415 protein-coding genes, 1 tRNA gene, 10 pseudogenes and 1 riboswitch (2 of these 427 only partly in view) are annotated in these 456,108 nt (G+C 62.4%); of the genes and pseudogenes, 233 read left to right on the forward strand and 193 right to left on the reverse strand.

Translation table 11 applies throughout. The features are described from left to right. The 4 genes from M1D34_RS18525 to M1D34_RS18540 all read left to right on the forward strand — a co-directional run. Positions 1–671 carry the 3' portion of a hypothetical protein gene (locus tag M1D34_RS18525; RefSeq protein ID WP_498783519.1) on the forward strand. Its footprint begins 73 nt before the window's first position, so only the last 671 of its 744 coding nucleotides appear in the window; the start codon falls outside the window, past its left edge; its stop codon occupies positions 669–671. Positions 672–692: 21 nt separating this feature from the next. Beyond that, positions 693–1,508 (forward strand): EAL domain-containing protein, encoded by an 816-nt coding sequence (locus M1D34_RS18530; protein ID WP_498783520.1) that lies wholly within the window; start codon positions 693–695, stop codon positions 1,506–1,508. A 171-nt stretch (positions 1,509–1,679) separates the two neighbouring features. Continuing rightward, the gene (locus M1D34_RS18535; protein WP_498783522.1) at positions 1,680–2,411 is read left to right on the forward strand and encodes a L,D-transpeptidase; all 732 of its coding nucleotides are present in this window, start codon (positions 1,680–1,682) and stop codon (positions 2,409–2,411) included. 354 nt (positions 2,412–2,765) lie between these two features. Continuing rightward, positions 2,766–3,712 (forward strand): IS630-like element ISRm2011-2 family transposase gene (locus tag M1D34_RS18540; RefSeq protein ID WP_011970797.1). Its coding sequence is split into 2 segments (ribosomal slippage): positions 2,766–3,105 and positions 3,105–3,712, totalling 948 coding nucleotides; the frame shifts between segments, so codons are not numbered across the junction. Positions 3,713–3,724: 12 nt separating this feature from the next. Here the strand turns inward: M1D34_RS18540 and M1D34_RS18545 are convergent. After that, positions 3,725–4,846, reverse strand: coding sequence for a GNAT family protein (locus tag M1D34_RS18545; protein ID WP_498783524.1), 1,122 nt, complete (start codon positions 4,844–4,846; stop codon positions 3,725–3,727). After that, positions 4,843–5,670: a N5-glutamine methyltransferase family protein gene (locus tag M1D34_RS18550; protein ID WP_498783526.1), complete on the reverse strand. Its 828-nt coding sequence runs from the start codon at positions 5,668–5,670 to the stop codon at positions 4,843–4,845. The genes M1D34_RS18545 and M1D34_RS18550 overlap by 4 nt, the downstream gene beginning before the upstream one ends. A 123-nt stretch (positions 5,671–5,793) precedes the next feature. Here M1D34_RS18550 and M1D34_RS18555 point away from each other — a divergent pair, with 123 nt between their 5' ends. After that, on the forward strand, positions 5,794–7,104 hold the full coding sequence (locus M1D34_RS18555) for a lipopolysaccharide biosynthesis protein (protein WP_498783528.1): 1,311 nt from the start codon (positions 5,794–5,796) through the stop codon (positions 7,102–7,104). Further along, entirely contained in the window at positions 7,101–8,249 is a 1,149-nt protein-coding gene (locus tag M1D34_RS18560) for a GNAT family N-acetyltransferase (protein ID WP_498783530.1), read from the forward strand. The genes M1D34_RS18555 and M1D34_RS18560 overlap by 4 nt, the downstream gene beginning before the upstream one ends. Positions 8,250–8,265: 16 nt before the next feature. On the opposite strand, the pseudogene M1D34_RS18565 reads toward M1D34_RS18560, so the two are convergent. Both M1D34_RS18565 and M1D34_RS18570 read right to left on the reverse strand, forming a co-directional pair. Continuing rightward, positions 8,266–8,695 (reverse strand): annotated as a pseudogene (locus M1D34_RS18565) (type II toxin-antitoxin system VapC family toxin). Beyond that, the gene (locus M1D34_RS18570; RefSeq protein ID WP_498784297.1) at positions 8,692–8,940 is read right to left on the reverse strand and encodes a FitA-like ribbon-helix-helix domain-containing protein; all 249 of its coding nucleotides are present in this window, start codon (positions 8,938–8,940) and stop codon (positions 8,692–8,694) included. The pseudogene M1D34_RS18565 and the gene M1D34_RS18570 overlap by 4 nt, the downstream one beginning before the upstream one ends. A gap of 170 nt (positions 8,941–9,110) precedes the next feature. On the opposite strand from M1D34_RS18570, the gene M1D34_RS18575 reads away from it, so the two are divergent. The 8 genes from M1D34_RS18575 to M1D34_RS18610 all read left to right on the forward strand — a co-directional run bounded on the left by M1D34_RS18575 (position 9,111) and on the right by M1D34_RS18610 (position 16,263). Continuing rightward, positions 9,111–10,013, forward strand: coding sequence for a dihydrodipicolinate synthase family protein (locus M1D34_RS18575; RefSeq protein ID WP_498783532.1), 903 nt, complete (start codon positions 9,111–9,113; stop codon positions 10,011–10,013). A 316-nt stretch (positions 10,014–10,329) separates the two neighbouring features. Continuing rightward, on the forward strand, positions 10,330–11,946 hold the full coding sequence (locus M1D34_RS18580) for a GumC family protein (RefSeq protein ID WP_498783534.1): 1,617 nt from the start codon (positions 10,330–10,332) through the stop codon (positions 11,944–11,946). Between the two features lie 12 nt (positions 11,947–11,958). Beyond that, positions 11,959–13,290, forward strand: coding sequence for an O-antigen ligase family protein (locus M1D34_RS18585; protein WP_013850393.1), 1,332 nt, complete (start codon positions 11,959–11,961; stop codon positions 13,288–13,290). After that, entirely contained in the window at positions 13,283–14,038 is a 756-nt protein-coding gene (locus M1D34_RS18590; protein ID WP_498783536.1) for a polysaccharide deacetylase family protein, read from the forward strand. Before M1D34_RS18585 ends, M1D34_RS18590 begins: the two co-directional genes overlap by 8 nt. Positions 14,039–14,048: 10 nt before the next feature. Next, on the forward strand, positions 14,049–15,278 hold the full coding sequence (locus M1D34_RS18595) for a glycosyltransferase family 4 protein (protein WP_498783538.1): 1,230 nt from the start codon (positions 14,049–14,051) through the stop codon (positions 15,276–15,278). 116 nt (positions 15,279–15,394) lie between these two features. Then, positions 15,395–15,622 (forward strand): hypothetical protein, encoded by a 228-nt coding sequence (locus M1D34_RS18600; RefSeq protein WP_017277565.1) that lies wholly within the window; start codon positions 15,395–15,397, stop codon positions 15,620–15,622. 106 nt (positions 15,623–15,728) lie between these two features. Next, complete coding sequence (locus M1D34_RS18605) at positions 15,729–15,977, forward strand: type II toxin-antitoxin system ParD family antitoxin (protein WP_003527850.1); 249 nt, start codon at positions 15,729–15,731, stop codon at positions 15,975–15,977. Then, complete coding sequence (locus M1D34_RS18610; RefSeq protein ID WP_498783541.1) at positions 15,967–16,263, forward strand: type II toxin-antitoxin system RelE/ParE family toxin; 297 nt, start codon at positions 15,967–15,969, stop codon at positions 16,261–16,263. Before M1D34_RS18605 ends, M1D34_RS18610 begins: the two co-directional genes overlap by 11 nt. A gap of 77 nt (positions 16,264–16,340) precedes the next feature. On the opposite strand, the pseudogene M1D34_RS18615 reads toward M1D34_RS18610, so the two are convergent. Then, positions 16,341–16,604: pseudogene (locus tag M1D34_RS18615) on the reverse strand (helix-turn-helix domain-containing protein); the annotation flags it as partial. A gap of 321 nt (positions 16,605–16,925) precedes the next feature. Here M1D34_RS18615 and M1D34_RS18620 point away from each other — a divergent pair. From M1D34_RS18620 to M1D34_RS18635, 4 genes are read left to right on the forward strand one after another with little or no spacing between them, the layout of a single operon-like run. After that, positions 16,926–18,095 carry a glycosyltransferase family 4 protein gene (locus tag M1D34_RS18620; RefSeq protein ID WP_498783543.1) on the forward strand — a complete coding sequence of 390 codons (1,170 nt, stop codon included), beginning with the start codon at positions 16,926–16,928 and terminating at the stop codon, positions 18,093–18,095. Then, positions 18,092–18,481, forward strand: a complete 390-nt coding sequence (locus tag M1D34_RS18625; RefSeq protein WP_498783545.1) for a VanZ family protein — start codon at positions 18,092–18,094, stop codon at positions 18,479–18,481. Before M1D34_RS18620 ends, M1D34_RS18625 begins: the two co-directional genes overlap by 4 nt. A 30-nt stretch (positions 18,482–18,511) precedes the next feature. Further along, entirely contained in the window at positions 18,512–19,555 is a 1,044-nt protein-coding gene (locus M1D34_RS18630) for a glycosyltransferase family 2 protein (protein ID WP_498783547.1), read from the forward strand. Then, complete coding sequence (locus tag M1D34_RS18635; RefSeq protein ID WP_498783549.1) at positions 19,552–21,711, forward strand: glycoside hydrolase; 2,160 nt, start codon at positions 19,552–19,554, stop codon at positions 21,709–21,711. Before M1D34_RS18630 ends, M1D34_RS18635 begins: the two co-directional genes overlap by 4 nt. Positions 21,712–21,713: 2 nt before the next feature. Here the strand turns inward: M1D34_RS18635 and M1D34_RS18640 are convergent. The 3 genes and pseudogenes from M1D34_RS18640 to M1D34_RS18650 form a co-directional block, all read right to left on the reverse strand. Beyond that, positions 21,714–24,946, reverse strand: a pseudogene (locus tag M1D34_RS18640) (efflux RND transporter permease subunit). Between the two features lie 4 nt (positions 24,947–24,950). Continuing rightward, positions 24,951–26,072 (reverse strand): efflux RND transporter periplasmic adaptor subunit, encoded by a 1,122-nt coding sequence (locus tag M1D34_RS18645; protein WP_017272458.1) that lies wholly within the window; start codon positions 26,070–26,072, stop codon positions 24,951–24,953. A 258-nt stretch (positions 26,073–26,330) separates the two neighbouring features. Beyond that, a complete protein-coding gene (locus tag M1D34_RS18650) occupies positions 26,331–27,869 on the reverse strand; it encodes a M10 family metallopeptidase C-terminal domain-containing protein (protein WP_498783551.1) in 1,539 nt (512 codons plus the stop codon). Positions 27,870–28,063: 194 nt separating this feature from the next. Here M1D34_RS18650 and M1D34_RS18655 point away from each other — a divergent pair, with 194 nt between their 5' ends. Then, positions 28,064–28,225, forward strand: coding sequence for a hypothetical protein (locus M1D34_RS18655; protein ID WP_015242839.1), 162 nt, complete (start codon positions 28,064–28,066; stop codon positions 28,223–28,225). Positions 28,226–28,259: 34 nt separating this feature from the next. On the opposite strand, the gene ocd is transcribed toward M1D34_RS18655, so the two are convergent. Then, positions 28,260–29,327, reverse strand: a complete 1,068-nt coding sequence (gene ocd / locus M1D34_RS18660; protein WP_003526315.1) for an ornithine cyclodeaminase — start codon at positions 29,325–29,327, stop codon at positions 28,260–28,262. Between the two features lie 126 nt (positions 29,328–29,453). Here ocd and M1D34_RS18665 point away from each other — a divergent pair, with 126 nt between their 5' ends. The 3 genes from M1D34_RS18665 to M1D34_RS18675 all read left to right on the forward strand — a co-directional run bounded on the left by M1D34_RS18665 (position 29,454) and on the right by M1D34_RS18675 (position 31,385). Beyond that, positions 29,454–29,915, forward strand: a complete 462-nt coding sequence (locus M1D34_RS18665; protein ID WP_010976141.1) for an Lrp/AsnC family transcriptional regulator — start codon at positions 29,454–29,456, stop codon at positions 29,913–29,915. A 76-nt stretch (positions 29,916–29,991) separates the two neighbouring features. Beyond that, positions 29,992–30,612, forward strand: coding sequence for a DUF922 domain-containing Zn-dependent protease (locus M1D34_RS18670; RefSeq protein WP_013850403.1), 621 nt, complete (start codon positions 29,992–29,994; stop codon positions 30,610–30,612). A 242-nt stretch (positions 30,613–30,854) separates the two neighbouring features. Continuing rightward, on the forward strand, positions 30,855–31,385 hold the full coding sequence (locus tag M1D34_RS18675) for a DUF992 domain-containing protein (RefSeq protein ID WP_015242843.1): 531 nt from the start codon (positions 30,855–30,857) through the stop codon (positions 31,383–31,385). Here M1D34_RS18675 and M1D34_RS18680 read toward each other — a convergent pair. From M1D34_RS18680 to cyoA, 5 genes are all read right to left on the reverse strand, one after another. Continuing rightward, a complete protein-coding gene (locus tag M1D34_RS18680) occupies positions 31,369–32,160 on the reverse strand; it encodes an SURF1 family protein (RefSeq protein WP_498783555.1) in 792 nt (263 codons plus the stop codon). The genes M1D34_RS18675 and M1D34_RS18680 overlap by 17 nt on opposite strands. 136 nt (positions 32,161–32,296) lie before the next feature. Then, entirely contained in the window at positions 32,297–32,698 is a 402-nt protein-coding gene (cyoD, locus tag M1D34_RS18685; RefSeq protein WP_498783557.1) for a cytochrome o ubiquinol oxidase subunit IV, read from the reverse strand. Continuing rightward, complete coding sequence (gene cyoC, locus M1D34_RS18690; RefSeq protein ID WP_498783559.1) at positions 32,695–33,327, reverse strand: cytochrome o ubiquinol oxidase subunit III; 633 nt, start codon at positions 33,325–33,327, stop codon at positions 32,695–32,697. Before cyoC ends, cyoD begins: the two co-directional genes overlap by 4 nt. Continuing rightward, entirely contained in the window at positions 33,324–35,333 is a 2,010-nt protein-coding gene (gene cyoB, locus M1D34_RS18695) for a cytochrome o ubiquinol oxidase subunit I (RefSeq protein ID WP_498783561.1), read from the reverse strand. The genes cyoC and cyoB overlap by 4 nt, the downstream gene beginning before the upstream one ends. A 37-nt stretch (positions 35,334–35,370) precedes the next feature. Further along, a complete protein-coding gene (gene cyoA, locus M1D34_RS18700) occupies positions 35,371–36,531 on the reverse strand; it encodes a ubiquinol oxidase subunit II (protein WP_498783562.1) in 1,161 nt (386 codons plus the stop codon). 298 nt (positions 36,532–36,829) lie between these two features. Here cyoA and M1D34_RS18705 point away from each other — a divergent pair, with 298 nt between their 5' ends. The 3 genes from M1D34_RS18705 (at position 36,830) to M1D34_RS18715 (ending at position 38,943) form a co-directional block, all read left to right on the forward strand. Continuing rightward, the gene (locus tag M1D34_RS18705) at positions 36,830–38,170 is read left to right on the forward strand and encodes an MFS transporter (protein ID WP_017276033.1); all 1,341 of its coding nucleotides are present in this window, start codon (positions 36,830–36,832) and stop codon (positions 38,168–38,170) included. A gap of 212 nt (positions 38,171–38,382) precedes the next feature. Further along, positions 38,383–38,571: a DUF3008 family protein gene (locus tag M1D34_RS18710; RefSeq protein WP_003526298.1), complete on the forward strand. Its 189-nt coding sequence runs from the start codon at positions 38,383–38,385 to the stop codon at positions 38,569–38,571. A 213-nt stretch (positions 38,572–38,784) separates the two neighbouring features. Next, complete coding sequence (locus tag M1D34_RS18715) at positions 38,785–38,943, forward strand: hypothetical protein (protein ID WP_015456716.1); 159 nt, start codon at positions 38,785–38,787, stop codon at positions 38,941–38,943. A gap of 38 nt (positions 38,944–38,981) precedes the next feature. Here M1D34_RS18715 and M1D34_RS18720 read toward each other — a convergent pair whose 3' ends face one another. Next, positions 38,982–39,503 carry a sigma-70 family RNA polymerase sigma factor gene (locus M1D34_RS18720; protein ID WP_010976130.1) on the reverse strand — a complete coding sequence of 174 codons (522 nt, stop codon included), beginning with the start codon at positions 39,501–39,503 and terminating at the stop codon, positions 38,982–38,984. A gap of 240 nt (positions 39,504–39,743) precedes the next feature. On the opposite strand from M1D34_RS18720, the gene M1D34_RS18725 reads away from it, so the two are divergent. The 4 genes from M1D34_RS18725 (at position 39,744) to M1D34_RS18740 (ending at position 41,447) form a co-directional block, all read left to right on the forward strand. Further along, the gene (locus M1D34_RS18725) at positions 39,744–40,025 is read left to right on the forward strand and encodes a DUF1236 domain-containing protein (protein ID WP_498783565.1); all 282 of its coding nucleotides are present in this window, start codon (positions 39,744–39,746) and stop codon (positions 40,023–40,025) included. A gap of 131 nt (positions 40,026–40,156) precedes the next feature. Then, a complete protein-coding gene (locus M1D34_RS18730) occupies positions 40,157–40,420 on the forward strand; it encodes a hypothetical protein (RefSeq protein WP_498783567.1) in 264 nt (87 codons plus the stop codon). A 296-nt stretch (positions 40,421–40,716) separates the two neighbouring features. Beyond that, positions 40,717–41,193 (forward strand): CBS domain-containing protein, encoded by a 477-nt coding sequence (locus tag M1D34_RS18735; protein WP_498783569.1) that lies wholly within the window; start codon positions 40,717–40,719, stop codon positions 41,191–41,193. Continuing rightward, on the forward strand, positions 41,187–41,447 hold the full coding sequence (locus M1D34_RS18740; protein WP_498783571.1) for a DUF982 domain-containing protein: 261 nt from the start codon (positions 41,187–41,189) through the stop codon (positions 41,445–41,447). The genes M1D34_RS18735 and M1D34_RS18740 overlap by 7 nt, the downstream gene beginning before the upstream one ends. A gap of 44 nt (positions 41,448–41,491) precedes the next feature. On the opposite strand, the gene M1D34_RS18745 is transcribed toward M1D34_RS18740, so the two are convergent. The 9 genes from M1D34_RS18745 to M1D34_RS18785 form a co-directional block, all read right to left on the reverse strand. Then, positions 41,492–41,794 carry a DUF6074 family protein gene (locus M1D34_RS18745; RefSeq protein WP_498783573.1) on the reverse strand — a complete coding sequence of 101 codons (303 nt, stop codon included), beginning with the start codon at positions 41,792–41,794 and terminating at the stop codon, positions 41,492–41,494. Positions 41,795–42,284: 490 nt separating this feature from the next. Further along, positions 42,285–42,608, reverse strand: a complete 324-nt coding sequence (locus M1D34_RS18750; RefSeq protein WP_498783575.1) for a type II toxin-antitoxin system PemK/MazF family toxin — start codon at positions 42,606–42,608, stop codon at positions 42,285–42,287. Continuing rightward, positions 42,605–42,823: an antitoxin MazE family protein gene (locus M1D34_RS18755; protein ID WP_498783576.1), complete on the reverse strand. Its 219-nt coding sequence runs from the start codon at positions 42,821–42,823 to the stop codon at positions 42,605–42,607. Before M1D34_RS18755 ends, M1D34_RS18750 begins: the two co-directional genes overlap by 4 nt. Before the next feature lie 177 nt (positions 42,824–43,000). After that, the gene (locus M1D34_RS18760) at positions 43,001–43,783 is read right to left on the reverse strand and encodes an SDR family oxidoreductase (RefSeq protein WP_498783578.1); all 783 of its coding nucleotides are present in this window, start codon (positions 43,781–43,783) and stop codon (positions 43,001–43,003) included. Continuing rightward, complete coding sequence (locus M1D34_RS18765) at positions 43,780–44,151, reverse strand: hypothetical protein (protein ID WP_498783580.1); 372 nt, start codon at positions 44,149–44,151, stop codon at positions 43,780–43,782. The genes M1D34_RS18760 and M1D34_RS18765 overlap by 4 nt, the downstream gene beginning before the upstream one ends. A gap of 103 nt (positions 44,152–44,254) precedes the next feature. Beyond that, positions 44,255–44,677 (reverse strand): low affinity iron permease family protein, encoded by a 423-nt coding sequence (locus M1D34_RS18770; protein WP_498783581.1) that lies wholly within the window; start codon positions 44,675–44,677, stop codon positions 44,255–44,257. Between the two features lie 167 nt (positions 44,678–44,844). Beyond that, complete coding sequence (locus M1D34_RS18775) at positions 44,845–45,093, reverse strand: DUF982 domain-containing protein (RefSeq protein WP_498783583.1); 249 nt, start codon at positions 45,091–45,093, stop codon at positions 44,845–44,847. Further along, a complete protein-coding gene (locus M1D34_RS18780) occupies positions 45,071–45,352 on the reverse strand; it encodes a DUF982 domain-containing protein (RefSeq protein ID WP_498783585.1) in 282 nt (93 codons plus the stop codon). Before M1D34_RS18780 ends, M1D34_RS18775 begins: the two co-directional genes overlap by 23 nt. Positions 45,353–45,463: 111 nt before the next feature. Beyond that, positions 45,464–45,715, reverse strand: a complete 252-nt coding sequence (locus M1D34_RS18785) for a DUF982 domain-containing protein (RefSeq protein WP_498784299.1) — start codon at positions 45,713–45,715, stop codon at positions 45,464–45,466. A gap of 345 nt (positions 45,716–46,060) precedes the next feature. Here M1D34_RS18785 and M1D34_RS18790 point away from each other — a divergent pair, with 345 nt between their 5' ends. From M1D34_RS18790 to M1D34_RS18805, 4 genes are all read left to right on the forward strand, one after another. Next, positions 46,061–47,158: a DUF475 domain-containing protein gene (locus tag M1D34_RS18790; protein ID WP_498783587.1), complete on the forward strand. Its 1,098-nt coding sequence runs from the start codon at positions 46,061–46,063 to the stop codon at positions 47,156–47,158. Between the two features lie 207 nt (positions 47,159–47,365). Further along, the gene (locus M1D34_RS18795) at positions 47,366–47,710 is read left to right on the forward strand and encodes a hypothetical protein (RefSeq protein ID WP_498783589.1); all 345 of its coding nucleotides are present in this window, start codon (positions 47,366–47,368) and stop codon (positions 47,708–47,710) included. Positions 47,711–47,967: 257 nt separating this feature from the next. After that, positions 47,968–49,716, forward strand: coding sequence for a type I secretion system permease/ATPase (locus M1D34_RS18800; protein ID WP_498783591.1), 1,749 nt, complete (start codon positions 47,968–47,970; stop codon positions 49,714–49,716). Further along, entirely contained in the window at positions 49,713–51,032 is a 1,320-nt protein-coding gene (locus M1D34_RS18805) for an HlyD family type I secretion periplasmic adaptor subunit (RefSeq protein ID WP_498783593.1), read from the forward strand. Before M1D34_RS18800 ends, M1D34_RS18805 begins: the two co-directional genes overlap by 4 nt. A 247-nt stretch (positions 51,033–51,279) precedes the next feature. Here the strand turns inward: M1D34_RS18805 and M1D34_RS18810 are convergent, their stop codons facing one another. Further along, positions 51,280–52,053, reverse strand: a complete 774-nt coding sequence (locus tag M1D34_RS18810; protein WP_010976109.1) for a GntR family transcriptional regulator — start codon at positions 52,051–52,053, stop codon at positions 51,280–51,282. Between the two features lie 214 nt (positions 52,054–52,267). Here M1D34_RS18810 and M1D34_RS18815 point away from each other — a divergent pair, with 214 nt between their 5' ends. From M1D34_RS18815 to M1D34_RS18855, 9 genes are all read left to right on the forward strand, one after another. Beyond that, positions 52,268–53,653 carry a 6-phospho-beta-glucosidase gene (locus M1D34_RS18815; protein ID WP_498783596.1) on the forward strand — a complete coding sequence of 462 codons (1,386 nt, stop codon included), beginning with the start codon at positions 52,268–52,270 and terminating at the stop codon, positions 53,651–53,653. Continuing rightward, complete coding sequence (locus M1D34_RS18820) at positions 53,644–54,579, forward strand: carbohydrate kinase family protein (protein WP_498783597.1); 936 nt, start codon at positions 53,644–53,646, stop codon at positions 54,577–54,579. Before M1D34_RS18815 ends, M1D34_RS18820 begins: the two co-directional genes overlap by 10 nt. Positions 54,580–54,614: 35 nt before the next feature. After that, positions 54,615–55,877: an ABC transporter substrate-binding protein gene (locus M1D34_RS18825; RefSeq protein WP_498783599.1), complete on the forward strand. Its 1,263-nt coding sequence runs from the start codon at positions 54,615–54,617 to the stop codon at positions 55,875–55,877. A gap of 89 nt (positions 55,878–55,966) precedes the next feature. After that, complete coding sequence (locus M1D34_RS18830) at positions 55,967–57,079, forward strand: ABC transporter ATP-binding protein (protein ID WP_498783601.1); 1,113 nt, start codon at positions 55,967–55,969, stop codon at positions 57,077–57,079. Beyond that, complete coding sequence (locus M1D34_RS18835; protein ID WP_498783603.1) at positions 57,076–57,969, forward strand: carbohydrate ABC transporter permease; 894 nt, start codon at positions 57,076–57,078, stop codon at positions 57,967–57,969. The genes M1D34_RS18830 and M1D34_RS18835 overlap by 4 nt, the downstream gene beginning before the upstream one ends. A gap of 10 nt (positions 57,970–57,979) precedes the next feature. Then, positions 57,980–58,855, forward strand: coding sequence for a carbohydrate ABC transporter permease (locus M1D34_RS18840; RefSeq protein ID WP_275599322.1), 876 nt, complete (start codon positions 57,980–57,982; stop codon positions 58,853–58,855). A gap of 144 nt (positions 58,856–58,999) precedes the next feature. Continuing rightward, positions 59,000–59,437: a hypothetical protein gene (locus M1D34_RS18845; RefSeq protein WP_003526251.1), complete on the forward strand. Its 438-nt coding sequence runs from the start codon at positions 59,000–59,002 to the stop codon at positions 59,435–59,437. A 302-nt stretch (positions 59,438–59,739) separates the two neighbouring features. Further along, positions 59,740–61,017 carry a DUF763 domain-containing protein gene (locus tag M1D34_RS18850; protein WP_498783606.1) on the forward strand — a complete coding sequence of 426 codons (1,278 nt, stop codon included), beginning with the start codon at positions 59,740–59,742 and terminating at the stop codon, positions 61,015–61,017. Between the two features lie 123 nt (positions 61,018–61,140). Then, the gene (locus M1D34_RS18855) at positions 61,141–61,410 is read left to right on the forward strand and encodes a hypothetical protein (RefSeq protein WP_013850427.1); all 270 of its coding nucleotides are present in this window, start codon (positions 61,141–61,143) and stop codon (positions 61,408–61,410) included. Between the two features lie 497 nt (positions 61,411–61,907). Here M1D34_RS18855 and M1D34_RS18860 read toward each other — a convergent pair whose 3' ends face one another. Next, positions 61,908–62,243, reverse strand: a complete 336-nt coding sequence (locus M1D34_RS18860) for a hypothetical protein (protein WP_498783608.1) — start codon at positions 62,241–62,243, stop codon at positions 61,908–61,910. A gap of 141 nt (positions 62,244–62,384) precedes the next feature. Here M1D34_RS18860 and M1D34_RS18865 point away from each other — a divergent pair, with 141 nt between their 5' ends. Further along, a complete protein-coding gene (locus M1D34_RS18865; RefSeq protein WP_498783610.1) occupies positions 62,385–62,600 on the forward strand; it encodes a hypothetical protein in 216 nt (71 codons plus the stop codon). Between the two features lie 16 nt (positions 62,601–62,616). Here the strand turns inward: M1D34_RS18865 and M1D34_RS18870 are convergent, their stop codons facing one another. After that, the gene (locus tag M1D34_RS18870; protein WP_498783611.1) at positions 62,617–63,156 is read right to left on the reverse strand and encodes a cupin domain-containing protein; all 540 of its coding nucleotides are present in this window, start codon (positions 63,154–63,156) and stop codon (positions 62,617–62,619) included. Positions 63,157–63,295: 139 nt separating this feature from the next. Between M1D34_RS18870 and M1D34_RS18875 the strand changes: the two genes are divergently transcribed. Further along, complete coding sequence (locus M1D34_RS18875; protein ID WP_017269145.1) at positions 63,296–64,018, forward strand: glutathione S-transferase; 723 nt, start codon at positions 63,296–63,298, stop codon at positions 64,016–64,018. 4 nt (positions 64,019–64,022) lie between these two features. Here the strand turns inward: M1D34_RS18875 and M1D34_RS18880 are convergent, their stop codons facing one another. Continuing rightward, a complete protein-coding gene (locus tag M1D34_RS18880) occupies positions 64,023–64,664 on the reverse strand; it encodes a UdgX family uracil-DNA binding protein (protein ID WP_498783613.1) in 642 nt (213 codons plus the stop codon). An 88-nt stretch (positions 64,665–64,752) separates the two neighbouring features. Further along, entirely contained in the window at positions 64,753–66,558 is a 1,806-nt protein-coding gene (gene treZ, locus M1D34_RS18885; RefSeq protein WP_498783615.1) for a malto-oligosyltrehalose trehalohydrolase, read from the reverse strand. Positions 66,559–66,701: 143 nt separating this feature from the next. On the opposite strand from treZ, the gene glgX reads away from it, so the two are divergent. After that, positions 66,702–68,798: a glycogen debranching protein GlgX gene (glgX, locus tag M1D34_RS18890; protein ID WP_498783617.1), complete on the forward strand. Its 2,097-nt coding sequence runs from the start codon at positions 66,702–66,704 to the stop codon at positions 68,796–68,798. Continuing rightward, positions 68,791–69,933 carry a DNA topoisomerase IB gene (locus M1D34_RS18895; RefSeq protein WP_498783618.1) on the forward strand — a complete coding sequence of 381 codons (1,143 nt, stop codon included), beginning with the start codon at positions 68,791–68,793 and terminating at the stop codon, positions 69,931–69,933. The genes glgX and M1D34_RS18895 overlap by 8 nt, the downstream gene beginning before the upstream one ends. A 390-nt stretch (positions 69,934–70,323) precedes the next feature. On the opposite strand, the gene M1D34_RS18900 is transcribed toward M1D34_RS18895, so the two are convergent. After that, the gene (locus M1D34_RS18900; RefSeq protein WP_498783620.1) at positions 70,324–71,067 is read right to left on the reverse strand and encodes a BON domain-containing protein; all 744 of its coding nucleotides are present in this window, start codon (positions 71,065–71,067) and stop codon (positions 70,324–70,326) included. A 426-nt stretch (positions 71,068–71,493) separates the two neighbouring features. Between M1D34_RS18900 and M1D34_RS18905 the strand changes: the two genes are divergently transcribed. From M1D34_RS18905 to M1D34_RS18915, 3 genes are all read left to right on the forward strand, one after another. Then, positions 71,494–71,808, forward strand: a complete 315-nt coding sequence (locus M1D34_RS18905; RefSeq protein ID WP_498783622.1) for a DUF2934 domain-containing protein — start codon at positions 71,494–71,496, stop codon at positions 71,806–71,808. 74 nt (positions 71,809–71,882) lie between these two features. Then, a complete protein-coding gene (locus tag M1D34_RS18910) occupies positions 71,883–72,323 on the forward strand; it encodes a CBS domain-containing protein (protein WP_498783624.1) in 441 nt (146 codons plus the stop codon). A gap of 74 nt (positions 72,324–72,397) precedes the next feature. Beyond that, positions 72,398–72,760 (forward strand): hypothetical protein, encoded by a 363-nt coding sequence (locus M1D34_RS18915; RefSeq protein ID WP_498783626.1) that lies wholly within the window; start codon positions 72,398–72,400, stop codon positions 72,758–72,760. 115 nt (positions 72,761–72,875) lie between these two features. Here the strand turns inward: M1D34_RS18915 and M1D34_RS18920 are convergent, their stop codons facing one another. Then, positions 72,876–73,310: a DUF4168 domain-containing protein gene (locus M1D34_RS18920; RefSeq protein WP_498783628.1), complete on the reverse strand. Its 435-nt coding sequence runs from the start codon at positions 73,308–73,310 to the stop codon at positions 72,876–72,878. A gap of 305 nt (positions 73,311–73,615) precedes the next feature. Between M1D34_RS18920 and M1D34_RS18925 the strand changes: the two genes are divergently transcribed. The 5 genes from M1D34_RS18925 (at position 73,616) to M1D34_RS18945 (ending at position 78,259) form a co-directional block, all read left to right on the forward strand. After that, positions 73,616–74,008 (forward strand): RidA family protein, encoded by a 393-nt coding sequence (locus M1D34_RS18925; protein ID WP_017269673.1) that lies wholly within the window; start codon positions 73,616–73,618, stop codon positions 74,006–74,008. A gap of 135 nt (positions 74,009–74,143) precedes the next feature. Then, positions 74,144–75,142 (forward strand): TRAP transporter substrate-binding protein, encoded by a 999-nt coding sequence (locus tag M1D34_RS18930; protein WP_498783630.1) that lies wholly within the window; start codon positions 74,144–74,146, stop codon positions 75,140–75,142. A gap of 82 nt (positions 75,143–75,224) precedes the next feature. Then, complete coding sequence (locus M1D34_RS18935; protein ID WP_498783632.1) at positions 75,225–75,701, forward strand: TRAP transporter small permease; 477 nt, start codon at positions 75,225–75,227, stop codon at positions 75,699–75,701. Beyond that, complete coding sequence (locus tag M1D34_RS18940) at positions 75,698–76,978, forward strand: TRAP transporter large permease (RefSeq protein WP_498783634.1); 1,281 nt, start codon at positions 75,698–75,700, stop codon at positions 76,976–76,978. The genes M1D34_RS18935 and M1D34_RS18940 overlap by 4 nt, the downstream gene beginning before the upstream one ends. Before the next feature lie 36 nt (positions 76,979–77,014). Continuing rightward, the gene (locus tag M1D34_RS18945) at positions 77,015–78,259 is read left to right on the forward strand and encodes a Zn-dependent hydrolase (protein ID WP_498783636.1); all 1,245 of its coding nucleotides are present in this window, start codon (positions 77,015–77,017) and stop codon (positions 78,257–78,259) included. A gap of 55 nt (positions 78,260–78,314) precedes the next feature. Here M1D34_RS18945 and M1D34_RS18950 read toward each other — a convergent pair whose 3' ends face one another. Both M1D34_RS18950 and M1D34_RS18955 read right to left on the reverse strand, forming a co-directional pair. After that, on the reverse strand, positions 78,315–79,235 hold the full coding sequence (locus M1D34_RS18950) for a LysR family transcriptional regulator (RefSeq protein ID WP_010976084.1): 921 nt from the start codon (positions 79,233–79,235) through the stop codon (positions 78,315–78,317). A 213-nt stretch (positions 79,236–79,448) separates the two neighbouring features. Continuing rightward, positions 79,449–80,258 carry a class I SAM-dependent methyltransferase gene (locus M1D34_RS18955; RefSeq protein ID WP_498783638.1) on the reverse strand — a complete coding sequence of 270 codons (810 nt, stop codon included), beginning with the start codon at positions 80,256–80,258 and terminating at the stop codon, positions 79,449–79,451. Positions 80,259–80,363: 105 nt separating this feature from the next. On the opposite strand from M1D34_RS18955, the gene M1D34_RS18960 reads away from it, so the two are divergent. The 3 genes from M1D34_RS18960 to M1D34_RS18970 all read left to right on the forward strand — a co-directional run bounded on the left by M1D34_RS18960 (position 80,364) and on the right by M1D34_RS18970 (position 83,449). Further along, the gene (locus tag M1D34_RS18960) at positions 80,364–81,497 is read left to right on the forward strand and encodes an ABC transporter substrate-binding protein (RefSeq protein ID WP_498783640.1); all 1,134 of its coding nucleotides are present in this window, start codon (positions 80,364–80,366) and stop codon (positions 81,495–81,497) included. A gap of 129 nt (positions 81,498–81,626) precedes the next feature. Next, positions 81,627–82,694: a FecCD family ABC transporter permease gene (locus M1D34_RS18965; protein ID WP_014527857.1), complete on the forward strand. Its 1,068-nt coding sequence runs from the start codon at positions 81,627–81,629 to the stop codon at positions 82,692–82,694. Beyond that, on the forward strand, positions 82,688–83,449 hold the full coding sequence (locus tag M1D34_RS18970) for an ABC transporter ATP-binding protein (protein WP_010976078.1): 762 nt from the start codon (positions 82,688–82,690) through the stop codon (positions 83,447–83,449). Before M1D34_RS18965 ends, M1D34_RS18970 begins: the two co-directional genes overlap by 7 nt. A 24-nt stretch (positions 83,450–83,473) precedes the next feature. Here M1D34_RS18970 and rfbC read toward each other — a convergent pair whose 3' ends face one another. Continuing rightward, positions 83,474–84,013, reverse strand: a complete 540-nt coding sequence (rfbC, locus tag M1D34_RS18975) for a dTDP-4-dehydrorhamnose 3,5-epimerase (RefSeq protein ID WP_498783643.1) — start codon at positions 84,011–84,013, stop codon at positions 83,474–83,476. A gap of 141 nt (positions 84,014–84,154) precedes the next feature. Between rfbC and M1D34_RS18980 the strand changes: the two genes are divergently transcribed. The 3 genes from M1D34_RS18980 to M1D34_RS18990 are packed head-to-tail and all read left to right on the forward strand — an operon-like array spanning position 84,155 to position 86,263. After that, positions 84,155–84,643: an acyltransferase gene (locus M1D34_RS18980; RefSeq protein ID WP_010976076.1), complete on the forward strand. Its 489-nt coding sequence runs from the start codon at positions 84,155–84,157 to the stop codon at positions 84,641–84,643. Then, positions 84,643–85,485, forward strand: a complete 843-nt coding sequence (locus M1D34_RS18985) for an NAD-dependent epimerase/dehydratase family protein (RefSeq protein WP_498783645.1) — start codon at positions 84,643–84,645, stop codon at positions 85,483–85,485. The genes M1D34_RS18980 and M1D34_RS18985 overlap by 1 nt, the downstream gene beginning before the upstream one ends. Before the next feature lies 1 nt (position 85,486). Continuing rightward, positions 85,487–86,263, forward strand: coding sequence for a cephalosporin hydroxylase family protein (locus tag M1D34_RS18990; protein WP_498783647.1), 777 nt, complete (start codon positions 85,487–85,489; stop codon positions 86,261–86,263). Between the two features lie 46 nt (positions 86,264–86,309). Here M1D34_RS18990 and M1D34_RS18995 read toward each other — a convergent pair whose 3' ends face one another. The 5 genes from M1D34_RS18995 to M1D34_RS19015 all read right to left on the reverse strand — a co-directional run bounded on the left by M1D34_RS18995 (position 86,310) and on the right by M1D34_RS19015 (position 93,089). Next, positions 86,310–88,046 (reverse strand): CocE/NonD family hydrolase, encoded by a 1,737-nt coding sequence (locus tag M1D34_RS18995; RefSeq protein ID WP_498783649.1) that lies wholly within the window; start codon positions 88,044–88,046, stop codon positions 86,310–86,312. A gap of 2 nt (positions 88,047–88,048) precedes the next feature. After that, positions 88,049–89,041, reverse strand: a complete 993-nt coding sequence (locus M1D34_RS19000; RefSeq protein WP_498783651.1) for an ABC transporter permease — start codon at positions 89,039–89,041, stop codon at positions 88,049–88,051. Beyond that, positions 89,034–90,530: a sugar ABC transporter ATP-binding protein gene (locus M1D34_RS19005; RefSeq protein WP_498783653.1), complete on the reverse strand. Its 1,497-nt coding sequence runs from the start codon at positions 90,528–90,530 to the stop codon at positions 89,034–89,036. Before M1D34_RS19005 ends, M1D34_RS19000 begins: the two co-directional genes overlap by 8 nt. Then, positions 90,527–91,588, reverse strand: a complete 1,062-nt coding sequence (locus tag M1D34_RS19010) for a sugar ABC transporter substrate-binding protein (protein ID WP_498783655.1) — start codon at positions 91,586–91,588, stop codon at positions 90,527–90,529. The genes M1D34_RS19005 and M1D34_RS19010 overlap by 4 nt, the downstream gene beginning before the upstream one ends. Before the next feature lie 73 nt (positions 91,589–91,661). Then, positions 91,662–93,089: an arabinose isomerase gene (locus tag M1D34_RS19015; protein ID WP_498783657.1), complete on the reverse strand. Its 1,428-nt coding sequence runs from the start codon at positions 93,087–93,089 to the stop codon at positions 91,662–91,664. Positions 93,090–93,334: 245 nt separating this feature from the next. Between M1D34_RS19015 and M1D34_RS19020 the strand changes: the two genes are divergently transcribed. Further along, positions 93,335–94,222, forward strand: coding sequence for a helix-turn-helix domain-containing protein (locus M1D34_RS19020; RefSeq protein ID WP_498783659.1), 888 nt, complete (start codon positions 93,335–93,337; stop codon positions 94,220–94,222). Between the two features lie 21 nt (positions 94,223–94,243). On the opposite strand, the gene M1D34_RS19025 is transcribed toward M1D34_RS19020, so the two are convergent. From M1D34_RS19025 to rfbF, 3 genes are read right to left on the reverse strand one after another with little or no spacing between them, the layout of a single operon-like run. Further along, positions 94,244–95,476 (reverse strand): class I SAM-dependent methyltransferase, encoded by a 1,233-nt coding sequence (locus tag M1D34_RS19025; protein ID WP_498783661.1) that lies wholly within the window; start codon positions 95,474–95,476, stop codon positions 94,244–94,246. A 6-nt stretch (positions 95,477–95,482) separates the two neighbouring features. Further along, a complete protein-coding gene (rfbG, locus tag M1D34_RS19030; RefSeq protein WP_498783663.1) occupies positions 95,483–96,553 on the reverse strand; it encodes a CDP-glucose 4,6-dehydratase in 1,071 nt (356 codons plus the stop codon). Next, a complete protein-coding gene (gene rfbF, locus M1D34_RS19035) occupies positions 96,550–97,317 on the reverse strand; it encodes a glucose-1-phosphate cytidylyltransferase (protein ID WP_498784301.1) in 768 nt (255 codons plus the stop codon). The genes rfbG and rfbF overlap by 4 nt, the downstream gene beginning before the upstream one ends. 242 nt (positions 97,318–97,559) lie before the next feature. Here rfbF and M1D34_RS19040 point away from each other — a divergent pair, with 242 nt between their 5' ends. The 5 genes from M1D34_RS19040 to M1D34_RS19060 all read left to right on the forward strand — a co-directional run bounded on the left by M1D34_RS19040 (position 97,560) and on the right by M1D34_RS19060 (position 102,141). Further along, complete coding sequence (locus M1D34_RS19040; protein ID WP_498783665.1) at positions 97,560–98,999, forward strand: FAD-binding oxidoreductase; 1,440 nt, start codon at positions 97,560–97,562, stop codon at positions 98,997–98,999. A gap of 42 nt (positions 99,000–99,041) precedes the next feature. After that, positions 99,042–100,463: a pyridoxal phosphate-dependent decarboxylase family protein gene (locus tag M1D34_RS19045; RefSeq protein ID WP_498783667.1), complete on the forward strand. Its 1,422-nt coding sequence runs from the start codon at positions 99,042–99,044 to the stop codon at positions 100,461–100,463. A gap of 165 nt (positions 100,464–100,628) precedes the next feature. After that, positions 100,629–101,072, forward strand: a complete 444-nt coding sequence (locus tag M1D34_RS19050; protein ID WP_498783669.1) for a calcium-binding protein — start codon at positions 100,629–100,631, stop codon at positions 101,070–101,072. Positions 101,073–101,153: 81 nt separating this feature from the next. Then, positions 101,154–101,525, forward strand: a complete 372-nt coding sequence (locus tag M1D34_RS19055) for a DUF488 domain-containing protein (protein WP_498783671.1) — start codon at positions 101,154–101,156, stop codon at positions 101,523–101,525. Between the two features lie 340 nt (positions 101,526–101,865). After that, positions 101,866–102,141 carry a hypothetical protein gene (locus M1D34_RS19060; protein WP_013850457.1) on the forward strand — a complete coding sequence of 92 codons (276 nt, stop codon included), beginning with the start codon at positions 101,866–101,868 and terminating at the stop codon, positions 102,139–102,141. A 97-nt stretch (positions 102,142–102,238) separates the two neighbouring features. Here the strand turns inward: M1D34_RS19060 and M1D34_RS19065 are convergent, their stop codons facing one another. Together M1D34_RS19065 and M1D34_RS19070 are read right to left on the reverse strand one after the other, a co-directional pair. Then, positions 102,239–103,039, reverse strand: coding sequence for a class I SAM-dependent methyltransferase (locus M1D34_RS19065; protein ID WP_498783673.1), 801 nt, complete (start codon positions 103,037–103,039; stop codon positions 102,239–102,241). 128 nt (positions 103,040–103,167) lie between these two features. Continuing rightward, positions 103,168–105,069 (reverse strand): potassium transporter Kup, encoded by a 1,902-nt coding sequence (locus M1D34_RS19070; RefSeq protein ID WP_498783675.1) that lies wholly within the window; start codon positions 105,067–105,069, stop codon positions 103,168–103,170. Here M1D34_RS19070 and M1D34_RS19075 point away from each other — a divergent pair. The 5 genes from M1D34_RS19075 to M1D34_RS19095 all read left to right on the forward strand — a co-directional run bounded on the left by M1D34_RS19075 (position 105,068) and on the right by M1D34_RS19095 (position 109,964). Then, positions 105,068–105,205, forward strand: a complete 138-nt coding sequence (locus tag M1D34_RS19075; RefSeq protein ID WP_498783677.1) for a hypothetical protein — start codon at positions 105,068–105,070, stop codon at positions 105,203–105,205. The two genes, M1D34_RS19070 and M1D34_RS19075, sit on opposite strands and share 2 nt — an antisense overlap. Positions 105,206–105,327: 122 nt before the next feature. After that, entirely contained in the window at positions 105,328–105,984 is a 657-nt protein-coding gene (locus M1D34_RS19080) for a hydrolase (RefSeq protein WP_498784303.1), read from the forward strand. Between the two features lie 119 nt (positions 105,985–106,103). Then, on the forward strand, positions 106,104–106,352 hold the full coding sequence (locus M1D34_RS19085) for a XapX domain-containing protein (protein ID WP_498783679.1): 249 nt from the start codon (positions 106,104–106,106) through the stop codon (positions 106,350–106,352). Continuing rightward, positions 106,349–108,286: an amidohydrolase gene (locus M1D34_RS19090; protein ID WP_498783681.1), complete on the forward strand. Its 1,938-nt coding sequence runs from the start codon at positions 106,349–106,351 to the stop codon at positions 108,284–108,286. The genes M1D34_RS19085 and M1D34_RS19090 overlap by 4 nt, the downstream gene beginning before the upstream one ends. Positions 108,287–108,374: 88 nt before the next feature. Then, a complete protein-coding gene (locus M1D34_RS19095) occupies positions 108,375–109,964 on the forward strand; it encodes an MFS transporter (protein WP_498783683.1) in 1,590 nt (529 codons plus the stop codon). A gap of 40 nt (positions 109,965–110,004) precedes the next feature. Here the strand turns inward: M1D34_RS19095 and M1D34_RS19100 are convergent, their stop codons facing one another. The 4 genes from M1D34_RS19100 to M1D34_RS19115 all read right to left on the reverse strand — a co-directional run bounded on the left by M1D34_RS19100 (position 110,005) and on the right by M1D34_RS19115 (position 113,700). Further along, positions 110,005–110,934, reverse strand: coding sequence for a LysR family transcriptional regulator (locus tag M1D34_RS19100; protein WP_498783685.1), 930 nt, complete (start codon positions 110,932–110,934; stop codon positions 110,005–110,007). A 226-nt stretch (positions 110,935–111,160) separates the two neighbouring features. After that, complete coding sequence (ku, locus tag M1D34_RS19105) at positions 111,161–111,979, reverse strand: non-homologous end joining protein Ku (RefSeq protein WP_498783687.1); 819 nt, start codon at positions 111,977–111,979, stop codon at positions 111,161–111,163. A gap of 11 nt (positions 111,980–111,990) precedes the next feature. Then, positions 111,991–112,875: a non-homologous end joining protein Ku gene (gene ku, locus M1D34_RS19110; RefSeq protein ID WP_498783689.1), complete on the reverse strand. Its 885-nt coding sequence runs from the start codon at positions 112,873–112,875 to the stop codon at positions 111,991–111,993. A gap of 171 nt (positions 112,876–113,046) precedes the next feature. After that, positions 113,047–113,700 (reverse strand): hydrolase, encoded by a 654-nt coding sequence (locus M1D34_RS19115; RefSeq protein WP_498783691.1) that lies wholly within the window; start codon positions 113,698–113,700, stop codon positions 113,047–113,049. 155 nt (positions 113,701–113,855) lie between these two features. On the opposite strand from M1D34_RS19115, the gene M1D34_RS19120 reads away from it, so the two are divergent. The 4 genes and pseudogenes from M1D34_RS19120 (at position 113,856) to M1D34_RS19135 (ending at position 118,005) form a co-directional block, all read left to right on the forward strand. Next, positions 113,856–114,749 (forward strand): LysR family transcriptional regulator, encoded by an 894-nt coding sequence (locus M1D34_RS19120; protein ID WP_498783692.1) that lies wholly within the window; start codon positions 113,856–113,858, stop codon positions 114,747–114,749. Between the two features lie 166 nt (positions 114,750–114,915). After that, complete coding sequence (locus M1D34_RS19125; RefSeq protein WP_318861125.1) at positions 114,916–116,088, forward strand: IS481-like element ISRm20 family transposase; 1,173 nt, start codon at positions 114,916–114,918, stop codon at positions 116,086–116,088. A gap of 459 nt (positions 116,089–116,547) precedes the next feature. Next, positions 116,548–117,697, forward strand: a pseudogene (locus M1D34_RS19130) (IS110 family RNA-guided transposase). A gap of 152 nt (positions 117,698–117,849) precedes the next feature. Then, positions 117,850–118,005: a hypothetical protein gene (locus M1D34_RS19135; protein WP_498783694.1), complete on the forward strand. Its 156-nt coding sequence runs from the start codon at positions 117,850–117,852 to the stop codon at positions 118,003–118,005. A gap of 52 nt (positions 118,006–118,057) precedes the next feature. On the opposite strand, the pseudogene M1D34_RS19140 reads toward M1D34_RS19135, so the two are convergent. Beyond that, positions 118,058–118,183 (reverse strand): annotated as a pseudogene (locus tag M1D34_RS19140) (carboxymuconolactone decarboxylase family protein); the annotation flags it as partial. An 86-nt stretch (positions 118,184–118,269) separates the two neighbouring features. Between M1D34_RS19140 and M1D34_RS19145 the strand changes: the two are divergent. Further along, positions 118,270–118,461, forward strand: coding sequence for a hypothetical protein (locus tag M1D34_RS19145; RefSeq protein WP_498783696.1), 192 nt, complete (start codon positions 118,270–118,272; stop codon positions 118,459–118,461). Between the two features lie 515 nt (positions 118,462–118,976). Here the strand turns inward: M1D34_RS19145 and M1D34_RS19150 are convergent. From M1D34_RS19150 to xylF, 6 genes are all read right to left on the reverse strand, one after another. Continuing rightward, positions 118,977–119,306: a type II toxin-antitoxin system PemK/MazF family toxin gene (locus M1D34_RS19150; RefSeq protein ID WP_498783698.1), complete on the reverse strand. Its 330-nt coding sequence runs from the start codon at positions 119,304–119,306 to the stop codon at positions 118,977–118,979. Next, the gene (locus M1D34_RS19155; protein WP_498783700.1) at positions 119,296–119,553 is read right to left on the reverse strand and encodes a hypothetical protein; all 258 of its coding nucleotides are present in this window, start codon (positions 119,551–119,553) and stop codon (positions 119,296–119,298) included. The genes M1D34_RS19150 and M1D34_RS19155 overlap by 11 nt, the downstream gene beginning before the upstream one ends. A 263-nt stretch (positions 119,554–119,816) precedes the next feature. Beyond that, positions 119,817–119,893 (reverse strand) — tRNA-Arg (locus tag M1D34_RS19160). Positions 119,894–120,074: 181 nt separating this feature from the next. Then, complete coding sequence (locus tag M1D34_RS19165; protein ID WP_003535549.1) at positions 120,075–120,860, reverse strand: ATP-binding cassette domain-containing protein; 786 nt, start codon at positions 120,858–120,860, stop codon at positions 120,075–120,077. A gap of 14 nt (positions 120,861–120,874) precedes the next feature. Further along, a complete protein-coding gene (locus M1D34_RS19170) occupies positions 120,875–122,236 on the reverse strand; it encodes a sugar ABC transporter permease (protein WP_498783703.1) in 1,362 nt (453 codons plus the stop codon). Positions 122,237–122,351: 115 nt separating this feature from the next. Continuing rightward, positions 122,352–123,389 (reverse strand): D-xylose ABC transporter substrate-binding protein, encoded by a 1,038-nt coding sequence (gene xylF / locus M1D34_RS19175; protein ID WP_498783705.1) that lies wholly within the window; start codon positions 123,387–123,389, stop codon positions 122,352–122,354. 385 nt (positions 123,390–123,774) lie between these two features. Between xylF and M1D34_RS19180 the strand changes: the two genes are divergently transcribed. Further along, a complete protein-coding gene (locus M1D34_RS19180; RefSeq protein WP_498783707.1) occupies positions 123,775–124,986 on the forward strand; it encodes an ROK family transcriptional regulator in 1,212 nt (403 codons plus the stop codon). Positions 124,987–125,105: 119 nt separating this feature from the next. Continuing rightward, positions 125,106–127,469 carry a bifunctional diguanylate cyclase/phosphodiesterase gene (locus M1D34_RS19185; protein ID WP_498783709.1) on the forward strand — a complete coding sequence of 788 codons (2,364 nt, stop codon included), beginning with the start codon at positions 125,106–125,108 and terminating at the stop codon, positions 127,467–127,469. A 64-nt stretch (positions 127,470–127,533) separates the two neighbouring features. Here the strand turns inward: M1D34_RS19185 and iolG are convergent, their stop codons facing one another. Continuing rightward, positions 127,534–128,526, reverse strand: coding sequence for an inositol 2-dehydrogenase (iolG, locus tag M1D34_RS19190; RefSeq protein WP_498783711.1), 993 nt, complete (start codon positions 128,524–128,526; stop codon positions 127,534–127,536). 294 nt (positions 128,527–128,820) lie between these two features. Here iolG and M1D34_RS19195 point away from each other — a divergent pair, with 294 nt between their 5' ends. Further along, positions 128,821–129,063 (forward strand): hypothetical protein, encoded by a 243-nt coding sequence (locus M1D34_RS19195; RefSeq protein ID WP_498783713.1) that lies wholly within the window; start codon positions 128,821–128,823, stop codon positions 129,061–129,063. A 3-nt stretch (positions 129,064–129,066) separates the two neighbouring features. On the opposite strand, the gene M1D34_RS19200 is transcribed toward M1D34_RS19195, so the two are convergent. Continuing rightward, positions 129,067–129,519, reverse strand: a complete 453-nt coding sequence (locus M1D34_RS19200) for a hypothetical protein (protein ID WP_498783715.1) — start codon at positions 129,517–129,519, stop codon at positions 129,067–129,069. A 158-nt stretch (positions 129,520–129,677) separates the two neighbouring features. Continuing rightward, positions 129,678–130,658 (reverse strand): LysR family transcriptional regulator, encoded by a 981-nt coding sequence (locus M1D34_RS19205; protein WP_018098300.1) that lies wholly within the window; start codon positions 130,656–130,658, stop codon positions 129,678–129,680. A 273-nt stretch (positions 130,659–130,931) separates the two neighbouring features. Here M1D34_RS19205 and chvE point away from each other — a divergent pair, with 273 nt between their 5' ends. The 7 genes from chvE to M1D34_RS19240 all read left to right on the forward strand — a co-directional run bounded on the left by chvE (position 130,932) and on the right by M1D34_RS19240 (position 140,277). Beyond that, on the forward strand, positions 130,932–131,999 hold the full coding sequence (gene chvE / locus M1D34_RS19210) for a multiple monosaccharide ABC transporter substrate-binding protein (protein ID WP_003535531.1): 1,068 nt from the start codon (positions 130,932–130,934) through the stop codon (positions 131,997–131,999). Positions 132,000–132,190: 191 nt separating this feature from the next. Continuing rightward, complete coding sequence (gene mmsA, locus M1D34_RS19215; protein ID WP_003535529.1) at positions 132,191–133,726, forward strand: multiple monosaccharide ABC transporter ATP-binding protein; 1,536 nt, start codon at positions 132,191–132,193, stop codon at positions 133,724–133,726. Then, a complete protein-coding gene (mmsB, locus tag M1D34_RS19220) occupies positions 133,726–134,940 on the forward strand; it encodes a multiple monosaccharide ABC transporter permease (protein ID WP_003535527.1) in 1,215 nt (404 codons plus the stop codon). The genes mmsA and mmsB overlap by 1 nt, the downstream gene beginning before the upstream one ends. Before the next feature lie 145 nt (positions 134,941–135,085). After that, positions 135,086–136,081, forward strand: a complete 996-nt coding sequence (gene araD1, locus M1D34_RS19225; protein ID WP_498783718.1) for an AraD1 family protein — start codon at positions 135,086–135,088, stop codon at positions 136,079–136,081. A gap of 76 nt (positions 136,082–136,157) precedes the next feature. Then, positions 136,158–137,591, forward strand: coding sequence for an aldehyde dehydrogenase family protein (locus M1D34_RS19230; RefSeq protein ID WP_498783720.1), 1,434 nt, complete (start codon positions 136,158–136,160; stop codon positions 137,589–137,591). 57 nt (positions 137,592–137,648) lie between these two features. Then, positions 137,649–139,388, forward strand: coding sequence for an L-arabinonate dehydratase (gene araD / locus M1D34_RS19235; RefSeq protein WP_498783722.1), 1,740 nt, complete (start codon positions 137,649–137,651; stop codon positions 139,386–139,388). 184 nt (positions 139,389–139,572) lie between these two features. Beyond that, positions 139,573–140,277, forward strand: coding sequence for a hypothetical protein (locus M1D34_RS19240; protein ID WP_498783724.1), 705 nt, complete (start codon positions 139,573–139,575; stop codon positions 140,275–140,277). A gap of 95 nt (positions 140,278–140,372) precedes the next feature. Here the strand turns inward: M1D34_RS19240 and M1D34_RS19245 are convergent, their stop codons facing one another. The 4 genes from M1D34_RS19245 to M1D34_RS19260 form a co-directional block, all read right to left on the reverse strand. After that, positions 140,373–141,191 (reverse strand): transglutaminase family protein, encoded by an 819-nt coding sequence (locus M1D34_RS19245; protein ID WP_127583350.1) that lies wholly within the window; start codon positions 141,189–141,191, stop codon positions 140,373–140,375. 16 nt (positions 141,192–141,207) lie between these two features. After that, the gene (locus M1D34_RS19250; protein ID WP_017264736.1) at positions 141,208–142,149 is read right to left on the reverse strand and encodes an alpha-E domain-containing protein; all 942 of its coding nucleotides are present in this window, start codon (positions 142,147–142,149) and stop codon (positions 141,208–141,210) included. 4 nt (positions 142,150–142,153) lie between these two features. Continuing rightward, positions 142,154–143,548 carry a circularly permuted type 2 ATP-grasp protein gene (locus M1D34_RS19255; protein WP_164856478.1) on the reverse strand — a complete coding sequence of 465 codons (1,395 nt, stop codon included), beginning with the start codon at positions 143,546–143,548 and terminating at the stop codon, positions 142,154–142,156. A 219-nt stretch (positions 143,549–143,767) separates the two neighbouring features. Next, positions 143,768–143,941, reverse strand: a complete 174-nt coding sequence (locus M1D34_RS19260) for a hypothetical protein (RefSeq protein ID WP_498783726.1) — start codon at positions 143,939–143,941, stop codon at positions 143,768–143,770. On the opposite strand from M1D34_RS19260, the gene M1D34_RS19265 reads away from it, so the two are divergent. The 6 genes from M1D34_RS19265 (at position 143,940) to M1D34_RS19290 (ending at position 150,884) form a co-directional block, all read left to right on the forward strand. Further along, on the forward strand, positions 143,940–144,860 hold the full coding sequence (locus M1D34_RS19265; RefSeq protein ID WP_498783728.1) for a DMT family transporter: 921 nt from the start codon (positions 143,940–143,942) through the stop codon (positions 144,858–144,860). The genes M1D34_RS19260 and M1D34_RS19265 overlap by 2 nt on opposite strands. Before the next feature lie 30 nt (positions 144,861–144,890). Beyond that, positions 144,891–145,343 carry a hypothetical protein gene (locus M1D34_RS19270; protein WP_498784306.1) on the forward strand — a complete coding sequence of 151 codons (453 nt, stop codon included), beginning with the start codon at positions 144,891–144,893 and terminating at the stop codon, positions 145,341–145,343. Positions 145,344–145,451: 108 nt separating this feature from the next. Further along, positions 145,452–145,853 carry a FixH family protein gene (locus tag M1D34_RS19275; protein ID WP_015242903.1) on the forward strand — a complete coding sequence of 134 codons (402 nt, stop codon included), beginning with the start codon at positions 145,452–145,454 and terminating at the stop codon, positions 145,851–145,853. Continuing rightward, complete coding sequence (locus tag M1D34_RS19280; protein ID WP_498783729.1) at positions 145,850–147,256, forward strand: efflux RND transporter periplasmic adaptor subunit; 1,407 nt, start codon at positions 145,850–145,852, stop codon at positions 147,254–147,256. Before M1D34_RS19275 ends, M1D34_RS19280 begins: the two co-directional genes overlap by 4 nt. Then, entirely contained in the window at positions 147,253–150,432 is a 3,180-nt protein-coding gene (locus M1D34_RS19285; RefSeq protein ID WP_498783731.1) for an efflux RND transporter permease subunit, read from the forward strand. Before M1D34_RS19280 ends, M1D34_RS19285 begins: the two co-directional genes overlap by 4 nt. After that, positions 150,429–150,884: a DUF411 domain-containing protein gene (locus M1D34_RS19290; protein WP_127597454.1), complete on the forward strand. Its 456-nt coding sequence runs from the start codon at positions 150,429–150,431 to the stop codon at positions 150,882–150,884. Before M1D34_RS19285 ends, M1D34_RS19290 begins: the two co-directional genes overlap by 4 nt. Before the next feature lie 71 nt (positions 150,885–150,955). On the opposite strand, the gene M1D34_RS19295 is transcribed toward M1D34_RS19290, so the two are convergent. After that, positions 150,956–152,470, reverse strand: a complete 1,515-nt coding sequence (locus M1D34_RS19295) for a DEAD/DEAH box helicase (protein ID WP_015242907.1) — start codon at positions 152,468–152,470, stop codon at positions 150,956–150,958. Positions 152,471–153,069: 599 nt separating this feature from the next. On the opposite strand from M1D34_RS19295, the gene M1D34_RS19300 reads away from it, so the two are divergent. Then, complete coding sequence (locus tag M1D34_RS19300) at positions 153,070–153,522, forward strand: host attachment protein (protein ID WP_003535926.1); 453 nt, start codon at positions 153,070–153,072, stop codon at positions 153,520–153,522. Positions 153,523–153,542: 20 nt separating this feature from the next. Here the strand turns inward: M1D34_RS19300 and mnmC2 are convergent, their stop codons facing one another. Continuing rightward, positions 153,543–154,259 (reverse strand): tRNA (5-methylaminomethyl-2-thiouridine)(34)-methyltransferase MnmC2, encoded by a 717-nt coding sequence (gene mnmC2, locus M1D34_RS19305; RefSeq protein WP_127621656.1) that lies wholly within the window; start codon positions 154,257–154,259, stop codon positions 153,543–153,545. Between the two features lie 39 nt (positions 154,260–154,298). On the opposite strand from mnmC2, the gene M1D34_RS19310 reads away from it, so the two are divergent. From M1D34_RS19310 to uraH, 6 genes are all read left to right on the forward strand, one after another. Beyond that, complete coding sequence (locus tag M1D34_RS19310; RefSeq protein WP_153520088.1) at positions 154,299–155,429, forward strand: NAD(P)/FAD-dependent oxidoreductase; 1,131 nt, start codon at positions 154,299–154,301, stop codon at positions 155,427–155,429. Positions 155,430–155,579: 150 nt separating this feature from the next. Beyond that, positions 155,580–156,377, forward strand: coding sequence for a DUF1045 domain-containing protein (locus tag M1D34_RS19315; protein ID WP_498783734.1), 798 nt, complete (start codon positions 155,580–155,582; stop codon positions 156,375–156,377). Positions 156,378–156,455: 78 nt separating this feature from the next. Further along, a complete protein-coding gene (gene puuE / locus M1D34_RS19320) occupies positions 156,456–157,385 on the forward strand; it encodes an allantoinase PuuE (RefSeq protein WP_027991814.1) in 930 nt (309 codons plus the stop codon). Next, positions 157,385–157,888 (forward strand): 2-oxo-4-hydroxy-4-carboxy-5-ureidoimidazoline decarboxylase, encoded by a 504-nt coding sequence (gene uraD, locus M1D34_RS19325; protein ID WP_010976000.1) that lies wholly within the window; start codon positions 157,385–157,387, stop codon positions 157,886–157,888. Before puuE ends, uraD begins: the two co-directional genes overlap by 1 nt. 96 nt (positions 157,889–157,984) lie before the next feature. Next, positions 157,985–158,497, forward strand: coding sequence for an ureidoglycolate lyase (locus M1D34_RS19330; protein ID WP_498783737.1), 513 nt, complete (start codon positions 157,985–157,987; stop codon positions 158,495–158,497). Positions 158,498–159,396: 899 nt separating this feature from the next. Beyond that, positions 159,397–159,759 (forward strand): hydroxyisourate hydrolase, encoded by a 363-nt coding sequence (gene uraH / locus M1D34_RS19335; protein WP_013850504.1) that lies wholly within the window; start codon positions 159,397–159,399, stop codon positions 159,757–159,759. 138 nt (positions 159,760–159,897) lie between these two features. Here uraH and M1D34_RS19340 read toward each other — a convergent pair whose 3' ends face one another. Next, complete coding sequence (locus M1D34_RS19340; protein WP_498783739.1) at positions 159,898–160,620, reverse strand: SDR family NAD(P)-dependent oxidoreductase; 723 nt, start codon at positions 160,618–160,620, stop codon at positions 159,898–159,900. A 58-nt stretch (positions 160,621–160,678) separates the two neighbouring features. Between M1D34_RS19340 and M1D34_RS19345 the strand changes: the two genes are divergently transcribed. Further along, a complete protein-coding gene (locus M1D34_RS19345) occupies positions 160,679–161,611 on the forward strand; it encodes a LysR family transcriptional regulator (protein ID WP_027991812.1) in 933 nt (310 codons plus the stop codon). 18 nt (positions 161,612–161,629) lie between these two features. Here M1D34_RS19345 and M1D34_RS19350 read toward each other — a convergent pair whose 3' ends face one another. From M1D34_RS19350 to M1D34_RS19365, 4 genes are all read right to left on the reverse strand, one after another. After that, positions 161,630–162,331, reverse strand: a complete 702-nt coding sequence (locus tag M1D34_RS19350; protein WP_127647372.1) for a response regulator transcription factor — start codon at positions 162,329–162,331, stop codon at positions 161,630–161,632. Position 162,332: 1 nt separating this feature from the next. Beyond that, positions 162,333–162,710 carry a response regulator gene (locus M1D34_RS19355; RefSeq protein ID WP_027991811.1) on the reverse strand — a complete coding sequence of 126 codons (378 nt, stop codon included), beginning with the start codon at positions 162,708–162,710 and terminating at the stop codon, positions 162,333–162,335. Positions 162,711–162,805: 95 nt separating this feature from the next. Further along, a complete protein-coding gene (locus M1D34_RS19360; protein WP_498783742.1) occupies positions 162,806–166,495 on the reverse strand; it encodes an MASE1 domain-containing protein in 3,690 nt (1,229 codons plus the stop codon). Positions 166,496–166,791: 296 nt separating this feature from the next. Further along, positions 166,792–167,103 carry a hypothetical protein gene (locus M1D34_RS19365; protein WP_498783744.1) on the reverse strand — a complete coding sequence of 104 codons (312 nt, stop codon included), beginning with the start codon at positions 167,101–167,103 and terminating at the stop codon, positions 166,792–166,794. 58 nt (positions 167,104–167,161) lie between these two features. Here M1D34_RS19365 and M1D34_RS19370 point away from each other — a divergent pair, with 58 nt between their 5' ends. From M1D34_RS19370 to M1D34_RS19385, 4 genes are all read left to right on the forward strand, one after another. Further along, positions 167,162–168,115, forward strand: coding sequence for an MBL fold metallo-hydrolase (locus tag M1D34_RS19370; RefSeq protein WP_498783746.1), 954 nt, complete (start codon positions 167,162–167,164; stop codon positions 168,113–168,115). Between the two features lie 146 nt (positions 168,116–168,261). After that, positions 168,262–169,014 carry an SDR family oxidoreductase gene (locus tag M1D34_RS19375; RefSeq protein ID WP_498783748.1) on the forward strand — a complete coding sequence of 251 codons (753 nt, stop codon included), beginning with the start codon at positions 168,262–168,264 and terminating at the stop codon, positions 169,012–169,014. A 63-nt stretch (positions 169,015–169,077) separates the two neighbouring features. Continuing rightward, positions 169,078–169,503 (forward strand): cupin domain-containing protein, encoded by a 426-nt coding sequence (locus M1D34_RS19380; RefSeq protein WP_498784308.1) that lies wholly within the window; start codon positions 169,078–169,080, stop codon positions 169,501–169,503. A 72-nt stretch (positions 169,504–169,575) separates the two neighbouring features. Further along, positions 169,576–170,607, forward strand: a complete 1,032-nt coding sequence (locus M1D34_RS19385; protein ID WP_498783750.1) for a mechanosensitive ion channel family protein — start codon at positions 169,576–169,578, stop codon at positions 170,605–170,607. A gap of 1,110 nt (positions 170,608–171,717) precedes the next feature. Here the strand turns inward: M1D34_RS19385 and M1D34_RS19390 are convergent. The 5 genes and pseudogenes from M1D34_RS19390 to M1D34_RS19410 all read right to left on the reverse strand — a co-directional run bounded on the left by M1D34_RS19390 (position 171,718) and on the right by M1D34_RS19410 (position 176,985). Further along, the gene (locus M1D34_RS19390) at positions 171,718–172,923 is read right to left on the reverse strand and encodes an NAD(P)/FAD-dependent oxidoreductase (protein ID WP_498783752.1); all 1,206 of its coding nucleotides are present in this window, start codon (positions 172,921–172,923) and stop codon (positions 171,718–171,720) included. 101 nt (positions 172,924–173,024) lie between these two features. Beyond that, entirely contained in the window at positions 173,025–173,855 is an 831-nt protein-coding gene (locus M1D34_RS19395) for an alpha/beta fold hydrolase (protein WP_498784310.1), read from the reverse strand. Positions 173,856–174,294: 439 nt separating this feature from the next. After that, on the reverse strand, positions 174,295–175,245 hold the full coding sequence (locus M1D34_RS19400) for a helix-turn-helix domain-containing protein (RefSeq protein ID WP_498783754.1): 951 nt from the start codon (positions 175,243–175,245) through the stop codon (positions 174,295–174,297). Positions 175,246–175,749: 504 nt separating this feature from the next. Next, positions 175,750–176,141, reverse strand: a pseudogene (locus M1D34_RS19405) (alpha-hydroxy acid oxidase); the annotation flags it as partial. A gap of 217 nt (positions 176,142–176,358) precedes the next feature. Beyond that, positions 176,359–176,985, reverse strand: coding sequence for a glucose-6-phosphate isomerase (locus M1D34_RS19410; RefSeq protein WP_498783756.1), 627 nt, complete (start codon positions 176,983–176,985; stop codon positions 176,359–176,361). A gap of 247 nt (positions 176,986–177,232) precedes the next feature. Here M1D34_RS19410 and M1D34_RS19415 point away from each other — a divergent pair, with 247 nt between their 5' ends. The 6 genes from M1D34_RS19415 to M1D34_RS19440 all read left to right on the forward strand — a co-directional run bounded on the left by M1D34_RS19415 (position 177,233) and on the right by M1D34_RS19440 (position 184,542). Beyond that, positions 177,233–178,201 carry a sugar ABC transporter substrate-binding protein gene (locus tag M1D34_RS19415; protein ID WP_010975981.1) on the forward strand — a complete coding sequence of 323 codons (969 nt, stop codon included), beginning with the start codon at positions 177,233–177,235 and terminating at the stop codon, positions 178,199–178,201. 87 nt (positions 178,202–178,288) lie between these two features. Next, the gene (locus M1D34_RS19420; protein WP_010975980.1) at positions 178,289–179,803 is read left to right on the forward strand and encodes a sugar ABC transporter ATP-binding protein; all 1,515 of its coding nucleotides are present in this window, start codon (positions 178,289–178,291) and stop codon (positions 179,801–179,803) included. Between the two features lie 20 nt (positions 179,804–179,823). Further along, positions 179,824–180,795: an ABC transporter permease gene (locus tag M1D34_RS19425; RefSeq protein ID WP_017265602.1), complete on the forward strand. Its 972-nt coding sequence runs from the start codon at positions 179,824–179,826 to the stop codon at positions 180,793–180,795. Positions 180,796–180,972: 177 nt separating this feature from the next. Next, positions 180,973–181,992 (forward strand): galactitol-1-phosphate 5-dehydrogenase, encoded by a 1,020-nt coding sequence (locus tag M1D34_RS19430; protein WP_498783759.1) that lies wholly within the window; start codon positions 180,973–180,975, stop codon positions 181,990–181,992. A 43-nt stretch (positions 181,993–182,035) separates the two neighbouring features. After that, positions 182,036–183,565 (forward strand): FGGY-family carbohydrate kinase, encoded by a 1,530-nt coding sequence (locus M1D34_RS19435; protein WP_498783761.1) that lies wholly within the window; start codon positions 182,036–182,038, stop codon positions 183,563–183,565. Then, positions 183,562–184,542 (forward strand): sugar-binding transcriptional regulator, encoded by a 981-nt coding sequence (locus tag M1D34_RS19440; protein WP_498783762.1) that lies wholly within the window; start codon positions 183,562–183,564, stop codon positions 184,540–184,542. Before M1D34_RS19435 ends, M1D34_RS19440 begins: the two co-directional genes overlap by 4 nt. 246 nt (positions 184,543–184,788) lie before the next feature. On the opposite strand, the gene M1D34_RS19445 is transcribed toward M1D34_RS19440, so the two are convergent. From M1D34_RS19445 to M1D34_RS19475, 7 genes are all read right to left on the reverse strand, one after another. Next, positions 184,789–185,925, reverse strand: a complete 1,137-nt coding sequence (locus M1D34_RS19445) for an alpha-hydroxy acid oxidase (RefSeq protein ID WP_003535911.1) — start codon at positions 185,923–185,925, stop codon at positions 184,789–184,791. A 114-nt stretch (positions 185,926–186,039) separates the two neighbouring features. Further along, a complete protein-coding gene (gene guaD / locus M1D34_RS19450; protein WP_127632035.1) occupies positions 186,040–187,356 on the reverse strand; it encodes a guanine deaminase in 1,317 nt (438 codons plus the stop codon). Then, the gene (locus M1D34_RS19455; protein WP_498783764.1) at positions 187,353–188,585 is read right to left on the reverse strand and encodes a urate hydroxylase PuuD; all 1,233 of its coding nucleotides are present in this window, start codon (positions 188,583–188,585) and stop codon (positions 187,353–187,355) included. The genes guaD and M1D34_RS19455 overlap by 4 nt, the downstream gene beginning before the upstream one ends. A gap of 88 nt (positions 188,586–188,673) precedes the next feature. Then, positions 188,674–189,573, reverse strand: a complete 900-nt coding sequence (locus tag M1D34_RS19460; RefSeq protein WP_015242934.1) for a LysR substrate-binding domain-containing protein — start codon at positions 189,571–189,573, stop codon at positions 188,674–188,676. 608 nt (positions 189,574–190,181) lie between these two features. Beyond that, entirely contained in the window at positions 190,182–192,518 is a 2,337-nt protein-coding gene (gene xdhB / locus M1D34_RS19465) for a xanthine dehydrogenase molybdopterin binding subunit (protein WP_498783766.1), read from the reverse strand. 207 nt (positions 192,519–192,725) lie between these two features. Next, entirely contained in the window at positions 192,726–194,213 is a 1,488-nt protein-coding gene (gene xdhA / locus M1D34_RS19470) for a xanthine dehydrogenase small subunit (RefSeq protein WP_498783768.1), read from the reverse strand. Positions 194,214–194,256: 43 nt separating this feature from the next. Continuing rightward, on the reverse strand, positions 194,257–195,033 hold the full coding sequence (locus M1D34_RS19475) for a 3-hydroxybutyrate dehydrogenase (protein WP_498783770.1): 777 nt from the start codon (positions 195,031–195,033) through the stop codon (positions 194,257–194,259). A gap of 299 nt (positions 195,034–195,332) precedes the next feature. Here M1D34_RS19475 and glpK point away from each other — a divergent pair, with 299 nt between their 5' ends. The 10 genes from glpK to bacA all read left to right on the forward strand — a co-directional run bounded on the left by glpK (position 195,333) and on the right by bacA (position 203,995). Further along, the gene (gene glpK, locus M1D34_RS19480; protein ID WP_498783772.1) at positions 195,333–196,826 is read left to right on the forward strand and encodes a glycerol kinase GlpK; all 1,494 of its coding nucleotides are present in this window, start codon (positions 195,333–195,335) and stop codon (positions 196,824–196,826) included. A gap of 260 nt (positions 196,827–197,086) precedes the next feature. After that, complete coding sequence (locus tag M1D34_RS19485; protein ID WP_003528544.1) at positions 197,087–197,410, forward strand: ArsR/SmtB family transcription factor; 324 nt, start codon at positions 197,087–197,089, stop codon at positions 197,408–197,410. Further along, positions 197,407–197,826 carry an SRPBCC family protein gene (locus M1D34_RS19490; RefSeq protein WP_498783775.1) on the forward strand — a complete coding sequence of 140 codons (420 nt, stop codon included), beginning with the start codon at positions 197,407–197,409 and terminating at the stop codon, positions 197,824–197,826. The genes M1D34_RS19485 and M1D34_RS19490 overlap by 4 nt, the downstream gene beginning before the upstream one ends. Positions 197,827–197,884: 58 nt before the next feature. Continuing rightward, a complete protein-coding gene (locus M1D34_RS19495) occupies positions 197,885–198,106 on the forward strand; it encodes a hypothetical protein (RefSeq protein WP_003528546.1) in 222 nt (73 codons plus the stop codon). Positions 198,107–198,115: 9 nt separating this feature from the next. Continuing rightward, positions 198,116–198,583 carry a DUF1801 domain-containing protein gene (locus M1D34_RS19500; RefSeq protein ID WP_010975963.1) on the forward strand — a complete coding sequence of 156 codons (468 nt, stop codon included), beginning with the start codon at positions 198,116–198,118 and terminating at the stop codon, positions 198,581–198,583. A gap of 24 nt (positions 198,584–198,607) precedes the next feature. Beyond that, positions 198,608–199,045: a DUF1801 domain-containing protein gene (locus M1D34_RS19505; RefSeq protein ID WP_498783777.1), complete on the forward strand. Its 438-nt coding sequence runs from the start codon at positions 198,608–198,610 to the stop codon at positions 199,043–199,045. A gap of 108 nt (positions 199,046–199,153) precedes the next feature. Then, complete coding sequence (locus M1D34_RS19510; RefSeq protein WP_498783779.1) at positions 199,154–200,197, forward strand: LLM class flavin-dependent oxidoreductase; 1,044 nt, start codon at positions 199,154–199,156, stop codon at positions 200,195–200,197. 64 nt (positions 200,198–200,261) lie between these two features. Then, positions 200,262–201,011, forward strand: coding sequence for a type I methionyl aminopeptidase (map, locus tag M1D34_RS19515; RefSeq protein WP_015242943.1), 750 nt, complete (start codon positions 200,262–200,264; stop codon positions 201,009–201,011). Positions 201,012–201,311: 300 nt separating this feature from the next. Next, on the forward strand, positions 201,312–202,580 hold the full coding sequence (locus tag M1D34_RS19520; protein WP_498783781.1) for an MFS transporter: 1,269 nt from the start codon (positions 201,312–201,314) through the stop codon (positions 202,578–202,580). Positions 202,581–202,732: 152 nt separating this feature from the next. Next, positions 202,733–203,995, forward strand: coding sequence for a bacteroid development protein BacA (gene bacA / locus M1D34_RS19525; protein ID WP_010975957.1), 1,263 nt, complete (start codon positions 202,733–202,735; stop codon positions 203,993–203,995). A gap of 9 nt (positions 203,996–204,004) precedes the next feature. Here bacA and M1D34_RS19530 read toward each other — a convergent pair whose 3' ends face one another. Beyond that, positions 204,005–205,009: a polysaccharide deacetylase family protein gene (locus M1D34_RS19530; RefSeq protein WP_498783783.1), complete on the reverse strand. Its 1,005-nt coding sequence runs from the start codon at positions 205,007–205,009 to the stop codon at positions 204,005–204,007. Positions 205,010–205,168: 159 nt separating this feature from the next. Between M1D34_RS19530 and M1D34_RS19535 the strand changes: the two genes are divergently transcribed. From M1D34_RS19535 to M1D34_RS19550, 4 genes are all read left to right on the forward strand, one after another. After that, entirely contained in the window at positions 205,169–205,753 is a 585-nt protein-coding gene (locus M1D34_RS19535; protein ID WP_014527084.1) for an NnrU family protein, read from the forward strand. An 86-nt stretch (positions 205,754–205,839) separates the two neighbouring features. Continuing rightward, positions 205,840–206,508 (forward strand): tetratricopeptide repeat protein, encoded by a 669-nt coding sequence (locus tag M1D34_RS19540; RefSeq protein WP_013850540.1) that lies wholly within the window; start codon positions 205,840–205,842, stop codon positions 206,506–206,508. 177 nt (positions 206,509–206,685) lie between these two features. Continuing rightward, positions 206,686–208,116: a ribosome biogenesis GTPase Der gene (der, locus tag M1D34_RS19545; RefSeq protein ID WP_127642923.1), complete on the forward strand. Its 1,431-nt coding sequence runs from the start codon at positions 206,686–206,688 to the stop codon at positions 208,114–208,116. A gap of 327 nt (positions 208,117–208,443) precedes the next feature. Then, the gene (locus tag M1D34_RS19550; protein ID WP_015242948.1) at positions 208,444–208,899 is read left to right on the forward strand and encodes an RrF2 family transcriptional regulator; all 456 of its coding nucleotides are present in this window, start codon (positions 208,444–208,446) and stop codon (positions 208,897–208,899) included. Between the two features lie 672 nt (positions 208,900–209,571). Here M1D34_RS19550 and M1D34_RS19555 read toward each other — a convergent pair. Continuing rightward, the gene (locus tag M1D34_RS19555; RefSeq protein ID WP_498783787.1) at positions 209,572–210,783 is read right to left on the reverse strand and encodes an SfnB family sulfur acquisition oxidoreductase; all 1,212 of its coding nucleotides are present in this window, start codon (positions 210,781–210,783) and stop codon (positions 209,572–209,574) included. A 564-nt stretch (positions 210,784–211,347) separates the two neighbouring features. On the opposite strand from M1D34_RS19555, the gene M1D34_RS19560 reads away from it, so the two are divergent. The 5 genes from M1D34_RS19560 to M1D34_RS19580 all read left to right on the forward strand — a co-directional run bounded on the left by M1D34_RS19560 (position 211,348) and on the right by M1D34_RS19580 (position 217,604). After that, positions 211,348–212,751 (forward strand): FAD/NAD(P)-binding protein, encoded by a 1,404-nt coding sequence (locus M1D34_RS19560; RefSeq protein ID WP_498783788.1) that lies wholly within the window; start codon positions 211,348–211,350, stop codon positions 212,749–212,751. 133 nt (positions 212,752–212,884) lie between these two features. Continuing rightward, a complete protein-coding gene (locus M1D34_RS19565) occupies positions 212,885–214,348 on the forward strand; it encodes an FAD/NAD(P)-binding protein (protein WP_498784312.1) in 1,464 nt (487 codons plus the stop codon). A 183-nt stretch (positions 214,349–214,531) separates the two neighbouring features. Continuing rightward, on the forward strand, positions 214,532–215,914 hold the full coding sequence (locus tag M1D34_RS19570; protein ID WP_015242952.1) for an NfeD family protein: 1,383 nt from the start codon (positions 214,532–214,534) through the stop codon (positions 215,912–215,914). Continuing rightward, positions 215,911–216,681, forward strand: a complete 771-nt coding sequence (locus M1D34_RS19575; RefSeq protein WP_004434817.1) for a slipin family protein — start codon at positions 215,911–215,913, stop codon at positions 216,679–216,681. The genes M1D34_RS19570 and M1D34_RS19575 overlap by 4 nt, the downstream gene beginning before the upstream one ends. A 437-nt stretch (positions 216,682–217,118) precedes the next feature. Then, positions 217,119–217,604 (forward strand): NUDIX hydrolase, encoded by a 486-nt coding sequence (locus M1D34_RS19580; RefSeq protein ID WP_498783790.1) that lies wholly within the window; start codon positions 217,119–217,121, stop codon positions 217,602–217,604. A 24-nt stretch (positions 217,605–217,628) separates the two neighbouring features. Here M1D34_RS19580 and M1D34_RS19585 read toward each other — a convergent pair whose 3' ends face one another. Genes M1D34_RS19585 through nirB form a run of 4 tightly spaced genes read right to left on the reverse strand, consistent with a single transcriptional unit; the run spans position 217,629 to position 224,198 of the window. After that, positions 217,629–218,762, reverse strand: a complete 1,134-nt coding sequence (locus M1D34_RS19585; RefSeq protein ID WP_498783792.1) for a siroheme synthase family protein — start codon at positions 218,760–218,762, stop codon at positions 217,629–217,631. After that, positions 218,734–221,391, reverse strand: a complete 2,658-nt coding sequence (locus M1D34_RS19590) for a nitrate reductase (protein ID WP_498783794.1) — start codon at positions 221,389–221,391, stop codon at positions 218,734–218,736. The genes M1D34_RS19585 and M1D34_RS19590 overlap by 29 nt, the downstream gene beginning before the upstream one ends. 2 nt (positions 221,392–221,393) lie before the next feature. Then, on the reverse strand, positions 221,394–221,732 hold the full coding sequence (gene nirD / locus M1D34_RS19595) for a nitrite reductase small subunit NirD (RefSeq protein ID WP_004434827.1): 339 nt from the start codon (positions 221,730–221,732) through the stop codon (positions 221,394–221,396). A gap of 3 nt (positions 221,733–221,735) precedes the next feature. Then, positions 221,736–224,198 carry a nitrite reductase large subunit NirB gene (gene nirB / locus M1D34_RS19600; RefSeq protein ID WP_498783796.1) on the reverse strand — a complete coding sequence of 821 codons (2,463 nt, stop codon included), beginning with the start codon at positions 224,196–224,198 and terminating at the stop codon, positions 221,736–221,738. 735 nt (positions 224,199–224,933) lie between these two features. Between nirB and M1D34_RS19605 the strand changes: the two genes are divergently transcribed. The 17 genes from M1D34_RS19605 to M1D34_RS19685 all read left to right on the forward strand — a co-directional run bounded on the left by M1D34_RS19605 (position 224,934) and on the right by M1D34_RS19685 (position 246,370). Continuing rightward, on the forward strand, positions 224,934–225,911 hold the full coding sequence (locus tag M1D34_RS19605; protein ID WP_017271848.1) for a C4-dicarboxylate TRAP transporter substrate-binding protein: 978 nt from the start codon (positions 224,934–224,936) through the stop codon (positions 225,909–225,911). Positions 225,912–226,092: 181 nt separating this feature from the next. After that, positions 226,093–226,605, forward strand: a complete 513-nt coding sequence (locus M1D34_RS19610; RefSeq protein WP_010975939.1) for a TRAP transporter small permease — start codon at positions 226,093–226,095, stop codon at positions 226,603–226,605. After that, positions 226,602–227,915: a TRAP transporter large permease gene (locus M1D34_RS19615; RefSeq protein ID WP_498783798.1), complete on the forward strand. Its 1,314-nt coding sequence runs from the start codon at positions 226,602–226,604 to the stop codon at positions 227,913–227,915. Before M1D34_RS19610 ends, M1D34_RS19615 begins: the two co-directional genes overlap by 4 nt. 87 nt (positions 227,916–228,002) lie before the next feature. Next, positions 228,003–228,554 (forward strand): MaoC family dehydratase, encoded by a 552-nt coding sequence (locus M1D34_RS19620; RefSeq protein WP_015242959.1) that lies wholly within the window; start codon positions 228,003–228,005, stop codon positions 228,552–228,554. Positions 228,555–228,788: 234 nt separating this feature from the next. Further along, positions 228,789–229,856 (forward strand): LacI family DNA-binding transcriptional regulator, encoded by a 1,068-nt coding sequence (locus M1D34_RS19625; RefSeq protein ID WP_498783799.1) that lies wholly within the window; start codon positions 228,789–228,791, stop codon positions 229,854–229,856. A gap of 30 nt (positions 229,857–229,886) precedes the next feature. Then, complete coding sequence (locus M1D34_RS19630) at positions 229,887–230,633, forward strand: transporter substrate-binding domain-containing protein (protein ID WP_127581308.1); 747 nt, start codon at positions 229,887–229,889, stop codon at positions 230,631–230,633. A 73-nt stretch (positions 230,634–230,706) separates the two neighbouring features. Continuing rightward, complete coding sequence (locus M1D34_RS19635) at positions 230,707–232,356, forward strand: amino acid ABC transporter permease (RefSeq protein ID WP_498783802.1); 1,650 nt, start codon at positions 230,707–230,709, stop codon at positions 232,354–232,356. 25 nt (positions 232,357–232,381) lie between these two features. Continuing rightward, a complete protein-coding gene (locus tag M1D34_RS19640) occupies positions 232,382–233,050 on the forward strand; it encodes an SDR family oxidoreductase (RefSeq protein WP_498784314.1) in 669 nt (222 codons plus the stop codon). A 13-nt stretch (positions 233,051–233,063) separates the two neighbouring features. Next, a complete protein-coding gene (locus M1D34_RS19645) occupies positions 233,064–236,156 on the forward strand; it encodes an aminotransferase class III-fold pyridoxal phosphate-dependent enzyme (protein WP_498783804.1) in 3,093 nt (1,030 codons plus the stop codon). 39 nt (positions 236,157–236,195) lie between these two features. Then, a complete protein-coding gene (locus tag M1D34_RS19650; protein WP_498783805.1) occupies positions 236,196–237,371 on the forward strand; it encodes an ABC transporter ATP-binding protein in 1,176 nt (391 codons plus the stop codon). Continuing rightward, positions 237,364–238,596, forward strand: a complete 1,233-nt coding sequence (locus M1D34_RS19655; protein ID WP_498783807.1) for an ABC transporter substrate-binding protein — start codon at positions 237,364–237,366, stop codon at positions 238,594–238,596. The genes M1D34_RS19650 and M1D34_RS19655 overlap by 8 nt, the downstream gene beginning before the upstream one ends. A gap of 12 nt (positions 238,597–238,608) precedes the next feature. Then, positions 238,609–239,568 carry a carbohydrate ABC transporter permease gene (locus tag M1D34_RS19660; protein ID WP_004434865.1) on the forward strand — a complete coding sequence of 320 codons (960 nt, stop codon included), beginning with the start codon at positions 238,609–238,611 and terminating at the stop codon, positions 239,566–239,568. Then, on the forward strand, positions 239,561–240,373 hold the full coding sequence (locus M1D34_RS19665) for a carbohydrate ABC transporter permease (protein WP_498783809.1): 813 nt from the start codon (positions 239,561–239,563) through the stop codon (positions 240,371–240,373). Before M1D34_RS19660 ends, M1D34_RS19665 begins: the two co-directional genes overlap by 8 nt. Before the next feature lie 3 nt (positions 240,374–240,376). After that, the gene (locus M1D34_RS19670; protein ID WP_498783811.1) at positions 240,377–242,089 is read left to right on the forward strand and encodes an amylo-alpha-1,6-glucosidase; all 1,713 of its coding nucleotides are present in this window, start codon (positions 240,377–240,379) and stop codon (positions 242,087–242,089) included. 7 nt (positions 242,090–242,096) lie between these two features. Beyond that, positions 242,097–243,131: a LacI family DNA-binding transcriptional regulator gene (locus M1D34_RS19675; RefSeq protein ID WP_498783813.1), complete on the forward strand. Its 1,035-nt coding sequence runs from the start codon at positions 242,097–242,099 to the stop codon at positions 243,129–243,131. Positions 243,132–243,250: 119 nt separating this feature from the next. Beyond that, complete coding sequence (locus M1D34_RS19680) at positions 243,251–245,263, forward strand: beta-galactosidase (protein ID WP_498783815.1); 2,013 nt, start codon at positions 243,251–243,253, stop codon at positions 245,261–245,263. Positions 245,264–245,365: 102 nt separating this feature from the next. Continuing rightward, positions 245,366–246,370, forward strand: coding sequence for a serine hydrolase domain-containing protein (locus M1D34_RS19685; protein WP_498783817.1), 1,005 nt, complete (start codon positions 245,366–245,368; stop codon positions 246,368–246,370). Positions 246,371–246,489: 119 nt separating this feature from the next. Here M1D34_RS19685 and M1D34_RS19690 read toward each other — a convergent pair whose 3' ends face one another. Further along, entirely contained in the window at positions 246,490–247,149 is a 660-nt protein-coding gene (locus M1D34_RS19690; RefSeq protein WP_004434881.1) for a peroxiredoxin, read from the reverse strand. Positions 247,150–247,362: 213 nt separating this feature from the next. Further along, a riboswitch (TPP riboswitch) is annotated at positions 247,363–247,465 on the forward strand. 128 nt (positions 247,466–247,593) lie between these two features. On the opposite strand from M1D34_RS19690, the gene thiD reads away from it, so the two are divergent. Both thiD and M1D34_RS19700 read left to right on the forward strand, forming a co-directional pair. Further along, positions 247,594–248,394 carry a bifunctional hydroxymethylpyrimidine kinase/phosphomethylpyrimidine kinase gene (gene thiD / locus M1D34_RS19695; RefSeq protein ID WP_498783819.1) on the forward strand — a complete coding sequence of 267 codons (801 nt, stop codon included), beginning with the start codon at positions 247,594–247,596 and terminating at the stop codon, positions 248,392–248,394. A gap of 60 nt (positions 248,395–248,454) precedes the next feature. Beyond that, the gene (locus M1D34_RS19700) at positions 248,455–248,703 is read left to right on the forward strand and encodes a hypothetical protein (protein ID WP_033048577.1); all 249 of its coding nucleotides are present in this window, start codon (positions 248,455–248,457) and stop codon (positions 248,701–248,703) included. A gap of 42 nt (positions 248,704–248,745) precedes the next feature. Here the strand turns inward: M1D34_RS19700 and exoP are convergent, their stop codons facing one another. From exoP to exoT, 11 genes are all read right to left on the reverse strand, one after another. After that, the gene (exoP, locus tag M1D34_RS19705) at positions 248,746–251,106 is read right to left on the reverse strand and encodes a succinoglycan biosynthesis transport protein ExoP (protein ID WP_498783821.1); all 2,361 of its coding nucleotides are present in this window, start codon (positions 251,104–251,106) and stop codon (positions 248,746–248,748) included. 54 nt (positions 251,107–251,160) lie between these two features. Beyond that, positions 251,161–252,066 carry a UTP--glucose-1-phosphate uridylyltransferase gene (locus tag M1D34_RS19710; RefSeq protein WP_498783823.1) on the reverse strand — a complete coding sequence of 302 codons (906 nt, stop codon included), beginning with the start codon at positions 252,064–252,066 and terminating at the stop codon, positions 251,161–251,163. A 4-nt stretch (positions 252,067–252,070) separates the two neighbouring features. Continuing rightward, positions 252,071–253,117, reverse strand: coding sequence for a succinoglycan biosynthesis glycosyltransferase ExoO (exoO, locus tag M1D34_RS19715; RefSeq protein WP_498783825.1), 1,047 nt, complete (start codon positions 253,115–253,117; stop codon positions 252,071–252,073). Further along, complete coding sequence (exoM, locus tag M1D34_RS19720) at positions 253,114–254,043, reverse strand: succinoglycan biosynthesis glycosyltransferase ExoM (protein ID WP_498783826.1); 930 nt, start codon at positions 254,041–254,043, stop codon at positions 253,114–253,116. Before exoM ends, exoO begins: the two co-directional genes overlap by 4 nt. Further along, a complete protein-coding gene (gene exoA, locus M1D34_RS19725) occupies positions 254,043–255,035 on the reverse strand; it encodes a succinoglycan biosynthesis glycosyltransferase ExoA (RefSeq protein WP_004434899.1) in 993 nt (330 codons plus the stop codon). Before exoA ends, exoM begins: the two co-directional genes overlap by 1 nt. Further along, positions 255,032–256,243 (reverse strand): succinoglycan biosynthesis glycosyltransferase ExoL, encoded by a 1,212-nt coding sequence (gene exoL, locus M1D34_RS19730; protein ID WP_498783828.1) that lies wholly within the window; start codon positions 256,241–256,243, stop codon positions 255,032–255,034. Before exoL ends, exoA begins: the two co-directional genes overlap by 4 nt. A 95-nt stretch (positions 256,244–256,338) precedes the next feature. Further along, entirely contained in the window at positions 256,339–257,148 is an 810-nt protein-coding gene (exoK, locus tag M1D34_RS19735; protein WP_127658146.1) for an endo-1,3-1,4-beta-glycanase ExoK, read from the reverse strand. A gap of 5 nt (positions 257,149–257,153) precedes the next feature. Next, positions 257,154–258,266: a succinoglycan biosynthesis protein ExoH gene (gene exoH / locus M1D34_RS19740; RefSeq protein WP_498784316.1), complete on the reverse strand. Its 1,113-nt coding sequence runs from the start codon at positions 258,264–258,266 to the stop codon at positions 257,154–257,156. A gap of 612 nt (positions 258,267–258,878) precedes the next feature. Continuing rightward, the gene (locus M1D34_RS19745) at positions 258,879–259,136 is read right to left on the reverse strand and encodes a hypothetical protein (protein WP_010975914.1); all 258 of its coding nucleotides are present in this window, start codon (positions 259,134–259,136) and stop codon (positions 258,879–258,881) included. Positions 259,137–259,155: 19 nt separating this feature from the next. Next, entirely contained in the window at positions 259,156–259,731 is a 576-nt protein-coding gene (gene exoI / locus M1D34_RS19750; protein WP_010975913.1) for a succinoglycan biosynthesis protein ExoI, read from the reverse strand. 377 nt (positions 259,732–260,108) lie between these two features. Beyond that, complete coding sequence (gene exoT, locus M1D34_RS19755; protein WP_498783831.1) at positions 260,109–261,593, reverse strand: succinoglycan biosynthesis transport protein ExoT; 1,485 nt, start codon at positions 261,591–261,593, stop codon at positions 260,109–260,111. A 124-nt stretch (positions 261,594–261,717) separates the two neighbouring features. On the opposite strand from exoT, the gene exoW reads away from it, so the two are divergent. Both exoW and exoV read left to right on the forward strand, forming a co-directional pair. Further along, entirely contained in the window at positions 261,718–262,677 is a 960-nt protein-coding gene (gene exoW / locus M1D34_RS19760; protein WP_498783833.1) for a succinoglycan biosynthesis glycosyltransferase ExoW, read from the forward strand. Between the two features lie 113 nt (positions 262,678–262,790). Next, positions 262,791–263,741 carry a succinoglycan biosynthesis protein ExoV gene (gene exoV / locus M1D34_RS19765; RefSeq protein WP_028004064.1) on the forward strand — a complete coding sequence of 317 codons (951 nt, stop codon included), beginning with the start codon at positions 262,791–262,793 and terminating at the stop codon, positions 263,739–263,741. On the opposite strand, the gene exoU is transcribed toward exoV, so the two are convergent. Together exoU and exoX are read right to left on the reverse strand one after the other, a co-directional pair. Then, positions 263,732–264,760, reverse strand: coding sequence for a succinoglycan biosynthesis glycosyltransferase ExoU (gene exoU / locus M1D34_RS19770; RefSeq protein WP_498783835.1), 1,029 nt, complete (start codon positions 264,758–264,760; stop codon positions 263,732–263,734). The genes exoV and exoU overlap by 10 nt on opposite strands. Before the next feature lie 136 nt (positions 264,761–264,896). Continuing rightward, entirely contained in the window at positions 264,897–265,193 is a 297-nt protein-coding gene (gene exoX / locus M1D34_RS19775; protein WP_014527105.1) for an exopolysaccharide production repressor ExoX, read from the reverse strand. 770 nt (positions 265,194–265,963) lie between these two features. On the opposite strand from exoX, the gene exoY reads away from it, so the two are divergent. The 4 genes from exoY to exoZ are packed head-to-tail and all read left to right on the forward strand — an operon-like array spanning position 265,964 to position 270,282. Continuing rightward, a complete protein-coding gene (gene exoY, locus M1D34_RS19780; protein WP_027991769.1) occupies positions 265,964–266,644 on the forward strand; it encodes an exopolysaccharide production protein ExoY in 681 nt (226 codons plus the stop codon). Between the two features lie 53 nt (positions 266,645–266,697). Then, the gene (gene exoF / locus M1D34_RS19785) at positions 266,698–267,963 is read left to right on the forward strand and encodes an exopolysaccharide production protein ExoF (RefSeq protein ID WP_033050558.1); all 1,266 of its coding nucleotides are present in this window, start codon (positions 266,698–266,700) and stop codon (positions 267,961–267,963) included. A 7-nt stretch (positions 267,964–267,970) separates the two neighbouring features. After that, a complete protein-coding gene (locus M1D34_RS19790) occupies positions 267,971–269,278 on the forward strand; it encodes an O-antigen ligase family protein (RefSeq protein WP_498783838.1) in 1,308 nt (435 codons plus the stop codon). Then, positions 269,275–270,282, forward strand: a complete 1,008-nt coding sequence (gene exoZ, locus M1D34_RS19795; RefSeq protein WP_498783839.1) for an exopolysaccharide production protein ExoZ — start codon at positions 269,275–269,277, stop codon at positions 270,280–270,282. Before M1D34_RS19790 ends, exoZ begins: the two co-directional genes overlap by 4 nt. An 85-nt stretch (positions 270,283–270,367) precedes the next feature. Here exoZ and galE read toward each other — a convergent pair whose 3' ends face one another. Then, complete coding sequence (galE, locus tag M1D34_RS19800; RefSeq protein WP_498783841.1) at positions 270,368–271,354, reverse strand: UDP-glucose 4-epimerase GalE; 987 nt, start codon at positions 271,352–271,354, stop codon at positions 270,368–270,370. 532 nt (positions 271,355–271,886) lie between these two features. Here galE and M1D34_RS19805 point away from each other — a divergent pair. Continuing rightward, positions 271,887–273,701: an ABC transporter ATP-binding protein gene (locus M1D34_RS19805; protein WP_498783845.1), complete on the forward strand. Its 1,815-nt coding sequence runs from the start codon at positions 271,887–271,889 to the stop codon at positions 273,699–273,701. A gap of 233 nt (positions 273,702–273,934) precedes the next feature. Here M1D34_RS19805 and M1D34_RS19810 read toward each other — a convergent pair whose 3' ends face one another. The 3 genes from M1D34_RS19810 to M1D34_RS19820 form a co-directional block, all read right to left on the reverse strand. Beyond that, positions 273,935–274,384, reverse strand: a complete 450-nt coding sequence (locus M1D34_RS19810; RefSeq protein WP_498783847.1) for a hypothetical protein — start codon at positions 274,382–274,384, stop codon at positions 273,935–273,937. A gap of 11 nt (positions 274,385–274,395) precedes the next feature. Beyond that, complete coding sequence (locus M1D34_RS19815) at positions 274,396–274,773, reverse strand: hypothetical protein (RefSeq protein WP_498783849.1); 378 nt, start codon at positions 274,771–274,773, stop codon at positions 274,396–274,398. A gap of 62 nt (positions 274,774–274,835) precedes the next feature. Then, positions 274,836–275,375 (reverse strand): hypothetical protein, encoded by a 540-nt coding sequence (locus M1D34_RS19820; RefSeq protein ID WP_498783851.1) that lies wholly within the window; start codon positions 275,373–275,375, stop codon positions 274,836–274,838. Positions 275,376–275,878: 503 nt separating this feature from the next. On the opposite strand from M1D34_RS19820, the gene M1D34_RS19825 reads away from it, so the two are divergent. Next, positions 275,879–276,097, forward strand: coding sequence for a hypothetical protein (locus tag M1D34_RS19825; protein ID WP_498783853.1), 219 nt, complete (start codon positions 275,879–275,881; stop codon positions 276,095–276,097). Between the two features lie 114 nt (positions 276,098–276,211). Here M1D34_RS19825 and M1D34_RS19830 read toward each other — a convergent pair whose 3' ends face one another. From M1D34_RS19830 to M1D34_RS19850, 5 genes and pseudogenes are all read right to left on the reverse strand, one after another. Next, complete coding sequence (locus M1D34_RS19830) at positions 276,212–276,601, reverse strand: response regulator (RefSeq protein WP_498783855.1); 390 nt, start codon at positions 276,599–276,601, stop codon at positions 276,212–276,214. 12 nt (positions 276,602–276,613) lie between these two features. Further along, the gene (locus M1D34_RS19835) at positions 276,614–277,651 is read right to left on the reverse strand and encodes a sensor histidine kinase (protein WP_498783857.1); all 1,038 of its coding nucleotides are present in this window, start codon (positions 277,649–277,651) and stop codon (positions 276,614–276,616) included. Between the two features lie 6 nt (positions 277,652–277,657). Then, on the reverse strand, positions 277,658–279,097 hold the full coding sequence (locus M1D34_RS19840; RefSeq protein ID WP_498783859.1) for a DUF7125 family protein: 1,440 nt from the start codon (positions 279,095–279,097) through the stop codon (positions 277,658–277,660). 406 nt (positions 279,098–279,503) lie between these two features. Then, positions 279,504–279,669: pseudogene (locus tag M1D34_RS19845) on the reverse strand (IS5/IS1182 family transposase); the annotation flags it as partial. 34 nt (positions 279,670–279,703) lie between these two features. Beyond that, positions 279,704–280,471: an IclR family transcriptional regulator gene (locus tag M1D34_RS19850; protein WP_498783861.1), complete on the reverse strand. Its 768-nt coding sequence runs from the start codon at positions 280,469–280,471 to the stop codon at positions 279,704–279,706. Positions 280,472–280,659: 188 nt separating this feature from the next. Here M1D34_RS19850 and M1D34_RS19855 point away from each other — a divergent pair, with 188 nt between their 5' ends. The 8 genes from M1D34_RS19855 to M1D34_RS19890 all read left to right on the forward strand — a co-directional run bounded on the left by M1D34_RS19855 (position 280,660) and on the right by M1D34_RS19890 (position 290,020). Continuing rightward, positions 280,660–282,237, forward strand: a complete 1,578-nt coding sequence (locus tag M1D34_RS19855) for an ABC transporter substrate-binding protein (protein WP_498783863.1) — start codon at positions 280,660–280,662, stop codon at positions 282,235–282,237. 59 nt (positions 282,238–282,296) lie between these two features. Beyond that, positions 282,297–283,151: an alpha/beta hydrolase gene (locus M1D34_RS19860; protein WP_498783865.1), complete on the forward strand. Its 855-nt coding sequence runs from the start codon at positions 282,297–282,299 to the stop codon at positions 283,149–283,151. After that, positions 283,148–284,758 (forward strand): gamma-glutamyltransferase, encoded by a 1,611-nt coding sequence (gene ggt, locus M1D34_RS19865; RefSeq protein ID WP_498783867.1) that lies wholly within the window; start codon positions 283,148–283,150, stop codon positions 284,756–284,758. The genes M1D34_RS19860 and ggt overlap by 4 nt, the downstream gene beginning before the upstream one ends. 147 nt (positions 284,759–284,905) lie before the next feature. Then, positions 284,906–285,880 (forward strand): ABC transporter permease, encoded by a 975-nt coding sequence (locus tag M1D34_RS19870; protein WP_498783869.1) that lies wholly within the window; start codon positions 284,906–284,908, stop codon positions 285,878–285,880. A 4-nt stretch (positions 285,881–285,884) separates the two neighbouring features. Continuing rightward, positions 285,885–286,799 (forward strand): ABC transporter permease, encoded by a 915-nt coding sequence (locus M1D34_RS19875; protein WP_498783871.1) that lies wholly within the window; start codon positions 285,885–285,887, stop codon positions 286,797–286,799. Beyond that, complete coding sequence (locus tag M1D34_RS19880) at positions 286,796–287,776, forward strand: ABC transporter ATP-binding protein (protein ID WP_498783873.1); 981 nt, start codon at positions 286,796–286,798, stop codon at positions 287,774–287,776. Before M1D34_RS19875 ends, M1D34_RS19880 begins: the two co-directional genes overlap by 4 nt. Further along, positions 287,773–288,774: an ABC transporter ATP-binding protein gene (locus M1D34_RS19885; RefSeq protein WP_498783875.1), complete on the forward strand. Its 1,002-nt coding sequence runs from the start codon at positions 287,773–287,775 to the stop codon at positions 288,772–288,774. Before M1D34_RS19880 ends, M1D34_RS19885 begins: the two co-directional genes overlap by 4 nt. Before the next feature lie 49 nt (positions 288,775–288,823). Next, positions 288,824–290,020: a M20 metallopeptidase family protein gene (locus M1D34_RS19890; RefSeq protein ID WP_498783877.1), complete on the forward strand. Its 1,197-nt coding sequence runs from the start codon at positions 288,824–288,826 to the stop codon at positions 290,018–290,020. Here the strand turns inward: M1D34_RS19890 and M1D34_RS19895 are convergent. Beyond that, positions 290,021–290,269: pseudogene (locus tag M1D34_RS19895) on the reverse strand (integrase core domain-containing protein); the annotation flags it as partial. Between the two features lie 2 nt (positions 290,270–290,271). Beyond that, positions 290,272–291,651 carry an enoyl ACP reductase FabMG family protein gene (locus M1D34_RS19900; RefSeq protein ID WP_498783879.1) on the reverse strand — a complete coding sequence of 460 codons (1,380 nt, stop codon included), beginning with the start codon at positions 291,649–291,651 and terminating at the stop codon, positions 290,272–290,274. Between the two features lie 291 nt (positions 291,652–291,942). Between M1D34_RS19900 and queC the strand changes: the two genes are divergently transcribed. Genes queC through queE form a run of 3 tightly spaced genes read left to right on the forward strand, consistent with a single transcriptional unit; the run spans position 291,943 to position 293,743 of the window. Next, positions 291,943–292,653: a 7-cyano-7-deazaguanine synthase QueC gene (gene queC / locus M1D34_RS19905; RefSeq protein WP_498783881.1), complete on the forward strand. Its 711-nt coding sequence runs from the start codon at positions 291,943–291,945 to the stop codon at positions 292,651–292,653. Continuing rightward, the gene (gene queD / locus M1D34_RS19910) at positions 292,653–293,009 is read left to right on the forward strand and encodes a 6-carboxytetrahydropterin synthase QueD (protein ID WP_498784318.1); all 357 of its coding nucleotides are present in this window, start codon (positions 292,653–292,655) and stop codon (positions 293,007–293,009) included. The genes queC and queD overlap by 1 nt, the downstream gene beginning before the upstream one ends. Next, positions 293,006–293,743 carry a 7-carboxy-7-deazaguanine synthase QueE gene (gene queE, locus M1D34_RS19915; protein WP_248447943.1) on the forward strand — a complete coding sequence of 246 codons (738 nt, stop codon included), beginning with the start codon at positions 293,006–293,008 and terminating at the stop codon, positions 293,741–293,743. The genes queD and queE overlap by 4 nt, the downstream gene beginning before the upstream one ends. A 46-nt stretch (positions 293,744–293,789) precedes the next feature. On the opposite strand, the gene M1D34_RS19920 is transcribed toward queE, so the two are convergent. Continuing rightward, positions 293,790–295,610 carry an ABC transporter ATP-binding protein/permease gene (locus M1D34_RS19920; RefSeq protein WP_498783883.1) on the reverse strand — a complete coding sequence of 607 codons (1,821 nt, stop codon included), beginning with the start codon at positions 295,608–295,610 and terminating at the stop codon, positions 293,790–293,792. Positions 295,611–296,476: 866 nt separating this feature from the next. Between M1D34_RS19920 and M1D34_RS19925 the strand changes: the two genes are divergently transcribed. Beyond that, complete coding sequence (locus M1D34_RS19925; RefSeq protein WP_003528529.1) at positions 296,477–296,728, forward strand: helix-turn-helix domain-containing protein; 252 nt, start codon at positions 296,477–296,479, stop codon at positions 296,726–296,728. Between the two features lie 94 nt (positions 296,729–296,822). Here M1D34_RS19925 and M1D34_RS19930 read toward each other — a convergent pair whose 3' ends face one another. Together M1D34_RS19930 and M1D34_RS19935 are read right to left on the reverse strand one after the other, a co-directional pair. Then, positions 296,823–297,206, reverse strand: a complete 384-nt coding sequence (locus M1D34_RS19930; RefSeq protein WP_498783885.1) for a response regulator — start codon at positions 297,204–297,206, stop codon at positions 296,823–296,825. Then, positions 297,203–299,926 (reverse strand): PAS domain S-box protein, encoded by a 2,724-nt coding sequence (locus M1D34_RS19935; protein WP_498783887.1) that lies wholly within the window; start codon positions 299,924–299,926, stop codon positions 297,203–297,205. Before M1D34_RS19935 ends, M1D34_RS19930 begins: the two co-directional genes overlap by 4 nt. 178 nt (positions 299,927–300,104) lie before the next feature. Between M1D34_RS19935 and exsH the strand changes: the two genes are divergently transcribed. Continuing rightward, positions 300,105–301,502, forward strand: a complete 1,398-nt coding sequence (gene exsH, locus M1D34_RS19940; protein ID WP_498783889.1) for an endo-1,3-1,4-beta-glycanase ExsH — start codon at positions 300,105–300,107, stop codon at positions 301,500–301,502. A 66-nt stretch (positions 301,503–301,568) separates the two neighbouring features. Here the strand turns inward: exsH and M1D34_RS19945 are convergent, their stop codons facing one another. After that, complete coding sequence (locus M1D34_RS19945; RefSeq protein ID WP_004434499.1) at positions 301,569–302,558, reverse strand: sugar-binding protein; 990 nt, start codon at positions 302,556–302,558, stop codon at positions 301,569–301,571. Positions 302,559–302,975: 417 nt separating this feature from the next. On the opposite strand from M1D34_RS19945, the gene M1D34_RS19950 reads away from it, so the two are divergent. Together M1D34_RS19950 and M1D34_RS19955 are read left to right on the forward strand one after the other, a co-directional pair. Next, complete coding sequence (locus M1D34_RS19950; protein WP_015242991.1) at positions 302,976–303,716, forward strand: ATP-binding cassette domain-containing protein; 741 nt, start codon at positions 302,976–302,978, stop codon at positions 303,714–303,716. Between the two features lie 29 nt (positions 303,717–303,745). Then, positions 303,746–304,744 carry an ABC transporter permease gene (locus M1D34_RS19955; RefSeq protein ID WP_498783892.1) on the forward strand — a complete coding sequence of 333 codons (999 nt, stop codon included), beginning with the start codon at positions 303,746–303,748 and terminating at the stop codon, positions 304,742–304,744. 53 nt (positions 304,745–304,797) lie between these two features. On the opposite strand, the gene M1D34_RS19960 is transcribed toward M1D34_RS19955, so the two are convergent. The 3 genes from M1D34_RS19960 to M1D34_RS19970 form a co-directional block, all read right to left on the reverse strand. Beyond that, complete coding sequence (locus tag M1D34_RS19960) at positions 304,798–306,048, reverse strand: S41 family peptidase (RefSeq protein WP_498783894.1); 1,251 nt, start codon at positions 306,046–306,048, stop codon at positions 304,798–304,800. Between the two features lie 199 nt (positions 306,049–306,247). Beyond that, positions 306,248–306,748, reverse strand: a complete 501-nt coding sequence (locus M1D34_RS19965) for an anthrone oxygenase family protein (RefSeq protein ID WP_498783896.1) — start codon at positions 306,746–306,748, stop codon at positions 306,248–306,250. Positions 306,749–306,870: 122 nt separating this feature from the next. Further along, positions 306,871–307,992: a site-2 protease family protein gene (locus M1D34_RS19970; protein ID WP_498783898.1), complete on the reverse strand. Its 1,122-nt coding sequence runs from the start codon at positions 307,990–307,992 to the stop codon at positions 306,871–306,873. 298 nt (positions 307,993–308,290) lie between these two features. Here M1D34_RS19970 and arfA point away from each other — a divergent pair, with 298 nt between their 5' ends. The 7 genes from arfA to ampC all read left to right on the forward strand — a co-directional run bounded on the left by arfA (position 308,291) and on the right by ampC (position 316,610). Then, entirely contained in the window at positions 308,291–309,811 is a 1,521-nt protein-coding gene (gene arfA, locus M1D34_RS19975; protein WP_017276449.1) for an arabinosylfuranosidase ArfA, read from the forward strand. Positions 309,812–309,872: 61 nt separating this feature from the next. Next, positions 309,873–310,961 carry an ABC transporter ATP-binding protein gene (locus tag M1D34_RS19980; RefSeq protein WP_498783900.1) on the forward strand — a complete coding sequence of 363 codons (1,089 nt, stop codon included), beginning with the start codon at positions 309,873–309,875 and terminating at the stop codon, positions 310,959–310,961. A gap of 87 nt (positions 310,962–311,048) precedes the next feature. Next, positions 311,049–312,317 carry an ABC transporter substrate-binding protein gene (locus M1D34_RS19985; protein ID WP_498783902.1) on the forward strand — a complete coding sequence of 423 codons (1,269 nt, stop codon included), beginning with the start codon at positions 311,049–311,051 and terminating at the stop codon, positions 312,315–312,317. 77 nt (positions 312,318–312,394) lie between these two features. Continuing rightward, positions 312,395–313,270: a carbohydrate ABC transporter permease gene (locus tag M1D34_RS19990; protein ID WP_498783904.1), complete on the forward strand. Its 876-nt coding sequence runs from the start codon at positions 312,395–312,397 to the stop codon at positions 313,268–313,270. Between the two features lie 3 nt (positions 313,271–313,273). Next, positions 313,274–314,098 carry a carbohydrate ABC transporter permease gene (locus M1D34_RS19995; protein ID WP_498783906.1) on the forward strand — a complete coding sequence of 275 codons (825 nt, stop codon included), beginning with the start codon at positions 313,274–313,276 and terminating at the stop codon, positions 314,096–314,098. A gap of 126 nt (positions 314,099–314,224) precedes the next feature. Next, entirely contained in the window at positions 314,225–315,145 is a 921-nt protein-coding gene (locus tag M1D34_RS20000; RefSeq protein WP_498783908.1) for an ArsR/SmtB family transcription factor, read from the forward strand. 274 nt (positions 315,146–315,419) lie between these two features. Beyond that, the gene (ampC, locus tag M1D34_RS20005; RefSeq protein ID WP_498783910.1) at positions 315,420–316,610 is read left to right on the forward strand and encodes a class C beta-lactamase; all 1,191 of its coding nucleotides are present in this window, start codon (positions 315,420–315,422) and stop codon (positions 316,608–316,610) included. Positions 316,611–316,695: 85 nt separating this feature from the next. Here the strand turns inward: ampC and M1D34_RS20010 are convergent, their stop codons facing one another. Together M1D34_RS20010 and M1D34_RS20015 are read right to left on the reverse strand one after the other, a co-directional pair. Beyond that, a complete protein-coding gene (locus M1D34_RS20010) occupies positions 316,696–316,995 on the reverse strand; it encodes a hypothetical protein (RefSeq protein ID WP_498783912.1) in 300 nt (99 codons plus the stop codon). Between the two features lie 201 nt (positions 316,996–317,196). Then, positions 317,197–318,246: a LacI family DNA-binding transcriptional regulator gene (locus tag M1D34_RS20015; RefSeq protein ID WP_498783913.1), complete on the reverse strand. Its 1,050-nt coding sequence runs from the start codon at positions 318,244–318,246 to the stop codon at positions 317,197–317,199. A 233-nt stretch (positions 318,247–318,479) separates the two neighbouring features. Here M1D34_RS20015 and M1D34_RS20020 point away from each other — a divergent pair, with 233 nt between their 5' ends. The 6 genes and pseudogenes from M1D34_RS20020 (at position 318,480) to M1D34_RS20045 (ending at position 324,764) form a co-directional block, all read left to right on the forward strand. Next, positions 318,480–319,511, forward strand: coding sequence for a Gfo/Idh/MocA family protein (locus M1D34_RS20020; RefSeq protein WP_498783915.1), 1,032 nt, complete (start codon positions 318,480–318,482; stop codon positions 319,509–319,511). A gap of 13 nt (positions 319,512–319,524) precedes the next feature. Continuing rightward, on the forward strand, positions 319,525–320,427 hold the full coding sequence (locus M1D34_RS20025; RefSeq protein ID WP_498783917.1) for a sugar phosphate isomerase/epimerase family protein: 903 nt from the start codon (positions 319,525–319,527) through the stop codon (positions 320,425–320,427). 64 nt (positions 320,428–320,491) lie between these two features. Next, positions 320,492–321,719: pseudogene (locus M1D34_RS20030) on the forward strand (ABC transporter substrate-binding protein). A 170-nt stretch (positions 321,720–321,889) separates the two neighbouring features. Further along, positions 321,890–322,792 (forward strand): carbohydrate ABC transporter permease, encoded by a 903-nt coding sequence (locus M1D34_RS20035; protein WP_498783919.1) that lies wholly within the window; start codon positions 321,890–321,892, stop codon positions 322,790–322,792. Next, the gene (locus M1D34_RS20040; protein ID WP_004434577.1) at positions 322,789–323,616 is read left to right on the forward strand and encodes a carbohydrate ABC transporter permease; all 828 of its coding nucleotides are present in this window, start codon (positions 322,789–322,791) and stop codon (positions 323,614–323,616) included. Before M1D34_RS20035 ends, M1D34_RS20040 begins: the two co-directional genes overlap by 4 nt. Continuing rightward, positions 323,613–324,764, forward strand: a complete 1,152-nt coding sequence (locus M1D34_RS20045) for an ABC transporter ATP-binding protein (protein ID WP_498783922.1) — start codon at positions 323,613–323,615, stop codon at positions 324,762–324,764. The genes M1D34_RS20040 and M1D34_RS20045 overlap by 4 nt, the downstream gene beginning before the upstream one ends. 132 nt (positions 324,765–324,896) lie before the next feature. Here M1D34_RS20045 and M1D34_RS20050 read toward each other — a convergent pair whose 3' ends face one another. The 11 genes from M1D34_RS20050 to M1D34_RS20100 form a co-directional block, all read right to left on the reverse strand. Next, complete coding sequence (locus M1D34_RS20050; RefSeq protein ID WP_498783924.1) at positions 324,897–325,631, reverse strand: FadR/GntR family transcriptional regulator; 735 nt, start codon at positions 325,629–325,631, stop codon at positions 324,897–324,899. 18 nt (positions 325,632–325,649) lie between these two features. Then, complete coding sequence (gene yjfF, locus M1D34_RS20055; RefSeq protein ID WP_498783926.1) at positions 325,650–326,618, reverse strand: galactofuranose ABC transporter, permease protein YjfF; 969 nt, start codon at positions 326,616–326,618, stop codon at positions 325,650–325,652. Next, entirely contained in the window at positions 326,615–327,628 is a 1,014-nt protein-coding gene (locus tag M1D34_RS20060; RefSeq protein WP_435372086.1) for an ABC transporter permease, read from the reverse strand. Before M1D34_RS20060 ends, yjfF begins: the two co-directional genes overlap by 4 nt. Before the next feature lie 8 nt (positions 327,629–327,636). Next, positions 327,637–329,154 (reverse strand): galactofuranose ABC transporter, ATP-binding protein YtfR, encoded by a 1,518-nt coding sequence (gene ytfR, locus M1D34_RS20065; RefSeq protein ID WP_498783928.1) that lies wholly within the window; start codon positions 329,152–329,154, stop codon positions 327,637–327,639. A gap of 141 nt (positions 329,155–329,295) precedes the next feature. After that, positions 329,296–330,258 carry a galactofuranose ABC transporter, galactofuranose-binding protein YtfQ gene (gene ytfQ, locus M1D34_RS20070; RefSeq protein WP_029964474.1) on the reverse strand — a complete coding sequence of 321 codons (963 nt, stop codon included), beginning with the start codon at positions 330,256–330,258 and terminating at the stop codon, positions 329,296–329,298. Between the two features lie 152 nt (positions 330,259–330,410). Continuing rightward, a complete protein-coding gene (locus M1D34_RS20075; RefSeq protein ID WP_498783929.1) occupies positions 330,411–331,457 on the reverse strand; it encodes a glutathione synthase in 1,047 nt (348 codons plus the stop codon). Between the two features lie 11 nt (positions 331,458–331,468). Next, complete coding sequence (locus M1D34_RS20080) at positions 331,469–333,358, reverse strand: flavohemoglobin expression-modulating QEGLA motif protein (protein WP_498783931.1); 1,890 nt, start codon at positions 333,356–333,358, stop codon at positions 331,469–331,471. After that, complete coding sequence (locus tag M1D34_RS20085; protein ID WP_498783933.1) at positions 333,355–334,212, reverse strand: N-formylglutamate amidohydrolase; 858 nt, start codon at positions 334,210–334,212, stop codon at positions 333,355–333,357. Before M1D34_RS20085 ends, M1D34_RS20080 begins: the two co-directional genes overlap by 4 nt. 39 nt (positions 334,213–334,251) lie before the next feature. Next, positions 334,252–334,464: a hypothetical protein gene (locus M1D34_RS20090; protein ID WP_498783935.1), complete on the reverse strand. Its 213-nt coding sequence runs from the start codon at positions 334,462–334,464 to the stop codon at positions 334,252–334,254. Between the two features lie 167 nt (positions 334,465–334,631). Further along, on the reverse strand, positions 334,632–335,264 hold the full coding sequence (locus M1D34_RS20095; RefSeq protein ID WP_498783937.1) for an exopolysaccharide biosynthesis protein: 633 nt from the start codon (positions 335,262–335,264) through the stop codon (positions 334,632–334,634). Positions 335,265–335,358: 94 nt separating this feature from the next. Further along, positions 335,359–336,450, reverse strand: coding sequence for a glycosyltransferase family 4 protein (locus M1D34_RS20100; RefSeq protein ID WP_498783939.1), 1,092 nt, complete (start codon positions 336,448–336,450; stop codon positions 335,359–335,361). Positions 336,451–336,722: 272 nt separating this feature from the next. Here M1D34_RS20100 and M1D34_RS20105 point away from each other — a divergent pair, with 272 nt between their 5' ends. Beyond that, positions 336,723–337,169: a YqaA family protein gene (locus tag M1D34_RS20105; RefSeq protein ID WP_498783941.1), complete on the forward strand. Its 447-nt coding sequence runs from the start codon at positions 336,723–336,725 to the stop codon at positions 337,167–337,169. A gap of 14 nt (positions 337,170–337,183) precedes the next feature. On the opposite strand, the gene M1D34_RS20110 is transcribed toward M1D34_RS20105, so the two are convergent. From M1D34_RS20110 to M1D34_RS20130, 5 genes are all read right to left on the reverse strand, one after another. Continuing rightward, complete coding sequence (locus M1D34_RS20110; RefSeq protein WP_498783943.1) at positions 337,184–339,403, reverse strand: copper-transporting P-type ATPase; 2,220 nt, start codon at positions 339,401–339,403, stop codon at positions 337,184–337,186. 25 nt (positions 339,404–339,428) lie between these two features. Then, a complete protein-coding gene (gene cueR, locus M1D34_RS20115; protein WP_498783945.1) occupies positions 339,429–339,872 on the reverse strand; it encodes a Cu(I)-responsive transcriptional regulator in 444 nt (147 codons plus the stop codon). Positions 339,873–339,935: 63 nt separating this feature from the next. Next, complete coding sequence (locus tag M1D34_RS20120) at positions 339,936–342,419, reverse strand: heavy metal translocating P-type ATPase (protein ID WP_498783947.1); 2,484 nt, start codon at positions 342,417–342,419, stop codon at positions 339,936–339,938. Positions 342,420–342,640: 221 nt separating this feature from the next. Continuing rightward, positions 342,641–342,862 (reverse strand): heavy-metal-associated domain-containing protein, encoded by a 222-nt coding sequence (locus tag M1D34_RS20125; RefSeq protein WP_498783949.1) that lies wholly within the window; start codon positions 342,860–342,862, stop codon positions 342,641–342,643. A gap of 255 nt (positions 342,863–343,117) precedes the next feature. Beyond that, complete coding sequence (locus M1D34_RS20130; RefSeq protein ID WP_498783951.1) at positions 343,118–343,441, reverse strand: hypothetical protein; 324 nt, start codon at positions 343,439–343,441, stop codon at positions 343,118–343,120. Between the two features lie 174 nt (positions 343,442–343,615). Here M1D34_RS20130 and M1D34_RS20135 point away from each other — a divergent pair, with 174 nt between their 5' ends. Together M1D34_RS20135 and arsK are read left to right on the forward strand one after the other, a co-directional pair. Further along, positions 343,616–343,981 (forward strand): ArsR/SmtB family transcription factor, encoded by a 366-nt coding sequence (locus M1D34_RS20135; RefSeq protein WP_498783953.1) that lies wholly within the window; start codon positions 343,616–343,618, stop codon positions 343,979–343,981. Between the two features lies 1 nt (position 343,982). Then, the gene (gene arsK, locus M1D34_RS20140) at positions 343,983–345,188 is read left to right on the forward strand and encodes an arsenite efflux MFS transporter ArsK (protein WP_498783955.1); all 1,206 of its coding nucleotides are present in this window, start codon (positions 343,983–343,985) and stop codon (positions 345,186–345,188) included. A gap of 263 nt (positions 345,189–345,451) precedes the next feature. Here arsK and M1D34_RS20145 read toward each other — a convergent pair whose 3' ends face one another. From M1D34_RS20145 to M1D34_RS20155, 3 genes are all read right to left on the reverse strand, one after another. Continuing rightward, positions 345,452–346,435: a L,D-transpeptidase family protein gene (locus tag M1D34_RS20145; RefSeq protein ID WP_498783956.1), complete on the reverse strand. Its 984-nt coding sequence runs from the start codon at positions 346,433–346,435 to the stop codon at positions 345,452–345,454. Between the two features lie 98 nt (positions 346,436–346,533). Further along, a complete protein-coding gene (locus M1D34_RS20150; RefSeq protein ID WP_498783958.1) occupies positions 346,534–347,535 on the reverse strand; it encodes an ABC transporter substrate-binding protein in 1,002 nt (333 codons plus the stop codon). Positions 347,536–347,633: 98 nt separating this feature from the next. Continuing rightward, the gene (locus M1D34_RS20155; protein ID WP_498783960.1) at positions 347,634–348,260 is read right to left on the reverse strand and encodes a TetR/AcrR family transcriptional regulator; all 627 of its coding nucleotides are present in this window, start codon (positions 348,258–348,260) and stop codon (positions 347,634–347,636) included. Positions 348,261–348,401: 141 nt separating this feature from the next. Between M1D34_RS20155 and M1D34_RS20160 the strand changes: the two genes are divergently transcribed. The 3 genes from M1D34_RS20160 (at position 348,402) to ltrA (ending at position 353,081) form a co-directional block, all read left to right on the forward strand. Further along, the gene (locus M1D34_RS20160) at positions 348,402–350,438 is read left to right on the forward strand and encodes an oxidoreductase (RefSeq protein ID WP_498783962.1); all 2,037 of its coding nucleotides are present in this window, start codon (positions 348,402–348,404) and stop codon (positions 350,436–350,438) included. Between the two features lie 45 nt (positions 350,439–350,483). Continuing rightward, positions 350,484–351,083: a dimethylsulfoniopropionate lyase gene (locus M1D34_RS20165; protein WP_498783964.1), complete on the forward strand. Its 600-nt coding sequence runs from the start codon at positions 350,484–350,486 to the stop codon at positions 351,081–351,083. A 738-nt stretch (positions 351,084–351,821) separates the two neighbouring features. Next, positions 351,822–353,081: a group II intron reverse transcriptase/maturase gene (gene ltrA, locus M1D34_RS20170; RefSeq protein WP_498783966.1), complete on the forward strand. Its 1,260-nt coding sequence runs from the start codon at positions 351,822–351,824 to the stop codon at positions 353,079–353,081. Positions 353,082–353,281: 200 nt separating this feature from the next. Here the strand turns inward: ltrA and M1D34_RS20175 are convergent, their stop codons facing one another. Further along, entirely contained in the window at positions 353,282–353,554 is a 273-nt protein-coding gene (locus M1D34_RS20175) for an usg protein (RefSeq protein ID WP_013850607.1), read from the reverse strand. A 280-nt stretch (positions 353,555–353,834) separates the two neighbouring features. On the opposite strand from M1D34_RS20175, the gene groES reads away from it, so the two are divergent. Together groES and groL are read left to right on the forward strand one after the other, a co-directional pair. Further along, the gene (gene groES, locus M1D34_RS20180; RefSeq protein WP_028005604.1) at positions 353,835–354,149 is read left to right on the forward strand and encodes a co-chaperone GroES; all 315 of its coding nucleotides are present in this window, start codon (positions 353,835–353,837) and stop codon (positions 354,147–354,149) included. A 46-nt stretch (positions 354,150–354,195) separates the two neighbouring features. Further along, positions 354,196–355,824: a chaperonin GroEL gene (gene groL / locus M1D34_RS20185; RefSeq protein WP_498783969.1), complete on the forward strand. Its 1,629-nt coding sequence runs from the start codon at positions 354,196–354,198 to the stop codon at positions 355,822–355,824. A 203-nt stretch (positions 355,825–356,027) separates the two neighbouring features. Here the strand turns inward: groL and M1D34_RS20190 are convergent, their stop codons facing one another. After that, a complete protein-coding gene (locus tag M1D34_RS20190) occupies positions 356,028–356,774 on the reverse strand; it encodes a DUF899 domain-containing protein (protein ID WP_498783971.1) in 747 nt (248 codons plus the stop codon). A gap of 273 nt (positions 356,775–357,047) precedes the next feature. Here M1D34_RS20190 and M1D34_RS20195 point away from each other — a divergent pair, with 273 nt between their 5' ends. From M1D34_RS20195 to M1D34_RS20230, 8 genes are all read left to right on the forward strand, one after another. Further along, positions 357,048–357,584 carry a 3'-5' exonuclease gene (locus M1D34_RS20195; RefSeq protein ID WP_127774422.1) on the forward strand — a complete coding sequence of 179 codons (537 nt, stop codon included), beginning with the start codon at positions 357,048–357,050 and terminating at the stop codon, positions 357,582–357,584. A gap of 134 nt (positions 357,585–357,718) precedes the next feature. Continuing rightward, complete coding sequence (locus M1D34_RS20200; RefSeq protein WP_498783973.1) at positions 357,719–358,270, forward strand: Spy/CpxP family protein refolding chaperone; 552 nt, start codon at positions 357,719–357,721, stop codon at positions 358,268–358,270. A gap of 36 nt (positions 358,271–358,306) precedes the next feature. Beyond that, on the forward strand, positions 358,307–359,005 hold the full coding sequence (locus tag M1D34_RS20205) for a response regulator (RefSeq protein WP_498783974.1): 699 nt from the start codon (positions 358,307–358,309) through the stop codon (positions 359,003–359,005). Positions 359,006–359,009: 4 nt separating this feature from the next. Beyond that, positions 359,010–360,266 carry a sensor histidine kinase gene (locus tag M1D34_RS20210; RefSeq protein WP_498783976.1) on the forward strand — a complete coding sequence of 419 codons (1,257 nt, stop codon included), beginning with the start codon at positions 359,010–359,012 and terminating at the stop codon, positions 360,264–360,266. Between the two features lie 293 nt (positions 360,267–360,559). Next, a complete protein-coding gene (locus tag M1D34_RS20215; RefSeq protein WP_498783978.1) occupies positions 360,560–361,450 on the forward strand; it encodes a helix-turn-helix domain-containing protein in 891 nt (296 codons plus the stop codon). Positions 361,451–361,650: 200 nt separating this feature from the next. Further along, complete coding sequence (locus tag M1D34_RS20220; protein WP_010975842.1) at positions 361,651–362,274, forward strand: (2Fe-2S)-binding protein; 624 nt, start codon at positions 361,651–361,653, stop codon at positions 362,272–362,274. Beyond that, positions 362,271–363,248: an FAD binding domain-containing protein gene (locus tag M1D34_RS20225; protein WP_498783980.1), complete on the forward strand. Its 978-nt coding sequence runs from the start codon at positions 362,271–362,273 to the stop codon at positions 363,246–363,248. Before M1D34_RS20220 ends, M1D34_RS20225 begins: the two co-directional genes overlap by 4 nt. Continuing rightward, complete coding sequence (locus tag M1D34_RS20230; RefSeq protein ID WP_498783982.1) at positions 363,245–365,470, forward strand: xanthine dehydrogenase family protein molybdopterin-binding subunit; 2,226 nt, start codon at positions 363,245–363,247, stop codon at positions 365,468–365,470. The genes M1D34_RS20225 and M1D34_RS20230 overlap by 4 nt, the downstream gene beginning before the upstream one ends. 79 nt (positions 365,471–365,549) lie before the next feature. Here M1D34_RS20230 and M1D34_RS20235 read toward each other — a convergent pair whose 3' ends face one another. The 14 genes from M1D34_RS20235 to M1D34_RS20300 form a co-directional block, all read right to left on the reverse strand. After that, positions 365,550–367,331, reverse strand: coding sequence for a monovalent cation:proton antiporter-2 (CPA2) family protein (locus M1D34_RS20235; RefSeq protein ID WP_498783984.1), 1,782 nt, complete (start codon positions 367,329–367,331; stop codon positions 365,550–365,552). A gap of 402 nt (positions 367,332–367,733) precedes the next feature. After that, on the reverse strand, positions 367,734–368,258 hold the full coding sequence (locus M1D34_RS20240; protein ID WP_498783986.1) for a GNAT family N-acetyltransferase: 525 nt from the start codon (positions 368,256–368,258) through the stop codon (positions 367,734–367,736). Positions 368,259–368,415: 157 nt separating this feature from the next. Further along, positions 368,416–369,003 carry a DUF6969 family protein gene (locus tag M1D34_RS20245; RefSeq protein WP_498783987.1) on the reverse strand — a complete coding sequence of 196 codons (588 nt, stop codon included), beginning with the start codon at positions 369,001–369,003 and terminating at the stop codon, positions 368,416–368,418. A 381-nt stretch (positions 369,004–369,384) separates the two neighbouring features. Then, entirely contained in the window at positions 369,385–370,599 is a 1,215-nt protein-coding gene (locus M1D34_RS20250; protein WP_498783989.1) for a YeeE/YedE family protein, read from the reverse strand. A gap of 107 nt (positions 370,600–370,706) precedes the next feature. After that, positions 370,707–371,618 carry a sulfurtransferase gene (locus tag M1D34_RS20255; protein WP_498783991.1) on the reverse strand — a complete coding sequence of 304 codons (912 nt, stop codon included), beginning with the start codon at positions 371,616–371,618 and terminating at the stop codon, positions 370,707–370,709. A 334-nt stretch (positions 371,619–371,952) separates the two neighbouring features. Beyond that, on the reverse strand, positions 371,953–372,351 hold the full coding sequence (locus tag M1D34_RS20260) for a hypothetical protein (RefSeq protein WP_498783993.1): 399 nt from the start codon (positions 372,349–372,351) through the stop codon (positions 371,953–371,955). Between the two features lie 89 nt (positions 372,352–372,440). Next, positions 372,441–375,782: a M10 family metallopeptidase C-terminal domain-containing protein gene (locus M1D34_RS20265; protein ID WP_498783995.1), complete on the reverse strand. Its 3,342-nt coding sequence runs from the start codon at positions 375,780–375,782 to the stop codon at positions 372,441–372,443. Positions 375,783–375,966: 184 nt separating this feature from the next. After that, complete coding sequence (locus M1D34_RS20270) at positions 375,967–378,009, reverse strand: putative 2-aminoethylphosphonate ABC transporter permease subunit (RefSeq protein WP_498783997.1); 2,043 nt, start codon at positions 378,007–378,009, stop codon at positions 375,967–375,969. A gap of 5 nt (positions 378,010–378,014) precedes the next feature. Further along, entirely contained in the window at positions 378,015–379,178 is a 1,164-nt protein-coding gene (locus tag M1D34_RS20275) for a putative 2-aminoethylphosphonate ABC transporter ATP-binding protein (protein WP_017276684.1), read from the reverse strand. 89 nt (positions 379,179–379,267) lie between these two features. Next, entirely contained in the window at positions 379,268–380,290 is a 1,023-nt protein-coding gene (locus M1D34_RS20280; protein WP_498783999.1) for a putative 2-aminoethylphosphonate ABC transporter substrate-binding protein, read from the reverse strand. Between the two features lie 231 nt (positions 380,291–380,521). Continuing rightward, positions 380,522–381,979 (reverse strand): phosphonoacetaldehyde dehydrogenase, encoded by a 1,458-nt coding sequence (gene phnY, locus M1D34_RS20285; protein WP_498784001.1) that lies wholly within the window; start codon positions 381,977–381,979, stop codon positions 380,522–380,524. Then, a complete protein-coding gene (phnA, locus tag M1D34_RS20290) occupies positions 381,976–383,250 on the reverse strand; it encodes a phosphonoacetate hydrolase (protein WP_498784003.1) in 1,275 nt (424 codons plus the stop codon). Before phnA ends, phnY begins: the two co-directional genes overlap by 4 nt. Before the next feature lie 26 nt (positions 383,251–383,276). Then, positions 383,277–384,473 (reverse strand): 2-aminoethylphosphonate--pyruvate transaminase, encoded by a 1,197-nt coding sequence (locus M1D34_RS20295; RefSeq protein WP_498784005.1) that lies wholly within the window; start codon positions 384,471–384,473, stop codon positions 383,277–383,279. 101 nt (positions 384,474–384,574) lie between these two features. After that, positions 384,575–386,245 carry a Na/Pi cotransporter family protein gene (locus M1D34_RS20300; RefSeq protein ID WP_498784007.1) on the reverse strand — a complete coding sequence of 557 codons (1,671 nt, stop codon included), beginning with the start codon at positions 386,243–386,245 and terminating at the stop codon, positions 384,575–384,577. A gap of 108 nt (positions 386,246–386,353) precedes the next feature. Here M1D34_RS20300 and M1D34_RS20305 point away from each other — a divergent pair, with 108 nt between their 5' ends. Next, positions 386,354–387,223 (forward strand): LysR family transcriptional regulator, encoded by an 870-nt coding sequence (locus M1D34_RS20305; protein WP_498784009.1) that lies wholly within the window; start codon positions 386,354–386,356, stop codon positions 387,221–387,223. A gap of 15 nt (positions 387,224–387,238) precedes the next feature. Here M1D34_RS20305 and M1D34_RS20310 read toward each other — a convergent pair whose 3' ends face one another. From M1D34_RS20310 to tauA, 10 genes are all read right to left on the reverse strand, one after another. After that, the gene (locus M1D34_RS20310) at positions 387,239–389,716 is read right to left on the reverse strand and encodes a GcvT family protein (RefSeq protein ID WP_498784011.1); all 2,478 of its coding nucleotides are present in this window, start codon (positions 389,714–389,716) and stop codon (positions 387,239–387,241) included. A gap of 79 nt (positions 389,717–389,795) precedes the next feature. Further along, complete coding sequence (locus tag M1D34_RS20315) at positions 389,796–390,581, reverse strand: DeoR/GlpR family DNA-binding transcription regulator (RefSeq protein ID WP_498784013.1); 786 nt, start codon at positions 390,579–390,581, stop codon at positions 389,796–389,798. 143 nt (positions 390,582–390,724) lie between these two features. Next, on the reverse strand, positions 390,725–391,717 hold the full coding sequence (pta, locus tag M1D34_RS20320) for a phosphate acetyltransferase (RefSeq protein ID WP_498784015.1): 993 nt from the start codon (positions 391,715–391,717) through the stop codon (positions 390,725–390,727). Continuing rightward, positions 391,717–392,754, reverse strand: coding sequence for a YeiH family protein (locus M1D34_RS20325; protein ID WP_498784017.1), 1,038 nt, complete (start codon positions 392,752–392,754; stop codon positions 391,717–391,719). The genes pta and M1D34_RS20325 overlap by 1 nt, the downstream gene beginning before the upstream one ends. Before the next feature lie 60 nt (positions 392,755–392,814). Next, positions 392,815–394,590 carry a sulfoacetaldehyde acetyltransferase gene (gene xsc / locus M1D34_RS20330; RefSeq protein ID WP_498784019.1) on the reverse strand — a complete coding sequence of 592 codons (1,776 nt, stop codon included), beginning with the start codon at positions 394,588–394,590 and terminating at the stop codon, positions 392,815–392,817. A gap of 41 nt (positions 394,591–394,631) precedes the next feature. Next, positions 394,632–396,032 (reverse strand): NAD(P)/FAD-dependent oxidoreductase, encoded by a 1,401-nt coding sequence (locus tag M1D34_RS20335; RefSeq protein ID WP_498784021.1) that lies wholly within the window; start codon positions 396,030–396,032, stop codon positions 394,632–394,634. A 24-nt stretch (positions 396,033–396,056) separates the two neighbouring features. After that, positions 396,057–396,443, reverse strand: a complete 387-nt coding sequence (locus tag M1D34_RS20340; protein WP_498784022.1) for a nuclear transport factor 2 family protein — start codon at positions 396,441–396,443, stop codon at positions 396,057–396,059. A 117-nt stretch (positions 396,444–396,560) separates the two neighbouring features. After that, complete coding sequence (locus M1D34_RS20345; protein WP_010975811.1) at positions 396,561–397,388, reverse strand: ABC transporter permease subunit; 828 nt, start codon at positions 397,386–397,388, stop codon at positions 396,561–396,563. Next, on the reverse strand, positions 397,381–398,193 hold the full coding sequence (locus tag M1D34_RS20350; RefSeq protein WP_010975810.1) for a taurine ABC transporter ATP-binding protein: 813 nt from the start codon (positions 398,191–398,193) through the stop codon (positions 397,381–397,383). Before M1D34_RS20350 ends, M1D34_RS20345 begins: the two co-directional genes overlap by 8 nt. Positions 398,194–398,281: 88 nt before the next feature. Continuing rightward, positions 398,282–399,301, reverse strand: a complete 1,020-nt coding sequence (gene tauA / locus M1D34_RS20355; protein WP_498784025.1) for a taurine ABC transporter substrate-binding protein — start codon at positions 399,299–399,301, stop codon at positions 398,282–398,284. 155 nt (positions 399,302–399,456) lie between these two features. On the opposite strand from tauA, the gene pdxR reads away from it, so the two are divergent. Next, the gene (pdxR, locus tag M1D34_RS20360; RefSeq protein WP_498784026.1) at positions 399,457–400,932 is read left to right on the forward strand and encodes a MocR-like pyridoxine biosynthesis transcription factor PdxR; all 1,476 of its coding nucleotides are present in this window, start codon (positions 399,457–399,459) and stop codon (positions 400,930–400,932) included. 37 nt (positions 400,933–400,969) lie between these two features. Here pdxR and M1D34_RS20365 read toward each other — a convergent pair whose 3' ends face one another. Continuing rightward, complete coding sequence (locus M1D34_RS20365) at positions 400,970–401,905, reverse strand: AraC family transcriptional regulator (protein ID WP_498784028.1); 936 nt, start codon at positions 401,903–401,905, stop codon at positions 400,970–400,972. Positions 401,906–402,139: 234 nt separating this feature from the next. Between M1D34_RS20365 and M1D34_RS20370 the strand changes: the two genes are divergently transcribed. The 5 genes from M1D34_RS20370 to M1D34_RS20390 all read left to right on the forward strand — a co-directional run bounded on the left by M1D34_RS20370 (position 402,140) and on the right by M1D34_RS20390 (position 405,727). Beyond that, a complete protein-coding gene (locus tag M1D34_RS20370) occupies positions 402,140–402,886 on the forward strand; it encodes an SDR family oxidoreductase (RefSeq protein ID WP_498784030.1) in 747 nt (248 codons plus the stop codon). Positions 402,887–402,985: 99 nt separating this feature from the next. Next, on the forward strand, positions 402,986–403,876 hold the full coding sequence (locus M1D34_RS20375; RefSeq protein WP_498784032.1) for an SDR family oxidoreductase: 891 nt from the start codon (positions 402,986–402,988) through the stop codon (positions 403,874–403,876). A gap of 249 nt (positions 403,877–404,125) precedes the next feature. Then, entirely contained in the window at positions 404,126–404,650 is a 525-nt protein-coding gene (locus tag M1D34_RS20380) for a hypothetical protein (protein WP_498784034.1), read from the forward strand. After that, positions 404,644–405,114, forward strand: coding sequence for a DUF6644 family protein (locus tag M1D34_RS20385; protein WP_498784036.1), 471 nt, complete (start codon positions 404,644–404,646; stop codon positions 405,112–405,114). Before M1D34_RS20380 ends, M1D34_RS20385 begins: the two co-directional genes overlap by 7 nt. 73 nt (positions 405,115–405,187) lie before the next feature. After that, positions 405,188–405,727 (forward strand): dioxygenase family protein, encoded by a 540-nt coding sequence (locus M1D34_RS20390; protein WP_498784320.1) that lies wholly within the window; start codon positions 405,188–405,190, stop codon positions 405,725–405,727. An 84-nt stretch (positions 405,728–405,811) separates the two neighbouring features. Here M1D34_RS20390 and M1D34_RS20395 read toward each other — a convergent pair whose 3' ends face one another. Then, positions 405,812–406,186 (reverse strand): DUF427 domain-containing protein, encoded by a 375-nt coding sequence (locus tag M1D34_RS20395; protein ID WP_498784038.1) that lies wholly within the window; start codon positions 406,184–406,186, stop codon positions 405,812–405,814. Between the two features lie 222 nt (positions 406,187–406,408). Here M1D34_RS20395 and M1D34_RS20400 point away from each other — a divergent pair, with 222 nt between their 5' ends. The 7 genes and pseudogenes from M1D34_RS20400 to M1D34_RS20430 all read left to right on the forward strand — a co-directional run bounded on the left by M1D34_RS20400 (position 406,409) and on the right by M1D34_RS20430 (position 413,819). Further along, positions 406,409–406,786 (forward strand): GFA family protein, encoded by a 378-nt coding sequence (locus M1D34_RS20400; RefSeq protein WP_498784039.1) that lies wholly within the window; start codon positions 406,409–406,411, stop codon positions 406,784–406,786. A gap of 157 nt (positions 406,787–406,943) precedes the next feature. Continuing rightward, complete coding sequence (locus tag M1D34_RS20405; RefSeq protein ID WP_498784041.1) at positions 406,944–407,834, forward strand: substrate-binding domain-containing protein; 891 nt, start codon at positions 406,944–406,946, stop codon at positions 407,832–407,834. Positions 407,835–407,935: 101 nt separating this feature from the next. Next, entirely contained in the window at positions 407,936–409,447 is a 1,512-nt protein-coding gene (locus M1D34_RS20410; RefSeq protein ID WP_498784042.1) for a sugar ABC transporter ATP-binding protein, read from the forward strand. After that, positions 409,444–410,407 (forward strand): annotated as a pseudogene (locus tag M1D34_RS20415) (ABC transporter permease). The gene M1D34_RS20410 and the pseudogene M1D34_RS20415 overlap by 4 nt, the downstream one beginning before the upstream one ends. Before the next feature lie 23 nt (positions 410,408–410,430). Beyond that, positions 410,431–411,372: a tagatose kinase gene (locus M1D34_RS20420; RefSeq protein ID WP_498784043.1), complete on the forward strand. Its 942-nt coding sequence runs from the start codon at positions 410,431–410,433 to the stop codon at positions 411,370–411,372. A 2-nt stretch (positions 411,373–411,374) separates the two neighbouring features. After that, positions 411,375–412,655 carry a D-tagatose-bisphosphate aldolase, class II, non-catalytic subunit gene (locus M1D34_RS20425; protein ID WP_498784045.1) on the forward strand — a complete coding sequence of 427 codons (1,281 nt, stop codon included), beginning with the start codon at positions 411,375–411,377 and terminating at the stop codon, positions 412,653–412,655. 105 nt (positions 412,656–412,760) lie between these two features. Further along, complete coding sequence (locus tag M1D34_RS20430; RefSeq protein ID WP_003532415.1) at positions 412,761–413,819, forward strand: LacI family DNA-binding transcriptional regulator; 1,059 nt, start codon at positions 412,761–412,763, stop codon at positions 413,817–413,819. Positions 413,820–413,822: 3 nt separating this feature from the next. Here M1D34_RS20430 and M1D34_RS20435 read toward each other — a convergent pair whose 3' ends face one another. Genes M1D34_RS20435 through M1D34_RS20460 form a run of 6 tightly spaced genes read right to left on the reverse strand, consistent with a single transcriptional unit; the run spans position 413,823 to position 420,477 of the window. Next, positions 413,823–414,194: a hypothetical protein gene (locus tag M1D34_RS20435; RefSeq protein WP_498784048.1), complete on the reverse strand. Its 372-nt coding sequence runs from the start codon at positions 414,192–414,194 to the stop codon at positions 413,823–413,825. Positions 414,195–414,201: 7 nt separating this feature from the next. After that, complete coding sequence (ctaD, locus tag M1D34_RS20440) at positions 414,202–416,724, reverse strand: cytochrome c oxidase subunit I (protein ID WP_498784050.1); 2,523 nt, start codon at positions 416,722–416,724, stop codon at positions 414,202–414,204. Further along, positions 416,724–417,797, reverse strand: coding sequence for a sodium:calcium antiporter (locus M1D34_RS20445; RefSeq protein ID WP_017275096.1), 1,074 nt, complete (start codon positions 417,795–417,797; stop codon positions 416,724–416,726). The genes ctaD and M1D34_RS20445 overlap by 1 nt, the downstream gene beginning before the upstream one ends. Before the next feature lie 3 nt (positions 417,798–417,800). Next, positions 417,801–418,784 carry a cytochrome c oxidase subunit II gene (locus tag M1D34_RS20450; RefSeq protein WP_498784052.1) on the reverse strand — a complete coding sequence of 328 codons (984 nt, stop codon included), beginning with the start codon at positions 418,782–418,784 and terminating at the stop codon, positions 417,801–417,803. Then, positions 418,781–419,905, reverse strand: a complete 1,125-nt coding sequence (locus tag M1D34_RS20455; protein ID WP_498784054.1) for a c-type cytochrome — start codon at positions 419,903–419,905, stop codon at positions 418,781–418,783. The genes M1D34_RS20450 and M1D34_RS20455 overlap by 4 nt, the downstream gene beginning before the upstream one ends. Next, a complete protein-coding gene (locus M1D34_RS20460; RefSeq protein ID WP_498784056.1) occupies positions 419,896–420,477 on the reverse strand; it encodes a cytochrome c oxidase assembly protein in 582 nt (193 codons plus the stop codon). The genes M1D34_RS20455 and M1D34_RS20460 overlap by 10 nt, the downstream gene beginning before the upstream one ends. A 252-nt stretch (positions 420,478–420,729) precedes the next feature. Here M1D34_RS20460 and M1D34_RS20465 point away from each other — a divergent pair, with 252 nt between their 5' ends. Both M1D34_RS20465 and M1D34_RS20470 read left to right on the forward strand, forming a co-directional pair. Continuing rightward, positions 420,730–421,182 carry a DUF2231 domain-containing protein gene (locus M1D34_RS20465; RefSeq protein ID WP_498784058.1) on the forward strand — a complete coding sequence of 151 codons (453 nt, stop codon included), beginning with the start codon at positions 420,730–420,732 and terminating at the stop codon, positions 421,180–421,182. Continuing rightward, on the forward strand, positions 421,175–422,728 hold the full coding sequence (locus M1D34_RS20470) for a PQQ-dependent sugar dehydrogenase (RefSeq protein WP_498784060.1): 1,554 nt from the start codon (positions 421,175–421,177) through the stop codon (positions 422,726–422,728). Before M1D34_RS20465 ends, M1D34_RS20470 begins: the two co-directional genes overlap by 8 nt. Before the next feature lie 8 nt (positions 422,729–422,736). On the opposite strand, the gene M1D34_RS20475 is transcribed toward M1D34_RS20470, so the two are convergent. The 4 genes from M1D34_RS20475 to M1D34_RS20490 all read right to left on the reverse strand — a co-directional run bounded on the left by M1D34_RS20475 (position 422,737) and on the right by M1D34_RS20490 (position 426,295). Beyond that, the gene (locus tag M1D34_RS20475) at positions 422,737–423,723 is read right to left on the reverse strand and encodes a YihY/virulence factor BrkB family protein (protein WP_498784062.1); all 987 of its coding nucleotides are present in this window, start codon (positions 423,721–423,723) and stop codon (positions 422,737–422,739) included. 533 nt (positions 423,724–424,256) lie between these two features. Continuing rightward, on the reverse strand, positions 424,257–424,697 hold the full coding sequence (locus M1D34_RS20480) for a DUF421 domain-containing protein (protein ID WP_498784064.1): 441 nt from the start codon (positions 424,695–424,697) through the stop codon (positions 424,257–424,259). Between the two features lie 119 nt (positions 424,698–424,816). Beyond that, the gene (locus M1D34_RS20485) at positions 424,817–425,317 is read right to left on the reverse strand and encodes a hypothetical protein (protein WP_498784066.1); all 501 of its coding nucleotides are present in this window, start codon (positions 425,315–425,317) and stop codon (positions 424,817–424,819) included. Positions 425,318–425,383: 66 nt separating this feature from the next. Beyond that, the gene (locus tag M1D34_RS20490) at positions 425,384–426,295 is read right to left on the reverse strand and encodes a LysR substrate-binding domain-containing protein (protein ID WP_498784068.1); all 912 of its coding nucleotides are present in this window, start codon (positions 426,293–426,295) and stop codon (positions 425,384–425,386) included. Between the two features lie 189 nt (positions 426,296–426,484). On the opposite strand from M1D34_RS20490, the gene M1D34_RS20495 reads away from it, so the two are divergent. Then, on the forward strand, positions 426,485–427,126 hold the full coding sequence (locus M1D34_RS20495; protein ID WP_498784070.1) for a hydrolase: 642 nt from the start codon (positions 426,485–426,487) through the stop codon (positions 427,124–427,126). 59 nt (positions 427,127–427,185) lie between these two features. Here M1D34_RS20495 and M1D34_RS20500 read toward each other — a convergent pair whose 3' ends face one another. From M1D34_RS20500 to M1D34_RS20510, 3 genes are all read right to left on the reverse strand, one after another. Then, on the reverse strand, positions 427,186–427,704 hold the full coding sequence (locus M1D34_RS20500; protein ID WP_013850658.1) for a DUF2231 domain-containing protein: 519 nt from the start codon (positions 427,702–427,704) through the stop codon (positions 427,186–427,188). Between the two features lie 98 nt (positions 427,705–427,802). Continuing rightward, positions 427,803–428,795: a YihY/virulence factor BrkB family protein gene (locus M1D34_RS20505; RefSeq protein WP_498784072.1), complete on the reverse strand. Its 993-nt coding sequence runs from the start codon at positions 428,793–428,795 to the stop codon at positions 427,803–427,805. A gap of 94 nt (positions 428,796–428,889) precedes the next feature. Next, entirely contained in the window at positions 428,890–429,909 is a 1,020-nt protein-coding gene (locus tag M1D34_RS20510) for a Gfo/Idh/MocA family protein (RefSeq protein WP_498784074.1), read from the reverse strand. Between the two features lie 158 nt (positions 429,910–430,067). Between M1D34_RS20510 and uxaC the strand changes: the two genes are divergently transcribed. The 8 genes from uxaC to M1D34_RS20550 all read left to right on the forward strand — a co-directional run bounded on the left by uxaC (position 430,068) and on the right by M1D34_RS20550 (position 437,269). Further along, entirely contained in the window at positions 430,068–431,477 is a 1,410-nt protein-coding gene (uxaC, locus tag M1D34_RS20515; RefSeq protein ID WP_498784076.1) for a glucuronate isomerase, read from the forward strand. Positions 431,478–431,508: 31 nt separating this feature from the next. Next, positions 431,509–432,486: a TRAP transporter substrate-binding protein gene (locus M1D34_RS20520; protein WP_498784078.1), complete on the forward strand. Its 978-nt coding sequence runs from the start codon at positions 431,509–431,511 to the stop codon at positions 432,484–432,486. Positions 432,487–432,577: 91 nt separating this feature from the next. Further along, positions 432,578–433,138 carry a TRAP transporter small permease gene (locus M1D34_RS20525; protein ID WP_029958506.1) on the forward strand — a complete coding sequence of 187 codons (561 nt, stop codon included), beginning with the start codon at positions 432,578–432,580 and terminating at the stop codon, positions 433,136–433,138. Positions 433,139–433,142: 4 nt separating this feature from the next. Then, complete coding sequence (locus M1D34_RS20530; protein WP_027992734.1) at positions 433,143–434,426, forward strand: TRAP transporter large permease; 1,284 nt, start codon at positions 433,143–433,145, stop codon at positions 434,424–434,426. 8 nt (positions 434,427–434,434) lie between these two features. After that, positions 434,435–435,184: a FadR/GntR family transcriptional regulator gene (locus tag M1D34_RS20535; protein WP_498784081.1), complete on the forward strand. Its 750-nt coding sequence runs from the start codon at positions 434,435–434,437 to the stop codon at positions 435,182–435,184. A gap of 127 nt (positions 435,185–435,311) precedes the next feature. After that, positions 435,312–436,160 (forward strand): 5-dehydro-4-deoxy-D-glucuronate isomerase, encoded by an 849-nt coding sequence (gene kduI, locus M1D34_RS20540; protein WP_498784083.1) that lies wholly within the window; start codon positions 435,312–435,314, stop codon positions 436,158–436,160. Continuing rightward, positions 436,157–436,921, forward strand: a complete 765-nt coding sequence (kduD, locus tag M1D34_RS20545) for a 2-dehydro-3-deoxy-D-gluconate 5-dehydrogenase KduD (RefSeq protein ID WP_127666158.1) — start codon at positions 436,157–436,159, stop codon at positions 436,919–436,921. Before kduI ends, kduD begins: the two co-directional genes overlap by 4 nt. 9 nt (positions 436,922–436,930) lie before the next feature. Next, a complete protein-coding gene (locus tag M1D34_RS20550) occupies positions 436,931–437,269 on the forward strand; it encodes a cupin domain-containing protein (protein ID WP_498784085.1) in 339 nt (112 codons plus the stop codon). Between the two features lie 71 nt (positions 437,270–437,340). Here M1D34_RS20550 and M1D34_RS20555 read toward each other — a convergent pair whose 3' ends face one another. After that, on the reverse strand, positions 437,341–438,453 hold the full coding sequence (locus tag M1D34_RS20555) for a LacI family DNA-binding transcriptional regulator (RefSeq protein WP_498784086.1): 1,113 nt from the start codon (positions 438,451–438,453) through the stop codon (positions 437,341–437,343). 163 nt (positions 438,454–438,616) lie between these two features. Between M1D34_RS20555 and M1D34_RS20560 the strand changes: the two genes are divergently transcribed. The 5 genes from M1D34_RS20560 to M1D34_RS20580 all read left to right on the forward strand — a co-directional run bounded on the left by M1D34_RS20560 (position 438,617) and on the right by M1D34_RS20580 (position 444,107). Then, positions 438,617–439,600 carry an ABC transporter substrate-binding protein gene (locus M1D34_RS20560; protein ID WP_498784088.1) on the forward strand — a complete coding sequence of 328 codons (984 nt, stop codon included), beginning with the start codon at positions 438,617–438,619 and terminating at the stop codon, positions 439,598–439,600. A gap of 100 nt (positions 439,601–439,700) precedes the next feature. Further along, positions 439,701–441,194 carry a sugar ABC transporter ATP-binding protein gene (locus M1D34_RS20565; RefSeq protein WP_498784090.1) on the forward strand — a complete coding sequence of 498 codons (1,494 nt, stop codon included), beginning with the start codon at positions 439,701–439,703 and terminating at the stop codon, positions 441,192–441,194. Position 441,195: 1 nt separating this feature from the next. After that, entirely contained in the window at positions 441,196–442,200 is a 1,005-nt protein-coding gene (locus M1D34_RS20570; protein ID WP_498784092.1) for an ABC transporter permease, read from the forward strand. Between the two features lie 12 nt (positions 442,201–442,212). After that, entirely contained in the window at positions 442,213–443,205 is a 993-nt protein-coding gene (locus tag M1D34_RS20575; RefSeq protein ID WP_498784094.1) for an ABC transporter permease, read from the forward strand. A gap of 53 nt (positions 443,206–443,258) precedes the next feature. Further along, positions 443,259–444,107 carry a phytanoyl-CoA dioxygenase family protein gene (locus tag M1D34_RS20580; RefSeq protein ID WP_498784096.1) on the forward strand — a complete coding sequence of 283 codons (849 nt, stop codon included), beginning with the start codon at positions 443,259–443,261 and terminating at the stop codon, positions 444,105–444,107. 28 nt (positions 444,108–444,135) lie between these two features. Here the strand turns inward: M1D34_RS20580 and M1D34_RS20585 are convergent, their stop codons facing one another. From M1D34_RS20585 to M1D34_RS20600, 4 genes are all read right to left on the reverse strand, one after another. After that, positions 444,136–446,421 carry a xanthine dehydrogenase family protein molybdopterin-binding subunit gene (locus M1D34_RS20585; protein WP_498784098.1) on the reverse strand — a complete coding sequence of 762 codons (2,286 nt, stop codon included), beginning with the start codon at positions 446,419–446,421 and terminating at the stop codon, positions 444,136–444,138. Between the two features lie 22 nt (positions 446,422–446,443). Next, on the reverse strand, positions 446,444–447,430 hold the full coding sequence (locus M1D34_RS20590; protein ID WP_127666164.1) for an FAD binding domain-containing protein: 987 nt from the start codon (positions 447,428–447,430) through the stop codon (positions 446,444–446,446). 3 nt (positions 447,431–447,433) lie between these two features. After that, positions 447,434–448,093: a 2Fe-2S iron-sulfur cluster-binding protein gene (locus tag M1D34_RS20595; RefSeq protein WP_498784100.1), complete on the reverse strand. Its 660-nt coding sequence runs from the start codon at positions 448,091–448,093 to the stop codon at positions 447,434–447,436. A gap of 126 nt (positions 448,094–448,219) precedes the next feature. Further along, positions 448,220–449,104, reverse strand: a complete 885-nt coding sequence (locus M1D34_RS20600) for a helix-turn-helix domain-containing protein (RefSeq protein WP_498784322.1) — start codon at positions 449,102–449,104, stop codon at positions 448,220–448,222. A gap of 312 nt (positions 449,105–449,416) precedes the next feature. On the opposite strand from M1D34_RS20600, the gene M1D34_RS20605 reads away from it, so the two are divergent. Then, on the forward strand, positions 449,417–450,496 hold the full coding sequence (locus M1D34_RS20605) for an AI-2E family transporter (protein ID WP_498784102.1): 1,080 nt from the start codon (positions 449,417–449,419) through the stop codon (positions 450,494–450,496). A 94-nt stretch (positions 450,497–450,590) separates the two neighbouring features. Here the strand turns inward: M1D34_RS20605 and M1D34_RS20610 are convergent, their stop codons facing one another. The 5 genes from M1D34_RS20610 to M1D34_RS20630 form a co-directional block, all read right to left on the reverse strand. Beyond that, positions 450,591–451,355 carry a DUF1236 domain-containing protein gene (locus M1D34_RS20610; RefSeq protein WP_498784104.1) on the reverse strand — a complete coding sequence of 255 codons (765 nt, stop codon included), beginning with the start codon at positions 451,353–451,355 and terminating at the stop codon, positions 450,591–450,593. 148 nt (positions 451,356–451,503) lie between these two features. Further along, positions 451,504–451,863 (reverse strand): hypothetical protein, encoded by a 360-nt coding sequence (locus tag M1D34_RS20615; protein ID WP_498784106.1) that lies wholly within the window; start codon positions 451,861–451,863, stop codon positions 451,504–451,506. A 54-nt stretch (positions 451,864–451,917) separates the two neighbouring features. After that, a complete protein-coding gene (locus M1D34_RS20620; RefSeq protein WP_127581809.1) occupies positions 451,918–452,415 on the reverse strand; it encodes a BON domain-containing protein in 498 nt (165 codons plus the stop codon). A 319-nt stretch (positions 452,416–452,734) separates the two neighbouring features. Beyond that, a complete protein-coding gene (locus M1D34_RS20625; protein WP_028005646.1) occupies positions 452,735–453,022 on the reverse strand; it encodes a DUF2934 domain-containing protein in 288 nt (95 codons plus the stop codon). 220 nt (positions 453,023–453,242) lie between these two features. Continuing rightward, complete coding sequence (locus tag M1D34_RS20630; protein ID WP_003528984.1) at positions 453,243–453,452, reverse strand: CsbD family protein; 210 nt, start codon at positions 453,450–453,452, stop codon at positions 453,243–453,245. A 241-nt stretch (positions 453,453–453,693) separates the two neighbouring features. On the opposite strand from M1D34_RS20630, the gene M1D34_RS20635 reads away from it, so the two are divergent. Beyond that, the gene (locus M1D34_RS20635; protein ID WP_127672122.1) at positions 453,694–453,837 is read left to right on the forward strand and encodes a hypothetical protein; all 144 of its coding nucleotides are present in this window, start codon (positions 453,694–453,696) and stop codon (positions 453,835–453,837) included. Positions 453,838–453,896: 59 nt separating this feature from the next. After that, positions 453,897–454,715, forward strand: a complete 819-nt coding sequence (locus M1D34_RS20640; protein ID WP_498784110.1) for an SIR2 family NAD-dependent protein deacylase — start codon at positions 453,897–453,899, stop codon at positions 454,713–454,715. 45 nt (positions 454,716–454,760) lie between these two features. Here the strand turns inward: M1D34_RS20640 and rfbD are convergent, their stop codons facing one another. Continuing rightward, positions 454,761–455,663, reverse strand: a complete 903-nt coding sequence (gene rfbD, locus M1D34_RS20645; protein WP_498784112.1) for a dTDP-4-dehydrorhamnose reductase — start codon at positions 455,661–455,663, stop codon at positions 454,761–454,763. Continuing rightward, positions 455,660–456,108, reverse strand: the end of a protein-coding gene (gene rfbB / locus M1D34_RS20650; RefSeq protein ID WP_498784114.1) for a dTDP-glucose 4,6-dehydratase. The gene runs 622 nt beyond the window's last position; 449 of the gene's 1,071 nt are visible here — the last part of the coding sequence; its start codon lies off the right edge, out of view; it ends in the stop codon at positions 455,660–455,662. The genes rfbD and rfbB overlap by 4 nt, the downstream gene beginning before the upstream one ends.

Raw genomic sequence — 456,108 nt, forward strand, 5'->3', positions numbered from 1 at the left:
CGCCCGGCATATCGGACATCGCCTTCGCCAAGGGCGGCAATGGCAACGGTGGGGGCAACGGTGGCGGCAGCGGCGGCGGCAATGGTGGTGGCGGCAACGGCAATGGCGGCGGCCACGGCAAGAGCGGAAACCACGGCAATAGCGGAAGCCATGCGAAGGCTCGATCCCATTCGGGCAGATCGGGCGGCGAACGTGCGGGCACGCCTCGTTTCCTCCAGGACCTGTTCAAGCACGGCAGGAAGTCCGAACGTGCGGCCACCGGCAAGTCCGGCAAGGTAGTCAAGGCCAGGGCCACGAAAACGGCTGTCCCGACGCCGAAGCCTAAAAATTCGCAGGCCGAAGCGGCAAAGCTGAGCTCACTCGGCCGGAACTATCACGCCTATCTGAACTCGAACGACCCGCGGATGGCGGCAATCTCCGCCTATGCGATCGCCTATGCCGAGTTCGAGGCCGAATTCGGCTCGGACGTCATCCCGACCGATCCGGCTCTCAGCGATGAAGCGCTGCGCGAGGCGATTGCAAGCTTCACGAATGGCGGCGAAGTGACGGACGCAACACTGGAAGACGTCAAGGAAACGCTCGGCGTCGGAACCTCCGTCGGGAAGATAGACGATATTCGTGAGCACCTTCTCGACACGACGCCTGATGAGGACATCGCGCTCGAAAACTGACCGAACGAGGCGCGTCGCCGGATGGAACATCTGAGAAGATTCGACCGTGTCGCCGGCGCCGTGACCCAAGCGATGCGGGAGGGGCGGATAGGCTTTTCCCTGCAGCAGGTCAATGCGGTCGACGATACGGGCGAGGTGCTCTATTCGGAGTGCCTCGGCAGACTCGTAGAACGTGACGGAGCGGTCAGGACGAGCGAGGAATTCACTGCTTTTCTCGAAGCGTCGGGACGTGTTGCGTCGTTCGATCGATACATGGTCGGTCTCGCATTCGAGTGGCTCGACTGCAATCCGTCAGGCGTGTTGGGTTGCGATATCTCGGCCGGCAATATTTTCGACCAGAACACCTGGTCGGAACTTTACGATCTGCTTTCGCGAAATCGGGAAATGGCCTCGCGCCTGGTTCTCGAAATAACGGAGTGCCTGCCGCTGGCCACTCTGCCGATGGCGGCGGAGTTCATCGAAGGCGCACGCGCACTGGGCTACAGAATCGCCTTGGACAGTTTTGGAACGGGTCACTCGACGCCGGAATCACTGTTGTCCGTTCCCGTCGACATCGTGAAACTGGACGCATTCTTCATCGGCCGCGGCCAGGGTGTGGGCAAGGGCAAGGGGTTCCTCCATCATTTGGTAGGGCTTGCTTCATGCGTCGCGCCGACGGTGATCATCGAGGGCATCGAGACCTACGGACAGCTCGAAGCCGTCAAAAAGGCCGGCGCAACGCATGTGCAGGGCTTCCTTCTGTCCGAGCCGACGCTGTACCCCGTCTATTGTGGCCAGCCGGCGCCGCTGCCGGCCGCCATACCCAGATCTTCGGGATCGCGCCAGCTGCATTCCTAGATCACGAAGCTTTTTGGTCGGGTCGACCTAAAAGCATGAACGTGATCGATTCCAAGAGTTAGAACGGGGTTGCAGATATCGAGTATGTGATTGGCCGTGAGTTTGGCAATCCACGCGAGTCGGCTACACGTCTACACGCGATCCCCGTTTTCCTCTTCGTACTCGCTTGAGATGTTTAGCAAAATCCGACTACAAAGACGCACGCTTCTTCTGGGAGCGATCTCCGCAACAGCAGCCGTCGCGGGGTGCTCGACCTCTGCGCCGCAGGCGGAGCGCGCTCCCGTGCCGCGTCTGGTGAGCCGCCCGATCGGGCTGGCGAGCGATGCCGAACTGGAAGCCAGATATGCTGCCGTCGAAGATGGCGGACATTTTATTCCGGCAGTCCCCTATAGGGAGATGGATCCGAAATACTTTCGCCAGCGGGTGCCGGACCCTACCGGCGAACCGGCGGGGACGGTGGTCGTAGACACGCCCGGGCGGTTCCTTTACCTCATCGAGCCTGGCGGAACGGCGATGCGCTACGGCGTCGGCATTGGGCGCGAGGGCTTCGCCTGGCAGGGCGAAGGGATCATACACTGGCGCCAGCCCTGGCCTCGGTGGAAGCCCCCGGCCGATATGATCGCCCGCCGGCCGGAACTCGAAAAATACTCCGTCGCGAATGGAGGCATGGCCCCCGGCATCGACAATCCCTTGGGTGCCCGCGCGCTGTACATCTTCCAGAACGGGCAGGACACGCTGTACCGTCTGCACGGGACGCCGGAATGGAAGTCGATCGGCAAGGCAGTCTCGTCGGGGTGCGTTCGGCTGGTGAACCAGGACGTCATCGATCTCTACGAGCGTGTACCCTACCACGCCCCGATCGTCGTCTATCAAAAGCCGCTTGCCGAGCAGCTTCAAGTTTAGAGACTGTTGATATTCGGATAGCCGCCGCGGTTTGTTTGATTTCCTCATTCCTGTGACAAGCACAGGAGGAGAGATTGCAGTCCTCCGATACGTTTCCTCGGGCGGTGCTGTCGGCAAGATGGCTTACATACGCGCAAGCGCCAGAATCGATCACGTCGATGACTTTAGGTCGAGCCGGCCTAAAATCATCGTGATCTAGTGCATTTCGAACGATGCATTCCCGGGCGCAAGACCGCTATGCACATTTCTGGAAGCGCTCTAGAGCGGGATGCATTTAGGCGGAATCGGAAAGGGGATTCCTTTTTCTGCGCAAATCAGATTCACCATTCAGGCCGGTGAAGGAGGCCGGCCTTTATGGCGAGACCTTTTTCGAATGATCTTCGGGAACGCGTTGTCGATGCGGTGACGGGCGAGGGCCTATCGTGCCGGGCAGCGGCCAAGCGCTTCGGCATCGGCATCAGCACCGCGATCGATTGGGTGCGGCGGTTTCGCGAGACGGGCAGCGCCGCACCCGGCCAGATGGGTGGGCACAAGCCCCGCAAGCTTTCCGGTCCGCACCGGGCTTGGCTGCTTTGCCGCTGCCGCGAGCGCGACTTCACGCTGCACGGACTTGTCGCCGAGTTGAGCGAGCGCGGCCTGAAGGTGGATTATCGCGCCGTCTGGACCTTCGTGCACGAAGAGGGGTTGAGTTATAAAAAAAGACGCTGGTCGCCAGCGAACGGGAGCGGCCCGACGTCGCCCGCCACCGGGCACGATGGCTGAAGCACTGCCCCGGAATTGATCCCGCCCGCCTCGTTTTCATCGATGAGACCTGGACGAAGACGAACATGGCGCCGCTGCGGGGCTGGGCGCCTCGCGGCGAACGACTGGTGGGCTACGCCCCCTTCGGCCATTGGAACACCATGACCTTTGTCGCCGCACTCAGGGCCGACCGCGTCAGCGCTCCCTTTATCCTCGATGGCCCGATCAATGGCGAACGCTTCCGCATCTATGTCCAGCAAGTTCTGGTGCCGGAACTCAAAGCCGGCGACATCGTCATCCTGGACAATCTCGGCTCCCATAAGGGTCAGGAGATCCGCGCCGCCATCCGTAAGGCCGGCGCCCGCCTGTTCTTTCTGCCGAAATATTCCCCCGATCTCAATCCGATCGAAAAGCTCTTCGCCAAAATCAAGCACTGGTTGCGTGAGGCACAGGCCAGATCACGCGATGCAATCCATGACGAACTGCGCCACATTCTCCAAGCCGTCACCCCACAGGAATGCGCAGCCTACTTCAAAGAGGCGGGATATGAACGGGCTTAAATACATACCGCTCTAGATCCGGTTGAAAGTCCCGCCGATCAGCCGGCTCCAGTGTTCCCCCGCCAGCCCGTTGATGAAACCCTGTGCATGACGGAAGGCGTCGACGAGCTCCTCCTCGCGGGAATGGACGACGGTCGAGGCGGCATGGACGAAGCCGATACGGCGGCCCATCATGGCCTCAAGCAGCGCCGGCTGGGTTCGACCGCGAACCGCAGCGGCGCCGCGCGCGGCCGCGTGCTCTATCAGGCAGTCGAGGATCGGACCAGCCTGTCCCGGCAGGGCGAGGACCTGGAGTACCCTGGCAGTTCCGCCGGGCCGCAGGTGGTAGAAAAACGCTCCGACGGGAGCACCACTTCGCGTCCTCACGGCCGCAAGCACCGGCGCGCCGAATTCCGGCTTCTTCTCCGCGTCTTCGAGGATATGGTCCAGCTGGCCCTCGGCCCAGGCCGGCTGCACGGCAAACTGCCGGGTCAAGGGTGCGAAGAGCTCGGCGAAGCCATGCCGGTCGATGTCGGCGACCTGCAGCGGGCCCTGTGTGGTGGCGGCGTCGGGCACGCCCGACCAGCGCAACTCGCCGCGTCGCAACCTGCCGCGATGACGGCGGTCGAACGCATGAGCCAGCGGGCCGAGTGCGCGAGCGGGGCCGAACCGGCTCGCGACGAGATCGAGGCCGAAGGATGCGGGCCGGATAACGCGTATCCAGTCGAGACTGTATTGCGGCAGCACGACGCCACGCAGCTTCGTCCACATCTGCGTCGAAACTTCGCTCGCCGTTTCGCTGAAGGAAAGGTCCTGCGGTCCTGCAAGGAACGCTTTCAGCAGCCGCGCGCCGGCCATCGGATCGCTTTCGTGGCCTTCGACCATCAGCGAGCCGCAGATTGCGGCGCGCAATGGCCTGCCGCGATACGTCATGGCCAGAGTGTTCGCTCCGACGAAGCCGGAAATCCGGCCGTCATCGTTGCTGTACACGAGCGGGCGGATTTCCGGGTCGTTGCCCGGGGCATCGATATAGAGTTGCCGAAGATATTCGATGAACGCAGGCGGCGGCTCCTCCGCGCTGTTGCGGAAAACCTTCTGGAAGAGCCGCGCGACAGCCGGGATATCCTCGACTGCGAGCGAACGGATGTCGCTCATCTGCTTGCCCCGTCAGCCGCGGCGGTCGCCGCTGCACCTCCCAGCCTGCGCGCGAGTGCGACCCGCGGCTTTCCGGCCGAGTCCTCCGCGAATGTCACTGCCTCATAGGCCTTCGTTCGGGCGAGAAGCGCCGTGGCCTGGCGATCCTGTCCCTCTCCGAACTCGAAGAGAAGCCAGCCGCCCGGCTTGAGGAAGGCGACAGCCTCGCGGATCAGCCGCTGATGGATGGATATGCCGTAGGGGCCGCCGTCGAACGCCTCCCGCGGCTCGCTCGCGAGAAGATGCGCGCTGTCGCCTTCGAGGCGGGATGTCGAGATATATGGCGGGTTGCAGACGATCATGTCGACGGCACCCTCGAGGCTTTCTCCGGCGAGGGCGGCGAACAGGTCGCCCTGCCGGATGACGACGCGGTCGCCAAGCGAAAGGCGATCGACGTTGCGCCGCGCAAGCGCGACCGTGCTGTCGGTGAGGTCGGCACCCCAGACACGCGCAAGCGGTACCTCCTCGGCGATCCCCAGAGCGAGATTGCCGGATCCGCAGCACATGTCGATCACGGTCGCCGGTCCGGCGCGCTCGGTCAGGATCGCTGCGGCGTTCCGCCCAAGGAGTTCCGTCTCCTCCCTCGGCACGAGCACATCCGGTGCGAGTTCGAGGTCGACGCCCATGAATCGTACGAGCCGCGGCGCGCGACCCTCGGACCGGCCGTCAAGATGATTGTCGCCCTGCAGCACGAAGGCTCCTTCGGTTATCGGATTGGAAGTCGTCCGGCGCACACTAGCGCGTGCAGGTAAACGGAAGCTGAAATGGAGGGCGTCCGATAACACATGACGTCACAAAGCTTATGTTAACCGGCCAATCACTTATCCTCGCTAGTGTGCGCCTCAATCGGCGAGGGTGCAGGTCGCAGCCCGGTGCCGACCCTTAGTCGGATTGTCAAGGCAGAACGGATGGCCCCGGAAGGTGTGACGGAACAGCGCGGCGACAGACCATTCCTGCCGATGGTCGTGTCCTATCTCGCCTCCGGCGGCAGTCTGGTTCTCGGTTCGGCGGCGCAACTCCTTACCTTTGCCATCCTTGCACGCTGGCTCGGCGTCCACGAGTTCAGCGTTTTCGTCGCAATTACTGCAGTCGCCAACATAGCCGTCCATCTCTGCGGGCTCGGGGCGATGGAATGCCTGGTGCGCCGGGTCGCGCGCGACCGCGCGATCTATCCGCAGATGCTCGGACACAATGTCATCCTGACGGCGGCGAGCGGCGCAGCTCTGGTCCTGTTGGGAGCGGTGGTCCTGCCGTTCTTCTTCACCCTTTCGCCGGACCCCGTGACGAATGTCGCCGTGATCACGCTGATGCTCGTCACGAATATCCTGCTGGTCCGGGTCATCGTGCTCACCGAGCAGATCTTTATCGCTCACACGGATTTTGCCTCCGCGAACAAGGTCGTCGTCGGTTTTGCGGCCGCGCGGACGGTTGCGGCGGCACTCGCCTGCGTCGCCTTCGGCGTCACCAGCGTCGCATCCTGGGCGGTGTGGCAGTTTCTGTGCCATGTCCTCGTGGCGCTCTTGTGTATGCGGGCAATCCGGGGACTTGGTACGCCGCGCTACCGCATCGTGCGGGAGGAAATCCCGCAAGGCCTTTACTTCAGCATACCATTCATCCTGCGCGCGCTCCGCCAGAATGCCGACCTGCTTGTCCTGAGCCTCGTCACCACTGCCGAGGTCGTCGCGAGCTACAGTGTCGCCCGCCGCATGCTGGAGAGCAGCTATCTTTCAGTGGAAGCGCTAAACCGGCTTATCTACCCGGGTTCGGCGAGGGCAACGGCGGCGGGACTTCACCAGGCGCTGCAGCGCGTACGCCGGGTGCTCGCTGCCGCCACGGTCATTAGCCTCGCTGCGGCCGTCACGGTCTTCGTTCTGGCGCCGGTCCTGCCGTACCTTTTCGGCAAGGACTATCTCTCGCTGGTCGGCTTCGTCAGAATCCTATGCTGGGTCGTGGTGCCGCTGGCGATGTGGTCGGTCGCGGTCGAGGCACTCGGTGCCTCCGGCGCACACGCCGCCCGCGCGACCGTCATGGGGCTCGGCAGCATCGCCGGCGCCGGCCTTGCCGCATGGGCAAGCTGGTACGCCCCGCCGATGGGAACTTTCCTGTCCTTCTACGCAATCGAAATCGCGATGGTGGTCGCCTCTTGGAGCGTGCTCCTGCACTTCGTGCGGCGCGACCGCCGCCAGGCTGCGCTCACCTTTGGAGCGGGCGCCATATGACGATGGAGGCGGATGAAATTCGCGTATCCGAGAGCGTGCCGGCCGGTGCAGGGCAGCGCCGCGGTACGCGCGCCTTGGCGCCCGGCGACATTCCGGCGGTCGGACGGCTGTTCAACAGGATTTTCCGAAGGCAGGACCACGCGCCCGAGAATGACCTTGGACGTTATCTCGAGACCGTCTTCTTCGGCAGCCCCCACTATTCTCCCGAACTCGGCAGCGTCGTGCACGAAAACGGTGCGACCGGCATAGACAGCGCAATACTCGCGGTACCGATGGCGTTCATGGTCAATGGCCGCCCGACCATGGCCCGTCTTCTCTGTGCCTTCATGGCGGATGGTAAAGCAGGAGCCGTTGGAGCGGCGCGTCTTGCGCGCACCATGCGGGCTTCTCGCCAGGACATGTGCTTCTCCGACAATGCGTCGCCGGTCAGCGCCGACCATTGGGTTGCGGGAGGTGGCATCGTCCTGCCGATCCAGAGCCTCGAATGGCAGCGTTCGTTTCTGCCCTTGACCGCCGCGGCTTTCCTTGCGGGCAGTCACTTCCCGATAGCGCGCTCGCGCGTTGTCGTCGGCGTTCTCAAGCTGATCGACCGTGCACTGCGCCGGTTGCGGCCCTCCATGCGGCCGAAGGCGGAGGACGAATGCAGGATCGAGGCAGCGGGCGTCGAGGAGTTCCTCCAATGCGCGAGCCCGATGCTGGAACGCTTTGCGATCCGCCCGGCCTGGTCGCGAGCCGAATTCGATTGGCTCGTGCGCGTCGCTTCGATGAACCGGAGCCTCGGGACGCTCCAATGCAGGAAAGTCGTTCTCGCGGACGGCCGCACGATCGGCGCCTTTCTTTTTTTCGGCAAGCAAGGTGCCGTGGCCACGGTGCTCAATCTCGTCTGCGAAGAGGGGCGCGAACGCGACGTCGCCGCTGCGATGTTCGCGCGGCTCGATGCGGAAGGCTATGCCGTGGCGGTCGGCATGGCACAGCCGTTCCTGATGAACGCTATCTCGCGCCAGCGATGGCTGTCATTCCGGCACCGCGGCTACTTCTGCATGGTGACCCGCCATGCGGACCTTAGGGAGGCGGCAGAGCGCAACGACATCTATATCGGCGGCCTCGCCTCCGAGACCTGGAGTCGGCTGCTGACGGATTTTTAGCTGGGGCTTACAAATGTCACGGCCGATGATCCCAGGGATTGATGATAGTTACACCGGTGTCAGCGAAATCCGCGACATTGCGGGTTGCCACGGAGGCACCGCGAGACCAGGCGATCGCGGCAATCTGCGCGTCGAACTGGCTGATCGGGCGACCGAGTTTACGCCGCCGGGCGGCTATGGAACCGAAAGCGTCCGCCGCCTCGCTGTCGAACGGTAGAATACGCCCGGCAAGATCCTCACGAAAGATCGGGACAATCGCTGCCTCGAGCTCTTGCCGTCGGCGTCCGTCGGGCATGAGCCGCAAGCCGTAGAGAAGTTCAGCTTCCCGTTTACCGTCGTGGTAAATACAGCCGCGGTTTGTTGCTCGGCAAGCCAGGTCTCTACCGCGACGGAGGGCGCCGGGGCCAGCAGCTCCGACAGAACACATTGGTGTCGAGAATGATCACCCGGAGAAATCCGGTAGGTCGCGGATGGAATCGCGGAGGGGTAGCTCAAGCTCAACGCCTCCGAGCGGCACGATGCGGGAGCGGATTGCTGCCGCGAGATTGGCCGGTCGGTTTTCGCCGGTCGAAAGCGCAGCGCGAAGGATGTCCCGCGCTTCGTCCTCCATTGAACGCCCATGCGCGGCGGCACGAATGCGCAGACGCTTTTTAAGCCCGTCATCGAGGTTGCGGATCGTCATGCTCGCCATGCGGCTTCTCATCATTGATGGCAATTTAATGGTTGACTGCAGCGGCGGCAAGGAACGCCTGCGAGAGATCCGGAGCCGGCTGCCGACGGATTTTGGTTGCATGTCTTGCCGTCGGTCATTCGCGATTGTATGAGCGAGGCCTGTTCTGACGCAGTCGATGGGAAATGACGATGGCACCTGCGGTTCTGTTTGAAGGCCTGTCAGCGTTCCCGCCCACACCCGCCGATGTGGACGGCAAGATCTCCGAAGAGGCGCTGTCGCGACTGCTCGAGCGTATCCGCCTGGCACGCGCGGACTCGATTGGATTGCTCGGCAGCACAGGCGCTTACGCATTTCTCTCGCGCGGTGAACGGCGAAGGGCAGTGGAGATCGCTGTCGAATGTGTGGGAGGCAGAGTTCCCCTCATCGTCGGCGTCGGCGCACTCAGGACCGACGAGGCCCAGGCGCTCGCGCGCGACGCGAAGGAAGCCGGGGCAGATGGACTCCTCCTGGCTCCCGTATCCTATACGCCCCTGACCGAGGAGGAGGTTTATCAGCATTTCGTTGCCGTTGCCGGCGCTTCCGACTTGCCGCTCTGCATCTACAACAATCCGGGCACGACCAAGTTCGTCTTCAGCGACGAACTGATCGTACGGCTCTCAAGGGTGTCGAATATTGCCGCGGTGAAGATGCCGCTGCCCGCCGACGGCGATTTCGGGGGTGAAATCGCTCGACTGCGGGCGAAGACGCCTGCAGCTTTTGCTATCGGCTACAGCGGCGATTGGGGCGCAGCAGATGCGCTCCTGTCGGGTGCCGATGCGTGGTTCAGCGTCGTCGGCGGTCTTTTGCCTGTTCCCGCATCGAAACTCGCCCGGGCGGCAAAAGCGGGCGATCGCGCGGAAGCGCACCGGATCGACATGGCATTCCAAGCGCTATGGGCCCTGTTCAAGGAGTTCGGCAGTTTCCGCGTGATGTACGCCATCGGGAGCGTCCTGAACCTCTTTCAGGCATTGCCCCCGCGGCCGATTTTGCCGCTTGGACCGGGTGACAGAGCCCGCGTAGACGAGGCTGTTCAGAAACTGGTCGACCTCTAAGAGCGGCTCTCCACCGAGATAGGTGCGTTATGTGGGATAGGCAAGCCGCCGCTTGGCACTTTGCATTCCGCACAGCCTGGGAATCGTCGGGGTAATACGATCGGCACTCGGAGAAATCCGGTGCGTAGCGGATATGCTTTGAATGCGCCAGCAGCCGGACGCTTGAGGATGCCTACGCCAGCTGGCCTGCCCAAAAGGTTACCGCCTGAACCCTTCCGCTTAACCGAATATTCACCCTGCAGGCCCTAAATCTGCACGGGGAATTGCTTATGCGGCAATAAGCACCTTGGTGGCTCCAAGGGGATGGGGAAAAGCGATGTATCGGCGCAGCGAGCCCGAGGGACTGGGATTACGCCTTGAAAGGCCACATCAGCGCCTTCGCTCGGGCGGAGGGTCGTTGCTCGACCTCGTGCCGGCGGTAACGGAAGAGCCCGCCGCTAACGAGGAGGCTCCCGCCGAGGCGGAGGATGGCACCTCCGCCCGCGTGGTGGATATTCCCGTACCCGCCCATCAGGCGCGCGCTCTTGAGAAGCAGCCTTCCCCCGTCGCGGATTTCTTCCCGCAACTCCACCTCCTGGGCAGCATCGGGGTCAATGACCTCATAGCGTGGCTGCGCAACGGCGCCCGCTGGATCGTGCTCGCGCTCGCCCTTTCGGTTGCCGCCGCCTTCGCCTATGCGGTGACGGCGACGCCGCGATACACGGTCTATACCGACCTCGTCGTGGACCCTTCCAATCTCAACGTCGTCAGCGACGACGTCTTTACGACCAATCCGCAGCGCGACGCGCAATTGCTGGAAGTCGAAAGCAAGCTCCGGATACTGACCTCGCGCAACGTCCTCCAACGCGTCATCGGCGAGATGCGGCTTGCGGACGACCCCGAATTCGTCAGGCCGACATTGCTCGACTGGCTGAAGGCGCTCATCGCCCCGCGGGACGCCGAGGCGGACAAGGAATTGGCGGCGATGCGCGCCTTGTCCGAGAGGGTCGAGGCGCGCCGGGAGGAACGCTCCTTCGTCGTGATCCTGAAGGTGTGGAGCGAGGAACCGGCCAAGGCAATCGCCCTCTCGGACGCGATCGTCGAGGCTTTCGAGGCGGAACTCTTCCAGTCGGCCGCCGAGAGCGCCGGCCGGGTAGCGCAGAACTTGAATGAACGACTCGATGAGCTGCGGCGCAACGTCACCGAAGCGGAGAAGAGGGTCGAGGATTTCCGGCGCGACAACGGTCTGCAATCCACCAATGGCGAGCTCGTCAGCAACCAGCTTTCGAGCGAGCTCAACACACAGGTCCTCGACGGTCAGCAGCGCTTCATCCAGGCGGAAACGCGTTACAGGCAGATGAGCGCGGCTGTTGCCGAGGGCCAGACCGCCAGCGCCTCGGTGTTCGAGTCGGCGAACATGACCAATCTGCGCCAGCAGTATAACGCCTTGCAGCAGCAGATCGGCTCCATGCAGCTTACCTATGGCGAGCGACATCCGCGGCTCGTTGCCGCGCGCTCGGAGCGCACGACGCTGGAAGCCGCGATGAAGGATGAAGCCCGCCGCATTCTGGAGCGCGCGAAGGCCGACTTCGACCGGGAGCAAAAGGCGCTCGATGCGCTCCGCGGCAAGGCGGATGACGAAAAGTCGAACGTCTTCACCGATAACCAGGCCCAGGTGCAGCTTCGTGATCTCGAACGCGACGCGCGCAGCAAGGCGGCGATCTACGAAACCCATCTGGCACGCGCGCAGCAAATCACCGAACGCCAGCAGATCGACACCACGAACATTCGCGTCATCTCGCGTGCCCTGCCGCCCAATGCGCGAAGCTGGCCCCCGCGTACCTTGATCCTGCTGATCGGCGGCGCCCTTCTGGGTGTCGCAATCGGCATCGCCGCGGCACTTGCCCTCGGCCTCTGGAAATTCCTTCGCGGCAAGACCCACGTGGCCGCCTGAGGAGCCCGGGAGATGGATCGCGCGGGCTACGGAGAGGTCGAGCCGACGAATGCGGTGAAGGCGCGTGTCGGCACCGTGCTCTTCATGGCGATCTTCCTGTTCTTCTGGATCTCCATCAATCCATTCGTGGATCTGACGGGCGAGGCGGTGCTGGACCCTTCCGCCGGCAATTCCAACCGGCTGAACCAGATCATCTCGCTCCTGCTTTTCACCGGCATGCTCGGCTACGGCCTGGTGCACCCATTGCGGGAAGCGATCCTGCAGCCGCGCGCCCTGCTGGCGATCCTCTTTTCCTGGTTCATCTTCGTTTCGCTGGTTTCGGCGCATCCGATGCTCGGCATCAAGGGTGCGATCCTCGCGTTGATGGTCACCGTCAATGCCAGCGTCTACCTGTTGTTGCCCGCCTCGGAACGCCACTTCGCCAAGATGCTCGGCATCGGCATCCTCATCATGCTCGCCGTCGCCTATTACGGCATCGTCTTCAAGCCGCAGCTCGCGATCCATCAGGCGTCAGAACTGCGCGAGCCGATGAATGCCGGCCTGTGGCGCGGCCACTTTCCCCACAAGAACAGCGCCGCGGCCGCCATGGTGATCGCAGCCTTCATCGGCCTTTACGTCATGAACACCTGGTCGAGGTTTGCCGGGATCGTCATCGTCGCGCTGTCTTTCGTCTTCCTCGTCAACACCGGGGGCAAAACGTCGACCGCGATGCTGCCGGCCATTCTGCTGCTCGCGCTCATATTCGAGAAGGTGCGCTTTCTTCGTATCCCGATTGCCGTCGGTGGCGTCGGTCTTTTCAATCTCTTCGCGGTGGGCTCCGCCGTTTTCGCCCCGCTCGGCGATTTCATCAGCGGGCTCGGCATCGATGCGACCTTTACCAATCGCGCCGATATCTGGCGCTTCGCCTTCGGCGCGCTCGCCGAACAGCCTCTCACAGGCTATGGCTTCAAGGCCTTCTGGCAGACGGAAGAACTGGTCTATAGCGGCGGCTCGGTCGAGACCTGGGCCGTCGCTGCCGCCAACGGTCACAATTCCTATCTCGACATTGCCCTGATGACGGGCTTCCCGGGCCTTGCCCTGACCCTGATCTGGATCCTTTTCCTGCCGCTTAGAAAGATCGCCCGCATTGCTCCGGAGCGCGAGCATTCGCATCTGACGAGGCTGTTCGTACGCATATGGCTCTACACGATCTTCAACGCCGGCCTCGAAAGTCTCTTCTTCGAGGGGGGGAGCCTTCTGTGGTTTACGTTCATGGTCGCACTCTATGGACTGTCGTTGCAGTCGAGCGCGGAACTGGCGGCTGCTCCTGCACGCGCTCGCCAGGGGAGGGTAGCGCATGCTTGAGAAGCTGAGTGGGTTCGGTCCGCTTGTCGACAGGCTGGCGAACCGGGCGATCTGGAAGCTGGCTGGAGCCCGGCGCGAGTTGGAGACGAAGGTTCCGCTCGTCTCCTTCACCTTCGACGATGTCCCCGACAGCGCGCTTGGCGCGGGCGCAGCCATCCTCGAGAAGTATGGAGTCCGCGGCACCTTCTATATAGCGGGCGGGCTTGCCGGGCAGGTGGAGCCGGATCGGAGCCTGATCACGCCCGAAGGGTGCAGCGAGTTGCTCGCGCGCGGACACGAAATCGGCTGTCACACCTTCGCCCACCGAAGATTGCGCGAAATTGCCGGGCTCGGCGCCGATCTCGACCGCAATGCCGAATACCTGAAGCATGTCGGCGTTTCTCCCGCTGCATCGAATTTTGCTTTCCCCTACAACGCTGCCTGGCCGTCGGCACGGGCCGAGCTCCGCCGCCGCTACCGAACCTGCCGGGCAGGGGGCGAGGATATCAATCGCGGTGCCGTCGACCCGATGATGCTCAACGGCGTCGAGATCCGCCAGCCGGAGGATGGGGCGCGCGCGCTGACGCGCTGGATAGACGATGTCGCCGAGCGTCCCGGCTGGCTGATCTTCTTCACTCACGATATCGCCGCGCAGCCCACAAACTACGGCTGCACCCCCGACACCTTCGATCATCTGGTCCGCTACGCCGTCGAAAAGGGATGCTGCATCCTTCCCGTCGACAGCGCCGCCGACCGGATCGGCTGGTAAGGAGGCTCTGGTGACCGGGAAGCGCCTTCTTGCGATCAACAACTATTTCTACCGCCGCGGCGGAGCGGAGGCGGTCTTCTTCGACCATATGAGCATGTTCGGCGAGATCGGCTGGGACATCGTTCCCTTCGCCATGCAGCACGAACTCAACGAATCCTCGCCCTGGTCGGATTATTTCGTTTCGGAGATAGAATACGGCCGCCGCACTGGTCTCCTGCGCAAGGCCGTCCAGGCGGCGAGCGTCATCTATTCGCTCGAGGCGCAGCGCAATCTCGGCAGGCTCATCGACCGCGCCCGCCCTTCGGTCGCCCATGCGCACAATGTCTATCATCACCTGTCGCCGGCGATCTTCTCGACCCTGAAAGCCGCCGGCATTCCGGTTGTGATGACGGTCCACGACCTGAAGCTCGCCTGCCCCTCCTACAAGATGCTGCGGGACGGCCGGGTATGCGAGGACTGTCGCGGCGGTAGGGTCTACAATGTCCTGCGCCATCGCTGCGTCAAGGGTTCGGCCCCTCTGAGCGCGGTGGTGCTCGCGGAAACGGTGCTGCACCGCTTGCTCGGGCTCTACCGCGACAAGGTGGACCGGCTGGTCGTGCCAAGCCGCTTCTATCTGGAAAAGCTCGCCGAATGGGGCTGGCCCCGCGAGAAGATGGTTCACATCCCCAATTTCGTCGATGTCACGGCTCTTTCCGGTGATTGGCAGGAGGGCGATTATTTTGCCTTTGCCGGCCGCTTGGCGCCGGAAAAGGGCCTCGCGACCCTGATCAGTGCGGCGGCTCTGTCGAACCAGCGGCTGGTCATCGCCGGCACCGGTCCGGAGGAGCAGACCCTTCGCAGCCTCGCAGCCGAGCTCAAGGCGGACGTGACCTTCGCCGGCTATCTCTCGGGCGAGAAGCTGCACAGGCTGATCGGCGAGTCCCGCGCGCTCGTGCTGCCCTCGGAATGGTACGAAAACGCCCCCATCAGCGTGCTTGAAACCTACGCGCTCCAGCGCCCGGTGATCGGCGCGGCGATCGGGGGGATTCCGGAAATGGTCAAGGAAGGCGAGACCGGTCTGCTTGCGGCTCCAGGAGATGCCGAGGACCTCGCCAGGGCCCTGCGCGAAATGGCCGCCCTTTCGCCCGCGGAACGCGCCCGCATGGGGGTGGCCGCCCGGTCCTGGGTCGCGAGCGAATTCTCCGCCGCCGCCTACCGCGAGAGGACGCTCGATCTCTACGGGGCGATCGGCGTGGCCTGAGGCTTATCATCCGATCCTCATTCCTGTGCTCGTCACAGGAATCCAGCCAGCCCAAGTCCTTGGGCTGACAGATCCTTCCGCGCCGCAGACACGGCGCTGCTGAATCCCTGTGACAAGTGTTTAGCCCGCAGCCGGCGGGAACCTACATTCCGCCGTCGCGGGCCGGCAAGACGGCCAAAACCCACCATTTGCCGCCGGCCTATTGGGAGACGCTGGAAGAAGTCAGCTTCCGAACCCCCGAGGACAAGGGCAAGCGGATACCGCAGGAGCGGCTTGTGGCCGAGGCGCTGAACCTGCTTTTCGCGAAATACAATTTTCCGGTCGTTCGAGAGGGTGGCGAGTAGCGGGCACACATGACGCGTACATTAGCTGCATGTAAGCGTTGTTAGACTGATCCTTGCCAAAAAATAGCAACTGCTGGTATATTGCGCTTCAAACAAGGAGACTGTCATGGCTGCTAGAAGCACATCTATTTCCCTTGGCGATCACTTCGCCGGTTTCATCGACAGCCAGGTGCAAACCGGCCGCTACGGCTCCGCCAGCGACGTTGTGCGGGCTGGACTTCGGCTTTTGGAAGAACACGAGGCGAAGGTAAGGGCGCTGGAAGCGGCTTTGATCGAGGGCGAAGAATCCGGCGAGCCAGAGCCATTCGACAACGAAGCGTTCAAAGCCGAAATGCGCGCCGAATATGGCGACTGAACGGCCTTTCCGGCTCGCTCCTGCCGCCAAGGCCGACCTTCGGAAGATATGGCGCTACACGGCTCGCCGCTGGTCTCTGGAACAGGCGGAGACCTACCAAGACCAGCTTTATACTGCATTTGAGGGACTGGCCGCAGGGACGAAGAAAGGCCGCAATGTCGATGTGCGGCCGGGTTATCTCAAATACCCGGCAGGAGCGCGCATCGTCTATTTTCGGGATCGCGGCGACCGGATCGACATCATCCGCATCCTGCATGGCCGGATGGACGCCCAACGGCATTTGTAGAGAAGCGGCCGGCCGCGCGAAGCGTCGAAGTAGGGCAGGGTATCATGTTTACCTGTCAGCATGTAATCATCCGCCCCGGCCCCCCATGCCCGATGCGCATCGCGCACCGCAAGCACCTCGGCCTCTACCGTATCGTTACAACGCATCGGGCTTATATGCGGGCGCCATGAGCGATCCGCCAACTCCCGGTCGCCGGCTTCCCACCGCGCCAGCCATTTATAGCCGGTATCCGGGCTGATCCCGAACCGTCGGCACAATTCCCGCCGGTCCACACCCTCCTCAAGCGCAAGTCGCACAAACTCCCGCCGCTCTCCCATCGTCGATACCCCTCGCCACGGCATGGAATACCCCCTTCGAAGCCAAATCCATGCCAGTATGACGTGTCAGCCATCTCCCCGAACACCCGTCAGTTATGTCCCCGGGCTAAACAACAAGCACAGGGACGACGGAGGCATGCATCCGTCCAGGCCATTTCGCAAACGCCGCCCATCGCCGTCTGATTTTCGGTCAGACCTCTACGAATCTAATGACCTTCTTACCGGGATGGTAAGTGTTCTGCTCGTAAAAGATGCGAACTGGGTTATCGCTGGGGCGCAACAACCATGAGCAGAGCGTCGGGAGTTTCCCGAGATCGACCTTCGGCAGGGCCGGATGCCCCGGCAATGCCGGGCGGCGCAACCGCGAGCATGCCTGCAAGCGTCTATCGTGAACTGCCGATCGAGCGCCGCCGCGTGATGATGCTCGGGCTTCGTGGCATTCCGAACGTTCAGGGCGGCGTCGAAAAGCACGTGGAGATGCTCGCAGGCAGGTTGATCGCGCATGGTTGGGATGTCGAGGTGGTCGGACGCCGGCGCTATCTTGCGGTTCCTGCGCCGCATTCCTGGAATGGAATTGGCGTCACTCCCCTGTGGTCTCCACGTATGATGGCGCTCGAGGCCATCGTCCATACCTTCCTCGGTGTATGCTATGCGGCGCTGCGGCGCCCGGATATCCTGCACATCCACGCCGTCGGCCCGGCGCTCCTGGTACCGCTCGCCCGGCTGATGCGCCTGAACGTCGTCGTGACCCACCACGGCTACGACTACGACCGACAGAAATGGGGGGCTTTCGCCAGAAGGATGTTGCGGGCGGGTGAACGCATGGGCATGCGGCTCGCGCAAGGTCGCATCGCAATCTCCAGGGATATCGCCGACACGATGGGCGAACGCTATCGCGTACCGGTGTCTTTGGTGCCGAATGGCGTCACCGTTTCGCGCTCCAGCAGCGAAACCGGCATTCTCGGCGAATTCCGTCTGACGCGACGGCGCTATATCCTGCTTGCGGCGCGGCTTGTTCCGGAGAAGCGGCAGATCGATCTCATCCAGGCATATGCAAAACTTGGAAATAGCGGATTCGATCTCGTGCTTGCGGGCGGTGCGGAATTCGCGGGCGTCTACGAAGAGGAGGTACGGGCGCTGGCCAACCGCGTGCCGGGCGTCGTCCTGACGGGGTTCCAGACCGGCGATCGCCTGGCGGAACTCTTCGCCAATGCGGCGCTCTTCGTGCTGCCGTCGAGCCACGAAGGCATGCCGATCGCGCTTCTGGAGGCGATGGCCCATGGCCTCCCGGTTCTGGCAAGCGACATCGTTGCCAACCGGCAGCTCGGCCTGCCCGCCGGCGATTATTTTCCGCTGGGGAACGTCGACGCGCTTTCCTCTGCCATCGCCGAAAAGATCGCCAATCCCCCCGACGAACAAGAGGTGCTCGCGCAGGCCGAGCGCGTCGAAGCCGTCTATAGCTGGTCGAGCGTGGCACTGAAGACGCTAGACGTTTACCGGGCCGTGCCGAAATGAATGTCCGGCGCATCGCATCCGTTCTTGCGTGGCTCCTTCTTGGCGTCATTGCCTATTCGACCCTCTCTCCGCTCGATCTGCGCCCGCACATGGGCAGCTCGGTGCAGGTTGAACGGTTCGGGGCATTCGGGCTGACGGGTCTCATGTTCGCGATCGCCTATCCCCGGCACGTGCTCGCCGTTCTGGCGGCTATGCTCGCGGCGGCAATCGGGCTGGAACTCACGCAGATGCTCGCCGCCGACCGCCATGCCCGGTTGATAGACCTTGCGGTCAAAATGGCGGGGGCCGGCTGCGGTGTCGGCGCCGGCTGGCTGCTTGTCCGCCTTTGGCACCGGTTCCAGCCGAAAATCGCGGGCATGAACCAAAGCGCAAACTACCGCGGATAGATTTTCGCTGCACGATTTTGGGGGGCTCTCTTGACCATATCCATCATCATCAAGACATTGAATGAAGAGAAGCGGATTGCCGCAACCGTCGAGAGCGCGCTTGCGGCGCTTCAGGACACGGGCGGCGAGGTCATCATCGCCGATAGCGGCTCCTGCGACCGCACGGTCGAGATCGCCTCGCAATACCCCGTCATCATCGCACAGATCGCCCCGCCCGCGCGACCGAGCTGCGGCATCGGCCCGCAGCTCGGCTTCCAGCATTCCCGCCATGATTACGTCTGTCTCATCGACGGCGACATGCTGCTCGACGCTGCCTTCCTCAAAGACGCCGTCCGCTTCCTGGCTGACCATCCGACCATGGCGGGCGTTACCGGACATGTGGAGGAGATGCACATCTCGAATCTCGAATTCGCGCGCCGCGTCAGCCGCAATGCGCCCGAGAACCGGACGGGTCCGATCGACCGCATGAACGGCGGCGGGCTCTACAGGCGTAGTGCCATCGAGGACGTCGGCTACCTCTCGGACCGCAACCTGCACGGCTACGAGGAATTCGACCTCGGCATTCGCCTCAGAAGTGCCGGCTGGAGGCTTTACCGGCTCGACCGCCGTTTCGTCCAGCACTTCGGCCACACGGTCAATTCCTACCGGCTGCTCGTTCGCCGCTGGAAGACCAAATATCTCTACGGGATCGGCGAGCTACTGCGCGCTTCTCTCGGCAAGCCCTATTTCTTTCAGCTTCTGCAGGAACTGCCGGAGCTGAAACTCTGGGGTCTCGTCCATCTCTGGTGGCTCGCCTGTCTCGGCCTGATCCTGCTGCTGCCTGATACGCTCCTGGCCCTCGCCGCCGTCTGCGCGAGTTTCGCGGTCGCCGTTCTCGCCGTCAGCTTCCGAAAGGGCGGCCTCAGCATGGGTCTCTATACGGTCGTCGCCTGGTTCTTCCATGCGGCGGCCCTTCCTGTAGGCTTCCTCCGAAGCCGGCGGCTGCCTGCCGAGCCGATCGAAAGCACGATCCTCGGAAAGCCTCCTCTCGGGGAATCCTCTCTCGGTGAACCGGCCCTCGGAAAGACGGCATGAGGAGGCGATCGCTCGCGGCGGCGCTGCTTTGCATCTGGCTTGCCCCGGCCACAAGTGCCTCCGAATGGGTGCCGGTTCGCGAGGTCTCGCTCGAAGTCCGCGCCGGCAGTCCGCTCGATTTCTCGTCCTTGCTGCCGAACGCTTCGATCGACGCGGATAGCCGCCTCGTCGCAGGTCCGGATGGCCGGCTGGCCTTTGCCGGGGCGCCGGAACAGCCGGTCAGAATGCTATGCGCGTCGCTCGCCTGGAGCCCGGCTTCGGGCGGTTTTCCGGACCATGACGGCGCCGAGCGCTATGCCCGCCAGCTTGCGATGCACGGATACAACATCGCCCGGCTGCATTTTGTCGATGCCAGCCTGATGTTCGGCAGGCAGAGGGATTTCGATTTCGATCCGGAGACGCTGGATCGCATCCATTACCTGCTGGCGGCGCTGAAGCGCAACGGCATCTACTGGATCATCGACGGGCTCTCGTCGCCGCGCGGCGCCTATGGCGGCCATGACGACCGATGGGACGCCAACGGCGATCTCAAGCTCCGGCTGCATCTCGACGAAGAAGCGGTTGCGCACTGGAGCAAGCTGCAGGAGAAGTTTCTCGCGAGCGTCAATCCCTATACGGGGACGGCGACCATCCGTGACGACGCGCTCGCGCTGGTGATCCTTGCCAATGAAAACGGCATCGAATTCGACAGCGTCGTGCATGAGCGGCCCGAAAGGCCCGCCTATGACGAGGCGCTGGCGAAACCCTTTAACCGCTGGCTTTCGGCCCGCTACGGATCGACGGATGCGCTCGCGAGCGCCTGGGGAGATCTCCGTGCCGACGAGCGGGTCGAAACGGCATCGGTGAGGCTTCCCGCCAACCGCTACGCCGACGGTCCGCGCACGCGCGATCTTCAGGCCTTCTTCGTCGAGACCGAGCGCGCTTCTGCCGCACGCATGAGCGAGGTCCTGCGCGGTCTCGGTTATCGCGGCCTGATCAGCACCTACAATAATTGGCCGACGGTGCAGACCGCACTCAGCCGGCGCGATCTCGGCGCCGTGACGATGAACACCTATCACGATTGGGTCGGCGGCTATTCGCCGGGCAGCGCCCTGACGCAGGTGAGTTCGCTTGCCGACGGCGCCAACTACATGCGCATGATCGCCGCGGCGCGGTGGCTCGGAAAGCCGTTCATCGTCAGCGAATACGACCATCTCTTCTGGAACCGCTATCGCTACGAGGCAGGGCTGACAATGCCGGCCTACGCTGCACTCCAGGGCTGGGACGTGCTTTGCCGTCACGGCCACGGGCCGATCGCGCTCGCCTATGCCGAACCCTTTCCGCACAAGAAGGCGATGCTACCCTATGCGATTGCGCTCGATCCCGTGGCGCGCGCCGGCGAGACGCTCGGCGCACTCGTCTTTCGCCGCGGCGACGTGGCGACCTCCGCCATTACGATCCCCTTCGCCGTTCGCGGCGAGGAGGATCTCGGCGAGGACATGCAGGCCCGCGAGCCGGAGCGATTGACCGATCTGGCGCTGGTCGGGCGCATCGGCTTGCTTCCGGCAGACCGGTTCGATGGAGAAACCGCCATCACGCAACCACGCGACCGGGACGCCGGAACGATCCTTGCCGCACTCCGCGACGAACACATGCTCGCGGCCGAAAACCGCACCGATATCGCAAGCGGATTTTACGAGAGCGATACGGGACAGGTCCTCCTTGACCGCCGGGCAGGGCAGCTCCGCGTTTCGACGCCCGCTACGGAAGCTGCTGCCTTCTCCTCTCTGCGTGAGCCGATCGATCTCGGTCTCATGCGCATCGGACAGGCGGACGGGAACGGCCTCGTGGCGCTTTCGGCCATCGACCCGGAAGGCAAACTTTCTGAAAGCCGGCGCCTGCTCCTGATCCTTGCAACCGATGCGCAGAACACCGGCATGATCTTTCGCGACAGCGAAGAGAAGGTGATCGAGGATTTCGGCGCGCTGCCGGTGAGAATTCGGAAGGGCTATGTCGATCTCGAACTGTCGCGAACCGCTGCCAGATGGAGCGTGTCGCCGGTCGGCCTCGACGGCACCGTTTATCCGCCGGTCGACAGCGGCAGCGGGCGCGTTGCTTTCCGTCTCTCGAACGACACGCCCTACGGGCCGACCACCTATTTCCTCTTGGAGATGTAGGTTCAGTCGGGGACGTTCCGATCTTGTCCGATGGTTTGCGCCTGCTGGCCGGTGGCGGGCTTGACGCTTTCAGCGCTCTCCGTTGCAGCATGCGGCGCCTCGCCGGCCGCATGCGACGACAGGCCGGCGAGCTTGTGGCCCCTCTCGCGCAGCCACTGGAACACGACATAGAGCGCCGGAATGATGAAGATCCCGAGGAGCGAAGCGGCGAGCATGCCGCCGGCAACGCCCGTGCCGACCGCGCGGCGGCTGAGCATGCCGGCGCCATCGGCTGTGACGAGCGGGATCAGCCCGACGATGAAGGCGAAGCTGGTCATCATCACCGCGCGGAAACGGGTGCGCGCGCCCTCGACCGCGGCATCGACGATGGTCGCGCCTTTCTCCCGCTGGAATTTTGCGAATTCGACGATCAGGATCGCGTTCTTTGAGGCGAGCGCGATCAAGACGACGAGGCCGATCTGGGCATAGATGTCGAAGGAGAGACCGGCAACCAGCACCGCCACGAGAGCACCGGCCACCCCGACGGACACCGAAAGCAGAACCGGTATGGGGATCGTCCAGCTTTCGTAAAGCGCCACGAGGAAGAGATAGGCGAAGAGCAGGGCCAATGCCAGGATCACCGTCGTCTGGCCGGCGGCCTCGAGCTCCTGCAGCGCCGTTCCCGTCCACTCGAAGCTGTAGCCCGGCGGCAGAGTCGCGGCGGAGACTTGTTCCATAGCGGCCAGCGCCTGGCCCGAGGAGATGCCGGGCGCCGGCTGCCCGTTGAGTGTGATCGAGCGGTAGTTGTTGTAGCGCACGATCGACTGCGGCCCGACGATGTAGTCCACGAGCGCGACCGAGGCCACGGGGACCATATCGCCCGCGGCGTTGCGTACATGCAGCCGGGAGATGTCGTCGACCGCATCGCGATCCGCTTCGGCCGCCTGCATCGTGACTTTCCAGCTCCGGCCGAAAAGATTGAAGTCGTTGACGTAATAGGATCCGAGCGTGCCCTGCAGCGTTGCGAAAAGATCGCTCACAGAGACCCCGAGCGCTTGCAGGCGATCGCGGTCGAGATCGAGATAGAGCTGCGGCGAACTCGCCGAATAGGTGCTGAAGGTGGGTCCGAGCTGTGGGTTCTGATTGGCCGCGACCATCAGCCCGCCCGCCGTCGCGGCAAGCTCTGCCGGCGACCGGCCCTGCAGGTCGAGCAACTGATATTCGAAGCCCGAGCCTGTGCCGAGACCGATGATGGGCGGCAGGTTGAAGGCGAAGACCTGGGCATTGCGAATTGCCGCGCCCTTGACCATTACGGTGCCGATCGCGGCATCGACGGAGGCGGATTCGTCCTGGCGTTCGGCGAAGGGCTTCATCGTGACGATCGCGAAGGCACTGCTCGATTTGGCAATGCCGTCGAGGAAACTGTAGCCGGTGACGGTGGTGACGTTCGCCACGCCCTCGATGCCGCCGAGCATGGTTTCGACCTCGCGGACCACGGCGTCCGTCCGGTTGAAGGAGGCACCTTCCGGAAGGCGGATCTCCGCAAAGAATGCGCCCTGATCCTCGCTTGGCAGGAAGCCCGTGGGGACGATCCGGAACAGCCAGCCGCTGGCGCCGATGGCGACCGCCAGGAGGATCACGCCGATGATTGCTCTGCGCGCAATGCTTCCGGCGACATGGGCATAGCCATTGCGGGTGCGGTCGATGCCGCGCGAGATCCAGCCCAGGATGCCGCGTTTCGGGCCGTGATGCGGTTTCAGGAGGATTGCGCAAAGCGCCGGGCTGAGGGTCAGCGCATGATCGCGGAAATGACCATCGATACCGAGACGGCGACGGCGAATTGCTGGAAGAGCTGCCCGCTGAGGCCCGGAATGAAGGCAACCGGTACGAAGACCGAAAGCAGGACGAGCGTGATGGCGACGATCGCCCCGGTGATTTCGCCCATCGCCAGGCGCGCGGCCTGCGCCGCGCTCATGCCGGGATTTTCCTCCATCACCCGCTCGACATTTTCCACGACGACGATCGCGTCGTCGACGACGATGCCGATCGCGAGCACCAGCGCCAGAAGCGAGACCGTGTTCAGCGAAAAGCCCATCGCCAGGATAACGGCAAAGGTGCCGACGAGCGCCACCGGAACGGCGATGAGCGGGATCAGCGCGGCGCGCCAATTGCCGAGAAAGAGGAAGACGACGATGATGACGAGAGCAAAGGCCTCGAAGAGCGTATGCTCGACATTCTCCACGCTCGCCTGCACGAAATCGGATGTGTCGTAGGAGACCGTATAGGTGAGCCCCTCCGGGAAGGCCGCGGCGAGGCGGTCCATCGCCTGCTGCACGCCCTCGGTGGCGGCGAGCGCATTGGCGCCCGGCGCCTGATAGGTCCCGATCATCGCGACCGGCTTGCCGTTGATGCGGGCGGTGGAGTCGGCGCTCACCGAACCCAGCTCGACGCGCGCGACGTCGCGAATGCGGACGAACGAGCCGTCCGGCTCGGCCCGGAGCACGACGTCTTCGAACTGGGCGGGGTCGGTCAGCCGCCCCTGTGTCTGGATGTTCAACTGGAACAGCGGGTCGTCCGTCATCGGCTGGGCGCCGATGCGGCCGATCGCGGCCTGGACGTTCTGCGTCTTCAGTGCGTTGATCACGTCCGTCGGCGTCAGTCCCAGATTGGTCAGCCGGTCGATGTCGAGGACGACCCGCATCGAATAGTCCTGTGCGCCGAACAGCGTTGCATCGCCGACGCCGGGCACGCGCTTGATCGTGTCGAGCACGTTGATCGTCGCGTAGTTCGAGAGGAACAGATTGTCGAATTCGTCATTCTCGCCGTGAATGGCGATCACCTGCATCAGCGAAGAGGATCTCTTCTGGACGCTGACGCCGCTCTGCTTGACTTCGGCCGGCAGCACCGGCTCGGCGAGCGCGACGCGGTTCTGTACGTTGACGGTGGCAATGTCCGGATCGGTGCCGACGGCGAAGGTGACGGTCAGAGAGTAGGTCCCGTCGGCGCCGCTCGTCGATTTCATGTAGAGCATGTTGTCGACGCCGACGACCTTGCTCTCGAGCGGCTGGGCGACCGTTGCCTCGACCACGTCCGCGCCTGCGCCGGGATAGCTCGCCGTGACGCTGACCTGCGGCGGGACGATGTCGGGAAACTGCGCGATCGGCAGTCTCGTCAGGGCGATCAGCCCGGCGAGCGTCAGCACGATGGAAATGACCGCGGCAAAGCGCGGGCGATCGATGAAGATTTCGGAGATCATCGGCTCAGCCACCCGTCGTCGTTGCGGCTACAGCGTCGACCACGATCCCCGGCCGCACCTTGCCCACGCCCTCCGTTATGACGTTCTCGCCCTCCTTCAGCCCCTTGGCGACGACGGCCTGGCCGCGGCTGGAGCGGCTGACGTCGACGCGGCGAAGCTCGACCTTGGAATTGGCGTCGACCACCATGACGAAGGCGCCCTGCTGGTCGCGCTGGACCGCCTGCTGTGGCACGGCCAGCACGTCCTGCGGATCGGACTGCTCGAGAACGACCCTGACGAGCGTGCCGTCGAGAAGGGTCCCGCCGGGATTGGGAAACTCGGCGCGAACCGTAACGGTGTCGGTCCCTTGCGAGACCGTGCTCGCGACGAAGTCTATCGTGCCTTTCTCCGGGTAGTCGGTGCCGTTCGGAAGCGTGATGCTGACATTGGCGCCGCTCGACATCTCACCCTTTTCGACGCGCTCGCGGTAGGAGAAATAAAGAGAGGTCGCGACGGGAAACTCGACATAGATCGGGTCGAGGCGCGTCAGCGTCACCAGCGATCCGCTGTCCGGCGCGACGAGGGCGCCGACATCGACCGTGGTCAGGCCGACGACGCCATCGAACGGCGCGAGGATCTTCGTGTAGGAAAGATTGAGTTCGGCATTCTGCTTGCTGCCCTTGAGGCGCAGGATATCGGCCTCGGCCTTTTTCACCTGTGCGTTCGCAGTGTCGAGCGTCGCCTGCGCAACCGTATTGGTGGCGATCAACCGCTGGGCACGGTCACGTTCGAGAACGGCAAGGTCCCGTTGAGCCTCCGCTGCCGCGATCGAACCGTCGATCTCCTGCAGGGCGGCGCGATAGGCGCCGTCTTCCACCTGGTAAAGCACGGTTCCGGCCGAGACCTTCTGCCCATCCTCGAAATTGACCTTCTCGAGGAAGCCGGACACACGGGCGCGGATGTCGACCTTCTGAACTGCAACGACCTTGCCCGTCAGATCCACGCTTTCGCGCAGGTCCATGATCGCGGCCGGCGCCACGGTGACGGCTGGAGGGGGCTGCTGCGCATAAGCGTTTCCCGCGACGATGCCGATGGTCGTGAGCAGCCCGCATGAAAGAGCCGCAGCCAGAACTCTCGAAACGCGCATGCAATGCTCCCCTGAACGGCTTGTGTGGGACCCGCATCGACCGAGTGGGATCTCAGCACTTTCCTCGATTCAAGTCACGCCGCAATTCAAGCGGCGCAACTTCAAATTGCTCCTGTTTTTCATGCTAGCCGCGCAGTGGCGAATTGGAAAGGAGATTGTGTCCGCAAATCAGTCGGCTAGGACGCTTCCACGGTTCATCGGAGCCGGTTGCAGGCGCGCTCACGATTTGAGGTTGATCCGACCTAAAACCGGCGCGGTCTACAGGACGAAGTAGCCCTTCTGCAGCGTGACGGCGTCATCCAGATGTATGGCGAGGTCCGCTTTCCTGTCGCCGTTCACGTCGCCGTAGATGTAGGTGTCGGAGACATCCCGGACGTAACGCAACTCGCCCTTCTTACCGCCGAAGGCGGCAGTACTGGCGAAGAGAAACGCCTGATCGCCGGCGATCGACGTGTTGGCATCGATCGCGGAAAGATCGATCCGGTCGGATTTCGGCGTAAAATTGAAAACAGTGTCGCGTCCGGATGCTGCGACGGTCGAATCCGAGAGCGCCTTGAACACGAAGCTGTCGGTTCCACTGCCCCCGTTCAAACGGTCCGCCCCCGCGCCCGCGTAAATCAGGTCGTTGCCGTTCTCACCGAAGATCTGGTCGTTGCCCTTTCCGCCGTAGAGCCTGTCGGAACCGGAGCCGCCGTAGAGCACGTCATTGCCCGTATCGCCGTTCAGCGTGTCGTTGCCAGCATAACCCCACAGCACATTGGCGGCTTGATTGCCGGTGATCGCGTCGCCGGCCGAGCCGCCCTTGACGTTTTCGATCAGAGAGCGCGTGTCGCCACGGTAGAGCAGCGCATTGAAGACGTTTCCGGCGGCAAAGCCGCCGTTCGGGCCGCCGTCGACCCAGGCGAGTTGGTCGATGCTGAAGGTCGAAGCCTTGCCGGGCCTGAGATCGACCTTGAGAGCGGTCGTATAGGCCGTCAGATCGTAGGTGTCCTTGCCGCCGCCGTCCCATATGGTTGCGAAGATGCGGTTGGCGCCCGGCGAGATTCCGACGGCTCCATTGACGAAAGTGGCGCCGCTGCCGGGCGTCCACTTGTAGACCGTGTTGCCGCTATTGGTCGTGAAGTCGGCACCGTACATCTCCTGCAGCGCGGCAATGTCGCCCATCATGAAGGTCTGCGGTGCACCGAACTGCTCGTAGGAATAACTCCCGCCGGTGTCGGCACCGACATATGCCCTATAGGACAGGACGGAATATTCGATGGAATCGTACTGAGCGGGTGTGGCACCGTAGACGTCCGACTCGTGGCCGTGCTTCAGCCCGAGCGCATGACCGAGTTCGTGCAGGTGCGTGTGCCATGCATAGTTCCCGGCGACCGGCTTGCGATAGTCGTCCGCCGTGCCGGCATAGGCTGTGCCGAACCAGATGTCTCCTGCTGCCGCATGAAGCGCAGGGAGGTAGGCATAGGAGGTCTCCGCCAGCGCCGTCTGCGCAAAGCGGATTGTCGCGGTACCGGCGCTTCCCGGCGCGAAGCTGGCATTGGTGAAGCCCTCGACGGAAAAGCCGTCATTGGCCGCCGGGCCGAAGGATTGCTCCATGGCGAACAGGGCCGCATTTTTCTGTGCCGCCGATACCGAGGTAAAGCCGAAGTACTTTTCAAATCCGTAGGCGTAGCTTTTGGCCAAAGTCGGAAAAGAATAGGTAATCGTTCCGGCCCAGGCAACTCCCGTCAGCAGCGAATCGACAACGCTGTTTCCGGTTGCTTTGGCGAACTTAAGGGACTTACCAGTGCCGCTCATTCAGGATTCCCGCTATTGTTGTGTCGACTGATTAGCAATTATCGCCGACACTGGCTACTGTTGTTAATGTAACCAGATCGATAGGATTGGAGCGGTCCGTGACATTTCACAAAGCGGTGCAGTTGCTTGCCCTGGGATTTTTGGCAATGTCTTCGCCTGCCGCGCAAGGCGCGATGAAGCCAAGCGGAGCGGAAATGCAAAAGCCACCCGACTATGAGCGGGCCGTGAGATCGGAATTCGAGGCAGTACGGGCGGAAAATACCGTGCAAGCCTACGAACGCTTCATCCGCCGTCATCCCGGCCATCCCCTCATTGGAGATGCCCGTAAGGCGATATCGCGTCTGCAGGGGCGGTGAGGCGGGCCGGACGGAAAACCCTTCCTGGAAGCGCTCAGATCGTTTCTTCGTTCTCTTTTGCCCTGAGCAACATGCCGAACAGGTCGCGCGGATCGTCGGGATCGGCGATCATGTCGAGATTCTGGTAGAAATCCGTTCCGGGAAGGCGGGCTCGCACGTAGCGGAGCGCCGAGAAATCCTCGATGGCGAAGCCGACGCTGTCGAAGAGGGTGATCTGGCGGGCATCGCGGCGGCCCTGCGCCTCGCCGGTGACGACCTTCCAGAGTTCGGTGACCGGAAAGTCCGGCGCCATCTGCTGGATCTCACCCTCGATGCGGGTCTGTGGCGGGTATTCGACGAAGACGTCCGAGCGCTTCAGGATATCGCGATGCAATTCCGTTTTGCCGGGGCAATCGCCGCCGATTGCGTTGATGTGGACGCCGGCGCCGACCATGTTGTCGGTGAGGATCGTGGCGAACTGCTTGTCGGCCGTACAGGTGGTAACGATCTCGGCGCCTTCGATCGCTTCCTGGGCGGACCTGCACGACAGGATCTTGAGGCCGGAACCGTCGAGGTTGCGGGCGGCCTTCTCCGTTGCCCGAGGGTCGATATCGTAGAGCCGGATGGTGTCGATGCCGCAGACGGCCTTCATCGCCAGCGCCTGGAACTCGGCCTGGGCGCCGTTGCCGATCATCGCCATCGTGCGCGCACCCTTCGGTGCCAGGTGCCGTGCGGCCATCGCCGAGGTTGCGGCGGTTCTGAGCGCCGTCAGTATCGTCATCTCGGTAAGCAGTGCGGGATAGCCTGTCGAAACCTCGGCGAGCAGCCCGAAGGCGGTCACCGTCTGCAGCCCCTCGGCGGTGTTCTTCGGGTGGCCGTTGACATATTTGAAGCTGTAGACCCTGCCGTCGGAGGTCGGCATCAGTTCGATGACGCCGTCGCGCGAATGGCTGGCAACGCGCGGGGTCTTGTCGAAGCTCTCCCAGCGGCGGAAATCCGCCTCGATGGTGTCCGTGAGCTCTGCCAGAACCGTCTCGATGCCCAGGTGATGAACGAGGCGCATCATGTTGTCGACGCTGACGAAGGGCACCATGGCCTTGGCTGAAGGGAGCGGGGAGAACATGGAGGTTCCTCTTGGCGGCTTGCTGTATTCCAGGACAGGGTAGCGATTGAGCGCGCTGGTCGAAAGCGCAAAGATGTGCTATTTTCGGCACCGAACCGAGCAATTTGTCCAGTCGGATTGTGCAATATGAGCAGAACAGGAGTTGGCGATTCAGCAGTTGCAAAATACACCCCAGATGATCTGGACCGCCGGATCATTGCGCATCTGCGCGCTGATGGGCGGGCATCGCTTTCCAAACTTTCCGACGCGCTGGGCGTGGCGCGCGGCACCGTGCAAAATCGCCTGGACCGCCTGCTCGAGACCGGGACGCTTCTCGGGTTCACGGTGCGCGTCAGGGAAGACTACGACGTCAACACGGTTCATGCGGTGATGATGATCGAGGTTGTGGGGAAGTCCACGACGCAGGTGGTTCGCAAACTGCGCGGCATGCCCGAGATCTTTACGCTGCACACCACCAACGGCAACTGGGATCTGGTCGCCAACATACGGGCGGCCAATCTCTCCGAATTCGACCGGATCCTGCGCGAGGTGCGGATGATCGACGGCGTCGCCAACAGCGAGACCAGCCTCCTGTTGAGCAGCGTCTGACCGGCAGCAGCCGCGTAGGGGCAGATCGGGACGATTGAAAGCCGTGCCCATCCCCGTTAGGTTGCGCCCGCATTCAATGAAGGTTTTCGTGGGGGTTGGCTTGGCGGGCCGTCGAACTTGTTTTCTGTTGGCCTGTGTTCTCATGACGCCGGCGGCTGCCCGGGCGGAATGGCAGGCGGTCGAAAAGATCAAGACTTACGCGATCACCGGGCAGTCCGGACCGGAGCTCTACGCTTCCATCGGCGAACGAGGACCGCAGGTGGGCGGCCTCGGGCGCGCGATCGCCCATACGAGCTTCAAACTCACCTGGAGGCGGAAATACGAGGAGCGAGACGGGGCCTGCGTGCTCGCGTCGGCGCTGCCGAAGCTCACCATCACCTATACGCTGCCGGAGCTTGCCGGAAAGCTGCCGGCCGGGATCGAGACGCACTGGCAGACCTTCATCGCCGGCGTGAAAAAGCATGAACTGGTCCATGGCGACTTCATCAAGGAGATGGTGAGCGCCATCGAGGCCGCCACCGTGGGCCTCACCGTTGCCGACGATCCCCAATGCCGCAAGATCAAGTCCGAAATGACGAAGCGGCTCGGCGAAATCTCCCGCGCGCAAAGACAAAAGAGCCGCGACTTCGACAAGGCCGAGCTCAGCGACGGCGGCAATGTTCACCAGCTCATCCTCAATCTCGTGAATGGCGGCTGATGCGCGTGGCAAATCCGTTCGAGGCGGCGCGCTTGAGGCTTTGGCCGAAAGGCAACACTTCTGCGCAAAAGCAAGATGTTGTCGAGCCTGCCTCTGAATTGTCTCAATGCAACGAAAACGTGAGCCCGCCTGAGTGGCAGGCATAGCGGCACGAAATCTTTCCGTGCAGCTGACATTACTGAATTTGTTTCGGACGATCGGCCGGGGTTTCTGCCGATGATGAGCCGAAAAGGAGAAGATGCATGAAGAAGACTCTCGCCATGGCGTTTTCCGCGGTCACGATCGCGTTTGCCGCCGCGGGCGCCAATGCGGCCGATCTGACCTATCAGGAGCCGGCGCCGCCGCCGGCGGTGCAGGACGCGCGCGGCGGTGTGAAGATCGGCTATCTGGAATGCGACATCGGCGGCGGCGCCGGCTACGTGCTCGGTTCGTCCAAAGAGGTCGAGTGCGCCTTCCGGTCGCTGGGCGGCGATGTGATCGAGGATCGCTACACGGGAGAAATTCGCAAACTCGGGATCGACGTGGGTTTCACGATGCGCAGCCGGTTGATCTGGGCCGTGTTCGCGCCGACGGCAGGCTACCACCATGGTTCTCTGAGCGGTATCTATAAGGGCGCGAGCGCCGAGGCGACGCTCGGTGCGGGTGTGGGCGCCAATGTCCTCGTCGGCGGCACCTCCGGCTCGATCCACCTCCAGACGGTCAGCGTCACCGGCCAGCTCGGTCTCAACGTCGCGGCCGCGGGTACGTCGATGACCCTCAACTCCGCGAATTGATGTCTTCGCCGGCGCGGCCGTCACGCCGCGCCGGGACCGATCTCCTCGCCGACCTCCCCAAAATCACCAGCATACCCACCGTCATGGCCGCGAGACCGTACCAGGTGACGGCATAAACGAGGTGATTGTTGGGAAAGACGACGCGCGTCAGTCCGCCGACGGGAAGCCGGCCGCGATTCGGGCTGGCATCCGCGTCGACGAAGTAGGGCGCGACCTCGGAGAGGCCACGCGCCGCAGCGATCGCACCCACGTCGCGCGAATACCAACGGTTTTCCCCGGGCCTGTTCGACTGCAGGAGCGAGCCGTTAGGCTCGTCCATGCGCATGAGGCCGGTGACCTTCGCTTCGCCCTCGATCTGGCCTTCCCGCCGCGTCGATGCCTCACGCCTCTCCGTCGGTACGAAGCCGCGGTTCACGAGCACCGTCGTCCCATCGGCAGCCGCAAGGGGCGTCACAACCCAATAGCCGGCGCCGCGTTCGGTTGCGGCATAGACCAGCGTTTCCTTATCGTTGAGGAAGCGGCCCTGGAGAGCGACGTGCCGGTATTCGTCTCGCGCGGCGTTGACGTTCGGCCAGTCGTTGCGGGGCGGCACAGGCATGGGTGCCGCGTGGACGCGCTCCTCGACCCGGGCGATCAGGTCGAGCTTCCAGGAGAGGCGCTTGAGCTGCCACGTGCCGAGCGCAGCAAAAGCCGCGATGAGCAGGAGGCCGAGGATGCTGAGGATCGCAAGCGAGAGCCGGGAGTGCGGGCTGGACGTGAGTTCGATGTCGCTCATGACGTTCCTGCTTCGAAGCGGAACCAATATGATCGAGGCTTGCGCCCCCCTCATCCGGCTGCCGCCACCTTCTCCCCGCGTGCGGGGAGAGGGTTAGTCCTCGGGTCAAACCCGAGGAGATGGGCGAAGTCCCGATTCACGGCATGTTCTTCATTATTTCCGGGCTCATCGGCATCATGTTCGTGTTCAGATGATGCATGACCCAGAGCGAGCCGGAAAGCGCGATGGCGACGAGAAGGATCGTGAAGATCAGCGCCATCATCGTCCAGCCGCCCTCGGAACGGGTGTTCATGTGCAGGAAGAAGATCATGTGGACGACGATCTGGACGGCGCCGAGGGCCATGATGATCGCGGCGGTGAGGACGGCGCTATCGAGAACGCCGGCCATCACCAGCCAGAAGGGGATCGCGGTCAGGATGACGGAGAGGACGAAGCCGGTCGCGTAGCTCTTCAGCGTTCCGTGTCCCGCGTCGTGACCATGGCTGTGGCCGTGATGGGCCTCGAAAGCGTCCTCGTGCGAAGGTGCGTGCGTACTCATCCGAGAACTCCCATCAGATAGACGAAGGAAAAGACGCCGATCCAGACGACGTCGAGGAAGTGCCAGAACATCGAAAGGCACATGAGGCGGCGCTTGTTTTCCGGGATCAGTCCGCGCTTTGCGACTTGCGCCATGAGCACGAACATCCAGACGATGCCGGCGGTCACGTGCAGGCCGTGCGTGCCGACGAGCGTGAAGAAAGACGACAGGAAGGCGCTGCGCTGCGGTCCGGCGCCCTCATGGAGCAGATGCGCGAACTCGTAGAGCTCGAGCCCGACGAAGGTGATGCCGAAGAGCGCGGTGACGGCCATCCAGGCGAGCGTCGCTTTTTTCTCGTAACGTTCCATCGCCAGCATGGCGAAGCCGTAGGTGATCGAGGAGAAAAGCAGCATCGACGTGTTCACCGCGACGAGCGGCAGGTCGAAGAGATCGGCGGGCGAGGGGCCTGCGGCATAGTTGCGGCCGAGAACCGCATGGGTGGCGAAGAGAACCGCGAAGATCAGGCAGTCGCTCATCAGATAGAGCCAGAAGCCGAGCATCGTGCTCCCTTCGGGGTGATGCTCCTCCGTCAGGTAGAAGGCCGGCGCCTGGCCCTCATCGAGCGCGCGTTGGGTATGGAACTCGGTCATGCTTGCACCTCGGCGGCAAGCGCTTCGGTCCGCTTGCCCTCTGTGTCGGCGACGACGTTTGCGGGAATGTGGAAGTCGCGGTCATAGTTGAAGGTGTGGCCGATGGCGATCGCCGCCATGGCGACGAAGGAGAGGATCACCAGCCACCACATGTACCAGACCATGGCGAAGGCGAAGACGACGCTGATCGCTCCGAGGATGACGCCTGTGCCGGTGTTCTTCGGCATGTGGATCGGCTTGAAGCCTGCAAGCGGCCGGCTGTGGCCGCGCTTTTTCATATCCCACCAGGAGTCCTGATCGTGGACGAGCGGGGTGAAGGCGAAGTTGTAATCCGGTGGCGGCGAGGCGGTCGACCATTCGAGCGTGCGCCCGTCCCAGGGGTCGCCGGTCACATCGCGCAGCTCTTCGCGCCTCACGAAGCTGACGACGAGCTGGATCAGCATCGACAGGATGCCGAGCGCGATCAGGAAGGCGCCGAAGGCCGCGATGACGAACCATATCTGCAGCGAGGGATCCTCGAACTGGCTGACGCGGCGCGTGACCCCCATGAGCCCGAGCACGTAGAGCGGCATGAAGGCGAAGTAGAAGCCGGTCAGCCAGAACCAGAAGGACATCTTTCCCCAGAACGGATCGAGCCTGAATCCGAAGGCCTTCGGGAACCAGTAGACGACGCCTGCCATCAGCCCGAAGACGACGCCGCCGATGATGACATTGTGGAAGTGGGCGATGAGGAACAGCGAATTGTGCAGGACGAAATCGGCCGGCGGAACGGCAAGCAGGACGCCGGTCATGCCGCCGAGGACAAAGGTCACCATGAAACCGATGGTCCACAGCATCGGCACCTCGTAGCGGATGCGGCCGCGATACATGGTGAAGAGCCAGTTGAACATCTTCGCTCCGGTCGGGATCGAGATGATCATCGTCGTGATGCCGAAGAAGGCGTTGACGCTCGCACCCGAGCCCATGGTGAAGAAGTGGTGCAGCCAGACGATGTAGGAGAGGATGGTGATGACGACCGTGGCATAGACCATCGAGGCATAGCCGAAGAGCCGCTTGCCGCAGAAGGTCGCGACGACTTCCGAGAAAATGCCGAAGGCCGGCAGGATGAGGATGTAGACCTCCGGATGGCCCCAGATCCAAATGAGGTTGACATACATCATCGGATTGCCGCCGAGGTCGTTGGTGAAGAAGTTCGTGCCGGCATAGCGGTCGAGCGTAAGCAGCGCCAGCGTCGCGGTCAGCACCGGGAAGGTGGCGACGATCAGCACATTGGTGCAGAGCGACGTCCAGGTGAAGACCGGCATCTTCATCATCGTCATGCCGGGGGCGCGCATCTTCACGATGGTGGCGATGAGGTTTATCCCCGACAGCGTCGTTCCGATGCCGGCGATCTGCAGGCCCCAGATGTAATAGTCGACCCCGACGCCGGGGCTGTAGTCCGCGCCCGACAGCGGCGGATAGGCAAGCCATCCGGTCCGCGCGAACTCGCCGACGAAGAGCGACAGCATGATGATGATCGCGCCGGCCGTCGTCATCCAGAAGCTGAAATTGTTGAGGAAGGGGAAGGAGACGTCGCGCGCGCCAATCTGCAGCGGCACGACGAAGTTCATCAGCCCCGTCACGAAGGGCATCGCCATGAAGAAGATCATGATCACGCCGTGTGCGGTGAAGACCTGGTCGTAGTGATGCGGCGGCAGGTAGCCTTCCGAGCCGCCGAAGGCCATCGCCTGCTGCAGCCGCATCATGATCGCGTCGGAAAATCCGCGCAGCAGCATCACCAGCGCGAGAATGATGTACATGATGCCGATCTTCTTGTGGTCGACGCTCGTCAGCCAGTCGCGCCAGAGCGTCCCCCAGAAGCGGTAATAGGTGATGAGGCCGATCAGCGCGATGCCGCCGAGCGCGACGGCGAGAAAGGTCACGACGAGGATCGGCTCGTGATAAGGGATCGCGTCGAGGGTAAGCCGGCCGAAGATGAGCTTCAGAAAATCTGGATCGGAGAACATCGGAAACCTGTTCAATCGTTGGCGCAACGCGCCGTGTTCAATGGTTGAGCTGCGGCGGTGCCGGATCGCTCTGATGGTTCATGCCCGGCATCGAGTGTCCCTCGTGTCCTCCCATGGGCATATCGTGCTGCATCGGCTCCTCGGCGCCGGTGCCCTGCGGCTCCTGCTGGCTGCGCGCGGGTGTGCCCGTCGCCGGGTGCGTTGCGGCCGGTGCTCCTTCCGCCAGGGAATGCCTGTTGTCGTATTCCAGCTTTATCCGGTTCTCGGCGCTCTCCTTGCCGGCGCCCCCCATCATGTCGATGTGCATCATCTCCTCCATGCACATCTTGCCGGGTGTGACGCATAGATTGAGGATTGCCCGATACAAGCCGTCCTCGACCGCGGCGTAATAGCGGACCGGCTCCCTTTCGCTCGGCTTTTCGAGCTTCAGATAGGCGTCGCGGTTGAGCGCGGTTCCCTGCGCCTTCACCCGCGCCACCCAATCGTCGAAGCCCTGCCGGTCGAGCCCGTGGAACTTGAAGCGCATGTGGGAGAAGCCGTCGCCGCTGTAATTGGCCGAGAAGCCTTCATATTCGCCCGGCTTGTTGATCACCGCGTGGAGCTTCGTTTCCATGCCCGGCATCGCATAGATCTGGCCGGCAAGGGCCGGAATATAGAAGGAGTTCATCACCGAGGAGGCGGTGATCTTGAAATGGATCGGAACGTCGACGGGCGCTGCGAGCTCGTTGACGGTCGCGACCCCGAGGTCGGGATAGAAGAACAGCCATTTCCAGTCGAGCGCCACGACCTCGACGGTGAGCGGTCTGGCGTCCGCGGGGATCGCCCTTTCCGCATCCAGCCGGTCGAGCGGTCGATAGGGGTCGAGCTTGTGCGTGCTGATCCAGGTAATCGCCCCGAGCGCGATGATGATCGCAAGCGGTGCCGACCAGATCACCACCTCGAGCGCCGTCGAGTGGTGCCACTCCGGATCGTAGGTGGCGCTCGCGTTGGACCGCCGATACCGCCAGGCGAAGAAAAGCGTCAGGAAAACGACCGGGACGATGATCAGCAGCATGAGGATCGTCGATATGACGATCAGATCGCGTTGCTGCGCAGCGATATCGCCGGATGGCGACATCACCACCATGTCGCATCCCGCCATCACGAGGAACAGCGGCAAAACGGCGAGGCGGCGGGAAAACTTCAACAGTTCTGGCACGGCTCGAAGCTCTATTTGTTTCGACGGCCCTGCGACTAAAGTAGAGTGGATGGGAAAGGTATGAGGTCGATGGTCGCACTGCAGCAATCCGCCGCAGCCGTTTTGCGACGCAGCATCTTCCGCCGCTTGCAGATAGTGAGGACGTGAAACGCATTATTTCGCGTTTCTCCCCTTGATATGAGCAGTTGATTGGTCAAGATCCCTCCAAGGGAGCCTTGCGCTCTCATCTTGAGAGTACGAGCGGGTGCGGCGGAACACCGCATGTTCTTAGCCCCCGTGCGAGCGCGGGAGGCGTTTGATGAGCAGTGCAATGCAACAGTCCCTGGGACCGTCGTCCTCTTCGATGGAGCGCGACGCGCGGCGTATTCACGACGACACGCCCGTATCCGCCGGCAATATCGCCATCGGCGTCGTCATCGGCCGGGCAGCGGAATTCTTCGACTTCTTCGTCTATGGCATAGCCTCGGTGGTCGTCTTTCCGCAGCTCTTCTTTCCTTTCGCCCCCGATCGGCTGACGGCGACGCTCTACTCCTTCGCCATTTTTTCGCTCGCCTTCGTTGCAAGACCGGTCGGTTCGCTGGTCTTCATGGCCATCGACCGGACTTACGGCCGAGGCGTCAAGCTGACGATCGCGCTTTTCCTTCTCGGAGGCTCGACGGCCTCGATTGCCTTCCTGCCGGGCTATGCGACGCTCGGCGCCTGGTCCATCGTGCTCCTTGCCGTCTTTCGTCTCGGTCAGGGTTTTGCGCTTGGCGGCGCCTGGGACGGGCTCGCCTCGCTTCTCGCTCTGAACGCGCCGCAGCACCATCGCGGCTGGTACGCGATGATTCCGCAGCTGGGCGCGCCCCTCGGCTTCATGCTCGCCAGCGCCCTCTTCGCCTATTTTCTCGTTTCGATTTCGGAAGCGGACTTTCTCGCCTGGGGTTGGCGCTACCCGTTCTTCGTAGCCTTTGCGATCAACGTCGTCGCGCTGTTCACGCGCCTGCGGCTCGTCATGACCAAGGAATTCGGAACGCTGCTCGACCTGCACGAACTTCAGGCGGCCCGGGTCACGGAAGTGCTCAGGGTGAATGGAGGCAACGTTCTCGTCGGCGCCTTCGTCCCGCTTGCAAGCTTCGCTCTCTTCCATCTGGTGACCGTGTTTCCGCTCAGCTGGGTGGAAATCTACACGGATCATGGCGCAAGTTCGTTCCTGATGGTGCAGTTCCTCGGCGCGGTCTGCGGCATCCTGGCCATCATCGCTTCCGGGCTGATTGCCGACCGCATCGGCCGGCGCAATCACCTCGGAATTTGCGCGGTCCTGATCGCGATCTTCAGCTTCGTCGCCCCGATGCTGCTCCAGGCTGGCGCCACCGGTCGCGATGTCTTCGTGATCGTCGGTTTCACGATCCTAGGCCTCTCCTTCGGCCAGGCCGCCGGAGCCGTTGCGTCGCGCTTCGGCAAGGCCTACCGCTATACGGGGGCGGCGCTCACCTCGGACCTGTCCTGGCTGATCGGCGCAGGCTTTGCGCCGCTGGTGGCACTGGGGCTGACCAGCCGCTTCGGGCTCGCCTTCGCGGGCTACTATCTTCTCTCCGGCGCCCTTTGCACGATCCTCGCGTTGGTCTTCAGCAAGAAACTGGAGATCGACAACGAATAGAGCGAAGGAGATCGGGACGGAAACGCCTTCGTTCACCTCCCGCCATGCGCCTCCGAGCTTCCGTCATTGTTTCCGCCGACCAGAACCGTAAAGCTCGCTCGAACGGCGGAACATAATCGAGTCTCGCCGGTTCCGGCAGCGACGCGCGGTGCGGGAGCGAACTGGTTCCGTACATTGCGGTGAGTGCCAAGCACCGAAAGGAGAAAGGAGCCATGCCTGCAAAGTCGAAGGCGCAGCAGAAGGCCGCCGGCGCGGCCCTTGCCGCCAAACGAGGCGAGAAGAAGAAGAGCGAACTCAAGGGCGCCTCTAGGGGCATGGAAGAGTCCATGACCGAGAAGGAACTCGAGGAAATGGCCTCGACCAAGCGCAAGGGAAAGAAGGAACACGTCTCGGACAAGTAACCGCGCATGCTGAAAGCGCGGTGCGCTTGCGGAACGCGTCGGTAAACGGTATTCGGGCCGAGGTATAAAGTTTCCGGTTTACCCTCAAGGTCGGAAGAATGTTTCAGCTCACCATGGCTGTAGCCCTTTCACGCCCGCCGTTTTGATGATTTACAGCGCTAAGCGGGAACAATATTCTGTAGCAGGATCCGGGTCGTGATTAAGGACGGGCGAATGGACGATAGCAGGGCTTCCGCGGATGCGGACGCGGAAAAGGCCGTTGACGAGCGGATTGCGTCGCTCGTCCAGAAGATGCGCAAGGAAGCGGTCCCGGAGCGACTTCTCGAACTGGCGCGGGAGTTGCAAAAGGCCCTTGACGATCGGAAGCGCTGACCGGAAGCCGGTTTGCTAGGATAGATCCGCTCGTCCGCTCAGTTCAGCGGATTTCCGTGCATTTGCGCCGTCAGTTCGTCGCGTGCCCGGCTCAGCCGGCTCTTGATCGTACCGATCGCGCAGTCGCATATGTCAGCGGCTTCCTTATAGCTCATTCCGAACCCGGCAACGAGCACGAGGACTTCGCGGTGCTCCGGTGAAAGAGCCCCAAGCGCGCTGCGTAGCTCGCCGTTGAGGACGGACCACTCCTGCGACGGCGCGGTTGGAATTGGCAATTCGGCGCAATTGGTGCTCCCCGGGCTTTCCCGCGTGCGAATCTTGTACTGCGTGCGAAACGCATTGCGCATGATCGTGAACAGCCAGGACTTGAGGCTCGTGCCGGGCTCGAACTGCTCGATGCTTCTCAGCGCCCGGAGCAATGTCTCCTGCACCAGGTCGTCGGCCTCGAACGACGCTGACGTGAACGTACGCGCGAACGCCCGCAGAGCGGGAATCAGATCGACGACTTGCTCCTCAAGCAACGGTGATTGTCGCGATGCGTGACCGCCGATAGCAGGCATGTCGAATATTGCCCTTCTGCCTATGATGATTTCTCCAGGTGACGTTAGGAAATGCCTTTCCGGCCCTTTGGTTCCTGAGGCTCTGGGGATATTTCCCGGACGCGCTTCAATCCGGCACCTGATCGTACGGCCGTTCACGAGGAGATATGCCGGCAATCCCCCGCTCGGCCACGGGAACCAAAAGCGACATCACCAGTTTGAGTGGTCTAGGGACATCCAGTTGAGTTGAAGGAGAACGCCATGAAGAGATATGCCTCTATGACTGCTGCCCTGCTTTTGATTGGTTCGTCGGCCGTCGCGCAGACGACGGTCGTCCTGCCGGGCGAAGTAAGAACCTATGTAATGGAGCAGAACACGCCTTCTATCGCGTACGAAGGTGAAATCGTGGTCGGGCAACCGATTCCCGAAACGGTGGAGATCCACACGATTCCGGACCAGCCCGATTTTGCCTATGCCATCGTCAACGATAAGCGCGTTGTCGTAAATCCGAAGACGCACACGGTCGTGGAAGTCTTACAGTAGCTTTGCGCGTCTGACGGAGACGCGGCGCTGTAGGTGCGCAGCATGCATGCGCAAGTCTGCTTCGTGCGGCTCCTATCCCCTGAATCACGAGCGTGGCGGCCGGCGCCGCCACGCAAGCCCTTGGGGCCAACATGGAAAATCAAAGCATTGAGTTTCGGCTGGCGGCGCAAAGAGAAATCCTCGTTGCCGTCCTATCTGCGCTTTACCGCCACAAGGACGTCTGGGCGGAGATCAACCGCGCCCTGGAAGACGTACCGATCGTTCAGGATCACGAAGAAGATCCCGGCGTCGTACCCTCGGAAGCCTTTGCCAGCCAGAACGCGATGACGACGGAAATCGCTTCCATCCTGCAGGATGCGAGGGCCCGGACGGATCTGGACCCCGAGCCGCCTTGACGGCTGCCCAAGGGCAATTAGACCGGAACCCCTTCTACCTTCGTGCGTTAAGCAAAAGGCTGCGTTTTCAGCCCCCGCATGTCCACGCAAGAGAAGGGAGCGTATCGTGCGCGTTCGACTGAAACAGAAGCGTCCGAAAATTGCCCGGCCGCCTGAAAATCCAAATCCGAAGAAATCTGGGCGGAATACCTGGCAACCTCAGGTTATTGTCCCTTACCGGGTCGACCTCACTCTCAAGAAGTCGACGGCAGATGAAGTGGCAGTACCGGCCTCGATCAATGGGAGGAGTCTCATCGATGGCCGGCCATGAGGACAAGATGGTCCGTGTTCGGGATGTAATGTCTCGGCAGGTTTTCACCGTTTCGCCCACCGATACAGCGCAATCCGTCGCCCGGCTGATGGCCGAGACAGGGGTTGGCGCGGTGCCGGTGGAAACGCCGGGTGTCGGAACGATCCTCGGGATCGTCACGGATCGGGACATAGTCACCTCCGTCGTCGCGCAGGGGCTGTCCAGTTCGACGGCCGTGTTCGAGTTCATGACGGTCGCCGCCGAATCCTGCGAGGAGGATGACAGCCTCCTGCTTGCCGCCCAGAAGATGCACGACCTGCGAATCCGACGTCTCGTCGTCGTCAACGGGAAGCGACACGCGGCCGGCATCGTGGCTCTTGCGGACATCAGCCGGGTCAATCCGGAACTCGGCGGGCTCGTTCTCGAGGGAATCAACCGGCCTGCCCCTGTCCATACCCAGCTTGAAGGAATGTCGACATGCTGACGCAGGATCGTCTCTGGAGCGAAGCGGTGATTCTGGAGGCGGGTGAAAACCGCGTCCTGCGGGTACAAAGCACCCGTGACGCGTTTCTATGCCTCAAAAATCACTGGCCGATTGCCGACGGCGATGCAAAGCGCGATGCCTTTACAGCCTGCGAGCGCGTGATCGACGGGGATGACGAGCCCGATGTCGCACGTGACGCCTTCATCAAGGCCGCCGAAGAAGCGCAGTTCAGCGTACACAGCTGGACCGGGTGATCGATCCGGTCCGCGTTACAAAGACTTGCTGAAAGATCAAAGCATCATGGGCGGCTGTCGGAGCGGTTCCGGGCCGTCGGCTCCTGATAGCGTCCGGCAATAGCGATCTGGACTTCCGCCTGGAACGCGAGGACCTCGTTTCGGATCTCGTCCTCCCGTAGACCCAATGCGGAAAGCTGCTCGGCGAGCTTCCGGCATTCGCTCTTCCAGTAGTGGACGGCAGCGGCCCCTTGTATCCGGTCGAGTTCACGCGCGCAGCGGTCGACGTCCCCGGCACGTGCCGCCAGAGGAAACGCGACCACTTCGCCGCCCCGGACCATGGTTCGTTCACCAAACTCAGCTGCCATCGAATCACCTTACGTTCATCACCAGCCACGTCTATCGGCTAGATGGTTAACGATTCATTCGCCGCGATCGCTTGCCCCTCGTCGGCGGTATCGTCCGGGAAAATCCGGGCGCGACAACTTTATCCGTGCTAGAGCGGGACGAGGAAAAGTGCGTGCGGTTTTCCGCCCGCATCCCGCGTCTCAACTTCTTGGAATCGATCGCGTCATGTTTTTAGGTCGACCCGACCTAAAAACATCGTGATCTAAGGGAACAAACGCATCGCTGCGCGGTTTGACAGTCGGATCGCGTGGAACAAGTTCCCTCTCCGCAAAGCCCCTACGGATCCGCGCGCTCCTCAATAATAACGAACAAAATAGTGGGCCCCGCCACCCTGGGCGGGGCCCTTTCCTGTGCGGATTTGCTTGTTGAATTGCCGCTTGTCATGATTGCGAAACCGGTGTCACTATCGGAAGGCATGCTCTGACAGCGCACGCCCGAGGAAATCGCATCTCAGGCAAGACCAAGGAAGACGGCCAGCGAGCGAGCGACGGAAAGCATCGTTTCGTCGTTGAGCCGGCCGAAGGGCGGGCCGAGTTTATCTCGTTTCACCGACATGGCCTTGTCGATCATTATCTGTGACGGTTTACGCAGCCCATTCTCTGGCGTAGGTCGTACCGTAGGCCGAAGCAGAGGGGCATCGACCAATGCTCCCGACACCAGCAGCACGATCACCGTGCCGGTTTCCTCGAACAAATCAGCCTGGATGATGAGGGCAGGCCGGGGCTTCCCGAAGTCCCCCGGCATGGCGACGGTAACGAGATCGCCACGCCTCATCTGTCGCCGTCGAGATCGGACAGAGCGGCGTCAATGAAGGCATCCAGGTCGCGGTCGGCAGCATCAGCCGTAGCGACCGCGTCCGCCTGGCGACGGCACTCGTCGGCAAAACCCGGTAGGCGCGTATCCGGAACCCATATTTGCACGGGGCGCAATCCGGCCGCCCGAAGCGCGTCTCGGCGCTTTTGCACCCGTTGAGTGACAGGCGTGGGCATGACGGAACCTCCGATCGAAGTAGTTACATGTAACATATGGGAAGATGCCGAACAACCGGTCCACGTCCGACGACAGGTTGGGTTGGCGTGTGGACAGCGCAGCCGACAGAGAGCTGTCTTTGTTCCAGCTAAACAGCAAAGCGCTCAAATCACCGCAGGACGTGACGCTGGGAGGGGCTATCGTAGCAGGCCCTGGCCGCCGTCGATCCAGACGGGACTTCCGGTCACGTGGCGCGCGCGCTCGGAGACGAGGAAACGGATGAGCTCCGCCACGTCTTCGCTCCGCCCCGGTTGCCCGTCGGTGATAGGCACCTGCCCCTCCGGCCATTCGACGGGAATTGCCGTTTCCTCTTCGTGGCGCAGCTTGGTGTTGTCGCTGATGTTCGTCTCGATCTCACCGGGGCAAACGGCGTTGACCCGGATGTGGTGCTTACCGAGCTCCAGCGCCAATTGCTGAACGATCGCAACCTGTGCCGCCTTCGTAGCCGTGTAGGCCGTGGCGCCCGGTGTCGTGAAGGTCCGGGTGCCATTGATCGACGAAACGACCACGATGGCGCCGCCCCCTCGCTGTTTCAGGTAGGGAACCGTCAGATGCAGGGTCAGAAAGGTGCCGCGCAGGTTGACGGCGATCGTCTCGTCCCATTCGAAAGGCTTCAGGTCGTCAATCGGCGCCCAGACGCCGTTGATGCCGGCATTCGCCACGATGATATCTAAATGGCCGAACTTGAGCACAAGATCCCTGACTGCATAGCGCATCTGCAGCTCGTCGGAGACATCCGCCTCCAGTGCCATGGCTTGGCCGCCGGCACCGACGATCTCGTCGGCAACTTCCTCCACTTCCGTGCGGGTGCGCCCCAGCGCTCCGACTGTCACGCCGTCTGCGGCAAGCGCAAGCGCAGTGGCTCGGCCGATGCCGGACCCGGCACCGGTGATCAAGGCAACGGGCGACGGCTGGTTCATGGCTGACCGTTCTTCGCGCGGTCGGTCGGGATGGTGGAAACCGTAACGGATACCGGATCGCTGGCGGGGAATGTGTCCTCGAGGCCCTCGTCGAGCTGCCTTTCCATTTCATCCGTGTCCTTCGCGCCGCGTGCGCTGCGGTGGAATTTCGAGGTTTCCTGGGACTCCTCGATCGCGCTGCAATCGGCGCTCGCGAGCTCACGCATGACGGCTTGCGCCCTTTCGATGGCGTTGAGCCGGTTGAGGTTTGCGGCCGCGTCGCTGCGCATCGAGACCGAGACGATCTCACCGCCTTCGCCGACGAACTCGACCGTGAAGCCGGCTTTTCCGCCCTGTTCGGGGATCACCTGTGTACCAACAAGATGCATAGGGCACCTCCTCGCTCGCTGCGGCGCTTCCATGCCGCATTGGGTTCTGCGGTTGCCCGCCATTCGTCAGGCAAACGGATGCGGCGTGTTTTGGTTCCGACGCCTAGCTCCGGATCGGCGGGCGCCGGCTTATGGCGCTCGAGACCTTTTCCCGAAGCCCATGATCGTCTTCATCGTGCGCGTGCTTCTGGAGAATCTCGGCCAAGCGTTTCAGCTCTTTCTCGTCCAGTCTTTCGATCCCTACATAGCTGTTCTCAGCCGCGCTGGTGAGAATGAGCTCGTCGAGCTTCGCCTGAAGCGCCCGGCCGTCTCGGTTCTGCGTGTTCTGAAGGACGAAGACCATCAGGAAGGTGACGATCGTCGTGCCGGTGTTGACGACGAGTTGCCACGTCTGGGAAAAACCGAAGATCGGGCCTGTGAGGCCCCACACGGCTATCAATACAAGGGCGAGGACAAAGACGGCGGGGCGCCCGGAATATTCCGCCACCGAACTTGCAAACCTGCTGAAACCATTGGCCTTTGGCATCGGGTATCCCACGTTTGTTGATCCGCTGATCAACACGCAAGCGGGCGAAGAGTTCCCATTCGACGCCAAGCTCCGTCAGGCGCGTAACGCTCCGTAGGCACGTTGAATCGGGGCGGATGCGTGCGGGAACCCGCATGCGGTTTTGTGTCCTCCCGCGCAAATGCGGGTCAGCTTACGATATTGACCTGCGCCTCTTTCGCGGCTGCGACGAAGGCTGCCCGCGCGACATAAGCGGGGGATTCGCGTTCGAGCACCGCCATGCAGATGTCGATTGCCGCTCGGTAAGCCTGGCCGTGGCTGACCGGCCAGCGCGTCGTCAGCAACTCGACCGCCTGACGGGTGTTCGACACCATGTGGATCTGCGGATCATCGGGAATCCGCACGGGGACGCATTCATTCCAGGGGCCGGGGTCCATGACCTTCCTCCTGCAGCGGCACGACCGTCAGAAAGGCCTCCCGCAAAGCGGCGATGAAGGCAGCCCGCGCGTCTTCCGGCCTCTTTCTGCGCTTTAGCGCCGCATTGCAGGCACGTATGGCGCAGCCATAATAGGCGCCGTCCCGCACCGGCCATTCGCTTTTGAGGCAGTGCATCGCGTCAAGCGGGCCGACAACCGTGCGGCACCTGCCGTCGAGCATGTTGATATTAACGGGCTTGCTCCATGGAATCTCGTACATCGTTCTTCCTCGCCCAATCCGAAAGCCGCCAGCACAGCGCCTCCCGCGTCCCACTCCGAAACTCGATCGACCGCGTCCTTTCGACGCCTTTGAATTCAAAATTGTCTTGGTCTAATGGCTGCGGATCGAAATATGTGCCTCTTCCGCTGCCTTTATAAAAGCCCTGCGGGCCCTTTCGGTTTTTACCTTGCCTTCCAGAGCCTGAAGGCATACGCGCTTGGCTGCGGCCAGCGCCGGTCCATCCCGGCTCGGCCATCGCTGCAACAGGCATTCTACGGCCTCGCGCGTGCTTTTCACGTCGCGATATTTGCCCTCGGTTCCGAGTTCCAACTCGACACTCTTATCCCACCAGAAACAATGCATGACGCCTAGCCTCGCGGGTTGTTGCCGGTTGGAAATGAAACTTGGGAGACGGGCTTTTGGTTCCGCCGCGAGCAGGCGTCTGCCCCTTGACGCAAGGCGCGGCATCGCTAAGTAAGAGGCGTCCCGCTCTTGGACATCGGAATGCGGGATGAACATTGGTGCCGGGCCCCTCTGGCGAGAGTTTACGGCGCTCTCGTGATGTCGGTACCGCCAGCAAGTCACGCCGGCGGATATAGCTACCATGAAAACTGATCTCATGCCTCACGCATGTGCCCATACGGCCGTGCGTTTTTTTGTCTCCGGAAATCTCCCTTTCGCCAACGCGCGTGGAGGGGAGGTTCGCCCATGACCGGATCCAGCACACAGACACCCGCCCTCGGTTATTTCAAATGGGCGTTCATCGTTACGGCTGCCGGGCTTCTGCTTGGCGGATGGCTCGGCTGGCAGTCGACCGGCACCATCGGCGGAATGATGACGGTGTTCTTCATCTGCACCGTGCTTGCCGTCCTGGAAATCTCGTTGTCCTTCGACAACGCCATCGTCAATGCCAACAAGCTCAAGGACATGACTCCCGTCTGGCAGCAACGCTTCCTGACCTGGGGCATCCTCATCGCCGTTTTCGGCATGCGCATCGTCTTTCCGCTGCTGATCGTTGTCATCGCCGCGGGTATCGGTCCGATCGATGCCGTGATTCTCGCCGCGTCCCGGCCCGAGGAATATTCCAGGATCATGCACGAGGCGCATCTGCCGATCGCCGCATTCGGCGGTACGTTCCTGATGATGGTCGGTCTCACCTACTTCTTCGATCATGAGAAGGACGTGCACTGGATCGCATGGCTGGAGAGCCGGATGGCACGCTTTGCGACCATCAAGGGCGTCGAGATTGCCTTCGTGCTTGCGCTCATACTCGGCTTTTCGAGGCTGCTCGAAGCGGAAGAGGCCGTGGTCTTCGTTCATGCCTGCGTTTACGGCCTCCTCACCTTCCTGGCGGTCGAGGTGGTCGGCGGTTTGCTCGACGCCTCGCAGCAGACGATGAGCGCTGCGGCGAAGGGGGGCTTCGGGGCTTTCCTTTATCTGGAAGTGCTCGACGCCAGCTTTTCCTTCGACGGGGTCATCGGCGCTTTCGCTCTGACCCAAAACCTTTTCATCATCGCCATCGGGCTCGGCATCGGGGCGATGTATGTCCGCTCAATGACGATCATGCTGGTCGAGAAGGGCACGCTCAGTGAATACCGTTACCTGGAGCACGGCGCCTTCTACGCAATCCTGATCCTTTCCGTGGTCATGTACTTCCAGACGCTGATCCACATTCCCGAAGTCATTACCGGCCTCGGCGGGGCGGGCCTCATAGGTCTTTCGCTCTGGTCTTCGATCCGGCACAACAGGCGGGAAATGGAGCGGGACGAGGACGACACGCGCGGGCGCAGACGCGTCGAGGTCTGAGCCAAACCCGGGTCCCTGGACCCATCCGGCCGAAAGGTTCTCATCAAGGCAAGGAACGACCCGGCGGAAATTCCGCCGGGTCGTTCTTTTTCGTACGCCGCATTTTCTCCTGTCTTGCCGGAAAAGTGCCAAAGTCTTGGGCAATTGGGGCCGGCCCTGCCGGCCGCGTGCCCCTGCGCCGTCGGGCTGAAGAAATTATGCGGAGGAATGCTTGTGAACGCCAGTCCGAACGATCTTGCCCTGATTGCGGTAATGCGCCGGTATTTTTCGCTGAAGGAGGAGTCGGGCGCCTTGAAGGGGCGGCTCGAGGCCGCCCGCAGGAGCGCCGGCGACGAGATAGACCGCTTCTATGATCCGCGCACGAATGCGACGCACGCGGACGACATCCTGGCATGGCATCGGCTCCGGCGGGAAATGGAGGAACTGATGAGCCTTGCCGCGACATGGGGAAGGGGCGGCAGCATCGAGGGAAGCCCTGTGGCAGCGGCGGCCGCGCCTGCGCCTCCGACCGAGTCCGCCCCTCTGACCGAGGCCGGTGCTTCGATGGAGTGATGGCGCCGACTGCCGGCGGCAAAGCGCGGGATTCGCAGTGCCCGGTAGTCAATTAAGCAAGTTTGGCGTACATCATTGTATTTCGGGGAACAACTATTCCTTGCGAGCTTTTGAAGTATGAGCCGACACGATCCAGACAGCGAGACAAAAAGCGTCGATGCGGATGACCGGTCTCCGGTGTTCGGCGGCGGAGCAAGAGAGAAGGGGCCACATGCACCTGAAACCCGATAGCGAGATATCAGCCGGTGCCTGAGTTCATGGCTACATCCAAGGGCAGGAATGCCGATCCAGCGGCCGCGCTTCGCGATTGCCGGGCGGCCTTTATTGGCGTCGGCGTTGCCAGCGCGCTCGTCAATCTTCTCTATCTCACCGGTTCGTTCTTCATGCTCGAAGTCTACGATCGGATCCTGCCGAGCCGCAGCATTCCGTCGTTGATTGCGCTCTCTCTTCTCGCGCTGTTGCTTTATGCCTTTCAGGGAGCCTTCGAGCTCATCCGCGGGCGGATGCTGGTGCGCATCGCCGGCGCGCTCGATGAGAGCCTGAACGGACGCATTTACCGCGCCATCGTGAAGGCGCCGTTGAAGCTCAAAATGCAGGGAGACGGCCTCCAGGCGCTGCGCGACTTCGATCAGGTCCGGTCGTTCCTGTCGGGTGTCGGTCCGGCGGCGCTCTTCGACCTGCCCTGGCTACCTTTCTACATCGCGATTTGTTTTCTCTTTCACCCGGTCATCGGATTGATCGCGATCATCGGCGGGTTGATCCTGACGTTGCTCACCTATCTCACCAACCGCGGCACGCAGGCGCCCGCCAAGAAAGCGTCCGAGGCCGGAGGGCTGCGCAACGTCTTCGCTCAGGCCTCCCAGCGCAATGCCGAAGTAGTGCATGCTATGGGCATGTCCGCGCGGCTCACCGCGCTGTGGGAGCGCCGCAATACGGAGTTCCGCGACGAGAACCGGCGTACGTCCGACATCGGCAACGGCTACGGCGCGTTGTCGAAGGTCTTCCGCATGGCGCTGCAATCCGGCGTTTTGGCGGCCGGCGCCGTTCTGGTGATCCGGGGCGAGGCTTCGCCCGGCATCATCATCGCCGGCTCGATCCTGACGGCCCGGGCTCTTGCACCCGTGGAACTTGCGATCGGCAACTGGCGCGGTCTTGTCGCCGCGCGTCAGAGCTGGCAGCGTCTCAAGGAACTGCTCAAAGCCCTGCCCGAGGCCGATGCGCCGCTCCAGCTTCCGGAGCCGCACGAACGCCTTACGGTCGAGGGGCTGGCAAGCGGTCCGCCAGCGGCGCAGCGCCTCATCGTCTCTGATGTGAACTTCACCGTCCGTGCAGGCGGCGCCGTCGGCGTGATCGGCCCGAGTGCCTCGGGAAAATCGTCCTTGGCGCGCGCCATCCTCGGCATCTGGCCCGCCTATCGCGGTTCCGTTCGGCTCGACGGCGCGGCGCTCGACCAGTGGGACAGCGACGCGCTCGGCAAACATGTCGGATACCTTCCGCAGGACGTGGAACTGTTCGCCGGGACGATCGCGCAGAACATCTGCCGCTTTGCCGAAGACGCGACATCGGAGGCGATCGTCGCCGCCGCCAAGGCGGCGCGTGTCAACGACCTGATCCTGCGCCTGCCGAACGGCTATGACACGGAAATCGGTGATGGCGGCATGACGCTGTCGGCCGGCCAGCGTCAACGGGTGGCTCTGGCGCGGGCCCTTTACGGCGATCCCTTCCTCGTCGTTCTCGACGAGCCGAATTCCAATCTCGATGCGGAGGGCGAGCAGGCGCTCAGCGAAGCGATCATGAGCGTGCGCAGCCGCGGCGGCATCGTCATCGTCGTCGCCCATCGGCCCAGTGCGCTTGCAAGCGTCGATCTCGTGCTGATGATGAACGAGGGCCGCATGCAGGCCTTCGGGCCGAAGGAGCAAGTTCTCGGCCAGGTACTTCGCCCGCAACAGGTGGAGCGACAGAATGCCCTGAAAGTCGTTGCAGAGGGGCAGGAGGCGAAGCAATGAAGGGATGGCTCCAGCAGCATAAGCCGACTGCACGCCGGTCGCTCTCCCGCCATTTGATCGGCGTCTCGGTCCTTGCGCTTGCCCTCGTTGCCGGCGTCGGCGGCTGGGCCGCGACGACGGAGCTGTCGAGCGCCATCGTCGCCGGCGGTGTCGTGATCGTCGACGACAACGTCAAGAAAGTCCAGCATCTGACCGGCGGCATCGTCGGCGAACTCCTGGTCAAGGAAGGCGATCGCGTCGAGGCGGGCCAGGTGCTGATCCGCCTGGACGGTACGACCGTGCGCGCCAATCTGGCGATCATCGAAAGCACGCTGGCGCAGTTCTACGCCCGACGCGCCCGGCTGCAGGCCGAGCGGATCGGCGCCGCATCCTTCGAGATCGAAGAGGATCTTGCCGAGTTCATCCCCGGCACGGCGGCGGCGAAGCTCATAGAGGGCGAACAGCGGCTCTTTGCGAGCCGCCGGTCGGCGCTCTCGGGAATGAAGGGACAGCTCGATTCGAGAAAGGCGCAGCTCGCCGATGAGGTCGAGGGGCTCACGGTGCAGTTGAACGCGATCGAGGAGGCGCTGAAGCTGATTGCGGAGGAACTGACCGGGGTCGATTCGCTGTTTGGCCAGGGGCTGGTGCCGATGCAGCGGGTAACGACGCTGAAACGCCAGCGAGCGGAACTGGAGGGTGGACGCGGCAGGCACATCGCCTCCCGGGCCCAGGCCCGCGGCAAGTCGAGCGAGATCGACCTGCAGATCCTGCAGCTGGACGAGGACCGGCGCAGCGAGATATCGAAGGAATTGACGGACGTCGAGGCGAAGATCGCCGAATATGAGGAGCGCCGCACCGCCGCGACCGACCAGCTGCGCCGCCTCGATATTACCGCACCGCTTCCCGGGCGCATCTACCAACTGGCGATTCATACGGTCAACGGCGTCATCAATCCGGGCGAAACGCTGATGCTTGTCGTGCCCGAGGCCGAGGACCTGACGGTCGAGGCGAAGGTTGCGACCCATGACATCGACCAGATCCGTGTCGGCCAGCCGGTCGAAATCCGCTTCAGCGCCTTCAACCAGCGCACCACGCCGGAGGTCGAAGCCGAAGTCGTGACCGTCGCGCCTGATCTCGTCACCGACGAGCGCACCGGCGCCAGCTACTACCCGCTGCGCATCCGGCCGAAAGCAGAGAGCCTCGCCAAGCTGAAGGGCCTTTCGCTCTATCCCGGCATGCCGGCCGAGGTGTTCATCAAGATCGCTGACCGGACGGTAATCTCCTATCTGACCAAGCCCCTTACCGACCAGATGCGGCATGCCTTCCGGGAAGATTGAGGCTGGCGGGAGGGCGGTATCAGACGTTTCCCGGAATTGCTCTAAGGCATGTTGAAATTCCGGTACCCGCCGCGGTTTGTTGATCTCCTCATCCCTGTGCTCGTCACAGGGATCCAGCCAGACCAAGTCCTTGGGCTGAAAGAACTCTTCCCGCGCCGCAGACGCGGCACTGCTGGCTCTCTGTGACAAGCACAGAGATGACGGAAGAGGAGAAATTGCAGTCCTCCGATAGGTTTCTCGCTTTAGTTTAGAAGCGCCGGTGCGACTGCCTCAGCGAAAGCGGATAGCGGGTCGGATGATAGGCTGCCGCGCTGATATTGACGGTACGGTTGTGATTGTCATAGGCGATCTGATCGAGCGTCAGGACGGCCGCCGGCCGCTCGAGTTGGAGCAGGGACGCCTCGAGGTCGGATGCTAGCCGCGCGCTCAAGGTCGATTGTCCGCGCGTCGGGACGATGCCGTAGCGGTTCTCGAATTCGCCGTAAAGCGACCTGTTCTCGACCGTCCAGTCGATGTCGAGAATGCCGGGCGCGAGCGAGGCGGAGAACCAATCCCGCTGCACGACCACCGGTAGATCGTCGAGAAGGCGCAGCCTCTCCAAAAAGACCACTTCGGCGCCGGTCGGCAGCGAAAGCGGTCTTGCGACCTCCGTATCGGCCCGGACAATCTCCGCCTTGAGGAGCCGCATGCCGGGCTTGCGATTGTTTGCATGGGCCGTCTGGGTAAAGCTGCGAACGACTTCCAGTTCGTAAAACGGGGCGGGCGCGGTCACGTAGATGCCCTTTCCGGGCCGCGTCTGCAGGTAGCCGAGATTTTCGAGTTCCTTGATCGCCTGGCGCACGGTGATGCGGCTGACGCCGTAGGCGGCCACCAGCTCCCGCTCGGAAGGGAGCTTATCGTTCACTGCCAGTTCGCGCCGCTCGATCATGCCTCTCAGAAGGTTTCGCAGCTGTGCGTAAAGCGCATCCGGATGGTTGCGATCGATCGGGCTTTCGTCCGGTAGGTTTGCTTGTCGTGCCATGCTCTCTTGTTTCAGCCGCCGGTTTCCGGATGTTCATTTGCATTGCACCCTGCCCGACCGAAGACAAGGGCCAAGCGGCTTTTCGGTTCGCCGGCAGGCGCCGCTGACTATCACTGCGGCCGCAGTGGAAAACGGGGAAAACGGCTTCTGCCCCGAATTGACATAACTGGTTATATCCAGTAGCGATACCACGATCGGAACGGCGGAGTAAAGAATGAAACTGACCTTGATCGGCGGCGGCGGAGTCCGGGCACCCCTTTTTGTCGGTTCGGCGCTCAGGCGCGCGGAGAGAAGCGGCCTGACCGAGATCTGCCTGCAGGACATCAACGAGCGCAAACTCGAGCTTTTCGGACGTATAAGCCAGGAACTGGCGCAGCGCATGCAGTCCCCGGTCCGGATCACCATGGCGGCCGACGCCGAACGCGCGCTCGACGGCGCGCGCTATGTCGTCACGACGGTTCGCCCCGGCAACGAGGATGGGCGTATCAAGGACGAGCGCATTGCGCTGGCCCATGGGGTGCTTGGCCAGGAAACCACCGGTCCCGGCGGCTTTGCCATGGCGCTTCGCAGCATTCCGGTCATCCTGAAATATGCCGAGATCCTGAAGAAGGTCAGTCCCGATGCGTGGCTGTTCAACTTCACCAATCCGGCGGGACTCGTGACTCAGGCCCTGCAGAACGAGGGCTATCATCGCACCGTCGGCATCTGTGATGGGGCGAACGGTGCGCAGGAGGCGCTGGCGCACTGGCACAAGGTGCAGCAGAACGACGTGCGCTGCGAGGTCTATGGGCTCAATCATCTGTCCTTCACCAGGCGCGCGACGATCGACGGCAAGGAAGTCCTTCAGCCTCTGCTCGATGACGACGGCTTTCTTAGCTCCACCTCGCAGCGCATGTTCGATGCGAGCCTCATCAGAAGCCAGCGCAACTGGATCAACGAATATCTCTACTATTACTATTATGCGGAGAAGGCGGTCGAAGCGCTCAAGGCCGATGCGCGCACGCGCGGCGAGGAGGTCAAGGACCTGAACGCAGCGCTGATCACCCGGCTTAGCGCGATCGATTTGAATGCCGACGCGGAGGCGGCGCTCGCCGCCTATTACGCCTACGAGCGGCGTCGCAACGCCACCTATATGCATTATGCGCTGACGGACGCCCCCAGCATGGAAGAGGCCGACCGGCTGGTCGAAGGCCTTGCCGCCGCGGAGACGGGAGAGGAGGGCGAGGGCTATGCCGGCGTCGCGCTCAATCTGGTCGATGCGCTTGAGACCGGCAAACCCTGCTACACCGGTCTCAACGTGCGCAACGAAGGCGCCATCGAAGGCTTGCGGGACGACGATGTCGTCGAGGTGAGCTGTGTGGTCGATGGGGAAGGTATCCGGCCGCTGAAGATCGGTGCGATGCCGGAAGCGCAGTCGCAGATCGTCCACAATGTGAAGCGCTACGAACGGCTGGCCGTGCGGGCGATCAGGGAACGCAGCCGCGATCTTGCGGTCCAGGCGCTCATGGCTCACCCTCTTGTGCTTTCCTATTCGCGCGCCGTGCCACTGGTCGATGAATATCTGGCGGCACACGCGGAATTCGCAGGGGAATGGTCGTGAACGGCGCCGGCCCCGGTTCGCGTCATGACGTGATGGTGGTCGGAGAGTACTACTTCGACCTGATCTTCCGTGGCCTCCCGGAGGTGCCGAAGATCAGCGCCGATCTCTGGGCGGAGGAATTCGAGTGGGTGCCGGGTGCGGCCTATTCGACGGCGCTGGCATTCGCGCGGCTTGGAACGAGTGCCGGGTGGTGGTGCCAGTTCGGCAACGATATCTTCAGTCGCATGATCCTCGAGGAAGCCCGCCGCGAGAATATCGACGATCGCCTCTTCATCCATCTCGACAGGCCGCTGCGCCGCGTGAGTGCAGCCTTTTCTTTTGTGCATGACCGCGGCTTCATCAGCTATGCCGAAGAGCCGGATCCCTTGCCGACGCCGGAGGATCTGGCGCGGATCAGGCCGCGCATACTGCTTCTGCAGGGGTTCTCGCTCGACGCTGAAAGACGGCGGCTGATCGAGGCCGCGCGCGAACTCGGGATCACCGTCTGTTCTGACTGCCAGCATGTCGACTATCGTCTCTCGACCCCCGGAATGGAGGAGATGCTGGGACTGATCGACGTCTTTCTGCCGAACGCATCGGAAGCGAAGGCGCTGACGGACGAGGAGGAAGTGGAGCGTGCGCTATCGTCGATCGCCCGCTTCTGCCCGACCGTCGTGGTCAAGTGCGGAGCGGATGGAGCGATTGCTTCCTCCAAGGGCCGGACGACCCGTGTGCCGGCGCTTGCCGTCGAGGTCTTCGATACGACGGGCGCAGGCGACTGTTTCAACGCCGGCTTCGTTCACGGGCTTCTGACCGAGCCCGACATCGGCGGCGCGATCGAGCTCGGCGTGATCTGCGGCTCGCTGGCGGTGACGGGATATGGCGGCCGCAACCTGCCCTTCAAAGAGGATCTGACGAAATATCGGCGGCGGGAGGCCGCGATATAGCTTGCGTTCACAAGAGAACAAATGAGGGAACGAACATGAAGCATATGTTGAAAACACTCGCAGGCATGACCGTTTTTGCCGTCGCATCGGCCTTTCCGGCAAAGGCGGACACCGTGTCGATGTTCTGTTCGGCGACCGACTACGAACTGTGCGAGAAGGCCGTCCAGAAATGGACGAAAGACACCGGGCACGAGGTGAAGCTCAACCGGATGCCGCAGAACCTCGACGACGCCATTCCGATCTATCAGCAATTGTTCGCGGCCCAGTCGTCCGACATGGACGTCCTCTATATCGACGTCATCTGGCTCGGCATGTTCAAGGATCATCTCCTCGATCTGACCTCTCTCGTACCCGAGAACGAGGTGACGGCGCATTTCGCCTCTGCCGCGGATGCGGCGCGCCTCGACGGCAAGCTCCTGTCGATGCCCTTCTACATCGATACGGGCCTCATGTTCTACCGCAAGGACCTTCTGGAGAAATACGGCAAGCAGCCGCCGCAGACCTGGGACGAACTGACGGCGACTGCCAAGGAGATCCAGGAGGCGGAGCGTAAGGCAGGCAGCCCGGACATCTGGGGCTATTCCTGGCAGGGCAGGAGCTATGAGGGCCTGACCTGCGATGCTCTGGAGTGGATCGCTTCCGCCGGCGGCGGCACCATTCTTTCCGACGACGGAGAGGTGACGATCAACAATCCGCAGACGGAGGCGGCGCTCACCCGTGCCCGCGGCTGGATCGGTACGATCTCGCCCGAGGGGGTCTTGAACTATGACGAGGAAAACTCACGCGCCCTCTTCGAGAGCGGCAATGCCGTCTTCCACCGCAACTGGCCCTATGTCTGGGGAACGTCGCAGGCCGAGGGTGGCAAGCTCGTCGGCAAGGTCGGAGTGAGCGCGCTTCCCGTCGGTGCGGAAGGGCAGAAGTCGAGCGGCGCGCTCGGTACGGCCTATCTCGGCGTTTCCAAATATTCCAAGAAGCCGGAGCTTGCCGCGGAGCTGCTGCGCTATATGGTCGGCGCGGAAGACCAGAAGATGCGCGCGATCGAAGGCGGCTACAATCCGACCGTCGAGGCGCTCTACGAGGACGCCGATGTGCTGGCGAAGATCCCGTTCCTCGGCATGGCGAAGACCGCCTTCGAGGAATCGGTCGCACGTCCGTCGGCTGCGACAGGCAAGAACTATAACCGTGTTTCCCGCACCTTCTACCGGGCCGTTCACGACATCATCTCCGGCAAGGACGATGTCGCCAAGGAACTCGCCGACCTCGAGCGCCGCCTCGAGCGCGACGTGAAGGCGAAATGACGAGAGCGGCGCCCTCGGCTCGGCCGGGGGCGCCTCATCGACCCGGCTGCGTCGGACGCGCTGCCGCGAAAGGCCTGGAAGGAAATGGAATGGCTTCGGTCTCCCTGAAGAATGTCAGCAAGACCTTCGGCACCTATGACGTGATCCGCTCCATCGATCTCGAGATCGAGGACGGGGAGTTCGTCGTCTTCGTCGGCCCATCCGGTTGCGGAAAGTCGACGCTTCTGCGACTGATCGCCGGCCTCGTGCCGGTTTCCGGCGGCGACGTGTTTATCGGCGGCGACCAGGTGACGGACGTGCCGGCGTCCAAACGTGGACTTGCCTTCGTCTTCCAGTCATACGCGCTCTACCCGCATATGAATGTGGCGCGAAACATCGGATTTGCGCTGGAAACGGCGCGGCTCGGCAAGGATGAAATCCGTCGCCGTGTCGCCAGGGTCGCGGATATGCTGAAGATAGGTCACCTGCTCGAGCGTCGGCCGCGCCAGCTTTCCGGCGGTCAGCGGCAACGCGTGGCGATCGGCCGTGCGCTGGTCGGCCAACCGGAAGTCTTCCTCTTCGACGAGCCGCTTTCCAATCTCGACGCGGACCTGCGCATGGAAATGCGCTTCGAGATCGCCAAGCTGCACGCCGACGTCAAGACGACGATGATCTATGTCACCCACGACCAGACGGAAGCGATGACGCTCGCCGACCGGATCGTCATTCTCAACCACGGGCAGATCGAGCAGGTGGGGCGGCCGCGCGAGCTTTACGACCGGCCGGAAAATCGCTTCGTTGCCGGCTTCCTCGGCAGCCCTAGAATGAATTTCGCCCCGCTCGAAGCGACCGGCCCCGCCGCAACGGTTCTGAGGGGGGCTGGCGGCTTCGCCTACGCCGCAGAGTACGTCGCGGCCGAAGGAAGGCCTGCGGAAATCGGCTTGCGGCCGGAGGCTTTGAAGCTTGTCGGTGCCGAAACGAAAGGTGCGATCCGCGGAACCTTCGAGCGCATGGAGGACCTCGGCTATGAATATGCCTGCTATGTGCGGCTCACCGAGACGCTGGTCTGGACGGTTCGTTCGACGGGAAGCCCACCGCAAATCGGCCCCGGCGACCCCGTCGGCCTGAGCTGGCAACCGGAAAGTCTCTACCTCTTCGGAGAGGATGGCCGGCGCATCGATCACCGCGCGAGCGTTCCATTGGCCCTTGGAGCCTCGTCGTGAACGCCGCCCGGCGGATGGAGCGGCAGCAACGCCGCACCGCATGGATATTCCTGCTCCCGTTGCTGCTGACGCTTGTCGCCGTGGCGATATGGCCGCTCGCCCGCAGCATTTTCTTCTCCTTCACCGACGCTTATCTCGACGCCCCTTCGGACTACGGATTCGTGGGTTTCGACAACTTCGTGGAAGTTGCCGAAGATCCGGTGTTCTGGGGCGCGGTCAGGAACACGCTCGTCTTCACGCTCGTATCCGTCGGGTTGGAGACGCTTCTCGGACTTGCGATCGCCTTGCTCCTGCACCGCGCTTTTCTCGGCCGCGGCATCGTGCGGGCGGCGATCCTCATTCCCTGGGCGATGCCGATGGTCGTCTCGGCCAGGATATGGGAATGGATGCTCAACGATCAGTTCGGCCTGATCAACAAGCTCCTGGTCGCGTTGGGACTCGTCGAAAAGGGCGTCGCCTGGACAGCCGATCCTTCGCTGATTCTCGGGACGGTGATCTTCATCGATGTTTGGGTGACGACGCCGTTCATGGTGCTCCTCATTCTCGCCGGCCTGCAACTGATCCCCGAGGAAATCTACGAGGCAGCCGACGTTTCCGGCGTGCCGCACTGGAAACGCTTCTGGTCCATAACCTTGCCGCTCGCGACGCCGGCGATCGGTGTCGCGATACTCTTCCGCACGCTCGACGCGCTCCGCATGTTCGATCTGAGCTACGTGCTTGCGGCCAACAACGAAAACACGATGACGATGTCGATCTATGCGCGCGACCAGCTCATCAGCTTTCAGGACCTCGGCCTTGGAGCCGCTGCTTCCACCTGGGTGTTCATGATCATCGGACTGATCGCCATCGTCATCGTCGGGCTTTTGCGCCTCGATCGGGCGACAGGCTGAGGGGGTATCGATGACGGTGAGCGCAGCCACCACGAGGCGCTATTCGAACGCGACTTACCGGACCTTGCGCCGCGTAAAGACGGCCGGACTCTATGCCGGCGTGGCGGCCGTCCTCGTCTACATGCTGTTTCCCTATTACTGGGCGATCGTCTCCTCGACCAAGACGGGGCAGGCGCTTTACCAGTTCACTCTGCTGCCGGCGCTCGATTTCAGCAACTACAGGCAATTGTTCGACAATCCGGTATTCATGGGCGCGCTCGTCAATTCTGGCGTGGTCGCGCTTGTCAGTACGGCGATCTCCCTCGTCATCGGCATTCTTGCGGCTTACGCGCTCGGCCGCCTGCATTTCCCGCCGGGCCGCATCGTTCTGATCGCCGTTCTCATGATCTCGGTCTTTCCGCAAGTGGTGGTGCTTTCGGGAATGTTCGAGGTGATCGGATGGCTCGGGCTCTACAATCGGCCGTCGGCGCTGATCGTCTCCTATCTCATTCTCACTTTGCCCTTTACGACATGGATCCTGACGAGCTTCATCCGTGACCTGCCGAACGAATTGGAGGAGGCTGCGCTCATCGACGGCTGTTCGCGCCTGCGCATCCTCACCCACGTGCTGCTGCCGCTGATGGGGCCTGCGATTGCCAGCACCGGTCTGCTGTCGTTCATCCTTGCATGGAACGAATTCCTCTTTGCGCTCACCTTTATCCTGACCGACGAGAACCGGACGGTTCCGGTAGCGATCGGCCTTCTGACAGGCAGCAGCCGCTATGAATATCCGTTTGGCCAGATCATGGCCGCGTCCGTCACGGTGACGCTGCCGCTGCTCGTTCTCGTCCTGATCTTCCAGCGCAAGATCGTCGCGGGGTTGACGTCCGGCGCCGTCAAGGGGTGACGACCGCCGCCGCTGGCAACGTCATGCGCCAAATTTGGCATGATCTATTTTCGTGATTGGACTTCCCGACCGGTTGGAGTCACGCTGATCAGGCCTACGAGGTGGAAATTGGGGGACCAACTATCGTTAGAGTAGGAGGTCGCAATGAAGCACCAAGCAATCGAGCAGTTACAGGGCGTCGCCGAGGTCAAGCAGGACCTGCCGCGACGGACGTTATCGCGCAAGGAGCGCCTTGAGCGTTGGGCGGAGCTCCTGGAACGTGATCCTCACAGACGCCTTTCGACGCTGCACGAGACAGAGTATCAGCCAGCGAGAGTCCGCGCGGCCATGCGCGGCGACGGTTCGCCGATCTCCGTCGCCTTCGAGGATCCGGTCCTCCGGACCGCCGGGATGGAGAACGACAGCTACGGTGAAGCCAGGCGGTTCTTCGAGCTGAGCGACGAGCAATTACATAAGGTCATCTGCTATTGCCATTTCGGCGCGACGGTCAGCGCATCGACGGCCGCCCGCCACATCCGCGCAATGCTTGTAGAGAAACAGCCAGGCCTGTTTGCTCGGTTGCGCCAGATGTTCGTCGGCTAGGCAGGCGACGGCATATCGGAGGGTCATGATCGAAGGCGGCCGCCGGAGGAGGCGGGCTGCAGTGCGAAGGCTCATCGCGCTCGCACTGTGGTGCTCCCATCGCCTCCGGCTGGCGGATTGCCTTCGATGCGCGGCGTCGTCGTCTTAGGATCGCAACTCGATCTCAAGGCTTTCGTCGCGTGCAACGCGCCCTCATGTTTGCGATTTTCGCTTCGTGCTCCAAATTCCACTATGTTAAGTGGATCGACGCGGCGCCGGATGGCCGACGCGCCCTGTCGGCCGGGATGACGAACGGAAAAACTATGGCTCAAAGAGCAGGCAACGCGGATCTCCCGCTGCATGGCGGCCGCGTGCCGCGATGGCTCGGCGACCGTATGACGCGCCTCGGCGCGCTGGTCACCGAAGCGGTCGTTCATCACTACGGACGCGACGAGTTTCTGAGGCGGCTTGCGCATCCGTTCTGGTTCCAGTCCTTCGGTGCCGTCATGGGCATGGACTGGCATTCCTCCGGTATCACCACGAGCGTCATCGGTGCATTGAAACGTGGTCTCACCCCGCTTGCCGGCGAGCTGGGCATCCATGTCTGCGGCGGCCGGGGCCAGCACTCCCGCAAGACGCCGGGCGAACTCGTGTCGATTGGCGATCGCGTCGGTTTCGATGGCGGCGCATTGGCAGAAGCGAGCCGCCTCGTCGCCAAGGTCGACAGTGCCGCCGTTCAGGACGGCTTCGATCTCTACCTGCACGGTTTCATCGTCACGGACGATGCCAGGTGGGTGGTCGTCCAGCAGGGCATGAACGGCGACCGCCGGCAGGCGAGGCGCTATCACTGGCTCTCGGAGGGCCTGACAAGCTTCGTCGACGCGCCGCATAGCGCGATCGAAGGCAGAGAACAGGGCGAGATCGTCAATCTTGCCGACCGCCGCGCCGCCGCCTCGCGGACTGCGCAGCTCGATCTCCTCCAGTCCCTCGGGCCCGACGGGCTCCTGCGCGAGGTCGCCCGGATCGAGTCTCGTGGGGCTCCTGTGGCCGCGCCGGCACAGCCGATGCTGCCGCATCTCTTCATGCCCGCCCATCACGACGTGCGCGAAAGCGACGTCAATCTCCGGCGCCTTCACGGCAACTTCGCCGCCGCCGCCGACCGTGGTCCGGAGGATTTCAAGGACCTGCTGCTGGTGCCAGGCGTCGGCGCGCGGACGGTCAAGGCGCTGGCGATGGTCGCGGAGGTGGTCCACGGGACGCCGTGCAGGTTCTCGGACCCCGCCCGCTTTTCGCTCGCCCATGGCGGCAAGGACCGCCATCCGTTCCCGGTACCGTTGAAAGTCTATGACGAGACGATCAGGATCATGAAATCAGCGGTCAGCAAGGGCCGCCTCGGGCGCGAGGAAGAGCTTGCGGCGCTGAAGCGGCTCGACGAGCAGTCGCGCCGGCTGGAGCGCTACGTCACAGGCCCCGACCTCAAGGAGATCGTCGCGGGCGAATTCAGGGACTCCGCGCGTTTCGGCGGGCGCAGCATATTCGGCTTGGAACCGCACGACGACGAGGCAACCGCGGCGGAGCCAAGCAACCGCACGCGGCGCTGAGGCGGAACAATAAGCAGCTCGATCGATTTACACAGCTAGGGCGCGATGAGGGCACACCGCGTTCCCTGCCGCTGAAGATGGCGCTTCGAGGCGCCGCCGGCATGCCAGTTCATGGAGTTTCCGATGACCGCTGCGATGACTACGATCGACCACGACACAATCCGCAATTGGATAGAAGCCCGCAAAGGACAGCCGGCGCGCGTGAAGGGCGCGACCGAAGACGGTGGTGGTCTCCTTCGCGTGGATTTCGGCAAACCGGAAGACACGCTGGAGAAAATTTCCTGGGACGAATTCTTCAAGATCTTCGACGAGGAGAACCTCGCTTTCCTCCATCAGGACATGACTGACGACGGGCAACCCAGCCGCTTCTGTAAATTCATTCACCGGCACTGAACCGAAGAAGGAACTCGAAGAAGGAAGCGGAAGGAGCACTTGAGGCCGGAAACGCCTTACGGCGGAAAGGATCTCGCGATGCTTACGATCAAAAAACCGGAGCCCGCGACGGAGCGCGAAGGGCGCCCTGTCCCTCCCGCAAACGACCCCAAGCCGGCATCTGCAAAGATCAGGAGGCCTGCGACGGACGATTGCGAACGCCTCGATGACCCGAATTCGCTTTTCTGGCGCGGCGTGTGGATGACCGTGTTTTAGATCGAGCAAACTAAGGCCTTTTGAGATTCATCATAGCGCGATGCGCTTGAATTCCTTGAGTGCCGGACTCCAATCTTTCCTCGCCCTCATCCCTGTGCTCGTCACAGGGATCCAGCAGCGCCGCGTCTGCGGCGCGGGAGCGTTCTTTCAGCCCAAGGACTTGGTCTGGCTGGATCCCTGTGACGAGCACAGGGATGAGGAGATCAAACGAGCCGCGGCGGGTATCCGAATCTCAACACGCCTTAGACGGCGCTGCCGCCAAGCGTCTGCTCGATCTCTTCGAGACGCGCCGTCAGGCGCTTGATCTCGTCGCGCTTTTCGGCAACCACGTCTCTCGCTGTTTCGAGCCTGTCGGCTCCGGGCACGGTGCCCACGGCCGTGTGGGTCTCGGTTGCGATGGTGTCGATTTCGGCTTGAAGCCGGGCGATCCGCTCGCGCAGTTCGTCGAGTTGGTTTCCGACCCCTGGCGCGCTCTTCCGATCTCGCTCCCATGCGTCGATCGGCTCGTCGACGCTCGGAGGATCGAGCGGGCGCGCATCAGCCCCCGGGCGCGGTTCTCCATGCTTGTTCGTGCTCATGACTGACCTCCCGTAAGCGTCTTCAACTCTGAAGCGACGTCTATGTTCCGTCGGCGGCCCTTACCCGTCGCAGCAATCGGCGGGCTTCATGGAACTTCCCGCGACGGCCGCCGTTTTCCTCTCGCCACCTGGGAGGGTTCCATGCATTCCGAAGAATACCTCGACCTTCACTACGATCTCTTGAGTCACAGGGCACTCCTGTCATGTGGCCGTAAGGCATATGTCCTGCCGGACATCTACGAGACCAAGGAAATGGCACAGGTCGCGGCCCAGAAATTCGCCTGGGAGAAGCTGGGACTGAAAGAGCGGGCAGCGGGCTGCCGCTCGGCCGCCGATCTCCCCGTCTGGCTGCGCTGACGATTGCGGCGAGCGATCAGAGGCCCTGTCCTTCGCCGAGACCGCGCTCCGTATGCATGGCGGACTGCCAGACCGTGACCGCAGGTCCCTCGGCGCCGAGAACGGGGTCAAGGCTCGGCAGCGGGACCGAGACGATCGCCTTACGGTCGTCCGTGGTCGCAACGCCGCTCTGAATCCCGGCGTCCTGACCCGGCGGATAGCCGCCGACGACCAGGAAATCCACGCTTGCCTCGTTCCGGCGATGGCCCGTACCCGCGGGGAGGAGGATGACGTCGCCGGCTGCGACCTCGATCTCCTGACCGTCCGGCCCTCCGATCATAAGCCGTGCCCGGCCTTCCGCGATCCCGAGAACCTCGTGCGCACCGCAATGGTAATGGTGATGGGCAAAGACGCCGTCGCGCCACAGGCCGCGCCAACCATTGGCCCGGAAGCGTTCCTCTATCCGTGTGGCTCCATTTTCCGTAACGTCGATCGCTTGACGATAGACCAGCACCGGCAGGCGCGGGTTGTTCGGTACGCCGCCGCTTTCCGCGAACATGAGCTCTTCGATTTTCATTGGTATTCTCCTCGGCGCAGGATGTTCTGGTTCCCTGCCGAACCGGAACGAATTCCGCGGCTGTATGTTTCCTTCAATCGTGCTCAGAAAGACTTCGGCCGCGAACCAAGATTGATTCTGGCAAAGAAGGGGACCTTTCATGCCATACAAGCTCTATTACTGGGACGGCATTCCCGGCCGCGGTGAATTCGTGCGCCTTGCGCTGGAGGAGGCCGGCGCGGATTACGTCGACATTGCCCGCCAGCCGGGCGGCACGAATGAGATGCTGAAGCTGATGAAGATGCCCGGTGGAGCAGCAGCTCCCTTCGCTCCCCCGTTCCTCGTCGATGGCGACCTCGTCATAAGCCACGTCGCCAACATACTTTCTTATTTAGGGCCGAGGCTCGGCCTTGTTGCCGAGGACGAGGGGCTTCGAACCTTCACCAATGGCCTGCAGCTGACGATCACCGATTTCATCGCGGAGATTCACGACACGCACCATCCGATCGCCGTGTCGCTCTATTATGAGGACCAGAAGCCTGAAGCGCTGAGGCGGTCGGCCGATTTCCTCTCCGAGCGCCTGCCGAAGTTTCTCGGCTATTTCGAACGCGTGCTCACACAGAATCCCAGGGGCCCGGAACATATGGTCGGGGACCGGCTGAGCTACGTCGATCTTTCGCTTTTCCAGGTGATCGAAGGACTTCGCTATGCCTTTCCCAAGGCGATGGATGCCTATGAGACAAACATCCCCGGACTGGTCGCCTTGCACGATGCCGTTCGTGCACGGCCGAGAATTCTGAGCTACATGGCCTCGGAGCGGCGGCTTGCCTTCAACGAATCCTGCGTCTTCCGCCACTATCCGGAACTCGACCGGCAGTCCTGACCGGTCAACCGATGCGAGCGGCCACCTTGGCGAGATCGCCGACAAACCGGGCGCGTTCCGCTTCGGGGTCGGATCTGCCTCGAATTCTCAGAAGATAGGAGGGGTGGATGGTCACGAGCACGGAGAAGCCCCCGGGGGCCGTCAGAAGCTCGCCGCGGTTTTTGGTGACACCCACGCTTCGCCCGAGCAGGGACATCAGCGCCGTTGCCCCGAGCGCGACGACGATTTCGGGGCGGAGCTCGCCGAGCTCGGCGCCGAGCCACCAGGCGCAGGCCTGAATCTCACCGGCATTCGGCCGCGAATGCAGCCGGCGCTTGCCGCGCTGTTCGAACTTGAAGTGTTTGACGGCATTGGTGAGATAGCATTCCGACCGGTCGATGCCGGCTTCGTGCAGGCACTCGTCCAGGATGCGCCCGGCGGGTCCGACGAACGGGCGCCCGGCAAGGTCCTCGCGGTCGCCGGGCTGTTCGCCGACGAGCACGACACGGGCATCGACCGGGCCCTCGCCGAAGACCAGTTGCGTGGCGTCCTTGTAGAGGTCGCAGCGCTCGCACCTCTCCGCCTGCCGCCGCAGAGAGGCAATCGTCGTTGCCTCGGCGTGTTCGCCGGCAAGGGCCGGGCCAAGTTTCGCAGGCTGTTTCGGCATCGTTCCTCGAGACTCTCCCCCGTCATTCTCGCCGCGAATGTCTAACCGTGAGGCTCAAGGCATGTTCCACTGTCTGCCGATGGCGGTGTCACCGTGCAATGGCGACGACGATGCCAGGGCCGGCCAACGCGCTGCCGTTGACGGTCTCGCCTCCGGACGTTTCGCTCGTGAAGATCGGCTGACCGCGTATTGCGGGAACGGCGTGTGTCTCCTGCAAAAGATTGACGCGCAATTCCAGGCAAGCCTCCCCGAACCGCCAGTCGACGGCGATGATGCCGTCCTTGGTTTCGTATGCACCGCAATCCGGTACGGCGGTGCCGGCGATCAGCGGTACGATGTGCCGCTGCCTTATACCGGCGAGGTCGCGCATATAGGCAAGATGCCGCTCGCCGGCAGGGCTTGTCGCGCGATCCCAACGTAGCTTCGAACCGGCAAAGACATCCGGGTCGAGCGGATCGGGCAGATCATCCATCGTCTTGCCCTCTGGGAGGCCGCCGAAATTTTCGGCTTCGTCCCGGCGTCCCAGCCGGATAGCCGCGGCGATTTCCCCCTGGTAGTCGGAGAAGAAATAGAAGGGCTGCGTCTCGCCGTATTCCTCACCCATGAACAGGAGAGGGATTTGCGGCGTCAGCATGTGCATGGCCGCCAACACGCGCAGGCTGTCCTCCTGGAGGAGCGAAGCGAGACGCTCGCCGAAGGCGCGGTTGCCGATCTGGTCGTGGTTCTGCAGGAAATTCACGCGGCCTTGCGGCGGCACGCGGGCTCGGCTCCCCTCAGGAGAGAAATTGTCTTCCTTTGCCGGCACGGCGAAGCCTTCGGCCAGCGCGCTGCGGATCTTGCCCCAAGGCTCGTCCGCGAAGAGGCGGTAATGGCCCTTGGTTTCGCCGGTCGCCACGACGTGGAGGGCATTGTGAAGATCGTCGTTCCATGCCGCATCGAAGAGCATGCGCGCGCCGCTCGCGTCGCGCTGCAGAAGGCTTCTGCGGCGGTGCGCGTCTTCCAGCACCAGGTGGATTTGCCGCTCGGCGAACGCTTCCCGGACCTCGTGCTCCAGCGCGACGAGAAAATGCGGCTTGGTCGTATCGCGGATCTGTTCGGTCGCATCGAGACGCAATCCGTCGAAACGGAAATCCCCGAGCCAGTAGAGCGCGTTCTCGATGAAATAGCGCCGGACCGCTTCCTCCTCGAAGGCGATCGACGCGCCCCACGGTGTCGGGCGGTCCTTGTTGAAGAAGCGGCTCGCATAGCGGGAAAGGTAATTCCCCTCCGGCCCGAAGTGGTTGTAGACGACATCGAGCAGGACCGTGAGACCGAGCGAATGGGCCGCATCCACGAGCGCCTTCAGGTCATCCGGCCTGCCGTAGGCATTGTGCGGAGCATAGTGCAGCACGCCGTCATAGCCCCAGCCCCGCACACCGGGGAATTGCGCGACGGGCATGATCTCGATCGCGGTGATTCCGGCCCCTGCCAGATGCGGCAAGCGCTCGATTGCAGCTCGGAAGGTGCCCTCCGGCGTGAAGCAGCCGACATGCAACTCGGAAATGACCGCCTCCTCCCAGGGCCTGCCGCGCCAGGAGGAAGCCTGCCATTCATAGGCGGCGTGATCGACGACGATCGACGTACCCGACGCTTCCCGCTCCTGTGCCGAGGAGGCGGGATCGGCCACCTCGGTGCCGTCGGCAAGGCGGAAGCAATAGCGCTCTCCCGCCTTCGCCTCGAGCGTGATTTCGAACCAGCCGCCGTCGAGCGACTGCATCTTATGCGCGGCCCCGCCGAGAACCAGATCGACGTCCCGCTCGTCGGGAGCCCACAAACGAAACCGGCATGTGTCGCCGTCGATGAAATTCGCGCCCCAGCTGTTTCTGAAATGTGCACGGGTCGAACTTGCCGGCATCGATATGTCCCTCGAGATGAAAGGCGAGGAACTGGCCGAGGGCGGGGAAAGTTCCCCCGGCACCCGTTCGGGGGAGAGGAACAAATGCCGGCCTTTTGCGTTGCATCAAAGCTGCCGGGCAAGGCGGTAGAGGGCGCGACTGAATGAACCTGACTTTTTCCGAACTCGATTTCATGAAACCTGAACTCGGTGCAGAATACACCGGCCAGGGGACGCATTTTGCGGTCTTCTCGGCGCACGCGGAGAAGATCGAGCTCTGCCTGTTTTCCGAGGATGGGCGCGAGGAAACGGCGCGCATGCCGCTGCCGAAGCGCGAGGGCGATATCTGGTCCGGTTACATCGAGGGTATCGGTCCCGGCACCCTCTATGGCTACCGCGCCCACGGACCTTACGACCCGCACAATGGTCACCGCTTCAATCCGAACAAGCTGCTGCTCGATCCCTACGCCAAGCTGGTCGCGGGTGAGCTCATCTGGGACGATGCCCTCTTCGGCTATACGATCGGCAGCCCTGAGGGCGATCTTTCCTTCGACGAGCGCGACAGCGCCCCCTTCATGGTGAAGGGCGTCGTTCAGGACCCGACTTTCGACTGGGCGGGCGAAGAAGCGATCCGCCGCCCCTGGACCGAAACGATCATCTACGAGTCGCATGTCCGCGGCATGACCATGACGCATCCCGGCGTGCCGGACGAGCTGCGTGGCACGTTTCTCGGCATGGCGAGCGATCCGATCATCGAGCACCTGACGAAGCTCGGTGTTTCGGCGATCGAATTGATGCCGGTGCAATATTTCCTCGACGACCGCTACCTGGTGGAGCGGAACCTCAAAAACTATTGGGGGTACCAGACGCTCGGATTCTTTGCTCCCCACGATCGCTATCTCAAGGGCGACCGCTTTACCGAATTCAAGACGATGGTGAAGCGGTTTCATTCCGTCGGCATCGAAGTTCTGATGGATGTCGTCTACAACCATACGGCCGAGGGCTCGGAACGCGGCCCGACCTTGAGCTTCCGCGGGCTCGACAATTTCAGCTATTACCGCCAGTCGCCGGACAAGCCGCGCCACACCTACGACACGACGGGCACCGGCAACACGCTCAACGTTGCCCATCCCCTGGTGCTGCGCATGGTCCTCGACAGCCTGCGCTACTGGGTGGGCGTGATGCATATCGACGGCTTCCGCTTCGATCTCGCAAGCACGCTCGGCCGCGAATACATGGAGTTCGATCGCGAAGGCGGCTTTTTCGACGCGATCCGGCAGGATCCGATTCTGGCGGGGGTGAAGCTGATCGCCGAACCCTGGGACGTCGGCGAGGGCGGCTATCAGCTCGGCGGTTTCCCGCCCCCGTTCCGCGAATGGAACGACCGGTTCCGCGACGATGTCCGGCGCTTCTGGAAGGGAGACGGCGGCATGGTTCCGGTGCTTGCCGAGCGCATTCTCGGCTCACCGGTGCAGTTCAGGCATTCGGACCGTGCCGCGACCTCGTCGATCAACCTGGTGAGCGCCCATGACGGCTTCACCCTGATGGACACGGTCTCCTACGGCGAAAAGCACAACGAGGCGAACGGAGAGGAGAACCGGGACGGTCACTCCGACAATCATTCCGACAACATGGGCGCAGAAGGCCCAACCGACAACGGGGAGATCATCGAGGCGCGCAAACGACGGCGGGCGGCCATGCTCGCCACCCTGATGATCAGCCAGGGCGTGCCGATGGTGCTCGGCGGCGACGAGCTGGGAAACAGCCAGCAGGGCAACAACAACGCCTATTGTCAGGATAACGAGATCGGCTGGCTCGATTGGAGCGGAGCGGACGATGGCTTCGTGGATTTCTGCCGCAAGCTCCTCGCCTTCCGCAAGGACCATCCTGTCCTGCGGCAGGAACGATTCCTCGACGGAGAGCCCGACGAGAATGGACGGGTCGAAATAGCCTGGTACAAGGCGGATGGCAGCCCGATGGACGAGGACGCCTGGCACGACGCTGAGCTACGCCTGATATGCGCCTATATCTGCCGCGTCGGGCAGGGCGAAGCTCCGCCGGCCGGCGAGATCGTCCTCGTGCTCAATGCCGGCGGTGATTGCGAGATAGCCCTTCCCCACGGAAATGGAAGCAGGCGCTGGCTACGCGTGCTCGACACGGCAGCCGACGAACCGTTCGGCATGCGCGCCGGCGCGGATCGTGACACTATCCCGGCGCAGAGCGTCGTCGCCTTCGTGCCGCAGGAGGGAGGCAATGGCTAGAGCAACGTCGGTCGACGTGCTCGAATGTCCGCCTTGCGTGATCGCGGATGGTCCGCGGAACCTGGCGGCGGCCGGTCTCGTGCCCGAGGAAACCGGACTCGTCTATGTCAGCGACAGCGAACCGGGCATCCGGCGGCAAAGGCGCGGCAAGGGGTTCGTCTACCGAATGCCGGACGGCTCGATCGTTACCGATCCGTCGATCAAAAGCCGCATAGCGGCGCTGGGCCTGCCGCCTGCCTATGACAACGTCTGGATCTGCCTCGAAGAACGGGGGCATTTGCAGGCCACGGGCTACGATGCGCGCGGACGAAAACAGTACCGCTATCACAGCGAGTGGCAGGCTCTCAGGAGCGCCGACAAATTCGCGCAACTGGTGGAATTCGGCAAGGCATTGCCCAAGATACGCCGCACCATACGGCGCCACATGCAGGGCGACGTGGAAAACATGCAAACCGTGCTCGCTGCGCTGGTGGCCCTGCTGGACGAAGCCCATCTGCGCACCGGCAACCAGGCTTACGTGCAGGCCAATGGGAGCTATGGTGCCACGACGCTGCTGAAGCGGCATCTCAGGCTGGGCGATGGCTTCATAGAGCTGAAATTCATCGGCAAGGGCGGCAAGCGCGTCCAGCGCCTGCTCCGCCGCCCCAAATTGCAGCAGTTGCTCGAAGAGATCGCGGATCTGCCGGGCAGACAGCTTTTCGTTTGGAAGGATGAAAACGACGTCCTGCGGCCGGTCGATTCCGGCCGGCTCAACCGGTACCTTTCAGATGTGGCCGGAACAGCGGTTTCTGCAAAGACATTCCGGACCTGGGGCGGCACTCTCGCGGCTTTCACGGCCGCCCGGACTTCGATCGAACAGGGCGAGTGGCCGACGATCAAACAGATGAGCGAAGCGGCTGCGTCCGTTCTTCACAACACGCCCGCCATCAGCCGGAGCAGCTACATTCATCCCGATGTGCTCGCTCTCGCCGACAAGTCGGCCTCGATCTCGGCAAGGCAGCTTCAGGCGCGCGGGCGCTTGGACAGCGAACTGCGTGTGGAGGAACAGCGCTTGCTGAGCTTTCTTCAGCGCTCGGCGCGCTCCAGGGCGCGGCAGGCAAAATCGGTCGCGGAAGAGCGGCGAGCTCCCAGCTAAGGCCTGTTGAGATTCATCTCGAGTTTTGACGGCTGCTTCAAGATGAATGATGGCGCTCTGATCGCTTTTGTCGGCGCGTAGGGCGGTGCGGCAAGGTTGCCGGGCGCAATATCTCCTCGCTCTCATCTCTGTGCTTGTCACAGAGATGAGAGCAGCGCCGCGTCTGCGGCGCGGGAAGCGTTCTTTCAGCCCAAGGACTTGATCTGGCTGGATCCCTGTGGCGAGCACAGGGGTGAGGAAATCAATCAAGCCGCCGCGGTATCAACAGGCCTTAGCTAGGAGCGGGATGAGGAAAAGTGTGTGCGGTATTCCGCGCGCTTCCCGCTGACCTAGGCAAAGACGCCGCGCAAGCTTACGCGGCGCCCCTCGGCTCGCACGCCCGCAATCGCCTCAACTAAGATCGGTGAGGTTCGGGTTCTGCTGGATAGTGCCGGTATCCGCCGTCTCTATGCGCAGATTGTTTTGTACATTCGTGACCCCGGATACGTTTTCGGCACAGTCCTCGGCGCGGCGTTTCGCCCATTTCGAGCTCACCGACCCGTTGAGCTGTACTTCGCCGTTCGTCACGCTCACTTCGATGTTGGAGGCGTCGAGAGCGCCGTCGTCACTGAGGCGGTCGCTGACATCTTCCTGGATGCGGCCGTCGGTGCGCCTGTAGCCTTTCGGACCCTTGCCCCGGTGCCGGTCCATCTCCCGTCTGCGCTCGGCATCTTCGTCACCGAACCAGGAAGCGACCTCGTCGCTGGCGCGGTCGAGAAAATCGCGGTCGCGGCGATAATCGCGCGTTTCGCCGTAACCTCCATAACCGCGGTAACGGCCCTCGCCGCGATAGCCATAACCGGGCCCGTGATAATCCCTGAAATAACGCTCGCGGCCCCTGCGATCGTAGTCGTCGTCGCTCCAGCGTTCGCGTTCGCTTTCGCCGCCGCGGTAGCTCCCGGTCGGCCATGACATCGAGCTCTCGTAGTCGGCGCCACGCGGCTCGACTTCCTCATCGAAGCGGCTGCGCGCCCGACCGCGGCGCTCGGATCCATAGTTGTAAGGGTCGCGGTGGCGCTCGTTCTCCCAGTCGCGGCGGGCCCAATCGCGACGGCCGTAGGGATCGTATCTGCCATAGTCCGGATGTCTGGGCATGGGCTCTCTCCTGGCTGTTGCTCTTGCTGATGTTGGGCCAAACCCGCGATCGACCCAAAGGGTTCCGCGCTTCGCCCCGTTCCCTGCGCCGGCGGCGGAACAATCACGCACGGTCGGGATTGTCCCGAAAGAGGGGTGTCGCCCCCGCATGCTCAAGGGAGACGAAAATGCCGAACCCGCGTCAGCCGGAGCCAGTACCCGAGCCGCCGCCGCCGGACTTGCCGCCATGGTATCCGGAACCGCCGATCGAAGAGCCTGATCCAGACCGCCTTCCGGATGAAATTCCGGTCCCTAATCCGGACGAAAATCCGGAGCCGCCAAAGCACATATGAAGGTCCCGCGCGGATCTAGCCGGGGGCGGAACAAATGGACGGTCGCGCCGTTTGAAACTCGCCATCAACGAAGTCCAGCGGCGAGGTAAGGGACATGGACGAGCTAAGGGACATGGACAACGAACGGGAAGAGCTCATCAGGCGCAGAGCCTATGCGATCTGGGAGCAGGAAGGGCGGCCGGACGGGCAGCATCAGCGCCACTGGGAGCAGGCGGCCAGAGAAATGCAAGGACCGGAAATGCAAGGATCGGAAATGCAGGGACCGGAAACGCACAGAGACAGCACCGCGCCGGAGAGCGAGGTCCAGGCCAACGGCAGCAGGCGGCGCGAAAAGCAGACCGCGGCGGGGGCTGGGGCACCCGCTTCGCCCGAAGGAAATCCGGCGGCTCGCCCGGACGGTGGGCGCTGAGCGGCCGTCACGGCGGCTTGAGCATTCCCGGGCCGCCGATGAGACGTGCCGATGAAACGTGAAGGAGAAAACAAATGCGTGTATCGGAGATCATGACAAGAGACGTTCATCTTGCAAGCCCCAACGACACCATAACGGCTGTTGCGCGGCAGATGGCGGAAAACGATATCGGCTTCATGCCGGTCGGAGACGACGACCGCCTGATCGGCATGATAACGGACAGAGACATCGTCGTGCGCGGCGTTGCCGATGGTATAGACCCTCAGGCACGGGTGGCCGACATCATGACCACGGACGTGAAATATTGCTTCGACGACGATGAGGTGGACGATGTCGCGCGCAACATGGGCGACATCCAGGTTCGACGGCTGCCCGTCGTGAACCATGACAAGCAGCTGGTCGGGATAGTCTCGCTCGCCGACGCGGCCCGTGAACAACCGCAAATGGCCGGCACCGGCCTGAAGGGCGTGACCGAGCCCGGTGGATCCCACAACCAGTCCAATCGAAGCGGCTGAACGATCTGCCGTTTCGGCACGGGTGGGGGCGCAATGGCGCCCCCTTTTCTCATTTCGCACAAGGGAGGCCAACTATGGCGGGGAAACAGGAAAGCATGCCGGTCCGGACTGGTCTCGCTCCCGGCGGTGGTGCGGAGCCCGACGATCACGTCGCCGATGCCGGCGATGCAGGAAGCGGTGCGCCATATCTCGGCGAGGCGGACCGGGCGCGCCCCGACCCGCCACAGCCGCAGCCGCGCAATTTCAGTGCAGGCGACGGAAAGGCCGCGACGACGCATGCGCCTGCGGAAGCGGGCATCGAAGCGAACGACGCCACTGGCGGCGAATACTGGAATCGCGTGCTCGGCGACAATACGAGCACCGGCACGCTGCGTTTCCTTGCCGCTGTGGGATTGTTCGTTCTGATAGCCGCGGCGCTGTTCTGGCTCGTCGGCTGAAGAGCTTAGGTCGTTTCACTCAATGGTGAAACGACCTAAGAATTTGACATTGCGCAATTCCGGCAGAAGACCGTCACGCGATCTTCTCGGAACTGCTCAAAGTGTCGAACCGTGCTTATTGCTGCTGCGGCTGCTGCGGCGTCGAAGTCTGGAGCTTTTCCTGAACCTTCTGGGCAAGCGCCGGATCACTCTGCGCAGCCTTCAAGATCGTCGTATATTCCTCCACCGACATGTTCGGCGCGGTTTCTACGGCCTTGACCATTTCCTGACTGGCTTCGTTCTGCAGCTTTGCCTTCGCAGCCTCGTCGGTGGTAGCCCCGATTTTCGTGGAGTACTCCTGCCTTACCTTGTCGACCTGAAGATATGCCACTGCGAAGGCCTCGATCTTCTGATCGCTGATCGGGGCGCTCGTGCCGCTGGCGTCGGGTTGGGTCTGTGTCGGCTGCGCCTGTTGCGCCTGCGCGATTTCGAGCGCCGAAGCCGGGCTGAGAAGCATTAAGGTGGAGGCTGCAACGGTCAGCGATGCAACGAGTGTATAGCGAGTAATCATGTTCTGTCCTCCATGACGTGCATGACTTGATCGGCAGCAATACCGCCTTGCTCATTCGCTCCGCCGTCGAAACGACGCAAGCGACTCGGGGAGCATGTACGCCTCGGAAGTGCTCGGTGCGGCGACGAGGGGGCAATTTGCTGACCATTAGGCGGCAGCTTTGTGGCTGCCGCGGGGGCCATGCAGAACAAGATGCAGGGCTTGGAACACGACATACGCTACGGCTATACATCGGTTGAAACGTGGCGCAAACGGTGTCCCATACGACCGGGTACGATCTGCGCCGTTATAAAGGGTCATGCGACATGAAGCACGAAATCATTGAAATCCCCGTGATTTCCGAAGCAATCCGAAGACTGGGCGCGCCAACCTCCGCGTTGACCCGCGTTGGCGGTTTTCTCTATACGTGCGGAATGCCGCCGATCGACCTGAAGACAGGCGAGATCGTCAGGGGGGACATGACCACCCAGGCGCGCGCCTGCATGGACGCGCTTTCGTTCACGCTCCGCCATGCCGGCTCCTCGCTCGACAACGTCTTCAAATCGCTCGTCTTTATCACCGATAACGATTTGGCGGCGGAGATGAATGCGGTCTATCGCGCGTATTTTCCTGGCGGCTTTCCGGCCCGCAGTTGCGTGGCGATCAAGCCCTGGACGCATTTCGATATCGAGATCGAATGTATCGCGACCGTGGGATGATGCGGTCGTTTCTCACAGGAAATCGCAGCCGCTCCCATAAGCGGACTCAATGTTTGCCATTGAGTCCGGCTATTTGCGTTGCGGGCATCATGCCCGCCTAATATGCCTAGAATAAACGCAACAAATGAGGGCGCTATGAAACTGGGCATTTCGAAAATTTCACACGGTCTTGCCGCCACCGTGATCGCTGGCATCATCGGCCTTTCCGCTCACTCGGCTGCCATGGCCGAAACGACGATCCGTCTCGGCCATGTGCTTGCCGACACCCATAGCTGGCACAAGGCCTCGACGGACTTCGCCAAGGAGGTCTCGGAGAAGACGGAAGGCCGCGTCAAGATCGAGATCTTCCCCTCCGGCCAACTCGGCACGGAGAAGGAAGTCATCGAGGGCATGCAGATAGGCACCATCCAGGGCGGCCTGATCGGCAGCGGCTCCTTCCAGTTCGTCGAGCCGAAGTTCGGGATCATCGAGATGCCCTATGCCTGGACCAGTCGCGAGCAGGCCTTCGCCGCGCTCGACGGCAAGCTCGGCACGGCGCTTGCCGATCTGCTTCGGCCGAAAGGCATCGAGGTTCTCGCCTGGTGGGAAAACGGCTTCCGCAACATCACCAACAACAAGCATCCGATCGTCAAGCCGGCCGATCTCGCCGGCATCAAGATCCGCGTAACGCCGGACAAGGTTCGGCTTGCGACGTTCGAACGTCTCGGCGCGCAGCCGGCGCCGCTGGCCTTCGGCGAGCTATACTCGGCCCTGCAGCAGGGCGTGTTCGACGCGCAGGAAAATCCGCTCTCGATCATCGACGCCTCGTCGTTCTACGAAGTACAGAAATACGTTTCGATGACCGGCCACATCTGGGGGGCCGCATGCCTGACCGTGTCGAGCATGACCTGGGCGCAGGTTTCCCCCGAGGACCAGGCCATCGTGAAGGAAGCGGCCGTCAAGTGGGGCAACGCGCAGCGCCAGATGGTTGCCGATAACGAGGTCGCGCTGATCGAGAAGCTGAAATCAAAAGGCATGCAGTTCAACGAGGTGGACAAGGCTGCTTTCGTCGACGCCCTCAAGCCGATCTGGGAAAGCGAGAAGGACGTCTTCGGTCCCGAGCTGCTTGAAGTCATGGACAGCTACCGCAAGTAAGCGGTCGTCCTGCCCGCCGGTTGCGGGCAGGACGTTTCCCATCGCCGGATCATGTCCGTCCCTCCACACCAGCGAGGCTTCCATGCAAGACGCATCGATACCGCGTCCGCGGATTTCCAATGCCATAGACAGCGTAGCCCGCGCGGTGGGCGGCCTGGCCATCGCCACCTTCACCGCCATCATCGTCTACGTCGTCATTTGCCGTTATGCCCTTTCCTTCACACCGCGCTGGTCGGAGGAAATCCCGCGTCTTCTATTGGTTTGGGTGACGTTCATCGGTGCGGTTTCCGCCTTCGTCCGCAACACGCATCTTTGCGCCGGCCTGACGGACCTGCTTGTTGCGCCCGGCCGGTTCCGTTCCTTCGTGGCCGTGCTCGCGCGTCTGGCATCCCTCCTGTTCCTGGTCGTCGTCATCTGGTCCGGATGGAAGATAACCGTGCTGACATGGTCGCATGAAACCACGGTCCTGAGCTGGCCCGCGGGGCTCGTCTATCTCGCGCTGCCGGTCACGGGTGCCATCGCCTTCGTTGCCCTCGTTGCCGCGGAACTGCGCAAATGAGCCTTGCCCTTCTCGTCCTCTTTGCCGTCTTCATTCTCTTGCTCCTGATCGATGCGCCGATCGCGATCGCGCTTGCGCTTTCCTCGGTGGCTTATCTGCTGGTCGGCGATGTCTTGCCGCTGATGGTGGTCGCGCAGCGCATGGTGGCGGGGATCGACAGCTTCACGCTGCTGGCAATCCCGCTTTTCCTGCTCGCCGGTCTGCTCATGGTGCATGGGGGGCTCGCCCCGAGGATCGTCAATCTTTGCGCGGCAGTCGTGGGCCAGCGGACGGGTGGTCTCGCTATCGTGATGATTGCCGCCTGCATGATGTTCGGCTCGCTCTCGGGATCGGGTGTCGCGGACGTGGTGGCGATCGGTTCCATGCTGCTGCCGGCCATGAAGGATCGCGGCTACCATCCGGGTTTCTCCGCCGCAGGTCTCGGCTGCGCCGGTTCGCTTGGCACGGTCATTCCTCCGTCCATAGTCCTGATCGTCTACGGAACGGCGACCGGAACGTCGATCGGGCAGCTTTTCATCCACTCCATCGGCCCAGGCATCCTGCTCGGTTTCGGGCTGATGGTCGTCGCGTGGTGGATTTCCCGCAAGAACGGTTGGAAGGGCGGAGAACCGTTCAGCTGGACTCGGCTGGGCACCGCCCTGCGCGAATCCGTGCTTGCGCTGCTCGCGCCGGTCATCATCGTCGGCGGCATCCGCTTCGGCATCTTCACGCCGACGGAGGCGGCGGGCATCGGCGTCGCCTATGCGCTGCTCGTCGGGGCCCTCATCTATCGCCAGCTGACGCTCGCCAAGGTCTTCAGCCTCCTGCGCGACACGACGGAAATGACCGGTTCCATCCTCATCGTCATCGCGGCCGCCTCCGTCTTCGGCTGGATCCTGACGGTCGAGCAGGTTCCGCAGCTCGTTGTCAATGCCATCACCGGCGCGACCGAGAGCGCCACAGTCGCGCTCATGCTGATGATGGTCGCGGTCCTGGTCCTCGGCACGTTCATGGAATCGATCGCCATCATTCTCATCCTGGCGCCCGTTTTCCTGCCGGTGCTGCGGGTCTTCGAGATCGACCCGGTCTATTTCGGCGTGCTGCTGACCATCAACCTGGCGATCGGCGCCAATACACCGCCACTCGGCATCGACCTGATGGCCGCGTGCCGCACCGGTGGCATACCGATGTCGGCGTCCTTCCGCTACCTGCTGCCGTTCATCGGCGTCATGGCGCTCATCATGTTCCTCCTCGTTCTCTTTCCGGGGCTGATGACACTGATGTCGCTCGGAATGTGAGCCGCTTCGTCCGCAATTGCATTTGAAAGGTGAACCATGTTGTTCGCATCGAACACCCGTGCCAACATCGATCGCTTCTGGTCGACCATCGAGACTTCCGCCGAAATCGGCCAGGGGCGGCCGGGCGGCCTCGCCCGCCTAACGCTGACGGACGATGATCGCAGAATGCGCGACCTGTTCGTCAACTGGTGTCGTGATGCGGGGCTGTGCGTCGAGATCGATGAACTCGGCAATATCTTCGGCCGGCGCGAAGGAAGCGATCCGTCGCTGCCGCCGGTGCTGATCGGCAGCCATCTCGACACCCAGATCAACGGTGGTCGCTTCGATGGGATCGCCGGCGTCCTCTCAGGACTCGAGGTGATCCGTACGCTGAACGACGTCGGTCATGTCACCCGCCGTCCGATCGTCGTCGTCAACTGGACGAATGAAGAGGGAGCGCGCTTCTCGCCGCCCATGGTCGCATCCGGCTGCTTCGTCGGGGCCTATGACGGGGACTGGGTCAAAGAGCTCGTCTCCGACGACGGAGCGCGTTTCGGCGCCGAGCTCGAGCGCATCGGTTACAATGGAAACAAGCCCTGTCGTGCCGGTGAGATCGATGCCTATTACGAATTGCATATCGAGCAGGGGCCGATCCTCGACCTCGAGAATCGCGATGTGGGAGTGGTGACGAGCGGATATCCGAGCTACGGGATGCGGGTGCGCTTTTCGGGCAAGACGGCACATACCGGCCCGACGCCGATGGACCTGCGCCGCAATGCGCTGATCGCGGGCGCACGCTGGCTGACTGCCGTGGACGACATCGGCTGGGATTTTGCCGTCGGCGACGGCAAGGCGACAGGCGCCCGGCTGGCGGCGTGGCCGAACAAACCGGGCATCCTCTCCGACACGGCCCAAGCGATCTGCGACGTTCGCCATCCCGATGCGGCGACCGCGCGCGTCATGGGTGAAAAGATGCGCCGTGCCGTCTTCGAAAGCGCCGCCCGCGCCGGCTGCGACGCGGTCATAGAGGACGAGTGGTTTTGGGGCGGGGACATCTTCGATCACGCGATGGTGGAAGGAATCCGGGCGGAAGCGGTCCGGATGGGCTATGACTGGCGCGACATCCAGTCCCAGGCCGGGCACGATGCCTATTTCCTCGCCCGACGTTGCCCGACAGCGATGATCTTCACGCCCTGCAAGGGCGGCATCACCCACAACAACGAGGAAGACTGCGACCGCGACGATCTTGCGCCGGGCCTCAATGTCCTGTTGCATGCCGTCGTGGCGCGCGCCGACCGCTGATTGATCGGAGCACTTCCAGGAAAAGTGTATAACGGTTTTTCGTCGGGACGCGCACTCAGTGCATTTCCGGGTAGAGCGAGCGCAGCTCCTGCACCAGGTCGATGAAATGTTGCTCGGCGCGGGAATAGTCGCCTTCCGGGTGCGTCACCAAAAACACGTCCGCGCCGAGCGGATAACCCTTGATTTCGAGCGGCCAGAGAAGTCCGCTCGCGACTTCGTCGTGAACCGCCGTCAACGGGAGAATTCCGATCCCGAGACCGGCGACGATCATGCGTCTTACTTCCTCGAGATTGGGGCTTTGCCCGCTGATCCGTTCGCCGAGACCGAGACTTTGGCTGAGGACCGCCATGGGCTCGAGGCCCATGCCTTCGGTGGCGCAGGTAAAGGAAACAAATGACTCCTGCCGCAGTTCCCTCTTCTCCACCTCCTTACGGCCGAAGAGGGGATGCTCAGCGCCGCAATAGACGCTGAATTCCTCGCGAAACAGCAACTGACAATTCAGGCTGAAGACGGGGCGCGACAGGAGACATAATCCTATTCCGCATTTCTCCGTCTGGATCCGCTTGACCGTATCCTGGCTGTTCTGGACCTCCATCACCCAGGTTACGGAGGGAAAGCGCTGATGGTAGAGACGCAGCGCTTCGTTTATGAGCGGGGACTCGAGGTTCGAGATGATCTGGATGCGCACCTCGCCGAACTCTTCGGCGGTCCTTTCCTGCGTAAGCTGGCCGATACGCTCGACGGCTCGGAAGATCTCTCCGCATTCCTCGTAGATTTTCTGCCCCCGGGCCGTCAGCTCGAACTTCCGGCTGCCGCGAAGGACGAGCTGACAGGCCAACTGCTCCTCCAGTCGTTGCAGCGCCTGGCTGACCGATGGCTGACTCATGTTGAGCCGGGCTGCTGCCCGCGTGAGGCTTCGCTCTTCGGCGATCATGAAAAACGACCGCAGGAGATTGAGATTGAGATCTGTCGACATCGTACGGGCCTATCCATTTGCGACTCCACTCACGTGGAGTCGGCACGAGCTGCTGAACCACCGCCCGCATCCCGCGTCTCAATTTCTTGGAATCGATCACCTTCATGTTTTTAGGTCGACTCGACCGAAAAGCATGAACGTGATCTAGAGCACCGACACGTCGAAGCTCAAGAGTGCTTTAATGGCCCACGTAGCCCATTCAGTAGGCCGGCATCAGGCCACCGGTTTGCTTGCGCGGATCGCAAAGCGGTGCTGGCTTCTTCGTGCGAGGCCCTTGAACAGATTCCAATTCTTCGCCTGCATCCGATGTATCTCTCCGAGATCGGTATCGACTGTTATATCGGCGAAGCCGGCGGCCCGCAGCAGCCCGACTACGGCCTCGGCGCGCGCCCCTTGCGAGAAGTGGACGCGGGCAAGAATGCTTCGATGCGTTTCCAGCATCTCCCGCGGCTGGGACGGCGCGTCGGGGCTGAGGAGCCCGACACGCTGCCCCCAGGCGTTGAGCGACGAAAAGAACCCTTCGAGCCGGGTCACATTGACGAAATCGCCATCGACGATCAGCACCCTGCCGCCTGGCTTCAGCACGCGAAGCCATTCCCTGAAGGCGGCGGCCGGATCGACGAGCGTCCATACCAGATGCCGGTTGACGACCACGTCATAATGGTCGTCCGGCTCCATGGTATTTTCCGCATCGCCCATGCGGAAGGAAATATCGCGTCCGCGGCTCTTCGCCTTTTGCCGTGCGCGTTCGAGCATCGGTTCGGACCAGTCCATGCCAGCCACCCGGAAGCCGAGATCGTCGAGAAGGTGCGAGACCACCCCGGTCCCGCTTGCAAGGTCGAGTGCCGAGCGGCCGGCTCCTTCGCCGAGATGGCGCAGGATGAGCCGATGCCAGGCGGCGCGTTCCTCCTCGGAAAAAATCTCGTGGCCGGGAGAGAGATCGAAAGTGGCCGCACGTTCCGACCAATAGGCTTTGATTTCGTCGCGAAGATCATAGTTGGGCCGCGTTGCCACGTCGCTCATTTTCGGTCCCGGTCTCGTCTGTTTGGAAGCGTTCTAAAAGATATATGTTGACCGGTAAAGTCATGAAATATTAGAAGGCATCGAATTTCCATGGAGCAGGGAACGATGAAGCTTTTCAATATCGTGGCCGGTGCCGCCGCGGGTTTCTGCGTGCTCATTTCGAGCGTTGCGCTTGCCGACACCGTCAAGCTGACGGACGTAACCGGTCGCGAGGTCGAGGTCAACGTGCCGGTCGAGCATGTGATCCTCGGCGAGGGGCGCCAGGTCTACTTCGTCGGCGCTCTCGACAAGGACGAGCCGTTCAAGCGCGTCGTCGGCTGGCGCGACGACCTCGCCAAGGCCGACCCGGAAACCTACGCCGCCTATCTCGCGAAGTACCCCGACATTGCCAAGCTCCCGACCTTCGGCGGCATGAAGGACGGAACTTTCGACATCGAACAGGCGGTCGCGCTGAAGCCCGACGTCATGCTGATGAATATCGACGCCAAAACGGCGACGGAGGAGGCTGGTTATATCGAGAAGCTCGAGAAGGTCGGTATCCCGCTCGTCTATGTCGATTTCCGCGAAAAGCCGATGGAGAACACGGAGCCGAGCATGCGCCTCATCGGCAAGCTCTTCGGCAAGGAGGAAAAGGCCGAGGAATTCATCAAGTTCCGTGCCGACAGCATCGCCAAGGTGACCGATGCCCTCGCCAAGGCCAACCCGAAGAAGCCGCTCGTTTTCATGGAGCGCGCCGGCGGTTATTCGGATGACTGCTGCATGTCCTTCGGTAACGAGAATTTCGGCAGGATGGTCGAGTTCGCGGGCGGCGTGAACATGGCGAAGGACATCATTCCCGGCACCTTCGGCACCGTCAATCCGGAGCAGGTCATCGCATCCAATCCCGATCAGATCATCATCACGGGCGGCAACTGGGAAGGTTATGTGCCCGGCGGAGCCTGGGTCGGCGTCGGCTATGGCGCGGACGAGAAGGAGGCGCAGCGTAAGCTCGAAGGTCTCACCGAGCGTCCGGCTTTCACGGGTGTGAAGGCAGTCAAGGACGGCAACGTCCATGCCGTCTGGCATCAGTTCTACAACAACCCCTATCAGTTCGTGGCCATTCAGCAGATGGCAAAGTGGCTTCACCCGGACCTCTTCGGCGATCTCGATCCCGAGGCGACGTTCAAGGAACTGCACGAGCGTTTCCTGCCGCTGCCTTACAAGAGCGGCTACTTCGTCTCCCTGAATGCAAGCCGGTAAGGCTCCGGATCGGAGGGCGAAAGCCCTCCGATCTCCTGTTCGCGAGGTTCTAATGCGAATACCGAGGAAAGTCCTTCCGGTCGCCTGTCGGCCAGATCATTTCGTCTCGCTTATCGGCGGAGGCGAATGATGGCTGCCGTCGCCGAGGAAATCGCAGGCATCGAAGGGCGCGGACGATACCGCGCCCTCGTCTTTCGCCGGCTCGTCATGCTCTCGGGCCTCGTTGCCGCGCTGTTCGTCTCCGTTGCCGTCGACATGGCGCTCGGCCCCGCGAACTATCCGCTTTCCGACGTCCTGACGGCGCTGTTTCATGCCGAGACCGTGAGCGATCAGCTCCGCGTCGTGATCTGGGATATACGCATGCCGATCGCCCTGATGGCGGTCACGGTCGGCGCCTCGCTGTCTCTGGCGGGTGCGCAAATGCAGACGATCCTGGCCAATCCGCTGGCGAGCCCGTTCACGCTCGGCATTTCGGCCGCCGCCGGCTTCGGCGCAGCGCTCGGGCTCGTCGCCGGCGTCGCCGTGTTCCCGGTCGCCGTCCAATATATGGTGCCGGTCAACGCCTTCCTGATGGCGATGGTGGCGGCGCTCTTCATCCATTTCGCCTCCACTATGCGCGGCGTCACCGTCGAGACGATCGTCCTTCTCGGTATCGCGCTCGTCTTCACCTTCAATGCGGCGCTGTCGCTGCTCGAATACCTCGCCTCCGAACAGGCGCTGGCGGCGGTCGTGTTCTGGACTATGGGGAGCCTCACCAAGGCAACCTGGCCGAAGGTCTGGGTCACCGGCGCGGTGCTGCTCGTTGCGGTACCGGTCTTCGCAAGGCGCGCCTGGGCGCTGACCGCGCTGCGGCTCGGCGAGGACAAGGCGGCGAGCTTCGGCATCAATGTCCGCCGGCTCAGGCTCGAAACGATGCTGACGGTCAGTCTGCTCGCGGCGATCCCGGTTTCCTTCGTCGGCACGATCGGTTTCGTCGGCCTGGTCGGGCCGCATATCGCCCGCATGCTCGTCGGCGAAGACCAGCGCTTCTTCCTGCCGGCCTCGGTGCTTTGCGGCGCATTGCTGCTCTCCGTCACCTCGGTCGTCAGCAAGATGCTCATCCCCGGTGCGGTGCTGCCGATCGGCATCATCACCGCGCTCGTCGGCGTCCCCTTCTTCTTCGTGCTGATCTTCACCAACAGGAAGCGCGCATGGTAAGCCTCGCTCTCAAGGATGTCGGTGCAACCTATGGCCGGCGCGTCGTTCTTTCCGACATCAATACCGGGACATTGAAAGGCGGGCATCTTACCGCCGTCATCGGCCCCAACGCGGCCGGGAAGTCGACGCTGTTCAAGCGGATCGCCGGCCTCGCCGCCGGCCCCGGCCTCGTACACCTATCCGACACGGCCAACGGTGCTGAGGCGATCTGCTACATGCCGCAGGACACCGGCGCCAATGCCGTCCTGACGGTCTACGAGTCGGTTCTGCTTTCTGCCAAGCAGGGATCGGGATGGAAGGTGAAGGACGGCGAACTGGCGGAGATCGATCGCGTGCTCGCGGCGCTCAAGATCAACGATCTCGCCTTCCGCGGACTTGGCGAACTATCCGGGGGACAGCGCCAGCTCGTCTCGATCGCACAGGCGCTCGTGCGCAAGCCGGAGGTTCTCCTGATGGACGAGCCGACCTCGGCGCTCGATCTCTTCCGCCAGATCGAGGTGCTCGGCTTCATGAAGCGCCTCGCCGCTCAATCCGGCATGGCGGTACTGATCGCCCTGCACGATCTCAATCATGCGCTGCGCTATTGCGAAGACACGATCGTGATCAGCGGCGGCTCCGTCGTCGCAAGCGGCCCGACGCACACGGTCGTCACGGCCGACATGCTGAAATCCGTCTACCGCGTCGAGGCGCGGGTCGAAGCCTGCTCCCGCGGCCGGCCGGTCATCATCGTCGACGACTCCATCACCTTCGGGTGAAGCGCCGCCGCTTCGGCTGCGGCCTCAAGCGGAGATGAAGGCGAAGGCGCGATCGCGCTCGGACATCTGCGCCACTTCGAGCGGCCAGGAAATGGCAAGCCGCGGGTCGAGCGGATTGAGCCCGCCTTCCGCGTCGGGCGCGTAGGGCTTGTCGTGCAGGTAGACGAGTTCGCAATTCTCGCTCAGCGTCTGGAAGCCATGGGCAAACCCGCCGGAGATCATCATCGAGCGGGCATTCTCGGCACTCAGGATTTCACCGTGCCATTGCAGATAGGTGGGTGAATCCGGCCTGATGTCGACGGCGACGTCGAAAACGGCGCCGGCCAGGCACGAGACGAACTTCGCCTCGTCATGGGGCGGCCGCTGGAAGTGCATGCCACGGATCGTGCCCTTCGCTCGCGTCAGGGTGTGGTTGATCTGCGAGATCGTTCCGTCAGCTCCGAAATCGCGCAATTCGTCCCGGCAGAAGAAGCGTGAGAAAAAGCCGCGTTCGTCACCGGTTTGCTTGCGCTCGACGACCGTGAGGCCGGCGAGAGACGTGGAGAGACGATTGAAGCGCGACATGAATTCCTCGATACAGCGTTTCCGACCGGTGCTTCTTGCACGATCCGGCGTTGACGCGGCAAGCGCTAACTGGAAAAGAGGAAACCGAGACAGCCCTCTACAGCGACGGCGAAATCCGGGAGTTCGAATGTCGGAGTCATCATGATCGAGGTGCATCCCTCGGCTAAGATCAGCCCGCTCTGCGATATCGAGGATTCCGTGCGCGGCACACGGATCGTCGTCGGAGAAGCATCGGTCATCGACAGCTTCGTCAAGGTCAAACCGGTGGGCGGCACCGGCGATCTCACGATCGGCCGCTTCTGTTATGTCAACAGCGGCTGCGTCTTCTACACCGGCAACGGGATAAGCATAGCAGACAATGTCTTGATCGCGGCCAATTGTACCTTCGCTCCGGTCAATCACGCCTATGGCGACCGGGATCGCCTGATCCGGGAACAGGGCTTCCTGCCGAGCCGCGGCGGCATCCTCGTCGAGGAGGATGTCTGGATCGGGGCGAATTCGGTGATCCTGGACGGCGCCCTGTTGCGCAAGGGCTGTGTCATTGCCGCCGGGTCCATCGTGCGCGGCGAGGTCGAAGCCTACACCGTCTGCGGCGGCAATCCGCTGAGGCGCCTGGGGGTGCGCTCGTGATGTTCACGGTTTTCGGCGGCTCCGGTTTCATCGGGCGCAATCTCGTCCGCCGATTGCGCGAAAGGGGTGCCGAGGTGCGTGTTCCTTCCCGCGCCGATATGCCTGCGGCCGGCGAGGACCTCGGCCATGTCATCTATGCCATCGGCCTTACGGCCGATTTCCGCACCCGGCCATTCGACACCATCGAAGCGCATGTCTCGCTCGCAGCGAAGCTCCTGCGTGAGAATGCGTTTTCCTCCTTTCTCTATCTCTCGTCCACTCGAGTCTATGCCGGCAGCGAAGATACGCGCGAGGAAGCCCGGCTGACGGCCTCGCCGCTCGATCCTTCGGATCTCTACAATCTCTCCAAGTTGACGGGGGAAGCGATCTGCCTCGCCTCCGGCCGCGAGAAGGTGCGGGTCGCCCGCTTGTCGAACGTCGTCGGGCCCGGCGAGGCGAAGTCGGACACGTTCCTGGGCGCGCTGTGCCGTGAGGCAGGCAGCGGCCGTATCCAGCTCCAAACCGCGCTCGAATCTAGCAAGGACTATATCTGGATCGACGATGCCGTGGACCTCCTCTTGCGGATCGCGCAGGAGGGCCGCCATTCCGTCTACAACGTCGCAAGCGGCCGTCAGACGAGCCACGCCGAGTGGTGCGCAGCCATCCAATCCCGGACGAAATGCTCCGTGGCTGTGGACGAAGGTGCGCCGACAGTTTCATTCGCATCGATCTCTGTCGACAGGTCGAAGGACGAGTTCGCTTTTGCTGCAGCACCTGTGCTAGAGCGCATCGCAGAAATCCTGGGCGAGGGAGAGCCGGACACCGGTTCCCACCCGCGGCCCTCCACAAGAAGCAGGATCTGACATGGACCCTATCGAACAATTCCGCACCGAGCGGGCGGCCGCGATCGGCGCCTATGGCCGTGACGGCGATTTCCAGGCGCTTTCGAACCGGTGGCGCGAGGCTTCTATGGCGAAGCGCTACGTCTATAATTTCGATTGGCTGGGGCGCCCGATCATCCAATATCCGCAGGATATCGTGGCGATGCAGGAGTTGATCTGGGCGACACGGCCCGATCTGGTGATCGAGACGGGGATCGCGCATGGCGGCTCGCTGATCATGAGCGCCTCGCTGCTCGCGATGCTCGACATGTGCGACGCGATCGAGGCGGGCGTTTCATTCGACCCCAGCCGGTCCAAGCGCAAGGTCATCGGCATCGACATCGACATCCGCCCCCACAACCGCGCGGCGATCGAGAGCCATCCGATGGCGAGCCGCATCCAGATGTTCGAGGGATCTTCCATCGATCCGGACATCGTCGCGCAGGTGCGTGAGGCGTCGGCCGGCTACAGCCGCGTCATGGTATGCCTCGATTCCATGCATACCCACGCGCATGTGCTCGCCGAGCTCGAAGCCTATGCGCCGATGGTGACGGCCGGCTGCTATTGCGTGGTCTTCGACACCCTGGTCGAAGACATGCCCGCGGGTTTCTTCGACGACCGCCCCTGGGACGTGGGCGACAATCCGAAGACCGCGGTGCATGAGTATCTGAAGTCTCATCCTGAGTTCGAGATCGACCGGTCGGTTCAGAACAAGTTGATGGTGACCGTTGCGCCGGATGGCTTCCTGAAGAGGCTTTGATCGGTCCGCTTCCTGTTTGAGGGAGATCGCCGCGGCTGCAAGTATCTTACCTTCCCAGTGCCGACAGCGTTTCCGCCTGCGCATAGCTCGTGGTCACCACTGGCAGGATGAGACGGCTTGGGAAAGCCTCTCCCGAGAAGATGCGCTGTTCTGCTCTGATGAAATCGGAGGCTCTCGCCAAGGTCGGCGGGATGCCGGACTGCGGATTGCGGTCGAAGCGTGGAAAGTTCGACGAGGCGATCTGCAGCCGGAGCCGGCATCCCTTGCGGAACAGGCGGCTAATGTGACCGAGGCGCACGGCGACTTCTTGCGGTTCGCCTCCTGCTTGTCTCGAACGGGACCAGCGCAGGATGCCGTCCACAATGCCGGAGCTTCCGCCATCCGCGCCGACTTCGCAGAGCCGTGCCGTCCAGTCACAGCTTGCGGCTGAGGACGATACCCAGAGGCGTGCTCTGACCAGTCCCGTAACCTCCAGATCTTCACCGAGCGGCTGGCCGGTGAAAATCACGACATCGTCGCGCGCTTCGATCGCGGCCTGGTCCACCGGGCCGGAGTTGCGGCCGAGCAAAAGGCCGGGCAGAAAAGTGGCGCCACCGGCAGTGGGAACCGGCTTCAACGGGTCGGAGATAAAGGAAGCGCTCGCCTGTTCGGCAGGCGTGGAGCCGAGCGAAAACCGGCTGCAATCGAGAATGAGCGACACCTCTATGCTGTCCGGAAGGGGCCAGTCGGGCGCGGCGTGCCAGGTGTTGGATCCGGAGCGGAAGTAGCGGACCACGGGGGATGCCGGTTCCCGCTCCTCGAGAGCGCTGTCGAAGAACCTTAGGGTTTCCTCCGGGAGATCGACGGTGGACGCAGCGTAACCCAGCCACTCCCGGCCCTGCCAGTCGGTCGGGTTGCCGTGCGACCAGGGACCGATGATAAGGCGGTCTGGCATGTACTCGCCTCGGGACCAGCGTGATCTCGCCTTCTCGAAGAGCTCGATCGACCCTTCCACGAAGATGTCGTTCCAGCCGCCGACCACGAGCAGCGCCGCCCGACTTTTCTCAACCCATTCGAGACGGTCGCGGTTGCGCTCGCCGGCGATCGCTTTCGAATCGAGCCAGTCCGCGAGGTATGGTGCAAGCTCGATGATCGCGTCATCGAGGACCGGAAGACGCTCGAAGGCGGCGTGAGGGCTCTCCCGCAAAGTCTGCAACAAAGCCCGGGCACGCTCGCGCATGTCTGCCGGCAAAAAAGAGATACGATGCTGCAGATGATCGGGACCAAGGGATTCGATCACCCAAAGCAGTATGAAGGCGAGTTCCACCGCTCCGCCGCGATACATCCAGGTTTCGCCGTGGCGGGCTGTGGTCAGCTGCGGCGCTATCGCCTTCAGACCTTCCGGGTTTTCCGCAAGAGCGAGGATCTGCGTCGCACCGACATAGGAGGCGCCGAACATCGCAACCGAGCCGTTGCAGAACGGCTGCATACGAAGCCAGCCGATGGTATCCGCCCCATCGCTCGCCTCGGTCTGGAAGGGGGTGAAATCGCCTTCCGAGCCGTAACGCCCTCGCGTATCCTGCACGACGACGGCATAGCCCCGTCCTAGAGCCGTCTGGAACTCCAATGCTGAAATGTACTGGGAGCCGAACGGCGTCTCCCGACGATACGGCGTTCGCTGCAGCAGAACGGGGCACGGCTCTTCCGTCGCGGGTAGCCAGATATCCGTCTTCAGCCTCACGCCATCGCGCATCGGGACATCTATATTGTCGAGCAGGCGGATCGTCGATTGCGTGTGCATCATGTTCACCGTCGGCCGACGAGCCGCTGGCGGAGCTGATCGAAAGACACGGCCAGGATCAAAAGTAAGCCCGTAGCGGCCTGCTGCCAGGACGAGTTGACGTTCATCAGCGTCAAGCCGTTGTTGAGAACGCCGACAATCAACAATCCGATCACGGTACCAAGCATGGTGCCGGTCCCGCCCTTCAGCGAGGTACCTCCGAGAATGACTGCCGTGACGACGGCAAGCTCCAATCCGAGACCCGTGGTTCCGGATGTGGAGCCGAGCTGCGAGGCGCTGATGAGACCGCCGAGCCCGATGAAGGCGCCGGAGAGGAGAAAGCCCGCGAATACCACGCCCTTGGTCCTGATGCCGACGAGGCGGGCAGCGTTTTCATTCGCGCCGATCGCATAGATCGAGCGGCCGAAGACGGAGCGTTTGAGCACGATGCCGACCATGATAGCAACGAGCAGGAAGACGAGCGCCGAGAGCGGAATGTTCAGGAAGGGACGCCAGATAGCCCAGTCGAAATTGGCGATCGGGATATTCCTGCCGCCGCCGATGGACTGCGTGAGGCCGCGAAAGATGGCCAGCGTCCCGAGCGTTGTGATGAGCGCGTTGACACCGATCCTCGTCACCAGAAAGCCGTTGATCAGGCCGATTCCGACGCCGACGAGCATAGCAAGCACGCTGGCCGGCAGAACCCCCAGGCTGTCGATGGTCAAGGCCAGCACGAGGGCGACGAAGGCGACGCCGCTACCGACCGACAGATCGAATTGGCCCGCAATCAGAAGCATTGTGCCTCCCGCGGCAAGAACGCCGGTGATCGAAAGCGCGGTGAAGACATTGACCCAGTTTCCCCAGGTCAGGAAGTAGGGTGAGCTCAGCGAGAAGAAGATGATCTCCGCGACAAGGAATGCGAGCAGGGCGGCCGATTCCGGCGCCCTGCGGATTGCCCTGTTCCGGTTGCGCTCCAGATCGGCCATGGGGAGGGTCTCGGATTGAAGATTATCAGGCATGGACACCGCCTCCTGCGGCTTCAGTCAGGGCTTCAGTCGAAATGCGCTCGTGCGGAATCTCAGCGACCATCCGTCCGCGCACCATGACCAGCGCGCGGCTGGCAACGGCCGTGATGTCCTCGTAATCCGAGCTGGCGACGACGATGGCGTGGCCCTTGGCAGCCAGTCCGGCGAGCACGCGGTAAATTTCCTGGCGGGCGCCGACGTCGACGCCGCGTGTCGGTTCGCTCAGCACGAGGATTTTCGAACCGGCTTCCAGCCACCGGCCTAGCAGAACCTTCTGCTGGTTGCCGCCGGACAGTTCCGTGATCAGTTGTTCGCCGGAAGCGGCGGCCTTGATGTGCAACGTGCGATGCCAGCGGCAATAGGCCTGGCGCAGCTTGCGGCGGTTCACGAAGCCGCGCCTGGCCAGGCGGCCCCAGCTGGGAGCTGAAAGATTTTCCGCAAGCGTCATCGTGCGAAGCACGCCGTCGGCCGCGCGATCCGCCGATAGATGGCCTATGCCAGCCGCAATCGCGTCCGCCGGGTGCCGGAAGTGCCTCGGCGAGCCTTCCACATACAGTGTTCCTTCGTCGAATGCGCGCGCGCCGACCAGCGAACTCGACAATTCCTGAACGCCCGAGCCGACCTTACCGTAGACGCCCAGGATCTCGCCCGGGTGCAACGCAAAGGAAACGTCTGAGAAGGAAGCAGACCCCAGGCCGGTTGCTTTCAGCACCGGAGGAGCGTCGGTCGATGGCGGTACGGCATGTCGCGCATAAGCGACCGCGCGGCCCACCATCGCCTCTATGACCTGGTCCTGAGTGACGTCGCCCGCCGCGCGATCGAGGGAAACGCGGCCGTCGCGCAGGACACACACCCGGTCGGCAAGCGCGAACACTTCGTCGAGCCGGTGGGTGATGTAGAGAATGGCGACGCCGCGTCCCGCAAGACGCCGAATCAACTGGAAGAGTTTGCGTGCCTCCGCGTCCGAGAGGGCCGCGGTCGCCTCGTCGAAAATAATGCATTTCGAGGCGCCTATCGTGGAGCGGGCGATCTCGATGATCTGCCGTTCGCCCAACCGCAGAGAGGCGACCTTCGCCTCCAGTGGAAGTTCGGTGCCAAGCATTTCCAGCGCCTGTCGTGCCAGTTCGCGCATGGACCGGTAATCGACGAGCCCGGCCCGCGTCGGCCATACACCGAGCAGAATGTTCTCCGCCACCGAGAGCGTCGGCGCATCGGCGATCTCCTGGGCGATCAAACGGATTCCCGCCGCGCGCGCATCTCCCACACCGCGAAAGGAGGCAACGGCGCCGTCCACAGAGATCGTGCCGCCGTCGGGCATGTGGTCTCCGGCCAGGATCCGCACGAATGTGGACTTGCCGGCCCCGTTCTCCCCCAGAAGGGCGGTAATCGTTCCTGCCGGCAGATCGAGGTCCACGCCATGGAGAACCTCGATCTGGCCGAACGATTTCCTGATGCCGCGTACGGCGAGGAAATCCGCCGTCATTTGCAGGCAAACTCCGGATAGACCTTGGAGATGTTCTCCGGCGTGATCAGTTCATGCGGAACGAGAATCTGCTGGTTGATCGTCTCGCCCTTGATGGCCTTCACCAGATTGGGAACGATCAGCTCGGCATACCGCTCCGGGAAATAGGCGGCAGTCGCGATGAAATGCGACGCAGTCCAGATCTGGCAATTGTCGGGGTCAAAGTTCTGGACGCCGAGATACAGGTCCTGGTTGCGACCCTGGGTGCGCGCCGCCGCAAGGGCGGCTATGACGACGTCCTCGTTGATGCCGACCGTGATGACCTTGGTGGCGCCGGGAAGAGCCGTCAACGTGTCGGTGAACTGGCGCTGCGCTGCATCGGCCTGCCCGCCGGCACCGGTGTCGATGATGCGAAGGTTCTGTACCGGCCCGCACACCGCTTCGAATGCCTTGCGGATGCCGCCCATGCGCTGGTCGTTGACGACGCCGACGGCCGTCGATTCCAGCGAGACGAAGGCGTCGTACTCGCAGTTGAAGTTTTTGGCGAAGTGCATACCCAGCTCGTGGCCCACGATCTCGCCGGCATAGGAATTGGCGGCACCGACGAAGGCCGTTTCGCAAGGTTTCTGTTCGATGTCGATGGCGATGACCGGCACCTGCGGGCCTTCGGCGCAGATGTTGGCAGCAGCGGCGGCGTCCGCCTGAAAGGTGACGAGGCCGTCGACATTCTGGGTCTTGAACTGGCGGGCGCAGTTGAGTGCCGTCGCTGCGTCGAGCTTGGAGTCGCAGGTGACCAGCTTGAAGCCAGCCGTTGCAGCAGCCTTCTCCATGCCGGCCTGAAGTGCATCGGGGAAGGGGACGCCGAGAATGAGCTGGGTGAATCCGATTGTCAGGCCTTCGGCGCTGCCGGGCTCGATCGCCTGAAACTTGGCGATCTCGGGAGGAAAGGTCGGGGCTGGTGCGTCCAGATTGATCTCCGCCGCGGTCGCCATCGGGCTTGCCAGCCCCATGGTGGCGGCAAAGACCAGGCCGATCAGCCGCCGCGCTCGGATGAAGTTCGTTGATTTTTCTGCAGGCATTTCAGGTCCTCCTCACCTGTTGACTATAGGTTTCTCGCGGGTCTCGAGTTGCAGCTCTCCCGGATTTGTCCGTTCAGCACACCTGGACCACTTGCAGACCGAGAAGTTCGCCGAGTTTTGCGATCTTGCGGGCGATGTGACCGACGCCGACGGCGCAGTGATGCGCCGGTCCCTGCGCGTTCCAGTCCTCCACGAAACGGCGCGCCCCGATATCGAACTTGTAGCGGCTGTTGGTATTCCCGATCTCGAGAATCGGACCAGGCACGGATTGTCCCTCCGCACATAGGAGGACGATCCGGCCCTCACGCTCGATCACGGAAAGAAGCGTCACGGGACCCTGCCTGACGGACATTTCGACGCTGATGCCGGAGCCGACCTTGCCGTGATAAACCTTGAGGGGACGTATCTTCGTTCTGCCTTCCGAAACCTTGATGTGCCCCGGTCCGTCATGCCCCATGAGGACGACGTCGTCGTTGAAGTCCATGGCGTAGTATTCGGTGAAGGATCCGCCCGCGCCGAAGGTGTCCATGATCTTCATCGCCTGGGCGTTCTTGATCTCGTACTCGCCCGCGACCGGAATGCCTGCCGCCGTCAGAAGCGAGCACCCGACGATCACCGATGCGATGAGATCCTCGTATTCATGCCCCGCCACCGATTCGTAATAGTAGGCGAGCGAGCCGAGCTTTTTCTGCTCGGCAAGCTTGCGCAGGGCCACGGCCGTATGCGCTGCCCGGTGCAGTTCGGCGGGATCGCAGTCCGGCTGGATGTCGAACTCGCTCCGGATATTTTCGAGGCAAAGCTCGACCTCCGCCTCGGTCGCCTCGCGCCGGAGCCGCGCGAGCTCGTCGATCTCGACGATCTCGATGTGGGTTCCGAAGGCGGCCGCTTGGGCGGTCAGGTCGGAATAGATGTCGAGCATGCCGTTATAGTACCGGCCCATCACGCCCAGGCGGTTATGTGCCATGACATGGGCGACCCGCGCCGCGTCCATCCAGTCGCCAATCTCCCGATCGACATGCGGATCGCCGTTGAGCATGCCCGTGATCTGGTGGAACGCGATGCCCGACCGCCGGAACACATTGGCGATTTCCGGTACCGGGCAGGCTCCGCAATGGGCGAGCCAGTCACCGGTCATCTTGGTCCTGTCGCCGAGCGCATTAAAGCTGTGGTAGTCGATCGCGGCCGCAGGCTGAAGATTGAGGATCACCACCGGCACGCGGGCTCGCCGGACCACGGGCAGAACGGTGGACGACAGAGCATAGGTAGTGACGTGAAGGAATATGATATCGACATCGGCCTCGCGAAAGCGGTGACCAGCGTCGTATGCCGCCTCGGCAGAGTCGATGAGGCCCAGGTTCACCACCTCGATGTCGGGTCGGGCCAATTTCTCGGCCATCTGTCCGACATAGCCTGTGAGCCGATCCTCCAGGCCCTCAAACTGGGGCCAGTAAGTGGACAGACCGATGCCGAAGAGGCCCACCTTCAAGATGCGGTCCGTCATGAGCGCCCCGCAACCGCAAGGCAAAGATCATGCTCCGGCAGCAGGCTCGTGCCTGCTGCCCCGTGCGGCGATCGGTTCATCATATCTCCTCCGAGGACCGCGCTCTCCCTGCGGCCATGGCGGCTTCCGTTGCCGACAGCCGAAACTTGCATCCCCGGGTAAACCCTAGCATCGCCCATGCGGATTGACATCATGGTCTTTTCCGCAAAAATGATCAGAAGCATATAAAAAGTGATCCTGAGGGGATGCCTTTGGCGGAGAACTATTTCCTCTATCTGCCCGATAACAGGCTGTGTTCGGCCTGGGGGTGCACGGCAGTATCGACCGGGCATACGAAAATACCTCCGCATTCGATCTACCCGCCGATACGTCATCCCGATGACCACCACTTCGACTGGAAAAGAGGGAGGATCCTCCAGGCCTATCAGGTGATCCTGATCGCGGACGGGCGGGGCATGTTCGAATTCGGACGGCGCGGGAAAACGCAACTGGTGGAAGGCGGATCGATCGTTCTCCTGTTCCCCGGCGTCTGGCATCGGTTTGCTCCGGATCCGGAACTGGGCTGGACGGAGAACTGGATAGAATGCCGAAGCGCGGCATTCGACTTTGCGCGTGCGATCGGCCTAATCGACCCGGCGCGCCCCGTCTTGCCCTCGGGGCCGGAATTCGCCGCCATTTTCGATGAGATTCACGACCGTGCTGTCGAAGACGGTTTGAAAAACCAGCCGGTCCTATCGACGCTCGGCCTGCAATTGCTGGCGCTACTTTCACAGCAGCAGGAAGGCGCCTCCGCTGCTCCTGCGGACCGGCTGGTCGAAAGGGCGCGCGTGCTCTTGATGGAACGCTGTGCGGACCAGATGCCGGTCGAGGAAATCGCCCGCGAACTCGGTGTCAGCTATTCCTATTTCCGGAGGGTATTCAAGGAGAAGACGGGAGCCTCACCCAAGCAGCACCAGATGGCGCTCAGGATCCGGCGGACACAGGACATCCTGACCAATACGGATAAGCCTATCAAGGAAATTGCCGCCTTGCTCGGATTTAGCTCGGCCTTTCACCTGTCGACCCAGTTCCAGGATCTGTTGGGATGCAGCCCGTCGGAATACCGGAGGCGATCGGGCAGCCTGGGCGAATGAGGTGCAGCGCGGCAGCCCGGCTCAGATCACCCGCACTTGCGGGATGGCGACGACGAAGCGGCCGCCCCAGGAGCGGATATAGGCGTGGGCGGCGACGATCTCGTCGGTCAGGTTCCAGGGCAGGATGACGACATAGTCGGGTTTTGCGGCCTCGATCCTGGCGGGATCGTAGATCGGAATGTGGCTGCCGGGCGAGAGCTTGCCCTGCTTCAGATCGTTGCGGTCGACGATGAAGTCGATGTCCGACGCGGTGAGCCCGCAGACGTTCAGGAAGGTGTTGCCCTTTGCTGCCGCGCCATAAGCCGCCACGCGCTTGTTTTCGCTTCTGGCGTCCGCGAGAAACGCGCGGAATCCATCGCAGACCGAAGCGATGCGCTTGCCGAAGGCGGCGTAGGTGGGCATCTGCGTGAGCCCGGCGCTTTCCTCCTCGGCCCGCACTTCGGCGAGCTTCTCGGTCGCCGGTCTCGTTCCGGTCACCGGCTGGGCGTAGACGCGCAGCGAGCCGCCATGGGTCGGCAGTTCCTCGACATCGAAGACCTTCAGCCCGCAAGCGGCGAAAATTCGTTCGACGGCCGCGAGCGACAGGTAGGAATAGTGCTCGTGATAGATCGTGTCGAATTGGATGCCTTGGATCAGCCGCAGGAGGTGCGGAAACTCGAAGGTAGCGACGCCGTCCGGCTTCAGGAGGATCGCAAAGCCGCTGACGAAATCGGCGATATCCGGCACATGCGCAAGAACATTGTTGGCGGCGGTGAGATCGGCATGGATGCCGCGGGCGACGAGCGCGTTGGCTGTGTCGCGGCCGAAGAAGGCGACATGGGTCGGCACGTTGCGGCCTTCGGCGATCCTCGCGGCATTGGCCGCCGGCTCGACGCCGAGCACGGGAATCTGCTTGGCCGCGAAATATTGCAGCAGGTAGCCGTCATTCGACGCGACTTCCACCACCTGCGAGCGGCCGTCGAGAGCGAAGCGTTCGGTCATCGCCTCTGCATAACGGCGCGCATGGTCGAGCCAGCTCGTCGAGAATGACGAGAGATAGTGGTAGTCGGCGTTGAAGATTTCGTCGGCCGCGACCGTCTCGGTGGTCTGGACGAGCAGGCATTCGGAACAGACCATCACCTTCAGCGGGAAAGCCTTCTCCCGGGCAATCGCCTCCTCGGTCCGTTCGAGAAACGAGTTGGACCAGGGCGTCGCCCCGAGGTCGGCCACAACGGTTTCAAGCGGGGTCGAGCAGAAGCGGCAGGAGTGGGACATCTTGGGTCAAAGGCCTTTCGTGAATGCTTCTATCTGATCGAGCGTGAGCTGACGCGCAGCTTCGCCGCGACGCCAGCCGTCGTACCAGCGCGCGGTCCACTCGATCGCCTGGCTCTGGGCGAGGCGGGGGCGCCAGGCGAGGGTCTCGCCGGCGAGAGCCGGATCAAGGCCGAGCGTTCGCATCTCGCGCGGTTGCTCGAGCGCCGAGACGTCATCCCATTCGGGGTCGAGCCCCATCGCGGCCTGCACTGCGTTCGCCAAGTCGCGCACGGGGATCGCCGGCTCGGAGGGCGAGGGGCCGAAATTCAGCGCATCGACATCGCTTTCGCCCTTGTAGAGCGCCTCGGCAAAGAGAAAGTAGCCGTTGAGACAATCGAGCACGTGCTGCCAGGGGCGCGTCGCGAGCGGGCTGCGGATGTTGAGCCGGGTGCCGGAAAGCGCGGCGCGCACGACGTCGGGCACCAGCCGGTCGGCGGAAAAGTCGCCGCCGCCGATCACATTGCCGCCGCGCGCCGTGGCGACACGAATGCCGCACTCTCTAAGATAGGCGCTGCGCCAGGTTGCGACGGCCAGCTCGCAGGCTGCCTTGGAGCCCGAATAGGGGTCGTGCCCGCCGAGCGTATCGCTCTCCCGGAAATGCCGTCCGCTCTCGTCGTTGCGATAGACCTTGTCGGTCGTCACAACGAGAACGGCTTTCACGGAAGGCGTCGCACGGACCGCTTCGAGCAGCCGGACCGTGCCCATGACATTGACGTCGAAGGTTTCGGCGGGCGCCGCATAGCCTTCGCGGACCAGCGGCTGCGCCGCCATATGCAGGACGATCTCCGGCTCGCTCTTCCGTGCAATCGTCGCGAGCGCTTCACCGTCGCGCATATCGCCGAATTGCCCGCCCGGGGCTCCGCTCGGATGCAGCAAGTCATGGAGCGACGGCCGGGAGGCGGGCGGAAGGGCATAGCCGGTCACATGCGCGCCCATCTCTTTGAGCCATACAGCCGCCCAGCTCCCCTTGAAGCCCGTATGGCCGGTTAGCAAGACGCGCTTTCCCGCCCAGAATTCCGGATCAGGGAGACGGCTCATGCCCAGATCTTCCAGGGAGCGCGGTTCTGCTGCCAAAGCTCCTCGAGCTGGGTCTTGTCGCGCAGCGTGTCCATCGGGCGCCAGAAACCGCCATGCGGGAAGGCCATCAGCTGCCCGTCACGCGCCAGGCCCTCGAGCGGCGCGCTTTCGAAGGGGACGTGATCTCCCTCTATGCGGTCGAGCACGGAGCGGTTGAGAACGAAGAAGCCGCCATTGATGCGGCCGTTATCGCCGGCCGGTTTCTCGGTAAAGCTCATGACCTGCCCGGCTTCGGTGGCGAGCGCACCATAGCGCCCCGGCGGCACGACGCTCGTCACCGTTGCCTCGCGGCCGTGACCCAGATGGAAATCGGTGAGCGCGCGGATATCGATATCGGCGACGCCGTCGCCATAGGTCAGGCAGAAGGTTTCGCCAAGATAGCCGGCGACGCGCTTCAGGCGTCCGCCGGTCATGGAATCCGGAGCCGTATCGACCAGCGTCACCCGCCAGGGTTCCGCACTGCTGGTGTGATAGGTGGTCTCGCCGGTCGCCAGGTCAAAGGTAACATCAGATGAGTGCAAAACGTAGTTGGAGAAGTATTCCTTGATCATGTAGCCGCGATAGCCGAGGCAGATCACGAAATCCGAAAAGCCGTAATGGCTGTAGATCTTCATGATGTGCCAGAGGATCGGGCGCCCGCCGATCTCGATCATAGGTTTCGGCCTGAGGTGGCTCTCCTCCGAAATGCGGGTGCCGTATCCGCCGGCGAGAATGACCACCTTCATGCCCACGACTTCCCTCTCCATACTGCCTTCGACCGCCATTTCGCGGATTGCCGCGCCGGCGGTTCATTGGAGCATTTTAGCCGCGATTGCAAGAATTGCGGTGGCGGGAACCGGTGTTGGCGCCCTGCAACCTAACCCCAAAGGACTATCGGCGGCGACCGCGGGTCTGCTTGCCGGGTCTAGGGCAAAGGCGCAGAATGCCCGCCGCTGGGGGCAATGGTTCACCGAGGGAGGAGCGAATCATGAACGACATGAGCCTCACCAATCTGCAAAACGGAATAACAATGGTCAGCGCTGCGGCGATCGAGGCATTTGCCGCGCGCCTGCGCGGGCGCATTCTGATTGCAACCGACGCCGCCTATGACGAGGCGCGCACGATCTGGAACGGCATGATCGACCGCAGGCCCGGGCTTATCGTGCAATGCGCCGGAGCTGCCGACGTCGTCAATGCGGTGCGCTTTGCGGCGGAGAACCAATTGCTCGTCGCGGTGCGCGGCGGCGGCCACAACATCGCCGGCAACGCGGTTTGCGACGGCGGCATGGTGATCGACCTCACGCCGATGAAATCGGTGCGGGTCGATGCGACGACGAAGACGGCCTGGGTCGAGCCGGGGGCGACGCTTGCCGATCTCGACATGGAGACGCAGGCCTTCCGCCTTGCTTTGCCGACCGGCATCAACTCGACGACCGGTATTGCCGGCCTGACGCTCGGCGGCGGATTCGGCTGGATCACGCGTAAATTCGGATTGACGATCGACAACCTGCTTTCGGCCGATGTGGTCACGGCGAACGGCGAGCTGGTGCGGGCGAGCCCCACCGAGCACCGCGACCTTTTCTGGGCCATCAGGGGCGGCGGCGGCAATTTCGGAGTCGTGACGGCCTTCGAATTCCGCCTGCACGAACTCGGCCCCGAGGTGCTCTCCGGGCTCGTCGTCCATCCCTTTGCCGAAGCGGAAAGTGTGCTTCAGCAATACAGGCAGGCGCTCGAAGATGCGCCGGACGAACTCACCTGCTGGGTGGTGATGCGCCAGGCGCCGCCTCTGCCCTTCCTTCCGGCCGAATGGCACGGCAAGGAGGTCGTCGTGCTCGCCATGTGCCATTGCGGCGATCTCGAAGCGGGCGAGAAGGCGGTGGCGGGGCTGCGGGCGATCGGCAATCCGATCGCCGACGTGGTATCGCCGCATCCCTTCGTCGGCTGGCAGCAGGCTTTCGACCCCTTACTCGCTCCGGGTGCCCGCAACTACTGGAAGAGCCACGACTTCATGGAGCTTTCCGATCAGGCGATCGGCATTCTCACCGAATCAATCCGGCAGTTGCCGGGCCCGGAATGCGAGATATTCATCGCCCATGTCGGCGGCGCCGCCGGTCGCGTCGCGCCCGAGGAAACCGCTTTCCCGCAGCGCAACTCGCACTTCGTCATGAACGTGCACGGGCGCTGGCGTGACGCGGCGATGGACCCGGCCTGCATCGACTGGGCGCGGCATCTCTTCGAGGCGGCAAAGCCCTATGCCGCCGGCACGGCCTACGTCAATTTCATGCCTGAGGACGAGATGGACCGGGTCGAGGCTGCCTACGGTGCGAATTATGGCCGGCTCGTCGAGATCAAGCGGCAATACGACCCGCTCAATCTCTTCCGGATGAACCAGAACGTCCGGCCGATAGAGGAACGCGGGGCGGCCTGAAGCGGGCGCCCTCGTTCGTAAGGTGACGCCTGGAGGCAGTTCATGAAAGAGGAGACGACCCGCGAAATTCTTCAATGCGCGGCGGAACACGCCGCGCGTTTCCGCGAGAAAATTACGGAGCTGCCGCAGCGGCCGGCGCTATCGTATCCCGCCGCCTTGGAGACCTTTCGTGAAACTCTGCCGGAACGGGGACGCGCCGGTAGCGAGGTGATCGGCGAGCTTGCCGCCAAGGCGGAGCCGGGACTTCACGCGATGACCGGGCCGCGCTTCTTCGGCTGGGTCATCGGCGGTTCGCATGCGGTCGGGGTTGCGGCCGATTGGATGACGAGCGCCTGGGGCCAGAACGCCGGCAACCACCACGCGGCGCCGGCCGCAGCCGCCGCCGAGGCGATCGCGGCCAGCTGGCTGCTCGATCTTCTCGACCTGCCGCGGGAGAGTTCCGTCGGTTTTGCGACCGGGGCGACGCTTGCCAATTTCATCTGCCTTGCCGCAGCGCGCGGAGAGGTGCTGCGGCAGGCCGGATGGGATGTCGAGGCGCAGGGCCTCTTCGGCGCGCCGCCGGTCGCGGTCCTGATCGGCGACGACGCGCATGCGACGGTCTTTTCGGCGCTGCAGTTTCTCGGCTTCGGGCACGACCGCGTCCTTCGCGTCCGGACCGACGACATGGGTCGCATCACCGAACCGGCTTTCGCCGAGGCAGCGGCGCAGGTCTCCGGTCCCTGCATTGCGATACTGCAGGCAGGACAGATCAATACCGGTGCCTTCGACGACTTCGCCGGCATCATGGCGATTGCCCGGGGTTTGGGCGCCTGGATTCATGTCGACGGCGCCTTCGGCCTCTGGGCGCGCGCCACTCCCGGAAAGCGCGGGCTCACCGACGGGATCGACGAAGCCCACTCCTGGGCGACCGATGGGCACAAATGGCTGCAGACGCCCTATGACTGCGGATATGCCATCATCCGCGATCAGGAAGCGCATCGCCGGGCGATGACGATCGCCGCGAGCTACCTGCCGCCGACCACCGAAGGTGAACGGGACCCGAGCCATTTCGTGCCCGAACTGTCGCGCCGAGCCCGCGGTTTTGCCACCTGGGCGATGATCAAGCATCTGGGACGCGAAGGCATTGCCGCCATGGTCGACCGGCACTGCCGCGTCGCCCGCGCCATCGCCGAGCGGCTGAGCGGCGAAGACGGCATAAACGTCCTGAACGAGGTAGCCCTCAATCAGGTCCTTGTGCGCTTCGGAGCGGCAATGCCGGGTGAGGAAGGCGACCGGCTGACCCAGGCGACGATCGCCCGGCTGCAGGCCGACGGCATCCTGTTCGCCGGCGGCGCCGTCTGGCGCGGCCGCAGGGTAATGCGGATGTCGGTCATCTCCTGGCTTACAGACGACCGCGCCGGCGAGGTAGCCGCCGGGGCGATCATCGCCGCCTGGCGCGCGGTTCGTGATGGCACTGAGGTGTAGCGCGCTTTTGCCGGCTCCGAAAGAAGGGCGGCGCGTATCGGAACCTCTCTAGGCCCTTGCGGTTAACAGGCGATGGAGCGGCTAGTTCGCAGCGAAGTCGCTGTGCCGCTTGAGGATCACCCGCCGCTGCAGCGCTCCTGACGTGCAACTCTAGGAGGAGATCACATGTCACCGATGAAATTTCCGGCCGTGACCGCTCTTGCAGCGCTCATGGCCTTCAGCACCGCAACCGCCGCGGCCGCCCAGGCACCCGCTCCCATTCCGCCCACAGGAGAAATGCCCGACCAGGACCCGGGCGTTCAGCCGGATGCTCAGGGCGGTATGCAAGAGGATCAGCCAGACATGATGCGCGAGGACATGGTACGCGGCGACGGGAAGCGCGGCGACCGGATGCGGCACCGCGACCGGATGCGGGGCATGATGATGCACCGGCAGACGATGCACCGCCAGATGATGAAGATCATGTTCGCCATCACCGATGCGGACAATGACGGCGCTCTTTCCTTCGAGGAGATCAGCACCATTCACAAGCGGGTTTTCGACAAGGTCGATATCAACCGCGACGGCAAGGTCACGCCGGAAGAGATACAGGGCTTCTTCCACGATTAGGAAGGCTCCGCTACGCTGGATGAAAGCAGTTTTCCTCCCCGGGACGGTTACGGCCGCCCCGGCCCGTCTCGTGGGGACCCTATGGCATCACTCCAGTTGAAGCGCGTCTACCAGGTGCCCGAGGCATCCGACGGGACGCGCATCCTCGTCGACCGGCTATGGCCGCGCGGCGTCGCCAAGGAAAAGGCCGGGATCGACCTCTGGCTCAAGGACATCGCGCCGAGCGACGCGCTGCGCAAGCGGTTTCATGGGAAGACGCAGGATTGGAATGCGTTCTGCGTCGCCTATGCGGATGAGCTCGAGAGCGGGGCGGCGCAGGCGGCGGTGGCGGAGTTGCGCGAACGGTTGAGAGAGGGGCCGCTGACGCTGCTTTATGCGGCGCGCGACGAGGCGCACAACAATGCGGTTGCGCTGAAGGAGTGGCTGGAGCGGCGAGGGGGATGGGCCTCTTAGATCACTATGATTTCAGGTCGGATCGGCCTAAAATAATAGAGGTAGTCGATTCTGATGAGCAGGGCGGCACGCGGGCGGAAAACCGCACGCAGTTCTCCTCGTCCCGCTCCGAAGACGTGGACAGTGACCACCCTTGTTCACGCAACATTCGGTCCGTGGTTGCCGGTAGCAACCGGGCATGCGGTAGCCGCATAGTAGCCATTCCTTGCATTCGCCGTGCCTGATACCGATCTATGCAATGAAAGCTTCGACCCGTACTCCAACAATAAACGTGGCATACGTCCGCCCGGCCGACCGGCCGCGCCTGCGTGGGCCGCCTTAACGACTAAAGGAGCCAGCAATGCGGGATTCTGCCAAGACCCTGAATGAGATGACGCCTCGCGAGCGCGCAAACCTGATGACCCTCGTCGCGGACGCACTTGAAGCCACCGCGGACGAGGCACAGGAAATCGGCGATGATCGGTTTGCAGCAAACTCGATCAGTCTCGCCAGAATTATCAGCGGTTGCGCCGAAGACGTCGCGACGATGGACTTGCCGGCCGCGGAACTTCTTTTGCAGCACGGTATCTCGCTGATCGCGCTGTTCCGGCGTGAAGCGCCGCCTGTTCTGCATTAAAGCGCTTCACTGTTTCGACGAACGGTGAAGCGCTCCAGGTCGTGTGGCCAAGCGGACCGGCTGACAATGTCAGTGCACGCGACAGCGTGCGGCTCGATCACGGAACTGTGCCCCGGCAGGCCCAGGCGACGTTCGCAAAGGAGCGCGGACCGTCTGGCCGGCCGGCCTCGTAGGCGTCGCGCACGGCGGCACCGGTGCGCGCCCGCTCCTCCGCATCGAGCGTTGCCACATATTTTCCGAGAGGCCCTTCGCCGGCGCCAATCGGCGCCCAGTAGTCGTCGAAGTTCCGGTAGTCCATGCGGATCATCAGCTCGGTTTCCGTAACGTTCGCGAGACCCTGCTCGACGAATGTCCGCTTCATTTCTCCCGGCTGCATCATCGGCTGGAAGCAGTAGCGGGCGCGAAGCTGGCGCCCGCCTTCGCTGAGCGCCGCCACCGTGTCGACCATCATGCGCATGCCGGGCATTCCGCCGAGATGGTCCCACACCGCCGCCGCGACGACGCCACCCGGACGCACCACGCGGCGCATCTCGGCCACGGCCTTGCCCGCTTCGGGTACGAAGTGGAGCACGAGAAGAGCGAAGGCGCGGTCGAAGGTCCGGTCTTCGAACGGCAGGGCGCAGGCATCCGCTTCCCTTATCTTTATGCGCGGATCGGTGTTGCGCCGGGTCGCCTCCTCCACGAAGACGGGCGAATAGTCGATCGCGGCGATCTCTTCGAGCCTGGCGGCCTCGGCGAGCTCGAAGGTGAGACTGCCGGTACCGCAGCCGACATCCAGAACGTTTTCGCCATCGGCGACGCCGGCAAAGTCGATGAATTTCGGCGCAAGCTTGCGGCTCCAGCGGCCCATGAGCTGCTCATAGCCGGCTGCATCATGCACGTTGAAGCTTGATGTCATCAGGGCCTCCCTCGCCGCGGGGGTAATCTAGACCCGTGGGGAGGGGTTGCCAAGGCGGCACGCATCACGCGCGTCGACAAATCGGCGCAGTGCGGGCCGTCATAAACTCCAGTAAATCCCGACAGGCATTAAATGATGACTTGCTCTCCCAGCTCGACCACCCGATTTGCGGGCAGATGGAAGTACTCGGTCGGATCAATCGCCGAGTCCGCCATGGCGATGAAGAGCTTGTCCTGCCACTGCGGCAATCCTGATTGAGAATCCGCTATAAGTTTGCGCCGGCCGAGATAAATGGACGTGGACATTATGTCGAACTTAAAGCCTTCCTTTCGACAGCGCGCCAGGGCTCTTGAGACATTCTGATCGTCCATGAAGCCGAATCTCAACTCCAACAGGCTGAACCGGTCAGACAGCTTTGTAATTGTGTAGCGCTCTTTTTCGGGTACGTACGGGATCCTGGCGGTCTTGATGGTCAGGATGACGTTATGTTTGTGCAGCACGTGATTGTGCTTGATGTTGTGCAACAAAACAGCCGGGGTCGTCTCGGGTGTCGCGGTCAGGAAGATCGCTGTTCCGGGCACGTCGACGGGAGCATGCTCGGACTTTCGTTCCACCATGGCTATGAACCGGCTAAGCGGAATGTCCTGGCGGGCAGTCTTCTCGCGCAGCAGTTTGATACCTTTCCGCCAGGTCCACATCATCGTGATCAAGGCGCCGGCAATGAGGATCGGCACGTAACCACCGTGGTGAACCTTGAACAGGTTGGCGCCAAGGAAGACCAGTTCAAGGCTGAGCAAGGGAAGCAGAGCCGCCGTAGCCGTCAACACGGCCCAGCCCCATTGGCGCCGGACGAACTCGAAGGCAAGGATTGTGTCGATCACCATCGCGCCGGTGATGGATACGCCGTATGCCGGAGCAAGGGATTCGGAACTGCCGAACACCAGCATGAGAGCGAGCACGCCAATCAGGAGGGTCGTGTTGACCAAAGGCAGATATATCTGACCCGTCTGGGTTTCCGAGGTGTAGCAGATCTCGAACCGCGGCAGGAAGCCGAGGTGAATCGCTTGCCGTATGAGCGAAAAGGCTCCGGTGATCACGGACTGGCTGGCGATGATCGTTGCTGCGGTGGCAAGAACCACCATCGGCAACAGGGCCCAGTTCGGGAACATCAGGAAAAACGGGTTCGAGATGGAATCGGGGTGGGATAACACCAGCGCGCCCTGTCCGAGGTAGTTCAACGCAAGGGCGGGGAACACGACCGTAAACCAAGCCGACTGGATGGGCAGCCGGCCGAAGTGGCCGAGATCCGCATAAAGCGCTTCAGCGCCGGTCACGGTAAGGAAGATGGCGCCGAGCACGATAAAGCCGACGAGGCCGGCATCCCATAAGAAGCCAACCGCATAGAGCGGGTTGAAGGCTGAAAGGATCGCCAAATCGTCGCCGATATGCGCAATGCCTGCAGCCGCCATGACGAGAAACCATATCAGGGTGATTGGACCGAAGAAAATCGAGACGGCCCCGGTCCCGCGTGACTGGACGGCAAAAAGCAGCAGGATTATCACGATGGAGATCGGGAGCACGTAGTCTTCAAGTGCCGGCGTCACGAGCTTCAATCCCTCGACGGCCGAGAGCACCGACAGAGCCGGCGTGATCATTGCGTCGCCAATGAATAGGGAGGCACCGAGAACGCCGGCAAAAAACATCATGACCGGATACCGGGTTCCCTTCTTCAGCAGCAGGGCCAGCAGGGACAGAGTGCCGCCCTCACCATCGTTATCGGCACGAAGCAGGAAGAGCACGTATTTAATGGTGACGATGGCTGTAAGCGTCCAGATCACCAACGATACCAGGCCGATAACGTCTTCTCGCCCGACGCCACCTGCCCCGAATGGGCGCAGCGCCTCCCGGAAGGCGTAAAGAGGACTGGTCCCGATATCGCCGTAGACTACGCCGATTGCTCCAATGGTAAGCGCCAGAAACTGCGGCAGATTGTTCGCTTGTGCCGGTGCGTGGTCGAGGGAGTCGGCCATGTATTCTCCCTTGCTGATGGGCGACCTGCTGACGGATATGAAGAGGCTTAATGCCGCCGAGAGTCCAGCAGCCGATTTAACTGAAACGCTTTGCTATTTGTTCCTGCTGATGCTGCTTTTCGATTTTCTAGAATGAAAGCAGATAAATTATACAACTACATGCACATTCCGTCCCTCTGTAAAACATGGATCACGGTCACGCCCTCGAAGAATTTGGGTCGGCCGAAACGAGTTAACAGCAGGAGATCCACGATGAGCATCACCGCCACCCCGACGCCCGGCAAGACGTTGCTGTCCCCGACCGATCATGCGCTCGTCCTCATCGACTACCAGTCGCAGATGGCGTTTGCGACCAAGTCCATCGCGCCGGAACTGCTCCGCAACAATGCGGCCCTCATTTCTCGCGCCGCGGCCGGCTTCGAGGTTCCCACCATCCTCACGACCGTCGCCGAAAAGAGCTTCTCGGGCCCGATGTTTTCGGAAGTCACGGATGCCTTTCCCGGCCAGCGGCTTCTTGACCGCACCTCGATGAACACCTGGGAGGATGCAGCCGTTATCGAGGAGGTGAACCGCATCGGCAAGGACCGGATCGTGTTCGCCGGTCTCTGGACGTCCGTTTGCATCGTTGGCCCAACGCTGTCAGCGCTCGACCAAGGCTTTGAGGTCTATGTTATCACCGATGCCTGCGGCGATGTTTCGCCCGAGGCCCATGAGCGTGCGGTGGAGCGCATGGTGCAGGCCGGCGCCCGTCCGGTGACCTCGGTGCAATATCTTCTCGAATTGCAGCGCGACTGGGCCCGGGCCGACACCTACGAGCTCACGACCGGCATCGCGAAGAAGTGGGGCGGTGCCTATGGCATCGGGATCACCTATGCCAAGACCATGTTCGGTGCCTCCGAGGGCGGTCACGGCTAGCAAAACCCGCCGCAACGCGGCGGCAGGCCAACCGTGGTCCTCGGAAAGTGCGCGCAGCCTTCCGGGGACACGCGGAGCCATCCCGGAATCGATCAAAACGCAGGGAAGGAGACGACCGCATGAAGATCTATCTGCTCTCGCTCGGCGCCGGCCTGCTGGTGGGCGTCGTCTACAGCCTGCTTGGCGTCCGCTCGCCGGCGCCGCCCGTTGTTGCGCTTGTCGGTTTGTTCGGCATGCTGCTCGGCGAGCAGATGCTGCCGATCGCCAAGCGTGCCTTCGCCGGACAAGAGGTGGCTTCCTTCGTCAAGACCGGGTGCGCCGAGCACGTGCTCGGACCGATGCCTCACAATCGGGAGAAAGACTCATGAGCTTCACCCGTCGTCAGACCATCGCCGGCGTCGCCGCTGCGGCGCTCTCCTCGCCATTCCGCGCCTATGCCAAGGAGAATCCCATGCCCAATAATGACCTGATCCTCGTCAACGCCAAGGTGACCACGCTCGATCGGCAAAACCCGTCCGCCGTAGCCATAGCGATCCGCAACGGGCATTTCCTGGCGGTCGGTTCCGAAGCCGAGGCGCGGGCCGCGGCACCCGATGCAACCATCATCGACGTGAAAGGCCGCCGCGTGATCCCGGGGTTGATCGACAGCCACACGCACGTCATCCGTGGTGGGTTGAACTACAATATGGAGTTGCGCTGGGATGGCGTGCCCAGCCTCGCTGAGGCGATGGCGATGCTCAAGGAACAGGTCGGCCGGACGCCTGCGCCGCAATGGGTGCGTGTCGTCGGAGGTTTCACCGAACACCAGTTCGTGGAGAAGCGCCTGCCGACCATCGACGAACTGAACGCAGCCGCGCCGGACACGCCGGTTTTCATCCTTCACCTCTACGATCGGGCGCTGTTGAATGCCGCGGCGCTGCGCGTTGTCGGTTATACGAAGGATACGCCCAATCCACCCGGCGGCGAGATCCTGCGCGATACGGCCGGCAATCCGACCGGCCTTCTGCTCGCCCAGCCGAACGCGACGATCCTCTATTCGACGCTCGCCAAGGGGCCGAAGCTGCCGCCCGAATACCAGCTCAACTCCACCCGCCACTTCATGCGCGAGATCAACGCGCTTGGCGTCACCAGCGTGATCGACGCCGGCGGGGGCTTCCAGAACTACCCCGATGACTATGAGATCGTCGAAAGGCTGCACCGCGACGGCCAGCTTACTGTCCGCATCAGCTACAATCTCTTCACGCAGAAGCCGAAGGAGGAACTCGCCGATTTCTCCTCCTGGGTGAAGCAGGTCTCACCGGGTAAGGGAGACGACAGTTACCGGCATAACGGTGCCGGCGAGATGCTGGTTTACTCGGCGGCCGACTTCGAGGATTTCCGCGTCGAGCGGCCGGAGATGCCCCCGAATATGGAGGCTGACCTCGAACCGGTCATCCGCCTGCTGGCGGAGAATCGCTGGCCTTGGAGGCTCCATGCCACCTATGACGAGACGATCGGCCGCGCGCTCGATGTCTTCGAGAAGGTGAATCGCGACATCCCGTTCTCAGGCATCAACTGGTTCTTCGATCATGCCGAGACGATCAGCGACCGCAATATCGACCGTATCGCCGCGCTTGGCGGCGGCATCGCCGTGCAACATCGCATGGCCTATCAGGGCGAGTATTTCGTCGAACGCTATGGCGCGAAGGCGGCCGAGCGCACCCCGCCGATCCGGCGCATGATGCAGGCGGGGATTCCCGTCGGCGCCGGAACCGACGCGACGCGCGTGGCGAGCTACAATCCCTGGGTCTCGCTCTCCTGGCTGGTGACGTCGAAGACCGTCGGCGGTCTGCGTCTTTATCCGCAAGCCAATCGCCTCGACCGCGAGACCGCGCTTCGGCTCTGGACCGAGGCCAACACCTGGTTCTCCGGCGAGCAAGGCAAGAAAGGTCAGATAAAGGTGGGGCAACTCGCCGATCTGGCTGTGCTCTCCGACGACTATTTCGCTGTGCCGGATGACGACATCGTGCATCTGCGGTCAGTGCTCACCCTTCTTGGCGGCGAGGTTGTGCATGGGGACGGCGATTACACCCCGCTTGCCCCGGAGCTTCCCCAACCGATGCCCGACTGGTCGCCGGTCGGCACCTTCGGCGGCTACCATAAGACGCCGGAGGCGCGCGCCAAGTTGTCGCTGCGCTGCGGATGCGCCAACGGCTGTGCCGTGCATGGCCACGACCACGCCGCTGCGCTCGGTGCCAGTGTTCCCACGGCCGACTCCAGAACGTTCTGGGGTGCGTTTGGCTGCGGCTGTTGGGCGGTGTGACGGTGAAAGGGCCATGCGCTCCTCGAACATCTCGGTTGATCGGGGAGCTCATATCGATTGCTATCTCCAACCCTCGGACGGAGCTCACATGACCGCACACCAATCTGCCGCGGCGAGTAAGGCCGGCCCGCTGAGCTTCGCGGTTTTCCGGGCGCTTTGGATCGCAACCATCGTCTCCAACATTGGCACCTGGATGCACGATGTCGGCGCCGGCTGGCTGATGACCTCGCTGTCGCCGAGTCCTCTGCTGGTCGCGCTCGTGCAGGCAGCGACCACCTTGCCGATGTTTCTGCTCGCGCTGCCGGCCGGCGCACTCGCCGATACTGTCGACCGGCGTCGCATGCTGCTGGCGAGCCAGACGCTCGGTCTGGTTGCCGCGGCAGTGCTGGCCGCGCTGACCTGGCAGGACCTGACGACGCCCTATGTGTTGCTGGCCGCTACATTGGTGCTAGGAATATCCGCCGCCCTTACCGCGCCGGTCTTCCAGGCGATTGTACCGGAACTGGTCGATCAGCCCACACTGCCGGATGCGGTCGCACTCAACAGCCTGGGCATCAATATCGCCCGCGCGATCGGCCCGGCGCTCGGTGGTGTGATCGTTGCCGTGGCCGGGACTCCCGCTGTCTTTGCGCTGAATGCTCTATCGGTCATTGCGGTGCTCGTCGTGCTCGTCAGATGGAAGCGTCCGGCCGACTCCCACGTCTTGCCGCCGGAGCACTTCATCGGCGCGCTGAAGGCCGGATATCGCTATGCCCGGCATGCGCCGGCACTTCGTCTGGTGCTCGTCCGCGCCGTCGGCTTCTTCGTCTTCAGCAGCGCGCTGTGGGCCATGCTGCCGCTGGTCGCACGGCGCGGACTGGGGCTCGACGCAACCGGATATGGCGCGCTGCTCGGCTGCATGGGTGCCGGAGCGGTCGTCGGGGCATTGCTGCTCAAGACGCTGCGCCGGCATATTCCTGCCAATACGCTCTCCATCGGCGCGACGCTGCTCTTTGCTCTCGCCACCCTGTTGCTCGCGATCACGTCGAACGCCTGGGCAGCGGGCGCCGTCATGGCGGTTGCCGGCCTTGCATGGATCGCCATGCTGACATCTCTGAACGTCGCCGCGCAGATGGCCTCGCCCGGCTGGGTGAAGGCGCGAGCGCTTGCTGTCTATCTTCTCGTCTTCCAGGGAGCCATGACGGGCGGCAGCGTCCTGTGGGGCTCGGTCGCCGCACGGACCGATGTCACCACGGCGCTCACCATCGCGGCAATCGGCCAGGCGGCGGCACTCGTTCTCGCGGCGGTCTGGCGTCTTCCCAGGGATGCAGGCGCCGATCTGGCGCCCTCGCACCACTGGGCTGATCCCGTGGTCTCGGTTCAGCCCGGCGGCGATCGCGGACCGGTTCTGGTCGAGATCGAGTATCGGATCGCACCCGAGCGGATGGCCGAGTTTGTCGCAGCCCTGCGTCGCTTCCGATCGGTACGGCAACGTGACGGAGCGATCCGCTGGGATGTGTGGGAAGACGTTGCCGAACCCGGGCGGGTTGTGGAGAGCTTCGTGGTCGAAAGCTGGCTGGAGCATCAGCGCCAGCACGCCCGCGTCACCCATGCCGATCAGATCCACCAGCAGACGCTCAACGCCTTCCATATCGGTGCCCGCCCGCCGGCCGTGCGTCATCTGCTAAGGCCGTTGTAATCGTCGCCCGAGACAAAAGGGTAGGGCGCAAGCCTGCTAGCTAAATGTCGGAAAGTCCCGCTTCCTCGATATCAGCGGCTCCGAGCATCACGAACTGGTTCAGCAGCCACCCCGCGGCCGGGCCTGGAGGGGTATCCCGGCGCCAGATGCCGCCGAACCGGTAGATGCCTCCCCTGTGATCCGGCATGGAAAGCCGGAGCAATGCGCCACTTGCCAGGTCGGGTTGTATGAGTGGGAGAGGCATGTTTCCCCAGCCGATTCCCTCGCGCAACAGCGCGTGCTTCACGCCAAGATCCGCAAGCCGCCATGTACGCGGGCTGTGCACGAAAAAATCCTGGCCTGCGGTGAAAGGGGAACGGTCCGTCAGCACAAGCTGGACATGATCGCGGGCATCGCCTGGCGCTATCCGCTCCATGCGCCCGAGCGGGTGATGGGGTGCCGCCACCGGGACCATTGATACGGAGCCCGCCGCGATGCACTCCACGCCTCGAACACCGGTCGCCAAGGGACCGGAGATTCCGATCATGGCCTTGTGGTCCAGTACCGCCGCGGTCACCGCTCCGAGCGCCTCGACATGCAGTCGCAGCGATACTGTCGGAAAGGCTTCGGCGAAGGCTCGCAGCACCTTGCCCAGCCGCTCCGTCGGCAGCATGACGTCGACGGCCATATCCACTTCTGCTTCCAGGCCGTCGTGCAGCGCCTTGACCTTGGCGCGCAGGCCCTCGATGCCTTCGGCGAGCCCACGCGCTTCGGCGAGCACGGCGCGCCCGGCGGCCGTGAGTTGCGGTTTGCGCGTGCCCTTTCGCTCGAACAGTTCGAGGCCCAGCTGCGCTTCGAGATTGGCCACACCGTAGGTTATGACCGAGACGGCGCGGTTGAGCCTGCGCGCGGCCCCGGCAAAGCTTCCGCTATCGACCACCGCCAGAAAGACGCGGAGCTGCTCGAAGGTCGGAGTTCCTGGATTCGACACTTTCCAACTTTCTGGAACAACACGAAGAAAACCATTCAATTATACTGACCATATCGGCAAGGCCATACTTCCGATAGCCGCCGCGCGGAAGCCCGCGGCAGAGGGAGAAAACCGCGGCACAGGGCGCAGGCCAATCTGGCCGACGACCTGGCGATGTTGGATGAACGATGTTGCCCTCCCCGGGTACCTGGATAGTCCGGCGACGCAGGCCGCTCGCCTTTCCCCCTTAAGACTTCTTGCCCCCGGGTTTCTTTTTCTCGAGGCTTCCCTTGAGCGCCGCCATGAGGTCGATGACGTTCCCGGCGTGGACCGGCTCTCCCTCCTTGCCTTTCGGCTTGGCTACCTTCTTCGCAGACTTCCGCTTGCTTTCTATGATTTCGAGCAGCTTTTCCTGAACGGGATCGCCGACCATGTTGGGATTCCACGGTTTGTTGCGCTCTTCGATCAGCGAGGTGACGAGGTTCATCAGTTTCGGATCGTTATCCGCATCGCCGATATCGGCGAAATAGATCTCCGGCTTGCGCACTTCGTCGCCATAGCGAAGGGTCCAGACGACGATGCCTTTGCCGCACGGTTCCAGCATCACGGCGCGTTCGCGGCGGCCGATCACGAGCCGGGAAATGCCGGCGACCTTCTCGGCTACCATGGCGTCGCGGATCACGCTGAATGCTTCGTGGCCGACCTCGTCCGACGGCGTAAGGTAGTGAGGCTTCTCCAGCCAGATCCATTCGATCGTATCGCGCGGAACGAATTTCTCGATGTCGATCGTCCTCGCACTTTCGAGAGCGACACTCTCCAGCTCCTCGTCCTCGATCACGAGGAAATCGTTTTCACCGCGCTCGTAACCTTTCACCTCGTCGTCTTCGTCGACCTCCTTGCCGGTCACCGCATCGACATACCTGGACACGACGCGGTTGTTGGACTTGCGGTTGAGCGTGTGGAAGCGGACCTTCTCGGACTCGCTGGTCGCCGGCATCATCGAGACGGGGCAGGTGACGAGCGAGAGCTTCAGGTAGCCTTTCCAATATGGGCGTGGGGGCGCCATCGTTCACCTCCCTAGCTGGCGCGGCGACGTTGAGCCGGGGCGCTCTTTGCGGCCGTCTTCGCCTTGGTCTTTGCCGCGCTTTCCTTGCCCGCGCGCTTCTTCGATGCCGCCGGCGGCTTCTTCATCCCGGCGCTCTGGCGGAGCGCCTCGAGCAGATCGTTGGCCTTCGAAACCTTCGGCGGTGCGCGTTTCGGCAGCGACTTGCCTTCGAGCTTGGCCTTGATCAGATCGGCGAGCGCGGCCTCGTAGCGATCGTCGAATTCTTCGGCCGAGAAAGTGCCCTTCTTCATGCCGATGATGTGCTTGGCGAGATCGAGCATCTCGCCCTCGATCTTGATGTCCGGAATCTCCTTGAAGGCCTCCTTGGCGCTCCGGACCTCGTAGTCGAAGTTCAGGGTCGTAGCGATCAGTCCCTTGTCATGCGGTCGAAGCAGCACGGTGCGCATGCGCCGGAAGAGGACCGTTTGGGCGATTGCGGCGACCTTCTTCTTGCGCATGCCTTCCCGAAGCAAGGCAAAGGCATCCGTGCCCATCTTGTCCGGTGTCAGATAATAGGGCTTGTCGAAATAGACCTTGTCGACGTCGTCGCAGGGAATGAATGCCTGGACCCGCAAGGTCTTGTCGCTCTCCGGAACGGCTGAGGCGACTTCCTCCGGCTCGAGCACCACGTATCGCTCGTCGCCGATCTCGTAGCCCTTGACCTGATCTTCCTTTTCCACCGGCTTGCCGGAGACGCTGTCAATGAACTCGCGCCGCACCCGGTTTCCGGTCTCACGGTTGACCGTGTGGAAGGCGATCCGGTCGGAGGTCGACGTCGCGGTATACAGCGCCACCGGCGCAGTCACTTCACCAAATCGGAGATAGCCCTTCCATTGGGCTCGTGCCGAGACTGCCATGGCTAACTCCCTGCATATCCAGGGGAGTCAACCGAATCGCATTCCGCTTTGTTCCGGTACGGGGCAAATCTCTTGGAAGAATTGCGGAGCGAAGCAGAATGGGGATGACGAGGCTCGACAAACGATCGGCTCACAAAGCGTCGTTCAGGAATCTCGTCATCCCCGCTCAGATCAGCCCGCGTCTCTTGGCACCGGCGTGTTGAGCAGTTGCTGCTCCCACAGGAAGGCGATGCCGCTGCCGGCGGCATGCTGCACGAGCACCTCGGAAAGCTCGGCGGCATGCTCTGTCCGGGCCCAGTCGCGCTGCCATTCCGCAGCCACCGCCAGCCAGGTCATCATGTTCGCGCCAGCCATGATCATGCGCTGGATGGCGACCTCGTGGGCCTCGACCGAAGTGCCGCCGGACGCATCGGTGACAACCGTCACGTCCCAACCTTCGCCGAGCGCCTGGATCGCCGGCATCGCAACGCAGATCTCGGTCCACAGGCCCGCGATGATGAGCTGCTTGCGGCCGGTGGCCTTTACCGCGTCCACGACCTTCTCATCCTGCCAGGTGTTGATGAACGTCCGATCGATCACCTCTTGGCCGGGAAACACGTCAGTGATCTGGGGGAAGATGCGGCCGCCCCGATCAGCGATCACGCTCGTCAGAATCGTGGGCACGCCGAAGGCCTTGGCGGCCTTCGCCAGAGCGGCCGCATTGTTGACCACCATTTGCGGCTCGTGGCTGTTCACGTTTGTGAGCTGATAGGGCTGGTGGTCGATCAGAACGAGGACCGAGTCTTCAGGACGAAGAAGCGAATCAAGTCCGTTACGAGGGGTCATCAAGACGTCCTTTCTCTGCCACTATGGACGGCAGCGGGTTTCACGGGAGACATGCGCCAGCGGATGACGTTGCCTGGACGCAATTTGCTGTTCCTTTCGGTGATGCGATAGTGCCATGGTCAGGCAAGCTGTGTCGCGAAATGAGGAACGCCGGAATGGATATCGAAGATCTACAGACATTCGTCGCAGTGGCCGATGCCGGTGGCGTATCGGCCGCCGCGCGCCGGCTCGGCGTCTCCAAATCGATCGTCAGTCGGCGGCTCTTCCGGATTGAAGCGGAGCTTGGCGTTCAGCTTCTTGCACGAACGACCCGTGGCGCCGCGCTCACAGAAGCGGGGATCACGTTCAGAGACCATGCCGCCCGAGCCAGCGCCGAGATCGATGCGGCCAGGGAAACGATCCTCCCCGCCGGTGATTTGCGCGGCCGCCTGAGAGTTGCCACGCCGCTTTCTTTCGGCCCGACCCACTTCGCCCCCGTGCTTGCGGAAATGGCGCAACAACACCCGCAGCTGCACATCCATACCTCCTACAGCGATCGCTTCGTCGATCTCATCTCCGAAGGCTTCGATTGCGCAATCCGGGTTGGTTACCTTCAGGACTCCAACCTGATCGCGAAGCGCATCGGGCCGATCTATGGAAAGCTTGTCGCAAGCCCGGCCTATATCGAAGCGCACGGTTCGCCTGAAACGCTGGAGCAACTGGCCAACCATCAAGCACTCATGCAGGGAACGGAAACCTGGCAGTTCATGGATGGCGGCAGGATTGTCACGGTTCAGCCGCAGGGCAGGTTCAAGGCCGACAACGCCACGGCGCTTGCCGCTGCCGCGGCGGCAGGACTCGGGATCGCCTGGCTCCCCGATTGCATCACACACGAATATGTGGCCTCCGGCGCGCTCGTTCCGGTCATGAGACGCTATCCCCCACCTTCGGCAGGCGCCTATGTCGTCCGACCGCCGGGTCAGCACCCCGCTCGGAAAGTCCGGGTCCTCGTAGAAATGCTGATCGAGTCCTTCGCACGAAATCCGGACGTTTGGGGTCTCGACCGTTAGAACACGGACGGGGCGAAGCCTTATTGAGATTCGGGCTACCCGCCGCGGCTTGTTTGATCCCTCATCCCTGTGCTTGTTGTTTAGCCCGGGGACATAACTGACGGGTGTTCGGGGAGATGGCTGACACGTCATGCTGGCATGGATTTGGCTTCGAAGGGGGTATTCCATGCCGTGGCGAGAGGTATCGACGATGGGAGAGCGGCGGGAGTTTGTGCGACTTGCGCTTGAGGAGGGTGTGAACCGGCGGGAATTGTGCCGGCGGTTCGGGATCAGCCCGGATACCGGTTATAAATGGCTGGCGCGGTGGGAAGCCGGCGACCGGGAGTTGGCGGATCGCTCACGGCGCCCGCATATAAGTCCGATGCGTTGCAACGAAGCGGTAGAGACCGAGGTGCTTGGGGTGCGCGATGCGCATCGGGCATGGGGGGCGCGCAAAATTGTGGGCTATCTGGAACGGCAGGGAACCCACCCGCCGGCGGTTTCGACCGTTCATGCCATCCTCAAGCGCCATGATCGGATCGTAGCACCGCCGGGCGGCGCGCCGGCGTTGCAGCGCTTCGAGAAGGAGGCGCCGAACCAGCTCTGGCAAATGGATTTCAAGGGCTGGGTGCAATTGGCCGACGCCACGCTCTGCCACCCGTTAACGGTGATCGATGACCATTCCCGCTTCGTGCCTTGTCTCATGGCCTGCGCCGATCAGCGAGGCGCGACCGTACGCGGCCATCTGGAGCGGACATTCCGGCGCTACGGGCTGCCGGACGCCATGTTCGTGGATAATGGCGCGCCATGGGGCGATCCGTCAGGCGAGGGCTGGACCGGCCTCGGCGTATGGCTTCTGAAGCTCGGCGTCGCCCTACTGCACAGTCGCCCCTACCATCCGCAGAGCCGTGGCAAGAATGAACGCTTCCATCGCACACTCAAGGCCGAGGTGTTCGCCTTTGACCGTTTCAGGGATCTTGCTGCCGTTCAGCGCGCCTTCGATGCCTGGCGCGAGCTTTACAATTTCGAGCGCCCGCATGGGGCACTCGATCATGACGTGCCGGCCAGCCGCTACCACCCCAGTCCGCGCGCCATGCCGGATCGCCTGCCCGAGCCCGTCTATGACGAGGGCGAGATCGTGCGCAAGGTTTCCGCCACCAAAGCCTATGTCAGCTTCAAAGGCCGGCTATGGAAAGTTCCCAAAGCTTTCTGCGGAGAACGCCTCGCCATCCGCCCGCTCGACCGCGACGGCCACTATGGCGCTTTCTTCGGTGCCCATCACATCGCAACAATCAACTTGACCAACAAGCAATCCGTCAGTGATGTATCCGAACAGGTGTCCGCCATGTCCCCGGGCTAAACACTTGTCACAGGGATCCAGCCAGACCAAGTCCTTGGGCTGAAAGAACTCTTCCCGCACGCAGACGCGGCGCTGCTGGATCTCTGTGACAAGCACAGAGATGAGATTCCATGAGGTGGTCGGATAGCGCCGCGGCAATGCTTTTTGGCTGGCAATTTCAGCCGTTTCGCATGAGCGATAGAATAGTTTGCTATCACTCACATATTATCGGCGTTATGAGTTATAGATAGTGTGGCGGCAAGGTTGAACTGTCCGCCGTTGGGCAGAGTTGAAATGTCACTTTGTGCTTCGACGCGGCACGACAATCAGCCCCGATCTGATCGGCTGATCCGGGTTGCAAGGGAAGATCGGGGCGGGTGAAGGGCACCCCTTCGGCTTTAGATCCCATGAGGAGTGAACAGCGGCCGACGCTCTGGCAGAGTGAGGCTGCATCAAGCACTCGCTCAGGAGGAGCAGTTTATGGAACCTGCATCCATTCATCCAACCGCTGTCCGCACTGATCTTGGCGCAATTTTTGTGTCATTGGAACTGAGCCGATCGACCTGGTTGGTCACTTCGTTGTCGCCGGGCAGCGGCGAGAAGATGTCGAAGCATGTAGTGGACGGTGGCAATGTCGCCGAGCTGCTGGATCGGTTTGAGCAGCTACAACAGAAGGCGCGGTTGCGAACAGGAAAGTCATTTCCGATCGTGACAATCCAAGAGGCAGGGTTGGACGGCTTCTGGATACATCGCGTGCTGGAGGCTAACGGGATCGAGAGTTACGTTGTTGACGCAGCTTCGATCGCTACCTCCCGTCGACGTCGGCGTGCGAAGACCGACAAGATCGATGGAGAGGCTCTAACGCGCGCACTGCTCGCGTTCAAGCGCGGCGAGCCACGTGTATGTGCGATGGTCAGAGCGCCAGATCCGGAGGACGAAGATCGGCGTCGGATTTGCCGGGAACGCAAAGTGTTGATTGCTGAACGGGTCAGACATGTCAATCGCGTCAAGGGTCTACTCTTCGCGCAAGGCGTCAGCGGCTATCAACCGCTCCGTAAGGATCGCCGTAAGCGGCTGGAGGAGCTCCAGACCGGAGACGGGCGCGAGCTACCGAGACACCTCAAGGCTCAAGTAGATCGCGAACTCGACCGGCTCGAGTTGCTGCTAGAACAGATTGCTACAGTGGAGAACGAGCGCAATTCTCTCCTCTCGACACACGAGCAGCCAGCGGTTGAGGCAACCACGCCCGCAGCGATGCTGCTTTCCTTGAAGGGTGTTGATTCTTTGGACCGAAGCACTGTGCCGACATTTTGATAATCGGCGGCAGATTGCTGCCTATGCAGGTTTGACACCGACCCCATGGATGAGCGGGACGATTGACCACGAACAAGGTGTCTCAAAAGCAGGGAATCCCCGGCTGCGCACCACGATGATTCAATTGTCTTGGCTGTGGCTACGCAATCAGCCAGCGTCAGCGCTCAGTCGTTGGTTTGTGGATCGGGTCCAGTCGACTGGTGGACGTTTAAAGAAAGCCGCGATAGTTGCCCTGGCGCGCAAGCTCCTTATCGCGCTGTGGAAGTTTGTCACTGCGGGTTTTGTCATCGAAGGGGCTGTTATGAAGACCGCCTGACGACCAAAAAATGGCCGAACACGCAAATCTTCCAGGACTGATCACTCCTGGCGGATCCAGGTGAGCGAACCGCCTCAAAGTCGGGCTTCAAATGCCGCGCTTTAGATTGGTCCCGTTCTCCTGAGCCTTGCCGCTACGCAAGCGGGATAGTGGTGCTGCCGGACAAAACGGCGACCGTACGTGAGTTTGAACCGGCGACGGAAACGTGCCGCGTCAAGCAAGGTGGCTCAGACCATGGGTTCGATACGAAATTGAAAGAGGCACGCTATGAAACCGTGATTGATCTTGACGGCGAAATCCTCATGTGAGCTTTGAGCCTATGAATGCAGCCGATTATTCCGCCGCATCAAGGCGGGAAAGCGCCTGCCGCCGCCGAGCAATGAGGGAGCTGATGGTCACGAGGCTTCGATCACGAAGTGCGAGGTCGGGGCGGAGCCAGACGTCATGGAAAAGCGGGTCGGTTGTGAACTGCGCCAGGCCGGGCGCCAGGCAATAAGTAATACTTAGTTTATTTCTTGCTTAATTAGACTTTAGTAGCATAGTCTGTCCTCCTTCGCTTTGGGAGGAGCAAGATGGTAGAACGTCTGGAAGCCGACAAAATTTCTAAGCAAACGTCTACTAAGGTGTGGAATATTCACGTTTTTTGCCAGCGGCAGCGCTTGCCTCAAGAGGAGGAGAAGCGCTTGACCAGCCTTTTTGGCGATTTCGCTGAGGCTTCGGAGTTGCTTCACAATGTCAAACGCGCGCCGAGATGGCGGTATTAAAGAGTTGGAGCAGTCCCGGCGATCCTCGCGAGGTTGAACGTCCGCAGTTCGGCGGCACCCGAATAGAGAAAGGCCGCTCGATGGCGGCCTTTAATAGCTTTCAACGAGATACGTGATACCGCACCACGGGGCACAGGTGGCGCAACTTTTTTGTTGTCGTTTAACCCGCGCGTTTGTTTCCTGTTTTGTTTCGGGAGGGTTCCCAGGCATTTTCCGACGCCTGGGAATGTTGGTTTCTAAACCGCAGAGCTAGTTGGCCAGCGACAGAATAGCCTCCGATCGGGGGGAATCACTCGGTTACCAACTTGCGCACAGGTAATATCAGCCGTGGCATCACATAGATTTTGTGCGACACCAGCCACCATCTTGTCTGATCTTTTGATAAAGGCGATGATTTCTCTTTCCATAATCGGACGATGCAGCCGTTGAAGTCAGCCGGTCGATGAAGAAATACCCGGAGAACCGAATTGTTCTCCGGGTTGAGCAGTCGGCCACGAGGAAGGTTGTGCCCAGTCCTATTTAAGCCCGATCACTTCGAGGACGGCACTCTCTAGGAGTTTTATGGGAATCTCGTCTAGTGCGCCTAGTTTCTTCCCCAAATTGGCCTTTGGGATCGTCACGATCTTATCCGACATTGCGTAGCAGCGTTCGGTAAGTCCGTTGGCCTCTGTCGGATCAATTTCGATGCGGAACCAAGGAGCATCGACCCATGTCGTTGTCGTCGGAACTACCACTACGCTATCGAAGGGGATTTCATCGTTTTGAATGATGATTGCCGGTCTAGGCTTGCCCGTGTATGCGCCCTTAGCCGCCATTGTGTAGATCGAGCCGCGCTTAATCGTCATCTGAGATTCCCACGCTATGGGCTTCGATCCAGCGCATTACGTCTTCTTCGTCTTCGCGGTTCGCCCTGATGTTCGCGGCCTGCCTCTCTAGTTCCTTCTTGCGGGCCTTGCGAATGTATTGCAGCGCAGCCTCACGCATCGCCTCACTCGGGGTTTGGTGATTTTGCTCTGCCGCTCTCAGGAATTGCTCCCGCACATCGGGATCGACCCGCGTGCTTGGCAATGTGCTGAAACTCATTTTCGACATTTTGTAACACCTCCCTGCGTTACAGAATATATTACGCTGGCGACGGGTTGTCGCAAGGCCGGAGAGCAAAAAACGTGCTACAGGGATCCACTCATAGAGGCTAATAGATCGCCAAGGACGACAACGTGCGTCGGACACCGCAATCGCCTATTCGCCATGATCCGGGAGTTAATTCCGCCTAGCGTTTTGGACTGTGCTAAGCGTAGTGCCACTCTTTGCGGGGTCAAAGAAACCGGCAAGCACTTGTTTTTGCTTAAGATTTTTGGCGCACCCGACAGGATTCGAACCTGTGACCTTTGGAATCGGAATCCAACACTCTATCCAGCTGAGCTACGGGTGCATCCGTTTGGCGGCAGGGCCGCCGAAGCAGGCTGTGAGCGGTTCTTAGCCTAGCTTGCGCGCCGCTTCAATGGTGATTGACGGAGTTTGCAGCGGAAATTTGCGTTTGGCGGCTGCGGGAAGCGGCTTGCGCGAAGAAAATGCCGCGTCCGTCGACGCGGCATTGGGGCGTTCGTGTCGCCTCACGCCATCTGCATGGCGCCGGGGCCGGGGATGGCCTTGGGGGGCACCTTGCCCATGATGATCATGCCGAGCACCTCGTCCTTGGTCACGTCCTCGGTGCGCGCGTGCCCGACGACCTGGCCGTTCTTCATGACGGAGACGCGGTCGGCGAGGTCGAAGACGTCGTGGATGTCGTGGCTGATCAGGAAGATGCCGATGCCCTCGCGCTTCAATTGCTTGATGAGCTCGCCGACCTGCGCGGTTTCCTGCGGCCCGAGTGCCGCGGTCGGCTCGTCCATGATCAGGATGCGGGCGTCGAAGAGGATGGCGCGGGCGATCGCCACCGATTGCCGCTGTCCGCCGGAAAGCGCCTTCACCGGTTCCTTGAAACGCTGGAAGTTGGGGTTGAGCCGGCCCATCACTTCGCGGGCCTTGGCTTCCATCGCCACGTCGTCCAGCGTGCCCCAGGGGGTGCGCAGTTCGCGGCCGAGATAGAGATTGGCGGCGGCGTCGACATTGTCGGCGACGGCCAGCGTCTGGTAGATCGTCTCGATGCCGTATTTCTTGGCGTCGCGCGGATTGTTGATCTCGGCCGGTTCGCCGTTGATCAGGATCTCACCGGCATCGCGCTTGTAGGCGCCGGAGAGAATCTTGATGAGCGTCGACTTACCGGCGCCGTTATGGCCGAGGAGGGCGACCACCTCGCCGGGGTAGAGATCGACGGAAGCATCGTCCACCGCATGGATGCCGCCGAAGGAGATGGAAATGTTCTTCATTTCCACGAGCGGAGTGCGTTGTTCAGTCATGTTCGAACTCCTGATTATTTTGCGCGGGCGCGGTAGACGGTGTCGAGCCAGACGGCGGTGACGAGCACGACGCCGACGACGATCCGCTGGAAGGGCGTATCGATCCCCAGAAGGACCATGCCCGACTGTAGGGATTGCATGACGAGCGCGCCGATCATCGCCCCGGCAATGGTGCCGACGCCGCCGGCGAGCGAAGTCCCGCCGATGACTGCGGCCGCGATCGTGTAGAGCTCGTCGAGCTCGCCCTGGGCATTGGTCGCCGCGTTGAGGCGCGCCGTCGAGATGGCCGCCGCAATGGCGCAGAGCACGCCCATCAGCGTGAAGATCTTGACGGTGACCCAGCGCGTCTTGATGCCGGCGAGCTCGGCCGCTTCGGGGTTGCCGCCCAGCGCGAAGACGTAGCGGCCGAAGCGAAGGCGGGTGGCGATGAAGGTCATGACGATGCCGACGACGATCGCGACCAAAACGGGAATGGCAATGCCGTGCGAGATCTGCAGGCCGCCGTCCGGCCAGGCGATGCCGTTCGCATCGGAATATCTGCGGGCGATATTGACCGGCCAGTAATAATGGGTGGCGACGGCCACCGCGCCAAGCACCAGAGCGCAGCCGAGGATCGACAGGAAATACTCGGCCCAGACAGGGCGCAGAGGGAAGCCGAAGCGCTTGCGCTGCTTGCGCGAGTTCAAAATGGCGCCGACGATGGCGATACAGGCAAGAAAGCCGACGACCCAGCTTGCCGTCGCGCCGATGGAACCTTCGGTGCCGCCGCCCAGGAGACGGAAGGTGGCGTCCATCGGCGCAACCGTCTGGCCGCTCGTCACGAACCAGGTTGCGCCGCGCCAGACCAGCAGGCCGCCGAGCGTCACGATGAAAGCGGGAACGTTGAGGAAGGCGATGATCGATCCGTGAAGCGCGCCGATGGCGCCGCCGACCGCGATGCCTGAGGCAAGGGTGATCGCCCAGATGGCGGGATGGCCGAGGCCGAGATATTGCGGCAGGACCTGCGCCTGCAGGACGCCCATGATCATGCCGCAGAAGCCGAGGACGGAGCCGACCGAGAGGTCGATATTGCGGGTGACGATGACCAGCACCATGCCGGTCGCCATGACCGCGACGGACGAGGTCTGGACGGTCAGGTTCCACAGGTTGCGCGGTTTCAGGAACAGCCCGTCGAACGGTCCGCCGGTCATCACCTGGAAACCGAGCCATATGATGATCAGCGCGCCGACCATGCCGAGCAGCCGGGTATCGATTTCGGTGGCACGGAAGAAGCGTTTCGCCGGGTTTTCGTCCGTCGTGCGGGCGCGGCCGGCCTGCGTGCCCGGTATCTGATCGGCCCGTGTCTGGTTGGCTTTTGTGATGTCGGCCATGGCCATGCCATCCCCCACTTATCTGTCGATGTCGTTCGATCCGCTTCGCACCTTGCAAGAGCGCCGCAACGGTGTGCGTTGCGGCGCTCTTGAAGACCGGAGATCGGCCATTTCGTTGCGGTTATTTGCAGGCAGCGACGTCGCTCTTGGCGCCCTGGCAGGCTTCTTCCTTGGAAATCCAGCCGGCGTCGATGACGACGTTCAGATTGTCCTTGGTGATCGCCAGCGGCGCGAGAAAGACGGACTTCATGGCGACGCCCTTCGGCCCGCCGTTGAAGGTCTGCACGCCTTCGACTTCGTCCATGGTTTTGCCGCCGGCAAGCGTCACGGCGATTTCGGCTGCCTTCTTGCCGAGCTCGCGGGAGTCCTTCCAGACCGAAACCGTCTGCGTGCCGAGCGCCACGCGGTTCAGCGCAGCCTTGTCGGCATCCTGGCCGGAAACCGGCACCGAGCCCGCAAGGCCCTGGGCGTCGAGTGCCGCGATCGCGCCGCCGGCAGTGCCGTCGTTGGAGGCCACGACCGCGTCGACCTTGTTGTCGTTGGCGGTCAGGAACTGCTCCATGTTCTTCTGGGCGTTTTCCGGCTTCCAGCCATCGGTATAGGCTTCGCCGACATTCTTGATCTTGCCCGCGTCGATCGCTTCCTTCAGGACTTCCAGTTGCCCGGAGAAGAGGAAATCGGCGTTCGGATCGGCGGAGGAGCCCTTGATGAAGACGAAGTTGCCTTCCGGCTTCTGCTTGAATACCTCGCGCGCCTGAAGGCGGCCGACTTCCTTGTTGTCGAAGGTGATGTAGAAGGCGTCGGGATTTTCGATCAGGCGATCATAGCCGACGACCGGAATTCCCTCGGCGGCTGCCTTCTCGATCGCCGGACCGATTGCGTCGGAGTCCTGCGCAAGCACGATGAGCGCGTTGGCGCCCTGGGCGATCAGCGACTCGATATCGGTGAGCTGCTTGGCGGCGGAAGACTGCGCGTCGGCCGAGATATACTTGTCGCCCGAAGCTTCGAGCGCGGCCTTGATGGCGGCCTCGTCGGTCTTCCAGCGCTCTTCCTGGAAATTGGACCAGGAAACGCCGATGACCAGATCCTTGGCGATCGCCGCGGAATGCATGGACGCTATGATGGCAGCCCCCGCCATCAGCTTCAAAATGGATTTCATCCTATCCTCCCAAATGGCCCGGCCGCGCGCACGAACCTCCCGCACGCATCCCCGACGAGCCTCCAGATGCTGCCGCTATCGCGTCGCCGCGTTTTTTCTCGACAGTCGAGAAAATAAATGTCAGAGTTTCCGCAAGCTGTCAACAAGGCCGCCGCAGCGTGTGAATCATTGCCGCAGCGCGTTGAAATCGCTACGGAAAACATGAATGCGCCTTGTCATGTCTTCCGTCAGATGCTTTGGGAGGGGCATGTCTTCGAGGGACCCGCTATCGCTAATGCATGTTTCACTTGTTCGCACCGGTTCAGGGATTGAACATGCGGCACCTTGAAGAGCTGCAGCGCCCTTTGAGCGCCTCGTCGGGCGCGCGGCGCTGCAAGGCGAACCGATGCTGACCAAATCCAGCACCGAGCTTGTGCGTCAGCAGAACAGCGCCCTCGTTCTCGCGGCGCTCCGCCGTAAAGGCTCACTCTCCCATACGGAGATTGCGGCACAGACGGGTCTTGCCTCGGCGACGATCTCCGTCATCACCGCTGAGCTGGAGCGCTCCGGGATCATCGCCAAGACCGAGCAGCACGTCCAGGGCGGCCGCGGCCGCCCGCGGGTTCTCTTCGAGCCGAGACGGGGCTGCGGCTACGTGATCGTCGTGCGCATTTCCTCCGACCTCGTGCAATACTCGCTTGCGGACTATGGCGGCATCCTGCTCGACCGTTTCGAGGATGCGCGCAGCCATGATCTTCGCGGCACTGCCGCTTTCGGGGAGGTTCTGGCAGCAGCGCTCGAACGCCTGCTCGTCCGCTCGAATATCTCGAAGGACGAGGTGCTCGCCATTTCGATCAGCAGCAAGGGGCTCGTGGCCGGCGGTGGCGCGCGGCTCATCTGGTCGCCGGTTTTCGGCAGCGAGCAACTCGACTTCGTGGAACTGCTCCGGCCCGCCTGGCGCGCGAGGATCATGCTCAGCAACGAGTCGCTGCTGGTGGCGCACGCCCTCGCGGTAAGGGAAGAGGAAAGAGAGAGCGGTTTCCATGCGCTTGCCGCCGTCTCGCTCGGTCACAGCATCGGGCTTGGGCTCGCCAGAAGAGGCAAGTCCGGCGAGCTCGATGTCTCGGCGCCGAATTTCGGTCATATGCTGCATCAGGCGTCCGCGGGGCTTTGCCGCTGCGGCAGCTATGGCTGCATCGAAGCGGCCGCGGGCTTCTACGGGATCCTGCGCACGGCCTTCGAGGTGCCCTCCGACACGATACCGGCGAAGTTCGTGCCGCTGTCGGAGATGGACAAGATCGCCGCGAGCGCGCGCCAGGGGAATCGGATGGGCGGCTATGCCTTCCGCCAGGCCGGCTTGGCGCTCGGCAACGGCATTTCGCGGATGCTCAGTCTCTACGAGCCGATGCCGATCTTCGTGACGGGGCCGGGCACGCGCTATTTCGATCTTCTGGAGAAGGGATTGGAGGAGGGCCTCGCGCATTCGCTGCAGGTCCGCCTGCAGGGCATGCCGCAGATAAGGGTGGTCCCGGACGAGCAGCGGCTCGTTTTCGACGGTCATCTCGATCGGGTCCTCGGCGCGATCGACGGCGACATTGCCGCAGCGGGACATCCGTGAGGCGGCCGGTCTGCCGGGTCGGTGTCGCAGAGTTCCGGCTGACGCGAGTGCTGCGCAGTCTTCAATTTACGGTTATTTAGAGTCTCCTTGCCAAGCTGTCTTCGGCGTGGGGGACGGCGATGTTTTCAGTGATTGCATGCATACGCGATGATCATGACTGGCGCCTGATCGTGGTGGCGGCGGTCGTCTGCCTTGCCGGCAGCGTCGCGACGATGCTGCTTCTGGAGCGCGCCCGGCGCAGCGCAGGCAGTCAGCGACACCTCTGGATTGCGGTCTGCGCCTTTGCCTGCGGCGTCGGCGTATGGTCGACGCATTTCATCGCGATGCTCGCCTATGACGGGGGAATCCCCATCGCCTACGGCGTCGGCGGCACGAGCTTTTCCATCGCGGTCGCGATCGCGGCGTCCTGGGTTGCCTTTTTGGTCGGTCTGGCTGGAACCTCGCGCCATGCTCCGGCCGTTGGCGGTTTGTTGCTCGGGCTCGGAATTGCCGCCATGCACGTGAGCGGCATGCGCGCCATCGAGGTCCAGGGACGGGTCGCATTCGACCCGGAAACGAGTTTCGCCGCCGTTCTTCTCGGCACCTTGATCGCCGCGCTCGCCCTGCATTCGTTCCAGATGCTGCGCGGCGTGCGCGGCCTCGCCGCATCCATCCTGCTCCTGGTGGCCGCGATATGCGTCCTGCACTTCACGTCGATGAGCGGCGTCGTCCTGATCCCCGACCCGAGCGTCGCGGCAACGCACGTCTTCGATCCGTTCTGGCTGGCGGGCGGCGTCATCGCCGCATCGACCACGCTCATTCTCATGGCCTTCGGCGCTCTCTTCGTCGACAGGCACCTGACGGACCTCAAGGGGCTCGCCAATGCCTCGCTGGAGGGCATGGTGATCCTTCGCGGCGGAGAGGTCATCGAAGTGAACGAACGCTTCGCCACTCTCTGTGGTCGAAAGCCTGGTGAGCTCGTCGGCAGGCAACGGCGGGAGCTGTTCGCCGAAGCGCCCGAAAGACGGAGCCCGAACGACCTTGGGGCCGGAGAGGGGGCAAGCGAGGGAGAGCTCCTTCACGCGGACGGCGGATACGTGCCCGTCGAAAGGCTCTGCCGAACGATCGAATACAAGGGCAGGCAATGCGACGTGATCTTCGTTCGGGATCTGACGGCGCGCAAGGATGCCGAACGGACGATCGAACATCTCGCTCACCACGATGCGCTGACGGATCTTTCCAACCGAAGCTCCTTTGATCGCCGCCTGAGACAGGCCCTGGCTGCCGCCGTTCACCACAATGACGCGCTGGCGGTTCTGTGTCTCGACCTCGATCGCTTCAAGGCCGTGAACGACATTTTCGGCCATGGGGAAGGCGACCGTATCCTCAGGAAGGTGGCCGACATTCTCCGGGCGGCGGCAGGAGAGGCCGACACGATCGCGCGACTGGGTGGCGACGAGTTCGCCATCGTCCAGACCGGGGCGGCGCAGCCGGAAGCCGCGCGGCAATTGGCGGACCGTATCCTCAAGCTCTTTTCGGAAGAGATGGACACGCGGCGCGATCCGATGGCAGTCGGGGTCAGCATCGGCGTCGCGATCTGTCCGAGCGACGGCACCACCGCCGAGCGGCTCTACGGCAATGCCGATACGGCACTCTATCGGGCGAAGCAAACCGGCAAGGGCATCGCCTGCTTCTTCGACGCCGAAATGGACGCTGCCGTGCGCACGCGCCGGCAGATCGAGAACGATTTGAGGCACGCAGTCGTCAGGCGGCAGCTCTTCCTCGAATATCAGCCGCTTGTCGACGTGCGGGACGACAGGATCGTCGGTTACGAGGCGCTGTTGCGCTGGCGCCATCCCGATCGCGGTCTCGTCGGGCCGAATCTGTTCATTCCGATCGCCGAGGAGAGCGGCTCGATCATTCAGATCGGCGAATGGGTACTGGAAGAGGCCTGCAGGGAGGCGGTGCGCTGGCACGAGCCGCTGCCGGTCTCGGTCAATGTCTCACCGGTACAATTCCTCCTCCCAAACCTTTTCGACCGGATCGAATCAATCCTGCTGCGGACCGGGCTCGAACCGAGGCGGCTCGAACTGGAGATCACCGAAGCCGCGCTGATGCATAACCGCGACGACGTCCTTGCAATTCTTATCCGGCTGCGCCTCCTTGGAGTCCGGATCGTGATGGACGATTTCGGCACTGGGCACTCCTCGCTCAGCAATCTTCAGACGTTCCCGTTCGACAAGCTCAAGATCGACTGCAGCTTCACCGCTTCGCTCGACAAGGATCCGGCAGCCCATGCCATAAGCCGCGCGATCATCGCGCTCGGCCACAGCCTCAACCTTCCGGTCGTCACCGAAGGCGTCGAAACGGAGCGGCAGAGACAGATCATCGTCGACGAGGGTTGCCGGCAGATCCAGGGGTTTCTGACCGGCCGGCCCGGGCTGGCGCCGAGCGTGGACGCGGCCTCATCATCCGCCACGATGCCGCATCGGGTAGGGGCTTGACTCGTCATGAGACAAAAAAGGCCGGGCAGCGCCCGGCCTTTCTCCACGAAAAGGCGGGAGGCGGTCAGGCGATGCTGATCTGGCGCTTTTCCGCAACCGAGCGGACCGCCGCATCGGCGAGCGCCAGGGCGGCAAGGCCGTCCTTGCCCGACGGCGCGATCTCGGCGCCTTTTTCTATTGCGGCGATGAAGCTTTCGATCTCGTTGGCGTAGGCTTCCGTATAGCGCGTCATGAAGAAATCGTGCAGCGGCGGGCGCGTGTAGCCTTCGCCGGTCGCGATCTCGATCGAAACGGGACGCTGGTTCTCAGCGGCGACGGCGCCCTTGGAGCCGTGAACCTCAATACGCTGGTCGTAACCATAGGTGGCACGGCGCGAGTTCGAGATGATCGCCTGCTTGCCGGATGCCGTCTGCAGGATGACCGAGACGCTGTCATAGTCGCCGGCGTCGCCGATCGCCTTGTCGACGAGCACGGCCGCAGTCGCGGTGACGGAAACGGGCTCCTCGCCGAGGAGGAAACGCGCCATGTCGAAATCATGGATCGTCATGTCCCGGAAGATCCCGCCCGAACGCTTGATATAGTCGACCGGCGGCGCACCGGGATCGCGCGAGGTGATCGTCACCATCTCGACCTCGCCGATGCGCCCGTCGTCGATCGCCTTGCGCACGGCCATGAAATGCGGGTCGAAGCGGCGGTTGAAGCCAACCATCAGCTTGGCCCTGGTGTCGGACACGACCTTCAGGCAGGCCCTGACGCGCTCGGCGTCGAGATCGATCGGCTTCTCGCAGAAGATTGCCTTGCCGGCACGGGCGAAGCGCTCGATCAGATCGGCATGAGTATCCGTCGGCGTGCAGATCACCACGGCGTCGATGTCGCCGGCAGCTTCGATCGCATCGATCGTCCGGACTTCGCATCCATAGGCGCCGGCGATCGCTTCCGCGGCGGCCGGAAAGGCGTCCGCCACCGCGACAAGGCGGGCATCGGCATTGCCGCTGATTGCTTTCGCATGAACCTTGCCGATACGCCCGGCGCCCAGAAGACCAAATCTCACTGTCATCACTGTCGTCCTTGAATTCCGGTGCGCGACCGGGTTGGCACACGATGATTGACGCTCATCGCGCGAAGGCGTCGCGGGGCATCCGCGGAGGAACTGGAACGAAACGGCCAATTATTGAATACACGGAATATTTATTCCAATCGCCTTGGCGCCGTCAAGTGTCAACCGCCTGGATGCGCTCGGCGCACTTTCCAAAAGTGGCCGAACGCATCGAACCGAAAAGATGTACCTGCTACCTATTTGCAGAAATATGCAGTAGATGAACTTGCCATAAGTCTCCCCAGAGGAACCAGAATGATCAAATTCATCGATCCGGATCATCCCTTCTATCGTCCCTTGTGGATCCGGCTGCTGATCATCCTGTTCTGCGCTGTATGGACGGCGGTGGAGTTCTACGGGGGGCAGGTGATGTGGGGGACGATCTTTCTGGTCGTGACCGCCTATGCGGGCGCGTCCCTCCTCTTCTTTTACCGGCCGAAGGAGGAGAGCCAGAGCAAAGGCGAAACCGCCGGCGACACGACCGACAGCACGAACTGACGCTTATCCAGTCACCGTCGGCTTTTCGATTCGCCTCAAAGCCTCGTCGATGAGCATGTTGGCGAGCTTCATGCGCAAGGTCGCATTGAGCCGCGCTTCTACGGGCAGCCTGTCGGGATGATTCGAGGCGGCGAAACGCCTTCGCTTGGCCGCGAGCGTCAGCGCGGTTTCCGCTTCTCCGAGCGCGAGCTCGGAAGCGACTTCCGCAAGGCCGGTGCGCTTGAGATAGTCGGGCATGGAGAACGGTTCGGCTCGCTCATCCGCCGCCAGCGCGCGATAGGCCTGTTCTACCGCGCCGCGGGATGCCCAAGCGCGGGCCGAGGTTTCGGCAATGAAGCCCGGCGCCGCGCCGATGATGGTGTCCCGCCATCCGTCCCTTGCCTCGTCCGACAGCTCGTCGTCCTGCTCGGCCTTGAGGCGCTCGAGCACCGAATGGAATACCGACATGCCGAACATCAAGTCTCTCCGGGCAGGCACTTAGTCTTTAGGTTGTAAGGCACTCGATCGTCGTCCTCGGGCTTGACCCGAGGATCCACAGGCCAGGAATGCAGCCTAGAATGATGGATCCTCGGGTCAAGCCCGAGGATGACGTTTGCAGAGAAGCTCGGCGTGCATCACGCCCTGCTCTGTTTCAGGATCAGATCGTAAAGCAGCTTTGCGCTCGGGGGGAGGGCCCGGCCTTCGGCGGTGATCAGCCCATAGGGTTTGATGCGGATCGGAAATTCGGTCGGCAAAATCCGGATCTCGCCGGCTTCCGTGCCGTTGCCCGCCACCAGCCTGGCGACGTCGAGCGCAACGGGAGCGATCGCATTGGTGTTCCGCACGATCGACAGCGTCAGGATGGTCGATGAAGTATTGATGACCGTTGCCGGAAGCCTGACGCCGGCGGAAGCGAAACTGTCTTCGACGGCGCGTCGAAGCAGTGTACCGGGCGGCTGGAACACCCAGTCGTAGCCCGGGAGGTCGTGGGCGCTGGCTGACGCCTTGTCCAACAGCGGGTGTCCCTCCCGGACGATGAGGCAGACCTCCTCGAAACCGATTTCGACCAGGTTGAACAGCCGCGGATTGAGATCGTCGGGGATCCGCCCGACGATGAAATCGTGCCGCGCCGCCAGAAGCTCCCGCGTCAGCACGTTGCTGTTGTCGATCTGCACGTTGATCTCGATCCCGGGATAGGCCGTCGACACCTGGCGGATCGCCGGCACTGCGAGATTGAGCCCCGGGCCGGTGACCGATCCGAGCGAAACCGACCCGCCGCTGCCGGTCTTCAGCTCGTTGATCTCGCGCGCAGCCTCGCGCAACTCGAGGAAGATGGTGCGGGCCCGGCGCGCCAGGGCCTCGCCGTAGCGGGTCAGTTCGACGCCGCGCGCCACCCGCTCGCAGATCGGCGCCTTCACGATCGCTTCGATCTCCGCGAGCATGCGCGATGCCGCCGGCTGCGAAATCCCGAGCGAATCGGCCGCGGCGCTGATGCGCCGATGGTCGTCGATCGCCAGGATGAGCCGCAAGTGGTTGATCTTCAATCCGGAGCGGAAGAGCCCCGTTTCCAGCAGTTCTCCTGTGAGCCCGGCTGCATTCTGCCTGCCATCGAGCATCGCATTCGGTTCCGTTTTCAAGAGTTTCAAAAATCACACTCTTTTAGAGTGGTATATCAAGTTTGGTATGCATGCAAAGCGATATTGTATTTGACAGTTATGGCAATTGATTCCAGTTTCCCAGCATATGCGCCAGCGCATGCGGGAGTATGATAAGACGGGGAGGGCTTCCTTTATCTTGAACCACCGCCGGGGGTCACGCTCCGCGACGGTGGTCGCTGCGCATAGACGGAGGCCCCGCGCCTGCCGGTTCAACACTCAGGGAGAGATCTGATGAAATTCTTTACTTCGCTTCTCGCAGCTGCGGCGATCACGGTCGCCGGCTTCGCTGCGCCGGCAGTCGCCCAGGAAAAGGGCATGGTCGGCATCTCCATGCCGACCAAGACGTCGACGCGCTGGATTTCCGACGGCGAGACCATGGAGAAGCTGTTCAAGGAGGCCGGCTATACGCCGGACCTGCAGTTCGCCGACGATGACATTCCGAACCAGTTGGCGCAGATCGAGAACATGGTGACCAAGGGCGCGAAGGTCCTCGTCATCGGCGCCATCGACGGCACGACGCTCTCCGACATCCTGCAGAAGGCGGCCGATGCCGGCGTCAAGGTCATCGCCTATGACCGCCTGATCCGCGATTCCGGCAATGTCGACTATTACGCCACCTTCGACAACTTCCAGGTCGGCGTGCTGCAGGCGACCTCGCTCGTCGAAGGCCTGAAGCTCGACAGTGCCACCGAACCGAAGAACGTCGAACTTTTCGGCGGCTCGCCGGACGACAACAACGCCTTCTTCTTCTACGACGGCGCGATGTCCGTCCTGCAGCCTCTGATCGACAGCGGCAAGATCGTCGTCAAGTCCGGTCAGATGGGCATGGACCAGGTTGGCACGCTGCGTTGGGATGGCGCCGTGGCCCAGGCCCGCATGGAAAATCTTCTGTCGTCCGCCTATACCGATGCGAAGGTCGATGGCGTTCTGTCGCCCTATGACGGTCTGTCGATCGGCATCATTTCGGCTCTGAAGGGCGTCGGTTACGGCTCCGGCGACATGCCGATGCCGATCGTCACCGGTCAGGACGCCGAACTGCCGTCGGTCAAGTCGATCCTCGCCGGCGAACAGTATTCCACGGTCTTCAAGGACACCCGCGAACTCGCCAAGGTTACCGTCAACATGGTCAACGCGATCATGGATGGCAAGGAGCCGGAGGTCAACGACACGAAGACCTATGAAAACGGCGTCAAGGTCGTTCCGTCCTACCTGCTGAAGCCCGTTTCCGTCGACAAGTCCAACGCCAAGGACGTTCTCGTCGGCTCCGGCTACTACACGGAAGATCAGCTCAACAACTGATGCGGCGAACCGGGAGGGTGCGCGACATGCTCGCGCACCCTCTTAATCCAGGCGGCATGCGTCTCGTGGCAATGTCGCTGTAGCACTTTGGCCCGCCGCGTGGTTTTATTTCGTATCGGAGCCGGTCGAAACAACCGCGCAGCACGGGAGAGCGCCTGCAGTCTCTCCGACTGCAGCTGGAATGGCTGAGTATGGATAATATCATTCTTGAAATGCGGGGCATTACGAAGACGTTTCCGGGCGTCAAGGCCCTGGACAATGTCTCGTTCAAGGTCCGCGAAGGCGAAATCCACGCGCTTGTCGGGGAAAACGGCGCCGGCAAGTCGACCTTGATGAAGGTGCTGAGCGGAGTCTATCCGGCCGGCACCTATGAGGGCGAGATCCATTACGACGGCGAGCTTCGCCAGTTCAGCACGATCTCGGACAGCGAAGAGCTCGGCATCATCATCATCCATCAGGAACTGGCGCTCGTTCCGCTGCTTTCGATCGCCGAGAACATCTTTCTCGGCAACGAGGTGGCCGAAAAGGGCGTGATCCACTGGCCGCAGACCTTTGCCCGCACCCAGGAACTCCTGAAGAAAGTGGGCCTGAACGAGTCCCCCGCGACGCTGATCACCGACATCGGCGTCGGCAAGCAGCAGCTGGTGGAGATTGCCAAGGCGCTTTCGAAGAAAGTCCGCCTGCTGATCCTCGACGAGCCGACCGCATCTCTCAACGAAAACGACTCCGACGCGCTTTTGAAGCTGCTCATGGAGTTCCGCAGCCAGGGCATGACGTCGATCATCATCTCTCACAAGCTCAACGAGATTAAGAAGGTTGCCGACCAGATCACCATCCTGCGCGATGGCGGAACGGTAGAGACGCTCGACTGTCACAAGGAAGACATCAGCGAGGACCGGATCATCAACGGCATGGTCGGCCGCGCCATGGAAGACCGCTATCCGCCGCGCGAACCGAAGATCGGCGACACTCTGCTCGAGGTGAAGAACTGGAACGTCTACCATCAGCATCACCGCGACCGGCAGTTTCTGCATGACGTCAGCTTCAAGGTCCGCGCCGGCGAGGTCGTCGGCATCGCCGGGCTGATGGGCGCCGGCCGCACCGAGACGGCGATGAGCGTTTTCGGCAAGTCCTGGGGCCACAAGATCACCGGCGAAGTGACGATGCATGGGCGGCCGGTGGACGTGAGCACGATTCCCAAGGCCATCAAGGCAGGTCTTGCCTATGTAACGGAGGACCGCAAGCAGCTCGGTCTCGTGCTGATCAACAACATCATGCACAACACCACGCTCGCCAATCTGCATGCGGTCGCATCGAACGGCGTCATCGACGAGCGCAAGGAACGGAAGGTCGCCGCCGAATATCGCTCGAAGCTCCGCATCCGTTCCCATTCGATCTATCAGGAGACGGTCAACCTCTCCGGCGGGAACCAGCAGAAGGTCGTCCTGTCCAAGTGGCTGTTCACCAATCCCGAAGTCCTCATACTCGATGAGCCGACGCGCGGTATCGATATCGGCGCGAAGTATGAGATCTACACCATCATCAACCAGCTCGCGGCCGAGGGCAAAGGCATCCTGATGATCTCGTCGGAGATGCCGGAGCTGCTCGGGACCTGCGATCGCATCTATGTCATGAACGAGGGGCGCATGGTGGCCGAGCTTTCCAAGGAGGAAGCAAGCCAGGAATCGATCATGCGCGCCATCATGCGTTCAGGGGAGAAACACTAATGGTCGCCGATACGAGCACCGAAACCACCAAACCGTCGATCGGTGACTACCTCAGGAACAACATTCGCGAATACGGCCTGCTGGTCGCGCTCGTCATCATCATGCTGTTCTTCCAGTTCGTCACCAACGGCGTCCTGTTCAGGCCCGTCAACATCACGAACCTGGTGCTGCAGAACTCGTTCATCGTCATCATGGCGCTGGGCATGCTGCTGATCATCGTTGCCGGGCACATCGATCTGTCGGTCGGCTCCATCGTGGCCTTCATCGGCGCGATTTCGGCGATCATGCTCGTCAAATGGGGCTTGCCTGCCTTTGTGGTCATTCCCGCCTGCCTGATCGTCGGTGGTATCATGGGCGCGGCGCAGGGCTACTGGGTCGCCTATCAGAAGATTCCTTCCTTCATCGTCACGCTCGCCGGCATGCTGGTGTTCCGGGGAATGACCTATGTGGTCCTCGGCGGCCGCCCGATCGGACCGTTTCCGAAGGACTTCCAGATACTTTCGACCGGATTCGTTCCCGACTTTCTTTACTTCCTCAGCCCGAGCCCGGAGACGATCAAGAACATGGTCGCGCTGGTCGCCGTGCTGTTGCTCGTCGGCTATGCGATCTTTGCCGGGGTTCGCAACCGCCGGATCAACGAGCAGCACGGCACGGAGAACGAGCCGTTCGTCTTCTTCGCGATCCAGATGGCGGTCATCAGCCTGGTGGCACTGTTCCTCGGCTTCCAGCTTTCGACCTATCGGGGCCTGCCCAACGTCCTGGTCGTCATGGGCGTGCTGATCGCCGTCTACACCTTCGTCACCACGCGTTCGACGATCGGCCGCCGGATATACGCGATGGGCGGCAACGAGAAGGCGACCAAGCTCTCCGGCATCAATACCGAACGGCTGACCTTCTACGCCTTCGTGAACATGGGCGCGCTCGCGGCGCTTGCCGGCATGATCATCACGGCGCGTCTGAATTCGGCGACCCCGAAAGCCGGCGTCGGCTTCGAACTCGACGTGATCGCGGCCTGCTTCATCGGCGGGGCGTCCGCCTCGGGTGGCGTCGGCAAGATTACCGGCGCGGTGATCGGCGCTTTCATCATGGGCGTCATGAACAACGGCATGTCCATCATGGGCATCGGCATCGACTACCAGCAATTGATCAAGGGCCTCGTGCTGCTCGCAGCCGTGTTCTTCGACGTCTACAACAAGAACAAGGGCAAGGGCTGACCGGCTTCCGCTCGGCCCCCGATGATCGCAACAGAAAAACGCGGCATGTTTGCCGTAACTGGGTGGCGTGAGCCACTCTCGGGCGAAGCGTTGCTTTTCCGCAAGGAAGGCATCGTGGAAGCCAACTCATCAGGAAGGACAGAACGTGCTGATTTCTCAGGTCAGGAAAGAAGACGGTTCGGTTATCGTCGCCGTGCGGGCCCCGGGCGAGACGGCGCGTGCCGTCAGGGGAGCGGAGAGCGTCTATGCTCTGGCGATGGAAGCGGCCAATAGCGGCAGGAGCCTCGGGGACCTCGTCGACGCCAAGGGCCTTGGCGAAACGATCGATCTCGAGGAAGCCTATTTCCAGGGGCGGCTGCTTTCGCCGATCACGCATCCCGATCCCGCCCACCTGCATCTGACGGGGACCGGGCTCACGCATCTCGGCTCCGCTGCAACGCGCGACGCGATGCACAAGAAGGCGACGGAAGCGGCCGAGGAAACGCTGACCGACTCTATGAAGATGTTCCGCATGGGGCTCGAGGGCGGTAAGCCGAAGTCCGGTGAGAAAGGCGTGCAGCCGGAATGGTTCTACAAGGGCAACGGCACCACGGCTGTGGCCCCGGGCGAGCCGCTCGTGTCTCCGTCCTTCGCCGAGGATGGCGGCGAGGAGCCCGAAATGGCCGGCATCTATGTGATCTCCGACAAGGGCGTCCCCTTCCGGCTCGGCTTTGCGGTTGCCAACGAGTTCTCAGATCACAAGACCGAGCGGGTCAATTATCTGTGGCTCGCACATTCGAAGCTCAGGCAGGCGAGCTTCGGGCCGGAGATCCGCATCGGCGCGGCTCCTGAGGATGTTCGCGGGGCATCGCGCATCCTTCGGGGCGGCAAGGTCCTGTGGGAGAAGCCTTTCCTTTCCGGTGAGGCGAACATGTCGCACAGCTTCGCCAATCTCGAATATCACCATTTCAAATACGGACTCTTCCGCGCACCGGGAGACATCCACGTCCACATGTTCGGCACGGCGACGCTCTCTTTCGGTGACGGCATCCGCGCGGAGGAGGGAGACGTATTCGAGATCGAAGCCAAGGAATTCGGCCTGCCCCTGCGCAATCCGCTGGCGATCGCGGCGGAGGAAGAGGTCGCTGTCCATCAGCTCTGACATATCTCCAATGGCAAGCCCGAGGCCGTGAACCACCACGGCCGCTTGCGGCAAGAAGACAAGGAGGCTGAAGCCCATGACACTTCACCAGAACCTGATAGCCGGCGAATGGGTCGGCGGAGACGGCGTTGCGAACATCAACCCGTCGAACACCGATGATGTCGTCGGAGAATATGCACGTGCGAGCGCCGAAGACGCGAAAGCCGCGATCGCGGCGGCAAAGACCGCCTTTCCCGCGTGGTCGCGCTCCGGCATTCTCGAGCGCCATGCGATCCTGAAGAAGACCGCCGACGAGATCCTGGCCCGCAAGGACGAGCTGGGACGCCTTCTCTCGCGCGAAGAGGGCAAGACGCTCGCCGAGGGTATCGGCGAGACGGTCCGCGCCGGCCAGATTTTCGAATTCTTCGCCGGCGAGACCCTGCGTCTTGCGGGCGAAGTCGTCCCGTCGGTCCGGCCGGGGATCGGCGTCGAGATCACCCGCGAGCCGGCCGGCGTCGTCGGCATCATCACGCCCTGGAATTTCCCGATCGCCATTCCCGCCTGGAAGATCGCCCCGGCGCTCTGCTACGGCAACACCGTTGTCTTCAAGCCGGCCGAGCTGGTTCCGGGCTGTTCGTGGGCGATCGTCGATATTCTCCACCGCGCGGGCCTGCCCAAGGGCGTGTTGAACCTGGTCATGGGCAAGGGATCGGTCGTCGGCCAGGCGATGCTCGACAGCCCGGACGTCCAGGCGATCACCTTCACCGGCTCGACCGCGACCGGAAAACGGGTCGCCGTCGCCTCGGTCGAACACAACCGCAAGTACCAGCTGGAAATGGGCGGCAAGAACCCGTTCGTCGTGCTCGACGATGCCGATCTGTCCGTCGCCGTCGAAGCGGCGGTCAACTCCGCCTTCTTCTCGACCGGCCAGCGCTGCACCGCCTCGTCGCGGATCATCGTCACCGAGGGCATCCATGACCGGTTCGTCGCCGCCATGGGCGAGCGGATCAAGGGTCTCGTCGTCGACGACGCGCTGAAGGCCGGCACCCATATCGGCCCGGTGGTCGATCAGAGCCAGCTCAACCAGGACACCGACTATATCGCCATCGGCAAACAGGAAGGCGCCAAGCTCGCCTTCGGCGGCGAGGTGATCTCGCGCGACACGCCCGGCTTCTATCTGCAGCCGGCGCTGTTCACCGAGGCGACCAACGAGATGCGCATCTCGCGCGAGGAAATCTTCGGACCGGTCGCGGCCGTCATCCGCGTCAAGGATTACGACGAGGCGCTCGCCGTCGCCAACGACACACCGTTCGGTCTGTCTTCGGGCATCGCCACCACCAGCCTGAAGCATGCGACGCATTTCAAGCGCAATGCCGAGGCCGGCATGGTGATGGTCAACCTGCCGACGGCGGGCGTCGATTTCCACGTGCCGTTCGGCGGCCGCAAGGCTTCCTCTTACGGCCCGCGTGAGCAGGGCAAATACGCCGCAGAGTTCTACACCAACGTCAAGACAGCCTACACGCTTGCCTGAAGAAACAGGGCGTGAAGCCGGCGTGTCCAGCCCGCGCAGGGCGCAAGGAAGGAAGAAATGAAGAAGAAAGCTGAGTGGCCGCGCAAGCTCCGTTCGCAGGAGTGGTTCGGCGGTACTGGCAAGAATGCCATCATGCATCGCTCCTGGATGAAGAACCAGGGGCTTCCCGCCGACACCTTCGACGGGCGGCCGATCATCGGCATCTGCAACACCTGGTCCGAGCTCACGCCGTGCAATGCGCATCTGCGCGACCTCGCCGAGCGCGTCAAGCGCGGGGTTTATGAGGCGGGAGGCTTCCCGGTGGAATTCCCGGTCTTCTCGACCGGTGAAAGCACGCTCCGCCCGACGGCGATGATGTTCCGCAATCTGGCGGCGATGGATGTCGAGGAATCGATCCGTGGCAATCCGGTCGATGGCGTCGTCCTGCTCGGCGGCTGCGACAAGACCACGCCCAGCCTGTTGATGGGTGCGGCAAGCGTCGACATTCCGGCGATCGTCGTATCCGGCGGCCCCATGCTCAATGGAAAGTGGCGCGGCAAGGACGTCGGGTCCGGCACGGCGATCTGGCAGTTTTCCGAAATGGTGAAGTCCGGCGAGATGTCGCTGGAGGAGTTCATGGACGCCGAGCAGGGCATGGCCCGTTCCGCGGGAAGCTGTATGACGATGGGCACGGCCTCGACCATGGCGTCGATGGCAGAAGCGCTCGGCATGACGCTTTCGGGCAATGCGGCCATTCCCGCGGTCGATGCGCGCCGCCGGGTGATTTCGCAGCTTACCGGCCGCCGCATTGTCGAGATGGTCAAGGAGGATCTGAAGCCCTCCGACATCCTGACCAAGGAGGCCTTCGAGAACGCCATCCGCGTAAACGGTGCCGTCGGCGGTTCGACCAATGCGGTGCTGCATCTGCTCGCGCTTGCAGGCCGTGTCGGCGTCGATCTTTCGCTGGACGATTGGGACAGGCTCGGCCGCGATGTGCCGACCATCGTCAACCTCCAGCCCTCCGGCAAATACCTGATGGAGGAGTTCTATTATGCCGGCGGTCTGCCGGTCGTGATCAAGGCGGTCGCGGAGATGGGCCTCCTGCACAACGACGCCATCACCGTCAGCGGCGACACGATCTGGAACGACGTCAAGGGCGTCGTGAACTACAACGAGGACGTGATCCTGCCGCGGGAAAAGGCGCTGACGAAATCGGGCGGCATCGCCGTCCTGCGCGGCAATCTGGCACCGCGCGGTGCTGTTCTGAAACCTTCGGCCGCTTCGCCGCACCTTATGCAGCACAAAGGCCGTGCGGTCGTATTCGAAAGCATCGAGGACTATCACGCACGCATCAACCGTGAGGATCTCGACATTGACGAGACCTGCATCATGGTACTGAAATATTGCGGCCCCAAAGGCTATCCGGGCATGGCCGAGGTCGGCAATATGGGCCTGCCGCCGAAGGTTCTGAAGAAGGGGATCAACGACATGATCCGTATTTCGGATGCGCGCATGTCGGGTACGGCCTACGGCACCGTCATCCTTCATACCGCGCCGGAAGCTGCGGAAGGCGGACCCCTGGCGCTCGTCCAGAATGGCGACCTGATCGAGGTCGACATCCCGAACCGCACGCTGCATCTCCATGTTTCCGACGAGGAACTTGCACGACGCCGTGCGGCCTGGGTATCGCCGGTAAAACCGCTCACGGGCGGCTATGGCGGCCTCTATATCAAGACCGTGATGCAGGCTGACGCCGGCGCCGATCTGGATTTCCTAGTCGGCGCGCGTGGATCGGTGGTCGAGCGCGACAGCCACTGATGCCGTGAACCGCGGGCGGAGCGTTCGGGTACGAATCTCCCCGCGACGTCATCACCAGACGGGGCAGCCGCATACTGCCCCGCCTTGAAAAGTTGTATGCCATACGCCAGTTCGTGAAACTTATTCGCGTGTTCGGAATTATCCTCAATCGGGCAATCGCATCCTGTCGCAAGAGGAAGTGAACATGCGGAAGGAAGCCTTCATTCTCTCTGTCGGTCTCATGACGAGTCTGACCTTTATTCCCGGTAATCCCAGCTTTGCCCAAAGCGTCGGAGGCAATGGTGGCCTGAACGTCGGGGTGTCTCTCGGTGGTTCGAGGGGCGTCAACGCCAATGTCGGCGCATCGCTGGGCGGATCCAGAGGTGTCAGCGCCGATGTCGACGCGTCCGTCGGAGGATCGCGCGGGGTCAACACTTCGGCCACGGCATCCGTCGGCGGCAGCCGCGGCGTCAACGCCAATGCCAATGCAAGTGCGGGCGGCAGCCGCGGCCTCAACAGCACTGTCAGCGCAAATGTCGGCGGCGGCAACGGCATCGACGCCGATGCGGACGTCTCGCTCGGTGGCAGCCGCGGTCTCAACGCGAATGTGAGTGCGAATGCCGGCGGCGGAAGCGGAGTCGGACTGGACGTTGGCCTCGGGCTTGGCGGCGGCAGCTCGGGCGGCGGCGGAGGTGGGCCCGGCATCGGTGGCGGCGGTGGCGGACCGGGTGCCGGTGGCGGCGCGGGCGGAATAGGCAACCCCGGCCAAACTCCGATCGCAGCTTTCAACGCCATGTCCCCCAACGAGCGGCGCACGGTGCTGAAGCGCTGCCGTGATGTCGTCAATGGCGGCTATGACCGGGGACTGGTCGCTCTCTGCCGTATCCTGCAGTCCACTGCATCGCGCTGAGTGGAGTTGAAGACCTACCTGGATCATTTCACGGTTTCATTGAAACGGTGAAATGATCCAACCTCTCTCCGATAACACCGTGGGCCAGTTCCGCTTCAATTCTGAGCTTGGCTCTGCCCTTGTTGCTCGACCGTCACGGCCACCTTCAGAGTCTCGGTGCCTGTGCCGTGCACCAGACCCGACACCGGCGCGGCATCGCGGTAGCATAGCCCCGAGGCGATGCGGACATAGCGGTCGTCCGGGCAGACCTTGTTGGCGGGATCGAATCCCACCCAGCCAAGGCCGGCAATGTGCACGTCGGCCCAGGCGTGGCTTGCGGTCTGCTGCGGATGGTCCTCCATCATGAGATAGCCGGAGACGTAGCGTGCGGGCAGGCCAAGGGTCCGCGCGGCAGAGATCAGGATATGGGCATGATCCTGACATACGCCCTTGCCGCGCTCCAGTGCCTCCTCGGCGGAGGTCCCGACCTGGGTCTCACCCTGTTCGTAGCGTACGGTCTCGTGAATGATCGTCATCAGCGCGTGCATGCGCTCGAGTTCAGTGGCGCCTCCGGCGGCTTTCGCGAGCTCGCGGATACGCTTGCCCGGCTTGGTGAGCGGGGTTTCACGGGCGTAGAGCCACAGCGGCACATAGGACTGGTGAGCGCCGAATACGCCGGCCCGGTCTTCCGTTTCGACTTCGCCTTTCGCCTCTATGCAAAGGGTCGTTCGATCCGCGTCGACGCTGACGAGATGCGTGCGGTTGCCGAACTGGTCGTCATAGCTCACTTCGATGGCGGCGCCGTCCACGAGCGTCTTCCAGTTCCGGACGGTCTGGCCCGGCAGATTTACCGGCGTGAGGCGCAGGCGCTGCAATGCGTATTGTACCGGCTCGTCGTAATGATACTCGGTCGTGTGGCTGATTTTCAGATACATCTACGCCCCCTGAAACTCATTGATAGAACCGGTAACCATCGGAGATTTCCCGGCCGAGGCGATTGTTCTGGTTGATGAACTCCTTGAGATATTGGTGTAGCCCCTGATCCATGATTTCCGCGATCGACTGGCTGCGCAGCAAGCCGAGCGTCTGCTCGGCGGTCTCGTGGGCCGCGTGCCGCTCGCCGTATTCGCGCGCGAGATAACCGAGATTGGAGACGAGCTTGTCGTAGCAATAGGCCAGCGAGCGCGGCATGCGGCCGTTTGCGATCAGGAAGTCGGCGATGTTTGCGGGCCGGAGTTCGGCATCATAGACCCAGCCATAGGAGCGGTGCGCGGAAACCGAGCGCAGGATCGATTCCCATTGGACGTTGTCCATGGACGATCCGACCGCGGAGACTGCCGGCAGAAGCACGTAATATTTGACGTCGAGGATGCGGGCGGTGTTGTCGGCTCGCTCGATGAAGGTGCCGATACGAGCGAAGTTGAAGATCTCGTTCCTGAGCATCGTGCCGTGGAAGGCGCCCCGGATAAGCCCGGCCCGCCGCTTGATCGTGTCGATGATCTCCGGCATGTCGGTGGTCCTCGCCCTCCTGGCGAGGATTCCCTTCATCTCGATCCAGCATTCGTTGACCGCTTCCCATGTCTCGCGCGTGAGCGCCGTGCGGACCATGCGGGCGTTGTTGCGGCCGGCCTCGATGCACGACATCACGCTTGACGGGTTGGTGCGGTCACGCAGAAGGAAGTCGATCGCGTCTCCGCTCGTCAATCCTTCGTGGACCTGATCATAGAGTTCGCGCACGTCCGCGCTTTGCAGCACCCCGTCCCAGTCGTCCTCGGCCGCTTCGCTGCGCGTGAGCGACATGCGCAATCCGGCATCGATGAGGCGGGCGCTGTTCTCCGCGCGCTCGATATAGCGGAACATCCAGTAGAGGCCGTTTGCAGTTCTTCCCAGCATGGCCTCAGTCCTCCAGCACCCAGGTATCCTTGGTCCCGCCGCCCTGGCTGGAATTCACCACCAGGGAGCCTTCTTTCAGGGCCACGCGTGTCAGGCCGCCCGGAATGATCTGAACCTTGTCGGAGACGAGCACATAGGGACGCAGATCGACGTGGCGCGGCGCAATGCCCTTGTTGACCATGATGGGCACCGTCGAGAGCGACAATGTCGGCTGGGCAATGTAGTTGCCGGGGCGGGATTTGAGCTTCTCCGCGAAGGCTGCACATTCCTTTTTTGTCGCGGTCGGGCCGACGAGCATGCCGTAGCCGCCGGAGCCGTGAACCTCCTTGACGACGAGCTCGGCGAGATGCTCGAGCACGTATTTGAGGCTCTCCGGTTCCGAGCAGCGCCAGGTGGGCACGTTCTCGAGGAGGGGTTTGCGGCCGGTATAGAATTCGACGATTTCCGGCATGTAGGAATAGATCGCCTTGTCGTCGGAAATGCCGGTGCCGGGGGCATTGGCGATGGTGATATTGCCGGCGCGATAGACATCCATGATCCCCGGTATCCCGAGGGCGGAATCCGGGCGGAAGGTGAGGGGGTCTAGGAAATCGTCGTCGACGCGCCGGTAAAGCACGTCTATCGCCTCGTAGCCGCGTGTCGTGCGCATCTTTACCCTGCCGTCGATGACGCGCAGGTCCGAGCCCTCCACCAGTTCGACGCCCATCATATCCGCGAGGAATGCGTGCTCGTAGAAGGCGGAGTTGTAGATCCCGGGCGTGAGGACGGCAACGCGCGGCTTGCCCTCGCAGCCGGCCGGAGCGAGCGAGGAAAGGCTCTGGCGAAGCAGATTGGGATAGTTCTCCACCGGCCGCACGCGGTTCTGGTGGAAGAGTTCCGGAAACATCTGCATCATGGTTTCCCGGTTTTCCAGCATGTAGCTGACGCCGGACGGCGTGCGGGCATTGTCCTCCAGCACGTAGTATTGGTCTTCGCCGGTGCGTACGATGTCGGTACCGACGATGTGGGTGTAGACGCCGCCCGGCGGCCGGAAGCCGATCATCTGCGGCAGGAAGGTGTCGTTCTTCTCGATCAGTTCGCGCGGGATGCGCCCGGCGCGGATGATCTCCTGCTTGTGGTAGATGTCGTCGAGAAACGCGTTGAGCGCGATGACGCGCTGTTCGATGCCTTGGGCGAGCCGGCGCCATTCGCGCCCGGAGATGATGCGGGGTATGAGATCGAAGGGGATCAGTTTTTCGGAGGAATCCGCGTGTCCGTAGACTGCGAAGGTGATGCCCGTCTTACGAAAAATCTTTTCGGCTTCCTTCGATTTCGCGATGAGCCGGTTTCTGTCCTGACTGGCATACCATTGATGATAAGTCGAATATGGCTGGCGCGGGCTGCTGTCCGCATTGATCATTTCGTCAAATGCCAAAGGCTGGTCCCCTTATTTTCGACCATTTGAATACAACGCAGAGTGCAATGCAAGAAGCGTGCACATTTGCCGCCGAAGAATTTTTGGCGGGTGGCCGCGCGGCCGGATGCGGCCGTTTTCGGCGTTTCCGGGCGAGAACCGGGGCAGCGGCACGCGCAGCCTGGGCTTCGGGCTGCGCAGAAAAAACAGGCTGATGCCCGGATTTTAGGCCCTTGGGATTCGACGAGACGCGTTCAGCAGGTTGTGGAGCGGCGGTTCCGATTCGCTGATGCTATCCATCAGAAAAATTCCTTTGACGGGGCGCCATTGCCGCTCTATCGCGGCAGCGGCGATCCTGCGCGGATCGTCGTGAATCCATTCGCTCAGGAAAGATTTCATGCTCGCCCGCCTGGCCCCGGCCATCTTCGTGCTGCTCTGGTCGACAGGCTGGGTCGTTGCAAAATATGCGGCCATCTTCGCCGATCCGCTGACCTTCCTGGCGCTGCGCTACAGCTTCGCCATTCTGCTCTTCATCGGTTTCTGTCTCCTGAGCGGTGCGCGCTGGCCGCGCTCCGCCACGGCGATCGGCCATGCCGTCGTGTCCGGCATCTTCCTCCACGGCCTCTATCTCGGTGCCGTATGGTGGGCGATCGGGCAGGGTGTGCCCGCGGCGATCTCCGGCATCATTGCCGGCTTGCAGCCCCTGATGACGGCTGCGGTCGCGCCTTGGCTGATCGGCGAGAAGCTGGCGGGTCAGCAGAAGTTGGGTCTTATCCTCGGCTTTTGCGGCATCGCGCTTGCGGTTGCGCCGAAAATGCTGGCGATCGACGCGGCCGCAACGCCGATCCACCTGCTGCCGCTGGCCGTCAACGTTCTCGGTATGGCCGCCGTCACCTACGGGACGCTTTATCAGAAACGTTATCTGCAGACCGGCGACATCCGGTCGATTGCAGCGCTGCAATATGTCGGCGCGCTCCTCGTCACCATCCCCCTGGCGCTCATGCTCGAGGACCTGCGGGTCACCTGGAATATCGAACTTGTCGCGGCGCTCGCCTGGTCGGTCCTGGGCCTCTCCATGGGAGCGATCGCGCTCCTGCTTTATCTCATTCGCCGCGGGCAGGTATCGCGCGCGGCATCGCTCATCTATCTGGTGCCGCCGCTTGCCGCCGGCGAGGCGGCGCTGTTCTTCGGAGAAGCGCTGACCTGGCCGATGATCATCGGCACCGTAATTGCCGTGACAGGGGTCTATCTCACCAACCGAAAGGTCGCGGGGGGAACAGCGGCGAGCGAGCCTGCAAAGGAAATGCCGGCGGTTTGACGAGCTCTATGGCAAGGTGCACTCGCAGCACTGAACGCGCGCCGTCCGGTGACGTCGGCCGCAACTTTCCGTGACCGGCTTCCATTGGACGCCGACCTGTGCCAGCTTACGCGCATGTTCGTCGTCGTCGCGCTCCGGCGCTTCCTGTGTCTGCTCGTCTTGCTCGCGGTCGTGATCGGCCCCGTGAGTGTCGGCGCGGCCACGAGCGCGATGGCTTCGTCGGACATGCAAATGGAGGCCATGGCAAGCACGGATGTCTCCGAGGACATGTCCTGCTGCCCGCAGCAACCGCCCCTAAAGAACGACTGCGGAGGCGCATGCCCTCTGGGGCTGGTCTGCGCCGGCAGCATCCTCGCACACGCGGACCGGGCCGAAGGCTGGAGCGTCTACCGCGACGCGCGCGACGCGTCGCACGCCCTCCTGCAGGACAGCGAACTTTCGTCGGCCACCATCGATCCCCCGGCGCGGCCTCCCAAAGCCTGAATCTCACTCTTCGAATCGACGGAACTGCTCCGCCCGACAGCGGTGGGGTGTCCGACCATCGACGTTTTCCAAGGACGCGGCCGATAGGCCCGTCGGGTGAGAGTTCACATGACTGCAATCCATCTTATGCCGAGAGCAGGCCTCGCCTGCCTTGCCCTGGCGCTTTTCTTCACAAACGCCTACGCCGCCGCTACGGACTACCGGTTCGAGCTCGTCGAGCCCGAGATTGCCGAGGGACCGGAAGCGATCGTCGCCGTCCGTCTCATCGACGAGAGGACGAAAGAGCCGGTTTCCGGCGCGATCATTTTTGCGACCCGGCTCGACATGGCGCCGGAAGGTATGGAGGCGATGACCACCGCCGTCGAAGCCATGCCTTCGACAGAGCCCGGCGTTTACCGGTTCAGGACCAATCTCGGCATGGAAGGCGGCTGGCGCTTCAAACTGGCGGCCAAGCTCCAAGGGGAGGCCGAAACCGTTCAGGGTGAACTCCTTCTGAAGGCGATCCCGTGAAGACGCTCAAATTCCTGGTTCTGGCCGGCTCCCTCGCCCTGGCAGGCGGAGGAGGCTACGTAGCCGGCACAGGCGGCCTTACCCAACAGTTCTTCCTTGGGGCAACTGCACGAGAACCCACGCCGCCTGCGGCAAAGCCGGCGGGCAAGATCATCTACTACCGGCACCCGGACGGGGTGCCGGAATATTCGGCGGCGCCGAAGCAAACCGCGGACGGGCGCCCGTTCGTCGCAGTCCGGCAGAGCGAGGATGTCTCTTTCGAGCCGCTGAAGGCGGTTGCCGAGGGCCCCGCCGCCGGCGAGCGAAAAATCCTCTACTACCGCAACCCCATGGGGCTGCCGGATACCTCCAAGGTGCCGAAAAAGGACTCCATGGGAATGGATTACATTCCCGTTTACGAGGGCGAGGAGGCAGACGGCTCGACCGTGAAGGTGTCTCTCGGCAAGCTCCAGCGGACGGGTGTGAAGACGGCATCGGCGGAGCGTGCCGTCATCGCCCGAAGGGTCCGCGCGCCCGGCATGATCGCCTTCGACGAGCGGCGCATCAGGATCGTCTCGACGCGGGTGGATGCGTTCATCGAAGACGTCGCGGAAATCACGACCGGCGACCGGGTCCAGGAAGGCGAGAACCTCTTCCACTACTATTCGAAGGACGTCGCCAGGGCGGGAGCGGAATACGCCACGGAACTGCGCGGCGGCGTCAAGCCGGGCCTCGAAGTCGGGGGAGCCCTGCAATTGCGCAATCTCGGCGTGCAGGAAGAGACGATCCTTTCGATTGCCAGGGATCGTACGGTCCCGCGGAGCATTGCCTATCTTTCGCCGAGCGACGGCGTCGTCCTGGAACGCAATGCCATCCCGGGCATGATGGCCAAGGCCGGCGACGTCCTGTTCCGCATCGCCGATACCTCCAGCATATGGGTCCTGGCCGACATTCCGGAGTATGATGCCGCGGCCGTGAGAAAAGGTGCTCCGGCCAAGGTCACAGTACGAAACCTTCCGGGCAAGGTCTTCGAGGGCAGCGTCGATCTGATCTATCCCGAGCTTCGCTCGCAGACGCGGACGGCGAGGATCCGGATAGAGCTCCCCAATCCGACGGGGCAGTTCCTCGCCAACATGTATGCCGAGGTCGAGATCGTTACCGGCAAACCGGAGCCCGTCGTGGCGGTCCCGAACAGCGCCGTCATCGACACCGGCAACCGCCAGCTCGTCTTCGTGGACAAGGGCGAAGGCCGCTTCGAGCCGCGCGAGGTCGCGCTCGGGGCACGCGACAGCGAAAGGACCGAGATCACGAAGGGGATCGAAGCCGGCGAGAAGGTCGTGATTTCAGCCAATTTCCTGCTCGACGCCGAAAGCAACCTCAACGCAGCGCTGAATGCGCTTGCCTCGGCGGAGGCGCAGCCATGATCGCAAACGTCATTGCCTGGTCCGCCCGTAATCTCGTGCTCGTCTTCATCGCTGCAGCACTTTCGATCGCCGCCGGGATCCATTCCCTTCGCACGCTCCCGCTGGATGCGATCCCCGATCTCTCCGACGTGCAGGTCATCGTCTTCACGGACTATCCCGGTCAGGCGCCCCAGGTAGTCGAGGACCAGGTGACATATCCGCTGACGACCTCGATGCTGACCGTTCCACGTTCGAAGGTCGTCCGCGGTTTCTCATTCTTCGGAATCTCCTTCGTCTATGTGATCTTCGAGGACGGCACCGACCCCTACTGGGCGCGCAGCCGCGTCCTCGAATATCTGAACGCTGCCTCCAGCCGGTTGCCGCAAGGGGTATCGCCGAGCCTCGGGCCGGATGCGACGGGGGTCGGCTGGGTCTACCAATATGCCTTGGTCGCAAAGGAGCTCTCGCTTGCGGAACTGCGCTCACTTCAGGATTGGGTGGTGCGTTTTGCGGCTTCCAAGGCCGATGGTGTCGCCGAAGTTGCGAGCGTCGGAGGCTTCGTAAAGCAGTATTCGGTCGTCGTGGATCCCGCCAGGCTGCGAGCGCAGAACGTGACGCTAAGAGAGGTCGCGGACGCGGTTCGTGCCAGCAACCGCGACGTCGGCGGCCGGACGGTGGAACTGTCCGAATTCGAGTTCATGGTGCGGGGCAAGGGCTACCTGCAGGGTGTCAGGAGTATCGAGAACATCGTCCTGATGACCGAGGCCGGCATTCCGCTCCGGCTCGGCGACGTCGCCCGGGTGGAGACCGTCCCCGACGAGCGGCGCGGCATCACCGAATTGAACGGCGAGGGAGAGGTCGCGAGCGGCATCGTGCTTCAACGCGCCGGCGAAAACGCCTTGTCGGTCATCGACAGTGTCAAGAAGAGCCTTGCCGAGATCAAGGGCAGCCTCCCCGACGGCACGGAGATCGTAGCCGTCTATGATCGCTCCGAACTGATCAAGGCCGCCATCAAGACGCTGAAAACGACGCTGATTGAGGAGTCGATCGTCGTTGCGCTGGTGACGGTCGCCTTCCTGCTTCACGTCCGCAGCGCCCTCGTCGCCATCATCATGCTGCCGGTCGGCATACTGATCGCTTTCGTGGCGATGCGGGCGCTCGGAATCGGGGCCAACATCATGAGCCTCGGCGGGATCGCCATTGCCATAGGCGCAATGATCGATGCGGCGATCGTCATGATCGAGAACGCCCACAAGCACCTGGAACGCGCCGCGCCCGAAAAACCCCGCACGGAGGTCCTGATCAAGGCGGCCGGCGAAGTCGGTCCGGCGCTGTTCTTCAGCCTGCTGATCATCACAGTTTCCTTCCTGCCGATCTTCACGCTGGAATCGCAGGAAGGACGCCTGTTCGGGCCTCTCACATTCACCAAGACCTTCGCGATGGCGGCGGCCGCCCTTCTGTCGGTCACGCTCGTGCCGGCGCTGATGGTCGTGTTCGTGCGCGGCCGCATCGTGCCGGAGCATAGAAATCCCCTCAACCGCTTTCTGTTCTGGATTTACCGGCCGGTGATTTCGGGCGTCCTCAGGGCCAAGACGATAACGATCCTGCTCGCCGTGGCGGCGCTGGCGGCAACGGTCTGGCCAGCCCGTCAGATCGGCAGCGAATTCATGCCGGCATTGGACGAGGGTACGCTGATGTACATGCCGACGACCCTGCCCGGCCTGTCCGTGACCAAGGCCGCCGAACTCCTCCAGGTGCAAGACCGCATCATCAAGTCTTTCCCCGAGGTCGAGACGGTGTTCGGCAAGGCGGGCAGGGCCATGACTGCCACCGATCCCGCGCCGATGGAGATGTTCGAGACGATCATTACCCTGAAGCCCAAATCCGAATGGCGGCCCGGCGTGACCATCGAAACGCTGAAACAGGAGATGGATGCCGCACTGCAGTTTCCCGGCGTTTCCAATGCCTGGACGATGCCGATCCGCGCTCGCATCGACATGTTGTCGACCGGCATCCGCACCCCGGTCGGCGTCAAGGTCCACGGCACCGATCTTCGCGAGATGGAGCGCGTCGCCCGGGACATCGAAACCGTTCTGAAGTCGGTTCCCGGCACATCCAGCGCCTATGCGGAACGGGTCATCGGTGGTTATTATCTCGACATCGTTCCGGACCGGATGGCGCTCGGCCGATACGGCCTGAGCATCGACGACGTGCAGCAGGTCATAGGCATGGCGCTCGGCTCGGAAGTCCTGACCTCGACGGTCGAGGGCCGGGAGCGCTACGGCGTGGCCGTGCGCTATCCCCGGGCTTCGCGCAGCGATCCACAGTCGATCGCGCGCGAGGTCCATGTTTCGCTTCCGGCCGGCGGCAGCGTGCCGCTCGGCGAAGTGGCGGAGGTGAAGTTGACCCGCGGTGCAACGGGCATCCGCACCGAGAACGGTCAGCTCTCCGTCTATGTCTTCGTGGACATCGCCGATCGTGATCTCGGCGGTTACGTGGCGGAGGCGAAGGAAGCCGTCGCCGGGAGCGTAGGGATGCCGGCGGGCTATTCGCTCGCCTGGAGCGGCCAGTACGAATATCTTGAGCGGGCCAAGGCGCGGCTGGCAATCGTCGTGCCGCTGACGCTCGCGCTGATCTTCCTGCTGCTCTACCTTAACTTCAAGGCGCTGACGGAGACGCTGATCGTGATGCTGTCGCTGCCTTTTGCGCTCGTCGGCGGCATCTGGCTGATGTGGTGGATGGAATTCAACTCGTCGGTTGCGGTCGCGGTGGGCTTCATCGCCCTTGCCGGGGTGGCCGCAGAGACCGGGGTCATCATGCTGATCTATCTCGATCAGGCATTGCGGGAGCGGCGCGCGGCTTGCGCGGCCGAGGGGCGTTCCCTGACGCATTCCGATCTGCAGGAGGCCATCATGGTGGGGGCGGTCGAGCGGGTCCGGCCGAAGATGATGACCGTCGTCGCCATCATGGCGGGGCTTGTGCCGATCCTTTGGAGCACCGGGTCGGGGTCGGAGGTCATGCAGCGGATCGCCGTCCCGATGATCGGCGGAATGGTATCCTCGACGATCCTCACCTTGGTGGTCATTCCGGCCGTTTACGGCTTGGTGAAGGGCTGGCGGCTGTCCTCGTCGAGCGCACCGAAGAAAGTCAGTCAATTCAATGCCGCACAACCAATGTTCAAAGGAGAGCAACCATGAGAAGAAGAGAGTTTCTGTTTTCCGCGGCCGCGGCCGCGTCGGCTTGGACGATCGGGCCTGCCTTTGCGGCCGGCCGGGAAATGGTCGTCTACAAGGATCCCAATTGCGGTTGCTGCCATGCATGGGCCGAGGCGATGAAGGGAGCCGGCTTTACGGTAGGCATAAAGGACGTCGACGATCTGTCTGCGGTAAAGCAGCGCTATGCGATACCGGATGAGATGCAAGGCTGCCATACGGCCGTCGTCGGCGGCTACTACGTGGAGGGCCATGTACCGCTCGATGCCGTGGAAAGGCTCCTCGCCGAGCGCCCGGACATTGCCGGCATCGCGGTCCCGGGCATGCCCGTCGGATCGTTGGGCATGGGGGACGACCCTCGCGCATCCTATGACGTGTACGCGGTGAAGAGAGACGGCACCAGCGCGATCTATCAGTCCGTCAGACCCAAAGGCTGACTGACGCAGGTGACGCAGGGCAGTGTCGAAACGGCGGGCATCTACCCGCCGTTCCACGACGTCGTGACGCCTTAACGCTGATGGCCGCGACCGTCGGCACGCTGCGGTCGATTGCCGCCGCCATTACGCTCGCCCGACTGTTCGCTCCCACGGCGGCCGGCCTGCTGCGGCCCGGGCCGCCCATGGTGCTTCTGCGCCTTGTGATTGCGGTGGCCCTCCGGCCGTCCGTCCGCCGGTCCATGCCCGGCAGAACGCTGGTCGCGGCGCTCGTGCGGGCGCTCGTCGCGCAGCAGTTCATCGCCGGCGAATCCGCCGGCTGCCGCCTGGCGCTGCGGCCGATCGCGGCGGGGTCCGCCCTGGCGCTGTCCTGCGCCATTGCCGCGAGGCTGGCCGTTACCACGAGGCTGACCGTTGCCGCGACCGCCACGTCCCTTGGAGGGGCGGGCCTGGTCGGCGGGCGCTTCGCCGCTGGCGACGGCGATCTGGATGCCCATCAGCTTTTCGATGTCACGCAACAGGCGGATTTCGTCCGGCGCGCAGAAGGCGATCGCGATGCCGTCGCGGCCGTTACGGGCCGTGCGGCCGATACGGTGCACATAGGCGTCGGGCACTTCCGGCAGGTCGTAGTTGTAGACGTGGGTGACGCCTGGAATGTCGATCCCGCGGGCGGCCACATCCGTCGCCACGAGCACGCGGATCTCACCGTCGCGGAATGCCTTCAGCGCGCGCTCCCGCTGGCCCTGGCTCTTGTTGCCATGGATCGAGGCGGCCTTGAAGCCGACATGGTCGAGATGCTTCATCAGCTTCTCGGCGCCATGCTTGGTGCGGCTGAAAATCAGCGACAGCCCATCGGGATTGGCAGTCAGCGTCTGCTTCAGGATCGTCGTCTTCAGGTCCTTGCCGGGGACGAAATGCACATATTGTTCGACCTTGTCGGCGGCCTTGCCCGGAGGCGAGACTTCGACCTTGACCGGATCGGTCAGGTATTCGCCGGCAAGCTCGGCAATCAGCTTCGGCATGGTTGCGGAGAAGAGCAGCGTCTGACGATTCTTCGGCACCAGCTTGGAAATCTTGCGCAGGTCGTGGATGAAGCCGAGATCGAGCATCTGGTCAGCCTCGTCGAGAACGAGGTAGCGAGCCTGTGTCAGCGTCACCGCCTTGCGAGAAACGAGGTCGAGCAGGCGGCCGGGGGTCGCGACGAGAATGTCGACGCCACGGGCGAGCTGTTCGGTCTGCTTGTTGATCGAAACGCCACCGACGACGAGGCCGATCTTGAGCGGGCTCTTCTTTACGAAAAGCTTCAGGTTGGCCGCGATCTGGTTCACCAGTTCGCGGGTGGGGGCGAGTACGAGCGCGCGGATGTTGCGCGGATCGGGACGTCTGCCATCGGCGACGAGCTTTTCGATCATCGGCAGGCCGAAAGCAGCGGTCTTGCCGGTGCCCGTCTGCGCAAGGCCGATGAGGTCATGGTCTTTCAGGACCAGCGGAATGGCTTGAGCCTGGATGGGAGTCGGCTTTTCGAAACCATTGGCGGAGAGTGTCGCCACGATGTGCTCGGAGAGGCCAAGCTCTTTGAAAGTGGACAATGCATATACCTTTCGGGGCGCCAAACGCTCTCGCCGGAACGGCAGGATGCGGTTCCGGTGTCATCTGGCGTCAAGAACCCCGCGTGAATTGGGAACTTGTGGGTTAATAGAAAATCGTCAGGCGCCTGTGCTGCCGCGGAGGGCGGCGATGTTTCGCGCTTTTCCTTCTTCACGGCTTCGAAGTGATGCCGAGGGCGCGCTCACGCGGCGGCCGGAAGGTGACGCAGGCCTTAGATCGTTGTTTTGCGCCGGAAAGTCAAGCTGCATCTTTTCGCAGCTGCGAAGGCAGCGCCGTCTTACACGCCGGCAGGCGCAAACCGTTGCCCCGGCGAAGGCCGAATGAGCACACGCCGAGATCCGCGGCGATAGCCGGCAAAGAAGCAGCGCGTCACGTATGTTCCCCTTGCAGAAGAGGGGCCTGAGCGTACAATCTTGCCGCTTGGCCTCGCCGATTGTCGGCTGCCGACGGGCTGGTGATGCGAGCAGGCCACGGCGACACGGAATGCGCGGATATTCGGTGGCAAGGAACCTGACGCGGCTTCAGCCGTTCTGTCCGTGAGCCTCGCCAACCTATCTGCCATCGACACGGGGAGACAATAGTGCGGAACCGGATCTGGATACTGACAGCCGATGGAAACACGGCGCGCATCGTGAAGGACGTGAACCTGCTGAAGGATGGCAGGCAGCAGCCGGAGGAGGAGACATTCCAAATCGAGACCAAGCGTCGTCAGGACATCATGGCCGACAGGCCCGGACGCAGCCATTCGTCGGTCGGTCACGGCCGCTCGGCGATGGAGTATAGCAGCGACCCCGTACGGGAGGAGCAGCATCGCTTCGCCATGGAGATCGCCGGGAAGCTCGACCACTATGCCCACGACCATGCCTTCGAGAACCTCGTGATCTGCGCGGCGCCCAGGACGCTCGGCGACCTGAGGAAGCTGCTCTCGCACCAGGTCAAGGAAAAGACACTTGCCGAAATCGACCGCAATTGCGTCGCCGTCCCCACCGATCAGTTGATCGCGACGGTCAAGTCCGTGGTCTTTCCGGGATAAGCCCGCCCGGATCCGGGAAATCAGGATTTGTCGCCGCGCAGCATCTCCCGCTTGCCGGCAAAGCCGGGGCGGCGCTCGACCGTGAAGCCCGCGGCCGTCAGGTTGCGGCGGACGAAGCCGGCTGCGGCATAGGTCGCGAAGCTGCCGCCTGAGACGGTCCTGTCGAACACCAGCCGCATCAGCTCTTCCGACCACATGTCCGGATTGCGCGAGGGGGCGAAACCGTCGAGATACCAGGCGTCGAAGTCCGGAGGCGACGCTGAAACGCCGTCGAGCGCCGCGCCGATCACGACGGTGAGCCGTACCTGCCCGGTAAAGGCGATGTCTACCTGGCCGGCCGGGTTCGTGGGCCAATTGGCAACGAGCGCCTGACGCTCCTCGTCGATTTCCTGCCAATGCGCCAGCGCGCGTTCGATCTCGCCGGTTTGCATGGGAAAGCGCTCGAAGGAAACGAAATGGAGGCTCCCCGCCGCGGGCGACTGTTTCCATCGGCGCCAGGTTTCGCAGAAATTGAGCCCCGTGCCGAAGCCGAGTTCGCCGATCGTGAATGTGCCGCCCGCTTCCCAGCGTTCCGGCAGCCGGTTGCCGGCAAGAAAGACGTGGCCGCATTCGAGCCGCCCGTCGGTGCGGCAATAAAAGTGATCGCCAAATTCCTTCGAATAGGGCATATCGCCCTCGTGCCATTCGAGGTTTTGCCGCGAGGGTGAAGGGCTCTGGCCGGGATCGGTTCCTGTCATGGTGAACCCGATAATTCTCCGGCCCGGGAAGGTCAATCGATGTGCGAAGTTTTGATCGTGGGCGGCGGCGTCATGGGGCTCTGGGCCGCCGTGATGGCTGCCCGCGCCGGCTTCACGACGCGGCTTCTCGAGCGCAGGCTGATCGGTTCCGGCGCGAGCGGCGGTCTCCTCGGCGCGCTCATGCCGCATATGCCCGACCGCTGGAACGACAAGAAGCAGTTCCAGTTCGATGCCCTGGTGTCGCTCGAAGGCGAGATCGCCGCCCTTGAAACAGCCACGGGCCTCTCGGCAGGCTATCGTCGCTCTGGCCGTGTCATGCCCCTTGGCAAGCCGCATCTGCGGGAGATCGCCCTTGGTCGCGAGCAGGATGCGGCGCAGAATTGGCACACTCCGGCATGCCGCTTTCATTGGCAAGTCCGCGACGCCGATGCACTCGGTTGGCCGACTGCCGATGCGGCGCCCTTCGGTGTCGTCTATGACACGCTGGCCGCCCGGCTGGCGCCGCGCAGCCTGCTTGCGATGCTGCGGGTCGCATTGGAGCAATTTCCGCATGTCCGGCTCGAGGAAGGGGCGGAAGTCGTCTCGCTCGATCCGGCGCGCGGCCGGATTTCACTCGCGGACGGGCGCGATTTGACCTGCGATCGCCTGATCCTCGCCGCGGGCGTCGAAAGCTTCTCCTTCATCGACGGTTTGACCGAGCCGCGGCGGGCACCGAGCGGCGGTGCGGTCAAAGGCCAGGCGGCGCTGCTTCGCGCCGATATCGATCCGGCTTTGCCCATCATCTTTGCCGACGGGCTGTATGTCGTCCCGCATGAAAGCGGCCAGGTGGCGGTCGGCAGCACGAGCGAGAACCGGTTCGAGGAACCCTATTCCACCGATGGCCAACTCGATGCCCTGCTTGCCCGCGCAACGGCTCTTGCGCCCGCTTTGCGCGGCGCCCCGGTGGTCGAGCGCTGGGCGGGCCTGCGCCCCAGATCTACGGGGCGCGAACCCATGGTCGGCCGTCACCCCGATCACGAAAGGGTCTTCGTGTTGACGGGCGGCTTCAAGGTGAGCTTCGGACTGGCGCATGCTCTGGCGCGATCCGCGGTCGACGAGATTGCCGGCCGTCCAGCCAGCGCGCTCCCCGAAACTTTCCAATGTGCGCACCACATTGCGGCATTGCGATAGGCGAGGCGGCTTCACGACCCCGTCATGGCCTGCGCAATTCGTCAATCTGTCACGCAAATCACTTAACACGCCGTCATTGGATCTCGAACGGGATGCGGGCGGAGCGCACGTTTCCCTATTCCGCTTTCACGGACTTCCGGAGCTTGCGCCATGCGCTATGCGATCTGTTTCACCCCGCCGATGGGAGACCCGCTTTCTGCGGCGGCTGCCAGTTGGCTCGGCCGCAGCGTCTATTCCGGGGAGGCCGTGGAACTGCCGTCGATTGCCGGCCTTGCGGTTTCGGAGATGGCCTTTTACACGGCCGTTCCACGCCGCTTCGGCTTTCATGCAATGATCATGGCGCCCTTCCGCCTGAGGCCGGACATGGACGAAGCGCAATTGCTCAAGGCCATGATGCTTTTCACGAGCGGGGAGACGCCGTTCCAGATCGACCGGCTGGAGGTTGCGCGCCTCAGCCAGTGCTGGGGGTTGATGCCAGAGATGCCCAGCCAGTCGATGCATCTGCTCGCCGCCCGAGTCCTGCAGGCGCTCGACCGGTTTCGCGCTCCGCTGAGTGAGGACGATATCGAGCGGGCGGACCCGGACAGGCTCACGGCTCCGCAATTCACCAACCTGCATCGCTGGGGCGATCCCCATGTGATGGACGAATATCGTTTCCACATGCCGCTGACCGGCCCTCTGAACGCCGATGTGGGGCGGCGGGTTGAGGCCCCCTTGCGCGGATTGTTCGAACCGCTGCTGACCGAGCCGCTCCTGATCGGCAGCCTCGCCCTGTTCATCGAGCACGAGCCCGGAGCGCCGATGCGCGTGCATTCGCAGCATCCGCTTGGAAAGATTTCCGCGCGCCCGCGGGCCAAGGCAGGACTCTCGATCGGGCAGCGCCCCGGCACGGACACTCTTGCCACGCCGCCGGTCGCGGTGACCGCCTCGCTCCCCGGCAGGCCGTAACCTCGGAATCGCCATTTTTCTCATCTCGACAATCCGGTGCGGGATGCTACCGTTCCGGAAAAGTCGAAGGGTGAAATCATGTCCGAGAATTCCTATCCGCGCGACCTCGTCGGTTACGGGCGCAGGCCGCCTGAGGTGCGTTGGCCGGGCGACGCCAATATCGCCGTGCAGTTCGTGCTGAACTATGAGGAGGGCGGCGAAAGCTGCATTCTCGACGGCGATCCGGCGTCCGAGTGTCTGCTGTCGGAGATCGTCGGCGCTCAGCCATGGGCTGGACAGCGCAACCTCAATATGGAGTCGATCTACGAGTATGGCGCCCGCGCCGGCTTCTGGCGGTTGTGGCGGATGTTCACGAGCCGGGGCGTGACGCTGACGGTCTATGGCGTGACGCTCGCCATGGCACGCAATCCGGAAGCCGTCGCCGCCATGAAGGAGGCGGGCTGGGAGATCGCCAGCCACGGCCTGCGCTGGCTCGAATACAAGGACGTTCCGGAAGACATCGAGCGCCAGCACATCCGCGAGGTCGTGCGGCTGCACACCGAACTGACCGGCGAGCGTCCGCTCGGCATCTACCAGGGCAAGCCCTCGGCAAATACGCTGAAACTCGTGCTGGAGGAGGGCGGTTTCCTCTATTCCTGCGATTCCTACGCGGACGAGCTTCCCTATTGGGTCCCCGGACCGACGCCCGGCAATCCGCATCTCATCATCCCCTATACGCTCGACGCCAACGACATGCGCTTTGCGACCAATCAGGGCTTCAATTCCGGCGACCAGTTCTTCACCTATCTCAAGGACACGTTCGACGTGCTCTATGCGGAGGGCAGGGAAGGCAGCCCGAAGATGATGAATATCGGCCTGCACTGCCGTCTGGTCGGGCGGCCCGGTCGCGCCGCGGCGCTTGCGCGGTTCATCGACTATGTGATGTCCCACGACAAGGTCTGGGTGCCGCGCCGCATCGACATCGCGCGCCACTGGTACGAACACCACAAGCCCAACGGTACGCGCTGATGTCGGAGCGCGACGATTTCATCCGGCGCTTCGGCGGCATCTTCGAGCACTCGCCCTGGGTCGCGGAACGCGCCTATGATCGCGCGGCTTCTTCCGGATTGACCGCTGGCAACGTCCATTCGGCGCTCTGCAACGCCTTCCGCGCGGCTTCCCCGGCCGAACGGCTTCGGGTATTGCGGGCTCATCCTGATCTTGCAGGCAAGCTGGCGGTGGCGGGCGAGCTCACGGCCGATTCGAAAGCCGAGCAGGCGTCTGCCGGTCTCGACCGGCTCTCCCCCGAAGAGCATTCGCGCTTCACCGGGCTGAACACGACCTACACCAAGAAATTCGGCTTTCCCTTCATCATCGCGGTGAAGGGGCTGACGAAGGAAGACATCCTCGCCGCTTTCGAGAGGCGCATTGACAATTCCAAGGAAGAGGAATTTGAAACGGCCTGTGCCGAGGTGGAGCGGATCGCCCGCCTGCGGCTCCGATCCATGCTTCCGGGAGACGACAATGCCTGACACCATTCCTGATCTGTCCGTCTGTGCGGCCGGGACGCCACGTTTCGCGTCCGGGCCTTCGCGCGTCAACGCGCAGAGAGCCGGAACGGCAGGCTGATGTCGCATATGCTTTCGATCGAGCCTCTGACCAGGGAGGCTTTCGCGCCGTTCGGCAGCGTCATCGAGGTCGACCCGGCCTCGATGCGCTTCATCAATGGCGGCAATACCGAACGGTTTCACGCGCTCGCGCGCGTCGATGCGGCGGGAGAGGGTGCCGGCGTCATCATCAACATCTTTCGCGGGCAGCCCCGGGTATTTCCCTATTCCGTGACGATGATGGAGCGCCATCCGCTCGGCAGCCAGAGCTTTTCGCCGCTCCGGGACCGGCCGTGGCTGGTTGTAGTCGCCGAGGATCAAGGCGACCGTCCGGGCCGGCCGAGGGTCTTCATTGCGGATGGCAGGCAGGGCGTCAACTACGGCCGCAATGTCTGGCATCATCCGCTGATGTCAGTGGGCGCCGTCAGCGAGTTCATCGTCGTCGACCGCGAGGGGCCGGGCAACAACCTGGAAGAGTTCCACTACGACGAGGCTTTCGTCATTCCCGATCCATCAAGCGGGGAATTGCGATGAGCAAGACCTACTCACGGATTTGTAAAGAAATCCAGGACGCCAAAGAAAACGACATAAGCTATTGGAGCATGTATAAGTATCCTAGCCCAGTTCGGAATCGATAAACCTGTATAGTCTATAATGTAGTCGACTATCGTCAAAGAGATAATAACCAGTAAAACAGAAAGCAAAGGATACCAGGTCATCGGCTCATCCAGCTCCCGGTAACGGCAAGTCGCGCTTCTGCCACATTCATCGCTCTGCATCTGTAGGTTGTCAAATTATATTTCGGTTTTTTAGCCGTTGTGTCAACCTTTCGATAGAGGGTTTTCAATGTTTCATGGAAACACTGAGCGCTCCAAGAATCTAAAAGCTGCGCACTTCCAGACGGAAAGCCGTTACAACGCTTTCCCTGGAAGTGCTCTATATGCGCGGGTCGTAAATCGTAAAGAGGTATGTCGGCCGCCAGCTCTGAAATCCAAATCTACTGCATGTTTCCTTTAATCGTATCCGATTAAAGGACAAAAACATGCAGCAGATCAAAGTGCTACAGCGACCTTTGCGCGTCTGATAAGACGCGCGGCGCTGTAGTCGAAGCGTTCGGCTTTCCATGGCGCGCACCCGGAGGCGGCAGCCGCAATAAAGGCGGCCAGGCGCCAGCGGAAGAAGGTCCGGAGCGCCGGCGCCGGTCCGGGCGCACGGTGTTCCAGCCGAGTCAGGGCAAATGTCGTCACAGTGCCGGAAACAGCGCTTTTCCGCGTTCGCCAATGATGTTCCTGTCAGCCTCGCGCAGGAACCCGGCGGAAACGAGCGCCGCTTTCTGCGGACAGCGCGGCCCGCGATGCAGGACAGGGGTTGCTTCTCGAAGGAAGAGAAGGCTAGCTTCCTCCACAATCACAGGACTTGCGAGAGGGAGATGCATGAGCAAGTCAGGCCGCCTGACGACCCACGTTCTCGACACCGCGCTCGGCAGACCCGCCCACGGGCTGAAGATCGATCTCTACCGGCTCGAAGGCGATGCGCGGCACCTGATCCGTACGGTCCATACCAATAGCGACGGCCGTGTCGATGGACCGCTCATGGAGGGGGCCGGGTTCGCGACCGGGACCTACGAACTGGTCTTCCATGCCGGCGACTATTTTAGGTCCGCGGGCGTGAAGCTTCCGGACCCCGCCTTTCTCGAACTCGTTCCCCTGCGCTTCGGCATTGCAGATGCCGACAGCCACTACCATGTGCCGCTGCTGCTCTCGCCTTACGGCTATTCCACGTATCGCGGCAGTTGATAACGCGTCGGCGGAAAAGCACGCTGGCAGACGTGACGGATGAAGACCAGGACCCCCGAAGCCTCTGCAAGTACTTAGAGTCTGTAGACAACTCATGGCTACGCATCGCTTCGGCGAGCAGGCGCCATGCGCTGCATCTCAAGTCAGGGTCATGCCGCCATCGACATGAAGCTCGACCCCATTGACAAAGCTTCCCGCATCGGAGGCGAGGAAAAGTGCGGCGCGCGCCAACTCTTCCGGCCGGCCAAGCCGGCCCGCGGGGATCAAGGAAGCCATGCGGTCTTCGAAAGCCGGCCGCTCGGCCTCCGATACGCCCAACTTGGCGAGGATTTCGGTCTCGACCGGTCCCGGGCTCAGGATGTTTACGCGAATCCTGCGCGACTTGAATTCGAGTGCCCAGTTTTTAGCAAAGGCGGCGGTTGCTGCCTTTGAACCGGCATAGACGGTGTGATCCGGAAGAATTTTAGTGGCCGCGAGCGAGCTTGTAACGATGATGCTTCCACCGTCGCGAATGAGAGGGGCGATCGTCTGCACGCCGAAAAACACGCCGCGCGTATTGATTGCGAAATGCCGGTCATAGTCTTCCGGAGTCACCTCCGCGGAGGGAGTGAGATTGATGACCGCAGCATTGGCCATGTAGATGTCGTCCGCCAGCCTGCGATGGTCGCCAAGGTCGGCCGCGTCGCCCACGAAGCCGATGGCCGACGGACCGATTTCTTGCACGGCGCGATCGACAACATCCCGTCGCCGTCCGGTAATGATGACCTTCGCCCCTTCTTCCGCGAACAGACGAGCAGTCGCCTTGCCGATCCCGCTATTACCGCCGGTGATGACGGCGACCTTGTCTTTGAGGTGGTGCATTGTTTATCTCCTTTCGACTGGAAACTAGATAAACGGCGCCGCCCGGGATAATTAGATCATGGGCGGGCACATGAGCTGTGCCGCGGAGGCGCAATTGCCGAACCTTCTCAACGAAATTTCCGGGTTGATGGCTTTTGTGCGGACGGTAGAGGCCGGATCGTTCAGCGCTGCGGCCCGCGACCTGGGAACAACACCGTCGGCGGTGTCGAAAGGTGTTGCACGCCTCGAAAAGAAAATCGGTACCCGGCTCTTCCTGCGATCCACGCGCGCCCTGATGCTTACCCAGGATGGTCAGTTGTTCTTCGACCGCGTTGCGCCGCTGTTGCGGGACTTGGGGGCAAGTGAAGAGGCGATCAGATCAGACATTGCACCCTCCGGCCGCTTGCGCATCAGCATGCCGAACGAAATGGCCCCCCTGTTGCTGCCTCGTCTCTTCGGAAGTTTCGCAGCCGACTATCCGAACCTGCATATTGAAGTCGGACTGACAGACCGGTTTGTCGATCTGATCAGGGAGGACTACGATGTCGCGTTGCGCGTCGGGAATTCCGCTCCGGGGGATTATATGGTTCGTCATCTGGCTGACCTGCCGATGACGATTGTCGGGTCTCCGGCCTTTCTGAAAACCTGGGGAAATCCTGCGACCGCCGAAGCGCTGGCAGCTCTGCCCTTCGCCCGCTATGCGCTGGGCGGCATCACTCAGCCAATGCGTCTGCCGGACGGGAGGAGTTTCATACCCTCGGGGCGCGTCGATTGCGACTCAGGAACCGCACTCATTCAGGCTGCGCTCAGTGGGCTCGGAGCGGCCTATCTTTTGCGGTGTCTGGTAGCGAAAGACCTGGAAGGAGGCAGGCTTGTTGCACTCGCGACAGGTTTTTCGTTCCCCAGCGCTCCATTTAGTGCCCTGCACGCCTTTGGAGGCACGGTGCCGTTGCGTGTAAAACTCGTCTGCGATTTTATCGCCCGAGAGGCAAAAGCCATCGCCGTAATCTGAGCAGCCGATGCCGGTTGGTCAAACTCCTGCTTCCGCCCTCTCGCGCACCGTCGGGGGCAAGGTCTCCCATACCCTGATCAGTTCGCCGATGGAACGGACCTCCATCTTACGCATTACGTTGGCACGGTGCAGCTTGACCGTGACCTCGCTGATGCCAAGGTCGAAGGCGATTTGCTTGTTGAGGCGTCCGCGCGTCACCACCTCGCGCAGGACTTCCCGTTCGCGCCGCGTCAGTGTCTTCAAACGTTCAACATTGCGCTTGACCACGATCGCTTCCGCTCGCCGGGTTTGATCCAACGCGATAGCGGCTATGACCGCATCGAGCAACGTCCGGTCCGACACGGGCTTGGTAAGGAAATCCACCGCGCCGTCCTTCATCGCTTGAACCGTCATCGGGATGTCGCCGCGACCGGTCAGGAAAATGATGGGCTTGGCAATGCCGCGCTCGGCCAGATGGTGCTGGAGATCGAGCCCGCTTTCTCCTGGCATGTGGACGTCAAGAATCAGGCAGCCCGGGCCATCCAATATGTCAACGGCGTTGAGCAGTTCCTGCGTCGAGGCGAAACTGACGGGCTGGAAGCCCGCCGAGAGGATCAACTCGGACAAACCCTCGCGCACGGCTGCGTCGTCATCGACGACGACGACAATTGGTTCGGCTGAACCTTTTTTGCGTTGTGATAACAGGGGGGCTGATGTTCCAGCCGACTGGCTAAGTCTCATGTCACCCTCTATCTCTCGATTTTCGCAACGCCCTGCAAACAGCGACCAGCAGGTCAGGAGCGTCGAAGGGCTTGCGGAAAAAGCCGTTAACGCCCTGGGCGCCACCCTGGTCAGCGATTTCGTGGCGACCTGTAGTCAGGAATACCGGCAACTCCGGACACGCACTCTTCACCCGGTCACGAAGTTCGAAGCCATTTATGCCGGGCATCCCGATGTCGGTTATGAGCAGGTCCAGATTCGATAGTCCGTGATCGAGCAGGCCACTCGCCGAGCCAAAGCAACAGGCGGTATATCCAGCGGATTCCAGAAGCTCTTCCAGCGAGTCAAGCAGCCTTGGATCGTCGTCGACAACCGCGATCATCGGTCTTGTTTTGTGCATGTCGGGAATGCCTCCTGCATCGTACGCTCCAGGAGTTCGCCGAGCGCCCCCTCGATGCTGCTGCGTCGTCGACAATGAAAGCACATACCCCGTCGTCATGTCGCCCCCTTCGCTACAATTGGTAAGGTGAAAACGAACCTCGCGCCGCGCGGTTCGTTTCTCTCCGCCCACAAACGTCCGCCGTGTGCTTCGACGATCGAGCGACTGATGGCGAGACCCATGCCCATTCCATTTTCCTTCGTCGTGAAGAAAGGCTCGAAAATGCGCTCGGGAAACGCGATCCCGTTTCCGTTGTCGCCTATCTCGATCCGCACTTCGTCGTCCACCTGATGCATGTGCACATCGACAGTTTTGTTGTCCTCAACGGGATCCATTGCCTCCATGCCGTTGCGAATGAGATTGACGAGGACCTGCTGTACCTGGATCCGGTCGACTTTAACCGGCGAAAGGTTTGTTTCCACGTCGATGTTGAGCCGGATGCGACGTCGCAAGGCTTCGGCGGCGATCAGACTACACGCTTCCGAGATAACGTCCGAAAGAACCAGAATGCGTCTATTCTCCACCGACTGCTTGAAGAGGGCTCGAATCCGGCTGACGACGTCCGCCGCTGACTTGGCGTCGCGGATGACGCGTTCGGTCGTGATCTTGGCGCGTTCGATGTTGACGGGGTCTGCCGAAAGCCATCGGTAGCATGCGTGCGAATTGGCGACGATCGCCGCCAAGGGTTGGTTTACTTCATGTGCGATGGAAGCCGACAGTTCGGCAAGGCTCGCTGCCTGGCCGGCGCGCTCAAGCCGTTCTTGTGCCAGTCGCAATTCTTCCTGCATCCGAACCTCTCGGTCGACATCCAGACAAATAACATTCCATTGCACGATGGCGCCTTTCTCGTCGCGCATCGGCGCCGCGCGCGTCTCGATCCAGCGATATTCGCCGTCGAAACGCCGCAGACGATGTTTTCTGCGATAAGGTTCTCCGCTTTCCAACGAACGCGCATACTGCTCCTTGACGCCCGCAAGGTCATCCGGATGGACGCCGGCATCGAGCGTTGCATCCAGTCGGGATTTCGCCCCGCCGTCGAGTTCTTCAAGCTCATAACCAAGGAAATCACGGAGCTGCTGGCTTCGATAGACCGGCTCCCCATTTGGCGCAGCGCAATCGATCATGGCCGGCAGGGTTTCCACCAGTTGCCAGAGGAAGCGTTCCCTCTCGCGCAATGCCTCCTGCGCGCGCATCTCCTCTTCGATGTCGATTGAAGCAAAGTACCACTGTACGATCGGGCCGTCCGCACTCCGCAAAGGCTGAGCGCGCGCCTCAATCCAGCGATAGTTGCCGTCCTTCAGGCGCCGGCGAAACCGATTGACGAAGGGTTGGCCGGTCGCAAAGCCTTGCCTTGCCCGTGCAAACATTGTTGGAAAGTCGTCGGGGTGAGCCACTTCCCGGGCCAGTGCATCGAAATCCTTGATCTGCGCCCCCGGCGCGCCAGCCTGATCCTGATATCGCTTGCTGACATAGGTCAGTTCGCCCGTTGGCGCGAAGCTTAAGGTGCTGAAGGGCACGGCCTCGATCATCTGCTCCAGCTGCTGCTTGCTGTTCCGCAGCGCTTCTTCCACCTGCATAATGTCGTCGATGTCGTGCGAGAGGCCGTACCACTGGAGGATACGTCCCTCCTCATCGCGCATCGGCTCAGCGCTACCCTCCACCCAGCGATAGACGCCGTCGGCGCGTCGCAGTCGATACTTCATGGAGAATCGTTCGCCGGTCGCAACGCTGTGAAACAACGCGTTGCTCATGCGCGTTTCGTCGTCCGGATGCACGACAGCGCCAATGATAGCAGCCAGAGGATGAACGCCTTCAACATTCGCGTTAACGACGTCCGGCCCCAGAAAATCGATCAGTCGCTGATTTAGAAAGTTCGGGACACCGTCGGGCGTCAACCGCCAGAGATAGCTGGGAACCATGTTCACGAGCTGCGAGAATTCCCGCTCGCGTGCGCGCAGAGCCTCTTCGGCCCTCTTCCGCTCTGTGATATCGATAAAGCCGACGAGGCTCTTGTCGGCAATGGCGCCGGGCTGGGCAGTGGCGAAAACGACGTCCATGACGCTGCCGTCCATCCGCGCCACTCTGGTTTCTTCCTGGAAGACCTCTTCGCCGCGATAGCGTGCTTCGATGGAGCGACGGATGGTGGCAAGGGCCGGCTGCCAGTAGCGAGTGATCGAGCCGCCCATTTCTTCCCGGCTGTTTGCGCGGAACATGTCGATGACATGCTGGTTGACCTCTTCGACCTCCAGCGCTTCCAGCGCGTGGCTGAGGAATTCGGGGTTCTCGTCAATGTAAGTTTCGAGACTGACGACGCCCTGTGCCCGCAATTCTTTGAACATCGGGATAAGCTTGCCTGCATCTATCTGGGCAAGACCGATCGGCATATAGTGGAAGAGTTCGCGGTAGCGACGCTCGCTCTGCTTGAGCGCCTCTTGCATTCGGACCTCATCATCGATGTCGATGGAGATTGCAAACCATTGCAAGATGGTTCCGCTGTCATCCCGCAAAGGTTCGGCCCTGCCATCGACCCACCGATAGGCGCCGTCCGCACGCCGCATGCGATATTTTATGGAGTACGGTTCGCCCGTAGCCAGGGACCGGCGAACGGCTTGCAGCAAGCTATCGGCATCATCGGGATGGACGAGGGTCTGCACGGCCGTCACCAGCCGGCTTGCATTCGGCTTTTCCAACTGTTGCAGGTCAAGCCCGAAGAAATCAGTAAGACGCTTGTTGAAGAACGTCGGCTCGCCTTCGGGGGTCAGCCGCCGGATATGAACTGGGACCATGTTCACGATCTGAGAGAGTTCCCGCTCTCTCTCCCGCAAGGTAGCCACGCTTTGTTGCAGATTCGACAATGCCAGTTGATGCTGGCGGGATATGGCGGCGACGATGAGCGCTGAAAATGCCGAAATTGCCAAGAAAAGCTGCAGCATGAACTGCTTGTGGCGCTGGGTCTCGTCGTCGCCGGCAAACGGGCTGGTTCCGGATATCGTGAATATCGCCGTGATCAGTGTGAGGAGGACCAGGACGACGACCGCACCCTTGACCTCGAAGCGCACCGCGGCCCAAAGAAGTGGCGGCATGATGATGTATGCAAAGGGTAAGTAGCCGCTGAGCGAAAGGGCGGCGACTCCAAGAAAAATCAGCCCAAGAACGCAGGCTTCTGCCAATCTGGCGGCCGAAAGCTCGGTCTTGTCGCGCCAGTTCTGGACCACGACAAATGCCAGCGGTGCAACGATCAAGACACCAGTGGCGTCTCCAATCCACCAGAGCGGCCAGGCGCCGGTGAAGGTTTGCGATAATATGCCGAACCAGGCGAGTGTCGCACTTCCGACGGTGGCGCTCACCACCGGTGCAACTCCAGCACCCAGCACGACGAAAGCGAGAACCTCCCGCAAGGTTTCCAATCGAATCGATCGCTTTAAGGCCCAATTGACCAGCGAGGCACCGATCACTGCCTCTAGGGCATTGCCGACATATATCAGCATGGCGGCAGGGAACGGGCTGTGGAACCACAGGACATTGCTTAGCATTTCGGCGAAACATCCCGCCAGAAGCCACCACGGCCAGCTCTGCCTTTGGACAAGAGCGAGCGTGGCAATGAAGAGCCCGCTAGGAGCCCAAAAGGAGATCCCGGTCCCAGGGACGATTGCCAGGGCGTGCGCAAAACCGCAGCCCAGGACGTAGGCTACGATAAAGAGAGCCAGATGCCGGGGGTGGGGACGATACGGCCAGATGAGCATCATCGGCTGCTCCGACAAAACAAATGAAACATAAGATCAACAGCGTTAGAGCGAATTAGCTTTGAGAGGGTGCTGGCGGTTATGCGCGCACCCTACTGCATGTTTCCTTTAATCGTATCCGATTAAAGGACAAAAACATGCAGCAGATCAAAGTGCTACAGCGACCTTTGCGCGTCTGATAAGACGCGCGGCGCTGTAGTCTGGCGGCTGTGCGGCCGCAACTTGCGGAAATCCATGTTTGGGCGCTCCTTGAGAAATAGCGCCGAGCCTCAATGGGCCCGCGACGTTGATCACGAAGGCTATGGGAAATGCCAAGCACCAGTTCGCCAGACGAGTGATGCCTCCTCAGGGCGATGATTTTCCGCGATGGTCGAAATCGAATGCCGGCGAAGCAGCAGAGCGCTGCGCAAATGACGATCCCAATGACCACGCCGGACATTTATCGCGCACGAGAATTCGACCGAGCGGCGACACCGGGCGATCGCCGCACGCGGATGCGTCAGCAGCAATAGCTCTACAGCGGCAGCAATCGTTCTGGCGCAGCCGCAGATCGCTTTCGATAGATCATTAGAGGACACACCGGCATCGAGTGTGTCGCGATCGACTTTCACCCCGCTTCCACCACGAAGCGGAAGCCATCCACGACATAGAACAGAGGAGCGTTCAAAGATGAACCAGATGAGCAGCAACACTCAGGAGGCAAGCATGAAACGGGAAAACGCCTCATATGTCGGTAGACCCGCACCCGAGGAGCTGGTGCCGTCACGCTACGCGGTGCAAATCGGCGAGATTGAAGTCCTGGTGATCAGCGATGGGGTGCTACCGCTTCCAACCGCGATGCTGGGCCATAACGCCGATCCGGCCGCCCGTGCCGCGTGGTTGGGCGACATGTTTCTGCCGCAGGACGCGTTCGACTGGGCGCTGAACGTCGTCGTGGTCCGTAGCGGCGAGCAGACCATTCTCATCGACGCAGGCCTGGGACTCGACCCCGACTTGAACTTGCCCCGTGCTGGGCAGCTGATGAAGCGGCTGGCGGCCGCCGGCATCGACCTCGCATCCGTGACCGACGTGGTACTGACCCACATGCACATGGATCACGTTGGCGGACTGCTGGTCGACGGGGTGAAGGAGCAGCTGAATCCGGACCTGCGGATCCACGTTGCCGCTGCCGAGGTCAAATTCTGGGAGTCGCCCGATTTCACCCACGCGGTCATGCCGGAGGGGTTCCCGGACGCGCTTCGGGCGGCCGCCAAGCGGTTCGTCAAAGATTATCAGAGCCACCTGCGGCTGTTCGAGGACGAGCGTGAGGTGGCGCCGGGCGTGGTCGTGTCTCGTACCGGCGGGCATACCCCGGGACACAGCGTGGTCCGCGTGGCATCGGGCAACGACCGTCTGATGTTTGCCGGCGACGCCGTGTTCGCGGTCGGATTCGACCACCCCGACTGGCACAACGGTTTCGAACACGACCCCGAGGAGGCAGCTCGCGTCCGCGTCCGGCTTTTACAGGAGCTGGCGGCGACCGGTGAACTGCTGGTGGCAACGCATATGCCGTTTCCTTCCGTCGGCCATGTCGCGGTCGATGGCGACACCTTTCGTTGGGTGCCGGTCTTCTGGGACTACTGACCGCTTGTGGAATTGAGGTCGAACCAGAACGTGCAACTTTGAAGGCCGTGTTCAGGACGGCCTTCAATCCCTGGCGTCAACGGGCTTTCTCAAATTCACCTATCGAGCGACGCGCACCGTATGGGCCCTCGCAAATGGAGCCTCTCATGAAAATCGTGATCATCGGCGGAACCGGCCTGATCGGTTCGAAGACTGCAGAGCGCTTGCGCAAGAAAGGGTATGAGGTCATTGCCGCTGCCCCGAAAACCGGCGTCAACACCCTCACCGGCGAGGGCTTGGCGGACGCACTGAGGAATACCGAGGTGGTTATCGACCTCGCGAACTCGCCCTCCTTCGAGGACAACGCCGTGCTCGAATTCTTTCAGAAAGCGGGCAGGAATCTGATGGCGGCGGAAATGACAGCCGGCGTAAAGCACCATGTCGCCCTCTCCATCGTCGGCGCAGATCGGCTGCCGGATAGCGGCTATCTTCGAGCCAAGATTGCTCAGGAAAAGATCATCCGGGCAGCCGGCATACCCTATACGATCGTGCGCTCCACACAGTTCATGGAGTTTCTCGGCGGTATCGCCGAGGCGGGCACGGTCAATGGCACTGCTCGCCTGTCGACGGGTTCGTTACAGCCGATAGCGTCCGAAGACGTCGCCGATTTCGTGACGGACGCGGCCCTTGCCGCGCCGGCTGACGACATCATCGAAATCTGCGGGCCCGAGCGCGCTCGTCTTTGCGATTTCGCCGCGCGCTATCTCAAGGCGATCGGAGATTCCCGCACCGTCATCGCAGATCCGGATGCCCGGTATTTTGGGACAAAACTGGAAGAGGGTTCACTCGTCTCCGACAAGCACCCTCGCGTCGGCCGTATCGGTTTCGATGAGTGGTTTGCGACGACACCCAGAAAGTAACGATCGGCGCACGGGCGGTCTATTGGGCAGCCCGGTGCCCCCAGTCACGAAAGGATGGAAGACATGATCAAGACATTGCATTTTGCCGTGGTGTTGGCGGCTCTCCTATCAGGGACGGCGCTCGCACATGATTCGTCAGGTGGCGATCAGGGCGCGAAGGTTACGCTCGTCTATGAGCATGAATTGCCGAACGTTCCTGGCAAGAGCGTGAAGGGCGTTCTCGTCGAGTACGCTCCGGGCGGCTTTTCGGAGGGCCATACACATCCAGTATCCGCCTTCATTTACGCTACCGTTCTCGAGGGCGCCATCCGCAGCCAGGTCAATGACGGTCCCGTTACAGTTTACAGCGCTGGTGAAAGCTTTTCGGAATTGCCAGGCGATCGCCACGGAGTCAGCGAAAACACCAGCACTACCAAGCCGGCAAAGCTGCTCGCCGTCTTTGTGGTCGATACCGCTGAAACGGAACTGACCTTCCCGATCAAGGAATAGACTATCAGGCCGGGCCTCCAGTGTTGGCGCCCGGCCGCGTCTTTGATTCAACCACAATCGAGGATTTGTGCCATGTTTGGTGATGACAACTCGGTACCGCTTGTCCTGGTCAACGTTCTGGGGGTTGCCGGGATCGTCGTCTGGCACATCCAGGGCGGCACCCGACCGACGGGCCGTCTGATCGCCCAGATTCTGTTCTTCAGCGTCATGAGCGTGGTGCTTTACCTTGGGGGTATCGCTCCGTATCGGCCTGATGCCGTCCATTTGCAGGGCATTGGAGCGCTGCTTTCAAAATCGGCCAGAATCCTGTGGTGGGCCCATCTCGCCTGGGCCGTCATCGGTTTCATCCAGATCTACGTCAGGTTGAACCGAAGGCCGCGGGAAGCACACCTCATCCAGGATATGGCCATTGCCGCCATCTATCTTGGTGTGGCGCTTTCCGTTATAGGTTTCGTCTTCGGCATGCCGGTCGGCACCTTGGTCACGACGTCGGGTGTCATCGCCGTTATCTTCGGCCTTGCGTTACAAAATACGCTCGGCGATGTCTTCTCCGGCATCGCGCTGACACTCGGCAGAGCCTATGCGATAGGGGACTGGATTGAGTTGACCGACGGAACCGAGGGCCGCGTCATCGAAACCAATTGGCGCTCCACCAACCTGTTGAGCGCTACGCACAATGTCGTCGTGCTGCCGAACAGCGTCTTGGCAAAGCAGGGCATGACAAATCTCAGCCGCCCCGACGAGACGCACCTGATCACGTTACGTGTGCGCGTCGCGGCAACGCAAAGGCCGCGCGTCGTCGAGGAAATCATGCGGTCCGCGCTGCAATCCAGTGTCCTGATCAATAAGAGCCCGCCGCCGGTCGCCGCCCTGAAAGCAATCGACGCCATCGCCATCGAAGTCGAGCTTCAATTCCGCGTAGACAACGTCGCAATTCGAACTCCTGCCAAGAATGAGATCGTCGACCTCCTTCATGACCGATGCGAAGCAAACGGGCTTTCGCTCGCTATACCGGCTGAAAGCCTTGCTTTCATGCCTCCACCGACCGACAGCCAATATCTGGCGACGCTCTCCTCCCGGCCGGTCCGGGTCACCGCCTCATAAGATCGTAGCCAGCTGTGGGTTCAGGCGCACTGGATGGACGTGAGGGATCGTTGAAATAGCTATCTCGCTTGCGACTCAGCTGACTATCCGGATGCTGTGGCATATCGTGCATCATACCCGAATGGGAGCAGATCGGATTCAAGGCAGATTTCGCCGGGATATTAGCCATGGGGAAAGCGCCATCATTCCCTAGATCACGATGTTTTTAGGTCGGGTCGACCCAAAAACATTGAACGTGATCGTTCCAAGAAGTTGATGCGCGGGATGCGGGCGGAAGACCGCACACACTTTTCCTCATCCCGCTCTAAGGCCTTGTTGAGATTTGGATTTCCTGCCGCGGCTTGTTTGATCTCCTCATCCCTGTGACAAGCACACCAGGGCATATACTGATCTCTCACGGGACCATTGCCTTGGGGCAGATAACCGGTTTTGACTTCGCATGCCCAAAACGATGCCACGGGCAGAACGCAGAAGCGGAAGCGAGGGCCCGCCGCAAATATTCTCCCCCCTTGTGGGGGAGATGGCCGGCAGGCCAGAGGGGGTCTGCTCTCCCGCTCGCCCATCAGGACTACGTGACGCAGTCGTATGACCGCATCTTCGGAATGCCGCAGGGTATCCTCCCGGCAAATCGTCTTCGGCGGCATGCAGAGTTTGGCGTTCAACCCCCTCTGGCCTGCCGGCCATCTCCCCCACAAGGGGGGAGACAACAAGCGGCTTGACCTCACCTATGAATCTCAACAGGCCTTAGTCTAGTGCAGGAAGTCCAGCCGAACTACGCAGGTCACCGATGTTGGGAGGCCGTCGCGGCAAATGCACTGCGGATGGCCTGTTTGGTGAGCATCGGTGCAACCTGCAAAAAAGCGGTCTGGCGATTGTCGGGCTCTCTAACGCGCCAATCTTGACTGGTTCGAGCGGGTAACTTCGTGACGGTCCCTTCGCCAACCCCGGCCTGTCTGCGATGTCGTACGTGCATGCCACGGATCGAGATGCCAGTGGTGCACGCAAAGGTCCGGACAGAAGCTTATCTGTGAATTGACGGGGTGCCTCATGAGCAGGCCGGATGTGGCGAACTGCGCTCTTGCTCAGAGCGCAGTTCGTGCCTTGAAGCGATCAGAGGTCCGTCACGCGCTCCGGATCGGCGGAAGCCAGCGCCGCGGCACGCTCGGGCTTCGGCGGATAGATCCAGACAGTGTTGATCTCCTGCTTCGTCGCCTTCGCTTTTTCGCCGACCATCTCCACCTCGCGATCCCAGCCCCGGGTGAAGAGGGCTCCGGCATCGCCGAGGTCAAGGCAGGTGACATAGGCTTTCTGATGATATTGCCGTGGCGGTACGCCTAACAGTTCGGCAGCGGCATTGTTGCCCGCGAAGGCGCCCATGCGTGTGGCGTGCTGGCACGACATCAGTGCGTAGTTGCCGCAGTCGTCGCAGGCAGCGCGCGCGGCATCCCCGGTGGCGAAGACGCCTGGCACGGACGGTACACGCAGGCAGCCGTCGACCAGCAGCCGGTCGAACTTGTCACGTTCGCCGGGAATTCTAGTGGTGACCGGATTGGCCCGCATGCCTGCCGCCCAGATCACCGTCATGGTTTCGATATGCTCGCCAGTACTCAGCGTGACTCCGGACTTGTCGAGCGATGAAACTCCGGCGTTGAGCCGCGTCTCTACGCCGAGCCTGCGCAGCGCGTCCTCAATGATCGGGCGAGCGCCTTCACCCATGTCAGGGGCGACCGTGCTGCTGCGGTCGATGATGATGACGCGCGGATTGGCGGTTTTGTCGAATAGGGTCCGCAGCCGCGAAGGCATCTCGGTCGCCGCCTCGATACCTGTGAAGCCGGCGCCGGCAACGACGATGGTGTCACGCGCGGCCGAGGCCGGCATCTTCGCAAGCTCGTGGAGATGGCGATCGAGGGCAATGGCGTCATCGACATTGTCGATGCTGAAGGCGTATTCGGCGAGGCCCGGAATATTCGGACGGAACAACCGGCTGCCGGTGGCGAGCACAAGGCGATGATACTGAAGGGTCTTTCGTTCACCCTCGGCGTTGACGACCTCTACGGTGCCGGCCTTCGTATCAACCGCCTCAACACTACCCTGCACGTAGGCGATATCGACGGCGTCAAATACATTCTGCAAAGGCGCCGTCAGGGTCTCGGGGTTCGGCTCGTAAAGCCGTGGGCGGATGACAAGCGTCGGTTCCGGGGATACCAGCGCGATTTCAAGCTCTTCGGGCGAGACGCCTTCGATATCGCGCAGACGGGCTGCGGAAAGTGCGGCGTACATGCCGGCGAAACCGGCGCCTACAATCACAAGTCTCATAATGTTTACTCCGTGTCCTGTGGTTTCGAAGGGCGCGCGCCGCCGTTGCCGCTCCGGATGGGAGACGATCGATGGCGCGCGGGTTGGTGAAGTGATGTTGCTCAGGCCCTGACGAAGGCCAGTATGTCGGCGTTGACGATATCTGCATGGGTCGTGCACAGCCCATGCGGCAGCTTCTCGTAGATCTTCAGTGTCGCGGCCTTAATCAGCTTCGCCGATAACGGAGAGGAGGTGCCGATCGGAACGATCTGGTCGTCATCGCCATGCAACACCAACGTCGGCACGGAGATGCTCTTCAGGTCTTCGGTGAAATCCGTCTCCGAGAATGCCTTGATACCTTCGTAATGCGCTTTGGCGCCGCCCATCATGCCCTGACGCCACCAATTTGAGATGACCGCTTGCGAAGGTTCGGCACCCGGGCGGTTGTAGCCGTAGAATGGACCACTCGGAAAATCGCGATAGAACTGCGAACGATTGGCGGCCAGTTGGCTGCGTAGTCCGTCGAATACTTCGAGCGGTAGACCGCCGGGATTGGCGGCGGTCTTCAGCATCAAGGGCGGCACTGCCGCAATCATAATGAGTTTGGCAACGCGGTTCTTGCCAAAGCGCGCGACATACCGCGCGGCTTCACCGCCGCCGGTCGAGTGACCGACATGGATCGCGTTACGAAGATCGAGGTGGTCGATCAGTGCGGCGACGTCGGAGACGTAGTGATCCATGTCGTGACCCTCGCTCGCCTGGCTTGATCGGCCATGACCGCGGCGATCGTGAGCGATCACGCGAAAGCCTCTGCCGAGGAAGAAGAGCATTTGATTATCCCAATCATCAGAGCTGAGCGGCCAGCCATGGTGAAAGACGATGGGTTGCGCGGACTTCGGTCCCCAGTCCTTGTAGAAAATCTGAACGCCGTCGCTGGTTGTAATGGAGGTCATTGCATTGATCCTTTGCACATATTTGTTTTACGCCGCCCATCGAAGTGAAGGGGCAGTGGCTAAAATCGGCCATGCTGGCCACTCCAGGTCGCCGCACCGCGATCGACCCGCAGTCCGAGCCCAGACCATCCCGTGTTTCGCCAGGATCAATTGGCATGGGCGCAACGATGGTTTAGCGGAGCAGAACTGCGGCTGCGCCAGAGGGATTGGCGCCATTAAAGCGCAATTGCGGTTAAGCGATCGCGCCGACGCACATAGGCCGGTCCCTGTCGGTCAGCTTTCGAAAGAGTGGTTGAGACTGGAGGCGCAGGAAAAACGGGAATGCGGCCGAGCCATACCCGCGGGCGTGCGGGCATAGTCGTCACGCGGTCGAGCCGATTGAATCGTAGAAAAACGCGCTGTTTCGGAATGTAAAACGAGGACGAGAGGAACTTAACCGTCAGCCGTGGCTGCGCCGCCACTCGGTCGGTGTTTCGCCGGTCAATTTGCGGAACGCAGCTGCAAATGCTGTTTGCGAGTTATAACCGAGAGAGGCTGCGACCGAGGCGACCGAATTTGCAGGATTGCGCAGCATGTTTATGGCTTGCTCAAGCCGATATTGACGCAGCCAGTTGTGCGGTGAGAGCCCCGTGCTTTCCTTGAAAGCGCGACAGAAATGAAAACGTGACAGCCCGGAATCAGCTGCGAGGGCGGCGAGGGAGACGTCCGCATCGGCGTCGGACCGCAATCGATCGATGGCCCGGCGCAGCACATTCGGTGCTAGGCCGCCGACCGCCGGTTGATAGCTCGGCGCCTTGCCCGTATGTGCAGCCAGCAGGCGCGTGGCCAGAAGATCAGTCAGCTGTTGCCTGAAAAGCGTATCCAGTGCCCTATTGCCTTCCAGGACATCGGCTGCGCTCAGGAGCAACCGAGATGTAATGGGGTCCGGATGCGCCGTTCGCTCCAGAAGATCGGTCGGCGTGAAACTATCGGTTGCCTCGGCAATGCGTGTCAGTGTCGTGTGAGGGAGATAGAGCTGAACGACATCAACCGGCTTCGGAATATCCCAGCGGGAGCTCGATCCAGCCGGGATGATTATCACAACCCCACGACGAAACGTGCCACTCTCGACCGACCTTCCGGACCGCCGTTCCATGCGCTGTATCGTGCCGTTGTAAGCCATGACGACGTGGTCGGTCATGGGCTCGACGACGTCATGCAGGGGGCCATGGTTCCAATGAGCAATTGCACCGCCGGAGGGATCCGCCGCGAGATGAATAGGTGCTGTCCGCAGAACGCGCGACATCTCGGTTGCAGGTGTGTGATCGGCAACCCGCACGCCGTCTGCGGTCGCGTCGGCTGAATCATCTGCCTCGCTCTCGCGGGAATTGCAGGAGCAAGGCGCGCTCATAATTGCGCGCTCGTTGACTGACGCTGCTCACATATGACCCCGCCAACAATCGCAGGATCATTGGGGATGCGCGTGTGATGGCCGACACTGTCAGTCCTGCTACCCATGAGATCCCCAATGTCGCGGTGCTTTGGTTTTTCGCGCGTTGTGACGCAGGGAAAATATAAGAACGCCCGGAGGGGGGAAATCTATTCTCCAGGATAGGTTGCCTTAGCGATTGGACCTCGTTCTCGATCACGCGGTCTTCAGCGTCCCGCGATGCGACACTCGCGGCAAGCACTACAGCGCCGCGCGTCTTATCAGACGCGCAAAGGTCGCTGTAGTACTTTGATCTGCTGCATGTTTTTGCCCTTTAATCGGATAGGATTAAAGGAAACATGCAGTAGACGGCCTATTGCGAGGGTGTTCACCCTCTCGCCCGTTTGCTGAACGTGCGGTTCCGCTCTAAGTCTTTGAAGCTACGCACTTCCGATGGAAAACCGCTACACGCTTTCCTGAAGTGCTCTAATCCGCAATGATGTCGCGGGCGACCTCGGTGATGCGGCGTTTGCCGCAGAGCGCCATGGTCGTGTCCATCTCCTTGCGGATGATGTCGAGCGCGAGTGTCACGCCTTCCTTGCCGAGCGCGCCGAGGCCGTGGAGGAAGGGGCGGCCGATATAGGTGCCTTTGGCACCGAGCGCGATCGCCTTCAGGACGTCGGAACGAATGCCGCCGTCGAGGTGTACCTCGATCTGGTCGCCACGGCCTCGACGATGCGCGGCAGCATGCTGATCGAGGAATGCGCGCCATCGAGCTGGCGGCCGCCGTGGTTCGAGACGATGATTGCGTCGGCGCCGGTCTTCTCCGCCATTTTTGCGTCTTCCGGATCGAGAATGCCCTTGAGGATCAGCGGACCAGCGCCAGCCGCACAAATTCCTGCCTCTCTCCCATGACCGGCACCTCTTTCCACGGCATGGACAACCTCCTCTCGAAGCCAACCCATGCCATTATGAGCGTGTCAGCCATCTCCCCGAACACCTGTCAGTCATGTGTCCGGGCTAGACAACGAGCACAGGGATGAGGCGATCAAACCAGCGGTGACGGGGAACACCAGACAGGATCCCCGACAGTCTTCAGTCAACTCTCGACATGATGTCTTCTACAAGCGATGGGTGTCTCCCTGAATAACCGGCGTTATCGACTGTGGTCCATCCACCGTTCCCGTCATCGACAATACGGCTCCGCATTCCCCCCGCCTTCGCAATGACGTCGTAGTCCTGACCGGCATCCGCGGGATAGGAAAATGTCATTACAAGTGGTTCCAGGCCGACGTTGACAGAACGATGGATCCAAAAGGGTGGCACATAGCACATAGTCCTCGCGCGCATCTCGATCGTGCGAATCTCGCCATGGGGCGATTCCAGCAGCATCACGCCTACCCCAGCCTCGCCATAATACATTTCCGGCCGATTGGGCCTCGCATGGATGTGGCCCCGCGTCATGAAATACTCGTCACCGATCTTCCCAGGCTCCATGCGCGTGACGCCGATGATGATGTCACCCCCATTGGCCGATGGCTTGTAGTCCGTAACCTCATAGGCGACATCATCACCGCGGGTTTCGATAAGCGCTTGATATGCGCTCTCGTCCCGATACAGCCCTGCAAGATCCCGGAAGGTTTTGACATAGCGGTTCGTCGCGCCCTTCAACTGGCCTGTTGCAACATCGACCTGACAGACTCCCGGCTCAAACAATATCAACACTTTTCTCCTGTTCTCTAATTTCGTAGCAAAACTACCAAAAAAAATTGCGAGCGCAAGTCCCCAGCGCCTGCTGCAGGCGAAACGTGGGCATTCGCGCCTTGTTGCAGCGCACGATTTGTCACTTATGTGGTATAGTATCAAAAATGGGGGTTAATTTTGCTTGACCAATGTCGAAGTCTGTAATTAAACTACGGAATGGAAGCCGAAACCGCTTCCTGTCTCATGGAAATCGGAGGAGTTACCCATGAAGAAATCAATCGCAGGATGCATGTTGGCCCTCATGGCGAGCGTTGCTTCCGCTGGCATCGCAAACGCCGCCGACTGCAAGGTTGGCATCGCCATGTACACGCTTGGCGCACCTTATTTCGCCGCTCAGGTGGCGGCAGCGGAAGATCAGGCCAAAAAGGCCGGTTGTGAAGTTACCAGCGCCGACGGCCAGAACGACATGACCAAACAGATCGCGGACGTGGAAGACATGGTGGCGCGCGGCGTTAATCTGTTGATCCTCAACCCGCGCGATCCGGAAGGCCTTGTCGCGGCCGCAGACGCTGCAACGGCAGCTGGCGTGAAGGTCGTCGTCATGGACTCCTCCATCAACACGAAGGCCAACGTCGTCACCCAGGTTCGCTCTTCCAATGACCAGAACGGTGTGCTTGTCGGCCAATGGCTTGCCAATGCCATGAAGGGCAAGCCGATGAAGATCATCCTTCTATCGGGCGACAAGGGTAACGAAGTGGGCCGCGATCGGCGCCTCGGCGTTTTCAAGGGCCTTGTCGAAGGCCAATTGGTCAACGACGGCAAGGTCAGTTTCGAAGTCGTGGGCCAGGGCTGGGGTGGCTGGGCCCATGAAGGTGGCCTCGCCGCGATGGAAGACCTCCTGACTGCGCATCCGGACGCCAATGTCGTTCTTGGCGAAAACGACTCGATGGTGCTTGGCGCCATGAAGGCTCTCGAGGCACAAGGCAAGACAGATGTTCTCGCGCTTGCCGCTGCGGACGGCCAGAAGGAAGCATTGGCACTGATCAAAGAAGGCAAATACGGGGCAACCGGGCTTAACGACCCGGACCTGGTCGCGCGTACCGCGGTCGATGTCGGGCTCAAAGCAGTCAACGGCGAACTGCCAGCCGACTTCCCGAAGCTCAATCTGACGACACCGGCCGTCATCACCAAAGAAAACGTCGACAAATATTATCGCGCCGACGCCGTTTTCTGATCTGCTCCTCCCAGGAGGCTGCAAAGCCGCCGCGGACTGGACAACGGGGCTCCTGCCTCGTTGTCTGCAGCCATTGTTAGGAGGGCCATGGTGACCGAACTTGCCAATCTGAAATCAATCTCCAAGTCCTTCGGGGGCATTCACGCGCTTCGGTCCGTGAATTTCGACGTGCGGCCGGGGGAGGTTCATGCCCTTCTCGGCGAAAACGGTGCTGGAAAATCCACCCTTATGCGCGTTCTGGGTGGCGAGATTATCCCCAGCCAGGGAGAGGTCGTCATTAATGGAAAGCGGACCGAGCTTCGCGATCCTCGAGACGCACGCGCACTTGGCATCGTCGTGATCCACCAGGAGCTTGCCCTTGCCCCTGATCTCAGCGTGGCAGAGAACATTTTTCTCGGAGAGCTACCGACCCTTATTTCCCGATTCAGCCTGCGAAGACGCGCAAAACAGCTGATCGACCGTCTGGGTTTCGATATCGATCCCGGGCGCCTTGTCGGCACCCTGTCCGTCGCCCACCAGCAGGTGGTCGAGATCGCCAAGGCGCTTTCGCAGGACATCAAGATCATCGTCTTCGACGAACCGACCGCAGTGCTCGGTGCTCAGGATGCGATGAAACTGCACCAGATCATCCGGGGCCTGCGCGATCGTGGAGTCGGCATCGTCTATATTTCGCATCGCCTCGATGAAGTGTTCGATATCGCGGATCGAATGACAGTAATGAAGGATGGGGAGACGGTCGGAACAGTCGCGACGACGGACGTCAAGATCGACGATATCATTCGCATGATGGTCGGCCGGCCAATCGCCAACATGTTCCCGGAGCGCTCGCAGCGCACCATCGGCGCCGAACTGCTCAACGTGAAAAAACTCAATGCGGGCCGGATGGTTCGCGATGTCAGCTTTTCTGTCCGCGCCGGCGAGATCGTCGGGCTTGGAGGCCTGATCGGATCAGGCCGCACGGAAGTCGCACGCGCGATTTTCGGCGCTGATCCGCTGGACAGCGGCACGATCAGCCTCAAAGGGAAGGCCCTCAAACTCAAATCGCCCAGAGACGCGGTGAAGGCCGGTATCGGGCTCGTCCCGGAAGACCGCAAGGAGCACGGCGTCGTCATCGACAAGCCGATCCGCGTCAATGCAACGATGGCCAGGATGTCGTCGGTCGTGAATGCCTTGGGCTTCCTCAAGCCAGCCTTGGAGCGCACCGACGTCACCGCACTTGGCAAGAGCTTGCGGCTCAAGGCTTCCAGTATCGATGCACCGGTTTCCAGTCTGTCGGGCGGCAATCAGCAGAAGGTCGTGCTGGCGAAATGGTTTCACGCCGGTGGCGACGTTATCATTCTGGACGAACCCACACGCGGCGTCGATGTCGGCGCGAAGGCCGAAATCTATGCTCTGATCAACAAGCTCGCCGAAGACGGCAAGGCAGTTCTGGTGATTTCCTCAGAACATCAGGAACTCTTTGGTCTTTGCGATCGCGTTCTGGCAATGGGCCAGGGGCAGATCCGAGGCGAACTGACACCCAGCAACTACTCGGAAGAAAATCTGCTTGGCCTGTCGATGATGGGCGGAGCCAGAGCGAGCAACCAAGGCAGCCAGGTATGACCCACACAACAGACACAGTGATGCCGCAGGAACAGAAGGGTTTTGTCGACTATCACTCCATCGTTCAGCGTTTCGGGACCCTGGCGATCTTTCTCGTGCTCGTCGCCGTAGCGACCTGGTGGTCGGACAGTTTTCTCACTCGCGGCAACCTCCTCAACGTATTGCGGCAGGTTGCCTCGACAGCCGGCATCATGGCCGTCGGCATGCTGTTCGTCATCCTGACGCGCGGCATTGACCTTTCGGTTGGATCGGTCATGGCCCTGGGTTCCGTACTCACGGGCTACTTCTGCGCGATGTTAGGCTATGGCACCGGGGCCACCATTTTTCTTGTCTTGTTGTGCGGCGCTGCCTGCGGCCTGGTAACGGGCGGTTTCATCGCGTATCTCAGGCTGCCGTCCTTTGTCATGTCGCTTGCCATGATGGCAGTCGCGCGCGGCCTTTCCCTGATCATTTCCGAGGGGCGACCAATTCCGCTCAGCGATGCGGGCGCAGCTTTCAGCAGTTTCGGTTCCGGCTTCGTGCTGGGCATTCCCCAACCAGTCATTTTGATGTTCGCAATCTATATCGCCGGCGGTGTCGTCCTCAACTTCACCCGGTTCGGACGCGTCATTACGGCAATCGGTTCCAACGAGGAGGCTGTCCGACTCTCCGGTATCGCCGTCCCGCGCTATATCGTCGCCGTCTATGTGATCTCCGGTTTGCTCGCCGGTTTGGCAGGTATCATCGCCGCGAGCCGCACAGGCGTCGGCTCTGCTCAGGTCGGCATCGGGGCCGAACTCAATGTGATCGCCGCCGTCGTCATCGGCGGGGCGAGCCTGATGGGCGGGAAGGGCGGCGTCATCAACACGCTGCTTGGCGCTTTGGTCATGGGAATTATCACCAACATCATGAACCTTGCAGGCGTACCCGGCTATCACCAGCAGGTTTATATGGGAGCGATCATCGTCGTTGCCATGCTGTTGCAGTACAGCACCGGCTCTCTGAAGCGATGAAATCATTCTCCGGCAGATAACGACGTAACAGTTACAGAGCCCAGCTTAATGAGACGGGCGGCATGAAGGCCGCCCTTCGACCGGTCCACGTCGCGAAAATTCTCGCATGTGATTAATTGTCACGACAGCTGTCCTAGCAAAGGTAACCAAATGACGCAGATGCTAACAGGAGACGCCATGCGAGCCATCGTGCTCCATGCCCCGGGCGATATACGGCTTGAAAAGCGGCCAAAGCCGGTGGCCGGCCCCGGAGAGGTCCTGCTGCGCGTCGCATCCGTCGGCGTGTGTGGGTCGGATCTGCCCCGCATGCTGGTCAAGGGCGCATGGAAGATGCCTCTCATCACAGGCCACGAGTTTTCCGGCCATATCCATGCGCTCGGTGAAAACGTCGAAGGCTGGGAAATCGGCGAGCTGACCGCTATTGCGCCGCTGATGCCGTGCAATCAATGCATAGAATGCAAGACAGGCAATTTTTCCCGATGCCGCGACTATGATTACTTCGGTAGCCGCCGCGACGGCGCTTATGCGGAATTTGTCGCCGTCCCCGTCGAAAATCTCATCAAGACACCGCAGCACGTCGATCCCAGGGCTATCGCCATGACCGACCCTGCCTCGATCGCTCTCCATGCCATCTGGAAGGGCGGCGGTATAACGGCCGGCCAGACCGGGGCCGTCGTCGGGTGCGGCCCGATCGGCCTGTTCGCGATCCAGTGGATGCGCATCATGGGGGCCTCGAGGGTGATCGCCGTCGATGTCACGGAAGAGAAACTCGCCTTGGCGCGTCAGGCGGGCGCCGATCTATGCATCCTGTCTGCCGATTTTGCCGACAACAAGGAACGAGCCGATCTTGTGATCGAGGCCGTCGGTATCGATTCGACGATCAACGCTGCCGTCATGCTGGCTGCGCCGGGCGGACATGTCACGTTTATCGGGATACCTGTCCCCGATGTGAAGCTGTCGAACGCGACGTTCCAGAGATTCCTGCGTCAGGAAGTTTCACTGCACGGCTCGTGGAACAGTTTCGGTGCGCCTTTTCCCGGCCCGCAGTGGACGACAACCGTCCAAAAATTCGCGACCGGGGAACTGAAGTGGGAATTCATGATCTCGCATGATCTCGACCTTGCCGAACTGCCTGGTATCTTTCAGCGCTTCGCGGCGAAGGACCTGCACTTCTCGAAAGTGCTGTTCCGCCCCTGATCGTTCGGGAGACGGTGGGGCAAACAGGGAGGCAAGGTTAGGGATGGTCGCAGTTCTCAGTCTGGATTTTGGAACCGGCGGCGCGAGGGCAGCGATCTTCGACACGCAGACGAACCACATCGTTGCGCGTGGCGAGGCGCCTTACAGAACGCAGCATCTTCCGCCCAACCGCGCCGAGCAGAATCCTGAAGACTGGATGACCGCGCTCGTCTCGCTCGTCCCCGATGTCGTTGCAAAGGCGGGTTCGCCCGATATCGCTGCGGTTTGTGTAGCGACCTTCGCCTCGACGGTTGTACTCTGCGACCGGTCTGGCAAGCCGATTGCCCCTGCCGTCCTCTGGATGGACGCACGCGCGGCCGACGAAGCCGCGTTCACTGAAACCGTGGACCACCCCATTCTCGCAGACAGCGGTGGTTCGGATGCGGTCGAGTGGCTGGTCCCGAAAGCCATGTGGTTCGCGCGCCGAAAGCCGGACCTCTGGGCGCGCACGGAAGTCATTTGCGAGGCTCTGGATTTCGTCAATCACAGGTTAACCGGTGTATGGTCCGGCTCTCTGATGAATGCCACATGCAAGTGGAACTACGATAGCCGGAACCGCAAATTCTGCGAGGATCTCTATGCTCTGCTCGGCGTGCCGGACCTTGGTGCCAAGCTTCCGCAGCGAATTGTGGACATCGGGGACGTCGTCGCTCCCATGCTTCCCGAGATGGCACGTACGCTTGGCATTCCGGGTAATCCTGTCGTGGTGCAGGGTGGCATAGACGCGCATATGGGAACATTCGGTGCCGACGCGGTGACGCCAGGCTCCATGCTGTTCATCGGCGGGACATCGAATGTCCACCTCACGCAGGTACCGGATGACGGGCGTAATATCCGCGGGGTCTGGGGTCCTTACCCCAACGCCTTGACGCCCGGCTTGCGAATGATAGAGGGCGGCCAGGTCTCGGCTGGTTCCATTCTTCAGTGGCTGAGCAACACCATCTTCGGGCTTGATGATGCCGGCTTCCGATCACTTTGCGCGGCCGCTGACGCAATCGAGCCGGATTCCACCGGGCTCCTGGCGCTGGATTATTGGATGGGCAACCGTACACCCTACCGGGATGCACGGCTGCGGGGCGCCTTTTTGGGTTTGTCGCTGTCTCACGACCGGGCCAGCATCTACCGTGCTGCTGTGACTGCGGTCGCACTCGGGGCGGCCAATGTCGTCTTCGATCTGGAAAAGCAAGGGGTGGCGATCGACCGGATCGTCATGTCTGGCGGCATCATGAAAAACCGTCTCTGGCTCGAGGCGACCATCGATGCAATAGGTAAGCCCGTGGAGCTTGCGCTCGATGACAACCTGTCGCTGCATGGCGGCGCCGTCGCCTGTACGGTGGCGCTTGGACTGTTTCCAGACCTGACGACCGCGGCGCATGCGTTGCGCGCGCCTGTCGTGAAAAGAACGCCCGATTTCAATCGTCATAGACAATATCTCGCTATGCTTGCCGACTACCGCGAAGCAACGGATGTCCTGACGCCCGTCTTCCATAGGCTTTCCGGTAACGTCGAAAGCACACGGACGGAGAGAGTATGAAAGACGAAAGCGAACGCGTCAGCAATCGCCTGCCGATGGACGAAAGCCGCGAGCACCTGATGGTCAAGGTTGCGCGCATGACCTACCAGCAGGAACTGAATCAGTCGGAAATCGCTGCTGAGACCGGGTTGAACCGCTGGCAGGTTAGCCGTCTCCTGCAGGAGGCGCGCGACCTCGGCATCGTGCGCATCGAAATCATTCCACGCTCGCCGCGCCGCCCCGACCTGGAAACCGCCTTGCAACAAACCTTCAACCTGAACGATTCCGTCGTGGTTTCCAGCGACGGCGAACAGGCGCAGAGTTTGGACACCGTCGCTCAAGCCGCCGGCCAGTACATTGCTTCTATCAAATCAAATGGCGCAACCGTGGGCGTTTCCTGGGGGCGTACGATGGGCGCCGTTGCCCATTGGCTTCCGCTTCAATGGAGCGATGGCGGCGAGGTCGTACAGATCAATGGAACGGTCGCACCCATTTCCGGCGTCACGTATCATAACGATGTCGCCGGGATCTTCGCACGCAAGGCAGGTGCCCGCCTTGTGCCGCTGCCAGTGCCGGCAATTGTCGGCCAGCGCGTCACCCGTGAGGTGCTCGAACGCGACCGGATCGTCGCCGATGTTCTGACCAAGGCGCGGTCGGCACAAATTCTCATTTTTTCTTGCGGAAGCCTGAGCGAGGAATCGGTCCTTGTCCGCTCGGGCAACATTTTGAGGGACGAACTGGCCACGCTTCTTTCAAAAGGTGCGGTGGGCGATGTCCTTGGCCGTTTCATCGATGGCAATGGCGAGATCGTCGACGCGGAATTGGATGCCCGCACGATCGGCCTTTCGCTTTCCGATCTGAAGACGAGTGGAAAGGCTATCGGCATCGCGGCCGGTAGCGAAAAATTCAACGTCGTCCTTGGCGTGCTTCGCGCCGGCCTGGTCAATGTCCTCGTCACCGACGAGGCAACAGCGACATTCGCATTGGAGCACGCATGAGTGTCGACCATTCTCAAGGCTCTCTGCCCAATATCGCCCGTAACCGGCTACCGCGCTCGGACCCGAGATTTTCGAGGGTCACGCCATCGACCGGCCCCGGGTGAAGGGGGCTCCGGCTTCCCCGAGGTCAAGGCAGGTGACATAGGCTCTCTGATGATATTGCCGTTTGCTGATCGGGCGGTTCCGCTCTAAGCCTTTGAAGCTACGCACTTCCGATGGAAAACCGCTACACGCTTCCTGCACCTGCTACTCGGCGATGATGTCGCGGCCGACCTCGGTGATGCGGCGTTTGCCGCAGAGCGCCATGGTCGTGTCCATCTCCTTGCGGATGATGTCGAGCGCGAGTGTCACGCCTTCCTTGCCGAGCGCGCCGAGGCCGTAGAGGAAGGGGCGGCCGATATAGGTGCCTTTCGCACCGAGCGCGATCGCCTTCAGGACGTCCTGGCCGGAACGAATGCCGCCGTCGAGGTGTACCTCGATCTGGTCGCCGACGGCCTCGACGATGCGCGGCAGCATGCTGATCGAGGAATGCGCGCCGTCGAGCTGGCGGCCGCCGTGGTTCGAGACGATGATTGCGTCGGCGCCGGTCTTCGCCGCCATTTTTGCGTCTTCCGGATCGAGAATGCCCTTGAGGATCAGCGGACCGCCCCAGCGCTCCTTGATCCACTCGACGTCCTTCCAGGAAAGCTGCGGGTCGAACTGCTCGTTCGTCCAGGCCTGAAGCGAGGAGAGGTCGGCGACGCTCTTGGCGTGGCCGACGATGTTGCGGAAGGTGCGGCGGTTGGTGCCGAGCATCTTCATGCACCAGCCGGGCCGCGTCGCCATCATCCAGAGGTGTTTCGGCGTCAGTCGCGGCGGCGCGGACAGGCCGTTGCGAAGGTCCTTATGGCGCTGGCCGAGGATCTGCAGGTCGAGCGTCAGGACGAGCGCGGAACACTTCGCGGCCTTGGCCCGGTCGATCAGATCGAGCACGAACTCGCGCTCGCGCATGACATAGAGCTGGAACCAGAACGGCTTCGTCGTCACCGAGGCGACGTCCTCGATCGAGCAGATGCTCATGGTCGAGAGCGTGAAGGGAACGCCGAACGCCTCGGCCGCCTGAGCCGCCAGCATCTCGCCGTCGGCATGCTGCATGCCCGTCAGGCCGGTGGGGGCGAGCGCGACCGGCATCGAGACCTTCTGTCCGATCATCGTCGTTTCGAGCGACCGGTCGGACATGTCGACCAGCACCCGCTGGCGCAGCTTGATCCCGGCGAAATCCTCCTCGTTGGCGCGGTAGGTTCCCTCCGTCCATGCGCCGCTGTCCGCATAATCGAAGAAAAGCTTCGGCACGCGCCGTCTGGCCAGGGCCTTCAGGTCCCGTATTTCGAGAATCTGCGTCATGGATCGGCCTCATCGAGTGAATGACAGCCGAGCCCTTATCATGATTTCGGAGAGCTTGTAATAGTTGCAGAAAGCGAGAGGTCAAAAAATCTTACCTCTCGTTTTCATCTCTGCTCAGGCTGCGCCAAGGGTTGATTTGCAGGGCTTGCCGGCGACGTAGGTCTCGACGACGGCGCGGTCGTCGCCCATCGTCTGCAGGAGAAAGAGTTCGTCGGCCAGCGAATTGACCACTTCGGCTCTGAGCGCCATTGCAGGCGTTGCCGCCATGTCGAGTACCGCAATGTCCGCATCGGTGCCGGGCTCCAGCGTGCCGATACGGTCGGCGAGAGACAGCGCCTCGGCATTGCCGCGGGTCATCATGTAGAAGCTGTCGAAGGGGTTCAGCCTTTCGCCCTGCAACTGCAGGATCTTGTAGGCCTCGTCGAGCGTCTTAAGCATCGAGTAGCTGGTGCCGCCGCCGATGTCCGAGGCGACGGAAACGCGCACCGGTTTTTGCCGGCGCTTGAGCGCCCGCAGGGGAAAAAGGCCGGAGCCGAGGAAGAGATTGGACGTCGGGCAGAAGACGGCGACCGAGCCGGTCTCGCTCATCGCATCCGCCTCGCGCTCGGAGAGGTGGATGCAATGTCCGAACAGGCTTTTCGGACCCAGCAGCCCGTAGCGGGCGTAGACGTCGGTATAGTCGGTCGCCTCCGGATAGAGTTCCGAGGTGTAGGCGATTTCGTCACGGTTCTCGGAGAGATGCGTTTGCACATGCAGGTCGGGAAATTCGCCGACGAGAGATTTCGCGACCTCCATCTGCTCCGGCGTGGAAGTGATGGCGAAACGGGGGGTGATAGCCACATGGTTGCGGCCTTTGCCGTGCCAGTCGGCGATGACGGCGCGGGTCTCGTCATAGCTCATCTCCGGCGTGTCGAGCAGGCCCTGCGGCGCATTGCGGTCCATCATCACCTTGCCTGCGACCATGCACATGCCGCGCTTCAGGCTCTCGGCGAAGAAGGCGTCGGCGGAGGTCTTGTGCACCGAACAGTAGGCCGTCGCCGTCGTCGTGCCGTGGCGGATCATCTCGTCGAAGAAATGGCGGGCGATCCGCTCCGCATGCGCCGTCTCGACGAAACGGCATTCCTCGGGAAAGGTGTAGGTGTTCAGCCATTCGAGCAGATCGGCCGCGTAGGAGGCCATCACCTGCATCTGCGGAAAATGCAGATGCGTGTCGATGAGGCCCGGCACGATCAGGTGCGGGCGGTGGTCGATCTCGGGGACCTCCTCAGGCGCTGCCGCCTTGACCGCTGCATAGGAGCCGGATGCCTTGATCACCCCGTTCTCGACGAGAAGCGCGCCGTCGCTTTCGTAGGCATAGGCAGCACTGTCGTCGATACCTTGAGGTTCGCGATGGAAGCTCAGCAGGCGGCCGCGAATGAGGGTGGATGTCATCGTGTCTCCCCGACGGCGCTTTCGAACCAGGCCGTCACCAGCCTGCGCTCTTCCGCCGTCATGTCGCTTATGTTGCCGGGCGGCATGGCATGGCTGCGCCCCGCCTGGATATAGATTTCCCGCGCGCGGGCAGCAATCTCGGCGTCGCTTTCGAGCGTGACGCCGTTCGGAGCCCGCACAATTCCTTCATAGACCGGCTCGGCCGCGTGGCACATGCTGCAGCGCGTCGAGATCGTCTCCTTGATTGCGGGAAAATGCGCGTTTTCGGCAAAGCGCCGGAAGGCCGGTGCCGTGTCGGCCCGTTCTTCTCCCGTCAGTATTTTCGGCGCGGTCGAGAGCCACATGATCAGGATGAACAGGAGCGTGGTGACAAGCCAGGTCCAGGTGGGCCTGCCCTTGCGCGCATGCGTGGTGTTGAACCAATGACGGATCGTAACGCCCATCAGGAAGACGAGCGCTGCGATGATCCAGTTGAAGGCCGTCGCGAAGGCGAGCGGATAATGGTTCGAGAGCATGAAGAAGATGACGGGCAGCGTCAGGTAGTTGTTGTGCAGCGAGCGCTGCTTCGCCTGGGCGCCGAGCCTTGGATCCGGCATGCGGCCGGCGATCAGGTCGGCGACGACGATCTTCTGGTTGGGGATGATGATCAGGAAGACGTTGGCCGACATGATCGTGGCGGTGAAGGCGCCGAGATGCAGGAAGGCGGCGCGGCCGGTGAAGACCTGGGTATAGCCCCAGGCCATGGCGACCAGTACCAGATAGAGCAGCGCCATCAGTCCCCAGGTGCTTTTCCCGATCGGTGACTTGCAGAGAAGGTCATAGAGGACCCAGCCGAGACCGAGCGAGGCAAGCGAGATCAGGATCGCGGTCGTCGCCGAAATGTCCAGGACATGCCGGTCTATGAGAAAGAGGTCGGCGCCGCCATAATAGACGATGCAGAGCATGGCGAAGCCCGAGAGCCAGGTCGCGTAGGACTCCCACTTGAACCAGGTGAGGTGCTCCGGCATGGCGGCTGGCGCCACCAGATATTTCTGGATGTGATAGAAACCCCCGCCATGGACCTGCCATTCCTCGCCATAGGCGCCCGGGGGCAGATGGTCGCGTTTTACGAGACCGAGATCGAGCGCGATGAAATAGAAGGACGAGCCGATCCAGGCGATGGCGGTGACCACATGCAGCCAGCGTACGGCGAAGGCCAGCCATTCCCAGACAATGGCGAATTCATACATTCGGATCCCCTCGTTCTCTCCGTTGACGCAGCTTGCGAGAAAAAGCCGAAACGGGAAAGGGGCGTTCTCGGCAATCCACGCTACAGGCTTAGGCGCCGCAATCCTGATTGAACTCTGAAAGAATCCAGTCGCGAAAATTGCGGATCTTCGGGACGTTGCGTCGGGCATGCGGATAGACCAGCCAATAGTCGTGGCCATCGCTGCCGCGCAAATCGAAGGGTTGATAAAGCCGACCGAGCGCGACGTCATCGGTATAGAATTGAGGAGTGAGGATCGCAACGCCTTGCCCGGCGATTGCGGCGCCTGCCTCGAAGGACTGGGCGCCGAGCCGTGTCGGAACCCGACCGTCGAGGTCCGCGTCGCGGACGCCGGCAGCGCGAAACCACAGCGGCCACCAGCGGTCTTGAGGGTCGATGATGCGGAGCTTCAGGAGGTCCCGCGGTTCATTCACGCCGCCGATCGTCGAGGCGAGCGCGGGACTGAGCATTGGCGTAAATTCTACTTTCATCAGTCGATGGCTGACGAGACCCGGCCAAACGCCCAACCCGGACCGGATTGCCACGTCCACTGCCTCTTTGCTGAAATCGATCATCGCATCATTCGCCGACAGCCGGACGGCCATGTTGGGCTGGGCGAGTTGGAACGTGCCGATATGGCGGGCGAGCCATTGCGAGGCGAAGGTCGCGGTCGAACTGATGAGCAGGGTGGACGCTGCATCGCCGCGCGCGGAGGCGACCGCCTCCTGCATCAGTTCGAAGGCTTCCGTCACCTTCGGCGCCAGACGTTGGCCGACTTCGGTCAGTGCAATCTGGCGGGGACGCCTCAGGAACAGCGGCTCGCCGACGCTCTCTTCGATGAGTTTGATCTGGTAGCTGACGGCCGTCTGGGTCATGCCGAGCTCGTTGCCGGCCTTGGTGAAGCTGCCGAGCCGGGCTGCGGCTTCGAAGACCCTCAGCGCATTCAGCGGGAACTGCTTCGACATCTTCATGGATAAGTTCTCTTGATGCATACAGACGGATGTTCGATTGGAATCCGAGCATCTATCGGGGCATGCTGCAAGTCAACTTCACCGCTTGCCAAAGGTGTTCAGATGTCTTGCGATACATTGGAATATACTGAAAGAAAGCCGATTCTCCCAGTGAACGGGATCATCCGGTTTGCCGCTTCGGCACTGCGCCGCATAAGAGGCCGGAGCTTAAGCCTCGACCTTGAATCCACATCCGAATACATGAAAAAGGACTTGGGGTTACTCGACGGCCGCATGGCACGGCAGGACGACGACATGCTGCGGTAGAGGGGCTGTTCATTCGAACTGTTCGCTACAGTTCAAGGCCTGTTGAGATTCGGGATACCCGCTGTGGCTTGTTTGATCTCCTCATCCCTGTGCTCGTCACAGGGATCCAGCCAGACCAAGTCCTTGGGCTGAAAGAACTCATCCCGCGCCGCAGACGCGGCGCTGCTCTCATCTGTGACGAGCACAGAGATGAGGGTGAGGAGAGATTGCAGTCTTCCATCTCGCAGCAGCCGTCATAAACTCAAGATGAATCTCAACGGGCCCTAGCCCGGATGCGGGCGGAAAACCGCGCACACTTTTCCTCATCCCGCTCTAAGCCGTTCCACCGCCATCAGGACACGTTCGGGCGTTGCCGGCGTATCGAGCCGGGGGCACTCGCGATAGCCGGCGACGCTGGCGACGGCCATCGACAGGGCCTCGACCACCGAAATCGGCAGCATGAGGGGCGGCTCTCCCACGGCCTTCGATCTGCCGATCGTCTCTTCGGCGTTTTCCGACCATTCGGCCAGGCGCACGTTGAAGATCTTCGGCCGATCCGAGGCAAGGGGTATCTTGTAGGTCGAGGGCGCATGCGTCCTCAGGCGCCCCTTCTCATCCCACCAGAGCTCTTCCGTCGTGAGCCAGCCCATGCCCTGAACGAAGCCGCCCTCGATCTGGCCGAGATCGATCGCCGGGTTGAGGGAACGGCCGACGTCGTGCAGCACGTCGACGCGATCGACCATGTATTCGCCTGTCAGCGTATCGATCGAGACCTCGGAAACGGCCGCGCCATAGGCAAAGTAGTAGAAGGGCGTGCCGCGGCCGGCGGCCCGATCCCAATGGATGCCAGGCGTCGCATAGAAGCCGGCGGCGGAGAGCTGGACACGTGCACCGTAGGCCTCCTGCACGAACTGCGCAAAGGGCACGAGATCGTCGCCGATCCGGACATGATTGGCCATGAAGGTGACGTTCTCGGCCGTCGTCTGCCAACGCTCGGCCGCAAAGGCGACGAGCCGCTCCTTGATCTGACGCGCGGCATCGAAGGCGGCCATGCCGTTGAGGTCGGAGCCGGAGGAGGCGGCTGTCGCAGACGTATTCGGCACCTTGCCGGTCGTCGTCGCGGTTATTTTCACCCGGTCGATATCGATCTGGAAACTGTCTGCAAGGACCTGCGCCACTTTCGTATAGACGCCCTGGCCCATCTCGGTGCCGCCGTGGTTGAGGTGAACCGAGCCGTCCGTGTAGATGTGGACGAGGGCGCCGGCCTGGTTGAGGTGGGTGAGGGTGAAGGAGATGCCGAACTTCACCGGCGTCAATGCAATCCCCTTGCGGATCACCCGGCTCGACCTGTTGAATTCGATGATCGCCGCCCGGCGCGCCTGATAGTCGGCGCTCGCTTCCAACTCATCGACGATCCGGCCGATGATGTTGTCTTCGATCTTCTGGTGATAGGGCGTGACGTTGCGGCCGGAATGCGCGTCGCCATAGAAGTTCAGCTTGCGGATTTCGAGCGGGTCCTTCCCGAGCGCGTAAGCGATCTCCTCGATGATCCGCTCGCCGCCGAGCATGCCCTGCGGCCCGCCGAAGCCGCGAAAGGCCGTGTTGGAAACCGTATTGGTCTTAAGCGGTTGAGAGGTGAGCTTCACATGCGGATAGAAGTAGGCGTTGTCCGCATGGAAAAGGGCGCGGTCGGTGACCGGGCCGGAGAGATCGGCGGAGAAACCGCATCGCGCGGCATAATTCGCCTGGACCGCCCGGATGCGTCCCTCCTCGTCGAAGCCGACATCGTAATTTACCAGGAAATCGTGCCGCTTGCCGGTGGCGGTCATGTCGTCGTCCCGGTCCGGGCGGAACTTGACGGCGCGGCGAAGCTTGCGCGCGGCGACGGCGGCGAGTGCCGCAAACTGGTTGCCCTGCGTTTCCTTGCCGCCGAAGCCGCCGCCCATGCGGCGGACATTCACCGTGATGGCGTTGGAGGGAACGCCGAGCACCTGCGCGACCATACGCTGGACTTCGCTCGGATGCTGCGTCGATACCCAGACGGTCATTTCGTCATCCTCGCCGGGAATCGCGAGCGCGATATGGCCTTCCAGATAGAAGTGCTCCTGGCCACCGATTCGCATGTGCCCCTGGATGCGGCGAGGCGCCCGCTCGAGCTCGCCTTCGGCGTCGCCGCGCTCGAGCGTCAGCGGCGGGGTCACCAGCTCGCCGCCGGTTGCCACGGCATCGATGACATCGATCGCCGGCAGGAAGTCACGATAGGTCATCCTGGCGAGCCGCGCGGCGCGGCGGGCGACGTCGCGCGTTTCGGCGATGACCGCGAAGGCCGGCTGGCCATGGAACTCCACCCGCCCGTCGGCAAGCACCGGCTCGTCGTGCAGATGGGTGGGGCTGATGTCGTTGGAATGCGGCATGTCCCTGGCCGTGAGCACGCAGACGACGCCGGGCACGGCGGCGACGGCGGCGAGGTCCATCTCCAGGATTTCCGCATGCGCCCGGTCCGTGAGGCCGAGCGCGCCATGCAGGGTGCCGGCGGGTTCCGGCATATCGTCGATATAATCGGCGGTGCCCGCCACATGCTTGTGGGCGCTGTCGTGACGGAGCGGTGCGTGCATCGGTCCGGTGATTGTGGCGCGGCTTTCCAGGGTGGACTTATCCATGCCGGAGCCTCCTGACGAGGAATTTGCCCCTCATCCGCCTGCCGGCACCTCCTCCCCGCAGGCGGGGCGAAGGGATAAGCGGTGCGCGCTCGTCCTCTCTGCGAGCCCGTTCGTCGACTGGGAGGAAGGAAGCGGCGTACTCGTCCCCTCTTCCCGCAAGCCAACCGGTCAGGGGCAATTCCGATCCGCCAATATCGCGACAGGTGCTCATGCCACTTCCTCGAACCGCTGCAACTGCACCGTCTCTCCGATGCTCTCGAGGAAGAAGCGCATCAGCAGGTTTTTTGCCGCAAGCATGCGATAGGCACCGGTGGCCCGCCAGTCGGTGATCGGCTGATAGTCGGTCTCGAAGGCGGCCTGCGCAGTACGGACCGTCTCCTCCGTCCAGGCCTGACCGATCAGCGCTGCTTCGACGGTCTTCGCCCGCTTTGGAGTTGCCGCCATACCGCCGAAGGCTATCCGTGCGGTTTTCACCCGGTCGCCGTCAAGCGAGATGCGGAAGGCGCCGAGCAGGGCGGAAATGTCCTCGTCGCGGCGCTTCGAGATCTTGTAGGCGGCAAAGCGCTCGTCCGCGGGCAGAGCCGGGACGAAGAGGCTCTCGACGAATTCACCGGGCCTGCGATCCTGCTTGCCATAGGCGATGAAGAAATCCTCGAGCGGCAGCGTCCGCTGGCCGTCCTTCGAGCGCAGGGTAACCGTCGCGCCGAGAACGATCAGGGGCGGCGGGCTGTCGCCGATCGGCGAGCCATTGGCGATATTGCCGCCGATCGTGCCCATGTTGCGCACCTGGTCGCCGCCGATGCGGTCGAGCAGCCGGCCGAATGACGGATAGGCTGAAGACAGGGCCTCGTGCGCCGCCGTATAGCTGACGCCTGCACCGATCGTCAGGCCTGCTGTCGAGCTTTCGATCCGCTGCAGTTCGGCAATGCCATTGATGAAGACCACCGGATTGACCGAGCGCATCTGCTTCGTCACCCAGAGCCCGACATCGGTGCAACCGGCGACGATCGTCGCGCCTGGATGATCAGCGAGAACACCTGCCAGGTCCGCAGCGTCGACGGGTACGATCAGACAGTCCGCGCCGCTGCGGACAACGATCGTCTCCGTCTGCCCCATCGCATGAAGGCGCGCCGTAACCGCTTCCCGCGTGCGGGTGACCGGGTCGATGAGAGCGGCCGGGCGCTCCGCGGCCGCAGCCTCCGCCGCGCGCACGATCGGTTCGTAGCCGGTGCAGCGACAGAGATTGCCCTGCAGCGCCTTTTCTATCGCCGCGCGGCTCGGGTTTTCATCGGCAAGCCAGAGCCCGTAAAGCGACATCACGATCCCCGGAGTGCAGAAGCCGCATTGGGAGCCGTGAAAATCCACCAGTGCCTGCTGCACCGGATGCAATGTGCCGTCTGCGGCAGCCAGGTGCTCGACCGTCACCACATGGGTGGCATTCAGCGAGCCTGTGAAGCGGATGCAGGCGTTGACGCTTTCATAGACGAGTTTTTTCGCTCCGCTGGCATCCTCGGCGAGCCGGCCCACGAGCACCGTGCAGGCGCCGCAGTCGCCTTCCGCGCAGCCTTCCTTGGTGCCGGTGAGGCGGCGCTCCAGCCTCAGGAAATCGAGCAGCGTCGAGGTCGGCGCGACGTCGGAAAGGGCGATCTCGGAGTCGTTCAGGATGAAGCGGATGCTGTCGGATGCCTGTGCCATGCCACTTCCTTGTCCCTCAACCGGCTTCTCCCTCAGTCGTCGGCTACTGCGCCGTCCAGCCGCCATCCATCGAGACATGCGTCCCGGTGATCTGGGCGGCATCGTCGCCTGCAAGATAAAGCGCCAGGGAGGCAACCTGTTCGACGGTGATGAACTTTTTCGTCGGCTGTCCCTTGAGCATCACCTCGTTGATCACCTGCTCCTCGGTGATGCCGCGCGTTCTCGCCTGATCCGGTATCTGCTTTTCGACGAGCGGCGTCAGAACGTAGCCGGGGCAGATCGAGTTCACGGTGATACCGCTCTCCGCCACCTCCAGCGCCACGGTCTTCGTCAACCCCATGATACCATGCTTGGCGGCGACATAGGCGGACTTGAAGGGGGAGGCCACGAGGCCATGAGCGGACGCGATATTGATGATCCGGCCCCAGCCCTTCTTCTTCATCGGCGGAATGGCGCCACGAATGGTGTGAAAGGAAGCGGAGAGATTGACGGCGATGATCCGGTCCCATTGCTCGACCGGAAAATCCTCGATCTTTTCAACGAACTGCACGCCGGCATTGTTGACGAGGATATCGGCGCCGCCGAAGCGATCGGCAACCATCGCCATCATGCCGGCGATTTCGGAGGGCTTGGTCATGTCGGCCGGGTGATGAAGCACCGTACCGGAGCTCAGGCCTGCGACTTCGTCCGTGACGGTCCTGATCTCGTCCGGCGCACCGAAGCCGTTCAGGACGATATTGGCACCGGTCTTCGCCAGGGTCCGGGCGATCGCCAATCCGATGCCGCTCGTGGAACCCGTTATCACCGCAGTCTTGGTCATTCCCGCTCTCTCCGTCCTGATGCCGCACAGGTCTTTTGCGACGCAACAGCGTCAGCCTACGCGCAAATGCGCGGCAGTGACAATTGTGTTTTTCCGCCCGGCAAAGCAGAGTCCGTATCCGCGGGAGCGCCTAGCGAAAATTGCGTTTTGTTTTCGTTTGACATTCGTTTTTCTATCGTATTGAAGTCGTTCGAATGTCGCCCTCGAGGAAGGGCGAGAGGGGCGGAGTGAGGAAAGCGTATGCGGGCTTCCGCTCGCATTCCGGTCGGTCCTTTCAATCGCGTGCCGAGGAGGGGCATATGGGCGGATATATTCTCGCGATCGATCAGGGCACGACGTCCACGCGCGCGATCGTTTTCGACGGCAACCAGAAAATCGCGGGCGTCGGGCAGAAAGAGTTCAAGCAGCACTTTCCGAAGTCAGGCTGGGTGGAGCACGATCCGGAGGAGATCTGGCAGACGGTCGTCAGCACGGTCAAGGAAGCGATCGAGAAGTCCGGCATCACCGCGAACGATATTGCCGCGATCGGCATCACCAACCAGCGGGAGACGGTTGTCGTCTGGGATCGCGAGACCGGCAAGCCGATCCACAATGCCATCGTCTGGCAGGACCGCCGCACTGCCGCCTTCTGCGACAAGCTCAAGAAGAAGGGACTGGAAAAGACCTTCGTGAAGAAGACCGGTCTGCTGCTCGATCCCTATTTTTCGGGAACGAAGCTCAACTGGCTGCTTTCCAATGTGAAGGGCGCGCAGGCGCGCGCAGCCAAAGGCGAACTCTGCTTCGGCACCATCGACACCTTCCTGATCTGGCGGCTGACGGGCGGCAAGTGCTTCTGCACCGACGCGACGAATGCCTCGCGCACCCTCCTATACAATATCGCCGAGAATGCCTGGGACGACGAGCTCACCGAGATCCTGCGCGTGCCGAAGGAGATGCTGCCGGAAGTGAAGGACTGCGCGGCCGACTTCGGCGTCACGGATCCGTCTCTCTTCGGCGCGGCGATCCCGATCCTCGGCGTTGCCGGCGACCAGCAGGCGGCAACGATCGGTCAAGCCTGTTTCAAGCCGGGCATGCTGAAATCGACCTACGGTACGGGCTGCTTCGCCTTGCTCAACACCGGCAAGGACATGGTCCGCTCGAAGAACCGCCTTCTGACCACCATTGCCTACCGCTTCGACGGCGAAACGACCTATGCGCTCGAAGGCTCGATCTTCGTGGCCGGTGCTGCCGTGCAATGGTTGCGCGACGGGCTCAAGGTGATCAAGGCGGCGCCCGATACGGGCTCGCTCGCCGAGAGCGCCGATCCCTCGCAGGAGGTCTATCTCGTGCCGGCCTTCACCGGCCTCGGAGCGCCCCATTGGGATCCGGATGCGCGGGGCGCGATCTTCGGCATGACGCGCAATACCGGCCCGGCAGAGTTCGCGCGGGCGGCACTCGAGGCCGTCTGCTACCAGACCCGCGACCTGCTCGAGGCCATGCACAAGGATTGGCGCCGCAACGGCAATGACACGGTCCTGCGCGTCGATGGCGGCATGGTCGCCTCAGACTGGACGATGCAGCGCCTGTCGGACCTGCTCGACGCTCCGGTCGACCGCCCGGTCATCCTCGAAACCACCGCGCTCGGCGTCGCCTGGCTTGCCGGCAGCCGCGCCGGCGTCTGGCCAAACCAGGAGGCGTTCGCCAAGTCCTGGGCCCGCGACCGCCGCTTCGAGCCGCATATGGACGAGGCCACGCGCAAGGTGAAGCTCAAGGGCTGGCGCAGCGCAGTCAAGCGGACGTTGATTGCTGCCTGAGTGTTGAACCTTCCACGTTGCGCTTCAGCGCTGCGGCAGAAGCCCTTCCCAACGATCCTCATTCCTGTGACAAGCACAGGGATAAGGGAAGGAAACACACGCCCGGACCCATATCCATGGAAATATATGGGAGCCCGCGCTCTGCGCGTGCTGCCGTCCGCGACCTTTGCGCGTCGTCATGTCCACCCAAGTTTCCCCTTGACTGATTCATAGCTCGTTGACTATACATCAACCCATAGTCAACCGGGTATATGTCCCAAATGTCCGACGCGCACGACATGCTCTTCAGAACGCTTGCCGATCCGACTCGGCGGGCTCTCTTCGAGCGGCTGTGCCGCGAAGGGGAGAGGACGGTCGGGGCTCTGACGGCTCGCGCCGGTGTCTCGCAGCCGGTCGTCTCCAAGCATCTCGGCGTCCTGAAGCAGGCTGGATTGGTGCGCGACCGCCACGAAGGCCGCCACACCTATTATAGCGCGCAACTCGGTGCGCTCGCGCCGCTGGTCGACTGGACGCGTGAGATGGCCGGGTTCTGGCAGAGCCGCTTCGACGATCTCGAAGATCTACTGAAAAGGATGGACCAATGAACGAAACACGTTCCGTCGTCGTCGAGCGGGAGATCGCTCATCCGCCGGAGAAGATCTGGCGCGCGCTCACCCAACCACACCTGATGGAGGAGTGGCTGATGAAGAACGACTTCAGTCCTGTCGTCGGGCACCGTTTCAACCTGCGCGGTGAGTGGGGTGGCGTGTTGGACTGCGAGGTCCTCGTCGTGGAGCTGAACAAAAGACTGAGCTACGCCTGGAATTTCGCCCATGAGGATCCGGCCTACGACTTGAAGAGCGTGGTGACCTTCACCCTCGTCCCGACAAGCACCGGAACCCAGTTGCGCATGGAGCAGGTTGGATTCCGGCCGGATCAGCGACAGGCCTATGGCGGCGCCAAGGCCGGATGGCAGCAGTTCTTCGAAAATCTGGAGCGCGTTCTCGCGGGTTTGAACTGAAACCCGCCTGCCGGGCCGGTCGGGGCGGGCTCGCTTCATGTCAATGGGAGATCATTCAATGGATTGGAACGCCTGGATACGTCAGATCCACCGGTGGTTATCCATCGTCTTCACGGTAACCGTCATCGCCAACTTCGCCGCCATGGGATTGGGAGAACCTCCTGCATGGGTGGTCTATTCCCCGCTGCTCCCGCTCTTCCTGCTGCTTTTCACCGGCCTCTATATGTTCGTGCTACCCTATGCCGCGAGGTGGCGCAGCGGCAGGCCCGCGGCGCAGTGAGGTGAAGAGATGGCCAGCAAGACCCCGGTGAAGAGCGAGAATGTTGCAAAGAAGGCGGCCGCCAAGCCGGCCTCGGGACAGCCGACCCTGCTCTCGGGCGGCAACCCGCAGATCGCGAAGGGCTATGGCGACGCCCCCGTGCAGGCCTACATCACGGCCATGCCGGGCTGGAAGAGCGATGTCGGGCGCCGCCTCGATGCTCTGATTGTGGAGGCCGTTCCCGGCGTGCACAAGGCGGTCAAGTGGAACTCGCCTTTCTACGGCGTCGAAGACGATGCCTGGTTCCTCAGCTTTCATTGCTTCACCAAATACATCAAGGTGACGTTCTTCCGCGGCGCTGCGCTCGATCCAGTCCCGGCCGGCAAGTCCAAATATCCGGAAGTACGTTACCTCGACATTTACGAGGGCCAGCTCGACGAAGCTCAATTCTCCGCCTGGGTCAGGCAGGCCAGCCGATTGCCCGGCGAACGTATGTGAGCGACCATCAGGAAAGTGACGGCAATGGACAACAGGACCAGCGGTTCGAACGGAGAAGAAGCGTCTCCCTCCAAACTGATCGATGCGAAAATCGATGCGCTTGACGATTGGCGCGGCGAGACGCTCGCCCGGATCCGGAAACTCATCCGGCAGGCCGACCCGGAAGTGATCGAGGAAGTGAAGTGGAGAGGCGTCCCTGTGTGGGAACACGCCGGGATAATCTGCACCGGCGAGGTCTACAAGGCGGTCGTGAAGACGACCTTCGCCAAAGGTGCCTCGCTGGAAGACCCTTCAGGCCTTTTCAACTCCAGCCTGGAAGGCAATACGCGGCGTGCCATCGATTTTCATGAGGGCGAGGAGATCGACGAAGAGGCGTTCATCGCGCTCATTCGTGCCGCGGTGGCGCTGAATACGTCAGCACGCACAAGCGCCCGTTCGCGAGGGAAGCCGAAGAGCGCCTGACTCCGATGGACGTCGGCCGGAAACAGTGCGTTTCCCAAAGGCGCATTTGCGGCCTGGTCCTGCGCCGATTATCTCTAGCGCAACGCTAGATCTCGCAGGAAGCCAGCCATGGAACTCGGACTCTATACATTCGCCGACGTCGATCCGAATGCAGCCGACAAGGGAGCCGAGGGGCGCCGGCGTCTTGCCGATCTCCTGGAGGAGATCGAGCTTGCCGATCAGGTGGGCCTCGACGTTTTCGGCCTCGGCGAGCATCACCGGCCGGACTATGCGGCGTCGGCACCCGCAGTGATCCTCGCGGCGGCTGCCGCGCGCACCAGCCGCATCCGGCTGACAAGCGCGGTGACGGTGTTGAGCTCCGACGATCCCGTCCGCGTCTTCCAGCAATTCGCCACCCTCGACCTCCTGTCGAACGGACGCGCCGAGATCATGGCGGGACGTGGCTCCTTCATCGAATCATTCCCGCTCTTCGGCCAGTCGCTCGACGATTACGACCAGCTTTTCTCCGAAAAGCTCGATCTGCTTTTGGCGCTGCGCGATAGTGAAAGGGTCACCTGGTCGGGTGCGCTGAGATCTCCGATCAACGATCGCGGCGTTTATCCGCGCCCGTTGCAGGACCCGCTGCCGCTCTGGATCGCGGTCGGCGGCACGCCGCAGTCGGTTGCGCGTGCCGGTGCGCTCGGTGTGCCGATGGCGCTGGCGATCATCGGCGGCGAACCGGCACGCTTTGCGCCGCTCTTCCAGCTCTACCGCGAAGCTGCGCGCCGCTCGGGGCAGGATCCGTCGAAGCTGAAGACGAGCATCAACGTCCACGGCTTCATCGCGGATACCACGCAAGAAGCTGCAGATCAGTTCTATGGGCCGCAAGCCGAGGTGATGAACCGCATCGGACGCGAACGCGGCTGGGGGCCGACCAACCGCGCCCACTTCGATCAGGCGATCAGCCCGACGGGCAATCTCTTCCTCGGCGATCCGGAAACGGTTGCCAGGAAGATCGTTGCGCATCGGAAGCTCTTCGGAATTGACCGCTTCCTGCTGCAGATGGCGATCGGTCCGATGCCGCATGACCGGATCCTGCACGGCATCGAACTTTACGGCACCAAGGTCGCGCCTCTGGTACGCGAGATGCTGGCGGAGGAGCGCGCTTCTTAAGCCGCGTCGCCACTGGCATATGCGGCGTCGTAGCGCTAAAAGTGGCCGCGAAAGCGAGACATCGATGACCCTCAACAACGACGAAGACCTCGAAAGGCTGAAGGAAATCGGCCGCATTTGTGCCAATGCGCTCCAGGCGATGGGCGAGGCGCTGGAACCCGGCATCACCACGGCGGAGCTCGACGCGATCGGCCGCAAGGTGCTGGAGGATGCCGGCGCCCGTTCGGCACCCGAGCTTTGCTATGATTTTCCCGGCGCGACCTGCATCAGCGTCAACGAGGAAATTGCTCACGGCATACCCGGCCGCCGGGTGATCCAGCCGGGCGATCTCGTCAATATCGACGTTTCGGCCGAGAAAGGCGGGCTCTTCGCGGATACCGGGGCGTCCTTTCCCGTGCCGCCGGTCAAGACCGAGATCGACCGGCTCTGCCGCGACGGCAAGCGGGCGATGTGGGTGGGCCTGAAACAGGTCAAGCCGGGCCAGTCGCTTGCCGCGATCGGGAATTCGATCGGCGAGTTCGCGCGCAAGAACCGCTATTCCCTCGTCGCCAATCTGGCGAGCCACGGCATCGGCCGGTCGCTGCACGAGGAACCGAGCGAAATTGCAACTTGGCCGGACCCATCCGAGCGGCGGCGGATGACCGAGGGCATGGTCTTCACGGTCGAACCCTTCCTGTCGATGGGGGCGCAATGGGCCGAAGGCGGCGACGACGACTGGACCCTCTACAGCGAACCGCGCGCACCGACTGTCCAATATGAGCACACGGTGGTCGTCACCCGCAGCGGGCCGCTGGTCGTGACGCTGCCGGGTTAGGGCTCGTCCGAACGAGGCACCGGCCCCTCAGCCGCTCGAGGGGGAATGGTGGCCGTGAGGCTTGTCCCTTCTCCCCGTCAGGGACGGGGAGAAGGTCGCGGCAGCGGGATGAGGGGCCGCACCTCGGCGCCTGTCGAAGGGATCCGCCCCTCCGCCTGCCGACACCTTCTCCCCGCAGGCGGGGCGAAGGGACAAGTGGCTTGGCCCTCGCCCGCTGTCACTAGCGATCGTTCGATTCCATCAATGAACCGTTCAATTATAATGATTTGCCGCTCTCTTGCTGCGATGCAATAAGAGGGCATGAGCACTCTCCAGAGACGGCAGGACCGTAGCGAACCAGGGTCGAGGCACTCGACAGAGCCGAGCGGCTTCGAGTCCGCCGGCAGCGGCTCGAGCGGAAGTCTCGCAGCGACCGCGATCGCCGGTGCGGTCGCCATGGCGGTAGCCATGGGCTTCGGCCGGTTCTCCTATACGCCCATTCTGCCGGCGATGATGACCGACACCGGCCTTTCGCCTGCTGATGCGGGCCTGGTCGCCTCGGCGAATTTCATCGGATATCTCGCAGGCGCGGTACTTGCCGGCTATGGCTGGGCGCACGGCCGCGAACGCGGGGTCGGTCTCGCGGCGCTCGTCGCGACGACCCTGCTGCTGGCCGCCATGGGACTTACATCCTCGGTGCTCGCCTATTCCATCATCCGCTTTCTTGCGGGTCTGGCGAGCGCCTTTGCGATGATCTTCATCTCGGGGATCGTGCTGGGGCAGGGGCTCGCCGCCAGGTCCGAGCACGTACCGTCGGTGCATTTCGGCGGCGTCGGTTTTGGCATCGCGCTTTCCTCTATCGCCGTCTGGGTTGCGCCGCTCGCAGGTGTCGCGGGCCTTTCGATGTCGCAGGCCGACTGGTTCGTGGGCGCGCTGGTTGCGCTGGCGGGCACTGTCCTGGTCGCCGCGCTGCTGCCGGCGAGCCGTCATGCCGCCAATGGCGGCCGACCGGAGGTGCCGCTCGTCCGTTCGCGGCCGCTCATGGCGATGACGCTCACCTATGGGTTTTTCGGCTTCGGCTACGTGATCACCGCCACCTTCCTCGTCGCCATGGCGCGCGACGCAAGCGGCGGCCACAGCGTCGAGTTCCTTGCCTGGCTGATCACCGGCGTCAGCGCTGCGCTGTCGGTCTATCTCTGGCGTTTCGCCGTGCCGCGCTTCGGGCTGGCCGGCGTCTATGCGATCGGCCTGCTGGTCGAGGCGGTCGGCCTCGTGCTGACGGTCTCCTTGCCCTCGCCTTATGCGCCGCTCGTCGGCGGGCTGATGCTGGGCGCCACCTTCATGATGGTCACGGCCTATGGCCTGCAGATCGGCCGGCAACTCGCCCCCGAAAGCCCGCGCCGGGCACTCGCCTTCATGACCGCCGCCTTCGGGATCGGCCAGATCGTCGGGCCGCTTGTCGCCGGCTGGCTCGCGGAGCGGACCGGAAGCTATGCTTTGCCGACCTTGGTCGCGGCCTTCGTTCTCATGATCTGCGGGATCGTCGTTCTCGCCGAATTGCGCAGGATAAATGAAGCCCTGGCACGATGACGGGTCCTCACTAAGCCGGGCAGACAGCGTCGGCAGCCACATGAAATAACAGTAACATTCGCATTCCGTAATTGTTGCGCAATGTGAATTGCCCTAGTTTCGGCGCATCAGGAGGCAAGTCCTTGACCTCCCCGAAACGAGAGTGCCGTCCCTTGTTCCAATCCTTCTTCCCCAAGCCGAAGCTGTTTTTCATATCTTCCGCCGTCTGGAGCCTGCTCGCCGTCCTTGCCTGGTATGCCGGGGGGCGGGACATTGGCGCCTACCTGGGCTTGCCGCCGCTTCCTCCAGGACAGGAACCCGTCATCGGCGTGTCCGTTTTCTGGTCCACCCCTTTTCTTTGGTTTTACATCTATTATGCGGTGGTCGCAGGGTTATTCGCAGCGTTCTGGTTCGCCTACAGCCCGCATCGGTGGCAGTATTGGTCGGTACTCGGCACGGCGCTGATCATTTTCAATACCTATTTTTCGGTTCAGGTCAGCGTCGCGATCAACGCGTGGTACGGCCCTTTCTATGATTTGATCCAGCAGGCGCTGGCGCGTACGGCGCCGGTCACCGCAGGGCAGCTCTATTCGGGAATGATCGGATTTTCGGGAATAGCCTTCGTGGCGGTGACGGTCGGTGTGCTCAACCTCTTTTTCGTCAGCCATTACATCTTTCGCTGGCGCACGGCTATGAACGAATTTTATGTCGCGCATTGGCCCAGACTGCGCCACGTCGAAGGCGCATCGCAGCGTGTGCAAGAGGACACGATGCGTTTCTCCAGCACAGTCGAGAGGCTGGGTGTTGGTCTCGTCAGCTCTATCATGACGCTGATTGCCTTTCTCCCGGTTCTCTTCAAGTTTTCCGAACAGGTGAACGTCCTGCCCATTGTCGGCGAGATACCGCACGCCCTTGTCTGGGCGGCCGTATTCTGGTCGGTCTTTGGTACGGTTTTCCTGGCCGCAGTCGGCATCAAGCTTCCGGGACTGGAATTTCGCAATCAGCGCGTCGAAGCCGCATACCGGAAGGAACTGGTCTATGGCGAGGACCACGAAGACCGTGCCGATCCGATAACGCTCGCACAGCTCTTCGACAATGTCAGGCGCAACTATTTTCGCCTGTATTTCCATTACATGTACTTCAATATTGCCCGCATTTTCTACCTGCAGGCCGACAATCTCTTCGGCACTTTCGTGCTGGTCCCGGCAATCGTGGCGGGAAAGCTCACACTCGGCGTCATGAACCAGGTCCTGAATGTGTTCGGGCAGGTGCGGGAGTCCTTCCAGTATCTCGTCAATTCCTGGACGACGATCGTCGAGCTCCTGTCGATCTACAAACGACTTAAAGCCTTCGAGTCGGTATTGGTCGACGAGCCGCTGCCGGAAATCGACCGGCAGTTCATCGACGCTGGCGGTAAGGAAGAGCTGGCTCTGTAACGGCGGGCATCAGAAGGCGGAGCGATCCGCCTTCCTTCTCGCAGCCTCGATAATCGGCAACGCTTCGGCATAGCTCACGCAGGCGACGTCCGGCTTGCTGCAGGTTTCCGAGAGAAAGCGATCGAGCGCCCGCCAATACGCGCCGCCGTTCATTTCCACGAAGTGGAAGCCGAGCTGAAGAGGGATTCGCTCGCCTTCATATTCCTTCCGGAAGGCATTGCGGAACGCCGCAAGCGTCCGCTCCTCAAAGCGGGCGCTGTCGCGTTTGTTCTCGACTCCCATCGAATGGCGGACGAAGAGATTGTAGTCCATGCCGATAACCGGCCGGTGGGAAGGACCTTCGGGAATGAGCGGCAGGCCGAAGCGCGGCAGACCGCCGGCGAAGCTGGGCCAGCCGGGCCCTTTGGTCACGAGGCTAGCATCATAGCTGAAACCGAACGCCTCGAGTGCAGGCACCAGGCCGTCGCTGAGTGACAGGTAGGGTGCGCGAAAGCCCTTGATGCCGTTCTTCGCGAAATCGGCCCAGCCTTCCGGCTCGGCCTCCGGCTTGCCGGCTTTCTTCCAGGCTTCGGCGAGCGCCACGCGGAAGGCGGAAAACTCCCGCTCCCAATCGGCCTTGCTCCAGCCTTTGCCGTCGAAATGGCCGCAGGCGTGGCTGCCGAGGTCGTGACCTTCGCGATGCGCCTGCCAGATGTGGCCGACGCGGACCGCGATCTCTTCGCGGCTTTGTGCGAAGCCGACATTCGAACGTCCCTGCTTCTGTCCGGGCGCCCGGTAGGTCTGCTTCCCGTCGGCCTTCGTCATCAGGAAGGTGCAGGAGAGGAAATAGGTGAAATGCGCGCCCGTTCGCCTTGCCATGGCAAGGCTTTTCTCCCAAAGCGCGTTGTCGTGCGCGCCGTCGAAGGAGATGACGACGAGCTGTTTGCCGCTCGGCGACGGGGGTGCCGGCGGCGGATCGGCGAGGGCGAGAGCGGGAAAAAGAGCGAGTGATAAAGCCAGAGAAATACGAATCATGTTTCAACTGTGACGTTTGGTTTCGTCGCAGTTGTCCGCAAATTGCGGCAATCCTTTGATTGGGCTGGAAAATAGGCGCTATCGCAGGTAGTGCGTAGTTAGGTGGACCGGCAAAGCGCGGCGCTGTAGCGGTCCGACATCTCGAACAAGCGGTGACCCATGGCCATACTCGTTCTCGGCATCATCATATTTCTCGGCATGCACCTCGTCCGCGTGGTTGCGCCCGGCTTTCGTGCCGGCATCATCGACAGCCGTGGCAAGGGCACATGGATGGGGCTCTATACGATCGTCAGCCTCGTCGGCCTCTGTCTGATCATCTACGGCTTCGGTCAGGCGCGTGGCGAAACGGGCATGCTCTACGATCCGCCGATATTCCTGCGCCATATCGCCCTTCTGCTGATGCTCGTCGCCTTCATCGTGCTTGCCGCCGGCTTCCTGCCGGCGGGCCGCATCGCCGTCGCGCTGAAGCATCCGCAGGTCCTCTCGATCAAGATATGGGCGCTGGCGCACCTCCTTGCGAATGGCGAGACGTCCTCGGTCCTGCTCTTCGGTTCCTTTCTCGCCTGGGCGGTGATTCTGCGCATCTCGCTGAAACGGCGCGAGCGCGCGGGCGAGAAGGTGCTTCCCGTGTTCAAATCGGCGCGCAACGACGTCCTGGCGGTCGTTATCGGCCTCGTCGCCTTTGTGCTCTTCGTCTGGAAGCTGCATGAGCTTCTGATAGGCGTTCAGCCGGTCGTCCTCTAAATGTCGATCTCCCCCTTACATCAGGCGCAAAATCGGGTAGAACGCGCCAACTTCTTCAGATCAGGGCCGGGTGGCCGGGACGGGACATGGTAAACCAGGACGACAGCTTTATCCGCGAGGTCAACGACGAACTCCGTTCGGACCAGATGAAGGCCGTCTGGACGCGCTTCGGCGGCATCATCATCGGGATTGCCGTTCTGATCGTGCTCGGCACCGTCGGCAAGGTCGGATACGATTACTGGCAGGAAGCCTCCTCGTCGCAATCGGGCGACACCTTCCTGGCGGCGCTCAACCTTGCCCGGGAGAACAAGTCGGACGAGGCGCTCGCCGCTCTGACGGAACTCGAGAAGGACGGTTACGGATCCTATCCGGTTCTGGCGCAGCTGCGCGTTGCGACGCTGCAGGCGCAAAAGGGTGAAACGGATGCGGCAGTCGCCGCGTTCTCCGGGATCGGCAGGGATACGCGTATTCCGGCCGCGCTCCGCGATGCGGCTCGGCTGCGGGCGGCTTATCTGCTTATCGATGCGGGAACCTACGAGCAGGTGTCATCCGAGGTCGAGCAACTGGCCGTTCCGCAGAATGCCATGCGTCATTCGGCGCGCGAGGCGCTCGGCCTTTCGGCCTACAAGGCCGGCGACTATGCCAAGGCGAAGAGCTGGTTCCAGCAGATCGTCGACGATGCGCAAAGCCCGCGCGGCATCATGAATCGGGCGCAGATGCTGCTGGATGTGATCGCGTCGACAGGCAAGGCCTGACGCTAGAAGCATGTCGCCCAAAAGTGCGCAGCGGTTTTGGGATGACGACATGCACAAGAAAAGCATGTCGCCCGAAGTGCCTAGCGGTTTTCGGATAGCGGCATGCACAAAAACAGAAACTTAAAGCGCGTCGCGTGAGTTCCACTGAACGCGAGGCGCTTTAGCACGGATGTCAAGATGAGCTTCACCGTCGCCATTATCGGGCGCCCCAATGTCGGCAAGTCCACCTTGTTCAACCGCCTGGTTGGCAAGAAGCTGGCGCTCGTCGACGATACGCCGGGGGTAACCCGCGACCGGCGTCCGGGCGACGCGAAGCTGGTCGACCTCAAGTTCCGCATCATCGATACGGCCGGTCTCGAGGAATCGTCACCCGACAGCCTGCAGGGGCGGATGTGGGCGCAGACCGAGGCGGCCATCGACGAGGCGGATCTGTCGCTCTTCGTCGTCGATGCCAAGGCCGGCCTGACGCCGGCAGATCAGACGCTCGCCGAAATGCTGCGCCGCCGGGGCAAGCCCGTCGTCGTCGTCGCCAACAAATCCGAGGCGCGCGGCTCCGAGGGCGGCTTCTACGACGCCTTCACGCTCGGCCTCGGCGAACCCTGCCCGATCTCGGCCGAACACGGCCAGGGCATGCTCGATCTGCGCGACGCGATCGTCGCCGCCCTCGGCGAGGAGAGGGCGTTCCCGCCGGCGGAAGACGTTGCCGAGACGAATGTGGATATCCGCCCCGTTGCCGGTGAAGGTACCGAGGACGAAGAGGTCGAGCCCGCCTATGACGAGACCAAGCCGCTCCGGGTGGCGATCGTCGGCCGGCCGAATGCCGGAAAGTCGACTCTGATCAACCGGTTCCTTGGCGAAGACCGGCTGCTGACGGGGCCGGAGGCGGGCATTACCCGCGACTCCATCTCCGTCGAATGGGACTGGCGCGGCCGCACGATAAAGATGTTCGATACGGCCGGCATGCGCCGCAAGGCGAAGGTTCAGGAGAAGCTCGAAAAGCTCTCGGTTGCGGATGCGCTGCGGGCGATCCGCTTCGCCGAGACCGTCGTCATCGTCTTCGACGCCACGGTCCCTTTCGAGAAGCAGGACCTGCAGATCGTCGATCTGGTGCTGCGCGAGGGGCGTGCAGCCGTGCTTGCCTTCAACAAATGGGATCTCGTCGAGAACTGGCAGGCACTGCTTGTAGACTTGCGCGAAAAGACCGAGCGGCTGTTGCCGCAGGCGCGCGGCATCCGTGCAGTGCCGATTTCCGGGCACACCGGTTATGGCCTCGACCGGCTCATGCAGGCCATCATCGAAACGGACAAGGTCTGGAACCGGCGCATCTCCACGGCGCGCCTCAACCGGTGGCTGGAATCGCAGCAGGTGCAGCATCCCCCGCCGGCCGTCTCGGGCCGCCGCCTCAAGCTCAAATACATGACGCAGGTCAAGGCGCGGCCACCGGGTTTCATGATTTCCTGCACACGCCCCGAGGCGGTGCCGGAGTCCTACACCCGCTACCTCATCAACGGTTTGCGAAACGACTTCGACCTGCCGGGCGTGCCGATCCGCGTGCATTTCCGAGCGTCGGAGAATCCCTTCGAGTCGAAGGCGCGCAAAAGGCGCTGAGAGCTCCGGCGGCAGCAGAAGAACTCACGATTCGTTTCGCACTGCGGCGCTTGTTGATGCGATATGCGGCGCTAATTAGAGTAAATCTATGTAGCAGGTGAATTGAGTTCCTTGCCGCCACTTTAGGCTTGATCTATAACTGAATCCTAGGATGCCGAAGTAAGCGAGCCGTGGCAGATTGGCTCGGCAGGCTGGGAAACGGCACATGGCTCTCGAGATTTGGACGATCCGCGTGATCGGGATCGATGTGTCTGGGTCGCGGTCGCGGATAAGATCGCGTGCTTTTTTCGTTTTGCCGCGAGCCTTCTTCTCGAAAGCGATGTTCTCATGCTGACAAAAAAAGGAAAGTACGGTTTGAAGGCGATGGTCGATCTTGCCCAGCTTCAGCCGGGCGAAACGGCTTTCATCACGGAAATCGCCCTTCGCAACAACTTGCCGAAGAAGTTTCTCGACACGATCATGCTCGAACTCAGGAATGCCGGCTTTCTTCGCTCGAAGAAAGGCCCCGGCGGCGGTTACGCGCTGGCGCGGCCCGCATCCGAGATCCGCGTCGGTCAGGTGATCCGCACGCTCGACGGACCGCTGGCGCCGATCCGTTGTGCGAGCCGCACGGCCTATGAAGTCTGCGACGACTGTTCGGACCCGGAAACCTGTCACGTGCGCCGTTCGATGATCGTCGTGCGCGATGCCGTGGCCGACATCCTCGACAACATGACGCTCGCGCAATTTGCAGCAAGCGAGAGAGAAGCCGCCGTAGCCCCGCTTCTCAGCGAAGCGGGCTGAGTGCGCGGCCCCCTCGATACGTCTTATAAGCCGGGCTCATGCCCGTTACATCGGTATAACGCACTCCTCCCCAACGCCTCATTCCTGTGCCCTGTCACAGCATCCGGACAGCTCAAGTCCTTGGGCTGAAAAGACTCTTCCGCGCCGCAGACACGGCGCTGCTGGATCCCTGTGACAAGCACAGGGATGAGGGTGGAGGTGCGGTCCGTCGATCCGTCCTACAAGCCGGGCTTCCATACCCGCAGCAGACATTGGTGTAAGGCCACTCCTCTCCAACGCCTCATTCCTGTGCCTGTCACAGGAATCCAGCCAGCCCAAGTCCTTGGGCTGAAAAGACTGCTCCGTGCCGCAGACGCTGCGCTGCTCTCATCCCTGTGACGAGCACAGGGATGAGAGCGGAGGGTGCGGTCCTCTCGATACGTCTTATAAGCGGGGCTCATGCCCGTAGCAGACATCGGTCTAACGCCACTCCTCTCCAACTCCTCATTCCTGTGCCTGTCACAGGAATCCAACCAGCCCAAGTCCTTGGGCTGAAAAGGCTTTTCCGCGCCGCAGACGCGGCGCTGCTCTCATCCCTGTGACAAGCACAGGCATGCGAGCGGAGGGCGCTGTCCCCCGCGGCAGACATGGTTAACGTCCACTCCTTGAAGTCATCAATGCGACCGTTCGTCCTCACAGCAACCCGCTGCGCGGCTTTACGCCCTTGAGGTGGTAGTTGCCGACGAGGTGATGTTTCCAGCGCACCGGGTCCTGCAGCGTGTGGGCGCGGGCGTTGCGCCAATAGCGGTCGAGATTGAGCGCGACTTTGGCAGAGGCGGAGCAGGCGAGATCGAAAAGCGCATTGGCTGCCTCCAGTGCGGCCTCGGCGGCAAGGGCCTTGGCGGCGGTAACCGAGAGGCTGGCTTCGACCGCGTGTTCCTCGGTCGGATCGACCTGAGCGGTATCGACCTTGCGACCGGCATGCTCGATGAGCGCGGTGGCCGCCTCGAGGCGTATTGCGACTTCGCCGACCCTGGCGGTCGTCAAAGCATCCTCCGATGCCCGCTCCAGGCCGTTGCCCTTGGCAGCTGCCGCGTCTCGGACGAGATCGAGGGTCTCCCGGAAGGCCGCCCGCGCGATTCCGAGATCGACGCCGGCATGGATGATCTGGCCGACGGAACCGATCGTATTCGGTCGCTCGAAGCCGCGGTGATGCGGCACGACAGAACCGAGATCCACATGAACGTTCTCAAGAACCGCGGTGCCGCTGCCGGTGACGCGCTGTCCGAAACTGTCCCAGTCGTCGATGATCCGGACGCCGTCCGCTGCGCGCGGAACGAACGAAATGGTCATGCGGTCGGCGGCGTCGAGCGCGGAGATCGCGAGCCAGTCGGCGAAGAGAACGCCCGTACAATATTGCTTCCGGCCGTTGATGCGGTAGCCGGCGCCATTCCCGGTGATCCGGGTTTTGTCGTCGCCGATGATCTTGTCGCCGCTTTCCGAAAGTGCGCTGCCGAATCGGTCGCCTGCCATGGCGCGACCGAAGAAGAACTGTTTCTGCTCTTCGGTGGCATGCTGACGCAGCGCCTCGAGGACGTAAAAGTGGCCTTGCGGGATCTGACCAATGGAGCTGTCGGCCTCCGACAGGATCGCCGTGATCTCGGCAAGCACGACGTTGGAGACGTCGATGCCCTCGTATTCCGATGGAATGCTGATCGCCAGCAGTCCCGATTGGGCCAACTGGTCGAGTTCGTCGTGAGGAAGGACGCGCTCCAGGTCGCGCTCGCTGGCGCGGTCGGAGAACCGGAGCGCCAACTCCCTTGCAATCGCCAGGGCCTCTTCCTCGCTCTCGATGCGGTGCGGCGTCGGCTTGGTCTTTCCGGCGAATTGCGAGATGTTCCCCATCCTTGTCCCTCCGTGGAGCATTGCCGCCGCCCTCTAGTATGGAGCAGACGCTATTTTCTTCCAGCCCCTCCCGGAAGCGGTCACGCAGGTGGGCGCTCGGTAGGGGTGATTGCCTGGAGTAAGAAAATTCCCTTGCAAAACAGCGGGGTATGCGTGTCGACGGCGTGCCGTTGCCGTCCCCTCGACAAAATAGCTTGCCGTTGGCCAACTTTGCAATAGAATATAAAAATTATAGATTACTCCGAAAAGGATGACCACCATAAGCCGAAACGTTGCCGCATGTTTCTTACGTCGGAGTCGATTTCAGGGTACAACATGCAAGAACTGGAAGTCCTGCAGCGGCCATTGCGCGCGCTAGGCGGTATTCGGCCGGAGAATTATTTCGCGTGAAGCGGGAAGGAGGCGGTGCAAGGCGTTCTTTGGCTGGCGCGTCGATCCGGAAAATCCCGACGGGCGAGCGGTATACGACCCCGTGAAATTCACCAGAGCTTTTGTGTGTCTCGAAGTCCTGCTTAAGAGTTGCCCAGATCACGGAGCGACAGCCAGCTCGCGAAAGGAGCTCACATGACCGTTCTTGGATTGTTTGCCGACAGGTCAGCGACGGCCGCCTCGTCCTCGAAGCCGGAGATTGCGATCGTCGGCCGTGGATTTTCCGGCATCATGATGGCGATCGCGCTGATGAAGTCGATGCGGGGATCTTTCCACCTCACCATGTACGACCCGCATCCATCGATCAGCGGCGGCCAGGCCTTCTCCGCGGCGCAGCGCTGCGAGATTCTCAACAGCCGGGTGCGCGACCTCTCGGTCGCGGCCGGCCAGCCCGACGATTTCAACGACTGGCTTTGCGCCAACGATGAGTTCCGAACAGCCGTTCCGGCGGCAATTCCGGGCTTTCGGCAGATTTTCGTGCCGAAAGGCATCTTCAGCGACTACGTGCATCAGCGCTTTTCCGAGGCGCTTGCCCGACGTTCCGACATCACCGTGAGGTTCTCCCACGAGCAGGTCACAGGCTTGCGGAAACTCGCAAGTGGTCGCTTCAGCCTTGTGCGTGACGGCGGACATGACGCATGCGACATCGTCATTCTTGCAACGGGCTTCGGCGTGCATCCACGCGACCTCGAGGTTTCTGACGAGGAGCGACCGCTTATGCGGACGCGCCGCCTCGTCGACCCGCGCCACGCGGTCCTGCTCGGCAGCGGCATTCGCGTGGTCGACCAGCTTTTCCAGATGCGCGATAACGGTTATGCGGGAAAAGTCACGCTCGTTTCGCTCCACGGCTTCCTGCCGCAGGCGCATACGCAGCTCGCAGCAGCCCCGAGTTTCCCCGTCGATCCGATGCCGCAGGGCCTGCGCCGGATCGTTCGGTTCGTGCGTCAGGCCTGCGCCGAAGCCGAAGCGAAGGGGCAAAGCTGGCAGTCTGCCATGAACGGCCTGCGCCGGCGGGCGCGCTCGCTCTGGCAATCGCTCTCGGCGCAGGAAAAGCGGCAGTTCAACCGTCACCTGCGGGCCATCTACGACAGCCACAGAAACCGCCTCCCGGCGGCTGTCCATGCGCGGCTGCAGCAGGAACTTGCCGAGGGGCGGACCGTGCTTCGCCGCGGGCGGGCGGGGCGGCGCCTGCCGGAAGGCATCATGGTGCGCTGGGCGGGGCAGCATGCCGAGGAACTGCTCAGGGCCGATCAGGTGATCGAATGCCGCTGTTCCGCCCCGGACCTTGGTACACCGTTGCTCCGGAGTCTTTTTGCGGGCGGGCTTGCCGAACCCGATGAACTCGAGCTCGGCATAGCGGTCAGTCCGACGGGAGAAGTCTTGAGCCCGTGTGGACGCACGCCGAACCTCTTCGCGATCGGTCCGCTCGGATTGGGGAGCCTGCCCGACATCGACCTCGTACCTGAGATCGTCACCCAGACCTATGCGGCAGCAAGGCTTATCGCGACAGGCAAGCGACTGGCGCTGAAAGCCGGATAGACGCGACCTCGGCGGCCGGATTGGTGGTCGACGAATGCCGATCACCCGGACCGCTGTGGGCAGTAGCGGCCAGGCAAATTCACACGGTAGACTCAACGACGGCACGGTCGTCGCTGCGCAGCAGGTCTTCGATATGATGGATGCCGTCGACCATTACAGCACGCGCCCGACGGTCGCAATCATCGGCGGCGGCTTCACCGGTGCCGTGGTCGCGACGCACCTGGCGCGGGATCGCGCCATGGATGGCTGGCAGATTGCCGTCTTCGAGCCGCGGGAGCGGCTGGGATACGGCCTTGCATATGATACCGCGGAGCCCGCGCATCGCGTCAATGTCCCGGCCGCGCGCATGAGCATCGATCCGGACGATCCCGACCATTTCATGCGCTGGCTCGAGCTTCGGGGCGAACCGCGCGACGATCCCGAGGCGCTTGCCCGCGACGGCCATCTCTATCCCGCCCGGCAGCTCTTCGGTCGCTATGTCGCCGAGGCGATCGCGCCATTCCTGGAACACGGGCGCATCGCACACCATCGGGAGAGGGTGATCGCCGTCGAGCGTCAGGGAGCGGCCTGGGCAGTTCGCGGCGACGGCGGGACGCTAAGCCGTGCCGACGTGCTGGTGGTGGCGACCACGCATCCGGCCCCGGAGGCGCCCGCGGGCATCGGCGCTGTCCTCGCCGGGCACCCACGGTACGTACCGGATTCGACCGAGCCGGATGCGCTCGACAGGATCCGGTCCGGTGACCGCGTGCTGATCATCGGCACGGGACTGACTTCCGCCGACGTGATCGCCACTCTGCGCAGGCGCGGGCACAAAGGGCCGATCACCGCCTTTTCCCGCAGGGGTCTGCGTTCGCGTGGACATGCCGACCGGGCGCAGGACCCCTATGGCGACTTCGTCTCGCGGCCTTGGAGATCGGCAGCGAAGTTGCTCTCCCAGGTGCGCCGGACGATCCTCGATGCGGAAGCGGAAGGCTTTACATGGCATGCGGTCCTCGATGCGCTCAGAGCACAAGGCGGTGAGATCTGGCGCAATCTGCCCATGACCGAGCGGCGGCGGCTTGTCCGTCACGTGCGGCCTTTCTGGGATGTGCACCGTTTTCGTGTGGCTCCGCAAATCGATGCGGTCGTGAGCGCGGGGCTGAGGGACGGCGATATACGCGTCCTCGCCGGTTCGATCGCTCATATTGCGCGCGTCGGCAAGAATGTCGCGGTTACTTTCCGGAGGCGGCGGGCCGGCGGAACGGAAGAAGGGGAATTCGACGCCGTGGTGATCACCACCGGCCCGGCGCACCGGTCGATCCTGCAAAGCCAGTCCTGGCTGGAGTCGCTCGGAGCCGCAGGCTATCTGCGCCCCGACACGGTCGGACTGGGCCTCGCCTGCAGCGAAACCAGCAGGGCGCTCGACAGCGAAGGCAGGGAGGTGGACGACCTCTTCGTCGCCGGTCCTCTCGCCCGCGGCACCTTTGGCGAACTCATGGGCCTGCCGCAGGTCAACGACCACGCCATTTTCGTGGCGGCGCAGATAGCCGCGCTGGCGCAGGCGCGCCGGGTGCACCGGGGCGCGCGTCCGCACTCGGCCGCGGCACCGGCCGGCTGACGCCCGTCCCGGCAACGCCGATGCAACTTCTGCGGCAGCATGCCTGCGGCATCGCTTACGCTTTCCGCGATTCTGCACTATATTGGGATGCGTTGATTTTTCGACGAAAGGTGGAGCGGGCGAGGTGGTTTGCAGCTATCCGCCTGCGCCCGCAGACGAGAAACCGTGAGGTATCGACGGCGAATGGCCCGCATCCTCATCCTGTTGTTCAGTCTCCTGTCGGCCTTCGCATTTCCTGTCACGCCGGTGCCCGGAGCCGAGCGCACGGCGCTCGTCCTGCACGTCAACGGCGCCATAAGCCCCGCCGCGGCAGAATATGTGACGCGCGGCCTTCAGCAGGCCAGGGATCGGGGCGCCGCGCTGGTGGTCCTGCAGATGGACACGCCCGGCGGACTGGATACGTCGATGCGCGACATCATACGCGCCATCCTCGATTCGCCTGTGCCGGTCGCGAGTTTCGTCTCTCCCAGCGGAGCGCGGGCGGCAAGCGCCGGCACCTATATCCTTTATGCGAGCCACATTGCGGCCATGGCGCCGGGGACGAATCTGGGCGCCGCGACGCCGATCGCCATCGGCGGAGGATTGTTTGGCAATGACGAGCAGGAAGGCGAGGAAAAGCCTGGCGATCCGGACAAGCCGGAGCCTCGCAAACCGGCCAATGCCGGCGAAGCGAAACTCATCAACGATGCGGTCGCCTATATCCGCGGCCTCGCGGAATTGCGCAACCGCAACGTCGACTGGGCGGAGCGGGCCGTGCGCGAGGCCGCGAGCCTTTCCTCCGCCGCAGCCGCGCGCGAGCAGGTCATCGACTTCACCGCCGTCAGCGTCGACGACCTCTTGAAGCAGGCCCACGGCCGCGCCGTCCGCATCGGCCAATCCGACGTCCGGCTCGATACGTCCGGGCTCGCCATAGAGGATCTGCCGCCGGACTGGCGGACGCGCCTGCTGTCGGTGATCACCAATCCGAACGTCGCACTCCTCCTGATGATGGTCGGAATCTACGGGCTCATCTTCGAGTTTCTCGCGCCCGGCACAGTGGTGCCGGGTACAATCGGCGGCATAAGCCTCCTGCTCGGTCTCTACGCGCTTGCGGTGCTGCCGGTGAGCTATGCCGGCGTCGGCCTCATCCTCCTCGGGGCGGGGCTGCTGGTGGCGGAAGCGCATGCGCCGTCTTTCGGCGTGCTCGGCCTCGGCGGTACCGTGGCCCTGGTGCTGGGCGCTGCCATTCTCTTCGATACGGATATGCCCGGACTGCAGGTGTCCTGGCCTGCACTGAGCGGTATTGCGATAGCCAGCCTCGCGTTCAGCCTGCTGGTCGCCCGTCTCGCCCTTGTTTCGCGTCGGCACAAGGTCGCCACCGGGGCGGAAGAGATGATCGGCATTTCCGGCAAGGTCGACAGTTGGGCGGGAGCGGACGGCTACGTGATTGCCCACGGCGAGCGGTGGAGAGCCGTCAGCAATGAATCGCTTGGCCCGGGAGAGGACGTCATGGTCGTCGGCCGTGAGGGCCTCACGCTCAAGGTGGCGCGCAACGCTGCGCCCGGAGGAGATGGAGACCGCTCATGACCTGGCTTGGAAATCTTGCGCCCTTTGCCGCCGCGCTCCTGTTCCTGCTGATCGTCGTCGCCTACGCGATCAGAATCCTCAGGGAATATGAACGCGGCGTGATCTTCACGCTCGGCCGTTTCACCGGCGTCAAGGGGCCGGGGCTGATCCTGCTCCTTCCCTATGTGCAGCAGATGGTGCGCGTCGATCTCAGGACCCGTGTTCTCGACGTGCCCAGCCAGGACGTTATCTCGCGCGACAATGTTTCGGTGCGGGTCAGTGCAGTGATCTATTTCCGGGTCATCGACGCGGAGAAATCGACGATCCAGGTCGAGGATTTCATGGCCGCGACGAGCCAGCTCGCCCAGACGACGCTGAGATCCGTACTCGGCAAGCACGATCTGGACGAGATGCTGGCGGAGCGCGACCGTCTGAACGAGGACATTCAAAAGATCCTCGACGTGCAGACCGACGCATGGGGCATCAAGGTCGCTACTGTCGAGATCAAGCATGTAGACATCAACGAATCGATGATCCGGGCGATCGCGCGCCAGGCCGAGGCAGAACGCGAAAGGCGCGCCAAGGTCATCAATGCCGAGGGCGAGCAGCAGGCCGCGGCGAAACTGCTGGAAGCGGCCGAAATTCTCGCCCGGAAACCGCAGGCGATGCAATTGCGCTATCTCAGCACCTTGAATGTCATCGCCGGCGAAAAGAACTCGACGATAATCTTCCCGTTCCCGATGGAGATCGCCGACATGCTGGCGACGAAGAAGGAGGGTTCCTCCTAGAGCGGGATGAGGAAAAGTGTGTGCGGTTTTCCGCCCGCATCCCGCTCTAACTTTTTGGAATCGATCACGTTCATGTTTAGGTCGACCCGACCTAAAAACATCGTGATCTAAGGCCTGTTGAGATTCATAGGTGAGGTCAAGCCGCTTGTCGTCTCCCCCACAAGGGGGGAGAATATATGCGGCGGGCCCTCGCTTCCGCTTCTGCGTTCTGCCCGTGGCATCGTTTTGGGCATGCGAAGTCAAAACCGGTTATCTGCCCCAAGGCAATGGCCGTGAGAGGATCAGATGTGTATATGCCCTAGTGTGCTTGTCACAGGGATGAGGAGAGCAAACAAGCCGCTGCGGGTTGCCCGAATCTCAACAGGCCTTAGAGCGGGATGAGGAAAAGTGTGTGTGGTTCCGTCGGAAGTGCGCAGTTTCAAACAGGCAGGTCGAAAATGCCGAAGAAAAGTGCGGGCGTTCTGCTTTATCGATACGAGGCGGGCAACCTCCTGGTTCTGCTCGTCCATCCGGGCGGGCCTTTCTGGATGAACAGGGACCTCGGGGCCTGGTCGATCCCGAAGGGTGAGTATGATGCCGATGAAGAGCCGGAAACCGCTGCGCGCCGGGAGTTCCTCGAGGAGACCGGCATCGCGATAACGGGCCCCTTGGAGTTTCTCGGCGAGGAGCGCCAGAAGGGCGGCAAGCTCGTCACGGCCTATGCGCATGAGAGTGAATTCGACGTAGCCAGCCTGCGCAGCAACGTGTTCGAGACAGAGTGGCCGCCGCGGAGCGGCAGAATGCAGGTCTTCCCGGAGGTCGACCGCGCCGGATGGTTCACGCTCGAGGAGGCGCGCAGCAAGATAAATGTTTCGCAACGGCCGTTCATCGATCGGCTGGAGGCATCGCGGAACGCCAACCGCTCCGCGGGCTCCGCCTCCTGAGCGGTTGCGTTCACCCGGTCTGCATCAATGGGCAGCGCGCAGGCCCGGTTGCGAGACCTCCCTCCGGCGGAAGGCCACCTGGATCACGTCGGAACGGCAAGGTGCCGCGTCTACACCCGGCACGATCTCGACAGGAACTCCAAGGCCTTCAAGCGCTGCGATCTCCTTGACGGTACCGGCAAGCGCCATCGGGTTCCCGGACCGAAGGCGCACAACGCGCTTCCCTTCCCCGACGAGAGCCGCGATGTCTCTGCTTCGACCCTTGGCGCTCGGCGCGACGGGGACGCGCCTTGCCTCCCGGCGCGCCAGTTCCAGGACGTCGTCGGGGATCCATTCGTCAAAGAAGATCACGTCGGCGGCTTGCAGGGCGCGAACCGCCTTCAGGGTGAGGAGTTCCGCGTCGCCGGGTCCGGCGCCGACGATGGTGACGCGGCCGGTGGCGGAGGGGCGCGTGACCAGACGATCCACCTCCGCCATCAGCCGCGTCTCTACACCCTCCTCCGGTGCATCCAGAAAGACCCGGTCGACGAAGCGCTCCCAGAAGGCGCGGCGCGTGGAACCGGGTTTCAGGCGCGCGTTCACGCGGTCGCGGATCGCCTGCGCCACCGTCGCCCAATGTTTGAGAGCCGGCGGCAGCAGGGCTTCGATCCGCCGGCGGATCGCCTGTGCCAGGATCGGTGCCGCGCCGTCGGTCGAGATCGCGACGACCACGGGCGAGCGGTTCACGATCGATCCGAACTGGAACGCGCAGAAGGCCGGTTTGTCGATGACGTTGACGGGCACGCCGGCGCTCCGCCCGGCACGGAAGAATGCTTCCGCGTCGGACTGATCGTCGCAATCGGCAATGGCGATAGCCGCGTCGCGAAAAACACCCTCATGCCACGCCTGGTCGTGGTGAATGATCAAGCCGTGCTCATGCGCGGGCCCACGGGCGAGGAGGTCGAGGAAGAGGTCACTCAGCGACGCACGTGGCGCGTAGACGTGAACTTCGGCGCCGCAGGCCGCCAGCAGCTCGGCCTTCCAGGAGGCCGCATCGCTGCCGCCGGCGACGACGGCCTGTTTGCCGTTCAGGGGCCAGAAGAGCGGCAGCGTCGCGAGTGCGGCCACTCGTTGAGGCTTTTGGGCCAGATTACTCCGCAGCGAGGGTGAGGCAGCCATTTATGATTCCCTTGATCTCGGCGCGGCAGGAGCCGCAATTGGTGCCGGCGCTGAGCCTCTCGCCCACCGCTTCGACGCTGTGGCAACCGTCGCGGACGGCGGCAGTGATCTGGTTGACGCCGACGCTGAAGCACGAGCAGACGGTCGCGCCTGGATCGGGCGTGTCGGCGCCCGGGCGGCCGGCGGTTACCGCGAAGCGCCTGGCGAGATTGTGGTGTGAAGCGCCGAGCTGCGATACCGCCCAGCTGCGCGCGACGGCGACCGGCCGCGGAGAAAGGAACAGGGTAGCGAGCAGCCGGTCCCCTTCGAAAAAGGCCAGGCGAAGCTCGCCGGAGGTGCGGTCCGTATAGCCGATCGGTTCGATCCCGGCGGCGATCGCAAAGGCCTTCCGGCACCAGTCGAGCCAGTCGGCATTCGTTTCGGCGAAGGCGAGTTCCACCCGCCACCCGCCCTCGGCCCTGGCGAGCGCCCAATAGGCGGCGTCGAGTTCCTGAGGTTTACGCGCCGAAACCGCGAAGCCATAGGCGGCGGCCGCAAAGCGGCTCGCACGGACCGGCATGTTCTTCGACGCCGGCTGGCCGGAGACCGGGTCGGTGACCGGCGCCACCAGCGCATCGATCCGCGCCTTGGAGGCGAACTGGTCGTTCCAGTGCATGGGCACGAAGAGATTGCCTTCCGCCTGCCGGTCGGTGACCAGCGCCCGGACGATCGCCGCCCCGTGCGGACTTTCCAGGGTGACGAGGTCGGCGTCGCTGATGCCGGCGCCCTGTGCGTCACGCGGATGAATCTCGACGAAGGGCTCGGCGAGATGGCACGACAGCCGGGCGCTCTTGCCCGTGCGCGTCATGGTATGCCAGTGGTCGCGCACCCGGCCGGTGTTGAGCGTGAAGGGGAAGGCATCGATAGCACTTCTTGGCTGTGGCACCTCGACCGCGACCAGGCGCGCGCGGCCATCCGGATGATAGAATGCGCCCTCGGCAAAGAACCGCTTCTTCTGCGGCGCGCTGCCCTGGGGCTGCGGCCACTGAAACGGCCTCAGTCCGTCATAGGCAGGGCCGTCGATCTCCGCATGGGCGCTGATGTCGAAATCGCGGCGTCCTTCGTTTTCGAACCCCGAAAGCGCGGCATGCTCGGCGAAGATCTCGGCTGGTGAACCATGGGTGAAGGCCGCGGCGAAGCCCATGCGCCTTCCGACTTCGGCGAGTTGCCACCAGTCGGGCCGCGCTTCGCCGGGGGCTGCGAGAAAGGGGCGCTGGCGCGAGATGCGGCGCTCGGAATTGGTGACCGTACCGTCCTTCTCGCCCCAGCCGAGCGAGGGCAGGAGCACGTGGGCGTGGCGGGCCGTGTCGGTATCTCTCACGATGTCGGAGACGACCACGAAGGGACAGGCTTTGATCGCCGCTTCGACGGCATCGGCGTCGGGCATCGAGACGACCGGGTTCGTCGCCATGATCCACAGCGCCTTGATGCGCCCGTCTGCGACCGCGCGGAACATGTCCACCGCCTTGAGGCCGGGCTTGCTCGCCACAGAGGGCGCGCCCCAGAAGCGCCGTACCTGATCCCGGTGGAGCGATTTCTCGATGTCCATATGGGCGGCAAGCATATTTGCCAGCCCCCCGACCTCCCGCCCGCCCATCGCATTGGGCTGCCCGGTCAGCGAGAAGGGTCCCATGCCCGGCCGGCCGATGCGGCCGGTCGCGAGATGGCAGTTGATGATGGCATTGACCTTGTCGGTCCCGGCGGCAGACTGGTTGACGCCTTGACTATAGCAGGTCACGACCTTTTCGGTCGTTTCGAAGAGCCGGAAGAAGGCGCGAAGCTGCGCCACAGTCAGCCCGGTCGCCGTGGAGAGTGCGGGAAGATCGAGCCTTGATGCGGCCGTGACGGCCTCGTCGAAGCCGCTCGTGTAATTCGAGATATAGTTCCGGTCGACCGCACCGCTTGCGGCGAGATGGGCAAGCAGGCCGTTGAAGAGGGCGACGTCTCCGTCGGGCGCGATCGCCAGATGCATGTCGGCGATGTCCGCGGTCATCGTGCGCCGGGGGTCGATGACGACGATCTTCATCTCCGGGCGGTTTGCCTTGGCTGCGGAGAGACGCTGATAGAGAACCGGATGGCACCAGGCCAGATTGGAGCCCGTCAGCACCACGAGTTCGGCGAGCTCCAGGTCCTCGTAAGCGCCCGGCACCGTGTCGGAACCGAAGGCCCGGCGGTGGCCCGCGACGGAGGAGGACATGCAGAGCCGGGAATTCGTGTCGATATTCGCCGAGCCGATGAAACCCTTCATCAACTTGTTGGCGATGTAATAGTCCTCCGTCAGCAATTGTCCCGAGACGTAGAAGGCAACCGAATCGGGACCGTGCTCGGCGATACTGCGCGAAAAGCGTTCGGCAACGAGGTCGAGCGCCTCGCTCCAGCCTGCGCGACGGCCGCCGATTTCCGGGTGAAGGAGGCGGCCGTCGAGATCGAGGGTCTCGGCGAGCGCCGACCCTTTCGAACAGAGCCTGCCGAAATTGGCGGGATGTTCCGGATCGCCCTTGACGCTCACTGCGCCGTCATCCCCCACACGGGCAATGACGCCGCAGCCCACGCCGCAATAGGGACAGGTGGTCTTGACCTCTTGCGCCATTCTTATTCCGCCGCTGCCAGTGCGAGGCTCTCGAGAGCGACGAACAATGCGCCATTGTCGTTGCGGATGGGGATCGTGCGCACCTCGCCCTCGTCGGCACCGAGCGCCTTGCCGGTCTCGAGCGAGATCACCCAATTGTGCAGCGGGCAGGTGACGGCCGTGCCGTGCACGATCCCCTGGGAAAGAGGGCCGCCCTTGTGCGGGCAATGGTCCTCGATAGCGAAGACCTCGTCATGGGCGGTCCGGAAGACCGCGATCTTGCCTGTGGGCGTCCTGACGCAGCGGGCGCCGCGCAGCGGGATGTCGTTGATATCGCCAATTGCAATCCAGTTCATCGTCATCGATTACTCCGCTGCCTGATTGAAGCCGACCGTCGCCATCGGCCGGAACTCGTGCTTGTCCTTGCCGGAGACCCGTTCCGACCAAGGGTCGACCTGGGCGAATTTCTGGCTGAAGACGAAGCGGTCGAAATAGGCCTTGCGCTTTTCCGCATCGTCCATGATCTGTCGGCGGATCTCGTCGAGGCCGACGCGCTTTGCCCATTTGTAGATGCGCTCGAGGTAGCGGGCCTGCTCGCGATACATCTGCGTCAGCGCGACGATATGTTCGAGCGCCTCGTCCTCGGTCCTGACCAGACCCAGAACCTCGGTGCCCTTGATGTCGAGGCCGGCGGCACCTGCGAAATGGATCTCGAAGCCGGAGTCGACGCAGATGACGCCGACGTCCTTGCAGGTCGCCTCCGCGCAATTGCGCGGGCAGCCGGAGACGGCCATCTTCAGCTTGGCCGGCGTCCAGGAGCCCCACATGAATTTCTCGATGCGGATGCCGAGGCCGGTCGAATCCTGCGTGCCGAAGCGGCACCAATCGGAGCCGACGCAGGTCTTCACCGTTCTGAGCCCCTTGGCGTAGGCCTGACCCGAAACGAAGCCCGCCTGGCCGAGATCGGCCCAGACGGCGGGCAGGTCCTCCTTCTCGATGCCGAGCAGGTCGATGCGCTGACCGCCGGTCACCTTCACCAGCGGCACGTTGAACTTGTCGACGACATCGGCGATGGCGCGAAGTTCCTTCGAATTGGTGACGCCGCCCCACATGCGGGGTACGACGGAATAGGTGCCGTCCTTCTGGATATTGGCGTGGACACGCTCGTTGATGAAGCGCGACTGGTAATCGTCGGCATATTCATCCGGCCAATCGCAGACGAGGTAATAATTGAGGGCGGGGCGACACTTCGCGCAGCCGCAGGAGGTCTTCCATTCCAGTTCCTGCATGACGGCGGGAATGGATTTCAGCTTCTTCGCCTTGATCAGGCGCCGCACGTCGTCATGGCCGAGATCGGTGCAGTTGCACATCGGCTGCACCGCAGCCGGATTGTAGGTGTCGCCGAGCGTCAGCGACATGATCTGCTCGACCAGGCCGGTGCAGGAACCGCAGGAGGCGGAAGCCTTGGTGTGGGCGCGCACGTCGTCGAGCGAGGTCAGGCCCTTGGAGGTGATCGCTCCGACGATCTTGCCCTTGCACACGCCGTTGCAGCCGCAGATTTCCGCATCATCCGGCAAGGCTGCAACGGCCGCCGTAGGGTCCAGCGGAGATCCCCCCTGATAGGCCTGGCCGAAGATAAGGGTGTCGCGCATTTCGGAGATGTCCGTCCCGCGCTTCAAAAGGTCGTTGAACCAGGCAGCGTCGGCAGTGTCCCCATAGAGCACGGTACCGATGATGCGGTTGTCTTTCAGTACCAGCCGCTTGTAGATGCCGGCAGTGGCATCACGCAGCACGATCTCCTCGCGTCCGTCGGCATCGGCGAAGTCGCCGACCGAATAGAGGTTGATGCCCGTCACCTTCAGTTTCGTCGGCGTGTCGGAATGCGCGAAGGCGGCGCGACGGTCGCCGGCGAGGTGGGAGGCGGCGACGCGCGCCATTTCGTAAAGGGGCGCGACGAGGCCGTAGACCATGCCGCCGACTTCGGCACACTCGCCGAGCGCCATGATGTCCCCGTCGGACGTCTGCATTCCGGCGTCGACGACGATGCCGCGATTGACGGCGAGCCCGGCTTCCTTGGCAAGACCGGCATTCGGCCGGATACCGACGGCCATCACGACCAGCGTCGCCGGAATGATCCGGCCATCGTCGAGTTCGATGCCCTCGACCTTCTCCTCGCCGAGGATGCGCTTCGTGTTCGCCTTTGTGACGACCTTGATGCCGCGCTCTTCGACGGCCTTCTGCAGGAGGTAGCCTGCGGCCGGATCGAGCTGGCGTTCCATCAGTGTCGGCATGACATGCAGAACGGTGACGTCCATGCCGCGTGCCTGAAGACCTGCTGCCGCCTCCAGCCCGAGCAGGCCGCCACCGATGACGACGGCCTTTTCGCGAGATTGCGCCGCGAGCAGCATCGCCTGCACGTCGTCCAGGTCGCGATAGGTGATGACGCCGCGCAGTTCCTTGCCCGGCACGGGGATGATGAAGGGCACCGAACCGGTGGCGATCACCAGCTTGTCATAGCTTTCCGTGACGCCGTGGTCGGAGGTGACGGTCTTGGCGTCGCGATCGATCGCAATGATCTTGTGGCCCTTGTAGAGGGTGATGCCGTGCTTGATGTACCATCCGTCGCCATGGATGATGATCTCCTCATACTCCTTCTCGCCGGATAGCACCGGCGAGAGCATGATGCGGTCGTAATTGACGCGCGGCTCGGCGTTGAAGATCGTTACGGCATAACGCCCGGGCGCCTTTTCGAAGAGCTCTTCCAGCATCCGGCCCGGAGCCATGCCGTTGCCGACGATGACGAGTTTCTCGCGTGCAGTTTCAGTCATGTGGTCACTCCGCAGCTTCTACGAAGCGGGCGCTCATAGAAAAATTCGAGCAGTGCTTCGCGGCAGTTCAGGTCGGTTCGATTTGGCCGGCCGAAACCGGCATAAAAAAACGCCGCTCGGAAATTGCGCTCCGGGACCGGGAGGAAACCCTTACGGAGGCAAAGACCTTGCGACGTCGGTGTCTTCGGCAGGCGTATGCGGCGCCTGAGCTCGCTTCAATCGCCATTGACCGAAGCAGTTGTAGGAATGCAAATGCTGTGCCAGATCTCCGCCCTTCGGCTATTGCCTTGAAAACTCTGAAGAAGACGGAAAACGCCCTTTGTCGCGAAGTAAGCCGTTTGCTTTAAAAGTAAGCCGTTTGCACTCGGTGATGAAATTTTGTGCCGTTCGCAATGATCAGCCGATTGGTGCACCGGTCTCGCCGCGCCCTTTCTTGTGCCAGCGCAGTCATCCTCGGCGTGACCCTGGTCAAGGATGACGCGCGGAGGAGCCCAGGATCGCGGGCCGAGGATGGATCGACTGCCGGGCTCTCCGAGATCCGGACGGTCCGAAAATTTATTTAGGAATAGATTGTTCGCGCGAATTGAGCCGTCGCGATATGAAAGCCGTCGAGATTTTCTCTGTTTTGAAGGCCATCGAGCGACGATTCATCGCTTGACGCCATTCGTTCATTTGTGAATATATTATTCAAACTTGTGAAAGTCCGGAGGCGGAGTCCGGAATAGGGAGGACAGCATGAAAACCTTGATCGCTGCGGCCGCGATGGCTGCATTGTCGTTCTGCGGCATTGCCAACGCGCAGGAATACAGCCTGCGATTCTCGACCTCGCAGGTGAATCCCAACGAGCCCATCATCAAGGCGATGAAGACCTATGCCGAGCGTGTCGGTGAGCGTTCCGGCGGACGCATCGCCATTACCGTCATGACGGGCGATCAGCTCGGCGCGCAAAAAAAGGTCAATGAGATGGTGATGAGCGGCGCAAGCCTGCTCAGCGCCACCGATTATGGTCAGCTAGGCCAGTTCGTGCCGGATCTGTCGATCCTCGCCGGCCCCTATGTCTATCCGGATCTGGCGGCGACGGACCGTCTCTTCGCTTCGGATCTCTACAAGGACCTTTCCGGCAAGCTGGAGGCGCGGGGCATCAAGATCATCATGCCGAACGGCCTGTTCGGCTATCGTCACATCATCGCCAACAAGCCGGTTCGCTCACCCGCGGACCTGGCCGGCGTCACCATTCGCGTCCCCTCGTCGCCGATCATGATGGCGACCTTCGGCAACTACGGAGCAAGGCCGACGGAATTGCCGTGGGGAGATGTCTACAATGCGTTGCAGACCGGAGTCGTCGACGCGGCCGAGGGTCCCTTCGGCTCGATCGCCGGGGCGAAGCTGAACGAGACCCGCAAGGTCATTTCGAAGACCGGCCACCAGATCATGTTCACGGCCTGGGTGGCCTCCAGCCAGTTCTTCAACAGCCTGCCCGAAGACCTGCAGAAGATCCTCCTGGAGGAAGGACAGACGATTGCCAAGGAACTGACGCAGATGACGCTGGAGACGGACGATGCCTATGCAAAGCAGCTCGCCGCCTCCGGCGTGGAGATCGTGACGGATGTCGACATTCCGTCATTCATCGAGGCCTCGCGTGCTGCCTATGAGAAGGTGCCGAACATCACGCCCGGCATCTATGATCAGGTGCAGAAGGCGATGGCAGAGTAGGAGACGCCGGTTTCGAAGAATTAGAGCGGGATGTGGGCGGAAGACCGCGTACACTTTTCTTCACCCCGCTCTTGGACGCAGCTGCCGCGGGGCCGCGTCTTCGCCGGCGTGATCGCGCCCCGAATGCCAAACGGGCCTGCATCGACGCCAGTTCGGATTGCCCCTTAACAATCGAGGCATCATGGAAAGCTCACGCTCGCCGGAGGAGACAATTCCTCTCTTCAGCCTGCGCCGCGCCGATGAGGCAATCGGCGTCGCGGCGCTCCTCGTCATCGTCTTCTCGATCCTCTGGGGGGTCGTCAGCCGTTATGTCTTTCCGCAGCCGGCCGCCTGGACCTATGAACTCGCGATGATGGTCTTCGCCTATCTCGTCTTCTTCGGTGCCGTCGCGGGCGTCCGTCTCGGCACGCATGCGGCGATCGACGTGCTTGTCGCGGCCCTCCCGGACAGCTGGCGGAAAGCCGTCGCCTGGTTCAACTATCTGCTGCTGGCGCTCTTCTTCATCGTCATGACCATCCTCTTCGCCTGGCAGGCCTGGACCTCACGCAATGTGCATACGATCGCACTCGATCTGTCGCGCAGCCTGTCCTATGCGCCTCTGGCGCTCGCCTCCGCCGGGATGTTCGTCCAGCATCTGATCGTCGAGAGGCCCTGGGTCGCCCGTCAGCACCGCAATTTGGAATCGCTGATATGACCCTGTTCCATCTGGCCGGCCCCTCGCTTCTCGTCGTCGTCCTGTTTCTGCTGTCGACGCCGATCACCTGGGCCATGGCGATCGGAGCGTTCGCCTTCTTCCTCATCAATATGGACATGATCCCGCTCGCCAATTTCGCGCAGGAAATGGCTGAAGGCAGTCAATACGTGTCCTTGTTGGCGCTGCCGCTGTTCGTTCTTGCCGGCTGCATCATGAACGCCTCGGGCATCACGCGGCGTCTATTGGCGCTTGCGGACGTGCTCGTCGGCCACATGACGGGCGCGCTGGCGCAGATGTGCACCGTGCTCGGCACCTTGCTCGGCGGACTTACCGCATCTGCCAATGCCGATGCGGCGATGCTCGCCAAGACGCTCGGCGTCGAGATGTCGCAACGGGGCTACAGCCGGGCCTTCGCCGCGGTCATCACATCGTCGGCGGCCATCATCACGAGCCTCATTCCGCCGTCGATCGGCCTTATCGTCTATGGTTTTCTGGCGGAGACGTCCATCGGCCGGCTCTTCGCAGCGGGTGTCATACCTGGCCTCGTGCTGGCGACCGGGCTCATGGTCACCACCTATTTCATCGCCCGCAAGCGTGGTTACAAGCCGTTGCGCAAGGAGCGTGCCACCCGCGCAGAGGGCGTCCGGGCGCTGATCGACGGGCTCTGGGCGCTGTCGATCCCGGTGGTGATCTTCGCCGGTACGCGATACGGTCTTTTCACCACCACCGAAGCCGGTGCGGTGGTGGTCGTCTACGTGCTCTTCGTCGCCGTGTTCGGCTACCGCGAATTCACCTTCCGCCAGATCCCGGAGGTTCTTGCCGAGGCCGTGCGCGATTCGGCCGTGGTCATGATCATGATCTGCGCGGCGGCAGCCTTCGGTTTCTATCTCGCCTGGGAGCAGGTGCCGCAGGCCATGTCCGGCTGGCTCGGCGAAGCCACCGACAATCCGCTCCTGATGCTGCTCCTCATCAACGTCCTGCTGATCGTCATCGGCACGGCGATCGAGGGGTCGGCGGCGCTGATCATCCTGACGCCGATGCTGATCCCGATCATCGACGGCGTGGGCATCGATCGCGTGCATTTCGGCGTCGTCTTCATCACAAACCTGACCATCGCCGGCATCACGCCGCCGGTCGGGGGATTGATGTACATCTCGTCCATGGTGCTGAAAGTGCCGATGATGGCCTATGCCCGCGAGGTGCTGCCTTACCTGGCGATGATGATGGTCATTCTCGTCATGCTGAGCATGTTCCCGCAGCTGTCGCTTTGGCTGCCGAACCTGGTCTATGGGACGACGGCGGTCCAATAGCGCGACGAAATACGACCTCTGCGCCACGGTGGCGCAGAGGTCGGAAACGGCCCTGGTAATCCCGGCCTTCCTACGCAGGTACTGATCATGGATGAGTTCACGCCCACCGTCGGAGTTTCTTCGACACGTCCCGCCGACATGCCGGAAGACCATTCCGCTTTGCCCGTCTGGAACGCCGAAAACTGGTTCTACGAGGATTGGCCCGTCGGTCAGCGCATCCGGTCGTTACGCCGGACGATCGGCGAGAGCGATAGCCATCTCTTCAATACCCTGGTCGTCGACATCCATCCTTATGTCCAGGACCAGATGTTTGCGGAGCGGGAAGGCATCTTCGGCCGTCGCCTCGTTGCCGGCGCCTTCGTGTTCTCGGCCGGTCTCGGCCTCGTCGCTACCAACTGCGTCAACGCCTTTTCCTATGGCTACGACAAACTGCGGTTCATCAAGCCGGTCTTCATAGGCGACACGATCTATACGATCCGCACCAACATGGAAAAAACGCCCCGCTACAAGGACCTTGGGCTCATCCGCGCCAGCTACCAGGTCTTCAAGAACGAGGGCGAGCTGGTGCTCTACTGCGAGCATCTGCAAACGGTGAAATACAAGAACCCGGCGGATTTTGCCGGCAAGACCGAGAAGTAGAGAACAGAGACCGAAGAAAACGAGCTTCCGCTTGCCGGCGTCGTCGTAATCGACATGAGCTCGTTTCTCGGCATCCTGCTGCGCGCCGTTTCTCGTGGCGCAGGCATTATCCTCAATCGCTCGCCGACATATCCACCAACCGCATATACTCATGCGAACACGGAATAAAAACGTTTATATTTTTCGTTGAAATCGTTTTTATCAGCTGATACGGCTTTCGTCGGGAGGCCGATCATGGAAAACACGCAGTCGCCGCGCGCACGGCCGGGGATCAAGGCTTTGGCCGAGGCTACGGGCTATTCCATTGCGACCGTGTCGAAGGCGCTCAACGGCTCTCCCATGGTTGCGCCGGCCACGAAGGCGCTCATCCATCGCGCCGCTGCAGACATCGGCTATCGTGCCAACGCCCGCGGCATGGCGCTGAGGACCGGCCGGACCTGCCAGGCTGCCGTGCTCATGCCGGTAACGGCTGCGCGCGACTATGAATGGGACGGCGTCGAATATACCCAGATCCTCAGCGGCATCAGTCAGGCGCTGGAAGGCAGCGACTATCGGATGTCGGTCCACGTCGTGCGCAATGTGGAGGACGGCTGCGAGGTGGCGCGCCGGATCATCGATGAGGGTCTGGCGGACGGACTGATATTCTCAGGCATACGCGCGGACGACCCGCGCATCGATCTTCTGGTCGAGAGCCGGTTTCCCTTCGTCTCTCTTGGTCGCTGTCGGAAGCCCCTCGACTACGCGCATGTGGACATCGACAACGAATGGGCGGCCCATGCGGCGACCGCCCGGCTGATTGCCGGCGGACACCGGCGGATCGCGCTCGTTAATCCGCTCCGGCATCTCTCCTACGCCGAGGACAGGGTGGACGGCTTCATGCGGGCTTTTCGCGAGGCGGGCCTATCGCCGTCCGACGATCTGATCGCCGAAGGCGACCTATCTACCCATTTCGGCCGCGAGAGCGCGCTCGGGCTTCTCGACGCGGCGCGGCCGCCGACGGCCTTCGTCTGCAGCAACGAGTCGACCACGCTCGGCGTGCTTTCGGGCCTGGGCTCGCGTGGACGGCGGATCGGCGTCGATGTCGACGTGGTCGCCTATGACGACATCAATGTCAGCGCCTATTTCACGCCGCCGATCACGACCTTCTATCAGCCCATCGAAGTTCTCGGGCGAACCCTCGGGGAGTTCCTGCTGCGGCGCATGGCGGGAGAGGATGCGCGGACGTTGAAACAGGTTTTCAGGCCAAGGCTGATCGAGAGGCAGCCCGACAGTCTCGGCGGGCGGCTACCTCACAGCGTTTGAGAAACGACTTTTACAACGGAGGAGAACAATATGAAAAAATTGATGATTGCACTGGCGGTTGCGGTTCTGGCCTCGGGCGGGGCCTTGGCCGCCGATCTCGGCGGGAAGCTGCTGAAGGTCGGCTCGGACACGACCTCGCCGCCGATGGAGAGCGTCGATCCTGCGACCGGCCAGATCGTCGGTTTCGATATCGATGTGGTGAATGCGATCTGCGCCAAGATCAATTGTCAGGCGGAATTCGTGACCACCGGTTGGGACGGCATCTTCGCAGCGCTCGACCAGGGCAACTTCGATCTCGTTGCCTCGGGCGTGTCGATTACCGAGGAACGCAAGAAGGCCATGGACTTCTCGGATCCCTACATCGTCAACAGCCAGGCGGTACTGATGCGGGTCGAGGACCAGGGCGTGTCGCTGGAGGACTTCAAGTCGAAGGGCAAGAAGCTCTCCGCCCAGGCCAACACCACGGATGCGCAGGTCGCCGAGGGGGTGGTCGGCAAAGAAAACGTCGTCGCCTATGACAGCTTCAGCGCCGCGATCATCGCGCTCAAGAACAAAGATGTCGATGGCGTCGTCATCAACGGGGCCAATGCTGCCGCTTACGAACGCGAGTTCGTCGGCGAACTCGTGGTGGCGATCCGGGATCTCGAATCCGATCCGCTCGGCCTCGTCTTCCGCAAGGGCGATGCCAATGTCGCCGCCTTCAACGAAGGTCTGAAGATGATCCGCGACGACGGCACGCTGGATCAGCTCGTCAACAAATACTGGGGCGTGAAGTAACCTCATCCGAGCACCCCCGGAGCGGTCTGCGCTCCGGGGCCGAATTTCTGCGCAGGATCCCCGGGAGGGATGAATGTCGTTCCTGAGAAGCGTGCGGCCCAGCAATCTGATCATTCTGACAGCGCTGCCGTTCATCATCTATCTTTTCGCCTCCTCCGGAGACTACCAACGTTCGCTGAGAGCCATTCTCGGAGTCGAGAACGGCTCGTCCGCCTTCGTACCGGGTTTCCTTGCTCTGCTCGTCGCCTTTGGCTCGGGTGTCGCCGTTCTCGTCTTTTCCCGAGCCAAGGCGCCGCGGCCGCGGCTGGCGCTCGCTGCCGCCGTACTCAATCTCGCTGCGGCGGCCACCGTGCTTCTGAGCGACGCCGTTCACCCCTACCTTGCGTCGGTCGTCGCCAATGCCGTCGACTCCTTCACGTCCGATCTCGTTGTGAAGGGGCTTAGCCCTCGGCAACTCACGGACGCCGCGGACATGACCCTGCGCGGCATCGAGGCCGTGCTTTTTCCGGCCTATTTCGCGCTGACACTGCTCGGCTTCATGCTTTTCTTCGGTGCCGGCAAGGCATTCACGCCGGAAAGCATCATGCGCCGCTTGGGAGCGTTAAGCATCGGCCTCGTCAACGGTGCGGGGCTCCTGTTCATCCTCTTCTTTGCGCATATCGCCTTTGCCGCCGGCGTGGCGACGACGGTTCGCGCAGCCATTGCCGCCTATCTTCTCGCCGCGATCATCGGCCTCATCTGGGTCGGATTGCTTCAGTTGCATTATACGGCGCGCACCAGCATCATCTTCGCGCTCGCGACCCTCGGCCTGACGCTCGTCGCCGCCTGGTTCCTGTTGCAGCCTCGCACGGCCTATGTGCTTGCGGGGCGGCTCGACGGCACGGTCGCGATCGTCAGCAACACGCCGTCCGGCCTCATAGGCGCGGTGCGCTTCGGCCAATATCCGGGCGCGCCCGGTGAAGAGGCGGCGGTGCGAACCTTCCTTGGCCCGGCGGAGGCAGTCGCGGCGATGGAAAAGAACGAGGTGACGGCGGCGCTTCTGCCGTCGGCAGCCGTACCCGGGGGCTTGCCGCTCCTTTGGGAAACGGCGGCCTTGAACGATCGCGACCGGGCCGCAGGCATCACTTTCGCCGTCCTGGCAATTATCCTCGGTCTGCTCACCTTCGGCGGCTATCTGCACCGCCGTCATCCCCTGGCGATCGGCTCGGAGTTCGTCGTCGACACGATTCGCGGCATTCCGATGCTGGTGATCGTGCTCTATGTCGGCCTGCCCTTAAGCGGGGCGCTGAAGGATGCGACACAAGGCGTGCTCGATCCGCCGAACCTGATGCGCGGCATCGTCGCCATGGCGCTCGCCTATTCCGCCTATCTGGCGGAAATCTTCCGCTCCGGCATCAATGCGATCCCGATCGGCCAGATCGAAGCGGCGCGCAGCATCGGGCTCAACCGGTGGCAGACGGCGCGGCTGGTGGTCCTGCCGCAGGCGTTCCGGATCATCATTCCACCGCTCGGCAACGAGCTGATCGCGATCCTCAAGGACACGTCGCTCCTGTCGATTCTGTCGATCCGCGACATCACCCAGCGCATGCGCGAGTTCCAGTCGGCGAGTTTCCTGCCCTTTGCGCCCTATAACTCGGCAGCCATCTTCTACATCTTCCTGACGCTCGCGGCGGCGAGCCTCATCAACATGATCGAGCGGAAATATGACATCAAGCATCGATAGGAGAGGGGAAGAGGGTGCGCGCACGGTGCTGATCACCGGCGCATCGCGGGGCCTTGGTCAGGAACTTGGACGGCAATATGCAGCCGCCGGCTGGCGGGTGATCGCCTGCGGCCGTCAACCTTCGGCGGGGAATGGGGAAACCGGCATCGAACGTCGGATACTCGACGTCACGGACGCCAGCTCGATGGCGGCGCTTGCCGAAAGCCTCGGCGAGCGGCCGATCGATGTCCTCATCAACAATGCCGCAATCCGCGGCGATACAGGCGGACTGTCGACCGTGGAGCCCGAGGATTTCCTGGAGGTGATGCGCGTCAATGCCCTGGCGCCGATCCTGATCGTGCGGGCGCTGCTCCGCAATCTCCTGGCTGGCGGCGATCGCATCGTCGCCAATATCAGCAGCCGCGCAGGATCGCTTGCCGAGGGCACGCTCGACGACGACGAAGGAGACTATGCCTATCGTTGTTCGAAAGCGGCGCTGAACATGGCAACGATCAAGCTCGCCCAGGATCTGCGCCCGCACGGTGTCACCGTGCTGTCGCTCCACCCCGGCTGGGTCAGAACCGATATGGGCGGCCCTCAGGCGAGTGTGCCGGTTGCGGAGAGTGCCGCAGGCCTGAAGGCGATCGTAGGCAGGACCGGGCTCGCCGAGAGCGGCAGCTTCCGGGCCTTCGACGGCAGAACGGTATCGTGGTGAAGCGAGTGGAACGATGACGACGAGCGAGATCAAGAACGTGCAGGGAATAGCAGCGATCGAGGCCCTGCTTGCCGCCGAATACGGCATCGCGGGAGAAATCCTGGCGCTGCCCGGCGAGCACGATCTCAATTTCCGCATTCAGGCGAGCGACGGTCGCGCGTTCCTGCTGAAGCTGCATGCCCTCGGCGCGCCCGAGGAGCTCGACATGCAGATCGCGGTTCTCGACCATCTCGCGCGCGAGGCGACGGAGCTGCCTGTCGCGAAGGCCCTGCCGAGCCGCTCCGGCGCCTCGTTCACCCGCGTCGAATTCAATGGAGAGCGCGTCGCACGTCTTCTGACGTGGCTGCCCGGGGAAACCTGGGCACGAGCCGCCAACCGCTCGAGCAACAGCGTCGAGACCCTTGGGGCGCTGCTCGGCAAGCTCGACCGCAGCCTCGCCGGTTTCTCTCATCCCGGGACCAGGAGAGAGTACGCCTGGGATATAGCCCGGGCGGAGATGCACCTCGCCAATGTCGATCTGATCGAGGGTATGGAGAAGCGGCGAGCGGTTCGCGCGATCCTCGAGCACTTCGTCTCCACGGTGCTGCCGCGCCTTAAGGCTTGCCCCCGGCAGGTCATCCATAATGATGCCAATGACTATAACGTCCTCGTCGGCGCCGACGGCTGCGTCAGCGGACTGCTCGACTTCGGCGATATGGTCGAGAGCAATCGCGTGGTGGAAGTGGCGGTCGCTTCCGCCTATGCGCTGATCGGTTCGCCGGATCCGATCGGCGCCATCGCGCGGCTGGCTGGCGGCTATCACGGCGTCAATCCGCTCGGCGAAACGGAGGCCGAGCTGATCTTCGATCTCGTGCGCACCCGCTATGCCGTCAGCATGTGCATGGCGGCGAGGCAGATCCGCGACAACCCCGAAAACACCTATCTGCTCGTCAGCCAGGAGGACGTCTGGCGGGAACTGAGACGCCTCGAGCAAGATAACCGGCCCTTTGCCATCGCCCGCCTTCGCGACGCCTGCGGTTTTGCACCGATTCCGAAGGCCGCGCGGGTGGTGCGGTGGCTGGAGAGCAATGCTCATGATTTTTCGGGCGTCATCAAGCCGGGCATCGCAAGACCGAAACCAGCCGTCTTCGATTTTTCCGCGAACAGCTCCGAGACCTGGGCAGGTCTCGACAAGGACGTGGCGCAAGCGCGCATCGAAGCACATATTCGTGCGGAGGGGGCGGATTTCGGCCTTGGCCTCTACGGAGAGGACAGAGCGGTCTACAAGGGTGACGCTTACCAGGCGACTGCAAGCCTGCGCCGCACGATTCACCTTGGCATCGATCTCTTCGCTCCCGCCAACGAGCCGGTGCATGCACCCTTCGCCGGCAAGGTCGCATTTTACCATGACGACGCGGTCCCTTACGGTTTCGGACCGACCATTCTGCTCGAACATAGGACGGGCGAGGGCGACGCGTTCTGGACGCTCTACGGACATCTCTCCCGTGAAAGCGCCTCACGGCTGTCGATCGGCCAGCCGGTCGCCAGGGGCGAAGCTTTCGCGGCCATGGGGAATCGCGCCGAAAACGGCGGGTGGGTTCCGCATCTGCATTTCCAGATCGTCACCGATCATCTCGGCCTCGAGGGTCGCATGCACGGCGTCGGCGTCAAAGAGCAGTGGCAGGTCTGGCGAGAGATCAGCCCCGATCCGAGCGTCGTGCTCGGCCTTTCCGTTCCGGCGTCGGTGATCGTCGAGCGCGGCAAGGCGTTCCTGGTGCGCGAACGCCAGCGCCGCATCGGTCGCTCCCTAAGCATCGCCTACGGCTCGGCGCCTCTCAAGATCGTTGCCGGCGAGGGCGCCTACCTGATCGATGACGAGGGCACGCGCTGGCTCGACATGGTCAACAATGTCTGCCACGTCGGCCATTGCCATCCGCGCGTCGTCAAGGCGGCGCAGATGCAGATGGCGCGGCTCAATACCAATTCGCGCTATCTGCATGACGGTCTGGTGGAATATTCGCGCCGGCTTGCGGCGCTCTTCCCTGATCCGCTGAACGTCTGCTTCTTCGTCAATTCCGGCAGTGAGGCCAACGATCTCGCGATCCGGCTGGCGCGCGCCTATACCGGCAACCGCGACGTCATTACCGTCGATCACGCCTATCACGGCCATCTGACAAGCCTGATCGATGTCAGTCCCTATAAATTCGCGGGCAAGAGCGGGGAAGGGCGGCCGGCGCATGTGCGGGTCGCCGAAATGCCGGACCTCTATCGTGGACGCTATCGCTATGGCGATACAGACGCGGGGCGCAAATATGCCGAGGACGTGAAGCGTCAGATCGATGCTCTGGCGGCGGAAGGGCGCAAACCCGCGCTCTTCTTCAGTGAGGGCATCCTCGGCACGGGCGGTCAACTGGTGCTCCCGGAAGGCTATCTCAGAGGGGCCTATGCGCATGTGCGTGCGGCCGGTGGGTTGTGCCTCGCTGACGAGGTCCAGGTGGGGTTCGGCCGTGTCGGCAGTCATATGTGGGCGCATGAAACGCAAGGAGTCGTGCCCGACATAGTCACCATGGGCAAGCCGATCGGCAACGGCCACCCGATGGCGGCGGTGGTGACCACCGAGGCGATTGCCGCGGCCTTTGCAAACGGAATGGAATATTTCAACACGTTCGGCGGAAACCCGGTATCGGCCGAGATCGGCCTCGCCGTGCTCGACATCATCCGCGATGAGCGCCTCATGCACCATTGTGCGGTCGTCGGAAACCGTCTGATGGATGGAGCGCGCGAACTCGCCAGCCGCCATACGATCATCGGCGACGTGCGCGGTTACGGTCTCTTCAACGGAATCGAGCTCGTGCGTGATCCCGACACCCTTGAGCCGGCCGCAGCGGAGCTCGACTTCGTCATTGCCGAAATGAAGGAGAGGCACCGCATCCTGCTGTCGAGCGAGGGGCCGCAGCACAACGTGCTGAAAATCAAGCCGCCTGCGCCCTTCAGCGCAGACGATTGCGACCGTTTCCTCGAGGCCCTCGACGCGGTGCTGGCGCAGGTAAAGGCCGCCCGATGGAAGTTTCCTCTTTACAACAAAGTTAAACGTTTTTATTCCATAAAAAAACGTTTAACGAACTGATGAGCAAGCGGTTGATCAGCCGCCTGCCGGGAGGGGAGCTTGGCCACAATTCGCATCGACAATCTTCGCAAGTCCTTCGGCTCCCATGAAATTTTGAAGGGCATCGATCTCGAGATCGCCGACGGCGAGTTCGTCTGCTTTCTGGGGCCGTCCGGCTGCGGCAAGAGCACGCTCCTGCGCTCGATCGCCGGACTTGAAAATCTCGACGGGGGATCGATCCGACTCGGCGACCGCGACATCACCGATCTGCCGTCCGCCAGGCGCGACATCGCCATGGTCTTCCAGAATTACGCGCTCTATCCGCATATGAACGTGCGCAAGAACCTTTCCTTCGGCCTTGCGCTGAACGGCATGAAGCGAAACGAGATCGACCGGCGTGTCAACAATGCGGCCGAAATTCTGAGGATCACGGAGCTCCTGGGCCGCAAGCCCCGCCAGCTTTCCGGCGGCCAGCGTCAGCGTGTGGCGATCGGCAGGGCGATCGTGCGCGAGCCGAAGCTCTTCCTGCTAGACGAGCCGCTCTCCAATCTCGATGCCGGTTTAAGAGTGACGATGCGCGTCGAACTGGCGGCGCTGCACGAACGCCTCGGCGTGACGATGATCTATGTGACGCATGATCAGGTGGAGGCCATGACCCTCTCCGATCGGGTCGTGGTGCTCGACAAGGGACGCGTCAGCCAGTTCGGCACGCCGCTCGAACTGTTCTATCGTCCGGCAAATCTCTTCGTCGCCGGCTTCATCGGTTCACCGCGGATGAACTTCCTGCCGGCGGGTGTCGCGGAGCAGGTTGCGACCCGCGTGACGCTTGCCGGAGGCGGCTTATCGCGGCCGGTGACGCTCGATACCTGTTCGTCCGAGCCGCTCAACCGGGATCGTCCGGTCACCCTCGGAATTCGCCCCGACAAGCTCGAATTGACTTCGCCGGAGGAGGCGCATCTCGCCGGCACGGTGAGGCTCGTCGAGCGGCTCGGCACGGAAAGTCACGTTCATATCGGTGTCGAGGGCGGTGGTGATCTGACCGCCGTGGTGCGCGGCACCCATCCGGTCGCGAGCCGAGATCAAGTTCATCTCCGCCTGCCCCCCGAGCACTGCCATCTGTTCGATGCCGAAGGCACGGCGATCGCGAGGCGGCTCGATCCGGAAACGAAGGCACTTATCGATAACGAGAAGGCAAGGGGCGCGCGTGCGCCGGTTTTGGAGGAGAGACATGCCTGATATGAAAACGACGATCATCGGAGCGCTTTTGGCCCTGTCGGTTGCCGGCGCGGCGACTGCGCGCGCAGAGGAGGTCTTGCGTTTCGCGACCTGGGACACGGGCGAGAGCCTTGCCATCCAGCAGGCGATCGCCAAAAAATTCGAAGAGAAGCACCCCGGCGTGAAGGTTCAGGTCGAACCCTATGCCGAGGGTTACGACCAGAAGCTCGTCGCCGCCTTCGGAGCGGGCAATCCGCCCGATGTCATGTATATGTGGAACTTCCCGCAATACGACACGTCGCTGATGCCGCTCGATGAGCTGATCGCGCGCGATTCGGCCGAGATCAAGCCGGACGATTTTCGGGAAGGCCTGATGAACACGACGCGTATCGAGGGCAAGACCTACGGCATGCCCTCGGGATTCACCACCCAGGTGGTCTTCTACAACAAGGAAATGTTCGCAAAGGCGGGTGTCGAAGAGCCGAAGGAGGGCTGGACCTGGGACGATCTGCGCGCAAAGGCAGCCAAGTTCCGCGACGAGGCCGGCAAGGTCTACGGGTTCGCCGTCGACGCCAAGCCGGACCCCTATGATTTCGAGCAGTTCCTGTGGTCGAACGGCACGAAATACATCTCCGACGACGGCAAGGAGATCGATGGCTACATGAATAGCGACGCGGCCGCCGCCGTGCTCGGCATGTTCGCCGACATGGCCAGGAAAGAGGAAGCCGTGACGCTGCACCTCGGGGACGAAACGGGGGGTGACACGCTGTTCCAGGGCGGCAAGATCGCCATGTTCCAGAGCGCCATGTGGGACAAGGCAGATATCGATGCCGCCGGCTTCAGCTATGGCGTCGCGCCGCTGCCGACATTCGGCGACCGTCCCGCCCATTCGGCACTCGGCGTTTCGGCGATCTCCATCGCCAAGGACGCCGCCCATCCCGACCTCGCCTGGGAATTCGTGAAGTTCTTCTCCTCGCCCGACTCGGTCGCGATGCGCGTCAACGACCTGCCGGTGCGCAAGAGCGTGGCCGAGGCGAAAGGGATGACGAAGGACCCTGTGTACAAGCCCTTCTTCGATATTCTCGCCAACTCCAACACCGAAAGGCACGCCTATCTGAAGAACGCCAACTGGGGCAAGATTCAGGACAATCTGGCGCGCGCCATCGAGGCGACGATGATCGACCAGGGCAATGCCAAGGCCCATCTCGACGATGCGGTCAAGCGCTCCAAGCGCCTGCTGAAGTAAGGAGTGCGGGGGATGGACATGGCTGCCCATACGGGACCGAAGGCGGAGGTCGTTCGGCGCAGACGAGCGAATGCCGGGCGGCATCTTGCGCCGTTCCTGTTCATCTCCCCATGGATACTGGGGTTCCTCTTCTTCACCCTCGGCCCACTCTGCTTCTCGCTGACGATGAGCTTTTTCGACTGGCCCGTCGTCGGCGAGCGCACCTTCGTCGGACTCGACAACTACCGCTCGATGTTCATGGAGGACCCGCAATTCCGGGAAAGCCTCTGGATCACGGTGAAGTTCGCGGCGATCTACGTGCCGTTCAACATCGTCATGTCGTTCCTGCTGGCGCTGTTGCTGCACCATGCGACTTTCGCCAGCGGCTTCTTTCGCACGGTGTTCTATTTGCCGAGCGTGATCTCGGGCGTTGCGCTTGTGACGATCTGGAGCTGGATCTACAGCAGGGAATACGGACTGTTGAACTTCATGCTCTCGCTCGTCGGCATCGATGGACCGAACTGGCTCGGCGATCCCAGCCTGGCGCTGGTCGCCATCATCGTCGCAAGCCTCTGGGGCCTCGGCGGTACGATGCTGATCCTTCTCACCGGTCTCAAGGCCATTCCGAAAGAGCTCTACGAGGCCGCGACCGTCTCGGGGGTTCCGGGTTGGGCGCAGATGGTGTTCATCACGCTGCCGATGCTCGGGCCGATGCTGATCTTCACCTTCATCACCTCGATCATCTCCGCATTCCAGCAGCTGACGATAGCGCTTCTGCTGACGAAGGGCGGCCCTCTCGGCTCCACCTATTTCTTTGCCATGTACATCTACGACAACGCCTTCAAATATTTCGACATGGGGTACGCCGCCGCCGGCTCCTGGGTGATGTTCGTCATCGTGTTGACGCTCAGCCTCGTCGTCATGCGCTGGTCCGCCGCATGGGTCTATTACGAGGGCGAGGTCCGGCCGGCCGATGGAGACCGCGATGCGTAAGACCGTCCTCTATGCGACGCTGATCCTGCTGTCGGCCCTGTTCATCGCGCCGTTCTACTGGACCTTCATGACGGCGGTCAAAAGCACGGCGGAGCTATATCGGTTCCCACCGGTCCTTTGGCCGTCCGAGTGGCACTGGGAGAATTTTGCAGCCGCCTGGAACAAGCAGCCCTTCGGCACCTATCTTTCGAACTCGCTGATCGTCGTCGTCCTTTCGACGATCGGCCAGCTTCTTTCGAGTTCGCTCGTCGCCTTCGGCTTCGCCCGCTTCCGGTTTCCTGGACGCGACGCCCTGTTCGTGCTGCTGCTCGCGACCATGATGATACCCTGGGACGTGAAGATGATTCCGCTCTACATGGAGTTCAACATGCTGGGCTGGATCAACACGCTCAAACCCCTGATCGTGCCCGCCTATTTCGCCGACGCCTTCTTCGTTTTCCTGCTTCGCCAATACATCATGACGATACCGATGGAGATCGACGAAGCAGCCCGCATGGACGGAGCGAACAGCTTCGACATCTACTGGCGCATCCATCTGCCTCTGATGCTGCCGGCCCTGGTGCTGGTCGGTACCTTCCATTTCATGAATGCGTGGAACGACTATCTGGGGCCGTTGATCTTCCTCAACGATCAGTCGAAGTACACGCTCACCCTCGGGCTTTCGATGTTCAAGGGCCTGCATGAGATCGACGTCACCTCGATCGCAGCGATCACCGTCATCCTCTGCCTGCCGCCGCTCGCCCTCTTCTTCCTGGCGCAGCGCTATGTCATGGATGGAGCCGTCGGCTCTTCGGTGAAGGGATAGGCAATGCTGTTCGATATCGACCATGTTCCCTTCAGCCGAAAGGGGCGCTTCCTGACGCTGTCGACGATGCGTGTTCCCGGTCGTGACGGCGAGCGTGCGCTTTACCTCAGACGCGTCAGCGGCGGCGACGAGCGTCCTTCGCTCGGACGGCTGTGTCGTGTCGAGTTCCTGGACGGGGAAGGCCGGCCGGCGGCGACGCGCTTCCAACTGTCGCCGGATCAGCTTGTGGCGCGGACCGGCGAAGGCATCGTCCGCTTCGTCATCGGAGACGGCGAGCGGTTGCACATTCGCGGCGAAAATGCCGGCGTGCGTTTCCATGTCGAAGGATCGCGCTACGATTATGTCTACCGCACGCCCGGCGGCGAATGGTGCCTCGTTGCAGCGGGTGAGAACATGAAATTCATTCCGCGGGGCCGTCTTGGTGAACTCGCCGTTTCCGGCAAGTGGGACAGGGACCGGTCCACCGATGTTTCCTTTACGCTTTCGGGCGAGGGGACATTCGAGGGCAATGTCGATTTCTTTCGCGCCCTCCCGCCGCCGGAAGGACCCGGCAGCTTCGAGGAGGCACATGCAGCCGTTACAGCCGAGTTCGGTGCCTGGTATCGATCGATCCCGGCGGGTGTCCCCGGACAGGAGGAAGCGCAACGGCTCGCGGCCTATCTCCTGTGGGCGAATACCGTGCCGGCCGAAGGCGTGCTGACGCGGCCGGCGATCTACATGTCGAAAAACGGCATGATCAACATCTGGAGCTGGGACAATGTTTTCTCGGCACTCGGCGTTGCCGCCTTCGACGAAGAGCTCGCCTTCGGCCAGTTCGCAGCGATCTTCGACCATCAGGACGCTTCCGGCCTGCTGCCGGACTACGTCAACGACCGCGAAGCGCTCTTCGCCTTCACCAAGCCCCCCGTTCACGGCTGGGCCGTCTCCTGCATGGCGCGCGAAAATCCCGGTTTCCTGACGCCGGAACGCCGAGCCTATCTGCGCGATGCGATCGGCAGGCAGGTCTCCTACTGGCTGACCCACGGCCGCGCCGGCAACAATGTGTTGCCGAGCTACTTCCACGGCAATGACAGCGGCTGGGATAATGCGAGCTTCTTTGCCGAAGGCGGCCCGGTTCTGTCACCCGACCTTCCGGTCTTCCTCATCCTGGCCTGCGAGGCGCTTGCCAACCTGCTGGAGGATGATCCGGGAAAAGCAGCCCGATGGTTGCGTATCGCCGACGAACTTCAAGCGCTCCTCGTCGGCACGCTCTGGACCGGCGAGACTTTTGCCGCGCGTCTTGCCGCCGATCCCGAACGAATTCTTCCGGGCGAGAGCCTGATCCAGTTCATGCCGCTGCTGCTGGGCTCCCGCTTGCCGGCAGCAATGTGCCGCCAGCTCGTCGCCCGGCTGGTCGAAGGCGCGTTCATCACCGATTGGGGCCCGGCGACGGAGAGCCCCCGGAGTCCCTTTTACGAGGACGATGGTTACTGGCGCGGACCCATCTGGGCGCCGACGACCTATCTCCTGTGGGATGGACTGCGCCGCCAAGGCGAGGGTGCATTGGCGCGGGAAATCGCGCAGAAGTTCTGTGCACTTGCCAACGCACACGGTATGGCCGAAAACTTCGACGCGCGCTCGGGCAGGGGCCTTCGGGACCGGGCATTCGCCTGGACGTCCGCAGTCTATCTGCTGCTGGCGCAATCCCTCCGCGACGAAAAACCGGTGAAGAGTTGAAGCCGTCATGCAGCGACCGACCATAAAGACGATAGCGCGGGAAACGGGACTGTCGATTGCGACGGTCTCCAAGGCCCTGAAGCATTCTCCGCAGGTTCGCCCGGAGACCAGGGCCGTCGTGCTCGATGCGGCCGAGCGCGTGGGCTACGAGCTCAATCTTCATGGCGTGCAGCTGCGCACCGGCAAGACCTATCAGGTTGCCGCCATCATGACGGCGCCGGGCCCGAAGGAAAACGAATGGGAGGGCGTGGAATATGCGCAACTCCTCAGCGGTATTTCCTGGGCGCTGGAAGAAAGCCCCTATCGCGTCTCGCTCTACGCCGTGCGCGACTTCGAGGAAAGCCAGGAAACGATCAGTCAGATCGTTTCGATGAAGAAGGCGGACAGCATCATCATCTCGGGCACGCGCGCCGACGATCCGCGGATCCGCTTGATGCAGGAAGCGGAGTTCCCCTTCGTGACCTACGGCATGAGCATCCACAATGCGCCGCATGCCTATGTCGATGCCGACAACGAGCAGATGATCCGCCTGTCCGTGGCGCGGTTGATCGAGCGCGGCCACAGGCGTATCGCGCTGCTCAATCCGAAAGAGCAGTTCGCCTATGGCGTCGTCCGTCTGGAAAGCTACCGCAAAGCGCTCGAAAAGGCAGGCCTGCCCTACGATCCCGCCCTCGTCGCTCATGGTCGGCTGACGCCGGCATTCGGCCGGGAGAATGTGGTGACCATGTCTGCGCTTGCCGATCCGCCCACCGCCTATATCTGTGCCAACGAAGCCACCGCGCTCGGGGCCTTTTCCGGCTTCCACGCGCGCGGGCTGGTGCATGGGCGTGACGCGGTCATCAATGCGACCGACGACTTGAACGTCAGCCACTATTTCGCACCGCCGATCACGAGCTACTACCTGCCGATCGGCGAGCCGAGCGCGCTGCTCGGCAAGTTCATCCTGCGGCGGATGGAGGGAGAGCCGCCCGAGGCCCTGCAGACGCTCCTGATGCCGGATCTCATCGAGCGCTCGGACGACCGGCTGAGGCCGGAACGATGACCGGCCAAGATGCCGCAACGCTCCGGCGCGCAATATAAACGTTTACATCAGCCAGACCGGATCGCAATTGTCGCGACGGTTTCTCCGCCGACAATCGAAATACGACAAAGGACTTTACCTTGCACATGCCGCTGACTAGCCCCAATCACTTCAACTCCGACGCACGGACGCCTGACAGGCTTGAGCTCGGCGTGTGCTACTACCCGGAACAATGGCCGCGCGGGAAATGGGCGGAGGACGCCCGGCGAATGGTCGAGCTCGGCCTCTCCTGGGTTCGCATCGGTGAGTTCGCCTGGGCGAAAATAGAGCCGCGGTCGGGCGAATTTCATTGGGAATGGCTGGACGAGGCGATCGATGTTCTGGGCAAGGCCGGCCTCAAGGTCATCCTCGGCACGCCGACGGCGGCCCCGCCGAAATGGCTCGTGAACCGCTATCCCGAGATTCTGCCGGTGGACGCGACCGGAGCGGTGCGCAAATTCGGCGCGCGACGCCACTATTGCTTCTCGAGCCGGCGTTACCGCTCCGAGGCGGCGCGCATCACCGAGGCGATGGCGCGCCGCTATGGCGAACACATCTATGTCCATGCCTGGCAGACGGACAATGAATATGGCGACCACGACACGATCTACAGCTATTCCGCCGAGGCGGTCGGGGCGTTCCGCTTGTGGCTGGCCGAACGCTACGGCTCGATCGATGAGCTGAACCGCGCCTGGGGCACCTCATTTTGGTCGATGCGCTACGATAGCTTCGAGGAAATCGACCTGCCGAACAATCTCGTGGAGGAGCCGAGCCCCACCCACGGGGTGGATTTCATCCGCTTCTCTTCCGATCAGGTGAAGAGCTTCAACAAGGCGCAGGTCGACATCATCCGGGCGCATTCGCCCGGGCGACCGGTGACGCACAACTTCATGTCGCAGAACACCGATTTCGATCATTACAGGGTGGGCGAGGACATCGACATCGCCTCCTGGGACGTCTATCCGATGGGCGGCCTGCTCAACGGACGCCTCGCAGCGAAGGACAAGGAGCATTATCTCCGGGTCGGGGATCCCGACCAGCCGGCCTTCAACCACGATCTCTACCGCGCCGTCGGCCGCGGCCGCGTCTGGGTCATGGAGCAGCAACCGGGGCCGGTGAACTGGGCGGCGCACAACCAGTCCCCCGCCGACGGCATGGTGCGGCTCTGGACGTGGCTCGCCTATGCCCATGGGGTCGACATGGTTTCCTATTTCCGCTGGCGGCAGGCGCCTTTCGCGCAGGAACAGTTTCACGCGGGCCTCCTTCTTCCAAACAGCGACGCGGATCAGGGCTATCTTGAAGTCGCCGAAGTCGTCGCTGAAATGAAGCGCCTGCCCGAGGGAGAGGTGCGTGGCAAGGCGCAGGTCGCGATTCTTCTCGACTATGAATCTCGCTGGGCGACACGCGTCCTGCCGCAGGGGCGGAGCTATTCCGCTTCGGCGGTTGCGCTCGACTGGTATTCGACGGCGGCCCGCCTCGGCGTCGATGTGGATTTCATCGGCCAGCACTCGGACCTCGACGGATACAAGCTGATCCTCGCGCCGGATCTCGTCATTGCCGAGGAGGCTTTCGTGGAGCGGCTCGCGCGAGCGGATGCCAAGGTGGTCTTCGGTGCGCGCAGCGGCAGCAAGACGAGGGACATGCACATCCCCGAGGGACTACCACCAGGACCGCTGGCGAAGCTCATCGATGTCAGCGTCTCGCGGGTCGAGTCGCTGCCGGAGTTTCACAGCGAAACCGTTCTCTATGGCAACGAGGCCTACGAGGCGGGCGGTTGGCGCGAGACCGTCAGGACGAACGAGACCGTTCTCGCAAGCTTCGACGGGGAGTATCGTAACGGCACGCCGGCGCTCGTCGGCAACGACAAGGCACGCTACCTGGCGGTTGCGGCCAACGGGGCATTGCTCGACAAGGTGATCGGCGACGCGCTCGGCTGGGCTGGGTTGGAAAGCCTGCCCGACCTCGGCGATCTTCGCGTGACGCGCCGTGGCAATCTCCGTTTCGCCTTCAATTTCGGCCGGATCCCCGCGGAGGTGCCCGCGGGCGCCTCGGCCGAGTTCTACGTGGGAGGCCGCACGCTAAAACCCGTCGATGTTGCGATCTGGAAAGAATGAACCCCGGAGCATCGATGTAGCCGACCTTTCGGCGAGGTCACATCGTCGTGAGCTTGGATTGCACTTGATGACTTGTCGTGCCGTTCGCCCTAGGTCGAACGCATGACTATGCTCGTTATTACGCTCCTTGCACTCCTCGGTTTCCACTCGGCGGCAGCCGCGCAGGATCAGTCCGTCACCACCTTGCTGACGAGCCTGGAGACCAGGGACGAGTTGAAACCGCTGAAGACTGTGGTCGTTGCCAGGGACGGTGAGACGATCGCCGAGAAGGGTTATCGCGGCCACACGCCCTCGGAGTCGACCAACATCAAGTCGGCGTCGAAATCGATCGTGTCCGCACTTGTGGGCATCGCGATCGACAAGGGTCTGCTCGACGGCCCGGAGCAGAAGATCGCGCCGCTCCTGAAGGAAGACCTCCCGTCGCAGGCCGACCCCCGGATCAACGACATCACCATCGGCAACCTGCTTTCGATGCAGGCGGGATTGGGGCGGATGTCCGGACCGAACTACGGCCGCTGGGTGTCTAGCCGCAATTGGGTTCGTTTCGCACTGGCACAGCCATTCGACGACGAGCCCGGAGGGCGGATGCTTTATTCGACCGCCTCGACCCATCTGCTCTCGGCAATACTGACCAAGGTCGGCGGCAGGCCGACACTGGCGCTTGCGCGCGAATGGCTCGATCCGGTCGAGGGTTTCCGGATCGGTGCCTGGGAGCGGGATCCCCAGGGCATTTATCTCGGCGGCAACCAGATGGCGATGAGCGCGCGGTCGCTGCTTGCCTTCGGCGAGCTCTATCGCAATCGCGGCCGCACCGCGGACGGACGGCAGGTCGTCCCGGCCGATTGGGTCGAGCTTTCCTGGCAGCCGCGCACCGCCTCCCGTTTTACCGGCGACGGCTATGGATATGGCTGGTTCACGCGCCGGATCGGCGACGAGGATGTGTATTACGCTTGGGGTTATGGCGGCCAGATGCTCTACATAGTGCCGTCCCTGAACCTGACGGTGGTCATGACGTCGGATGAAAGCGGCCCCTCGGCACGCAACGGCTATCGCGACGCCCTGCACGGGGTTCTGGCGGAGATCATCTCCACCGCCAAAGCGGATTGAGGCAGGATGGTTCTGCCCTGAGGGTATTAAACAAGAATATTAGGAAGAAGCGGTAAGGGCGCGTCAACCCTTGATGAATTGACGCGCCCTTACGACTGACTGTTGGCCAGCGGGTTTTGCTATGCCGTTGGCTGCTTCGTCTTCCGGAGATAGGGAAGCACGGTGTCGAAAGAGCCGAAACGCTGCACGGCGTCCTCGTTGGAGACGGCGGCCGTGATGATGACGTCCTCGCCCTGCTGCCAGTTGGCGGGCGTTGCCACCTGATGCTTGGCAGTGAGCTGGATCGAGTCGATGGCGCGCAGTATCTCGTTGAAGTTGCGGCCGGTGGTCATAGGATAGGTGAGGATCAGCTTGATCTTCTTGTCGGGGCCGATGACGTAGACCGAGCGCACCGTGGCATTGTCAGCCGGGGTGCGGCCTTCGGACGTCTCTCCGGCGCCGGCCGGCAGCATGTCGTAAAGCTTTGCCACCTTCAGATCGCGGTCGCCGATCAGCGGGTAGTCGACCTCGAAGCCGGTCGCGACCTTGATGTCGTTCTTCCACTTGGAGTGGCTCTCGACCGGATCGACCGAGATCCCGATGATCTTGACCCCGCGTTTGCGGAACTCCGGCTCGATCCCCGCCATGGCGCCGAGTTCCGTCGTGCAGACGGGGGTGAAGTTCTTCGGATGGGAGAAGAGGACAGCCCAGCCGTCGCCGATCCATTCATGGAAATTGATCGTGCCCTGCGTTGTCTCGGCGGTGAAATCAGGGGCGGTATCGTTGATGCGCAGACTCATGGCGTGTTCCCTCCTGTACGACGAAATTTCGCTAAGAATAACGCAATCTCCGCCGTTTTCGAGGAGGAAACGAGCGATTGACGGCGGCAGAAGGAATGACTGCATCATAGCTTGCCAATCTGCGGGTATATTTTTGCCGGCTGGCCTAAAAGATAGGTCTTACAAGCCTTTGCGCGGTCGCGTTGACATCGGTCTGCTACAGCCGCATAGATAGCGCATTCCGAGGGGAGCACTAGACGGTGCTGAGATGGCGTTGAGCCGGACCCTTGAACCTGATCCGGGTCATGCCGGCGTAGGAACGGAAAGAAGGCCGCCAGCGGCAAGTTCGCCTTTTCATCGCCTTTTCCTGGATCTCCGTGATGTTCCGTCTGGAGATCGATCGATGACGTCCATTGCCGTACCACTCGCAAGCATCATCTGCCCTCGTGCGAAGGAGGACTGCGCATGACGGCGATCGCGCTCAGCATCGCCGGCTCGGACTCGGGCGGCGGCGCCGGCATTCAAGCGGACCTCAAGACGTTTTCAGCGCTCGGCGTTTACGGCGCCAGCGTCATCACTGCGATCACGGCCCAGAACACCAGGGGTGTGACGGCCGTCGAGGATGTTTCCGCTGAAATCGTGTCGGCGCAGATGGACGCCGTCTTCTCCGACCTCGACGTGAAGGCCGTCAAGATCGGCATGGTCTCGCGTCGGGAAACGATCGCCGCCATTGCTGATGGATTGCGCCGGTTCGGGAAACTGGCCGTCGTGGATCCCGTCATGGTGGCTACCTCCGGCGATGCGCTGCTTCGTCCGGATGCCGTTGCCGCGCTCATCGAAGAACTGTTGCCGCTGGCGCTCGTCGTCACGCCCAATCTTGCCGAGGCCGCGCTCATGACTGGGCGCGCAATCGCCGGGGACGAGGCGGAGATGGCGCGCCAGGCGGAAGCGATCATGCGGACGGGCGCACATGCGGTTCTGGTCAAGGGCGGGCACCTGAAGGGCCAGGAGGCCACAGACCTCTTCTTCGACGGCGACACTCTTGTCCGCCTTCCCGCCGGGCGGATCGAGACGCGCAACGACCACGGCACCGGCTGCACGCTTTCGGCAGCCATTGCCGCCAGCCTTGCGAAAGGCGTGCCGCTGATCGAAGCGGCGAGCGCAGCCAAGGCGTATCTGCATGCCGCAATCTCAGCAGCCGACAGCCTGGAGATAGGTCAGGGGCGCGGTCCGGTTCATCACTTCCACCGATGGTGGAAAGATTGACTGCCGGGTGACGGCTCGGGGCGCTGAAGTGCCTCGCTATCGCCACGGTTGTTCAGCAGCATGACCGCTCCATGGCTTCGATTGGCAATCGGTTTTCGCGATATGCACTTTCTTACCCGCCGGCTGGAGGCTTTCAACCGTGACGACCTGCCGGATTGGCGGCGGTCGCCAAGCAGGGCGCGGCGTGCTCTTTCGATCCTGCCGTCGCTGGTCGAATATTCGCTCTTCTACGCGCTGGCACTGATTGCCCTTACGGCGGTCATTGCGTTAATGGCAGCCGCTTGGATCGTCGATCGCCGCAGGGTCTGACGGCGAAAGGCCGCGCACACAAGTGGCGCGGCCGCGGTCGCCTCAAGCGGCGGTGTTTTCCGTGGTCGTATTCTCGACGTAATATTTGCCGTAGCGATGGCGATATTTCTCCGCCCCGTCGAAGTCGCTGTATTTGCCGAGTTCGTTCATATCCGTCTTGTTGAGGATGACGCCCAGCACCTTCGAATTGATCAACGGTTCCGAGTGGAGCAGATCGCGTACGAGCCGCGAAGGCGTCCTTCCCCATTCGACCACGAAGAGAATGCCGTCGGCCAGCGGCGCGAAGGCCTTCGCGTCGACGACAGGGGCGAGTGCGGCAAGATCGACGACGACATAATCGAAGGCGTTGCGGGCGTTCTCGATAAGGTTCGCCATGGCCGGCGAGGCGAGCAGTTCGTTGCTCTGATGCCGCTGATGCGAGGCGCCGCCGGCCGGAAGGATTGCGAGCTTGGTGCGCTGGTCCACCTTGATTCCGGCGGGCCAGGTGGCTTCTCCGGTCAGCGTTTCGACGAGCCCGGTGCGCGGGGCGGGCGTGATCATCTGCGTCAGTCCCGGCTTGCGTATATCGGCATCGATGAGCAGGGTGCGCTTGCCGCTCGCCGCCAGTAGTGCGGCGAAGTTCGCGGCAATGATCGATTTTCCCTCGTCCGGAAGGGCCGATGCAATGGCGATCACGCGGCTTTCGCTGCCGGCCAGCATCTGGTCGCAGGCAAGCTTGGCGTTGCGGAAGGTTTCCGCGAAGGTCGAACGCGGCGCATCGACGACGATGCGCGAAAGTCGTTGGAACGGCATCGTATCGTCCACCGCTTCGTCGTGTCTTTTCACCGAGCCGAAATGCGCATGGACCAGTTGTGCCTTCTTCTTCATGCGCGTTCCGAGCAGCGGAACGTAGCCGAGCGAGCGATGGCCGAGGATCGAGCGTATGTCGCCCTCCAGGCGGAAAGTCCGTTCGCGGAATTCGAGGAAGGCCGCGTAAGCGCCGCCGACCATCATGCCGAGCACGGCCGAGAGCGCGAGAGTCATGGTTTTCTTGGGGCTCGACGGCGACACGGGCACGCCGGCCTCGGAGATGACGCGAGCCTTGGCGATCGGGAAGGATTGCTGCTGCGTCGCCTGTTCGTAGCGCCCGAGATAGGACTCGTAGAGCGTCTTCAGAGCCGCTGCCTTCTGTTCGAGCTCCCTTAATTGCACGAGTTGCTCGCTGGCGTCGGAGGTCTTGCCGGCAATGCCTTGGATGCTCTTCCTGAGCGATTCCTCGCGCGACTGGGCGACCTCGTATTCGTTCTTGTAGCTTGCGGTGAGTTGCTGCAGTTCCTGGTAGATCTGCCGCGCGACATCCTCCTGCTCGGCGCGGAGCGATACCGCCTGCGGGTGGTCGGCGCCGAAATTGTCCGAGACTTCCCGCTCGCGCTTGCCGACGGTGAGATAGCGCGTCCTCAGGTCACGGATCACCGAATTGTCACCCTCCTTGGAGGAAATGGTGGCGTTCTTGACCGCGTTCTCCGGTCCCTGGTCGACGATCGACTTGTATTGGTCGTAACGGGCCGACGCACTTGCCGTATCGGCCTGGGCGACGATGAGCTGGCTGTTGAGGTCGGCCATCTGCTGCTCGGACATCAACTCGCCCCGCGCAGCCGTCAGACCGTTTTCGGCCCTAAAATGCGCGACTTCGAGCGCGGCGGCCTGCGAGCGCTGCTGGAGGTCCGTAAGCCGTTCCTGCAGCCAGACGGATGCGCGCTCGGTCGCCTCGAAATTGGCGTTCAACTGATCGGTCAGATAGGCACTTGCGTAGCCGCGCGCGATGGTCGCCGCGAGCAAGGGGTCGCTCGAGCGAAAGGCAACGGCCACGACCGAGCTGCGCGAGACACGCTCGACCGCGAGCGATTGCTGTATGATCGCGGCCGCCTTCTGCCGCCGTCCGTTGCGCGCTGCCTCCTCCGTGACATCCGGCCCGCCCGAAAACAGCCCGGTTGCCGTCTTCAGCCATTCCTTGACCATGTCGACCGGGGAGCGCGGCGGATTGAGGATGGTATCGTTTTCCGAAAGCTTGAGCTTGTCTACGACGCGCAGGGCGAGTTCGCCGGACTTCAGGATCTCGACCGCGCTCGCAATCTGGGTATCGAGCATCTGGCTGTTTACCGGGGTAGGTTCTTCCTCGGCGTATTTGGACAGGTTTTCGTCGAGAAGGATCTGCGTCATCGACGTGTAATAGGGCGTGGCAAACAGGAGATAAGCGGCCCCCAGCGCAATGAAGAGCACGACGAATGCGGCCACAAGCCGGGCACGACGAAAGACTGCGGCGACAAGCCGGTCGAGGTCGATAAAGCCGTCTGACTGTTCTTCGCTGGGCATGATGCTGCTCAATGGAACGCTTCTTTGTTTCATGGGGGCCGTTCTGTTCATCTTCTTCTCCGGTCCTTGTTCCGGCAGTCCCGCAGGACTGCCGGAAGCCGCCGCTTATGCCGCCCGGATGCGGCTTTCGTGAGACAGAACCATGTCGCGGACGGATTCGAAAACGATATCGCCGATGTCCGCACGAGCAAGGGCGAAGGCGACATTGGCTTCGATGAAGCCCTGCTTCGAGCCGCAGTCGAAGGTGCGGCCTTCATAGGGATGCGCGTGGAAGGACTGGGATTGCGAAAGCGTCAGCATGCCATCGGTCAACTGGATCTCATTGCCGGCGCCGCGCGTCTGATGGGCCAGAATCGAGAAGATTTCCGGCTGAAGGATGTAGCGACCATTGAGATAGTAGTTGGACGGTGCCTTTCCGGCGGCGGGCTTTTCGACCATCTCGGTTACGGAGAAACCGTGCCGGACCGTCTCGCCCTTGCCGACGATGCCGTATTTCGATGCTTCCTCGGCGGCGCATTGCTCGACGCCGACGACGTTGCCGCCAACCTCGTGATAGAGGTCCATGAGGCCGGCCACGCAACCGCGCGCGCCGAAGGAGACCATGTCCGGCAGCAGAAGCGCGAAGGGCTCGTCGCCGATCAGGTCACGCGCACACCATACCGCGTGCCCGAGGCCGAGGGGGGCCTGCTGACGGGTAAAGCTGACCGAGCCGGCTGCCGGCAACATGGCCTCGAGTTCGGAAATCTGCGCGCTTTTGCCGGAGCGTGAAAGCGACGAGATGAGCTCCGGCGCGTCGTCGAAATGGTCCTCGATCACCTGCTTGTTCCGGCTGGTGACGAAGACGATATGTTCGATTCCGGCCTGGCGGGCCTCGTCCACGGCATACTGAACGACTGGCCGGTCGACGATCGTCAACATCTCCTTGGGCACTGCCTTCGTCGCCGGAAGGAACCTCGTTCCGTTTCCGGCAACCGGGATTACTGCTTTTCTGACGGTCCTGACGCGGTCCATTTTATCATCCTTTGCTTATGTGGGGGTCGTTGCCCAGCGGGGATCTTTCAGCCGCCGCCGTCACGGGGGCGGCACGGGGGGCCGAATGGGAGGAGGGATGCACGAAACGCGCGGCAAGGCGGCGCAATCGGGCAGCGATCGGCATGCTGAGATGCCGGAGCGCAAACGGGTCGGCCAGAGCGGTCTTGAGCGCGCCGGCCAACGATCTCTTTTTCAACTGCTCGACGAGGACCAGGAACGAGCGAGCTTCGCGGAAGCCGCGCATGCGCCTGTGCTGCATTTTCTGAGCCAGGCCGTCGAGCGCGTAGCGGCGCAGGAACGCCTCGTCGGCGGCGATCATCGCGTCTATGTGATCGAGCCTCAACACACGCGAGATGGAACCCTCGCGGATATGATAGATGTAGCCGGCGGACGGCTCGACCGCGCAGCGCCCGCCACAGGCAAGGGCCGAGGCCAGCAGGATGTAGTCCTCGCCGATGCGCAGCGTCTCGTCGAAGCGAAGCTGCTGGTTTTCCAGGAAGCGGCGCTCGAAGATCGGTTTCATGTAGCCGAAATTGTGCTCGGATCGAAAGAGCACGTTGGACTCGATGAAGGCGGGAAGCGTGAGCTGCGGCAGCCGGGCGAGTTCGGCTTCGGAGAACATCCTGAGACTGCGTCCGTCCAGCGAGACGACGTCGAGATTGTCGACGGCGATCTGCGCCCCGGCCGCGTCCGCTCGCTCGATCATCCGCCTGAGCCGGTCCGGCCGGACTGTATCGTCCGAATCGAGAACGGCGATCCACCGGCCGCGCGCCGCCCCGATGCCGGCATTGCGTGCGCCGCCCGGACCGCGGTTGCGATCAAGGGCGATCATGCGGACCCGGGGATCCGGGATCGCCGCCACGAGCGCGGGCGTCGCATCTGCCGAACAATCGTCGACCACGACGACCTCGACGGTTACACCTTCCTGCGCCAGTGCGCTTTCGATCGCGCGCACGATCGTATCCGCGGAATTATAGGCGGCCACGACGAATGTGACGTCGGGGACCTTGTCGATCGCCGGAGGGTTCATGCCGAGGTCACCTCGCGGGCTCCGTATTGTTCGATTTCCTTAAGCCCCAGCAGGCCGCTGATGACGCCGGCATGCAGTACGGCGCGTAGCGCAAAGCGGTTCCGCCTTGCGGCCGAAGGAAAGCAGAGGACCGCGGCAGTTGCGCAAAAGCAGGATTTTGCCCCGGCAAGGGCGATATTCCAGGCCTGTCGCAAGCCATGGGCTTTCTCGGCGAGAAGGCGTCCATGGGTCTGTCCGGAGCGGAAACGACGCTTCGCGAGCCAGGCAAGCGAGGCCCTGTTTTCCGGTACCGGCTCATGCACCCATGCTTCCGGCGAAAAGGCGATCGTTCCGCCGGCGCAGTGCATCCCGGTGAAGAAATCCGTGTCCTCGCCGCCGCTCTTGCCGAGTGAAAGCTTGAAGCGCCGGCCAAGGAGCGAAGCCGCATCGCGCCTGAGCAGCGCATTGCAGGTGTATCCGGTCCGGATCTCACCTTTTACCCAGACCGGCAGTGTCGAGTGGAAATCGCCGCTGCGCATCCAGCCGGGGGCCGCAGGCCCGTAGTGCGCCCTGACCGGGCCGAGCACGGCGGCGGCTCCCGTGGTGCGCGCCGTTTCCAGAAGGCGGGTCAACCAGTCGCCGGAAACGGTCTCGTCGTCATCCAGGAAGGCGAGGAAGTCGCCGGTGCTGTTGTCGAGGCAGCAATTGCGGGCGATCGAGATATTCGAGTGAGGGCAGTGAACGTAGAGGATGTCGAACGGCATCTCCGGCCGAAGTCCTTCGACCAGAGCCCTGGCGCTCGGTTCCGCGTCGTTGTCGGCCACGATCACGCGCAACCTGGCGCGCTCCGGCACGTTCATCGCAGCCAGCGAGCGAAGCGTTTCGGCAAGCTCCGGCCGGCGGTACGTGCAGACGCCGATGTCGATGTGAAGAGTTTCATTCGGCATCAGGCCACCCTGCGGCGGAAGTCGAGGAGTTCCCGCCAGAACCCGGCGGACCAGGCAAGGTGCATGACCATGGCTGCAACGGCGGCGAGCGGTCCATAAGGATTACGCTGGCCGAGCGCCATCCAGACGCCATAGCCGAGGCATGCGGCAGCCCAAACCCCGACTGGCACCACGGCCATCCAGTTGACGATCGCGAGAAGCGCGCCGAAAGCGATGGGTGCCACCGCAAGCGGCAGCATCTGCCTGAGCCCCGGCATTGCGCGATGCTTGAGGAAGTTCTTTGCCCGGCCGCGGCCGTAGCCGAAATATTGCCAGAACAGCGGGACGAGCTTGGCACGCGGATAGTAGACCATGCTCGTCTTGTCGGTCATCCAGATCCGGTAGCCGGCCTTTCCGAGGCGATAGTCGAGTTCGGCGTCCTCGTTGTGGCTGAAGCTCTCGTCATAGCCCCCGACAGCCTTGAAGGCTTCGATGCGCATCAATGCATGGTGACCGTGCTCGGCCCAGTGACCGACGGCACCGGTGCGGTGCTTCGAACCGCCATTGCCGAGCTTGGAGTTCTGCGCGAAGGCCGTTGCCTTCTGGAAGGTGCTGAAACCGACGGTCTGCATGGCGACCACGACCGAGTCTGCGCCGGTCGCCAGCGCGTCCTCGACGAGCCGCTCGCAATAATCGTCCGGATAGGTACCGTGGGCGTCGATGCGGATCAGGTAGTCGCTGCCGGCGCCGAGTTCGGCGACCGCACGATTCACCGCTGCGCTTTGTATGCGCTTCGGATTGTCGAGGAAGAGCACCCGTGGATCCTCAGTGGCAAGGCGCCGGGCGATCTCCCGCGTTCCGTCCGTGCTGCCGCCGTCGGCAATGACGACCCGCGCGTTCAACGGTGTGAGTGACGGGCGCAGCTTTTCGATCAGCGCCTCGATATGCGAGGCCTCGTTGAGACAGGGTATGACGATAAGGCTCGACGTGGACGTCAGTTCATCTGAGCTCATAGAAATCCACCTTCTTTGTGGCTGGAACCTGCCATCGCGACTACGGGAACGGTCTGCGGCGCCTGCAGCGTGAGCGTTGCCAGCTGCCGCACCAGAGCTTCGCAATCCGTCCGGTCGAACACCCAGGATCCCGGATTGCAGCGGCTGATACGCTCCGCGGCGTCGGCATAGCAATTTGGCGTCAGCGGACCGAGAACCGTGGCGAGGCTCTCGACGTCGGCTCCCTCGAGAACGAGGCCGATGCTCCGCACGGACAGGAAACGAGCGGTCTCCGTCCCCTTCATGGCGATCGGGATTCGGCCGTGGCGGCAGCCTTCGTAAAGCCTGTTCGGCAGCAGCCAGGCAGAATTCTGGCCCTCCTCGAAGAAGTCGATCGCCCAGGTGAAATGGACCTCGCCATAGATTTCCGCCAGGTCTTCGGGATTGCGATAGGCGCCTTCGAACCGCATGAAGGGCTCGTTGCGAACGAAGCCGTCGAAATCGTCGAATTCGGAATAGGCGGGCCTGCCGCGCATGACGATCTCGAAGCGGCCCTCCATCTTGCGCGAGAATTCGGCGAGAAGGGCGAGCGACCTGCGGCAGCGAAGCGCTCCGAACCAGCCGATCTTCCAGGGTGCGCCGGGCGGCGGGCTCTCGGCCGGTGAGGCCGTCCGCCGCTCGACCGTGCCGTCGATTTCGAGCACCTTGTTTTCCAGAAGCATCGGCGGAGCGCCGATGCCGGAAAGGGGCCGGAAATAATGCTCGATGAAGGCGGGGGAACTGGTGATCAACAGGCGCGCATCCTTGCCGAGTTGGCCTTCGGCCGCGCGCAGCATCCGCCCGACGATATCCTTGCGCAGCATGAGGCGGTGGATATCGAGGCATTCGTAGACGATGGGAACCGTGCCGCCGAAGAACGCGACCGCTCTCCTCGCCACGGCAAGCATCTCCAGATTGCGGGCGATGATGACATCGGGCTTGCGGAGATGGCCGAGCTGGCGTTGCAGCGACAGACACGCGCGGGCGACGGCACCGATTCGCTGAGCGAAACGGCCGTCGGCGGTGGTTCCGAGTTCGATCGGCTCGACGCCGTCGATGGCCGCCAGCGGATTGTCGCCGCGGCGGAAGCCGGCGAGCGTCACGCGTGCGCCGCCCGCGACGAGCGTCAGGGTTCTCCGGCGCACTGCGGGATCGGCAAGATCCTGTGCCAGATAGAGTATCTGCAGCATGAAAACGTCCGTTTTCCTGCCCAGCCCGGGGCCGAGCTTAGTTCAATTCTTTGTGCACTGCAACAAAATGGATAAATTACACAGTTACCGGCCATTCACTCGGATTGCGCCCGCTCCAGCTGGCAGGCGACCGACTCGGCGAACTGGCATTCGTCGCCGGCAGCCGTGAAGGCGACTCGATCGACCTGGAGCTTTGTCGGCTCCTTGTAGGAGAAGGTGCCCATCCAGTCGGTGAGCGTGTCCGTACCCCAGAGGCTGAAGAAGATCTTCTGGGCGTTTACCGGGATCTTCGCCGGATCGGTCACTTCGTGAACCAGTTCGCCGTTGACGTAGTACCGGATGCGGTTCTTTTCCCAGACGAATGCGTAATCGTTGAAACCCTGGTTGGCGCCGCCCGGAACGTCGGCGAGAAATTCGTTGCCGCCCGTTGCCGATACATACTGGTTGATCTGGACCTTCGCGGTGTTCTTTCCGAGAACCTCGAAATCGATCTCGTCATGCGGCTTCTTGTCGGCGGGGCCGATATAGGTGAAGAAGGCCGAGTTCAGGCCGGAACCGTCGGCCGCCTTTATCCGCGCCTCGTAGGTGCCGTAGCCGAAGCGCTTGCGCGTCTGGATTTCGCCGCAGGCGAAGTTGCGCTCCTTTACCTTCTTCTCCTCGAAGGTCAGCTCCAGAATGCCATCGACGGTCTTCACCTGCTTCTTCGACCAGGTGCAATTCTGATGCCCGCCATTGTTCCATCCGTCCGAGACGAACCAGACGCGGGTGTCGAGGGTGTCGAAATCGTCCTTGAAGGACTTGCCGTTGGCGCCTTCCTGGGCGGCCGCCGCGGTCGCGAGGCCGGCGAGAGGGAGCGTTGCGATGAAAGCGAGACGGGCAAAGCGTCTGTAGCGATCGATTGTCATTGTCGTTACCTTTGCTGGGGCGAATAGCCTGCCTGCGCGCCTTGCGGCGGCTGCGTGGCCATTCGTTTCGCACCTGCTCGGCTGCCGGTAAGCACTGCGAGCAGGTCCGGCGACAAGCGCCGTACGAGATTGTGGGACGCGACGAGGATCGCAATGGCGATGAACGGCGCGGTGAAATAGAAGAGCGGATAATAGCTGAGCCCGGTGCGGTTCCAGATCATCCAGAACAACACGAGCAGCGGATAGTGGCCGCAGAAGATCCAGAAGCTCAGTCCACTCCCGCGACCCAATTTTTCACCGAAGCGCGTGCGCACGAGCAGCTCCGAGATCGCCCAGGAGCCGATGATGCCCGCAATCGACGTCAGGCGAAGTGCCATGTCGAGCCAAAGCGGGAAATCCGGGCCGGTGTAATAGAGGCCGACGGCGATCACGACTGCGATCGCGAGGAACCCAGCCGCGATCGGTGCCGCGAAGCGATCGAGCATTTTGATGTTCACGCCATGCAGGCTGGCATAGATTCCAGCCGAGAAGCCGAACAGGATCGACTTCTTGAGAAAGATCCCGTTTGGCAGCGGCAGGATCGCATAGGCGAGCAGTGCAAGGAGCGTCACGCGCGGATAACGGCTCACCAGCAATGCCAGAAGCGGCGACAGCAGGATACAGAGCATGAGGTCGCGCAGGAAATATAGGGGCAGGTTGACGGGTGTTGCCTCGACCGCGAAGGCCATGCTCAGCCACTGGCGCGGGGTCGCATTGATCGTGTCGGGCAGATAGCCGAAGCCGAGGCCCTGGCGCTGAATGGCGTAGACGACCACAAAGAAGGAGCCGCTCCAGATAAGGAACGGCAGGAGAACGGTCCGCGCCTTGGTCTTCAGCGTCTTCCAATAGTCGAAATCGGCAAGGCCTCTGCGAAAGAGAAGATAGCCGGAGATCGCGCTGAGGCAGGGCACACCGATGCGGAACAGGCTTTCGCCGAGAAAGACGCGAAGCCAGTCCAACATGCCGTAGTTGCCCAGAAAGGGACTCCACTGCGGATTGTACGGGACGTGCACGAATACGATGCCGGAGATCAGCAGAATACGCATCAGGTTGATGCGCGCCGAGACATTCGCGTCCATACTCACGATATCAGTCACTCCCTATCGGGCAGCGCCTCGCGGCAGCCGTTTCAACAGAGCAGACCTCAGCCCGCAGGAAGAGAAACTAGGGCACTCCCGAAGAAAAAATATGGCGTTGCAGCAGAAAAGCGAACAGAATCATGCTGCAGTGCACCTAAACCGCGAGCTCCCGCAAAAACCGACGGCCGCGGGAAGGGGTCCGCTTTCCTGAAAAATCCCGGTTTCGCGGCATGTTGCAGAAATTGCGCCCCGCAATATTTTGGGGCAATCGCCGGTTGAACGACGCAACTGTGAATTTTTAAAGTTGGGCGCGTTTTCTTGGAGGATGGACCGCGATTGAGGCAAGCTCCGGGCGAAATGCGGCAAGGTTGGGGCGCATATCGGGAGCTGTGGCCCGTTGAGATTCGGGATATCCGGCGGCTTGTTTGATTTCCTCATCAGAGGGATCCAGTCAGGCCAAGTCCTTGGGCTGAGAGACCTCTTCCGCGCCGCAGACGCGGCGCTGCTGGAGCTCTGTGACAAGCACAGAGATGACGGGCGGAGCAGAGGTTCGGCAGAGCCAGGCCATAGGCCGTTCCAAGGGCGCACGGTCCGACCTTAAATTATCGTGATTCAGCGATCCTTTGGCTTTGCGGAGACGGTCTTGGTGTCGCCTTCGCGAAGCGGCTTCGCCAGCTCGTCGATCTCGCTCTGGCGTTTCGCCGCCACCGAAGGGTCCTTCGATTTGAGCGAGGGCACGAAGATCGCCGCCAGAATACCGATCGGCCCAAGAAGGCAGCCGATCAGCAGCCACAGCAGACTATGACCGCCTCTGACCGCCGCAACGACGGCGGTAACAATGGCGCACAGGATCCAGAATTCTAAGATCATTGGCTCTCGTTTGCAGCCTTCAACAACTCGGCTTTCGGTTGACCCGGCCGACGCGCGCCGCGCAGGCATGCTCGGGCTGTGCGCGCCAGATTCCAGCACCGTTCGATTTGGCAGTTTGCTGCGCCGATGCATAGAGGCCTTTGTTGTCCGTGTCGCGATCGACTGCATTGCCGGACTCGATCAGCCAGCGGTTCACGTCCTTGCCATCGGCCCGGAAACACGTTCCGACGAAGCGGCCATAACGATCGCGGCCGGCAAATTCGCAGCGAGTCGGACGGGATGCCGACAAGAATGCATCCAGGGCCGAGGCCGATTCCTTGCCGCACCGATAATCTGCTCCTCTTTCATCGAGGCAGACCTGCCACTCTTCCGGCGCGTCCACACTGTTAAGTTGGACGCGTTCGCCCGCGATTTCAATAGTATCGCCGTCGATCACCGAGGCTTGACCGATGATCGGCTCTGCGGCCCCGGCGTCATGGGTCATGAGAAGCGCGGCCAGAACGGCGCCGATGGTCCGCGTGCTGGCAGAGCCCAGTCGTGCCGAGTGCGGCGCTCGCCTGCCGCCGGCAGCTACAGCGCTTTTGATGCGGGTCATTCCCCATCCCCGTTCAGCCGAAACACCCGAACAGGCTAACCCAGGTGGGCGCCATTCACATCCTTCAAAACTATGGGTGAATGCCACCGCGGCGTGCATATCGGCGTGACTGATCACGTGTATTCGCGCGACTGTTGCTCGTCAGGCGGAATGATTCGCGATGCCGCGGGGTCAAAAGACGAACATATAGAGCAGGATAATGACGATGAGGGGAACGCCCATCAACCAAAGGATAATGCCTTTCATCTCGAACATCCATGTTGTTGCCGTCGAACGGTAACGCGGCGTGCCGCAAACCGTTCCCGCGGCCGCGCCCTGGCGGCAACAAAAGGGCGGGTTGACCCGTCACTTTTTCTTCCGCAGTCGGGCTCGTCTGGCTACTCGGCGGCTCCCGCGGGAGCGGCTCTCGGCTTGCGTGCTCGCGCCATGTCCAGGAGCCTCCGCAACAGCGATCGCTCCGTCAGAAGGATCAGAACCGTGTAGATCACGCTGCCGATGGCCGTTCCGGCGATCAATTGCAAGACGGCGTTCGGCACATGTGCGCCGAAATACTCGAGCAGGAAACGGACGACGAGCGCCATCAGCAGCGCCGCGATCATCGGCCGGCTGGATATGAACAAACCCTTGAGGAAGGGCGTGCTGTCGGCACGGAACACCACCCAGGAGTATCCGACAAGCGTTACGGCATTGACGATGCACAGCCAGATCATCGCCTCGACCAGCGAGCCGTCGATGGCACCGTAGGCGACCGCGCCTGTTGTCGCAACCGCGCGAATCAGCGCCCACCAGAACAGGACGGCTCCCTGGCCGACCCCCTTGAGATAGGGGATGAACGTGCTGCAGGGGGTGAGAATGCCTTTCGATAGTGCGAGAAGTCCGAGGACCGGCCAGGCATAGGCCCACTGGCTCCCGAAAAGTACGAGCATCGCCGGCTCGGCAAGTGCCCAGAGGCCGAACATCATCGGCGCCAGCAGGACGGTGGTCACCTGAGTGCTGAGCATCAGCGCCTGTGAACGCCGCTCGCGATCATGCATCATCTGGCCGAAGGTTGGGAACAGCACCCCCATGACGGCGGAGAGGACGACCTGGTTCGGGATGCTCGCGAACCGGTTCGCCGCCGAATAGGCGCCTGCGTCGGACAGCCCGAGATAGCGGGATATCACCACCATCGGGGACTGGAAGGTGATGAAGTTCGCGATCTCGGAGCCCATCATGCCGAAACTGAAGCGGCTGAGCGCCAGAACGCGTTGCAGCGAGAATACGAAGCGCGGTGCGTAACGGGAAACGGCATAGAGGCCGGACAGGCGCACCAGCGCGGAGACGAAAAGCTGAGCGAGCAGCGACCATATGCCGAAACCGAGCAGCGCCAGAAGAACGGCAATAACGGCACCGAGTGATTCGGAGATCATGCTCCAGACGGCATCCTTGCGGAAATTCATCCTCCGGACAAGCAGCGAATAGGCAACGTCGCCGCCGAGCTGCAGCGGGATCAGCAGACTCATGATCCTTAGCAGGTAGGCAGCCTCCGGCGCGCCGAGCAGCGTGGCCAGGGGCTTGGCAAAAACGAACAGTCCGAGCGCCATCACGAGCGCGATGGCGAGGTTTGCCCAGAAAACCGAGTGCACGGTTTCCATCTCCTCATCCTGCTGGATGACGAGTGCGGAGGTGAGGCCGGCGCCGCCGATCATGGCGAGGAACTGCACCACGGTGAGCGCAACCGCGACGGCGCCGAATTCCTCGGGAGACAGAATGCGGGCCAGAATCGGCACCGTGACAAATTTAAGCCCGAATGTCCCTGTCTTGGAAAGAACGCTCCAGCCGACGTTGCGCGTTACGGTTTTTGCGTTAACGGTTGGGGTCATTGGCGAGGATTCCGTGAAAGTCCTTTGAAGGAGGAATGCAAAGGACAAACTCTAGATATACGGCCGCGACCCGGTGGGAGGAGACCACGCAGACTCTTTTTAGAGAAACCGCAGGGGCGAAAAGATGGCGAAGCTCACAGTTGTCATTCCGTACTACCAGAAGCAACCCGGAATTCTCCGGCGCGCTCTGGCATCCGTTTTTGCTCAGACGCTCGAGGATTTCCACGTTCTCGTGATCGACGACGAATCCCCCTATCCGATAGCGGACGAGCTTGCCGGGCTCGCTCAGGAAGAAAGAGAGCGCATCACCGTCATCCGCCAACCTAACGGCGGGCCGGGTGGTGCGCGCAATACCGGTCTCGATAATGTTCCTGCCGACAGCGACTTCGTCGCTTTCCTCGATTCCGACGACGTCTGGACGCCGGATCATCTCCTGAACGCCTACCAAAGCATGACGCGTTTCGACGCCGATTGCTATTGGGCCTCGATCACGGGCGGCGACGCCTTCTACTATCATTTCGGGGTCGCGGATCTCGAAAAGAGCGAGACGGTCACGCGCCTCTCGGAAAGCCCGCTCGTCGTCGAGCTCCCCGAACTTCAGGACGTCATGCTGAAGAACTGGAGCTTTCTCCACATGTCCTGCATGGTGATCGGGCGCAAGCTCTTCGAAAAGGTACGTTTCGAGGCCACGCTCAAGCTTGCGGCCGAGGATGTGCTCTTCTTCTGCGACTGCGTGCTCGCATCCAAGCGCGTGGTGCTTTGCGATGCAGCGGGCGCGGTGCGTGGCGAAGGGCTCAACATCTTTCATTCGATCGATAACGACTCGCCTCAGTTCCTGAAGCAGCAGTTCAATACCTGGGTTGCACTCGACACGCTCGAAGGCCGATATCGTAACCGGCCGAAGGCGATGGAGGCGATCCGATCCTACAAGCATACCGCGCGGCGGCAGGCGCTATGGAGCCAGGCACGCCGGATAAAGCGCAGGAAACTGCCGCAGTTCGATCTTCTTGCCCGCTGGCTCTGGCGAGACCCGCGATTGATCGGCAGCGCCGCCGAGTTGGCGGTTGGAAAACTATCCCGCTAACCTCCCTCGGCCCGATCGGACACGCGCTGCTTGCGCTGACAACACCCGAAATCAAGCGACGACAATCGCCGCGGCGCATGTCAGGTCGCCTCACAATGCAAACGGAGACGGTCATGAAGCCGTATTATTGGGAATCCCAGCACGGAAATTTCGGTGACGACCTCAACCTGTGGCTTTGGGATTTCCTGCTGCCCGGTTTTCGCGAGGTCCACCCCGAGACGCTGCTCGTGGGGGTCGGAACGGTCTTGAACCGCGCTCTGCTGCCCGAGGCTACGCATAAGCTCGTCATTGGCAGCGGTTTCGGCTACGGCACGCTTCCCGACATGAGCGACCCTAAGGAGTGGGATATCCGCTCGGTCCGCGGCCCGCTGACGGCTGCGAAGGTCGGCGTGGCTCCCGAGCTCGGTATCATCGATCCTGCGGTGATGGTCGCCGACCTTCCGGAGTTTCAAGACCTTCGAAAGATATATAAGCGGAGCTTCGTACCCCACTGGGAATCGGCGATCGCCGGATTGTGGCCCGCGATCTGCGACGCGGTCGGGCTCAACTATATCGACCCGCGTGGCGAGGCCAAGGACGTCATCCGAAAGATCGGCCAGTCGGAGCTTATCGTCGCCGAATCCATGCACGGCGCCATCTTAGCCGACGCGTTCCGCGTTCCCTGGACCGCGGTCAGCACGTCGCACAGTATCAACAGCTTCAAGTGGAACGACTGGGCCCAGACCCTCGGCGTCACCTACCGCCCCCGGCGGGTGCCGGTGTCGACGCGGGCGGAGGCCATGATCAAGGGTGCCCGTTTCTGGGGCATGGATTTCCAGGCGAAGGAACCGCAGCCGGAGGACCCGAACCGCCGGCAGATCGACGGAGACCTGGCGGTCGCCGAGCGTGAACCACGCCAGACTTCATTGCGCGCTGCCGCCAAGCGAGCGCTCGCCGCGCCGGCGACGCTGGCGCTGTGGCAGGCAAGCCGGGCGGCGCCGCAATTGAGCAAGGACAGTGCGCTGGCAGAGCGCAAGGAGCGTTTCCGCACGGTGCTCGACGGCATACGCCGGGACTATTTTTGAGGCTGATCCACGGCAAGAGTCTCGAGCAGATAGCGCACGTCGCCCTTTCCACCGAGAGCGAGGGGCGCCGGCGAACCGGACGGACGAAAACGTTCGGTCTTGTCCGCAAGGATCCCGCCGATGATCGCCGGCAGTGCCGCCGGGTGGGTCAGGGCGTATCCGATTGCACGCCCGAAGCCCTGCTGGTTCTTGAGATCGAGAAAATGCCGTAGTTCGTAGCGGTCGCGAATGTGGCGCTCGTGCCGGCGGACCGCCGCTTCGGCGTCGCTGCTCAGTCGGCTCCCTGCGAGAATTGCACGATCTGCCTCATAGAGACGCTTGAGGTCGATCGTCCGGTGACTGCCGCTCAGCGAGTTGCCGCGGACGACGGCGGCATAGCCGCAACTGCGGATGATCTTGTAGCGTGCGCCATTGGCGAGCGCGCGAGCGTATAGATCGTAATCTTCGCCGAGGCGCAGCGTCTCGTTGTAGCGCAGCCCATGCTGGTCGAGGAAGGTGCGCCGCATCAGCGGCTTCAGAAAGCCTATTTCGCCGCGCCGCACGCCGCGCCGCGAGATGTTTCCTTCGACGAAGCCGACGAGATCGATGAGCCGGGGGCTAGGGGCGAATCGGTCGATCCTGCCATGCGCGGTTGCCGCCTGCGCGGCATCGATGAAGGCGATGTTGTCGGCGATGAAGTCCCAGCCGTCCTGCGAAAGCAATTGGCCCAGGCGTCCCGGAAAGAAGAAATCATCCGCGTCGAGCACGCCGATAAGCGGAGAATGCGAGATCGCAATCGCATGATTGCGTGCGGCCGCGGGGCCGCGGTTTTCTTCGAAGCGAACGACTTTCAGCCGCCCCGTTCCGTCATCCGCAGCGCGTGCGACCGAAGCGCTGTCATCGGTCGAGCCGTCATCGATGACGACGACTTCTGCCGTCTCCGGTTCGGCAAGCGCCGAAGCGACCGCGCGCGCTATGGTGTCGGCGGCATTCTTCGCGGCAATGATGATGCAGACGTCCGTCGGCGCGGCTGCGGTCATGTGAGGCCTCCAGCGAGTTATCGGCTGTCGCGCCTCAAGGGCGCGAAGTTGCCGGAACCATGCCGTGCGATCATGTCGCAAACGCGTCAGGCGAAAATTTTTTTTTGCAAGTGCGAAGGAGAGCGGCGCAAGCCGCTCAGGAATTGAGATGATGAGGCCGGTTCAGTCTTCGCAGCGAGACCTTCCCCGGCTGCTTCTCATCGTTGGCGGCCTCGGCCGTCACGAACTGCTTCTGTGAAGAAAGCCTGCGGCGCTCGCGCGCCTCTTTCCATACGAGGAACAGGACGGCGATGAAGTAGCCGACCTGAATGAGGACCGCGCAGATCAGGGTCTGGATCGCCGTCGAGGCGAGCGATCCATTGAGGTAATAAGTTGCAACGGCAAAAGCCGCCAAAGCGCCGATCATGCTCAGAAAAACACGCGGTGCGAACATGGCGCTAACCTACCTTCGGGTCTGCGACTGGGAACCTCATAAGAGTTGGTGCCCTCTCCTCCTGCTTAGCCACTATATTAGCGCCCGCTTTTCTCTTCAACCAGGAAACGCTACTTTGTTGCAGCGGAGCATAAGTCGGAAATCTTTCCGCCGTCTTTAAGCATTCGACTCAATTCGCACAATTCAAACGGGTGTGATCGCGGATAAGTTCCCCATTTCCGGGGCAGTTTACCGCCTAGAATGGGTGCACAGGGAACACGGCTGCAGTGCCCCTAAAATTGCCCGGGCTTTCGGAAAGCTGCCTCGGGTTCTGCCTCTAGGGGCGTGTGCCGGCCCTTTTTCCCAATCAACTTTTGTTACACGTGTTTGAGCCGGTAGCCCGAGCAACTGTGCGCCGCAACAAAATGTTGCAATGCAAAAACCGCCGCGGAAAGTTGCCGCGCGTCAATTTCGTGCGCCAGCGGGTCCGCTGCCCGCCAGTGCAGAATGATGCGTCTATTAACAATACTTTATAATCCGAAATAACTAGTCCCCGACGATGTTTCCGGTTTGCGATGCCGCGGGGAACTATCCTAGCCCTGATTTGCGCTCTCCGAAATTAACTCTTCGTAATATTTCGCGACTTTCGCCGGCTCCAACCGTCTGCGGGAAGGGCAACGGAGGGCTGCCATCATTCCGCCTTCAAAAAACAAATTCTGACCATACACTCACGTTAGATGAGCCCGCGTCCCACGGGACCGACAATCGCCAACGTAAATGGAGTCACCTCTATGAAGTCCGCGACTCGCTCGGCCAGTTCGCCGTTTTTTATCCCCGAGGAAACCGGGGCAGTCCGACCGATCGGGGGTATGGCAAAACGCAGTTTCGACATTCTTGCCGCCTCCGTGGCCCTCCTTCTCTTCAGCCCGCTCTTTTTGCTCATCATGGCCCTCGTCAAGTTCTCGGACGGCGGCAGTGTCTTTTATGGGCATCGCCGAATCGGTCACAACGGCCAATCCTTCAAGTGCCTGAAATTCCGTACGATGATGGAAAAGGGCGACCAGGTCCTCGAAGAGTTTTTCAGGATCAATCCGGACGCCTATGAAGAATGGCGTACGACCCGCAAGCTTCAGAACGATCCGCGCGTGACCGTTGTCGGGGCAGTCCTGCGTAAGCTCAGCCTCGACGAGTTGCCGCAGCTCCTCAACATCATTCGCGGTGAAATGAGCGTCGTCGGCCCCCGTCCGGTGGTCGAAGACGAACTCGAACTCTATGATTCGGCAGCCGTCTTCTATCTGCGGTCGCGTCCCGGACTGACGGGGCTCTGGCAGATCAGCGGCCGCAACGACGTCTCCTACGCCACGCGCGTCGCTTTCGACACGCAATATGTCCAGAACTGGTCGCTTTTCGCCGACCTTGTCATTGTCTTCAAGACGATCCCTGCCGTCTGCCTCTCCCGCGGCAGCTACTGAAATCTCGGCGCCGGCCCGGCCCGGGCAACGTCGAGCAACGGAAATATCCAAAAATGCAATCGAATAGACGCTCAGGGAAATCCGCTCGTTCCCGCATGGCTTCCTGTTTTACCCGCCTGGCGCTCCTTGCTGCACTCGCAGCCTCAGGGGCGTCGCTGGCGCGGGCCGATGAGTACCGGCTCGGCGTTATGGACAAGCTCCGGGTTCGCGTGGCCGAGTGGCAAACCGCCGAGGGGGCGGTCCGCGACTGGTCGGCCGTCAGCGGCGACTATACGGTGGGTCCGTCCGGCAATCTTTCCCTGCCCTTCGTCGGCGATTTGCCTGCCTCCGGCAAGACGACGTCGGAGGTCGCCGAAGAGATCGGCGTCAAGATGCAGAAGCTTTTCGGCCTCAGGGATCGCCCCTCCGCGTCGGTGGAGATGGCGCAATATCGTCCGGTCTATCTCTCCGGCGAGGTGCAGACGCCCGGAGAATACCCCTATGCTCCCAATTTGACGGTATTGAAGGCCGTCAGTCTCGGGGGAGGGCTGCGGCGGGCGGATAACGGCCAGCGATTCGCGCGCGACTACATCAATGCCAGCGGGGAATCCGCGGTGCAGGTTGCGGAACGCAGCCGCCTGCTCATTCGCCGCGCGCGACTGCTGGCCGAAATCGGCAAGCGCGACACAATCCCCATGCCCGAGGAGCTCAAGAACGTTCCGGACGCCGACAAGCTGCTCGCCAGCGAGACCGCGCTTATGGTATCGCGTGACAAGCGCCAGAAGCGTCAGCTCGATGCGCTCGCCGATCTGAGATCCCTTCTTCAAAGCGAGATAGAAGCGCTCGCAAAGAAAGCCGAAACGCAGGCCCGCCAGCTCGAGCTTGCCACCGAGGATCGCGACAAGGTCGACAGCCTTGCCGAAAAAGGGCTGGCGCTCAGCCAGCGCAAACTGTCCCTCGAGCAGCGGGTCGCGGACGTTCAGGCGTCGCTGCTGGACATCGACACCGCATCCCTCAAGGCAAAGCAGGATGCGAGCAAGGCGGCGCAGGACGAAACGAACCTCCGCAACGACTGGGATGCTCAGCTTGCTCAGGAACTGCAGAACACCGAAGCCGAGCTGGACACGCTGACGTTGAAGCTCGGCACCAGTCGGGATCTCATGACCGAGGCGCTGCTGCAGTCGGCGGATGCGGCCCAGCTCGAAGAGCAGGCGGCCGAGATCACCTATTCGATCATTCGCGACAAGGACGGCAAGCCGACCGAGATCGCCGCCGACGAGAACACACCCGTGCTGCCCGGCGATGTCATCAAGGTGAATACTGCACTGGCAATGCGGTGAGGCAGGCATGAGGATATCCAAGGCGAGCCTTGTCAGACCTGGAGCGAATGAAGTCTACGGCATCTTCGCCCTGGCCTTGTCGCTCTTCGTCTTCGCCTATTCGGCGCGCTTCGGACAGGTTTCTATCCTCGCCTATTATGGCCTGTGGCTGCCGCTCGTCCTCGTGGACTACCGCAAGGTTCTCGGCAACTACGCCAGCTATCTCTGGATATTCGCCTTCACCATCTTCGCCTGCATTACGATCTTCTGGTCGGCGGCCCCGTCCTTGTCGCTGCGCACCGGAATACAATATCTGAGCCATGTCGTCTGCGCGCTCATCGCAATGCGCACGATCGACATCCGCACGCTGACGCGCGGCATGATTGCGGGCGCGGCAATCGTGCTCCTCTATTCGCTGCTCTTCGGAACCTATCATTACGATCCGCTGGACGGTACCTACAGCTTCGTTGGAGCCTTCGCGTCGAAGAACCAGTTGGGCTTCTACGCCTCGCTCGGCATCTATTTCGCCTTCGCGGCCGTGTTTGTGCTCGGGGAAAAGGGGCTGTGGATGGGCGCGGCAGGGGTTGCCGGATTGCTTGCCGCCTATTGCCTGCTGACGTCGCAATCGGCGACCTCCGTGTTGACGACCGCGGCCGTCATCGGCCTCTGCCTCGGGATGCGGGCGATCACCGCCTTGCGTCCCGCGAGCAGGAAGCTCCTCTTCATTGCCGCATCGGTGTTCGGCGGCGTTGCCGCCGTCGCGATGATCTATGCCGGCGGCGTCGATCTGATCCTCGGCGCCTTCGGCAAGGATTCGACGCTCACCGGGCGCACCTATCTCTGGCAGCAGGGCATCGAGGCGGCGAAGGCGTCGCCACTCTTCGGCGTCGGCTATCAGGCCTATTGGGTGCAGGGTTTCTCCGAGGCCGAGCGGCTATGGGAGGAGTTCTATATCGGTTCGCGCGCCGGGTTCCATTTCCACAACACCTTCATCGAAGCGGTCGTCGAGACGGGCTTGATCGGCCTAATGCTGTTGACCATGGTGCTGGTCATAGCATTCTTCGGACAGTTGAAGCGCCTGCTTTCGGAGGATCGCGATCCGGAGTCGATGGTACTCTTCGGTGTCGGCGCGCTGCTCTTCGTGCGTGCCTTCGTCGAGATCGATATTCTCACTCCCTATCACGTCGGATCCTTCCTCCTGTACTTCACGGCCGGCAAACTGACGATCCCGCGTCGCCGGCGGGCAGCGACGTTGCTCTGGCCGGCAGGATTCCATCAGGCCTCCTACGGGCGGTCTTTCGGCCCGATGGTGCCGCGGCCGGGAGACAGCCGTTGAAGACGATCTACGGCATTCAATATCTTCGCGCGGCGGCGGCAATCGCCGTCGTGCTTTTTCATGCGGCGGAAAAGACCGGCCATCATTTCACGATCGGAGCCGCCGGCGTCGATGTGTTCTTCGTCATCAGCGGCTTCATCATGTGGGTCATCAGCGACCGCCGGTCCGTGACACCCGTGGAATTCATCGCCGATCGTGCCCGTCGCATCGTGCCGGTCTATTGGCTCGCCACCGCCGTGATGGTCGTGGGGGCACTGGCGGGTCTGTTCCCCAATCTGGTGCTGACACTGGAACATGTGCTGGCATCGCTGTTCTTCGTGCCCGCGCGCTCGCCGAGCAGCGGAGAGATTTGGCCTGTGCTCGTGCAGGGCTGGACGCTCAATTTCGAGATGCTCTTCTACGCGGTCTTCGCCGGCTCGCTGTTCATGCCGCGCAACTGGCGGCTGCCAGTCGTCACAGGGCTGTTCCTTGCGTTGGTGATCGCGGGCCACGTGGTCGCCTTCGACAATGCAGTGATGCTGACCTATACGCGACCGGTCATTCTGGAATTCGTCGCCGGCATGATCATCGGCGAGTTCTGGCTGAAGGGCAGGGTACCGCCGCTCGCCGCCGGTTCCGCGCTGTTCGCCTGCTCGCTCGGCGGCTTCGCTCTCATCGGTGTGCTCGGTCTCCCATTCGACGAACTGACGACCGGGCCGCTGGCGGTGCTGCTCGTCATCGGCGTGCTCTCTCTGGAGGCGAACGGCTGCGTGCGGGCGCTGTCGCTGCCGGGGCTACTCGGCGACGCCTCCTATTCGATCTATCTCTGGCACACTTTTGCGATTTCGGTCGTGGCCAAGTTGGGCCTTGCGATCGGTCTCGGCGCGCCTGCAACGATGTTTGCGGCGGTCCTTTTGGGAACGCTCATAGGCATCGCGGCTTACATGATGCTCGAGCGCCCGCTGCTGCGGCGCGGCCGCGCCCGGCCGGTCACGGCAGACCTGGCAGGCCGAGCGGCCGAATAGAGCGCCTCCAGGAAAAGTCTGAACGGTTTGGAAAGAAGACCGGGCTGCCCATCGTTCCGACAGCCATGGTCGCTGGTCGGGAAAGTCAGCCGCCCTGATTTCTGCGCGAGTGCCAGTTCCAGGCCGATTCGGTAATCGCTGCGAGATCGTATTGCGGCTCCCAGCCGAGAACCTGACGCGCCCTGTCATTGTTGGCGACAAGTGTGGTCGAATCGCCTTGGCGCCGCTCGGCGTAACCGATGTTGAACGGTCGCTTGGCCACTTTTTCGATCGCGTCCAGCAGCTCCTTCACCGTGGTACCGGTGCCGGTCCCGAGATTGAGCGCGACGCTCTCGCCGCCCTCCAAAAGATAGTCGACCGCGCGCACATGGGCATCCGCCAGATCGAGGACGTGGATATAGTCCCGCACGCACGTTCCGTCGCGCGTGTCGTAGTCGGTCCCGAAGACCTTGAAACCCTCGCGCCGCCCAAGTGCAGCATCGATCGCGAGTGGGATCGCATGGGTTTCCGGCTCATGCCACTCGCCGATGCGGCCCTCGAAGTCGGCACCCGCGGCATTGAAGTAGCGCAGGATGACCGAGCGCAGGCCCCTGTAGAGACCGTAGTCCTTCAGTGCCTGCTCGCAGATCCACTTGGTGCGGCCATAGGGATTGATCGGCGCCTGCTTATGGCTCTCGTCCATCGGTACGCTGTCGGGCAGTCCGTAGGTCGCGCACGTCGATGAAAAGACGAAGGCGTCGATGCCCGCGGCAAGCGCCGCAGACAAGAGGGTCAGCGTGCCGATGACGTTGTTGTCATAGAAGGCGGCCGGGTCCTTGACCGACTCGCCGACCTCGATCATGGCCGCGAAGTGCAGGATCGCCCGCGGCTTGTGCCGCGCAAGAACCTCGTCAAGACGCTGCCTGTCACGGATGTCGCCCTTTTCGAGAACGCCCCATTTGACGAATTCCTCGTGGCCGTTGGAGAGGTTGTCGTAAACGACGGGTTGGTAACCCTTTGCCGCAAGCTGAAGGCAGGTATGCGAGCCGATATAGCCGGCGCCGCCGACCACGAGAATGTTGTTGTTCTGCACGGGCAACCTCTGAGGATGATTTCTGAAATTCGACAGGGCAGGCTTTGCAATGAATAGCGGCGAAATTTCCAACACATTATGAAAGTTCTGCAAAATCGCGGCATTTTCAACAGCTTCGCGGCGGGAAACGCGGAATGAACCGACGATCAATCCTGGATGCCACATGCCATCCGCGCATGAAGCGGCGTGATCCGGCAAACTGTTGCAAACTTGCAGCACGCCGGCTCTTCCTGCAGGAAGATACAATATTGGCGCTTGGCGTGCGGGGCCTCCTCAACTATAAGCGGTCCTCCGGCAATCAGATCAGGGAGGTTACGATGCAGGCATTTTCTTCTCCCTACGGGGCGGATCCACGATCCTGACCCTGTGACGCAGGCGTTCGCGCTTCTTCGCAGCAGGCAGGAATTGTCATCGCCCTACCGCTTCTTCTTAGAAGCCGGCGATCCGCTGATGCCGTTCTGACCCTTTCCCCAACGGCATTTTCATGCTTTCCAAATATTGAGGCCGGTGCGCTCGTCACCGGGCAACACCTATGGCATTTACTCGTTTCACGGCGCGCAATCGCGCCTTCCGCAGCGTTTTTCGATTCTCCTGGGCCCATTGGCAGAAGCAGCCGGTGCGGCTTGCGGCTCTTCTGTTCGCTGTGCTGCTTTCGACGCTTGCCGATGTGCTTACGCCACTCTACTCCGGCCGGCTGGTCGACGCGGTGATTTCAGGTGCGGCGAGCGACGAGGTCGCCTGGAATGCCGCGATGGCGGCCTTCATGATGTTGATGGCCCTGTCGTTCGGTGCCATCATCCTCAGGCATGTGACCTTCATGGGCATCGTCAGCCTCACGCTGAAGATGATATCGGACATCGCCGCGGATGCATTTCATCACATCCAGCGGTTCTCCAGTGACTGGCATGCCAACAGCTTTGCCGGTTCGACGGTCCGCAAGGTGACGCGCGGAATGTGGGCGCTCGATCTCTTGAACGATACGCTCCTCGTCGCGCTTTTCCCTTCTATCGTGATGCTGGTGGGTTCCACGGCGCTGATGGCCTGGTACTGGCCGATGATGGGGGTTATCGTCGGTCTCGGCTCGATCGCCTTCATCGCAGTTACCGTTTCCCTGTCGCTCGGCTATGTGGCGCCGATGGCGAGCCTTGCCAACAGCTGGGACACGCGGCTCGGCGGCGCGCTCGCCGATGCGGTCAGCTGCAACACGGTCGTCAAGGCTTTCGGTGCGGAAGGCCGCGAAGACGCGCGCCTCGCCAGGGTTCTCCGCAAATGGGAGAACCGGACGCGTCGCACCTGGTCGCGCGGCACGCTCAACGGTACGGCGCAGGGCGCAATGCTGCTCGTCCTGCGCGCGGCCGTGATCGGCTTTGCTCTCCTGCTGTGGGCGAGAGGGCAGGCGACCGCAGGCGACATAACCTTCGTGCTCACCTCGTTCTTCATCCTGCAGGGCTATCTGCGGGAGGTGGGCATGCATATCCGCAACCTGCAGCGCTCGATCAACGACATGGAGGAGCTCGTCGCCATTCACGGCCAGCCGCTCGGCGTCGAGGACCGGCCGGGGGCAAAGCCCATCCGCATCACCGAGGGCGAGATCGAGTTCCGCGATGTGACTTTCCACTATGGAGCCCATCGCGCGCCTCTCTACGAGGGATTCTCGGTCAACATCGCGGCCGGCGAGCGTGTCGGTCTCGTCGGGCATTCCGGTTCCGGCAAGACGACGTTTATCAAGCTGATCCAGCGTCTCCATGATTTGAATGCCGGCGAGATCCGCATCGACGGGCAGAATATCGCCGACTTCACCCAGGCGTCGCTGCGCCAGCAGATCGCCATCGTGCAGCAGGAGCCGGTCCTGTTTCACCGCTCGCTTGCCGAGAATATCGCCTATGCACGGCCGGGAGCGACGCAACGCGACGTCGAGGAGGCGGCAAGGCTTGCGAGCGCGCATGACTTCATCGCCGCCTTGCCGAAGGGCTATGGGACGCTGGTCGGCGAACGTGGCGTGAAGCTCTCCGGCGGCGAGCGCCAGCGGGTGGCGATTGCCCGCGCCTTTCTGGCGGATGCACCCATCCTCATCCTGGACGAGGCGACGTCGAGCCTCGATTCGGAGTCCGAGGTGCTGATCCAGCAGGCGATGGAGCGGCTGATGACGGGGCGCACCACGCTTGTGGTCGCACACCGGCTTTCGACCGTGCGTGCGCTGGACCGCCTGCTGGTCTTCGATCGCGGCCGCATTGCGGAAGAAGGCGACCACGGGGCGCTCATCCGCGTCAAGGGCGGCATCTATCGCAGTCTCTTCGAAAGACAGGCGCTGGAACTGACGAAGGGCCTCATCCTCAGCGAGGGATGAGGTCGCGAGCCCGGCCAAGGGCCGGTCGACCGCTGCGAGCAAAGATGCAGCGATCGACCGGCCGGTTCACAGGGTTTGGCCGATACGCCGCAGCAATTTCAATAGGTTAAAGGTCTTGCGCCAGCGACGACGTGCCAAATGCCAGGCCAAAAATGATCGCGCGCAAGTTTCGCTCGGCGGTCCGCCGGGGCACTTGCCTAGTAAGGTTCCTCTCTGTGGGCTTCAGGATGCAGTTACTCTTGCTGCGGCAAGGGAAGCAACGTTTTCGTCCTGCTCTTGATCGGCTTCTCGCCCGGAACATGGGACATGGTCTTCGTCTGGCTCTGCAGCCCGTCGTCCGTAACCCTGGTCTTCGTCTGTGACTTGCTGAACGTTCCTTTATCCATGGCCTGAGCCTTTGATCGCCCCTGCAATTGCGAGGGATTCTCGTTTATCTTCGTCTGGCTCTTTGCCTTTCCTTCCGAGGTTGCTGCGCTTCCGCCCACGCCAATCGACGACGTCGTTCCGTCATCGGTTCTGCACGTGCCCGCCGTTCCGATCGTGCTGGCCGAGGTGCCACCGGCCGTAGCACTTCCGCCAGATCCGACAGTCCCGGCCGCATCGCAGTCCTGAGCGTGCACTGGTACGAAGGCAGCCGTTGCCGACACGACGACGAAAGATGCAAGTATCGTTCTTCGAAGCATGACAGCTCCTTTCATTTCTTCGGCTTGATGGTTGCGCAGGTTCCATCCGACCGGCGCGTAATGGTCGTGCCGTCGGGGCGGGTCACGCTCGCGGTCGCAAAGCTATCTCCGCCCGAGGATCCGCTCGTCACCGAGGATGAGGAACTGCTGCTGGCAGACCCACCGCTCGCTGTCGTGCCGCCGCCAACCGTCGTCGACGAGGATACGCTGCCGGACCCGGCTGTGACTGACGACGAAACGCCGCCTCCTTCCGACTGTTCTTGTTCGATGACCATGCAGGTCGAACCGTCGTCAAGTTTGACCTCTTTCGACGCGGCATGGTCAGGGGCGGCCATAGCAGCCGCGAACAGTGCCGCGACAACCGGGAGAAAATATGAACTGGAGGTCATCGGGCCTCCTCCTTATGGAAACGCTGGCTTCGGAAGGGTGCTCCGAAGCCAGCCGATTAACGTCAGCAGGACGGCCTGTTGCCCTTGGAGCCATCCTTTTTGGCGAGGCCAGGAGGACAATTCTTATTGCTCTCATCATCCTGGGCGGCGTCGCGGGCGCTGTTTTCATCGCCTTGGACACTGCCGGTGGTCTCATCCGATGTTCCGCCACCCGATCCAGCGGCTGAACCACCGGTTCCAACGGAGCTGCTGGAGCTTCCGCCGCCTGCGGAAGAGCCGCCAGTGCCAAGGGTCGAAGCGGAGCCGGCGCTACCCGAGCCGGCGGCTGATCCGCCCGTTCCCACGGAGCTGCTTGACGTACCGCCGCCGGCCGAAGATCCGCCCGTTCCCAGTGTCGATGCAGAGCCGGACTGGCAATCGCTGGTGTTCGGATCGCAACCGCTGCCAGCCGAGCTTCCGCCCGTTCCGACGGTGCTGCTTGAGGTGCCGCCGCCGGCGCTGGTGCCGCCGGTGCCGATCGTTGTGCTAGATTGCGCGAACGCGCCCAGCGTGGTGCCCGCGAGAAGGCCTGCCGCGAGGGCCGTCCTGATAAAATACCGCATTGGAGTTCCTTTCCTGACGTTGATGTCCTTGAGGCTGCAACCTGCCTACCAACCCAAACCAGCATGACGTGTTCCGGGCTGGGACTTCGGACCGAAGGGACGCCGGCGCATAGTCTGGAAGCCGATCGGACCTTGGTCCATTCGGCGCGTGCATAGGTCCGAGCGGCGATTGCGAATGGAACGCGGCTGGCGTGTTATTCGTTTTGCACGCTTGGTTTTTCGCGGAACACTTCTCAACAAACTGATGGTGCTTGCCCTGGAGGGGGGCAATCGCCGCTGCAGCAGTGCACGGCGGCGCCGATTTCCAGCGTGTCGCCGTCAGTCATGGTCGCGTGACCGGTGATTGGATCTGCAGAAAATGCGGAATGAGCATGGAAGAGCCAGTGCGGCGCCTATCGAGCGACGCGAATTCATCTATTCCCGAAGTATGAATCCGGTGGAACAGACGGCCACTCTTGGAGTTTTGTCGGAACACGTCCGTGTGAAAGAGGAAGGTTTGTGCCATGTCGCCCTCAACTTCATCCGTCCATGTCGTTGCTCCGGATGACCACATTCTAACGATCCAAGAGGCATTGGAGCCTTTGTACATGAGACTCGAGCAGGAGGCGGAGGCCAAGTTGCTGGAGGCTGCGGTGTCTGCAGGCTGGTCAGCCGAGGAAGCACTTGAAGCGATCGACGAACTAAAACGGCATGAACTGGAGGCAATGGCCACCCAGCACTAGATCACGATGATTCTAGGTCGGGTCGACCTTAAATCATGAACAATTCCAATACATAAGAGCGGAAGGCGGCGGAAAACCCCACAAACTTTTTCCTCATCCCCCTCTCAGCTACTTTTAGGTCGTCTGGCTGGCGGATTTGGAGCACCGGAACAGCTCCAGTTTCTCGGCGAGTTCGGCAACCGATACCGGTTTGCCGATCGTTGCGAGCGCTGTGTGTGGGTACTCGGCGGCAATCGCTTCCTGGCCGGTGACGAAGATGCTCGGGATGCCGCGTTGGCGAAGCCACTTTGCGGCAGCCGGGCCGGTGCGACCGTCGGCCAGATCGATATCCACCAGCACCCCGTCGGCGTCGATCGTCTCTATCCTGCCAACCAGGTCGGCGAAGCTGCTGGCGGAGCCTGCAAAGACATACCCCAGATCCTCGATCATCGCCTCAATGTGAAAGACGATCAGCGGATTGTCTTCAAGATAGAATATCCGCAACGGCGACGCGGAAGATTCCATGCGCCCAACCTCCTATGCCTCCCTAAGCGGCACGCGCGGAAGCGGGCCCGATAGGGTGCAACGCAATCCCTGTGGATGAAACAGGATGATCGGCGGCGTGCCAAACAGACTGTTCAACGCCGAGCGGATGTACCTCGTTCCATATCCGCTCCTCGTCGGCTCCGACACTGGCGGGCCTCCGCTCTCGATCCATTCAAGGGTCAGCACGTCGTCGTCTTGCGAAACGGACCATTGCAGGCTGATCCGGCCCTCCGGCTGGGAGAGGGCGCCGTATTTAAGCGCGTTGGTCGCCAACTCATGGAGGCAAAGCGCGAGCGTAGTCGCGGCATCCGGGCGCAGCAGGACCGTTGGACCTGTGAAGACAAGGCGATCCGTGCCCTTTGCGCGATACGGACTGAGGGTCAGTTCAACGACGCTGGAGAATTCGACCGCTTCACCGTCCGCCTGAAAGACCGCCGAATGTACGTTGGCAAGCGCCGCGAGCCGGCCCGCGAAATCGTCGGCGAACTCATCGAGTGAAACAGCGCGCCGCCGGGTCATCTGGAAGATGGAGGAAATGCTGGCCAGGATGTTCTTTACCCGATGATTGAGCTCGCGTCGGAGTTCGATCTCGCGCTCGATGCGGTCGCGTATGTCGCGTTGACGCAGCCGCGCCAGCAGAATCGACTGGATACCGCTCAGCAATTCCAAAGTCGTGACAGGACGCTGGTAATAGAGCTGGCGTGAGCGGGGCCAGGCTGCCGACAGCTCGGCGCGGACGCGGGCTTGAGGCGCGGCGCGGTCCAGTAGGATAACGAGGGGCATCTCGGACCATTCAGGCTGGTCGATCAGATGGCGGCGGATAACCTCCAGTACCTCCGGATTGAGCGCCTCGTGGGTCGCGACAAGAACGCCTGGGCCTTGCTCCAACAGCGCCGTCAGCTCTTCCACGCCCTCCGCCCGCCTGACGGCCACGCCATTTTGGGCCAGGAGCGTTTCCAAATGCTCGGCGTCGCGCCGATAAGGCGCCATCGCCAACACCCAGTCGAGAGGGCTGTCATTTCCATCCACGAGCGATTACGCCTCCGGAAGCGGATTGTACGGGATCACCCCGACGCCTGAGCTTTGAATGAACAATTCGCGCACATCGAGATCGTGTGGCCCATGCCGCTTCTTTACGACCGTGATGCTGCGCCGAAGCCTGCCCTCGTGTTCCGCGATGCGCAGCAGAAGCACCGTGTCACCCAGGAAGCTCACATCGACGTCGATGCCTATGCCCTGGCCGAGCAGACCGTGCTGCGCGACGATGAGGATGGTGAGCACGCCGGCGCGGGCGAGATATTTGAGGAGCGACTGTATGTCGCGAACGGCCTTCTCACGATGTGGCAGGGAATTCAAATATCCGGTGAAGCTGTCGATGACGACGACCTTCACCTTCTCGCCGCTCACCGATTGCTGGACGATCTGGCCGAACTCTCCCGGCGAGATCTCGTTGGGATTGAAGTCGCGGATGATCAGCCGGTCATCCTGATGGAACTGACGCAGATCCATACCCAGCCCCTCGGAGCGCCGGAAGAATGTCTCGATGCGCTCCTCGAACAGGAAGAGCCCAACACTTTCACCGCGCTTGAGGGCTGCGGTCGCATAGAGCGACGCCATCGTCGATTTGCCGGTGCCCGCCTGGCCTATGACGAGCGTTGTCGTTCCCGATTCCTGCCCGCCGCCGAACATTTCGTCGAGGGCATCGACACCGGACTTGATCAACTGCGGCTTGACGGTTCTCGCCGCCTCACCCGGTACGATTCGCGGGAACACGACGACCCCTTCGCCCTCGCGAATTGCCATGTCGTGATAGCCATCGGCGACGGGAACGCCACGCATCTTGCTGACTTCGATGCGGCGGCGCACGCCCCCATATTCCTCGAGCGACTTGTCCAGGCGAATGACCCCGTGGGCAATGCCGTCGACCTCTTCGCCCGTTCGATCCGTCTCATATGTTTGCGTATCGAGCAGCAGAGCCACGATATTGCGCTGTGCGAGGAACGCTTTGAAAGCGATCAGCTCGCGTCGGAAGCGGGGTGAGTCGCCGGTAATCAGCCGTATTTCCAGGAGCGAGTCATAAACCAATCGGCTGGGCTTGTGATCTTCGATTGCGCTTTCGATCGTCTTTCTCGTTTCGTCCAAACGGAGTTCAGTCGTCTGGAAGATCGTCTGGTCGGCGGCGCGGTTGATTGAGTCGGAAGCGGAGAGTTCCTCCACCCTTATGCCATCGAGCGTCCAGCCGTGCGACAGCGCGATCGACTCCAACTCGGCTCTGGTCTGAGACAGACTGACATAGATGCAGCGCTCGCCTCGCGCGACACCCGCGCGGAGGAATTGCAGGGCCGCGGTCGTCTTGCCCGACCCCGGTGCGCCCTGGACGATGTAGAGATTTGATGCTGGCAAGCCGCCGCGGAGGATTTCGTCCAGCCCGGAGATACCAGAGCTCACTACTGTCTGCTTCTTGCGCTCTGCCACGTTCACCTCTCGATGATGTTCAACATTGAAGACGAGAATGAAAGTTAGGGCGTCCGGGTATGATTTCGAGTTCGAACTGAGAACAAGCTGAGGCAAACCGTAGTTGCGGCCACACACCGCCTTTCCGGAGCTCCGCAACGGAGAGCCGATTGCCGCCGGACCGAACGACTTCAAATGCGATCAGCGCCGAGACTTTGAAGAAGACGATGAAGTCAGTACGCGGCAGCTGCGCCCTGGATGCCAGTCTGCTGCCTCTAGTGGAATCGCCGGTCGGGTTCGCGCGAGGTCGGCTGCCGACCACATGAACGAGACAAGTCTTCAAACCGCCGCCTGGTTGCGTCCGGTGTCGCTAGCGCCGTCGTCGACCGTGAACAATGACCGTCGCTAAGAGGCGTGCGGGGTCCTAGGCCTTCGCATGCAGGGCGGCCGCCTTGGAGCGCTTCAGCGTGGTGGCGACCGAGACCTTGACGCCGAATTCGGAGGGCCGGTGGGCCTTGCCCTTACGGAAGCATTCGACCTCCGACGCATGCAGTCCCTAGCTTACGGCCGCGCTGGCGCTGCCGCATCGCAAGGCAAGCTTGTGAACGGTTTATCGCTGTCGCAATCCTACCAGCCGAGCCCCTCGGATATTTTCCTTGCGGCGTTCTTCAATAGGGCGATGTAACGCGGAATGTCGCTGTCCTGTGTCCGAAACGCTGGAGCGGCGATGTTCACGGCAGCGATGACCGAGCCGTCGAAGGCGAGCACCGGGACGGATACCGACACAAGCTGATCACTGACCTCGCCGCGGCTGACGCAATGACCGACCTCGCGAACGCGTTTCAGCTCCGCCTCCAGTTTGGCGCGGGTCGTGATGGTCCGGGCGGTGAAGCGCTCGAGCTTGTCGGGAATCATCTGCGCCTGGACCTGCGGCGGCAGGTAGGCGAGTAGAACCTTATAAGAACCCGCATGAAGCGGTCGGCGCCTTCCGATCATCGAATGCACCCGAAGATCCCGAGTCGGCTCGAACTTGGCGATGCAGAGGGACTCGCCGTTGTCGATGATCCTCAACTGGGTCGTTTCATTTACCTTCTGCCCGAGCTCCTCCAGGATCGGGTTTGCGATTCTGACCAGGTCGACCTGCGTCGACGCGGCCGTGCCGAGCACGATGGCGGTGTTTCCGAGGCGATAGGTGCCGCTACTACTCTTCCTGACCAGTCCTCGGCATTCCATTGTGCGTAACATTCGCAAGATTCTCGGCTTGGTCTCGCCAATGTTTCTGGCGATGTCGGCCAGCCTGCAGTCCGGATTCTTCGCGACGTCGAGAAGGACGTCGATGCAGACGTCAACCGATTGTACCGTCGAGCTTTTGTCTTGTTTTCGCCCATCGTTCATGGGGGGTTTCCGTAAAGTTGGTTTCCGGTTTTAGGGCCGGAATTCACTGTTACGATGAGCGTAACACGCTCGTTTTCCGTTTGACAATGGGCGTCCGGGAAACCTACGCTTTTTTCCAAGAGAGGCTCAGAACCGCTCGTCAGGCTGGCATCAGACCGGCAGGAAACCTCCAACTGGGATTTAACAACATGACCGCAAACATATTGACGCGAGCAGCCGTCGCTCTGCTAGGCACGATCGCCATCCCTGTACTCGCCACCGCGCAGGAGAAGACCCCCCTGACGATCGGCATGTCGACGACGCCCACTACCCTCGATCCGCATGAGGACAGCTCCGCGCCAAACAACGCGACGTCCCGGCATATCTGGGACAGTCTCGTCAACCTGACGGGCACGTCGGCCAACAACCCGGAACTGGCGACCGAATGGAAGGCCGTCGACGACACCCACTGGGAGTTCAAGCTGCGCAAAGGCGTGAAGTTTCACGATGGAAGCGAATTCAATGCCGACGACGTCGTCGCCTCGCTGCTGCGGGCCCGCGACAAGCCGAGCCAAGGTTTTGCGTCCTACACTCGCAGCATCGCGAACGTCAGCGTCAAGGACCCATTCACCGTCATCGTCGAGACGAAGGTTCCCGATCCACTGATCCTCAATTCTGTCAGCCGCATCCGCATCATCAGTGCCGACTGCAAGGACGCGTCGGTCCAGGACTTCGACAGCGGCAAGTGTGCGATTGGGACTGGGGCCTATTCCTTCGTCTCCTATACGCCGGGCGGCGACCTGACGATGAAGCGGAACGAGGAATATTTCGCCGGCGCGTCGCACTGGGCGAACGTCACCCTGCGCTTCCTGCCCGACGACGGCGCCCGGCTGGCGTCGCTTCTGTCGAATGAGATCGACATTATCGAAGCCCTTCCGGCCGACGGCATGGCGCGTGTCGAGGCGAGCGAAAACCTCCAGGTCATTAACGGCCAGTCCTCGCGCCTCGTCTATCTCGGCATGGATGTGAGCCGCGATGCCTCGCCCTTCATCAAGGCGACGGACGGTTCGGACCTCGGCAAGAACCCGCTCAAGGACATCCGCGTCCGCCGCGCCATGCTGATGTCGATCAATCGCCCTGCCATCGTTGACCGCGTCATGCAGAAGAACGGCACCGTCGCCGACCAATTCGTCGCCGACGGCTATGCCGGCCATAGCGACAAGGTCGAGAGCGTCACCTATGATCCGGCCGCCGCGAAGGCGCTCCTGACAGAGGCGGGCTATCCGGAGGGCTTCAGCCTGACGCTGCACGGCCCCTCCGGCCGCTACGTCAAGGATGCCGAGGTGCTTCAGGCCGTCGGCCAGATGTTCACGCGCATCGGCATCCAGTCCAAGGTCGAGGTGATGCCCTGGGCCATGTATTCGGAAGCCTATGCAGAAGGCCAGTACAGCACCTATCTCGGCTCGTGGGGAGTCAACACCGGCGAGACGACCAATCCGACGGTCGCCCTGGTCGCTACGCGCGACGAGGCGAAGGGAACCGGGCGCTATAATGGCGGCGGTGTGTCGGACCCGAAGATCGACGAGGTGCTCGCCCGCGCGAGCTCGACCCTTGACGAGGCGGAGCGCGTTCCGCTGCTGCAGGAGCTGTCAAAGCAGACCTTCGACAATCTCTGGATTCTTCCCATGCATTACGAAAACGTCGTGCTCGGCGCCCGCAAAACGATCGCCTACACGCCGCGTGGCGACAAATACACGCTCGCCTATGAAGTGAAGCCCGCAAATTGACGGCGGGCCTGGGGACCGTGTGAGGCGGCCCCCCATTCTTGACTTTCCAGGAGACAATCATGCAGGAACTCGGAACGGGCGATGCCAATGCCCGGGCGAAGGCGATCTATGACTTCGGCCAGACGGCGATTTTCGCGTCGCAGGTCGACCCGCGCCTTCATATGCTGCTCTACGTCCCGCCAACGGCTGCCGATGGACGCAAACTCGACCTTCTGGTCGCCGTGCACGGCACGGGCCGCACCTCGGCCATCGACTTCCGCGACGGTTTCGCCGAATTCGGCCTCTACAACGATTGCGCAATCCTGTGCCCGATCTTCCCCGTCGGCGTGCTCGGCGACGGCGCGCGCTCCGGCTACAAGTTCATCGAGGAAGGCGCAATCCGCTATGACCGCGTCGTTCTCGCCATGGTCGAGGAAGTCGCTGCCAAATATGGGCAGGACTGGTCGACCTTCGCCATGTTCGGCTTCTCCGGCGGCGGGCATTTCACCCATCGGTTTGCCATTCTTCATCCGGAAAAGCTCTGGGCCGCGTCGATCGGTGCGCCTGGCTCGGTTACGCTTCTCGATCCGACGCGCGACTGGTGGGTCGGCATTCGCGACCTGGAGACCCGTTTCGGCCGGCCGTTTCAGCCGCAGGAACTTGCGAAGATTCCGGTGCAAATGGTCGTCGGCGACGCCGATCTGGAGACTTGGGAGATCACCCACCAGCCCGGCGGGCGGTATTACATGGAGGGCGCGAACGATGCCGGCGCGACGCGCCCCGAGCGTCTGGCGGCGCTTGCGAAATCGTTCCGCGATGCCGGCGTAAATGTGAGCTTCGAGCGTGTGCCGGGCGTCTCCCACGACCGGATCAAGGTGCTGGGCCACGTCAAGGCCTTCCTCGCAAAGGTATTGAAGGACCGTCGCGCAAGATGAGAAATGCAACCATTGTCGCGCCGCAGCCCGAGGCGGTGGAAGCGGGTGCTCATGTGCTCGAGCGCGGCGGCAATGCCATCGACGCCGCGCTCGCCTGCGCCTTCGTCCAGGGCGTCGTCGATCCGCAAATGGCAGGCATCGGCGGGTTCGGCTCCATGCATGTGCACATGCCGAAGAAGGGTGTGCACGAGATCCTCGAATTCTACGCTCGCGCCCCCTTGAAGGCGACACCGGACATGTGGCTGGGCGCGATCAAGCATCAGAGCCGGGACGGCTTCGGTTACGTCCTGGAAGGCAATGTCTCTGATATCGGCTACCTTGCGGTCTGTACGCCCGGGTCTCTCAAGGGCTATGAGACGGCGCTCAGAGACTACGGCACGTTCGACTGGGCGGACCTCATCGCGCCAGCGATCCGCTATGCCCGCGACGGCTTCATGATCCGCAGCCACATGCACTGGTATTGGACCAAGGACCAGTCGAACGACGGCTTCGCCAATACGTCTGAAAAGCTGCGCTATTCCGCCACCGGTCGGCGCGTCTATTTCCATGAGGACGGCAATATTCGCAATGTTGGGGAAATGCTCGTCAACACGGACATGGCGCAGACGCTCGAACGCATCGCGCGCAGCGGCGGATCCGACGTCTTCTACCATGGCGAGATCGCCGAGCAGATCGCCGAGGATTTCAAGGTCAATGGAGGCCTGATCGGCCGGCAGGATCTCGCGCGCTACGAGCTGTCGCGCGTGAAACCCGTCTGGGGCGAATATCGCGGGCACCGCATTGCCACATCGCCTCCGCCGGGTTCCGGCTTCCCGATGCTCGAACTCTTGCACATCATGGAACAGTTCGACGTCGGCGCGATGCAGCACGGCAGCGCCGAGCACATCCGCATCCTGTTCGAGGCCATGAAGCGGATGACGATCGACAAGGACGCCCATATGGGCGATCCCGCCTATGTCGAAGTGCCATACGAGAAGCTGCTGTCGCGCGACCATGCAGCCGCCCTGGCCGCGTCGATCAAGGCCGGTGAAAGAGCCAATGTCTCGCGCCTCGACCGGTCGCAGCGCGAGACGACCCATATCTCGGTTATCGACAAGGACGGTAACGCCGTCGCCATGACCCACACGCTGGGCAGCCCGTCCGGCGCGATCACGGATGGCCTCGGTTTCATGTACAACGGCACCATGAGCCGCTTCAATCCGGTTCCAGGGAAGCCCGGTTCAATCGCTCCCGGTAAGCGCCGGCCGAGTTCCGCCGCGCCGACCATCGTCTTCAAGGACGAAGAACCCAGCATCGTGATCGGTGCACCGGGCGGGAGCTATATCGCCCCGGCCGTCGCACAATGCCTGATGAACATGATCGACTTCGGCATGCCGGTGCTCGAGGCGGTCGTCGCGCCGCGGATCGTCGGCGTGTCGAACACCATCGACATCTGCAACCGCATCCGCCATTCGGTGGAGGACGAACTGCGTGCGGAAGGGTATCAAGTGGCGCGGTCGCCTCAGACCTACGCCTTCGCGGCGGTCCACGCGATCAGGATCGAAAACGGCGTCTCCAAGGGAGCCGCAGATCCGCAACGCGACGGGATGGCAATATCTGTCGCCTAGGTCACGACGATTTTAGCGCGGATCGACCTAAAATCATGAAGGTGATCGATTCTATTGGGTCAGAGCGGAGTGCGGGCGGAAAACCGCTCGAAGCGAAACCGCTTCGGCGTTGGACAATGCGGTAAAAACAGGGGCCTGGAGCAGTCAATGGTCACATCGATAATCAGGCGGTTGATACAGGCGGTGTTCGTCGTCGTCGCGATGACGGTGATCGTATTCATCGGCGTAAACGTGATCGGCAATCCGGTCGATATCCTGATCAACCCCGACGCCAACCAGGCCGAGCGCGCCCGTGTGATCGCCCATTATGGCCTCGACCAGCCGCTCTGGCGGCAATATCTCCTGTTCCTGCAAGGTCTGCTGCACGGTGATTTCGGCGACAGCTTCGTCTATGGCCGCCCGGCCATGGGGCTCATCCTGGAACGGCTGCCGGCAACGCTCGAACTGGCGATCTCGGCTTTGACGATCGCGCTCGTCTTCGGTCTGCCGCTTGGTCTTTACGCCGGTCTCTATCCGAAACGGGTCTCGTCGAAGCTGATCATGAGCGGCTCGATCCTCGGATTTTCACTGCCGACATTCTGGGTCGGCCTGATGCTGATCATGGTCTTCTCGGTCGAGCTGGGCTGGCTGCCGACCAACGGGCGCGGCCAGACGCTGGAGCTGTTCGGCGTGCAATGGTCGTTTCTGACCGGCGAGGGGATCAGGCATCTCCTCCTGCCCGCCTTCAACCTCGCTCTGTTCAAGACGTCCCTCATCCTGCGGCTGACCCGCGCCGGGGTGCAGGAGGTCCTGCCCCAGGATTATGTCAAGTTCGCCCGGGCGAAGGGTTTGCGCGAGCGCCGGGTGATCGCCGTGCACGTGCTCAAGAACCTGATGATCCCCGTCGTTACGATCATCGGCCTCGAATTCGGCTCGCTCATCGCCTTTTCGGTTGTAACCGAAAGCATCTTCGCCTGGCCGGGCATGGGCAAGCTGATCATCGACTCGATCAACCTGCTCGATCGGCCCGTCATCGTCGCCTACCTGATGATGATGGTTCTCCTCTTCGTCGTCCTGAACTTCATCATCGACGTCTGTTACACCATCCTGGATCCGCGGGTCCGGCTGGATTCAAAGGCTTAGACGCATGGCCGAACACAATATGCAAGAGACGGACAAAGCGCTTCCGGAACCCGGCCGCTTTTCCAAAAACCTCGCCGATTTCTTCGCCTCGCCGGCGGCGGCGATCGGCTTCGTTACCCTCCTCGCCATCTGTTGCCTGGCGCTCCTTGCGCCCTGGATATCGCCGCAGAACCCCTACGACCTGATGCAGTTGGACATCATGGACGGGCGCCTGGCGCCGGGTTCGGAATCCATGACCGGCTTCGTCTATCACCTCGGCACCGACAGTCAGGGCCGCGACATCCTGTCCGGCATCCTCTATGGCCTCCGCACTTCGCTGTTGGTCGGCGTGCTCTCTGCCTTCGCGGCCGCCATCATTGGAACGACGGCGGGGCTGTTCGCCGCCTATATGGGGCGCCGGACGGAAATCGTGATCATGCGCCTAGTCGACTTGCAGCTGTCGTTCCCGACCATCCTGATGGCGCTGATGATGCTGGCGGTCCTCGGCAAGGGAGTGCTCAATGTCGTCATCGCGCTGATCGTCGCCGAATGGGCGACCTATGCGCGCACCGTCCGCGCCACCGCCCTCGTCGAGCGCGAGAAGGAATATATCGAGGCCGCGCGCATGCTCCGCTTGCCGGGCTGGCGCATTCTCTTTCGGCATCTGCTGCCGAACTGTCTCGCCCCCGTGATCGTGATCGCGACGATGCAGGTGGCGCGCGCCATCGGCCTGGAAGCGACGCTTTCCTTCCTCGGCCTCGGCGCCTCCGTCACCGAACCCTCGCTCGGCATGCTGATCTCGACCGGTTACCAGTATCTGCTGACGGGCCTCTACTGGATCAGCTTCTTCCCCGGCATCGCGCTCCTGGTCACCATCGTCGCCATCAATCTGGTCGGCGATCGCCTTCGCGACGTGCTCAATCCGAGGAACGCATCATGACCGCGCTCTTGCAGGTACGCAATCTGGTCACCGAGTTCGGCGGCGGCAAGCGGCGGTCCGGCGTCCGGGCGGTCAACGATGTGTCCTTTTCCGTTGAACGCGGCCGCGTGCTCGGCCTCGTGGGAGAGTCCGGCTCCGGAAAATCCGTCACCGGTTTCTCGATCATCCGGCTTCTGGAGCGGCCCGGCCGCATTGCCTCGGGCGAGATCCTATTCGACGGCGTCGATATCAGCCGGAATTCGGAAGAGGAGATGCGTCGTCTCCGCGGCAAACGGATCGCGATGGTGTTCCAGGATCCCACGATGACGCTTAACCCCGTTCTGTCGGTCGGCACGCAGATGATCGAGGCCGTGCTGGCCCATGAGAGCGTGTCGAAGGATATGGCCCGGCAGCGCGCCCGGGACGCCTTGGGCCTTGTCGGCATCCCGAGCCCCGAGGAGCGGCTCGCGGCCTATCCCCACCAGTTTTCCGGCGGCATGCGCCAGCGGGTGGCCATTGCCATCGCGCTCCTGCACAAGCCGGACCTCATCATCGCCGACGAACCGACGACTGCGCTCGACGTGACGATCCAGAGCCAGATCATCGCGGAGTTCCAGAAGCTCACCGAGGAGGCAAGGACTGCGGTGATCTGGATCACCCACGACCTCGCCATCGTTTCGCGGCTGGCCGACGACATTGCCGTCATGTATGCCGGCCGGCTGGTGGAGACCGGCCCCGTCACCGAGGTTCTCAACGATCCCCGCCATCCCTACACCGCAGGCCTGATCGCCTCCGTTCCGTCGCAGAACGAACGCGGGGAGCGCTTGCGCCAGATCAACGGCATGACGCCAGCCCTCAACCGCCTTCCGCAGGGCTGCAGCTTCCGCACGCGCTGCGGGCGGGCGGACGACGGCTGTCTCGTCATACCGGAGCTGGCACCTGCGGGCGACCGATCCTTCCGCTGCATCCATCCCGTGACGAAAGTATCCGCATCATGAAGGCTGTCGAGCCCCCCCTGATCGAGGCCAGGACGATAACGCAGCGTTTCGGCGCCAGGCCGGACCTTGCCGCGAGGATCGCGCTCAGCCTGAAGCTGGCAAAGTCCGCCCCGGTCGTTCATGCGCTGGATGGCGTCAGCCTAAGCATTCGCAGCGGCGAAGTCGTCGGCCTCGTCGGGGAAAGCGGCTGCGGAAAATCGACCCTCGGCCGCGTCATCGCCGGTGTCGCGGCCCCGACCGACGGCAGCGTCTTCTGGAAGGGGGTTGACCGTAAGACAATGTCCGCCGCCGAGCAGAAGGAGGCCGGCCTCGCCACGCAGATGATCTTCCAGAACCCGATGGCGGCCCTCAATCCGCGCATGACGATCGAAGAGCTCGTCTGGGAGGCGCCGAAGACGCACGGCCTGGCAACCGCGGCGGAACGCGCCTCCTACGTAGACAACTACCTGACGCTGGCCGGCTTCGACCCGTCCATGAAGACGCGCTATCCGCACCAGTTCTCGGGTGGTCAGCGCCAGAGGGTCAACATCGCGCGGGCGCTGGCCGTGCAGCCGAAATTCCTCGTCTGCGACGAAAGCGTCGCCGCCCTTGACGTCTCCATCCAGGCTCAGGTGATCAACCTGTTCATGGACCTGCGGGACCGGCTGGACCTGACCTACCTCTTCGTCAGCCATGATCTCGGGGTGGTGGAGCACATTTCCGACCGCGTCGCGATCATGTATCTCGGCCGGATCGTCGAGGAAGCGCTCGTCGAGGATGTCTTTAGACGTCCCAACCATCCCTACACGCAGGCCCTCCTGGCGGAAGTTCCCCGTATCGAAACGGGCAAGCGGCGTTTCAAGGCCGTGGAAGGCGAACTTCCCAGCCCACTCGATCCGCCCAAGGGCTGTCATTTCCATCCCCGTTGTCCATTCGCCATGGAGCGCTGCCGCGTGGAAGTCCCGGTCCGCAAGGAAGTGGCGCCGAAACACCTGTCGGCCTGCCATCTGAACGGCTGACCCGGCCGCGGTCGCATCCGCAAATTCAACTCGAGGCAGGAGGTCAGCCGTGGCTGAGAAGCTTTCCCATTCCGGCGTCAATGACGTGGCGTCGCTGATTGCGGCTATCGTCGATGAAAACGACGCGCGTTTCATCGATATCCGCAGGCGCATCCACGAATATCCCGAAATCGCCTTCGAGGAGGTCCGGACGGCTGCCCTCGTCGCGGAGACCTTGGCAAGCCTCGGGATCGAGCACCAGACCGGCGTCGGTCGCACCGGCGTCGTCGGGCACATCCGCGGCAAGAGGCCCGGTCCCACCCTGATGATCCGCGCGGACATGGACGCTCTTCCGATGCAGGAGGAGACGGGGCTTGCCTATGCGAGCAAGATCCCGAACCGCATGCATGCCTGCGGCCACGATCTCCACACCGCGACGGTCCTTGCCGTCGGCGCCGTGCTGAAGCGCCTGGAGGACCGGTTGACCGGCAACGTCCGCCTCATCTTTCAGCCGGCGGAGGAGGCTGTCGGCGGCGCCAAGGAAATGATCGCCGACGGGGTGATGGAAGGCGTCGACATGGCGCTGAGCCTGCATAACCGGCCGGAAATACCCGTCGGTCAGTTCGGCATCGTGCACGGCTATGCGAATGCCGCGGTCGATTCATTCGACATCACCGTGCACGGGAAGGGCGGACATGCGGCCCGTCCCTACGCCGCCGTCGATCCGATCGTCATCGCGGCCCAGTTGATCGGACAGTTGCAGACCATCGTGTCGCGGGATGTGCGGGCGCTCGACGCTTGCGTCGTGACAGTCGGCTCAATCCACGCCGGCGAGGCCCGGAACATCATCCCCGAACGGTGCGAACTGAAGGGAACCGTGCGAAGCCGGCAGCCGGAGGCGCGCGATACGGTGGAGGCCGGTCTGCGCCGGCTCTGCGAGGGCGTCGGGTTGAGCTTCAGGGCGGCCTGCGAGCTTGCCTATAGACGCGGCACACCGCCCATCTTCAACGATGAGAGCATGCTTCAGCGCACCGTAAGCGCGATCAATTCGCAGCTCGGCGATGTGGCGTTCGACTTTGAACCGAGCATGGGAGGTGAGGATTTTGGGCTGATTGCGCAAATGGTCCCGTCGTTCCGGCTGCTCGTAGGGTCCTCCCAGCCGGGCCGGTCGGACAAGGTGCATAATCCCGACTATCAGCCCGATGAGCGATCCATCGCCTTCGGAACGCTGGCTCTGGCGCGAACCGCGGCCGATCTCCTGAGCTGACTAGCTGTGGAGCCTCAACAGGTTGTCCTCGATCAATCCGAGGCGACTGATGGGTGTTTTGGATTTTAGGCTGCGATGCGGGCGATGCCAATCGTATCGGTGCAGCCAGACGGCAGCTCGGCTGCCCGGCGATCTGACGTCGTGTAGGCTCTGGCATTGGCCCTCTCTGAGCGCGGTCTGGATGAAGCGTTCGGCCTTACTATTTGTCTTGGGCGTGTAGGGCTTGGTTCGGGCGTGTTTGAGGCCGAGGGCTAGGCCACCTCAAGCTGAGAGTCTTTCGCCCCTTGCGCGCTCAACGGCGCGGGAGCCTTGCTTTGCAGGTGGGAAGCGTTAAGTCGACGCGCCACAATATCGTGGTTGAGCCACTGAATGGGGCCGGAGGGATCTGAGGACGCGCCAAAAATCAGCTGCCCGGTCGCCTCCACCACGAGAGCACTCAGGAGGTCGCTGATCATTGCCTTGCTGTCCCGATGCATCTGCGTGATCTCGTTGGACGTGCCGATGGTCAGATCGGCCTGCGCTTGGCTGTTCGCCATCGGCCACGCCGAGAAGTCGTAAAACGGTCGCATGGCTTCGTTGGCCTGCATATCGGCAATTTTTTGGAACACATCCTTCATCGTGAAGCCGTCTGCCAGAAGCTTCTGACATGCCTGCCATTGGTCCTCTGCCCATTGGCCACCGTTCTCTTTCCGCAAGGCGAGTAGCAGCGGTATCAGCGGAAGTTCGATACCCGTGAATACGTCGGAGGAATTGGTCCGGATTTCGGGACAGTTATAGACGGTTGCCTTGACACCCGCTGCCCAGGCTTCTTGCGCGATGCGTTCGAGCCGCATCTTGGCGTAACCCTGGGTGTAGTTGGTGTAGGTCTGCCAACGATAGCTTCCGTCAATCAGGATTGCCGTTCCATGGTAACCGTAGGCGGTGTACCGGACCTGAGCACCAGATGCCTCTGCGCGCTCACGGATCGCCGCGCTGAAGTCGATAAGATGTCGAAAGGTAATTGCGGTGACTTCGTCGAAATTCTGCAGGATGAGCTTGCCCATATCGCTGTCGAGCAGCGCTTGCGAAGACATGTGGCGGGGACCACGTCCCTTGTAGATTCGATTGGCAACAGCCAGGAATACCTTCGCTTTCGGGATGCCGCCGGCCATTGTATGGGCGAAGAAGACATTGCGGCCGTCGGCAATCATGCCGTCGAGAACGGCCATGACCTGTGAAAGCGCATTGGTGAACCGTGAGGTGGCGATGTCCCGGCACTGCTCAATGTAGTCCCAGTCGAGCCTCTCAAGTTCCCAGCTCTCCAGCGTCATTGTTGCGAGGAGATCCGTCGGAGTAGGGCCTCCTGTCGGAGCGTCGAGATCGAACCCGGCCATAAGAGGTATGTTGATAATCCTGCCGCCCAGTCGTTCCTCGGCGGCAGAGAGTTCCTCGGCGTTCAAAGGCCGAAGTGCGTTGTTCTCGTCGCGCCGCCCGACCGTGATGCCCACGATCTCCATTCCAGCCCGCCGTGCTTCGTCGAGCAAGCCGGTCGCATATCCGCGACCGAATAGTTCACCGAAGAGGACGAAAACATCACCTTTACGAAAGACGCTGTTTTCGGCGATGCGGTTCAATGCGACCGGGTTTTCCATGCAATCAGCTCTTTGGTCCGTTGGTCGTCGAGCGGTGGCTCAGACGAGCTTCGATAATCACATGACCGCACTGACTCCTAATGGGAAGTAATTTTAAGTGACCGTTCATTTCAAAACGTGAAAGACTTCTCGGTGTCTGAACCGAATAATGCAGTCCGAACGGTAGCCCCGGCCGGACAAACTTATGTCTTCCCGCACCGGTCGGCCATTCACAAGCCGTCCTCTTTGGCCTAAAAAGCGCGCAGTAGATCTCCGGTCGCAGCCTACCCGGTCAAAACAAGGACACCTGTCATGAAGACAATTGTAATCTGCTCCGGCGGATTGGATTCCGTTTCGCTTGCGCACAAGGTCGCGGCTGAACAGGAGCTTTTCGGCCTCCTGTCGTTCGATTACGGCCAACGGCACCGCAAGGAACTGGATTTCGCCGCCGCCTGCGCCAGGCGCCTGGGCGTCCCGCACCAGATCATCGACATCCGCGAGATCGGCCGCCACCTCACCGGATCGGCGCTCACCGACGACGTGGACGTCCCGGACGGACACTATGCCGAAGAGACGATGAAGGCGACGGTGGTGCCGAACCGCAACGCCATCATGCTTGCCATCGCCTTCGGGGTCGCTGCAGCCCGCAAGGCGGATGCCGTCGCGACCGCCGTGCATGGCGGCGACCACTTCATCTATCCCGATTGCCGGCCGGGCTTCATCGATGCTTTCCAGGCGATGCAGAACCGCGCGCTCGATGGCTATGCGGATGTCGCGCTCTATGCGCCCTTTGTGAACGTCTCGAAGGCGGACATCGTCGCGGACGGAGCAAGGCACGATACGCCCTTTGCCGAGACCTGGTCCTGCTATAAGGGCGGTGTCCGCCATTGCGGGCGCTGCGGCACCTGCGTCGAACGCCGTGAAGCCTTTCACCTCGCGGGCGTCCCTGATCCAACGGAGTATGACGATCCGGACTTCTGGGTCGCGGCGACCGGCTCCTTCGTTGCCGAAGAGGTGAAATGATGTTTCGCATCACCAAGGAATTCCATTTCTCCGCCTCGCACCAGCTGAAGAGCCTGCCGGCCGAGCATCAATGCGCGCGGCTGCATGGGCACAACTACATCGTCGAGGTCGAGCTTTCCGGCGAAACGCTGAACGAGCATGGATTCGTGCGCGACTACCACGAGCTCGCGCCACTGAAGCAATATATCGACGAGTGCTTCGACCACCGCCATCTGAACGACGTGCTCGGGCACGATCGGGTGACGGCGGAATGCCTGGCGCAGCATTTCTACGAATGGTGCCAGGTTCGGCTGCCCGAGACGACAGCCGTTCGCGTCAGCGAGACGGCGAAGACCTGGGCGGAATATCGGCCATGATCCACACCCGATCGAACGAAATCCGCGTCAGCGAGATATTCGGACCCACGATCCAGGGGGAGGGGGTGCTGATCGGCCTGCCGACGGTATTCGTCAGGAGCGGCGGCTGCGATTACCGCTGTTCCTGGTGCGACAGCCTCCATGCCGTCGACAGCAGCTACCGGCATGAATGGCAAACGATGTCGACCGAGGAGGTTTGGCAGGAAATCGTTCGGCTTTCGGGCGGTGAAGCCGTGATGGTTTCGCTATCGGGCGGCAACCCGGCAATACAGCCGTTCGGCGATCTGATCGGCCGCGGGCACGAAAAAGGCTATCGATTCGCCCTGGAAACGCAAGGTTCGGTCGCTCGCGACTGGTTCGCCGCTCTCGACGTGCTGGTGCTCAGTCCTAAGCCGCCCTCGAGCGGGATGGAGACCGACTGGGAAGCCTTGGACGACTGTCTCCGCAGTGCTGGAAACAAGCCGCAGACGGTATTGAAATTCGTGGTCTTCGATGAAGCGGACTATGCCTATGCAATGACAGCTGCCGCGCGCCATCCGCATCTTCCCGTCTATCTGCAGCCCGGCAACCATACTCCGCCGCCCGCGGAGGAGGCGGACGCGCCGATCGATATCGACGGCGTGATGGAGCGGATGCGCTGGTTGGTCGATAGAGTTGTTGCCGACAGGTGGTTCGAGGCGCGGGTCCTGCCGCAACTGCATGTCCTCATCTGGGGCAACAGGCGGGGCGTTTGAAGCAGCAGTCGCGCGTCTTATCAGGCCGCAGCACTTCGATCCGGACTCAAGGCGCACCGCGTGCGGCCACCTCCAGGCCCGAAACACCTCCGCCGAGGCGAACCGGCTTCAGGGCCGGAGCTTCGGCGTCCTTGACGAGATGGATCACGCGGGAGAACTGCACTCCGTTTCGCGGCGTTCGGCCGATCTTGATCACCGCGGTCTCCCGCAGGTCGGCCTCGAAGATCGAAAGGGCCCGTTTCAGGGCATCGGCGTCCATGGTCTCCAGCGCTTCGTCGATGACCACCCAACGGGGTTTCTGCACGAGGAGCCGGGCAAAGGCCAGGAGGCGCTGCTCGTCGTCGCCGAGTTCGCGTTCCCAACGGGCCTCGCGATCGAGCGACGTCGCAAGATGGTCGAGCCCGACCTTCGAAAGCGCAGTCACGAGCACCTTGTCGGGGAAACTGTCGGCGTGCGGATAAGCAAGGGCGTCGCGCAGTCGGCCGCGGGGGAAATAAGGCGCGCGAGGAATGAAGGCCACGGCTTCGCCGGCCGGCATTCCCACACGGCCGCTTCCCCAGGGCCAGAGCCCGGCGAGCGCACGGAAGACCAGCGTCTTCCCGGCACGCGGATCGCCGATGATGTTGACCCGCTGGCCGGGGGCGATCTCGATACGAGACTCCGCCAGCCTGGTTCGCCCAGAGCGGGAGACCACCTCCAGGTTCTCGAACGTCATGGTGGCACTCTCGTTCTCGACGAATTCGATACGCTTTTCATCGCCGTGCAGCGTGTCTGCCGTGATCAGCGCGCGGCGAAAGGCGGCAACGCGCAGCAGCGTTGCACGCCAATCCGTGATCGCGCTGACATTGGCGACGAACCACTTCAACGACGAGTGCACCTGGTTGAACGCCCCCACCGCCATCATAAGGCCGCCGAAGCTGATGTTTCCCGCGAAGTAGACTGGCGCTGCAACGAGAATGGGTGCGACGACCGTGACCCAGCCGTAGCCGTCCTGTACCCAGGCAAGATTGATCTCGGCTCGGAATATGTTGCGCGTGGCGTCGAGCACGGAGGAAAGGTCGAGTTGCAGGCGCCGTCGCTCCCCAGCCTCGCCGCCCGCAAGCGAGATGCCGTCGATATGCTCGTTGGCGTGCATCATCGAGAAGCGAAGATCGGCTTCGCGGGCGTAGCGCTCGCCGTTCAGAACGATCAGCCGGCGGCCGACGAGCCAACTCAGCCACGACGCGGAGCCGGCGTAGAGGATTGCAGCCCACACCATATAGCCGGGAATTTCCAGCGACCGTTCGCCGATCTGGAAGGCAAAGCCCGCTGAAAGGGACCAGAGGACGCCAACGAACGAAATGAGCAGGATCGACGATTGCAAAAGCCCGAATCCGAGGCTGGTCGTGAGATCGGCAAGGTGGCCGGCATCCTCCTGCATGCGCTGATCCGGGTTCACGCCGATCGTGCCGGCATTGGCCAGCCGGAAGGCACGCCGCGGCCGCATCCATTCGCCGATCAAGTCCAATGTCAATCCTTCGCGCAGCCTCAAGCGCACCATCTGGTTGAGCCACTGCTGGGCGACGTTGAACACCAGGAGGACCCCGGCGAGGAGGACGAACAGCATGAGCTGATAGAAGAAGCTGTTGAGATCACGCCGCTCGATCGCGTCGAAGAAGGGCCGGTACCAGCGATTGAGAACGATCTGCCCGATGGCGGTGACGATGATTATGGTGAAGCTGCCGGCTGCCAGCCACAGGATAGGCTTCAAAACCGGCGAGTCGACGAAGGCGTGCCGCATCATCTCGAACTGCTGCCAGATACTGCTGCCTTCCGATGGGGCGGCGGGCGTTCGGGCCTGAGTCTCATTACCGGTTTGGTTCTTCATCTCCAATTCCTTCCCCTCGGCGCACACCGCATCCCAAACTAATCCGACGGTCGGTACGCGCGGCCATTGGGCCCACGCGAAGCGCGAACGGACAGATCCGGGACGTTGTGTTTGCGGTCGCCTCTGTGGCTTGAACAATCTGCCGGCCAGGGCGAGTGCCGTATGGCAGCGCCCGGTTTCATGCTCGGCGGCGGCGACCCGCCAAGTGGAAATTCAGTGCCGAGCAGCAGTCGGTACGAAGCAAATAAGCCGTTAAAAATCTGTAATGCAGCTAAATTAGAAATCCCCATACGTTCAATGTATGGATAACGGCGCCGCCTGAAAACCGGATTTTGGTCCGTTCCGAGGAAGTCAGACCCCACCGGCCTTGCGCAACGGCATCGGCGAGCATGCAGCCGCGACCTGCGACCCTTTGAATGTATTCGAGATTTCTTTTCCATTTGTCGCATGGGAAACGCCTGACCGGCCCGGCGGGCTTTCCAGTAAACTTTTGTGATCTGCCGGGCCCAGCCGTTATCGCCGCCCTCATCCGCGCCTCGCTCGCAGTTGCCTGGCACGATTCTCGGCCTGATCGCCGAATCGAGACATCGCAACCCCACGGTGCCGAAACCGACATTCCAGTGGCCGACTGGCGCTTCCGGTGCACAAGAGCGATTTCGGCTTGTCCATGTTACAACGATGACATAAAACGTTACCGCCGTCCTGCAGCACCGCGCGTCTCACGCGCACAAAGGTGGCTGCAGCACTTTCATCTGCTGCATGTTTTTCCCTTGAATCGCGGTTCAGGGGGCATGCAGTGACGCGTGTCGACCCGTACTCAACAGCAAAATTCGTAAGAATTTTCATGCCAAGAGAAGGAGACATTTATGTCTATTTCACCCTCCAACATTGGCGACAAGGAAGCCGCTCCGATGCCCAACGGCGACATCGCCGCTCGCGTCAAGGCCGCGCGTGAAGCGGTCGGCTACAGCATCGAGGATCTCGCGGTCACCTGCGGCCTCGCCGTCGTCGAAATCAACGATATCGAGAATGGCACGGACTTCAGTCCAGCGAAGCTCAAGCGCGTCGCCGGCGCACTACAGGTGCCGCTTTCCCATTTCCTGCCCACAGAAATGTGAGGTCGGCGGCAGTAGAAAAAAGGGTGCGCCGTTCCGCACCCCCTGCCGCAACCGCTCAGCACCGTGATCCATTTGTAATCTAGCACCGGCCGGCTCACACGCCGGCCGGTCTGCCATTAAACGGGTGGAGGCCTTCGATCTTATGGATGAGCTGCGTGCCGTCGAAGGGTTTTGCCAGGCGAGGCAGGGCACGAAATCGTTCAGGCAAGTCAAGCGCCGTATAACCGGTCAACAGAAGCACCGGCACCTCGCGCTCCATGAGTTCGTCGACAAGCGGATAGGCGAACTCGCCGCGCAGATTGAGATCGAGAGTAGCGATATCGAACGGATGCGCGCGGGCGGCGGAGATCGACTGAGCGAGGCTCGTGAATGGGCCGATCACCGAGTAGCCGGCAGCGACGAGATCAGCTTCAATCTGCAGTGCGACAAGAAACTCGTCCTCCACGACGAGCACCCGACATTGGTCTCCGTGGTTCATCCGGGGGCTCCGCGCGGATAGGGAACATCGATCGTGCATACCAGCCCTTGCGGCGCGAACTCGAGATGCACTTCACCGCCAAGATCCGAGGCGAGAACCCGCTCGAGCAGCAGACGGCCGAAGCCATTATGCTCGGGCGCAACAACGGCCGGTCCGCCCGTCTCGCTCCAGCAGATCCGCAGCCGCTCACTTGCCACGTCGATCATCCACTCGATATCAACTCTTCCGCTTTTGACGGAGAGTGCCCCATGTTTAGCGGCGTTTGTTGCAAGCTCGTGCGCCGCCATGCCGAGGGTCAGCGCATGCTTGGGCGGCAGCATCGCCGGCGGGCCCGCAAGGGTCACATTCGTCCTGCTGTCGTCGTGATACGGCGACAATTCGTCGAACAGCACGGTTTTCAGGGAGACGCCCGACCAGCTCGCCTCCGCCAGGCGCGTATGGGTCTGCGCGAGCGCCCTTATGCGTGCATCGAAGGAACGGTGTGCCGTTTTGGCGTCCGGATTGGTCGAGAATGTCTGCCGTGCGATCGACCCGACGATCGCCAGCGTGTTCTTCACGCGGTGGCTGAGCTCGGCGACGAGGAGATTGCGCTGCGCTTCGGCCTCCCTGCGCTCCGTGATGTCCATGCAGACGCCGGTCAAACGCCTTTTGGGGCCGTTGCGCGGCGAAAGCTGTCCAAAAGCCTCCATCCACCGGATGGTCCCGTCGGGGAGTTGAGCACGGTAGACGACGTGGTAGTCTCCGTCTGTCTCGATCGCCCTGGCCATCTCGCGCTCGATCAAGGGAAGATCGTCCGGGTGTATGTCCCGCTTGAAGTCGTCCAGCGTTCCTCCGAACGATCCGGGCTCAATACGGTGAAGCGCCTCCAGCCCCGGCGACCAGATCACCTCACCCGTTTCGAGGTTCCACTCCCAGGCGCCCATATGTCCGGCATCCAGTGCGAGCTGCAGGCGACGTTCGCTTTCCTGGAGCGCCTCCTCCGCCTGCTTGCGTCCGGTGATGTCGACAGCGGCAGCGACAGCTCCGACCACTTCGCCTGTGACGTCGCGCAGCGGAGTCGCGTTGCCGAAGATATGACGGGAGCTTCCGTCGTCGAAGCGCACCTCCTCCTCGAAATTCTGAACCTCTTCGCCGCGAGCCGCCCTTTGTACGGGTAGCTCCTCCGGCGACAATGCGCGCCCTTCCGAGAAAACGCGGAAGTTGGTGGGGTGCTCGCCGGGAGGCGCCGACATCGACAGATTGCTGTCGTGCGGCAGCCGCAAAATCTCGTAGGAGCTGTTATTGCCGCTGATGACGCGGCAATCGGGCGTGCGTGCAATCCAGATCAACGCCGGCACGGCCTCCATGATCGCCGCCAACTCGGCCGCGCGCGCCCTTTCGTTCGCCTCGTTGCGGCGCAGCTGTTCCTCCGCCTGGCGCCGTGCATGTTCGGCTCTCATGCGCTGGATGCTGAATCCGAGTTGTCGCGCTATGGTGAGCGCCATGCCGATCTCGGATTCCGCAAACCGGTGTGGCCGGTCGTAGTAGGTCATGAATTTGCCGATCAGCCTGCCTTCCGTGACGAGCGGGAAGAAGCCGAGCGCGGCGATGCCTTCGCCGACTATGCTCTCCTTCAGCTCTCGCGAGAATTCCGCGTCGTCGACATTCTCGACGAAGATCGGCTCAGGTTCGTTCGCTCCCGTAATCCAAGGGGAGTGTCCGTCGACAGCGCGCTGATAATAGTCCGAAAGGCCGCGCGCGGCGACGAACCGCATGGTCCCCGCCTCATCGAAGAGCAAAATTGAGGCGCGGTCGCAATTCAACGCGCCCTGAATGGCGTCGAGTGTCGCCTCGTAGACCTCTTCTATCCGTTTGGTACGCTGCACCCTTTCGGTCAGACGGTACAACGCGGCCTGCTCACGAAAGCGGGCAGCCAGTGCCTGTGCTGCGCTTTTCGTCTCGGTGATGTCGCGGGCGATCTTGGAAGCGCCGATGATGCGGCCGGTGGCATCCCTGACGGGGGAAACGGTAAGCGAAATGTCCACCAGAGTCCCGTCCTTGCGCCGGCGCTTGGTCTCGAAGTGGTCGACCAGTTCGCCTCTGCGAATGCGTTCGAGGATGCCGGGCTCCTCGCTCAGGCGTTCTGGCGGTATGAGAATGGTGATCGACTCGCCGATAACTTCTTCGGCCGCATAGCCAAAAAGCCGCTGCGCGCCGCGGTTCCAGCTGGTGATGATCCCGTCCAGGTTCTTCGCGACGATGGCATCGTCGGAAGATTCGACGATCGCGGCGAGATAGCGGGAACTGCGCTCCATATCCTTCGCGCCACTGAGGTCCATGAGGACATTGACGGCTCCGGTCACTGCGCCCGTGTCGTCGAAGATCGGCGTCGGATGCGGCAGAAGCGGGACCGAGGCGCCGTCCGGCCGGACCGCCACCACTTCTTCACCCCTGACCGGCTGTCCTTCTTTCAATGTGCGCGCCATTGGGCACTCGTCGTGCGGGAGGGGTGAGCCATCCGGCCGCCTCAGTTGCCAACTGACGCACCAGCGATCCTTGCCGAGCTCCGGCTCGCGCCCAGCAACGGCTGCAGCCGCGGCGTTGCAGTAGGTGACGATGCCCTCGGCGTCGGTCGCATAAACGGGCACCGCAAGGGCGTCGAGCACGGCGCGGTAATCGGGCGTGTCTGAAGTCTTGATATCGTCAATCGTCGTTTTGGGTAGAATTTCTGCGCCGTGCATGTTCCCTCCGCAGCCGCCGCCAACTTCAAAGAACGCAGCCATCGCTGCTTTGTTCCGCGCCCGTCCCCCAAACTCTTGGGGGTTATTAAAGCGACAGCCCCGTCTAGATTAGGCCTGAGGACGCGATCAGCGGCCGGGGTGAGCGGAGGAAACCGAACATCAAACTGGAGACATTTCGATGAGCAAAACCGTATTGAACGCCGTGGGAACGCCGCTTTACTACAGCGGCAGTTCAACTGCGTGGTTCTCCGCCACCGGCTCAGGCCCCACACTCCATGGCACTGCCGGCAACGATTCCATGTGGGGCGACAGCTCCGTGAACGTCACCATGATCGGCGGTAGGGGCGACGACATCTACTATCTCTATTCGTCGATTAACCGGGCGTATGAGACGGCCGGCGAGGGCGTGGACACGATAAGCACGTGGATGAGCTACACACTGCCGGCGAACTTCGAGAACCTCACGGTTACCGGAAGCGGCCGGTTCGCATTCGGCAACGAGACGGACAACATCATAAAGGGTGGGTCTGGAACGCAGACGATCGACGGCCGCGGCGGCAACGATGTCCTGATCGGCGTGGGCGGTGCCGACACCTTTGTGTTTGCGCGAGGCAATGGAAGCGACCTGATCACCGATTTCAACTATGATGACGTCGTACGCCTCGACGGCTACGGCTTCACGTCGTTCGAGCAGATATTGTCCAATGTGGCTCAGGAAGGCGCCGATCTCCGGCTCCATCTCGCCGATGGCGAGAGTCTGGTATTCGCGAACACCACCGCCGACGAATTGCAGGCGCACCAGTTCAGACTAAGCCTCGACCGTTCCGTCCTGTCTCAGACTTTCTCGGACGAGTTCAATACGCTTCAGCTCCGAAACGGTACAAGCGGGGTCTGGGATGCCAAATTCTGGTGGGCGCCGGAAAAGGGAGCGACGCTTTCCAGCAACGGCGAGCAGCAATGGTATATCAATCCGAGCTACGAGCCGACCGCTTCCGTCAATCCCTTCTCCGTCAACAACGGCGTGCTGACGATCACGGCCGCGCCAGCGTCGGAGGCGATCCAGGCCGAGATCAACGGCTATGATTACACGTCCGGAATGCTGACGACCTACTCGTCCTTTGCCCAGACCTACGGCTATTTCGAAATGCGCGCGGACATGCCGGACGACCAGGGCGCCTGGCCGGCCTTCTGGCTGCTGCCCGCCGACGGTTCCTGGCCGCCGGAACTCGACGTCGTGGAAATGCGCGGACAGGACTCGAATACGGTCATCGCCACGGTGCATTCCAATGAAACGGGCTCGAGAACGAGCATCGAAAATGCGGTGAAGGTCGCCGATGCGAGCGGCTTTCACACATACGGGGTGCTTTGGACGGAAGAGGAGATCGTCTGGTATTTCGACGATGCGGCGATCGCGCGCGCCGATACCCCTTCCGACATGCACGACCCGATGTACATGCTCGTCAACCTGGCGGTGGGCGGCATCGCCGGCACGCCGCGTGACGGGCTCGCCGACGGGTCCGAAATGAAGATCGACTACATCAAGGCCTATTCGCTCGACGCGGACTGGCAGATATGAACCAGGGAGTTCAAAGGCCGGCAATCCTGGGGCGCCGCGCGCGGCAGGATGCCGGCCTTCGACCGGCTATTTCTGAATGCAGGTATCCGCGGTCTCCTTGGTGCATTCGTCGAGGCCGGTAAAGACCGGGTCTTCGACCGGTTTGCCGGCGATCAGGTCCAGCATGACCTGCGGGGCCTTGTAGCCCATCTCGAATGGCCGCTGCCCGACGAGAGCGGTGACTAATCCTTCCCTGGCGATCGCGACTTCCTCGCCGATCGTATCCGCAGCGCCGATGACGAATTCGTTCTTGGCGATCTTGTCGGCCATCGGCTTGAACAGATCGCGATAGGGTTGTGGCGCGCCGAACAACGGCCATCCTCCCATGATCCCGAAAGCATCGAGGTCGGGATTGGCGGCAAGGATGTCGGTCATCGCCTGCACGCCCTTGGCGCCGTCGTCATTGGTGAAGACCGGGCAGCCTGCCACTTCCGTCCAGTTGCCTTCGCCCTTGAGTTCCGCCAGGCCCTTCTGGCCGGTCAGGGCGTCCCGCATGCCCTGGGCGCGGCGCAGAATGTTGTCGGCGCCGGGATTTCCCTCGATGGTGCAAATCTTGCCGCCATCGGGCTTGGCCTTCTTGATGTATTCGCCGATTCGGTAGCCCATCAGATAGTTGTCGGTCCCGAGATAGGTCTTGCGCAGGGCAGAGTCTTCGGCGGCGAGATCCGCATCCACGGTCATGACCGGAACCGATGGATTGGCGGTCTTCAACGTCTGGGCGATGAGCTTCGCATTGGATGGTGAGATGGCGATTGCGGCGGTTTCAGCCTTGCCCAGCATGTCCTGGACGATCTGCGCCTCGCCGGCCTCATCCGAGGTCGAAGCCGGACCCGTGTAGAAGCACTCGTATTCCGAGTCCGGATTTTCCTTGTTCCACTTCTGGCAACCCTGATTGATCGCTTCGAAGAAGGGATTGTCCAGCCCCTTCACCACGATGACGAGCTGTTTCTTCTGGGCCATGGCCGTTCCGGCGCTGAGTGCCAGAGCGGCAACGGCAAGCAATAGTGCCTTCCTCATTCCTTCCTCCCTTGAAACAAGCGGACACGCGCGTGCCCGCGCCTTGAAATATGAGAATTTCGGGTAGGCGGCGGCGTCGCGCAGCCGTCGATCCATCGAGGCAATGAAGAGCGGCCGGTCGCGCGCGGATCGTCAAGCAGCGCCGCGATGAGGTGCCGCCTGACCCTGCCCGTGCCCCGGGGACAAGGATCAGCATGCTCTCCTCCCAGCACTAGCTAATATCCGCGCGAACAGCACGTCAACGACTATTTGTATGACAATATGAGTTTCCGCGTATGTGCGGAGCGATTTGTAGGACTATTGATTGACGCTTTCCCGCGCATTTGCGTAAATGGGAACGGTCGCCTTGCCGGGAGAGCGCGAAAGCGGGACAAGCGATCGAGGAGGCGGCCCGCTGCTTCGGGAGGCTAGACGGCTGTGGCAGTTCTCGAACTCGTTAACATTTCCAAGCATTTCGGCGCCATTCAGGCGGTCAGCGACGTGTCGCTCTCGCTCGACCGCGGCGAGGTGGTCGGGCTCATGGGCGACAACGGCGCCGGCAAGTCGACGCTGGTCAAGATGATGGCCGGCAACTTCCGGCCGAGCCATGGAACGATCCGGCTCGACGGTGCGGAACTCGTGATGCATCGCCCGGTGGAGGCGCGGCAGCACGGCATCGAGATCGTGTATCAGGATCTGGCCCTCTGCGACAACCTCACGGCCGCGGCGAATGTCTTTCTCGGGCGGGAGATCAGGCGTGGCATCGGGCCGCTGCGCATACTCGACTACAAGGCGATGTACCGCCGAGCCGGCGAGATTTTCAGGGAGCTGAAGTCGGAGACGCCGCCGCGCAACCTGGTCAGGCAGATGTCGGGCGGTCAGCGGCAGGCGGTCGCAATCGCGCGGACGATGCTTTCAGAGGCCAAGATCGTGCTCATGGACGAACCGACGGCAGCCATTTCGGTGCGGCAGGTGGCCGAGGTGCTGAACCTGATCCGAGAGTTGCGCGACCGGGGCATCGCCGTCGTGCTGATCAGCCACCGTATGCCGGACGTCTTTACAGTCGCCGACCGGGTCATCGTCATGCGGCGGGGCAGGAAGGTCGCCGACAAGCCGATTGCCGCGAGTTCGCCGGAGGAGGTGACGGGCCTGATCACCGGCGCCATCGAACAGGTGTGAATCAATCGGAAAGAAAGCGAAGGTCGACAATGGCAATTACGCTCGATCGGGCAGTCGGACAGAGAGATCGGGGATGGCTCTCGTTCCTGTTGGCCAGCCAGGCATTCTGGGTCCTGGTGGCGGTCATCCTCGCCTGCCTCTTCCTCTCGGTTGCCACCGACTCCTTCGCCACGGCCAAAAACCTCTACAACATCACGCGCAATTTCACCTTCGTCGCGATCATCGCGCTCGGAATGACGCTGGTCATCATTACCGGCGGCATCGATCTGTCGGTTGGGTCGGTCCTCTGCCTGTGCAGCATGGTGCTGGCCGTGGTCATGCATGCCGGCTACGGCATCGAGGTGGGTATTGCCGCCTCGATCGGCACGGCGCTGGTCGCAGGCGCGTTCAACGGCGTCATGATCGCCTATCTCGGCTTTCCGCCTTTCGTGATCACCCTCGGCATGCTCTCGATCGCGCGCAGCCTGGCGATGGTCGCATCCAACAATACGGTCGTCTTCGAGTTCGGCCCGGACCACGACACGCTCCTGGCTCTTGGCGGCGGCGCCTGGTTCCTCGGCATCGCCAATCCGGTGCTCTACATGATCGTCCTGGCACTCCTCACCGGCTTCGTTCTGCGCTGGACGAAGTTCGGCCGCTACGTCTTCGCCATCGGCGGCAACGAGCATGCCGCGACGCTCACCGGCGTTCCGGTGAAAAGGATCAAGGTTGCCGTATACATGATCTCCGCGCTCGCGGCCGGCATCGCAGGCATCATCCAGACCGGCTGGCTCGGGGCCGTGACGACCAATATCGGCGCAGGAATGGAACTTCAGGTCATCGCCGCTGCCGTCATCGGCGGCGCCAATCTTGCCGGCGGCGCCGGCACGGCTTCCGGCGCCCTGATCGGAGCTGCGCTGATCGAGGTGATCCGCAACAGCCTCGGCCTGCTCGGGATCAACGCATTCTGGCAGGGCGCCTTCATCGGCGGCGCCATCGTGCTCGCGGTGCTCTTCGACCGGATCCGAAACTTCCGCCAAAGCGAATAGACGAGGGGAAGGCGGGCCCGGCGCGGCCCGCATTCAAGAACCGGTTCGCCGGCTCAGCCTTTGGCGAGGATGCGCCGCATCTCTTCCATGGCGGCTTCGCGCTGCGGGTCGCGTCCGTCGGCGTAGGGCAGGGGGAACGGAACGGTGACGTCCGGCTCGACGCCGCGCCCCTCCAGCCGCACGCCGTCGTCGATCACCGCATCGGAAACCGCAAGCTCCAGCATGCTGTCGTCCGGCAGGAGATAGGCGCGGCCGGCGAGAAGCGCGCCCGCCGTGCGCGTCCCGACGAGCGGGATTCCATTGGCCTTCAGCGCATAGGCGAAGAGTTCGAGGCCGCTTCTCGATCCCTCGTCTATGATGGCGACGACCGGGCGGCGCCAGCGGACATTGGCGAGCATATCCTTGCCGCTGCGCGAGATCAGCCTGAAGTTCGGCGTATCGCCGACGAAGAGCTCCGCCGCGTCGGGCGGGCCGCCGCCCCAGCGTCCGCGCAGGTCGATGACGACGCCATCGGCGTCCTTGAGACGGCCGGTCGCCAGTTCCCGTGCCGCGATATCGAGTCCGTCGGGACTGGAGAGCGTCCAAAGACGGAGATAACCGATGCGCCGCCCATCGCTCTCATTGACGGACACACTGTTCTCGATTGCCTTCTCGAATGTGGGCAAAGGCCGCAGCCGCTCGACCGCGACACTGGCCGTGAAGGGTTGTGCGCCGGCATTGCGGCGCAGGCGGATCTCCACCTTTTGCCCGATCCTGTCGCGGAAGGATTCGATTTCGCGATACGGCGCGCCATCAACGGATAGAACCTCGTCGCCCACCCGGATACCCGCCTTGTCCGCAGGCGAGCCGTCATAGACGTCGCTGACGAACGGGAGGCCGTTTTCCATCCGGGTAACCAAGCCGACCCCGGCATAGCTGGCCCTGCCATCCGGCGGGAACACCCGCTTCATGTCGTGGCGGATAGCGTAACGGAATATGTCGGCGAGTTCGTAATAGGCAATCGAATCCTGCGTGAAGCGGGCCGTGTGCGACGCGTCGAGGCTCGCGAGGATTCTCTCGACCGCCGCATCGACCCGGGGCTCCGTGCTCTTCGCGTTCAGCGGGTCGCCGCCATCGAGTTCCTGCCGTACCGCTGCGTCGAAGCCGTCGAGCGCGGAGGGATCGTGAAAGTTGTCGGCGACAAGCGTGACGACGCGGTCGAATATCGGATGACCCGAGCGCGGCAGGTCGAGGCCGAAGCCTTGGGCAGGAACGAGGAGAAGCAGGAACCCGGCCAGCAGGCCCTCGGGCATCTTCGCGTGCATGGATCGATCTCCGTTCTCTGGGGATCATACCGGCATATCGGCGGCTGCAGCGAGGCCTCTCACAACAACATTCCGTGAGATCGGCGAGAGCGGCATATTCTCTCTTTTTCCTGGAACTTACCCATCGCCAAAGTTGTAGGTCAGGCTGCCGTTGACATGCGTTGCTGGCAGCGCGCCTCGGTGGCACATAGCGCAGGGCTCAGAGAGCTATCGCCGTTGCGAGCAATACGAGGCTGACGAGGCCGAGAACGGCCCGCACGACATGGGATCGCTCCCAGCGGTCCCGCAGGACGGTCCAGTCCGTGCTTTCCGAGGCCGTAGAGGCGCGCGGGGCGCCGAAAGCGAAAAAGCGCGCGCCCGTTCCTCCCAGCTGCGTATACTTGAGCCAGAAGTTGTTCACGGGATGCGTCAGGATCCAATACACCGCATGCATCGCCAGCAGGCCGGCGAATGCGCCGACGGTCAGCCAGAAGGCGGTCGTCGCGCTCGGCATCAGGAAGAGGAGAGCGGCAGTGAGAAGCAGGGCCGCCGGCTCTGCAGCGCCCCCGAAGGTGAAGCCCGGATAGTAGATTGCCTGCATCGCCAGATATTGTTCCCTTGGCAATCGCAATTTGCCGGGCAATTCGAGCGCATGGGCAAGGGCCAGTGCCGTTGCTATCGCGACCAGAACGATCGTGAGTACTTCTACCGTCACGAGCATTGAGTCGATCCGATTTGTCTGCTGCAGGTTCCTCGACGCTGCGTGTTCTGCGAAGACCCGCGGCGCCGTAGGGTTGTGGCCCGAACTGCGGAGCGCCGATTCAGTTCCATCAACCTTCGGGCTCAGCTTCGGCTTCCGGTCTGCCGCAGGTGGCCGAACCGGAAGCGGCCCGGGGCGGCCGCACGCACCATCATCATCTCGCCGATCGTTTCATGCGTCATCAGCCCGACGAGGCGGTTGGAGCCGTCCAGGACGGCGATGGCCGGCGAATGGGATTCCTGCATGAGCCGCAGGCTTTCCTCAAGGCGTTTGCGATGATGGATCGTCGGTAGGCCGCGGCGCATCGCGGCGACCACCGGTGTCGACGGGCCTTTCTCCTTCAGAGCGCGGATCATGTCGTCGCGCGTCAGCAGTCCCTCGAAGTGGCCCGCGGCATCGACCACCGGAAATTCGCGCTGCGTGGTGGCAAGCAGCGTGTCGATGGCGTCGTCGATGGTCGCCGAGCGGTCGAGGGTCGCGAATTCGGTGATCATTACGTCTGAGATCATCACGCTGCCGGAGATCTCGCGGATCTGGGCGTTTTGGGCTTCCGCCGTTGCGGCCAGATAGACGAAGATGGCGATGAAGATAAGCAGAGGATTGTAGAACAGGCCGACGAAGCCGAAGACGAAGGCAAGGCCCTGGCCGATCGTTGCGGCGATCTGGGTCGCACGCGACCAGGTGAGCCGCGCGGCGAGTGCGGCCCGCAACACGCGGCCGCCGTCCATCGGGAAGGCGGGGATCATATTGAAGAGCACGAGGAAAACATTGACGCCGGCGAGCCGTGCCAGAAAGCCGCTCTGGGGGTCTTCGACGCCCGCTATCTGCTCCAGGCCCGCCGAACTGCCGAGGATGGCGATGAGCACCGCGGCAATCGCCACATTGACCAGAGGGCCGGCGATGGCGATTACGAATTCCTGGCCGGGCTCTTCCGGCATGCGCTCGAGTCTAGCGACGCCGCCGATCGGCAGCAGCGTTATGTCCGGCGTCTTGATCCCGAAACGCCGCGCCGCGGCGATGTGGCCGAACTCGTGGAGCACGACGCAGACGAAGACGGCGACGATGAAAGCAATCCCCTCCATCGCTGCCGGTGTCCCGCCGATCCGGTAGTGCATCAGCCATATCCAGATCAGAAGCAGCGCGAAGGTCACGTGCACGCGAATTGCCGTGCCGGCAATCGTTCCGATGCTGAAGGACCAAGCCATGAGCGATATGCTCCGTCCAGTTCTCAGGCCCGCTGAGGATGCGCCGTTTCATCATGACAGTTGCGGCAGCGCCACACGATCGCAGGTGCCCTTAGCCCTCTAATCGGTTGGCCGGGGGATCGTTCCGCAGTCCTCGGTGAAACGCCGTGCACTTCCGGATTCCCGCAGGCTAAAGCCGAAAAAACACGCAAGCTGCACCATGTGTATCGGAAATCTTGATATAAAACAAAACTCTTGAAATAAAAAATCATACAATTTAGCTTCATCCAAAATCGACTTCAATAAATGAGGAAACATCATGCGAGCGAAGGCTACCCTTAATCGGGAATATACAATCTCGTCCGTCGACAAGCGGGTCTACGGCTCGTTCCTGGAGCACATGGGCCGTGCCGTTTATACGGGGATCTATGAGCCCGGCCACGAAAACGCGGATAAGGACGGCTTTCGAACCGATGTTTTGGATATGGTGCGCGATCTCGATATGCCGATCGTCCGCTATCCCGGCGGCAACTTCGTTTCCGCCTATCGCTGGGAGGACGGGATCGGGCCGCGCGAGGAGCGTCCGGTGCGCCTCGATCTCGCCTGGCGCACGCGCGAAACCAACCAGGTCGGGGTCAACGAGTTCGCCGATTGGGCGAAGCTCGCGGGTACCGAGATGATGCTGGCGATGAATCTCGGTTCGCGCGGTCTCGACGACGCTCGCAACTTCCTCGAATACTGCAATCATCCCGGCGGCACCTATTGGAGCGATCTGCGCGCAAAGCATGGCTACAAGGAGCCGCACAATGTGCGCATCTGGTGCCTCGGTAACGAGATGGACGGACCTTGGCAGGTCGGTCACAAGAGTGCGGCCGAATACGGCCATCTCGCCAACGAGGTAAGCAAGGCCTTCAAATATTTCGACAAGACGCTGGAGACCGTCGTCTGCGGCTCCTCGAACGACAAGATGAAGACCTACCCGGAATGGGAGGCGACGGTTCTCGAGGCGAGCTATGACAGCGTCGACTACATCTCGCTGCACAAATATTTCGGCAACGAGGAGCAGGACACCCTCAACTACTATGCTAAGGCGATCGAACTGGACCGGTACATCGTGACGATCGGCGGCGTGATCGACTACATCAAGGCGAAGAAGCGTTCGAAGCGCGACGTCAAGATCTGCTTCGACGAGTGGAACGTCTGGTATCACGACCGCAAGGAGGATGGCGAGCGGATTGCCAGCTGGGACTGGCCGGAAGCGCCGCCGCTGCTGGAAGAGCTCTACAATCTCGAGGATGCGATCTTCGTCGGCTCTCTGCTGAACGTCTTCATCCGGAGATCGGACCGCGTCAAGATCGCCTGCATGGCACAGCTCGTCAATGTCATCGCGCCGATCCTCACCAAGGCCGGCGGTCCCGCCTGGCGGCAGTCGATCTACTATCCGCTTCAATATGCCTCGAAATACGGCCGCGGCACCGCGCTCACCGTGGCGCAGTCCGGCCCCACCTACGATTGCGAGGTGGCTCAGGACGTGCCCTATCTGGATCTGTCGGCGGTGCTGCACGAGGACGGCAAGTCGATCGCCGTCTTCGCGATCAACCGCAGCCTCGACGAGCCGCTCGGCCTCACCGTCGATCTTCAGGGCTTCAAGGGGGCGAAGATCGTCGAGCACCAGATGCTCGCGGGCGACGACCTGAAGGCGCGTAACTCGGTCGAGGATCAGAACCGCATCGTTCCCAAGGCCGGCAAGGAACTCGCCATAGACGATACGGGGACGCTGGTCGGCTCGCTGCCGCCGCGCTCCTACCACTTCGTCCTCTTGTCCGTCGCTTCTGCATAAGCCTTTCAGGCCCGGGCGGCCGGGTGACGCCCGGGCCAGAATTCACTATCGGGGAGGTTCAATGTCCGGAATCAAATTGACCGGCGTCAGCAAGTCGTTCGGCGCCGTGAAGGTGATCCATGGTGTCGATATCGAAATAGGGCAGGGCGAATTCGCTGTCTTCGTCGGGCCCTCGGGCTGCGGGAAGTCGACACTGTTGCGCATGATCGCAGGGCTGGAGGAGACCACCGGCGGCGAAATCAGGATCGATGCCGAGGACGTCACCCACAAGGAGCCATCGAAGCGCGGCGTCGCCATGGTCTTCCAGTCCTATGCGCTCTATCCGCACCTCTCCGTATTCGACAATATGGCGTTCAGCCTTTCCATCGCCCGCCGGCCGAAGGCGGAGATCGAGAAGAAGGTCAAGGCAGCCGCGGAAATCCTTCGGCTCTCGGACTATCTGAACAGTAAGCCGAGCCAGCTTTCGGGCGGCCAGCGTCAGCGGGTCGCAATCGGACGCGCAATCGTGCGCGAGCCGCGGGTCTTCCTTTTCGACGAGCCGCTTTCAAACCTCGATGCCGAGCTCAGGGTCAAGATGCGCATGGAGATCGCCCGGCTGCACCGCCAGATCGGGGCGACGATGGTCTATGTCACCCACGATCAGGTCGAAGCGATGACGCTGGCCGACAGGATCGTGGTGCTTAAGGCCGGCGTGGTTCAACAAACAGGAGCGCCCCTCGCGCTTTATCGCAATCCGGACAACATGTTCGTTGCGGGCTTCATCGGATCGCCGGGGATGAACTTCCTGAAGGCCCGGGTCGTTCCCGGCAGCGGCGACAGGCTCACGATCGAGCTCTACGACGCCCCCGGGGTTCCGCTCGAAATTCCGGCAAAGGCAGGTCTCGCCGCGGGCGAAGAGATTTTCATTGGGGTGAGGCCGGAGCACATCACGCTCGGCGAACGGGAAGGCGGCGTCGGCCTGGACGTGACGGCCGAGTTCATCGAGGAACTCGGCGGGACCGGCTACCTGCATGCCCTTACGGCGACGGGGGAGGAAATGACCATCGAGTGCCGCGGCAATGAGCGGCCGCAACCCAAGCAGGCGGTCCGCCTGACCTTGGCACCCGAGGAGATGTTCGCCTTCGAGGGAAGCGGCGAGCGGCTCCGTTGAAAAGCGGCTTCGGATGGGAGGACATCCGGGCGAGGAGCAATTCGGCGCAAGCCGATGGATTGAACTTCAAAACAGGAGGAGAGAGACGTGAAGAAGCTACTGAAACTTGCCCTTGCGGGTGCGCTGGCGATCCTGCCTTCGGCAGTTGCCCATGCACAGACGGACATTACCTGGTGGGACTTCCTCAGCGGCGGCGATGGCGTCCGCATGAAGGCGCTCATCAAGGAGTTCAACGACACGCACCCGGACATCCGCATCAACGCGACCACGCTCGAATGGGGCGTACCCTTCTACAGCAAGGTCCAGACGGCGGCGGCCGTCGGCCAGCAGCCCGACATCATGACCTATCATCTGTCACGCTTCCCGCTTGCCATTCCCTCCGGCGTTCTGCGGCCGCTGGCACCTGAGGAACTCGAGGCAGCAGGCATCAAGAAGGAAAACTATGTCGAAGCGAGCTGGAACTCGGCTTCTGGCGACGGCAAGACCTATGGCGTTCCCTTCGACGTCCATTCGGTTGTGCTCTACTACAACAAGAACATCCTGAAGGAGGCGGGCCTGCTCGGCGATGACGGCCTGCCGAAGGGCCTGGACGGCCTCGACAACTTCAACGCCGCCCTCGAAAAGATCAAGGCGACCGGCAAGGTCCAGTACCCGCTTTCGCTCCACACCGACGAAGGCGGCTCGATGTGGCGCGTGTTCTACACGCTCCTTTCCCAGCAGGGCGCCAAGTTCATCGAAGGCGAGGAGATCCTGCCGGGGGAGGCCGGCGTCAAGGCGCTGACATCGATGGCCAACTGGGTTTCGTCCGGCTATTCGCCGCAGCTCATATCCTATGAGGCTTCGATCGCTCTCTTCACCTCCGGCAAGGCGGCCATGCACATCAACGGCGTTTGGGAAGTGCCGACGATGGTCGATCTCGAGAAGAACAACAATCTCGGCTTCGAATGGGGCGCTATCCAAATCCCGGTTCTGATGGGACAGCCTGCGACCTGGGCGGACTCCCATGCCTTTGCCGTTCCGAACAGCGAAGAAAAACCGATCTCGCCGGAGAAGCTGAAAGCCGTTCTCCAGATCATTGCCTGGATGAACGAACACAGCATCTCCTGGGCCGGCGCCGGCCACATTCCGGCCTACAAACCGGTGACCGAGAGCGCCGAATTCAAGGCCATGCAGCCGAATTCGACCTACGTAAAGCTCGCCGACACCGCGGTCTTCGATCCCGTCTCGCCCCTGGCAGGCGTTGGCGGACCGATCTACGAAGCGACGCAGAATTTTATCGTGCCTGCCTTGAACGGCCAGCTCGATCCGGCGGATGCCATCGAGCAGATGCGTGAAGAACTGAAGAGCCAAATGTAACGCGTCATTAATGAACCGGCCGGCCACTGCGCCGGCCGGTGGTTCCTACATTCGGCAATGGGAGGACTATTTCGGTGATGACGAGCGAGAGACGGAGCAAGACGCTGACCGCGGTTCTGATGATCACACCGTTCGTGATCACCTATCTGACGGTCTTCGCCTATCCCGTCTACAAGATGTTCGCCTTGAGCTTTACCAACGCGCCGCTGATCGGCGCAGGCGAGTGGGTCGGCTTCGACAATTATCTGAAGCTGCTCAACCAGAAACTGTTCTTCACATCGGTGTGGAACACCGGCTATTTCGTCGTGCTCACCGTCATACCCAACACGCTGATCGGCCTCGGTCTGGCGCTGATGGTCGTACGCCTCAAAGGCTGGCTGCAGAGCCTCATCCTGGTGCTGTTCTTCCTGCCCTATATCCTGCCGGTCTCGGTCGTCACGCAGATCTGGGAGTGGGTGCTCGACCAGCAGTTCGGGATTGCGCAACATGTCATCGAATTCGTCACCGGCAGGCGCATCAGTGTCTTTCGCGACCCCTTATGGGCAATGCCCATGGTGGCCCTCGTCACCATCTGGTGGACCAACGGGTTCAATCTTCTGCTTTTCATTGCCGGCCTGCGCAACATTCCGGCCGACTATTACGAGGCGGCAATGCTGGACGGCGCGACGCGCTGGCAATGCTTCAAGCGCATCACATGGCCGCTGATCTGGCCGGTCACCGCGCTCGTCCTGACACTGCAACTCATCCTGCAGCTCAAGATTTTCGATCAGGTCTATCTGATGACGGAAGGCGGTCCCTTCAACTCGACCTACGTCCTGCTTCAGCTCGTCTATCGCGAGGCCTTCCGCCTCAACCACGGCGGGCTCGGCTCGGCTGTGGCGGTCTTCCTGTTCCTGATCATCGTGACCGTATCGGTGCTTCAGTACCAGCTTCTGCGCGTGAGGGGGCGCTGAGCGATGCAACGGAAATCCATCGGCAATATCCTTCTTCTGCTTCTTACCCTGTGCGTCGCGTGCATGTGGGCCTTTCCCCTCTACTGGGCGGCGGTGACGTCGATGAAGCCGGAACAGGAGGTCATCAGCAAGACGACCTTCATCCCCGACGTCTTCAACTTCTCGGCCTATTACTTCGCTCTGTTCGAGACCAATCTCGCAACCTGGTACGTGAACTCGCTCGTCACCTCGATCACGGTCACCGTGGTCGTGATCCTGATCAGCGTCATGTGCGCCTATGCGCTGTCGCAGATCGTCTTTCCGGGCCGGCGGCTCCTTTACGGGATCGTTCTCGCGAGTTTCATGGTTCCATCCCAGGCCCTCGTCGTTTCGCAATTCGTGCTGATGTACCGCTTCGGCCTGATCAACAGCTGGGGCGGCATCATCCTGCCACAGCTCATCGTCCCGGTGGTCGTGATCGTCTACAAGCAATTTTTCGATTCCGTGCCGAAGGAACTGCGCGAGGCGGCAAAGCTCGACGGCTGCGGCGATTTCCAGATCCTGTTCCGGCTTTATCTTCCGCTCAACTGGGGGATCACGACGGCGCTGGCGATCATCACCTACATCATGGCCTGGAACGCCTTTCTCTGGCCGTTCCTCGTCACGAATTCGGAGGAGATGATGACGGTGACCGTCGGCATCACGCAGGTCGACGACGCCTTCGGCGTGAAATATGCACGCGACATGGCCGTCGCCATTCTCGCGGCCATGCCGGTCGCGCTCGCCTATCTGCTCTTCCAGAAGAGGGTGACGCAGGCGCTCATGCTGTCGTCCGGCATCAAGGGCTGAGCCGACGATCCGCGGCGGTTTCGGCCGCCTCGGATCGGAATTCGTGAAACGAAACAATGCGACAATTGGCGCAGCGGCGTGTTATCAGCGCAGATCACGCCTGAGCCGGAGCGGCAGTAGCAGAGTATGGAGACGAAGCTTCTTACAGTGGACCCGATCAAGGATGCGGATGTCGTCCAGGCCTTGGGCTCGGCAACGCGCATCGAGATCCTCAACCTTCTGCGCCTGAAGGGGCCTCTGAACGTCAACGAGATCGCGACCCATATGGGCCTGCCGCAATCGACGACGGCAACCAACCTCAAGTCGCTGGAGAGAGCCGGCCTCATCCAGACGCATACGATGAAGGCGACCAAGGGCAATCAGAAGATCTGTTCCAGCATCTACGGCGAGATCCTCATCCGTTTCGACGACCGCACCAATCTTTCGGACGACGTCGTGACCGTCAGCATGCCGATCGGCCTTTTCACCGAATTCGAGGTGGAAGCGCCCTGCGGACTCTGTTCGGTCAACAACGTCATAGGCATGCTCGACGTCCAGGAAGTCTTTCTCGATCCGCAGCGCATGCAGGCCGCACTGCTCTGGTTCACGCGCGGCTATGTCGAATACAAGTTTCCGAACAATGCCAAGGTCACGGGACGGACGGTCCGCAAGATCGAGTTCTCCGCCGAACTGAGTTCCGAGACGCCGGCCACCAACGCCAACTGGCCGTCCGACATCTCGATCTGGGTCAACGGCATCAAGGCCGGCTACTGGACGTCGCCCGGCGATTACGGCGACCGACGGGGCATGTATTCGCCGGCCTGGTGGAAGCTCAGCGGCTCGCAATACGGCAGGCTCAAGACATGGACCATCGACGACCGCGGTACATGGATCGACGGCGCGATGGTGTCGACTCAGACGATAAATTCCCTCGGCATACCGGATCATCATTCGATACGGTTCCGGATAGGTATCGACGAGAAGGCGGAGAACCCCGGAGGGCTCAACATCTTCGGCAAGGGTTTCGGCGATTTCGACCAGGACATCGTCATGACGATCTATTTCTAGGGTTCCGGTGTCGGGCTCAGGTAGCGCCGTGTTCGTGGCCTCTACAAGCCAGGTCCGGAGGCGACCGATGCAGTGCGATGCCCAAGTTCTTCTAATGGCTCGCGCAAGATCTTGTCGTTTGTGAAATGCGCACAGGGCTCATATGCATGTCTCGTCCGTTTGCCTCTTCCGGTTGTTGTGCGCCGGGCACGCGCCGTAGCGCATCCGGGCTGATGGACGGCCGCATCCGCGGTGCGGCAGAGATCCACACGAACACGAGGTCTAGACAACTGTCATGACGAAGATTTCCGCCACGAAATTCGCAATGGCTGCGGCTGCTTTGCTCTGCTGCGGAGCCGGCGCGCACGCCGCCGACCAAGGCAAGGAAGGAGAGCTTGCACGCGTAGTGGACGAGACGATCCGGCCGCTGATGAAGGAGCATGGCGTTCCGGGAATGGCGATCGCGGTCACCGTCCGCGGAAAGAAGTACATCTTCAATTATGGCCTGGCGTCGAGAGAGAGCGGGCAGAAGGTCACCGACGAAACGATGTTCGAGATCGGCTCGATCAGCAAGACCTTCACGGCGACGCTCGCATCCTATGCCGAAGCGCGTGGGGATCTGGCTCTGTCCGATCCTGCCGGCAAATATCTGCCCGCGCTCGCCGGGACCCGTTTCGACGACATCAGCCTTCTCGATCTCGGGACCTATACTGCCGGCGGACTGCCATTGCAGTTTCCCGATTCCGTTACCGATCAGGAGAGCATGATCGACTACTACAGGGGTTGGCGCCCGACCTATGCCGCCGGGACGCACAGGCTCTACTCGAACCCGAGCATCGGCCTCTTCGGCTATCTCGCCGCAAAGAGCATGGGTGAGCCCTTCGCCGATCTGATGGAGAAGAGCATATTCCCGGCATTCGGCCTGACGAGCACCTTCATAGCCGTTCCGCAGGACCGGGCGGACGACTATGCCTATGGTTATTCGAAAGCCGGCAAGCCGATCCGCGTCACGCGCGGCGTTCTCGACTCGGAAGCCTATGGCGTAAAGACGACCGCTGCCGATCTGATCCGCTTCGTTGAGGCGAACATCGATGGAACGGGCCTGGACGAGCCGATCCGGCGCGCGATCGCCGCAACGCACACCGGATACTTTAAGGTCGGCGCCATGACGCAGGGGCTCGGCTGGGAGATGTATCTCTATCCGACGAAGCTCGACGATCTGCTTGCCGGCAATTCCAGCTGGATGGCGCTCGAGCCGCACAAGGTCAGCAAGCTCGTTCCGCCCGGGGCGCCCCAGGAAAACGTGTGGATCAACAAGACCGGCTCGACCAACGGTTTCGGTGCCTATGCAGCCTTCGTCCCTGCCGAGCGCATCGGCATCGCGATGCTGGCGAACAGGAATTACCCGATTCCTGCCCGCGTGAAAGCCGCATACCAGATACTGTCGACGCTCGAGAGCGACCCCGGATCGGCGGACGCCCGCTGAAGCCGGCCGCGATCGTACCGCGCTCCAATCGGGTGGCGGTGCTAGACCCGCATGACGAGAAGTGCGGTCCTCGACGCGTCGGTATTCAATAAGCTCTTGGGGGTACAAACAGGCAGATCGTCTTCCCATAGGCTTTGCCCGCCGCAGAGCACCAGTGGTACTCGCCGTCCGGCGACATTCGAACCCTGCTGTCGGCATAGGGGAGGACTTCGCCAGTAGCTCTGACGATATAGCCTTGCGGTCGCTCGCTGATCGCGGTCTGCGCGACCTTGCGGCAATCCATTGTTGAACAGCAGGCGCTCGGATACTGCCAACCGCTAGGAGCGTCGTGGGCAAAGGCCGTCATTGCGGACAGCCCGGCGAGTAGGAAGAGAAATCCGCGCATGGGGTCTCCTTTCAGGAGCAGTCACCAATCCGGACTGCGGCCGGCAGGTTCGCTACGGCGGCCGTGCGTCCAAGCGCAGAACCCGCCTAGCACTTTGCGTGCTCCATGACATTGGCCCGCAATCGGCTCTGATTTAAGGAATCATGCAGCAAGCTTCAAACCTGCGGATCGGTAAAATGATCCACCGCGGCGGGGCTTATGTCAGCCGCGACTTTCGTCCCCATTGACGAGAAAGTCGTCGCTTACGCCCTCGACCAGCTCCATGGGCCAGACTGCGTTTAACAGCGCTTGCGGATAATGGTCCTTGAAAGCAGGCATCGTCGACAGCAGCGTTTCCGCAAGGGCTATGCCGAGGTCGCGCAGCGACAGGCGGAAGCAGGTGAGCGGCGGCGAGAGAAAGTGTGCATGCGGGCTGTAGCGCCCGATCACCGCAATGTCGCGGCCCGGCCTGACGCCCGCTTCGGAGAGGCCCTGGTAAAAACCGATGGCGATCGTCTCATTAACGAGCAGGGCAGCCGTCGGCCGGTCCTTAAGGGCCAGAAGTTCGCGCGCGATCTGATAGCCGCCGGTCTCGTTCGGCGTCGATCGGAAGATCAATTCTTCCTCCAGGGGAAGGCCATGCGCGGCAAGCGCTTCGCGGCAGCGGTCGACGAAGACATAACCGAGGTTGGCATCGTCGTGCGGACGAGTGACCGCGATGCGGCGATGTCCGCGCGCAACCAGACGGTCGATGGCGATCTGCGCCATCCCCTCGAAATCGAGGTCGAGCCAGGGGCGGCCGGCATCCGTCAGGCTTCGGCCGAGCGTTACGAAGGGGATATTGCGTTCGGCCAGAAACTCTATGCGCGGATCGTGACGCCGGGTTGCCGAAAGGATCAACCCGTCGGCAAAACCGCGCGCGACGACGCGGCGCAGGTAATCGGTCGGATCTTCCTCGGACGAGCAGAGCAGGGCGACAAGGTCGAGCTTGTGCCTGGCGAAAACTGCCTGCACGCCGTCGAAGACGCTCATGAAGAACGTGTCGCCCTGACCGGTGATCTCCGTTCCGGTCTGCATCATGAAGCCGATGATGTTGGTGGTGCCCTGCCTCAGGCTGCGGCCGGACTGGTTCGCCACATAACCGAGCCTTTCAGCCGCCTCCAGGACACGCCTGCGAGTCTCCTCATTGACGTCGGGGCGGCCGTTCAGTGCACGCGAAACGGTTCCGATCGAAATATCGAGATGCTGCGCCAGGCGCCGAATTCCCTTCATGCGAAGCGCTTTTCCTCTCTGATCACCGGTCAACCCAGTCACACCGACCCGCAATCGACGCGACCGATATACTGTGAAGTTGAACCGGGCAGGCGGCCATAAGCAGCCCGCAATTTCCCTGACATCGACCGAGCTTTCCGAATCCCTATTGACATGTTTCGGAAAGTCCGCATAGTTCCGTAAACGTTTACGGTGGCCGAAACAAGCCGGAAACGCAGGTTTGTGGGAGGAGAATGGTGATTTTGCGCGCAGTTCTGTGCGGGTGCGGAGCTATGGCCAAAGGTTGGCTCAAGGCGATCGCCGCGGACCGCGAACTCCAGTCGGCAATCAGGATCGTCGGGCTCGTCGACGTGAACCCCGAAGCGGCTCGTGCGCTCGCGGCGGAGTTCGAGATCGAAGGCGCCGTTATCGGTTCAGACCTCGATGCGATCTTGACGGAAGCGGCCCCCGACATCCTCTTCGACATCGTCGTACCAACGGCGCGCCGCGACGTGGTCGCCACCGCACTCGGGCATGGCTGTCATGTGCTGAGCGAAAAGCCGATGGCGGCCTCGCTCGAGGCCGGCCGCGAGCTGATCGAACTCGCCAGGAATGCGGGCAGGGTTCATGCAATCGTGCAGAACCGCCGCTTCATTTCCGGCATTCGCCGCATACGCCGCTTCATCGAAAGCGGCGCGATCGGCAACCTGACGAGCATCCACTGCGACTTCTTCATCGGCGCGCATTTCGGTGGTTTTCGCGAAGAGATGGAGCATGTGCTGCTCCTCGACATGGCGATCCACACCTTCGATGCCGCCCGGTTCATCGCTGACAAGACGCCGCTCGCCGTATATTGCCACGAAGAAAACCCACAGGGCTCCTGGTACGCGCACGGCGCGGCCGCCACTGCGATATTCGAGCTTTCCGACGAAGTGACTTTCACCTATCGCGGTTCCTGGTGTGCCGAAGGCGCCAATACGAGTTGGGAGAGCGAGTGGCGGATCATCGGCACCAAAGGCACGCTGCTCTGGGATGGCGCCGAGGCGCTGAGCGCGAACCGTGTCGCCGGCAGCGAGGGCCTCCTCCGTTCGCTCGCTCCGATCGAAGTTCCCGAACCCGCCGATCCGCGTGAGACGCACGGGCATGCCAGCGTCATCGCCGATTTCGTCGCGGCGGTCCGCTCCGGCACCAAGCCTGAAACGGCGGGCGACGACAATATCAACAGCCTTGCCATGGTCTTCGCGGCGATCGAAAGCGCCCGCACCCGGCAACGCGTGACAATCTGAAGTGAGGCATCTGATGAGCAATCCAGCCAAATCCATCCGCGTCGGCACCATGGTCAGCGCCACGAAGGGCGAAGCCGCGAAGCGCATAGGCGAGATCGCCGATCTGGGGTTCGAAAGTTTCGAACCCTTCTTCTGGCAGACCACCAACGGCCAGGACCTTGCCGAGCTCGGCAAGCGCTGCCGAGACGCAATCGGCGACCGTGACATCACGATCTCGACGCTCGGCATGTTCGGCAATCCGCTGGAGGAGACCGACATCGATTTGCAGAGCCTGCAGGGCTGGAAGGACTGCATCGACAACGCCCACCATTTCGGCGCGACATGCGTAGCCGGCTTTACCGGACGCATCCGCAACCGGCCGCTGACCGACAGCCTGCCGCGCTACCGCAAGATCTGGCGCGAGCTCGCCCAGCGCGCCGCCGACAAGGGCGTGACGATCGCCTTCGAGAATTGCGCCATGGACGGCAACTGGGCGACCGGCGACTGGAACATCGCTCACAATCCGGACGCCTGGGAACTCATCTTCAACGAGACGCCCGACGATAACATCGGTCTGGAGTGGGAGCCTTGCCACCAGATGGTCTATCTGATCGACCCGCTGCCGCAGATCCGCAAATGGGCGCCCAAGATATTCCACGTGCACGGCAAGGACGCGACGATCCGCTGGGACGTCATCCGCGAGCACGGCATCTTCGGCAAGGAAAAGTTCGTCTTCATGCGCACGCCCGGGTTCGGCGACAGCAATTGGACCGACATCATCTCGGAACTCCGGCTCGCCGGCTGGTCCGGTTCGATCGACATCGAAGGCTGGCATGACCCGGTATATCGCGATGCGCTGGAAATGACGGGCCAGGTGCACGCTCTGAATTACCTGAAAGGCTGCCGCGGCGGCGACTTCGTCGCCGATCCGTCCTGAGACATGCCCGACGGCCGGCACGGGGGGCGCCGGCCCTCGGAAAAACCCGAAAGAGGAGGAGTCCATGGGTATCCCTAAATATGCAATGCTGGGCGCATTCGCCCTTGCCAGTGTTGCCTTGCCGGCCGTTTCGGCAAGCGCCGAGGATGTAACGATCAGTGTCTGGTCGCTGGACCGGGACATCCAGCCGGCACCGAACTTGATAAAAGATTTCAACAAGCTGAACACCGGTATTAAAGTGGAGTATCGGCAGATTCAGTTCGACGACGTGGTCAGCGAAGCGATGCGAGCCGACGGGGCAGGCGCCGGACATCATCGCTGTCGACAATCCCGAACACGCGCTCTTTGCGTCCCGCGGTGCATTTCTCGATCTGAGCGAGATGATCGCGAAGTCCTCGGTCGTCAAGCCGGAGAACTACTTCGAGGGGCCACTCGCCTCCGTGACCTGGGACGGGAAATATTACGGCGTCCCCAAGGCGACCAACACGATCGCCCTTTACTACAACAAGGACATGTTCAAGGCCAAGGGCCTGGACCCGAACAAGCCTCCGCAAACCTGGGACGAACTCGTCGAGGCGGCGCGCAAGCTGACCGACCCGGCTCAGAACATCTACGGCATCACCTTCTCGGCCAAAGCCAACGAGGAGGGGACATTCCAGTTCCTCCCCTGGGCGCAGATGGCCGGCGGCGGTTACGACAACATCAACGCCGAGGGCGCGGTCAAGGCGCTCGACGTCTGGAAAACGATCATCGACGAGAAGCTCGCCTCACCGGACACGCTGACACGCGGCCAATGGGACGCCACCGGTACCTTCAATTCCGGCAACGCGGCCATGGCGATCTCCGGTCCCTGGGAAATCGATCGTATGCTCGAGGAAGCGAAGTTCGATTGGGGCGTAGCGCTGCTGCCCGTACCGGAAGTCGGCAGTGAACGCTCATCGGCCATGGGCGATTTCAACTGGGCGGTCTTCGCGAACACCGAGCATCCGGAAGAAGCCTTCAAGGTCCTCGAATATTTCGTTTCTCAGGACGACCGGATGTTCAAGGACTTCGGGCAACTGCCGCCGCGCTCCGACATCGCCATTCCGGCAACCGGCGAGCCGAAAAAGGACGCGGCTCTCCAGGTCTTCGTGGAACAGCTGAAATATGCGAAGCCCCGCGGCCCCCATCCCGCATGGCCGAAGATCTCCAAAGCTATTCAGGACGCCATCCAGGCGGCGCTTACCGGGCAGATGAGTTCTAAGGAAGCGCTCGACCAGGCGGCCGAGAAGATAAAGGCGGTTCTCGGCTGAGCCCGCAAGCGCTTTTCCTGGAATGATCTAAACGGCAAATGGAATTCACTGGTGGATTGTAGCGACGATCCGCCCAGGATTTTCTCCCGAGAGAGGCGATCCCCGGCTTCGGCCGGGGTCGCCGCGGGCATAGGCCACGCAAGACCCGGCCAAGGGACAGGTGATCGCCAATGAAAAGAATTCTATCGAGCATTACGGATGGCAGGGGCTTCGATATCGGCCTTGTGAGCTTGCCGCTCGCATTCCTGTTCGTCCTCTCCGGACTGCCCCTAGTCTACAATGTCGTGATGAGCTTCCAGGAAGTCGACATGTTCAGCCTCGGCAGCTTTTCGCGGCCGTTCGTGGGCTTCAAGAATTATATCGACCTTTTCGCTCAACCCGAAACCTGGCCCATTCTCCTCAACACGGCCATCTTCGTGACCGCCTCGATCGCCGGGCAGTTCCTCATAGGCTTCGGTCTCGCGCTGTTCTTCTGGGTCAATTTCCCCGGTGCGTCGTGGCTGCGCGGCCTCTTCCTCGTCTCCTGGGTCATGCCGGGCCTCGTGGTCGGCGCCATCTGGAACTGGATTCTCTCGGGCGATTTCGGCGTCCTCAATTTTCTGCTGCGGGAAACAGGCGTGATTTCCGGCAACATCTTCTGGCGTTCGGACCCGAACTATTCGCTCTGGGCCGTGATCATCGCCAATATCTGGCTCGGCACGTCATTCAACATGATCCTGCTTTCGGTCGGCCTGTCAGGTATTCCGAAGGACCTCTACGAGGCGGCCGAGCTCGACGGTGCCAATGGGTTCCAGCGCTTCTGGACGATCACTCTGCCGATGATGCGCTCGACGATCGGTGCCATTGTCGCGCTCGGGCTCATCTTCACTTTGCAGCAATTCGATCTCTTCGCCGCCATCACGTCCGGAGGGCCGAACAATACCTCCAATGTCACGCAATACTGGGCCTGGGACCTTTCTTTCCGCCAGTATGATTTCGCCAAGGGCGCGACGATCTCGGTGATCATGATCGTCTTCGTGATGTTCGCCTCCGTCGTCTATGTCCGCTCAACGCGCCATGAGGTCAGAGGATGAGTGACACTTTCCGCAACCGGTTGATGCTGGCTGTCGCGCTCGTGCTCGCCGCCATCTATCTCTTCCCGCTCTACTGGATGTACATCACCGCCCTGAAGACCGGGTCGGCGATGTTTGCGACCCCGCCGAAATTCTGGCCGAGCGAGCCGCAATGGAGCATCTACGCCTTCGTCTGGGAGAGCCGCAACATGGCGCGGTATCTCTGGAATTCGCTCGTCATCGCTTTCGGCTCGGTGGCACTGATCGCCGTGCTCGGCGTCGGTTGCGCCTATGTGCTCGCGCGCTACCGCAACGTCTGGGTGGACATCGGGCTGTTTCTCATCCTGATGCTTCAGGTGTTGCCCGCATCGCTGATGGTGACGCCGATTTTCGTCGGCTTCTCGCAAGTGGGCCTCCTCGATACGCCGCGTCTCGCCGTGATCCTGGCGATCGCTGCCAAAAGCATGCCCTTCTTCGTGGTCCTCGTCCGCGCGACCTTCATGAGCGTGCCGATGGAGCTCGAAGAGGCAGCGCTCGTCGACGGCAATTCGCGGATCGGCGCCTTCTTCAACATCGTGCTGCCGCTCGCCCGGAACGGCATTCTCGTCAGCGCGATCCTGATCTTCATGCAGGCCTTCGGCGAATTCGTCTATTCGAAATCGATGATCCAGGCCGTCGAGCTGCAGCCCGCAAGTGTCGGCCTCAACACCTTCATGGGGCCGAATACCAATGAATGGAACAATATCATGGCCTATGCCACGATCTATGTGACGCCCATCCTTGCCGCTTTCATCCTCTTGCAGCGCCGCATCGTTTCCGGCCTCACTTCAGGAGCCCTCAAATGACCCTTCAGATCGAGCTCAACGGCGTCAACAAATTCTACGGTTCCTACCACGCACTCAAGGACATCGATCTCGCGATAGAGGAGGGGACCTTCGTTGCCCTTGTCGGGCCTTCCGGCTGCGGCAAGTCCACGCTCCTGCGGTCTCTGGCCGGGCTCGAGAAGATTTCGGCCGGTGAGATGAAGATCGCCGGGGCGCGGATGAACGACGTTCCGCCGCGCAAGCGCGACGTCGCAATGGTCTTCCAGTCCTATGCGCTCTATCCCCATATGACGGTGGAGGAGAATCTGACCTACAGCCTGCGCATACGCGGCGTGAAAAAATCGGAGGCGCTGAAGGCGGCGGCCGAAGTGGCGACGACCACCGGTCTTTCCCACCTCATGAAGCGCTATCCTCGCGAACTCTCCGGCGGGCAACGCCAGCGGGTCGCGATGAGCCGCGCCATCATCCGTCATCCCAAGGCATTCCTCTTCGACGAGCCCTTGTCCAATCTCGATGCGGCGCTGCGCGTGCATATGCGCAAGGAGATCCGGGCGCTGCATGACCGGCTGGGGGCGACCTCCGTCTATGTGACCCACGATCAGATCGAGGCAATGACCATGGCGGACCATGTCGTCGTCATGCGCGACGGGGTCATCGAGCAGCAGGGCCGCCCGCTCGATCTCTACGACAGACCGGCCAACCGCTTCGTTGCAGGTTTCATCGGCTCGCCGGCGATGAACTTCATTCCGGCGGTCGTGGAGGCGGACGGCAGCCATTTGGCTCTCGACCTCGGCGCCACAAGGGCGAGGTTCTCGCTCATCGACCCGGTTCGGCCGGGGGCATCGGTCACGGTGGGCATTCGGCCGGAACACATCCGCATCGTCGGCGCCGGGCAGGGTGCATTCGATATTCCCGTCGGCGTCGTGGAGTCGACCGGCTCGGCCACCTACATTACCTCCGCGACCCAGCCGGAACTGATGGTCGTGGAGACCGGACGCTCCGCTGCATCGGGCGGGGAGCTTATCGGCCTGGCGATAGACCCGAAGCAATTGCATATCTTCGATGCCGAAACGGGCAAGCGCCTCGAACCCAAAAAAGCGCAATTTGACGCCCAAATTACGCCTCGCGCCGCCACTCATCCCGCTGCCGCGACTTTCTCCCCGTCGTGACGGGGAGAAGGGCAAGCGGCTGCGTCACAGTCCTCTCAGCGGCTTGTAAGTGAGACAGGGGGTCCGCGAGTCCCCTTCGCCCGCCTGCGGGGAGAAGGTGGCCGGCAGGCCGGATGAGGGGCCATCGCTTCGCTAACTTTCCCGCCCCCTCAGATCCATGATCAACCGCTCCTGACCGACGCGGATCACGTGTTCCATCGCGTTGCGCGCGCCTTCCTCGTCGCGGCGCCGGATTTCCTCGACGATGCGGATATGCGCGATCGCGACGCGGTCGATCTCCGTTTCATCGGCTGTCGGGCTGGTAAGCTGAAAAACGCCCATCAGCGCCGCCTCGATCAGGCTGCCGACCGTCCGCATGAACGGATTGAGCGAGGCTTCCAGGAGGCGGAGGTGGAATTCGAGATCTGCGAGCGCCAGCGTGTGGGGGCTGTGGCCGGCATCGCCCATCGCGACGGCAAGCCGCATCATCCGGGCGATGTCCGCGTCGCTGGCGCGGCGCGCCGCCAGTGCCGCCGCATAGGGTTCGAGGGCTAACCGCACCTCGCTCACATGACGCAGGAAATCCTCGTCGACACCGGCGCCGAAATGCCAGGTTAGCACGTCGCTGTCGAAGAGGTTCCAGTGCGCCCGGGGCAGCACGCGCGTGCCGATGCGGGCGCGGGCGACGACGAGGCCTTTGGCGGCAAGCGTCTTCATCGCTTCGCGCAGTACGGTGCGCGATACGTTGAAGCGCGCGGCGAGATCCGTGTCGCCCGGCAGCGTCTCGCCGATCGCAAACTCGCCGCCGACCACCGCCTGGCCAAGCTCCTCGACGACGAGCCTGTGGCTCGTGCGTTTGCCGCGTTGGCTTCCGAAGATTCCCGGCATGGCGCGCGAACCCCGCGGCTACGCCCGCTGCCGTTCGGGGCGCGACAGGTGGATGATCCCCTTCTGCAACAGGATGAAGGCAAAGAGCAGGAGACCGATCAGGATCTTCGTCCACCAGCTCGAAAGCGTGCCGTCGAACGTGATGTATGTCTGGATGAGACCCTGGATGAGGATGCCGACCAACGTTCCGGCAACGAAGCCGGATCCGCCGGTAAGCAGTGTCCCGCCGATGACGACGGCGGTGATGGCGTCCAGCTCGACGCCGACGGCGGCCAGCGAGTATCCGGCGGAGGTATAGAGCGAGAAGACGATGCCCGACAGGCCGGCGAGCAGCCCGGACAGCGCGTAGATCCGGATCGTGGTGGCGGCGACCGGAACGCCCATGAGCTTTGCCGTCGCCGTGCCGCCGCCGAGCGCATAGATATTCGTGCCGAAGCGGGTCCGGTGGGCGATGAGAATGCCGACCGCGAAGACGAACAGCATCAGGCCGCCTATGAGGGTGATGCGCCCGCCGCCGGGCAACTTGAAATAGAGGCTCTTCAAGGTCGCGTAGAAGGGGTGCTTGATCGGAATGGAGTCGATCGACAGTACGAAGGCCATGCCGCGGGCGAGGAACATGCCGGCGAGCGTAACGATGAAAGCCGGCATTTCGAGATAGTGGATGATCGCCCCCATCAGCGCTCCGAACAGCGTCGTGATGGCCAGCAGCAACGCGAAGGCGACGAGCGGATGCATGCCGCCATGCTCGAGTACGACGGCCAGAAACACACCGGCAAATGCGATCACAGCGCCGATCGACAGATCGATGCCGCCCGAGAGGATGACGAAGGTCATGCCGACGGCGGCGATGCCCAGAAAGGCATTGTCGGTCAGAAGGTTTCCGATCACGCGGGTCGAGAGCATGTTCGGATACTGCGAGACGCAGAGCGCGTAACTTAAGACAAAGATCAAGATCGTCGCCGTAAGTGGAAGATATTTCTGCTTCATTTCGCTTCTCGCTCGGTCGGCTTGCCGGCTGCCTTCGGGATACTCAGAAACGAGACCCCCGTGCGGAAGCGCGGTGACTGGAGCACCAGGATGAAGATGATGATGGCCGCTTTGATGATGAGGTTGAACTCGGGCGGGAAGCCGGACAGGAGAATGCCGGTATTGATCGCCTGGATGATGACGGCGCCCAGCACCGACGCCGCAATGCTGAAACGGCCGCCGAGCAGCGATGTGCCGCCGACGACCACCGCGAGAATCGCGTCGAGTTCCAGCCAGAGACCGGCATTGTTGGCGTCGGCGCCCCGGATGTCGGCGGCGGCGATGATGCCGGCAATCGCGGCGCAGAGACCCGAGAGCACGTAAGCGGCCACGAGCAGGACGGGGGTGAGCACGCCCGAGAGCGTGCTTGCCTGCCGGTTGATGCCGATCGCTTCGATCAGCATGCCGAGCGCCGTCCGCCGAACGAGAAGGGCGACGAGCAGGCCGAAAACCAGCCAGATCACGATCGGCATGGGCAGGCCGGCAAAGGAACCGCTGCCGATGAAGATCAGGCCGGGATCATTGAAGGTTAGAATGGTTCCCTCGGTGATGAGCTGCGCTATGCCGCGCCCCGCCACCATCAGGACGAGAGTCGCGATGATCGGTTGGATGTCGAGGACGGCGACCAGAACCCCGTTCCAGATGCCGCAGACAATGCCGACCGCGAGCGTGGCGAGGAGGGTCTCGGCAAGCGAATGCCCGGACGTGATCAGCGAGGCGGCAACCGCGCCGCAGATCGCCATCACCGCGCCGACGGAAAGATCGATCCCCTTGGTGGCGATGACGACGGTCATGCCGATCGCCAGAAGAACGACGGGCGCGCCGCGGTTGAGGATGTCGATCATACTTCCATACAGACGACCATTCTGGATCTGAAGGTTTAGGAAACCGGGAAAGACGATTGAAATCGCTATGACAATGGCCGCCAATGCGATGAGCTGCGGCAGCAGGCGGCCGGCATAGGTCCGCATGATCGGAATCAAGATGCTTCCCTCCCGTTGGTCGCAGCGATCGCTTCGACGATCCGATGGGCAGTCAATTGAGCGCCCTCGAGTTCGGCGACGTGGGCGTGGTCGCGAAGGACCACGACCCGCGTGCTGTAGGCGACGAGTTCTTCTATTTCCGAGGAGATGACGATGAGCGACATGCCCTTCTCGCGCAGGCTCTCGATGAGCCTGATGATTTCGGCATGCGCCCCGACGTCGATGCCGCGCGTCGGCTCGTCGAGGATGAGCAGTTCCGGTTCAGTCGCGAGCCAGCGCGCCAGAACGGCCTTTTGCTGATTGCCGCCGGAAAGCAGCCTGATCGGTTTCTCGCGATCCGCCGTGCGGATATCGAGTGCCCGGATGTAGTGGTCCGCGAGCCGGTTCTGCTCCGCGCGCGGGATCGGGCGGGTCCAGCCGCGCCTTGCCTGCAGGGCAAGCACGATGTTCTCGCGCACGGACAGGTCGCCGACGATGCCGGCAGTCTTGCGGTCCTCGGGGCAGAAGCCGAACTTCTGCCGGATTGCGGCACGCGGCGAGGAAAGATCGACGGTCTGGCCGTCGATCTCGGCCGTACCGCTATCGGCGCGATGGGCGCCGAAGAGGATTTCGGCGGTTTCCGTCCGCCCTGAGCCGAGCAGGCCTGCCATGCCGACGACCTCGCCGGCGCGGACATCGAGATCGAAGGGGTCGATCTTTCCGCGGCGGCCAAAGTCTCGGAAACGGTAGCGTGGCTCACCCGCGACCGCGTCGGAATGGGCGGAATGGATCTCTGTCGCCAGTTCCCGACCGATCATCATTGCGATCAGCTCGCGCCGGTCGAGATCGGCCGCATTGCGCGTGCCGACCAACTGCCCGTTCCGCAGAACGGTGATGCGATCGGAGATGGCGTAGACCTGTTCCAGGAAGTGGGTGATGAAGATGATGCCGAGCCCGCGTTCCTTGAGACGGCGTACGATGCGGAAGAGCATCTCCACCTCGTGCGCGTCGAGGCTTGCGGTCGGCTCGTCCAGGATCAGAACCTTGCCGGAAAGATCCACAGCCCGGGCGATGGCCACGACCTGCTGGATCGCCACGGAATAGCTCGCGAGATCCCGGGTGACATCGATATCGAGTTCGTATTCCGCGAGCAGCTCTCGCGCCTTGCGATTCATGGTGCGCGTGTCCACCATGCCGAAGCGGCGGGGCTGCCGTCCGAGAAAGAGGTTCTCGGCAACGGTGAGGTTCGGCAGCAGGTTGACTTCCTGGTAAACGGTCCCGATGCCCAGCCTCTGGGCATCGAACGTGTCGCGCGGGTCGGCCTCGGCTCCGTCGAGCAGCATGCTGCCGCCATCCCGGCGGTAGGCGCCCGTCAGGCATTTGACAAGCGTCGATTTGCCGGCGCCATTCTCCCCGAGGAGCGCGTGAACCTCGCCGCGCCGCAGGTGAAAATCTACCCTGTCGAGCGCCTTCGTGCCGGGAAAGCCCTTCTCGATCCTTGTGGCCGAAAGGATATTGTCACTGCTGGTCTGCATGGCTGCCGTCTCTGGAATGCCGCCCGACGAACGAGCGGGCGTCCGTTCGATGGAATGGCCCGCGGCGGCTGCCGCGGGTTCTGGCGCACTGCGCTCGGCCCGAAAATCGGTGCCGATTTTCGGGCCGAGCGCTGAGCGGGATCAGTAGCCGAGGCCCTTCTTTTCTTCGTAGACCTTCATCGGGTCGTCGGCCTGTGTGTAGAGTTTCGATTCCGTCTGGATCCATTTCGGCGGCTCTTTGCCGTCCTTGAGGAAGGCAGCAAGCGCATCGAAGGCGGGGCCCGCCATGTTCGGCGTGAGCTCGACCGTCGCATTGGCTTCGCCGGCAGCCATTGCCTGGAAGATATCCGGAACAGCGTCGATCGAGACGACGAGGATGTCCTTGCCCGGCTTCAGACCGGCTTCCTTGATCGCCTGAATCGCGCCCACCGCCATGTCGTCGTTATGGGCGTAGAGCGCACAGATGTTCTTGCCACCGTCCTCGGCTTTCAGGAAGCTTTCCATCACTTCCTTGCCCTTGGTCCGGGTGAAGTCGCCGGTCTGGCTGCGGACGATCTTCAGATTGTCGTTGCCGGAAAGCGCCTGCTCGAAGCCCTTCTTGCGGTCGATCGCCGGCGAGGAGCCGGTGGTGCCCTGGAGTTCGACGACGTTGCACGGCTTGCCCGCGACGGTATCGACAAGCCATTTGCCGGCCACGCTGCCTTCGTGGACGAGATCGGAGGTGACCGCCGTCAGATAGAGATTGTCGGAGGCATCGACGGTGCGATCGAGCAGGATGACCGGAATCTCCGCGTCCTTGGCCTCCTCGAGAACTTCATCCCAGCCGGTTGCGACGACGGGAGCAAGCAGGATGGCATTCACCCCCTGCGCGATAAAAGAACGGATCGCCTTGATCTGGTTTTCCTGCTTCTGCTGCGCGTCGGCGAATTTTAGGTCGATGCCGCGCTCTTCCGCCTGCTGCTTCGTCAGCGTCGTTTCGGCTGCACGCCAGCCGGATTCCGATCCGATCTGAGAAAAGCCGACGACGAGTTCGGCGGCCGAAGCGCTGCCGAAAGTGCAGGCAGCAAGGATCGTTGCACTCGCAAGTGCCTTCACGATTTTCATGATTTCCTCCCAAAGAAAGCTGCTCTTCCATGCAGCTGACCGAGAAAAAATCATACTATATTACTTTTGTAAACTCACTTTTGTTGGCGGCGCGCCGGGCCGGTGGATTCGCCCACAGATCGTGCAGTGCGCGACATCCCGAAGGCACCTCCTCAAAGGACCGCCAATGTGCGGTTCGGAATGGCCCCGCGGTAGAGCTCCTGGATTCGCACTTTGTTTTCCAGCGCGATGATGATGTCTTCGCTGAAGTCCACACCGTGAAGCGCTGCGATCTCGGGAAGCCCCCCCGGCGTGAAGACATTGGCTTCCAGCACCTTGTCGCCGACTATATCGAGCCCGACCAGGAACATGCCGTCTTCGATGAGCTTGGGACGAAGCCGTTCCGCGATCTCGAGGATCTCAGGCGTAACCGTCGCGGCTTCGGGCGTGCCGCTCACATGCATGTTCGAGCGTACGTCGCCCTTGGCAGGAACGCGCCGGAAGGCGGCATAGACGCCGTCGCGCTCGAGCGGCCTGCCGTTCAACAGGAACAGACGAATATCGCCGGCGACCGCGTCGGGAATGTAGTTCTGCGCGATCAGGTAACCGCCGCCGCTGGCGACCTCGAAGATCTGGTTGAGATTGGCCTCGTCCTTGGAGTTGATCTTGAAGACGTTCTTGCCGCCGGATCCTTGCAAGGGTTTCAGGATAGCCCCGCCCGGATGATTCTCGATGAAGCCGCGGATTTCCTCGATGCTTCTCGAGATCAGGCTGGTTGGCCGGATGATCTCGGGGAACTCCTGAAAATAGAGCTTGTTCTGCGCGAGCGACAACCCGTCCGGGTCGTTTACGACCAGAATGCCGCGCGCGGCGGCGAGCCGCCCAAAATTCGTGCCGACATAAACCGCCCAGGGCCGCGTGTCCGCGTCTTCGGAAGGGTCGTTCCGCAGAAAGAGTACCTGCACCTCACGCAGATCGACTGTGCTGATCTGCGCCTGCTCGCCCTTGAGCGCTGTGAGCAGCGTCTCCGGCTTCTTCGGCTTCGTGCCTTTCAGCGTCGTTGCGCGGATCAGCAGACTGTCATCCTGGCGCAGCACGAAATCGCCCGGCGTGACGTAGCAGACCTCGTGACCGCGCGCGAGTGCGGCAAGCGCCAGCCATGTCGTCGTATAATAGGGGGCTTCGCCTTCGATCGAGTTGACGAAAAAAGCGATGCGCATGTGGGCCGCTCCTATTGCCGCAGCATATCGAGTGGAGCCATCCGCCCGCGCGCTCTGGCAAGCCGCGACGGCGCTTCCGGACCATCCAGAAACATAGGCCGAACCGAAGGACCGCCGAGCAGCCCGCGGGCATGCAGTTCCTGCATGACGGCAAAATGGGAAGCGGCGATCTTGCCCATCCAGAAGGGCTCGAGCGCGCCCCCTGCTGCGAGATGATCGAGCAGCTGCAGAAGTCCCCGCAGGTAGATCGCGTCCTTGACGAGACCACCGCCGCGATAAACGCGCAGAACAACATTGAAGGCGTCCGGCCTCTGGAATCCGTGTTCGTGGACGAGCAGGCGGTAGACCTCCGGCAAGGACGCGCCATCGATCATCGCGGCGCAGGCGAGCACGCGGGCGGCGAGGAGACGCAGCCGCTCGCTGGTCATTCCCCCCGAAAGATATTCCGCGAAGACCGCAAGGCCCTCCTGCATTCCTTCATACCCGGCAAGACCGGAGCGAAACAGGCGAAGCCCCTGCGCCGATCCATTGAAGTAGGTCAGGAGGTGAACGCCGATCTCGTGGCTGAGGATCGGATCGACGCGATCAGGCTCCATGATCGTGCTGCGCGCGATCAGGAGCCGCCTTCCCGAAACCAGCAACCCGGCGGGAAGATCGTCCCGCACCTCCACGAGCGCTTCGAAGCCCGCGTAGCGCTGGGCATATTCGGCAATCATCTCGCCCGCCCGCATTTCGACGAAATGGCTGCCGGCACGGCGTTCGGCGGGTGCTTGCGGGTGCGCGGCGACCTTCTGGGAGCGGGCGAGGATCTCTTCGGCCGCGTTGAGGAGGTTCGGCTCGACGGGACCGTACAGTGCACGGCCGAACTCGATGAACTTCCCCGTTTCACGGGCGGAGAGCATCGTCAGCTGCAGATCGAGTTCCTGCTGCTTTTCACGGTAGAGCTGGTAGAGCACCGGGTCTTCGAGGTGATCGAAGGGGATCGAGAACAGCGTCTTCTTTGCGGCTTCGATCTCGATGATCAAAGGCCGGTAGAGGAAACGCGGCGCGCGCGCGAAGTCGCTTGCCGCGAATTCGCTCCAGGCGGCTTCCGCGTTTATCGGCGTGACCGCGAGAAGAAAATCGAAGCTCGAGGCGACTTCGTCGATGCTGCGGTCGGTGCGCTCCACGGCATCGATGAATGCCTTCCTGCCGAGCGCGCGATGGGTCGGAAATTCGAGGCTGCGCGTCGAGCGGGCGAAGGCAGAGAAGGCGTGCAAGGTGGCATCGAAGATGCTCGCGATCAGTCGCTCGCGCACTTCCGGGAAGATCCGGCCGGAATTGTGCTGCCGGTAGACCGGTGCGAAACGAACCCGCATCGAAGGGAATGGCAGATCGAGCGTCTCTCCCTCCAGTGCGGATTCCTGCGGCCATTCATGGAGCTCGACCCGCGGCGTTCGGAACTTCGCGGGGATCGCTTCGACGGCGTCGACGAATGCCATTGCTGCGGCTCGGATATTTCCCTCGGCGCCGGCCATCACTTCGACCTTGAAGGGCGGCAGCAAAGGAGCATTGTCGGTCAGGAGCTCATCCTGGGCGAGTTCGTCCATTTCGAGCACCATGAAGGCGCCGAAGCGACGCTCGAGCAGTTTTCCGACGGCGGCGACGATAGGTTTCGCCGTGGCAGCGTCCGGTGCGAGCAGGTGAGAGGCGTTCGCGCGGACCACTTCGCGCGCCACAGGTGCCTCGTCGCTGCCTGATAAATGCACGCAGAGAAAGGGCAGGGCGCGGTCGATGTGGAGGCGTCCGCCGCCTTCGAACTCCTTGCGCACGGCTCTGCCTGCCTCGACTGCGGCCAACGCATCCGCCAGCCAGTCGGGTGGATCGGCCTCTAACTGGATGGGTGCGCGCGCAAGCTTCATCGACCTCGCTCCAAAGCGTCGATAAGTGCCGGCAGCGTCGAGGCGAGCAATCTTCTGAGCGCTAAGAGCACCTCGGGGCGCGGCTCGCCCGTCCATTCCTCCATGAAGACCTTCTTGAATTCGACGGCAATGGCGCAGCCCGTGTCGGGGAAGTGCTCATGGATGAAGCGCGTCTGCTCGCCTCGCCCCTGGAAGGCGATGTTTTCGCGCACGTCCAATGGTCCGCCGGGAAAATCGAAGGAGCGAAGCGCCGCCATGAAGCTGTCGACCACATGCGCCCATTGTCTGCGGTCCATCGAGATGGTGCCGATATTGATGTCCGGCGCATCGGTCGAAAGCGTCGGCTCCGCTTCAGGCCCGGCACGGCGGTGATTGTAGCTGTGGACGTCGAGGACGACGAAGCGTCCGTGGCAGCGTTCGATACCGGCAAGGAACGATGCCAGCATCTCATAATACTCGTCGTGCACGGAAAGGGATGCATCGACGAAGGCCTGCGGCGGTTCTTCCGCCCATACTTGAAGACCCCAGGCCTGTTCCGGCCGCAGGTAGACTGCGCCGCCGCGGGGACGGTTGACGTCGACTTCGAACCGCGAACGATGGACGATGATCCGGTTGGCGAAGTCGCGGATCAGGAACTCGGTGAAGGGGTCCTCCTCCCGCAGGCGTTCTTCTTCGGAAATAGCGAACATGCGCCGCACTGCGGCGCGCGTGGCATGACCGTCATGAATGGCGGTCGCGACGACGGGTGTATCGCCACGGTGCTGGGTCCACCAGGCGGATGTGGCGGGGGGCGTTAGATCCACCAACAGTTCTGAGGCAAGATTCATGTCCATCGCTTCCGCAGGCGCGTTCACGGATTACAATTCCGGATCGCGATTTCGGTTCCAAGCGCCTCAGGCACGATTGATCGTCGGAAGGAGGAGTTCCACTTCGCGCTGCATCTGCGGCGACAGCGTCTCGATGTTGCTCTTCCAGAAGTCCTCCGCCTCCTCGGGCTCGTTTTCCCAATTCCTGATCGAGGTCTGGTTATCGTCGATCACTACCCGGCGATGGCCGCCGAGGCGCAGGTACTCGGTCGCAAGTTTACGTGCGTTCGTCAGTTCCATGGCTGTACTCCAGGTCTTGAGATTTCGGGACGCCAGCCGGCTGCCACATATTCGAAAACGCTCCGGGCTCTTGGACGTTCCCGGTACATTGCGACTTTAATCTTGCTCCCGGCTCTTCCGGCCCGGAAGAAAAATCCGGTTTGACACCAATGACTAAGCCACCGGTCTCATGACGTCAGAAGCCGGTAGGCCAAATAGGCGACGACGAGACTTGCGCTGAAGCCGAGCGCCATGACGAACCCGTTTCTGACCAACAGTCCGAGGCCGAAGATGGCAACAATGGTCATTGGAACGTTCGTTAGAAAGGGGACGAATTCGAGAAGGGGAACGGGTACGGCCAAGAGGATGCAAATCAAGCCGGCGAGCCGGTCGAAGGGCCGCTGAGTCAAGGGGCGCAGTCCGCGGGTCAGCCATGGATCCAGCCAGAGAGACCACTTTTTGATCGTCCTGCCCGTCCCTTCGACAAGCCGGCGAGGGAGGGTCTTCCGGCGCAGAAACCGCGGCATCCAGATATGCCGCTGGCCGGCGACGATCTGCAGCGAAACGAAGGCGACGACCGCCGCGAGCAGCGTGGACGCTGCCGGGATCACCCCGGCCGGAGAGAGGTTTGCGCCTGCCGCCAGGACCAGAACGGCGCCGAAACTCCGATCGCCGATCAGGAGCAGCAATTCGCCGAGCGACAAAGACGGTTGCCGGGCCGCACCGGCGACGAGCGCATCGGCGAGAGCACCGATCGATGGAGCGTCCTTCCTGTCGCGCCGGCCGCCTGTTCGGATGGCATCGGTGGGGCGAGCCTTCATGAACCGATAACGCCTGACGCGATCGCATTGTTCGCGTCAGACGTGGTCCGTCAGGGGCGTGGCAGAAAATCTTATCCGCCGTCCGATGCGCTCCTCATGCCGCCTCGAGGCCGACTTTCTTGGGCTCGCCTTGCGGGGTGGGGGCGGTCTGCCTCAGGACACCCGGAAGGTTCTGGTAAATATCGAGATAATCGCGTGTCATCCGTTCGGTGGTGAACCGTCTCTCGAAGCTCTCGCGAACCTTGCGCCTGTCGAGTTCCAGCACGCGTTCGAGGCTTTCGACCGCTTGCTCGACCGTGTCGACCAGGATCCCCGACACACCGTCGTCGATCACCTCCGGCGCCGAGCCATAGCGGAAGGCAAGCACCGGAGTGCCGCAGGCCATCGCCTCGATCATCACCAGGCCGAAAGGTTCCGGCCAGTTTATCGGAAAAAGGAGTGCTGCCGCATTGCCGAGGAAGTCCGCCTTCTGGCTTTCGTCTATCTCGCCGATGTATTCGACATTGGAATGGCTTGCGATGAGAGGTTCGACGACTGCTTCCCAATAGGCGCGGTCCTGGGCGTCGATCTTCGCAGCGATCTTCAGAGGCATGCCGGACCGTGCGGCGATTTCGATCGCGCGGTCGGGACCCTTCTCCGGTGCAATGCGCCCGAGGAATGCCAGATATTCGCCAGATCGTCCTTCCCGCAGCGACAAGATCGTCGGGTCCAGTCCATGCAGCACAGTGCCCCTCCAGTTGACCGGAGGCATCGGCACTCGCTGATGCTGCGATATCGAGACCAAGGGGATATCCGGGAAGGCCAGATAGAAAGGCTGCAGATCGGGCAGATCGAGGCGTGTATGAAGTGTCGTCACCGTCCTGTCGGCGAAATCTCTGATCAGGGGAAAATGCAGGAATTCGATATGGAAATGCAGAACGTCGAATTGAGGCGCGCGACGGCGGACCTCTTCCAGCATCGCGATGTGATGGGGAAGGAAATCCTGCACTCGCGGATTGAGCCTGAGCGCGACATCGCAACAGGGCACCAGCTCGGCACTTGTAAGCGAATCGCCGCTGGCAAAAAGGGTCACGTCATTGCCCAGTCTTACGAGTTCTTCGGTAAGGCAATGGACGATTCGCTCCGTGCCTCCGTAAAGTTTCGGCGGGACGCGTTCTGCAAGGGGTGCGATCTGCGCAATTTTCATCGCTCAACTCCTGATATCGAGGGGCGTCGGCAGGACGTCCCTCGGCGATAAGAAGGATGTTCTCACCCCTGCACAATTGTCGGAGAGCCGCTCTTGTTCCGGAGTGCCAGCTGTGCTTGCAGAGTTGGGCCGCGCGCGCACACCTGCGGCTGCATGGGCGCCGGCCATGCAGCCGCAGGGAAGCCCCGAGCGCCGCTTCTGGTAGAGACGATGTGATGAGCAGAACCGATAGTTTTATGATGATGTCGATCAGTGAAGAGACCTGAGCGCCCATGACCGCAGCTTACGCCGGCCTCTTCCTCGTCGCCTTTGGGGCGGCCACCGTCCTGCCGTTCCAGTCCGAACCGTTGCTGGTGGGGCTGCTCGCTTCCGGCAAGTTCTCGCTCGTGGCACTTATTGCCGTGGCGAGCGCCGGCAATATCCTCGGAGCCGTATGCAACTGGTTCCTCGGGAGGTTCATCGACCGTTTTCACGACAGGCCGTGGTTCCCGGTGAAGGAGGCGTCGCTGGAGAGGGCAGGCGGATGGTACCGGCGATATGGCCGCTGGACACTCCTTTTCTCCTGGATGCCCCTTTTCGGCGACGCCTTTACCGTGATCGCCGGCGTGTTGCGTGAGCCGCTCTGGTCCTTCCTGATCCTCGTCGCCATCGCCAAGACAGGCCGATACGTCTTCCTTGCGGCGGCCACCCTCGGCGCTAAATCCGTTCTAGGCTTCTGATGCGCTTACGTCAGCTATATCCGGACGCCTCTCAGTCTCAGAGAATTGGCGATTACGCTCACCGAGGATAACGCCATTGCCGCCGCCGCGATGATCGGTGAGAGCAGGAGACCGAAGGCAGGATAGAGAATGCCTGCGGCGACCGGGACTCCCGCAGCGTTGTATAAGAAGGCGAAAAACAGGTTCTGCCGGATGTTCTTCATCGTCGCATGGCTCAACTGCCGTGCCCGTGCGGTTCCCTGGAGGTCTCCTTTGAGGAGGGTCACGCCTGCGCTTTCGATCGCCACGTCCGTCCCGGTACCCATAGCAATCCCGACATCGGCCGCGGCGAGCGCGGGCGCGTCGTTGACACCGTCCCCAGCCATGGCGACGATACGCCCCTGCTGACGCAGGCGCGCAACGATTTCGCTTTTGCGATCCGGAAGCACCTCGGCCTCGACCTCTTCGATCCCGAGCTTGCGCGCGACGGCATTGGCGGTCGTCCTGTTGTCCCCGGTGAGCATGACGACTCGGATACCTTCATTCATCAATGTTCGCATGGCGTCGGGGGTCGTCGCCTTGATGGGATCGGAAATCGCGAAGAGACCGCCGACGCGCCCCTCGATGGCCACGAAGATGACGGTTGCTCCTTCGCCGCGAAGCCGTTCGGCTTCGTTCGTGAGGGCCGACACATCGACGGCTTCTTCTTCCATGATCCGGTGACTGCCGATGATAAGCTTCCGGCTGTCGACCGAACCCGTGACGCCTTCGCCGACCGGGCTGTCGAAATCCTCCGCCTTGCCGAGGGACAGGCCGCGCGCCGCCGCGGCGTCGACGATTGCTTCTGCCAGCGGATGCTCGCTCGCCCTTTCGAGGCTTGCGGCCAATCGGAGAAGCTCGTCCTCGGGCAGCCCTTCGGTCGCGACGATCGACGTCACCCTGGGCTTGCCCTCGGTGAGCGTTCCTGTCTTGTCGACCACCAGCGTGTCCACTTTCTCGAACCGCTCCAGTGCCTCCGCATTCTTGATGAGCACGCCAAGCCGCGCTCCGCGCCCTACGCCGACCATGATCGACATCGGCGTGGCAAGACCGAGGGCGCAGGGGCAGGCGATGATGAGCACAGCGACAGCGGCGACAAGGCCATGAGTGAGCCGCGGCTCCGGTCCGAACCACATCCAGGTGGCGAAGGCGGTGACGGCGATCGCGATGACGGCTGGGACGAACCAGCCGGAGACCTCATCGGCCAAACGCTGGATAGGCGCGCGCGAGCGCTGCGCTTCGCCGACCATCCGCACGATCCGCGACAGCATGGTATCGCGTCCCACCTTGTCCGCCTCCATGACGAAGCCACCCGTCTTGTTCATCGTACCGCCTATGAGGTGAGCGCCGGCTTCTTTGGTGACCGGCATGGATTCGCCCGTGATCATCGACTCGTCCACCGAACTGCGGCCTTCGATGAGGGTGCCGTCCACAGGCACTTTCTCGCCCGGCCGTACGCGCAGCCGATCACCGACGGACACGGCTTCCAGCGGTACGTCCACTTCGTTCCCTTCACCTTCGATGCGGCGAGCGGTCTTGGGCGCGAGGTCGAGCAACGCCCTTATGGCGCCGCCCGTCTGTTCCCGGGCGCGCAACTCCAGAACCTGGCCGAGAAGCACCAGCACCGTAATCACGGCAGCCGCTTCGAAATAGACCGCAACCGCTCCGCCGCCGGAACGGTACGTTGCCGGGAACAGGCCGGGCGCTGTTGTTGCGACGACACTGTAGACCCAGGCCGCTCCCGTGCCCATGGCGATCAGCGTGAACATGTTGAGGTGTCGCGCGATGATGGACCGCCATGCCCTTTCGAAGAATGGCCAGCCGCCCCACAGGACCACCGGCGTGGCAAGGACAAGCTGCAGCCAGTTCGACGTTTGGTGTGTGAGCAACATATGAAGATCGAAGAGGTGGCCGCCCATCTCCAGTGTCAGCACAGGCATCGCCAGGACGAGGCTGATCCAGAACCGCCGACGCATGTCGGCGAGTTCCGGGCTCGGACCTGTTTCGGCGGTCACGATTTCCGGCTCCAGCGCCATGCCGCAGATCGGGCAGTTCCCGGGGCCGACCAATCTCACCTGCGGATGCATGGGGCAGGTGTAGATCGCTCCCTCTGTCTGATTGGCGACCGCATGCTTTTGCGCGCGAGCCGGGTTCTCGTCCTGGGCATTATGGTGGTGATGGTGGTGTCGATCCCCATGCTCTTGTTGACCTTCCATCAAAGTCTCCGTTCCGAATTGGACGCTATTTCAGCGAGGCGACGCCGAAGCGGGGATTGACCTCCGTATTCACTTGGGCGGACCCGTTCGCGATTTCCTCGATGATCGGGCAGTCCGGCCGATCGTCGCCGTGGCAATGGCCCGCGAGATGCTTGAGAGTTCGCGTCATTTCCTGGATGGCGGCTATCTTGCGTTCCAGTTCCGCGATGTGTTCGAGGGCGACCGCCTTGACGTCGGAACTCGCCCTGGACCGATCGCGCCAGAGAGCAAGGAGTTCCTTGATCTGCTCCACCGAGAATCCCAGATCGCGTGCCCGGCGCACGAAGCGAAGCGTATGGACGTCGTTGTCGCCGTAAGTCCGATAACTGGACGCGGTTCGAAGGGCGGGACTGATAAGCCCGATCTGTTCGTAGTAGCGGATCATTTTGGAGGAGACGCCGCTGGCTTTGGAGGCTTCGCCGATATTCATCTGTTTCTCCTTTTCTGCGAGCGTGGCTTGCGGCCGCAGCCGATCGCCCTCGCATCTACGTCTTCAGGCCGGGTTGACCGATTTCAGCCGCAGCGCATTGCCGAGGACGAAAACGCTCGACATCGCCATGGCCGCTGCCGCGAAAATCGGCGAAAGCAGGATGCCATTCACCGGGTAAAGGACGCCGGCTGCGACCGGTATGAGACTGACGTTGTAGGCGAATGCCCAGAACAGATTCTGCTTGATGTTCAGGATCGTCGCCTTGCTTAGCGCGATCGCCTTCGCAACGCCGTTCAGGTCGCCGGACATCAGCACGACGTCGGCGCTTTCTATCGCGATGTCGGTTCCCGTCCCGACTGCGATGCCGACATCCGCTTCGGCGAGAGCCGGCGCATCATTGATGCCGTCGCCGATGAACGCGACCGACCGGCCGCCCTGCCGAAGCTTTCTGATCGCCTCGACCTTGCCTTCCGGCAAGACCTCGGCGACGACCTCGTCGATGCCGAGCTTTCTGGCGATCGCCTCGGCGGTGCGGCGGTTGTCCCCGGTGATCATCGCCACCTTGAGGCCGAGCTCGTGCAGGGACCTGATCGCCTGAGGCGTCGTTTCCTTGACCGGATCCGACACTGCGATGATCGCCGCCAGCCGTCCGTCGATGGCCGCATAGAGCGGCGACTTACCGCTGGCGCCGAGCCGCTCGGCCTCGGTTGAGAAACCGGAAACGTCGATCCCGTTCGTGGCGAGCGCGCGGTCCGCGCCGACCAGCACCTGCCGCCCGGATACCGATCCGCTTACGCCAAAGCCGGGCGTCGCTTCGAAGCCGTTGACCGCGGCCGTTGCGATCCCTTTGGACTTTGCCGCCGACACGATGGCCTCCGCGATCGGGTGCTCGGAAAGCGTTTCGAGACTCGCGACGAGGAAAAGCACTTCGTCGGCCTCGAAGCCCTCTGCAGCGACGAGGTCGGTCAGTTCCGGGCGGCCCTTCGTCAAAGTCCCGGTCTTGTCGAGCGCGACCACATTGGCATCGCGCAGGCTCTGGAGAGCCTCTCCCTTGCGGAACAGGATGCCGAGTTCGGCGGCGCGGCCGGTACCGACCATGATCGAGGTCGGCGTCGCCAGGCCCATCGCACAGGGGCAGGCGATGATCAGGACCGCTACGGCATTCACGAGGGCGAATGAGAGCGCAGGCGAGGGGCCGAAAGTATACCAGGCGGCAAAAGTCAGCACCGCTGCGAGAATTACCGCCGGAACGAACCATCCGGTAACCCTGTCGACCAGGGCCTGGATCGGCAGCTTCGAGCCTTGGGCGGTTTCGACCAAGTTGATGATCTGCGCAAGCAGCGTGTCGCTGCCGACCTTGGTGGCCTTGAAGGTAATGGACCCGGTCTTGTTGATCGTGCCGCCGACCACTGCGCTGTCGGCCGTCTTCTGGACGGGAAGGGGTTCACCGGTGATCATCGATTCGTCGACATAGGAGCTGCCGTCGATGACCGTACCGTCCACAGGGATCTTCTCACCCGGCCGAATGCGGATGACGTCACCGGCAACGACCTCGCTGATTTGCGCCTCGACGAATTCGCCGCCGCGCAAGACGAAAGCCGTCTTCGGCTGCAGGCCGACGAGCCGCTTGATCGCCTGGCTCGTGCGACCCTTCGCCCGTGCTTCCAGATAGCGGCCGAGGAGAACCAGGGTGACGATGACGGCGGCCGCCTCGTAGTAGACATTCGCCGTTCCCGAAGGCAGAACTCGGGGAACGAAGGTCGCAACGACCGAATAGCCCCATGCGGCCGTGGTCCCGAGGACGACAAGCGAGTTCATGTCGGGCGTCCAGCGCAGAAGATTCGGCACGCCCTTCCGGAAGAATCGCAGCGCCGGTCCGAAGAGGACGAGCGTGGCGAGCACAAACTGAAGGTACAGGTTGTTTCGCATGCCGATCGTGCCCATGATGAACTCATGGACGCCCGGAATGAAGTGTGACCCCATTTCGAGCAGGAAGAGCGGAAGGGTCATCAGCGCCGAGATCGTCACCGCGGATTTGAGAGAGCCGAGCTCGGCTGCGCGATGGTCCTCGTCTCCTGCCGAAGCCTCGGCAGGCTTGGCCTTGCGAACCTCGTATCCGGCACCCCGGACCGCAGCTTCGAGGACGGACAGATCGACGGTCCCGGAAATCAAGCGCACGGTCGCCTTCTCCGTCGCAAGATTAACGGCTGCATCCGCAACGCCGGGGACGGCCTTCAGCGCCTTCTCTACGCGAGAAACACAGGAGGCGCAGGTGATGCCCTCGATCTGGAGTTCCTCAGTGGCGATCCTCGGCGCGTAGCCGGCATTCTCGATCGCGTGGAGAACCGCAAGCGTGTCCGGTTCTCCATCGAACTGAACCGTTGCCCGTTCCGTCGCCAGGTTGACATTCGCGGACGCGACGCCCGGCACCGCGATGATCGCCTTTTCGACGCGTCGGACGCAGGAGGCACAGGTCATGCCCTCGATGCCGAAGTCGGTGGAAACCGGAAGCGGTGCGGATTTTTCGATCTTTTTCAGTGCAGTCATCGGAACGTCCTTTCCAAACTGCACCCTTCATATTCCTTCCAATAATGGGAAGGTCAAGCGTCTTTGTGCGTTTTCTTCCGGGCGCACAAACCGTAGGGGGAGGCTTAGAGCAGTTCCAGGAAAGTGAGGACGGTTTTCGGCCCGGAAGCGCGTCGCTCTAAAGATTTAGAGCAGTTCAGTGCTTCAATGAAACACTGAACTGCTCTAGCGTTGCACGGAGTTCAGGCCCCTCGGCTGCAGCAGGCGTTGCTGGCGGACGCCTTGTAGCCGGCATCCTCGATGGCGGCGACAAAGGCAGCGGAACCAATGTCGGACTCGATAGATGCGGTTTTCGCCAGGAGGTCGACGGTGACCTTGGCGTTCGGATCGACCGATTTCACCGCCTTCTCGACGGTGCCGGCGCAGTGGCTGCAGGTCATATCGGATATGCTGAGACTGTACATGGAAACACCCTTGCTTCACGAAACCGCCACAGCATGCATCTTCCAACGATGTCAGGGTCAAGGCAGCGCCAGGATTTTGTTTTCGGGCGCTGCGGCGCGTTCGCCGGCGGGTCAGCGCCGATGCCGGCCGGTGCTCCATGCAAGAGCCAGCTGGCCGGCATTCATCCAACCGCGTCAGTGGCGAGACCACCCGGGAGCTGCAAACGGCTTCGACTTAGGCGCCGTCAGCCAGCCCGGCTCGGATGGCCGTTGGCTTCATTCGACGACGCAATCGTCAGACTTCGCGGCGGCTGCCTGCTCGCCTGACTGCTGAGCTTCGGCGTCCTGCTGCGACGTAGCGAGGTTCTTGTCTCCTCCGCCCTGTTGGTTAGCCAGAGGCATCGTCTGACCGTCCTTGCTGGCAGCATTGTTCTCGGTTTCCAGCGGGGCCTTGGTTCCGTCCTTGGCTATCCCCGGCTTTTCAGCATTGATGGAAGCGGTGGTGTCCGTTGAAGTCCCATCTTTGCAGGCGGCCGTGGCTGAACCGGATGCGAGGCCCGCAATCGAAATTGCTGTAAAGATCGTAGCGAGTACCCTCATTGTAATCTCCTTTATCTCCGAACCAGATGTGTGAAAACAAATCGGCAGGCCGATCGTTCCATGGCTTGCGCGGATCAAGGATTTGAAGGTCAGGAACCGTGATCTCACTTCGGACTTGTCGATCTGCGTCAGGTCGGCTACGCATTAATTTGATTATTGTAGGAAGATTGAAATATGGAAGAGCGACAAGCCCGATCGTCGTTCGCCGCCCTGTCGCAGGAGACGCGCCTGGGAATTGTGAGAACACTCGTCGTCGCGGGACCGGTCGGCATGGCTGCGGGTGCGATAGCAGAAAAGATGGGCGTCTCACCCTCGAACGTCTCCTTCCACCTGAAGGAGCTGGAGCGGACCGGATTGATCACGCAGAGGCGCGAATCGCGCTCGATCGTCTACAGCGCCAGCTACGACGCCCTTGCCGATCTTGTGAAGTTCCTGATGGAGGACTGTTGTGTCGGACACGCCAGCGTACGTGCATCACTGAACGGGCCAAACCCGTGTCGCGTGGCATCCTCCACGCCGGCCGAAGGCGGGAACGGCTGATATGAAGTCCGGGGTCCCCGCGGGCATCGTCGCCGCACTCGGCGTCACCCAGATCATCGGCTATGGCACGCTCTATTACAGCTTCAGCATCCTTGCGCCCGCAATGGCACACGACCTCGGCCTGACCGTCGAGCAAGTGTTCGGCGTGTTTTCCGCTTCGCTGCTGGTGGGCGGCCTATCGGCTCCGCTCGTTGGAAGATGGATGGACCGGTTCGGCGCCGCGACGATCATGACTTCCGGCTCGGCCGTCTCCGCTCTGGCTCTTTTGCTATGCGCCTGGTCTCCCTCGACGGCTGTGTTTGCCATCGCCATAGTCCTCCTGGAAGTGGCCTCCGGCATGGTGCAATATCAGGCAGCCTTTGCGGCACTTGTGGAAATCCGTCCCAAGGCGGCTTCACGCAGCATCACCTATCTGACGTTGATCGGGGGCTTCGCTTCGACGATCTTCTGGCCGATTGCCGCGAGTCTTGGAGAGTTTCTCTCGTGGCGAGAAATCTACATTGCTTATGCGGTGTTGAACCTGCTTGTCTGTCTCCCGCTGCATCGCTGGATCATGCGAAGCCGGACGCCTGCAGCGATCGAATCTGCCGGCCTGAACCGGGAAGCGATTGCCGGCGCGCTTCCGGCACAGGCAAGGCGGCGTGGCATGCTTCTTGTCTCGTTGGCCTTTGCCCTACAGGGGTTCACACTTTCCGCGATACTGACGCATATGGTTCCGATGCTGGGAACGATCGGCTTCGGGGCGGCAGCCGTGATGATCGGCTCGCTCTTCGGACCGTCACAGGTTCTAAGCAGGCTCATCAACATGACATTCGGCGCAAACTTGCTGCCGCCCATGCTCGCGACCCTGTCGGCCACGCTCATCGTGGCGGGTGTCGTCGTCCTCGGTCTTTCCGGAACCTGGTTGCCAGGGGCTGTGGCCTTCGCGATCTGTCTCGGTCTCGGATCGGGCATCAACAGCATTGCGCAGGGATCGCTTCCGCTCTGGCTGTTCGGATCGGCCGGCTATGGTGCGATTACGGGAAGAATGGCCGCCGCACGGCTGGCGGCAGGCGCGTTGGCACCCTTTGTCTTCTCCGTCCTGATGGAACGTTTCGGCACCGATGTCGCCTTGTTGGCCAATGCCTGCCTCGGCGCGGTAGGTATGGGAGCCTTCCTGGCGGTAGCATCGGCCGCCAAACGTCGGCCGGACGCTCTCACGCTTTGACGGAAAACCGTAAACCACTTTCCTGGTGCGATTGCCCGAGATGCGGACATTTATCGCGCAATTTTGACAATGAAGTCAGATTAGGTGAGGGGACTTGGAGTCCAGTCACCGTCTACCCAAGGAGGTCAGCTCTTGGGTAGACGGCATTTGGAAACACAAGCGCTGCTCACCCGGCCGGGTGAAAGCTCTCGAACAACGGTGCGACATCCGGCTCCTCCCAGATCGCTTCGGCCGGGTCTTGCGACACATGAGGGTGCGAAGGTTCAGTCGGTGAACTCGGCGACCACCCCTGGCTTGACCATCGCCGCAAGTTCCTCCGCGTCCCAATTCGTCAGGCGAACGCACCCGTGTGACTGAGCTTTATCGATCAAGGACGGTTCGGGCGTGCCGTGGATTCCATAGGTAGGCTCCGTCAGATCGATCCAGACGGTTCCCACCGGGTTATTGGGGCCTTTGGGAAGCGTCAGGGCCTTGTCGTTGTCGCCCTGCTTGAAGTTGACGTCGGGGTCGTATTCGTAAGGGGGCATTCGCGCGACCCCCTTGACCTTGTGGATGCCCGTGGGGGAGGGGGACCCTTCGCTGCCGATGGAGGCGGGATACGCAGCGAGCGGCGAACCATCTTCGGCGAATGCCAGAACTTGCCCCGTTCGCTTGCGCACTTCTATCCTTTTGACCGCGCCTTCCTTTGCGACGCCGGGCTTTGCAATCCAAACTGTCTCACCGACGGTAAACGACGCACCTGGATTCAGCGCCTTCAGAAGGTCGATGTCCATGTGAAACCGCTCGGACAATCTCTCCTCGACGCTCGTATAGCCCAGGTGATCCATCTTGGCCTGCTTGGAATAGTCGTCGGGGATCTCGTCGACGAGATCCTTGGTGTCCTCTTCCGTGATGGCATAGGACTGGATGACAGGCTGGTCCTGCGGAAGCCGGCTGACGACCTCAGGGTCCAGCTTTCCATCGACAGGAAGACGCTGCATGGCCTCGAATCCCGCGACGGCCTTGGTGACATTCTCGCCGTAGTAGCCGTCGATCACCCCGGGAGAGGACCCCGCGCGATCCAGAAGAATCTGGAGATGGACGATGGCCGGATCCGGGTGAGGCGGTTCCTTCGGCGGCCGTTCCGGCGCGATCGAGGCAATCGAAGCATTGTTGATGGCTTCCGGCTGAAGGTCTTCAGCACTGGCGGTGAAATGGAGGCCCAATGACAGGGCGGCTGCGACAAGGATGATGTTCTTCATGAACATCAAATGGACAGCCCGCCCGACTTGTTCCGCCCACTGATTTCCTTGCCCCTTGGCAGTGGATGCGGCGTGCATCTTGCACGCCGCACGGCGCAAGGCCGTCAGAGAGCCGCTTTGATCTTCTCGGCGGCTTCAGGCGAGACCCACTTCGACCACATGTCCTCGTTCTCTTCGAGGAAGCGCTTCGCACCTTCTTCACCACTGGCCTGATTGTCGGTCATCCAGGCCATGAGTTGGCTGACGGTCTCGTTGCTCCAGGAGCGCTTGGTCAGATAGTCCATGACCTCGGGGCCGACCCGCTCGGAGAAGGGCTTGGCAACCAGCGTCACGATCGTGTCGACCGGCCATGCATTCGGCTTGGGGTCGGGGCAATCCGCTACGGTGTTGCAGCGTTTCCATTCGGCCGCGTCATGGGGCACGCCGGGGTCCAGCTTGACCATCTTGTATTTGCCGAGGAGGGCGGTAGGAGACCAGTAATAGGTAAGAAGACCCTCCTCGCGTTCATAGGCCTTGGCGATGGCGCCGTCCAGGCCGGCGGCAGAGCCGGTGTCGACCAGGGTGAAGCCGGCCTTCTCGCCGTCGAAGGCGCTAAAAAGCTGCGTCGTCACCACCGTGCCGCCCCAGCCCTGCGGCCCGTTCAGGATCGCGCCCTTGCTGGGGTCCTCGGAGGCAGGAAAGAGCTCGGGGTGCTTCAGCGCGTCGCCGATCGTCTTGATGTCGGGGTGTGCGTCGGCGAGGTATTGGGGGATCCACCACCCCTGTACGCCGCCGTCCGGCAGCGGGGAACCGACCGTGACGATACGACCGTCGTCCTGGCCTTTCTTTACGACATCGGGCAGGAGGTCGATCCATGCTTCGGGCGCGATATCGGGTTGGCCCTTTTCCGCCATGGAAGTGATTGTCGGCACGGTATCGCCGATCGTGATCTCGGCACTGCAGCCATAGCCTTCATTGAGAATGAACTTGTCGAGGTTGGAGAGGACCTCGGCACTCTGCCAGTTCATGCTGGCAATGGTGACGCTCCCGCACTCGGCGGCATTCGATACCGATGCTCCTGCGAGGAGGCCAAGCATCAGACATGTCGACGCAAGCAGTTTTTCCATTACACTGTTCCCTTTTCTTTTTTGCGGCGTCCTATCGGAAGAGCAGGGTGCCGCGTATACCCGCTCCTGCCTCGCTCGTTCTTTATCCTCCTTTGTCGCTATCCGGAGTAGCCATGCCGGGCGAAGAAGCGGTCAAGCTCTCTCTGCTCCGGTGCTTGTCCGGTGAATATCTCCACATATTCCGGGATGCGCTTCATCCGCACGGATACGTCTTCCTTCGTCTGCATCGAGATATAGCCGATCTGCACGAGATAGATCGTGCGCGCACGCACATCGGCCCTCGCCTCGTCATGCCCGAACCGCAGGAACATGCGCGTGAGCGCGTCGAGTCGCTGCTGATCGGCGCTTTGGACTTCCGCAAGAATTTCAGGCGACTGCAGGGCCCAGCTTCGCACCGCGAACTCGAACTGCGAATCGAACAGGCTGCCATCAAGCCAGCAGTCGAAAACGTTGAGCATCGCTTCGGCAATCGTCTCGGCATAGGCCTCGGACTGTCTTACCAGATTGCCGGTATTCTTTTCGCGCCAGCGCGACACGAGCCTGTCGAGCAGTTCCTCGCGGTCCTTGAAAAACCAATAGAAGCTCGTCCGCGACAGATTGAGCTTCTTCGCAAGCGGCTGGATCTTCACCGCATCGATGCCGGCATCGAGCAGGGATTCGTAGGCCGCTCCAAGCCAGACATCCGGGGAACCGCGCCAGCCGCTGTCGCTCGTGATCTGCTCCATCGTCGCTATTTAGCAAATCGAAGGATACCCCGCAAGAAAAATGTACATCAGTGTCGTCGGCCCTGACTGCAATGCCTGATTTATTGACACATATGTACATTTCCACTTAGGCTGCTGACACGACCAAGCCGGAGCCCCCAGATGCCGAACGACCCCCTCCTTCAACCGTACCAGCTGAAGCACCTGACGCTGCGTAACCGCATCATCGTGACGGCACACGAGCCGGCCTATCCGGAGGACGGCATGCCGAAGGAGCGCTATCGAGCCTATACGGTGGAGCGCGCGCGGGGCGGCGTGGCGATGACGATGACCGCCGGTTCGGCGGCCGTCTCGAAGGACAGCCCGCCGGTCTTCAACAATCTGCTCGCCTACAGGGACGAGATCGTGCCGTGGATCAGGGAGATGACCGACGCCGTGCACGAGGAGGGGGCGGCGATCATGATCCAGCTCACCCATCTCGGCCGGCGCACGCGGTGGGACAAGGGAGACTGGCTTCCGGTCGTCGCTCCCTCGCATCACCGCGAAGCGGCGCATCGCGCCTTCCCCAAGAAGATCGAAGACTGGGATATCGACAGGATCATCAAGGATTTTGCCGATGCGGCGGAGCGCATGAAGGCCGGCGGAATGGATGGCGTCGAACTCGAGGCCTATGGTCACCTCATCGACCAGTTCGCCTCGCCATTGACGAACGAACTCGATGGTCCCTACGGCGGCTCGCTCGACAACCGCATGCGCTTCTGTTTCGACGTCCTGAAGGCGGTCCGGGCACGTGTCGGAGACGAGTTCATCCTGGGCGTGCGATACACGGCCGATGAATGCCTTCCCGGGGGGACGGACAAGGCGGAAGGCCTTGAGATCTCGAAACGCCTCAAGGAAAGCGGACTTATCGACTACCTGAACATCATTCGCGGCCATATCGATACCGACCCCGGACTGACGGATGTGATCCCTATTCAGGGCATGGCCAATTCGCCGCATCTCGACTTCGCCGGCGAGATACGCGCAGCGACGAACTTCCCGACCTTCCATGCGGCGAAAATCCCTGACGTCGCGACCGCGCGCCACGCGATTGCGTCCGGCAAGGTCGACATGGTCGGGATGACCCGCGCCCACATGACCGATCCGCACATCGTCCGCAAGATCATCGAGAAGCGGGAGGACGACATTCGCCCCTGCGTCGGTGCGAACTACTGTCTCGACCGCATCTACCAGGGGGGCGCCGCCTATTGCATCCACAATGCTGCGACCGGACGCGAGCTGACGATGCCGCACAGCATCGCGAAGGCGCACTGTCGCAGGAAAGTGGTCGTCGTCGGGACCGGACCGGCCGGTCTCGAGGCGGCACGCGTGGCGGGGGAGCGTGGCCACGAGGTGGTTGTGTTCGAGGCGGCGAGCGATCCGGGCGGCCAGATCCGCCTGACTGCGCAGAGCCCGCGCCGGCGGGAAATGATCAGCATCATAGACTGGCGCATGAGCCAGTGCGAGAAACTTGGCGTCACCTTCCATTTCAACACATGGGCGGAAGCGGAGGCCATTCAGGCGGAAAATCCTGACGTCGTCATCATCGCCACCGGCGGGCTTCCGCATACGGAGGTGCTGTCGAGGGGCAACGAGCTCGTCGTGTCCGCCTGGGACATCATTTCCGGCGACGCAAAGCCGGGCACCAACGTCCTGATCTTCGATGACGCTGGCGACCACGCCGCTCTGCAGGCCGCCGAATTTCTCGCCAATGCCGGCGCCAGGGTCGAGATCATGACGCCCGACCGCTCCTTCGCGCCGGAGGTCATGGCGATGAACCTCGTGCCTTACATGCGTTCCCTGCAGAAGCTCGATGTGACATTTACCGTCACCTACCGTCTGGAAGCGGTAGAGAAGAGCGGCAATCAACTGGTCGCCCATGTCGGCAGCGACTACGGGGGTATCTCCAAACAGCGGACTTTCGACCAGGTGGTCGTCAATCATGGGACCATCCCGCTCGATGAACTCTATTTCGAGCTGAAGCCCTTCTCCAGCAATCTGGGCGAGATCGCGCACGACCAAATGATCGCCGGGGAACCGCAATCGGTCGTCCGCAACGCCGAGGGCAAGTTCCAGCTCTTCCGTATCGGCGACGCGGTCGCGGCGCGCAACACCCACGCCGCGATCTACGACGCTCTCCGCCTTCTCAAGGATATCTGACGCCAGGCAGGTCCCCAGACCTTTCATTCCTAGAAGGACCTATCAATGTCACCTCGCAGCGATGCCCTTCAGTTGTTCATCGCCAGTGCGTTTGAAGCGTTCGATCATTTCGCGCAGGCTCCGCAATCGCGCCGCTCGATCCTGCAGATTTCTTCTGTGCTCGAGGTGCCGGCCGTGGAAAGGCGGGGCCACGGAAGCCGCCTGCCGGTGTGTTCCCACCTTGAGACGGCGCTCTCCATCGAAACGGAACACGGGCCGCTGCGACGTCTCATCGACCGGTTCAGGGCAGTCGAGCCCTTTCTCGCATGGCGCCGGCGCACCGGTTGCGACGGTTCCGAGAGCGCGAATTTCCTCGAGGGCCATGCGAACGCGATGATCGTCGGACCTGGCGGTCTCGAAGAGCGCAGCGATGTCTGGCTCGGAGTTACATTGATGGCGCCGCATGTGCGTTATCCGGACCATGAGCACGCGCCTGAGGAGGTCTATCTCGTTCTGTCGAAGGGAGAATTCCGGCAGGGGGAGGGAGAATGGTTTTCACCGGGCCTCGGCGGCTCGTTCTACAACGAGCCGGGCATCAGGCACGCAATGCGATCGGTCGACACGCCGCTACTGGCATTCTGGGCATTACTGGCGAAGCCGTCTTAGGGCCTTGTGAGATTCGGGACCCAACGCTACTTGTTTGATCTCCTCATCCCTGTGCTCGTCACAGGGATCCAGCCAGACCAAGTCCTTAGTCTGAAAGAACTCTCCCCGCGCCGCGGACGCGGCGCTGCTGGATCGTGCGCCGAGCATGGCGCGTGGTGCGCAAGCACCGATTGGCCGGGGTGGTATCCGTCCGATGACTTGGAGGTGAAAGTCCTCTGCGAGCCCTGGTGACGGGAACCGCTAGCCGAACAGCAAGGGCGTCGTCGCGAGGCGGGGTCTGAAGGAAGCTGTAAGCAAAGTGCCGGCCTGACGAACAGGAAGCTCATAGGAGGCGGCTGCATCCGGGCGAGGGAGCGATCCAGTCCAAAGCCCAATGTCACCCGGAGGGTGTGGTCGTAGATGGGCCAGGTATATGGCACGAAGGTCACGCGCCTTACCTCGGGAGGCCTGTCGTCCTGCCGCCTGTTTCAGGTGTGCTACCGGCATCGAGAGATGTTGGGATGGGAGGGCAGGAGTCAGCAGAGGCCGTAGTAGCCGCAACCGAGCGGTGAAGGGCTGAACATGGAGTGCCGGACGGAGCAAGGTCTTTCGATGATGGCAACAGAAGCAGAAGATGGGGTTGAGAGGCCCCATGCCCACGCCGAGAACCGCGGCCGGAAGTCGCGAGGACAGGCATTGGGTGCATCAAACATCACGGCAGGGCCCCCACGCTCACGACCGGAGGCAGACGAGCGACTGATGGAGACGATCCTCAGCCGCGAGAACATGATGGCGGCCTTGCGCCGGGTGGTGGCGAACAAGGGCGCGCCGGGCATCGACAAGATGTCCGTCGAGCAGTTGAAGCCATATCTCCTTGAACACTGGCCGCGCATCAGGGAAGAACTGCTGGCGGACCGTTACAGGCCGGCGCCGGTGCGCGGGGTGGAAATCCCCAAAACCGGTGGCAAAGGGATGCGGCAATTGGGCATCCCGACGGCATTGGACCGGCTCATTCAGCAGGCGATGCATCAGGTGCTGATGCCGATCTTCGACCCGGACTTCTCCGCTTCTTCCTACGGCTTCCGGCCGGGGCGGAGCGCCCATGACGCGGTACTGGCCGCCCGGTCGCACGCGACCGACGGCCGCCGCTTTGTGGTCGATCTCGATCTGGAGAAGTTCTTCGACCGGGTGAACCACGACGTGCTGATGGCTCGCGTGGCGCGCAAGGTCACGGACAAGCGGGCGTTACGGCTGATCCGCCGCTACCTGCAGGCCGGGTTGATGACGGGCGGGATCGCGATGGCTCGCAGCGAGGGGACGCCGCAAGGCGGCCCGCTTTCGCCGCTGCTGTCGAATATCCTGCTCGACGATCTCGATAAGGAACTGGAGAGGCGCGGGCATGCCTTCTGCCGCTACGCCGACGATTGCAATGTCTATGTGCGATCGCAGCGTGCAGGCGAGCGGGTCATGGCTTCGCTCACCCGCTTCCTTGCCGAACGGCTGAAGCTCGCGGTCAACGGCGCCAAGAGTGCCGTCGACCGACCGTGGAGGCGCAACTTCCTTGGCTACACCATGACTGCCAACGAGAGGCCGCGTCTGCAGATTGCGGTCTCGAGCGTGAAGCGGTTCAAGGGTAAGCTAAAGCCGGTGTTGCGCGCCGGGCGCGGCCGCACCCTAGCCGCCACCGTCAAAGACCTCACCCCGATCCTGCGCGGCTGGATCGCCTACTTCCGGCTGAGCGAAGCGGAAAGGGTTGCCAGGGACCTGGACGGCTGGCTGCGGCGCAAACTGCGCTGCATCCTGTGGCGGCAATGGAAGCGACCGGCCACCCGGTTTATGCGGATGATGCAACACGGCCTGACGGAACAGCATGCGCGTGACGCGACCGGAAACGGCCGCGGCCCTTGGTGGAACTCCGGGGAACGCCACATGAACTATGCCATCCGTCGAGCCTTCTTCGACCAACTCGGACTGATCTCGCTCCAGAGGGAACTCCGACGCCTAAACCACGCTGCATGAACCGCCGTGTACGGAACCGTACGCACGGTGGTGTGGGAGGAGGGACGCCGCAAGGCTCCCTCCTACCCGATTCTGTGACAAGCACAGAGATGAGGGCGAGGAGAAGCGCCATCATCCATCTCGCAGCAGCCGTCATAGACTCCAGATGAATCTCGACGGCCTCAGAACGCGAGGGCGCAAGCGTCTTTTAACGCCGGAACTCAGTGAATGTTGAATTCGCCGTCCACCTGCCGCCACTCGTTCGGGCCGATCAGCCGTTTGTGGGTGAATCGCACGGAGTGGAGTGGCCCGTCGAGATTGGTCTGCCAGAAATCGAGGAACTTTCGCATCTGGGGAAATTCCGGTGCGAGGTCGTAATCCTGCCAGACATAGGTCTGCAGGACGGATTCGAAATCGGGAATGCGGTAGAGGATATGCGCGGTTGTGAGACCGTAACCGTTGAGCTGGCGCTCGAGATCCGATGAAAATCGCATGCTTCATCTCCGTTACATATCATTCGCCGGCTCCCGGCTGATCTTGCGGGGCGCCCCGGCATGACCTTAACGTCACAGCGAAATTCGGGTTCCTTTCCAGTCTGTTAGCAGCCGCGTCGAAGCGCTGCTAATTTTTTTGCCGGGGCCTCTTGAAATCTATTTTTAGCCCAACCAGATCATCCCGCGCGAAGTGCTCGAACGAGGCTTCGCACCCGTCCGGATTGGTCATCCGGTCCGGGATGGGGAACAAGATCATCAATGTTTGTCCATGGAGGAAAACATGGCGTTTCGACCGCTTCATGATCGTATTCTCGTCCGCCGCGTCGAGTCCGAAGAGAAGACCAAAGGCGGCATCATCATCCCCGACACTGCCAAGGAGAAGCCCCAGGAAGGCGAAGTCCTCGCTGTAGGTCCCGGCGCGCGCAGCGAACAGGGTCAGATCCAGCCGCTCGACGTCAAGGTGGGCGACCGCATCCTGTTCGGCAAGTGGTCCGGCACCGAGATCAAGATCGACGGCGAAGATCTGCTGATCATGAAGGAAAGCGATGTCATGGGAATCATCGAGGCGCAGGCCGCCGAGAAGATAGCCGCCTGATAATTCGAAGATACAGTCAACAAGCTGCCTATTAAGGAGTGAAGAAATGGCTGCGAAGGAAGTCAAATTCCAGACCGACGCACGCGAGCGCATGCTGCGTGGTGTCGACGTGCTGGCCAATGCCGTAAAGGTAACCCTCGGTCCGAAGGGCCGTAACGTCGTTATCGACAAGTCGTTCGGTGCGCCGCGGATCACCAAGGACGGTGTCTCCGTCGCCAAGGAGATCGAACTCGAGGACAAGTTCGAGAATATGGGCGCGCAGATGCTGCGCGAAGTCGCTTCCAAGACCAACGACCTTGCCGGGGACGGAACGACGACCGCTACGGTGCTCGCACAGGCAATCGTCCGGGAAGGTGCCAAGGCCGTCGCCTCGGGCATGAACCCGATGGACTTGAAGCGCGGCATCGATCTCGCAGTCGATGCGGTCGTGAAGGAATTGAAGAACAACGCCAGGAAGATCTCCAAAAATTCCGAGATCGCTCAGGTCGGCACCATTTCCGCCAATGGCGACACCGAGATCGGACGCTATCTCGCCGAGGCCATGGAGAAGGTCGGCAATGAAGGGGTGATCACGGTCGAGGAGGCCAAGACGGCCGAGACGGAACTCGAGGTCGTCGAGGGCATGCAGTTCGACCGCGGCTATCTCTCTCCCTATTTCATCACCAATCAGGACAAGATGCGCGTGGAACTGGAGGATCCCTATATCCTCATCCACGAAAAGAAGCTTTCGAACCTGCAGGCCATGCTGCCGGTGCTCGAAGCGGTCGTCCAGTCCGGCAAGCCGCTCCTCATCATCGCCGAGGATGTGGAAGGCGAGGCGCTCGCCACCCTCGTCGTCAACAAGTTGCGCGGCGGCCTCAAGGTTGCTGCCGTCAAGGCGCCCGGCTTCGGCGACCGCCGCAAGGCCATGCTGGAAGACATCGCCATCGTGACCGGCGGCACCGTCGTTTCGGAAGACCTCGGCATCAAGCTTGAAAGCGTCACGCTCGACATGCTGGGCCGGGCCAAGAAAGTCTCGATCGAGAAGGAGAACACCACCATCATCGACGGTGCGGGTTCGAAAGCCGAGATCGAGGGCCGTACCACGCAGATCCGCGCCCAGATCGAGGAAACGACCTCCGACTATGATCGCGAGAAGCTGCAGGAACGCCTTGCCAAGCTCGCCGGCGGCGTCGCAGTCATCCGCGTAGGTGGCTCTACCGAAGTCGAGGTGAAGGAAAAGAAGGACCGCGTCGACGACGCGTTGCATGCGACGCGGGCGGCAGTCGAGGAAGGGATACTGCCCGGCGGCGGCGTCGCGTTGTTGCGGGCGGTCAAGGCTCTCGACGGCCTTGAGACCGCCAACAACGATCAGCGCGTCGGGGTCGATCTCGTGCGCCGCGCTATCGAAGCTCCCGTCCGCCAGATTGCGGAAAACGCTGGAGCCGAGGGCTCTATCATCGTCGGCAAGCTGCGCGAGAAGACGGAGTTCTCCTATGGTTGGAATGCCCAGACCAACGAATATGGCGATCTCTATGCCATGGGCGTCATCGACCCGGCCAAGGTCGTCCGCACCGCGCTTCAGGACGCAGCTTCGGTTGCCGGTCTTCTCGTCACGACCGAAGCCATGATCGCCGAAAAGCCCAAGAAGGAAGCCTCACCGGCGCTTCCGGCCGGCGGCGGCATGGACTTTTAAGCGATCGACCGGGCCCGCCCTTGCCCTCGGGGGGCGGGCCTCCCTTCCAAGGGCAAGTTCCCTAAGTCTTTGCTAAGACTGCCATACCGCTCCAAGGTATCGGAAGTTTCCCTCATCCCTGTGCTCGTCACAGGGATGAGGGAATCAAACAAGCCGCCCCGGGTACCCCAAATCTGGTCGACCCGACCTAAAATCGCCCCTCGCTAGTCCTGATTTCGGAACGCCGCCTCTCCGGCGTCCGACACCTCGACCCACTTCTTGTCCGGCTCGGCGTCTTTGACGTAGCTGTCGTGCCAGTTCCACCATTTGTAGGTCGGGGTCTGCGGATAGCCTTCGGGCGAATCCTCCCAGACTTCCTGCCGGCCGAGCGGCGTGATGTCGAGGTAATTCCACGTGCTGCCCATCTGCTCGTCGCCGCGATTGTTGATGAAGTAGGTACGGAAAACGCGGTCGCCGTCGCGATAGAACACGTTCGTGCCGTGCCACTCGTCCACCCCGAAATCGGCGTCGAAGCTGTCCGTCACGGTAAACCAGGGGATCTGCCATCCCATGCGCGCCTTCAGCCGGGCGATGTCTGCCTGGGGTGCCCGCGAGACGAAGACGAGGGTTGTGTCACGGGCGTTCAGGTGGGCGAGGTGCGCAACCTGATCGGCCACCATGGAGCAGCCTCTGCAGGCGTGGTCGGGCCAGCCGAAAACGCCCGGTTCGAAAAAGGCGCGGTAGACGATCAGCTGACGCCGACCGTCGAACAGGTCGACGAGGCTGACCCTGCCCGCGGGGCCTTCGAACGCATATTCCTTCTCTACAGCCATCCACGGCATCCGCCGGCGCTCGGCGGCAAGCGCGTCGCGCGCCCGGGTCAGGGCCTTTTCCTTGACGAGCAGCTGTTCGCGCGCAGCCTCCCAGGCCTGCGGCGGGACGACGGGTGGCGTGTGCATTGGTTTCGTCATGGCTCGGCACCTCCAGTTTGTGCGCTTCGGCAATCTGTACGCATTGGCGCCTCCTCGAGGCGCGATCCCGATCGCGCCATGGCCTGGCTGTCGGGCTTGAAGTAGTTTGGCACCGGAACGCCGATGATGGGAGTAACAAGTGTGGCGCCATTTCATTGGAGCTGCTGGTGCCCGCGTGACATTCCGACATATCGCGTGAGGTCGCCTGGGACATGTCGATCGAGCGGGACTGACCTAGATTACGCTGGTGCATTTGAAAGAACGTGGCCGCGAATGATCGTATTCCTGGACTTCGAAGCATCCTCTCTGAGCAAGAAAAGCTTCCCCATAGAGGTCGCCTGGGTCTTCCAGGACGGCCGATCGCGTTCCTATCTGATACGTCCGGCTCCGGATTGGATCGACTGGTCCGCCGAAGCCGAGGAGGTCCACGGCATATCGAGGGATCTGCTTCGCGCGGAGGGGCTCCCTGTCGCGTTCGTCGCCGAAGAAATGATCCGTGAACTGGCCGGACACCGCCTTTATGCCAGCGCACCCTCCTGGGACGGCAAATGGCTGAGCGTGCTGTTGAGAGCTGCCGGGCTGCCAAGGCATGCTCTACGGCTGAAAAGGTCCGACGAGGCCTTCCTCGACGCGGCACGGCGCAAGATGGGCGGCAGGTTTTCGGATCAGGAGATATCGGACCTGGTCCTCGGCGTCATCGGCGCAACCGGGCCGCCGCCCGTCCATAGAGCCCTTCCCGATGCATGCCTGGAACTGGATCGGTTGAGGCTGGTCAGCAAGGCGGCGGCGGAGCGCGCCGGATCCCTGTAGCTCGCGCGCAGCCTCCCAGGCCTGCGGCGCCGCGGCGGCTTTACATTTCTTTACATTCGCCCAGAACGGTCGAAACGTTGCCCGGTTAGCTTTCCTCCATCGCAGCAGGTGCTGCGGAGCAAAGGAGACTGGCAATGGAAAACGAAGACAAGGACCTGTCGGGCCCGGGCGCCGGCAAAGCCGTTTCGAAAGGATGGGGACGGCACGCCGCGATCGGCGGCCTCGCAGCCGTCGCGGCCGTCAGCGCGGTCGGATTTGCAGCCGCGCGTAGCGACGATTTCGGCGTCGGCATGGGCCGTTTCGGTATTGGCGGCCATGTTATGCACGCGCATATGGGAGGTGGCGGCTTTATGGAACACCGGATCGGCACCATGCTCGACGAACTCGATGCAACACCCGAACAGGAAGACAAGCTTTGGGACATCATCGACGATGCCCGCGCCGAGATCAGGCCCACGTTCCGGGACTTCCGCGAGACGCGCGAAGAGGTTATCGAACTCCTGGGCGCGCCGTCCATCGACCGGGCCGCCGCCGAGAAACTTCGCAGCGAACGCATTGCAGCCATTGACGAAGCCTCCCGCAAGATGACGACCGCGCTGCTCGACGCGGCCGAGGTGCTGACGCCGGAGCAACGCGCCAAGCTCGTCGAGCATTTGAAGAAGCGCAGGGGCCACGGCCGGTGGTAAGTATGAGTCGGGCGGAAGATTGAGCGGAGCGCAGGGATGGCGGAACGGGTCTTGATTGTTGACGACGACACGCGCCTGTCCGCCATGCTCTCCGACTATCTCTCCGGAAATGGCTACACCGTTCATACCGCGGCGACCGCCACGGCGGGCATCGCCGAACTCGGGCGCCGCACCCCTGACGTCGTCATCCTCGACGTCATGCTGCCGGATTTCGACGGCTTCGAAACCTGCCGACGCATACGCGCGGTCTCGGACGTCCCCGTCTTGATGCTCACGGCCAAAGGCGAGGAGACGGATCGCATCGTCGGGCTGGAGCTCGGGGCCGACGATTATCTGCCCAAGCCCTTCAATCCGCGCGAGCTTCTGGCGCGGCTGAAGGCGATCCTGCGCCGCCGAAACGGCAGCGCCGCGGTTGCGCGGACCCTTCGCTTCGGACAGATGGAGATCGATCCCGGCTCCCGCTGCGTCAGGATCGACGGCCGCGAGTGTACGCTGACCAGCTACCAGTTCGACCTGCTTGTGGCGCTGGCCGAAAATCCCGGCCGCACGCTCTCGCGCGAACAGTTGATGGATGCGGTCAAGGGCGAGGAGCTGGATGCTTTCGACCGGTCGATCGACGTCCACATCTCGCGCATAAGGGCGGCGATCGAGAGCGACCCCAAGCATCCGAGGCGCATCATTACCGTGCGCGGCGCCGGCTATGTCTTCGCCCGCTATCAGGACGATATGAGATAGAGCGATGCGCAGCCGGCTGTTCCTGAAAATCTACCTGACACTGCTCGCGAGCCTTGCCGCGGTTGCCGTCGCCAGCGCCGCATTCGTTTGGTTGGGGCAGGGCGAGGAGGAATCCGGTTGGCAAAGCCAGCGCGCCCGGTTCGTCGCCGCACTCATTCCGCCACACATGGACACCCGGGCCGTCGAGGCGACCATCGAGCGGTTTTCACGGGCCTTCGGCGCCGACATCGCCGTATACGACCCGCGGGGCAGGCTGATCGCAAGCGTCGGCCGCCCGCTTCCGCGCGACATTCTCGACCAGCCTTGGCGCCACGGCCCGGGCAATTTTCACACCATGGTGACCGAACTGCCCGACGGCCGTACCGTGGCTGCGCGCATGGAGCGGCCCTTGCGTCCGTCCGGCCGCAATCCGCTCGCCTACCTGGCTTTGATCGCCGGTGTCATCGGGCTGGCCGCCTATCCGGTGGTGCGTCACCTGACCCGCCGGCTGGAGCGGCTGCGCGCGGGCGTGGATGCCTGGGGCAAGGGCGATTTCGTGGCACGCGTGCCGGAGGACGGCAGCGACGAGGTGGCGGCGGTGGCCAAGAGCTTCAACAGGGCCGCCGACCAGGTCGAGCGGCTGATCAAGTCGCGCCGGGCCTTGCTCGCCAATGCCAGCCATGAATTGCGCTCGCCGCTTGCGCGCCTGCGCATGGCGATCGACCTCTACGAGCAGGCGCCGAACGACGATCGCAAGCAGGAAATCATCCGCAACCTTTCCGAGCTGGACACGCTGATCGAGGAGATACTGCTCGCAAGCAGGCTGGACCACGTCGAGAACCTCGATGCGCTGGAGTCCATCGACCTTCTGGCTCTCGTCTCGGAAGAGGGTGCACACAATGATGTCGAGGTTTCGGGTACGCCTGCGATCGTCGCAGGCGATGCTCGCCTGCTTCGCAGGCTCGTGCGCAACCTCCTGCAGAACGCGCTGCACCACGGCGGTCCACCTGTCACAGCCGCTGTCGCGCAGGCGGACGGTGCTGCGATCCTTAGGGTCCGCGATCACGGGCCCGGCATAGCGGATAGCGAGAGGCATCGCGTTTTCGAGCCATTCTATCGCCCGTCGGGACGTAGCGAGGCCGCCGGCGGCTGGGGTTTGGGATTGGCGCTGGTGCGCCAGATCGCCGAACGTCACGGCGGCGGCGTCCGCTACGAATCTCCGCCTGACGGCGGTGCCTGCTTCGTCGTGACGCTGCCTGTGCACAGCAAAGCAACCCTGTGAGGGATCGGTAAGGCGCCGGGGTCACGATCCGTCCATAATTCGGAGAGAGGGGCCGGACACTCTTACTTTGAACGATCAGGCATCTCGACGCGGCAGTTGGACTGCGGCAAAGTGGCGATGTAGGCTTATGTGCAAAGTGGTGCTACGCTGAGCCGTTATCCGACCTCGTGCAAGTACACGCTGCCGCCCACACGAGCCGTCAATTCACCAAACTATATATTTTGCAAATATTCGAGCAATGCTAGCGTCCGCGAAGCTTGGGTTAGCTGTAGATTGAAGAAGAGGGGACAGCCATGGGCGGGAAAGCGCTTGCGGATACGACGGCCCACATTCGTCGTTTGCAGCGGGGCTTATCGCCACCCGTTGTTGCAGAGGTGTTTTCGGATGATACGCGACTGGTCGGCCGATGGTGGAACAAACCGTTCGAGTATGATTTGCCGCCGCTGAAGGATCATGTGCTTTCTGCGAAATATTCCGGGCAGGGCATGGCCTCGGTCAAGATCGGCGGTCAGACGATTTCCGCTCCCGCGGCGATGGGGACGATCACTTTGGCACCAAGAGGCCACGGTGGGTTTTGGCGGGCCGACGGCCCTGTCGAGGTCTCGAACATTTTCCTGGGCCACAAGCGCCTTCTAGCCAGCGCGGATCAGGTGGGAAATGGCCGGGAGCCCGAGCTGCTTGACCGCGTCAACTTCAACGATCCCAAACTGTTCGCCATCATGGCTTTGATCAATGACGAGATAAATTCGGGAGACGCGATCTCCCACTTGTACATCGATCAGCTCCTCGACCTTGTCTGTCTTCAGCTCCTCAGGGCTCATTCCGCAACTTCAATGCCTATCTCGCCTGGACCGCAGCGTGGTCTTTCGGGTTGGCAGGTCAAGCGTGTAACCGGCTATATGCGCGAAAATATGGCGGAGGATATCCGGATTCAGGAACTGGCGGACCTGGTAAACTTGACCCGATTCCACTTCTGTACGGCCTTCCGTATGGCCACCGGACAGACGCCATACGGATGGTTGACTCGCCAGCGCATCGCCTACGCCAAGACGCTGCTGAGAGATATGAAGCTGCGCGTCAACGATATCGCTCTTGCCGTGGGCTATGAAACACAATCCGCTTTTGCCGCTAGCTTTCGGAAAGCGGTGGGGATCACACCGACCGAGTTTCGCCGTCGGCTCTGACATCTTGAACCGGTCTCATCGGCGGAATGCTTCAGCAATGCCTGTGTTTGCGGCAGCTTGTTTTGACGGCTGATGGCTGACTCTCGCCGCAGTTCTTGATCGTCACAGCAACATCCGAACAATTCCGAAAGACCGGAACAGTGAACTCGCCGCACACGTCCTATTCTCTCTCGCCATTACTGAGCCGAAGGGGACCTTTCATGACTGACGAAACAGCAGAATTGCATCCGCCTGGTCTTACCATGTCACGCCGAGAAGCGCTTCAGGCAACCGCCGGGGCCGTGGCATTTGCCGCGCTGCCGCTCCCAGCCGAGGCAGCAGCGGATTCAACCGCAACGCCCGCGCCTCCCACGCACACGTTGCCGTTGGAAGTGACCGTGAATGGTCGAGTCCATCAGCTGGTTGTCGATCCCCGCTTGTCAGTTCTGGATATGCTGAGGGAGAGGCTCTCTCTGACCGGCACCAAAAAGGGGTGCAACCAGGGTGCGTGCGGGGCCTGCACGGTGCTGATAGACGGCCAGCGCGTCAATGCGTGCCTGGCGCTCGCCGTCATGTATGACGGCGCGAAGATCACGACCATCGAGGGCGTCGCAGAAGGAGAGGCGCTGCATCCGCTGCAGGTGGCCTTCATCGAGCATGACGCGTTTCAATGCGGCTATTGCACATCGGGACAGATCATGTCGGGGCTCGGCTGCATCAGCGAGGGTCATGCATCCTCGGCCGAGGAGATCAGCTACTGGATGAGCGGCAACATCTGTCGCTGCGGCGCCTATCCCGGGATCGTTGCGGCCGTCGCCCAGGCTGCCAAGGAGGATCGCACATGAGACCCTTCGAATTTCAACGGGCGGCCAGCGAGTCCGAAGCGATCGCCGCAGCCGCTGCCGGAGCCAGATATCTTGCCGGCGGGACGACCCTCGTCGACTTGATGCGCGAGGAGGTGGAGACGCCGGAAAAGATCGTGGACATCAATCGCCTGCCGCTGAATTACGTCCGGGCCACGGATGAGGCGATCGTCATCGGCGCGCTGGCCCGCATGTCCGAGGTCGCCGTCAATCAGGACGTGCGCAGATTGCAGCCGCTCATCCCGGAGACGTTGACCGAGGGTGCATCGCCGCAGCTCCGCAATGTGGCGTCGATCGGCGGCAATCTGCTGCAGCGGGTCCGCTGTCCCTATTTCCGCATGCTGGACGCGCCTTGCAACAAGCGCGTACCGGGTTCGGGATGCTCGGCAATCGACGGCCTGAACGCTGGCCATGCAATTCTCGGCACCAGCGAGCACTGCGTCGCCGCACATCCATCCGATCTGGCCGTTTCTCTCGTCGCGCTGGGAGCGACGCTCTCCTTGAAGGGGCCGCGCGGCGAGCGAACCATTCCGGTAGAGGAGCTCTTCCGGCTTCCCGAGTCGACGCCTCATCTCGAGCACACGCTGGAACCAGGCGAACTCATCGTGGAGGTCCACATTCCAAACGGTCCCTATGCGAGAAAAGCGCGCTATTTGAAGGTCAGGGACCGATCCTCCTACGAGTTTGCCCTCGTATCGGCGGCAGCCGCTCTTCACGTGGAGAACGGAATAATCAAAGAGGTCCGCATCGCCGCGGGGGGCGTGGGCACCCGCCCGTGGCGCATGAACGCTGTCGAGCAGGCGCTGGTGGGAAAACCCGCCGCTCGCGCCAGCTACGAGATCGCGGCGGCGGTTTCGACCGAGGAAACACGTCCTCTCTCCCACAACGGTTTCAAGGTGAAGCTCCTTCCCGCAACGATCGTACGAGCACTCGAAATGGCAGGAGATGTGGCATGACGACGGTTATCGGTAAATCCTTGTCGCGCATCGACGGCCGCCTGAAGGTCACTGGCCAGGCCACATACGCCGCCGAGTTCAACCAGGAAGGCCAAGCCCACGCAGTCATCGTGGGCAGTACTGTCGGGCTCGGTCGAATAGAATCGATTGACAGCGCAGCAGTTGAGAAAATGCCGGGCGTCGTGGCTGTCATAAGCCACCTCAACGCGCAGAGGCTTGCCTACAACGAACACCGCGGCCCTATCGATCCGCCGGTGGGAGAACGGCTTCACGTACTGCAGGGCTCCGAAGTACGCTTCTTCGGAGAACCGGTCGCCATCGTCGTCGCCGAAACGCTCGATCAGGCGGAGCATGCGGCCAACGCGCTCAAGGTCACCTACTCCGCCCGCCAGCCCCAGGTCGATGCACATGCCGGCGAGCGGGTCATCCCGGCCGTCGCGCGTCGGCCGGGTGCCCGGGCCGAAGCCGATGTCGCCCGCGGAGACGCCGACAAGGCGCTCGAAAGCGCGGCCGTGAAGGTCGAGGCGGAATATGTCATCGCGCGCGAGAACCACAATCCGATGGAGCCGCACGCGACGATCGCCGCCTGGAACGGCGACCGCCTGACGCTCTGGAGCAAAAGCCAGTTTGTCGTCAACGAGCAGGCGGAGATCGCCGCCATTTTCGGGCTTCCGCCGGGGAGTGTGCAGGTGAACTGTCCGTTCATCGGCGGCGCGTTCGGCACCAGCCTGAGAACCTGGCCGCACGTCACCCTGGCGGCTCTGGCCGCGCGGCACGTCAACCGTCCGGTGAAGCTCGTGCTCACCCGCAAACAGATGTTTTTTGCCACGGGGCACAGGCCTTACACGCTACAGCGCATCGCCTTGGGGGCGCAGCCCGACGGCAAGCTCATCGGTATCGTCCACGAAGGGGCAGGGGAGACGAGCCGTTACGAGGAATTTATGGAGGCGCTCACGTCCGTGACGAACTTTATGTATTCCTGTCCGAACGTGCGCACAAGCTATCGTCTCATTCCCCTGGACGCCAGCACACCGACCTATATGCGGGGCCCCGGCGAGGCGAGCGGTATCCACGCGCTCGAATGTGCGGTCGACGAACTGGCCTATAAGCTTCAGATGGACCCGATCGACTTGCGGCGGATCAACGAGCCGCAGATCGACGAAGGGCGGCAGGTGCCGTTCTCCAGCCGATCGATGCTGAAATGCTACGATCTCGGAGCCGAGCGCTTTGGCTGGAGCCGCCGGACGCCCGAGCCGGGCTCGATGCGGGACGGGCGCCTTCTGATCGGCTATGGAATGGCCAACGCCTCTTATCCATGCCTGTTTGCCTCGGCAAACGCCCGAGTAAGACTTCTCCCCGACGGGGCGGTGGAGGTGGAGGCGGCGGCAAGCGACATGGGGCCGGGCACCTACACCTCGATGTCGCAGGTCGCCGCGGAATATCTGGGAATTCCGGTCGAGAGAATCCGGTTTTCCCTTGGCCGCTCCGATTTTCCGGCGACGCCGCCCCATGGCGGGTCGATGACCATGGCTTCTGTCGGCTCCGCGATCAGAGCCGCATGCCTCGATCTTCAGGCGAAGGCGGTCGTGCTTGCGGCAAAAGGCGGCGGCAATGCGGGGCTCGCCGGGCAATCGCCGGAAGCGCTGGAATGGCGCGATGGCATGCTGTTCGTGAAAGGCCGGTCCGATCGAGGCGTCACCTATGCCGACCTCCTGTCCTATGGCGGGGAGAGACCGCTCGTCGGGGAGGGGACTGCCGCCCGTGACGCCGAAACCGGACAGAAATATTCCATGCATTCATTCGGCGCGGTCTTCGCCGAAGTCGCCATCGATCCCGACGTGAAGACGATCAAGGTCAGGCGAGCCCTGGGCGCCTACGGAGTCGGCCGGGTCGTGAACCCGAAGCTTGCGACGAGCCAGTGCATCGGCGGCATGATCGGCGGCATCGGCATGGCCATCATGGAGCGAACAGTGCTCGACAGGCGCAACGGACGTCCGATCAATGCGCACATGGCCGATTATCTCGTGCCGGTGAACCTCGATACGCCGCATATCGAAGCCCACTTCGTCGATGAGGAGGACACGATCGTCAATCCGCTGGGGGTGAAGGGGCTCGGTGAAATCGCGCTTGTGGGAATGTCGGCGGCGGTTTCGAACGCCATTCATCACGCCACCGGAAGGCGGGTGCATGAACTGCCGATCATGATCGAGAGCCTGCTGTAGAATGTAGCCGCTTTCCTTCCTCATTCCTGTCCGCGTCACAGGAATGAGGATCGCGGCTTCGATGCTGCCTCTGCTTCCTTCACGCCGAACCGCCGGGCGGCACGGCCTCCACCGGCTCCAATTTTCCGCTGAAGAGCGGCCGCCCGGCATAGAGGCCGCCGACCAATTCGAGCTCGAGCCGCTTCTCGTCCCGCTGCCGAACCTTCTCGATGATTTCGGCGACCTCCGGCAGATCCGCTCCCAACGCCTCCAGTGCTTTCTGCCCGAGAACCAGCGAGGATTCGAACGTCTCACGGATGTGGAAATCGGCGCCCGCGGTGATGAGATCCAGTGCGTGCCGCCGGTCAGAGGCACGCGCGAGAACCGGAATGAGAGGGAACTCGGCCTTGATGAGCTCGACGATTTTCGTGGCGTCGTCCGCCTTGTCCACGCAGACCACAATCGCACTGGCGCGCTCGGCGCCCGCCGCATGGAGGATGTCGAGGCGCTTGCCATCACCGTAATAGACCTTGAAATCGAATTCGCGCGCGGTGTTGATCATCTCCACGTCGGTATCGATGATGGAGATGACGTGACCTCGTGTCAGAAGGACCTGGCTCACGATCTGGCCGACACGGCCGAAACCGATGATCAGGACATTGCCGCTGAGGTTCTCGGGCCGCTCGACGCCGTCCGTCGAGAGCGGAATGTTCCTTTCCACGAGACGCAGCGCCGCGATCAGCAGCGGCGTCACCATCATCGATACGATGATGATCGCCGTCAGTATGGCGTTCTCTTCGCCGCTGATGATGCCGGTGCCGAGGGCCGCGGCATAGAGCACGAAGGCGAACTCGCCGCCCTGAGCCATGAAAACCGCACGCTCGATCGCCTCCCAATTGGACGCCCTGAAGAGCCGCGCCACAAGGTAGATGACGATGGCTTTCACGACCATGTAGGCGGCCACGTAGAAGAGGATCATCGCCCAGTTCCGGGCGATGACGCCGAGATCGAGCGACATCCCGACCGCTAGAAAGAAAAGGCCGAGCAGAATGCCCCGGAACGGTTCGACATCGGCCTCGAGCTGATGCCTGAACGTCGACTCCGACAGCAGGACACCGGCGAGGAAGGCGCCCATCGCCATGGAGAGACCGCCGAGCTGCATGACATAGGCTGACCCGAGCACGACCATCAGTGCTGCCGCCGTCATCACCTCCCTGGCTTCGACGCTTGCAATGAGGCCGAAAAGCGGATTAAGCAGATAACGCCCGGCGAGGACCAGGCCTGCAATCGAAGCAAGTCCGATCGCGATCGAAAGCCAGTCGATCCCCCCGGACGCGGCAACGCTTCCGGGCACGATCGGCGCGAGGAAGGCGACCAGCGCAAGCAAGGGAACGATGGCCATATCCTCCACCAGGAGAATCGACACGATGCGTTGCCCCTTCGGCGCCGCTATCTCTCGGCGTTCCTCCAGCAACTGCATGACGATCGCAGTCGAGGTGAGCACGAAGCCGGCGCCGGCGACGAAGGAGGGGGCTACCGGGAAGCCGGTCAGAACGCCGACGCCCGTCAGAAGCAGCGCGCAAAGGGCGACCTGTACGATGCCGAGCCCGAAAATCTCCCGGCGAAGCCCCCAGAGGCGCGAGGGCCGCATCTCCAGTCCGATGATGAAGAGGAACATCACCACGCCCAATTCGGCGACGTGAAGAATGGATGACGGCTCCTGAAGCAGCCGAAGCCCGAAGGGGCCGATTGCAATCCCGGCGGCGAGATAACCGAGAACAGAGCCGAGCCCGATGCGCTTGAAAAGCGGAGCCGCGACGACGGCCGCTCCAAGCAGGGCGATAACCGGCAGCAGGTCTATGCCGTGGGACTCAGCAGCCATGTTTCGCTCCGAATTTCCAGATGACGAGCGCCTCGTAGAGCGGCGCCAGCGACCGTTGAGACCCCGACATCCTTCCACTCAACTTGCTTTGAATCAAGCTCGATCGCTTTAGACAGAACCTCGAGAAGCAGGACACTTTAACTTTGCGGTGTAAGCGGCGAGCGTAGCGCCGTCGGGCATGCCTTGCGCCTCGCATGACGCTCCGGCAGGCTCTCGGCGATGACGGTGGCCGCTCAGGCCGGCCGATCGCCGGCGAGCGATCTGCGACGTTCATCCATATCGATCTGGGAGTAGGTGCGTCTCATGAGGCATATCTTCAACATGATAACCCATTTGCATCTACCGAAAGTCGCATTGGTCCGTGAACAAACAACTATAGATAGTAAAATCAGATAACGCATGTTATGGAACATCCGAGCGGTTCGGTCGGTCGAATGAAAGTATCAGACTTTCCACGCCGCGCTCGATGACGTCTCGATACGGCAGAAACCCTGCGGACAGCGAACCACGAATAGCTATTTTGTTCTCTTTAGCGTGACAGATGAAGCATTTGCAGTCTTGCGGAAAAATGGAAGGAACCACGTTCAGCACATAGGAGCGAAGCATAGCCTTCCCAAAGCCCTTCCCTATGAAACGCTCCTCACCAATAAATAGGTCGACGGCTACGCCGTCGTGCTCGCCTATCTGAGACGCGAAATCGGGATAGTTGCGAAGCGAATAGCACTGCAACATTCCAAAAGGCTCACCATTATATCGGGCTATATGACAATGGGTGGGATGGCTTGGGCTCAGGCGCTCAGAATACTTCCCCTGAACTTCCTCGATCGTTATCGGCGTCTTCTGATAGTGAGCACGCATATGAGGCCTATTTAGCCATTCACATAACATCAGAAAATCTGCTTCGGTCAGTGACCTGAATTCAATCATCCGGTTGTACCTTCAGGTCGGTAGCGCCGATTTCATAGAACGCCTGTGATTACAGGACTTTCCAGGCACTCATTCACCCAGATTCGGAGCCGAAACTGCAATCTTTTGAGCTTTGGTGTCGAATTAACGGGATATGCTTGATCGTCGTTCGCGGCAACTAGCGACCTGAGAGCTTGAACTCCGAAGTGACTTCCAGCGAGCGGTCCTGGCGCGCTTCGACGCTTTCGGGCTGACGGTGTGTGAGCAAGGCGCGGTCACGCTCGCGGATCAGTTCGGTTATTTGTTGCTCGTAGGCGGTGAAAATTGCCGTCAGCCAACGGTTCACGAGATAAGACGGCCGCGGCATCTGCACGTCGAAGCGCGGCAAAAGAGCGATCGTGCCTTCCGCGCCGAGCCAGTCATCGCCGACCACCCACTGGTTCACCGTGAAAAGCCGCAGAAGGCGCCCATGAGCGTCGACCCCAACAGCCGCGAGATGGTGGATCGGCCCTTGCGGTCCTTGCGGTCGCAAGAAGCAGTGGAAATGGCCGTGTTCTTCCGCCCCCTCTTCAGCCGGGTGGCAGTGATAGAACCACTGCGCGCCGCTCATCGGGTCGAACACATCGCCGGTCGGGTAGTGGTCCCAGGCCTTGATTTCAGCCGTGTCGCGAAAGGTCTCGCTGAGCACGTTGAGGCCGCCCTTGGCGAGCAAGGTTTCGCAGTAGGCGATCTCGCGGCGCGCGAGTTCTACGGCTTCCTCAGCCATTTCCCTGTACCGGCAAGGGAGCGGGCGGCGGAGGCGGCGGAAGCTTCTTCCCCTCGGTCGGCAGGGGAGCCGGCGGCGGCGGAGGCGCGAGCTTGGGTGCCGCTGCCGTTGAGGGCGCTCCGGCGGCACAAGGCATAGAGGGCATTGGCGCGGGCGGTGGAGGTGGTGCTGCGAGCGGAGCGCCGGCGGCGCAAGGCTCTGCTGCCGCGCAAGGCGCGGCAGCAGAGCACGGGGCACCTGCGGCACAGGGTGCTGCCCCTCCTGCCGAACCGGAGGTCGCTGCCGGCTGGGCGCGCGGAACGGGATGATTGTGGTGATCGACTGCCACAGCGGCGGTCGCCGCCGCCAGCGCTGCACCGAAAAGAAGCGTGTTCCTTGTCGTCATTTCGTCTTGAACCCGTCGAGACCGAAAAGCGGACGCATCCAGATGCCGACGAATGAGCCGACAAAGGCAGTTGCAAACCACAGCCAGCCATGCAGGCTGCCCGAAGCGATGCCGGAGAACAGCGCGCCTATATTGCAGCCGAAGGAAAGCCTTGCGCCATAGCCCATCAACAAACCGCCGACGACGGCCGCGAGCATGGAGCCAAGCGGGATTTTCGCTTTCGGCGCGAACTTTCCGGCAAGACTCGCGGCGGCTGCCGCGCCAAGAACGATACCGAAATTCATCACCGATGTAACGTCGGCGAGCACGCTTGCACTGAGCGCCGCTTGCGGCCCCGGCCAGTTCCAGAACTCCCACGTCGCGACCGGAACGCCGACCGCTTGCGCCGCCTTGGCGCCCCACAGTCCGAAGCCGAACGTGACCGACCAGGGATGGCCGGCAAGGAGCAGCGTGGCGACGTTGAGCAGAGCCATGAGCAGCCCTGCCCCCACCAGGGGCCATGGACCGTAAAGCAGCCACGTCCAACCCGGACGCGACGGTTCCGGCTCCCTTTCGATGTTGCCATGCGCCCGCCGCTCGATCAGCGCCGTCGCCAGGGCGACGAGGCCGAGGCCTGCGAGCGTCGCCAGGATCGCAGTGCCGGTCCCGAGCTGCCGGCCGAGATCGATCGTGCCGAAGGATGGAAGCGTCAGCCACCACGGAAGATGTGCCGAGCCGATGAGCGCGCCGACGATGAAGAAGGTAAGCGTTACGAGCATGCGGGCCGAACCGCCGCCGACCGTGAACAGTGTGCCCGAACCGCAGCCGCCGCCAAGCTGCATGCCCAACCCGAACATGGCAGCCCCGACGAGTACCGAAACCCCGACCGGCGCCAGCGCGCCGACGAGCGGCTGGCCACCGAGGCTGCCCGCCGAGATCAGCGGGATCATGGCCAATGCCGCCACGCCGATCATCAGCATCTGGGCGCGGATGCCGCGCCCGCGGCGCTCGACCACCATCCGGCGCCACCCGCCTGTGAAGCCGAAGGAGCCGTGATAAAGGGCGACCCCCAACAGACCGCCGACGACGAAGAGGGTCGCCTGCCGCAGATCGATCAACTGCGCGATGACGAGAAAGCCTATCAGCAGTGCGCCGCCGGCTACGAGCGCCGGCCCACGGTCGACAACCGCCGACGGCAAATATCGCGAACGATCAAAGGAAATGTCGGTCATTTCGAAATCCTGCCGCCTATGCGGCATTGGTCAAATCGCCAATGTCCGCAGCTTGCGGACATTGGCCTGTTCTTCCGTTACCGCGGATCGGTCCCGGTCCGTTGGCGTCAGGTGCCCGACTTGTTCTCGACCGGGCGCGACGGATCGGCCGTCCATTCGGCCATCGAGCCGTCATACATGGTGGTGTTCTTGTTGCCTAGCACCTCGGACAGGGCGAACCATGTTACGGATGCCCAATGCCCTGTGTTGCAGAAGGTGATGTTTTCCTCCTCCGCAGCCAGACCGGCGGCCTCGGTCAGGGCCTTCACAGTCTCGGGGCGGGCGAAGAGCGCGTGGTCCTGGCTGTAGAGCTTGGAGTGCTCGATGTTGATCGACCCCGGAATCGTGCCGTTGGCGCGCACGACCGGGCTCTTCGACTTGCCCTCGTGCTGCTCGGCCGGTCGGCCATCGATGAGCTTGACACCGGCCTTAAGCGCGGCAGCGACTTCCTCGGTCGTCGCCAGCAGCTCTTCCTGCGGCTCGGCGTGGAACGTCGCCGGTTCGGGCTTTACAGCCTCGGCAGAGCGTGTCCCGCCGGCGGCGTCGTATTGCCGCCACCCGCCGTCGAGGATCGAAACTTCCTCATGGCCAAGATATTTGAACGTCCAATAGACGCGGGTCGCGCCACCAAACTCGGTCGAATCGGTACCCCAGGGCACGATGACGACGTGGTCGTCATTATCGATGCCGAGATCGCCGATCAACTTGGTGATCTGCTCGAGCGGCGGCAGCATGCTGGGGATGCCACCCACCTCGGTGCGCCAGCCGGCGCTCGCATAAGGGGCGACTACCGCGCCCTGGATATAGGGCTTGTCGCCAAGTTCGGTCTCGGCGACCTTGTCGCGGATGTCGAGGACGACGACGTCTTTATCGCCGGCATTCGCCTTGACCCATTCGGCGTCGACGAGCGGGCTTATGTCGGCAGCGAGCGCGGGCGAGGCAAGGACGGACAGCGTGAATGCTAATGATGCGATGCGCATTTTCCTGAGGCTCCCGAATTCGTTTGTCGAACCTCGTCTACCCCGCGATCCGGGCCGAGTCAGGACATGGCTTGGCCGGAGATCCGCTGACTTTGGAAAATCTTTCTGTTTGGAAAAACTTTCTGTGCGGTAACAGTGATGCGCGAAGCCGCGCCGAGGACGCCCCGCCCGGAGCGTCCGCTGCTCCTGTGCAGCTGCATTGTCTCGAGTCGTCTCCTCAGAACTTGTGGCTCAAGCGCAGCGAACCGGCATGACTGTTGTAGGTATCCGAGGACGCGCTTTCGGGCGGAAAACCGTTACACACTTTTCCCGCAAGTGCTTCAGTCTTGGCTCTTCAATACATAACTGGATTGAGCGTGACGTAGACAGGCGAACCCGCTTCGAACCGTGTGCTGCCACGCGCGACCAGCCAGCCATCCGCACGCTCCAGGCGCGCAACGATCCGCAGCGTTGGCGAAGCATTCACGCTGGCGGGCGGGGACAAGGAAAATGCTATCGACGTTGACGTGCCGTCGCTTTTGATGCGCGTTTCCGTGGCGCGACGTCGCGCTTCGTCCTGAATGGCAGGATCCTCGAGGTAAATTTCTAGATGACCTTCCGGGACCGCGCCGCCCTCGAATGTGACTGCGCCACGAATATCCGGCGATTGCGCAGCGACTGGCCCGGCGATCGCGGCGACGGCCGCAGCTCCGACGGTCATCAATACTGTGCGGCGGTCGGTCGGGCGCTTCATCACACACTCTCCATGGACGCCCTGCGAAACCCGAAAGGATGCACGACGGCGTAGATGGGGCGCCTGAAAGCGCCCCATCCACTATCAGGTTAGATAATAATGAAGTCGGCCGCCGAAAGCTTCAGATTTGTGCTCAGCTGCGCATATTGAATCGCCGCGATTTCTCCGGCGCCATCGGCGTCATAGGACAAGACGCCGCTATCGGCATCGTAGATGATGCGATCGTCGGCGTCATGAGCGACGCCCCCCGCACTCCCGTAAAATGCACCCAGAGCGAGAGCGCCTTCGCCCCCCACGCTCTCGAAGATGAGGTTGTCCAGCAGGATCGTATCGTCGATGACATTGAAGTCCTTGATCCAGTCGACATTGCCGTTTCCAAGCGCCGTCGAGAAGCGGAATGTATCCTCTCCCGCGCCGCCGGTGAGCGTGTCGGCCGCCAGACCGCCGTCCAGCAGATCGCTGCCTCCGCCGCCAATGAGCGTGTCGGATCCCGCAACACCCGGCTGGGCCGGCTGAGGGGGGAACTCGACCGATACGTTCAACTCATATGTCGAGCCTGCCGGGACGGCTTCCGCCCAGCCATCGCCCGGCGCCGTCGGTGACCAGCTGCCTTCCAGTATGTAATAGGTGCCGGTCTCCTGAGCCACGAATACCAGGCTGGAATCCCGGTTGCTTGTAGAGCCGTGGTCGCCGCCGCCGTCATCGTTCTGAGCGACGATGTTGCCGGCGCTGTCGAGCAGCCTGACCCAGCTGTCATGGACATTCGGATCGGCAATTCCGTCAATGTCGATCGTAATGACCGTACCGGCCGCCAGATCGATCTTGTAGTACCCGCCCTGACCGTTTCCGGTGGCGTTGACGGTGGTATGAAGGATCGTTGTCGAATCGAAGATATCGGGGTCGCTGGTCAGAGAAAAGTTGTTGGAAATGTCGAACGCGGCTGCGATAGAGTTGTTCGCCGCGTCCGGTCCAAGCGTGGCGTAGCCGCTTCCCATGCCCGGACGTGGCGGCGCGTCCCCCTGATAGGCAAAATCGCCGAGCAGGGTGTCGTCGCCGCGGCCGCCGTCGATCGTGTCGTTTCCTCCTTGGCCGGTCAACACATTGGCTGCGCCGTTGCCGGTCAGTCGGTCGCCAAATCCCGACCCTGCAAGATTCTCGATGGAGACATATGTATCTCCGCCGGACCTGCCTCCAGCGAGACCAAGCCTCAAGCCGCTCGTTGCGTCAGCGTAGTCCGCCGTGTCGCTGCCGGCGCCGCCGTTCAATCTGTCGGCGCCGCCGCCGCCGGTCAGCGTATCGTCGCCAGCACTGCCGGAGAGCTCATTGGCCAGGGCATTGCCGATGAGATGGTCATCGAACGACGACCCGGCGGCATTTTCAAAGCCGACGAGAATATCGTGCCGGATGACTGCGCCTCGGCCGACGATTTGCACCGGACCATCACCGTCGCCGCCGCTGGCCGTGCCGTTGGCAAGATCGATCGTCACGCCGTCCGGGCTGCCCGCATAGACGACCGTGTCGATACCGGAACCACCATCCAGATAGTCCTGACCGGCGCCACCGATGACCGTGTCGTTGCCGGCTTCGCCATACAGGATATCGCCATCGTTGCCGCCATCCAGAATGTCATTGCCGTCGCCGCCATTGAAATAATCACCGCCGCCTTGGCCCCAGAAATGATTTGCGGCGGATGTGCCGATGAAGCGGTCGATGCGGTCATCGGAACCGATGAGGTTTTCGATGCTGTAGAAAGTGTCGCCTGAGGCGGTGCCGCCGCTGGCGACATTCGTGGCAAGGTTGACGAGCAGTTGGAAAGGGCTCTCCTTGCTGAAATCGACAGTATCGACGCCTGCCCCGCCCCTGAATATGTCCACGCCGTCCTGGCCGCTCAGCACATCGTCGCCGGCGCCCCCGTCGAGAATATCGTTGCCCTGGCCGCCAAGAATGGTGTCGTTCCCGCCGCCGCCGTAGAGCGTATCGTTGCCATCCTCGCTTTCGGTCTGGTCTTCAAGATCTTCGACATCGATCGTGTTGTTGATATCGCGGCTGGCGAGCGAGTCGCGGCCGCCGATGATCAGGTCGTCTCCTCCCCGGCCGAAAATCGTGTCGTCGCCGGCGCCGCCGTCGAGCGTATCATTTCCGTTGCCGCCGAAGATGATGCTGGTCATCGTGTTGTCCCCGGCGCTGGGCGGAGACGCGCCGCCGCCGCCGCCCGGCTGGGTTGTCGACTCGTCGGCGTAGATGATGTTTTCGACGTTGGCGATTTTCCTGATTTTCAGGTTCCTGGACAGGAGGATGACCGTGTCGTTGCCGCCATTGGCCTCCTCACGAACGATGTCCTCCAGCGAATCGACGAAATAAGTATCGTCGCCGCCGTTGCCAGCCATGCGGTCGCCGCCGCTGCGGCCGTCCAGGGTGTTGGCGCCGTCATTGCCGATCAGGATGTCGTCAAACCTGCTGCCGATCCCCGTCTCGATGTAATAGTCGGCCGCATCCGCATTGTGTCCGGCGAAGATCGACACATTATTGCTGTGACCGTTGACACTTGAGAACTGTCCGGCGCGCAAGTCGAGGATCGTACCCGCGGTCGAGCCGGAGAAGTCGATCGTGTCGGCCCCGCCGGTGTCATGAATGGCAAAACCGATGTCGTGCTGCATGCCGGAGGAGGTCAATTGGTAGCCGTACTGCGTGCTCCCGAAGCCGTAGACATTGTCCCCTGTGTTGAGGTCGATGTGCTGATAGGTACGCACTCCATTCTCGTCGACGGTTGAGAAAAAGCGGCGGATGACGGCCTCGATGTCGGCCATGAGCGGGGTCGAGGCAGACCAGCGGCTGGTTTCCCCGACATCGATCCCATCGAAATAGGACATGACGCTGTATTGCTGGCGATCATAGGTCCAGGTCGCATTGTTCAGGTAGTTGATCTGCACGCCGCCGGGACCGCTGTAATTGTAGAGCCCGGGATGGTTCAGCCCGAATTCATGGCCGAACTCATGGATAAAGGAATCGAAGACATAGCCGCCGATATCCGTCTTATTGGGTTCCGTGTCGTGGAAACGCTGACCGATGCTGACATAACGGTTGCTCGAATAGGCGCTGCCATCGTCCTCCTCGCCGAGCTCGGGGCTGACGACCTCCATCCAGTCCGTCGTGCTGTCGAACGGTGTGTCGTCGACGATCTCGAACTTCAGTGGGGTGACGGATGCCCACATCTGCAAGGCGCCTATCGCGGCGGCTTTGTATTCGGGGTGATCGTTGAGCTCGTAAACGTTGATCCTCAGCGTTCCCGCAGCCATTTCCGGCGTCAGACTGCGGGGCAACGCCCCAAGGTAGTCGAGAAAAGACTCATAGTCCTCGCTCTTGCCGTAAGGGTTATCCGGCGTCTGATCGTTGATCCACCAATTGTCGCTGGTCCGGCTAGGGTTCGGCATCGTAAGCTTCCCTCTCTGACGATTGTGCGCATTTACGGCTGTGCCGTTCTGCAGCTGCCAATTTTCCACCCCGCACGCATGGCGTGCGCCTGCCCGTCAGCCCCACCCGAAATAATGAGATTGGAAACTTCGACTTGTCACCCCCACAAAGGCGGGGGTGACGTCACGTTAGCCGGCTCGGCGGTCAGTGCGGAACGGTAGCCGCTGCACTCTGCGATACACGCCGCCAGCCCTGTGTGCGGGCAAGAAGAAGCCGCGATACAAACGCGTGAAGAAGTTTTGCCGCGACATTGGTGTAGAAGATCATCATGCCCATCGCGGCCGCCGGGGCTATGTCGCCCGCATCGTCCATGTTCAGGATCGCAACCGAGGCGAGCTTGGTGTCCGTGGCATAGAGGAACACGACCGCCGAGACCGTCGTCATGGCGTTGACGAAGAGATAGATCGCGATCTCCAGCACGGCAGGGAGGCAAACCGGCAGTGTGACCCGGAAGAAGAGCTTGTAGAAAGGAATCTTCAGAGAACCCGCCACCGCCTCGAATTCCGGGTCCAGCTGCTTCAGCGCAGTGAGCGCCGTCAGATGGGCGACGGTGTAGAAATGCGTGACCGTGCACAGCACCAGGATCGTCATCGTGCCGTAGATGCCGTGAAGCGGGTTTGCGGCACTGTTGAAGAAGAAGATATAGGCAAGACCCAGCACCATGCCCGGCACGGCCATCGGAAGCATGGCGAGCATATGGAATGTCGCCCGGCCGAGCCCGAAGCCCTTGGTCTTTTCGACCATGTAGGCGCCGGTGAACACGATCAGTGAGCCGATGACAGCCGTCATGAGAGCGAGCCGGATCGAATTGTAATAGGAGTCCCAGCCGCCGCCATCCATGAGATCGAAGGCATAGTTGCGCAGCGACAGGCTGAGATCGTAGGGCCAGAACTTCACGAGCGCCGCGACCTGGCACATGCCGATCATGCCGAGCACGAAGACTGCGACCAGCGTGCAGAAAGCAAAGCATGCCGCATCGAAGCCGCGCCGCGGTTTCGGCTCATAGGGTACGGCGCGCGCAGACAGCAGGGCCACTTGCCGGCGCTGTGTCAGGCGATCCACCGCGAAGGCCAGAAATGCCGGAACGAGCAGAATGACCGAGACGACGGCGCCCATTTCGAAATTTTGCTGGCCGATGACCTGCTTGTAGATATCGACGGCAAGCATGCCATATTGCCCGCCGATGACCTTGGGCAGGCCGAAATCGGTTATGACCAGCGTGAAGACGACGAAGGCGGCGGAGATCAAACCGTATCGGGCGCCGGGCACGGTCACCGTCCAGAAGGTCCGCCACTTGCTTGCGCGAAGCGACGTCGCCGCCTCGTAGTGACGGGCGTCGGCGACCGAGAGCGCCGTCGATATGATCAGAAAGGCGTGCGGCAGCGTGAAGAATACCGAGCCCACGACGATGCCGAGCGGCCCATAGATCGAATGGCCGAGCAGCAGATCCCTGAAGACGCCCTGGTTGCCGAACAGGTACACGAGCGCGATGCCCGGCAAGAGGGACGGAACGAGGATCGGGATCGTGACGATGAGCTTGAACAGCCCCTTCCCCGGCATTCGGCTCCTGTTCAGGGCATAGGCCAGCCCGAAAGCGACGACGAGCGTGACTGCGGTGCTGATCAGCGCCATCGTCACCGAATTCTTGATCGAACGGACCAGAGAAGGCGTTGAAAAATACTCGGCGAAGTTGGAGAGCCCGGTCGAGCGCGAGGGCCGCAGCATCACCCGGCGGAAATTGTTGCTGTCATATTCCTCCCACGCGGTACCGCGCACCAGCTGCGAACCGGCAAGGAAGTGCGTCTCGTCGCTCGTGCCGCGGATGCGATATCTGACCGGGCTGCGGAAGCTGAAATCCGGGAAAAGCTTCGCCGCCTGCAGCCGCCCGTCGGCGCTGGCCTTGAGGTCGCTTTCCGGGAAGGCGGCGACGGCGGCATTGAGCGCCGCGGCGGTAACGGGATCGCTCCACCCCTGCCCGCTTTGGTCGCTCACCTGGAACTCGAACTGGTGGAGATCGAACGTGTAGGTGGAGAACGACTTCGACAGCATCACGAAGAGCGGTAGCGCAAGTGCAACAACCAGATAGATGCCGACGACGAGCATGACTGCGCGTTTGAGCCAGTCATCGCCGGAAATTTGCTGGCGAACGGCTCGGCCGGGCGGAAGGAAATCGACAGCAAGCGTCATTCGCGTCAGGCCTTTGCAAAAAGGAGCAGGCGTTCCTGCGGGATTTCGACCTGGATGGCGCTGCCGATCTCGATGCTCAGGCGGCGAACCGCGTTCGTCGAGAAGTCCGCCACGAGCGCCTTCTCTTTCAGGCGCGGGGCCGAGAGCCGTGTGCGCCAGAACATGCCGAGAAACTCCATATCCTCCACATGCGCGTCGATGAGATTGTCCGCATTGCCCACGGCATCGAGCCCGGTCGCCCGATGGGCGGCGGCGCCGTGCGGGATGATATCGGCCGGCCGGACAGCGGCTACGACCGATGCACCTGATGGCAGCCGGTGCTCGGCACAGGCAAATCGCGTGTGCCCGATCTCGACCTGCGCCCCCTTCCCGACCGTTGCGGGGAACTGATTGGTCTCTCCGATGAAGTCGGCGACGAAGAGTGTCTTCGGGTGGCGATAGATCTCGGTCGGCGTACCTACCTGTTCGATGCCGCCTTGGTTCATGACGACGATTCGGTCGGCCATGGAGAGCGCCTCTTCCTGATCGTGCGTGACCATGATCGTGGTGACGCCGAGTTTGCGCTGCAGTTCCTTGATCTCGTGTCTCAGATGCACGCGCACCTTGGCGTCGAGCGCCGACAGGGGCTCGTCGAGAAGCAGCAGCCCCGGCGAGATCGCCATGGCGCGGGCAAGAGCCACGCGCTGCTGCTGTCCGCCGGATAGCTGGGCCGGGTATTTCCGGCCCTGGCTGCTCAAACCGACGAGCTCCAGAAGCTCAGAGACGCGTGAGGCGATTTCGCGCCGCGGGCGGCCGATATTCTCGAGCCCGAAGGCGATGTTCTTCTCGATGGTAAGATTCGGGAAGAGCGCATAGGACTGAAAGACGATGCCATAGTCCCGCTGCGCCGGCGGCAACCGCGAAATATCCTGCCCGCCTTGGCAAATGGTGCCCCGCGACTGGATGTCGAGGCCGGCGATGGCCCGCAGTAGCGTGGTCTTTCCGCAGCCGGAAGGTCCGAGGAAACAGATGAATTCGCCCTCCTTCACCTGAAGGTCGATGTCGCGCAGCGCGACGAAATCGCCATAGGCCTTCCAGAGGCCGTCGATTTCGAGGAATGGCCGTCCTTCGATCTGACGGGTAGCGGAGGCGGGCATGGCCGGCTCCGCGGGGGCTGTTGCATGTTTCATCCGCAAGCTCCTGGGCAATATGCATTCGATGAGACTTGACGGGAACGCTCGTGGCCAAGCGCCGAACGTTCCCGGGAGATGCATGCGGATCAGGACTTGGGCTCGGATTTCGCGTCGTAACGCTTCTGCCATTCCTTCAGAATGCGGGCGCGGTTGTTTGCGGCCCACTCGAAGTCGTTCTTGATCATCTTGTCGGCGACGTCGTCGGGAAGGTTCTCGATAGGCTTTGCGACCCCGGGATAAGCCACGACGGCATAGCCGACATTGTACATCTCGTTGGCTTCCTTGCTGATCGACCAGTCGACCAGCGTTTTCGCCGCCTCGAGATTGGCCGTCCCGGCGATGATCGCCGTGGCCTCGGCTTCCCAACCCGATCCTTCGGAAGGAAAGATGATATCGATGGGCGCGCCCGACGTCTTGGCCTTGGCGCCCGGGAATTCGAAGGATACGCCGATGACGGTTTCGCCTGATGCCGCCATCTTGCAAGGCTTGGAGCCCGAATGAGTATAGGCGGCGATGTTCTCGTGCAGAGCGTCCATGAAAGACCAGGCTTCCTCTTCGCCGAACGTCTGAAGCCAGGCGGAGACGTCGAGGAAGCCTGTGCCGGAGGAATTGGGGTTGGGCATCACGACATGGCCCTTGTATTCGGGCTTCGTGAGATCCTTCCAGCTGGTCGGCGGCGTCAGGCCGAGCTTCCCGGCCTCCACCGTATTGTAACAGAGAGCCGCCACATATGCGTCCATGCCCACCCAGCTCGGCGGCTTGTCGCCGTCCACGAATCTCGGGTCGAGCGCCTCTACGTTCTTCGGAGAATAAGGTTCGAGCATGCCCTCTGACTTCAGCAGCAGCAGCGATGTCGCAGCCACGCCCCAGACCACGTCGGCCTGCGGATTGTCTTTCTCCGCCAGAAGCTTGGCCGTCATGACGCCGGTGGAGTCGCGGACCCAATTGATCTTGATGTCGGGGTGGGCCCTTTCGAATGTCTCCTTGTAACGGTCGAGGTCGACCGCTTCGATGGACGTGTAGACCGTGAGCTCGGTTTCGGCATAGGCGGCGGAAGATGCGAGGATGAGGGCAGTCGTTGTGCTCAGGAAGATCTTTGAAAACGGCATGCTAATTCCCCTTTTTGTTGGCATTCGAATTGGCAAGCTCTCGCGGCGGCAACGGCGACTTGCGCGCCCTGAAGTCCGCCCTGCCTGGGAAATCTGCGGGGGATAGATCGATAAGTAAAATCTATTTATTTTATATAAGCATTGCCTCAGCTTATATTGCGTCGCAATGCTCATCGAAATGAAAAGGAGCGGCCAGGGCCGCTCCTTCCTCTACTGCGGGAGGCAGATCCCTTACGGCCAAGGGAGCGAGAAAGTCTTGACGTTGGTGAAGCTTTTCATCGCCTCGATCACGCCTTCCTTGTAGCCGTTTCCGGAGTCCTTGATTCCGCCGAAGGGCGACATTTCAATGCGATAGCCGGGCACTTCCCAGATGTTGACCGTTCCGACCTTCAGACCGGCTATATATTTCTGCATCCTGCGGTAATCATTGGTGCAGACGCCGGAGGAGAGGCCGAAGGCCGTGGAGTTCGACAGGGTGATCGTTGCGTCATCGTCGTCGGGAACCCGCACGATCGGAACGATCGGACCGAATGTCTCCTCCAGCACGAGGTCCGACTGATGCGGCACCCGATCGACGACGATCGGTGGCAGGAGCGCGCCGCTTCTCCCGGGATGGTAGAGAATGTCGGCCCCCTCCTCCGCCGCACGCATCACCCTCTCCTCGAAAAGTGCCGCCGCCTTTTCGTGAATGACGGTCCCGAGATCGGTAGACCGGTCCATCGGATCCCCGAAACGCAAGCGTTTCGCCCGTTCGAGAACCAAAGGCACGAAACGGTCCGCGACGCTCTCCTGGCAAAGAATGCGTTTGACTGCCGTGCAGCGCTGGCCGGAATTTTTCGTGGCCCCGGCGACCGCAAGGTCGGCGGCCCGGGCGAGGTCGTCGTCGGACAGGTCGTTGAGGATGATCAACGGGTCGTTGCCGCCGAGTTCGAGTACCTGGCGTTTGTAGTGCGCATTGGCGGCGATCAGTTTCCCGACAGGAACGCTGCCCGTGAAGGTGACGAGATCGACATGCGGGTTTGTGATCATTTCCATGCCGATATCGGCAGGCCAGCCGGTGACGACCGAAAGCATTTCCGGCGGCAGGCCGGCCTCGTAAAGAATGTCGGCGAGCAGCAGCGCCGTCATCGGCGTGAGCTCGGTCGGCTTCACCACCACGCAGTTGTTGGTCGCAATCGCCGGCGCGACCTTGTGCGCCACCATGTTCAACGGGTGATTGAACGGGGTGATCGCCGAAATTGCGGTCAGGGGTTCGCGCATCGTAAAAATCTTGCGCGCCTTTCCGTGGGGCGTGAGGTCGCAGGAGAAGATCTCGCCGTCGTCGCGGATGCACATCTGGCCGGCAAGCGTAAAGACGTCGAAGGCGCGCCCGACTTCATAGAGCGAGTCCGCCTTCGAGATGCCGAGTTCCAGCGTGATGACGTCGGAAATCTCCTCCTTGCGGGCGGCCAGCGCCTCCGCGGTCGCCAGCAGGATTTTCTGACGCTCGTAGCGCGTGAGCTTCGGCTGATAGGCGGCCGCGATCGCAAAAGCCTCTCTTGCGTGTTCGGCGCGGCCGGCGGGTACGGTGCCGACGACAGTGTCGTTCCAGGGATAGCGGACTTCTACGCGGTCGTCCGTGTCGACAAGGCGGCCGGCTATTCGCATCGGTTCGTGGCGCACCGCGATTGTGACCTCCGCCTTCGTCATAGCCCGCCCTCCGCACCGGCCTCGGCCGCCGCCGTGACCGCGTAGAAAAACGCATCGAAGTTGCGAAGACGGGGAGCGTTCGGGAGTTCGGGCAGCACGCGGTTGACGATGAAGGGAACCTCCTGCTCGGTCAGCCCGCCATGGGAGCGCAACGGTTCGTCGAGTGCGGCCAGGTCGTGCCGGTGCTCGCTGGTGCCGAGCGTCTTGTTTTCGGATGAGACGAGTACGATGTCGCCGATGCGGTCTTCCGGCAGCTCGAAGCGCCGGCACGCCTCCTCGCGGTCGAGCACGACGTCGATGCCTTGGATCGCTTTCAGCCTTGCCATGATCTTGCTGCGGTCGCATCCGTCCGGAAGATAGGCGGTGGCAAAGGACCCGAGCGCGCCGTGATGCACGACATAGGGGTCGGTGATCGGCAGGATGACGCGGGCTGCATCCTTGCCCAGCCATTCGTCGAGCAGGTCCTGAACATAGATGACGTCGGGTGAGCCGTCCGCCTTGTGCTTCGGCTTCATGCCGTGATCGGCGGTGACCACGATGGCTGCTCCGAGCCCGTCCAGTTCGGCGAGATATCGGTCGAACATTTCGTAGAAGGAATTGGCTTCCGGGACGCCGGGAGCATATTTGTGCTGAACATAGTCGGTCGTCGTCAGATACATGATGTCGGGACGAAACTCCCTGAGCAGCTTGACGCCCGCAGCGAAGACGAATTCCGAAAGCGCTGCCGAATAGACCTCGGGAACCGGCCGGCCGAGCCAGGCGGAAGCATTGTCGATTCCGTGCTCCGCGCGGGTCGGCTTGTCCGATTTTTCGGACGAGAAGCAGACGGCGCGTTCTTCGTCGAAACGGAGCCCTTTTCCGAGCAGCGCCCGCAGCTTGTCCTTCGCCGTGACGACCGCGACCCGGGCGCCTGCATCATAGAAGGCCTGGAAAATGGTGGGCGCGCGCAGAAACTTCGGATCATTCATCATCACCTCTTCGCCCGTCGACGGCTCGTAGAGGTAGTTCCCGCAAATTCCGTGCGCCGCCGGCGGGCTGCCGGTTGCAATCGAGAGATTGTTGGGATTGGTAAAGCTCGGGATGACGCTGTGCGCCAGCCGCACGGCGCCCCGTTCCTTGATGCGTTTCAGCGTGGGCATCAGCCCGGCGTCGATCGCTGCATCGAGATAGGCCGGCTCGCATCCGTCGAGGCAGACCGCAATTGCCGGCACGCGGGGCCATGGATAGCGGCGGCCATTCACCGTCACCGAAATCTTGGACATCTGGTTCATTGTTGTGCTCCTGGAGGGGTGATCGGTCAGGCGGCGAGGCGGGCGCGCTCGGCGAGCGCGAGCGCCGGCGGGGTGGCGGTGTCGACCCTCATCTCAGCGAGGCTCTCGGCGGCGGCGGCGACCACCTTTTGCATCACATGCGAGTCCATCTGGCCGATGCAGCCGATCCGGAAGCTGTCGACGACGGTGAGCTTGCCTGGATAGATGATGAAGCCCCTCGCCTTCATCAGTTCGTAGAAGCGCTCGAAACTGAAGTTCGGATGGGCGGGGCTGAAGAAGGTCACGATAATGGGCGAGAGCCATTCGTCACCAAGCAGTGTCTCGAAGCCGAGCTGGCGCATGCCGGCGACCATGACGTCGCGGTTGTTCGCGTAACGCGCGCCGCGTCCGGCAACGCCGCCTTCCTTGCGATGCAGCCGCAGCGCCGCGAGAAAGGCGGCGACGACATGGGTCGGCGGAGTAAAGCGCCATTGGCCCGTCTTGTTCATGTAGGCCCATTGCGCATGGACGTCGAGACTCAAGGAATGGCTGCGGTCCTTCGCAGCCTCCAGTTCCGATTTTCGCGCGATCACAAAGCCGAAACCCGGAACGCCTTCGATGCATTTGTTGGCGGAGGAAACGATCGCCTCGTAGCGGAAATCACCGACACCTGCGGGCACTGCGCCGAAGGCGCTCATGCTGTCGACCAGCAGCTTGCGGCCGCGGCTGTAGACTGCCTCCGAAATCTCCTCGAGAGGATTGAGAATGCCCGAACTCGTCTCGCAATGGACGACCACGACATGGGTGATTGCCGGATCTGCATCGAGAGCGGCCGCAACCTCGCTGCCGCGCGGGGGCATATAGTCGCCCTTGTCGATCGAGACGTGAGCACGGCCGAGATATTTGAGCGTCTGGGCGATGCGCTGACCGTAGGCTCCGTTCATCAGCACCAGAACCTTGCCATCGCGGGGAATGAAGCTGCCGAGCATGGCTTCCACGGAGAAGGAGCCGCTGCCCTGCATGGGGACGCAATCGTATTGGCCGCTCTCGTCTCCGGCAATCGCAAGCAGTTCGCGACGCAACTCGGCCGTCATGCCCCGGAAGTCACCGTCCCATGACCCCCAGTCGCGCAGCATCGCCTCCTTTACGGAAAAGGCGGTGGTCAGCGGTCCAGGCGTCAGCAGGTACGGCTCACCCAATCTCGGCGTTTCGAGAACGTCATTCGTCTTTGCATCTGCGGGCATCTGGTTTCTTTCCTTTGAGAACTGCCGGGACAGGGCGAGGATGGCGATCTCGAATGTATCTGTAAAATCGATATTTCATATCGATACATCGATTTAGCTTATCACCCTTTGACGAGCGCAAGCCGGCTCTCGAGCAGATCCCCTCGCTGCTTCAAGATCGGATAGGCGAGCGTGGCCAGGAGGGAGTTCACCTCCTTGAGTGCCCGCGCGACTTCGAGGTGCATGTTGCTGGACTCGACGCTTTCCGCGCGCCCTGCCCGCAATCTCGCCAGATGCCGTTCGTGACTTTCCCGCACGAGCGCGCGTACCCGCTCCTTCTCCCGGACGAGCTTTCGCGCCATCGCCGGGTCATCCGACACCAGCAGGTTGAATGCGAGACGCATGTTGTCGCGCACGCTGGCGTGAAGCGCCTTGAGCTCGGTCCAGCCCTCGTCGGAGAAGTTGTTGCCGTTCTCCAGCTTGTCGCGGGCGATTTCGACCAGGGTCTTGGATACGATGTCGCCGGCATGTTCGAGATTGATGGCGATGTCGATGAGTTCTACACCCCGCCGCGACTGACGCTCGTCGAGCACGCCGCGATGGATTGCTGCGAGATAGAGCTTGATGTCGCGGTGGGCGCGGTTGACATATCCGTCGAGCCGGCGGATTTCCTCGATCTTCGCCGGGCTCGGATGCTCCAGAAGCTCCATCACCGGACAAAGCATCCGCTCGACCACTTCGCCCATGAACAGCACCTCGCGCGTCGCGGCGGCGAGGGCCGCGTCGGGGCTGTCGAGCAGAGCCTGGTCGAGCGCGCTGATTCGTCGCGCAAGTGTGTCGCTGTCTTCGGAGCTCTTGAGATCCGATTTGATGAGCGACGTTACGGCGCTGGCGGCAAGCTGCGAAAGCGGCAGGCAAACGATCACGAGGCAGGCGTTGAAGGCCAGATGGAAATGAACGAGCTGCTCCGCCGGGGTAGCGCCAAGATGTTGAAGTTCTGCCGACAAGGGGCCGATCACCAGCAAGGCGATCGCGGCGCCGAAAGCCCGGAAGAGGAGATTGCCGGCGGCGACGCGCCGCGCCTCGGCTGAAAACCCGCGCGTCAGCCACATGGCGATCAACCCGCTGCCGAGATTGGCTCCGAGGATCAGCGGCAGGCCTCCCTCGACCGGCAAAAGTCCCTGTGCGGCAAAACCGAGGATGAGGATCAGGACCGCGACGCTCGAATGCACGATCCAGGTGAAGAGCATCGCAGCCGCGAAGGCCGTCACCTGGTCCTTCGCGAGATAGCCGACGACGGCGGGCAACACGTCGCTCTGCTTCAACGGCAAGGTCGCCTCGCCGATAAGCTTCAGCGACATGAGGACGAAGCCGATGCCGAGCAGCATGCGGCCGAGTTCGCGGGGCTTGTCGCTTCTGCCCTTCAGGTAAAGCAGCCCGCCGGCCGCAAGCAGGAGCGGCGACAGCCAACCCAGGTCGAACGAAAGAACACGAACCACCAGCGCCGAGCCGAGATCCGCTCCCAGCAGGACGGCAAGGCTGGTGTTCAGGGTAAGATAGCCGCTCGCCGAAAGACCGGAGGCGAGCATTGCCACGGCGGTCGAGCTTTGCAACAGGACTGCAAGGAACGTGCCGCTCGCGGCGGCGTAAATGCGTCGCTCCCCTCCCCTGGCAAGCACACGCGTCAACGACGTGCCATAGGCGTTCTCGACGCCGCTGCGGACGAGATGCACCGCGTAGAGCAGCAGTACGGTCGCGCCGGCGAGATGCAGCGAGAGGGCAACGAGAGTCATTTTCAATCGCTCCGGAAACCAATCCGAAGACCGTCACTTTTCCCTTTACATAAATCAAATCGTTCGTTTCTATCGTTTGATTAGATAAGCTTATGATTGGGAGGGCCCATGCGTTACGTCCAGCTTCGCGCGTTCCACAATGTTGCGGTTTGTGGAGGCTTCTCCCGTGCGGCAGAGGCGCTGTTCCTCACGCAGCCGGCCGTGTCGGATCAGGTGCGCAAGCTGGAAGAGGAATATGACGTGCTCCTCTTCAACCGGAACAAGAAACAGGTGAAGCTGACCCAGGCCGGTCACCAGCTGCTGGAAATCACCCGCCGCATGTTCGACACCGAGCAGCAGGCGCTCGATCTGCTTTCGGAATCGCGCGCATTGCGGGCCGGCACGCTTCGCATCGTCGCCGACGCCGCCCACCATCTGCTTCACATCCTCGCGGCCTTTCGTCAGAAATATCCGTCGGTTCAGATCTCGCTGAGGGCCGGCAACACGGAAACGGTCATCACCAGCCTCTATTCCTACGAGGCCGACATCGGCGTGCTCGGCGAGGTTCCCGAAAGCCGGGAGTTCGACATCGTCAAGCTGAACTCGACGCCGATCATCGCTTTCGCATCGACCGAACATCCGATCGCCCGGCGCAGCACCGTCAGTCTCGAGGAACTCTCGGGCCAACCGCTGGTGATGCGCGAGCGCGGTTCGAAGACGCGGCAGAAGCTCGAGGATTTCGCAGCCGCCGCCGGCGTCGCCCTGAAGCCCGCCATCGAAGCGGAAGGCCGGGAGGCCGTGCGGGAGATCGTCGCGGCCGGTGCCGGGGTAGGCTTCGTCTCTGCCGCGGAATTCGGCCGGGACGGACGTCTCGCGCCGATCGAGATCGTGGGCGCAGAAATGCTGATGGACGAGGCGTTGATCTGCCTGAAGGAGCGCAGCGGCGGAAAGCTCGTGCGCGCCTTCTTCGAGATTGCCCGCTCGCTGGCGGAGAGGTGAATGGAGCAGCCCGCTTCAGGCGGCGGCTCGCGGCTTCCCGACATCCGCCCGCACGCGCTCCGACTTCGGGTCATAGGGGCACTTCAGGTGAGCGGTTGCCGGGTGGCGCTCACCGGCAAGATCGATCTCGAAACGCCCGCTTGCGATGAACTCCCGATCGACCCCTCCACGATCCTCGATGAGACCGAGTGCGACCGAGCGGCCAAGCGTGTGGCCATAGGCGCCTGAGCGGACTTCGCCGACAGGTTTGCCGTCACGCAGGATGAGTTCCCCGCCCCAAAGCATCGGCTCGGGATCATCCAGGGTGAACTGCACGATGCGTCTGACAGGGGCGCCGGCCTGCTTTGCCCGCATCAAAGCCTCGCGGCCGATGAAGCCGCCCGGCTTGTCGAACGATACGGCGAAGGCGAGCCCCGCTTCGTGAGGATTGATGTCGGGCGTCAATTCGCGACTCCAGGCGCGAAAGCCTTTCTCGATGCGGAGCGCCTCGAGAGCGTAATAGCCGCAATCGACGAGCCCTAGATCGCGCCCCGCCTGGTGCAGCGCCTCGTAAACGCCCACGGCAAATTCACTGGGCACGATCAGTTCCCAGCCGAGTTCGCCGACATAGGTCATTCGGTTGGCGTAGGCCGTCGCATAGCCGATGTCGATCTCACGGATGGTCGCAAAGGGAAAGCCCGCATTCGAGAGGTCAGCGGAGGTGATCCGCCCGAGTATGTCGCGCGCATTCGGTCCCATCAGCGCCAGCACCGCGTAAGCCGAGGTCACGTCGGTGAGGGTGACATGGGCGTCCGGTGAGTTGTTCCTGCGGATCCAGTCGGCGTCGTGCACCGCCTGCGCGGATCCGGTGACGATGAGGAACCGGTCGGCGGCGAGCCGCATCACCGTCAGGTCGCTTTCATAGCCGCCCCGTTCGTTGAGCATGCCCGTATAGACCGACCGGCCGATCCCGAAATCGACGTCCGCGGCGCAGATGCGGTTGAGCGTCTTCGCTGCGTCCCGCCCCTGCACAAGCAGTTTGGCAAATGAAGTTTGATCAAATATCCCAGCAGCTTGTCGCGTCGCGTTCATCTCCCGCTTTACCGCCTCATGCCAGTTCTGCCGACCGAAGGCATAGTCCGTTTCCGATCTTTGGCCTGCTTCGGCAAACCAGTTCGCGCGCTCCCATCCCATCTTCGAACCGAAGCATGCACCCTTGGAGGCAAGCCGGTCGTAGAGCGGCGAGCGCCGGAATGGACGCGCCGTGTGCAGCTCGCGGTTCGGCCATGGCATCGCATAGTGCAGTCCGAGCGTTTCCTTCACCCGGTCGTGCAGCCAGCGCGGGTTGTTGTTGAAGCTCGCGAAGCGGCGAATGTCGACCGGCCAGAGATCCATCGTCGGCGCACCATTGACGATCCATTCGGCGAGAGCCCGCCCGGCGCCCCCGGCGCTGGCGATGCCCATGGAGTTGAAGCCTGCGCCGACATAGAAATTCCGCAGTTCCGGCGCCTCGCCGAGAATGAAATTATTGTCCGGCGTGAAGCTCTCCGGGCCGTTGTAGAATTTCCTGACCTCGGTCGTTTCGAGCTGCGGCACGCGCACGAGCGCGTTCTGCATCAGAATCTCGAACTGGTCCCAATCATCGGCCAGCAAGGCGAATTCGAAGTCGTCCGGAATGCCGTTCATGCCCCAGGGCTTGGCTTCCGGCTCGAAGCCGCCCATGACGAGACCTCCGACTTCCTCCTTGAAATAGATGTAGCCGTCCGGGTCGCGCAGCACCGGCAGGTCCGGATGCACCCCCTCGATCTTGCCGGTAACGATATACATGTGCTCGGCCGAGTGCAGGGGGACCGTCACGCCGCACATCAGCCCGACCTTGCGCGCCCACTGGCCGGCGCAATTGACGACGATTTCGGCGGCGATATCGCCCCGGTCGGTCTCGACGCCACGCACCGTCCCGTCCTTGACCGTGATGCCCGTCACGCGCACGCGCTCGATAATGCGGGCGCCGCGGTTGCGCGCCCCCTTCGCCAGCGACTGGGTGAGGTCCGTCGGATTGGCCTTGCCGTCTCCCGGAAGCCAGACGGCTCCGACGAGATCGTCCATCGCCATCACCGGCCAGAGATCGGCGGCTTCCCGCGGTGAGATCACCTCGACGGCAACCCCTTGCGCCCGCGCCGAGGCTGCGGTCCGCTTCAGCACGGTCATGCGATCGCTCGTGCGCGCCACGGCGAGCGAGCCGCAATTCTTCCAGCCCGTCGCAAGGCCCGTCTCTGCCTCCAGCTCACTGTAGAGCTGCGTCGAATATCGGATGAGGCCGGTCATGTTGGCATGGCTGCGCAACTGCCCGACAAGGCCGGCCGCATGCCAGGTGGTCCCGCCGCTGAGTTGCCCCTGCTCCAGCAGGACCACGTCGGTCCAGCCGAGCTTCGTGAGATGATAGGCGACCGAGCAGCCTATGATGCCGCCGCCGATGATGACGACCCGCGCCTGTGTTGGAAATTCCTGCCCCATGAACCGACCTCCCAATGGACTGGTGTCAGCATAGTCACGGAGTCACAGAATGCAACAACAAATGCAACAAAATGCAACATCACTCTGCGGCGACGACGAGGCGCGGGCCCTTTCGCCCGAGTGCTTCCGAGATCGTCGGGGGCGGCGGCGTATCCACGATCACACCGGCCGCCTGATGGAACCCGGGTATGCGAAGGGGAGTCAGCCGTCCGAACTTTGAACTGTCGAGGACGAAGTAGGCCTTGCCCGCCATCGCGATCATGCGCGAGCGCTGCTCGGCGCCATTGCGGGTGAAGTCGGTAACCTCGCCGTCAGGAGAAAGTCCTCCCCCGCCCAGAAAGGCGATGTCCACTCGGAAGCGGCCGATTGCCTCCAGCGCGTCGAGGCCCACTGCCGCCTCCTCGGCAGGGTCGATCTCGCCGCCCAGCATATGCACCCGGACTTGCGGCTGGCGGCACATGTGCAGCGCGATGGCGAGGCCGGTGGTGCAGACGGTCAGGTCACGCAGACCGCTCAATGCATGCGCGACGGCCAGCGTCGTCGTGCCGGAATCGAGGAAGACCACCATGCCGTCCTTCACCAGTTCGGCCGCCTTGCGGCCGATCGCTGCCTTTGCAGCGGCGTTTTCCCCGCTTCGCAGGACCAGCGCCGGCTCGGTTGCTTCGAACAGTGTGGCGCCGCCATGCACGACATCGAGCTGGCCGCGATCCGCCAGCAACTTCATGTCCCGGCGGATCGTTTCGCGCGAGACGTCGAAATAGGCGGCAAGCTCGGCAATGCTCACCGAGCCTTCGGAAGCGACGCGCCTCAATATTTCTTCGTGGCGGCGGGGCGCGAGCGCCCGGGTGTTCGGCAATTTGGGCATGCGGACAATGTTGCAATATTTGTGGCGCGCCGCAAGACACGTCGCGGACGTTGAAGCGCGCGGTGCGGGACGGCTGCGATGCGGTGCTTAATTTGCGATTTGTGGTGTTTTGTGAGACGTAAGGCGGCACGGCGAAACTGAGGTCATGCGGCCTGAACGACGGTCACGGCAATCATATGGAAGACGTCGGCCGCACTGCAGCCGCGCGAAAGATCGTTGGCGGGCCGAGAAAGTCCCTGGAGGATCGGGCCGATTGCCGTCGCGCCGCCGATCCGTTGGGCGATCTTGTAGCCGATATTGGCCGCGTCCAGGTTCGGGAACACGAAGACATTGGCCTCCCCGCGCAGCGCCGAATGCGGCGCCTTGGTCAGACAGACGGCCTCGACGAAGGCGCTGTCGAACTGCAATTCGCCGTCGATGATAAGATCGGGCTCGGCGCGCCGCGCCATGCCGGTCGCCTCGACGACCTTCGAAACGCGCTCGTGAGCGGCACTGCCTCCTGTCGAGAAAGAGAGCATCGCGACTTTCGCGCGTTCTCCTGCAAGCATTTCATAGGACTTGGCCGACATGCGCGCGATGTCGGCGAGACCGGCTGCGTCCGGGTCCACGACCAGGCCGCAATCCGCAAAGACGAAGGCGCCCTTCCTCGCGTGATGGGGCTCGCAGAGCATCATGAGGAAGAAACTGGAGACGAGCCCGACGCCGGGCGCCCTGCCGATCACTTGCAATGCGGCACGAACCGTGTCTGCGGTCGTCGCGACCGCGCCGCCGACAGTCCCATCGGCTATTCCTTCGCGCACCATCATCGCGGCGAAGGTCAGCGGTGAAAGGACGGCCTCCCGAGCCGCGGCCGCATCGACGCCTTTGCTCTTTCTGCGTTCGAGATAGGCGGTCGCAAAATCATCGGTAAGCGGAGAGCACGCCGGGTCCTCGATCCGGAATTCCTGCGGGATCGCGTCCAGGGCTGTGAGCCTCTGCGTGATCACCTCGCGATTTCCGACCAGCGTAATCGCCGCCAGGCCTTCCCGCCTCGCCTGCACGGCGCCGGCGACGATCCGGGGGTCCTCGCCTTCGGGAAGGACGATGTGCCGCGGCGCTTTCCTTGCGGCGTCGATGATGCGATCGAGAGGTTTCATCAGCTGTGTCCCAGATAGTACATGCCGGCAAGGATGAAGACGGCGATGAACAGCGTTTCGGCCACGACGAGCGCAACGGCATCTCCGCCAACTTCGAGGACGCGGCGCAGCGACGTCTTCATGCCGACGGCGACGATGCCCGCCAGCAGCGCCCATCTCGATATAACCATCCCGACCTCGCTTGCGAGCACTGGCACCAGCCCGGCGGAATTGAAGCCCGCGAGAACGAGGAACGCCAGGACGAAGCCCGGCACGAGCGGCGCGCGCTTTCCGATCGATGCGCCCTCCTGCGGAACGCTGCGCAGGACGAGGGAAAAGATCAGGACGACCGGCGCCAGCATCGTCACCCGGATCAGCTTGACGAGCGTCGCGGTCTCGCCCGCTTCCGGCGAGACCGAAAAGCCGGCTCCCACCACTTGGGCGACATCATGGATCGTGCCGCCGAAAAAGATACCGGTGGCCTGACCGTCGAGCCCGAGATACTCGGCGACGATCGGATAACCGATCATCGCAAGCGTGCTGAGCACGGTCACCGACAGCACGGTGAAGATCAGATTGCGCTCGGAAAACTCGTTGCGGGGCAGCACGGCGGCGATGGCCATCGCGGCCGAGGCGCCGCAAATGGCGACCGCGCCGCTGGTGAGAAGCGCGAGACGCCACCCCCGGCCAAGCAGCCGGGCAGCCACGAGGCCGAACAGGATGGTTGCCACGATCGCCGAGACGAGCAGCAGAATGGTGCCGCCGCCGAGGCCGATCAGAAGATCTACGCTGATGCGCATGCCGAGCAGCGCCACACCGATCCTCAAGACCAGCTTTGCCGAAAGCTCGATGCCCGCGACGCAACGTCCTTCTTCCGCCAGGAAGTGGAAGGCGATCCCCAGCAGCAGCGCCATCAGCATCGCCGGCGCCCCGTAATGCTCCGACAGGAACTGGGCAGCCATGGCGACGGCGGCCGTCACCAGCAGACCCGGTCCATAGGTCGACAGGACGACCGACAGGGATTGCTTCCGTCGCTCGGTTTTGGAGATCGCGTCCATCTTTTCTTCCCGTTGAATGAGCTCGGCGGTGATCACCGCCGAGCGAGCCGCGAGAGTCTCTTACATACGTCGCTGGGTGCGCATGTCGGCGCGATCGATGCCGGCCACCGCTACCGGCTTCTTCATCGCATCGCGGCGGAAAGGCTCGCCGAGTTCCTGGTTGAGGACGACCTCGACAAAGGTGGTGATCCCCTTGGCCTGGTCCTCGATCGCCTTTGCAAGCGCCTCGGTGAGTGCGGCCGGCGTGTCGACCGTCACACCCTTGAGGCCGCAGCCATCTGCAACCTTGGCGTAGCTCAGGTTCGGATTGAGCTCGGTGCCGACGAAGTTGTTGTCGTACCAGAGCGTCGTATTCCGCTTCTCCGCTCCCCACTGGTAGTTGCGGAAGATCACCATGGTGATCGCCGGCCAGCCTTCACGGCCGATCGACGTCATCTCGTTCATCGAGATGCCGAAAGCGCCGTCGCCGGCAAAGCCGACCACCGGCACGTCCGGGCAGCCGATCTTGGCGCCGACGATCGACGGGAAACCATAGCCGCAGGGGCCGAACATGCCCGGCGCCAGATATTTCCTGCCCTGCTCGAAGCTCGGATAGGCGTTCCCGATCGCGCAGTTGTTGCCGATGTCGGTGGAGATGATCGCCTCCTTCGGAAGCACGGCCTGGATCGCCCGCCAGACCTGGCGAGGCGACATGCGATCGGGCTCGCGCTGGCGTGCGCCGACGTTCCACTCCGTGCCCGGATCGTCATCCTCATGGTCCATCGACGAGAGCTGCTGCAGCCAGGCCGAGCGCGTCTGGTGGACCAGCGCCTTGCGCTCCTCGCGGCTCGCGTCGCCGGCGGCGGGCGCAAGCTGCTGAAGAATCTGCTGCGCCACCTGTTTCGCGTCACCGCAAATTCCGACCGTCACCTTCTTGGTCAGGCCGATCCGGTCGGCATTGATGTCGACCTGGATGATCGCCGCATCCTTCGGCCAATAGTCGATGCCATAGCCGGGCAGTGTCGAGAACGGATTGAGCCGCGTACCCAATGCCAGCACGACGTCTGCCTTGCTGATCAGTTCCATCGCCGCCTTCGAGCCGTTGTAGCCCAAGGGCCCGACCGACAGCCGGTGGCTGCCGGGAAAGGCGTCGTTGTGCTGATAGCCGCAGCACACCGGCGCATCCAGCTTCTCCGCAAGTGCCATGGATTCCTGGATGGCGTTGCCGATGACGACGCCGGCGCCGTTGAGAATGACCGGGAACTTCGCTTCCGAAAGCAGCCGCGCGGCTTGGGCGATGGCCGCAGGGCCGCCGGCCGGCCGCTCGAAGCGGACGATGCGCGGAAGGTCCACGTCGATCACGTGAGTCCAGAAGTCCCGCGGGATGTTGATCTGCGCCGGTGCGCAACCGCGCCATGCCTGCTCGATGACCCGGTTGAGGACTTCGGGAATGCGGCTCGGATCGCGCACTTCCTCCTGATAGCAGACCATCTCCTCGAACATCGCCATCTGGTCGACTTCCTGGAAGCCGCCCTGGCCGATGGTCTTGTTGGCGGCCTGCGGCGTGACCATGAGCAGCGGCGTATGGTTCCAGTAGGCCGTCTTCATCGCCGTGATGAAACCGGTCACACCGGGGCCGTTCTGGCCGATCGCCATCGACATCGTACCGGTCGCCCGGCTGAAGCCGTCGGCCATCATGCCGGCATTGGTCTCGTGGGCACAGTCCCAGAACCGGATGCCCGCCTTCGGAAACAGGTCCGATACGGGCATCATCGCCGAGCCGATGATCCCGAACGCATGCTCGATGCCGTGCATCTGCAGGACTTTTACAAACGCCTCTTCGGTCGTCATTTTCATGTCATGTTCCTTTCGCGTTGAGGGTAAGGCCGACCGGGCGGCTAAAGAATTTCATCCTTGAGGTAGTACCAGCGATACATGCCCCACTGGCCGAGGCGTCTGAAAGGCGTGAGCAGGCCATGGCTCGGCAGCGGCGACGTGAAGATCGGCAGATCGAGTGCGCCGCCCTTGCCCGCCACCATCTGGGCCATGCGGCGGCCGGCCTGGGCGGAATACATGACGCCGTTGCCGCCATAGCCCATCGCATAGAACAGCGGCTGTTTCGGATCGGGCCGGAAGATCCGCGGCATCATGTCGTGGCTGACATCGACCCAGCCCCACCAGGAATAGTCGATCGTGATCCCATTCAGGATCGGGAACTTTCGGTAGAGCCCTTCGAGCAGCCGATCGAGATGTTTGAGGTTGACCGCGTCCCGGCCGGTGATGGCGCTGCGGCTGCCGATCTGCACGCGGCCGTCCGGCATCATCCGGTAATAGTGGCGCAGCGTGCGCGTATCGGTCAGCGGGATCCGCGTCTTGAAGTTCAGTTCAGCGCGTTCTTCCTCGGTCAGCGGGCGCGTTACGATCGAGTTGGAGAGGATCGGCATCAGCCGGTGCCGCGTCAGCGAATGCAGGTCCGGCGAGGTATAGCCCGCCGTCGCAATGCAGACGGCGCGCGCACGAACGGTGCCGCCCGGCGTAGTAAGATGATAGGCGCCGTTCTTCCAGTCGCAGCCGAGAACGGGGCTGGCCGTGTGGACCCGCGCACCGAGCTTGCGTGCCAGATTGAGGTAGCCGAAGGCGAGCTTGGCCGCGTGGATGCCCATGCCGTCCGGTTCGTACATCGCCCCCCTCGCCTCCTCGTCGCGTACGAAGTCGCGGTGGACCTCATCGCGGCCGACGATGCGCGAGCGGTAGCCGAAAACCTCGTTGAGAAGCCGCGACTCGGCTTCGAGCGCCGGCATCACCTTGTCCCGATGGGCGATATAGAGGTGGCCGCCGTCCTGAGGGTCGCAGTCGATTTCGGGCGAGCGGATCAGGTCCCGGAAGAGATCGAAGGCTTCGCTGATTTCACCATGCAGCCTTTTGGCCACATCGACGCCCCAGCGCTCGATCCATTGCGAACGCTTGAGCCGGCCGGCGGAAATCTGCGCCTGACCGCCATTGCGGGTGCTGCAGCCCCAGGCGACGCCATTGGCTTCGAGCACCGTCGCCTTGATGCCATGCTCCTGGGCCAGATGGATCGCGCAGGAGAGCCCCGTATATCCGGAGCCGACGATAGCGACGTCGACGTCCATATCGCCTGTAACGGGCCCATCGTCGGCAGGCGGAGTGCCGGCCGTGCCGATCCAGTAGGTCGGCGCATAGTCCTTGCCGTCGCCCGGATTGGGCGCGCGGATCGGATCATAGGTCGGATCGAAGGGCTTCCGCGATGCGATCGGTCTGGCCAGTTGGTGTTCCATGTCGTGATCCTGCCCTGGAGGCTCTCAGTATCTCGGCTGCGGTTCGATGAGCGGTCGGTTTTTTCGGAATGCCTGCTTGCGGACGATCTTTCCGTCGCGAAGCGTGAAGAGATCGCAGCCTTCCGCGACGATGCGCGTACCGTCCTCATTGGTCCCCGAGAACGTCCACTCGGAGACGGCGCGATCACCGTGGACGAAGTGGCTGTGATGATCCCAATGGGCATCCCGCATTGCCGTCCATACGCCGGAGAAGGCATCGGTGATCGCCTCGGCGCCGGCGATGCGCTTGCCGCAGGCCTCCGGGCCGGCAACGGCGTTGAAGACGCAATCGGCGGCGAAAAAGGCCATGACGTTGTCGATGTCGTGTCTGTTGAAGGCGTCGAAAAGCTTTGCAAGATCTTCGGCGGTCATGTCGAAATTCCTTTGTTCATGCCTGGGCATGGCTTCGCCGGGCGGGCGGCCGTAGGCCCGTTGAAATGCTTGAGAAGAGGTTGTCCGGGGCGGCCGACTAGGTCCGAGCGGCTGCCGTCACACTTTGCCCTTCCAGGGAATGAGCGCCTTTTCGAGGTAGCGGATCATGAGATCGAAGGCGAAGGCGAAGACGCCGATGACGACGATGCCCATGATGACCGTATCGCTGGCGAGGTATTCGGCGGCATTCAGCACCATGAAGCCGAGGCCACGATGGGCGGCCACCATTTCGGCGGCGACGAGCGTGGTCCAGCCGACGCCGATCCCGATACGCATGCCGGTGAATATCTCCGGCAGTGCAGCCTTCAGGATCACATGTCCGATCACCTGGGCTCGCGTCGCGCCCATCGCGTAAGCCGCATGGATCTGTTCCGTCGAGACCGAGCGGACACCGGCTCTGGCGGCGATCGCCATTGGCGCGAAGATCGCCAGATAGATCAGGAACACTTTCGGGAATTCACCGATGCCGAGCCAGATGATGATCAACGGCAGATAGGCGAGCGGCGGCAGCGGCCGGTAGAATTCGATAATCGGGTCGAAGAGACCGCGCACCACCCGGTTGACGCCCATGAGGATGCCGACGGGAACGGCCGTGACGAGTGCCAGCAGGAAAGCTCCGAGCACGCGGCCGAGACTTGCCAGCGTATGCTGTGCCAAAGTGGAGTTCGAGACGCCTTCGGTAAGCGCGATCACGAACTTGTCCCAGACCGCAAGCGGCGACGGCAGGAACAACGGCTTGATCCAGCCCATTTCGGTCACGAGCAGCCAGAGCGCGATGAACGCAAGGGCCGTGAGCAGGCTGATGTGGCCGCTCATGCCGTCGCCCGGCGCACCGTAGATCCTGCCCGGGCGAACCGGTTTGCTCTTTGCGACACCCTCAAGCATGGAGGAGCTCCGGGTTGCCGGACTGGAGCTCGTCGCCATAGATGATGCCGAGGATTTCTTCACGCATGTCGATGAAGTCGCGGCTGGATTTGATTGCGCGTGCATTGCCGTTCTCCAGGAAGCGTTTGTTGAAATCGAGCTCGTAGGTATGGGTGATGCGGCCCGGACGGGGCGACATCACGATCAGCCTGGAGCCGAGGAACAGCGCCTCCTCGACGCTGTGGGTGATGAAGAAGAACATCTTGTTGGTGAGTTGCCACACTTCCAGCAGCAATTCCTGGATGGTCTCGCGCGTCAGAGCATCGAGGGCAGCCATCGGCTCGTCCATAAGCAGCATCGCCGGATCGCAGGTGAGCGCGCGGGCGATGCCGACACGCTGCTGCATGCCGCCGGAGAGGTGATAAATCATGTGCCGGTGGAAATCCTGCAGCCCGACAAGGGCCAGATTTCTCGTCGCCAGGTCCCTGCGGGTCGCCTTGTCGACACCCCTGAGCTTCAATCCGAACTCGGTATTGTCGATAACGTTGAGCCACGGGAGCAGCGCGTGCTTCTGGAAGACGACACCGCGGTCGGCGCCGGGGCCGGTAATGCGGCGGTCTCCCAGCATGATTTCCCCGTCGCTCGGCGCCATGAAGCCCGCCATCAGGTTGAGGAGCGTGGTCTTGCCGCAGCCCGATGCACCGAGGGCGACGACGAAATCGCCGCTTTTGATTTCGAGATTCACGCCCTTGAGCGCGATGACCGCCTGGTCCGAATAGAGACCGGGATAGGTCAGACTGACATTGCTGACGTTGAGCGTTTCCATGTCGCAGGCCTTCCTGGAAAGTGCTGTGTCGAGGGTATCAGCGGCGCTCCCAGCCGCGCACGGCGCGGGCGGGAGCGCGCGTCGTCTGCTACTTGGCGGCTTCTTTCGCATAGGCGCTGTTGACGAAGGGTGCGTAGTCGTCGAGCGCGGTATCGATCTGTTTCTGAGCGACCAGGAAGTTGGCGCTCGCCTCCAGCGCCCGGACAGCGCCGCCGCCAAGCCACTTATCGGAGACCTGTTCGTCGGCGGTCGGGAAGGACAGGAGGTCCAGTGCCTGGACGATACCCTCGGCGTCGCCGCCGATCAGCTTGACCATGCCCTGGACCTGCGGCGAGTCGGCCTTCCAGCCGCTGCCATTCGCCTTGTAATCGGCATAGGCGTCCGCGAGCACCTTGGTGAAGGCGGCCATGAATTTGGGGTTTTCCTCGGCCCATTCCTTGTCGGCCACGAGCCCGTCGAAGGTCGGCACGCTCGCGGCGCCGATCGCCTCGGAATCGGAGATGACCTTGCCGCTCTTCAGGAGTTCCGACAGCGCCGGCGGCCAGACATAGGCGGCATCGATATCGCCGCGCTGCCAGGCAGCGACGATCTGCGGCGGCTTCATGTTGAGGATGTTCACTTCCCTCGGATCGGTTTTCCATACCTGTTCGAGGCCGACCAGCAGATGGAAGTGCGAAGTCGAGACGAAGGGGACACCGACATTCTTTCCCTTCAGGTCTTCCGGCTTTTCGATGCCGGATCCTTCTCGTGCGACGAGCGCTTCCGACTTGCCGATATTGTCAAGGATCCAGAAGAGTTCGAGCTCGACGCCGCGGGACGCTGCGGCTGTCGTTCCGGTCGAGCCGATGACGCCGATCGGCACGTTTCCGGAGGCGAGCGCCGTCGAGATGTCACCGCCGGAGCTGAACTGGCGCCAATCGATCGTATAGCCGGCTTCCTTCGCTGCGGCATCGAAACGACCGTCGGCAATCGCCGAGATGAACGGACCGACGATCTGCTGATAGCCCACGACGACGCTGGTTTCCGCTTGGGCGGCGAAGGAAGTGAGGACGCCGGCGGCGATGGCCACGGCTCCGGACAAGTGCTTGAAACTTCTAAGGTGGATCATGTCGTTACCCTCTTTGGTTATGTCGCCCCGCTTTTTGCGGGGTCGCGCCGTACATTGAATGACGGTCTTGCTTGCTGAATAGAAATAGGCCCACGCCTCGGATTGCCTTATATCCAGATAGGAAGTTAGATGAGTCCAGTTGGACGAGGTGAACAATGGCTGGCTCGACCGTCTCCGAAACGATCTTCTTCCTCGACCGGGCCAGCCAAACGGGCCTGCAGGCGCAGATCCGCGAAACGATCGTTTCGGCCGTATTGTCGGGCCGCCTGGCGCCGGGCGCCCAATTGCCCTCCAGCCGCAAGCTTGCGGCCTATCTGAATATTTCGCGGATCACCGTGACGCTCGCCTATCAGGAACTCGCTTCCCAGGGCTATGTGGAGGCGGCGAACCGGAGCGGCTACCGTGTGGCCGGCAAGCCCCCGACGACAGCCATCGCGATGCAGGCCGCCCATGCTGCGGCCGATGTCATCGACTGGTCGGCCAAGTTGCGCTCGACCTTCATCGTCGCCAAGCAGATGCGTAAGCCCCTCGACTGGCGAGCCTACCCTTATCCGTTCCTATACGGTCAGATGGACCCGTCGCTGTTCGACCTCACGGCCTGGCGCGACTGCGCGCGACGGGCGCTGGCGCGCGAGGATTTCGAGCTGATGGCGGGCGACTTCGCGGCGGCGGACGACATCCAGCTTGTCAACTACATCTGCTCGCGCACATTGCCGGGCCGCGGCATCCGCGCAAACCCCGACGAGATCCTGGTGACGGTGGGCGCGCAGAACGCCCTCTGGATCGTCATCCAGCTCCTGTTGCGTCAGGGCGCCCATGCGGTCTGCGAGAACCCCTGCCATCCCGACATGAGTGCATCGCTTCGCTTGAGCGGCGCCGGGGTCACCTTCGTCGACGTGGACAGGGACGGCCTGCCGCCCGCCGCGCTTCCGGAAGAGGTCGATGCCGTGTTCGTCACGCCCAGCCATCATTCGCCGACCGGCGCGACTATGCCGATCGAGCGGCGGGCGGCCTTGCTCGAGGCGGCCGCCTCCAAGGACTTCATAATTGTCGAGGACGATTACGAGTTCGAGATGAGCTTTCTGGCGCCCCCCTCCCCGGCCCTCAAGGCCTTCGACCGCAGCGGCCGGGTCTTCTACATCGGCAGTTTCTCCAAGTCGCTGTTTCCCGGCCTGCGTCTCGGCTATCTGGTGGCGCCGGCTGCCGTGATCCGGGAGGCGCGGGCACTACGGGCCTTGATGTTGCGGCATCCGCCGGGACACCTCCAGAGAACGGCCGCCTATTTCCTGGCGCTCGGACACTATGATGCGGTGCTGCACCGCATGCGCGAGGAGTATCATCGCCGCCACATCATCATGGACGCTGCCCTCCGGGACGCCGGATTGAAGATCGCCGGATCTGCGGCTTTCGGCGGCACGTCCTTCTGGATCGAGGGGCCGGAAGGTCTCGATGCGGACTTGCTGATGAACGCTTTGCGAAAGGACGGCGTGCTGATCGAATCCGGGTCGCCCTTCTTCCCGAAGGACGACGGCCCATGCCGCTTCTTCCGCATGGGCTACTCGTCGATCGCGCGCAACCGCATAGCCGACGGCGTGGCCCTGACTGCGGCGCGGATTGCGGAGCGGGGTTAGAATGAGCCTTGCAGCGGGATGTTCGTGGAGGACGACGCTAATGAAGCTCTGCGCCCAATGCGTCGCCTTGAGAGTGCTTGAAGATTGATGAAATGGCTCGAGCGCGGAGAGCGTCCTGCTTTGGCGGCATGTTGAAGAGCCGACCATACTCGCGCGTGAACTGGGAAACGCTTTCATAGCCCACTTCGAATGCCGCGTTGCTTGCCGAGAAGGCTTGGTCGAGCATGAGACGTCGTGCTTCGATGAGACGCAGTCGCTTCTGATACTGTCCCGGCGTCAACGAGGTCATCATCTTGAAGTGCTTGTGAAATGCGGTGAGGCTCATCGCCGCTGCCGCTGCGAGGCGTTCGACAGGCACGCGCGAGCGATACTCGGTCCTGAGTATCGCTATGGCGGCAGCCAGGCGGCCGGCATAACTGTCGGGGTCGGCAAGCGTCCGCAGCGCCGGACCATGCGGACCCGATAGGAGCCAGTAATGCAGTTCCCGCATGATGCCGGGCCGCAGAATCGGCACCGCGTCCGGTCGGTCCAGAAGATGCATCAGGCGCGACGCGCAATCGAGCATCGCTCCTTCGGTATCTTCCGCGAACAGCGTTTGAATTCCCGATGGACGTAGTGAGCAAGTATCGCCGATCTGGGCCGCGACTTCGCGCAGGAGCGCCATCTCCAGTTCCACGGCGATCGCAAGATAGGGCGCACCCGAGCTCGCCTCGACGATCCGTCCGACCACAGGCATGTCGGCCGCCACGATGACGGATTGTCCTCCGTAGAATACACGTTCCTCGCTTCCCACTATCATGCGCTTCGCGCCTTGCAGCACGAAACAGACGAGTGGCCGGTAGACGGAGTGCAGGTCGCCGGCCGGATCTTCAACGCACATCGTGCGCAACCCTGGCACGGTGGTGATGGCCAATCCGTCGCGGTTCGCGTGGCAGCGTGCATAGGTGCGGACAGCTTGCTTGAGCGCATTCATATCACTTGTTCCTGCTTTTCGGTCTGAACGTAGCACGTCAGCGAGGGAGTTTCACCGCCCCTGCAGGATAAGGCAAGTTATGCGCAGGCCATGGCAAGCTTCCATGCTCGCGTTCGCTGTAAAAAACTCCTGACAACGTGGATGCAGATCCTCTTGCTTTCGGATGCCCGCCAACGAACTGGGCAGACCTATGGGGAGAGCAACGGTCCGCAGATAGAGGTGGAGAAAGTCAAAGTGAAAACGACGGGAAACACAATTCTCATTACCGGCGGCGGCTCCGGGATTGGCCGGAAGTTGGCCCAGCGTTTCAACGCGCTCGGAAACACCGTGATTGTAGCAGGCCGGCGCATGGAGACGCTGGAGGAAACGATCGCCGGCCGCCAGGACATGTACGCAGTGGCGGTCGACGTTGACGATCGCGACCACATCAGGGAATTCGCCGGGCGCGTGCTGACCGAGCACCCGGCGCTGAACGTACTGGTCAATAATGCCGGCATCATGCGTCGCGAGGACCTGTCCGGGAAGCGGGACGTGCGTGACGCAGAGCAGACGATCACCACTAATCTTCTGGCACCGATCCGGCTGACGAACGAGTTGATCGATCATCTCATCAGGCAGTCGGATGCGACCATCGTCAATGTGAGCTCCGGTCTTGCCTTCGTGCCGATGAGCAGCACGCCGACCTACAACGCCACGAAGGCGGCGATTCATTCATATACGGTCTCGCTGCGCGAACAGCTCAAGGGAAAGGTCGAGGTCATCGAGCTTGCACCGCCTGGGGTGCAAACCGACCTCACGCCCGGCCAATCCACGCGCGAAGGCTATATGCCCTTAGCCGCCTTTATCGACGAGACGATGACGCTGTTCCTCCAGCAACCGACGCCCCGAGAGATTCTGGTGGAACGGGTCGGCTTCCTGCGCTGGGCGGAGCGAAACGGGAACTTCGACAAGGCCGTCGAGATGCTCGGTGCAGCTGAGTGAGACGCTCTCGTTTGATGCCGCGATGAAGCGTGCGCCTTTGAACTCAACGTCCATGGGACCCTCGGTCGACGCAGCGTCGACTCAATCGCCGAAAAGGAGATGAAAATGACAGATAACCAGAATGTGTCGGGTACCAATGCGGTGTCGCGGCGCAAGCTGCTTGCCGGAGCTGGTGTTCTTGCCACATCGGCCGCCATGGCAGGCTTGGCTCAAGCACAGTCCGCGGCCACGCCGGACGGAACGGTGCCGGGAACTGCCGGCAGTCCACGAGTTGCACTTGTAACTGGCTCGTCCAGAGGAATAGGTGCGGCAACGGCACGACAGCTAGGCCGCGACGGCTATCGAGTGGTCGTAAATTGCGTGGCGAACAGGGATCTGGCAGCCCAGGTCGCGCGCGACATCGAGGCCAGCGGAAGCCAGGCTATTTGGCGGCAGGCGGATGTGCGGGATCCCGCAGCCGTGCGAGCGCTGTTCGATGCCGGCGAAGAGGCGTTCGGCGGCATCGACGTCGTGGTGGCCAACGCCGGGGTCATGCATCTGGCGCCCTTCGCCGATATGTCCGACGAAGACGTCAACCACATGTTCGACGTCAACATCCTCGGGAGCTTCCACACGTTGCGCGAAGCGGCGCGGCGCGTTCGCGACGGTGGCCGGATATTCGCCCTTTCCTCCACCATCACCAGGTTTCGCACGGAAACCTACGGACCTTACGCGGCCTCGAAAATGGCTCAGGAATTGTATGCCACCGTTTTGGCGAAGGAGCTGGCGGGACGGAACATCTCCGTCAATGCGATTGCTCCGGGCGTGGTCAACACGACACTGTTCACCGACGGCAAAACTGAAGCGGAGCTCGCTGGTTTTGTAAATCGCACGCCGCATGGACGGCTCGGCGAGCCGGACGACATCGCCAATGTCATTTCGCTCTTGTGCAGTGGCGATGCCTCTTGGGTGCACGGTCAAGTCGTATACGCGAATGGTGGCATTGCGTAGATGGCGTGCGGTAGCGATCTGCTTCCGCGAGGTGGTCAACGATATCATGGCTTCCGTCGCCCGACATCTGGGCGCGGAGGTGCCGCTGCCAAGAGTGATGGTCATCGAGATCGGTTCGTCCCCGGCGGTGCCGGCCAGCCCCGCATCCCGACGCCACCGCCGACACATGCCAACGCTTTTCGCTCTGCGTGAACAAAGGGTGCGCAGCCTTCCGCTGGCGAAACACCTTGGACATAGCCAAAGGAAACGATGATGCACTTGAAAGGGTTTCCAGCCGTCGGCGCCTTGACTGCGGGCAAGATATTGAGAAGGACCGTGGGAGTAGGGTTGCTTCTGGGCCTCATCCTGGTCGGCGTCGCGCGAGCCCATCACGGCTTCGACGGGCGGTACGATCTCGCCAAACCCGTCTGGGTCGAGGGGTTGGTGGTCGAGGCGTATTTCGGCAATCCACACTCCGAACTTACCGTCGAGATCTCCAGCGATTTGTCCATGCCTGCGCCCCTGCCCGACCTTGGTCCTGCAGCCAGCTTTCTCGACGCGCAATCGCTGACGGTTCCTGAAGACGTCGTTGGACAGACTGTTGTCCTCGAACTGCCGCCGACGACTCAATATTCATCGCTCGGCGACCGCATCGCTAGAGGAGACCGGATTGCTGCGGTCGCTGTACGGAATTGCGACCCGCCACGCCAACTCAACGTCCAGTGGCTGCAGCTGCCGGACGGTGAGGTGGAGAGCCGTACCGTCGCAATGAGCTATATGGTCAAAGAATGCTGACTGAGATCCTCGATGTTGTCGCCGGTTCGTCGCAGATCGGCTATCTCCGCGCCAGCCGGGTTGCCTATGCCTCGGTCAACGCTGCACATATCGTCGGGATCAGCTTGCTCGTAGGTGCAATCGTCAGCTCCGACCTGAGAACCGCGGGCTTGTGGAAGGCGGATCGTTGGCGGGAGGGGTTGGCGACATGCGTGCCGGTTGCCGCTTTCGGGCTGGCGCTCGCGCTGATTTCCGGCATGATGCTGTTTTCCATCCGAGGTGGAGCCTACATCGCGGACCCGGCCTTCCAGCTCAAGGTGCTGCTCCTGGCGGCAGGGCTGGTGAATGTATTCGCTTTCCGGCGGGCAATGGCGAAACGGAAAGACAAAGCGCCGTCGACAGCGATGCGGTTGAGCGCCATTTCGTCCATGGTGATCTGGATCAGCGCTATCTTCGCGGGGCGCTGGATCGCCTTCACAAATTGATGCGCAAGGGACCAAACCCATGAAACAGACGCGCAGAACTGTCCTACAGTCATTGCTGGCCGCACCGCCAGCAATGATTTTCACCGGATCGTCCGCCCATGTTTGGGCGCAGCTCTCGGCACTCCCTCTCACGCCTGCATGCGAAACGGGATCGGAGTCCACGCCGCAGCAGACGCAAGGTCCATTCTATCGCCCTAACGCGCCGCAAAGAAACGATCTCACGGCCGATGCCGGATCGCGACGTCGGTTTTCCCTGCGCGGTTTTGTGTTCGATACCGGCTGCCGGCCCGTGCGGGAGGCGATGGTCGAGATTTGGCATGCAGACGAGCGTGGCGAATATGACAACGACGGCTATCGCTGGCGCGCCTATCAGTTTACCGATGATGCCGGTCGGTGGGGTTTCGACACGATCCTGACGCAGCACTATTCGTTCCGCACGGCCCATTATCATGTCCGCGTGCAACCACGAGGCGGCGAGGTGTTGACTACCCAGCTCTACTTTCCCGACCATCCTAGAAACCACGGTGACAGGCTGTTCGATCCGAGGCTGGTCATGGCGCTCGACGATGACCGGAGCACTGGAAGGTTCGACTTCGTCGTCCCAAGCCTCTGAAGGCCGTGCATCGTTAACGATTGCGGCTTTCGGCGATGCCGGAAGCCGTCATTCGGCGCTTGCCGAGTTAACGGGGTCCTGCCGCTAGCTTTCCTCGATCGAGTCCACTCGGTCTGGATAGAACGCCATGTGGTCCTTGATTTCACGGACCGCGTCATGCGGATTCTCATAGGTCCAGACGGCATTCTTCGAGCGCTCGCCACCGGCTGCGATGCTGTAATAAGACGCATCGCCCTTGTAGGGGCAATAGGTCCCATGATCGGTGCGCGCAAGCAGCGACATGTCGACGTCGCTGCGGGGGATGTACTGCACGGGCGGATAGGACGCCTCGCGCAATGTGAGCGCGTCGCGCGTATCGGCTACGACGCGGCCATCGAGCTTGACGACGACGCGTCCGGGATTGCGTTCGACAGTGATCGGATGGTCGGGGCCTGGAATTCTGATCGGCTTGTCTGACATGAGCCTTCGCCTTCAGGTGGTTGCACCGCCTCTTAGATAGGGTCACGCCGCCCGCTCCCCAAGGGCCGCATCGCCCCGACGGCTGGGATGGCTTCCTGTCCGGCCAAAACAAAATCATGAAACATCGGAGATTTGAAAGAGTTGAAGCGGGATGCGGGCGGAACGCGCATGCGCCTTTCCTCGATCCCGCTCGAAGTCCAGCCAGATTGGAGATGCCAGCAGATGATTACGAGAACAGGCGGGTGCCTTTGCGGGGCGCTGAGATATGAGGTGAGCGGAGAACCTTTGCGGGTGGGACTTTGCCATTGTGCGGACTGCCGCAAGGAAAGCGGCTCCTCTTTCGTGACCTTCGCCGTCTGGCCGACCCGGGCTTTCAAGAGCTCCGGCGACGTCAAGATATTCGCCGGCCGTGGCTTTTGCCCCGACTGCGGATCGCGGCTCTTCAACCCGGGAGAAGAGGAAACCGAAATTCGCGTCGGTTCGCTGGACGACGCCCCGGCCGCTCTTAATCCGCAATACGAGATCTGGGTCGTCCGGCGCGAGAGCTGGTTGCCTCCCCTTCCGGTGCCGCAATATCCGGGGGATCGAAGCTCCAGCTAATATTTTCTCGTGCGCTTATTTTTATTGGTATGTGTACTTTTTAAAATTGACGCGCGATAAGTTTTGTGATGTTTACTCCCTGCCAAGGTCAGGGACGGGAGGGCCTGCCTGCCTGGTTGCAAACGTTGAAGGCCCGCCGTTTCCAAGGGAGGAAACCATGAACATGCCCCGCATTCTCAAAACTCTCGTCGCCGGCACCGCGCTCACATTGCTGGCGTCCGGCGCCTTCGCCGACGGCATCGGCGCATCGCTCCTGACCCAGCAGCACCCGTTCTACATCGAGCTCGCCGAGGCGATGAAAGCCGAAGCCAAGGAGAAGAACGTCGCGCTCGAGGTGGCGATCGCCAATCAGGACCTCAACAAGCAGCTCGCCGACGTCGAGGACTTCATCGTCAAGGGCGTTGATGTGATCGTCATTTCGCCTGTCGACAGCCAGGGCGTACGCGCCGCCATCGCAAAGGCGGAAAAAGCCGGCATCAAGGTGATCACCGTCGACGTTCCCGCCAATGGCGCGACGGTGACGTCGCATATCGGCACCGATAATTTCACCGGCGGCGTGAAGGCGGGCGAGCTCATGGCCGAGGTTCTCGGAAACAAGGGCAAGGTCGCCATTATCGACTATCCGACCGTTCAGTCGGTGGTCAATCGCGTCAACGGCTTCAGGGAGGCGATCGCCAAGCATCCGGAAATGGAGATCGTCGCGACCCAGACGGGCATCACCCGCGCCGAGGCGCTTGCTGCCGCACAGAACATGCTGCAGGCCAATCCCGACATTACCGGCATTTTCGGTTTCGGCGACGATGCGGCCCTTGCCGCGGCCGTTGCCGTCAAGGCCGCCGGACTGGAATCGCAGGTCAAGGTCATCGGTTTCGACGGCATGAAGGAAGCGCGCGATGCCGTCGATGGCAATCCGGTGATGGTCGGCGTGATCCAGCAATTCCCGGACCAGATGGGCAAGCAGGCGATCGACACCGCCGTAAAGGTCGTCGCCGGCGAGACGGTACCGGCCGAGCAGCCGATCGTACCGGGCGTCTATACCGGGAAATAGGTCCCTCCCAGGACGGCTGCCGCCTCGGGGCGGCGGCATACCACGAGCGTATCCGGCGCATGGTGCCGGATACGCTCCGGTCCGGCTGAAGGAGGCCCGCCATGCATGGTTCCGCTACGGATACCATTCTCAAGATCACCGATGTCACCAAATCCTTCGGGCAAGTCGCCGCCCTCAAGGGGATGCGGCTCGAAGTCCGGCGCGGCCGGGTGCATACGCTGCTCGGCGAAAACGGCGCCGGCAAATCGACATTGATGAAGATTCTCGCCGGCGTGCACGGGGCAACGTCAGGAGAGATCGTTCTCGACGGGCAGGCCTACCGGCCCGCCAACCCGCAGGAGGCCGCCTCCCTCGGGCTGGCGATCGTCTTCCAGGAATTGAGCCTCTGCAACAATCTGACGGTCGCTGAGAACATTCTCGCCACGCGCGAGCCGCGCCGTTTCGGCTTCATCAACGACAAGGCGCTCGTCGCGAAGGCGCACCGGATCGTAGCCGACCTCGGACTTCCCATCGACGTGACGGAGAAGGTCGGCAATCTCTCGATCGCCCAGCGACAGCTCGTCGAGATCGCCAAAGGCCTGAGCCATGATGCCAAGGTTGTCATTCTGGACGAGCCGACTTCCTCGCTCAGCGACAGCGAGGCCGAGATCCTCTTCGAGATCATCGGCCGGCTGAGGAAGCGCAATGTCGCGATCATCTATATTTCGCACCGCATGGAAGAGATCATGCGGCTCAGCGACGACATCACCGTCATCAGAGACGGCGAATATGTATCCACGCATGCGCGCGACGAGGTCACCATCGAGACGCTGATCGCGTTGATGGTCGGGCGCCGCATGGACGAAATCTACCCGCCGGCGGTGCATCATGTGGCGGCGGACAGGGCCCCGGTCCTTGCGGTCGACCGGCTGACGCGCGAAGGCGAGTTTCAGGACGTCTCCTTCGACGTGCGCGCCGGTGAAATCCTCGGCTTCTTCGGGCTTGTCGGTTCGGGCCGCTCGGAGGTGATGAACGCGCTCTTCGGCATGAAGAGCGCCGCAGGCACGGTGCGCCTCGATGGCGAGGTCGTGCGGTTCCGTTCCCCGGACGAGGCCATCGCCCGCGGCGTCGGTTTCGTGACGGAGAACCGGAAGGAAGAGGGCCTCGTCCTCGGCCATAGCGTCGAGTGGAACATATCCATGGCGGCTCTCTCAGACTTCGCCGGAGGGTTGGGCTTCATCCGCAACGGGGCGGAGCGGGCGGCGGCATCCGAACAGGTCGGGAAGCTCTCGATCAAGACGAACTCGCTGGAAACGCCGGCGGGGGCGCTCAGCGGCGGCAACCAGCAGAAGATCGTGCTCGCCAAATGGCTGCTCACGCGACCCAAGGTGCTGATCCTCGACGAGCCGACCCGCGGCGTCGACGTCGGCGCGAAATTCGAGATCTACAAGATCATCCGCCAGCTGGCGGCCGAGGGAACGGCAATTCTGCTGATCTCCTCCGACCTGCCCGAAATCCTGGGAATGAGCGACCGCGTGGTCGTCATGCATGAGGGCGCGCCCGGCGCCACGCTTGAAGGCTCTGCCCTCACTCCAGAGACGATCATGGCTCACGCGACAGGTTTTCAATCATGACACAGAACACAGCAGCCAAAGCCGCCCTGGTTCGGGCTCTCAAGCAATATGGCGGCATCTTCCTTTCGCTGGTGATGCTCTGCATCGTCTTTTCCTTCTTCAACCCGCGCTTCATGACGGTTGTCAACTTCATGAACATCCTGCAGCAGGTCGCCGTTGTCGCGATCGCTGCCTTCGGGATGACATGGGTGATCCTGCTCGGCGAGATCGATCTTTCCGTCGGTTCGATTATCGCGGTGGCAGGAATGGTCGGGGCGCAATGCTTTGCCTTCGGAATGGGTTTTGTGCCGGCAATCGCATTGACGCTCGCCGCCGGCGCCCTGATGGGAATGTTGAACGGGGTGCTGACGGCCAAGCTGCTCTTGCCGTCCTTCATCGTCACGGTCGCGACCATGGGTATCTACTCGCGGCATGGTCAGCCTGCCCACCAACGGCGCGCCGGCCATGATCGAGAACGAAACCTGGACCGCAATCGGCACCGAGAGCTTCCTGGGACTGCCGATCATCATCTGGGTCGTCGCCGTCCTCTTCGTCATCAATCAGATCGTGCTCAGCAAGACGAGCTTCGGCCGGCGCGCCTATCTGACCGGCGGCAACCGTGAGGCGGCCGTCTACTCCGGTATCAAGGTCGACCGGCTGAAGATCCTGATCTTCATGATCTCCGGCGTGATGGCGGCCATCAGCGGCGTGCTGCTTTCCTCCGGCCTGTTTTCCGCACAGACCAATGCGGGCATGAGCTACGAGCTTGACGCCATCGCCGCGGCCGTTCTCGGCGGCACCAGCCTTGCGGGAGGCGTCGGAACCATGGTCGGCACGCTGATCGGCGCGCTCATCATCGGCGTGATGAACAACGGCATGAACATGCTCTCCGTCCCCTACTTCTACCAGCTGATCGTCAAGGGACTGGTGATCCTCGTCGCTGTCTGGCTCGACGTCCGTGCCAAGCAGGCAAAGCGCTGAACCCCGTCACGAGTGATATCCACATGCATAAGATACTGACGATCGGCGAGATTCTCGTCGAGATCATCGCGACCGAGAAGGGTGACGGGTTCCGCCAGGCGACGCCGCTCATCGGCCCCTTCCCTTCAGGTGCACCGGCCATCTTCATCGACCAGGCCGGCAAGCTCGGTCAGCCATGCGCGATCATCTCCCGCGTCGGAGGGGATGATTTCGGCACGGTCAACCTCGAACGCCTCAAGGGCGACGGCGTCGACATTTCGGGCATCGAGGTCGATCCGCTCGCCACGACCGGCAGCGCCTTCGTCCGCTACCGGCCCGATGGCAGCCGCGCTTTCGTCTTCAACATCCGCGACAGCGCCTGCGGCAAGATCACGCTCGACGACCGAATGACCCGGCTCGTCGGCGAATGCAGCCACATCCATGTCATGGGCTCGTCGCTCTACGCGCCGAGCGTGGTCGAGAGCATTCTCGCCGCGATCAGCACCGTTAAGGCCGGCGGGGGCACCGTCTCCTTCGATCCGAATCTTCGCCCCGAAATCCTAAAAAGCCCCGGTATGCGCGAGGCGCTGCTTACGGTGCTCGCCGAGACCGACCTCTTCCTGCCGAGCGGAGACGAACTCTTCCTCTTCACCGAAGCAACGACGGAAAGTCAGGCGGTCGCGGAACTCCTCGCATCCGGCATCAAAGCCGTCGTCGTCAAACGCGGCGCCGCAGGCGCCAGCTATTTCGATGCGGTGACGGCGCTCTCCCTGCCGGGCTTCCGTGTCGAGGAGGTCGATCCGACCGGGGCCGGCGATTGCTTCGGAGCCACCTTCGTCAGCTTCTGGCTCAACGGGGCGAGCCCTCGCGAGGCCCTTGAATTCGCCGCCGCTTCCGGCGCCCGCGCCGTCATGCATTTCGGCCCGATGGAAGGCGCTTCGACACGCGCGGAACTCGAACGATTCATCAGCGAGCAACAGGCCTGATCATGCAAGAGAACCATCTCATCGACATCGCCCGATGGAGCGAGCGTCCCGGTCCGCGCGGCATACCGTCGATCTGTTCCGCGCACCCGCTCGTCATCGAAGCCGCCATGCTGCGAGCGCGCCGGGAGAAAACGCCGGTGCTGATCGAGGCGACCTGCAACCAGGTCAATCAGGACGGCGGCTATACCGGAATGACGCCTGAGGATTTCACCCGCTTCGTCGGCGCCATCGCCGACCGGATCGAGTTCCCCCGGGAGAAGATCCTGCTCGGCGGCGACCATCTCGGCCCCAATCCCTGGAAGCATCTCCCCGCCGACGAGGCGATGGCCAAGGCAGAGGCGATGATCACGGCCTATGCGAAAGCCGGCTTCACCAAGCTGCATCTCGACACCAGCATGGGATGCGCCGGCGAACCGACGGCGTTGCCCGATGCCACGACGGCGGCCCGCGCGGCGCGGCTGGCGGTCGTCGCCGAGGATGCCGTCGGCGGCCGTGGGGGCGTACTCCCGGTCTACATCATCGGCACCGAAGTCCCGATACCGGGCGGCGCGCTCGAGGAGCTAGACACCCTCGAGGTGACTGCTCCCGAAGCTGCCATCGAGACCGTGCGCGTCCATCGCGCGGCGTTCGAGGAGGCCGGCGCCGCCGGGGCCTTCAGCCGCGTCGTGGGCGCCGTCGTCCAGCCGGGCGTGGAATTCGGCAACGAGAACGTCATTGCCTATGATCGTGCCAGGGCCGAAAAGCTCAGCGCCACTCTGGGCCAACTTCACGGGATGGTCTTCGAGGCCCATTCCACCGATTACCAGACGCCGGATGCGCTTCGCGAACTGGTGGCCGACGGCTTCGCGATCCTGAAGGTCGGACCCGGCCTCACCTTTGCTCTTCGCGAAGCCCTCTACGGCCTCGACCAGATCGCTGCCTTTCTCTTTCCGGCTGCGCGTGAGCGGACGCTTGCCGAAGTCACGGAAGCGGTGATGCGCGAGGAACCGGCGAACTGGGCAAAATACTACCACGGCACGGCGGAAGAGCAGCGCCTCCAGCGGCATTTCTCCTATAGCGACCGCATACGCTACTACTGGCCGCATCCGAGGGCCGCTGCAGCCGTTGACGAACTCATGTCTCTGCTCGACGGCGTCGCGATCCCGGAAACGCTGGTCAGCCAGTTTCTCGCCGGCAGCTACGCGCGCGTTCGCAATGGCGAGGTCGCGCCGCAGGCCAAGCCGTTGGCACTTGCCGCCGTCGACGCTGTTCTGCAGGATTATTTCGCAGCGTGCCGGGTCTAGATCAAGAGTTAGAGCGGGATGCGGGCGGAAAACCGCGCACACTTTTCCTCAACCCGCTCTAGCGGAAGCGCCGTGATCGGTGAATATTCCGGAAGAACAAATCAGATGAGCGGGGACGCTTCGACCGTGACGAGACAGATCAAGACGATGGAGGATTTTTCGGAGTTCGTCGGCCTGTCGCGCCCCACCGTCTCCAAATATTTCAACGATCCCTCATCGGTCCGGAAGAAGACGCGCGACGCCATCGAGGCGGCGATAAAGCAGTCGGGTTTTCGGCCGAACATCTTCGCCGTCAACCTGAACCGCCGCCGCACCAATATTCTCGGGGTCATCGTGCCCAACTCGACGGACCCGTTCTACATGGCGCTGACGCGCCGCATCGAGCACATTGCCGATCAGGCCGGTTTCCTCGCCTTCGTCCTTTCCTCGGACGGCAGGCCCGAGATGGAAGAACGGGCGATCGAAACCTTCAAGTCGATGAACGTCGCCGGCGCGATCATCGCGCCGCTCGGTGTTCAGTCGCATCACCAGAAGCTGAGTGCGCTGGGACAAAGCATCCCGCTGATCTATGTCGACTCGCCGCTCGACGACAGCTCCTCCTTCGTCGGAACCGACAACCGGCAGAGCTTCAGGCTGATGGTCGATTATCTCTGCCGTTCGGGCGGGCCGCCCTGCTATCTCGGCATGCCCCCGGTCAACAACAACGCCATGGCGCGCCAGGACGCTTATGTCGAGGCCATGCGGCAACTGAAGATGAAACCGGAGGTCGTGGAGACGACGGCATATGCCTCCTGGGACTTCGAGAAGTTCGGCTTCGACGAGACGCTCCGCATCCTGTCCAAGGGCGGTTTCCCGACGCAAACCGTTCTTTGCGCCAACGACCGCGTCGCCTTCGGCGTCATTGCGGCTGCGTTTCAGTCGGGCCTCAAGGTCGGGCGCGATGCCGACAGTGATCTGAGGGTCGCCGGCCACGACGACCATCCCTTGTCCCGCTACACCTGTCCGCCACTGACGACGGTCGCGCAGAACTACAACGAAATCGGCAGGCTGGCGATCGAACTGCTCCTGTTCAAGCTCGGCGAAACATCCGGCAACGGCGAAGCCTTTCGGGAGGACGAACGCATTTTGCTTAGCGCGGAGATCATGTTGCGCGGTTCGGCTTAGATATCACCTGAACTGTGCGCATGGCGCAAGCGCGAGTGCTCCCGAACCGGTCCACAGGACACCCGTCAGGGCCAGGACTGTCAGAAGGCGTTCCGCACGGATCAGGAAGGGCTGGTCGTCTCCCTGGTCGGCACAGCGCAGCGCTTGCGCGAGCTTTTCCGGAAACGAGAAGGCCAGCAGGAGTGCTCCGGCCGCGGCGAGTGTGGCCACAACGATGGATCCCGGAACGATGGCCGTCGCCCACGGTCCCCCGGCGGCGCATGCCACGGCGTGGAAGGTGTAGACAGCAAGCAGATGTCCGCCCCAAAGGATCGGCCCGGCCAGAAGAAAGAGAATTGCGCCGGCGATGGGTGGTTCGCGGACTGGATCGTTCATGACGCACCTATCCGATCAGCCGCGGGAAGCCGTGAATCAGTCCGAGGCCCAGCAGCGACTGGGCGACGGTGTAGTGATAGAGCAGCGCGTAGCTGTCGTAGGTCACCCGCCGGACGGCATCCAGCTTCCCGGCCAGATGCCGCGCCATCGCGAACAGCCCCATGATCACCAGGGCGAAGACGAGTTGAGCGAAGAGAACGGCGCCGAGATAAACCATGGCTCCGTAGGCGTTCCCCTCGGGGCTCAAGCCGGTCGCCAAGTGTCCCCGGAGTTCAAGTGCGAACGCACCCGTCAGGCAGGCGAGCGAAAGAAGCAGAGCGACCGACATTGCCACGCGCGACGCCGAGAACACGCCCAGCCTGCGGCTGACAAGCCATAGGATACCCGAGCCGGCGAGAAGCAGCGCCGCGGACCCCAAGGGCCAGCCAAGCGGCGGTGGTTCCGGGGAACCGATCGGTGCCCAGACCTCCGGCGAGACGACCCAGAGGAACAGGTAGGAAAAGACATAGGCGAGATAGAGGGACGCCGCAACGAACATCAGGACCACCATCGCCCACCAGGAGTGCGACGTCGGGCCGCTCATATAGGTGGGAAGACGGACGCCCTTGGCGATTTCGATGATGCCTTTCGAAGGCCCGGGGTCGAGCCCCCAGGCCCAGACTAGGATGAAGGCGATGGCGAGAACTCCGCAGATGGTCGCGATCGTCACCATCTTGACCGTCAGCAGCAGGAAGAACGCGGCCGTGAAGACGGCCGCGAGGAAAGGCGGCCAGCCGGGACCGGGCATCTGGATGACATATTGCGGACGGGCATGGATCGGCGAGGTCACGATCGTTTCTCGCCAGCCGGTCGGAGCGTTTGGAAGATAGTGATGGCCGTCGCGTACCTCCTGAGGGAGGCTCGGCCGGTCCCAGAGCGGTTCGCGACTGGTAATGTGGGGAATGCTTCGGGTCGAGTAGACGTCGTTCGGCAGCCATTCCAGTGTGCCCGCGCCCCAAGGGTTCTCCTGAGGCCCATTCCCGAGGCGAAACTTCGCAGCGAGATCCACCAGAAAGACGAGAACGCCGACGGCAAGCACATAGGTCCCCACCGTGGAGATGAGGTTCAGCGTGTCCCAGCCCATTTCGCCGGGATAGGTCCAAACTCGCCGCGGCATTCCTCTGAGTCCGGTCAGATGCATCGGCAGGAACGTCACGTTGAAGCCGATGAAGATCAGCCAGAACACCCACCGGCCCAGCCGTTCCGAGAGCATCCGGCGGCTGAAGAGCGGCATCCAGTAATAGATCGCCGCAAACAGCGGAAATACGAAACCGCCGATCAGCACGTAGTGGAAATGTGCAACGACGAAATAGGTGTCGTGTACCTGATGATCGAAGGGCACCATGGCCACCATGACGCCGGTAAGCCCGCCAAGGGTGAAAATGAACAGGAAGCCGAGAATGAACAGCGATGCGGTCGTGATCCGGAAGCGCTCCCGTCCCGCAGCGATGGTCGCGATCCAGGAAAAGACCTGAATGCCCGAGGGAACGGCGACCGCCATGCTGGCGGCGGAGAAGAAGGCGAGGCTCAGCGCCGGAATGCCTGTCGTGAACATGTGGTGGACCCAGAGCCCGAAGCTGAAAAACCCGGTGCCGATCAAGGCGACGACGATCAGGTGATAGCCGACGAGCGGTGTGCGGGCCATCGTCGGTACCATCATCGAGACGAGGCCCGCGGCCGGAAGGAAGATGATGTAGACTTCCGGGTGCCCGAAGAACCAGAAGAGATGCTGCCAGAGCAGCGGATCTCCCCCGAGTGCGGCTGTGAAGAAGGGCCATCCGAACGCCCGCTCGATCTCCAGCATCATCGTCGCCAGGATCACCGCCGGGAAGGCGAACATGATCATGCTGGCGAAGATCAGCATCGTCCAGGCGAAGATCGGCATCTTGGCGAGCGACATGCCCGGCGGCCGCGTCCTCAGCGCGCCAACGACGATCTCCACTGCCCCGGCGATCGCCGAAATCTCGATGAAGCCGATGCCGAGCAGCCAGAAATCGGCGTTGTCACCCGGCGAATACTCCATGAGCGTCAGCGGCGGATACATGAACCAGCCGCCTTTCGGCGCGAGGTCGTAGAAGATGGTCGAGAAGAAGACCAGCCCGCCGACCACATAGGCCCAGATGGCGAAGGCGCTGAGGCGCGGAAAGGGCAAGTCGCGCGCCGCCAGCATCTGCGGCAGCAGCATGACGCCGAGCGCCTCGACCGCCGGCACCGCAAAGAGGAACATCATCGTCGTGCCGTGGACCGTGAACATCTGATTGTAGAGGTCCTGGTCGACGAGGCGATTGTCGCCGAGGGCGAGCTGCGTGCGCATGATGACGGCCAGCAGACCGGCCATCAGGAAGAAGAGAAACGCGACGCCGAGATAGAGAAGACCGATCACCGTATTGTTGACAGCCGTCACCAGCCGCCAACCGCGCGGCGTCGCCCAGATGCGCTCCAGTTCGCGGACCTCGCCTTCGGGCCGGGGATCGGGATTTGGCAGTTCCATCATCCGCCTCCACCGCCAGTGTCGCGCAGGAAATAGAGGACGACCAGCCCCGCCAGGTAAACGCTGAGGACCGCAAAGGAGTCGTAACCCATCCTGAGGATTGTCCGGTCCCGCCGTTCGACCAGTCCAATGAAGAAGATCGCCGTGACCGTGATCGCGATCAGCGCTGCGAACGCCTCGAAGCGCCCGGCGCCGTTCATCACCGCGTCGGCACCTCCGGTGACATCGATGATGAAAAGAAGGGAGAGATCTATGAGGTTCGTGCCGAAGATGTCCGACATGGCCATGGTATAGAGGCCGGCACGCGTGGCGCTGAACACCGTGCTGACTTCCGGCAGCGACGTGGCAATCGCCACGAGGACCGCACCGATGAAGCTCTGGCCGAGTCCGGTCGCTTCGGCGATCGCGTCTCCCGAACGCGACAGCAGATAGCCTGCGACGATGATGACGGCGCCGCAGCCCGCAGTCGCCCAGCCCACCTCACGCAGCGATTTCTTCTTGCTGTCCTCGGCCTCCTTCCGCGCCCTCTCTTCCTCCTTCTCCGGCGTGACCTCCTCGTCATTCGCTATCCAGGGCCTGTCGCGCTGCGTCCGTGACAGGACCCACATGCCGAAGCCCGTGACCGCTGCAAGCAGCCACATCCACACGCCCGAGAAAAGCACCGGCACGTCGCCCACCACGATCGAGGCAGCGACGATCGACAGGAGAAGGATTTTGAAGCCGCCCTGCAGCATGACGACCGGGTCGGGAATGACCGAGGTCAGTGCCCGCCGGCCGATCAGCATGTCGGCAAGGGCGAGGATCGCCACCTGCATGGCGATGCCGCCGAGGATGCTGTTGACCGCGAGACTGGCGTCACCGCTGAGCGACGAGGTCACGCCTACCGCCAGCTCCGGCAGGGAAGTGATGCCGCCGAGAAGCACGACGCCAATGAAAGCTTGGCCTACTCCCGTCTTCTCGCTGATCGCATTGGCATAACCAGTGATTTTGACTCCTGCCATCCAGACTGCCACGGCCGCCCCCGCGAAAATCGCGAGATTCAGCCAAAGTCCAAGGCCGGCGAAGTCAAGCATAGGTCACCTCAACTGGTCCAGATAGGCGGCGAGCTGCCGCAATTCGTCGTCGGTGAAGATTTCGAATGGCGGCATCAGATTTTCCGGCTTCACGTGCTGGCCGTCGCGGATCCAGCGGACGAAGGCGGCGACGTCGTTTTCGAGCGTGGCGGCGGCAAGCGAGTGCCGGCTGCCCACATGCGTGAGGTCGGGGCCGATCGTACCCCGGGCATCAGTGCCGCGGACCCGGTGGCATGCGGCGCAGCCGGAGGAGAGGAAAAGCGCCTGCCCTGCGGCCTGATCCTGTTTCGCAGCCGAGGCGTCGCCGGCTTCGCCTGCGAGCCAGGACGAAAACTGGTCTTCCGGCATGGCGATCACGTAAAAGGACATGAAGGCATGTGGCCCGCCGCAATACTCCGCACATTGACCGCGACTGATACCGGCCTTCGTCGCTTGAAGCGTCAGCGTGTTGGTATGGCCGGGGATCATGTCGAGCTTTCCGGCGAGCCGCGGCACCCAGAAGCTGTGAATAACGTCTGCCGACGTCAGTTCCAATTCCACCGGCCGCCCGACAGGTAGCCGGATTTCGTTGGCGCTCTCGATGCGACGTCCGGTCTCGTCCACATAGGTCACCCGCCACCACCAGCGCTCGCCCACGACCTCGATGCGCAATGCGCCCTGCGAGCGGGCCTCGGTGGTACCAGGTGACATAAGGTAGAAGCCGTAAATCAGCAGGACGCTCAGAGCCAGGATCGGGAAAACGAGACCGCCCCCGATGACTATCCTTTCGCCCGCGATGCGGGCACGCCAGCGCTCGCCGCCGAAAAGCGCGACCGCCGTGATCAGGCAGACCGCGACGAGAATGGCGGTCGAGAAGAGGACCAGCAGCCAACTGAGCGTGCCGATGCGCTCGGCTTCCGCGCCGGAAGGATCGAGGGCGGACTGCAGCCCGGCGCAGCCCTGCAGCGCTAGAGAGCTCGCCGCCGCGAAATATCGGGCGAGCCTCATCGGTTCACCTCCGTCATCGGAGCGGTGGCGCTTCCCGGAGGCAGTGAACCCAGATAGGCAGCGACGTCTTCGATCTGCGCTTCGTCCAGTGCGCCGGCAACCGCCGTCATGATCCTCCCATAGGGGGTCCCGATCCGCCCTCCGCGCCGCCAGAGCCGTATCTGCTCCTCTATGTACTCGGCATGCTGGCCGGCGAGCACCGGAAACTGCTGCGATTGACGTCCGGAATGGCAGCTCAGGCAGGCCGGTACGCCCTGATGCGCGATGCCGCGATTGGCAATGGCTTCGCCACGCCTGAGTTGCTCGGGATCAGGAGGGGCCGATTGATTTCCGGCGGTTGGCCGAAGCGCGGAATAATGCGCTGCCAGCTCCCGCATGGCGTCCTCCGACAGAAGGTCGGCGACCGGTTCCATGGCACCGCTCGGGCGGGTCCCCTTCGCATATTCCTGGAGGCTGCGCAGGAGATAGGCTTCCGGTAACCCCGCCAGCCGCGGGATATGGTCGCCGTTCGTGCCTGTGCCTTCGCGTTCATGGCAGCGCCCGCAGGCGGTCAATGCGCTGCCGCCCACGGATCGCTCATCGCTACTGGCCTGGCTGCGCGTGAGGCCTGCCAGTTCGGGATAATTGCCTGCCGTTGCGGGCAGGCTCGCGAGGAATGCCGTGACGGCCCAGACCTCGTCGTCGCGCCGTGTATTCGGCCATGCGGGCATGCCGGTATATTTGAGGCCGTGCTTGACGATCCAGAAGATCTCCTCCGGCGGGCGGCGCTTGCCGATGTCCATCAGATCCGGAGGCGGGGGCAGCATGCCGCTGACGATCGGGTTTATCTCTTCGCCGGGGCGGTTGTGGCACGCTACGCACGCACCTTCGAAATGGGATGCGCCGAGTCGGATCATGCCGTCGTCATCGAGCGGCGGAACCTCGATCGTAAAGCTTCGGTTGGCGATCGATCGTTCGCGGATCAGCGTCAGGATCCAGGTCGTAATCCGCAGATGGTCCTTGGAGGCCGCGACGTTGTAGACCCCGGACCAGACGAACACGACGCCCGCGGCCACGAGCAGCACGGCGCCGAGCACGGCGATTTTCGCAACGGCCGTCCAGTGCAGGTTTCTCAGGTCCACGCTGCTGCACCTGTTCTGGATCCGGCCTCGTCTCTCTCCATCGTCAGAAGCCAGCGCGCGGCAATCACGATCCCTGCGAGAACATAGGTCACCGGACAGGCGACCAGCATGATAAGCCCCGCGAGCTGCTGATCGGCCAAAGAGGCGCTCACGGCTCCGGTCGCATGTGCCGCGTGGGATGCAGCGAAAGCGGGGTAGAGCGCTCTCGGCGCGAAGACGAAGAGCACGGCGAGAAGACAATAGAGCTTGCCGGTTATCAGAAGGGCGACGATCGGTTGCCAGGAGCGTTGACCATGAAGACGCAGGACCGCCCGCCAGAATAGGAATGCGGTCAGGAACAGGCTGGCATTCATCAGCAAATGAACCGTGGGAAATTCCAGTGCCCGGTTGAGAGAAGGCGGCGCATGCCAGGCCCAGAGGGCGGCGATCTGCGCAAGTGTCGCAAGCGCCAGGGCTCGCCCGGCGATTTCCCGCCGCTGCGGCCGAACCCGCGCCATTGCGAATGCAGCCAGGGGCGCGGCGAGGTTCATCAGCAGGATGTGCACTGCCATATGCGTCGCCAACGGCCCCATCACTCCCCCTAGTCCTCCGAGCGGCTGACCCAAGACCGCTACGGTCAGGTTTCAGAAAGGTCGCCGGCGAAGGCGACCGGTCGAAACACGGCATCGAGTTACTGTGTCGCAAGGCGAAACTGTTTGGGGTGCTTCATGGTTCCAATCCGCACCTCCTGTGGTTGCGAAGCCGGCCGAGCCGCCCGACGCGACCGCTCACGGAACAAATAGGCAGGCCCGAGGTTTCAACCGTCGACCGAACAGGAGGCGCCGATGAGCCTGAATTCCGCATCGACTGCCGCGACCGCCACCACCCCGGTCCATTCGTTGCTCGTGCCGTTTCCAGTCGTCTGTTTTACGCTCGCCCTTCTGACCGATATCGCCTTCTGGCAGACGGGACATATCATGTGGCAGAACTTCTCCGCCTGGCTGCTCTTTGCCGGTATCATCGCCGGCGTGATCGCCGGTCTCGCCGGTGTGTTGGAGTTCCTGTTTCGAAGGGAGCGACGCAGGCAAGGGGCGGTTTGGCTCCATGTCGTCGGCTACATCCTCGTCTTCGGCCTCGCCTTCGTCAACAACCTCGTCCATGCCGCCGATGGCTGGACGGCTGTGGTGCCCTACGGGTTGATCCTCTCCGCGGCGACGGTGCTTCTGACGATCCTCTTCGCTTTGCTTGGCCGCGCCACCTTCCCTCGCAGGCAATCCGGAGTGAGCGGTTATGAATAGCTCTGCCTTCTTGGGTGCAAGATTCCTCATCGGAACCGGCCTTCTCCTCCTGGCGCTCGCAGGCTGCAGCGATGACGGCGCGGATTTCGATGTTTCTCAGCAGATCGGCCCCGATCCGGTCCTGCCGGAAACGACATCGGAGCTCATGCCGGACATGAAAGTCGCCGAGGTCGTCGGCTGGCAGGACGGCAAGACACCGAGCGTCCCCGACAATCTCGTCATTGCCGCCTACGCGAAGGACCTTGCCAATCCGAGGACCGTCCATACGCTGCCGAACGGCGACGTTCTCGTCGTTCAATCGCGCGAACCCTCGGGCAAGCCGATAGAGCGTCCGAAGGACATGATCCGAGGTTGGGTCATGTCCATGGCCCATGGCGGTGGTGCCGGACCCGAAAAGGAAAGCAACCTGATCACGCTGCTCCGCGACACCGATCGCGACGGAACGGTGGACGAACGCCACGACCTGCTGACAGGGCTCCATTCTCCTTTCGGAGTTGCGTGGCACGACGGAACGCTTTACGTGGCGGCAGCCGATGCAATCCTTGCCTACCCCTACCAGCTCGGGCAGGCGGAGATCACCGGCGAGCCGCGGGTTCTTACGCCCCTTCCGGGTGGCCCGATCAACCATCACTGGACCAAGGACCTGGCCCTCAGCCCCGACGGGCGCTACCTCTATGCCTCCGTCGGCTCCAACTCGAACGTAGCCGAGCGCGGGCTCGAGGCCGAGAAAGGCCGTGCTGCAATCTGGCAGGTAGATCGGGAAACGGGTGCGGCCCGCGTCTTCGCGTCCGGCCTGCGCAACCCGAACGGGCTGATCTTCCATCCCGAGACCGGCGTGCTCTGGACGGTCGTCAACGAGCGTGACGAACTGGGGCCGAATCTCGTGCCGGACTACATGACTTCGGTGCAGGAAGGCGCCTTCTACGGCTGGCCATGGAGTTATTTCGGCGCCCATGTGGACGAGCGGGTCCATCCGCCGCGGCCGGACATGGTCGAGAAAGCGATCCCGCCGGACTACGCCCTTTCCAGCCACGTCGCCGCCCTGGGTCTGGTCTTCTCCAACGGCTCCGCCTTGCCGGAGCCCTTCGCCAACGGCGCCTTCATAGGCGAGCACGGGAGCTGGAACCGCAGCAGCTTCAACGGTTACAAGGTCGTCTATGTCCCCTTCGAAAGCGGCCGGCCGGCAGGAAAGGCTCAGGACGTCGTGACCGGCTTCATCGAAGGCGATCAGGCACGCGGTCGTCCGGTCGGCGTAGCGATCGACGGGACCGGAGCGCTGCTCGTTGCCGACGACGCCGGCAACACCGTCTGGCGCGTCGCCGGAGCCGACGGCAGGGTGACGCCGGGCCCTGTCGGTACGGACGGTCAGAGGGATAGCCCGGTCACCAGCGAAGCCAGCCCACCGGCGGGTGAGACAGGAGGAACAGCCGGAGGGGCCGCTCCTCCCGCAGCTGGTGCCACGCCTCCGGAGCCGCCGCAGACCGATGTCGCGCCCGCTACTCTGCCGAGGGCTACGGAACAGGGATCACCGGAGCAACAGCAATAATCCGCGATCTAATCCTCGGCGTCGCCGACCGTGTCGGCGACATAGGCATCGCGCTTCCCGAGCTCCTTGGGCCGCCCTGTCGTTGAATCCCTCGCCGTCTGATGTTCCAGCTCGGCATTGAGTTCAGCACCGATGATGACGATCATGGTTGATATCCAGATCCAGAGCATGAAGCCGATCAGCGCGCCGAGAGCGCCATACGTGGCATTGTAGTTCGCAAAATTGTCGATGTAATACGAGAACGCCAGGGATGCGACGAGCCAGCAGATCGTGCTCAGGGCCGCACCCCAGGTAATCCACCTGAGTTTGGCTGGCTCCCGGCTCGGACCGTAGCGATAGATCAGGGTGATACCCGCCGCTATGAGCAACAGCATCACGGGCCAGCGTACGAATCTGAGCAGACCTTCCAGTTCCAGGTGGAGAAAGGCCAGCACTGCCGGCAATACCGCGATGGCCGCGATGAGGACGGCGGTCAGGATCAAACCGGCCAGCGTGAAGCCGATGCTCAACAGAGTCAGCCGGATGAAGCTGCGCTTTTCGGTCTCGTCGTAAGCGATATTCATCGCCTCGAAGAGCGCCCCCACGCCGTTGCGTGCGCTCCAGAGCGCGAAGAGCAGTCCGGCTATGAAGCCGAAGCTCAGGCTGGAGGTTTTCTGCGACGACAGGGTTTCCAATTGATCGGTCATCATTTGAAGCGACTGCGCCGGAACGACGGCCGCGAGCAACGTAGCCTGCTCTGCGATCGTGGCCGGATCGGAAACGAGACCATAGATGGAAACGAGCGAGGCGAGCGCTGGAAATACGGAGAGGAGCACATAAAAGGTGACGCCGGCGGCAATGAGCGAAATCCTGTCCTCGCTGATCTGTGAAACCACGCGCCAGAAGACGTCACGCAGGCCCCTCGCGGGAATTTCGCCCGGGCTGTCGGCCGCGCGTCCCCTGCCCGCTTCTTGTGCCTGTTCGTCGGTTCCCCTCTTTGCGTCACCGGATTTCATCTGATTGTCCTCGCGCGTTCGAAAGTTCGCCGTGCCCCTGATCGGCCTTACCGCCGGGCGATCGCGGATGGCATTCGAACACGCTAAGCGATGCCTTGTTCCTTGCGATCTCCGCTATTCGGCATCGCGCCGTGAAACCCTTATTTCACGGCGCAGCTTATTTTCTCATAAGAAGTGCTCCATGCTCTCGTCGTGCGTTTTCGGATTTAGAAGAGCTGGATCATGAAACCTGCGACGCTGCGAATAACCGGCATATTTTTGTTTGCGGCTATTCCGTATCTTCCGGCAAGCGCTGGGAATATGCAGCACGAAAAGGGAGAAGATCGAAGGCAAAGCCTTGGCATGAAGAATTTCGTTGATGCCAATCCCGATTGCCTCGAGTTTAATGACCAATGCTCTGTTTGTTCGTTGACCGGCGGAGTGGCCGAGTGCTCCTCACCCAAGATCGCTTGTGTCAAGGGGGAGTACCGTTGCACGATGAGATCGAAATAGTAAGGATGTCATTTCGCCCTCTTCCGGGACCGAGCCCCGCGTCATCTCGGTATGATGCTTATGCCCCCGTCGGCCTCGAGAACCGCGAATTTGATCTGGTCGAGGCGAGCCAGGCCCTGCTGCTCCCGTGCGGCGACAAGTATGTCCTCAATGTTGACCCGGGCTCTTCTCAAGGCACGTTCGTCGACCTTGCCGTTTGCGATGAGCACCGTCGCCGTTCCGTCGAGGAACAGAGCGATCTTCGGCGACCATTGCTTGAGGTAGGAGAGAACGATATCGACGCCGAAGAGCGTCAGGATGAGCAATGTTGCGTTGACAATGGAGAAGTCGTCGCCAAGCAAGGCCTGCTGGGTCGTCTCCGCGATGATGAGCAGCAGCACGAAGTCGAAGGTCGTCATCTGCGCAACCGTGCGCCGGCCGGAAAGCCGGAGCGCGGCAAGGAGTATAAAATAGATCGTAATACCGCGAACGACGGAGTCCATGACGTATCTCCTAGATCACGATGCTTTTAGGTCGGGCCGACCTAACAGCATTTACCTGACCGATTCCAATAAGAGCGGGATGCGGGCGGAAAACCGCGCACACTTTTCCTCATCCCGCTCTAGGGCCAGACGATCGTTCGCACTGCCTGCGCCGGCTCTTCATCCATGCCTATTCGATAGGAAACGACACCCGGACTTTGGGCGCGAAGGTGCAGAGTCAGCACGAGGGGTTGTCGCGAAGCGGACCGGAAGCGGTATACCAGCCCTTCATTGCCTGCTTCGGCGGCGATCGGTGGCGGATCCATGTCCTCCACCTGAAAGCTCCTGAAGAATTCAGGCGACAGGATCAGGCGACGTTCGGTCCCGCCGCCGGCCAATGACGCGTTCAGCGTGTCGGACGCCTCCCAGCGGCTAAAAAGGGGCACATCGACAGAGCCGCCGGCGAACGTCACGGCTTGTCTCTGAAGCCAGCCCCGTGAGCCCGTAACGCCCAGGACGGCGGCAAGCAGCGTCAGGCCAAAAACAATCCATGCCACGCGCTCTGCTTTCCAGAAAGACTCCTGAAAAGCGCGATGCTCTTCGATCTGCAATCCGTCCGGTCGAACTGGTGGTTGATCCAATGCTTAGACCTCGCCCTTGAGCTTTGTAGAATGGCTGAACGGGCGGAAATGTTCCGTGGAACCACCCTAGACGACAGCCCGCTTCCTCGCCTCGGCGCATTCCGCCGCCAGGAAATCAAGCAGTGTCCGCACTGAAGGCAGCAGCCCGCGGCGCGAAGGGAAAACGGCATGGACGATGCCGGCGGGTGGGCGCCAGTCCGGCAGGACGTGAACGAGTTGGCCCGCTTCGACCTGCCGCCAAACCATCATCGTCGGCAGCGACACTACCCCCACCCCGGCAAGCGCCGCGTCGCAGAGCGCGGCCATGTCGTCACTGACCAGCCGCGGGACATGCGGGACAGTCGCAGTCTGGCCGTCGGCATGTTCGAGCTGCCATTGATAATCCCGTCGCGGCGGCCCGCGGGTGACGCTGGGTAGATCATGCAGATCGGCGGGCGAAGTTATGGATCGACCTGCAACGAAGGCGGGGCTGGCGACCAGGCATTGGGTGCTGGCGTCGAGCCTGCGCATGACCAGATCGGTCGGCTCGAGCGGCGGGAAGCGGACGCGAATGGCAACGTCGAAGCCTTCGGCGATCACGTCGACGCGCCGGTTGGTGCTTTCCAGATGGATTTCCACAGCGGGATAGGCAGTAAGAAAACGCGCGAACAGCTCCCCGAACTGGAAGTTGATCAGCGCCACCGGGCAACTCACGCGGACGATGCCGCGCGGCTCGGAGCGGACTTGCGCGATCACCTGGTCGGCCGCCTCGGCCTCGACCAGCATGGCGACACAGCGATCATAATATTCGCGTCCGATCTCGGTCACGGAAAAGCGGCGGGAAGACCGGTTCAGCAGTCGCACACCCAGCCGTTCCTCCAATTGCTGGATGCGTCGGCTGAGCTTCGACTTCTGAATGTCGTTGGCGCGCGCGGCAGCGGCGTAGCCGCCGTGGTCGACCACCTGGACGAAGTAATAGAGATCGTTCAAGTCTTTCATCGTCCTATTGTTAGGACGCTACGTTGGAGATCGCAAAGCTTTTGCGGGCAATGTTGCGATGATACCTTCAATGGCACGGGCATGGCCCTTTTCGGAGCCGGGACGGTTTACACGCCTGCACCGTCTCTACCTGGCGGAGAGGGAACTTCCGCACCGGACGGGGCGACCGCAAACAGAAAGGATGTACTCATGGCCAGCGAAACCATTCGCGATCCCAAATCGGATCAGCTGCTGACACCGCAGAATGCTGCTTTCGTCATCATCGACTACCAGCCGGTTCAGGTGAACTCGATCGCTTCGATGGACCGCCAGTTGCTGCTGAACAACATCGTCGGCTGCGCCAAGGCGGCCGTCGCCTACGGCTTGCCGGTCGTTCATTCGACGGTCAACGTGCAGACCGGACTCAACAAGCCGCCCGTTCCGCATATTCGCAAAGCGCTGGACGGCTACCCGACCTATGATCGCACCAGCATCAACAGCTGGGAGGATGTCGAATTCCGCAAGGCGGTCGAGGGCACCGGCCGCAAGAAGCTGATCATGACGGCGCTCTGGACCGAGGCATGCCTGACCTTCCCGGCGCTCGATGCGCTGGCGGAAGGCTATGAAGTCTATGTGCCGGTGGATGCGGTCGGCGGCACGTCGGTTGCCGCGCACGAGGCCGCGTTGCGTCGCGTCGAGCAGGCCGGCGCCAAGCTGATTTCGACCGTCCAGCTCTTTTGCGAGCTGCAGAGGGATTGGAAGCGCAGTGAAACCGTTCCCGCTTTCATGAGCCTGTTCATCGAAACGGGCGGCACGCCTGGGATCCAGTTCTCCTACGACCGCAGCGAATAAGAATGATACAGGCGGCAACCGCAAATCGGCTGGTTGCCGCCTGGACGACAGGGGGCCTCTTAGATGTGCTTCGTCCTGTGCCTCGTCATGGACGGCGTGGTAGCGCCGTCCTCAGCCTCGGGGTCCATGCCGACCCGATGATGATAGACGAGCTCCCCGCCTTTCCAGCCGGTGTAGAGAAGCAGCAGGACGGTGACGAGAGACAACAGAAAGCCCCAGGGCCAGACGGCCTCAACGGAACCGTTCTCGTAACGCAGCCAAAAACCGGCGATCGCGAAGAGTACGACGACAATGTTTCCGATCATGTGCTTCCAGGCATCGTTGATCGCTCGAATACGGGCATTCCCGAGGAAATCCGTCAGTCCGGCGAGAGCAGCGAGGGCTGCCATCACGATGGCTGCACCCAGCGACCACATAGATACGTCTGCCCAGAATGAATTTCCGTTCGCGAGATAAACGATGTCACATATGAACGTTGCGACAAGAAGCGCGATCGGAAAGGGAACGAGCATCGGATGGATCGGATGCCCGCCGATCTTCGCGCTGGCCGCCAGACCCAAGAGGTCACGATCTGCCATGGCATAATCCTCCAGCACCGCAAGTCCCGGTCTTCCTGAAATGCGTAAGAAGCGGCGATTGTTCCTTGGCGATGCGAACCGGCGCATGGTGCGGCTGATCAGTCGGCCGCCTTGCCGATGGTGTCGGCGACGTGAGCACCGCGCTCGCCCAACGGGAGCGGCTTGCCCGTCGTCGAATCGACCGCCGTCTGGTGTTCGAGTTCGGCATTGATGAGTGCGCCGATGATGAGAATCATCACCGAGATCCACACCCATGTCATGAGACCGGCGAGCGCGCCGAGAGCGCCGTATGTCGCGTTGTAGTTGGCGAAATGTTCCAGATAATAGGAAAAGAGCCATGAGGCGGCCAACCAAAACAAGGTGCTGAACACCGCGCCCCAGTTCAGCCACCGCAGTTTCGCCCGCTCGCGGCTCGGCCCGAAACGATAGATGAGGATGGTGCCGAAGGTGACGAGGAGCAGTACCGCGGGCCATCTCGCCGCTCGGGTCACGAGCTCGACCCAACGGTCGACCCACACATAGGCCAGTACGGCCGGCACGACGCCGATCGCTGCGATCAGCGCGACCGCGAAGAGGAGTGCCGCGAAGGTGAACGCGAGGCACAGGAGGGTTCTCGACAGAAAGCCTCTCTTTTCCCTTTCTCCATAGGCCACGTTCATCGCATCGAAGAGGGCGGCGATGCCGTTGGCTGCCAACCACAGGGAGATCGACAGGCTCACGAAGAAACCGATGCCGAGAGTGGACGGCTTCTGCGTCGTCAGGGTTTCCAACTGGTCCATGATCAGCCCGTAGGAGTCTGCCGGCAGAAGCGTCTGCAGGATACCGACATGGGTGCCGATTTCGGATGGGTCCGCGACGAGCCCGTAGATCGAGACGAGGGCACCCAGCGCAGGAAAGAGCGACAGCAGAAGATAGAAGCTTACCCCCGCGGCTATCAGCATGACCCGCTCTTCGCCTATTTCGGAAAACACCCGCCAGAAGACGTCCCGCATCCCCTTGGCGGGGATATCAGCGGGCGTATCGGCTGCACGCCCCCTGCCCGGCTCCGCGGCCTCCAACTTCTCGGCAAGTTCGATTTCGTTCGCACCCATGAATCAACGCCCGCCCGGTGACGGAACCCGGCCTCCGCCTCGCCGCATGCATAAGCAACGCCGCGGAAAATAGCTTGTTCCGGGACGCGACGGCTCAGACGCGGTGCGCCTGCCCGCTTTCCGAAGCACCGAGAATCGCATCGATGAGCCGGTGGACCTTCAGCGCCTCGCGCCCGTTGACGCGCGGTTCGCCACTACTCTCGACGGCATCGAGAAAGTCGGCAAGGACCGCACGGTGATGGTGATGCGGGAATGCCATCGGATCGGCGCCGGCACCACCTGCGGCCTCGTCCTCGACTGAGAGTTCCGTTCCGTCGTGGAAGGAAACGGCAAGAAGCCGGCCGCCCAGACGCGCCATGCCGCGTGTTCCGATGATGTCTATCTCGTCCGGATAGCCGGGATAAGCGCAGGTGGTCGCGCTCACGGTCCCTATCGCGCCGCCGGCGAAACGGATCGCTGCCATGGCCAGGTCTTCGGTTTCCATGCGGTGGATTGGGCTCGTCGCCGCATAGGCCTTGACCTCTTCCGGCAGGCCGGCGAGCCAAACGAGAAGGTCGAGCGTGTGTATGGCCTGGGTGAGAAGCACGCCGCCGCCGTCGCGAGCCCGTGTACCCCGGCCCGGTTGATCGTAATAGCTTTGCGGCCGCCAGTTGTGCAGCCGGGCCGAAGCACTGACGATTTGGCCGAGGCGACCTTCATCGATGAGCTTCGCAAGTTCCTGGCTGACCGTGCGAAAGCGGTGCTGAAGCACGATGCCGAGTTTTATTCCGGCGCGCTCGGCCATCGCCACCAGGGCTTCCGATCGCTGCGGCGTGATCTCCAGCGGCTTTTCGAGAAGCACATGCTTGCCCGCTTCGGCGGCCTGCCGCACCAGATCGAGATGGGTGCTCGGCGGCGTCAATATCATGACGGCCTCGATGGACGAATCATGGAAGATCGTTTCGGCGGAGTCGCAAGCCGTGAAACCATAGGACTCGGAAAAGGCATTCCGCCTCGCGGCCGTGGGACTGAAGGCGGCAGCGACCTCAACTCTCTCCCTGAGGTCCAGCAGGCTTTTGGCATGCGGCGCAGCCGCCATGCCGAGCCCGATCACGCCGATGCGAGTCTTTTTCATTCCGTTACCCCCTCAGCTAAAGTTCCTCCGGATCTCGATCTACACCCTGCATCGATGCGCGGCAAGAAAGTCATCATACAACTTCATGAAGTTTGTATGTTGACAATATATTTTACAAGCCGTAGCCATAGAGCACCTGTTGGAGGAGCGGGAGAGTGATGAGGGGACTGATCGATCCAGATCTGTTGTTTCCGGCCGAAGAGCGCACCCGTGCGCTGGCGCGGAGGCTCTATGCCGAAGTAAGCGGTCTGCCGATCGTCAGCCCGCATGGGCATACGGAGCCGCGCTGGTATGCGCTGGACGAAGCTTTTCCAGACCCCGCCCAACTTCTCATCGTGCCCGACCATTATGTGTTCCGCATGCTGTTCAGCCAGGGCATCAGGCTGGAAGAACTCGGCGTTCCGGCGCTCGACGGTTCGCCGGTCGAGACGGATGGCCGCGCGATCTGGCGGCGCTTCTGCGAGAACTACCATCTCTTTCGCGGCACGCCGACGCGGCTTTGGTTCGACTATACGCTGTCCGAGCTGTTCGGCATCGACGAGCTGCCGTCCGCCGCCAGTTCGGACCGGCTTTACGACCACGTCGCCGAGTGCCTGACGCGCCTGGATTATCGCCCGCGCGCGCTCTACGAGCGGTTCAATATCGAGGTGATCTCCACGACAGACAGTGCCCTGGACGATCTGGGCTGGCACGCGAAGATTCTGGAAAGCGGCTGGAAAGGACGGGTCGTCCCCGCCTACCGCCCGGACGCGGTGGTCGATCCGGATTTCCAGGGTTTCCCGGCCAATCTCGATAAGCTCGGCGACATCACCGGCGCCGACACCGGGACGTGGTCGGGCTATCTGGACGCCCATCGCGCCCGCCGCGCCTATTTCAAGAATTTCGGCGCGACCTCGACGGATCACGGCCATGCGACCGCAGACACGGCCAACCTTCCGCAAGCCGAGGCCGCGGCACTCTTCGACAAGGTGCGGCTGGGCAAGGCGAATGCCGACGAGCGGCGCTTGTTCCGGGCGCAGATGCTGACCGAGATGGCGAAGATGAGTCTGGACGATGGGCTCGTAATGCAGATTCATCCGGGCTCGTTCCGCAACCACTCCCCCGCGATTCTGGAAAAGTTCGGCCGCGACAAGGGCTTCGATATTCCGGCGCGCACCGACTATGTGACCGCACTCAAGCCGTTGCTCGACGCAGTCGGGCTCGAGCGCGATCTGACCGTCATTCTCTTCACGCTGGACGAGACGAGCTATGCGCGCGAGCTTGCGCCGCTTGCCGGCGTCTATCCGGCGCTGAAGCTCGGACCCGCATGGTGGTTCCACGACAGTGCGGAGGGTATGCGACGCTTCCGTGAGATGACCACCGAGACGGCGGGTTTCTACAACACCGTCGGTTTCAACGACGACACAAGGGCGTTCCCGTCCATTCCCGCGCGCCACGACATCGCGCGCCGGGTCGACTGCGCGTTTCTCGCGCGTCTGGTCGCGGAACATCGCCTGCGGGAGGATGAGGCGTACGAGCTTGCGCGGGACCTTGCCTATGGTCTCGCGAAGGAGGCGTACCGGCTCTGAGAATTCACATCATGCAAACGGGAGGAAAAGCATGAAAATCCTGGTCAAACTGGCGGCGGGTCTATTGGTCGCCGCGTCATTCATGGGCAATGCAGCCAATGCCCAGACGGTGCTGCGCTCGTCCGACACGCATCCGGACGGCTATCCGACGGTCGAGGGTGTCAAGTATTTCGGCGAACTGGTCAAGGAGCGCACGGCCGGCCGCTACTCCGTCGAGGTCTATCACTCCGCGCAGCTCGGAGAGGAAAAGGACACGATCGAGCAGGTGCGCTCCGGTGTCATCGAACTGAACCGCGTATCGATGGCCCCTTTCAACGGAACGGTGAAAGAATCGATCGTTCCGGCGTTGCCCTATCTCTTCCGTTCGGAAGAGCACATGCACAAGGTGATGGACGGCGCGATCGGCGACCAGATCAAGAAGGCCTTCGAAGGCGCCGGAGTGGTGGTGCTTGCCTTCTATGACGCCGGCGCGCGTTCCTTCTACAACAAGCAGAAGCCGATCAATACGGTTGGGGACATGAAAGGCCTGAAGTTCCGCGTCATCCAGTCGGACATCTTCGTCGACATGGTGGCAGCACTCGGGGCGAACGCTACGCCGATGCCCTACGGCGAAGTCTATTCGGGCATCGAAACGGGCGTTATCGACGGCGCGGAAAACAATTTTCCGAGCTACGACACCGCCAAGCATTTCGAAGTGGCCAAGAACTTCTCGCTCGACGAACACACCATTCTTCCGGAGGTATTCGTCATGAACAAGGCGGTCTTCGACAAGCTCACGCCGGAAGACCAGGAGATCTTCAAGCAGGCCGCGAAGGACAGTGTTGCCAAGCAGCGCGAGCTCTGGGCTGCCAAGGTGAAGGAGTCGCGTGCGAAAGTCGAGGCGGCCGGCGCGAAGATCACCACACCCGACAAGCAGGGTTTCATCGACGCGATGAAGCCGGTCTACGAAAAACACGTCACCGATGAGGTCCTGAAGAAGATGGTCGAGGACGTTCGCGCAGTGCAGTGACGAGTCAGACGGGCAGGCCTGCTGTGGCCATGCGCCATAGCGCACAGGCGGCTGCAGGAGCCTGCCCGTCCCTTTCGATAGGAATGAAACCTTGTCTAACGGATTGGCAAAATTGGGCCGGGGCCTCTCCTGGCTGGGAACCCTCTCGCTCTGGATGGCGGGTGTGGGCCTCGTCGCGATGACGCTCATCGTAGCCTGGCAGGTGTTCTGCCGCTACGTGTTGAACGACTCGCCGAGCTGGACCGAACCCGGCGCCGTCATGCTGATGAGCTGGTTCATCTTTCTCGGTGCCGCCGTCGGCGTGCGCGAAAACTATCATCTCGGCTTCGACGTGCTGCTCTATGTGGTGCCGAAGGGCGGCAAGATCTGGCTGCGCATGATCTCCGACATCGTCGCGCTCGCCTTCGGCATCGGCATGATCTGGTATGGCGGGCAGCTCGTCGCTCTCACCTGGAACACCATCCTGCCGTCGCTGCAGATTTCCGGCGGCTGGAGCTACGTGCCCCTCGTCGCGGGCGGCGTCCTCATTTGCCTGTTCGCGCTGGAGCGCATCGTCCTGCGCCTTGCCGGGGAACCGATCGACGATCTTCTCGACGAGATGCCGCCGGCGGAGGTTGCCGCCGAACTCGAAACTGCTGAAATAAAGGCCTGACGCGATGGACATGATGATCCTATTCGGCGTGTTCACGCTGCTGATGCTGATCGGCACGCCGATCGCCTTCTGCCTCGGCGTCGCGTCCTTCGCGACGGTTCTTTATCTGGGGCTGCCGCCGCTGGTGATCTTTCAGCGGCTCAATTCCGGCATGAGCGTGTTTTCGCTGCTTGCCATTCCCTTCTTCATCTATGCCGGCGATCTGATGGTGCGTGGCGGAATCGCCCAGAAGATCGTCGCCTTCGCAGCCTCGCTGGTCGGGCACATCCGGGGCGGCCTCGGTCAGGTCAACATCGTCACCGCAACGCTGTTCGGCGGCATTTCAGGCTCGGCCGTGGCGGAAGCCGCCGCTGTGGGCGGGCTCATGATCCCGCAGATGAAGCAGCGCGGTTACGGCGCGGACTACGCCGTCAACGTCACTTCCATGGCGGCCTTGATCGCGCTGATGCTGCCGCCTTCGCACAACATGATCATCTACTCGATCTCGGCAGGCGGAAAGATCTCGATCGCAGATCTCTTCACCGCCGGCATCCTTCCCGGCCTCCTTTACGCTGCCGCACTGATGGCTACCGCCTATTTCGTTGCGCGCCGGCGCGGCTATCCGACGGAGGTCTTCCCCGGCTTCGCCAGGGTCGGGCGCTATCTGCTGGTTTCGACGCCCGGCCTCCTGCTCATCGGCATCATCTTCGGGGGCGTACGTTCGGGTGTGTTCACCGCGACCGAGAGTTCCTGCATCGCCGTCCTCTATGCGCTCGCGGTGACCGTCTTCGTCTATCGGCAGATGACCTGGCAGGATTTCGTCCAGGCAACCTTCGCGGCCGTGCGCACGACGGCCATGGTTCTGCTCATCATCGGCATGGCGGCCGCCTTCTCCTGGCTGATGGCGTTCCTGAGAGTGCCCGCAGCGCTGATCGACTGGATGAACACGATCTCGGAAAATCCGATCATCATACTCCTGTTGCTCAACGTTCTGATGCTGTTCCTCGGCACCTTTATGGACATGGGCCCGACCATCATCATCTGCACTCCGATCTTCCTGCCGGTGGCCATGGCCTACGGCGTCGACCCGGTCCATTTCGGCGTCATCATGATCCTGAACTTCGGCATCGGCCTCAACACGCCGCCTGTGGGCGCCGTGCAGTTCGTCGCCTGTGCAATCGGGAAAATCTCCGTCTGGCAGGCGATGCGCAGCGTATGGCCGTTTTACCTGGCGGGGTTGATCGTGCTCGGGCTCGTCACCTATGTTCCGGCCCTTTCTCTATGGCTGCCGGCCGTCTTCAAAGGGTGACAAACCGCATGGATCTTCTGACCGAACGCAAACCGAAGCTTTCCGAGCGCGTCGCGAACGCAATAAGGGATCAGGTTCTGAAGGGCGAAATACAGCCCGGGCAGAAGCTGCCGACGGAGAGCCGGATGAGCGAGTTCTTCGGCGTCAGCCGCACGGTGGTGCGCGAGGCGATTGCAACCCTTGCCGCGGACGGCCTCGTGGAGCCGCGGCAGGGTGCCGGCGTCTTCGTCATGGACCACCCGACGCTTGCCTTCGGCTCGATCAGCCTCGACGTCGGCAACAAGATCTCCCATGCGCTCAACGTCATCGAGGTGCGCATGGGGCTCGAGATCGAGAGCGCAGGTCTTGCAGCGCTTCGGCGCAACGGCGCCCAGGAGGCCCAGATCCAGGAGGCCTTCTTCGAATTCGATCGCCTGCTCGAGCGCGGCGAGGCAACCGGAAAGAGCGATTTCGCCTTCCACCGGGCGATCGCGGCTGCGACCAACAATCCCTATTACGTGGAGGTTCTCGATGCGCTGGGCCTGCGGGCTATCCCTTGCGACGTCGCCTCCCCCTGGGGGACCGAAAGCGTGCTTTCTCGTGCATATCAGGAAAGCCTCCAGCGCGAGCATCTGGCGATCCTGAAGGCGATTTCCGAAAGCGATCCGGAAGCGGCCCGCGCCGCCATGCGCGCCCATCTGGCCGCGAGCCAGGAACGCTACCGTGTCCGGTTGAGCGGGCAGCAGGCCGCCTGGGGCGCCGCCAAGCGCAGCGTCTGACTGCCCATCCCTAGGGCGTTTTCGCTGTCTATCGAAGCAGCGGAACGTTCCAACACTTTGAAACTACGCACTCCTGGACGGAAACCGTTCCACACTGGAAGTGCCCTAATCCGAGGACCGTGAGCCGATGACCGCAAGCCATATCGACTACACCATTCGTTTCGCCGTCGACCCGGCAGCAGCAGCCCGCATGGATACCGATGCCTTGCGTGCGAATTTTCACATTGGCGAGCTGTTCCGGCCGGGGCGGATCTCGCTCACCTATAGCCACTACGACCGCATGATCGTCGGCGGTGCGATGCCGGTCGACAAGCCCCTGGCTCTCGAGACCATCCGTCCGACGGGTACGGCGCGCTTTCTCGAGCGGCGCGAGCTCATCGCCGTCAACATCGGCGGCCCCGGCCGTATCGAGATGAATGGCGAAAGCTTTCGTCTCGAGCCGCGCGACATGGCCTATGCCGGCATGGGAGAGGAGGTCACCTTCTCGTCCGAGGACCCGGCCGCGCCCGCCAAATTCTACCTGCTCAGTGCGCCCGCTCACCAGGCGCTGCCGAGGCGCCATATCCGCATCGGCGACGCCAAAAGGCTCGACCTCGGCAGTGCGGCCACATCGAACGAACGTTCGATCTTCCAGTTCATCCACCCCGAAGGCGTGAAGACCTGCCAGTTGGTCGTCGGCATGACGCAGCTGGCCCCGGGGTCGGTCTGGAACACCATGCCGTGCCACGTGCACGACCGGCGCATGGAGGCCTATCTCTATTTCGACCTCGATGACAGCGCCCGCGTCCTGCACCTCATGGGCGAACCGAGCGAAACCCGGCACATCGTGATGGCCAGGGATGAGGCCGTGCTTTCTCCGCCCTGGTCGATCCATTCGGGCTGCGGAACCGCGAACTACGCGTTCATCTGGGCCATGGCCGGTGACAATGTCGACTATACCGACGTGGAGATGGTGGCGATGGAGACGCTGCGATGAGCGTACCGTCGCGCTTCAGCCTTGCGGGCCGCCGTGTCGTCGTCACCGGTGCCAATACGGGGATCGGACAGGGCATCGCGGTGTCGATCGCCCGGGCGGGCGGCACGGTCGTCGGCGTGGGCCGCTCCGCCATGGACGAGACCGAAAAGAAGGTCACCGACGCCGGCGGAACTTTCATTCCGGCCCATGCCGATCTCTCGAATCGCGAGGCCACACGCTCCCTCATCGACGGGTTGTGGAACGAGCATGGCCCGCTGCAGGGCCTGGTCAACAATGCGGGAATTATCCGTCGCGCCGACGCGGTGGATTTCACCGAAGCCGACTGGGATGATGTCATCGACGTCAATCTGCGTTCGCTGTTCTTCCTCAGTCAGGCTTTCGGGCGCCGGATCATTGCCGAGGAAAGCCGCGGCAAGATCGTCAACATCGCTTCGCTGCTGTCATTTCAGGGCGGCATCCGCGTCGCTTCCTATACCGCGTCCAAACACGGAGCCCTCGGCATCACCCGATTGCTGGCATGCGAATGGGCTGCCAAGGGCATCAATGTGAATGCTGTGGCCCCCGGCTACGTCGTCACCAACAACACGGAAGCACTGCGCGCCGACGAAAAACGCAGCGCCTCGATTCTGGAACGTATCCCCGCCGGGCGCTGGGGCACGCCGGACGACATCGGCGATGCGGCGGTCTTCCTGCTCGCACCGGCCTCCGACTACATGCATGGCGCCGTCGTTCCGGTCGACGGCGGCTGGCTCGCCAGATAGGAGAAGAAGATGATGGACACGAAGCTTTTTTCCCGTGGCGATGAAGGCGAATGGGTAGACCTCGGACAGGGCAATCGGCGTCGGGTGATCCTGCATACCGACGAGTTGATGCTGGTCGAATTCGCCTTCGAGAAAGGCGGAATCGGCGCGCTCCACTCACACCCTCATGTGCAGGGGAGCTATATCGCAGAGGGCAAGTTCGAAGTCACCGTCGGCGAGCGCACGCAGGTTCTTTCCACCGGCGACAGTTTCATTGCTCCATCGGGCGTGGTCCATGGCGTAAAGGCGCTGGAGGCCGGGCGGCTGATCGACAGCTTCACGCCGCACCGCGCCGATTTCCTGCGATAGAGCACTTCCAGGAAAGCGTTTAGCTGCTTTCCGTCCGAAAGTGCGGAGCCTCAACCCACTTCGACGCCGCCTCACCCCTCGCGCAAGGCAAGAGCACGTCCAGCCATCCTCTCGGGGATGGCTGCCGTCGTTCCCCGTTCTACCAGAGGGCCATCCACCTTGATCGTCATCGGGCGCGGGTTCTTTCCGTGTATCGCCATGTCGATCAGCATTTCCGCCGCCTTCTGGCCCATTTCGTAGTTCGGCAGCACCAGCGTCGAAAGCGGCGGATGCGTGTAGCGGGCGAGTTCCTGGTCGTCGTAACCCATTACCGAAAGGTCATGCGGCACGCGAAGCCCGCGCTCCGAAGCTGCTTCGAGCGCCCCGATCGCCATCAGGTCGTTGCCGCAGAAGATGGCGGTCGGCGGATTGTCGATGGCAAGCAGCTCGAGCGCAGCCTCGTAGCCGCGCAAGGGGAGCCAGTCGCCATTGCGCACCAGGGATTCGTCATAGGCGATATCGGCGGTGGCCAGCGCCTGCTTGTAGCCTTTGAGCCGATCGATTGCCGCATCCATCCAAGGTTCGCCGTTGATGAAGCCGATGCGCCGGTGTCCGAGGGAAGTCAGATGCGCCGTCGCCGCGAAGCCTCCGGCGACCTCTCCGGGCACGATCGCCATGTGCTGGCGGGGCTCGGCATAGCAGTTCAGCAGGATGGTGGGGATGCTCGCCAGTTCGCGCGGGACGCTCACCTTTCGTGTGAAGATCGTTGCATAAATCACTCCAGCGATTGATGGATCGCGCAATACGGCGCGCAGCACGGCGCTCTCCAGGTCGGGGTTGGAACGGGTCGCGTGAGCGGAAACGAGCAGGCCCTGTTCGAAGGCGTAGTCGCGAATTCCGTCGAGGCTGACCACCGGGTGCGGACTGGTCGATATCTCGTCTACGATGAAGGCTATCGTATCCTTTTCGATCGCCGGAGCGCGGGCGAGATCCTGACGGGTATTCGGCAGCCTGTACCCGATCTTGCGCGCCGCTTCGCGCACGCGCGCCCTTGTTTCGGCCGAAATGCGGGCTCCGGACATTTCATTGAGCACGAGGGAAACGCTCGATTGCGAGACCCCGGCGATGCGCGCCACGTCGGTCATGGTCGGCCGGCCGCCGCCCGCTTCCTTAGGCGACGCATCGCCCCCGTTGCCCTTTGCCATTTCGTTCCCCTGTCCGGCGCTGCAACGCCGCATTCAATTTGTGCATGTGCTAATAACTTTAGCCTTGACTGCTAATAATATTAGCGCAAGGTTTTCCCGTGTGAAGCATAAAGTTGCTCGCAGCCGGTAGAGGAGTACCGGCAAACCGGGAGGAGAGAACACGATGAACAGGATTTCACGTCGCGCGTTCATGCTTGCGGCCACGGCGGCCGGCGCAATCGCCGTCGCCGGCACCGTCGCTTTCGCGGAACTGCCCAAACTGCCGCAGAAGGAGACCTATAAGGTCGGCTTCGCGCAAACGGAATCCAACAATCCCTGGCGCATCGCCCAGACAAACAGCATGAAAGCCGAGGCTGAGAAGCTCGGCCATCAACTCGTTTATACCGATGCCGCCGGGTCCGCGGCCAAGCAGGTGGCCGACGTCAACTCGATGATCGCCCAGGGCGTAGATCTGATCTTCCTGGCGCCGCGCGAAGAAAAGCCGTTGATCCCCGCCGTCATGGCCGCCAAGAAGGCCGGCATTCCCGTCATCCTGCTCGACCGCAGCGTCGATCCGTCGCTTGCCAAGGCCGGCGAGGACTACGTGACCTTCATCGGCTCGGATTTCATCGAAGAGGGCAAGCGCATCGCCGAGTGGCTGGTCAAGAATGCCAACGGCAAATCGAAGATCATCGAGCTCGAGGGCACGACCGGCTCGTCGCCGGCCAACGACCGCAAGAAAGGTTTCGACGAGACGATCAAGGCGGCAGGCGGCTTCGAGATCGTCGCGTCGCAGTCGGGCGATTTCGCACGCGACAAGGGCCGGCAGGTCGCCGAGGCCCTGTTGCAGGCGCATCCGGATGCCGACATCGTCTATGCCCACAATGACGAGATGGCGATCGGTGCCATTGCGGCAATAGAGGCAGCGGGCAAGGTCCCGGGCAAGGATGTGCTGGTCCTGTCGATCGACGGCGGCAAGGAGGCGGTTCAGGCGGTCATCGACGGAAAGATCGCTGCGGTGGTCGAGTGCAACCCGCGCTTCGGACCCAAGGCCTTCGAGACGATGCTGCGTTACGCCAAGGGCGAGAAGATCGATCCCATGGTCATAAACGAGGACAAGTTCTACGACTCGTCAAACGCGGCTGCCGAACTCGCCAACGCCTACTGACATCCTTCGCCAACCGGCCGGATCGATCCGGCCGGTTGGCTAAGTCCGCAATCGCTGCGAAATCGGCCGCGATGAAGACAGATCGGCATCGGGAGGACTTATGCTTCTGTCCATGCAGGGCATCTGCAAATCGTTCAACGGCATTCCGGCGCTTCGTGCGGCTTCTCTCGAAGTCGGCGAGGCCGAGGTGATGGCACTCGTCGGGCAGAACGGCGCGGGCAAGTCGACGCTCATCAAGATATTGACCGGCGCGTACCGGCGCGACGAGGGTGCGGTCGTCTTTGCGGGAGAGGACGTATCCTTCAGCATGCCGGCGGAGAGCCAGGCCCGGGGCATTGCGACGATCTACCAGGAGATCAACCTCGCCCCGCAGCGCTCCGTCGCCGAGAACATCTATCTGTCGCGCGAACCCCGCCGCTTCGGCTTGATCGACCGGGCCGCGATGCGCGAAGGCGCCGCCGCCGTCCTGCGGACCTTCAATCTGGAAATCGACGTCGATCAACCTGTCGCCGGCTTCAGCGCCGCTACCCGGCAGATGGTTGCCATCGCGCGCGCGGTGACGCAGAAGGCACGCCTCGTCATCATGGACGAACCGACCTCTTCCCTCGACGAGCGGGAAGTCGGCATTCTTTTCGACACCATAAGGACGCTCAAGCGCGGCGGCGTTTCCGTCGTCTTCATCGGCCATCGTCTCGAGGAGCTCTACCGGATTTGCGACAGGGTCACCATCATGCGTGACGGCAAGACCGTGGCGACCGCCGCAATGGCGGACATGCCGAAGCTCGCATTGGTGCGCCATATGCTGGGCAAAGAACTCGCGGCCTTCGAAGCGATCGCCAAGGACGCGGACGAGGGCGCGCAGCGACCGGTGCGGCTATCGGTCCGGAATGCGGGCGCCGGCGTTCGCGTGCGGGATGTGAGCCTTACGGTGCGCGAAGGCGAGATCTCCGGGCTTGCCGGCCTGCTCGGCTCCGGGCGAACCGAAACGGCCAACCTGATTTTTGGCGCGGACCGGCTGCAGCGCGGCGAAATTCGCTACAATGGCGAAGCCCGCGCCTATCGTCAGCCCGCGGACGCCATTGCCGACGGCATCGGGCTCGTCGCCGAGGACCGGAAGGTCGACGGTATCATTCCCGATATGAGCATCCGCGAAAACATGACGCTCGCGCTTCTGCCGAAGCTCGCCCGCGCCGGCATCGTCGATCGCGCCCGCCAGGATGAAATCGTCGAACGCTACATCACGGCGCTGGGCATCAAATGCACGTCGCCCGACCAGCCTATCAAGGAACTTTCCGGCGGCAATCAGCAGAAGGTCCTGCTCGGCCGATGGCTCTGTACCGATCCCAAGCTCCTGATCGTCGACGAGCCGACCCGCGGTATCGATATCGGCGCCAAATCCGAAATCCTGCGCCTCCTGCGCCGGCTCGCCGACGAAGGCCTCGGCGTGCTGATGATTTCGTCCGAACTGGAGGAATTGCTGGCGGCGGCCGACCGGGTGACCGTGCTCAGCGACGGAACCTCGGTCGCCGTGCTGCCGCGCAAGGAATTGAGCGAGGCTGCCCTCTTTGCCGCCATGGCACATCAGGTGGAGTAGCATGACGACGATCGAGACACAGGCGACCGCAGGCACCGTCCCCTCCGGCAAACGTTTCTTCACGCTCGCCGGACGTTACGGCACAGTCGCCGCCTTCCTGGCCCTGATCCTGTTCAACGTCGTCTTCACTCCGAACTTCCTGTCGCTGCAGACGCTCAACGTCAATCTCACCCAGGTCGCCACGATCGTGATCGTCGCCATCGGAATGACGCTCGTGATCGCCACCGGCGGCATCGATCTTTCGGTCGGTTCGCTGATGGCGATCGGCGGCGCGCTTGCGCCGATGATCTTCATGGGGACGCTGTTTCCGGTCTCCTCCATGCCCTTGGCCGTGGCGCTGGCCTTCGTTCTGCCGGTCGTCGCCACGGGGCTGCTCGGTCTTGTCAACGGCCTGCTCGTGACCCGTTTCGCCATCCAGCCGATCATCGCGACCCTCGTGCTGTTCATCGCAGGCCGCGGCATCGCCCAGGTGATGACCAACGGCAACCTGCAGGTCTTCCGGAACGAAGGTTTTCAGTTCATCGCCCTGGGGCGTGTCGCCGGCATTCCCGCCCAGGTGATCCTGATGATTGCGATCGCCGCGATCGCCTGGGCGGCAATCCGCTACACGGTGTTCGGGCGGCAGGTCATAGCGGTCGGAGGCAATGAGAAGGCGGCCCGTCTGACCGGGATACCTGTCCACCGCGTCAAACTGCTCGTCTACATGATCAGCGGCGCGCTTGCCGGGGTGGCGGGCCTCATCGTCGTCGCGCGCAATTCCGCAAGCGACGCGAACCTCGTCGGCCTCGGCATGGAGCTCGACGCGATCGCGGCAGTCGCCGTCGGCGGCACGCTTCTGACCGGCGGGCGGGCAAACATCGTCGGCACCGTGATCGGCGCCCTTGTCATCCAGCTGGTGCGCTACACCCTGCTCGCCAATGGCGTGCCGGACGCGGCTGCCTTGATCGTCAAGGCTGCGCTGATCTTACTTGCGGTGTTCATTCAGCAGCGCGCCGGAAAGTCGTGAGGGAGAACGCCGATGAATTCAGTCCTCAAGGCTCTTGCCCTCAAGTCCCCCGGCGATATGGCCCGCCTCGGCGTCATTCTGGCGCTCTTCGGCCTCATCCTGTTCGGAGCACTGCGTTACGAGAACTTCCTGTCGCAATACAACATCCTGAGCTTCCTGCGTTACAACTCCATGTTCGCGCTGATCGCGCTGGGCATGGCCTTCGTCATCATGACCGGGGGAATCGATCTCTCCGTCGGCGGTACCGCGGCCATGGCGAGCGTCGTCGCCGCGCTTCTGTCGCCGCATCACTGGGCCGCAGGTCTCTTCGGCGGCATGGCGGCGGGTCTTGCCGTCGGAGCGTTGAACGGCTTCACCGTTACAGTCATGCGCATCCAGCCCTTTATCGCGACCCTCGCGACCATGCTTGCGGCCTATGGCACCGGCTTGCTGCTTGCGGGAAACCAATCCGTCTCCGTTTCCTATGACAGCGGCTTCACGGCGATAGGCCAGGACGACTTCCTTGGCTTTCCGATTCCCGCCTGGATCGCCCTTCTCGTCTATGTCGCCGGCTGGCTGGTGCTCGAACGCCTGCCCGTCGGCCGCCATGTACTGGCGATCGGCGACGGCGAAGCCACAGCCGCATTGATGGGCCTGAAGGTGCGGCGGACGCTCGCCGCCGTCTATGTCGGTTCCGGCGCGCTGGCGGGGCTCGCAGGCGTCATCCTCGCCTCGCAATTCGGAGCCGGCCAACCTACCGAAGGGGTCGGCTGGGAACTCTTCGCGATCGCCTCCGTGGTCGTCGGGGGTACGCTTCTGACAGGCGGTTCGGGCTCGGTGGGGGCGACGCTTGCGGGTGCCCTTCTGCTCGCGATGGTGTTCAACATCCTTAATTTCGAGAACGGCCTCGGGTGGATTTCCCTTTCGGCCTACTGGCAATCCGTCATCCGCGGCGGCTTCCTGCTCATCGTCGTCGTTCTTCAGGCGCGATTGATGTCACGCCGAACAGGCGAGGAACACGTCTGAGATGCGGCAAGGTTGGTGAAGCCCGCGACAATGCGAAAGCAAGAGGAGATGTGATGACTACGACAGCAACACAGGAAACCCGGTCGGGCTACGATTTCAGCGCGTCCGTCGAAGCCTTGCAACGGGAGGGCATCACCGGACTGAAGAGCGCCCTTTCCCGCGAATGGGCCGAAGCGATGCGTGAGGACATGATGACGGCCTTCTGGTCGGCCATTCAGCGGCCGGGTGGTGCCGTCGGCCGTGGGCCGCGCCGCTGGTACGTCGAGATCCATCCGCAGGATTTTTCCGGCTTCGTCGACCTCGTCACCCATCCGTGGGTGGCCGGCATGTGCGAGGCGGTGCTCGGTCCCGACTACCAGATCGTCGAGATCGGCTTCGACGTGCCGTTCCAGGGGGCGAAGTACCAGCCCTGGCATCGCGACTTCCCCTCGCCGTCCGAAACCTACGTCGAGCGCCGCATCACCTCGCTTGCCTTCAACCTCACCGGCGTGGACGTGACGGAGGATATGGGGCCGTTCGAGATCGCGCCCGGCACCCAGTGGCTCGACGGCAGGGAGTGGAAGCATGAAATGTTCCCGCCAAAGGAGAGGTGGCCCGAGTTTCAGGAGCTCGCGACGCGCAAGTATCCGAAGCTGGGCGATGTTTCGTGCCGCTCCGCGCTCACCATCCATCGGGGTACGGAACATGCTTCGCCGATCGCCCGCCCGGTCATGGTCCTCGGCGTCGACGCGCCCGGCGCGGGCCACGCCGAACTGCACGACATGATGGTGACTCAGGATTACTTTGACGCCCTGCCCGTTCTGGTGAAGCAGCACCTCGTCTGCAGGGTTGTCGATGAGCTGATCCCCGTCACGCAGAAGCACGATATCGAAGGTCTGGTGATGGGCTCGACACCGACCTGAAAGGGTCCGCAGCCGCTTTCGCGGGACCTCAAAGCGCAACCGTCGCCAGACCCGGCAGGACTTTGTCCAGGGTCAGCGGGAACTCGCGAACCCTTACCCCGGTGGCGTTATAGACCGCGTTGGCGATCGCCGCGCCGGCACCGCAAACGCCGAGCTCTCCGAGACCTTTCGCGCCGAAAGGGTTGGCCTTGTCATCGTTCTCCTCGATGAACACGACATCGAGGTCTGGAACATCGCTGTTGACCGGAACGTGGTACTCGGCAAGGTCATGATTGACGAAACATCCGTAGCGGCCGTCAAGGACGGATTCCTCCATCAAGGCTGCGCCGAGACCCCAGGCCATACCTCCGAGAATCTGTGAACGCGCCGTCTTCGCATTGAGAATACGGCCTGCGCCGATCACGGCGAGCAAGCGCCTCGCACGGATCTCTCCCGTGTCGCAGTCGACGCTGACCTCGGCGAAATGCGCGCCATAGGAATGCTGCGAAAATGTGCGGTAGCTCTCGGTGCTCGCACCGGCCTCGACCGAACCCGTGGCGTCGAGCCCTTGGGGTGCGACACGCCGCATGAATTCCGCCAACGCTTCCGTCCGTTCGCCGAAGCGGACCGCTCCTGCGGCTATCGTGACGTCGTCAGTCCCGGAATTCTGGGCCGGTGTACCCGGTTGCGTGCGCACCGCGGTCACGATCTTCCGTTTCAGCGCTTCGCACGCACGCAAGAGGGCCGTCCCGGCACTTGCCGCTCCCCAGGAACCGCCGGAGCCTGCCGTCAAGGGATAGCGGCTATCCCCAAGCTCGATCGTGACTGCCGCAAGCGGAACGCCCAGGGCATCGGCGGCAATCTGCGTCAGGATGGTGTAGGTCCCAGTACCGATATCGGTCATGTCGAGGCGAGCGGTCACTCGTCCCTCCTCGTCGATCCGAACCGAGGCCGCCGCCGCTCCGATGTAGTTTGGCCGGATCGCAGCGGCCATGCCGAGGCCAACCAGCTTACGGCCTTCGCGCAGGCTGCCCGGTTCCGACCTGCGCCGCTTCCAACTGAAGCGCCGCGCCCCCTCCTGCATGCATGCCACGAGGTTACGCGTGGAAAACGGCACCCCGCGCTCGGGATCGAGATCGGGCTCGTTGCGGATCCTGAGCTCGATCGGGTCAAGACCCAGCCGCTCGGCCAACTCGTCCATGGCGCATTCCAGCGCCAGCATGCCCGGCGCCTCGCCCGGAGACCGCATCCACTCACCTCTGTTGAGGTCGACCGGAACGAGCCGGTGGCGGGTCAGGCGGCTGGGTGCGGCGTAGAGCGAACGGGCGAAGACCGCCGTCTGCTCGCAGAATTCCTCAACTCGAGAGGTTGCCGACCAGACATCGTGTCCGAGAGCCAGCAGTTTTCCGTCGGCGCTCGCGCCCAATCGAACGTTTTGGAGCATTTCCGCACGGTGCCCGGCATTGGCGAACATTTGCTGGCGCGTCAGGGCGACCTTGACGGGTCTTCCGAGAATGCGTGCGGCCAGAGCCGCGAGCACCGAATCGGCATGGACGATGAGTTTGGAGCCGAAACCGCCACCGATATAACGGCTGATCACGCGCACGCGCTCGAGAGGAATACCCAGTGTGGCAGCGAGGCCGGCACGAAAGTTCGAGAGGGTCTGCGCCGAGGTGTGGATGGTCACGTCGTCACCCTGCCAGATCGCCAATGTCGCATGGGGCTCCATCGGATTGTGGTGCTGGTAGGGCGTACGGTAGGTCATGTCGATCCGTACCGCCGCCTCGGCAAAGGCCACATCGAAATCGCCCACTGCGCTATCCGTATCGAAGCCTGCATTGGTCCGCTGCGGTGCGTAGGCCGCTCCGCGGCGCTCTTCGAGGCCGAAGTCGCCGGCTGCTTCTTCGTAGCGAACCTGGATGAGGGCCGCAGCGGCGCGTGCGGCCTCGAAGGTCTCGCCGACCACAAGTGCGATCGGCTCGTCATAGTGGCGAATGCGGTCGTCGCGGAGCACGGGTCGCGCACGGGTGAAAACCTCGCGCACGGCCGGTGTGACGGCCGGACCGAATTCCGGTTGGGGCGGTGCATTCAGATGGGTCATCACGTGAAGGACGCCCGGCGTTCGTTCGGCCAGGCCGGTTTCGATTTCCAGAATGCGGCCTTTGGCGATGCCCGCACCCAGCACAAAACCGAAAGCCGAAGATGGGCCCTCCGTGACTTCGTAGGCATAGGTGGCGGTACCGGTAACCTTGACCGGTCCATCGACGCGGTCGACGGGTTTGCCTATGAGGCTGTCGCCGCCGCTTGTGGTATGTCGCTGCGCCTTATCCGTCATTGTTTCCACCAGTCTGCTCGGGTCACGCTTGTTCGGCCGCGGAGGCGAGGGTGTAACGCACCGTCCGCTTGCCCAAGGGAATCTTGAAATCGTTGCCGCCATGTCCGACGGCGCCCGCCAGGGCGGCCTCCGCCGCGTCCGTCAGCACATGGTCCGATAGTGCCGCACCCGCGAGCCTGCTCTCGGTTTCCAGTGCCCGCCAGGGTTTCGGCGCGACGCCGCCCAAGGCGACACGAGCGGTTCGCACCCGATTGCCGGAAACCTCGATAATTGCTGCAACGGAAACGAGGGCGAACGCGTAGGAGGCACGGTCGCGCACCTTGCGATAGGCCTGCCGGCCCGCGGGTGGTGGCGGCAGAGTGACGCCGGTGATCATTTCCCCGTGGGCAAGCACGGTCTCCTGGTGCGGCGTCGTGCCGGGCAGCCGGTAGAGATCTCCGATCGGGATCGAACGCGTTTCACCTCCCGGAGAGACCGTCTCGACGTTCGCGTCGAGCACCGCCATGGCGACCGCCATGTCCGAGGGATGCACGGCAATGCAGGCCTGGCTCGTTCCGATGACCGCATGCATCCGGTTGAAGCCCTTGAGCGCGGCGCAACCGGCGCCCGGTTCCCGTTTGTTGCAAGGCATGTTGCGGTTGTAGAAATAGGGGCATCGCGTGCGTTGGAGAAGGTTGCCGCCTGTCGAAGCCTTGTTTCGTATCTGGCCGGAGGCGCCCGCCAGCAGCGCCTGAGACAGAGCCGGGTAGCGCGACCTGACTATCGGATCGGCGGCGAGATCGCTATTGCGGACCTGAGCGCCGATATGCAATCCGCCCTCCTCGGTCGGCTCGATGCGGTCGAGTCCCAGACGGCCGATGTCCACGAGATGCTCCGGCCGCTCGATGCCCAGCTTCATCAGGTCCAGGAGATTGGTGCCTCCGGCGATGAAACGTGCCGCCGGCCTGCCCGCCACAGCCGCAACGGCCGTTTCCACTGTGTCTGCCCGCTGATAGGAGAAGGGTTGCATGCGTCATGACCTCTCTGCCGCATCGCGAATGGCGGCTACGATGTTGGGGTAAGCGGCGCAACGGCAGATATTGCCGCTCATGCGTTCGCGGATTTCGGCCTCGGTGAGATCGGTCGGAGCGGCCGCAACATCCGCGCTTGCGTGGCTCGGCCAACCTTCCCTGACCTCCCGCAGCATTCCGACTGCGGAGCAAATCTGTCCGGGTGTGCAATAGCCGCACTGAAAGCCATCGTGTTCGATGAATGCCGCTTGCATCGGGTGAAGTTCGTCCTCACCTGCAAGCCCCTCGATCGTGGTGATCTCATCGCCTTCATGCATCGCGGCGAGCGTCAGACAGGCATTGATCCGGCGCCCGTTCACAAGAACGGTGCAGGCTCCGCATTGACCATGGTCGCAACCCTTTTTCGAACCGGTGAGACCGATATGGTTGCGCAAGGTGTCGAGCAGCGTGGTCCGCGGATCCAGTTCCACCGCGATGTTATTGGAATTGATGTTGAGCAGCACCGGCAGCGTGGGCGTCGGGGTTGCTGACGGTGCGCCAGCAGCACCGGTTGCAGCGGCACGCCCGACAGGCAGGCCGGCGATGAGGAGCAGCGTCGTGGCTGCACCGCCCTCGAGCACCGCTCTTCGCGTCGGTCCAATGTCCTTTTGCGTTTCGTCCATGAGTCATCTCCGGATTCGACTGCGAGGTGGCTGCACGCCGCCTGGAGCGCACCGAGCGGCGCGCATCGACACGACGCAACATGGCCGCCCGCGCCTGCCGTTTCTTTCAGGAAATCGGCGGGATTATCAGGATTCCGGAATAACTTTTGACCGATAAGCGTGCGGGGTGACGCCTCGCAGGCGCTTGAAGGTCGTGGTGAAGTGGCTCTGGCTCGAGAAGCCGCAGGTCAATGCGATCGCGCTCAGCGTAGTGTCGGTATCGCACAGGAGCGCCTCCGAGCGCCGGATGCGTTCCTCGAGCACATAGGCGTAAGGCGCGAAGCCGGTCGTGACTTTGAAGCGACGCGCAAAAGAATCCGCGGCAACACCGGCGACATCGGCCAAATCGCCGAGGGAAATGTCGCCATCCAAATGTGCGTCGATATAGTCACGGACCCGTTTGACGACGCGGCTGCCAAGGGAGCCATGGCGGGGAGCCGGGACGGGCGCATCAGCGAAGCCACGGATCCGCAAAGTGACGAGTGCGATCAGATGATCCACATAGGCCGAATCGGGGATATGGCCGCTGGATATCTCGCTACTCAGCGATTTCAACAGCGCGCTGATCACACTGTCGCTCTTGTTTATCAGGACCGGTAAATCCTTCAGGTGTTCACTGGCGGGAGAGATAGACCGGGGATCGATCCACAGGGCGGAATAGATAAGATCGACGTCGCGATAGGCACCGAGGCGTTCCACCCCCGCGGGCACGAAGGTTATCGCACCGGATCGGTCCCGCCCCTCATAAACCATTTTCCCATCGGATCGGATGGAGGTCTGCGATGTGGCGCCTTCCTCCGTCAGAACGAGCACGTGATGCGGCGCCGTCCAACGAAGTTCGGCTTCCCGGCAAGCCCACCGCCGACGATCGAAGACGACCGAGGAACCGGCCCAAGAAGCTGTCGTGGGCTGCGCCGGCTGCTCTCCGGCAGTCCGAATTCGCCCACTACCGAAAAGCGGCCTGAAAGGCATATCTATCGTCCTGTGTTCCACCGAACCAAAACGGCGCCGGCGCCCGTGCGCCATCGCCATGCCCCAGGGGTCCTCACCTTCTCGCCCGCACGAACTCTCCAGCATCCACGCCGGTTGCGCTACCAAACCATGTTCAAAGTCTCGTGTAGTGGCTCCCACCAGCCAAGACCAACGGGCACTGCCGGGACAATTCCTCGCATGGTGAGCCCGTTTACATCAGGCTGTCGCAACGTCTTTCGGTTGAGAAGCGTTATCTTTTGACAAGTCTGTCCCACTGGACCCAAACTGCCGCAAACGGGCGAAGAAAACGCGATGGCGAAGAGTGTTTCCGTAGGTGAGGAAAAGCATGCTCCAGACCGCCTACTGACGCCGCGGCGTTCGCGGACATTGGCAATCCTTGTCGCTCTCGTCGTGGGATTGGTCGTCTGCTATTTCCTCGCCGTGCCCTTCCTGCCCGCTCTCACATGGGCGCTCGTACTCACTGTGATGTTCCGGCCGCTGCATCGTCGGATCGAAAAACGTTTCCGCTACCCGGAAGCCGCGGCCGCGGCGACCGTGGCGATCGCCGTATTCGTCGTGGCTGTTCCGCTCACCTTCATGGCGGAGCGGTTGGTGAACGAAGCTGCCAAAGGTGCACAGATCGTCGAGGAAGCCGTGAGGTCGGGCACATGGCGCGATGCACTGGCCAACTATCCACGCCTTGCGCCGGCCGTCGTCTGGATCGAAACGCAACTCGATCTGGCCGGGATCGCAGGCAGCGCGACCAGCTGGCTCACCAACTTCAGCGCCTCATTCGTGCGTGGCTCCGTTGCCCAGATCGTCGACGCCATCCTGACATTCTATTTTCTGTTCTATTTCCTGCGTGACGGCCAGCAAGCACTGGGAGCGCTGAAGGAATATTCCCCTCTCAGCTCGCAGGAGATGAACCGGCTGTTCACGCGGGTAAACGAAACGGTGCAGGCCGTCGTCTTCGGCACTGTGGCCGTTGCTGCCGTACAGGGCGCGATGGGCGGCCTGATGTTCTGGTTGCTCGGTCTGCCGGCGCCCGTGGTCTGGGGCCTCGCCATGGGCTTGCTCGCCGTCGTGCCGGTGCTCGGGGCCTTCATCGTCTGGCTTCCGGCCGCGCTGTCGCTGGCCCTCAGCGGCGAGTGGGGAAAGGCGCTCATACTCGTCGCCTGGGGCGCTGGAGTGGTCGCGACCATCGACAATCTTCTCTACCCCATTTTCGTGGGAGACCGCCTGAAGCTCCACACGCTGACGGCCTTCATGAGCATGATCGGAGGCATAATCGTCTTCGGGTCGGCGGGCCTGGTGATCGGCCCGGTAGCCTTCACGGCAACGCTGCTGCTCCTGGATATCTGGCGCCGGCACAATTCGAATCCCGAGGCCTGAGCGCTGCGGATAGATCGAAGCCCACAGCACACGACCGCCGGACAAAAAAAGGTCCGCCTGGAGAACCAGACGGCCCCTTTCATGAGGCAAGCAGTCAGGCGAGGATCACCACGATCTCCAGCGACGACGGTTCCACGATGACGATCCTGCCATCGGCGAGGACGAAAAACAGGTAGCCTTCGTATCTTGGGACGATCTTCACGATGCGGGTCGGCAGCGGCCTCAGCTTGACCTTGACGGTCTCCGGCACTGCCACTCCGACGGATACATCGAAGTCGACGTCGATTGGCTCGACGTTTTCTTCCTTGATGACCTGCGTGATTTCGGTTTTCTGCTCTACTGTCACGTCGACATTTCCGGAAGAACCGGAGGTCTGACCCTGCTCGGTCGACTGGGACTCGCCTTGAGCGGGCTGCTCGGTTTCGCCCTGCGCGGGCTGCTGCTCGGAGTCCTGCTGCTGGGTCTGCGTGTCGGTCCCCTTCTCCTGGGTTTGCGAGCCGCCTTGATCCTGCTGCGTCCCGGTTTCGCCTTGCTGGTCCTGCTGCTGCTGGTCAGGCTGCTTCTGTTGATCTTGCTGATCCTGCTGCTGGCCGGTACCTTGATCCGCCGGTTGCTGCTGATCGGTGGGCTGTTGCTGATCTGCCGGCTGCTGCTGGTCCTGGCCCGTCTGCCCCTGCTGTGTCGCACCCCCTTGAGCATCAGGCTGCTGATCCTGTTGCGTGCCGCCTTGCGGACATTCCGTGCCCGCCGGGCATTCGGTGGACTGGCCCTGTGCCGGCTGTTCCGTCTGTGCAAAGACCGGGGTGGACGCAACCCCGAGACTTAAAGCGAGCGCACTCTTGATAAGGATACCCTTCATCGGATGTTCTCCATTCGAACGTCCCTTCAGGTAGCCAACTGCGGATTGACAGGATTGTTCCCTGGCAACCCGCCTGTGCAGTCCTAGAGCGTTTCAGTTTTCACTGAAACGCTCTAGGACGGAAAACCGCTACACAGTTGGAAGTAATCTAAACCTGGATGCCGCCCGCCCCGGCCCCACCGGAACGGACCGGTCCTTCGAACAGTCCCAAATCGTCGCGGCTGAATGCGGCAAGCGTCCATGCGGCAGGATCGGCTGCGCCTCGCGGGTGATAAACCAGCCTGTCCGGACTTTCGATCCGGCGCATCGCCTCATGGTCGATCACGCCGGATCGTGCCGCTTCAGCCGCACGCTCACGATCACCTTCGAACGCGTCGTCGACGAGTTCGTGCGTGAGCATGATCCCTTTGCGGGGGAGACCACGGCTGTCCTCCCGGGTCAACATGACCACGGCGACGCCGAGTTTTTCGGCCACTTCCTGCTCGACCAATACCTCGAACACTGACATTGGACCCTCCATCGATGTCCCGGCGGCGGCGCCGCAACCGCAAAGGCGTCCTCGCTACCCGTCGTCGGGGATGTGCGAATCGACGCCAAGGGTTTGAAGATTGTTGCGAACCTCCAGGACCCCGGGCACTGCCTCCACCGCTGCCGCGAGCCGGCGCGCCATCGCCAAGGTTTCGACAGCACCTTCCAGGGTCACGACGCCTCTATCGGCGCGCACGTCGATGCTGTTTGCCTCGGCTTCACCGCTTTGGCCAAGCAGATCCGTGATCACCGCTTCGAGTTCGTCGCTGTCGATGCGGTCTGGCGGCAGAGGACGACCATTGTCCGCGGGATTTTCCTCAAGACCGTCCGCGCCGGCCTCATCCACGATGAAGCCCTTTCCGCGGTCCTCATCGAAATTCGCGCCGGTAGCGCCATAGCTTCTGTTTTCGGGGCTGCGCGAGGTACTGCCGCTACCGTCCGAGTAGGGCCATCCTTCGCGAAGATCGCGCTCCTCATAGTCGCGATAGTCCTCGTCGCGCGAGAGCGCCTTTTCCTTACGGGGCACTTTCATTGCGATCTCCTTTCATTCTGCAGAAGTCAAACAAAACCGGCTGGCTTTTGTTCAATCCGGTTTTCGGTGACAGGACCCAAGGGCGGGTGCGATCACTGGGTAACCAAACCCGGTTCCGGTTGTTCCGCCCCAGCCAAAGGTCAGACGCCACGGCAGGGTCGACCGTGATGGCACGGTCGACCTGGACAACCATTGCGAAGGAGAGCTGAAACTCGATCTGATTGGGTTACGTGGCAGCAGGCGCCGATGCAGGGCCGTCCGGGACAGACAGGCTTAGGGCCCGGCCTCGTTCCCCGGCTGCGCCGAAGCCTGCTCTTCTCTATAGTTTCTTCGCCGTACCCCGCCGCGGGCCTGCGCCGCGGGGCGGAGCCTTGGCCTTCTCGGGCCCTTCGTTTCCGATGCTCCCGACGCCCCTGGCGGGTCCACCGCCGGGCTGCGTCCCACCGGGCTGCAGGTCCGAGGCAAGACCGGAATGACCCTCCGCGTCGATTTGCCGAGCGGCTTCGTGCCAGTACCGCTCATGGTCTCCGTCACGTCTTCCGTCATTTTCCCACAGCTCATAGGCGCGTGTACGAATGCGGTTGTCCCGTTCATTCTCGGTGGTCATGGGCTGGGCCTCCTGAGCGAAACGCAGGTTAGTGCCGGCCTACCGGCTTCGGACTTCAGTCGCGAGCATAGGCGCATAGCTCCGGCGGCGGAAGCCAAGATCGACTATCCGCTGTTTGTCAGGCAACTATCTTCGCCTTCCATCAAGGGGAACAATCGTTGGGGGGAAAATCGATCGATCGAGGCCCGCCGAGGCGGGTCCTCGATCGGCGTTTCGCTGATCACCAATTCCAGGTCTGGCGGCCGTACCAATCGTCTATGTCGCGCCTTACACGGTCCTTCTCGATTCCGTAACGCTCCTGGATCTTTCCTTCGAGCTGCTCGCGGCTGCCGGAGATCTGGTCCAGGTCATCGTCGGTGAGCTTGCCCCACTGCTCCTTGACCTTCCCTTTGACCTGCTTCCAGTTACCTTCCACACGATTCCAGTCCATGAGTAGTCCTCCTGGTTCAATTGCATTGAAGATGGAACTCATGAGAACGCATTTGGTTCATCGAGCCGGCGGCGATCGTGCTTTCCGGGAAGCCGGCCGTCGGACGTGACGTTACAGACACATAGTTGTGTTACCCAGGGAACTCGACCTTGAGGGGCTTCTCTGCTTCTATCGCACGAGGGCTGTTTCCAATCTATCCAGGGCGGGGCGGAAGATGGTTTACGATCAGGATAAGAAGCGCATGCGTCGCCGTCACGTGCTGCGGTTTTTCGCGGCGCTCGCTCTGCCCGCCCTCCTGCTCGGCTCCGCCATCGCGGCCGTGGAATGGGCTGCGCCCGATCCACCCGCCCGTGCCGACGCCCAGAAGGCGGCAGCCCGACAGTAAAGGCGCAGGAGGGAACATCTACCCGCCTCGTGTGTTGAGCGCTCCGAACAGGAGCGACCATGAAGAAACACACCAAGGAGATCGTTTCGGCGCTGAAGCGCCGGCACGCGGTCCTGTTTGTCGGGGCTGGCGTGTCGATGAGCGTCGGATTGCCGTCGTGGAAAACGCTGGTCGATCACATTCTGAGCGAGCTGCGCCTGGACGATTCCGTCATGCACGATCCCGACATCTCCTATCAGACGATCGCCGAATGCTATCGCCTGGAACACGGGGACATCGCCTCGTTGTGCGAATGGATGCGGCAAAATTGGCGCGTCTCGCCGGAGCGCATCGAACGCTCGGAGCTGCATCGGTTGATCGTCGAGCTCGACTTTCCGGTGATCTACACGACCAACTACGACAGCAATCTGGAAATCGCCTACGACGTCTACGGCAAGCGCTATGCAAAGATCAGCCACGTGCGCGACATCGCCTCCGCGCCCGCAGGCGTCACGCGGATCATCAAGTATCACGGCGACTTCGACGATGAAGACACGCTCATCCTGACCGAAACCGACTATTTCAACCGGCTGTCCTTCGACTCTCCGCTGGACGTCCGCTTTCGCAGCGACGCACTCGAGGCGACCGTGCTGTTCATCGGCTACAGCATGTCGGACCTGAACATCCGCCTGCTTCTCCACCGCATCTGGAGCACCTGGCGGAGATCCGGACACGAAAAGGACCGGCCTCCCTCCTACGTCTTCATGTACCGGCCGAATCCCGTGCAGGAAGCGGTGCTCAGAAACTGGGGCGTAACCGTTCTCGCCGGCGAAGGCGCGGATCCGCAGCAGGCGCTTCTCGCTTTCATCCAAGGTCTTCGCGCCGAACTCGGCGGCTAGGTTGGGATGAGGAAAGTGCGTGCGGCTTTCCGTCCGCGTTCCGCTCTAACTGGTTTCCCTCGAAACGTTCGCGACAAGCCGCCTTACGGTTCGCTCCACGGAAACCTGCCAGGCAGGCATGGCCTGGCCGAAGGCCGCGGTGAATTTGGCGCTCGACAGCGACGAGTTTGCAGGGCGGCTTGCAGGTGTCGGAAACGCACCCGTCGCGATGTCCCGAACATGCGCCCAGGGCCCGCCTGCGGCACGGCTCGCCGCAAGAGCATGCCGCGCGAAATCGGCCCGGCTTACGACGCCCGCGCCAGCGAGGTGGTAGAGGCCAGAAGCGGCGTCCTGACGGGATTTCGTGAGCCGCGCGGAAATATCGAGGATCGCGTCCGCAAGGTCGATCGCCGATGACGGATTTCCCCGTTGATCCGCAACGACGGCGATATCTTCGCGCTCCTCTGCGAGCCGCAGGATGGTCTTGACGAAGTTCTTCCCGAAGGGGCTGTAGATCCAGCCCGTGCGCAGGATGAGATGGCGGGGAGTTGCCTCGGCAACTGCGCTTTCTCCGGCAAGCTTGGAAGCGCCGTAGACGCTAAGCGGAGCCGGTGTGTCGCCCTCTGCATAGCTCCCCGGTTTGCTCCCGTCGAAGACATAATCCGTCGAAATATGGACGATCGGCACTTCGAGGCAGGCGGCCGCCTCCGCGACCGCGCCAGCCCCGAACGCGTTGACCGCGAAAGCCGCCTCCGGCTCGCTTTCGGCCTGGTCGACGGCCGTATAAGCTGCCGCCGAGACGACGAGGTCCGGCCGGCATCGCTCGATCGCCGGCAGGATCGTTGCCGGCTCTGTGAGATCGAGGTGCGGCCGCCCGATCGTAACGACCTCCACTCCCGACCGCCTACGAGACCGTTCCACGAGGCCGAGGGCCAATTGGCCCTCGCAGCCGGTCACGGCAATTCTCACGCAACGCTCCGATGCTGCCCGCCGATGCGGGTGCCGGAATAGCGCTCGCGCCGGATCGGCTCCCACCACCACCTGTTTGCGAGAAACCAGTCGACAGTCTCGCTCAACCCGCCCTCGAAGCTCCGCTTCGGCCTCCAGCCAAGCTCACGCTCGGCCTTCGACGGATCGATCGCATAGCGGCGGTCATGGCCGGGCCGGTCGGGGACAAGAGTGATGAGGTCCCGATAGCTGTCACCGCCCTTTCGCGGCAACCGGACGTCGAGCAGATCGCAGATGCTTTCCATGACCGACAGATTGTTGCGCTCGGCACGGGCGCCGATATTGTAGCTCTCCCCTGGCCTGCCCCGGCTGACGACCAGTTCCAGCGCAGTCGCATGATCGTCGACATGGAGCCAATCGCGGACATTCGCTCCCGAGCCGTAGAGCGGCAACGGCTTCTCCTCTA

It is taken from the genome of Ensifer sp. D2-11 (assembly GCF_054161295.1).

Excerpts from the sequence above, each read along its gene's own strand:
- M1D34_RS19055 (WP_498783671.1), top strand. The coding sequence starts at position 101,154 with ATGGCATCACTCCAGTTGAAGCGCGTCTACCAGGTGCCCGAGGCATCC.
- map (WP_015242943.1), top strand. The coding sequence starts at position 200,262 with ATGACCCTCAACAACGACGAAGACCTCGAAAGGCTGAAGGAAATCGGC.
- queE (WP_248447943.1), top strand. The coding sequence starts at position 293,006 with ATGATCCACACCCGATCGAACGAAATCCGCGTCAGCGAGATATTCGGA.
- M1D34_RS20125 (WP_498783949.1), bottom strand. The coding sequence starts at position 342,862 with ATGTACAGTCTCAGCATATCCGATATGACCTGCAGCCACTGCGCCGGC.
- M1D34_RS20045 (WP_498783922.1), top strand. The coding sequence starts at position 323,613 with ATGACCCTTCAGATCGAGCTCAACGGCGTCAACAAATTCTACGGTTCC.
- M1D34_RS20010 (WP_498783912.1), bottom strand. The coding sequence starts at position 316,995 with ATGCGCGGATTTCTCTTCCTACTCGCCGGGCTGTCCGCAATGACGGCC.
- M1D34_RS20460 (WP_498784056.1), bottom strand. The coding sequence starts at position 420,477 with ATGGGGCCGTTGGCGACGCATATGGCAGTGCACATCCTGCTGATGAAC.
- uxaC (WP_498784076.1), top strand. The coding sequence starts at position 430,068 with ATGAGGGGACTGATCGATCCAGATCTGTTGTTTCCGGCCGAAGAGCGC.
- M1D34_RS18995 (WP_498783649.1), bottom strand. The coding sequence starts at position 88,046 with ATGATGCACACGCAATCGACGATCCGCCTGCTCGACAATATAGATGTC.
- M1D34_RS20230 (WP_498783982.1), top strand. The coding sequence starts at position 363,245 with ATGACGACGGTTATCGGTAAATCCTTGTCGCGCATCGACGGCCGCCTG.
- M1D34_RS19390 (WP_498783752.1), bottom strand. The coding sequence starts at position 172,923 with ATGAGACTTGTGATTGTAGGCGCCGGTTTCGCCGGCATGTACGCCGCA.
- mnmC2 (WP_127621656.1), bottom strand. The coding sequence starts at position 154,259 with ATGACAGGAACCGATCCCGGCCAGAGCCCTTCACCCTCGCGGCAAAAC.
- exsH (WP_498783889.1), top strand. The coding sequence starts at position 300,105 with ATGAGCAAAACCGTATTGAACGCCGTGGGAACGCCGCTTTACTACAGC.
- M1D34_RS18880 (WP_498783613.1), bottom strand. The coding sequence starts at position 64,664 with ATGCCGAAACAGCCTGCGAAACTTGGCCCGGCCCTTGCCGGCGAACAC.
- M1D34_RS19875 (WP_498783871.1), top strand. The coding sequence starts at position 285,885 with ATGGCCGAACACAATATGCAAGAGACGGACAAAGCGCTTCCGGAACCC.
- M1D34_RS20110 (WP_498783943.1), bottom strand. The coding sequence starts at position 339,403 with ATGGAAGGTCAACAAGAGCATGGGGATCGACACCACCATCACCACCAT.
- M1D34_RS20345 (WP_010975811.1), bottom strand. The coding sequence starts at position 397,388 with ATGCTTGAGGGTGTCGCAAAGAGCAAACCGGTTCGCCCGGGCAGGATC.
- M1D34_RS18705 (WP_017276033.1), top strand. The coding sequence starts at position 36,830 with ATGAGCAGTGCAATGCAACAGTCCCTGGGACCGTCGTCCTCTTCGATG.
- M1D34_RS19490 (WP_498783775.1), top strand. The coding sequence starts at position 197,407 with ATGAACGAAACACGTTCCGTCGTCGTCGAGCGGGAGATCGCTCATCCG.
- M1D34_RS19925 (WP_003528529.1), top strand. The coding sequence starts at position 296,477 with ATGTCTATTTCACCCTCCAACATTGGCGACAAGGAAGCCGCTCCGATG.
- M1D34_RS19310 (WP_153520088.1), top strand. The coding sequence starts at position 154,299 with ATGTGCGAAGTTTTGATCGTGGGCGGCGGCGTCATGGGGCTCTGGGCC.
- M1D34_RS18800 (WP_498783591.1), top strand. The coding sequence starts at position 47,968 with ATGGCTACATCCAAGGGCAGGAATGCCGATCCAGCGGCCGCGCTTCGC.
- uraD (WP_010976000.1), top strand. The coding sequence starts at position 157,385 with ATGTCGGAGCGCGACGATTTCATCCGGCGCTTCGGCGGCATCTTCGAG.
- M1D34_RS19620 (WP_015242959.1), top strand. The coding sequence starts at position 228,003 with ATGGATGAGTTCACGCCCACCGTCGGAGTTTCTTCGACACGTCCCGCC.
- M1D34_RS20505 (WP_498784072.1), bottom strand. The coding sequence starts at position 428,795 with ATGGGTGCGAACGAAATCGAACTTGCCGAGAAGTTGGAGGCCGCGGAG.
- M1D34_RS19995 (WP_498783906.1), top strand. The coding sequence starts at position 313,274 with ATGCAACGGAAATCCATCGGCAATATCCTTCTTCTGCTTCTTACCCTG.
- M1D34_RS19980 (WP_498783900.1), top strand. The coding sequence starts at position 309,873 with ATGTCCGGAATCAAATTGACCGGCGTCAGCAAGTCGTTCGGCGCCGTG.
- M1D34_RS19970 (WP_498783898.1), bottom strand. The coding sequence starts at position 307,992 with ATGGCTTGGTCCTTCAGCATCGGAACGATTGCCGGCACGGCAATTCGC.
- M1D34_RS19255 (WP_164856478.1), bottom strand. The coding sequence starts at position 143,548 with ATGATCAATGCGGACAGCAGCCCGCGCCAGCCATATTCGACTTATCAT.
- M1D34_RS20420 (WP_498784043.1), top strand. The coding sequence starts at position 410,431 with ATGCATAAGATACTGACGATCGGCGAGATTCTCGTCGAGATCATCGCG.
- M1D34_RS19350 (WP_127647372.1), bottom strand. The coding sequence starts at position 162,331 with ATGAGACTTAGCCAGTCGGCTGGAACATCAGCCCCCCTGTTATCACAA.
- pdxR (WP_498784026.1), top strand. The coding sequence starts at position 399,457 with ATGGCTGGCTCGACCGTCTCCGAAACGATCTTCTTCCTCGACCGGGCC.
- M1D34_RS20500 (WP_013850658.1), bottom strand. The coding sequence starts at position 427,704 with ATGGCAGATCGTGACCTCTTGGGTCTGGCGGCCAGCGCGAAGATCGGC.
- M1D34_RS20050 (WP_498783924.1), bottom strand. The coding sequence starts at position 325,631 with ATGCCGGGAATCTTCGGAAGCCAACGCGGCAAACGCACGAGCCACAGG.
- M1D34_RS19580 (WP_498783790.1), top strand. The coding sequence starts at position 217,119 with ATGCCGAAGAAAAGTGCGGGCGTTCTGCTTTATCGATACGAGGCGGGC.
- exoT (WP_498783831.1), bottom strand. The coding sequence starts at position 261,593 with ATGACCCCAACCGTTAACGCAAAAACCGTAACGCGCAACGTCGGCTGG.
- M1D34_RS20490 (WP_498784068.1), bottom strand. The coding sequence starts at position 426,295 with ATGAAAGACTTGAACGATCTCTATTACTTCGTCCAGGTGGTCGACCAC.
- M1D34_RS19165 (WP_003535549.1), bottom strand. The coding sequence starts at position 120,860 with ATGACTGAACAACGCACTCCGCTCGTGGAAATGAAGAACATTTCCATC.
- M1D34_RS18590 (WP_498783536.1), top strand. The coding sequence starts at position 13,283 with ATGCTTGAGAAGCTGAGTGGGTTCGGTCCGCTTGTCGACAGGCTGGCG.
- M1D34_RS19435 (WP_498783761.1), top strand. The coding sequence starts at position 182,036 with ATGGTCGCAGTTCTCAGTCTGGATTTTGGAACCGGCGGCGCGAGGGCA.
- cyoD (WP_498783557.1), bottom strand. The coding sequence starts at position 32,698 with ATGAGTACGCACGCACCTTCGCACGAGGACGCTTTCGAGGCCCATCAC.
- M1D34_RS19920 (WP_498783883.1), bottom strand. The coding sequence starts at position 295,610 with ATGAAGAACCAAACCGGTAATGAGACTCAGGCCCGAACGCCCGCCGCC.
- M1D34_RS19155 (WP_498783700.1), bottom strand. The coding sequence starts at position 119,553 with ATGTCGAAAATGAGTTTCAGCACATTGCCAAGCACGCGGGTCGATCCC.
- M1D34_RS18825 (WP_498783599.1), top strand. The coding sequence starts at position 54,615 with ATGAAGCATATGTTGAAAACACTCGCAGGCATGACCGTTTTTGCCGTC.
- M1D34_RS20410 (WP_498784042.1), top strand. The coding sequence starts at position 407,936 with ATGCATGGTTCCGCTACGGATACCATTCTCAAGATCACCGATGTCACC.
- M1D34_RS20100 (WP_498783939.1), bottom strand. The coding sequence starts at position 336,450 with ATGAAAATTGCGCAGATCGCACCCCTTGCAGAACGCGTCCCGCCGAAA.
- exoX (WP_014527105.1), bottom strand. The coding sequence starts at position 265,193 with ATGTTCGCACCGCGTGTTTTTCTGAGCATGATCGGCGCTTTGGCGGCT.
- phnY (WP_498784001.1), bottom strand. The coding sequence starts at position 381,979 with ATGACGAAGGCGGAGGTCACAATCGCGGTGCGCCACGAACCGATGCGA.
- M1D34_RS19690 (WP_004434881.1), bottom strand. The coding sequence starts at position 247,149 with ATGAGTCTGCGCATCAACGATACCGCCCCTGATTTCACCGCCGAGACA.
- M1D34_RS19505 (WP_498783777.1), top strand. The coding sequence starts at position 198,608 with ATGGACAACAGGACCAGCGGTTCGAACGGAGAAGAAGCGTCTCCCTCC.
- M1D34_RS20160 (WP_498783962.1), top strand. The coding sequence starts at position 348,402 with ATGCCGAACGACCCCCTCCTTCAACCGTACCAGCTGAAGCACCTGACG.
- M1D34_RS18530 (WP_498783520.1), top strand. The coding sequence starts at position 693 with ATGGAACATCTGAGAAGATTCGACCGTGTCGCCGGCGCCGTGACCCAA.
- M1D34_RS19930 (WP_498783885.1), bottom strand. The coding sequence starts at position 297,206 with ATGAACCACGGAGACCAATGTCGGGTGCTCGTCGTGGAGGACGAGTTT.
- M1D34_RS18665 (WP_010976141.1), top strand. The coding sequence starts at position 29,454 with ATGAGCAGAACAGGAGTTGGCGATTCAGCAGTTGCAAAATACACCCCA.
- M1D34_RS19020 (WP_498783659.1), top strand. The coding sequence starts at position 93,335 with ATGCCTTTGGCGGAGAACTATTTCCTCTATCTGCCCGATAACAGGCTG.
- M1D34_RS18635 (WP_498783549.1), top strand. The coding sequence starts at position 19,552 with ATGAGGAGGCGATCGCTCGCGGCGGCGCTGCTTTGCATCTGGCTTGCC.
- M1D34_RS19290 (WP_127597454.1), top strand. The coding sequence starts at position 150,429 with ATGAGAAGAAGAGAGTTTCTGTTTTCCGCGGCCGCGGCCGCGTCGGCT.
- M1D34_RS19810 (WP_498783847.1), bottom strand. The coding sequence starts at position 274,384 with ATGCTTCGAAGAACGATACTTGCATCTTTCGTCGTCGTGTCGGCAACG.
- M1D34_RS19855 (WP_498783863.1), top strand. The coding sequence starts at position 280,660 with ATGACCGCAAACATATTGACGCGAGCAGCCGTCGCTCTGCTAGGCACG.
- M1D34_RS20080 (WP_498783931.1), bottom strand. The coding sequence starts at position 333,358 with ATGAAGCTTGCGCGCGCACCCATCCAGTTAGAGGCCGATCCACCCGAC.
- ytfQ (WP_029964474.1), bottom strand. The coding sequence starts at position 330,258 with ATGAAAATCGTGAAGGCACTTGCGAGTGCAACGATCCTTGCTGCCTGC.
- M1D34_RS19830 (WP_498783855.1), bottom strand. The coding sequence starts at position 276,601 with ATGGAATCTTCCGCGTCGCCGTTGCGGATATTCTATCTTGAAGACAAT.
- M1D34_RS20255 (WP_498783991.1), bottom strand. The coding sequence starts at position 371,618 with ATGCGCATCGCATCATTAGCATTCACGCTGTCCGTCCTTGCCTCGCCC.
- kduI (WP_498784083.1), top strand. The coding sequence starts at position 435,312 with ATGACCGCAAGCCATATCGACTACACCATTCGTTTCGCCGTCGACCCG.
- ltrA (WP_498783966.1), top strand. The coding sequence starts at position 351,822 with ATGGAGACGATCCTCAGCCGCGAGAACATGATGGCGGCCTTGCGCCGG.
- M1D34_RS20020 (WP_498783915.1), top strand. The coding sequence starts at position 318,480 with ATGGTGATTTTGCGCGCAGTTCTGTGCGGGTGCGGAGCTATGGCCAAA.
- M1D34_RS19630 (WP_127581308.1), top strand. The coding sequence starts at position 229,887 with ATGAAAAAATTGATGATTGCACTGGCGGTTGCGGTTCTGGCCTCGGGC.
- M1D34_RS18580 (WP_498783534.1), top strand. The coding sequence starts at position 10,330 with ATGTATCGGCGCAGCGAGCCCGAGGGACTGGGATTACGCCTTGAAAGG.
- M1D34_RS18610 (WP_498783541.1), top strand. The coding sequence starts at position 15,967 with ATGGCGACTGAACGGCCTTTCCGGCTCGCTCCTGCCGCCAAGGCCGAC.
- M1D34_RS18730 (WP_498783567.1), top strand. The coding sequence starts at position 40,157 with ATGGAAAATCAAAGCATTGAGTTTCGGCTGGCGGCGCAAAGAGAAATC.
- M1D34_RS19085 (WP_498783679.1), top strand. The coding sequence starts at position 106,104 with ATGAAGATCTATCTGCTCTCGCTCGGCGCCGGCCTGCTGGTGGGCGTC.
- pta (WP_498784015.1), bottom strand. The coding sequence starts at position 391,717 with ATGAAACCTCTCGATCGCATCATCGACGCCGCAAGGAAAGCGCCGCGG.
- M1D34_RS19885 (WP_498783875.1), top strand. The coding sequence starts at position 287,773 with ATGAAGGCTGTCGAGCCCCCCCTGATCGAGGCCAGGACGATAACGCAG.
- M1D34_RS19385 (WP_498783750.1), top strand. The coding sequence starts at position 169,576 with ATGTTTGGTGATGACAACTCGGTACCGCTTGTCCTGGTCAACGTTCTG.
- M1D34_RS20015 (WP_498783913.1), bottom strand. The coding sequence starts at position 318,246 with ATGAAGGGAATTCGGCGCCTGGCGCAGCATCTCGATATTTCGATCGGA.
- M1D34_RS18765 (WP_498783580.1), bottom strand. The coding sequence starts at position 44,151 with ATGCATCTTGTTGGTACACAGGTGATCCCCGAACAGGGCGGAAAAGCC.
- M1D34_RS18720 (WP_010976130.1), bottom strand. The coding sequence starts at position 39,503 with ATGCCTGCTATCGGCGGTCACGCATCGCGACAATCACCGTTGCTTGAG.
- M1D34_RS19495 (WP_003528546.1), top strand. The coding sequence starts at position 197,885 with ATGGATTGGAACGCCTGGATACGTCAGATCCACCGGTGGTTATCCATC.
- M1D34_RS19285 (WP_498783731.1), top strand. The coding sequence starts at position 147,253 with ATGATCGCAAACGTCATTGCCTGGTCCGCCCGTAATCTCGTGCTCGTC.
- glgX (WP_498783617.1), top strand. The coding sequence starts at position 66,702 with ATGAACCTGACTTTTTCCGAACTCGATTTCATGAAACCTGAACTCGGT.
- M1D34_RS19360 (WP_498783742.1), bottom strand. The coding sequence starts at position 166,495 with ATGATGCTCATCTGGCCGTATCGTCCCCACCCCCGGCATCTGGCTCTC.
- M1D34_RS18755 (WP_498783576.1), bottom strand. The coding sequence starts at position 42,823 with ATGCCCACGCCTGTCACTCAACGGGTGCAAAAGCGCCGAGACGCGCTT.
- M1D34_RS20150 (WP_498783958.1), bottom strand. The coding sequence starts at position 347,535 with ATGGAAAAACTGCTTGCGTCGACATGTCTGATGCTTGGCCTCCTCGCA.
- cyoB (WP_498783561.1), bottom strand. The coding sequence starts at position 35,333 with ATGTTCTCCGATCCAGATTTTCTGAAGCTCATCTTCGGCCGGCTTACC.
- M1D34_RS18680 (WP_498783555.1), bottom strand. The coding sequence starts at position 32,160 with ATGAGCGACATCGAACTCACGTCCAGCCCGCACTCCCGGCTCTCGCTT.
- araD (WP_498783722.1), top strand. The coding sequence starts at position 137,649 with ATGAAGAAGAAAGCTGAGTGGCCGCGCAAGCTCCGTTCGCAGGAGTGG.
- M1D34_RS20530 (WP_027992734.1), top strand. The coding sequence starts at position 433,143 with ATGGACATGATGATCCTATTCGGCGTGTTCACGCTGCTGATGCTGATC.
- M1D34_RS20205 (WP_498783974.1), top strand. The coding sequence starts at position 358,307 with ATGGCGGAACGGGTCTTGATTGTTGACGACGACACGCGCCTGTCCGCC.
- M1D34_RS20145 (WP_498783956.1), bottom strand. The coding sequence starts at position 346,435 with ATGTTCATGAAGAACATCATCCTTGTCGCAGCCGCCCTGTCATTGGGC.
- M1D34_RS19195 (WP_498783713.1), top strand. The coding sequence starts at position 128,821 with ATGATCAAATTCATCGATCCGGATCATCCCTTCTATCGTCCCTTGTGG.
- M1D34_RS20195 (WP_127774422.1), top strand. The coding sequence starts at position 357,048 with ATGATCGTATTCCTGGACTTCGAAGCATCCTCTCTGAGCAAGAAAAGC.
- M1D34_RS20095 (WP_498783937.1), bottom strand. The coding sequence starts at position 335,264 with ATGAAGGCTCGCCCCACCGATGCCATCCGAACAGGCGGCCGGCGCGAC.
- M1D34_RS19815 (WP_498783849.1), bottom strand. The coding sequence starts at position 274,773 with ATGACCTCCAGTTCATATTTTCTCCCGGTTGTCGCGGCACTGTTCGCG.
- exoV (WP_028004064.1), top strand. The coding sequence starts at position 262,791 with ATGAAGCCGTATTATTGGGAATCCCAGCACGGAAATTTCGGTGACGAC.
- M1D34_RS19260 (WP_498783726.1), bottom strand. The coding sequence starts at position 143,941 with ATGAAATCTTTCCTGAGCGAATGGATTCACGACGATCCGCGCAGGATC.
- M1D34_RS19660 (WP_004434865.1), top strand. The coding sequence starts at position 238,609 with ATGGACATGGCTGCCCATACGGGACCGAAGGCGGAGGTCGTTCGGCGC.
- M1D34_RS20315 (WP_498784013.1), bottom strand. The coding sequence starts at position 390,581 with ATGCCCAAATTGCCGAACACCCGGGCGCTCGCGCCCCGCCGCCACGAA.
- M1D34_RS19010 (WP_498783655.1), bottom strand. The coding sequence starts at position 91,588 with ATGCCTGCAGAAAAATCAACGAACTTCATCCGAGCGCGGCGGCTGATC.
- M1D34_RS19375 (WP_498783748.1), top strand. The coding sequence starts at position 168,262 with ATGAAAATCGTGATCATCGGCGGAACCGGCCTGATCGGTTCGAAGACT.
- queD (WP_498784318.1), top strand. The coding sequence starts at position 292,653 with ATGTTTCGCATCACCAAGGAATTCCATTTCTCCGCCTCGCACCAGCTG.
- M1D34_RS19825 (WP_498783853.1), top strand. The coding sequence starts at position 275,879 with ATGTCGCCCTCAACTTCATCCGTCCATGTCGTTGCTCCGGATGACCAC.
- M1D34_RS19025 (WP_498783661.1), bottom strand. The coding sequence starts at position 95,476 with ATGTCCCACTCCTGCCGCTTCTGCTCGACCCCGCTTGAAACCGTTGTG.
- M1D34_RS19585 (WP_498783792.1), bottom strand. The coding sequence starts at position 218,762 with ATGGCTGCCTCACCCTCGCTGCGGAGTAATCTGGCCCAAAAGCCTCAA.
- M1D34_RS18960 (WP_498783640.1), top strand. The coding sequence starts at position 80,364 with ATGAAGCTTTTCAATATCGTGGCCGGTGCCGCCGCGGGTTTCTGCGTG.
- M1D34_RS20430 (WP_003532415.1), top strand. The coding sequence starts at position 412,761 with ATGAGCGGGGACGCTTCGACCGTGACGAGACAGATCAAGACGATGGAG.
- M1D34_RS19870 (WP_498783869.1), top strand. The coding sequence starts at position 284,906 with ATGGTCACATCGATAATCAGGCGGTTGATACAGGCGGTGTTCGTCGTC.
- M1D34_RS19425 (WP_017265602.1), top strand. The coding sequence starts at position 179,824 with ATGCCGCAGGAACAGAAGGGTTTTGTCGACTATCACTCCATCGTTCAG.
- M1D34_RS18725 (WP_498783565.1), top strand. The coding sequence starts at position 39,744 with ATGAAGAGATATGCCTCTATGACTGCTGCCCTGCTTTTGATTGGTTCG.
- M1D34_RS20385 (WP_498784036.1), top strand. The coding sequence starts at position 404,644 with ATGCTGACTGAGATCCTCGATGTTGTCGCCGGTTCGTCGCAGATCGGC.
- M1D34_RS20310 (WP_498784011.1), bottom strand. The coding sequence starts at position 389,716 with ATGGGGCAGGAATTTCCAACACAGGCGCGGGTCGTCATCATCGGCGGC.
- M1D34_RS19500 (WP_010975963.1), top strand. The coding sequence starts at position 198,116 with ATGGCCAGCAAGACCCCGGTGAAGAGCGAGAATGTTGCAAAGAAGGCG.
- M1D34_RS20175 (WP_013850607.1), bottom strand. The coding sequence starts at position 353,554 with ATGCGATTTTCATCGGATCTCGAGCGCCAGCTCAACGGTTACGGTCTC.
- M1D34_RS19395 (WP_498784310.1), bottom strand. The coding sequence starts at position 173,855 with ATGACCTCCATTACAACCAGCGACGGCGTTCAGATTTTCTACAAGGAC.
- M1D34_RS19445 (WP_003535911.1), bottom strand. The coding sequence starts at position 185,925 with ATGACGCAGATTCTCGAAATACGGGACCTGAAGGCCCTGGCCAGACGG.
- ytfR (WP_498783928.1), bottom strand. The coding sequence starts at position 329,154 with ATGCAGACCAGCAGTGACAATATCCTTTCGGCCACAAGGATCGAGAAG.
- M1D34_RS19510 (WP_498783779.1), top strand. The coding sequence starts at position 199,154 with ATGGAACTCGGACTCTATACATTCGCCGACGTCGATCCGAATGCAGCC.
- M1D34_RS18670 (WP_013850403.1), top strand. The coding sequence starts at position 29,992 with ATGAAGGTTTTCGTGGGGGTTGGCTTGGCGGGCCGTCGAACTTGTTTT.
- M1D34_RS18585 (WP_013850393.1), top strand. The coding sequence starts at position 11,959 with ATGGATCGCGCGGGCTACGGAGAGGTCGAGCCGACGAATGCGGTGAAG.
- xylF (WP_498783705.1), bottom strand. The coding sequence starts at position 123,389 with ATGAAATCCATTTTGAAGCTGATGGCGGGGGCTGCCATCATAGCGTCC.
- M1D34_RS20495 (WP_498784070.1), top strand. The coding sequence starts at position 426,485 with ATGGCCAGCGAAACCATTCGCGATCCCAAATCGGATCAGCTGCTGACA.
- groL (WP_498783969.1), top strand. The coding sequence starts at position 354,196 with ATGGCTGCGAAGGAAGTCAAATTCCAGACCGACGCACGCGAGCGCATG.
- M1D34_RS19460 (WP_015242934.1), bottom strand. The coding sequence starts at position 189,573 with ATGAAGATGTCGAAGCAGTTCCCGCTGAATGCGCTGAGGGTCTTCGAA.
- M1D34_RS20555 (WP_498784086.1), bottom strand. The coding sequence starts at position 438,453 with ATGGCAAAGGGCAACGGGGGCGATGCGTCGCCTAAGGAAGCGGGCGGC.
- M1D34_RS19440 (WP_498783762.1), top strand. The coding sequence starts at position 183,562 with ATGAAAGACGAAAGCGAACGCGTCAGCAATCGCCTGCCGATGGACGAA.
- M1D34_RS20445 (WP_017275096.1), bottom strand. The coding sequence starts at position 417,797 with ATGCTTGACTTCGCCGGCCTTGGACTTTGGCTGAATCTCGCGATTTTC.
- M1D34_RS18965 (WP_014527857.1), top strand. The coding sequence starts at position 81,627 with ATGGCTGCCGTCGCCGAGGAAATCGCAGGCATCGAAGGGCGCGGACGA.
- M1D34_RS19185 (WP_498783709.1), top strand. The coding sequence starts at position 125,106 with ATGTTTTCAGTGATTGCATGCATACGCGATGATCATGACTGGCGCCTG.
- M1D34_RS18940 (WP_498783634.1), top strand. The coding sequence starts at position 75,698 with ATGAGCCTTGCCCTTCTCGTCCTCTTTGCCGTCTTCATTCTCTTGCTC.
- M1D34_RS20610 (WP_498784104.1), bottom strand. The coding sequence starts at position 451,355 with ATGAAGGGTATCCTTATCAAGAGTGCGCTCGCTTTAAGTCTCGGGGTT.
- M1D34_RS19005 (WP_498783653.1), bottom strand. The coding sequence starts at position 90,530 with ATGACGGCGGATTTCCTCGCCGTACGCGGCATCAGGAAATCGTTCGGC.
- exoM (WP_498783826.1), bottom strand. The coding sequence starts at position 254,043 with ATGCCGAATGAAACTCTTCACATCGACATCGGCGTCTGCACGTACCGC.
- exoI (WP_010975913.1), bottom strand. The coding sequence starts at position 259,731 with ATGACCCGCATCAAAAGCGCTGTAGCTGCCGGCGGCAGGCGAGCGCCG.
- M1D34_RS19955 (WP_498783892.1), top strand. The coding sequence starts at position 303,746 with ATGGCAATTACGCTCGATCGGGCAGTCGGACAGAGAGATCGGGGATGG.
- M1D34_RS19230 (WP_498783720.1), top strand. The coding sequence starts at position 136,158 with ATGACACTTCACCAGAACCTGATAGCCGGCGAATGGGTCGGCGGAGAC.
- exoP (WP_498783821.1), bottom strand. The coding sequence starts at position 251,106 with ATGAACAGAACGGCCCCCATGAAACAAAGAAGCGTTCCATTGAGCAGC.
- glpK (WP_498783772.1), top strand. The coding sequence starts at position 195,333 with ATGGGCGGATATATTCTCGCGATCGATCAGGGCACGACGTCCACGCGC.
- M1D34_RS19355 (WP_027991811.1), bottom strand. The coding sequence starts at position 162,710 with ATGCACAAAACAAGACCGATGATCGCGGTTGTCGACGACGATCCAAGG.
- M1D34_RS18855 (WP_013850427.1), top strand. The coding sequence starts at position 61,141 with ATGACCGCTGCGATGACTACGATCGACCACGACACAATCCGCAATTGG.
- M1D34_RS19060 (WP_013850457.1), top strand. The coding sequence starts at position 101,866 with ATGCGGGATTCTGCCAAGACCCTGAATGAGATGACGCCTCGCGAGCGC.
- M1D34_RS18845 (WP_003526251.1), top strand. The coding sequence starts at position 59,000 with ATGAAGCACCAAGCAATCGAGCAGTTACAGGGCGTCGCCGAGGTCAAG.
- M1D34_RS19150 (WP_498783698.1), bottom strand. The coding sequence starts at position 119,306 with ATGACGATTAAGCGCGGCTCGATCTACACAATGGCGGCTAAGGGCGCA.
- M1D34_RS18570 (WP_498784297.1), bottom strand. The coding sequence starts at position 8,940 with ATGGCGAGCATGACGATCCGCAACCTCGATGACGGGCTTAAAAAGCGT.
- M1D34_RS19090 (WP_498783681.1), top strand. The coding sequence starts at position 106,349 with ATGAGCTTCACCCGTCGTCAGACCATCGCCGGCGTCGCCGCTGCGGCG.
- M1D34_RS18900 (WP_498783620.1), bottom strand. The coding sequence starts at position 71,067 with ATGCCCAGACATCCGGACTATGGCAGATACGATCCCTACGGCCGTCGC.
- M1D34_RS20470 (WP_498784060.1), top strand. The coding sequence starts at position 421,175 with ATGAATAGCTCTGCCTTCTTGGGTGCAAGATTCCTCATCGGAACCGGC.
- M1D34_RS19990 (WP_498783904.1), top strand. The coding sequence starts at position 312,395 with ATGACGAGCGAGAGACGGAGCAAGACGCTGACCGCGGTTCTGATGATC.
- M1D34_RS18840 (WP_275599322.1), top strand. The coding sequence starts at position 57,980 with ATGACGGTGAGCGCAGCCACCACGAGGCGCTATTCGAACGCGACTTAC.
- M1D34_RS20405 (WP_498784041.1), top strand. The coding sequence starts at position 406,944 with ATGAACATGCCCCGCATTCTCAAAACTCTCGTCGCCGGCACCGCGCTC.
- exoK (WP_127658146.1), bottom strand. The coding sequence starts at position 257,148 with ATGACAATCGATCGCTACAGACGCTTTGCCCGTCTCGCTTTCATCGCA.
- rfbC (WP_498783643.1), bottom strand. The coding sequence starts at position 84,013 with ATGTCGCGCTTCAATCGTCTCTCCACGTCTCTCGCCGGCCTCACGGTC.
- M1D34_RS20040 (WP_004434577.1), top strand. The coding sequence starts at position 322,789 with ATGAGTGACACTTTCCGCAACCGGTTGATGCTGGCTGTCGCGCTCGTG.
- M1D34_RS18795 (WP_498783589.1), top strand. The coding sequence starts at position 47,366 with ATGCTTGTGAACGCCAGTCCGAACGATCTTGCCCTGATTGCGGTAATG.
- M1D34_RS19245 (WP_127583350.1), bottom strand. The coding sequence starts at position 141,191 with ATGTATCTGAAAATCAGCCACACGACCGAGTATCATTACGACGAGCCG.
- M1D34_RS20615 (WP_498784106.1), bottom strand. The coding sequence starts at position 451,863 with ATGTCAGTGTTCGAGGTATTGGTCGAGCAGGAAGTGGCCGAAAAACTC.
- M1D34_RS20375 (WP_498784032.1), top strand. The coding sequence starts at position 402,986 with ATGAAAATGACAGATAACCAGAATGTGTCGGGTACCAATGCGGTGTCG.
- xdhB (WP_498783766.1), bottom strand. The coding sequence starts at position 192,518 with ATGGATAAGTCCACCCTGGAAAGCCGCGCCACAATCACCGGACCGATG.
- M1D34_RS20550 (WP_498784085.1), top strand. The coding sequence starts at position 436,931 with ATGATGGACACGAAGCTTTTTTCCCGTGGCGATGAAGGCGAATGGGTA.
- M1D34_RS19415 (WP_010975981.1), top strand. The coding sequence starts at position 177,233 with ATGAAGAAATCAATCGCAGGATGCATGTTGGCCCTCATGGCGAGCGTT.
- chvE (WP_003535531.1), top strand. The coding sequence starts at position 130,932 with ATGAAATTCTTTACTTCGCTTCTCGCAGCTGCGGCGATCACGGTCGCC.
- thiD (WP_498783819.1), top strand. The coding sequence starts at position 247,594 with ATGACGGCGATCGCGCTCAGCATCGCCGGCTCGGACTCGGGCGGCGGC.
- M1D34_RS19430 (WP_498783759.1), top strand. The coding sequence starts at position 180,973 with ATGCGAGCCATCGTGCTCCATGCCCCGGGCGATATACGGCTTGAAAAG.
- M1D34_RS19000 (WP_498783651.1), bottom strand. The coding sequence starts at position 89,041 with ATGCCTGATAATCTTCAATCCGAGACCCTCCCCATGGCCGATCTGGAG.
- M1D34_RS20325 (WP_498784017.1), bottom strand. The coding sequence starts at position 392,754 with ATGGACGCGATCTCCAAAACCGAGCGACGGAAGCAATCCCTGTCGGTC.
- M1D34_RS19880 (WP_498783873.1), top strand. The coding sequence starts at position 286,796 with ATGACCGCGCTCTTGCAGGTACGCAATCTGGTCACCGAGTTCGGCGGC.
- M1D34_RS18970 (WP_010976078.1), top strand. The coding sequence starts at position 82,688 with ATGGTAAGCCTCGCTCTCAAGGATGTCGGTGCAACCTATGGCCGGCGC.
- M1D34_RS19540 (WP_013850540.1), top strand. The coding sequence starts at position 205,840 with ATGGTAAACCAGGACGACAGCTTTATCCGCGAGGTCAACGACGAACTC.
- M1D34_RS20380 (WP_498784034.1), top strand. The coding sequence starts at position 404,126 with ATGATGCACTTGAAAGGGTTTCCAGCCGTCGGCGCCTTGACTGCGGGC.
- exoA (WP_004434899.1), bottom strand. The coding sequence starts at position 255,035 with ATGAGCTCAGATGAACTGACGTCCACGTCGAGCCTTATCGTCATACCC.
- M1D34_RS19380 (WP_498784308.1), top strand. The coding sequence starts at position 169,078 with ATGATCAAGACATTGCATTTTGCCGTGGTGTTGGCGGCTCTCCTATCA.
- M1D34_RS19475 (WP_498783770.1), bottom strand. The coding sequence starts at position 195,033 with ATGACCAAGACTGCGGTGATAACGGGTTCCACGAGCGGCATCGGATTG.
- M1D34_RS18930 (WP_498783630.1), top strand. The coding sequence starts at position 74,144 with ATGAAACTGGGCATTTCGAAAATTTCACACGGTCTTGCCGCCACCGTG.
- M1D34_RS19050 (WP_498783669.1), top strand. The coding sequence starts at position 100,629 with ATGTCACCGATGAAATTTCCGGCCGTGACCGCTCTTGCAGCGCTCATG.
- M1D34_RS20590 (WP_127666164.1), bottom strand. The coding sequence starts at position 447,430 with ATGCAACCCTTCTCCTATCAGCGGGCAGACACAGTGGAAACGGCCGTT.
- M1D34_RS19535 (WP_014527084.1), top strand. The coding sequence starts at position 205,169 with ATGGCCATACTCGTTCTCGGCATCATCATATTTCTCGGCATGCACCTC.
- M1D34_RS20300 (WP_498784007.1), bottom strand. The coding sequence starts at position 386,245 with ATGACTCTCGTTGCCCTCTCGCTGCATCTCGCCGGCGCGACCGTACTG.
- xsc (WP_498784019.1), bottom strand. The coding sequence starts at position 394,590 with ATGAAAATGACGACCGAAGAGGCGTTTGTAAAAGTCCTGCAGATGCAC.
- M1D34_RS19040 (WP_498783665.1), top strand. The coding sequence starts at position 97,560 with ATGAACGACATGAGCCTCACCAATCTGCAAAACGGAATAACAATGGTC.
- exoF (WP_033050558.1), top strand. The coding sequence starts at position 266,698 with ATGCAATCGAATAGACGCTCAGGGAAATCCGCTCGTTCCCGCATGGCT.
- M1D34_RS19625 (WP_498783799.1), top strand. The coding sequence starts at position 228,789 with ATGGAAAACACGCAGTCGCCGCGCGCACGGCCGGGGATCAAGGCTTTG.
- nirD (WP_004434827.1), bottom strand. The coding sequence starts at position 221,732 with ATGACGATGAACTGGATTGCAATTGGCGATATCAACGACATCCCGCTG.
- M1D34_RS19575 (WP_004434817.1), top strand. The coding sequence starts at position 215,911 with ATGACCTGGCTTGGAAATCTTGCGCCCTTTGCCGCCGCGCTCCTGTTC.
- M1D34_RS18865 (WP_498783610.1), top strand. The coding sequence starts at position 62,385 with ATGCATTCCGAAGAATACCTCGACCTTCACTACGATCTCTTGAGTCAC.
- cueR (WP_498783945.1), bottom strand. The coding sequence starts at position 339,872 with ATGAATATCGGCGAAGCCTCCAAAGCCAGCGGCGTCTCCTCCAAAATG.
- M1D34_RS18555 (WP_498783528.1), top strand. The coding sequence starts at position 5,794 with ATGGCCCCGGAAGGTGTGACGGAACAGCGCGGCGACAGACCATTCCTG.
- M1D34_RS20600 (WP_498784322.1), bottom strand. The coding sequence starts at position 449,104 with ATGCCTTTCAGGCCGCTTTTCGGTAGTGGGCGAATTCGGACTGCCGGA.
- queC (WP_498783881.1), top strand. The coding sequence starts at position 291,943 with ATGAAGACAATTGTAATCTGCTCCGGCGGATTGGATTCCGTTTCGCTT.
- M1D34_RS20135 (WP_498783953.1), top strand. The coding sequence starts at position 343,616 with ATGGAAGAGCGACAAGCCCGATCGTCGTTCGCCGCCCTGTCGCAGGAG.
- M1D34_RS19120 (WP_498783692.1), top strand. The coding sequence starts at position 113,856 with ATGGATATCGAAGATCTACAGACATTCGTCGCAGTGGCCGATGCCGGT.
- cyoC (WP_498783559.1), bottom strand. The coding sequence starts at position 33,327 with ATGACCGAGTTCCATACCCAACGCGCGCTCGATGAGGGCCAGGCGCCG.
- phnA (WP_498784003.1), bottom strand. The coding sequence starts at position 383,250 with ATGAACCAGATGTCCAAGATTTCGGTGACGGTGAATGGCCGCCGCTAT.
- M1D34_RS18920 (WP_498783628.1), bottom strand. The coding sequence starts at position 73,310 with ATGATTACTCGCTATACACTCGTTGCATCGCTGACCGTTGCAGCCTCC.
- M1D34_RS18605 (WP_003527850.1), top strand. The coding sequence starts at position 15,729 with ATGGCTGCTAGAAGCACATCTATTTCCCTTGGCGATCACTTCGCCGGT.
- M1D34_RS20250 (WP_498783989.1), bottom strand. The coding sequence starts at position 370,599 with ATGACCGACATTTCCTTTGATCGTTCGCGATATTTGCCGTCGGCGGTT.
- M1D34_RS19645 (WP_498783804.1), top strand. The coding sequence starts at position 233,064 with ATGACGACGAGCGAGATCAAGAACGTGCAGGGAATAGCAGCGATCGAG.
- groES (WP_028005604.1), top strand. The coding sequence starts at position 353,835 with ATGGCGTTTCGACCGCTTCATGATCGTATTCTCGTCCGCCGCGTCGAG.
- M1D34_RS18650 (WP_498783551.1), bottom strand. The coding sequence starts at position 27,869 with ATGAGCGGCACTGGTAAGTCCCTTAAGTTCGCCAAAGCAACCGGAAAC.
- M1D34_RS19860 (WP_498783865.1), top strand. The coding sequence starts at position 282,297 with ATGCAGGAACTCGGAACGGGCGATGCCAATGCCCGGGCGAAGGCGATC.
- M1D34_RS20340 (WP_498784022.1), bottom strand. The coding sequence starts at position 396,443 with ATGACCGCCGAAGATCTTGCAAAGCTTTTCGACGCCTTCAACAGACAC.
- M1D34_RS20480 (WP_498784064.1), bottom strand. The coding sequence starts at position 424,697 with ATGGACTCCGTCGTTCGCGGTATTACGATCTATTTTATACTCCTTGCC.
- arsK (WP_498783955.1), top strand. The coding sequence starts at position 343,983 with ATGAAGTCCGGGGTCCCCGCGGGCATCGTCGCCGCACTCGGCGTCACC.
- ctaD (WP_498784050.1), bottom strand. The coding sequence starts at position 416,724 with ATGGAACTGCCAAATCCCGATCCCCGGCCCGAAGGCGAGGTCCGCGAA.
- M1D34_RS19935 (WP_498783887.1), bottom strand. The coding sequence starts at position 299,926 with ATGCACGGCGCAGAAATTCTACCCAAAACGACGATTGACGATATCAAG.
- M1D34_RS19675 (WP_498783813.1), top strand. The coding sequence starts at position 242,097 with ATGCAGCGACCGACCATAAAGACGATAGCGCGGGAAACGGGACTGTCG.
- M1D34_RS20060 (WP_435372086.1), bottom strand. The coding sequence starts at position 327,628 with ATGCGGACCTATGCCGGCCGCCTGCTGCCGCAGCTCATCGCATTGGCG.
- ocd (WP_003526315.1), bottom strand. The coding sequence starts at position 29,327 with ATGTTCTCCCCGCTCCCTTCAGCCAAGGCCATGGTGCCCTTCGTCAGC.
- ampC (WP_498783910.1), top strand. The coding sequence starts at position 315,420 with ATGACGAAGATTTCCGCCACGAAATTCGCAATGGCTGCGGCTGCTTTG.
- M1D34_RS20575 (WP_498784094.1), top strand. The coding sequence starts at position 442,213 with ATGAATTCAGTCCTCAAGGCTCTTGCCCTCAAGTCCCCCGGCGATATG.
- M1D34_RS20265 (WP_498783995.1), bottom strand. The coding sequence starts at position 375,782 with ATGCCGAACCCTAGCCGGACCAGCGACAATTGGTGGATCAACGATCAG.
- M1D34_RS18715 (WP_015456716.1), top strand. The coding sequence starts at position 38,785 with ATGGACGATAGCAGGGCTTCCGCGGATGCGGACGCGGAAAAGGCCGTT.
- M1D34_RS20190 (WP_498783971.1), bottom strand. The coding sequence starts at position 356,774 with ATGACGAAACCAATGCACACGCCACCCGTCGTCCCGCCGCAGGCCTGG.
- M1D34_RS20155 (WP_498783960.1), bottom strand. The coding sequence starts at position 348,260 with ATGGAGCAGATCACGAGCGACAGCGGCTGGCGCGGTTCCCCGGATGTC.
- M1D34_RS19710 (WP_498783823.1), bottom strand. The coding sequence starts at position 252,066 with ATGGACCGCGTCAGGACCGTCAGAAAAGCAGTAATCCCGGTTGCCGGA.
- M1D34_RS20260 (WP_498783993.1), bottom strand. The coding sequence starts at position 372,351 with ATGAAGCGCCCGACCGACCGCCGCACAGTATTGATGACCGTCGGAGCT.
- M1D34_RS18770 (WP_498783581.1), bottom strand. The coding sequence starts at position 44,677 with ATGCCAAAGGCCAATGGTTTCAGCAGGTTTGCAAGTTCGGTGGCGGAA.
- ku (WP_498783689.1), bottom strand. The coding sequence starts at position 112,875 with ATGGCAGTCTCGGCACGAGCCCAATGGAAGGGCTATCTCCGATTTGGT.
- M1D34_RS18785 (WP_498784299.1), bottom strand. The coding sequence starts at position 45,715 with ATGCATTGTTTCTGGTGGGATAAGAGTGTCGAGTTGGAACTCGGAACC.
- M1D34_RS20000 (WP_498783908.1), top strand. The coding sequence starts at position 314,225 with ATGGAGACGAAGCTTCTTACAGTGGACCCGATCAAGGATGCGGATGTC.
- mmsB (WP_003535527.1), top strand. The coding sequence starts at position 133,726 with ATGGTCGCCGATACGAGCACCGAAACCACCAAACCGTCGATCGGTGAC.
- M1D34_RS20450 (WP_498784052.1), bottom strand. The coding sequence starts at position 418,784 with ATGAGGCTCGCCCGATATTTCGCGGCGGCGAGCTCTCTAGCGCTGCAG.
- M1D34_RS18805 (WP_498783593.1), top strand. The coding sequence starts at position 49,713 with ATGAAGGGATGGCTCCAGCAGCATAAGCCGACTGCACGCCGGTCGCTC.
- M1D34_RS19045 (WP_498783667.1), top strand. The coding sequence starts at position 99,042 with ATGAAAGAGGAGACGACCCGCGAAATTCTTCAATGCGCGGCGGAACAC.
- M1D34_RS20365 (WP_498784028.1), bottom strand. The coding sequence starts at position 401,905 with ATGAATGCGCTCAAGCAAGCTGTCCGCACCTATGCACGCTGCCACGCG.
- M1D34_RS19015 (WP_498783657.1), bottom strand. The coding sequence starts at position 93,089 with ATGACGGACCGCATCTTGAAGGTGGGCCTCTTCGGCATCGGTCTGTCC.
- M1D34_RS18905 (WP_498783622.1), top strand. The coding sequence starts at position 71,494 with ATGGACGAGCTAAGGGACATGGACAACGAACGGGAAGAGCTCATCAGG.
- M1D34_RS18945 (WP_498783636.1), top strand. The coding sequence starts at position 77,015 with ATGTTGTTCGCATCGAACACCCGTGCCAACATCGATCGCTTCTGGTCG.
- M1D34_RS18750 (WP_498783575.1), bottom strand. The coding sequence starts at position 42,608 with ATGAGGCGTGGCGATCTCGTTACCGTCGCCATGCCGGGGGACTTCGGG.
- M1D34_RS19610 (WP_010975939.1), top strand. The coding sequence starts at position 226,093 with ATGGAAAGCTCACGCTCGCCGGAGGAGACAATTCCTCTCTTCAGCCTG.
- M1D34_RS20245 (WP_498783987.1), bottom strand. The coding sequence starts at position 369,003 with ATGGCTGAGGAAGCCGTAGAACTCGCGCGCCGCGAGATCGCCTACTGC.
- exoL (WP_498783828.1), bottom strand. The coding sequence starts at position 256,243 with ATGCTGCAGATACTCTATCTGGCACAGGATCTTGCCGATCCCGCAGTG.
- M1D34_RS20075 (WP_498783929.1), bottom strand. The coding sequence starts at position 331,457 with ATGCGCATCGCTTTTTTCGTCAACTCGATCGAAGGCGAAGCCCCCTAT.
- M1D34_RS20520 (WP_498784078.1), top strand. The coding sequence starts at position 431,509 with ATGAAAATCCTGGTCAAACTGGCGGCGGGTCTATTGGTCGCCGCGTCA.
- M1D34_RS19700 (WP_033048577.1), top strand. The coding sequence starts at position 248,455 with ATGACCGCTCCATGGCTTCGATTGGCAATCGGTTTTCGCGATATGCAC.
- M1D34_RS18710 (WP_003526298.1), top strand. The coding sequence starts at position 38,383 with ATGCCTGCAAAGTCGAAGGCGCAGCAGAAGGCCGCCGGCGCGGCCCTT.
- M1D34_RS20390 (WP_498784320.1), top strand. The coding sequence starts at position 405,188 with ATGATTTTCACCGGATCGTCCGCCCATGTTTGGGCGCAGCTCTCGGCA.
- M1D34_RS19145 (WP_498783696.1), top strand. The coding sequence starts at position 118,270 with ATGGTAGAACGTCTGGAAGCCGACAAAATTTCTAAGCAAACGTCTACT.
- treZ (WP_498783615.1), bottom strand. The coding sequence starts at position 66,558 with ATGCCGGCAAGTTCGACCCGTGCACATTTCAGAAACAGCTGGGGCGCG.
- M1D34_RS20215 (WP_498783978.1), top strand. The coding sequence starts at position 360,560 with ATGGGCGGGAAAGCGCTTGCGGATACGACGGCCCACATTCGTCGTTTG.
- M1D34_RS20240 (WP_498783986.1), bottom strand. The coding sequence starts at position 368,258 with ATGATTGAATTCAGGTCACTGACCGAAGCAGATTTTCTGATGTTATGT.
- M1D34_RS18955 (WP_498783638.1), bottom strand. The coding sequence starts at position 80,258 with ATGAGCGACGTGGCAACGCGGCCCAACTATGATCTTCGCGACGAAATC.
- M1D34_RS20105 (WP_498783941.1), top strand. The coding sequence starts at position 336,723 with ATGACCGCAGCTTACGCCGGCCTCTTCCTCGTCGCCTTTGGGGCGGCC.
- arfA (WP_017276449.1), top strand. The coding sequence starts at position 308,291 with ATGCGAGCGAAGGCTACCCTTAATCGGGAATATACAATCTCGTCCGTC.
- M1D34_RS18655 (WP_015242839.1), top strand. The coding sequence starts at position 28,064 with ATGCAAAAGCCACCCGACTATGAGCGGGCCGTGAGATCGGAATTCGAG.
- M1D34_RS18675 (WP_015242843.1), top strand. The coding sequence starts at position 30,855 with ATGAAGAAGACTCTCGCCATGGCGTTTTCCGCGGTCACGATCGCGTTT.
- M1D34_RS19560 (WP_498783788.1), top strand. The coding sequence starts at position 211,348 with ATGACCGTTCTTGGATTGTTTGCCGACAGGTCAGCGACGGCCGCCTCG.
- der (WP_127642923.1), top strand. The coding sequence starts at position 206,686 with ATGAGCTTCACCGTCGCCATTATCGGGCGCCCCAATGTCGGCAAGTCC.
- M1D34_RS19590 (WP_498783794.1), bottom strand. The coding sequence starts at position 221,391 with ATGGCGCAAGAGGTCAAGACCACCTGTCCCTATTGCGGCGTGGGCTGC.
- M1D34_RS20275 (WP_017276684.1), bottom strand. The coding sequence starts at position 379,178 with ATGAAACATGCAACAGCCCCCGCGGAGCCGGCCATGCCCGCCTCCGCT.
- M1D34_RS19340 (WP_498783739.1), bottom strand. The coding sequence starts at position 160,620 with ATGCACCACCTCAAAGACAAGGTCGCCGTCATCACCGGCGGTAATAGC.
- M1D34_RS18915 (WP_498783626.1), top strand. The coding sequence starts at position 72,398 with ATGGCGGGGAAACAGGAAAGCATGCCGGTCCGGACTGGTCTCGCTCCC.
- M1D34_RS20510 (WP_498784074.1), bottom strand. The coding sequence starts at position 429,909 with ATGAAAAAGACTCGCATCGGCGTGATCGGGCTCGGCATGGCGGCTGCG.
- M1D34_RS18620 (WP_498783543.1), top strand. The coding sequence starts at position 16,926 with ATGCCGGGCGGCGCAACCGCGAGCATGCCTGCAAGCGTCTATCGTGAA.
- tauA (WP_498784025.1), bottom strand. The coding sequence starts at position 399,301 with ATGATCCACCTTAGAAGTTTCAAGCACTTGTCCGGAGCCGTGGCCATC.
- M1D34_RS18985 (WP_498783645.1), top strand. The coding sequence starts at position 84,643 with ATGTTCACGGTTTTCGGCGGCTCCGGTTTCATCGGGCGCAATCTCGTC.
- M1D34_RS18850 (WP_498783606.1), top strand. The coding sequence starts at position 59,740 with ATGGCTCAAAGAGCAGGCAACGCGGATCTCCCGCTGCATGGCGGCCGC.
- M1D34_RS18735 (WP_498783569.1), top strand. The coding sequence starts at position 40,717 with ATGGCCGGCCATGAGGACAAGATGGTCCGTGTTCGGGATGTAATGTCT.
- M1D34_RS20280 (WP_498783999.1), bottom strand. The coding sequence starts at position 380,290 with ATGCCGTTTTCAAAGATCTTCCTGAGCACAACGACTGCCCTCATCCTC.
- M1D34_RS20035 (WP_498783919.1), top strand. The coding sequence starts at position 321,890 with ATGAAAAGAATTCTATCGAGCATTACGGATGGCAGGGGCTTCGATATC.
- M1D34_RS19530 (WP_498783783.1), bottom strand. The coding sequence starts at position 205,009 with ATGATTCGTATTTCTCTGGCTTTATCACTCGCTCTTTTTCCCGCTCTC.
- M1D34_RS20120 (WP_498783947.1), bottom strand. The coding sequence starts at position 342,419 with ATGACTGCACTGAAAAAGATCGAAAAATCCGCACCGCTTCCGGTTTCC.
- M1D34_RS20585 (WP_498784098.1), bottom strand. The coding sequence starts at position 446,421 with ATGACGGATAAGGCGCAGCGACATACCACAAGCGGCGGCGACAGCCTC.
- M1D34_RS19345 (WP_027991812.1), top strand. The coding sequence starts at position 160,679 with ATGGGCGGGCACATGAGCTGTGCCGCGGAGGCGCAATTGCCGAACCTT.
- M1D34_RS19805 (WP_498783845.1), top strand. The coding sequence starts at position 271,887 with ATGGCATTTACTCGTTTCACGGCGCGCAATCGCGCCTTCCGCAGCGTT.
- M1D34_RS19125 (WP_318861125.1), top strand. The coding sequence starts at position 114,916 with ATGCCGTGGCGAGAGGTATCGACGATGGGAGAGCGGCGGGAGTTTGTG.
- guaD (WP_127632035.1), bottom strand. The coding sequence starts at position 187,356 with ATGACATCCACCCTCATTCGCGGCCGCCTGCTGAGCTTCCATCGCGAA.
- iolG (WP_498783711.1), bottom strand. The coding sequence starts at position 128,526 with ATGACAGTGAGATTTGGTCTTCTGGGCGCCGGGCGTATCGGCAAGGTT.
- M1D34_RS18990 (WP_498783647.1), top strand. The coding sequence starts at position 85,487 with ATGGACCCTATCGAACAATTCCGCACCGAGCGGGCGGCCGCGATCGGC.
- M1D34_RS19655 (WP_498783807.1), top strand. The coding sequence starts at position 237,364 with ATGCCTGATATGAAAACGACGATCATCGGAGCGCTTTTGGCCCTGTCG.
- M1D34_RS19850 (WP_498783861.1), bottom strand. The coding sequence starts at position 280,471 with ATGAACGATGGGCGAAAACAAGACAAAAGCTCGACGGTACAATCGGTT.
- M1D34_RS20235 (WP_498783984.1), bottom strand. The coding sequence starts at position 367,331 with ATGGCTGCTGAGTCCCACGGCATAGACCTGCTGCCGGTTATCGCCCTG.
- M1D34_RS19065 (WP_498783673.1), bottom strand. The coding sequence starts at position 103,039 with ATGACATCAAGCTTCAACGTGCATGATGCAGCCGGCTATGAGCAGCTC.
- M1D34_RS20270 (WP_498783997.1), bottom strand. The coding sequence starts at position 378,009 with ATGACGCTTGCTGTCGATTTCCTTCCGCCCGGCCGAGCCGTTCGCCAG.
- M1D34_RS20625 (WP_028005646.1), bottom strand. The coding sequence starts at position 453,022 with ATGACCACCGAGAATGAACGGGACAACCGCATTCGTACACGCGCCTAT.
- M1D34_RS18535 (WP_498783522.1), top strand. The coding sequence starts at position 1,680 with ATGTTTAGCAAAATCCGACTACAAAGACGCACGCTTCTTCTGGGAGCG.
- M1D34_RS19635 (WP_498783802.1), top strand. The coding sequence starts at position 230,707 with ATGTCGTTCCTGAGAAGCGTGCGGCCCAGCAATCTGATCATTCTGACA.
- M1D34_RS19665 (WP_498783809.1), top strand. The coding sequence starts at position 239,561 with ATGCGTAAGACCGTCCTCTATGCGACGCTGATCCTGCTGTCGGCCCTG.
- M1D34_RS19170 (WP_498783703.1), bottom strand. The coding sequence starts at position 122,236 with ATGGCCATGGCCGACATCACAAAAGCCAACCAGACACGGGCCGATCAG.
- M1D34_RS19485 (WP_003528544.1), top strand. The coding sequence starts at position 197,087 with ATGTCCGACGCGCACGACATGCTCTTCAGAACGCTTGCCGATCCGACT.
- M1D34_RS18645 (WP_017272458.1), bottom strand. The coding sequence starts at position 26,072 with ATGCGCGTTTCGAGAGTTCTGGCTGCGGCTCTTTCATGCGGGCTGCTC.
- M1D34_RS20220 (WP_010975842.1), top strand. The coding sequence starts at position 361,651 with ATGACTGACGAAACAGCAGAATTGCATCCGCCTGGTCTTACCATGTCA.
- M1D34_RS18860 (WP_498783608.1), bottom strand. The coding sequence starts at position 62,243 with ATGAGCACGAACAAGCATGGAGAACCGCGCCCGGGGGCTGATGCGCGC.
- xdhA (WP_498783768.1), bottom strand. The coding sequence starts at position 194,213 with ATGGCACAGGCATCCGACAGCATCCGCTTCATCCTGAACGACTCCGAG.
- M1D34_RS19400 (WP_498783754.1), bottom strand. The coding sequence starts at position 175,245 with ATGAGCGCGCCTTGCTCCTGCAATTCCCGCGAGAGCGAGGCAGATGAT.
- M1D34_RS18760 (WP_498783578.1), bottom strand. The coding sequence starts at position 43,783 with ATGAACCAGCCGTCGCCCGTTGCCTTGATCACCGGTGCCGGGTCCGGC.
- M1D34_RS20605 (WP_498784102.1), top strand. The coding sequence starts at position 449,417 with ATGGCGAAGAGTGTTTCCGTAGGTGAGGAAAAGCATGCTCCAGACCGC.
- M1D34_RS19745 (WP_010975914.1), bottom strand. The coding sequence starts at position 259,136 with ATGATCTTAGAATTCTGGATCCTGTGCGCCATTGTTACCGCCGTCGTT.
- M1D34_RS19685 (WP_498783817.1), top strand. The coding sequence starts at position 245,366 with ATGACTATGCTCGTTATTACGCTCCTTGCACTCCTCGGTTTCCACTCG.
- M1D34_RS20620 (WP_127581809.1), bottom strand. The coding sequence starts at position 452,415 with ATGAAAGTGCCCCGTAAGGAAAAGGCGCTCTCGCGCGACGAGGACTAT.
- M1D34_RS20425 (WP_498784045.1), top strand. The coding sequence starts at position 411,375 with ATGCAAGAGAACCATCTCATCGACATCGCCCGATGGAGCGAGCGTCCC.
- nirB (WP_498783796.1), bottom strand. The coding sequence starts at position 224,198 with ATGACTGAAACTGCACGCGAGAAACTCGTCATCGTCGGCAACGGCATG.
- M1D34_RS19070 (WP_498783675.1), bottom strand. The coding sequence starts at position 105,069 with ATGGCCGACTCCCTCGACCACGCACCGGCACAAGCGAACAATCTGCCG.
- M1D34_RS19115 (WP_498783691.1), bottom strand. The coding sequence starts at position 113,700 with ATGACCCCTCGTAACGGACTTGATTCGCTTCTTCGTCCTGAAGACTCG.
- M1D34_RS19790 (WP_498783838.1), top strand. The coding sequence starts at position 267,971 with ATGAGGATATCCAAGGCGAGCCTTGTCAGACCTGGAGCGAATGAAGTC.
- M1D34_RS20580 (WP_498784096.1), top strand. The coding sequence starts at position 443,259 with ATGACTACGACAGCAACACAGGAAACCCGGTCGGGCTACGATTTCAGC.
- M1D34_RS18740 (WP_498783571.1), top strand. The coding sequence starts at position 41,187 with ATGCTGACGCAGGATCGTCTCTGGAGCGAAGCGGTGATTCTGGAGGCG.
- M1D34_RS18745 (WP_498783573.1), bottom strand. The coding sequence starts at position 41,794 with ATGGCAGCTGAGTTTGGTGAACGAACCATGGTCCGGGGCGGCGAAGTG.
- mmsA (WP_003535529.1), top strand. The coding sequence starts at position 132,191 with ATGGATAATATCATTCTTGAAATGCGGGGCATTACGAAGACGTTTCCG.
- M1D34_RS18980 (WP_010976076.1), top strand. The coding sequence starts at position 84,155 with ATGATCGAGGTGCATCCCTCGGCTAAGATCAGCCCGCTCTGCGATATC.
- M1D34_RS20025 (WP_498783917.1), top strand. The coding sequence starts at position 319,525 with ATGAGCAATCCAGCCAAATCCATCCGCGTCGGCACCATGGTCAGCGCC.
- M1D34_RS20635 (WP_127672122.1), top strand. The coding sequence starts at position 453,694 with ATGCGTCGCCGTCACGTGCTGCGGTTTTTCGCGGCGCTCGCTCTGCCC.
- M1D34_RS18925 (WP_017269673.1), top strand. The coding sequence starts at position 73,616 with ATGAAGCACGAAATCATTGAAATCCCCGTGATTTCCGAAGCAATCCGA.
- M1D34_RS18875 (WP_017269145.1), top strand. The coding sequence starts at position 63,296 with ATGCCATACAAGCTCTATTACTGGGACGGCATTCCCGGCCGCGGTGAA.
- M1D34_RS19315 (WP_498783734.1), top strand. The coding sequence starts at position 155,580 with ATGCGCTATGCGATCTGTTTCACCCCGCCGATGGGAGACCCGCTTTCT.
- M1D34_RS20560 (WP_498784088.1), top strand. The coding sequence starts at position 438,617 with ATGAACAGGATTTCACGTCGCGCGTTCATGCTTGCGGCCACGGCGGCC.
- rfbF (WP_498784301.1), bottom strand. The coding sequence starts at position 97,317 with ATGAAGGTGGTCATTCTCGCCGGCGGATACGGCACCCGCATTTCGGAG.
- exoO (WP_498783825.1), bottom strand. The coding sequence starts at position 253,117 with ATGAACCCTCCGGCGATCGACAAGGTCCCCGACGTCACATTCGTCGTG.
- M1D34_RS20165 (WP_498783964.1), top strand. The coding sequence starts at position 350,484 with ATGTCACCTCGCAGCGATGCCCTTCAGTTGTTCATCGCCAGTGCGTTT.
- M1D34_RS19960 (WP_498783894.1), bottom strand. The coding sequence starts at position 306,048 with ATGCACGCGAAGATGCCCGAGGGCCTGCTGGCCGGGTTCCTGCTTCTC.
- M1D34_RS19330 (WP_498783737.1), top strand. The coding sequence starts at position 157,985 with ATGTCGCATATGCTTTCGATCGAGCCTCTGACCAGGGAGGCTTTCGCG.
- M1D34_RS19820 (WP_498783851.1), bottom strand. The coding sequence starts at position 275,375 with ATGCGGTATTTTATCAGGACGGCCCTCGCGGCAGGCCTTCTCGCGGGC.
- M1D34_RS18870 (WP_498783611.1), bottom strand. The coding sequence starts at position 63,156 with ATGAAAATCGAAGAGCTCATGTTCGCGGAAAGCGGCGGCGTACCGAAC.
- M1D34_RS19965 (WP_498783896.1), bottom strand. The coding sequence starts at position 306,748 with ATGCTCGTGACGGTAGAAGTACTCACGATCGTTCTGGTCGCGATAGCA.
- M1D34_RS20395 (WP_498784038.1), bottom strand. The coding sequence starts at position 406,186 with ATGTCAGACAAGCCGATCAGAATTCCAGGCCCCGACCATCCGATCACT.
- M1D34_RS20400 (WP_498784039.1), top strand. The coding sequence starts at position 406,409 with ATGATTACGAGAACAGGCGGGTGCCTTTGCGGGGCGCTGAGATATGAG.
- M1D34_RS19205 (WP_018098300.1), bottom strand. The coding sequence starts at position 130,658 with ATGCTCGATGGCAGGCAGAATGCAGCCGGGCTCACAGGAGAACTGCTG.
- M1D34_RS18815 (WP_498783596.1), top strand. The coding sequence starts at position 52,268 with ATGAAACTGACCTTGATCGGCGGCGGCGGAGTCCGGGCACCCCTTTTT.
- M1D34_RS18810 (WP_010976109.1), bottom strand. The coding sequence starts at position 52,053 with ATGGCACGACAAGCAAACCTACCGGACGAAAGCCCGATCGATCGCAAC.
- exoU (WP_498783835.1), bottom strand. The coding sequence starts at position 264,760 with ATGACCGCAGCCGCGCCGACGGACGTCTGCATCATCATTGCCGCGAAG.
- M1D34_RS20200 (WP_498783973.1), top strand. The coding sequence starts at position 357,719 with ATGGAAAACGAAGACAAGGACCTGTCGGGCCCGGGCGCCGGCAAAGCC.
- M1D34_RS19265 (WP_498783728.1), top strand. The coding sequence starts at position 143,940 with ATGCTCGCCCGCCTGGCCCCGGCCATCTTCGTGCTGCTCTGGTCGACA.
- M1D34_RS20640 (WP_498784110.1), top strand. The coding sequence starts at position 453,897 with ATGAAGAAACACACCAAGGAGATCGTTTCGGCGCTGAAGCGCCGGCAC.
- M1D34_RS19555 (WP_498783787.1), bottom strand. The coding sequence starts at position 210,783 with ATGGGGAACATCTCGCAATTCGCCGGAAAGACCAAGCCGACGCCGCAC.
- M1D34_RS19565 (WP_498784312.1), top strand. The coding sequence starts at position 212,885 with ATGATGGATGCCGTCGACCATTACAGCACGCGCCCGACGGTCGCAATC.
- M1D34_RS18625 (WP_498783545.1), top strand. The coding sequence starts at position 18,092 with ATGAATGTCCGGCGCATCGCATCCGTTCTTGCGTGGCTCCTTCTTGGC.
- M1D34_RS19180 (WP_498783707.1), top strand. The coding sequence starts at position 123,775 with ATGCTGACCAAATCCAGCACCGAGCTTGTGCGTCAGCAGAACAGCGCC.
- M1D34_RS20350 (WP_010975810.1), bottom strand. The coding sequence starts at position 398,193 with ATGGAAACGCTCAACGTCAGCAATGTCAGTCTGACCTATCCCGGTCTC.
- M1D34_RS20565 (WP_498784090.1), top strand. The coding sequence starts at position 439,701 with ATGCTTCTGTCCATGCAGGGCATCTGCAAATCGTTCAACGGCATTCCG.
- M1D34_RS20630 (WP_003528984.1), bottom strand. The coding sequence starts at position 453,452 with ATGGACTGGAATCGTGTGGAAGGTAACTGGAAGCAGGTCAAAGGGAAG.
- M1D34_RS20435 (WP_498784048.1), bottom strand. The coding sequence starts at position 414,194 with ATGAACGATCCAGTCCGCGAACCACCCATCGCCGGCGCAATTCTCTTT.
- M1D34_RS18935 (WP_498783632.1), top strand. The coding sequence starts at position 75,225 with ATGCAAGACGCATCGATACCGCGTCCGCGGATTTCCAATGCCATAGAC.
- M1D34_RS20595 (WP_498784100.1), bottom strand. The coding sequence starts at position 448,093 with ATGGACGAAACGCAAAAGGACATTGGACCGACGCGAAGAGCGGTGCTC.
- M1D34_RS20225 (WP_498783980.1), top strand. The coding sequence starts at position 362,271 with ATGAGACCCTTCGAATTTCAACGGGCGGCCAGCGAGTCCGAAGCGATC.
- M1D34_RS18575 (WP_498783532.1), top strand. The coding sequence starts at position 9,111 with ATGGCACCTGCGGTTCTGTTTGAAGGCCTGTCAGCGTTCCCGCCCACA.
- M1D34_RS18910 (WP_498783624.1), top strand. The coding sequence starts at position 71,883 with ATGCGTGTATCGGAGATCATGACAAGAGACGTTCATCTTGCAAGCCCC.
- exoW (WP_498783833.1), top strand. The coding sequence starts at position 261,718 with ATGGCGAAGCTCACAGTTGTCATTCCGTACTACCAGAAGCAACCCGGA.
- M1D34_RS20210 (WP_498783976.1), top strand. The coding sequence starts at position 359,010 with ATGCGCAGCCGGCTGTTCCTGAAAATCTACCTGACACTGCTCGCGAGC.
- M1D34_RS20090 (WP_498783935.1), bottom strand. The coding sequence starts at position 334,464 with ATGGAACTGACGAACGCACGTAAACTTGCGACCGAGTACCTGCGCCTC.
- M1D34_RS19200 (WP_498783715.1), bottom strand. The coding sequence starts at position 129,519 with ATGTTCGGCATGTCGGTATTCCATTCGGTGCTCGAGCGCCTCAAGGCC.
- M1D34_RS19605 (WP_017271848.1), top strand. The coding sequence starts at position 224,934 with ATGAAAACCTTGATCGCTGCGGCCGCGATGGCTGCATTGTCGTTCTGC.
- yjfF (WP_498783926.1), bottom strand. The coding sequence starts at position 326,618 with ATGAAGCAGAAATATCTTCCACTTACGGCGACGATCTTGATCTTTGTC.
- puuE (WP_027991814.1), top strand. The coding sequence starts at position 156,456 with ATGTCCGAGAATTCCTATCCGCGCGACCTCGTCGGTTACGGGCGCAGG.
- M1D34_RS18950 (WP_010976084.1), bottom strand. The coding sequence starts at position 79,235 with ATGTCGACAGATCTCAATCTCAATCTCCTGCGGTCGTTTTTCATGATC.
- uraH (WP_013850504.1), top strand. The coding sequence starts at position 159,397 with ATGAGCAAGTCAGGCCGCCTGACGACCCACGTTCTCGACACCGCGCTC.
- ggt (WP_498783867.1), top strand. The coding sequence starts at position 283,148 with ATGAGAAATGCAACCATTGTCGCGCCGCAGCCCGAGGCGGTGGAAGCG.
- M1D34_RS19275 (WP_015242903.1), top strand. The coding sequence starts at position 145,452 with ATGACTGCAATCCATCTTATGCCGAGAGCAGGCCTCGCCTGCCTTGCC.
- M1D34_RS19420 (WP_010975980.1), top strand. The coding sequence starts at position 178,289 with ATGGTGACCGAACTTGCCAATCTGAAATCAATCTCCAAGTCCTTCGGG.
- M1D34_RS19075 (WP_498783677.1), top strand. The coding sequence starts at position 105,068 with ATGTATTCTCCCTTGCTGATGGGCGACCTGCTGACGGATATGAAGAGG.
- kduD (WP_127666158.1), top strand. The coding sequence starts at position 436,157 with ATGAGCGTACCGTCGCGCTTCAGCCTTGCGGGCCGCCGTGTCGTCGTC.
- M1D34_RS20305 (WP_498784009.1), top strand. The coding sequence starts at position 386,354 with ATGCGTTACGTCCAGCTTCGCGCGTTCCACAATGTTGCGGTTTGTGGA.
- M1D34_RS20570 (WP_498784092.1), top strand. The coding sequence starts at position 441,196 with ATGACGACGATCGAGACACAGGCGACCGCAGGCACCGTCCCCTCCGGC.
- M1D34_RS19455 (WP_498783764.1), bottom strand. The coding sequence starts at position 188,585 with ATGTATGAATTCGCCATTGTCTGGGAATGGCTGGCCTTCGCCGTACGC.
- M1D34_RS19250 (WP_017264736.1), bottom strand. The coding sequence starts at position 142,149 with ATGCTGGGAAGAACTGCAAACGGCCTCTACTGGATGTTCCGCTATATC.
- M1D34_RS19570 (WP_015242952.1), top strand. The coding sequence starts at position 214,532 with ATGGCCCGCATCCTCATCCTGTTGTTCAGTCTCCTGTCGGCCTTCGCA.
- M1D34_RS19550 (WP_015242948.1), top strand. The coding sequence starts at position 208,444 with ATGCTGACAAAAAAAGGAAAGTACGGTTTGAAGGCGATGGTCGATCTT.
- M1D34_RS19945 (WP_004434499.1), bottom strand. The coding sequence starts at position 302,558 with ATGAGGAAGGCACTATTGCTTGCCGTTGCCGCTCTGGCACTCAGCGCC.
- M1D34_RS19670 (WP_498783811.1), top strand. The coding sequence starts at position 240,377 with ATGCTGTTCGATATCGACCATGTTCCCTTCAGCCGAAAGGGGCGCTTC.
- M1D34_RS20295 (WP_498784005.1), bottom strand. The coding sequence starts at position 384,473 with ATGCCCGCAGATGCAAAGACGAATGACGTTCTCGAAACGCCGAGATTG.
- M1D34_RS18545 (WP_498783524.1), bottom strand. The coding sequence starts at position 4,846 with ATGAGCGACATCCGTTCGCTCGCAGTCGAGGATATCCCGGCTGTCGCG.
- M1D34_RS18790 (WP_498783587.1), top strand. The coding sequence starts at position 46,061 with ATGACCGGATCCAGCACACAGACACCCGCCCTCGGTTATTTCAAATGG.
- M1D34_RS18820 (WP_498783597.1), top strand. The coding sequence starts at position 53,644 with ATGGTCGTGAACGGCGCCGGCCCCGGTTCGCGTCATGACGTGATGGTG.
- M1D34_RS19240 (WP_498783724.1), top strand. The coding sequence starts at position 139,573 with ATGCGGAAGGAAGCCTTCATTCTCTCTGTCGGTCTCATGACGAGTCTG.
- M1D34_RS19520 (WP_498783781.1), top strand. The coding sequence starts at position 201,312 with ATGAGCACTCTCCAGAGACGGCAGGACCGTAGCGAACCAGGGTCGAGG.
- M1D34_RS19615 (WP_498783798.1), top strand. The coding sequence starts at position 226,602 with ATGACCCTGTTCCATCTGGCCGGCCCCTCGCTTCTCGTCGTCGTCCTG.
- M1D34_RS20130 (WP_498783951.1), bottom strand. The coding sequence starts at position 343,441 with ATGAGGGTACTCGCTACGATCTTTACAGCAATTTCGATTGCGGGCCTC.
- M1D34_RS18560 (WP_498783530.1), top strand. The coding sequence starts at position 7,101 with ATGACGATGGAGGCGGATGAAATTCGCGTATCCGAGAGCGTGCCGGCC.
- M1D34_RS19900 (WP_498783879.1), bottom strand. The coding sequence starts at position 291,651 with ATGGAAAACCCGGTCGCATTGAACCGCATCGCCGAAAACAGCGTCTTT.
- M1D34_RS18775 (WP_498783583.1), bottom strand. The coding sequence starts at position 45,093 with ATGGACCCCGGCCCCTGGAATGAATGCGTCCCCGTGCGGATTCCCGAT.
- exoY (WP_027991769.1), top strand. The coding sequence starts at position 265,964 with ATGAAGTCCGCGACTCGCTCGGCCAGTTCGCCGTTTTTTATCCCCGAG.
- M1D34_RS19095 (WP_498783683.1), top strand. The coding sequence starts at position 108,375 with ATGACCGCACACCAATCTGCCGCGGCGAGTAAGGCCGGCCCGCTGAGC.
- rfbG (WP_498783663.1), bottom strand. The coding sequence starts at position 96,553 with ATGAGCCGTCTCCCTGATCCGGAATTCTGGGCGGGAAAGCGCGTCTTG.
- M1D34_RS18830 (WP_498783601.1), top strand. The coding sequence starts at position 55,967 with ATGGCTTCGGTCTCCCTGAAGAATGTCAGCAAGACCTTCGGCACCTAT.
- M1D34_RS20335 (WP_498784021.1), bottom strand. The coding sequence starts at position 396,032 with ATGGAACACCAACTGGCCAGACCGATCGCATCGCGGAAGCCCTTCGAT.
- M1D34_RS18780 (WP_498783585.1), bottom strand. The coding sequence starts at position 45,352 with ATGTACGAGATTCCATGGAGCAAGCCCGTTAATATCAACATGCTCGAC.
- M1D34_RS19370 (WP_498783746.1), top strand. The coding sequence starts at position 167,162 with ATGAACCAGATGAGCAGCAACACTCAGGAGGCAAGCATGAAACGGGAA.
- M1D34_RS20475 (WP_498784062.1), bottom strand. The coding sequence starts at position 423,723 with ATGAAATCCGGTGACGCAAAGAGGGGAACCGACGAACAGGCACAAGAA.
- M1D34_RS20535 (WP_498784081.1), top strand. The coding sequence starts at position 434,435 with ATGGATCTTCTGACCGAACGCAAACCGAAGCTTTCCGAGCGCGTCGCG.
- M1D34_RS18895 (WP_498783618.1), top strand. The coding sequence starts at position 68,791 with ATGGCTAGAGCAACGTCGGTCGACGTGCTCGAATGTCCGCCTTGCGTG.
- M1D34_RS20465 (WP_498784058.1), top strand. The coding sequence starts at position 420,730 with ATGAGCCTGAATTCCGCATCGACTGCCGCGACCGCCACCACCCCGGTC.
- ku (WP_498783687.1), bottom strand. The coding sequence starts at position 111,979 with ATGGCGCCCCCACGCCCATATTGGAAAGGCTACCTGAAGCTCTCGCTC.
- exoH (WP_498784316.1), bottom strand. The coding sequence starts at position 258,266 with ATGGACGCGAATGTCTCGGCGCGCATCAACCTGATGCGTATTCTGCTG.